This is a genomic window from Streptomyces sp. NPDC002580, from assembly GCF_042889485.1.
In the GTDB taxonomy this organism is placed as follows: Bacteria; Actinomycetota; Actinomycetes; order Streptomycetales; family Streptomycetaceae; genus Streptomyces.
In genome coordinates this window covers 172,286-565,872 of the sequence record NZ_JBIAQZ010000005.1, presented here as the reverse complement: position 1 = coordinate 565,872, position 393,587 = coordinate 172,286, and the positions used below count along the sequence as shown (strand labels likewise).

Here is a 393,587-nt window from a genome sequence, read left to right as displayed (position 1 = left end):
GGGGGACCCTGTGGGAGAGTAGGACGCCGCCGAACAAATTTTGAAGAAAACCCCCGTACCGGGAATCCGGTACGGGGGTTTTCTGCGTTCCAGGGGCAGTTGGCCAGGGTGCCAGCGGAGCTCGTAGAGGAGTAGAGGATCGAGAAGGGAAAAGGGGGCGGTCTCCTCGCGGAGACCGCCCCCTTTCGCGTTCCACCAGCCGGTTCATCGGCTGTTCCAGCTGCTGTTCCAGTGGTTCTGGTTACTTCAGGCGGGACGACGCGACGATCGAGACGATGTGGGCGGGCACGAGCAGCCACACGATCGCCGTCACGGCGACGGTCGCGATCCGGGTGGCCGTCAGGTCGCCGAGGGCCAGGTCGACCACCGCGGTGACGAGCAGCAGGATGGTGCACTCGATGCCGTTGACCAGACGGTGGAGGCCCACGGCCGAGGCGAGCCGGCGGATCCGGGCGAGTCCGGTGGAGCGGGGGACGACGGACGCGTCGGTCGCCTTCTGCATGCCGCTGTCGGAACGGGCCACGTGGACGAGGTCGGAGGACGACTTCAGGAGCAGGACGCCGACGGCCGCGGCCAGACCGGCCACCAGGTAGAGGTCGAGGCCGAGTTGGGCCGCGCGGATGCCCATGCCGACCATGACGGCGGCGTCGGCGAGATAGGCGCCGAGACGGTCCAGATAGACGCCGAGCGGGCTGAACTGGCGGCGCCAGCGGGCCACTTCGCCGTCGACACAGTCGAGCAGCAGGTACAGCTGCATGAAGAGGACGGAGAGCACGGCGCCGCCGAGGCCCGGCAGGATCAGCGCGACTCCGGAGAGCACTCCCGCGAAGACCATGATCACGGTGATCTGGTTCGGCGAGATGCGGGTGTCGACGAGATGGCGGGTCAGCCGGAGGGAGAGGGACCTCATGTAGAGGCGGCCGGCCCAGTGTTCCGCCCTGCTGTCCAGTTTGCCCGTGGGGTGGATGACAGTGCGGAGTTCCTCTAGTTGGACCTTGGGCATGCGGTGTTCTCCCTGACGAGCTGGCACTGGATCGGTCGGCTGACAATGTCGTACAGGGAAGAGCATGACGGGGGCCGGGGCCGCGGTGATCGGCAGGGTGGAAAACGGGTGAGCCCGGTCGTACGCGCGTACTACCGTGACTGCCATGACCTATGTGATCCGATCCGTACGGCCTGACGAGTGGCGTCAGGTGAAAGAGCTCAGGCTCGACGCCCTGCGGGACCCGGTCGCGCATCTCGCGTTCCTGGAGACCTACGAGGAATCGGTCGCCAGGACCGACGAGTTCTGGCAGGACCGGACGGCCGGGGCGGCCGTCGGGGTCACGGAGCGGCAGCAGATCGTGGCCATGACCGAGGACGGGGAATGGGTCGGATCCGTGACCGTCCTGGTCGAACTGGCCGGTGTGCGGAACCCGTTCGGGAAGGTGTCCGAGCGGGACCAGGGGCATCTGGTGGGGGTCTTCGTACGGCCCGAGCACCGGGGGAGCGAGGCCGGGGTGACCCAGGGGCTGTTCGACGCCGCCCTCGCCTGGTCCTGGGGGGTCGGGCTCGACCGGGTTCGGCTCTTCGTGCACGAGAAGAACGGCCGGGCGGAGGCGTTCTACCGGAAGGCGGGGTTCGTGCCCACCGGTGAGACCGAGCCGATGCCGGGCACCACCGGGGAGTCGCAGCTGGAGTTCGTCATCACCCGGGATTAGAGACCCTGTTGGGGACAGGCTTCTGCGGCCGACTCGGCCGGCTCGGCTGCGGGCGGTCGGCGTGGAGGAGGCCGGTGTCGGCCCGGCTGTCGCGCGGTGTCAGAGCGGGAGCTCGAACTGCGGCCAGCGCGCCCGGAGTTGTTCCCGGGAGCGGAGGAGGACCAGGGTCGGCAGGCCGTGGGCCGGTCCCGTGGTCAGGAGGTCCGGGAGCTGGGGGAGCGGGGCCACGGCCGCCACGTCGTCGAGGACGAGCGTGAGTGGTGGGTCGAGCCGACCGGAGGATGACCGTTCGGCCATGCGCCGGCCACGCTCGACCACGCTTGAGGCGAGGGCCGTCAGGAGTGGCATGGCGCCGGGGTTCGCTCTGGGGTCCTCGAGGGGTTCACCGACCACATAGAGGCTGCCCCCTTCGTCGACGAAGGAATCCAAGGCAAGGCTGTCATTTCGGTTCGGTGTGCAGGATTCGCGGATGTTGACCGTGCCGAAGGACAGCAGCGCACGTGCCGTCAGTTCCTGGGCGATGTCACGGCGTTCGGGGTGCGAGACGAGGGCGGCCTCCAGCTCGCCGGCGGCGCCGGACGCGGCCTTGGGATTCGTCCGCAGGGCCCGTACGGCGTCCTGCACCTGTGAGCCCTGGGCCCAGCGGTGGACATGGCGGAAGGCCTTGCCCTCCACTGCGGCGGCGTGCAGATAGCTGCGCATGAGCGTCTCCGCGACATCGGCCATCGCCTGGTCCACCTTCGCGGTGGGGCGTACGGGGGCGAGGAGCGCCGCCGCCCTGGCCGCGGCCGTCTCCTTGTTCTCGCAGCCCGTCGAGGGGGACCAGTGGAGCCGGGCCGGGGTGTCGCAGAGGTGGGCAGGGTCGTAGAGGAGAACGGGCCCCAGTTTCGCGCGGGCGTCCTTGGTCTCGGACCAGGTGCGGGGGTCGGACGTGATGACGAGCACCGGGCCCGCCGCGTCGCGCACGGCCTGCGCCGCGGTGGGGTGGCGGGTCTCGGCGGGGGCGAGGACGACGGAACGGGCGGACGTCCACGCCGGGTTCGGAGAGGGGGAGGGGGAGGAGAAGGCTGTGGCGGGCAGGGGGGCCATGGCCGAAGTCGAAGCCGAAGGTGCAGGCGGGAGTGGAGCCGTGGGTGTGGAGAGGGCGGCTTTCCGGCCGTCCGTGTGGTGGTCGGGCGCTCGCTCGGCCTCGGCCGCCGTGTACGCGGCCTCCAGGGGCTGTGCGGGTGTCGGCTGGGCCGTGGGCGTCGGCCGCGGCTCCGATCTGGCCGGCGGTACCACCAGGCCGGGAGCCTCGGCGGAGGCGGCGGCCTGTGCGCGTCTTCGTGCCCGGCCCGCCCGCCACCGGGCCACCGTCCCCATCACGAACACCGTGAGGACCAGCAGCACCATCAACTGGCCGATGAACAGGCCCCAGAAGAGGCCGTAGCCGGACAGCTGGGCGGCGGGGGTGTCGGGCCAGGCGCCGGGGACGTCGTGCGGCGCGCCGATCAGGTGGCGCATGGCCAGCGGTGTACGGGCGAAGGTGATCGCGTCCGGCCAGGCGCCGCGGGAGAACCAGCCCGCGAGGCCCGTCGCCGTCCACACCATCAGGGTCATGCCGAGGAGGAAGGCCAGCACCCCGATCAGCAGGCCGTCGGGGATGCCGCCCGCCCCCTCGCGCCGGGGGTCGTGCCGGTCGTCCTGTCTCATTCTCACGCCACCGTGGACTCGGAGGAGCCGTCGAGATCGCTGAGGTGCTGCTCCATGAAGGCCGCCGCCCGTTCCTCGGCCTCCAGTTCGGCGGCGCGCATCGCGTCGTCGGAGAGGAGGAGGTCGGCGGACGACTCCGTCATCGCCCGGTCGGTGAAGACCAGCGGGCGTTCGGTCTCGGTGATGAGGTGTTTGACCACCTGGACGTTGCCGTTGACGTCCCAGACCGCGATGCCCGGGGTCAGCGTCGGGATGATCTCGACCGCCCAGCGGGGCAGGCCGAGGACCCGGCCCGTCGCCCGTGCCTCGTCGGCCTTCTGGGCGTAGATCGTCCGGGTCGACGCCATCTTCAGGATCGCGGCCGCCTCCTTGGCCGCCGCTCCGTCGACGACGTCCGACAGGTGGTGCACCACCGCCACGAAGGACAGGCCGAGGCGGCGGCCGAACTTCAGCAGCCGCTGGAACAGCTGGGCCACGAAGGGGCTGTTGATGATGTGCCACGCCTCTTCCACCAGGAAGATGCGCTTCTTGCGGTCGGGCCGGATCCAGGTGTGCTCCAGCCACACCCCGACGATCGCCATCAGGATCGGCATGGCGATGGAGTTCCGGTCGATGTGCGACAGGTCGAAGACGATGAGGGGAGCGTCCAGGTCGATGCCCACGGTCGTCGGGCCGTCGAACATGCCCCTGAGGTCACCGTCGACGAGCCGGTCCAGGACCAGCGCGACGTCCAGGCCCCAGGCCCGCACGTCGTCTATGGCGACGTTCATCGCCTCGGCCGACTCCGGTTCGGGGTGGCGCAGCATCTCCACGATGTCGGTGAGCACCGGCTGGCGGTCGACGATGGTCTCGTTGACGTAGGCGTGCGCGACCTTCAGGGCGAAGCCGGACCGCTCGTCGAGGCCGTGCCCCATCGCGACCTCGATGATGGTGCGCAGCAGGGCCAGCTGGCCCGTCGTCGTGATCGCCGGGTCGAGCGGGTTGAGCCGGATGCCCATGTCCAGGGCGGCGGTCGGGTCGAGCCGGATGGGGGTTATCCCCAGCTCTTCCGCGATGAGGTTCCATTCGCCGACGCCGTCCTCGCCCTGCGCGTCGAGGACGACGACCTGGCGGTCGCGGAAGCGCAGCTGGCGGAGGACGTACGTCTTCTCCAGCGCCGACTTGCCGTTGCCGGACTCGCCGAGGACCAGCCAGTGCGGGGCCGGCAGCTGCTGTCCGTACAGCTGGAAGGGGTCGTAGATGTAGCCCTTGCCGGAGTACACCTCGCGGCCGATGATGACGCCCGAGTCGCCGAGGCCCGGTGCGGCGGTGGGCAGGTAGACCGCCTGGGCCTGGCCCGTGGACGTGCGGACGGGCAGGCGGGTCGTCTCGACCTTGCCGAAGAGGAAGGAGGTGAAGGCGTCCGTCGCGGCGGACAAGGGATCCCGCATCAGTGCATCAGCCCCTACCTGCGGATTCCGGTGGCGAACGGCAGTGTGTTGACGAAGGCCCGGTGGTGCTCGCGGTCGCACCACTCCAGCTTCAGGTACGACTTGCCGGCCGAGGCGCGGATGGTGCGCTTGTCGCGCGCGAGGGCCTCGGGGTTGCGGGAGGAGACGGTGATGTAGCCGACGAGGTTGACGCCCGCGGCGCCGCTCGCGAGGTCCTCGCCGCGCTGGTCGAGGCGGTTGTGCGAGGCGATGTCGCGCGGGTCGACGGTCCGGTTCATCTTGGCGGCGCGGCTGGCCTCGGCGTCGTCGTTCGTCTTCTCGGTCAGCATGCGCTCGATGGCGATCTCGGTGGGTTCGAGGTCCATGGTCACGGCGACCGTGCGGATGACGTCGGGGGTGTGGACGAGGAGCGGGGCGAGGAAGTTCACGCCCACCGGGGTCATCGGCCACTCCTTCACCCAGGCCGTGGCGTGGCACCAGGGCGCGCGGGTGGAGGACTCGCGGGTCTTCGCCTGGAGGTACGTCGGCTCCATGGCGTCCAGCTCGGCAGGCCAGGCGTTGCGCTTGGTCATCGCCTGGATGTGGTCGATCGGGTGGTCGGGGTCGTACATCGAGTGCACGAGGGAGGACAGCCGCCCCTGCCCGAGCGGCTGGCGTACGCGGATGTCCGCTTCCTGGAGCCGGGAGCAGATGTCGGTCAGCTCGCGGGCCATGACGACGGCGAGTCCGGCGTCCCGGTCGATCTTCCGTCCGCCCCGGGGCCGCGCGGCGCGGGCCATGGCCTGGCCCTCGGCGGCCAGTTCGCGTGAGTAGTGCATGCAGGCGACGAGATAGGCCCGGTGCTGCTCACTGCTGGTGGACACCATCGACTGGAGCTGGTCGTAGGACTGCTGGAGCCATCCGGGAGCCCGTTCGTCGCCGCGTACGGAGACGTCCTTGGCGTGGGCGTCCGGGTCGGCGGGGAGGGTGCGGGCGAGCATCTGGAGGCGGGTGACGAAGCCGTCGCCGTTCGCCACGTGCTTGAGCAGCGTGCCGAAGCGGTCGACGAGGGCCTCCTGGTCCTCGCTGTCGCGCAGGCCGACGCCCGGCCCCTCGATCTCGATCGCGGCCGTCACGGTGCGCCGGTCGGCGTGCAGCAGCACGGCGATCTCGTCGGGTCCGAACGGGGCGGCGAGCCAGGAGATCCGCCCGATGCCGGGCGGCGGTCCGATCTCGACCTCCTTCCCGTCGATGCGGGTGCCGGACTCCATCACGTGGCTGCGGTACGTCGTTCCCTTGCGGAGGTTCCGCTTGTAACTGCGGTTGATCTCGAACCACTTGTAGAACGTCCGGCGCTTGTACGGGATGTACACCGCGGCGAGCGCGAGCAGCGGGAAGCCCGTCAGCAGCACGATCCGCAGGGACAGGACCGGGACGAGCAGGCCGCACATCATGCCCAGGAACGCGCCCCCGATGATGAGCGCGATCTCGCCGGACTCACGGTTCCGGCCGACGATCGCGTTCGGCCGGGCGCGGCCGATCAGATATGTACGGCGGGGCGTGACCGGATGGGACAGGTGGGACTCGGTCGTCAACGCCCTTCACCTCCCGTGCGGTTGGAGCTGCTGTTGCGGGTGTTGCTCGCGTGCGGGGTGTTGACCGGGCTGGTACGCGGCGGGGGTGCGGCGGAGGGGACAGATCCGCCGCCTCCGTTCGGCGTACGACTGCTGTGCGCGGCCACACCGCCGGACGCGGGGTTGGCGGGCCGGGGCTGGCTGTTGCCGCCCCCGCCGCCACCGTTGTTGTCGGCGCGCGAGCTGTGCGTCTTGATGCCCTGCGCGACCAGGGTGGCCGGCGAGCTGATCACGGCGGCGGCCTTGCCCTCGGCGCCCTGCATGATGCGGTTGTTGCGGGAGCCGGCGATCTCGTCGCCGAAGCCCGGTACGAAGCGGTAGATCATCGCGCTGGCGAAGATGGCGAGCAGGATGATGGCGAGCCCGGAGACGACGGCGGAGAACGCGTCGGGACCGTCGTCGGTGCTGAGAGCTCCGGCGAGGCCGAGCACTATCACGATGACCGGTTTCACCAGGATCACCGCGATCATGATGCCCGCCCAGCGGCGGACGTGGCCCCACAGGTTCTTGTCGACGAGGCCGGCGTAGACGACGGTGCCCAGCAGGGCGCCGACGTAGAGCAGCGCGGCCCGGATGACCAGCTCCAGCCAGAGGACTCCGGCGGCGAGGATCGAGACCAGCGAGACGACGATCAGCATGATCGGGCCGCCGCCGATGTCGTCGCCCTTGTTCAGCGCGCCGGAGAACGTCCCGAAGAACGCGTCCGTCTGATTGCCGGTGGTCTTGGCCAGCACCTCCGTCACGCCGTCCGTCGCCGAGACGACGGTGTAGAGGATCAGCGGGGTGAACGCCGAGGCCAGCACCGTCAGCCAGAGGAAGCCGATCGCCTCGGAGAGGGCCGTGGCGAGGGGGACACCTCGTACGGCCCGCTTCGTCACGGCCAGCAGCCACAGCACCAGGGTCAGGATCGCGGACGCCGCGAAGACGACGGCGTACTGCTGGAGGAACTTGGGGTTCGTGAAGTCGACGTTGGCGGTGTCGTTCACGGCGGCGGAGAGTTTGTCGACGGTCCAGGAGGCGGCGTCGGCACAGCCCTTGGCCAGGGACGAGAGGGGGTCGAGGGTGGAGCCGAGGGGACTGGGATCCGAGCCGAGGCCTGATCGGCCGGATCCCTTGTTGTCGGACTCGCAGTAGTTCTTGGCAGGGCCGTGGATGAGACCGCAGGGGTCGCTGCTCTTGGAGGGCGATGGCGTGGGCGCGGCGACGGCTCTCGTGGCCAGCAGCACCGCCGTGGCCTGGACCGCCCCCACCACGGCAGCCAGCTTGAGTACACGATGGTTAGCGGGCATACGTGAACCCTCCGTACTCCTCGACAGCCTTCGCGATGTCGTCCGCGCTGGAGGCCCGGTCGTCGCCCGGAACAGGTGCGGGGCCGTCCTTCTGAGAGTGCGTGACGATCTTCCAGTTGTCGCTGATCCACTCCAACTTCATGGTGATGGTGAACCAGCTGCTGGTGACCGGGGTGGTGGAGTTGTTGCCGGCCAGGCCGAGAAGGCCACTGCACCAGACTTCCACGGTCGCCGTGTCGTTCGAGGACTCGGTCGTCTTGGTGCCGATGGGACTGGTACGCGAGACGAATGTGTAGCCCTGCGGAGCCGAGCCGTCCTCGTTCAGGCCTACGTTCTTGTTGAACTGAGGCGTGTACGCCTTGTCCAGCGTCGCCTCGAACCCGCTCACGCGGTTCGGAGTGATCAGGGTCGCCAGGATCCGGTCCCGGTCGGCCTTGTCGAACATGTCGGCGGACCCCAGCGCCACCGCGTAGTTCGCCGCCGCGCTCTGCGCTCCCTCCGCGCTGTGGGGGAAGCCCGTGGGGATGCCCGCGGCCTTCGCATCCACCGGGCGGTCGCCGGAGGCGGCCGTGGGGGAGGTCTTCGCCTTGTCGCCGCTGTCGTCGCCCGCGGAGGGCGAGTCGTCGCCGCGGTTCGCGAAGGCGATCGCGGCGATGAGGAGGACGACCACGCCGACGACCGTGATCAGGCTCCGCGAGGAGGATCCGCGGCCGCGCCGCGCGCCGCCGTAGACGTCGCCCGGGCGGTCGGGGAGGCGGGTGCGGGTCTGGCCGGAGCCCCCGTACCCCCCGTCCTCGCCGCGCGACGCGCCGCCGTACCCGGGTTCGTCACCGAGACTCATGCCGCGTACGCCCCCTCAACCTCTCGCTGAACCAAGTAGTACGACGGTAGCCGTGCTGGTTCCCGCGCGGGCGCGGTGTGGTGACTGGACATCAGGGAAACGCAACCTCAGCCGGTGGGCACGACGGACGGGTGGGTCGGGAAGGAGATTCCGGGCGCGCCCGGCCGGGTACTACGGTGCGCCGGGTGGGCGGCACGGTCCGGCCGGGCTACACGGCCATGCCGTACACGATGGTGAAGAGCGTGCCGAGGGAACCGATGATGAAGACTCCCGTGAGCCCGGCGATGATGAGCCCCTTGCCCTGTTCGGCGCTGAAGGTGTCGCGGAGGGCGGTCGCGCCGATGCGCTGTTTGGCCGCGCCCCAGATCGCGATGCCGAGGCAGAGCAGGATGGCGACCGCCATCACCACCTCGACCATCACCTTCGCTTCGTTGCCCAGGCTGCCGAAGGGGCCCCAGTCCGGGGCGATTCCACCGATGATTGTGTTGATGTCGCCCTTGTCGGCTGCGAAAAGCATGTAAGTCACCGCCCCTAGTGGGTAGTTCTGCACCCCCTGCCACTGCGCAGAGGTCGAGCCCATTCTCGCCGACAATGCCGCCGTCGCATGTCGACTTGGCGTCATTGGTTGGCGGGATTCGTACGAATTCCTTGTCACCGGCGTACGCGGGCCCCTCGAGGGAGGCGTACGGCGGTGTACGAAGAGTCGTATCGTCACTCTGTGTATCACGGCTGGTCACGCCGGGCAATGAAGTGGGGGCGAAACCTCGCACGTGGTTCCGTCGTTGTTCCCCTTTACGGCTCGCGCCCCGAGTGATTCGAACGGATACGGCTCGGCCGCACCGATCCTGACGGCCCGTCGAGCCGGTGTTCCCAGGGTCGCCGGGTCCGCGTGAGGTGGACGCCGGACGGGATGTCGGACCGATCGCCGAGAAGCGCGCTCCAGGCCGGCTCCCTCCGGGGCTCCCGGACTCGCCGTCCGGTCCATCGGTCGGGACCTCCGCGCCGGCGGGACGTACCGACCGGAGGGCGACGCGGGCGGCACGATCGAGCGGTGCGGGCCGCCGGAGAGCTGCGCCGCGACCTGGGAGTACGGCGGGGACGTCGGCCGGATCGAGGTGCGGGTGACCCCGGAGGGCGACCGCACCCGTTTCGAACTCGAACACCTCGCCCGCGCGACGACGAACGCCTGCGACGGCACGGGCCGCGGCGGCGTACGCGGGGGCCGAACAGGGGTGAGGCCGGCCGCCGTCACCTCACGAGCGGCCTTCGGCGGGAGCCGGGGGCCGCTCCTCCTCGAGGTCCGCCACGAAGTGGTCGAACTCGCCCGCCTGGACACCGAGGACGAACGCGTCCCACTTCCTGCGGGTGGTCGTGACGACGTTCTCCGGGGCGCCGGTCTCCCGGAGGTAGACCAAGTCGTCTTCGCCGAAGGCGAGTTCGATCCAGGGGCCGGGGCCGGTGGCGTCCTCGGGCGCGGCCCGGACCCAGTCGAGGTCCGCGGGGGTGTCAGTCACGGTCCTGTTCCTTCTTGTCCTTCTTGAGTACCTGGAGGAGCGAGCGGAAGGCCGCGGGGGCGGCGGTGAGTACCGCTCCGCCGGGGTCGGCGGATTCGGTGAGGTGGATCGCGGGGGTGGTGGCCCCGGCGACGTGCACGCAGGCCTCCCCCTCGCCGCAGTACGAGGACTTCTGCCAGGTGGTGATGGGCATCTCGGGTCCTTTCACAGGTCCTGGGCGACGGCGTGGACGAACTCCCGCGACTCGCCGGGGCCGAGGGCGGTGCCCGTCATGCGCTCCAGGAGTACGCGGTACTTGTCGAGCTGGGCTCCGGCGTCGAGCAGCGCCGAGCCGTGGGACTGGTCGAGGTGCACCGTGTCGAGCTGGGGGACGGTTCCATGGGCGTACAGGATCGACTGCCCGGATCCGGGGTAGGCGCCGGCGGCGAACGGGATGACCCGCACGGCGATGTGCGGGTGCTCGCTCATGTCGAGGATGTGCCGGAGCTGCTTCCTCGCCACGGTGGGGCCGCCGAACTGCATGCGCAGGGCGGCCTCGTGGATGACGGCCCGATACGGGGTGGGGGAGTCCTTGAAGAGGACGGTCTGACGTTTGATCCGGAACGACAGCCGGTGTTCGACATCCGGGGGCGACAGTTCGGGCACGACCTGGCGGAAGACCTCGCGGGCGTGGTCGTGGATCTGGAGCAGGCCGGGGACGTGAGCGGTGGTCCCGGCGGTCAGGCGTGTCGAGTGGTGTTCCATCTCGGCCAGGTCGATCAGGCCGCCCGGCAGGATCTCGCGGTACTCCTCCCGCCAGCCGCGTGCGCGTACGGCCGTCATGGCGCCGAGTGCTTGCACCAGGGCTCTGTCCGAGCAGGCGTAGTGGCACGCGAGCGTGCGGACGCGCTCGGCGCTCACACCGACCCGTCCGGCCTCCATGTTGCTGACCTGGGTCTGCTTGATGCCGAGGAGCTGACCGGCCCCGGTCGAGGTCAGGCCCGCGCGCTCGCGGAGTTTGCGCAGCTCCGTGCCAAGACGGAGCTGGCGACCCGTCGGGTTCGTCCTCACGGGCTCGCTGCCTCCTTGCTGGTGCGGGTCACTCACCCGAGTGGCAGTAAAGCTGATTCCCGCTATCCGGTGAACACCTTTACTCGACGGGGCTGCCTCATCGCTGGGACCCCGCCCAGAAGCACCCCGCTCGACGGAGCGGCCGCGGTCACTGGGCAACGTGGCGACACGGCACCACTCAACTCCGCTCCGTGATCGGAGACTTCCATGGCAACCGTATCCCCGCCCTGGTCCCGCACTCTCCAACTCCCGCACGATCCCCGGGCCCCGGGCATCGCCCGTGTCACCCCCGAGCCGTTCTCGCAGTTCTCGCCGCCCACGGGCTCACCGAACTCAGCCCCACGGCAGAGCTGTCGGCCTCCGAACTCCTCACCGACGCCCACCCGCACACCCCCGGTCCGTACGCCCCGCGCGTCCTCTCGGCGGAACCCGACCGGCCGCGGGTCGCCGTGTGGGACTCGGACCCGACCGTCCCGCCGGGGTTCCGGGACGGCACCCCGGGCGAGCCGGGGGCCTCGCGGGGCGGGAAGCTGCTCTGGGCGGAGTGCCACGGTGCGGGGCGGGCGCCGCGGGGCTGAAAGCGGTGCGGGGCGGCCCGTGCGGGAGTGGCCGGGCGGGGCGGGACTTCACAGGTGATACTCGGACTGGTCCGAGGGTTTTGCTCACCCGCTCGGGGCAAGGTGAGAGGCGATGAAGCGCACCCGCGTCCCCCGTCCCCCCGGCGCCCGGCGGCCCGCGCTGCTCGGCGCGGCGGTCGTGCTGCTGGCCGTGACGTCTTCGTCCGTCGCGGCGGCCGACGACGGCCCGGGACCCTTCGGCGTGACCGTCCAGGCCGCCGCGAACTCCCGGAGCGCCCGCGTGGGCGCCCTGTTCCACGGGAGCGCCGCGAGCGGCGGCAGCGGCGGGCACTTCTGCACCGCCTCCGTCGTGCACAGCGCGGGTCGGGATCTCCTCCTCACCGCCGCCCACTGTCTGGACGGGGACGGAGCCCTCTCGTTCGCGCCCGGCTACCGGGGCGGCAGCGCGCCGTACGGGTTCTGGGACGTCCGGGGCGTCTTCCTCCCCCGGGGATGGACGGCCGGCCGGGACGAGGACAGCGACGTCGCCTTCGCCGTCCTCGGCACCCGTGACGGCAAGGAGGTCGAGGACGCCGTCGGAGGCGGCAACGCCTTCGCCGCGCACCGCGCCACCGGGGCCACCGCCATCACCGTCACCGGGTACCCCAGCCGCCTCGACACCCCGGTCACCTGCACCGACAAGCCCACCGCGCACAGCCGTACGCAGCAGCGCATCGCATGCCCCGCCTTCCCCGGCGGGACCAGCGGCAGCCCCTGGGTGAACGGGGACGGCGCGGTCGTCGGTGTGATCGGCGGCCACGAGCGGGGCGGGGCCACCGACGACATCTCCTACAGCGCCGTGTTCGGGACCGAGGCCGCGACGCTCTACCGCGAGGCCGGCCGGGCCGGTTAGGCCCCGCCGCGGGAACCCTCCGGCGGAACATGCCGCCGGCCCTGTGCACGACACCCCTTTCGCGCGGGAGCCGCCTCTACACTGACGTCGGCGGACTCCTGTGCGGTGAGGGGCGGTTGACGGTGCGTAAGGCATGGATCGCGGTGACCGTTGCCGTCGGGGCGGGGATCAGCTTCGTGATGCTGCTCGTCGTCGGCGTCTACATGGTGGCCGGGAACCTCGCCAACGGGATCGGCGGCGGATCCGTCGGACTCGCCAAGGGCGCCGTACCCGCCGTGTACCAGCCGCTCGTCCAGAAGTGGGGCAATCTCTGCGGCGCGATCAATCCCGCGCTGCTCGCCGCCCAGCTGTATCAGGAGAGCGGATTCAATCCGAGCGCGAGGAGTCCGGCGAAAGCGGAAGGGATAGCGCAATTCATTCCGGGGACCTGGGCCACGCACGGAGTGGACGGCGACGGGGACGGCGACCGCGACGTATGGGACCCGAATGACGCGATTCCGTCGGCCGCGTCGTACGACTGCGAGCTCGCCTCCTACGTGAAGGACGCCCCGGGGAACGTCACCGAGAACATGCTCGCCGCCTACAACGCGGGCGCGTACGCGGTCATCAAGTACGGGGGCGTGCCGCCGTACAAGGAGACCCAGAACTACGTGAAGACGATCACCACGCTCTCGAAGAGCTTCGCCGCGCCGGTGAGCCGTGTGGACCCGTCGCAGCAGGCGGCGGCGGCCATCACGTACGCGCAGAAGAAGCTCGGCACGCCCTACCTCTGGGGTGGCAACGGCACCGCTGACCAGGGTGGACGCTTCGACTGCTCGGGACTCACCAAGGCCGCCTACGAGAGCGTCGGCATCACCCTTCCGCGGGTCGCCAACGACCAGTACAACGCGGGGCCGCACCCCGCCCGGGAGGAACTGCTCCCCGGGGACCTGGTGTTCTTCTCGGACGACCTCACCAACTCCCGGACCATCCGGCACGTGGGTATCTATGTGGGCGGCGGCTACATGATCGACGCTCCTCGGACAGGTGCCGTCATCCGTTTCGATCCCGTCGACACGCCCGACTACTTCGGGGCCACCCGGGTCACCGAAGATGGCGCGAAAGCATTGCCGACGTCGGTCTGAGCATGCCCCTGATCTGCGACGATGCATCTCTCTTCGATAACGTCTACGTGATCGTTTCGTGGAGTGCGGAACGTAGTGGAGGGGACTGTGCGTTCCTCTTGACGTAGAGAACTGATCTACAACCACGGGGGTGGATCGAGCGGCGCGCGAAAGAGCGCGACCGCGGGAAAGCGACGAAGGGGCCGCAGCGCCATGGGTGGACTTGCCGAATCCGGTTCGAACCCCGACGTCGACCTGCTCTACGACATCAATGGCCTGGCCAAGCACGCGCCGCACTGGTTCGACCGGGGCATGGAGTTCGTCGGCGAGTGGGGTCTGCTGCTCGCGATGGTCCTGCTGGTCGTGTGGTGCTGGTGGAGCGTCCGGCGGCGGGGCGACGCCGACGCCGCGTCGTCCGTGGCCGGGCTCGTCTGGGCACCGCTCGCGGCCGGTATCGCCCTGCTCGTGAACGTCCCGATACGGGGCTTCGTGGAACGCCCGCGTCCCTTCGTCGACCACCAGGGTCTCGACGTCCTCGTGAGCGGCAAGACCGACTTCTCCTTCGTCAGCGACCACGCGACGCTCACCATGGCGATGGGTGTCGGACTCTTCGTCGCCAACCGGAAGTTCGGACTCGCGGGGATAGGGCTCGCGCTGTTCGAGGGGTTCTGCCGGGTCTACATGGGCGTGCACTACCCGACGGACGTCATCGGCGGCTTCGCCCTCGGCACGGCTGTCGTCCTGCTGCTGTCGCCGCTCGCCATGGCCCTGCTGGTCCCGGTCATGAAGGCGGTGGAGACGGCGCCCCGCGCGGGGCGGCTCATCCGCGCACGGGCAACCGGGCACGTGGGGCCGGAGGCCCTGATCCCCGGGGCTCGGGCCGAGCAGTCCGACGAACGGGACCTCGCCGCTTAGCGCCCGAGCCGCCCGGCCCCGCTGAATGGCCCGGGTCCGCCGGACGGCCCTGCCGGACGGCCCGAGCCCGCCGGGCCGTCCGACGGCGGCGGGCCGGGCCGGCTCGGCGGTGGAGAGCGGTGGGTGGCTGCCGCTTCGTGGCCACGGCCTCTGCCGCGGCCACGCCGCCTTGCGCGACCGTGGTGCCTTCCGCGGCCGTGGTCTCCGCGGCTACAGCGCCTGCGGGAACGAGAAGAAGCGGTTCGGGTCGTAGCGGCGCTTCAGGGCCGTGAGCCGGGCGGCCGCGTCGCCGTAGTACGCCTTGCGCCAGTCGGTCAGCGTCGCGTCCGTGTAGTTCTGGTAGGCCGCTCCCGAGGCGTGCCGGGCCATCGCGTCGTGGGCGCCGGACAGCCAGGCCTGGGCGGTCGTGCCGGAGGTGCCCGCCCGCCAGGACACGATGTACTGCGCGAGCATGCGCGAGCGGCGGTGCACGAACGCCGTGGACGTCGGCGAGACCCGGTTCACGGCGCCGCCGAGCGCGATGAGGGAGATGCTGCCCGCGCCGCCGCGGACCGCGGAGATCCGGCTCAGGAGCGTCTGGATACCGGCCGCCGATATCGAGCGGTCGAAGAAGTCCGAGCGGGCCGCGTACGTCTCCCGGCCGAGGACACCCTGCGGGCTGCGGCCCGGCGTCGAGCCCGGCAGATGGCACTGGGCGTCGGAGGAGAAGGACGAGCAGCCCGCGTACACCTCCATCGACTCCTCGTACGAGCGCCGCTTGAGGGTGACGCTGCGCGCGGGGGAACCGATCCTGTCGGCCAGCCTGTCCACCGCGTTCTGGAGTTCGCCGTAGGTGCCGAGGGAGAAGGCGGCCACCGAGACGGTGGGCGTGCCGCCTGACGACGAGGCCAGGTGGCAGGACGACCAGATCTCGTCCGGCTGGCTCGGCCCCCACTCCTGCCAGGCCTTCAGCACGGCCGCGGCCTTCGCCCACGGCCAGGTCATGTACGCGGTGACGGCCTGCGGTGCCGGGTGGGTCTTGAAGCGGAGCTCGGTGACGACGCCGAAGTTGCCGTTCCCTGCGCCGCGCAGGGCCCAGAAGAGGTCCTTGTTCTCGGTGGCGTTCGCGACGAGCTGTTTGCCGTCGGCGGTGATCAGCGTCGCCTGGGTGAGGCTGTCGCAGGTCAGTCCGTACGCCCGTGACACGACACCGTGGCCGCCGCCCAGGGTCAGGCCGGAGACGCCCACGGTGGGGCAGGAACCCGCGGGTACGGTGACGCCCTTCGCGGCCAGCGCGCGGTACACGTCGATCAGCTTGGAACCGGCGCCGACGACCGCCTCGCCCGCCGAAGCCCGGATCTTGTTCAGCTTGGAGACGTCGATGACCAGGCGGCCGTCGCCGGAGGACCAGCCGGCGTACGAGTGGCCGCCGTTGCGGATCGACACCTTGACCCCGTGGGCGCGGGCGTAGTCCATGGTGGTGCGGATGTCGTCGGCGTGCGCGACATAGGCGACGGCGGCGGGCTTCAGGTTGTCGAAGCGCGTGTTGTACAGCTGGTGGGCGGTCGGCCAGCCGCGGTCGCCGGGGCGGACCAGGGCGCCGTCCAACTGATGGGACAGCGCGGTCCAGTTGGCGGCCGCCCGGTTGGCGGCGGTCGCCGTGCGGATGTCGGTGCTTCCGGCGGACGGGCTCTCGGCCGGCCCGGAGGCGCCTTTCCCGTTCTTGCTGTCGCCGCTGCCGCTGCCGCCGTCGCACGCGGACGTCGCCGCGGTCGCGAGGACGGCGGTGGCTCCGCCGATGAACGTACGCCGTTGCATGTGCGCCTCCCGTGGGTCCCGTGGAACGAGACGGGCCCCCGGGCCCAGGGGTTCCACGCCCGAACGTCGCAGAACCGCTACAGCATTCACTCCGCGTCCCGGCACGCTCGCCGGGACCGGGCGCGGCGGACCGGGCACGGTGGGTGCGCGTGCGGTTCCGGGTGGGGGAGGCCGGAGGCGACAGGGGGAGGAGGCGACCCGTAGGAAGGAGGAGGGAGAGGGCGGCGAGGCCGTGGGCGGGGTGCGTGGTCCCGTGGGACTACGCGGTCACGGTCGCCGTGTGGGCCGCTCCGTCCGTACGGGCCTGGCTCCTGGCGCGGCGTGCCGGGCCCCGCCAGCCGCAGACGCAGCGTGCCAGGCAGAAGGGACCTTGCTCGATCGTCGTCGTGAGGTGTCCGAGGGAGGCGTCGACGTGCTTCTGCTGCTCCACACCCACAACGTTACCCAAGGCAAGCGAACGGACTCCTGCCGCGTGACGAGCGCTCCCACCGGTCGTTAGGCGGAGGGACAGGAAGGCCCGGGACGGACCGGCTGGGGGTCGGCGGACGATGGTGGCGCAGCAGCATCAGCAGGGGCGGGCGGTCGTGACCGCGCTCGTCGCGGCGGGGCTCGTGGCCTGTGGCGCCGGATGCGCGGGCGGCGGGGCCGCCGCGGACGACGTCCGCACCGGCACCGGCACGGTCGGCCCGGTGCACCGGGCCGCGGCCGCCCTGGAGCGCGCGGGCAGCGCGAAGGCGACCACGTCGATGGAGATGGCCACGGGCGGCACCCGGGTCACCATCCGAGGCCAGGGCGTCTACGACTTCAGGAAGCAGACGGGGCGGCTGAAGGTGCTGCTGCCGCAGGACCCGGCGGGGACCGCCGAGCACCGGCCGATCACCGAACTCCTCGCTCCCGGCGCTCTGTTCATGAAGAACAGGGGCGCCGGTGTGCCCGCCGACAAATGGGTCCGCGTGGCCACGGGCGGGCTCACGGACGGGAACCTGGTCACGGGTGGTGCCACCGACCCGTACGCGGCCGCCGAGCTGCTGCGCGGCGCGCGGACGGTGACCTACGTGGGGAAGACGGAGGTCGCGGGGATCCCGGTGCGGCACTACCGCGGGATCGCCGATCTCGGCATCGCCGCGCGGGGCGCCTCGAAGGAACAGCGGCCGGCGCTGCGGGCGGCGGCGAAAGGGTTCGCCACCACCGAGGTGCCGTTCGACGCCTACCTGGACGACCAGGGGCGGCTGCGCAAGGTCCGCCACCGGTTCAGCTTCGTCAACGGACACCAGAAGGGCACCGTCGCGGTCGCCTCGACGATTCTGCTGTACGACTTCGGGAGCCCCGCCGACGTACGGCTGCCGGAACCCGCGGACATCTTCGCCGGGAAGATCGCGGAGTAGTGGGTTCCGGGGAAATGGGCAAGGGCATCCGGAGCCGTAGCTTCACAGGAGGGCCGGAAATGGCCCTTCCGTGCCATGCGCGGTGCGTAGGCCGCTCCCTACCCTAGGAAGTCGGTGACGGCAGGAAGAGGTGACGCGCGTGGCTCCGGTCGGCGGTACGGCAGTTCAGGACCACGTGGCTCTTGCCGAGATCGAACTGTGCGGCGACCTGATCATCGCGGCCTCGGCCGCCCACGAGGACCGGCTCAGTCTGGAGAGCATCGACGAGGTCCTGAAAGTGGCCGAAGAACGTGCCCCCGGGCGAGGTGCGGAGGACTAGTCCTCCGGGAGGCCTGTCTCACGTACGGAGCAGGCGGCCGATCGCCTTCGTCGCCTCCTCGACCTTCGCGTCGACCTCGTCCCCGCCCTTGAGCGCCGCGTCCGCCACGCAGTGGCGCAGGTGCTCCTCGAGGAGCTGGAGGGCGAAGGACTGGAGGGCCTTCGTGGAGGCGGACACCTGGGTGAGTATGTCGATGCAGTAGACGTCCTCGTCGACCATCCGCTGCAGGCCCCGGATCTGCCCCTCGATACGGCGCAGCCGCTTCAGGTGCTCGTCCTTCTGCTGGTGGTAGCCGTGGATGCCGCGGTCGTGGTCGGTCACGATCTCCCGCGCGTCTCCGGAGGGGGCCGTCGAGCCGGCCTCGGTGGTCGTCATCGCGTTCTCCTGCTGGATCCGATCGGCGATCATGTCTGAAACGCCACATACATATACCCCTAGTGGGTATATCGTACCGAACTTTGCTGGGTATAGGGCCCTTGCCCGACGCCTGTACCGGACCCTGTGCTGATCACTGTGCCCGATGGGCGACACTGGGGGACGGCCCATTAGCCGTGGCCGGATGATGCGCCTAGCATCAGCCTGACCGAACCGAAGCACCCTCGAGGACCCCAACGTGCGCTTTCGTCTGACCCCCAGGGAGACGAGCTTCTACGACATGTTCTCCGCATCCGCGGACAACATCGTCACGGGCTCGAAACTCCTCATGGAACTGCTCGGGGCGGACACCGCCGGCCGGGCCGAGATCGCAGAGCGTATGCGGGCCGCGGAACACGCCGGTGACGACGCGACGCACGCGATCTTCCACCAGCTGAACTCCTCCTTCATCACGCCCTTCGACCGCGAGGACATCTACAACCTCGCCTCCTCCCTCGACGACATCATGGACTTCATGGAGGAGGCCGTCGACCTGGTCGTCCTGTACCAGGTCGAGGAGCTGCCCAAGGGCGTCGAGCAGCAGATCGAGGTGCTGGCGAGGGCCGCGGAGCTCACCGCCGAGGCCATGCCCAACCTGCGGACCATGGACAACCTCACCGAGTACTGGATCGAGGTCAACCGTCTGGAGAACCAGGCCGACCAGATCCACCGCAAGCTGCTGGCCCACCTCTTCAACGGCAAGTACGACGCCATGGAGGTGCTGAAGCTCAAGCAGATCGTGGACGTGCTGGAGGAGGCGGCCGACGCGTTCGAGCACGTGGCGAACACGGTGGAGACCATCGCCGTCAAGGAGTCCTGACCCGTTCATGGACACCTTCGCTTTGATCGTGACCATCGGGGTCGCGCTCGGATTCACGTACACGAACGGCTTCCACGACTCGGCGAACGCCATCGCCACCTCCGTGTCCACGCGTGCCCTGACGCCGCGGGCCGCGCTCGCCATGGCCGCGGTGATGAACCTGGCCGGCGCGTTCCTCGGCAGCGGGGTCGCCAAGACCGTCAGTGAAGGGCTGATCCAGACGCCCGAGGGCTCGAAGGGGATGGGCATCCTCTTCGCGGCGCTCGTCGGCGCGATCACCTGGAACCTGATCACCTGGTACTTCGGTCTGCCGTCCTCGTCCTCGCACGCCCTGTTCGGCGGCATGGTCGGCGCGGCGCTGGCCGGCGGTACGACGGTCTACTGGAGCGGCGTCCTCGACAAGGTCGTCATCCCGATGTTCGTGTCGCCGGTGGTCGGTCTGCTCGTCGGCTATCTCGTGATGACCGCGATCATGTGGATGTTCCGGCGGTCCAACCCGCACAAGACCAAGCGCGGTTTCCGTATCGCGCAGACGGTGTCCGCGGCCGGCATGGCGCTCGGGCACGGTCTCCAGGACGCCCAGAAGACGATGGGCATCGTGGTGATGGCGCTGACCATCGCCGACGTCCAGGGCCCGGGCGACCCGATCCCGGTCTGGGTGAAGATCGCCTGTGCGGCGATGCTGTCGCTGGGTACGTACGCCGGTGGCTGGCGCATCATGCGGACGCTCGGGCGGAAGATCATCGAGCTCGATCCGCCGCAGGGCTTCGCCGCGGAGACGACCGGCGCGTCGATCATGTTCGCGTCGGCCTATCTCTTCAAGGCGCCGATCTCCACGACGCACGTCATCACGTCCGCGATCATGGGTGTGGGTGCGACGAAGCGGGTGAACGCCGTGCGGTGGGGTGTCGCCAAGAACATCGTCCTCGGCTGGTTCATCACCATGCCGGCGGCGGCGCTTGTCGCGGCGGCGAGCTTCTGGGTCGTGAACCTGGCGTTCCTGTAGTCGCGGGGTCGCTCGTGCGGTGCCCGGTACTTCCGGGAGGCCGGTCCTTCGGGGCCGGCCTTTCGCGTTCCCGCGGTTCGGGGCTTGGTGTCGGTTCGGTGCGCTGTGGGTCGGGGCCGTGTCGGTGCATCCGCCCGTCATCGTCGGGTGAGGTGTGGGCGTGGGTGGCGACGGGCTTGCGGTGTACCGGCACGGCCCCTTCCGTGCGGTGCCGGCTGCGGGTGTGATTCGGCTTCTCGGCCTTCGGCCGGGGCGGGGTCCGGCCCCTCCGGCGTTTCAGGAGCGGGGCGAAGGCGGTCGATCGGTGGGCGGGCTGGGCGGGGGAAGACGGACGGGCCCGCCCCCGGGAGCCGGGGGCGGGCCCTTCTCGTCCTCGCGGTGGCACCGCCATGCAGCACCGCGAGGGGTTTTCCGGAGGTGGTCCGGTCAGCCGAAGCGACCGGAGATGTAGTCCTCCGTGGCCTGGACGGACGGGTTGGAGAAGATGCGCTCCGTGTCGTCTATCTCGATGAGGCGGCCGGGCTGGCCGACCGCGGACAGGTTGAAGAACGCGGTGCGGTCGGAGACGCGGGCGGCCTGCTGCATGTTGTGCGTCACGATGACGATCGTGAAGCGCTCCTTCAGCTCACCGATCAGGTCCTCGATGGCGAGGGTGGAGATCGGGTCCAGGGCCGAGCAGGGCTCGTCCATGAGGAGGACCTGCGGCTCCACCGCGATCGCCCGCGCGATGCACAGACGCTGCTGCTGACCACCGGACAGGCCGGACCCGGGCTTGTTCAGCCGGTCCTTGACCTCGTTCCAGAGGTTCGCGCCCTTGAGGGACCTCTCGACGATGTCGCCGAGCTCGGACTTCTTGTAGGAGCCGTTGAGCTTGAGGCCCGCGGCCACGTTGTCGAAGATCGACATGGTGGGGAACGGGTTGGGGCGCTGGAAGACCATGCCGATGGTGCGGCGCACGTTGACGGGGTCGATCCCGCTTCCGTACAGGTCCTCGTCGTCGAGCAGCACCTTGCCCTCGACGCGGCCGCCGGGGGTGACCTCGTGCATCCGGTTCAGGGTGCGCAGGAAGGTCGACTTGCCGCAGCCGGACGGGCCGATGAAGGCCGTCACCGAGCGGGGCTCGACGGTCATGGAGATGTCTTCGATCGCCTTGTGGGCGCTGTAGTAGGCGGTGAGCCCGCTTACGTCGATTCGCTTGGCCATGTCAGTCACTGCTTCTTTCGCAAAGGATCGGGTCGCTGATCGGCCGCGTCAGCGGCCCGTCTTGGGGGCCTTCCAGCGCGCGATGGCACGCGCCCCCATGTTCAGGATCATGACGAAGAGGATGAGCGCCAGTGCCGCCGCCCACGCCCGGTCGGTGGCCACGTCGGTGCCCGCGCTGTACTGCCGGTAGATGTACAGCGGCAGGGAGGCCTGCGGGCCGTCGAACGGGTTGTTGTTGATGAAGTTCGTACCCCACACCAACAGCAGCACGGGAGCGGTCTCACCGGTGATGCGCGCGATGGCGAGCATCACACCCGTGGTGATACCACCGATGGACGTCGGCAGAACCACCTTGAGGATGGTGCGCCACTTCGGGATGCCGAGGGCGAGGGAGGCCTCGCGCAGCTCGTTCGGGACGAGCTTGAGCATCTCCTCGGTGGAGCGGACCACCACGGGCATCATCAGGATCGACAGGGCGAGCGCGCCGGCGAAGCCGGAGTAGCCCATGTCCAGGATCAGGATCCAGAAGCTGAGGACGAACAGGCCGGCGACGATCGACGGGACACCCGTCATGACGTCGACGAAGAACGTGACCGCGCTCGCGAGCTTGCCGCGTCCGTACTCGACGAGGTAGATCGCGGTGAGGACACCGATCGGCACGGCGATCAGGGTCGCGATGCCCACCTGCTCCAGGGTGCCGATGATCGCGTGGTAGATACCGCCGCCGGCCTCGGAGTCGGCGACCACACCCATGGAGTGGCTCAGGAAGTAGACGTCGAAGGCCTCCGCGCCGCGCTTGATGGTCTCCCAGACCAAGGAAGCCAGCGGGATGACGGCGACGACGAAGCAGACCCACACCATGTTGGTGGCGATGCGGTCCTTGGCCTGGCGGCGGCCCTCGACGCGCGTCGCGATGACGTACGTGCCGAGGAGGAAGAGGAGCGCGGCGATCAGGCCCCACTGGATCTTGCTGTCCAGACCGGCGCCCAGACCGATGCCCACGCCCACGGCGACGGCACCGGCGGCGATGGCCCAGGGGGACCACTTGGGGAGGCTGCCGCCGCGCAACGTGCTCGCATGCTTGCGGGTGACGGGTGCGTTGCTCATGCGTTGGCCCCCGAGTACTCCTTGCGGCGGTTGATGATGATGCGTGCCGCGCCGTTGACCAGCAAGGTGATGACGAACAGGACGAGACCGGAGGCGATCAGGGCGTCCTGGCCGAACGTGTTGGCCTCGTTGAACTTGCTCGCGATGTTCTGCGCGAAGGTGCCGCCGCCCGGGTCGAGCAGGCTGGCCTGGATGTCGAAGGTCGGGGAGAGCACGGTGGCGACGGCCATCGTCTCGCCGAGCGCGCGGCCGAGGCCCAGCATCGAGGCGGAGATCACGCCGGAGCGGCCGAAGGGCAGCACCGACATGCGGATGACCTCCCAGCGCGTGGCGCCGAGGGCCAGCGCGGCCTCCTGGTGCATCTGCGGCGCCTGCCGGAAGACCTCACGGCTGACGTTGGTGATGATCGGAAGGATCATGACCGCGAGCAGGATGCCGACGGTGAGCATCGAGCGGGGCGCTCCGCCCTGCCACGTGAAGATGCCGGTCCAGCCGAAGTAGTCGTCCAGCCAGCTGAACAGGCCGGTCATGTGCGGCACGAGGACGATGGCGCCCCAGAGGCCGTACACGATGGACGGGACGGCGGCGAGCAGGTCGATCACGTACGCGATGGGTCCGCCGAGCCTGCGCGGCGCGTAGTGCGTGATGAACAGGGCGATGCCGACGGCGATCGGGACCGCGAGGGCCATGGCGATGATCGCGGAGACCACGGTGCCGAAGGCCAGCACCGCGATGCCGAAGACCGGCGGGATCGTGTTGGTGTTCCACTCGAACGTGGTGAGGAAGTTGCCCTCGTTCTTGCTGATCGCGAGGGTCGCGCGGTAGGTGAGGAAGACCGCGATGGCGGCCATGATCACCAGCAGCAGGATGCCGGAACCCCGCGAGAGCGCGAGGAAGACGCGGTCGCCGGGGCGGGTGGCGCCGCGGGCCGCGCGCTCCTGCGCGCCGTGGGACGTCGGTGGGGTGGGCGGAGGGGCTTCAGTCTGTGTCGATATGTCCATCAGGAGTCTCCGGTCTGCGGAGCCGGATCGAAGGGCGGCTCCAGGCGGCGGTGCACCGGACGGTGCGGCCCGCCTCGGTGAGGCGGGCCGCACACTCGGGTCAGCTCAGGTTCGAGACGGCCGTACGAACCTTGGTGATGATCTCGTCGGGGATCGGCGCGTACTGGGCGGCGGTCAGCTGCTTCTGGCCGTCCTCGCTCGCGATGTAGGTCAGGAAGGACTTGGTGGCGGCCAGGGTGTCCGCCTTGTTGCCCTTCTCGCAGAGGATCTCGTAGGTGACCAGCGTGAGCGGGTAGGCGCCCTCGGCGGTCGGCTTGTAGTTCAGCTCCAGGGCCAGGTCGTTGCCGGTGCCGGCGACCTTGGCGGTGGCGATGGCCTTGGTGGCGTTCTCGACGCTGGCCTTGACCGGGGTGGCGGCGTCCGTCTTCAGGTCGACGGTCTTGATGCCGTCGGCGGCGTAGGAGAGCTCGAAGTACGAGATCGCGCCGGAGGTCTGCTTGACCTGCTGGGCGAGACCGGCGGAGCCCTGGGCGGACTGGCCGCCCTTCGCCTGCCACGCCTTGCCGCCGGAGTAGGTCCAGTCGGACGGGGCGACGGCCTTCAGGTACTTGGTGAAGTTGTCCGTGGTGCCGGACTCGTCCGAGCGGTGGAACGCCTGGATCTTGGTGCTGGGGAGCTTCGCGTCGGGGTTCAGCGCCGCGATCGCCTTGTCGTCCCACGTCTTGATCTTGCCGTCGAAGATCTTGGCGAGGGTGGCGGCGTCCAGGACGAGGTTGTCCACGCCGTCGACGTTGTAGCCGATCGCGATGGGGCCACCGACCATGGGCAGGTCGATCGCGTTGTTGCCGGCGCAGACCTTCTTGGCGGCCGTGGCCTCTTCGGGCTTGAGCGGCGAGTCCGAACCGGCGAACGCGGTCTGGCCCTGGGTGAACGCCGTGACACCGGCGCCCGAGCCCGTCGGGTTGTAGTTGATCTGAACGTCCTTGCAGGCGGCCGTGTAGGCCTTCATCCAGGCGTCGATCGCGTTCTTCTGCGCGGAGGACCCGGAGGCCTGCAGCTGTCCCTTGGCGTCGTCACACTTGATCGCGCTGTTGTTGCCGGCCGGGGCCGAGCTGCCGCCACCGTTGGTGCCGCCGGTGTCGTCAGAGCCGCACGCCGTGAGGGCCAGGGCGCCGGAGACGGCGAGAGCACCGAGGGTGAGGGCACGCCGGTTCATGCGCTGAAGCTTCACTTTCGGGAGTTCCTTCCAGGAGCCGCCGTCTGGTGGCGGCGTGCGAAGTCTGTGTCATGCGGTCCGTGGCGATGCGGTGAGACCGTCCAGGACGTCCCTCGCACCGTGTAAGGCCGAAATTAGGCAGATCAGGTGAAGGCGCCGATGGCCATAAGTGAACGGGGGGTGAACCCCTGACGGCGGTGCGGTGAGGTCACGGAACGCTTACGTCGAGGACACGGCTGTGTCCCGGCTCAGGGGGCCAAGAGGGAAACACCGGGTGACCGAACGGGTGTGACTGTTTTTCTCGTGCCCCGCACTCCGGTCATCCCATATTCGCGTCACCTTTCCCCTGAGCACCGGTGAACACGGGTGCTCACCACGGTGAGTGATCTGGGTGGTGTGTCTCCGGCGACGTACTCCCGGACGTCGCGGCCCCGGCGGGCTGTCCGGCGCGGGTGAGGGGCCCGTACTACGTGAGCTTCCCGTACATGGTGGGGAGCCGCACGCGCTGGCGCTCCGCTCCCGGCGCAGGGAGCGGAGCCTGCTCGCGCGCACGCGGGTCAGGCGTCGGCCGGCCCTGCCCGCGCGCACGCGGGTCATCGAGGGCCGGACGGCAGGCGTGGACGCGGGAGACGGGCGGCACCCGCGGAGAGGACGTCCTGTACGGAGGGGTGCGTCACCCGTGTGGGCAGTCGTCATCAGGGAGCGGTCGGCATCCGGGAGGAGCGCCGTCACGCGTGACGCAGGGCGTTCAGCAGGTCGTCCACGAGGTCGCAGTCGCGGGACTGGGTGAGGCGGTGGCGGGCGGCGGCCGGGGAGAGCCAGAGCACGCGGTCGACCTCGTCGTTCGGGGTGAAGTGCCCGTCGGCCGCCTCGGCCGCCCAGTAGCGGACCTCCTTGGCGCGGCCGTCGACGAGGTAGTGGACGGTGGGCAGGACCGCGCCGGGGTCGGCGCCGTACCCCGTCTCCTCCTCGACCTCGCGGAGCGCGCCGGAGAGGAAGTCCTCCCCGCGTTTCAGCTTGCCCTTCGGATGCGACCAGTCGTCGTACTTGGGCCGGTGGACGAGGCAGATCTCCAGTGCGGAGTCGACCGGGGAGCGGCGCCACAGGACGCAACCGGCGGCTCGGATCGTTTCGTCGGTCATGGTGGGGGCCTCCCTCGAAGGGTTGGCGACTGCTGGTCGTCGGCTGCGGGTGAGGGTGTTCCGGCGACGGGACTCCCCTGCGGTCAGTCTCCGGGACCGCTGCGTACGGCTTCCTTCTGCCACGCCCGCTGGAAGGCGAACCGCGCCGCCTCCACCTCGTGCCGCTGGTCGGCGTGCAGCACGCCGAGCGCGTACGCCGTCGCCGGCGCGATGCGCGGGGTGCGTGCCGCCGTCGCCGCCGCGGACGCCGCCTCCGCCGCGTCCCGGTGCCGGTTGAGGGCCCGGCCCGCGCCGAGCAGGCGGGTGTCGACGGGGCACTCCCCGTCGTGCAGCACCTCGCGGGCGTAGCGGTGCAGCCGCAGCAGCAGCCGGACCTGGTGCCAGGGCGCGTCCTGCGGCTGGGGGGCGGTGTCGGCGGAGAGGCCGTGCACGAGGGCTTCCGCGTTGTAGGGGTGGCCCGCGGTGACCAGCGGCAGTCCGGTGACGGCGTCGGTCAGCCGGTCCCGGGCCGCGGCGGCCAGCGGCCGCAGGTCGGTCCTGGCCGCGGCCGGGGTCAGCGGCACCTCGCTGGCGAGGACGGCGACGCTGTCGGCGACGGCGTGGAAGCGGGAGGACCCGAGCGCCTGGAGGGCCGCCGAGTGGGCGCGGGTCCGGGCCAGCGTCAGCTGGCGGTCGAGGAGCGCGCCCGCCTTCGCCGCGCCGACGGTCAGGTTGCCCTTGGGGGTGATCGGCGCGGCCGCCGCCCGCCCGGTCTGGGCGGGCAGCGCGGTCGGGCCCGAGAGCCGGTTCAGCGCGCCGAGCAGCCGTTCGAGGCGGGCGGCGTAGGCGTGCTCGCGCGCCAGCGTGCCCGACAGCCAGGCCAGTTCGGGGCGCATCCCCTCCGACCAGTCCGCTTCGAGCAGCGGCCGGAAGGTGTGCAGGCTGCCGCTGATCCTGCGGGCGGAGCGGCGCAGGGAACGCGCCGCGTCGCCGGACCCCCCTGTTCCGTTCGCCGCCGCACCGGTCTCCCGGTGCTGGCGCAGCGAACGGAGGAACTCCGTGGCCTGGGCCCGCAGGTAGTCCGCCAGGACGTCACCGACGGGCGCACCCCCCTCGTGGAGGGGGGCCGGTGCCGCCCGGTGGGCGGTCACGGCCGCGGAGCCGGTGGGGGGATCAAGGTGCTGCTGTGCCACGCCGGCGCCTCCGGGCGTCTATGAGCATCTCCTGGACGTTCCGCAGGGGTTGGCCGTCCGCGTCCGTCGCGTGCCGTGTCCACTCGCCGTCGGGGCCGAGGTGCCAGGAGGCCGTGGTGTCGGACATGCCGGTTTCCAGCAACCGGCTGATGGCTGTTCGGTGAGCCGGGTCGGTGACCCTGACCAGGGCCTCGATCCGGCGGTCGAGGTTGCGGTGCATCATGTCGGCGCTGCCGATCCACACCTCGGGTTCGCCGCCGTTGCCGAAGGTGAAGATCCGGGAGTGCTCGAGGAAGCGGCCGAGGACGGAACGGACCCGTATGTTCTCGGACAGGTCCGTGACGCCCGGGCGGACGGCGCAGATGCCGCGCACCCACACGTCGACCGGCACACCGGCCTGGGAGGCGCGGTACAGCGCGTCGATGAGCGCCTCGTCCACCATCGAGTTGACCTTGATGCGGACGAACGCGGGGCGCCCGGCGTTGTGGTGCTGGATCTCCTTGTTGATCCGCGCGATCAGGCCGTCGCGCAGCGACTTGGGCGCGACCAGCAGACGGCGGTAGGTCTCGCGGCGCGAGTAGCCCGAGAGCCGGTTGAAGAGGTCGGAGAGGTCGGCGCCCACCTGCGGGTCGGCGGTGAGCAGTCCGAGGTCCTCGTACAGCCGGGCGGTCTTCGGGTGGTAGTTGCCGGTGCCGACGTGGGAGTAGCGGCGCAGGGTGTCGCCCTCCTGCCGGACCACGAGCGACAGCTTGCAGTGGGTCTTCAGGCCGACGAGGCCGTACACCACGTGGCAGCCGGACTCCTCCAGCTTCCTGGCCCACTTGATGTTGGCCTGCTCGTCGAAGCGGGCCTTGATCTCGACCAGGACGAGGACCTGCTTGCCGGACTCGGCCGCGTCTATCAGCGCGTCCACGATCGGCGAGTCGCCGGAGGTCCGGTAGAGCGTCTGCTTGATGGCGAGCACGTCGGGGTCGGCCGCGGCCTGCTCCAGGAACGCCTGCACGGAGGTGGAGAAGGAGTCGTACGGGTGGTGCAGCAGGACGTCGCGTTCGCGGAGCGCGGCGAAGATGTCCGGCGGGGACGCCGACTCGACCTCCGCGAGATCACGGTGGGTGCCCGCGATGAACTTGGTGTACTTCAGCTCGGGGCGGTCCAGGGAGCCGATGCCGAAGAGGCCGGTGAGGTCCAGGGGCCCCGGCAGCGGGTAGACCTCCGCCTCGGAGATCTTCAGCTCGCGCACGAGGAGATCGAGGACGTACCGGTCGATGGACTCCTCGACCTCCAGGCGCACCGGCGGACCGAAGCGGCGCCGCATGAGCTCCTTCTCCAGGGCCTGGAGCAGGTTCTCGGCGTCGTCCTCCTCGACCTCCAGGTCCTCGTTCCGGGTGAGCCGGAAGGTGTGGTGCTCGAGGACCTCCATGCCCGGGAAGAGTTCCTCCAGGTGGGCCGCGATCACGTCCTCGATGGGGACGTAGCGGTTGGGGGAGGCCTCCAGGAAGCGCGAGAGCAGCGGCGGGACCTTGACGCGCGCGAAGTGGCGGTGGCCGCTGACCGGGTTCCGTACGACCACGGCGAGGTTCAGGGAGAGGCCCGAGATGTACGGGAAGGGGTGCGCGGGGTCGACCGCCAGCGGGGTCAGGACCGGGAAGATCTGGTGCCGGAAGAGCGTGAACAGGCGGGCCTGCTCCTTCTCCGTCAGCTCGCTCCAGCGGACCAGGTGGATGCCCTCCTCCGCGAGCGCGGGGGCGACGTCCTCCTGGTAGCAGGCCGCGTGCCGGGCCATGAGTTCGCGGGAGCGGGCCCAGATCATCTCCAGGACCTCGCGGGGCTGGAGGCCCGACGCGGACTTGGTGGCGACTCCGGTGGCGATGCGGCGCTTCAGCCCCGCCACCCGGACCATGAAGAACTCGTCCAGGTTGCTGGCGAAGATCGCCAGGAAGTTCGCGCGCTCCAGAAGAGGCGTGTTCGGGTCCTCCGCGAGTTCCAGAACGCGCTCGTTGAACGCCAGCCAACTGCGCTCACGGTCCAGGAACCGGCCTTGCGGAAGCATGATCCCGTCCTGCTCCGAGTCCTCGTACGCGTCGAGATCGGCGTCGAGATCGGGCTCCAGGTCGGAGACGTTGGCCGCGACGGTGTGCGGACGATGCGCGGCGATGGAGCCGACGGAAGGCTGCGGGTGCTGCACAGGTGCCTGGGCGCTTGGCTGGTTCATGGACCCATTCTTCCGTGCCGAGGGCGAGACCGGCGCGTCGGAGCGGGCGGGGGCGAGCGCGGCGATGCGGAAACTTCCATTCCGCATGACGGGCGTACGCTCACTCCTCGTCGTCGAGGAGGGCTCGTTCTCCGGCGAGGGAGAAGGCTCGGGCACGGCGGGCTGCATTCCCCGAGCGTCGCAAGGCCACCTGAATCATTGGTTACGGCGACATGACGTGCGGGCTATCGGGGAGCGGCTCCCGGGCGTCCACACCCCGGGAACCGGTTGCGCGGCCACCTCGTGCGGCGCTTTCCCCATCGCTGTCACCGTCGGTTACGGAGTCCGGTGCCGCAGGAGGGCGAAGGCGGCGGCCGTGGCCAGGCCCGCGACGGCCAGCAGGACGCCGCTCTCCACGAGCTGGAGGGGCCAGAAGTGGGACTCGGGGTGGTAGGCGGCCCAGAACTCGGTCACTCCGGTGCTCCTCATGCAGTTCCGGATGCCGGTGGCGGTGTCCTGGCCGACGCAGGCCGTGTTGTTGTCCAAGCGCGTGCCGTCGCCGAGGACGGTGCTGTGCAGGAGGTCCAGCGCGCCGGGCGGGAGGCGCAGGGCCGCGGGGCCGGTCACGGTCGTGGTCGGCCACAGGCTCAGCCGGTACTCGCGCAGGACGAGGAAGAGGGCGGACGCCGCGGCGAGGGCGGCCCCGGCCGCCGGCAGGGCCCTGCGCAGGGCGAGGCCCGCGAGCGCGCCGAGGGCGAGACCGGCGAGGGCGTACGCGACGGCGACCGGGCCGGTGGAGAACCAGACGTCGGTGTCGTACCAGGCTCCGACCAGGGCCGGGTCGCCGTCCCGGCGGGCCCACACGGTGAGCAGGACGGCCGCCGTGGTGCCCGCGGTGAGCAGCCCCGCCGGGACGGCGAGCTTGGCTGCCAGCCAGCGCACGGGGCCGGCGGACCGGGTCCAGGCCAGCCGCGCGGTGCCGGTCTCCAGTTCGCGCCCGATCAGTGCCGCCCCCGCCCAGGCCGCGACCGGGAACATCAGATACGTGAGGCCGGTGGCGACGAGGCCGATGCCCGCGCGGTAGGTCTCGTCCGCGTCGATCGCCCTCAGGTCCGCGCAGGCCGGCAGGCCGGTGCCCCGCGAGCCGCAGGGGCCGAGGGCCGCGCGGGCGTCGGGTCCGATGACGTACATCCAGGTCAGGGTGGCCGCGGCGGCGACCAGAGCGGCTCCCCAGAGGACCAGCGCGGTGCGGTGCAGCCGCAGCACGGCCCAGGTCAGGCCGGACGGGCGGTGTCCGATCGGGGTGCTCAAGAGACGGACCTCCGCCTCAGGACGCCGAAGGCGACGGCGACCAGCAGTGCCGTGGCGGCCAGCAGCACGCCGGTCTCCAGGAGCTGGCGTGGCCAGAAGTCGGGGGAGGGGAGGTACTCGCGGGTGAAGCCTACGACGTCGTGCCGGGCGAGGCAGGCCTTGCTGAGACGGCAGTCGGGGACCGGGATCTCCGCGCCCGTCGAGGTGATCGCCCGGCTCCGGACGGACAGTTCGGGCTGTTGGTAACTGCCTTGGAACGGCCAGGAGTTGGCGCGGAACGCGATGACCGCGCTCTGTGCCAGACCGGCGACCGCGAGGGCGGGCAGGGTGCGGCGCAGCACGAGACCGGCCACGGCGCCGACCGCCAGACCCAGCAGCGGCGCGGCGACGGCGGCCGGACCGATGGAGAAGTACAGGGCGCGCGGTTCGATGCCGGCCCGCAGCAGGTCGCTGTGGGCGGACCACAGCATCCGGTACAGCACGACGAGCAGGCCCGTGCCCACGGTGACGAACAGCGCGGGTACCGCCAGTTTGGCCGCGAGCCAGCGGGCGGGCGTGACGGACTGGGTCCAGGCGAGCCGCGCGGTGCCGGTCTCCAGCTCCCGGGCGACCAGCGAGCCGCCCGCGAAGGCGGCGACGGCGAACGAGGCGATGTTCAGCAGGGAGGCAGGGGCCTGGAGGAGGTAGTTGAAGGGGCCCGAGAGGGGTGAGCCGGTGATGCCGACGGCCGCGGCGTCCCGCTGCACCGCCACGTAGCCGAAGGCGTCGAAGTGCTTCCGGGTCTCCTCGGCGCCGGGTCCGTACAGCCACAGCATCAGGCCGGCGGTGAGCACCACGAAGGCGGTCCAGCTCCACAGCGCGGTGCGGTGCAGCCGCAGCACCGTCCAGACCAGGCCGCGGGGGCGGAGCCGGGCGCTGCGCACGGGGGAGGTCAGGGCGAGGGAGCTCATCGGGTCACCGTCATCGGGGTCGCGGTCGTGCCGGGGGTGAGCAGGGCCGGGGTCGAGGGGGAGCGCAGATGGGCGAGGAGCAGCTCCTCCACGGACGGTGGCGCGGTCTGCCAGCCGTCGGGCACCGGTCCGTCGTGGCGTATCAGCGCGGTGAGGCCGCGGCCGGTGGCGCGGGACTCGACGACGAGGTGCGGGTGGAGGTCGGCGGGGGTGCCGCGGCCGGTCACCACGGTGTGCGCGCCGAGCAGGTCGTCCAGGCCGCCGCCGAGCCGGATCCGCCCGCCGCCCATGAGCAGCAGGTGGTCGCAGGCGTCGGCGAGTTCGGTGACGATGTGCGAGGACATCAGCACCGTGGTGCCGCGCTCGGCGGCGTCCGCCATCAGGGTGCCCAGCAGTTCGTGGCGGGCCAGTGGGTCGAGGTCGGCCATCGGCTCGTCCAGCAGCATCAGTTCGGGCCGTTTGCCCAGCGCGAGGGCGAGCGCCACGCGGGTGCGCTGACCGCCGGACAGCCTCCTGACCCGGGTCCCGGGGTCGAGCGACCCCTGTTCCACGACCGAGGCGGCGTGCGCGGCGTCCCAGCGGGCCGGGTTGAGCTCGGCGCCCAGGCGCAGCGTCTCGGCGATCGTCAACTGGGGGTGCAGGGGCTTGTCCTGGGCGAGGTAGGCGATGTCCTCGCGGGCCCCGGCCGGGGTGGTGCCGAGCACGGTGAGGGTGCCCGAGGCGGGCTTCAGCAGCCCGGCGGCCGCCGCCAGGAGCGTCGACTTGCCCGCGCCGTTGGGGCCGACGAGCGCGCTGACCCGCCCGGCCGGGAGGCGGAAGGAGCAGCCGTCCAGGGCCGCGGGGCGCCGGCCGTAGCGCACGGTGAGTCCGTGCGCCTCGACGGCGACGGCGGATCGGGTGGTGCCGGTGGAGCTCACTGGTCCCCCTCAGGGAAATGTTGGTCCAGTACGGAGCCGAACAACGCGGCCACGTCCTCGCGGTCGAGGCCCGCCGCGCGGGCGCGCAGGGCCCAGGCGTCGAGCTCCGTGGCCGGCGGCGAGTCCGCCGGGGCGGCGCCGAGCGTCCTGCGGACGAAGGTGCCGAGGCCGCGCTTGGCCTCGACCAGCCCTTCGCGCTCCAGTTCGCGGTAGGCCTTGAGGACGGTGTTCGGATTGATCGCGGTGGCTTCCACGACCTCGCGGGCCGTGGGGAGCCGGTCGCCGGGCTCGAGGAGGCCGAGGCGCAGTGCCTGCTTCGTCTGCTGGACGATCTGGACGTAGGTGGCGACGCCGCTCCGCCGGTCGATGCGATACGCGAGCACGTGGACAACCACCCTTTCACTAATTGAGTAGTGAAAGGGTGGTGCAACGGGACGGCCGTCGTCAAGTCCGTGGTGTCCGGATGGAGTTGCCCGAACGCCGGATCCGGCCGCTCACCAGGCACGCGACGAGATTCGGAAAGTTCTCGGCCGCGTGGTGAACCGATCGGCGGGGCTCATCCGATGAGGGGGTGTGAGGGAAACGAGAAGCGACGGAGAGCTGCTGCGGGCCATCGCGGCGGACGGGGAGCGTCGCGCCTTCGAAGAGCTGTACCGGCGGTACGCGCCATGGCTGACCGCGCGGTTGCGCGGCCGGTGCGCCGACGCCGGGATCGTCGACGACGTCGTCCAGGAGACCTTCCTCGCCGTCTGGCGCGGCACCGCCCGCTACCGCGAGGAGGGCGACCCGGCCGGCTGGCTGTGGCGCATCGGCTCACGACGTCTCGTCGACTCGATACGCGGCGACGGAGCGCGCGGCCGGCTCCGGCACGCGCTGGCCCGTCTCCGGCACCGCGACGAGGCCTCGGCCGAGGAGCGCGTGCTGGCCGGTGTCGAGCACGGCGACCTGGCCGGCGCCTTGACCGGACTCTCGCCCGAACTCCGGGCGGTTCTCCAGGCCACGGTGATCGACGGGCTCAGCACCCGGGAAGCGGCGGTCCTGCTCGGCATTCCGCCGGGCACGGTCAAGACGCGGGCACTGCGCGCGCGCAAGCAGTTGCGGGAGGCATTGGCATGAGCGACGACGACCGTCGCGGAGGCGAGGGCAGCGGCACGAGCGGCGACAGCCGTCCGGCCTGGCACGTGCCGGAGGACGACCTCCGGGCTTACGCGCGGGGCGAGTTGGCGCCACCCCGGCTCTGGTCCGCGGACACCCACCTCGCCGCGTGCGCGCGGTGCCGCGAGACGCTGGCCGCGCACAGCGACCCGGTGGCCCTGGACGCGGCCTGGGAACGCCTCGACGCCGAGCTGGACGCCCCGCGGCCCGGCCCGGTCGAGTGGCTGCTCGTCCGGCTCGGGGTCTCCGACCACACGGCACGGCTGCTGGCCGCCACCCCCGTCCTGCGCCGCTCCTGGCTGGGCGCGGTCCTCGCCGTCCTGATCATGACCGTGGCCGCGGCCAACGTGGTGCGCGCCGCGACCGCACCCGACCTCTTCCTGGGGCTCGCCCCGCTGCTCCCGCTCGCCGGGGTCGCGCTGTCCTTCGGCCCGGCGCTCGACCCGACGTACGAGATGGCGGTCGTCTCCCCGCTGCACGGCTTCCGCCTCCTGATGATCCGCACGGTCGCGGTGCTCGTCGTGGGCCTGGGGTTCAACGGCCTCATGACCCTGGCCCTCCCTTCCTACGGCCTGCACGCGCTGGCCTGGCTGCTGCCCGCCCTCGCCCTCACCGCGACCGGTCTCGCGCTCACCTCCCGGCTCGGGCCCGTCCTCGCCCCCTGCCTGGTCGGCGGCGGCTGGATCACCGTGCTGGCCGTGGCCCGGCTGAACACCGAGCCCGACACCACGCTCGCCCCGTTCACCGCGGCCGGACAGGGCGTCGCCGGGGCGGTCGCGGCGGTGGCCGCCGGCCTCCTCTATCTCGCACGGGACAGGTTCGACGCGTCGCGCCTCCCGCTCACCGACTTCACCGACAGGAATGCCGCATGATCCCCACCGTCTCCGCCTCCGGGCTGACCCTCCGCTTCGGCGGGACGCTCGCGCTCGACGACGTCTCCGTCCGCTTCGGAGCGGGAGTCACCGGACTCCTCGGGCCCAACGGCGCGGGGAAGACCACCCTGCTGCGGGTGCTCGCCACCGCCGTGCCCGCCGACCGCGGCGCCTTCACCGTCCTCGGGCACGACCCGGGTACCTCCGCCGGACGCACGGACGTCCGGCGCGCGCTGGGCTACCTGCCGCAGACGCCCGGATTCCACCAGGACTTCTCGGCCTTCGAGTTCGTCGACTACGTGGCGATCCTCAAGGAACTCACGGACCGGACCGCCCGGCACCGCGAGGTGCGCCGGGTGCTGGAGGCCGTCGCCCTGTCCGACGTGCGCGGCAAGCGCATCAAGCGGCTGTCCGGCGGCATGCGCCAGCGGGTCGCGCTGGCCGCCGCGCTCGTCGGCGACCCCGGCTTCCTCGTCCTCGACGAGCCGACCGTCGGCCTCGACCCCGAGCAGCGCATGCGCTTCCGGGAGCTGATCGCCCAAGCGGGAGAAGGACGCACGGTCCTGCTCTCCACCCACCAGACCGAGGACGTGGCGATGCTCTGCCACCGCGTGGTCGTCATGGCCGCCGGCCGTATCCGGTTCGAGGGCACCCCCGCCGAGCTGACCCGACGGGCGTCCGGCCGGGTGTGGAGCAGCGCGGAGCGCGACCCGGCCGCCCGGGCCGGATGGCGCACGGGCACGGGCACCTTCCGCAATGTCGGCGACCCGCCGAAGGGCGCCGAACTCCTCGAACCAACCCTGGAGGACGGCTACTTGCTCACTCTCGACGGCGAGCCCGCGGAGGTGGCGGCATGAGCGCCACCACGGACACCGTCACGCCGACGGCCCCCACGGGGGTGGAGCCGCCCGCACAGGACCGGGAGTGCCGGACGGGCGCGGTCCTCGCCCTCGCCCGCTTCGAAGCGCGCGAACTGCTCCAGCAGATCCCGGTCCTGCTCTTCCTCGCGCTGTACGTCGGCTACACCGGCTGGAAGATGTTCTCCGGCCGCGAGGGCATGGACGAGTTCCCGGTCCTCCAGGACGTCGACCGGTCCACCCAGCAAACCCCCATACTCCTCGGCATCGCCCTGTTCGCCTCCGTCAACCGCGCGGTGCTGCGCTCCCGTCGGCACTCCACCGACCGGCACTTCGACGTCCTGCCCATGGAGCCGTGGCGCCGTACGGTGGCACACGCCCTGTCCGTCGTGCCGTTCGCCGCGATCACCGCACTGGTCGTCGGCCTCCAGTTCACCTGGGCGGCACTGAAGCCGGGCGCGGTCGGCCACGCCTCACCCGCGGAACTGGCGGTGGGTCCGCTGGTGATCCTCCTGTCCGGGGTCCTCGGCGTGCTGCTCGCCCGGCTGATCCCGATCGGGTTCATCGCACCGCCCTTCGTGATCGGCACCTACGCCCTCACGGTCCTGGTCTCCTCGGCCACCCAGGGAGCGCACTGGGTGCGGTGGCTCGGACCGGTCGTCTCCGAAGAGGGAGCCGACCCCTTCCCCTCCGACCTGCTGGGCCGGCCCGCCGCCTGGCACGCGCTCTATCTGACGGGCCTCGCGGTCCTGCTGCTCTGCCTCGCCGTGCTGAAGAGCGGTGGTCGGACCCGCCTGGTCACGGCGGTGACGGCGGTCGCCCTCGTCATGACGGCCGTCGGCGTGGCCGGACAGTCCCCCGGAGAGAGCGCCTCGCTGAGGGCGGCCCGCGCCAAGGCGTCGGTGACCCCGCAGAAGGTGCAGACCTGCGTCCGGCACGGCCGATCCACGTACTGCGCCTTCCCCGAGTGGACCGGCCGCACCGCGGACTGGGCCGCCGCCGTCGACCGTGTCCAGTCCCGCGCGGGCGGTTCGGCCCGGGGCGAGCGGCTGACCGTGCGCCAGCGGATCGACGCCACCTACGGCCTCGAGAGCGACGCCGCGATCTCCGGGTCCACCACGCCGGGCACGGTGACGGTCGGCACGCACTGGGGCGGCAACCGGCTGCCCGAGTTCGCGGTCGGTGTCGCCTCGGTCCTGGTCGCGGGCGACGAGATCCACGCCGCGGAGATGTGCGACGCCCGCGTGGTGACCGTCATGTGGCTCGCGCTCAGCACCCAGCCGGACCCGATGCGGGCCCTTCGTCACGTCCGGCTCGACGACAGCGTCGAGGGCTCCGCCATCGCGCTGACCCCCACGGACGCGGTCTCCATGTCCGCCCAGCAGACCACGGTGGTGCGCGAGTTGCTCCAGAAGCCGCACTACGGCGTCGCCGCCAAGGTCAAGGCCCACTGGACGGAGCTGACGTCCGCGGACACGTCCACGACCCGGGTGGCCGAACTGCTCGGCGTGCCGGCCGGTGACCCGGAGACCAAGGCGGAGTCGGAGGGTCGATCGTGCGATCAGTAGGGGAGGAGGGAGACAACGGCGAGAAGGACGGCCGTGGTGGTGCTTCCGGGGTGACCGCGGTTGTCACGGAGCGCCGGGGGGAGGTGGCCGAGCCGCCGCCGCCTGGGTACGTCGTGGCGCTCCCGCTGCTCCGCCCCGTGTGGCGAAGCCTTCCCCATGCGGCCCTGGCGGCGGGAGCCGGTCTCGGGCTGCTGCTGGCCGGCGTCCCGCGGATGCTCTCCGTGCCCGCCGACCCGTGGCTCTGTCTCAACCTCCTGCGGGCCGCCGCCCTCGCCCTCGCCCTGGGGCTGGCGTTCCTGCTGGACGATCCGGCCCGGCACACCACGGCGCCGGTACCGACCGGGCGGGCGGTGCGGATCGGGTTGCGGGTGGGATGCGTCCTGCCGCTCGCGGCGGTGTGGTGGACCGCCGCGCTGTTCCTCATACCCGAGAAGGTCCGCCCCCCGGTGGGCGCGACCACCCTCGAAGCGGCCGCCTTCGCCGTCCTCGCGCTGGCCGGTGCCGTCGTCGCCGTACGCCACTCGGAAGCCACCGAACCCGGGATCACGGTGTCCGCCGGACTCCTGGGCGCGTCCTTCGCCGCGGCCCTGCTGCTCCCCGGCCGCTGGGCGCTCTGGGTGGCGACGGCCGACCCGCACTGGGACGACGCGCACCGGCGGTGGGCGGGCCTCCTGGTCGTGGCGGCACTGACCGGGGCGTTCTCCCTGACGGAGCCGCTGCGGCGACGCCGGACAATGTCCCTCGCCCACCGCTGACTTCGGCCGCAGGGCCCGGCGGCCGGGCCCCGGGCGCGGTTCGGGACCCCCGGGACCCTGTGCTTCAGGCCCTTGCGGTTCAGGACCCCGCGCTTCAGAACCCCACGATGCGGACCCCGCGTGTCGGAGATCCGGGTGTCAGGCCTGGCGCGGTCAGGGTCGGCGGGGGCAGGGCCGGCGCGGTCATGACCTGACGGGGTCGGGGCTGGGGGCCAGGACTGGCGGGGTCAGGACTCCGTTCGGTACATCAGGTCCGTCTCGTGGGTGACGAAGCCGAGACGCTCGTAGACGGTGACCGCCGCCTTGTTGTCGGCGTCGACGTAGAGCATCGCGGTGGGCAGGCCCTGGGCGGCGAGATGGCGCAGTCCGATCGTGGTCAGGGCCTTGCCGAGGCCGCCGCCCTGGGCACCGGGGCGTACGCCGAGGACGTACACCTCGCCCAGCCCCTCCTCGGCATGGACCTTGGTCCAGTGGAAGCCGACGAGTTCGCCGCCGCGGAAGGCGAGGAAGAAGCCGGCCGGGTCGAACCAGGGCTCGGCCGTGCGGTCGTCCAGGTCGCGCTGGGTGAGGGAGCCCTGCTCGGGATGGTGGGCGAAGGCGGCGGCGTTCACGGTGAGCCAGGCGGCGTCGTCCCGTCCGGGGACGAAGGTCCGGACGGTCACCCCCTCCGGAAGCTTCGGTTCGGGCAGGTCGAGGCTCTCCAACGGGCGGCGCATCTGGCGGAGTTCGCGGAAGAGGGTGAGACCGAGGACCTGCGCGAGATGCCGGGCGGCGGAGTGGCCGCCGTGCGCCCACACCCGGAGCCGTTTGCCGGACTCGTGGAGCATGACCGTGCCGAGCGCCCTTCCGTGCCCGTGGCCGCGGTGCGCCGGGTGGACGACCAGCTCGGCGGCCGGGGCCTCGACCGGGTCGGTGTCCTCCAGCTGCGCGTAGCCGATCAGTTCGTGGTCGAAGGTCAGCAGCAGATGCCGGACTCCGTCACGGGCCCCGCCCCTCAGCTGGAGCCGTCCCTGCTCGGACACCGCCTGCTGTCCGTCGGTCCGGGCGGCCTCGGCCAGCAGCCGGAGCACGTCCTCGGCCTGATCCGGGGTCAGCTCGGAGCAGGTGTCGATGGAGCGGGAGGGGGCGAAGGGTGCCGCGTCGTCGCTGGTCATGGATACGAGGGTACGGCTCGGCGCTGGGCGGACAAGGAGTTGAGGGAGCCGGATGTGACTCGTGGCGGGGAGAGGCCGACGGGGAGGGCGACGACGTGCCCGTCGGCTCCCGGTGCGGCGATGGCAATCACTCCGTAACCCGGAACCCCCTTTTGCGCTACGCGCGTTGATTCTAAAGTGCGTGCGAACGCCACGGCTGTCGCCCGGCCACGCGCGGCGCGCACCACCCGCGCGTCGCGCAGGGACGGGCGTCGCCGACGGCGCCCGTACGGTACGCATCTCGTGCGGGTCCGGCAGTCAGCGCAGTACGCACCACCCGCGAGTTCCGCGCAGCACGCGGCACCCGCGGGGCACGACGGTCCGCACCGCCCGCACCACCTGCTCGGCCCGCGCACGGCACCGTGCTTCTCGTGTCTCACCGTTCTCCAGGGGGAACCATGCCGCCCACCTTCCGGCCCAGACGAACTCATCGGCTCCTCGCGGCCGCCGCCGGTCTCGCCACCGTCGGCGCGCTGGCCGCGGCGATGCCCGCGAGCGCCCACCAGGACGACGCGACCTCGTCGCACCACCACGACAGCGGCCGCTACCAGGACGTCCAGCTGCTCTCCTTCAACGACCTGCACGGCAACCTGGAGCCGCCGACCGGTTCCTCCGGCCGGGTCACGGAGCTGGCGGCGGACGGGACGACGAAGACCGTCGACGCCGGCGGCGTCGAGTACCTGGCCACGCACCTGCGGGACGCCCGCAAGGGCAACAAGTACTCGATCACGGCGGCCGCCGGTGACATGGTCGGCGCCTCCCCGCTGATCTCCGGCCTCTTCCACGACGAGCCCACGATCGACGCGCTCAACGGCCTCGACCTCGACGTCACCTCGGTCGGCAACCACGAGTTCGACGAGGGCGCCAAGGAACTGGCCCGGCTCCAGAAGGGCGGCTGTCACCCGACGGACGGCTGCTACGACAAGACCAAGAAGTTCCAGGGGGCCGACTTCCCCTACCTCGCGGCGAACGTCACCGACGAGAAGACCAAGAAGCCGATCCTCAAGCCCTACTGGGTGTGGAAGAAGAACGGCGTCAAGGTCGGCTTCATCGGCGTCACGCTGGAGGGCACCCCGAACATCGTCTCCGCGGAGGGCGTCAAGGGCCTGAAGTTCGGCGACGAGGTCGAGACGATCAACAAGTACGCCAAGGAGCTCCAGCGCCAGGGCGTGAAGTCGATCGTCGCGCTGATCCACGAGGGCGGGGCGCCCGCGTCGACCGCGTACAACTACGACTGCGACAGCCCCGGCGCCGGTGACGGCATCTCCGGGCCGATCGTCGACATCGCCAAGAACGTCACGCCGGCCGTGGACGCGCTGGTCACCGGCCACACCCACCAGGCGTACGCGTGCACCGTCCCCGACCCGGCGGGCAAGCCCCGCATGGTCACCTCGGCCTCCTCCTTCGGCCGGCTGTACACGGACACGACGCTGACGTACGACCGTCGGACCGGCGACATCGCCCGTACGGCGGTGAAGTCCGCGAACCGCGTCGTCACCCGTGACGTCGCGAAGGCCGCCGACATGACCTCGCTCATCACCCGGTGGAAGGCGCTCGCCGCGCCGATCGCCTCGCGCCCCATCGGTTACATCGCGGGGGACATCGGCAACACCGGCACCGAGTCCCAGGCCGGTGACCTGATCGCCGACGCGCAGCTCGCGTACGCCAAGTCCGTGGACCCCGAGGCCGACCTGGCGCTGATGAACCCGGGCGGCATCCGCGCCGGGCTCACCTACGCGTCGAGCGGCGGCGAGGGCGACGGCGTGGTGACCTTCGGCGAGGCGTACACGGTCCAGCCGTTCGCCAACACCGTCAATCTGGCCGACCTCACCGGCGCCCAGGTGATCACCGCGCTCCAGCAGCAGGTCAGCGGTCTCAACGAGGCCGCCCCGAAGATCCTCCAGGTCTCCAAGGGCCTCACCTACACGCTCGACCTGACCAAGACCGGCGCGGCCCGTGTCGTCGTCGACTCGGTCAAGCTCGACGGCACGGCGATCGACCCGGCCGCCACCTACCGCGTCGCGATGAACTCCTTCCTCGCGGGCGGCGGCGACGGCTTCGCGGAACTGGGCAAGGGCACCGACGTCCGCGTCGGCCAGGACGACCTGGCGGCCCTGGAGACCTACCTGACGGCCAACTCCTCCGCCACGACGCCGTACCCGGTGCCGACGGCGGACCGGATCACGATCGTCAAGTAGCCGGTCCGGCGCCGAAGCGGCCGTTCCTCGCGCCTGGGCCGGACCCCGGACCCCGGACCCCGGACCCCGGATTCCGGATTCCGCGAGGGAGACGAAGGAGCCCCCACCCGAAATCGGGTGGGGGCTCCTTCGTCGAGCGGGTGCTACGGCATCCCGGGAGGGGCCGTCGGGGTGCCCGGCAGGCGTACGGTCGCGATCGTGCCGCCGCCCTCCGCGGGGAGGAGCGACACCTCGCCGCCGGCCTGCTGGACCGTGCGGGCCACGATCGACAGACCGAGGCCCGAGCCGGGGAGGGCCCTGGCGTCGGGGGAGCGCCAGAAACGGTCGAAGACGTGCGGGAGTTCGTCCGTGGGGATGCCGGGGCCATGGTCGCGCACGGTCAGTTCGCCGTCCTTCAGCCGGACGTCGACGGTGCCGCCGCCGGGGCTGAACTTCACCGCGTTGTCGAGGACGTTCACGATCGCCCGTTCCAGCGCCGAGGGCTCCGCCCGGACGAACCAGGGCTCCAGATCGGACGTGATCGTCAGCTCCGGTCCGCGCAGCCGGGCCCTGCGCACGGCGGCCTCCGCGCTGTCCCGGAGGTCCACGACCTCCACGGGGTCGGCCGGATGCTCCGCGTCCGAACGCGACAGCGTCTGCAGGTCGCCGATCAGCGCCGCCAGCTCGGTCATCTGGGCGGTCACCGAGGTGAGCAGCGCCTTGCGGTCCGCCGGGGGGATCGGACGGCCGATCTCCTCGCTGCGGGTGAGGAGTTCGATGTTCGTCCGCAGGGAGGTGAGCGGCGTCCGCAGCTCGTGACCGGCGTCGGCGATCAGCTGCTGCTGGAGCTCGCGGGAGCTCGCGAGGGAGGCGGTCATCGAGTTGAAGGAGCGGGAGAGCCGGGCGATCTCGTCGTCGCTCTCCTCGTTCACGGGGATGCGGATGGTCAGGTCCTCGGTGCGGGCGACGTGCTCGACCGCCTCGGTGAGCTTGTCGACCGGGCGCAGCCCGGCGCGGGCGACCCACAGGCCGGCCGCCCCGGCGCCGATCACTCCGATCCCCCCGACGAGCAGGAGGACCAGGGCCAGTTCGTTGAGAGTGGAGTCCGTTCCCTTGAGGGGGACCGCGTACATGATCGCGGCGTCCGGGGTGATCGTCGTCGTGCCGTCGGGGTGGCCGATCGTCAGCGGGACGGTGAGGACCCGCACGGAATGGCCCTCGGTGTCGGTGCCGTCGCGGAAGACGCCGTGACCCACGACCGGGTTCTTGGCGAAGCCGGTGTCGCTGTCGGTGACCTCGATCTCGCCGGGCGAGACGGAGGCCACGCAGGACTCGCCCTCCGCCGTGACCACCTGGAGGTAGGACTCGAACTGCGCCCGGAACCCTCCGGCGTCGGGCGGGGTCTGACTCGGCGAGTCGTTGTCGGCGTTGTTGCAGGTGTTGATGGTGTTGATGAGCTTCACGCCCTGCGGGCGGCTGGCCGACGACCTCAGTTCCTTGTCCAGCTCGTCGTACAGCTTCCTCTGCACGAGGAACCAGCACGTCACCGAGACCGCCGCCACCGCGAACGCGACCGCCGCCGCCACCAGCAGGGCCAGCCGTGACCGCAGGGGCAGGGATCTGAACCTGCGCATCATTCCGCGCCACCGGACCGCAGTACGTATCCCACACCGCGCACCGTGTGGACCAGGCGCGGTTCGCCGCCCGCCTCCGTCTTGCGGCGCAGGTACATGACGTACACGTCGAGGGAGTTCGACGAGGGCTCGAAGTCGAAGCCCCAGACGGCCTTCAGGATCTGCTCGCGGGTGAGGACCTGCCGCGGGTGGGCCAGGAACATCTCCAGGAGGGTGAACTCGGTGCGGGTGAGCTCCACCGGCCGTCCGGCACGGGTGACCTCGCGCGTCGACAGGTCCATGCGCAGGTCGCCGAAGGTCAGCGCGTCGTCCTCGGTGGCGGCACCGGCCGAGGCCGCGTAGGAGCTGCGTCGCAGCAACGCCCGGATGCGGGCGAAGAGTTCGTCGAGTTCGAAGGGCTTGACGAGGTAGTCGTCGGCTCCGGCGTCCAGCCCCGTGACACGGTCGCCGACCGTGTCACGGGCCGTCAGCATGAGGATGGGCGTGGTCGTGCCCGCGCCGCGCATCCGGCGTGCCGTGGTGAGGCCGTCCATGCGGGGCATCTGGATGTCGAGGACGACGAGGTCGGGCTGGTAGGCCGTCGCCTTCTCCAGGGCGTCCGCGCCGTCGACCGCGATCTCGGTGTCGTACCCCTCGAAGGCGAGGCTGCGCCTGAGCGCGTCGCGTACGGCCGGCTCGTCGTCGACGATCAGAATGCGCTGGGTGTCACGGTCGCCTTCGGCGGAGCTCATGGGCGTGGGTTCCTCGGGTGGGGTGGGTCGTGATCCGGTGTTTTCAGCCTCGCACGTTCCGGGCTGTCCCGGAATGGATCAGCTTCGTACGGTACGGCGGCGGGTGGCGGCCCGGTGGGCCGCGGGCCGGGAGACGGCGGGCGCCAGCTCAGGGGCCCGCCGCACCGGCGCGTGCAGCTCGTGGGTGACCGTCAGGGCCAGACCGAGTTCGGCCGGGCCGTCCCCCGTGACGGGGTGGACGACGCGCTTGATCATCATGGCGACCTCCGGGAGTCAGCTGTCGGAACCGCCGGCCCGCAGCGAGGCGAGGTCGGCCTTGACGGTGTTGACGGGGATGGCGAAGCCGAGGCCGACGCTGCCCGCGCTCGACGAGGACGAGGAGGAGTCCGAAGCGGCCGAGTACATCGCGGAGTTGATGCCGACGATGTTGCCGTTCATGTCGATGAGGGCGCCGCCGGAGTTGCCCGGGTTGAGCGAGGCGTCGGTCTGCAGGGCCTTGTACGTCGTCGTGGAGGAGCCCGTGTCGCCGTTGAACTGCCGTCCGCCGAACTCGAACGGCCACTGGCCGCCGTCGTCGCCCTGTTGCCGCTGTCCCTGGCTCTCGTCGGTGGAGACGGTCACGTCACGGTCCAGGGCGGAGACGATGCCGCTGGTGACGGTGCCGGTCAGGCCCTCGGGGGAGCCGATCGCGACGACCTGGTCGCCGACCTGGACGCCGTCGGAGTCGCCGAGCGTCGCGGGCTTCAGCCCGGACGGCGCGTTCTCCAGCTTGATCAGCGCGAGGTCCTTCTTGCTGTCGGTGCCGACGACCTTGGCGGTGTACGACTTGCCGTCGTTCAGCCGCACCTTGATCGCGGAGGCGCCCGAGACGACGTGGTTGTTGGTGATGATCTCGCCGCCGGTCGTGATGATCACGCCGGAGCCGGTGGACGAGCCCGCGTTCGAGGTCGCGCCGATCTCGACGATGCTCGGGCTGACGGCCTTGGCGACGCCGGAGACCGTGCCCCGCTGGCTGGTCGGCACCACGTTCGTGCTGGTGCTGCTGGAGGCGACGGTGTCGTTGCCGGTCAGCTCCTGGAAGCCGTACGCGGTGCCGCCGCCGACCGCGGCCGCGACGATCGCGACGGCGGCGAGCAGGCCGAAGGGGCCCTTGGCGCGGCGCCTGGCGGTGGGGGCGGAGGCGGGGGCGGGCTCGGGTCCCGCGGGGACCGCGGCGAACGCCGCCGTGGAACCCGCGGCGTCGGGCCCGGGGTGTCCGTAGTACGGGCCGGCGCCGTGACCGCCGTTCCCGCCGTCGCCACCGTGACCGGAGCCCGGCCACACGGTGGTACCCGGCTCGACGTGGACCGGCGCGGCCGGGGCGTACGCCGGCGGGGGAGGCCACTCGGGGTTCACAGGAGAGGAGGGACGCGACTGCTGCCCGGGGTACGCGGACCCGTGGTCGTCGCCCTGGGGGTACTCGCCGCTGCGGCGGAAGCTCTCGGTCATGAAAAAAGACTGTCCCCCGATCATGAGAGCTCCCTGAGTGGTCCCTGAGAAGCCCGACAGAACCTCGTATGCCCGATATAAAGGCGCTTCCCGTGTGTTCCATGAGGGCGCCTCGAGCAGACTCCGCGGGTGTCCCGGCGGCCGCCTTCCCTCGGTTCCGGGTGCGCCGCGGGCCCTTTCCGAGCGCTCGCGGCAGGTACGGCGAACGGCGGGTTGCGCGCGCGTGCGGGCTCGTACGGGCTGGAACCGCACCTCGTACGTGGCCGACGGTGACCTGACCGGCGACGGCATCGCGGACGTCCTCGCCCGTGACTCGGGCGGCACGCTCTGGCTCTACCCCGGCACCGACGAGGCCTCCAGCAGCCTCTTCGGCACCCGCAAGAGCCTCGGTACCGGCTTCAACCGGTACAACCTGCTGTTCTGGTTCCCGTCGTACGGGTCTCGGCACGGGTACGGCGAACGGCCGTACCCATGCCGTACCTGCTGCACCCGCACCTTCTGCACCCGCTGCACCCGTCTGTACCCGGAAAGCGGAGATCCCCGCGTCCCGTCAGGGGCGTGGGGATCTCCGTCGTCCGCGTGCCCCGTCCGTCCGCGCCCGGGCCTCGGGGCCTCGTGGAGCCGTCGTGGGGCGTCGTGGGCCTACGCGCAGCCGCAGGACTGCCGGACCACGAGGCGTGAGGGGAACAGCTTCAGCCGCTCGCGGCGGGACCCGGCCACGCGGAGCCCGTCGTCCAGGACGAGGTCCACGGCCGCGCGGGCCATGGCCGAGCGGTCCGATGCGATCGTTGTCAGAGGAGGGTCGGTCAGGGCCGCTTCCTTGACGTCGTCGAACCCGGCGACCGCCAGTTGCCCCGGCACGTCGATGCGCAGTTCGCGCGCGGCCCGCAGAACGCCGATCGCCTGGTCGTCGGTGGAGCAGAAGATGGCCGGCGGCCGGTGCGGTCCGGCGAGCAGTTCGAGGCCGACCTTGTAGGCGTCGTACCGGTTGTACGGGGCCTCGAAGACGCGGCCCTCGGTCGACTTGCCGGCCTCCTGCATGGCGCGCCGCCAGCCCTCGACGTGGTCGGAGACGGGGTCGCCGACGGCGGGGGTCTCGGCCGTACCGCCGAGACAGGCCACGTACTCGTACCCGTGCTCCAGAAGGTGCCGGGTGGCGAGCTGGGCGCCCCCTATGTCGTCGGTCACGACGGCGACGTCGTCGATCGCCTCGGGGCGCTCGTGGAGCAGCACCACCCGGGCGTCCCACGCGTCGATCTCGGCGGCCGCGTGGTCGTTCAGCGCGTGGCTGACGAGGATCAGTCCGGAGACCCGCATGCCGAGGAAGGCGCGCAGATAGTGCACCTCGCGCTCGGCGATGTAGTCGGAGTTGCCGACCAGCACCATCTTCCCGCGCTCGGCGGCGGCCTGTTCGACCGCGTGCGCCATCTCCCCGAAGAAGGGCTGGCGCGCGTCCGGCACGATCAGGCCTATGAGCTCGGTCTTCCGCGATGCCATGGCCTGGGCGACCCGGTCGGGCCGGTACCCCAGCTCCTTGATCGCGGCGAGAACGCGCTCGCGCGTGGCCGGGGCGACCGGCCTGGGTCCGTTGTTGATGACATAGCTGACAACAGCGGTGGAAGTACCCGCCAGCCGCGCCACATCATCCCTAGTCACCTTGGCCACGCGCGGAGTCTACGCGGATGGACCTACCTCTGGGCAGGGCGTACGGATGCTTCCTGCGGCTCCGCCGCGGCCTCCGCGGGAGCGGCGGCCTCCGGACGGGCCGTCTCGTCCGCATCGTCCGGCTTTGGCTGGGCGGCCTTGGCCTTCGCCCCGTCCGCCGCGCGGTCCACCTTCTCGGGGGTGACGAATCGATAACCGACGTTCCGGACGGTTCCGATCAGCGACTCGTGCTCGGGTCCGAGCTTCGCCCGCAGCCGTCGTACGTGGACGTCGACCGTCCGCGTACCGCCGAAGTAGTCGTAGCCCCAGACCTCCTGGAGCAGCTGGGCGCGGGTGAAGACGCGGCCCGGGTGCTGCGCGAGGTACTTCAGGAGCTCGAACTCCTTGAAGGTGAGATCGAGGACCCGGCCCTTGAGCTTGGCGCTGTACGTCGCCTCGTCCACGGAGAGGTCGCCGTTGCGGATCTCCATCGGGGAGTCGTCGTTGACGATCTGCTGGCGGCCCATCGCGAGCCGCAGGCGGGCCTCCACCTCGGCCGGACCGGCGGTGTCCAGGAGGACGTCGTCGATGCCCCAGTCGGCGGTGACCGCCGCGAGGCCGCCCTCCGTCACGACGAGGATGAGCGGACAGCCGGGGCCCGTGGAGCGCAGCAGCTGACACAGGCTGCGAACCTGGGGAAGATCTCGTCGTCCGTCGATCAGGATGACGTCGGCACCGGGGGTGTCGACGAGAGCCGGCCCTTCCGCCGGAGCCACGCGCACGTTGTGCAGCAGCAGGCCGAGAGCGGGAAGCACCTCCGTCGAAGGCTGAAGGGCATTGGTCAGGAGCAGAAGAGAACTCATCGCGCCTCACCCACCTGGGTCGTCCTGCGTTCGTGCACGGTTCGCTCGCCCATAACGTCTGGTTCCTCCTCGGTCCCTGCGAGGACGTTTGCGGCACTGCTGCTGTACGTGCGGTTCCCACGCCCTGGGATCCGCTGTGCGCCCGAGGCCCCGTACACCTGCGGTTTCCCGCTTCGTATACAACGCTTCCGAAAGCACAAAAGGACTCGGGGGCTGCTCTGCCCGAGTCCTCATGCCCAGCAGAATAGCCCACATGAGCTCAGGTCCGGCAGGTCAAGCGACGCGATCTTTCAAGAGTCCACGCCTTGAGACAGCCTCGCGCGCCCCTTCGCGGAGGTTTCTGCGCACGGTCGACGGGGTGACGATCGAGGCCGCGTACGACCCCGGAACGGGGTCGGCCGGTGACGTGGCGTTCGTCGTCGCGCACGGGTTCACGGGTGATCTCGACCGCCCGCACGTGCGCCGCGCGGCCGGCGTCCTGGGCCGCCGGGCGGCGGTGGTCACCTTCTCCTTCCGTGGTCACGGCGGATCGGGCGGCCGTTCCACGGTCGGTGACCGCGAGGTCCACGATCTGGCGGCCGCGGTCGCCTGGGCACGTGAACTCGGGCACACCCGCGTCGTGACCGTCGGCTTCTCGATGGGCGGCTCGGTGGTGCTGCGGCACGCGGCGCTGTACGGGGAGAAGGGCCCGGGGCGTGAACCGGTGGCCGGGCGGGAGCACGAGGGGCGCACGGAGGCGCGAACGGACGCCGTGGTCTCGGTGAGCGCGCCGGCCCGCTGGTACTACCGGGGGACGGCGCCCATGCGGCGGGTGCACTGGCTGGTGACCCGCCCGGAGGGCCGGGTCGTGGGCCGGCTCGGCCTGCGCACCCGTATCCACCACCGCGGCTGGGACCCGGTCCCCGAGTCCCCGGTCGAGTGCGTCCCGCACATCGCGCCGACTCCGCTCCTCATCGTGCACGGCGACCGGGACGGCTACTTCCCCGTCGATCACCCGCGGATGCTGGCCGAGGCGTCCGAGGGGCACGCCGAGCTGTGGCTGGAACACGGCATGGGGCACGCGGAGAACGCCGCCGCCGACGACCTGCTCGGCCGTATCGGTGACTGGGCCCTCGCACACGCGGGCTAGCCTGACGGGGTTCGCGCGGACATGCGCGCGGACACACAGACAGCCGGACCGCTGATTGAGGAACGAGATGGCAAAGGGCACGGTGCGTTACTGGGCCGCGGCCAAGGCCGCGGCAGGCGTCGCCGAGGAGCCGTACGAGGCGGGCACACTCGCCGAGGCACTCGACGCGGCCCGCGAACGACACCCCGGCGAACTCGTCCGCGTCCTGCGGCGATGCTCGTTCCTCGTCGACGGTGACCCCGTCGGTGCCCGGGGGCATGAGACGGTACGGCTGGCCGAGGGCGGCACGGTCGAGGTGCTCCCGCCGTTCGCAGGAGGGTGAGCGAGACGATGAGCAACCAGCCGTACGAGGGTCACTACGAGGGGTACGACCCCTACCAGCAACCCCAGCAACCGCAGCAGGAGCCCCAGCAGCAGTCCCGACGGCCCCGCCCGCAGTCGCAGGAGCCCCAGCAGCAGCCCGAGTGGCAGCAGCACACTCAGCAGTGGGAGGGGCAGACCTGGGAGACGCGGGCCCAGGCGCCGGTCCCGGCCGCCGACACCGCGTACCTGCCCCCGCAGGGGTACCAGACGTACGGCGAGCCGCAGGGTTACGCCGGTCCGGTGGGCGAGGCACTGCCTCCCGAGGCCCCGGAGCGGGCGTGGACCCCGCCGCGGGAGCCGGCCGCGCACGGGGCACCCGGCTCGGCCGGTCAGGCCGACCCCGACCGCCCCGGCGGGACGCTTCCCGAGACCCCGGGCGGCGCCGAGGCGGGCTACGGGCCCGCGACCGTCACGGGCACGACCCGGGTCACCGACGCCCAGCGCGCCCGTGCCGAGGGCCGGTCGCCGATCATCGAGCCGGGCATGCAGCCGGCCGCGCTGACGGCGGTGCTGGCCCTGCTGCTCTCCGGAACGGCGGCGATCGGGGAGTACGCGCTCGTCGTCCCGCTCGTCCTGCTCCAGGCCGTCACGGCGGCGGGATGGTTCCGGCTGAACGGGATGTGGCCCGCCCGGCAGGGCATCGCGCTGGCCTTCGCCGGTGCGCTGACCGCGGATGTCGCGCTGCTCGTCGCGGGCCGGGAGAACGCGCCCGCCGCGATCCTCGGCACCCTCGGCGTGTGGGTCCTGCTGACCCTCGTGCTGCAACTGCGCAGCCACGCCGATCCGGACACCCGGATGTACGGACTGATGGCGACCGTCGTCTCCGCGGCGCTGTCGATCGTCGCGACCGGGCACCTGGCGGCCGAGCCGGACGCCGTGACGGTGGGCGCCGCCGCGGTGGCCGTGGCGGTCCTGGCCCGCGCGCTGCCGCTGCCCACGGCGGCCTCCGTGGTCGTCGCGCTGCTGGCCGCCGCGGGCGCCGGCATCGCGGTCGGCGGGATGACGGACCTGGGCACGCAGGGCGCTTTCCTGGGCCTCGGCGCGGGTGTGTGCGCGCTGATCGGTCACCGGGCGGCCAGCTACGACTACCCGTCGCGGTTCGTCCATTTCACCGCGGGCGTGGCGCTGCCGCTGGCCGCCGCCGCCCCGGCCGTCTACCTGCTGGGCCGTGCCCTGGGCTGACCGGCCGGTCCGGCGGTCGGACCCGGTCGTCAGGCCTCCCTGAATCGTCACAGGTGATCGACAACTACCTTGAAGGGCCCCCGTGTCGGGGGCCCTTCAAGGTTAGGCTCGCCATCGGCGGTCACTCGGCCGTCCAGACGGGGCCCGTCCAGGTGGGGGAACATCGAGCATGCGCGCACTGCGAATAAGCCTGATTCTGCTGGTCGTTCTCGGCGGTCTGTTCGTCATTGCCGACCGGGTGGCGGTCGGGTTCGCGGAGGACGAGGCGGCCGACCGGATCCGGAGCACCGAGGGCCTCGCGGCCACCCCCGACGTGTCCATCGGGGGCTTCCCGTTCCTCACGCAGGTCGTCGGCGGCGAGCTCGACGACGTGAAGATCGGCATCAAGAACTACGAGGCGTCGACGGGCGGCACGGACTCCGCCGCCGGCAAGATCCGCATCGACGACCTCAACGCCGAGATGCGCGGTGTCGTCTTCGGCAGCGACTACAGCTCCGCCACCGCGAACAGCGCCACCGGCACCGCGTCGATCTCGTACGCGGAGCTGCTCAAGGCCGCCAAGTCCGAGCCCACGGAGGTCGGGTTCGGCATCACAGCCAAGGTCGTCGGCCTCTCTGACGGCGGCGACGGCAAGATCAAGGTCGCGGTCTCGGTGACCGACCCGATCAGCAAGAAGGCCCAGACGCTCTCGGTGCTCAGTTCCGTCGCCGTCTCCGGCGACAAGGTGAAGGTGCACGCCGACTCCCTGCCCAAGCTGGCCGTGCAGCTCGCCGAGGGCCGGATCCGCTCGATCACCGACTTCCAGCAGAAGGTCGATCAACTGCCGGGCGGCATCAAGCTCGACAAGGTCGAGGCGGCCCCGGACGGCGTCGACATCTCGGTGAAGGGGACGGGCGTCCGGCTGGTCGGCTAGGAGAGTCGAAGACGCGACCGGTCCGGTCGCGCGCCGAAGACGCCACCGGACCGGTCGCGTGGCCGTCCACCGGACCGTCGGGCAGCGATCGGCCGCACCCGATGGCCCGCGGACGGCCCAGCCCGACCGGTTCCGCCTCACCTCGCCTCACCCGCCCCGACCTCGCGCGGTCCGCCGGACCGGCTGGTGGAGACCTCGTGGAAGGTCCACCGGAGGGACTGCTGTCCGAAGGGCGAGACGGCCCCGTCCGTACCGCAGATGCGCTGTCGACGCGATGACCGATACGGCCCCCCCGGAACCCGTGCGGACAGAGCCCCGACGGTGTATGCGTCCCGCAATGCGGACGATCGCGTCTCATTATGCGACACGCCGGTGACATGCCCGCCTGTCCGTCCCTACGATCGGACCCATGAAGCGACAGGCGGACCTCACGAAGCGGCGGGCAGTAGACCTGTGCCGCGTCGCCGCCATGCTCTGTCGCCCCTTCTGAGCGGAAGCGTTCCGACTTCCGCGAGCCGGGCCCCTGGACCTCTCTCGTCCGGGCCACGATTGCGCCGCGCGGCCCTCACCGGCCTGCAGCACCGCACCGCGCACCCTCTCCATCGCACCACCCCGCCGCAACTGCCCCGGAGGAGAACGAGCATGAGCCGCAGTGACGTCCTGGTAGACGCCGACTGGGTCCAGGACCACCTGGACGACCCGAACGTGGCCGTCGTCGAGGTCGACGAGGACACGTCGGCGTACGAGAAGAACCACATCAAGAACGCCATCCGGATCGACTGGACCAAGGACCTCCAGGACCCGGTCCGCCGGGACTTCATCGACCAGGAGGGCTTCGAGAAGCTCCTCTCGTCGAAGGGCATCGGCAACGACACGCTGGTCGTGCTCTACGGCGGCAACAACAACTGGTTCGCGTCCTACGCCTACTGGTACTTCAAGCTCTACGGCCACGAGAACGTGAAGCTCCTCGACGGCGGCCGCAAGAAGTGGGAGCTCGACTCCCGCGACCTGGTCGACGGTTCGCAGATCCCCGACCGCAGCGCCACCGCCTACAAGGCCCAGGCCCAGAACACCTCCATCCGCGCCTTCCGTGACGACGTCGTCGCCGCGATCGGTTCGCAGAACCTGGTCGACGTCCGTTCGCCCGACGAGTTCAGCGGCAAGCTGCTCGCCCCGGCGCACCTTCCGCAGGAGCAGTCGCAGCGTCCCGGCCACGTCCCGAGCGCCCGCAACATCCCGTGGTCGAAGAACGCCAACGACGACGGCACCTTCAAGTCGGACGACGAGCTCAAGGAGCTCTACGCCGCCGAGCAGGTCGACCTCGCCAAGGACACGATCGCCTACTGCCGCATCGGTGAGCGTTCCGCGCTCACCTGGTTCGTGCTGCACGAGCTCCTCGGTGTGCAGAACGTCAAGAACTACGACGGCTCCTGGACCGAGTACGGCTCCCTCGTCGGCGTGCCGATCGAGCTCGGCGCCAACAAGTAACCCTCAAGGCCTGAAGGACGGAAGCGAAATATGTGTGGAGCGAAGGCCGGAGGCCCCGACGCCTCGACGATCAAGCCCGGTGAGACCACGATCCAGGGTCAGGTGACCCGCGACGGTGAGCCGGTGACGGGCTACGTCCGTCTGCTGGACTCGACCGGCGAGTTCACGGCGGAGGTCCCCACCTCCGCGACGGGCCAGTTCCGCTTCTACGCGGCCGAGGGCACCTGGACCGTCCGCGCGCTGGTCCCCGGTGGCACCGCCGACCGCACGGTCGTCGCGCAGACCGGCGGCCTCGCCGAGGTCGCGATCGCCGTCTGAGCGATCGACCGCCGTCCGTGACGGCAGTCGACCGAACGGCCGAAGGGCCGCACCCCCGGGGGTTGGACGCTTACCGGATCGGGGTGCGGCCCTTCGGCTTGCCCCCGGTTCGCCCGCTCCCGCCTCCCGGGGCCCGCCGACGCTGCGCCGGACGGGTTGTCCGGGCCTACGCTGGTGGTATGTACGCGCGCAGGCGTCACCTGTACTTCGTCATGATGGGGACGTGCGTCGTGCTGTTCGTCCTCGCCTGGGGAGTCGTACGGCTGTGGTCGGTTCCCGTGGCCGTCGGTATGTGTGTGGTGGCCATGGTGATTCCGCCGGTGGCCGCGATGACCGCCAACCGGCGGGGTCCCGAGGACAGATGGTGGGACGACCCGTCCGGGGACGACCAGTCCGACGAGTGGTGGGACGAGCTGGACGGCAAGAAACGCCGGCAGGAGTGAGCCGGCGTCAGCGGAAGCGCGGCGGCGTCGGACGGCGGCGGTGAAACGCCTGCCGTGGCACGTCGGCGGCGGGAACGGCCGGAGCAGGCAGGAGCGAGAAGGCGCCCATGTCGCGTACGAGGTTGTCCACGGTGGTGCTCGACGCGCCGGACGCCCATGAGCTGGCCGAGTTCTACCAGCGGCTGCTCGGATACACGGTGCGTGCCCAGGAGCCCGACTGGGTGCTCATCGGCCCGCCGTTCGACGGGATCGCGCTCGCCTTCGAGACCGAGCCGCTCTACACCCCGCCGGTGTGGCCCGCGGCCCCCGGTGACCAGCGCATGATGCTCCATCTGGACATCGAGGTCGACGTCCTGGCCGAGGAGACCGACCGCGCCGTCGGACTGGGCGCCCGGCTGGCCGACCACCAGCCCCAGGAGGACGTACGGGTGCTGTTCGACCCGGCGGGCCATCCGTTCTGCCTCTGGGTGGACACGCGCGGGCGGCGCGGACGCGGTCAGTAGACCAGCGCCTGCGTCCCGTCCGCCATCGCCTCCTGCACGAACACCTGCGCACCCGCGATGCGGACGCCCGCCAGGACGTCCTTCTCCGTGATGTCGCGCCGGGCCGCGCACTGGGTGCACAGGGTGACGCGCCCGGCCGCCAGGATCGAGTCGATCAGATCGGGCAGCGGGGCCGCGTGCGGCAGCTCGAACTCCGCCGCACGGCCCGGCAGCGCGAACCACGCGGACTCGCCGGTCAGCCAGAGGGAGACCTCCACGCCACTGGCCACGGCCACCGCCGCGACGGTGAACGCCTGTGAGCAGCGCTCCGGGGCATCGGCCCCCGCCGTCACCTTGATCACGAGCTTGTTCGCCATGACCGTCATGCTATGCCGAATCGTGATCATCGTCCGGACAACCACATGTGTATGCCATGAGTCTCTTGTGCGCCCGGATACGGAATCCGTGCTTCACCTTCTGTGGGGGGACGTCTTGGTAGTACCCGAAGGGTCCGAGACACCGGAAAGACCTGGTGTGCCCGAGGTTGCGCCCGTTGTCGAGTCCGGCACGACACCTTCCGAACCGGTACGGCCGCCGGCCCCGGCCGAGGAGGCGTCGCCCCCGGAGCCGACCCCGCCCGCGGACCCTGCTCCGGCCGAGCACTCTGTTCCGGCCGTGCCGGTCGAGCAGCCCGCGCCGGTGGCGGAGCCGGTGGACCCGGACGGTGTCCCGGCTCCGCGGCGGGCCCGCCGACGTGGTCGTACGACCCTGATCGTCGCCACGGCCGCCGTGCTCGGTCTCGTCGCCGGTACCTGCGCCGGATATCTCGTCCAGGCCGACCGCGATCCCACCAAGCTGCCCTCGCTGTCGCAGCCGACGGTGACCCAGGCGAAGGGAGAAGGCCCCGAGCCGCTGTCGGTCGCCCACGACGCCCGCGTCAAGACCGACGGTGATCTGCGCAAGCTGCTCATCTCCCGGCCCAAGGGCACGACGGAGCCCGACTGGGCGCCGGAGCGCGACGGATGGTTGGACCTGGCCGGTTACGCGCATTCGCTCGCCCACGCGGACCGGGAGTTCGGCGATCTCATCCAGTCCGAGTTCCGCCGGGCCGCCGGAGTGAGCTGGAAGGCGGGCAGCAACGGCAGCACCCAGGTCCGGCTGGTGCAGTACCGCCAGGAGGAGAACCTCAGCGCGGCTGACCAGGCGGGCAACTGGAACGTCACCGGAGCCCGCAGCTGGCCGGTCCCCGGCGCGAGCGACGGCATGGTCTACCTCTTCAAGCCCGAGACGAAGCCCGGCTACCTGCCGCTCTACAAGGCGCAGGCGGCTGCCTCGATCGGGGACATCGCCATGGAGATCTGGATCTTCGACTCCAAGCCGATCCCGAAATCGAAGATCATGGACCTGGCCGAGCGTCAGTTGGAGCGGCTGTGAATGAGCGATCTGTGACCCCGGAGGGCACGGAGACAGTGGAGTCCGGGGAGTCCGTACCGGCGCAGGCTGCGTCCGAGACGGCGCCCCGCGGGCCGGAGTCGGCGGGCCTGCCCGGGGCGGCCGCACCGGAAGAGGCCGTCGCCGGCCCCGTTCCCGGCAGGAAGCCCGTCCGTCGTGGCCGTGTCGCGACCGTCGCCGGTGCCGTGCTGCTCGTCTGTGCCGTCCTCGCGGGCGGCGTCTGCACCGTGGTGACCGTCCAGAACGCGGACCGTGACCCGGACGCGCCCGTCTGGAAGCTCCCCAGGAACGAGAAGCACCAGGCCCCGAAAGTGAAGGACGCCTCGTCGCTGGCCGCCGTGCTCGTGCCGTACGACGACAACTGGAGCAAGGGCCCGGACATCGCCCAGTTCGGTGCCGACGCCGCGCTCAGCGGCGGCGAGGCCACCGCCCTGCGCAAGGAGTCGGTCCGTGACCTGCCCCGTTCCCAGCGGCGGCGGATCGAGCAGGAGATCGACAAGCAGCACACCAAGGGCATCGCGATGCGCAGCTACCTGAGCACGTCGAACGCGGGCGACTCCACGCTGTACGCGGACACCGCCTTCACTGTGCGCGTCCAGCTGGCCCAGATGGAGGACAAGGCGGCGATCCGGAACGCCTCGGAGTTCCAGAACCAGTTCCTCGACGCTCTCAAGATCTTCCGCGCCGGTCCGAAGATCGAGGGTCACAAGAACGCCAAGTGCTTCCTTCCGCCCAAGAGCAAGGCAGAGAAGCTCGACATCATGGTCTGCTCCGCCTACGAGGGCGACGTGCAGGTCAGCGTCACCGCGTACGGCGCCAAGCCGCTGAACACCAAGGGAGTCGCGCTGCTCCTGCGTCAGCAGCTCGACCGTATCCAGGAGCCGGGGGAGGCGGTATGACCGAGCAGACGACACAGGCCGAGCAGACGACACAGGCCGAGCAGACGACACCGGCCGAGCAGACGACACAGGCCGAGCCGCAGGCCGGACAGGAAACCGTGGCACGAAACACCGAGCCCGGTGCCGAGCAGCAGGCCGTGATGGTTCCGCAGCCCGCGGAACCGCCCGCCATCGCGGGGGAGGCAGCGCCCCAGACACCTCAGGCCAAGGTCAGGAAGGACCGCCGGGTCCTGCGCGCGGTGCTGCGCTGGACCGCCGCCACCGTGGTCTTCGCGGCGGCCGGCTCGTCCGTCGCGTACGGCATCACCAGCATGGAGCGGACCGACGTCCCCGGTCTGGAGACGCGGGCCGACGGACGCTGGGACTACCCGACGATCGAGAGGCCGCCGCTGCCGTCCGGCAGCCCGGGCCCGTTCGTCGAGTCGAACAAGGCCGGCGCCCACTACGCCGACCTGCGCGAGCTCCTGCTCCCGGCCCCGAAGGGCGCCGAGCCCGACACCTCACTGCGCGGTGACGACGGCTGGCTGGACCGCAAGACCTTCCTGGCGCAGTTCGCCGAGAAGTCGGACCGGGACTCCGTCGGCCGTCCCCTGACCGCCAACGCCGTGCGGCACATCGCCGCGCGCGGCTGGACCACCGCCGACGGCACGCACACGCGGATCTACCTGCTCCAGTTCAACACCGCCGCCGCCGCGGAGGACGTGCTCTCCGGCAATCTGGTGAGCTACGACTCCGTGCGGTACGCGCTGAGCGGCGCCGCCGTGACCGAACGGGACGAGGAGTTCCCGGAGCGGGCCCAGGTCGACGACATCACCCGGCACGCGTACACGGAGAGCAAGCCGTACGGCGCCGAACAGGTCCGTGAGGCCTACCTGTCGGCCGGCGACACCATCGCGCTGGTCGTGCAGTCCCGCAAGGGTCTCGCGAAGGCGATCCCGTTCCAGCAGACGGTCGTCCTCCAGAGCCAGCTCCTCGGCTGACACCGGCCGCGCCGACAGGGCGTACCTGACAGCAAGTGCCGGGCCCCAGCCGCGTAAGCTGGGGCCCGGCCTTGTGTACCTCCCCCGTCTCGGCTGCGCCCGGCAGGGGACCCCGTTCCGCTCACCGAGGAGCACCCGTGGAGATCTTCTTCGAAACCCTGCTGGCCCTGGTCTGCGTCGGCGTGCTCGCGTTCGCCGCGCTGACCGTGAAGAAGCTGTACCAGGGCCAGCGCTGACCCCCATCAAGGAACTGTTCAGCTCATGATCGAGATCCCGTCGGACCTCCACAAGGACCTGGTCCCCCTTGTCTTCCTGCTCGGCGACTGGGCCGGAGTCGGTGTCCACGACTTCCCCGGCTCCGAGAAGTGCAACTTCGGGCAGGAGGTCAGCTTCACCCATGACGGGCGGGACTTCCTGGAGTACCGCTCGCACAGCTGGGTGCTCGACGCGGACGGCGAGAAGGTCCGGCCGCTGGAGTCGGAGGCCGGTTTCTGGCGCGTCGACTCCGACCGCAAGGTCGAGGTCGTGATGACCCGCGACGACGGCGTCGTCGAGATCTGGTACGGCGAGCTGGCCGACAAGAAGCCGCAGATCGACCTGGTCACCGACGCCGTGGCCCGCACCGCCGCGTCCGGTCCGTACAACGGCGGGAAGCGCCTCTACGGCTATGTGAACAGCGACCTCATGTGGGTGGGCGAGAAGCAGACCCCCGAGGTCGAGCTGCGTCCCTACATGTCCGGTCACCTGAAGAAGGTCGTCACCCCGGAGGACGTCGAGCGCTGGGCCAAGGACCTGCCCGACGACATGCCGGACGACGGGATCGCCTTCTTCAAGTAGGCCCCCGCACCGTTCATCAGGTCGGCATCGACGGGAATGGTTCTAGACTTCCCGGTGTGGTGAGCATCGACTGGAAGAGCGACCTCAGGCAGCGCGGCTACCGACTGACGCCGCAGCGCCAGCTTGTCCTCGAAGCCGTGGACACCCTGGAGCACGCGACCCCCGACGACATCCTCGTGGAAGTGAGGAAGACGGCGTCGGGGGTCAACATTTCCACCGTCTACCGGACCCTGGAGCTCCTGGAGGAGCTCGGGCTGGTCAGCCACGCCCATCTGGGGCACGGCGCGCCGACCTACCACCTGGCCGACCGGCACCACCACATCCACCTCGTCTGCCGTGACTGCACGAACGTCATCGAGGCCGACGTGTCGGTCGCCGCCGAGTTCACGGCGAAGCTCCGGGACACCTTCGGCTTCGAGACGGACATGAAGCACTTCGCCATCTTCGGGCGCTGCGCGGACTGCGCGGCCCGGAAGAAGTGACCGCCGAGGCGATCGGCGGAAAGAGTCCATCGGGGTCGGCCGGAGCGGTGGTCCGGAGCGGTCGTCGGATCAGGTGATCGTCCGGTCGTCCGCGCGGAAATAAAAACGGCGACCCCACGGTCGTAGTGTGTGTGTCCATGAAGAGCTCACTCCTGTCCCTGCCCGGCGCCGTTCCCGCCGAGGGCGTGGACGAAGGCGTCGCCGCCCACTACGGAGACCTGTTCCGTGAGCAGCGCGCCCTTGCCGACGGCATCGGTTTCGTGGACCTCTCGCACCGCGGGGTCGTCACCGTCACCGGCGACGACCGGCTCGCCTGGCTGCACCTGCTGCTCACCCAGCACGTCACCGACCTGCCCGCGGGCCGTGCCACCGAGGCGCTGATCCTCTCCGCGAACGGCCACATCGAGCACGCGCTGTACCTCGTGGACGACGGCACGACGGTGTGGATGCACACGGAACCCGGCACCGAGGAAGCGCTGATCGCCTACCTGGAGTCGATGAAGTTCTTCTACCGCGTCGAAGTCGCCGACCGCACCGCCGACTTCGCGATCGTCCAGCTCCCGGCCGGTTCGATCGCCGAGGTCCCCGCGGGAGTCGTCGTCCGCGAGACGCCGTACGGCCGTGACCTCTTCCTCCCGCGCGCGGACCTGGACGCCTACGCCGCCGAGGCCGGCCCTGTGGCCGGGCTCCTCGCCGGCGAGGCCCTGCGCGTCGAACAGCACCGGCCCCGCCTCGGCTTCGAGACCGACCACCGCACCATCCCGCACGAGCTGGGCTGGATCGGTACCGCGGTGCACCTCCAGAAGGGCTGCTACCGGGGCCAGGAGACCGTCGCCCGGGTCCAGAACCTGGGCAAGCCCCCGCGCCGCCTAGTCTTCCTCCACCTCGACGGCAGCGAGGTCCACCTGCCCCCGCGCGGCACCGAGCTGCGCCGCGCGGACGAGGCCCCCGACGGCCGCACGATCGGTTTCATCACGACGTCCGTACGCCATCACGAACTGGGCCCGATCGCCCTGGCGCTCGTGAAGCGCAACGTGCCGCTCGACGCCCCGCTGATGGCGGACTCGACGGCGGCGGCACAGGAGGTCGTGGTCGAGCCGTAGGACCCGGCCACGCCACCGGGAGCGCGTCCGGCCCGGGCTCACATCTCCAGGAGGACGGTGAACGGGCCGTCGTTCGCCAGGGAGACGCGCATCTTGGCGCCGAAGCGGCCCGTGGCCACCGTGGCGCCCAGAGCGCGGAGCTGGGCGACGACCTCGTCGACGAGGGGCTCGGCCACCTCGCCGGGCGCGGCGGCGTTCCAGGTGGGGCGGCGGCCCTTGCGGGCGTCGCCGTACAGCGTGAACTGGCTGACGACGAGCAGCGGCGCGTCGATGTCGGAACACGACCGTTCGTCGGACAGCATCCGAACGGACCAGAGTTTGCGGGCGAGTTGGGCCGCCTTCTCCTTGGTGTCCTCGTGCGTGACCCCGACCAGGACGCACAGTCCCTCGCCGCTGATCTCGCCGACCGTCTCGCCGCCCACGACGACGCTCGCGCCGTCCACCCTCTGCACCACCGCACGCATGCGGACCATGATGCCGTGTCCCGCGGACGTCACGCGCTGCGGGCCCTTCGCGTGATTTCCGGGGGTAACCAACCCCCCATCTGGGGCCGATCGGGGGCACTCGGTTACATAGCGACCACCGAGAGTGGCACCATGCGGGGTGTTGCGGCGCGCCCGTTGGGTGCGCCGCGCCGGTCGAGGGGACGGTAGAGGCACATGAGCACATCGAGTACCGGGCAGCAGTTCGGGACCGTGTCATTGACCCGCACGAGTGAACGGGCGGGGCGGGTGACGGCCCGGCCGCCGGTGCAGCGCACCGACAGCAGCCCGCTGGCGGCCGTTCCGGCCCGCACCGACATCGCCGTGCTCCGGCTGCCCGAACTGCGGACGCTGCGCCGCGACTCCCAACGGGACGAGGCGGACCTCAGCTACGTCCGGCGGCTGCTCCAGGGACGTATCGACATCCTGCGCGCGGAGCTCTCGCGACGCGGGGACCGGCGGACGCCCGGTCCGGTCACCGGGCACCGGGCGCTCATCGACGGAAGGAAACCGTCCGTCGTCGAGCGGCTCTCGGAGATCCTCACGGACGCCCCGGCCCGGTACCGCTCCTCGGCCCGCCACGTCACGGTGGGCACGCCGCACGGCGAGGAGTACCGGGCGCTGGCCGCCGACATGCTCGCCGAGGTGGAGCTGTCGGACCTGGACGCCCGGACGGACGAAGAGCTGGGCGCGGGACTGGGCCGCCTCGTCCGCTATGAGCAGCAGGTATCCCGGCGGCGCCAGCAGCTTCAGCGCACGGCCGACGACTGCAGCACCGAGATCGCCCGCAGGTACCGTGAAGGTGAAGCACAAGTAGACGACCTGCTCATGTGACGTGGCGGCCCCGGCGATCCCGGGACCGAGGAGTGCGCCGGAACCCAGAGGGCGCGCCTCCGCTCCACGCGGGCGGGGGCGTGGTCCGGGACACCACCCGACGACGCCTTCCGAGCGGGTCCCCGTTCCGGAAGGCCACCGCCGATGTCCGTCGCCCCCAGCACCCCCGAAGCCTCCCCCGCCCCCGACGCCGCCCCCGGCACGCCCGGTGCGGCGGGGATACCCGGTCGGCCCCGTACGACGGGGTCGCCGATCGCGGCCTCCGCCTCCGCTCCCGCCTCCGGCGTCGGCCTGCCCGTGCTCGCGGAGGTCGTTCGTTCCGGCTTCGTCGAGGGGCACCATCGCGGCAGCCTGGTCGTGCTGGCCGCGGACGGGTCCGTGGAACTGGCGCTCGGCGACGTGACGGCCCCCGTCTTCCCGCGCTCGTCGAACAAGCCCATGCAGGCCGCGGGCGTCCTGCGCGCGGGCCTGGACCTGGCCGGTGAGCGCCTCGCCCTGGCCGCCGCGAGCCATTCCGGGGAGATTTTCCACCGGGACCTGGTCCAGAAGATGCTCGTCGAGCACGGACTGACCGCCGAGCAGCTCCAGTGCCCGCCGGACCTGCCGCTGGACCCCGTGGAGGCCGAGACCTTCCTCGCCTCCGGTGCCGTCCGCGACCGGGTCACCATGAACTGCTCCGGCAAGCACACGGCCATGCTCGCGGTGTGCCTGCGGCGCGGCTGGCCCACCGACTCCTACCTCGATCCCGGACACCCCCTCCAGCGGCTGATCCACACCGTGGTCGAGGAGGCCGCCGGGGAGAAGGTCGCCGCGGTCGGCACGGACGGCTGCGGGGCGCCCCTGATGGCGATCACCCTCACGGGTCTCGCCCGTGCCTTCCGCTCCTTCGTCCTCGCGGCCCCCGGCTCCGCCGAGCGCCGCGTCGCCGACGCCATGCGCACCCACCCCGAGTACGTCGCCGGGACCCGGCGCCCCGACACCTGGCTGATGCGCGACGTTCCGGGCGCCCTCTCCAAGATGGGTGCCGAAGCCGTCCAGGCGGTCGCCCTCCCCGACGGCCGCGCCCTCGCCTTCAAGATCGACGACGGTGGGATCCGGGCCCTCGGCCCCGTCCTGGCCCGCGCGCTGGGCCTGCTGGGCGTGGACGCACCCGTGGTGGCGAGGATCGGCAGCGCCCCGCTGATGGGCGGCGGGCGCGAGGTGGGGGAGATCCGGGCGGCGTTCTGAGCCGGAGGGACGGAAGGTCCGGGCGGCGTTCCGAGGCGGCGGGCGGGAAGGTCCGGGTGGCGTTCCGGCGAGGAGCGGCCGGGGTGAAAATCCCGCGACACCGAGCCGTCGTCCACCTAGCGTGGCCCCATGAGTTCGTCCGACGCCGTCGACCCGATCGACGTACGCCCCATCACCACTTCCGAGATCCCCGGCTGGCTGCGTGCGCTGAAGACGGGATTCCTGCGGACCCCGGACGTGTCGGACCGGGAGGCCGAGGCACGGGCGGCGGGGTTCGTCCTGCCGAGAACACTGGGCGCGTTCGACGGCTCCCGCTGCGTCGCGACCTTCAGGTCGTTCCCGCAGGAGCTCACCGTGGTCGGCGGCGCGACCGTCCCGGCGGACGCGATCTCGAACGTCACTGTCTCGCCCACGCACCGCCGCCGGGGCATCCTCACGCGCATGATGGAGGCCGACCTGGCGGCGGCGAAGGAGCGGGGCGACGTCGTCGCGACGCTCATCGCCGCCGAGTACCCGATCTACGGCCGCTACGGCTTCGGTCCCGTCGCCACCAACGCCGAGTGGACCATCGACGTACCGCGCACCGGCCTGGACCCCCGCTGGGCGGGACCGGCCGACGGCGGCCGTATCGACCTCGTCGACGCGGACGACGTCCGCAAGGTGGGCCCCGAACTGCACGAGCGGTTCCGGCGGGCCCGGCCCGGCGCGGTCAGCCGCGACGAGCGCTGGTGGCAGATCAACACCGGCCTGCTGGACCTGAGCGGCGAGCCCTGGAAGGAACCCTTCTACGCCGTCTACCGCTCGGCCTCCGGCGAGGTCGAGGGCCTCGTCTCCTACGAGTCGGACGACAACTGGAACGAGGCCAACCAGCCCGAGAACACGGCGGAGGTGAACTGGCTGCTCGCGGTGACACCGGCGGCCGAGCGCGCCCTCTGGCACTACCTCTGCTCCATCGACTGGATCACCCGGGTCAAGACCGGCCGACGCGCCCCCGACGACCTCCTCCCGCTGTTCCTGCCGGATCCGCGCGCCGCCCGCACGACGACCCGGTCGGACTCGCTCTGGGTGCGGATCCTGGACGTCGTACGGGCTCTGGAGGCGCGGACCTACGAAACGCCGGGGACGCTCGTCCTCGAGGTGACCGACGAGCGCGGGCCGACCGGCGGCCGCTATCGGCTCCAGGCCGCCCCGGACGGTACGGCGACCTGCGCGTTCACCACCGACGATCCTCAACTGACGGTATCCATCGGAGACTTGGCGATGCTGTGGCTCGGTGACGAGTCGGTGGCCCGGCTGGTGGCACTGGGCCGGGTCCAGGAACGGCAGGAGGGCGCCGCATCCGTCGCCGACGCCCTGCTGCGGACGTCCGGGCGCCCGTGGTGCCCGGACATCTTCTGATCTGCTGCTGCCGGTCGGGCCTTCCTCCTTCCGCGCGGGTGCCGATGGCTGATGTCGATCCGTAGCGATTCAGTTGTGGTTGTGGTGGTGCGGTGGTGCGGACCGACCGGGCTCCCGGCTCCCCTCCGGAGGAGAGACCGGTCGGCCGGACTGACGGACGGTGGCGTCCGGTCAGCCGGACTGGGCGAGCAGCATCACGAGGATCACGGCCCCGATGCCGCTGATCATGGTGTTCCTGGCTTTGAGCCCGACGGACAGCGCGACGAACGCGATGATGCCCATGGGCCCGTACTCCCACTGGATGAGTTGCTCGAATCCGATGGCGAGGGCGGCGACGGCGAGGGCGACGAGCGGCATGACAGTCCCTCCTTCGGGACGGGAGGCGGACCCCCGCTGAGGACCGTCCGCCCGGACCACCTGGTGTGCGGGTGGGACTTAGGCGGCCAACCCTCTGGAAGTTTGACCATGTTGTGCAAGTTGGCGACCAACTCTTCCTTAGTTATCTCCGGGTTGGGACGACTCATAACCACCTGTTCGGCAACTGCCCAAAGATGGCGCGAAGTTGTAGGGTTCTGGTTGTGGAGCCGGAGCATGCCGCCGTCAACGGGCGGAACGGGTCACCACGGCCGCCGAGGTCACACCGCGAGGTGGCCGACGAGCTGCGCAGCCGGATCAGGTCCGGTCAGCTGCGGGCCGGCCAGCGCATGCCGACCCAGGCCGAACTGGCCGACGAGTTCGACGTCGAGCGCGGCACGGTCCGCCAGGCGCTGCGCACCCTGCAATCGGAACACCTCCTCGCCAACGTCTCCAAGGGGAGCCCGGCGACGGTCGCCGACCGCCCCGAGAGGGAGCTGACCGGCCCGGAAGCCAGGCCGCGGTCCACCATGGTGGAGCTCGCCCCACGGATCACGGCGGCCTTCGCGGCCCCGCACGTGGAGATCGACGCGCTGTGTCTGACCGCGGTGTCCCTCACCCTCGCCGTCGGCGAGCCGTTGCGCGAGATTCACGCGGGGCGCCGAGAACCGGCCAAGATCGACGTCCGGGTGCTGCTTCCCAGCCGGGACATCGACCTCGCGTTCCCCACTCCGGTCGACGGCACGGGGGGCGGCCGCCTGCGGCGCCGCTGGCTCGCCCAGCGCAACGCCCAGGTGCAGGTCCTGCGGCACAACCTGCTGGCGTTGCGCGCCACGCACGGCATCGACGTGCGGGTCTCCTTCCGCGCGCTGCCCTTCACCCCGCCCGTGAAGCTGTACCTGCTCAACGGCACGGAGGCGCTCTTCGCCTACTACACGCTCGCGCGCCGGGGCGAGGAGATCGACCACGAGTTCCTGGAGATGTACGACGCCGAGGGCACGCAGTCGATGCTGTTCCCCTTCGGTCAGCGGGCGGGGGTGCGGGACACCACGTTCGTGGAACAGTCCCGCCTGTGGTTCGACGCGCTGTGGGAGACCATCAGTTCGGAACTCCTGTTCACGAGCTGACGGCCGGCCCCGTGACCAGCAGGGCCAGGACGACGGCCCCGATGGAGCTGCACGTGGCGTTCCTCGTCTTGATCCCGACGGTGAGCAGCAGCAGCCCGACGACGCCGGTCGGCCCGTACTGCCAGTGGACGAGTTGCTCGAAGCCGACGACGAAGACGGCGGAGAGGAGGGCGATGACGGGCATGGTGGATCCTCCTGCTTCTTCAGTGACCTGTGCGGGTGCTGGTTGCCGCGGATGGGCGAGGGGAGGTAAAGCTTCCGCCATCTTGGCCAAGTTGGTTACCAACTCTGACTATGTTGTCCCCACTTGGTGAGTATCCATAAACAACTTTCAAACAACTCCCCATAGATGGGGGAGAGTTGTACCGTTTGGTCGTGGCTCAGGAGAACGTCGTGGTGAGTGACAACGGCAGCAGGCTTCCGCCCCAGAAGATCGCGGACGCCCTGCGGGAACGCGTCCGCTCCGGTGAGCTGAAGGCGGGTGACCGCCTGCCCACCCAGGCGGACCTGGCGGACGAGTTCGGCGTCGAGCGCGGTGCCGTCCGGACGGCCCTGAAGGCACTCCAGGAGGAAGGCCTCCTCACCAACGTCAGCCGAGGCAGTCCACCCCGGATCGCCGACGCCGCTCCCGCCCAGGACGCACCCCAGCCGGCCATGGTGGGCCTCACGCCCCGTCTCACCGAAGCCTTCTCCGCGCCCCAGGTGCGGATCGACACGGTGTGTCTCACCGCGGAGACTTTGATGCTGGCGCTCGGTGAGCCGGTCCGCCTCATCCACGAGGGAAGGATCCGCCCCGGGCGCATCGACGTCCGGATCCTCCTGCCCAGCCGGAGGATCAACCTCGCGTTCCCGATCTCCGTCGAGGACCACGGCGACGACGACCCGGTCCACGAGCGGTGGCTCAAGCAGCGCAACGCGCAGGGGCACGTCCTGCGCCACAACCTCCAGTCCCTGCGCTCCTCCCACGGCATCGATGTCCGGGTGGCCTTCCGGGCCCTGCCGTTCACACCCCCCGTGAAGCTCTATCTGCTCAACGGGTCGGAGGCGCTGATTGCTTACTACATGATCGCCAAGCGGGAGGAGACCGTGGGCAGCGCGCCGATGGAGATGTACGACACGCTCGGATCCGAGTCCCTGCTCTTCTCCTTCGAGAAGCCGACGGGCGGACGGGACGCCGCGTTCGTCGACGAATCCCAGAAGTGGTTCGACGCTCTGTGGGAAACCATCACTACAGACCTGACCCTCGCCTGACGCGCGTCGCGCAGGGCCTCGGCGGCCACGACGGCGATGGGAGACCGCTGGTGAACCAGGAGAACGCGGCAGTGAACGGCAGCCCCAAGGCCACCCCCCAGGAGATCGCCGACGCCCTCCGGCAGCGCATGCGCGAGGGTGTCCTCAGACCCGGCGACCGGCTCTCGACCCAGGCCGAACTCGCGGACGAGTTCCAGGTGGAGCGCGGCGCGGTGCGGCTCGCCCTGCGGATCCTCAAGGACGCGGGACTGCTCAGCGATGTCTCCAAGGGGAGCCCGCCCCGCGTGGCCGAACGACCGCCGGACGAACCCCGGCGGCCCAGGGCGACCGTCCTGAGCCTGAACAACCACCTGGAACAGGCGTTCTCGTCCCCCCATGTGACGATCGACGCGGTCTGCTTCACGGCCGAGACCCTCATGCTGGGACTGAACCACATGCGGGGCGTCATCGAGCGGGGCACGGTGTGCCCCGAGTCGGTCACCATGCGCTGTCTGCTTCCGGGGCCGCAGGTCGAACTGGCGTTTCCCGTCCCCGTGCCCCGGCCGGAGCGCACGGCCGCCGCCCAGCGGGAACTGACGGCGGCCATCCAGCAGAAGCTGCGGAGCCAGATCGAGTTCCAGAAGACGGTCATGGAGCGGACGTTCTACGCCTGGCGCGAGGTCAGACGCATCCGCGCGTCCGTCTCCTTCGGCTGGCTCCCGACCACGCCCCTGCAGAAGTGGTACGTGCTGAACGGCGAACAGGTCCTGCTCGGCGACTACGTGCCGGGCACGTTCCCGCCCAGCGACGACCCCGGCGGGTACGAGGTCGAGGTCTACGACGTACGCGGGTTCACCACGTCCCTGTTCGCGTTCCGGATCGAGGACGGCCCCCGGGACGCCGCGCTGGTCGAGGAGAAGCGGAAGACCTTCGAAGCCGTCTGGGAAACGTATGCCGACTGGCCGAAGCTGGCTTAGTGACGCCTGAGACGGGACAGACCGATTTGGTGACGAGTGAGATCGAGAATGTCCGGGACCTGGTCGCGGGGACGCGGTATGTCCTCTTCGACTTCGACGGCCCGATCTGTCGGCTGTTCGCCGGCCACTCGGCGGAGGTCATCGCTCAGGACCAGGTGGAGTGGCTGACGGCACGAGGTCTGTACGGCGTGCTCACCGAGGACGAGCGCAGCCGTCCCGACCCGCACGGGGTGCTGACCACGGTGGCCCGACGGCAACCAGGCAGCGATCTGGTGGCGGAGCTCGAAGAGCGCCTCACGCAAGAGGAGCTGAAGGCCGTCCGCAAGGCGATGCCGACGGCTTACGCGGATCCGCTGATCCGCACCTGGGTGGCGGTCGGGGCGAGACTGGCCATCACGACCAACAACTCGGCCCGGACCGTGACGTCGTACCTGAACGGGCGGGGCCTCTTGTCCTGCTTCGCTCCGTACATATACGGCCGCACGCAGGACCTGAGCCTGCTCAAGCCGCATCCGGCCACCCTGAGACGTGCCTTGAGCGCCATGGGGGCGTCGCCCGACGCCTCGCTGATGATCGGTGACACTCCATCGGACCACGTCGCGGCGGCCCGGGCGGGGGTGCGCTTCCTCGGCTACGCCCGCAACCCCGCCAAGGCGAAGTTGCTGCGGGAGGCCGGGGTGCCGCCGCGGAACATCACGGACTCGCTGGAGCCGGTGCTGCGTGCCGTGCGCGGCCGTCCCTGATCCGTCCGCTCCCCGGTCCTCCGCTCCCCGGTCCTCCGCTCCCCTGCCTTCCGCTCCTCCGGCTCCCCGCTCCGCGGCCCTCCGGCGCGACCGGTTCGGCAAGCGGCCGGAGTCTGGCCGAAACGAGGCGGGTGAGAGCGTCGGCCGCCGGGTTTCGGGCAGGAAAGTGTCCAGATAGTGGCACAGTGTGAGGGAGATCACGCCACCGGCTACCCTGAGCGCTCATGGCGCCTCACCTGCCCCCTGGAGCACACCGGACTCTGGTGCGCGCACTCGCGGAGGTGCAGCGACGTCGTCCCGGTGGGGTCACCGTCACCGGTCACCACAACCGCAATCACATCGCACCGCTGGGTCGGCCGCTGGCCTATTTGCTGGGTGCCGGTTCCGGACAGGTGTGGGCCAAGTTCCGTGTGCCGTTGGAGACGGTGGAGGTCGTGCCGCGCCACTGGCGGAGCGAAGCGGACGTGCTGCGGGTGGTGAGCGAACGGTTGAGCGAAGTCCCGCGCTGCCTGGCGGACTTCGGTACCTGGTCCGTGCATCTGTATCTCGCGGGCAGCGCACTGGCCGACACCACTCCGAAGGGGCCGATCGGGAGGCCGCGACTGGAGGCTCTCGCGAACTTCTTCGCCCGGCTGGCCCACGTGCCGGGCCACGCCCTCCCGGCGCCCCCGGACGACTGGCCGTCCGACGGCGACAGCACGGGATTCCTGCGCCGGCTGGCCCGGTTCACCGAGCAGCGGGTGCACCTGCCGAACAGGCCGCGTTTCGGGCGGCTCTTCGACGAGGTCGGATTCCCCCGGGACGCCGTGGACCGGTTCCTGCGGTCGGTGCCGGACCTCACCTCACGCCCCTTCGGCCTCCTCCACACCGACGTCCACCGGGCCAACGTGGTGGTGCTGACACCGACGGAGCGCGGGGAGAGCCTCGCGGTCATCGACTGGGAGCTGGCGCTGTACGGAGACCCGGTGCACGACCTGGCCACCCACCTCGTACGCATGGACTACGACGAGTCCGAGCGGGATCTCATGACCGGTCTGTGGGCCGAGGCGATGCGGCGCGAGGGCCGTCCGGAGATGACCTCCGGACTGGACCGCGACCTGCGCAGCTATCTGGACTTCGAACACGTCCAGTCGGTGTTCCCCGACGTCATGCGCGCGGCCCTCGCCCTGCCGGCCCGGCCGCGGGAGACCGACTTCGACACGGCCGCCGAAGGCGTGTGCCGGGCGCTGCGGCGCGCCTGGCGGCCGCTCGCCCTCGAAGGGGAGCCCGTGGACGAGCCCGCGGCCGTGCGGGCCCTCCGGCGCTGGCACGCCGAGGACCGGAGCGAGGAGGACGTCGCGCGCGACCCGGAGGACGGATCCAAGGACGACGGGCGGCCGCCGGCCGGGGCGGCGGACGCGTCGGACGACGAGACGGCGGACGCGTCGGTGGGCGAGTCGGCGAACCGGCGACGGTTCTCCCGCGGAGGCGGGGCCGCGCGGCTCTCGTTCCGCCGGACGACGGAACGGGAAGCGCCCTCTGCCGCGGGAGGAGCCTCCGAGGACGCCTACGGCGACCGCGGTCAGGGGGCCGTGCCGGCAGGGGCCAGGAGAGGGAGCAACTGCTCTTCCTCGTAGGCGAGATGGGCTTCGAGTTCGTCGGTGAGGCGGTCCACCTCGGTGAGTACGGGGCCGGGGGCGGCACCCGCGTCGGTGACCACGTGGCGCAGTTCTTCCAGGAGCTCGGCGACGTGTTCGTGTTCACGGCGCAGCCGGTCCAGAGCGGGGAGCGCCTCGGGCCGGCTGTCGGCGAGGAGGGCGAAGATGCCGAGTTCCTCGCCGGTGTGGTGGTTGTGCAGGCCCTGGCAGAGCGTGAGGCAGTTGACGCGGAGCTGGGCTCCCAGGGTCGCCGTGCCCCGCTCCGCCACCTCCTTGCGGATCAGGGCGAGTTCGCGCCGGAAGGCGTCGTGGATGACCTTCAGCGCCTCGGCCATGGAGCCGGCGTTGACGTTCGGCGGGCCGTCCTTGGGGAGCGCGCGCAGGGCGACGACGGGGATGGTCCGGTCCGTCCTGGCCTGGTACTCCGCCCACCCCGGGTCGGCCTCCACGGCACGGGCGAAGGCCTGGTCGCGTTCGGCGCGCTCGAGCACGGTGGCCTCCGCCTCGTAGGTGAACGTGCCGTCCTCGACGGTCACCCGCGGGTGCGCGAGGAGATTGCGGAACCAGTCGGGGTGCCGGGGCGCGCCACCGGCCGACGCGATGACGAGCACCTGTTCGCCGCCGTCGGGGTAGTGGCCGACGGGAGTCGTGTGAGGGTTTCCCGTACGGGTCCCGCGCGTCGTCAGCAGAATCAGTCGCGCTCCCTCGAAAGGGCCGCCGACCCGTCCGTGCCGGGCCCGGAATTCCTCGATGATCTTCTGGTTGAAGGGGTTGGGCATTCTTTTCCTTTTCCTTTTCGGGCACGACTTTTCGAGCATGGCGAATTACCGCGGGGTGAATGCGGTCCGCGGTGTGTCGGGTGCTCGGTGGATCACGTGATCGCGTGGCCGGTCCCGGGGCGGGAGAGCCGTACGGGAGGGGGGTGCACGCGGGGGCGCCTCCTGGACGCGCGCACGGCGGGTGTGCGCGGATGCGCATGACGAAGGCGCGTGGAGAGGCGTATCAGGAAGGCGTGCGAGGAGAACTCGCACGAAGGAAGGAAAGGGAGGCGGCGCTCTGGCCCGCCCCGGCCTCACTCGGAGGCCGGGTACCCAATTCGCTCACGGCACGAGGCCGACCCGGCAGTCATGAGCGCAACCGTAATGCCTATCCGTACGCCTGGGCAATACCGAATTCCCGAGAAGGCGGAGGGCGAGGGGGTGCCGGTGGTTCAAAATGGTGTTTTGACGTTTCGAGACGTCGGGAACGGTGACTCGGGCAGAAGCCGGGCCGGGTCGGCCCGGGCCCGACGGCCGTGACGGGCCGGCGTGTGGCCGGCGGCGGTGAAAGGTCGGCGGTGGCGGGGCGGTGGTGTGGCGGTGGCCGTGACGGGTCGGAGGGCGAGGGGGCGCGGAGTGGCCCGGCACACTTTTGCAAGCGGCTGCTTGCAAAAGTTAGCGCGGGTGCGGCAAGGTGGGGGCATGGCATCGCTCAACGTCGGCAACCTTGGTGAGTATCTGCGGGAACAGCGGCGCACCGCGCAACTGTCGCTGCGGCAGCTCGCCGACGCCGCCGGGGTGTCCAATCCGTATCTGAGCCAGATCGAGCGCGGGCTGCGCAAGCCGAGCGCGGAGGTGCTCCAGCAGGTCGCCAAGGCGCTGCGGATCTCCGCCGAGACGCTGTACGTGCGGGCCGGAATTCTCGACGCCGAGCGGGACCGGGACGAGGTGGAGACGCGTGCGGTCATCCTCGCCGATCCCACGCTGAACGAACGGCAGAAGCAGGTGCTGCTCCAGATCTACGAGTCCTTCCGCAAGGAGAACGGATTCGAGGTCGCGACGGCGGACGAGACCGCTCACGGCACGAAGGCGCCGGGGACCGATGCCGGTCAGGGCGCCGACGCACCCGCGGTTCAGGACATACAGGACGCCCAGCCTTCACCGGACACCGCCGTCCGAGGCCCCCGCACGGCCGACGGCAGCGATGCCGGTCCGCAGCAGACCGCGAGTTGACCGCATGCGGATCACCGAAACCCTCAGCTGAAAGCGAATTACGGGAGGACCATCGTCATGGCCATCACCGATGACATCCGCAAGGCCGCCACGGACCCGACGCCGCTCTACTTCCTCGCCGGCACCGCCGACCTGGCCGTGCAGCAGGCGAAGAAGGTCCCCGGCATCGTGGAGCAGATCCGCGCCGAGGCCCCGGCGCGCATCGACACCGTGAAGAACATCGACCCGAACGCCGTCCAGGAGAAGGCCACCGCCCGCGCCAAGGTGGCGCAGGAGAGCCTGCAGACCAAGGTGACGGAGATCCTCAGCACCCTCGACACCGATCTGAAGAAGCTCGGTGAGTCCGCCCAGGACTTCGCCCTGCGGGGTGTCGGAGTCGCCGCCGAGTACGCCGTCAAGGCCCGGGAGACGTACGAGAAGGTCGCCGAGCACGGCGAGCAGACCGTGCGGACCTGGCGCGGCGAGGCCGCCGAGGAGATCGAGGAACTCGCCATCGTCGTCGAGCCGAAGGCCGAGCCGGTCGAGGTCAAGGAAGAGGTGAAGCCGGCGGCCGCCGCCGAGGACACCTCCGCCAAGAAGACCCCGGCGAAGAAGACCCCGATCCGCAAGCCGGTCGCCAAGAAGACCACCCCGCCCGCGAAGTAGGCGAGCGGCGGCAGGACCACTCCGCCTTGCGCGGACGGGCCGGGCACTCTCCGAGTTCCCGGCCCGTTCTCCGGGTACGGTGGCCGTAGAGACGACTCGAACCGGGCGGTGGCATTGTGCTGATGACGGCATTCGGCGGCCTGATGTGGCTGATCTACGCAGCCATGTTCGTGCTTGCCCTGGTGGCGCTGGTCATGGCCGCGGTCGCCCGTGAGGATGCCTACCGAGCCGCCGACAAGCAGAACAAGGTGTTCTGGCTGATCATCCTCGGCATCACGGTGGTGGTGGACCTTTGGCTGCAGATGCTGTTCCTGCAGATCGCGGGCCTGATCGCCACCATCGTCTTCTTCGTCGACGTCCGCCCCGCACTGCGCCAGGTCTCCGGCGGCGGTCGTGGCCGCCGCGGCGGAAGCAGCAGCGACGGTCCGTACGGCCCGTACAACGGCGGCCGATAGGTCCGTCCCCGCGGCGTCTCTTTCGCGCAGGTGCGCGGTGGACGGTCGGGCAGGTCCCGGGAAGGCCCAGGCCGGTCCCGGGAAGCGGCGGATGCCGCTTCCCGCGCGTCCCCCGTGGCCGCCCCCTCAGCTGCCCGTCAAGGCATCCGGTCCAGCAGCAGCACGGCCACGTCGTCCGCCAGTTCCCCGCCGTTGAGCTCGCGCACCTCGTTCACGGCCGCGCGCAGCAACTCCTCGCCCTGCAGACCCTGGGCGAGCTGACGGCGGACCATCTCCACCATGCCGTCCTGGCCCAGGCGTTCCTTGCCCACGCCGGTGTGGCCCTCGATCAGGCCGTCGGTGTAGAGCATCAGGCTCCACGCGGCACCCAGTTCCACCTGCATGCGCGGCCAGCGGGCGTTCGGGAGCAGACCGAGCGCGGGGCCGTTGTTCGCGTACGGCAGCAGTTCGGCGGGCCGGCCCGGGCGGGCGATCAGCGGCGACGGGTGACCGGCCAGGCAGAGCCCGGCGCGGCGGCCGTCCGGCGCGATGTCCACGGTGCACAGCGTCGCGAAGATCTCGTCGCTCTCGCGCTCGTGCTCCAGGACCTGCTGGAGCGTCGACAGGAGTTCGTCGCCGCACAGGCCCGCGAACGTCAGCGCGCGCCAGGCGATGCGCAGTTCCACACCGAGCGCCGCCTCGTCGGGCCCGTGCCCGCAGACGTCGCCGATCATCGCGTGCACCGTGCCGTCGGACGTGCGCACGGTGTCGTAGAAGTCGCCGCCGAGCAGCGCTCGGGAGCGGCCCGGACGGTAGCGCGCGGCGAACCGCAGCGGGGAACCCTCCAGCAGCGGGGTCGGCAGCAGACCGCGCTCCAGACGGGCGTTCTCCTGGGCCCGCAGCTTGGACTCGGTGAGCCGTCGCTCGGCCTTGTCGGAACGCTTCCGCTCCACCGCGTAGCGGATCGCCCGGCTCAGCAGCCGGCTGTCCAGTTCGTCGCGGAAGAGGTAGTCCTGGGCGCCGACGCGCACCGCCTCCGTGCCGCGCTCGGCGTCACCGGACGCGGTGAGCGCGAGGACGGCGTGTCCGGGCGCGAGCCGCAGGACGTGCTTGAGCGTCGCCAGCTCGTCGGCGCTGTCCGCCGACCGGCCCGGCGCGGGCAGCGCGAGGTCCAGCAGGATGCAGTGGACGTCGTCCGTGAGCAGCCGCTCGGCCTCGGTGAGGTTGCGGGCGGTACGGATGCGGATCGGCTTGCCGGCCGCGTCGAGCATCTCGGGCACACCGAGCGAACCCGCCGGGTCGTCCTCGATGACCAGGAGGGTCAGGTTGGTGGTGCTGGGGACCGGGGTCGTGGCGCGAGGCTCCGGTGCTGTCCCGGCGGGGCCGCCGGCGGTTTCTCCGGATGGGCCGCCGGGTGAGAACACGGCTCGAGCCTGACCACTCTCCACGGCCGGGATCGCTCTCTGCCGCGGTACGGGTACGGGCATCGTCTGGGTTCCTTCCCTCCCCCCGAGGGCGTGGTGGGCGAAGGACCTCGACCCACCGACGGGGACCATAGCGTCCGGCGGTGCCGCAACGGAATGGCGTACGGCGCGGCGTCGGGCAAAGGGCCACCGTCATATGCCGCATCCCGTAACGCATTTGGACAGGACACGCCCCTGCCAGGGATGACGAAGGTCACGTCCCCGAGGTTGCGAGCGAGGCACAACCGTGTGGTGAGTCACGTGGGGTGGGTCACGCGGGGTGGGGTGCCGTGGGGCGCGAGCGGTGGACGTGAGTGGTGACGCGCGAGCCGTGAGTCGTGACCCGCGAGCCGTGACGCGTGAGCGTCGTGCGGACCGGCGGATCCTGCCCGGGTGCGGGTGCGGGTGCGGGTGCCGGTACGAACTCGGGCTCGGGCTTGAGCTCGGCTCGGAGGGTTCGCCGCGGGTGCCCCTACGCGTCCGGCCGTACGACCCCGAGGATCTGCATCGAACCGGCTCCCGCGATCGTCACCGTCCGCCCGGGCCGTGGGGCGTGCACGACGGCACCGTCCCCGATGTACATGCCCACGTGGCTGGCGTCGTCGAAGTAGATGACCAGGTCGCCCGGGCGCATGTCCTTCACCGCGACGTGCCCGAGCTGCTTCCACTGCTCCTGCGAGGTGCGGGGGATGGGCCTGCCGGCGGACGCCCAGGCCTGGGAGGTGAGTCCCGAGCAGTCGAACGTCTTCGGGCCCTCGGCGCCCCACTCGTACGGCTTGCCGATCTGGTCGGTCGCGTACTTCACGGCCTGCTTGCCCTGTTCGGACGCCTCGCTCTTGATGTCCGCGAGGACACCGGAGCTCAGCCAGACCGACTGCGCCTGGTGCGCGGCCTCCTCCTCCAGCTTCGCCAGCCGCTCCCGTTCCTCCTTCTCCAGCTGGGACTCCAGCTTCTCGGCGTCGGAGATCCGCTTCTTGATCTTCTTCTTGGCCTCGGCCTTGTCCTCGCGGTTGGCCTCCAGCTTGCGCCACTGCGCGGAGGCGTCCTTCTCGTACTGCTCCAGGTCCTGCTGGGTGCGCGCCAGCTCGCCCAGCAGCCCCTTGGTGGCGTGCTCGCCCTGGCGCACGCTTCCCGCGTCGTCGAGGAACTGCTGCGGGTCGTCGCTCAGCCACAGCCGTGCCGCCGGCGGCAGCCCGCCGCCCCGGTACTGCGCGCGGGCCGCGGCACCCGCGCGGTCCTTCAGGTCGTCCAGCTTCGCCTGGCCCCTGACGATCTCCCGGGCCAGATCGACGATCTCGGCGGACTGCTTCGCGGCCTTCTCCTCGGCGGCGTTGTACGCGTCCGTGGCGACCGCCGCCTCGTGATAGAGCTTCTCCAGCTTCTCGCGGACCGCTTCGAGATCCTTGTTGCTCACCGGCCCGGGGGTCGCCGTCGGTGTTCCGGTCGGGGCCGGTGTCGGTGTGGGGGTCGGGCTCGCATAGGCCGGCCCTGATGTCGCCAGCACCGCGCAGAAGCACACGCAGGTCAGTGCCATGGCCGCCATGGTCAGACTCCGCTTGCCGGATCCCATTACTCCGCCCCCAGCTGATTTACCGTCAGTAACTTATGGCCGCCTCGGGGATCGTGCCATGCCGCCGCGCAATGCGACAGAGCCGGGCAAGAACTCCTTCCCCCGCCCGGGGGGCAGGGCATGAACTCCCTTCCCCCGGGCCCGCTTCGGCAAGACCGTCCCGTCCCTCCGGCTGTGTGACGTGTGACTCATCGAGATCGTTCCCCGTGGTACGCGCCTCGGTCGAGTCCCGGTCGCCCGAGCCCATGATCCCGGGCTTCCCCGTGTCGACGGCTTCGTCCGGCCCGCCTGGCCCGCCTAGACCGTCTGGCCCGTCTGGCCCGCCTAGACCGTCGGGGCCCGAGGGTCCCGGGTGGGCGGGCTCCGGGGCCCGGCGTGGGCAGGCCCGATCCGCGGCGGTGCACAGGTCCGTGCCTCGGGCGCGTCGGGTCCGCGTCCTGGTCGGATCGGGTTCGCCGTCCGGTCCCGTACGGGCCGCCGCCCCGGACCGGGACGTCCGCGGCGCCGGACCACGGCGTCCGCAGCCCCGGACCACGGCGTCCGAGGTCCTGGACCAAGACGTCCGCGTCCGGGTCCGAGACGGCCGTCACCCGGCCGCCGCCGGCCCGTCGTTGCCGGGGCCGGTCAGGTGCGGGGGGCCAACGACTCCCAGCGCACGGTCACTTCGCCCTGGCGCCAGCGGGTGATCCCGTCCGTGACCGGCCAGTCGGCCTTCAGGTCGCGGACCGTGCGTATCCAGCGCTGCCTGGCGCCGTACGCGGCATACGGCGCCGCCGCCGCCCAGGCGTGGTCGAAGTCGCGCAGGAAGGCGTGCACCGGCTCGCCCGGGACGTTGCGGTGGATGAGGGCTTTCGGCAGGCGCTCGGCCAGGTCGGACGGGCGGTCGAGGGAGCCGAGCCGGGTGGCGAAGGTGACCGTGCGCGGGCCCTCCGGGCCGAGCGCGACCCAGACGTGCCGTCGGCCGATCTCGTCGCAGGTGCCCTCGACGAGCAGTCCGCCCCGGGAGCCGTGGCCCGCCGGCGCCAGCCGTGCGCGCAGCCGCTGCCAGACCTCGGCGACCTGCTCCTCGTCGTACTGGCGGAGCACGTTCGCCGCCCGGATCAGGTGCGGCCTGCCCGGCACGGGGACCTCGAAGCCGCCGTGCCGGAAGGCGAGGCCCTCGCGTTCGTACGGTCGGGCGGCGGCGACCCGGGCCGGTTCGATCTCGATGCCGAAGACGCGGGTGCGGGGTGCGGCGGTGCGCAGGCGGGCCAGCAGCTCGACCGCGGTCCACGGCGCGGCGCCGTAGCCGAGATCGATCGCCACCGGTTCCGGCGTCCCGCGGAGCTCGGCGCCGTGGACCGCGGCGATCCAGCGGTCCATGCGGCGCAGGCGGTTGGGGTTCGTCGTCCCGCGTGTCACCGTACCCACGACGGGGGTGCTCCCGCTCGAGCGAAGCCGAGAGTGGGGGAGGGACGCTGCGCGGGTTGCCATGCGTACGAGAGTAGGCGCCGCCGACGAGCGCCGGGTGAGCCTGTGGACAACCTCCGGTCGAGCTTCAGCAGGCTGTGGAAAACCCGAGGGACGGAGAAGTAGACGCCCATCCGAGTCGAACGGTTGAGCGACTACTGGCAATGATTCGGCAAAGAGGAAATGGAGCGAGGGGCTCCGGCGTTCCACCCCCTGGAGGGCGTTACACGTCCTCCGACAGGCATGCCCGCAGCGAGGAGGAACGCCACGTGAGCCAGTACGTCAGCAGGCTCGGGCGCCGTTCCCCGGCGACACCCTCACGGCTCAGGCTGCACCGCAGGCCCCGGCGCGTGGCGATGCTCTCCGTGCACACCTCGCCCCTGCACCAGCCCGGAACGGGCGACGCGGGCGGGATGAACGTCTACATCGTGGAACTCGCCCAGCGGCTCGCCGCGATCAACATCGAGGTCGAGATCTTCACGCGGGCCACCTCCGCGGCACTCCCGCCGACCGTCGAGCTGGCCCCGGGTGTCCTCGTCCGGCACATCGACGCGGGCCCCTACGAAGGCCTCGCCAAGGAGGACCTGCCGGCCCAGCTCTGCGCGTTCACCCACGGAGTCATGCGGGCCTGGGCCGGGCACCGCCCCGGCTACTACGACCTCGTGCACTCGCACTACTGGCTGTCCGGTCACGTCGGCTGGCTGGCCGCCGAGCGCTGGGGCGCGCCCCTGGTGCACGCGATGCACACCATGGCCAAGGTCAAGAACGCGGCGCTCGCCGAGGGCGACACCCCCGAGCCCGCCGCCCGTGTCATCGGTGAGACGCAGATCGTGCGCGCCGCCGACCGCCTGATCGCGAACACCGCGGAGGAGGCGGACGAGCTCGTCCGCCACTACGAGGCCGAGACGGGCAACGTCGCCGTCGTCCACCCGGGCGTCAACCTCGACCGCTTCTGCCCCGCCGACGGCCGTGCCGCCGCCCGCGCCCGGCTGGGCCTGCCGCAGGACGCCCTCATCCCGCTCTTCGCGGGCCGCATACAGCCCCTGAAGGCCCCGGACGTGCTGCTGCGCGCGGTCGCCGTGCTCCTCGACGAGCGGCCGGAGCTGCGCGGCAGGATGGTCGTCCCCGTGGTGGGCGGTCCGAGTGGCAGCGGGCTGGCCAAGCCCGAAGGGCTCCAGAAGCTGGCCGCGCGGCTGGGGATCGCCGATGTCGTACGGTTCCGGCCGCCCGTCGGGCAGGAACAGCTCGCGGACTGGTTCCGGGCCGCGTCGGTCCTGGTGATGCCCTCGTACAGCGAGTCCTTCGGGCTGGTCGCCATCGAGGCGCAGGCGACCGGCACACCCGTGCTCGCGGCCGAGGTCGGCGGCCTGCCGGTGGCCGTCCGGCACCAGGAGACCGGTTTCCTCGTGCCCGGTCACCACCCGGCCGACTACGCGCGCGTGCTGCGCGATTTCGCCGACGACGCGACCCTCGTGTCCCGGATGGGCGCCGCCGCGGCCCGGCACGCGGAGCGCTTCGGCTGGGACACCGCCGCGGCGGCGACGGCGGACGTGTACACCGCGGCGGCGCAGGACCACCGGCGCCGGGTGCGGGCGGGCCACGCCTGACGGTTCCGGGCGCACCGGACCCGGGCCGTGGCGCCCGGGCACGCTTGCCGTCCCGTGCCGTCGGACCCGTCCCGCCGGACCCGTGTGCCGGGCACGCCTGCCATCGAGCGCTCGACCCGCGCGCCGCACGGCCGGACCCGCCTCGCCCGACATCCGCGCCGCTCCTGGCGCGACCGCACCAGGTCCGACCGGCATGTCACCCCCGCCGAGGGTCACGTACGCTCGCCTCATGGCTGACGTGGCGTCGATCATCGAGCAGGTCCTCTCCGAGGCCGAGCTGGAGTGGGAGAGTCCCAAGGCGGGCTCGTACGTGGTGAAACTGCCCGGCACCCGCAAGCTCTCGACGACGGTCTCGCTCATCGTCGGCCGCCACACGCTGTCCCTGAACGCGTTCGTGATCCGTCACCCCGACGAGAACCACGAAGCGGTCCACCGCTGGCTCCTGGAGCGCAACCTCAAGCTCTACGGCGTCGCCTACGCGGTCGACTCCCTGGGAGACGTGTACCTGGTGGGCAAGCTGCCGTTGACGGCCGTCACCCCTCAGGAGGTGGACCGTCTGCTCGGGTCCGTCCTCGAAGCCGCCGACGGCTCGTTCAACACCCTCCTGGAACTCGGTTTCGCCTCCGCGATTCGCAAGGAGTACGCCTGGCGGGTCTCCCGGGGTGAGCCGACGCGCAATCTGGACGCGTTCACGCATCTGACCCAGCGTCCCGCCAACTGACGCTCCTCCCTTACTCGTTCACGCAACGCGCGCCCCCTTCCCTGCCCGGGTTCCTACTGGCATGCTCACCGCCGACGCAGACCTGAACGTCGTTCACATCCATGAAAAGTTGAGAGTCCCATGGAAGGACGGGCGGCATGACCGACGGGCACGGGAACCACAGGCGGCACCACGGGCACCAGGGGATCACCAGACGCGCGTTGCTCGGCAGCGCCACGGCCGTGGCGGCCACCGCCGTGACCGGCGCGGCGACGGCGCCGACCGCCGCGTCGGGAGCAGCGCCCGGCGACCTCACCGCGCCGGGCGACCTTGCTCGGCCGGGTGAAGTCCCGGCGATCTGGCGCGAGTTCGTCAGGTCCCCATTCACCCACCCGCAGATCCCGTACGTCGGGAGGGCCGGCGCGCACGGGGGCGCGGCACGGCTGCCCCGTCGCCCCGTCGTGACCGACATCCGTGACCACGGTGCCGTGGCCGACGACGGCACGACGGACTGCGCCCCCGCGATCAACCGTGCCATCGCCGCCGCCGGAAGGGCCGGCGGTGGCACGGTCACCATCCCGCCCGGGACGTTCCGCATCGACGACGTCATTCGCGTCGGTCACTCGAACGTGGTCCTCCGCGGCGCCGGCAGCGGCCGTACGAAGCTGTTCGCGACCAGGAACCTCACCGAGCTGATCGGTGTCTACGGATCGCGCTACGGCGGCGACAAGTCGTCCTGGTCCTGGGCGGGCGGCCTCGTCTGGCTGGCACCCACGGCCCGTCGGGACTCCCTCGTCGCCGCCATCAGGGCGAGGGCCTGGCCTTTCGAGGGCTGGACCGGCAACGCGCGCGACACCTGGCAGACCCTCACGACGGTCGAACCCGCACGCCAGGGCTCTTGGACCGTGACCGTCGCGGACCCCTCGAAGCTGCGCCCCGGCACGCTCGTCCTGCTCCGCCTCGCCGACGACGCGGACCACACCCTCCTGGAGCACATGTCGGGCGGCGGCCCGGGCCCTCAGGCGTACTCCTGGGACGACAAGACCAAGCTGACCTCGTACCTCCCCTACGAGTGGCCCGTCCGCATCGCGCGCGTACGCGGCCGCAGGGTGACCCTGGAACGCCCCCTCCCGCTCGACGTACGCCCGGAGTGGGACCCGAGACTGACCACCCATGTGGCGGAGCTGACCGGCTCCGGAGTGGAGGGGCTGACCCTGGAGGCGGTGGAGACCCCGCAGTCCCCGCACCTGCTCGACAAGGGCTACAACGGAGTCGTCCTCCAGTGCGCGTACGACTGCTGGGTGGACGACGTCACGGTCCGCCACGTCGACAACGGCTTCGGCCTCGTCGCCGCCTCCGCCTGCACCCTGCGCCGCACCAGGGTCGCCGGACGCGGCTCCCACCACCCGTACTTCTGCCGCGAGGGCTCGCACGACAACCTGATCGAGGACTTCGGCATCGAGGAACGCACCGTCCCCGCGCCCGCCGGGACCCAGTTGCACGGCATCAACGTCGAGGGCCTGTCCTCGTACAACGTCTGGTCGCGCGGCGACATGCGGATGGGCACCTTCGACTCCCACCGGGGCCTGCCCTTCGCGAACGTCCGCACCGACATCACCGTCGACAACGACGGCCGGCACGGCGGCGACGCCTCCGCCGGGCCCCTGTTCGGCGCACGCTTCGCGCACTGGAACATCCGGGTCACCAACGGCCGGGCGGGGCTGATGAAGATCGACGGCCTGGCCCCCTGCAGCGCCACCGTCGGCGTCAACGAGGTCACCGAGTTCGACCAGACCGACGTACCCGACTTCACCGGCGACCTGCACGCCCGCCTGGAGCTGTACGGGACGACGGACGTCGTACGGCCGCGCAATCTGTACGAGGCCCAGCGCGGCCGCTGGACGACGCCTCCGGGGCGGGACGGCGTCTCCGGGCTCACGACCGTGCGTACCGGCCCGGAGTCACCCCCACCAGCCGCCTGAAATGGCGGGTGAGGTGGGACTGGTCGTAGAAGCCGGTCGCGGCGGCCACCTCGACGGGCGGCCGTCCGTCGAGCAGCAGGCGCCGGGCGCGGTCCACCCGGCGCGCCATCAGGTACTGGTGCGGGGCGATGCCGAACGCGCCGCTGAAGGCCCGGACCAGGTGGGCGGGATGGGCGTGCACGAGCCGCGCGGCCTCGTCGAGGGCGATCCCCTCGACGAGCCGTTCGTCGAGGAGCCCGCGCAGCTCGCGGGCGAGCGGCCGGTCGGCGCGCGCGGGCGCGGCGGCGGTCCGGGGACGCAGCCGGCCGCGCAGCCGCTCCGAGACCAGCGTCAGCCTGCTGTCGGCCTCCAGTTCGTCACCGGGGTGCGCGAGCGCCGTGTGCAACTGGCCGACGCGGCGCCGCAGTACGGGATCCACCAGGTCGGGCCCGTCCACGGCCGGCCCGATGAGGTCGTCGCCCAGGCGCGAACCGTCGAGGTAGAGGACCCGCTTGCGGAAACCGTGCTCGGTGGCCGGCGCGCCGTTGTGCGGGATGTGCGGCGGCAGCAGCGACACCGTGTCCCGGGGAGTGCCGTGCTCGTGCCGGTCGAGGTCGTACCGGACGGCCCCGGCGTCGACGATCAGCAGCGTCCAGGCGTCGTGCACGTGCATCGGGTACGCGTACTCCGTGTAGTGCGCGTGGAAGACCTCGACGATGCCCGGGACGCTCGGCCGCCATGCCGAGATCTCGCGCTGGGGGGCCATGCAAAGAACGTACAAGACGGGTGCGTACGCGGGTCGGCAGTCTTCTCGCATGAGCAGCATGAGCAGCGAGAGCAGCGAGAGCAGCGAGAGCAGCGCGAGCAACGGGACCAGCGGGACCAGCGGGAGTAGGGCGTCCGGCGAGAACAGCGCGACCGGCGGGAGCAGGGCGAGCGGGGTGGGTCCCTCGGCCGGTGCGCCCGTCCGGTTCGACACCAAGATCGCCGTCGTCCTGCGCGACGACCTGGAGCCCTGGCAGCGGCTCAACGTGACCGCGTTCCTCGTCAGCGGCCTGGGCACGCAGGTCCCCGAGGTGATCGGGGAACCGTACGAGGACGCCGACGGGGTCTCCTACCTGCCGATGTTCCGCCAGCCCGTGCTGGTCTTCGAGGCGTCGAAGGAGACGCTGACCGCGGCCCACGGGCGCGCTCTCTCCCGGGCGCTGCCGCGGGCGGTCTTCACGTCGGACCTGTTCGCCACGGGCAACGACCGGGACAACCGCGCGGCCGTACGGGCCGTGCCGAGCGGCGGACTGGACCTCGTGGGGATCGCGGTGTACGGACCGCGGAACGCGGTGGACAAGGTGGCGAAGGGCGCGCGGATGCATCCCTGACCTGCGGATCCATCCTCGAATCCATCCATGGCATGCGGATGGATTCCTGAAGTGCGGACGCGCTCCCGAGGTGCGGACGTACGCCTGGAGGCCGACACCGACACCGACGCCGACGCCGACGCCGACGCCGACGCCGACGCCGACGCCGACGCCGACGCCGACGCCGGGGCCGGGGCCGGGCCCAGGGCCGGGGCCGGGATGGCCTCAGGCCCGGGCCGCCTCCGTACGGGGTGCCGTGGCGACGGCCTCCGTCGCGGTGGGGCCGACCTCGGCCCCGGGAGCCCGGGACGACTCCCGTACCGGTTCCTGTACCGACTCCTCCGCAGGGAGCCGTCGCATGAGCAGCCCGTACCCGAGACCGGCGACCGTGCCGACCACCGCGCACAGCGCCCAGAGCCAGGCCGCGCCGAACCGGTCGATGACGACACCGGACATCACCGGGGCGATGAGCGCGGCGAGGGCCCAGGAGAGGGTGTACATGCCCTGGTAGCGGCCTCGGCCGTGGACGGGGGAGAGGCGGACGACGATCCCGGTCTGCGTCGGGGCGTTGACGATCTCGGCGAGGGTCCACACGCAGACGGTGAGCATGAAGACCCCCACCGATCCGGCGAAGGCGGTGAGCCCGAAGCCGTACCCGGCGAGCACGGACGAGATGACCAGGAGCCGCTTGGGATCCCGGTGTTCGATGAAACGGGTGACCGGGATCTGGAGGGCGACGATCAGGATGCCGTTGACGGCGATCGCGGTGCCGTAGTCGGCCGCGGTGAAGCCGGCCCGGCCCATGGCGACGGGCAGTCCGACGGAACCCTGCTGGAACACCAGGGCGACGAGGAACGACAGCCCGACGACGCTCATGAAGCGTCCGTCGCGCAGCACGGTCCCGAGTCCGACCGCGGGTTCCGTCTCCTTGGCGACCCGCACCGGCCTGGACTCGGGGAGCTTGGCGAAGACGACGAGCGCGCAGACGAGGGTCATGCCGGCCTCGATGAGGAAGCCCGCGAGGTAGCTGTACTCGGCGATGAAGCCGGCGCCCATCGAGGAGACGGCGAAGCCGAGGTTGATGGCCCAGTAGTTGAGGGAGAAGGCGCGGACGCGGTCCTCGGGCCGGACGATGTCGGCCATCATCGCCTGCACGGCGGGCCGGGAGGCGTTGCTGGTCATACCGACCAGGAAGGCGACCGCGGCGATGGCCACCGGGTGGTGCATGAAGCCGAGCAGCGCGACCGATGCGGCCGTCGACACCTGCGCGACGAGCAGGGTGGGCCGCCGGCCGAAGCGGTCGGTCATCACTCCGGCGGCCAGCGAGGAGACCACGCCGCCGAGGCCGTGCAGGGACGCGACCAGACCGGCGTACGAGGCGGAGTAGCCGCGGTCGAGGGTCAGGTACAGGGCCATGAAGGTGGCCACGAACGCCCCGAGCCGGTTGACCAGCGTGCTGGTCCACAGCCACCAGTACTCCCGGGGGAGCCCTGAGACGGTCTCACGGACGGCACGTCTCAGGACGGCGGCTGGCATGGATCCCCCACGGATGTAAGCGGCTCGAGCGGTGATCACAACTTACGAGCGGGCTGCCCCGGAGGGCCACTCAATTAGCAGATGCCGTCAACTGAAGGTCGGGGCGGGAGACGGGAGGCGGCGATACGGGGTCCGTGTCCGACTGATGGCCGAATGCGCGAGCGGCCGCGGGGTTCGATTACGCTCGGAGCCATGGCCGACGCACCGTACAAGCTGATCCTCCTCCGCCACGGCGAGAGCGAATGGAACGCGAAGAACCTGTTCACCGGTTGGGTGGACGTCAACCTCAACGAGAAGGGCGAGAAGGAGGCAGTCCGCGGCGGTGAGCTCCTCAAGGACGCCGGCCTGCTGCCCGACGTGGTCCACACCTCGCTCCAGAAGCGCGCGATCCGCACCGCGCAGCTGGCGCTGGAGTCCGCGGACCGCCACTGGATCCCGGTCCACCGGAGCTGGCGCCTGAACGAGCGTCACTACGGCGCCCTCCAGGGCAAGGACAAGGCCCAGACGCTCGCCGAGTTCGGCGAGGAGCAGTTCATGCTGTGGCGCCGCTCGTACGACACCCCGCCGCCGGCGCTGGACCGCGACGCCGAGTACTCCCAGTTCGACGACGCGCGCTACGCGGCGCTGCCGCCGGAGGTCCGCCCGCAGACGGAGTGCCTCAAGGACGTCGTGGTCCGCATGCTCCCGTACTGGTTCGACGGCATCGTCCCGGACCTGCTGACCGGCCGTACGGTCCTGGTCGCGGCCCACGGCAACTCGCTGCGCGCCCTGGTGAAGCACCTCGACGGCATCTCCGACGCCGACATCGCGGGCCTGAACATCCCCACCGGCATCCCCCTCTCCTATGAGCTGGACGCCGACTTCAAGCCCCTCAACCCCGGTGGCACCTACCTCGACCCGGACGCGGCAGCGGCCGCGATCGAGGCGGTCAAGAACCAGGGCAAGAAGAAGTAACGCGACACCGGCGAGCCCCCGTCCCGCGAGTTTCTCGCGGGACGGGGGCTTTTTGGCGGGGCTGGGCCGTCTGTGGGCCGTCAGTTGCTCAGTCGGGCCGTCAGACTGTGCGAGCACGCCGCCACTCGTAGGCGCCGGGTGATGTCTCGACGACCTCGCGGGGGTAGGCCTCGCGGGCCTGGGCGAGCAGGTCGCGCTGCTCGATGACCCACTTCGGTGGTGGCGCGAACAACGGGAGGGTGACAGTGACTCCTGACGACGGCCCGTCGTGCACGGACACCCAGAGCCCGCCGCTCTCGTCAGGCTTGAACTTCATCGAAGGAGTCCGCCCGGATGTGAGCCACATGGCGAACCGCCCGGACTCCAGGGTCGCCAAGGTGTCCTCCCAGTCCTCCAGGTCCTCCGGGAGAAGAGTCACCGAGAAGTTGCCTTTGACGGATTCCGTCGTGACGACGATCTCGCACTCGAGGAAGTCGTGACCGGTCAGAATTCCCGGTTGATAACGGCCCAGGATGCGCACGGAGACACTGTGTCCGCTGGTGTCGGGCCTGTCGGCCAGGTGGATCAGATTGATGACGTCATCCGTCGAGTCCATGGATTCCCTCCCCGAAGTGACCAGGTCCGAGCATCGTGCCGGACCGTCCGCGGATCTCACGGTTCGGGGTGGAGACGCTTCGGATAGACGTCTGACACGGCTCTGCTGGTCCGCTCCCGGCCGGACGGCATCAGGGACGGCCGGTATGACCGCTGCTGACCGATCCGGCTAGAGCTACGGATCAGAAGGTTCTGACATCCGCAGCCGACATCGACGACACCGGCCGGGGCGTACGCCGGCAACCCTGTCCGGCCGTCACTTCAGTCGCCGCCGGCGTCCACAGCGGGTGCGAGTCGAACTCCTGACACGGGTGTCACAGGTTCGGATCCCGCCGGAGGAGCAGACAGAAGGGCCGGTCCGGGAGGCGTTGCCTCCCGGACCGGCCCTTCGCCGTTTCGGCGCCGTGCAACTCGCGCGCCAGTACGTCTTGAGCGGCTGCCGTCAGAGGCCGTCGACGGCTTCCAGGCCAGACATGAAGCGCCTCCACTTCGTGCCGTGCTGACCATGGGAGCCGACTCGCCCGCGAGATGCATCACAAGATCGTCACGAACTGTTCGCCTGATCTTCACTTTTGCTTCACGGGGTGTGCCAATTGGCTGTTGCGGCGTGGTGCGCTGCCTCGGCTGTCAGTTGGCCCCGGAGGAAAGCGCACCGGCCGCCGCGCGAACGCCACTTGTGGCGGAATCAGACATCGGCACGGCGAAAGAACCAGTACATGCGCATACGCGGCATCATCACCACCGGCGTCGCTGCTTCTGCAGCGATCGCTCTGGGCACGACCTCCGCCGTCGCGGCGACGGGCATCGACCTGACCACGGGCAAGGGCTTCCTCGGTAAGGGCGAGGTGCAGACCGCCCTCGGTCTCAACAACGCGGCGCTCCAGAAGGCCGTCGACGCAAAGAGCCTCGTGTTCACCGCCACGCAGGCGACGACGCAGGCGCTGACGCAGTCGGCCACCCAGTCGGCCGCCCAGACGGCTACGCAGTCGGCCGCGCAGTCGGCGACCCAGTCGGCCACGCAGTCGGCCACGCAGAATGTGTCGCAGGTGCTGTCCTGCACGGTCACCACCGGCAGCGTCAAGAACCCGAAGATCTTCACGCGTGACGGCGAGCGTTCCGCCGTGCGCACCGGCACCCGCACCGGGTCGCATGTCGGGACCCACACGGGCAGCCGCGCCTCCACCCGCACCGGCACCCGCTCCGGCAGCCTCTCCGGCGTCAGCACCGGCAGTCTCGGCTACGACATCGATGTCGACGCCCGTAAGAACAGCCAGTACACCGGCTTCATCTTCAACGGCTGGAAGGGGGACCCGACCTACAAGGACGGGGCCACCACCTGGGACTCTGAGGCCAAGTTCGGTGACTGGTCGTTCGGGGACTACAACTTCGGCGACTACACGTTCGACAGCTACACGTTCGCTGCTTACGACTTCGGCGACTACGCGTTCGCGCCTCTGGCCGACGTGCAGTGGGGTGACTGGGTCGCGGCTCCGGGGGAGACCCCGTCCGACTGCGATCGCGATGCCAATGCCGACAAGGTCTCGGACTACAGCAACGTCGTCACGCCCGGCGCCATCACCGATGGCGCCGTCGCGGACGGTCCGATCGTCGAAGGCGAGGTCGTGCCTGGTGACGTCACCGAAGGCGATGTGACGGAAGGTGTCGTTCAGTACGGCGCCGTCCAGTACGGCGTGAGGACCGCCACCGGTCCGAAGGCGCTGTTCGTCAACGGCAAGGCTCTCTGACCGTCTCCGCACCACAACAGCCCCCGTCCACACCCAGTGGCCGGGGGCTGCTGCCGTTGATCGGCTTCAGCTCAGTGACCGGCCGCGTGGGCATCACGACGCCGGCGGCGAACGGCCGCGGTGTAGGTCATCAGGCCGCCCAGGACCAGGGCGAGGCTGGCCGCGATGATCAGGCCGGTCGACGAGGTGCCGGTGGCCGCGAGGGAGGCCGTCCCGGCGACGATTCCGGTGCCGGTGCCGCTGAGGTAGTTCATGTTCTTGTTCCTCTCGGCGACCCGTCGGTCGCCTCTGGTGGATGGATCATGCACATCAGGTAATGGGGTGCGTGCGAGTGCGACCGTCTGTCGGTCACTTCCAGGCGGAGACGCGAGTGGCGTACGACTTGAGCACCGAGGTGACGAACCAGTACGCGCGCACGGTGGCGAAGACCAGCCCCGGCAGCATCAGTACGTCGACCAGGACGCCCTTCCAGCCCAGGTGGCGGGTGCGGAAGGCGGCGTACACGACCCAGAAGGCGACCAGGCACAGCCAGACCGGATCCAGGACGAAGCCGCTGCTCGCGATCACGCCGGTCCAGGTGGCCAGCCAGACCAGGGTGTAGAGGAAGCCGACGAAGCCGAACACCATGCTGGTGATGGAGAACCAGGTGTACTTCGTCCAGCCGCGGCGGCGCAGGGTGTCCACCGTGCCGCGTCCCCAGCGCTCCCGCTGACCGATCAGTTCCCGAAGAGTGGGCATGAGGTCGGTGTAGGCGATGCAGTGCTGATTGGCCGTGACCTTCCAGCCCGCTTCCTTCAGCGCCAGCGTCGTCTCGTAGTCCTCCACGAGATTGGCGTGGTCCTCCCAGAACACCTCGCCGCGCCAGCGCAGGATGCTCAGCAGAGCCTCGGTGCGGTAGAAGGAACCGGCACCCGACATGCTGTGGATGCCGAAGCGGTAGCGGCCTCGCGCGTAGCGGCCGTACTCCATGATCTGCATGCCCAGCAGGTAGCGCTGCCAGAGGTTCTTCCACAGGCCTGTGCGGCCGAGGCAGGTCGCGCTGAGTCCGCCCACGCGCCGGTCGGAGGCCATGACGTTGCGCGCTCGTTCCAGGAACTTCGGATGCAGACTGGTGTCGGCGTCCATGACCAGCAGGTACTTCACGGCGGACGCGAGCCCACCAGGGGTCCGGTTCAGCCAGTCGATGCCGTGGTTGAGGGCGCCGGCCTTCTTGTGCGGGTTGTCCGGCAGGTTGAAGACGACGGTGCGCGGTACACCGGGGCGGTCGGCGAACTCGCGGGCGAACTCCTCGGTCTTGTCGGAGGAGTTGTTGACCACGACCACGATCAAGTCGGGCGGGGTGGTCTGCGCGGCCAGCGATTCCAACGCCAGCAGAACACCGGCCTCCTCGTTGCGGGCGGGGAGGAGCACGGCGGTCTCCAACAGAGAAGCCGCTGCCTGCGTCACCAGCCGACGCCGGTGCGAGCCGTGCCCGCGGCGGCCTCTGTAACCCTGGTCGGACCGGGTGGGATCACGGCTTTCGTCAGCGGATATCGGATCTGACGACACCCGCATCGCTGTGCCCAAATGCCCAGCAGTGGTCATGTGGTCGGTCATGATGTGCTGTTGCCCCCCGGCGGCACGACTGCTGCCGCTGCTTTCCCGGCGACCCGAGAGCCACCCCTTGCCTACTGCTGCCCGTTGCCGCTTCCTTCCGGCGCGCAGGCAGCGATCACGGCTGCGACGGGCGGCGTCACAGAGGGACATTCTCGACGGGCTGGTTACGGTCCCGGAAGAGTGACAGAGGGGCGCGTGGGAGCCCCGGGGCGGGTAGTGGAGCGGCCGAGGGATCGAGTGGCGAAAGCAGGGCGCGCGTCACATACGCGCGCTCCTGCGTACTCAGATACGGACCACTCTGACCTGCCGGCGCATCCAGATAGCCAGCCGCACCGCAAGCGCACCAGATCCAGCGGGAAAACGAGAACCACGGGGCCCGTCTCAGTTTCCGTCTCATTCAGCCACGTTCACGACCGTTCAGAGAGAGCCAAGGGGCCAACCCATCCAAGTGGCCAGCCGCTCTTGAACGCAGGTGAACGCCCCTGCACGAGAGCCATGACCCCACCAACACAGTTGGAAAGCGTGTTGGCCAGGTGATGAGGGGGGTGGGGTCTGCGGCCTGCAACATAGTCCCGAGGTGGCTCCCGGGGACCTTTGTGCCCACCCCCCTTGACCGCGGACCTCGAAGGTTCTCTGACCGGTCTCATCCCGCCAGGCAAGCTAACAGGGGGGACTGACAACGGGGGTGAGAGCCGGGAGTCGCGGTACGGCAGCCAGGTACAGCAACCCGAGGGGCAGGCAGCCCCCGCACTGGCCATCGCGGGGCGCCAAGCAACCTGTCTGACCGTCTCCGCCCCATCGCCCTAGAGCTACGGATCAGAGGGTTCTGACATCCACGGCTGACATCAACGACGCCGGACGGGGATGGAACACCGACAACCCTGTCCGGCCGTCGCGCCAGTCGACTACGGCGTCCGAAGCCGGATTGAACCGAACTTACAAGGCGGTGCTCACCAAGCCTCGGGGGCGATGGGCCAAGTAGGGTCCCCCGGGTGACTGTTTCTCCCGAGCACGTCGACAGCAGAGAGGCCTTGGCCGCCTTCGTTCGCTCGTTGCAGCGCAGCCACGCCGAGGACGGAAGCTCATGGGAGAACGCGGACCTCCCGAGCTTCTTGGAGGCTTTGGCGGCATGGGTCGATGACGCCGATGGCTGGTACGGCAATGCCAGCCGCGAGCTGCCGGTCAGTGGCGACTGGACCTTCTTCGCACGAGCTCTGCAGGCCGCGACCATCTACGAGCAGTCCGCGCTGTGGCGAACGAACCAGGGCGACGGCAAGCTCCCTTGCTAGGCCGGCGGCCCTTCGGCGTCCCTGCGGCTGGACACGACGTGCCGTGCGATCGTGGACAAGGCCAGCTCGCGATCCTCGTCGACCACAAGCCAACCCTTGACCAGGAGCGCTTGCAGCACTGGGCGAACCTCTTCGCCCAGTTCCTTCGCCAAGTCGTCATCCGTGGGGGAGAGGCCATCCTGGACGAGGCTCGCCACGCGGAACACGACGGCTTCCTCCCCCGCGGTGATGTTGAAGTCCATGACGTGAAGGTATGCGAGCCCCTTGGCCGCAACACGTCGAGGACCTGTCGTCACGTCGGCCGTCACGGCTTGCTCTGGTCGACGGCAGCGACAGCGTGGCTGAGGCTCGTGGGGGCGGAGCGAGGCATACGCGCGCGTGGTCGGTCGGCGCACCCGCCGTCGTGGCTGACTGTCTTCGGCTGAGGTTCAGGCGGCGTGCATCGAGGGTGCCGGCCGTCAGTCGAGCGCGCCACCAAGGCTGGGCCGTCTCTGGGCCGTCCAAGGTTGCTCAACAGCGGCCAATGACGACCAACAACGACGACCAGGCGCACGAGCCCACCGGCCCTGACCAGCAAAGACCCAGCTCGCCAAGATCCCCGGCAAGACCCAGGGCAAGAAGAAGTAACCCTCGCGCTCACGCCCCCGACCTGTGCTCATGGCGCAGCTCGGGGGCGTTTTCATGGCCGGGGCCTCCGGAGTGCCTCTGGAAGACCTCGGGGCGGCGGTCGGCGGGGTGGCCGGGACGCACCGTTCGGGGCGTGCGACCGACTCCGGGGCGGAGTGAGCGGGGCGAGGGCCGGGCGGGCTTGGCATGGCGGCGGCGCGGACAATTCGAATGCCGGTTCGGTCGAGGTGGGGCATGCTGTCGCGGTGTACGAGAGCCATATGACGGTGCTGTGCGACGGGGACGAGCTGCGCGGACTGGAGCGATGGGCCGAGCGCCAAGACGGCGTGAAGTTCACCCACATCGAGTTGGCGCGGGGGCGGACCGCCTCGCAGCCGATGCTGACGCTGCGCGGGACGCGGCCGTCCTACCGGGAAGAGATCTCGGCTGTGCGGAAGGTCGCGACGTCGCTCGCCGAAGACGGTTTCGTGGTGGCGCGGGTGAAGGTCGAGTGCGTGCCGTGGGCGGCGGAGGTGCCGAAGGACGACGCCGGAGCACCGGCAGCGGCCGACGGACGTCATTTCGAGCACCATGTGAAGCTGCTCCTCGATCCGGACCACGACCGGGAAGCCCTGGTCGCCGTGGCCGTACGGCACGGCGCCCACGTCTCGTGGAACGCGCGCAGGAGGCGGGCGGACGGCCGGGAGGAACGCTTCGTCACACAGCGGTGCCACGGTGTGGGGGCCGGGCGCGCCGGGGCCGCACTGGACTCGCTGCTCTCGGAACTGCGGATGTACGAGGTGGTCGATGTGGAACGGGAATACGTGCTGCTGGACAGCGGTCCGGGGCTGGACGACGGATGGTTGGGGCCGATATGAGCGCGGAACACGGTGCGCAGGAGAGCGCTGCCGGGTCTCAGGACGGGCAGGCACCCGCGCCGATGCGTAGGGGAATCAGGTATCCCGTGGCCGAGGCGCCCCGGACCCTGCTGCGCGTCGCGGACGCCGAAGCAGTCCAGACCCCGGTCTTCGATCCGGCGCTCAAGCAGTTCCCGAACGCCTTTCGCGCCGCCGATCCGGTCTTCCCCTCCCCCGAAGTGTCGCGGGCTTGGCGGACCGCTCGGTCGCGGGCGCTCTCGGCCGTACGGGACGGCGTGGCCCTCTCTCCGTGGGCGGAGTCTCTGGTGCTGCGCGGCAGTGTGCTGATGGCCCTGTGGTTCGGCGAGCAGGCGAGGGAGCCCGGCGATCTGGACTTCGTGGTCGTTCCGCAGTCGTGGCGGATGGAGGAGGAGCGGACCTCGACACTGCTGGCCGGTGTCGCGGCGGCGGCCGAGGCCGCCGCCGCGGGGCAGGCGGACGGGGTCCGGATCGATGCGTCCGGGGCTGTGTGCGAGGACATCTGGACGTACGAACGGGTGCCGGGGCGCCGCATGATGCTGCCGTGGAGCGCGCCGGGGACACCGGGCGGCTGGGTGCAGTTGGACTTCGTCTTCGGTGAATCGCTGCCCGATCCGCCCGAGCGGATCCTCCTTCCGTCCGGTGGGCTGCTGTACGGGGCGACTCCCGCGCTGTCCCTGGCCTGGAAGGTGATGTGGCTCGTCAACGACGGCTACGCGCAGGGCAAGGACCTCTACGACGCGGCCCTGTTGGCTGAACGGCACGCGCTGCCGAACGCTTTGCTCCAGGAGGTGTTCCGACTGGGCGGGGAGTGGCCGGCGCCCGGCCGGGAGCGTGTGTCGGGCGAGGACGTGACCGAGGCCCTGAGCTACGTCGAGTGGCACCACTTCGCCGACGAGTACCCGCAGTTCGCCGGCCGGGAAAGGGAGTTCGCGGAACGTCTGCGGGTGGCGCTGGCTCCGACGTTCGAGGTTCGCTGACGAGCCGATGCAGACGGCGGTCCGCCCCTTCTGCCGGCCCGGCCAACACTTCGGCGGGCGCCGCCCGTTCACTTTTCCTTCCTGCTCGTACAACCCTTTGGCCACTCCTGAGGTCGTACGACACCGAAGCCCGAACCGGCATTCGGTTCCACGGATTCGGTTCCACGGGCTCTGTTCCGCGGACTCTGTTCCACAAGCAGGGAGCACTACTTTGCGCGCACGCACTCTGGCCGTCGCCACGGCCGCCGCCCTCGCCGTCGTGGGGCTCGGCGCCCCCGCCGCCGTCGCGGCGCCCTCCGGGCTGTCGGACGACTTCAACGGGGACGGCTACCGCGACCTGGCGATCGGCACCCCCAAGGCGAGCGGGGGCACGGTCACCGTGGTCTTCGGATCGGCCTCCGGGGTGAGCCCCGCGCGCTCGGTGAACGTCACACAGAACACGCCGGGTGTGCCGGGAGCCTCGGAGTCCGTGGACCGGTTCGGCGAGAGCATCACCAGCGGCGATGTCGACGGGGACGGCTACGCCGATCTGATCGTCGGCGCGCCCGGTGAGGAGGTCACCGGGAAGCCGCGGGGCTCGGTCACCATCGTGTGGGGCGGGGCGAGGCCGTTCACGTCCGGCGGCATGACGCTCACCGCCCCGACGGCCGAGGACGGGTTCGGCGAGGGCGCCGCCTTCGCGGACCTCGACGGTGACGGCAGCGGCCAACTGGTCGTCGTCGGCAGCCACACCCTCTGGTGGTACGCGGAGGGCAAGCCCTCCCAGGACCACGCGCTGGCGCCGGAGGTCGACTTCCTGCCCGAGGGCGTGGAACTGGACGGGATCGTCGCCGGCCACTTCTCCGGCACCGACGGCAGCGACTACGTGCTGCACGGCAGGAACCCGGCCGGCAACGGCGCCTACCTGGGCCTGCTGCGCGGCGGTCCCGGTGACCTCGGCCACTCCTACTCGGTGCTGGCCGACGGCGGGGCGGCGGGCGGGCCCTCGTGGGCGTCGACCGTGGCGGGCGGAGACATCAACGGCGACGGCTACGACGACCTGGTCACCGGCAACCCGACGGCCGGGAACGGCGGTTCGTTCACCGTGCGGTACGGCAGGGCGGCCGGGCTCCCGGTCACCGGCACCACCTACACCCAGGCCAGCGCGGGCGTCCCGGGCACCGACGAGCCGTACGACGACTTCGGCGCGGCCGTCGCGGTGGGCGACGTGACCGGCGACGGCCGTGCGGACGTGGCCGTCGGCGCCCCGTACGAGGACGTGGACGGCAAGACCAACGTCGGCAACGTCGTCCTCCTGAAGGGCGCTTCGGGCGGTCTGACCACGAGGGGCGCCCAGTCCTTCCACCAGGCCACCCCGGGCGTGCCGGGCGCCGCCGAGGCGGGCGACCACTTCGGCTCCTCGCTGCGGCTGCGTGACATCAACGGCAACGGCAGGGCGGACCTGGCGCTCGGCGCGTTCGGCGAGGACGTCCTGCCCGGCGGATACGACGACGGGGCCGCGTGGGTCCTGCGCGGCGCGACCACCGGTCTGACCGCCACGTACGCCACGGCCTTCACCGCGGAGGACTTCGACTACCCCGAGATCGACGGACGCAGGTTCGCGGACGTCTTCGGCCGCTGACCCGAGTGCCCTGGTGCCCGGGTGTCCGGGCACCAGGGCTCCGTCGACCGCCCGTCGCCACGCGGTCGCCCGGGTCCCGCGCCCGAGATCCGGCACCGATGCACCACCGCTGACAGCCGGCACCGAGAACCGCCGCTGACAGCCATCCCTGAGACGCATCACCGAGATGCACCCGAACCGATCCCCGACAAGGGAGTCCTCACACCTATGCGCAACAAAATCCTCGCCGCGACGGCCGTCTGCGCGATGACCCTTCTGGGCGCGACCCTGCCCGTGGCCTCCGCGGCCGCGGTGCCGGCTCCCGTGACGCAGGACTTCAACGGCGACGGCTACCGGGACCTGGTGGTGGGCGTGCCCTCCGGGAAGGTGGGGACCGCTTCGAAGGCCGGGTACGTGCACGTCCTGTGGGGCGGGTCCCACGGCGTGGGCAAGGCGGGGTCCGTACGGATCAGCCAGGCCACGGCCGGGGTGCCGGGCACCCCGGAGGCCGACGACCTCTTCGGCTCCGCCGTGGTCGCCGCGGACGTCGACGGCGACCGGTTCGCGGACCTCGTCGTGGGTGCCTCCAGCGAGTCCCTCACCTCCGACCGGTACGACGAGCAGGGCACCGTCACCGTCCTGCGGGGTTCCGCCACCGGCTTCACCGGCGGCTACACGGTCGCGCGCGGCGACAACGAGTTCGCCCGGATCGGCTCGGTGATCGCCGCCGGGGACGTGACCGGCGACGGCCGTACGGACCTCGCGCTCAGCAGTCGCGGCGAGGAGGAGGGCAGCGTGGTCCTGCGTCCGGGCCCGCTCACCGCCGCCTCCCCCGACACCCTGACCGCGCCGGTCGACGAGGTGAACCTCGGCCGCGCCACCGCCCTCGCCACCGGGGACTTCGACGGCGACGGCGACGACGACCTGGCCGTATCGGTCTCCGCGACGGAAAGCCGGTACACCCTGATTCTCCGCTGGCAGGAGGGCGCCCCGCAGCGGCTGTGGAGCACCAGCGGCTCCGCCGCCGCCCTCGCCGTCGGCGACTTCGACGCGGACGGGGCCGACGACCTGGCCCTGGGCGCCTGCTTCCCGAACTACGAAGAGGACGAGCCGGTCTGCGCGGACTACTCGACGGGCCGGGCCGAGACGTTCAAGGGCAGCGTCGTGCACATCGCGTACGGATCGAAGTCCGGCGGCTTCGGCGCCCGCACCCAGGAGATCCACCAGGACACCCCGGGCATCGTCGGCGCCGCCGAGACCGAGGACCGGCTGGGCGCCTCGCTCGCCGCCGGCGACGTCGACCACGACGGCTACGCGGACCTCGCCATGGGTGACGCGTACGAGGCGATGGGCACCCGGACGGACGCGGGCTCGGTCCTCGTCGTGCGCGGCGGCGGCAGCGGCCTGCTCTCGTCGGACGGCACGGCGTCGAGCGTCGGCTTCAGCCAGAGCACGGCGGGCGTCCCGGGCAGCGCCGAGAGCGGTGACCACTTCGGTGCCTCGGTCGCGCTCGAGGACTACGACGCCGACGGCCACGCGGATCTCGTGACGGGCGCGCCCGGCGAGAACACGGCCACCGGCGGTGTCTGGTTCCTCCCGGGCACCCCGCAGGGCCCCACGGCGGCGGGCTCCGAGGCGCTGACGCCGAAGAGCCTGGGTCTGACGGCGACGAGCGAGCTGGGCTACGGACTGGTGCTGGGCCGCGACTAGGAAGGTCCCGGGACCTGTCCAGGCGACTCACCGGCGTGCGGCCGGTGGGTCGCCTGTCGCGTCTGAGCCTGCCGATCCGAGCTTGAGTCGAGCCTCAGCCCCTGTCCGTTCGCCGGGCGAGGTCCGGGACGGCGGTACGGAGCCACTCGGTGAGTACGGAGAAGTCGTCCTCGCCGAGACCCACGGCCGGGTCGACGCGGTGCAGCAGCGAGGGACCCTCGTACCGCGCGTCGACCCAGAGCCGGTCCACCGGGCCGATCTCGTCGTCCACCCAGATGAACGGCCGCCCGTCGGCCCACTCCACGAGGGCCGGGGTCTTCCAGTGCAGTCCGCGCGGGACGCGCGCCCCGTGCGCACTCCGCGGCCCCTCGTCGTCGGAGGTCTCGGGCCACTCCACCACGCGCAGCCGGGGCAGCCCGATCCGCGGGCCGACCGACCTGTTCGCCTCGTCCATCCAGGTCGTGGCCCACACCAGCTCGCACCCCAGCCCCGTCAGGCGCAGGCCGACGGACGGGTCGAGCCGCCCGGTCAGCGGGTTCCCGCGATCGGGGTCGGCCTCGGAGGCGGGTGAGGGGAACCGTCCCGGACCGGACGCGGGGCCGGACGCCGGGTTCGACGGCGTACCGAACGGGATGAGGGGGCCGTCCACGTCGAGGAAGAGGACGGGGCGGCGCACCGCCACGTGTTCCCTCACCTCCGCGCGCGCTCCCGCCGAGCGCAGGGCCGCGACCGCCGCCTCGGCGGCCGACCGGTGTACGTCTTCGAGGATCACGACCGGGGCCCGGTCCACCAGGACCTTGCCGTGCCACAGGCCGAGTCCGGTCAGCCGGCGCACCACCTGGACGGTGTCGAGCCGGCGGGTGCCGGGGTCGGTGAGCACGACGTCATGGGGCACGTCGTCGCACACCAGCGAGAAGTACTCGGCCATCGCCTCTCCGCCCTTCCCGGCTTTCCCACGCCTTCCGGCTCTCCTCGTACGTTCCAGGCTCATGCCCGCCTGGAGCGTACGAGCCGACATCCCCGGTGTCGCCCCGATTTCGGCGGCCGGACGTACAGGAGGGCCCCGTCGTCATGACAGGGCCCTCCCGGATGCGCGGAAGCGATCAGCCGCACTGGCAGGGGTTGCCCGACTGACAGCCGCAGCCGCAGCCGGAGCCGCAGCCGCAGGCGCCGAACAAAGGGAGACTTTTGATCTCGGCGGGCTGTTGGGTGTCGCGGTCCTGTGTGGGGTCGGGCGTGCTGGGGGATTCGGCCATGGGTCCCTCCTTCATGCACGGAGGCGTGCGAGGCACACTGCGCCGCACGGTTCCTCTCGCCCATCTCATGCCCAGCGGGGCGGGCGCATCAACGGCGCACTGAGGCGTCCGGTGCGCCGCGGAGGCGGATCCCCGGGCGCCCAGAGCGGAGCGGGCCGACGGAAACCGTCGGCCCGCTCATCGCCCGTCGTGCCGAGGACTAGGCCCCCTCGACTCCCGTGACCGGCTGGATGTCCTGCTGGAGTTCGTCGGCGTGCTCGCCCGTGACCAGGTAGACCACACGCTTGGCGACCGAGACGGCGTGGTCGGCGAAGCGCTCGTAGTAGCGGCCGAGGAGGGTGACGTCGACAGCGGTCTCGATGCCGTGCTGCCACTTGTCGTCCAGCAGGTGCTGGAAGAGCGTGCGGTGCAGCAGGTCCATCTCGTCGTCGTCCTGCTCCAGCTGCATCGCCAGGTCGACGTCCTTGGTGATGATGACCTCGGCCGCCTTGGCCATCAGGCGCTGGGCGAGCTGGCCCATCTCCAGGATCGTGGCGTGCAGGTCGTGCGGGACGGCGCGGTCGGGGAAGCGCAGCCGGGCCTGCTTGGCCACGTGCTGGGCCAGGTCGCCGGAGCGCTCCAGGTCGGCCGACATGCGCAGCGAGGTGACGACGATACGGAGATCCGTGGCCACCGGCTGCTGCCGGGCCAGCAGGGCTATCGCGCGGGCCTCCAGCTCGTGCTGGAGATCGTCGACCCTCTGGTCGGCCGCGATGACGCTCTCGGCGAGCTTCAGGTCGGAATCGAGGATGGCCGTCGTGGCGCGCCCGATCGCCGACCCGACGAGCCTGGCCATCTCGACCAGACCGTCGCCGATCGAGTCGAGTTCCTCGTGGTACGCGTCACGCATGTGGTTGCCTCTCCTACGTCAGCTCTGGGGTCCGGGGTCCGGGACCTGTCGTCGGACCGGCCGCCGTACGACCGCCGGACGGGACCCGTGAACCCCACGCTCCCACGTTCGGGCCCGTACGCGTCCGTTTCCGTCACCTGAAGTGAACCGGTACTGGCTCCTGGGTGAACTCTGGGCGACGAGTGTTCGAGGTCGCACCCCGATGGCTGTGGCCAGGAGTGACGGCATGCCTAACCTGGGTGCATGGACGTGAACGCGGCGGTCGCCGCAGCGGCAGCGATCGCCGGAGTGCTCACCGGTGTCATCGCCATGCTGGCGTTCCGCTGGAGCGAGCGCGACCAGAAACGCCCGACCCGCACTTCGCTGCACACGGACGCGGTGCTTCCACCGGGTGTCGACACCGTGCTGTCCGTGCTCAGGTCCTCGGCGGTCGTACTCGACGAAGCGGACGCCGTGGTCAAGGCGAGTTCGGCGGCGTACGCCCTCGGGCTGGTGCGCGGCGGCAAACTCGCCGTCGAAGCGATGCTCCACATGGCGCGTGACACCCGTCGTGACGGGGAGATACGACAGGTGGAGCTGGATCTGCCGCGAAGAGGGACGGGGAGGGGCGAGGCCCTCGCCGTCTCGGCGCGGGTGGCGCCCCTCGGATCGCGACTCGTCCTGCTTCTCGTGGAGGACCTGACGGAGGCGCGCCGGATCGAAGCCGTACGGCGCGACTTCGTCGCGAACGTGAGCCATGAGCTCAAGACTCCCGTAGGAGCGCTCTCCCTGCTCTCCGAGGCCGTCATGGACGCCTCGGACGACCCGGAGGCCGTCGAGCGCTTCGCCGGACGCATGCAGATAGAGGCCACCCGGCTCACCAACCTCGTCCAGGAGCTCATCGACCTGTCGAGGGTGCAGAACGACGACCCCCTCGAGGACGCCGAGCCCGTCCGGGTCGACGAACTCGTCGCCGAGGCGATCGACCGCTGCCGCCACCAGGCCGGCACGAAGCAGATCACCATGGCCGCCGGCGGTACCGCCGACCTGAGCCTGTGGGGGAACCGGGGTCAGCTCGCCGCCGCCCTCGGCAACCTCGTCGAGAACGCCGTCAACTACTCGCCCGCCCGCACCCGCGTCGGGATAGCCGCCCGCCGGGTGACGGCACCCGGCGGGGAACACATCGAGATCGCCGTGACCGACCAGGGCATCGGCATCTCCGACAAGGACAAGGAGCGCGTCTTCGAGCGCTTCTACCGAGTCGACCCGGCCCGCTCCCGTGCCACCGGCGGTACGGGCCTCGGGCTGGCGATCGTCAAGCACGTGGCCGCCTCGCACGGCGGGGAGGTCACGGTGTGGAGCTCCGAGGGTCAGGGCTCCACGTTCACCCTGCGGCTGCCGGAGGCGAGTGCGGCCCGCGAGCGCGTCACCGATCACCACATGCCCGGACTCGACGAAGAGGACGAGACCGGGCAGCCCGACGGGACGACCACCGTCACATCCCCGTACGAACCGCTCCCTGCCCCGGAGGTCCTTCCGTGACCCGTGTGCTCGTCGTCGAGGACGAGGAGTCCTTCTCCGACGCCCTGTCGTACATGCTCCGCAAGGAGGGCTTCGAGGTCGCCATCGCGACCACCGGGCCCGACGGACTCGACGAGTTCGAGCGCAACGGCGCCGACCTCGTTCTCCTCGACCTGATGCTGCCGGGCCTGCCCGGTACGGAGGTCTGCCGCCAGCTGCGCGGCCGCTCCAACGTCCCGGTGATCATGGTGACCGCCAAGGACAGCGAGATCGACAAGGTCGTGGGCCTCGAAATAGGAGCCGACGACTACGTCACCAAGCCCTTCTCCTCCCGGGAGCTGGTCGCCCGGATCCGGGCCGTCCTGCGCCGCCGGGGGGAGCCGGAGGAGGTCGCCCCGGCCGCGCTGGAAGCCGGTCCCGTCCGCATGGACGTCGACCGCCACGTGGTCACCGTCTCCGGCTCCAAGGTCGACCTCCCGCTGAAGGAGTTCGACCTCCTGGAGATGCTGCTGCGCAACGCGGGCCGCGTGCTGACCCGCATGCAGCTCATCGACCGGGTCTGGGGTGCCGACTACGTCGGTGACACCAAGACCCTCGACGTCCACGTCAAGCGCCTGCGGGCGAAGATCGAGCCGGACCCGGGCGCGCCCCGATACCTGGTGACGGTGCGCGGTCTCGGCTACAAGTTCGAGCCGTAAACCGGCCCCACCTCCGCGCGCGTGCCCGAGGGCGCGCCGCGGAGCACGGTACGGCGGGCGTGGCGGAACACGACGAAGGGCGGGACCCCTTGAGGGGTCCCGCCCTTCGCGCGTACCGCTCCTGCGGTTCCGGCGACCGCGACCGGACGGCGGGCCACAGTTCTACGGGCCCCGTGCGCGTCCGGTGCGTCACGTCACTGCGCGGCGGACTCCGACGCCGACGCGCCCGCCGTGGCGGTGCCCGTCGCGCTCGACGACGCGGAGGTCCCCGGCTCGCCCGACGCGGACTCGGACGGGGAGCCCGACACGGACTCCGACGGCGAAGCGGCGGGGGACTCGGACGGGGCCGCCGGGATCTCGCTCGGGCCCCACTTGCTGAAGTAGCTCTCGGCGGGGACGACGAAGGCGCTCAGGCTCACGCCACCGGTCTTGCTGAAGGCGAAGGTGACCTTCTGGACGCTGCCGTTCAGCAGGGTCTGGGAGGGGCTGGTCAGCGCGGCGGAGGCGTTGCCCTCGCCGCCGATGACGACGGAGCCGCCGGGCGGGACGGTCAGCTTGCCCTTGCCGCCCGCGGGCGTGATCTGGGCCTTGCCCTCGCCCGCGATGTCGATCGAGTCCACGGTCTGCGCGGTGGTGCCGTCGTTGAACAGCGTCGCGGAGATCACCGCGGGACCGGTGGCCTTCACATCGGGCTGGGTGATGACGAGCGCGTTCTGCACCTTGATGGTGCCGACGGAGGTGGCCGCGTTGTCCGGCTTGACCTCCAGCGTCTGGGCGTCGCTGCCGGCACCGCACGCGGCGAGCGAAGCGATCGAGAACGCGATGACGGCGGCGGCGAGAGTGCCGCGTCGAAGGCTGCTGCTCACGGCGGCGGCTACTCCTTGAACGTGGGCGAAGCAGGACGACTTCAGTGGAAGCCGCCCTAAGGGTCTGTCAGCGGCCTCAGGTTACCGATCCGTTGGCGCGGGACCGCACCCGACCCTCCCCAAGACGCCGACTTTGCTCGGGGCGGGGGTGGCCGGGCGGTCTCCGGGTGGAGGGCGGGACCGCTGGGAGCATGCGCCCGCGAGCCCCGCTGCGCCGGGTGTGCGCCCCGGTCCTCGCCTGCCGACCCGGCGGCGCGTCGGCTACTTTGATCGCGCGCTCGTCCGTCATTCACATAAGTTCCGCGGTCTTAGGGTTGCGCATTTCGCGGAATGAATGCCCGGCTCTCCTCGGGAAATGGATCACGAGGTCATCGAGAGCCGGCCGGTACCTGATCATCGAACGTCTTGATCAATTCCGGATTCGACTCGTACTGGGCTCCGCCCATCGAACGGAGTAGCGGAAGTCGCGCTCCCAGGGTTGGACAAAACGGAACATTCGAACCCTGGTCGTGGGCTCCGGGTGTGTGTAACGTGCGCGTTTCTCTCCGCCTGGACAGCCGCTCCGACCTGCGAATACCCTCTTCCGCTCGCCCCTCGCAGCACGTTCCTGTTGTGGTTGTCAAGCCCCGAGATATGCCCTGACCTGCGAAAACGCCATTCAGAAGACGCCGTTTCCGTGTTACTCTGGATAGCCACGGAAGGGGTACCTGTCACATGACGTTCAAGGTTGGCGACACCGTGGTCTATCCCCATCACGGGGCCGCGCTGATCGAGGCCATCGAAACTCGCCAGATCAAAGGCGTGGACAAGACCTACTTGGTGCTGAAGGTCGCCCAGGGTGACCTGACGGTACGTGTGCCAGCGGACAATGCGGAGTTCGTCGGCGTACGTGATGTGGTCGGTCAGGACGGGCTGGACCGGGTCTTCGAGGTGCTGCGTGCGCCGTACGCCGAGGAGCCCACGAACTGGTCGCGTCGCTACAAGGCAAATCTGGAGAAGCTCGCCTCCGGCGATGTCATCAAGGTCGCGGAAGTCGTGCGTGACCTGTGGCGTCGTGAGCGCGAGCGCGGACTCTCCGCAGGTGAGAAGCGCATGCTCGCCAAGGCGCGCCAGATCCTGGTGAGCGAGCTCGCCCTCGCGGAGAACACCAACGAGGACAAGGCCGAGGCCCTGCTCGACGAGGTTCTCGCGTCCTGACGCCGGCTGGGTCGCCGAGACGCCCACCGTCTTGACGTACGCACAGCCCGCGCAGTTGCGCAATGAAAATGCCGCGGTGCCCGATGACGCAATTGCTGTCGCCGGGCGCTGCGGCATGTTCGTACCCGCGCCATTCGGTAAACCGGACGTTTACCCGGCATCGGCTTTCTCGCGGTATACCGGCGTGTCCGATACTTGGCGTGCCGACCCGGGCAGTCGGCTCGACCGGATGTCACGGAAGGGGTCCGGTCAAGGCGTTGCGCCCGGCACTCCCCCAGCTCGCCGAGCAGGGGGTACCCCCAGGCCATACCCACACCGGTCGAGCACACAAACCTGACAGGAACCGATGTCTGACGTTTCGCTGCCTTCGCCGTCGGAGGCCCGCACCGCCGTCGTGATTCCGGCCGCCGGAAGAGGGGTGCGCCTCGGTCCGGGCGCCCCCAAGGCGCTCCGCGCGCTGAACGGCACGCCCATGCTCATCCACGCGGTCCGCGCGATGGCCGCCTCCCGCGCGGTCTCCTTGGTCGTCGTCGTGGCTCCGCCGGACGGCGCGGCCGAGGTGAAGACGCTGCTCGACGCGCACGCGCTGCCCGACCGCACCGACTTCCTGGTCGTCCCCGGCGGTGACAGCCGCCAGGAGTCCGTGAAGTACGGGCTCGACGCGCTGCCGCCCGGCATCGACATCGTCCTCGTGCACGACGCGGCCCGGCCGCTGGTCCCCGTGGACACCGTGGACGCCGTCATCGAGGCCGTACGGGACGGTGCTCCCGCCGTCGTACCGGCGCTGCCGCTCGCCGACACCGTCAAGGAGGTCGAGCCCGCGGCCGTCGCGGGGGAGCCCGAACCGGTCGTGGCCACGCCCCGACGGGCCCGGCTGCGTGCCGTGCAGACACCTCAGGGCTTCGACCGCGAGACGCTGCTGCGGGCCCACGCGACCGTCACCGACAACGTGACCGACGACGCGAGCATGGTCGAGCAGCTGGACGTGCCGGTCGTGGTCGTGCCCGGACACGAGGAAGCGTTCAAGGTGACGAGGCCGCTGGATCTGGTGCTGGCCGAGGCGGTCCTCGCCCGACGGAGGCTCAACGATGGATTCTGAGACGCCCGAGCGGGTCCGCCCCGCGGGTCAGGGACCGGTGCTCCCGCTCGTCGGGATCGGCACCGACATCCACGCCTTCGAGGAGGGCAGGGAACTGTGGTGCGCCGGTCTGCGGTGGGAGGGGGAGGGGCCCGGCCTCGCGGGGCACTCCGACGCGGACGTCGTCGCGCACGCCGCGTGCAACGCGCTGTTCTCGGCGGCGGGCCTCGGTGACCTCGGCGCCCACTTCGGCACCGGGCGCCCGGAGTGGTCCGGGGCGTCGGGGGTCGTCCTCCTGACGGAGGCGGCGCGGATCGTCCGCGAGGCCGGTTTCACCGTCGGCAATGTCGCGGTCCAGGTCGTCGGTCCCCGTCCGAAGATCGGCAAGCGGCGGGACGAGGCGCAGAAGATCCTGTCGGACGCGGTGGGCGCGCCGGTGTCGGTGTCGGGCGCCACGACCGACGGGCTCGGTTTCCCGGGCCGGGACGAGGGGTTGATGGCGGTCGCCACGGCCCTGGTCGTCCGGACGGGCTGAGCGGGGCGACCGACACGGGCGGCCCGAGGACGGCCGGCCGGTCGGACAGTGGGCCGCGGCGGACGCCCCGGAGGCCGGGAGGGGGAATCCGGGGCGGGCCGTCCCCCGTATGTCACGAATCCGTGGCCCTTGCGGGGGAAGGGTCGCGGGGCACTACCCAGGGCCCACTACCCTGGAGGGGTGACCATTCGCCTGTACGACACCAGCGCCCGGCAGATCCGTGACTTCACCCCGCTCGTGCCGGGTTGCGTCTCGATCTACCTCTGTGGCGCGACCGTGCAGGCCGCACCGCACATCGGGCACATCCGGTCGGGCCTCAACTTCGACATCATGCGCCGCTGGTTCGAGTACCGCGGCTATGACGTGACGTTCATCAGGAACGTCACGGACATCGACGACAAGATCATCTCCAAGTCGGCCGAGCAGGGCCGTCCCTGGTGGTCCATCGGCTACGACAACGAGCGCGCCTTCAACGACGGTTACGACGCGCTCGGATGCCTGCCGCCCACGTACGAACCCCGCGCCACCGGGCACATCCCCGAGATGATCGAGATGATGCGCGGGCTCATCGAGCGCGGTCACGCGTACGCGGTCGACGGGAACGTCTACTTCGACGTGCGCTCGTTCGACGGATACCTCCAGCTCTCCAACCAGGAGCTCGACAACCTGCTCCAGCCGTCGGGCGAGGGCGAGACCGGCAAGCGCGACCAGCGCGACTTCGCCATGTGGAAGGCCGTGAAGCCGGGCGAGCCCAGCTGGGAGACGCCGTGGGGGCGGGGCCGTCCGGGCTGGCACCTGGAGTGCTCCGCCATGGCGCACAAGTACCTGGGCAGCGCCTTCGACATCCACGGCGGCGGGCTGGACCTGATCTTCCCGCACCACGAGAACGAGATCGCTCAGGCCCAGGCCTTCGGCGACGAGTTCGCGAAGTACTGGGTGCACAACGCCTGGGTCACCAAAAAGGGCGAGAAGATGTCGAAGTCCCTCGGGAACTCGGTGCTCGTCTCCAAGATGGTCCAGGAGTGGCGCCCCATCGTGCTGCGCTACTACCTCGGCACCCCGCACTACCGCTCGATGATCGAGTACAGCGAAGAGGCCCTGCGCGAAGCCGAGTCGGCGTTCGCGCGCATCGAGGGCTTCGTGCAGCGAGTGGTCGAGAAGGCGGGGGGCGTCGTCGAGCCCTCGGCCGAGGTGCCGCCCGCCTTCGCCGACGCGATGGACGACGACCTGGGCGTCCCGCAGGCGCTCGCCATCGTGCACACGACGGTCCGTCAGGGGAACTCCGCGCTGGCCGCCGACGACAAGGAGGCCGCCGTGGCGCGCCTCGCCGAGGTGCGGGCCATGCTCGGCGTCCTCGGGCTCGACCCGCTCGACCCGCACTGGGCCGGCGAGAGCGACCGCGGTGACGACCTGCACGGAGTCGTCGACACCCTCGTCCGGATGGTCCTCGACCAGCGTGAGGGCGCCCGCGCCCGCAGGGACTGGGCCGCCGCGGACGCCATCCGCGACCAGCTGGGCCAGTCCGGCCTGGTCATCGAGGACGGCCCGCAGGGGCCGCGCTGGACGCTCGGGCCGCGCTGAGCGACCGCTCAGGCAGCCTCGGCCGTCCCCCGGCGGCCTTGATCGATTGTGCCGCCCGGACCTCCGGGCGGCACACTTCATATACGTACGTACTCACGCCTCACACAGACAGGTAGGTCATGGCTGCTAACAACCGCCGCATGTCCGGCAAGAAGGGCGCGCAGGTCGGCAGTGGCGGCCAGCGACGCCGGGGCCTGGAAGGCAAGGGTCCGACCCCGCCCGCCGAAGCGCGCAAGGGCCACAAGAAGAACCGCCTCGCCAACGCCAAGTCGAAGCAGCTCGTCCGCAAGCCCGCTCCCCGGGGCCGCGGCGGCAAGGGCACGTCCGAGATGGTCGTCGGGCGCAACTCCGTCGTCGAGGCGCTGCGCGAGGGCGTGCCCGCGACGATGCTGTACGTGCAGCAGTTCATCGACAACGACGAGCGGGTCCGCGAGGCGCTCCAGCTCGTCGCCGAGCGCGGTGGCATCCACCTGATGGAGGCCCCGCGCCCCGAGCTCGACCGCATGACCAACGGGCTCAACCACCAGGGTCTCGTCCTCCAGGTCCCGCCGTACGAGTACGCGCACCCCGAGGACCTCGCCGCCGCCGCGTACGACCAGGGCCAGGACCCGCTGATCGTCGCCCTCGACGGCGTGACCGACCCCCGCAACCTCGGCGCGGTCGTCCGTTCCGCGTCCGCCTTCGGCGGTCACGGTGTCGTCGTGCCCGAGCGGCGCGCGGCCGGCATGACCGCCGGTGCCTGGAAGACGTCGGCCGGTGCCGCCGCCCGTACCCCCGTCGCGCGCGCCGCCAACCTGACGCGGGCCCTGGAGACGTACAAGAAGGCCGGTCTCGTCGTGGTCGGTCTCGCCGCGGACGGCGAGGTCGAGGTCGGTGACCTGGAGGCCCTCGGCGGTCCCGTCGTCATCGTCGTCGGCAGCGAGGGCAAGGGCCTTTCCCGACTCGTCGGCGAGACCTGCGACTTCCGGGTGCGGATCCCGATGCCCGGTGGCGCGGAGTCGCTGAACGCCGGTGTGGCGGCGGGAGTTGTGCTGTACGAGGCCGCACGCCGACGCGCCTGAACAGACGTTCACCCGGTCACCCCCGAGGGGTGACCGGGTGTTCTTGTTGATCTTGACGCGGTCCGGACAGATCGGCGTCGTCACGGCAGTGTCCTAACCACACGTCACTCGGTTAGATGAGTGTGGACACCAGAACACCCCGCACACCCACGGGGGAACGCTCGTCGGGATTCGACGACGTTCCCGCGCTGAGCATGGTGAAGGTGCCGAGCGATCCGGCGCAGATCATCGTCAATCATGCGAGCTTCCGCGTTCAGCTGGCAGGCGCGTCGCGAGGCCAGTCCCTGCTCGGCGCACGGCACTTGAGCCCTTCCGGCGCCGCCGCGCGGATCCCCGCCGCCGGGGCCCGCCGCCGCGCCCCCGTCGTCTGGAGCGGGAAGTCCGCACCGGACGACACCGGCGCCCACCGGCTGCTCCAGGCCGTACGGAGCGCGGGCGTGGCCCACGGCACCGGCGGGCCGACGGCCGACGGCGGTTCGACCCAGGTCATCCCGCGCATCGGGGAACAGCCCGGCTACGCGGGCGATCTGACCGTTGACACGATCGAGACGCCCCTCGTCGGCAGCCAGCGGGCCCCGCTCGGCGATGAGCAGCGACTGCTGCCGCAGATGCGCGGAGTGGGCAGCGCCTACGACGAACCGGCGTACACCGAGGCCGACTTCGAGGACGCCGACTTCGACGACGACGGTCTCGACGAGAGGCCGGGCGCCGGCCGACGGAGCGGTTCGGACTCGGTCCGGCACGCCTACCACCCGGGCCGCCGGATGAACCTCGGTGTCGTGCTGCTCCCGCTGCGCGTCTTCCTCGGGTTCATCTCGATCTACGCCGGTATGGGCAAGCTCTGCGACCCCGTCTACTTCGACGGCGGCAAGCGCGGCTCCATGGTGAAGTGGCTCAACACGCTCCACCCGTGGGAAGTCGCCGAGCCGCTGCGGCAGTTCGCGCTCCAGCACCCCATCGGCTCCGGGCTCGTCATCGCCTTCTTCCAGGTGATCGTCGGTGTGTTGACGGTGCTCGGGCTCTGGCAGCGGGTGGCCGCCGTCGTCGGCGCGGCGCTGTCGGCGGCGCTCATCGTCACGGTCAGCTGGAAGACGGTGCCCGCGTACGACGCGCCCGACATCATCTACCTCGCCGCCTGGTCCCCGCTGATCATCGCGGGCGCCCCGGTCTACTCGCTCGACGGGCGCCTCGCCGGCGAGGCCTGGCGCAGGCTCGGACCGCGCGCCGACATCTGGGACCTGCGCGCGCGGGTGCTGCGCCGCGGCGCGTTGGCCACGGCCATCGTCGTCGGGTTCACCCTGCTCGTGGGTTCGGTCCTCGGCGGCGCGGTGCGTGACTCCGACCGGGTCGTCGTCCCCGGCCCCGGTGAGGCCCCGCGCAACGAACTGCCCGGCTCCCCGCTCCCCGAGACGCCCGGCAAGCGGCACAAGAAGGCCACCCCCTCGGCCTCCGAGGAGCCCTCCCAGAGCAGTTCCTCGACCCCGTCGCAGGCGGCCACCCCGCCGGGTGCGGCCCAGGAGACCGGTCGCACCGGCGGCGGGCAGCCCAGCCAGACCCAGGGCAGCGGGCAGGCCCCGCCCCAGCAGTCCTCGCCGGTCGACCAGGCGCCGAGCACCAGCGCGGGCCCGACCAGCAGCGGCGGCGCGTCGACCGGCGGCACCGGGAGCGCGGGCGGCACCGGCGGCACCGGGGGCGCCGGTGCCACGGGTGGCAGCTCCACCGGCGGGAGCTCGTCGACGGGCGGCCAGCCGGGTCTCGTGGGCGGCCTGCTGGGCTGACACCGAGGCCCCGCCGAAGGACGACAGGGCCCCCGCACGAAGGCGTGCGGGGGCCCTGTCATGTCGTCCGTCGGGGGGAGAACGGCGATGGGGAACGGCTGGGAAGAACCGGGAAGGAGGCGCGGCACGGCCGCTTCAGCGCCCCTTCAACGCCCCTTCAGCGACTGGGGAGAGCCGGCCCGGAGCCGCGTCGCGGCTGCGGCAGAGCTGCGGCAGGGCTGCGAAGCGCCGCCGTGCGGGTTGGTGCCCAGGAGGCTCCAGCGAGGCCGGTAGGGGGGCCTTTCGCGGCCCTGCTCCGGCGGCTCGTGTCGGGCCCCGGCCGGTGGTTCGGCCGCTCGCGTCCGACGGCTCACGTTCGGCCGCCCGCGTCCCGCAGTTCGCGTCCGGGCTCGCGTCCAGGGTTCTGCCCGGGGCGCCGCCCGCGTCTCCGCTCGCGTCCCTGCCCGGGCCCGGCTCCCGTCGTGGCCCGGTCCCTGGCCGGCGGGCCGCTAGCGGCCCAGGGCGGCGAGCTCCTTGGCCGCCTCCGTGAGGTCCTTGGCGGTGTCGATGGCGCGCCAGTAGGCGCCCTGCGGGATCGGGAAGCCGGCGAGCCGGTTCTCCCGGGCCAGCCGCGGGAACGTGGTGCGCTCGTGGTCGCCCCGCTCGGGGAGCATGCCGGTGAACTCGGGGGAGAAGACGTAGACGCCCGCGTTGATCTCGAACGGGGAGGGCGGGGCCTCTATGAAGTCCGTGATGTGCCCGAAGCCGTCCGTCTGGACGGCGCCCCAGGGGAGGCGGGGACGGGCCAGCGCGAGGGTCGCGACCGCGTCGCGCTCGGCGTGGAAGTCCGCCATGTCCCGCAGCGAGAAACGGGTCCAGATGTCACCGTTCGTCGCGTACCAGGGCCGGTCGGGGTGCGGGAGGTGCGCCGCGGCGTACTTGAGGCCGCCACCGCGGCCGAGGGGCTCCGTCTCGACGACCGTGGTCACGTTGACCGGGAGGTCGGCCGAGTCCAGCCACTTCTGCAGGACGTCGGCGAGGTGCCCGCAGGACACGACGACGTCGGTCACGCCCTCTTCGGCGAGCCAGGTCAGCTGGTGGCCGATGATCGGGGTCCCGGTGCCCGGGATCTCGACCATCGGCTTGGGCCGGTCGTCGGTGTAGGGACGCAGCCGGGAACCTTGGCCGCCGGCCAGGACAACGGCTTGCACGGGGCGCGACGCGGCGTTCGGATCGGTCATGCCCGAACTGTACGTGGCGCCCCGCAGGGGGTTTCCCGCGGCAACCGTTCCGTCATCAACTGTTGCCCGACAGTCCGGAATCGGGTGATTCGTGGAGGTGCCGACGGGTGGCCGCGGACGGTTGTGCCCCTCGGAGGCCGCGAACTCCGAGGAGCGGGAGCGGTGGTCTCCGAGGGGGACAGGCCCGGAAGGGGGCGGTGGCCTCAGAGGTGGCCGGTCGAGACCCCCGAGGCGAACGAGGTGTCGCAGACGGGGCGGGCGAAGGACTGGGCTCGGGTCGGACCGTACGCGCGGACCGCGGCGCGGCCGAGTGCACGGGCGATGGAGACGCAGTGCCTCGCCAGCGACGGACGGCCGTTCACCGCTTGCTGGAGGTGGGTCAGGGCGACGCCCGGGTCCCTGTCCTGGAGTTCCAGGAGCAGTTTGTCGCGCAGGACGTCCTGCGGGGCACGGGAGACGGCTCGGGTCGAGACGTCTTCGGACGACGCGGTGAGCACCGAGCTCGAGGGATTCCCCGACCAGTCGACTCGGGTGACCGCGAGAGTCCCGGAGAGCACCAGGACGACAGGCAGGACGAGGGCGAGGGTGCGGCCGATCCGGCGGGCGGGGCCACGGCCACGCCGGGTCTGTTGGGTAGTGGTGGAGTGCTTCACGCGAGTGAGGGTAGCGCGGGGTGATGATTTGGCGACATTTAGTCACCAGTTCGGGGGACGGGCAAGCGGCTTTTTCTGGGTGGGGAGTTGACGCACAGATATCGAAATGACCGGTCTGCCGGGGTATTTGTCGACAACGAAGAAGGCCCCGCAGCCTGCTGCGGGGCCTTCTTCGTCAACTTGGGTGAATTCCACCCCTACGGGGTGTGTGGTCCGCCCGGATGACGCGGACGTCAGTCGGACAGGCGCTCGCCCGTCGAGGTGGAGAACACGTGGGTCTCGCCCGGGCGCGGCACGACGTGCAGCGTGGCGCCCTTGTCCGGGACCGCGCGGCCGCTGACGCGGACGACGAGGTCCGTGAGCTTGTCGTCGACCTTGGCGGAGCCGTAGACGTAACCGTCGGCGCCGAGCTCCTCGACGACGTTCACCGTGACGGCGAGACCGGCCGGGGCGTCCTCGGTGTCCTTGGAGAGCGCCTTCGCGGCCTCGCCGTTGTGCTCGACGATGTCGAAGTGCTCGGGGCGGACGCCGACGGTGACCGTGCGGTCGCCCTTGTCGGCGGCGGCCTTCAGGGCCTCGCGGTTGACCGGGACGACGCTGTTGCCGAACTTCACGCCGCCGTCGGTGATCGGGACCTCGACCAGGTTCATGGCCGGGGAGCCGATGAAGCCGGCGACGAAGAGGTTGGCCGGGCGGTCGTACATGTTGCGCGGCGAGTCGACCTGCTGGAGCAGGCCGTCCTTGAGCACGGCCACGCGGTCGCCCATGGTCATGGCCTCGACCTGGTCGTGGGTGACGTAGACCGTGGTGATGCCGAGGCGGCGCTGGAGCGAGGCGATCTGCGTACGGGTGGAGACGCGGAGCTTGGCGTCGAGGTTCGACAGCGGCTCGTCCATGAGGAAGACCTGGGGCTCGCGCACGATGGCGCGGCCCATGGCGACACGCTGGCGCTGACCGCCGGAGAGGGCCTTCGGCTTGCGGCCGAGGTACTCGGTGAGGTCGAGGATCTTCGCCGCGTCCTCGACCTTCTGGCGGATCTCCGACTTGTTGACGCCGGCGATCTTGAGCGCGAAGCCCATGTTGTCGGCGACGGTCATGTGCGGGTACAGCGCGTAGTTCTGGAACACCATGGCGATGTCCCGGTCCTTGGGCGGCAGGTGCGTGACGTCGCGGTCGCCGATGCGGATGGCGCCGCCGTTCACGTCCTCGAGCCCCGCGAGCATGCGGAGCGAGGTGGACTTGCCGCAGCCGGAGGGACCGACGAGGACGAGGAACTCGCCGTCCGCGATGTCGATCTCCAGGGCGTCGACGGCGGGCTTCTCGGAACCCGGGTAGATGCGGGTCGCTTTGTCGAACGAGACAGTGGCCATGGTGAGGGGCCCCCTTCACCGGCAGGAACGTGCCGGACGATCCGTTGTAAAGGTGGTGAACCACTACGGAGACGCCCATAGTGGTTTAGTCCATACGAGTGAACTGGGTCAGGACGCTACCTGGCGTTCACGCGTTCTGCCAGTACCCCACCGCCGATGAAGTTCGCGGAAACTCTCGGCGGGCGCCCGCTGTGACGTGGGTACACTGCACGGGCATGCCCGCCGCGCGCGGCACGCCTCCTTAGCTCAGATGGCCAGAGCAACGCACTTGTAATGCGTAGGTCGTCGGTTCGAATCCGACAGGGGGCTCCCTTGCAAGCCCAGTTCAGACGGTGTCTGAGCTGGGCTTCTGCTTTTTCCGGATGACGTGGTGGGCCCTGGTGGCGCGGTCCGGTGGGCCGGGCTCGAAGGGGTGCCGGGTGTCCCCGGCGCTGCCCTCCCGACTTGTATCGAGCGGTTGACACAAGATGCGGGTGAAGGTCATCTTGTACTCCCTGCTTGATACAAGATGATCCGGGGGGATTCCATTGCTCGACACCGTCCCGCTCCAGTCCCGGTTCCTCGGCCACGCCGACCACTACGCCCGCTGGTCCTGCCTGGCCATCGGCATCGTGGCCGCGCAGCACCTGGTCGTGATGGACAGCGGCGACATCACGATGCCGCTCGTGTTCGCCATCACCGCGTTCGGTCTGTGCGCGGTCGGCGGTGTGCTGCTCGGGGACGCCCTGACCCTGCGTCCCCTCGAAGCCGTACGCACCGCGAGTCTGGCCCCGCGCCTGATCCGGGACCAGGTGCCGCCCCGTATGACGCCCCTGCTCCTGTTGCAGGCGGCGTCCCTCGTCACCCTGCTGCTGATCGGCGCGGTCACCGCCTCCTCCGACTTCGACCGGACCGGCACGGCGGGGCGCGTCCTCGTCGTCACCTGCGAGGGGATGCCGGCGTCCCTCGGCCCCTGGCCCGGCCTGTACTACAGCGGCCCGATGTTCGCCGCCCTCACCGTCGGAACCTCCGTCTGCGTCTGGGCCCTGCGCCGCATCGCGCAGAGTCCGGGCGACGACCGGCAACGCCGCGACCGCGCGTGGGCGATCACCGGGGCCTGGGGCCTGCTGGTGTCGAGCCAGGTGCTGCTCGTCGTGCTGATGGTCCTCGTCGCGCTCACGGACAAGACCTGCGCGGGGCCGCTGGGCGCCGCCGCCGTCGCGGCGGTCTGCCCCCTGGGCCTGCTGGGCATGTTCACCTTCGGATGGTCCCTGGCCACCGTGGTGGTGCCCCGGGCCGTCGACGACGAGGTGGCCGACGACGGGATGTTCGACGATGAGTGACTCGGCCGTCCGTGTCGACACCACCAGTCAGGTGCCGCCCTACGAGCAGATCCGCGCCCAGTTGGCCGCGCTGATCCGCACGGGCCGGCTGGCCGAGGGCGGGCGCCTGCCGACCGTGCGTCAACTCGCCGCCGACCTCGGTCTGGCGCCGGGCACGGTGGCCCGTGCCTACCGCGAGCTGGAGGCGGCCGAGCTGATCCGTACCCGTCGTGGCGCGGGCACCCGGGTGGCGGGACTGCCGTCCGGGGCGCGTACGCACGACGCCGATCGACTCACCACGCTGGTAAGGGACTTCACCTCCGCCGCCCGGGCGCTCGGCGCCGACACCGAGGACATCCTGACGGCCGTCCGCAACGCTCTGGAACCCGGTCCGGCCTTCTCCCCGGCGGCCGACAGCACGGCGGACGGCTCCGGGGCGGCGGGCGTCTTCATCATCGAGTGACCCGGGCACGGGACAGCCGCCGAGGCCGGCGACAGGGCCTGGGCGGCGTCGGCGTCGGCGCGTGGACGCCGGACGGCGGGGCTCAGCCCCGCCGTCCCAGGGCCTCCAGCGCGTCGTCCGTCAGTCGGTACACCGTCCACTCGTCCTGCGGACGCGCGCCCAGCGACTCGTAGAAGTCGATCGAGGGGCGGTTCCAGTTCAGGACGGACCATTCCAGACGCTGGTAGCCGCGCTCCCCGCAGATCCGCGCGAGTTCCATGAGCAGCGCCTTGCCGTGGCCGCCGCCGCGTGCCGCGGGGCGTACGTAGAGGTCTTCCAGGTAGACGCCGTGCACGCCGCGCCAGGTCGAGAAGTTCAGGAACCACAAGGAGAAGCCGACGGGCTCGCCGGTGGTGTCGTCCTGCGCGATGTGCGCGTACGCGGCCGGGTTCGCCCCGAACAGTGCCTCGCGCAGCTGTTCCGGCGTCGCCCTCGCCTCCTCCGGGACCTTCTCGTACTCGGCGAGTTCACGGATGAAGGTGTGGATGACGGGGATGTCGTCAGGGGTCGCGGTGCGGATCATGCGGCGAGACTAACTCCGCCGGTCCGGCGGGCGCCGTCGGATTCGGGGCCGGTCCGCAGCCGGTGGGCGCCGGTGGGGCGGCCGTCCGCGGTGTCCGGGCTTCTCCGGCGAAGCGGCCCGGCCGTCCGGAATGTCGGCCGGGCGAGGGGCGGCGCGACATGGGTGAATCGGGGCATGCGTATCGACCGGGGCTTCTTCCACAGGGTGTGGACGTACGTGCGCGGCGCCCCGGGCACGTACGTCTGGCTGACGATCCTCTTCATCACCACGGTGGCCATGCACCACATGTCTCCGGATTTCGAAGAGGACTTCCTGCGGCAGCGCTCGACGAACATCCACGAGCTGTCGAACAACCCGGTGCGGGTGCTGTTCGCCAGCGCGATGTGGATCGACGGCGGCCACTGGCTGCCGTACGCCGTGCTCTACACCGTCTTCCAGGCGCCGGCCGAACGCTGGCTGGGAACGGCCCGCTGGCTCGTGGTGTGCGTGGCCGCGCACGTCCTGTCGACGCTGGTCAGCGAGGGTGCGCTGCTCTGGGCGGTGAGGCACGGGGTCGCCCCGCACTCCGCGGTCGACACCCTCGACATCGGGGTGAGCTACGCCCTGGCCGGGGTGATCGGCGTGCTCACCTACCGGATCGCGACGCCCTGGCGGTACCCGTATCTGGCGATCGTGCTGGCGGTGTACGGAATTCCCTTCCTGACCGCGCGCACCTTCACCGATCTCGGGCATTTCACCTCCGTGCTGATCGGTCTCGCCTGTTTTCCGTTGACCAGAGGGCGCGGAAAAGCATGGAATCCGAAGGAGACAGTGGACGCTTTCCGGGGTTAACGTCCCGCTCATGAGCGGTTCGGCGAGCGAGATCGTGAACGGTGGCATCTCCTTCTGGTACGCGGACGACGGCCTGCCCGCACCCCGGGAGCCGCTGTCCGGCGACGCGACCGCCGACGTCGTGGTGGTCGGCGGCGGATACACGGGACTGTGGACCGCGTACTACCTGAAGAAGGCGGCCCCGTTCCTGCGCGTCACCGTCCTGGAGCGGAAGTTCTGCGGATACGGCGCCTCGGGGCGCAACGGCGGCTGGCTCTACAACGGCATCGCGGGCCGGGACCGGTACGCGCGACTGCACGGCAAGGAGGCGGCCGTACGCCTCCAGCGGGCCATGAACGACACCGTGGACGAGGTCGTCCGGGTGGCCGCCGAGGAGGGCGTCGAGGCCGACATCCATCAGGGCGGTGTCCTCGAAGTGGCCTGCACGCCCGCCCAGCTGGCCCGGCTCAAGGCCTTCCACGCGCACGAGCTGTCGTACGGCGAGAAGGACCGCGAGCTGTACGGCGCGAAGGAGACCGCCGAACGGATCCGGGTCGCCGACGCCGTCGGCTCGACCTGGACCCCGCACGGGGCCCGGCTGCACCCGGTCAAGCTCCTCAAGGGGCTCGCCGCGGCCGTCGAGGCACTCGGCGTCACCATCCACGAGCGGACCCCGGTGACCGAGATCCGCCCGAAGCACGCGGTGACGCCGTACGGCACCGTCCGCGCCCCCTACGTCCTGCGCTGCACCGAGGGCTTCACCTCGGACCTCAAAGGCCAGAAGCGCACCTGGCTGCCCATGAACTCCTCCATGATCGCGACGGAGCCGCTCACCCCGGAGCAGTGGGCGGAGATCGGCTGGGAGGGCCGCGAGGCGCTCGGCGACATGGCGCACGCCTACATGTACGCCCAGCGCACCGCCGACGACCGCATCGCGCTCGGCGGCCGCGGTGTCCCGTACCGCTTCGGCTCGCGCACCGACAACGACGGCCGCACCCAGCGGGCGACCGTCGACGCGCTCCACGAGATCCTCGTCCGCCTCTTCCCGTCGCTGACCGGCGTCGGGGTGTCCCACGCCTGGTCCGGTGTTCTCGGCGTTCCGCGCGACTGGTGCGCCACGGTCACCCTGGACCGCTCGACGGGCCTCGGCTGGGCCGGCGGCTACGTCGGCTCGGGCGTCGCCACCACCAACCTCGCCGCCCGCACCCTGCGCGACCTCGTGCGGTGGGACTCCGGGCAGGCGGGCGCGACCGAACTGACCGACCTGCCGTGGGTCGGCCACAAGGTGCGCAAGTGGGAACCGGAACCCTTCCGGTGGATCGGCGTCCACGGCATGTACGCGACCTATCGCACCGCCGACCGCCGCGAACTGACCACCCGCAGCGCGCGGTCGTCCCGGCTGGCGCGGTTCGCGGACCGGGTGTCGGGCCGGCACTGACCCGGAGCCGGCACCGACCCGGACCGTCCCGGGCGGTCGCCGGGCGTCAGACCACGGACTCCGGGACCGCCGTGCCCGGCGTGACGTGTCTCGGGGCCTTGACCGTGACCATGAGTCCGGCGACCAGACCGGCCAGCAGCATGATCCCGACGGCCCACCAGATGGCCACGGTGTACCCGTGGACGACGCCCTCCTGGACGACGCGCGCCTTCTGGGAGGGATCGCGCAGATGGGCGGTGACGTACGCCGCGCTGCTGGTGGTGGCGATGGTGTTCAGCAGGGCCACACCGATCGAACCGCCCACCTGCTGCGAGGTGTTGACCGTCGCGGACGTCACGCCGGCGTCCTGCGGGGCGACCCCGGCGGTGGCGGTGGCGAAGACCGGCATGAAGGTGAGACCCATGCCGAGACCCATCAGGATCAGGCCGGGCAGCAGCCGGCCGGCGTAGTCCGAGTCGACGGTGAGCTGGGTGAAGATCGCCACGCCGCCGGCGGCGAGGAGCATGCCCGGGACCATCAGCATGCGCGGCGCGACATGGGGCAGCAGCCGCGCCGAGATCTGCGTCGAACCGATGATGATCGCGACGGTCAGCGGCAGGAACGCGAGGCCGGTCTCCACCGGCGAGTATCCGAGGACGACCTGGAGGTAGTAGGTCATGAACAGGAACACGCCGAACATGCCGATGATGGCGAGTCCCATCGTCAGGAAGCAGCCGGCGCGGTTGCGTTCCTTGACGATGTGCAGCGGCAGCAGCGGGCTCGGCGCCCGGTTCTGCCACCACACGAACGCGACCAGCAGCGCGGCTCCGCCCGTGATGAGGCCGAGCACCAGCGCGTCCGACCAGCCGCGCGAGTTCGCCTCGCTGACCCCGTAGACGATCGCCACCAGACCGCCGCAGCCCAGTACCGCGCCGGGCACGTCGAGCCGGACGTTCTTGTGGCCGGGCCGGTCGCGCAGCAGCCCGAACGCGCCGAAGACCGCGATGACGGCGATGGGGATGTTGACGTACAGGCACCAGCGCCAGTTCAGGTACTCCGTCAGCAGGCCGCCCACGATGAAGCCGATCGCCGCGCCCGAGCCCGCCAGCGCCCCGTAGATGCCGAAGGCCTTGCCGCGCTCCTTCGGGTCGGTGAAGGTCGTCGTCAGCAGGGACAGCGCGGACGGCGCGAGCAGGGCGGCGAAGGCACCCTGGAGCGCGCGGGCGCCGAACAGCATCCCGGAGGTGGTGGCCGCGCCGCCGATCCCGGACGCGACGGCGAACCCGATCAGCCCGATGACGAACGTGCGTTTGCGGCCGACGAGGTCGGCGACCCGGCCGCCGAGCAGCAGCAGGCCGCCGAAGGCCAGCGTGTACGCGGTGATGACCCACTGCCGGTTGCCGTCGGACATGCCGAGATCGCTCTGCGCCGACGGGAGCGCGATGTTCACGATGGTCGCGTCCAGCACGACCATCAGCTGGGCGAGCGCGATGATCACCAGCGCCCACCAGCGGTGCGGGTCGGGACCTGCGGAGGCCTCTGGTTCACCTGCCCGGGGGACGCTCACCCGCTCAGAAGACCATGAAACGGGAGGAGTCGCATCTCCGGGCGGGGGCCCCGGCGGGCGCGTTCCTCGGGGCCGGGACGGCGGCCCGAGGGGCGTGTTCGCCGGGTCCGGGACCGCTCCGCGGGTCATGGCTCCAGCACCACCTTTCCGGTCGTCCCCCTGTTCTCCAGGGCTCGGTGCGCGGCCGCGGCCTCGGCGAGCGGGAAGCGCGTGACGGCCGGGGTGAGGCGCCCGGCGGCGGCTTCGGCGAGGGCTCGCAGCTCCAGGGTGCGCACGGGGTCGGGCCCGCCCGCCCTGCGCATCATCACGGGGCCGAGCACCTGCTCGGACACCCCTTCCACGAGGTGGGGGGAGCCGTCGCGGACGCCCGCGCCCGACCAGCCGAAGACGAGGTGCCGCCCGCCGGGCCCGAGCAGGCCGACGGCGGCCCGCGCGACCTCGCCGCCGACACCGTCGAGCACGACGGTCGCCGCCCGGCCCCCGAGGTGCGCGCGGACCTTCTCCGGCCAGCCGGGGTCGGTGTAGTCGACGGCCGGATCGGCGCCGTTCGCGCGGGCCAGGGCCACCTTCTCCGGGCCGCCCGCGAGGCCGACCACGGTCGCGCCCGTGTGGCGCGCGTACTGCACGAGGAGCGTGCCGAGGCCGCCCGCCGCCGCAGGCACGACGACCACGGAAGAAGGGCCGAACTCGGCGAACTGCACGATCCCCATGGCCGTGCGGCCCGTTCCGATCATGGCGACGGCCTGCGCGAAACCGAGGTTCTCGGGGATGTCGTGGAGCCGCTCGACGTCCGTGACGGCCAGTTCGGCGTAGCCGCCCGGGGCGAAGCCGAGGTGGGCGACGACGCGCCTGCCGAGCCAGACCCCGGCGACGCCCTCGCCGAGGGACTCGACGGTGCCGGCGACCTCGCGGCCGGGGATCGTCGGCAGGGTGGGCGCCGGGGCGGGGCCGCCCCGCATGCCCTCGCGCAGGGCCGTGTCCAGGAGGTGCACCCCCGCGGCGGCCACGGCGATCCGGACCTGACCGGGCCCCGGCTCGGGGTCGGCGGTGCGTTCGTGGACGAGGTTCTCGGCGGGACCGAAGGCGTGCAGGCGGATCGCGTACATCGGGGCTCCTCGAAGGCTGCGGGGTCGTGGCGCCGTCCACTCTTCAACCTCAGGCTTGCTTGAGGTCAAGGCGTCCCCGGATGCGCAGGGCCAGGGCCACGCCCTCCATCGCGCTGTTGAAGGACACCTCCGAGAGCACCCCGGGAGCGGCGACCTGGTCGCCCACGAGATAGACGCCGCCGCCCCGGTCGACGCGGGGGCGGTCCCGCCAGCTGGTGCCGGGCGGGTCGACCGCGCCCGTGCGGCCGTTCGCGACGCTCTCGCGCCGCCAGGTGACCCGCTCGCGCCAGCCCTCGAAGGCCAGATCGAGCAGTTGCTCGGCGCGGGCGACACCGTGGGCCCCCGACTCCCCGGGGCCGATCGGGATCTGCCCCTGCAGGAGCTGCTCCCCGGCCGGGGCGAGGGTGCGGTCCCGGGCGGTGAACCGCTCGATCCAGCCCGGCGCGTCGAGGTCGGAGACGGCGAACGCGTCGCCGCGCCGGGTCCGCAGCGCCAGGTCGACGAGGGTGGTGCGGCCGCTCGGCCAGGTCAGGGAGGCGTCCCCGAGGAGGCGGCGGGCGGAGTCCAGCGAGGTGGCGACGACGACCGGGCCCCGGTCCACGGGGAGGGTGTCGACCCGGGCCAGCGTCTCCATCCGAACGCCGAGGTTCCAGGCCCGCGCCGCCATCCTGTCGATGACGTTCGCCCAGCCGCCCCGGGGGCAGTGCGCCTCCGGGGGCAGCCTCATGGCCCGGCGCAGCCGCTCCTGCACGAACGCCGCCGACAGCGAACCGGGATCGTGGTGGAAGAGGGCGACGGCGGAGTAGTGGGCGGCCGCCCGCGCGCCCTCCGCTCCGGCCTGCCGGGTCGCCCAGGTCATGAAGTCGACGTCCACCGGTGCCTGTTGGCAGGAGGGCCGGAGCAGCTTGAGCATCGCGAAGGGCGGGGTGCGGCGCAGGACTCCCTTGTGGCGCAGCCGCAGCCGGGCGGCCTCCAGGGGCGGGATCGGGGCGAGCGCCCCGATCAGGTCCCGCTGCTTGAGCCAGGTCCAGTGCGGGCCCGCGCTGTAGAGGGCGTGGGGTCCCTCGTTGGTCCGGTAGGGGCCTTCGGCGGTCCGGGCCCGCCCGCCGAGGGTGTGGTGGGCTTCGTGGACGGTGACCTTGGCGCCCGCCTCGGCGGCGGTGATCGCGGCGGTGAGTCCGGCGAAGCCGCCGCCGATGACGGTGATGCGGTGCATGGCTGGTGGTCTCCTCTGCTCGGGGTCCGAGAGGGCACTGACGGCGGGCCTTCCTGCGGGGAGGACGGATCGCGGACCCCGGAATGTGACACGCGGAGGGTTTTCGCAGGCCAGGGGCGGTTGTCAGCGGCGGCGGGCAGGATGGGGGGATGGCGAGGAGAGTGGCGGGCGGGCGCGGTGGGACGGGTGCGAAGGCGTCCGGGGCGGGGCCGAAGGCGGCACGGCGGCCGGAGCTGCGGCTGCCGCCGCTGGAGCCGTACGACGGCGCGGAGCTGGAGCCGGACGGCGACTACGACGGGCTGGAGTTCCGGGACGCGGACTTCGCCGGACAGGACGGCGGGGGAGCGCGCTTCATGGACTGCGCGCTGACCGGCTGCGCGCTGGACGAGACGCGACTGCGCCACGCCCGCGTGCTGGACTCGGTCCTGACGGGGATACGGGGCGTGGGCACCGACCTCGCCGAGTCGACCCTGCGCGACGTCGAGGTGATCGACGCCCGCCTCGGCGGGACGCAGTTGTACGGCTCCGTGCTGGAGCGGGTGGTGGTGCGCGGCGGGAAGATCGACTATCTGAATCTGCGCAACGCGCGGCTCAAGGACGTGGTCTTCGAGGGCTGTGTCCTGGTCGAGCCCGACTTCGGGGGCGCCCGCCTGGAGCGGGTGGAGTTCGTGGACTGCGTCCTGAAGGGGGCGGACCTCACCGAGGCCACCTTTGTGGACGTGGACCTGCGTGCCGCGGCTGAGCTGGACATCGCACGGGGCGTGGAGCGCCTCAGGGGCGCGGTCATCAGCACGGCCCAGCTCCTGGACCTGGCTCCGGTGCTGGCGGCGGCGCTGGGGGTCCGCGTGGACGGCGGCCCGGAGACGGACTGAGCGGTTCTGGGCCGGGAGGTCTAGGAGACGCGGGGGAAGCGGGCCTGGAGGGTCCAGATCGCCGGGTTCTCGGCGAGGTCCTCGTGCAGGTCGGTGAGGTCCGCGAGCAGGTCGTGCAGGAAGTCGCGGGCCTCGCGGCGCAACTCGGTGTGGGAGAAGGTCAGCGGTTCCTCGTCGCGATGCATCCAGTCGGCCTCGACGTCCACCCAGCCGAAGCGGCGCTCGAAGAGCATGCGGTCGGTCGACTCGGTGAAGTCGAGCTCCGCCTGCTGGGGGCGGGAGGCACGACTGCCCATCGGGTCCCGGTCGAGCCGCTCCACGATGTCGCACAGGGCCCACGCGAAGTCGAGCACCGGCACCCATCCCCAGCGTGTGGACACCTCCCGGTCCGCCTTGGTGTCGGCGAGGTAGACGTCACCGCAGAACAGGTCGTGCCGCAGCGCGTGGACGTCCGCGCGGCGGTAGTCGGTCTGCGGGGGGTCGGGGAAGCGGTTGGAGAGGGCGTAGCCGATGTCGAGCACGTAGGTGATGGTGTCACGCCGGGGGTGCCGGACACCGCCCGGCGGTTTCCGCCGACGGTCAGAGTCCGCGGGACGGCGTTTCCGTCGGCGGTCGCGGTCCCGGGGCCGCGACCCGGTGTCCGCAACCCCCCTCACGCCGCTCGAAGGAACCGTCCGCCGCGGCCGTCGCGCTCCCTCCGCGGGCGGCGGGCGGCCACCGGTGGGTTCGGTCGCCGCGGTCGGCGCGGACGCCGGACCGGGCGGCGTGAACGCCGGACTTGGGTTGCGGCGGATGCCGGACATGGGTTGCGCGGCCGCCGGCCCGGGTTCGGTGCGGCGGCCGCCGGCGGTTTCCGGCCGGCTCGACGCTGTCCGGCCGGCGGATACCCGCTCACCCCGAGGCCGGGGACGTGACGGCCCTTAGGATCGTGGATGTGCCCCGATCCTCCGTCACCGTCCCCTTTGCGCTGGCCCTCTCCCTCGTCCTCGGCCTCACGGCCTGCGGCGGGGACGGTGTGCACGGCGAGCCCGGCGCGTCCGGTGTCGGCGACCCCTACTTCCCGAAGATGGGCAACGGCGGGTACGACGTCACACACTACGGACTGTCCCTGTCCTACGAGCCGAAGGGCAGGCGGCTGACGGGGACGGCGGTGATCACCGCGCGGGCCCTGCAGGACCTGAGCGCCTTCCGCCTCGACCTGCTGGGGCTGGACGTCTCCGGCGTCACCGTCGAGGGCCACGAAGCCCGCTGGAACCGGGCCGGCCAGGAACTGACCGTGCGTCCGCGCGACGACCTCGACAAGGGGGAGACGTTCCGTGCGACGGTCCGGTACTCCGGGACCCCCGAGACGATCACCGACCCCGACACCTCGGAGGAGGGCTGGCTGCGGACGGCCGACGGCGCCCTCGCCCTCGGGGAGCCCACCGGGTCGATGACCTGGTTCCCGGGCAACCACCATCCCTCGGACAAGGCGGCGTACGACGTGCGGATCACCGTCCCCGCGTCGCTCCAGGCCGTCTCCAACGGCGAGTTGACGCGCGAGACCACCGCGAAGGGCCGTACGACGTACGCGTGGCACACGGCCGAGCCGATGGCCAGCTATGTGGCGACGCTCGCGATCGGCAGGTACGACATCACCCGCTCGACGACGAAGAACGGGCTGCCGGTGTACGTGGCCGTGGACCCGACGCAGGCGAAGGAGAGCAGGAAGGTCCTCGGAGGAATCCCGGGGATCATGGACTGGGCGGAGAACAACTTCGGCCCCTATCCGTTCTCCTCCACCGGGGCGATCGTGGACCGCTCCGAGGACGCGGGCTACGCCCTGGAGACCCAGAACCGGCCCGTCTTCCCCGGCGCCCCCGACACCGCGATCCTCGTCCACGAGCTGGCCCACCAGTGGTTCGGCGACTCGGTCACCCCGCGGACGTGGAAGGACATGTGGCTCAACGAGGGGTTCGCCACCTACGCGGAGTGGCTGTGGCAGGAGGACCACGACGGCGACACGGCCGACGAGATCTTCCACGCCCTCTACGACGGCTCCTACAAGGAGCCGGCCGACAACAGCGAGATCTGGGCCTACCCGCCCGCCGAGCCGTCCTCGGCCGCGCAGATCTCGGATCCGCCCGTCTACTACCGCGGCGCGATGGTCCTGCACAAGATCCGCGAACTGGTCGGCGACGACACCTTCTACGACATCGTCCAGGGCTGGGCCGCCACGCACCGCCACGCGAGCGCGGACACGGCCGAGTTCACCGCGTACGTCGAGAAGGCGGCGCCGGACAAGGACTTCGGCGGGATCTGGAAGGACTGGCTCTACGGGAAGGGCAAGCCGGACCATCCGTGAGCCGCAGACCTCCTCGTCAGGCACAGGCCTTCCTGTCGGGCACAGGCCTTCCCGCCACGTTCTCGGCGCCTCGGCGCCGAACGAGGGGAGCCCCCGGATTCGCCGAACTCCGGGGGCCGCTCTCGTCGTGGCGTGCTCCGACTCAGATGCTGACGCCGAAGTCCTGCGCGATACCCGCCAGGCCCGAGGCGTAGCCCTGGCCGACGGCGCGGAACTTCCACTCCGCGCCGTTGCGGTACAGCTCGCCGAAGACCATCGCGGTCTCGGTGGCCGCGTCCTCGGAGAGGTCGTAGCGGGCGATCTCGGCGCCGCCGGCCTGGTTCACGATGCGGATGTAGGCGTTGCGGACCTGGCCGAAGTTCTGCGTGCGGGTCTCGGCGTCGTAGATGGAGACCGGGAAGACGATCTTCTCCACGTCGGCGGGGAGGGCCGCGAGGTTGACGTTGATCGCCTCGTCGTCGCCGGCGCCCTCGCCCGTCCGGTTGTCACCGGTGTGGACGATGCTCTGGTCCGGGGTCTGCTTGTTGTTGAAGAAGACGAAGTGGGCGTCCGAGTAGACCTTCCCCTGGGGGTTGACCGCGATGGCCGAGGCGTCGAGGTCGAACTCGGTGCCCGTGGTGGTGCGGACGTCCCAGCCGAGGCCCACGGTGACGGCCGTCAGGCCCGGAGCCTCCTTGGTGAGCGAGACGTTGCCACCCTTGGACAGGCTTACAGCCATTGTTGGGAGTCCCTTCCCTCGTGACATACGGGCTTCGTACTGGGGACGAAGCTACCGTCACCCCTATGAACGCCAAGGGGGGTCTCTCAGGTTCCGCCTGTCTTTACTTTCTTTACCTAGGGGGAGCCGCTGTCACCCGGAGGGACGCGAAAAGAGGGTGACGCGGACCCGTTCGGCACGGGACCATGAACACATGTCCGGTCCTTATGTCATCCGTGGCTCCGTCTCCCTGCCCGAGGCCGAGCTCATGTGGCGTTTCTCGCGTTCCGGCGGGCCGGGCGGGCAGCACGTCAACACCAGCGACTCGCAGGTCGAGCTCCGGTTCGACCTCGCGAACACCGAGGCCCTGCCGACCGTGTGGAAGGACCGCGCCCTGGAGAGGCTGGCGGCCCGGCTCGTCGACGGGGTCGTCAGCGTCCGTTCCTCGGAGCACCGCTCCCAGTGGCGCAACCGCGAGACGGCGGCCGTACGCCTGGCCGCCCTGCTCGCCGAGGCCACCGCGCCGCCGCCCAAGCCGCGCCGCGCCACCCGCATCCCCCGCGGCATCAACGAACGTCGCCTGCGCGAGAAGAAGCAGCGCTCCGACACCAAGCGCGGCCGCACGGGACGCGACTGGTAGACGGCGCCCGGCCGGGCTCTCCGGTCCGGTTGTCCCGCCCGGCTCTCCGGACCGGCTCTCCGGACCGGCTCTCCGGCCGGGCGAGGGGGTGTCAGCCCAGTTGCCGGTAGCGGCCCTTGAAGTACGCCAGGGGGCCGCCGTCCGCGCTCGGCACGTGCGCCGTCAGGACGCGGCCGATGACGAGGGTGTGGTCGCCCGCGGGGATCCGCTGCTCGGTGCGGCACTCCAGGGTCGCCAGGGCGCCGCCCATCAGGAGCGATCCGGTCGCCTCGCCGCGGACGTACGGGAGGTCCTCGAACAGGAGCCGGTCGCTGATGCGGCCCTTCATGGAGAAACGGCCCGCGATGTGACGCTGGCTCTCCGAGAGCACCGAGACGCCCCACAGGGGCTGTTCGTCGAGCAGGTCGTCCATGCGGGAGCCCTCGCGGAGGCTGACCAGGACGAGCGGCGGGTCCAGGGAGACGGACATGAAGGCCGTCGCGGTCATCCCGACGTCCTCGCCCACCGGTCCGTCCGGGGCCAGCGCGGGCTCGTGCGCGGTCACCAGGACCACACCCGCCGCCAGCCGGGTCATGGCGGCGCGAAACTCGTCGTTGCTCACCCCCTCAGCATGCACGGAGGGGATGAGCGGAACGGCAGGGGAGGTCGTGAGCACGCTCGAACGCTAGTCTCCGCTCCCGGGGCGACGCATCGGACCTCGGTCCTGACCGGGACCTAGGTCCGGGGGCGGAGGGGAGCCCGGGGCGGGGCGGCGACGGGGACGGCGCAGGGCCGGGGACGGCGGTGGGGCGCGGTGGCGGCGGGGCGGTCGAAAGCGCACGCGGGGGCGGCCGTACTCTCATCCGTACTCATCCGGCGGGCACAAGTACGCACAGGTTCTGCATGGCCGGGCGGTAATACGTCCGGTAAACGCACGGTGAAATACAGAATCGCCACTCAATTGTTCATCTTCTGCTGTGACTTGAGTCACAGGGGCCATATTTTGTTGACCCTGTGTACCGAGTGGGCAGCGCGCTGTGATTCAGTGGCGGGGGCGTTGCACAGGAAGCTACCAAGCAGTACGGCATGAACCGGTCCTTTCGGAGAACGCCGAGAGGTCAGCACGGAACCGAAAAGCACCTAGTACGCCGAGAGAACCCTGGAGTTGCTGCGAGGTCTCGAGGGGAGGGCGAATGGAGACCGAGTCGGAGCCCTACGTCCGTCTTGCGACCCTGAGGCAGCTGCACCAGGTGATGGCGGACATGAACACGGCCCGCAGTCTGGCCGACACGCTGCAGACCGTCGCCGACGGCGTCGTCACCGGCCTCGGTTACGAGCTGGCGTGCGTGAACCTCGTCCGGCCCGACGGCGACCTCGTGGTCGCGGCCTTCGCCGGCAACCCCGCCGCCGAGGCGCTGATCACCGGCCGCGTCGGCTCCCGCGCCTCCTGGGACCGCAGGCTGACCATGGGCGAGGCCTGGGGCGACCTGCGGTTCATACCGCACACCGAGGGCTGGGTCCTCGACGAGGACGACGTACCGCAGTGGTACACCGACGGTCCCGCGCCCCGCTTCGAGGACGAGTGGCACCCCGCCGACCGGCTCTTCGCGCCGATGTACACCCCGAGCGTCTCCGGCGGCGGCAGCGGCCACGGCGAGCTGATCGGCGTGCTGTCCGTGGACCGGCCGCGCAACGGCCGCAAGCCGGGCGCCTGGGGCCGCGAGGCGCTCCAGATGTACGCCTTCCAGGGCGCCATCGCCATCAGCAACGCACGTCTACGCGCGAATATGCAGCGCGCCCTGGTCCGCCTGGAGCGCGAGCAGCAGGCGCTGCGCGCCAGCGAGGAATCCTTCCGGCAGGCCTTCGAGTACGCCCCCTCCGGCATGGCGATAGCCGAGATGGGCGGCGACCAGCACGGACGCATCCTGCGCACCAACGACGCCCTGTGCCGGCTGCTGGGCCGGCCCGCCTCGGCGATGCGCCGCTACTCCTTCTCCGACCTCGTGCACCCCGAGGACATCGGCACCCTGTTGCGGACCTCCGCCGAGGGCGGCAGGGCCGAGCTCAGGCTCGGGCGCCGCGACGGCACCTACGTCTGGGTCCACCTGCGCAACTCCGTCGTCGCGGACGCCGCCGACGGCCCCCGCTTCCTGCTCACCCACGTCGAGGACATCGAGGACCGCAAGCGCCGTGAGCTCCAGCTCGCGCACCGGGCCTCGCACGACGCCCTGACCGGCCTGCCCAACTCCGCCGAGCTGCGCTCCCGGCTCGGCGCCCGCCTCTGCCGGCGTCCGCAGTCGCTGCCGCCCGGCGCGGTCGCCTCGCTGGACGCGGCCTACGGGCACGGCGACTTCACGGAGCCGGGGGCCGAGTTCGACGGCAACGGCCACCCCTCCTACGACGGGAACGGACACGGCTTCGACTTCCGCCCGGGCTCGGAGGCCTTCGAGGCCTTCGACCACCACGTGCACACGGTCGCGCCCGAGGGCGAGACGGACGACGGCACGAAGGGGCTCGCGGTGCTCTTCTGCGACCTCGACGGCTTCAAGTCGATCAACGACCGGTTCGGGCACAACGCGGGTGACGAGGTTCTCATCGAGGTCGCCCGGCGGCTGACCCAGGGAGTCCGGGACGGGGACACGGTGGCCCGGCTCGGCGGGGACGAGTTCGTCGTGCTCGCCGACGGCCTGGGCCGGGCGGACGCCCAGGACCTGGCCGTACGTCTGCGGAACGCGATCATTCCGCCCATCAGGGTCGACGGACGGGCCGTCCGCGTGGGGGCGAGTTTCGGCATCGGATGGGCACATTGCGGCATGACGGCGGACGAGGTGTTGAAATCCGCCGACGAAAGGATGTACGTCGAGAAACGGTCTCGTCCCAAACAGCACAGACGTGCGGGATAAGGCGCAGGTCACGAGGTTGATGCGGTGAAGGCCCCCCGTTCGGCCCAGTGGGACCGGGTAGGCTCGCCTTCCATTCACGTACCGCATCTGTACCGCACCCGCTGAGGAGACCAAGGGATGACGCCCGGCAACAACGGCGCGAGCACGCCCGAGGACGAGGACCCGTTCGGCTATCTCTACGCCGATGGTCAGGCCAACGGAGCCACGCCGCCCTCTGGGGGCGGCGGATACGGCTACCCGGGCTCCGTCAACCGGGTGCGGGCCGTCGGTGAGCGCAAGTACGGTCAGCAGCCCGCCCAGGGCGGCTACGGCCAGCAGGCTCCGACCGCCCCGTACGGCCAGGTGCCGCAGCAGGGCGGCTACGGGAACCCCGAGACCGCTCCCGGCGGCGCGCAGACGACGCGCACGCCGATGCCCGGTCACGGTGACGGCGGCGGGCGCGGCCGCGGCCCCAACACCAAAGGTCTCCTCATCGGCGCGATCGCCGTGGTCGCCGCCGTCGTGATCGGCATCAGCATCGCCATGACGGGCGGCGGGGACGACGACAAGCCCGACGACCAGGCGGACTCGACCCCGACGACCGCGCAGAGCGCCTCCCCGACCGCGAAGGAGACGAAGGGGGCCGACGAGCCCGCTGAGCTCCCCAAGGTCGACGCGAAGGCGCTGAAGCTGGACGGCGGCACCTCGCTGGCCTCGGACGTGAAGGGCGCGAACGCCGCCGGCGGGGTCTACGTGACGGGCTTCAACCACGTCGGTGCCAAGCTGACGTGGACGGTCGACGGAATCAAGAAGGCGGGCGCCTACCGGCTGTACGTGCGGTACAGCATTCCCGGTGTCCCCGCCGACGCGACGCTGTCGGTGACGGGCAAGGCGAACAGCCAGCCGCTCGGTCTGAAGCAGTTCATCGTTTCCCCGAAGGGGGACTACGAGAAGGGCTGGCAGAGCACGTGGGCCCCGGTCACCCTCAGCAAGGGGACCAACGTCATAGAGATCGCCTGCAACGAGGGCAACCAGTGCGACGCGCTCTTCGACCAGCTGTACCTGAAGTAAGGGTCCGACAGCCGAACGGTCCGCCGGCGCACCGGCGGACCGTGACGAGACCGGCGGGGCACTAGCGCCCGTAGACCTCGATCCCCGTGACGGTGGAACCGGGGTTGTCCGAGTAGGTGTGCGGGCCCAGAGTGACCAGCCGGCTGCCGGTGCCGCAGCCCGTCCCGGGCGTGATGTGCCAGAACTCGATGCGGTAGGACGTCTGGTTCGAGACGGACCGCGCGGTGGTGAAGGGGTAGCAGCCGGGCGTCACCGACATGACGGTCCTGGTCCCGGTCCTGTTCTTCCCCGACCATCCGCACACCTTCCCCGACGGGCAGGTGTTGGGATCGACGGCGGCGGCCGGCGTGGCGAGGGCGCCGCCCAGCAGAGCGCCGGTGAGAGCCATCATCGTCAGGCTTTTCTTGAGCATGGTCATATCCGGTTCCCGTTCCCCTGTTTCCTCAGCCACTGGTCAGTGTGGCGATTTCATGATCATTTGATCATCCGGGGCGATACGACGGGAAGCGGGTTCTCGGCCAAACCGCCGGCCGGGGCCGTCCGGCCGGGGCGAGAAGGTCTCAGGCCGCCGTCACCGACACGCTCTTCAGGAGTCTCTCGTAGGCCGCGCGGTCGAAGTCGCCCGCCGCCGGGGACCGTACGGTGGCCGCGGACAGGGCGACCGCGCGGGTGAGGCGGTCCGGCCAGGAGAGCTGTTCCACCAGGCCGGAGAGCAGACCGGCCACCACCGAGTCGCCCGCGCCGGCCGGGTTGCCGTGCTCCCGGGCGGGCGGGACGGCGTGCCAGCGGCCCTCCGGGGCGACCGCCAGCAGGCCGTGCGGGCCCAGCGAGGCGACGACCGCCCGCGCCCCACGCCGCCGGGCGTCCTGGGTGGCGCGCGACGGCTCGTGGGAGCCGGTGAGCTCGGCCAGTTCCTCGGCGTTCGGTTTGACGAGGTCCGGGCGCGCGGCGACCCCGCGCCGCAGCGGCTCCCCGCCGGTGTCCAGCAGGACGGGGACGCCGGCGGTCCGTGCCGTGCGCACCAGCCCCGCGTACGCGCCCACCGGAACCCCCGGGGGCAGGCTGCCGCACAGGGCCACCGCGGAGGCGGAGCGCAGCAGGTCCCCGTACCGCTCCTGGAAGGCCGACCACTCGGCGGCGGTTATCGCCGGGCCGGGTTCGTTGAGCTGAGTCGTGTCACCGGTCGTCGTGTCGACGACGGCTATCGTGCGGCGCGTCGATCCCGTCACCGGGACGAGGGCGTCCACCAGCCCGGCCGTCCCCGTCAGCCGGTCCCGCACCGCGCGGCCCGTATCGCCGCCCGAGAACCCGGTGACCGTCACCTCGTGGCCGAGCGCGGCGAGCACGCGTCCCACGTTCAGGCCCTTGCCGCCCGGACGTTCGACGACGTCGGTCACCCGGTGCGAGTTGTGCGGGCGCAGCGCCCGGACGCGATAGGTGATGTCGAGAGCGGTGTTCAGTGTGACCGTGAGGATCACCTGGGCCCACCTCCCCCGAAGTCGTGTGATGTGGGCGCCGGTCGGGCGCCCGGCGGTACCGGAGGCTCGATCATGCCAAACGCAACGGCGGTCGGCCCAGTCCCCCGGGCCGACCGCCGTACTGAACAAGGGGGTGAATCATCCCAGTCGGGGATCGACCACCCATTCTCCCCCGCGCATGACGCCCTTGAGCGCGAAGTCGGCGTCGAGAACCACGAGGTCCGCGTCCTTGCCCGGCTCCAGGGAGCCCACCCGGTCGTACCTGCCCAGCAGGCGGGCGGGGTTGGCGGAGATGGCCGCGACGACGTCCTCGACCGGCAGCCCGTCGACCTTGACCGCGCGCTGGAAGGCACGGTCGAGGGTGAGCGTGGAGCCGGCGATCGAACCGCCCTCCACCAGGCGGGCGACACCCTCCGCGACCTCGACCTCCAGCGGGCCGAGCATGTAGCGGCCGTCGCCGAAGCCCGCGGCGTCCATCGCGTCGGTGATGAAGGCGACCCGCTGCGGACCCGCGTGACGGAACGCCAGCTCCAGGGAGGCGGGGTGCAGATGCGTACCGTCGTTGATCAGCTCGACGGTGATCCGCTCGTCCTCCAGGAGGGCGGCGATGGGACCCGGTGCGCGGTGGCCGAGCGCGGGCATCGCGTTGAACAGGTGCGTCGCCACCGTCGCGCCCGCGTCGATGGCCTCCCGTGTCTGCTCGTACGTCGCGTCGGTGTGCCCGATCGCGGCGAGCACCCCGTGTTCCGCGAGGAGCCTCACCGAGTCGAGGCCGCCCGGCAGTTCGGGGGCGAGCGTGACCATGCTGGCCCGGCCGCGCGCCGCGTCGATCAGCTTGCGGACCTCCGCCGGGTCCGGGTCGCGCAGGAGTTCCTCGGAGTGCGCGCCCTTGCGGCACGGCGAGATGAAGGGCCCCTCGAAGTGGATGCCCGCGAGGTCGCCCTGCTCGGCCAGCTCGGAGAGCATCCCGGCACGCTCGGCGAGGCCGTGCATGTCGCCGGTGACGGTCGAGGCGACCACGGTCGTCGTGCCGTGCAGCCGGTGGGTGTGGATGCCCCTCAGGACGTCCTCGGTCGTCCCCGAGGTGAAGGAGGCGCCGCCACCGCCGTGGTTGTGGAGGTCGACGAAGCCGGGGACGATCCAGTGACCGGACAGGTCGGTCACGGACGCGCCCGTGGGAACCGCCTCCGGGGCTCCGGCGGGTCGCGTCGCGGGGGCGCCCGCGTCGGCGATCCGCGCACCGTCGACGATCACGCGGCCGTCGTGCACGATCCCGGTGGGCAGGACCACCCGGGCGCCGGCGAGAACCTTGCTAGGGGCCATCGGGTGGTTACCTCCGGGGAGTCGTGGGTGTGGTGTTCAGGAGGTCCCGGGCGAGGAGCCCGGCACCGAGGCATCCGGCGGTGTCCCCGAGAGCCGCGGGGACGATGGACGGCAGTTTCTGGAAGGTGACGCGGCGCTCGACCGCGGCCCGCAGCGGTGTGAACAAGGTTTCCCCCGCCTCGGCGAGCCCGCCACCGATGATCAGGGTGCGCGGGTCCAGGAGGGTGAGCGCGGTGACCAGGCCGTCGGCGAGCGCGTCGACCGCCTCCTGCCAGACGGCACGCGCCTTCGGATCGCCCGACTCGACGGCCTCGGCGCAGTCCGCCGCGTCCGCCCCGGGGTCGCCGGAGGCCTCGGCCCAGGCCTGGCTGACGGCCGCCGCGGAGGCGAACCGTTCCAGACAGCCGCGCTGCCCGCACGGGCACGGGGACCCGCCGGGCCGTACGACGATGTGGCCGATCTCGCCCGCGAAGCCGTGCGCGCCCTCCTCCACGACGCCGTCGATGCCGATGGCGCCCGCTATTCCGGTGCCCAGCGGGACGAAGAGGAAGCGGTCCGCGCCCCGGCCGGCCCCGATGCGGCCCTCGGCGAGCCCGCCGGTGCGCACGTCGTGCCCGAGCGCGACAGGTACCCCGCCGAGCCGCTCGCCGAGCAGCCGGCGCAGCGGGACGTCGTGCCAGCCGAGGTTGGCGGCGTAGACCGCGATGCCGTTGCGGGCGTCGACGATGCCGGGGACGGCCACCCCCGCGGCCAGCGCGCTCTCGCCGAAGCGCTCCTCGCCGTGGGCGCGCAGCTCGGCGGCGAAGTCGAGGATCTCCTCGACGACCGCGTCGGGCCCACGCTCACGGCCGGTCGCCCGGCGTGCCTGGTGCAGCAGTGCGGGGGTTCCGGGGAGCGGGGGCGGCTCGCCGGGGCGGTCCGCGGAGCCCTCGTCGTCCACCCCGACGAGGGCGGCCTTCATCCCGGTGCCGCCCACATCGAGGGCGATGACATGTCTCACGGGGGACAGTGTCGCCCCTCACCCCCGGAAAGGTCTAGTCCACTCGCACGGTGCGGCCCCGGAATCCGCATGCCGAGACGCGTGCCGGGCGCGGGGCGTGGGGGCGGCCTGTCGGCCGACCGTTCCGCGAGGGACCGCACCCGTGGGCGCGCGAGCGCTCCGGCATCGCCCCTGTCGGTGCCGGGTACTACCGTGCTGTCCATGGAAGAGCTGCCCGCGCGCGAACGGAGCATCCTCGCCCTGGAGCGCCGCGGTTTCCCCGGCCCCGGTGCCAAGGAGCGTGCCGTCCGCGAGCAGCTGGGCCTGGCGCCGGTCCGCTACTACCAGTTGCTCAACGCCCTGCTGGACGACCCGAGGGCCCTGGCGCACGACCCGGTGACGGTGAACAGGCTGCGCCGGGTCCGGGAGGCCCGTCGCGCGGAGCGGTGAGGACCCGAGCGCGAGACCGGGGGCCGTCCGGTCGGCCCGGGCCGGCTCCGGCCGGGCCCGGCGGTGGGGCGGGGACGTGCCGCACCTCTTCGGGAGAGCGCGGTATCCGGCCGTACCCGACCGTGGGAGCGGGGTGTTCCGGCCGGGTGCGTCCCCCGCTCGGTCATGGGCCAGGGGTGCGCCGGCCCGCGCCCCGATAGGGTCGCCCCATGGGCAGCCACCTCGATTCCAAGGACCCCTTGCCGGCCCCGGTGACCCCCGCCGGGCGCGACGCTCTGGAAGCGATCCTCACCCACCCCACCCGGACCGTCGTCGCGCTCGACTTCGACGGCACCCTCGCCCCCATCGTCCCCGACCCCGACCGGGCCCGCGCGCACCCCGACGCGGTCCCCGCCCTCGCGGCGCTCGCCCCCCGGGTCGCCTCGATCGCCGTGATCACCGGCCGCCCGGCCGGTGTGGCCGTACGCCACGGCGGCTTCGCGGGCGTTCCCGGACTGGAGCACCTCGTCGTCCTCGGCCACTACGGAGCCGAGCGCTGGGACGCGCCGAGCGGCACGGTCACCGCACCTGCCCCGCACCCCGGTGTGGCCGCCGTCCGGGCCGAGCTGCCGGGGTTCCTCGACCGGATGGGCGCCTGGCGGGGAACCTGGATCGAGGAGAAGGGCCGCGCGGTCGCCGTCCACACGCGCCGGGCCGCCGATCCGCAGGCCGCCTTCGAGGCACTGCGCGAGCCGCTGGCCGGACTGGCCGGCCGGCACGGCCTGATCGTCGAACCGGGCCGCATGGTCCTGGAGCTGCGCCCGCCGGGCATGGACAAGGGCGTCGCCCTCCTGGAGTACGTCCGGGAGACCGGCGCCGAAGCCGTGCTCTACGCGGGTGACGATCTGGGTGACCTGCCCGCGTTCGCCGCCGTCGACAAGCTGCGCTCCGACGGTGTACCCGGGCTGCTCGTGTGCAGTGGCAGCTCGGAGGTCGGTGAACTCGCCGAGCGGGCCGATCTGGTGGTCGACGGGCCGGCCGGTGTCGTGCGGTTGCTCGCCGGGCTCGCGGCCGCACTCGCCTGACCTGGTCGTTCGCCGCCGTACGCCGGGGGCGGCCACGGCCTTCTTCCGCCCCCGCCGCCCCTGCCCTTCCCGTCCCCCGGACTCCGCCCCGGACCCCGCTCCTCGAACGCCGGAGGGGCTGGAGCCTCCCCGCCCGGAGGGGCTGCGACCGTCGTTCAGCGCTCCAGTTCGCGTAGTTGGTCGAGGAACCACTGGGTCGGGGGCAGGGCGGTGGCCGCGGCGGTCAACCGCTTGGTTCGTTCGGCCCGTTCGCCGGGCTGCATGGTCAGCGCCTCGTGCAGCGCGCGGGCCGTACCGATCACGTCGTACGGGTTCACGGAGATCGCGTCCTCGCCCAACTCCTCGTACGCGCCCGCCTCTTTGGAGAGCACCAGCGCACAGCCCTCGTCGGAGACGACCGGGACCTCCTTGGCGACCAGGTTCATGCCGTCCCTGATGGGGTTGACGAGGGCGACGTCGGCCAGTCGGTACGCGGCCAGCGAGCGCGCGAAGTCGTCCTTGACGTGCAGCACCACCGGGGTCCAACCCGGTGTCCCGTAGGCGGAGTTGATCTCGTCGGCCACGCGCTGCACCTCGGCCGTGTAGTCCCGGTACACCGCGAGGTCCTGCCGCGAGGGGTAGGCGAAGGCCACGTGGACCACCCGCTCGCGCCACTCGGGACGCTCGTCGAGCAGCTGCCGGTACGCGAGCAGTCCGCGCACGATGTTCTTGGACAGCTCGGTCCGGTCGACGCGCACGATCGTCCGGCGGCCCTCGCCGATCTCCTCGCGCAGCGCGGCCATCCGTTCTCCGACGTCCGCCCGGTGGGAGCGCTCGCGCAGGAACTCGGCGTCCGCGCCGAGGCCGTGCACCCCGACGCGGGTCTCGCGCACGGGCGGCAGGGTGCCGTCCAGGTGCTCGATCGTCCGGGGAGTGTCCGCGGGCCCGTTCGCGCGGTAGCGCTCGGGGTCGGTCCCTTCGGCGCAGCGCATGAACGCGGTCGCCCACCGCCAGGTCAGGAACGCCACCCGGTCCGCGCCGAGCATGCCCCCGATCAGCTCCGCGCGGATGTCGTCGGGGAGCATCCGGAAGTAGTCCTCGGGCGCCCACGGGGTGTGGGAGAAGTGACCGATGCGCAGGTCGGGGCGCAGTTCGCGGAGCATCCCCGGCACCAGGCACAGGTGGTAGTCCTGGACCAGCACGGAGGCGCCCTCGGCGGCCTCCTCGGCCAGTGCCTCGGCGAAGGCGCGGTTGTAGGCGCGGTACGCGTCCCACTTGCGCCGGAACTCCGCGTCGAAGACCGGCTCCAGCGGGGTCTGGTACAGCAGGTGGTGGACGAACCACAGGACGGAGTTGGCGATGCCGTTGTAGGCGTCGGCGTGCACCTCGGGGTCGATGGCCAGCATGCGTACGCCGTCCTCACCGACTCCGCGGCGCACGGCCTCCCTGTCGCCCTCGCCGAGGGCCGAGCACACCCATAGGGCGCCCGCGTCCGGCCCGATCGCCGAGAGGCCCGAGACGAGGCCGCCGCCGCCGCGCCGGGCGTGCAGCGAGCCGTCCTCCCGTTCCTCGTAGGTGACCGGGCCGCGGTTGGAGGCGACCAGAATCCGGTGGGCACCGTGCGTTGAAGCCATGCCTCGAAACCTAGCCCCGTGTCGAAACGCTCAAACGTTCCCGTCGGCCGTATGCGATCGGAGGTGGTCGCGGGCCGATCGGGCCGGTCTACGCGGCTTTGTGCCGCCGGTACTCGGAGATTTCGGTCATCGGGGGCCTCTCCTCGGTGTCCACCGAGTACGTGCGCGGCCGGAAACCGTCCCGGCCGCGCTCGAACTGGGTGAGGGCGGGGCGGATCAGATGGCCGCGGGCGAGCCGGAGCTGGGCGGTGCGGTAGATCGCGGCGGCCATCCGGCCCAGCGCCTGGCCGTCCTGGTGGCGGTGCTTGCGCACGCCGACGTCGACCTGGGCGAGGGCGTCGAGGCCCACCAGGTGCAGGGCGTCCACGAGCATGCCCAGTTCGACGCCGTAGCCGACGGGGAACGGGAGCCGTTCGAGCAGGGAGCGGCGGGCGGCGTACTCGCCGCCGAGCGGCTGGACGAAGCCCGCGAGCTGCGGCCAGTGCATGTTCAGCAGCGGGCGGGCCATCAGCTCGGTGACCCGGCCGCCCTGTCCCGTGGCGCCGCCCAGCGGGCGGTCGTACATGGCCTTGACCAGGTCGACGCCGGGATCGGTGAGCAGCGGGCCCACGATCCCGGTGACGAAGTCGGACGAGAACTCCCTGAGGTCCGCGTCGACGAAGCACACGATGTCCCCGCTCGTCACGAGCAGCGACCGCCACAGCACCTCGCCCTTGCCGGGCACCGCGGGGATCCGCGGGAGGATGTCGTCGCGGTGCACGACCCGCGCGCCGGCGGCGGCGGCGACCGCGGAGGTGCGGTCGGTCGAGCCCGAGTCGACGACGACGATCTCGTCGACGAGGGGTACCTGCTGCATCAGGTCGTGGCGGATGATCGCGACGATCTCGCCGACCGTCTCCTCCTCGTCGAGCGCGGGCAGCACGACGCTGACCGTCGACCCGCTGACGCGTTTCGCCGCCATGAGCTTGTGGAGCGGGCGGTCGGTCAGGGACCAGGAGCGTGTGCTCAGCCAGTTTTCGACTTCATTCAGCACCGTCTGCGGCTCCTCACTGTCTGATCACACGCTCTCATCGGCGTGCCCGCTGCGGCCAGCGGCGGATCGATGGGCGTCGTCTCGCGGTTCGGACGACTATCTCAACTGTCCTGGCCTTCGGTTACAGTCTTGAACAACGCGGATGACCATCGCATGTCCTGGATCGTCGGTCCGTGCCAGGTTCAACAGTTCAACAATCAAATACCGCTCATCCAGAGGGGCAGAGGGATACGGCCCGATGAAGCCCCGGCAACCCTCCAGCCGGTCTCGTACCGCTCGACGTCGGATCGACGTCGGTCAGGTAGCGAGGCTCCCGGCTCGGGAAGGTGCCAAGTCCGTCTCACGGCGAAGTGCGCCGTGGGGAAGATGAGGAAAGGGCCTCGCCTCCATGGCTGCGCAGACAGTTGCAAGTACCACGAACTCCGCCGACGCGGTGGACCTCGGCCCGGCCGCGGCGCTTTCCTGCCGCGAGTGCGGGCACCGTGTCCCGCTAGGCCCGGTCTTCGCCTGCGAGGAGTGTTTCGGCCCGCTGGAGATCGCCTACGACTTCTCGGCCTACGAGACCGAGGAACTCCGCAAGCGCATCGAAGCGGGACCCACGAACATCTGGCGCTACGCGCCCCTCCTGCCCGTCCCCGCGGACGTGGCCGACAAGCCGAACATCAACCCCGGTTGGACCAAGCTCGTCCAGGCCGACAACCTGGCCCGCGAGCTCGGCGTCGACGCCGGCAGGCTCTTCGTCAAGGACGACTCCGGCAACCCGACGCACTCCTTCAAGGACCGCGTGGTCGCCCAGGCCATCGAAGCGGCCCGCGTCTTCGGCTTCACCACCCTCTCCTGCTCCTCCACCGGCAACCTCGCCGGCGCCGTGGGCGCCGCGGCGGCCCGCGCCGGTTTCCGCTCCTGCGTGTTCATCCCGCACGACCTGGAGCAGGGCAAGGTCGTCATGGCCGCGGTCTACGGCGGCGAGCTCGTCGGCATCGAGGGCAACTACGACGCCGTGAACCGCTTCTGCTCCGAGCTGATCGGCGACCCGGCCGGCGAGGGCTGGGGCTTCGTCAACGTCAACCTGCGGCCGTACTACGCCGAGGGCTCCAAGACGCTGGCGTACGAGATCTGCGAGCAGCTCGGCTGGAAGCTCCCCGACCAGCTCGTCGTGCCGATCGCCTCCGGCTCCCAGCTCACGAAGATCGACAAGGGGCTCCAGGAGCTGATCGAGCTCGGGCTCGTCGAGGACCGGCCGTACAAGATCTTCGGCGCCCAGGCCGAGGGCTGCTCCCCGGTCTCCGTCGCCTACAAGGCCGGTCACGACGTCGTACGGCCGCAGAAGCCGGACACCATCGCCAAGTCGCTCGCCATCGGCAACCCCGCGGACGGGCCGTACGTGCTCGACATCGCGCGGCGCACCGGCGGAGCGGTGGAGGACGTGAACGACGAGCAGATCGTCGACGCGATCAAGCTGCTCGCGCGCACCGAGGGCATCTTCGCGGAGACGGCCGGCGGGGTGACCGTGGGCGTCACCCGCAAGTTGATCGAGAACGGCCTCCTCGACCCGACCCTCACCACGGTCGTGCTGAACACCGGTGACGGCCTCAAGACCCTGGACGCGGTGGCCTCGGACACCGGGCTGACCGCGACCATCCGCCCGAACCTCGACTCCTTCCGAGAGGCTGGCCTCGCATCATGAGCGTCAACGTCCGCATCCCCACCATCCTGCGCACCTACACCGGGGGCGCCGCCGAGGTGAGCGCCGAGGGAACGACCCTCGCCGAGGTCATCGCCGACCTGGAGAGCAACCACACGGGCATCGCCGCGCGCGTCCTGGACGACCAGGGCAAGCTGCGCCGCTTCGTCAACGTGTACGTCAACGACGACGACGTCCGGTTCGAGCAGGGCCTTCAGACGGCGACGCCGGACGGTGTGGGCGTCTCGATCATTCCGGCCGTCGCCGGAGGCTGACCGCTCCGTTCGTTACCCTCGGTAATGCCGAACACGCTGAGTTCATCGAATTGCCCCCTCCGTGAGAGAAACGGAGGGGGCAATTCTGCATGATTGAGCGCGCTACAGTTGGGGAAGCCACTTCGCTTTGGATGTTGGTTTCATGCCGGACGCATATGAGTAGTCGTTCCGCAGCCGACAAGAAGTAGCCAAACTGGCCCGTCTTTTTGGGCAGTTCATGGCATTTGCGGGGCCCGACTTGCCCCGGATCCTTACGTATTCTCCGCATGTCATTGATCGGCCATGCCCAGAATTCTCGTCCGATTGACCTGTTGCAGAGGGCAGTTGGGCAGATACATTCAGCCGCGGTCGACGCGTTCCGGCGCACACCCCCAACCGTTTGGGGGGGTGAGGTCTGACCCGGATCCGCGAAGTGTGGATCTGTGCAAGGGCCAGTAATAGGGGAGTTAGGCATGGCTCAGGGCACCGTCAAGTGGTTCAACGCGGAGAAGGGGTACGGCTTCATCGCGGTCGACGGTGGTGCGGACGTCTTCGTGCACTACAGCGCGATTCAGATGGACGGCTACCGCACCCTTGAAGAGGGTCAGCGAGTGGAGTTCGAAATCTCGCAGGGCCAGAAGGGTCCGCAGGCGGACATGGTCAAACTCGCCGTCTAGATCCGGGCGCGAACGGCCACCGACGCACTCACGCCGAGGGGCCCGCATCCCACCAGGGATGCGGGCCCCTCGTGCGTCCCCGGCCGACTCCGGCGGCCCATCCGGGGGCTCCGCGCCCCTCGGGCCGTCTCCCGACCGCCTCGCGCGCGCCCATCGGTGCGCCCGCGAACACCCGCGAGCGCCCCCGCCCGGCCCCTTGCGAGGCCCGGCCGGAGGCCTGTTTTTGGTGAGAGGCGCTTGCACTCGCAGGGGTCGAGTGCTAATCATTGGCGTTAGCACTCTCCCAGTGAGAGTGACAGAACTTGGATCGGGCCAGTGAGGCCCGCGGGCCTGTGGGGCAAGGAACCACAAGGCTTGCAGGCCGTCCGTCGCGGGCGCGGGCACGATCCGGAGAAATCCACCCCGTCCGGGAGGACCACTTCACATGGCCAAGATCATCGCGTTCGACGAGGAGGCACGGCGCGGTCTCGAGCGCGGGATGAACCAGCTCGCCGACGCCGTCAAGGTCACCCTCGGCCCCAAGGGCCGTAACGTCGTCCTCGAGAAGAAGTGGGGCGCGCCCACGATCACCAACGATGGTGTTTCCATCGCCAAGGAGATCGAGCTCGAGGACCCGTACGAGAAGATCGGCGCCGAGCTGGTCAAGGAAGTCGCCAAGAAGACGGACGACGTCGCCGGTGACGGTACGACCACGGCGACCGTGCTGGCCCAGGCGCTCGTGCGCGAGGGTCTGCGCAACGTCGCCGCCGGCGCCAACCCGATGGCCCTCAAGCGCGGTATCGAGAAGGCCGTCGAGGCCGTCTCCGGTGCCCTGCTCGAGCAGGCGAAGGATGTCGAGACCAAGGAGCAGATCGCTTCCACGGCCTCCATCTCCGCCGCCGACACCCAGATCGGCGAGCTCATCGCCGAGGCGATGGACAAGGTCGGCAAGGAAGGCGTCATCACCGTCGAGGAGTCCCAGACCTTCGGTCTGGAGCTGGAGCTCACCGAGGGTATGCGCTTCGACAAGGGCTACATCTCGGCGTACTTCGCCACCGACATGGAGCGTATGGAGGCCGTCCTCGACGACCCGTACATCCTGATCGCGAACTCCAAGATCGCGAACGTCAAGGACCTGCTCCCGCTCCTCGAGAAGGTCATGCAGGGCGGCAAGCCGCTGCTGATCATCGCCGAGGACGTCGAGGGCGAGGCGCTGTCGACCCTGGTCGTCAACAAGATCCGTGGCACCTTCAAGTCCGTCGCCGTCAAGGCTCCGGGCTTCGGTGACCGCCGCAAGGCCATGCTCGGCGACATCGCCATCCTCACGGGCGGCGAGGTCATCTCCGAGGAGGTCGGCCTCAAGCTGGAGAACGCGGGTCTGGACCTGCTGGGCCGTGCCCGCAAGGTCGTCATCACCAAGGACGAGACCACGATCGTCGACGGCTCCGGCTCCGCCGACCAGGTCGCCGGCCGGGTCAACCAGATCCGTGCCGAGATCGAGAACTCGGACTCGGACTACGACCGCGAGAAGCTCCAGGAGCGCCTGGCGAAGCTGGCCGGCGGCGTGGCCGTCATCAAGGCCGGTGCCGCCACCGAGGTCGAGCTTAAGGAGCGCAAGCACCGCATCGAGGACGCCGTTCGCAACGCGAAGGCGGCCGTCGAGGAGGGCATCGTCGCCGGTGGTGGCGTGGCCCTGCTCCAGGCTTCCTCGGTCTTCGAGAAGCTCGAGCTCACGGGTGACGAGGCGACCGGCGCGAACGCCGTGCGGCTCGCCCTGGAGGCCCCGCTCAAGCAGATCGCCGTCAACGGTGGTCTCGAGGGTGGCGTCATCGTCGAGAAGGTGCGCAACCTGCCCGTCGGCCACGGCCTGAACGCCGCGACCGGTGAGTACGTCGACATGATCGCCGAAGGCATCATCGACCCGGCGAAGGTGACGCGCTCTGCCCTGCAGAACGCCGCCTCCATCGCCGCGCTGTTCCTGACCACCGAGGCCGTCATCGCCGACAAGCCGGAGAAGGCCGCCGCGGGCGGCGCTCCGGGCGGCATGCCGGGCGGTGACATGGACTTCTGATCGACCTCTGGTTGATCAACGTCCTTACCGAGGGCGGCACTTCCTGGCGACAGGGAGTGCCGCCCTCGGGCTTTTCCGGTACAGGGCGCGGAGGGCGGGCCGGTCGCCGGCCGACCCGCGCGGTCCGGTCCGGTGGCGCGCGCCTCGCGTGGCGGGGATCACATGACGTGGTGCCGGACGGGCGGAATGCGCGCGGGCGGCATGGCTGTTGTGCTACTCACATGCATTCCATGCGTGTGCACATACCAGCTGGTCTACCGTTATCGGTGTACCGTCCCCCTCCCGAGGAGCCCCCCACGTGAGTGTCACCGCGTCCGCCGCCTCCCGCGCGGCCGAGATCCTTTCCCGGCCCGTCGCCCTGGGCGGCCTCACCGTCCCGAACCGGATCGTGATGGCTCCGATGACCCGCGAGTTCTCCCCGGGCGGCGTCCCGGGTGAGGACGTGGTCGGGTACTACTCCCGCCGCGCCGCCGCGGGCGTGGGCCTGATCGTCACCGAGGGCACGTACGTCGGTCACGACTCGGCCGGCCAGAGCGACCGCGTTCCGCGCTTCCACGGCGAGGAGCAGCTGGCGGGCTGGGCGAAGGTCGTCGACGGCGTGCACGCGGCCGGCGGGACGATCGTGCCGCAGCTGTGGCATATCGGCATGGTGCGCAGGGCGGGTCAGCCGCCGTTCGCGGACGCCCCGCCGGTCGGTCCGTCCGGCATCTTCAAGGAGGGCGCCGAGGCCACCGGCAAGGCCATGACCCGGCAGGACCTGGACGACGTCCTCGGGGCGTTCGTCCAGGCGGCGGTGGACGCCGAGCGCCTCGGCTTCGACGGAGTCGAACTGCACGGCGCCCACGGCTACCTGCTCGACCAGTTCCTGTGGTCCGGCACCAACCGGCGCGAGGACGCGTACGGCGGCGACCCGGTGGCCCGCGCGAAGTTCGCGGCCGAGATCGTCGCGGCCGTGCGCGCCGCCGTCTCCCCGGAGTTCCCCATCCTCTTCCGCTACTCGCAGTGGAAGCAGCAGGCCTACGAGGCCCGCCTCGCCGAGACCCCGGAGGAGCTGGAGGCCATCCTCGCGCCGCTCGCCGCGGCCGGAGTGGACGCCTTCCACGCCTCCACGCGCCGCTACTGGCTGCCCGAGTTCGACGGCTCCGACCTCAACCTCGCCGGCTGGACGAAGAAGCTGACCGGCAAGCCGACCATCACCGTCGGCTCGGTCGGCCTGAACGGCGACTTCATCAAGGCCTTCCAGGGCGAGGGTTCCACCGTCCGCGGCATCGACGATCTCCTCGACCGCCTGGAGCGCGACGAGTTCGACATGGTCGCCATCGGCCGCGCGCTGCTCCAGGACCCCGAGTGGGCGGCGAAGGTCCTCGCCGGCCGTTTCGACGAACTGGCCCCGTACGACGCGGCGGCGCTCGGCTCGCTCAGCTGACGTCCCCTGGATCGACGCCCTCGGCCGGGACGGCGCAGGACGCCGTCCCGGCCGAGGTGTCGGCACCCGTGCGGGGAGCCGTCACACGGGTGCCCTTTCGCGGCGGTGTGCCATCGCGGCGCGGATCTCGGCCGCGTGGGCGCGGACCGTCGTGGACGTCAGGGGAGCGGTCCCGGAGGGAACGGCCTTCCCGCTGCACCGTCCGCAGAAGCCGCCCGGCAGGGCTTCCGGACTGCCCGGGGCGCGGCATTCCGCGCACTCCAGCATGCGGTCGGGCGGGCTCGGGGCTTCTCCCACGGGCTCGGGCGCGGGCTCGGGTGGGAGTTTGTCCCGCAGGCGGGTGCGTACGAGGGCGGCCGGACTGTGGACGGGAACGGGGAGCCCCGCGGTGAGGGCCCGGACCACCTGTTCGTCGGTGGCGCCCCTCGTGAACCACTCCGCGAGCAGGGGGGCGAGATCCGCGCAGTCCCTGGCCGACAGGGACAGGGCGGGGGTCGTACGGCCCAGCGCCGCCAGCAGGATGTGGGCGCGGGACCGGGTCGGGGCGGACCGCCGGTCCGGGGGCTCTTCCGGGATGCCGCCGCGGCTGAACAGCGCCCACCAGCCGTCGTCGCGCGCCGTTCGGGTGAACCACGATCGGGTGACCCAGCGGGAGCTGCCCGAACCGGCCAGGTGTTCGCGTCCACGGCGCAAGTGACCCGCCCGGGTCAGGTTGTTGAGCGCGGTACGCAACGCGCACTGTCCGTACGGCAGCTCCTTGGCCAGCGTTTTCACGGAGATGTCGGCGCCGTCCGGGAGACGGTCGACGTACGCGGCGATCGCCGCCTCGCGGGGCGGGAGGTGTGCGAAGTCGTCGCTCGCGCGGGGGCGTTGCCCTGGTGCGCTGCGCTTTCCGTAGCCGGGATTGGCCATCGGGTGGGGGAAGGCGTGCGTGGAGCGAGGCACAGCACTAAAGTTGGCGTCAGCCATGGGATCGACCTCATTCGTCGGATCTCGCTGGTCAGACCCCCGCAGGTGTTGGCGCACCTGGCGGGGGTTGTTCGTTCTTTGCGCACGCTAGAGCCTGGTGACTGTGCGTGGCAAGTCGATCGCGGCAAGTCAACTCGCAAGGGTGGGCGGGTGGGTTGGGCCCACCGCCCATTCCTTGCAAAGACCGCTCGGAGTTCGGTACTTGAGCTTCGGACCTGGGGTTACCGGGCCTTGACCCCTTCGAGGAAGGCCGCCCACGCCCGGGCCCGGAACGTGAGTCGGGGCCCTTCGGGGTTCTTGGAGTCCCGGACGGGGACGAGCGTGGGGTGACCTTCGGCGACCTCCAGGCAGTCGCCGCCGCTTGCTCCGCTGTAGGTGGACTTGTGCCAGGTGGCGTGGCTCAGGTCGTATTCACGGCTGTTCCTCATGCGCGTAATCCTCTGCTACCGAGCAGATCAGGGCCAGTGATTCTTGCGGTGAGAGCGCGTTGGCCGCGAGGAGATGGAAGGTCAGGTCGTGGTGGGCGACAGTCGCCGGGTCGTCCTCCAGCCGGCCTGTTCCCAGGCCCTGCAAGTAGGCGAGCGGCGGCGCACTGTCGAAAGCCATCAGCTTGAGGGAACCCTCCATGGCCATGTGTGCTCCCGCCGTGAACGGCAGTACCTGCACGATCACTCGGTGCCTCTCGGCCAGGCCGGTGATGTGGCGCAGGGCCGAGGCCATGACCGGCCCCTCGCCGACCTTCCGGCGTAGTACCGCCTCGTCAAGAATCACCCACAACAACGGCGTTGTTGGATCGTCGAGCAAACGCGCGCGGTCGAGCCGGGCCGCGACCAACTCGTCGATGACCTGCGTCTTTGCCGTTGGACGTCCCCTGCGAAACATCGCCTGCGCGTACTCCTTCGACTGCAACAGCCCGGGGACCAGCGTCGGCGCGAACTCCCTGATCGCCGTGGCAACCGCCTCCGCCTCCGCCGCCTCCACGAAGTGGTCCGGGTACCTGGACCTGGCCAGCGCCCTGCAATTGCGCTCGAAGAACCCGTTCGCCCCCAGGATCTCGTCTATCCGGACGGCGTACTCAAGCTGCAACCGCCGCGTCCCCGACTCCAGTTGGCCGATGAACGAACCGCTGACGAAGAGCGGTTCGCCCAGTTCGGACTGGCTCAGGCCCGCGTTCTCGCGGGCGTGCCGCAGCTCGGCGCCGATCATGGCGCGCGGTGAGGAGGACGGGTCGAGGTCCTTGGATCCGGGCATGGCAACTCCTTGTCCAACAGGAGGGGTTGTTGGACCGCCGTCCCTTCCCAGGCTAGAGGGGTAGTGGTCACGCTGGGTGGTGAAAGCGAACACTCAACGTGGAGGGATCGGTGCGATGGGCATGACGTCGAACAACCGGGTGCGGCCGACGGAGGAGATCGTGGCGGAGCTGCGGGCGGCCCTGACCGGGGTCGGGGTGGTGCTGCCGTCACTGGGGGTCGATCCGGTGACCGGCGCGAGCGGCGAGCCGTTCGCCCTGGTCGCGCTCGGCCGCTGCAACGTGGGCACCGCCCAGAGGCTGACCGCCGTACTGCGCGCGTGCGGCACCGGCGAGGGCGGTGGCGAGGCATGAGCGAGGAGTACGCCGTCGACGTACGGGACGGACGGCTCGGCCAGGTGATGGGCCGCGAGGGAGGCTACGTGCAACTGAGGCCGCCCGGAGGGGGACGCGAGTGGGACTGTCCTCCCGACGCGCTCGGGGAGGCGCCGCCGGGCGAGGTGCTGCGGGCCAGGGTGCGGAGGCTCAACGCGGAGGGACGCCTGCCGTGACCGGGTGACCGGTGAGCGACCCGGGCGGCGCGGGCTCGGCGGCCGACGCCGGTGTCCTCGGGCGGGCGCGCTCCCGTGCGGGCCGGGTCGCCTACAGGTTCCCCATCGGTTCGATGTCGACCTTGACCGGCGTGCCCCAGATGCGGAGCACCTCGTAGTCGGTGAACTCGTGGACCAGGCGGTAGGCCATGCCGGGCCGGGGGGTCCTGCGCTCGGCGGCGAGGTAGCGCTCGGCTTCCTGGCGGTCGCGGCGGGGCGTGCCGCAGAGGTGCCACTCCTGGCCGGTCCAGACTTCCGGGAGCCAGCGCTGCTGGGGCATGGGCCGGTCGCCCCGGACGCCGTACCGCGACATGGCGCGGTCGGGGAGCTCGTCCGGGGAGGGCGTCCGGCCGTGCGCGTACGCGTCGTTGACCTCGGTGCGGCGGGCCGTGCGGCGGCGCGTCTCGCACAGCAGGCAGCGGTCCGGGGCGCTCTCGTCCACCGGGCCGTTCGGGTGCTCGGAGCAGCGGGTGGTCGGCGCCGCCGTCGTCACCGTCTCGTCGAGCAGGTCCAGCGCCCGCTTCAGGTCCGCCTTGACCTCGTGCAGCTTGGCGTCGGGGGTGTCGGCGTTCAGGGATTCGCCGTGCTCCCCGAGCAGCCGCAGGGCGCGGCCGAGGGCGGTCAGCTGTGCGTGGTTCATGACACCAGCCTCGCACGCGCCACCGACAGTCCGGCTACACGGCGGCCGGTTCCGCCGCGCGGACCGGGGAACGGCCGCGGAGGCCGAAGAAGTAGGTGGCCGTGAACCCGACGGCGTACCCCGTGAACAGACCGCCCGCGTAGATCGCCGCGGTGAGGGCGAGGCCCCGGTTGCCGGACAGCAGCGGGAACAGGGCCCAGCCGGAGGGGCCGATGGCCGTCGAGCCGACCTGGTCGCCCAGCATCGAGAAGAAGCCGATGAAGGCGCCGCCCGCCGCGCCGCCCACGCAGGCGGTGAGGAAGGGGCGGCCGAGGGGGAGGGAGACGCCGTAGATCAGGGGTTCGCCGACGCCGAGGAGACCGGCGGGGAGCGCCGATCTGATCGTCGTACGCAGCGAGGTGTCGTGGCGCAGCCGGACGTACACCGCGAGGGCGGCGCCGACCTGCCCCGCGCCCGCCATGGCGAGGACGGGCAGCAGGACGGTGTAGCCCTGCTGCCCGATGAGCGTGGTGTGGATGGGGATGAGGGCCTGGTGCAGCCCCAGCATCACCAGGGGGAGGAACAGGGCGCCGAGGACGAGACCGGCGAAGGCTCCCGTGGTGGAGAGCAGCCAGGCGGCGGCCGCGCCGATGGCGGCGGACAGTTCACCGGCGACGTACATCAGGGCGTACAGGGTGACCAGGCCGGTCACCAGCACGGTGACGGTGGGGGTGACCAGGACGTCCAGGGTCGGCGGGACCCGGCGGCGGCACCACTTCTCCACGTACGTCCCGAGGAGCGCCGCGGCCAGGGCCCCGAGGACACCGCCCTGGCCCGGGGCGAGCGTCATGCCGAGGACCGTCACCCTGGCGACCCCCGCGTACACGACGACCGCGGCCACCGCGCCGCCCAGGATCGGGGTGCCGCCGAACTCCTTGGCCGTGTTGAAGCCGACGAAGACGGCGATCAGCGCCATGAACCCGCTGGAGATCGCGGTCAGGGCCGGGGTGAGGCCGGTCAGCACGCCGAGATTGATCAGCAGGCCGTTCAGGCCCGCGATCACCCCGCAGCCGATCAGCGCGGGGATCAGCGGCACGAAGATGTCGGCGATCCGCCGCAGGAGGAGTTTGAACGGGGTGGCGTTGCGCCGGCTCCGGGCGGCCTTCAGCTCGGCGCCGTGCCGGGCGAGGTCCTCGGCCGTCGTCGCGGGACCGGTGCCCGGCGCGGCGAGGCTCCCGGCCGCGGTCGCCGGGTCGGTGCCGCCCGGCAGGAGGCGGTCGGCCGGGGTCGTCAGGAGCGCCTCGAACTCCGGCGCCACCCGGGCGACCGTGCCCGGGCCCAGCACGATCTGGTACGAGCCGTCGTCGGAGACCAGGCCGAGGACGGCGGGCAGCGCCCGCAGACCGTCCTCGTCGACCAGGCTCCGGTCCCGCAGACCCAGCCGGAGCCGGGTCATGCAGTGGGCGACGGAGCGGACGTTCGGCGGGCCGCCCACGAGGGGGAGGATCGCCGCTGCTGTGGTGGAGTCCGGTGTACGCACTCCCCGAGCGTGCTGGTCAGCGGGCCGCCGCCGCCAGCGCGGCGCGCAGATGGCCCTCGCTCTCCTCCAGAAGGCGGGCGGCCGTCGGGCCGTCCACGTCGCCGAGGATCGTCAGGACGGCGTTCTTCACCTCGCCGTCCGTGGCCGCCAGCGCGTCCTCGATCTCCTTGTCGGAGGCGCCGGTGGCGAGCGCGACGATCCTGCGGGAGCGGGCCCGCAGCTTCTCGTTCGAGGCGCGCACGTCGACCATCAGGTTCCCGTACGTCTTGCCGAGCCGGATCATCGTGATCGTCGACAGCATGTTGAGGACGAGCTTCTGCGCCGTGCCGGACTTCAGGCGGGTGGAGCCGGTGAGCAGTTCGGGGCCGACCACGACCTCGATGCCGTGGTCGGCGGCCGCCGCGAGCGGGCTGTGCGCGTTGCAGGACAGGCCGACCGTCAGCGCGCCGCGCGACCGGGCGTGCTCGACCGCGCCCACGGCGTACGGGGTGCGGCCCGAGGCGGAGACCCCGACCACCGTGTCGTCGGCCGTGAGGGCGAGGGCCTCCAGATCCGCCGCCGCGAGTTCCCGGGAGTCCTCGGCGCCCTCGATCGAGGTGACCATCGCGGTCGGACCGCCCGCGATCACCCCGACGACCCGGGAGGGATCGGTGTTGAAGGTGGGCGGGCACTCGGAGGCGTCCAGGACGCCGAGGCGGCCGGCGGTGCCGGCGCCCGCGTAGACGAGACGCCCGCCGCGGGCCATGCGCTCCGCGATGGCGTCGATCGCGTCGGCGATGAGCGGGAGTCGCTCGGCGACGGCCGTCGGCACCGTCGTGTCCTCCCCGTTCATGAGCTTCGCGATCTCCAGCGTGGGCAGCCGGTCGATCTCGGACAGCTCGGGGCGGAACGCCTCGGTGGTCAGCGTCTCCAACTCTGCTCGAAGATCGCCGTGGTGGGACATGGAGGTCATGACGGGAGCGGCTCTTTCCGGTGAGGTGGCGTACCGCGCCCCGGGACGGGGTGCGGGCGGGAGCGGTGTGCGGCACCGTCGCGCGGGCGCGGCCGGACGCCCACGGGACCGCGGTCTCCCCGCTGGATCGAGTCCCCCGGGTCTGTCGTGCGGTGTGACGGTCGGCCGCCGCGCGCGGTCGGGGCGCGGGGGCGTGGTGTGGGGGCGGTGTCGTGCGGTCGTGTCGTGTGGGTGGTGCCGTGGGGCCGGTGGCGCGGCTATCGGCCGCCGCGCGGGGTGTGGCGGTGGGCCAGGGCCTCGTACGAGGCGGACAGCGCCGGTGCCGCCGTCTCGTAGGTGCGCTGGGCGACCCCCACGAACAGACAGTCCACCACCAGCAGCTGGCTGGTGCGCGACGACATGGCCGCCGGACGCAGCTCGCTCTCGCGGGCGGTCGAGGTGGTGAGGATGTGGTCGGCGTACTGCGCCACCGGTCCGTTCGGGCGGCCGGTGATCGCCACGGTCGTCGCGCCGTGCTCGAAGGCGACCCGCAGCGGTTCGATGACGTCGCCGGTGGAGCCGGAGTGCGTGATGGCTATCGCCACGTCCTTGGCGCGCAACTGCACCGCGTTGGTCACCGCGAGGTGCGGGTCGCTGTGCGCGTGCACGATGAGACCGATCCGCATGAGCTTCTGCAGCAGGTCCTGGGCGACCAGGCCGGACGCGCCGACTCCGTAGATGTCGACGCGGCGGGCGGTGGCTATCGCGGCGACGGCGGCACCGAGCTGGACGGTGTCGAGCGCGGCGGCGGTGTCGGCGAGGGTCTGCTGTTCGTCGTAGGCGAGCTTGGCCACGACGTCGGCGATGGGGTCGTCGACCGCGATGTCGGCGGTGACGGCCGGGGCCCGTCCCGACTGCTGCTGGGCGGCGAGCCCGGCGAGCGCGAGGCGCAGGTCGCGGTAGCCGGGATAGCCGAGGAGCCGGGCGGTCCGCACGACCGTGGCCTCGCTGGTGCCGGTGAGCTCGGCGAGGCCGGTGACCGTGAGGGCCGCGCAGCCGGCCGGGTCGCCGGCGACGGCCTCGGCGACCCGCTGCATGGAGCGGGTCATCGACGGGGCGAGGGTCCGCACCTTGGCCGCGAGGGCGGCGGGGGCGGGCGGCGCCTCACCCGCGAAAATTTCCTTCACGTCATGGGTCACATGATGAAAGATATTTTCCTTTGGGGCATACGGTCAAGGGTGCGCACAATGGGGACATGGACCCCACCGGCAACCCCCTCAGCCCCATGGAGCAGGCGTTGCACGCCGCGCGCGCCCACGTGCTCGCCGACCTGGTCGCGGGCCGGGTCGCCGAGGCGGACGTCGTCTCCCTCGTCGAGGACTCGGTGGCGCAGCGCCGCTGGTGGGTCGAACAGTGGCCGGAGGGTGCCGGATTCGTCGCCGGACTGGTCGCCCAGGACGTCCAGGACGCGCTCCTGGAGCGGTACGGACGGTGGCCGCTCTGCCCGGTCTGCGGCAGCGGCGACCCGCACGCCCTGGAGGTCGAGCCCGAGTTGGGCCCCGATCCGCACTGGGTCTGCCACCAGGCGGGCGTGAAGGTGTCCCCGGTGGGCTCCCTGAGTTCGGCGACCGGCGAAGCCCCGTCCTCGTGACCGTCTACATAGATCCCCCCACCTGGCCGGGGCACGGCCGGGTGTGGTCCCACCTGATCAGCGACGTCTCGTACGACGAACTGCACGTGTTCGCGAGCGAGTTGGGAGCGCCCGCGCGCGCCTTCGAGCGGGACCACTACGACATCCCCTCGCACCGCTACGCGGACGCGGTCGCCGCGGGGGCGGTGGAGGTCAGCAGCCGCGAGGTCGTACGGCTGCTGCACGGGGCGGGACTGCGCCGCCGCAAGCGCGCCGCGTGACTCCGCGTGCCCGCGCTTCGTGACGTGTGCGGTCGCCCCGTCCCGTGTCAGCGCCCGCGGGCGTACAGCCGCAACGACGGCTCCAGGTCGTGGAGTTCGTACGCGATCCGCTCCGCCTCCTCGCTGACGCGGGTGAACCCGGCGCGGGCGACCACGCGTTGGGACGGGGCGTTGTCCCGGTCGATGGCGGCGAACAGGAATTCGACGTCGTCCCGGGCGAGGGCCCACTCGGACAGGGCGCGCAGGGCCTCCGTCGCGTAGCCCTGGCCGCGGGCGTTCTCCGCGAGGTCGTACCCGACCTCGGCGCCGCCCTCCTTGTCCGGTACGCCGTGGAAGCCCATGGCGCCGACAGCCCGCCCGTCCTCCCGCCGTACGAGGACGAACATCCCCCACTCCGGCCGGTGGACCCCCTCCTCGTACGCGCGCACGACCATGGCGGCGGCGTCCGCGGTGCCCTCGAAGGGGCCGCTCTCGATCCAGGCGAACCCGCCCGTGCCGCCCGCGCGCAGGTCGGCGGCGGCCGCCCGGGTGACCTCCTGGAGGGTGAGCCGCTCGGTGCCGATCTCCGGGCCGCCCCTCCGGCGCCGCCCGGTGAACGGCGGGACCGTGCCCCCGTTCCCGGCCCCGTTCCCCTCCAGGAACCACCCCGCCGTCTGCCGGGGCAGCGCCGCCGGACCGGCGCCGGTCTCCGGCACCTGGTCCCCATCCATGTCTGTCATGCGGCCGAGAATAGGACCGATCAAGCTTCGGAACGTACGGGATCGGTCGCGGAGTCCGACCTGCCCACGACCCGCGAGCCCGGCGTACGCCGGTGCAGCCGCAGCGAGACGACGGCCAGGCCGATGGCGCCCGCCGTCATCAGCGCGCCCGCCCACGCGGTGGCCGGGTAGCCGAGCCCCGCGTCGATGACGGCACCGCCGAGCCAGGGCCCGGCGGCGTTGCCCAGGTTGAAGGCGGAGGTGGTGGTGGCCGCGGCCAGCGTGGGAGCGGCCGCGGCGACGTCGAACATCTGGGCGTTCAGGGCGGGGGCGGTGCAGAAGCAGGAGATCCCGAGGAGGAAGGAGAGCAGGACGGCCGCGACGGCGTACCGGCCGAGCAGGGCGAACGCGACGAGGACGACGACGTCCGCCGCCATCCCGCCGATGAGGACGCCGAACAGGTGCGCGTCGGCGAACCGCCCGCCGAGCGCGGTCCCGATCAGCGCGCCCACCCCGAACAGCGCCAGCACGGGCGGGACCCAGCCGACGTCCAGGCGGGCCACATCGGTGAGCAGCGGCGCGAGATAGCTGAACGCGCAGAAGACACCGCCCGCGGTGAGCATGATCGTGCCGATCGACAGCCAGACCCGCCGGTCGCGGAAGACGCGCAGTTCCCCGCTCAGCCGGGGCCGCTCCGCGGGGAGCGGGATGCGGGGGACGAGGGTCACGATGCCGACGAGCGCGACCGCGGACGCCGCCCCGACCGCCCAGAACGCCGACCGCCAGCCGAGGCCCTCACCGAGGAAGGCGCCGGCCGGCACGCCGATCACGTTGGCGATCGACAGTCCGCCGATCATCACGGCCAGCGCCCGGGCCCGCGAGGTCGCCGGCACCATCGCGACGGCCACGGACGCGCCGACCGCCCAGAACCCGGCGCAGGCCAGGGCGCTGACGACACGGGAGACGAACAGCACGGCGTAGCCGGGCGCGAGGGCGCCGGCCACCTGTCCCAGTCCGAAGACCGCGATCAGGGCGACCAGGGTGGTCCGCCTCGGCAGACGGAGCGTCGCCACGGCGAGCAGCGGCGCGCCGACGACCATGCCGATCGCGAACGCCGAGATCAGCAGGCCCGCCCGCGGGATCGACACGTCCATGTCGTCCGCGACGGGCTGCAACAGCCCGGACAGCATGAACTCGCTGGTGCCGAGGGCGAAGACGGAGAGGGCGAGGATGTAGACGGACAGGGGCATGCGGGGACGGTCACCGGCGCGGGCGCCGGCGTTCACGGGTATGACCGGCTTCAGGGGTCCGGGGCTCGGGGGCATGGGTCCTTCGTACGGGCTCCGGTGCCCGGCGTCGAACCCGTTTCCCGTTCGCCGTCCACCGCCGGCCGCCGCGGACCGCCGTCCGTCACGCGTCGGACAGCGCGGCCAGTTCCTCGGCGATGTTCCGGCGCGCGGGTTCCGTCCAGACGCGTTCCCCGTACGACGTCCTGAACAGTCGTGGAAGGTCGAGGAGTTGGCGCAGTACGGCGGTCCGGCCCACGCGGAAGGCGTCGTCGGGGACGAAGGCGTACTCCTCGCGGACGGCGGCGGCGTACGCGGTGTACGCGGCCGGGGGCGAGGCCAGGATCGCCAGGTCGGCGTCGCACAGGACGGCGCCGTTGCTGTCCCCGTCGGCCGGGTCGTGCGAGACGGTGAGCCGGACGAGCCGGGCGACCTCGGCGGTACGGTCCGCGCCGAGGCCCAGCTCGGCCAGGGCGCGTTCGGCGAGCCGGGCGGAGCGCTCCTCGTTCTCCGAGCGGTCCGGGAGGTACACGGCGTCGTGGAACCAGGCCGCCAGGCGTACGGCGGCCGGGTCCGCCGCGTGCTCCCCGTGCGCCTCCAGCGTGTCGACGTGGCCGAGCACCGCGAGCAGGTGGTCCGTGGTGTGGTACCGGCGCCGGGGTTCGGCCCAGCGGTCCAGGAGGTTCGCCGCGTAGGGCTCCGGCGCGGGGCCGGATCCGCCGTCGCCGCCACGGGCGGCCAGCACGGTCCCCGTCCAGCGCTCCACCAGTTCGGCGCGGGCCGGGTGACGGTCGCTCTCTGCTGCCATGGCGCCATTGTCCCGCCGGGGAGCTGACCGGGTGACGGCGGGGGAGGCCGGGGACAGCCGGGAGAGGCCGGGGAAGAGAAGGGCCGCCGGGGGGACCCTCGGCGGGTCCCGCGCCCGCCGTGATCTTCTCGCGCGGTCACCCCCGGCCGCGTATTCTTTGATTGGACTAGACCTATAGCCGCCCGAGGGAAGAGGTCCGATGAGCGAGCGGAAGAGCGCACTCCTGGAGGTGATCGCCCTCGGCGTGGAGGACGCGGTCGCCGCTCAGGCCGGCGGTGCGGACCGGCTGGAACTGGTCACCGACATGGCCGCCGACGGCCTGACCCCGCCGGTGGAGACCTTCACCGGGATCCGTGCCTCCGTCGACATCTCGCTGCGCGTGATGCTGCGGCTGTCGGACGGTTTCGCCGCGGGAGGCGCGAAGGGCGTCGAGGCGCTCGTGCGGGCCGCGGGCGAGATGCGGGCCGCGGGCGCTGACGAGTTCGTGCTGGGCTTCCTCGACGAGCACGGCGGCCCCGACGTGACCGCCGTCGAGCGGATCGTCGCCGAACTGGACGGCTGCCGCTGGACGTTCCACCGGGCGATCGACCACGCCGTCGACCGTGACGCCCTGCGCAAGCAGCTCGCGGACCTGCCGGGGCTCGACGCCTACCTGACCGCCGGGTCCCCGGCGGGCGTCGACGACGGGGTCCCCGCCCTCGTGACCGAGGCCGCCCGTCACGGTGAACCGGGATACGAACCGCGGATCATGGTCGGCGGCGGTCTGCGCCTCGACCACGTGCCACGGCTGCGCGCGGCGGGCCTCGACGCCTTCCACATCGGCGGCGCGGCGCGGCCAAAGGGCTGGACGGGACCGGTCTCGGCGGAGTCCGTACGCGAGTGGCGGACGGCCCTCGACACGTAGGAGTCTCCGACGGCTCCCGGCTCCCGGCACGCGCGCCGGGAGCCGTCGGCGGTCAGGCGGCCAGCTCGGGTGGGAGGGGGGCCGCGTGCGTGACGATCAGTCCCGAGACCGCGCGGGTGAGGGCCACGTACAGGCGGCGCAGACCGGTGCGTTCGTCCGGTTCACCGTCGACGACGGCCCGCGGCTCGTCCAGGACCACGTAGTCGTACTCCAGGCCCTTGGCGAGCGAGGCCGGCACCAGGGTCAGCCGGGTCTCGGCCGTCGTCTCCTCGCCCGGACCGAGATACGTCCGCCCGGCCGCCGTCAGCGCCTCGGCGAGCACCGGGATCCGGGAGTCGGCGGCGATCAGCCCGACCGACCCCTCGTGGTCCAGCAGCTCCTCCACCGCACCCACGACATCGGCGTCCGCCGTGTCCGCCGTGCTCGGGCGCACCGCGAAGAAGCCCGGATTCTCCCGCACCGACGCCACCGGCGCGAGGCCGGGCGCGATGTGCGGCAGCAGCCGGGACGCGTACGTGATGACGTCCGTGGGGACGCGGAACCCCGCCGTCAGCTCCTCCACGACGGCGTCCCCCTTGCCCAGGTGGCCGAGCGCCTCGGCCCAGCTCCGGGTCGCCCAGGGGGTCGTCCCCTGCGCCAGGTCCCCGAGCACGGTCGCCGACCCCGTCGTGCAGCGCCGCCCGACCGCGCGGTACTGCATCGGCGAGAGGTCCTGCGCCTCGTCGAGCACCACGTGCCCCAGCGAGTGCGTGCGCTGCACCAGGTCGGTGGCCTCGTCGATCAGCACGGCGTCGGCGGCCGACCACTTGGCGGACTTCACGCTCCGCACCGGCTTCGCCCAGAGGATCTCCTTCTGCTCGCCCTCGTCGAGCAGCCCCTCCGCCTGCGCGGCGAGGAAGTCCGCGTCGGTCAGCAGTCTGAGCACGAGTTTCGCGGGGTCGACCGGCGGCCAGATCGCCTTGACCGCGGCCTTCACGGCGGCGTTGCGGGCGACGGCGTCCTGCACCCGGTCGTCCGGCGCCTCTCCCGAGCGCTCCATCTGGACCAGCACGGCGTGCGCGATCCGCTGCGGAAGCGCCTGGTGGGCGGCGCCGTACCGGATGTCGCGGTCGAGCAGCTCCCGCACGATCTCCTCCAGTTCGTAGGCGGCGACGCGCCAGCGCCGGGATCCCCGGACCACCACCACCGGCTCGGTCGGCAGGGTCACGTGCGAGCGGACGGCCCGGCGCAGCACCTGGGCCATCCGGGCGTCGCCCTTGATCACGGCCGCGGCCGCCTCGTCGGCGCCGCGCACCTCGACATGGGCGACGAGATCGTCGACGGTCGCCTGCTTGACATCCAACTCGCCCAGCGCGGGCAGGACTTGTTCGATGTAGTGCAGGAAGGAGCTGTTCGGCCCGATGACCAGGGTGCCGGTGCGGGCGAGCCGGTCGCGGTGCGCGTACAGCAGGTACGCGACCCGGTGCAGGCCGACGGCGGTCTTCCCGGTGCCGGGACCCCCCTGCACACAGACCGAACCGGACAGCCCGGACCGGACGATCTCGTCCTGCTCCGGCTGGATGGTCGCCACGATGTCGCGCATCGGACCCACGCGCGGGCGCTCGATCTCCTGCTGGAGCAGCTTGCTGGTGGCCGCGGCCTCGGCCGGATCGGAGAGGTGCTCGTCCTCGTAGGCGGTGAGGTCGCCGCCGGTGTAGCCGAAGCGGCGGCGCAGCGCGACGTCCATCGGGTCCTTCTTCGAGGCCCGGTAGAACGGCTGCGACACCGGCGCGCGCCAGTCGATGACCATCGGGTCGCCGCCGGCGTCGTGCACGTGCCGTCGTCCGATGTAGAACTGCTCGCCCTCCGCGCCCTCGGCCAGGTCGACGCCCGGAGCGTGCAGATAGTCGAGCCGTCCGAAGAACAGCGGGGTGTGGCTGAGGTCGGCGAGGGCCTTGATGCGCTCGTTGATCTGCCGGTGCAGCACCTCGGCGTTCACCCAGTTCGCGGTGACGTCGCGGATGTCGAGGTTCTCGGCGTCCTCGCGCATCGCGCGGAGCGCCGAACGGGACTGGGCGAGGTGGGCGCGCTCGCGGGAGAGCGGATCGGCGGACGCGGCTGCGGACGGTGACGCCGCCGGGGGGCCGGACGGATCGTCGGACAGGGTGGACACGTGGAATTGCCTCCGGGGACCTGCTGCGGGAACGGTGCAGACGGTGCGTCTCTGCGAAATCCGTGCGGGGAATCCGCGCGCGGAGTCCGTAGGGGGATCCGCGCGTGATTCCTGGTGCCGTCCGGTTTCCGGCCGGGCGGCGGCGCTCCATCGAGGGAGGCGGGCAAGACCGAAGATTCTAGGCGAAGGTCCTGGTGCGGGGCGAACGGATTTCCCCGCGCCGGATCACCGTCTCAGGGGCGTGGACCGGAGGCCCTAGGGGGCGGGGTCCGCCGGGAGGCGTAGGGCGGGTGGCCCGCAGGCCTACCCGGGGGGTGGAGAGGTTCGGTCCGTGGACCGACGCCGTTCGAGGGACGTGGACGCACCATGGAGGTATGAGTGCAGCCACTTTCACCCCTGGTCCTGCCCATCACGTCTCCGTCGCGCGTGGCGCGACGGCCGTCACCTCCGTCGACCACCGGCACCGTCTCGGCGACGCCGTGCGGGCCGTCAAGGTCTTCGCCCGCGCGGCGATCGGCGTCGTGCTTCTCGGCGAGTACGGCGAGGAAGCCGGTGTTCGGCGCCGCTAGGCGCCGCCCGCTTTCCTTTCCCGGCCCCCGGACCGGCCGTCCTTCACATGGCTCGGCTCGGTCGGCCCGCCGTACCCGAGGCTCCGCCCCAGCCCCCGCTCCTCAGCGCCGGAGGGGCTGGGGTCCGCCTGGTCACTCGGTGTCGGTCAGGAGTTCGTCCGCGTCCATGATTCGGTAGGCGTAGCCCTGTTCCGCCAGGAAGCGCTGGCGGTGGGCGGCGAAGTCCTGGTCGATGGTGTCGCGGGCGACGACGGAGTAGAAGTGGGCCTGGTGGCCGTCCGCCTTCGGGCGCAGGACGCGGCCCAGGCGCTGGGCCTCCTCCTGGCGGGAGCCGAAGGTGCCCGAGACCTGGATGGCCACCGTGGCCTCCGGCAGGTCGATGGAGAAGTTGGCGACCTTGGACACGACGAGCACGCTGATCTCGCCCTCCCGGAACGCGTCGAACAGCTTCTCCCGCTGGGCGTTGCTGGTCTCGCCCTTGATCACCGGCGCGTTCAGGTGTTCGCCCAGCTCGTCGAGCTGGTCGATGTACTGCCCGATCACGAGGATCTGCTGCCCCGCGAACCTGCGCACCAGTGCTTCGGTCACCTTCCGCTTGGTCGCGGTCGTGGCGCAGAAGCGGTACTTCTCCTCGGCCTCGGCGGTGGCGTACGCGAGCCGCTCGGAGTCCGTGAGGTTCACCCGCACCTCGACGCAGTCGGCGGGCGCGATGTAGCCCTGCGCCTCGATCTCCTTCCACGGCGCGTCGAACCGCTTGGGCCCGATGAGCGAGAAGACGTCCGACTCGCGCCCGTCCTCCCGCACCAGGGTGGCGGTCAGCCCGAGCCGGCGCCGGGCCTGGAGGTCGGCGGTGAACTTGAAGACGGGAGCGGGCAGCAGGTGGACCTCGTCGTAGAGGATCAGGCCCCAGTCGCGGGAGTCGAAGAGCTCCAGGTGGGGGTAGACGCCCTTACGCCGGGTCGTCAGCACCTGGTAGGTGGCGATCGTGACCGGACGGATCTCCTTGCGCGTGCCGCTGTACTCGCCGATCTCCTCCTCGGTCAGCGAGGTCCGCTTCACCAGCTCGTGCTTCCACTGCCGGGCGGAGACGGTGTTGGTGACGAGGATGAGGGTGGTCGCCTTGGCCTGCGCCATGGCACCGGCCCCGACGAGCGTCTTGCCGGCGCCGCAGGGGAGGACGACCACACCGGAACCGCCGTGCCAGAAGTTCTCCACGGCCTGCTTCTGGTACGGCCGCAGTGCCCAGCCGTCCTCCGCCAGCTCGATCGCGTGCGCCTCCCCGTCGACGTATCCGGCGAGGTCCTCGGCCGGCCAGCCGAGCTTCAGCAGGGTCTGCTTGATCTGGCCGCGCTCGGAGGGGTGCACGGCCACGGTGTCGGGGTCGAGCCGGGCGCCGACCAGCGGCGCGATGCGCTTCGAGCGCAGCACCTCTTCGAGGACGGGCCGGTCGGTGGTGGTGAGGACGAGCCCGTGGGCCGGGTGCTTGCTCAGCGTGAGACGTCCGTAGCGGTCCATCGTCTCGGCGATGTCCACGAGCAGCGCGTGCGGGACCGGATAGCGGCTGAACTCCACCAGCGCGTCCACGACCTGCTCGGCGTCGTGCCCGGCGGCCCGCGCGTTCCACAGGCCGAGGGGCGTCACCCGGTAGGTGTGGATGTGCTCGGGGGCCCGCTCCAGCTCGGCGAAGGGGGCGATGACCCGACGGCAGGCGTCGGCCAGCTCGTGATCGACTTCGAGCAGGAGCGTCTTGTCGGACTGGACGATGAGGGGTCCGTTCACACCCGTGCCTTTCTGGGCGGCGGCACCCGGCGCGGGTGCTCGGCCAAACCTCCAGTGTGCCCTACCGGCGGGTGATCACGGCTGGTCGTCCGCCAGCTCCGCCACCCCCGTGACCCGGTGCAGCGGATAGGTGCGGACCTCGTCCGCGGTGTGGTCGTACGCCGTGACGAAGCCGCCCTCGACCCGGATGGGGGCGATGACGCGCTGGCTGGCCGAGCCCTCGGCGTTCACGTACCCGATCCACACGGCCTCGCCGGTCATGACGGCGGCCTGCATGGTGGCGAGGGTCTCGGCGGAGCTGGTGCGTGGCAGCTCCCCGCCGGTGCGGCCGTCGGCCGGGTCCTCCTTGCGCGGGGCGGTGGAGGCGAGGTCGCCGGCCCGGATGGCGCGGACCGCGGCCCCGAGGAGGGTGGCGTCCGGGACCGGCGGGCCGTCCGGGACGGGTGCCGGGGCGGTGCGCGGCGGGGTCCGGTGGGCGTGCGCCCGGGTGATCAGGACGTCCCCCTCCGCGGACTCGGCGGCGGGCGCGAAGCCCATCGACCGCAGGCCCGCGAGCAGGGACGCCGGGTCGGTCTGGGCGGCCAGCACCGTGGGCGCGAGCCGCCGGAGTCCGAACCCCTGCGAGCGCTTGTCGGCGAGGATCTCGCCGAGCACCGCGTCGTCGTCGCAGCGGACGTACGCGGACGCCGCCCCGATCCGCAGATGGCCGTGCCGGCGCGCCACGTCGTCGATCAGGTAGGCGAGCGGCTGCGGGACCGGCGTACGGGAATGGGTGGTGAGGAAGGCCTGCAGGTCGGAGGCCGAACGGCCCGCGTCGAGCGCCCGGCGTACCGAGCCCGGTGTGAAGCGGTAGACCGTCGCCCCGCCCTTGGACTCGACGTCCGCGAGCACCCCGAGGGTGTCGGCCAGGGGGCGCTTGAGGGGGCCGGGCGCGACCGCCGTCAGGTCCGCCTGGAGCAGGACGTGGTCGAGCGGTTCCGGCAGCAGCGGCGCGAGGAGCCGGGCGGCCCGGTCCGCCGCGGCCGCCCGCTCGGCGGGGGAGTGCGGCACGGGGGCGGGGGTGGGCGCGGGGTGGTGGCGCCGGTGGGCGGGGAGCCTGGCGCCGGGACCGGGGGCCTCCGGTGCCGGGGTGTCCGCCGCGGGCAGCCCGAGCAGCGCCCGCCCCTGCGCGGACAGCGCGCCCCGGCCGGTGACCCCGAGCAGCTCCGCCTCGGACAGGGTCCACCCGGCCAGGCGGGCGCGGAGGTCGTCCGGAGCGGGACGCTCGCGCGGGGGGCGCTCCCAGGCGAGCCGGGCGAGGAGCGAGTCCTTGGCGGGCGTCGCGCCCTCGGGGAGCGCGGCGAGCAGGGCCAGCACGCGGTGCCGGACCTCGGGCGCCGCGGAACGGTCGAGACCGGGGCCGAGCGCCGAGAGCGTACGGTCCTTCGCGTCCCGGCCGCCGACCAGCCCCGCCGTGCGGGTCGCCGCGAGCCACGCCGAGGCGAGCCGCGTCCAGCGCTCGGCGGCGGGCCGCTCCAGCCACTCGTCGTAGGCCGGGGTCGCCGCGTACCGCTCCTCCGTCTCGCCGTCCGAGGCCACCAGGCCGGCCGCGTGGGCGAGCTCCACCCAGAACGCGGCGATCGGCTCGGAGACGTCGAGCGCGACCGCCGTCCGCTTCAGGTCGCGCACGCTCAGTCCGCCGGCGCGCAGCACCGCCGGGCCGCCCTCGTGCCAGTCCTTCAGCAGCTCCTCGACCGTCGCCAGCGTCGTGTACGCCTGGCCGGCCGCGGCGGCGTCCACAACCTGTGGACGGTGCGTCGAGGCGGCCTCCACGGCGGGCGCCACCGGCTCCGTCACCCGGTGCGCGCGGCCCGCCCGCAGATGCAGGGCCACCTCCCGGGGCAGCACGACCGTGCCGGGCCCCGTCGGCAGCAGCAGCCCCCGGTCGATCAGCCACCGCAGATGCGCCGCCGGTTCCGCCGTCACCTGACCGTACGGCGGCCCCCACACCAGCCGTGACAGCACCTGGACCGCTTCGGCCGGCGCCTCGTCGAGCAGCGCCGACATCCGGCGCCGGTCGGTGAACAGGGCGCCGAGCGACGCCACCGCGGAGACGGAGTCATGGGTGCTCGCCAGCCCCGCCGCGGCCACGATCTCCTGGATGCGTCCCGGCGACATGCCGGCCGCCGCCTCGGCGACCGTCTGTCCGAGCCCTGTCGGGGACGGGTGCTGCGGCGAGGGCGCGAGCAGCTCGCGGGCCGTCCGCACCAGCCGGAGGCGGTCGTCGCCGCCCCAGACGAGCGCCTGCTCGCGCAGCGTCCCGAGCGCGTGCGGGAAGGCCGCCGTGACCGCGGGGTCACGGTCGTCGCCCGCCAGCAGCCCGAGCAGTTCGTCGTACGTCGCCGGTTCCGAGGCCACCGCGAGCGCCTCCGCCGTCTGGAGCGCGAAACGGTCCAGTCGCTCCAGGGCGCGCACGACCGACGCCCGGGTGCCCGCCCTGGTGGCCAGCTGGGTGAGGTCCGTGGGGACGGGGGTGATCAGGTCCGGACGGGACCGCAGGAGAGTGGACAGGGAGGCGTCGTCCCGCGCGCGGAGGGCTTCCGCCAGGGACCGCGGAGCGGTCGTCTCGGGGCTCATCCTGTCAACGTTAGCGGGTGCCGTGCCCCCGGGGCCCGGCCCCCGTCGCGTGGTCTGATCACCGGTCGCGCCGCGAGGGCAGGGGGGACCACGTCGTACGGCTGCCCGAGCCGGGGGCGGGGAGCTCCCGGGAACGGGAAAACCGGTACCTTCGTCACCACGGGGTATCCAACGCACCTTCCCCGGAGGGGACTTCGTGGGGATCGAGAGCGACCAGCTGGTCTTCGACTATCTGAGCCGGGTCGGCGACCTGGCCCAGCGGCGGCAGTTGCCGTCGGCGACCCGTATGCGCCTGGTCTCGGAACTGCGCGAGGAGATCGACCGCCGCCGGGCGAAGGCGACCGGCGACGGCCCCGCCGCCGTCCGCCGCATCCTCGACCGCCTCGGCACCCCCGACGAGATCGTCTCGGCGGCCGGACAGAGCGCCGGCGGCCCCTCGGCCGGTGGCCCGCCCCGCCCCGCCGTGCCCGCCCAGCGTGCCGCCGCCGAGCCCGAGGGGCGCCCCAAGGGGCTGCGCCGCGTCGTTCCGCGACCGCGCCCCGCGCGGGAGCACCCCGTCGAGAGCGCCGGGGCCGACGTCCCGGCGCCGCCGCATCTGGCGAGCGCGCAGGAACTGGGCGACAGCGCCGTCCAGCCGGACTGGTGGCGGGTGACGAACAGCCCGTTCGGGCTCGGCGACAGCGTGCCGGGGTTCGTGGGCGGCGTGGAGATCCCGGACCTGCTCAAGCCGCCCCCGGGCGAGAAGGAGCGCGCGGCCGAGGACGGGACGAAGGACGCCGAGGCGAAGACCGCGGCGCCGGTCACCGCGGACGAACCGGCGACCGGGACCGCCGCGCGCCGCCGCCTCCCGCGCCTGAGCGGCTACTCCAACCCCCTGCTCCTGCTCGCCGCCGCCCTCCTCGTCGCCGGAGCCGTCCTCGGCAACTGGTTCGCGCTCGGCCTCGGCTGGCTGATCGCCTACGGCTCGCGCCGGCTGACCCCCGCGGAGTCCAAGTGGGCCGTCCTCGTCCTGCCCGGGCTGTCCGCCACCGCCGGCCTCGTCTGGATCTGGGGCCGGACGAACGGCCGCTGGGGCGCGCCCGTCGCCGAGGGCCACCTGAACGACGCGATGACCCAGACCTGGCCCTGGATCGTCCGCGGCGCGGCCGCCGCCTCCGCCCTCTACCTGGTCTGGCGCTCCCAGCGCCGCCGCTGACCCTCCAGCCCGCCGTTCCCCCGGCCGGCCGGTCCGGTGGTCAGGAACGCGCCGGACCGTTCACCGGACGGCCTGGGCACAATTGCTCATATGACTTCTCCCGTGCTGACCGTCGGCTTCGACCTCGACATGACCCTGATCGACTCCCGCCCCGGGATCCACGCCTGCTACGAGGCGATCTCGGCCCGCACCGGGACGTACATCGACGCGGATCTCGTGATCACCCGGCTCGGCCCGCCGCTGGAGGACGAACTCGCCAACTGGTTCCCGCCGGAGGAGACGGCCGCCATGGCCGACCTCTACCGCCGGATGTACCCCGAGCACGCCATCACGGGCTCGCCCGCGATGCCCGGCGCGCGCGAGGCGATGGAGGCGGTGCGCGCGGCGGGCGGGCGCACGGTCGTCGTCACCGCGAAGTGGGAGCCCAACGCCCGGCTGCACCTGGAGCACCTGGGCATCGACGCGGACGGACTCGTCGGCGACCTGTGGGCCGAACAGAAGGCGGTGGCGCTGCGCGAACACGGCGCGAGCGTCTACGTCGGGGACCACACCGGCGACGTACGCGGCGCGCGCACGGCGCGGGCGTACTCGGTGGCCGTGGCGACCGGACCGTGCGACGCCGAGGAACTGCGCGCGGCGGGCGCGGACGTCGTCCTCGGCGATCTCACGGAGTTCCCGGCCTGGCTGGAGCGGTACCGCTGACGGTCCTCAGGGACGGACGGCGCGGGCCCGGCGGCGTCCCGCCGCGGCCGACCGGAGCAGGCCCGCCGCGGCCAGCAGGAATCCGACGCCCATGAGCATGCTCAGCCCGAACATGTAGGTGGGAAAGGGATTCGTACCGAGGAACAGCGGTGCCACGGTGACCAGAGTGGCCAACGCTCCGAGGAAGAAGACGATGGCACCGGCACGGATCAGCCGGTCACCGGCTTCGGGGGAATTCGCTGGGGTTTTGTCGCGCACCGGACCAGGGTAGTTCCCGGGGCGACGGAACAGAATCCAGCGCCCCTCCCGCACCACTTTCGGCCTCTGTCGACACAGGCGGGGGCTCAGTCTCGTTTTAAGCCGTGTTGAGTTGGAGAGACCCCCGGTAGTGTTGCGTGACGGTACTTCAACAGACAGTTCAACCGGCAGTTCAACCGGCGTCCAGGAGCGTCCGGCACCGATCGAGGGAGCGTGTGCTTTGCCGACTGGCAAGGTCAAGTGGTTCAACACGGAGAAAGGCTTCGGCTTTCTCTCCCGTGACGACGGCGGCGATGTCTTCGTCCATTCCTCGGTCCTGCCTGCCGGAGTCGACGCCCTCAAGCCCGGCCAGCGCGTCGAGTTCGGTGTCGTGGCGGGTCAGCGCGGCGATCAGGCACTCTCGGTGATTCTGCTGGACCCGACTCCGTCGGTCGCGGTGGCCCAGCGGCGCAAGCCGGACGAACTGGCCTCGATCGTCCAGGACCTGACGACCCTTCTCGAGAACATCACGCCGACGCTGGAGAAGGGCCGTTACCCCGAGAAGGCGTCCGGCAAGAAGATCGCGGGCCTGCTGCGCGCGGTCGCCGATCAACTCGACGTGTGACCTCCGGCCGCCGGACGGCGGCCGGGTTCCGCGCGGGCTCCGACGAGAGTCCGCGAAGACACGGGGGAAGAACTCAGGGGAAGAGCAGCGCGTCCGGCCCGAGGGGCGGCACCAGGCCCTCGGCCGCCGCGCGGGTGAGCAGTCCGCGGACCGCCGCGTAGCCGTCGTCGCCCAGATCCGCCGTGAACTCGTTGACGTAGAGCCCGATGTGCTGGTCCGCGACCTTCGGGTCCATCTCCTGCGCGTGCTCCAGGACGTACGCGCGGGAGGCCTCGGGATCGTCCCAGGCGGCACGGACCGAGGCACGGGCGGCCTCGGCGAGCGTCCGGAGCCGGTCCGTCCCCAGTGACCGCCGGGCGATGATCGCGCCCAGCGGGATCGGCAGCCCGGTGGTCAGCTCCCAGTGCTCACCCATGTCGGCGAGCTTGCGCAGCCCGTAGTCCTGGTAGGTGAAACGCGCCTCGTGGATGACGAGCCCCGCGTCGACCTTCCCGTCCCGTACGGCCGGCATGATCTCGTGGAAGGGCATGACCACGATCTCGCCGACCCCGCCCGGAACCGTCTCCGCGGCCCACAGCCGGAACAGCAGATAGGCCGTCGACCTCTCGCTCGGCACGGCGACCGTCCGACCGGTCAGGTCGGTCAGGCCGGCGTCCCCGTCGCGGGTCAGCACGAGCGGCCCGCAGCCCCGCCCCAGCGCGCCGCCGCACGGCAGCAGCGCGTAGTCGTCGAGGACGTACGGCAGCACGGCGTACGACACCTTCAGCACGTCGAACTCGCCGCGCTCGGCCATCCCGTTGGTGATGTCGATGTCCGCGAAGGTCACGTCGAGCGCGGGCGCGCCCGGGACACGGCCGTGCGCCCAGGCGTCGAAGACGAAGGTGTCGTTCGGGCAGGGCGAGTAGGCGATCCGCAGGGCTTCGGCGGTTTCAGTCACGTCGGTCATGTGGGTTCCAACTCTCCAGGAGGGGCCCCAGCTTCCCGAAGGCCTCGGTCAGGGCCGCGAGGGCGTCGCCGATGCGCCACGCGGCGCGGTCACGCGGGCCGACGGGATTGGACACGGCGCGGATCTCCAGGACCGGCACCCCGTGCGCCCCGGCCGCCTCGGCGACCCCGAACCCCTCCATGGCCTCGGCCAGGGCCCGGGGATGCCGGGACCGCAGTTCGGCGGCGCGGGCGGCGCTCCCGGTCACGGTCGAGACGGTGAGAACCGTTCCGATCCGTCCACCGGTGACGGCGGCGACCTCTCGTACGAGTGATTCGGGCGGCAGGTGGCTGACGGTCCCGAAGCCGAGCTCGGTGACGGGGAGGAACCCCTCCGGCGCCTCGGCGCCCAGGTCCGCCGCGACGACGGCGTCGGCGATCACGAGTGACCCCACGGGCGCGTCGGGCAGGAATCCGCCGGCGACACCCGCGCAGACGACGAGGCCGTACGGCGTGCCGTCGAGGGCCGCGGCGGTCAGCGCCGCGGAGACGGAGGCGGCGGCGCGGGCGGGCCCGACACCGGCGGCGAGCAGGTCCCGCCCGCCGAACCGGTGGAGCGTCGCCCCCGGGAGCCGTATCTCGCGCCCCGTGCCGGACGACACCCCGGCCACCGCGTCCCGCTCGGCGGGGACGGCGGTGGCCACGAGCACCTTCGGCCCGGCGGCAGCGATCAGACGTCCTTCTTGAACTTGAAGGTCCACAGACCGGTCACGGTCTTGTCGCCCTCCTTGACGGAGACGCGCGTCGAGTTGCCCGTGGCGCCGTACTGCTCGTTGAAGAAGACACTGCCGGGAATGGTCCGGTACGTCTTCGTGCTGGAGTCGGTCAGCGGCTGACCGTTCATCAGGATCGTCCAGCCCTTGTCCGCGATCTCCGGGTCCACACCGAACCGCACGGTCGCGTCGGGGTCGACCTTGATGGACTTGACGTCCTCGGACGTCAGGCACTTCGCCAGTTCCGCGGCCTTCACCACGTCGCCGTCGTTGTAGCAGTCGGTCTCGGAGCTCACCGAGTTGTCGCCGACCGAGATGGTGGCCATCGGCGTCGGCTTGTCACAGGCGGACAGGACGAGGAGTCCGGCGGAAACGGCGCCGACGGTGGCGACGACGCGGCGGCGGCGGGCGGCGCGTTGTCCATTAGCGGCTCTGCCGCGGGGCAGGAAGGTCATGGTCGAAGGCTATCGGGCAGGCCCACCCGTGCCCCCACGTGGGGTGCGGCGTGCCGTGCGTGGCCCCCGCGCGGCTCAGGAGACCCGCGGCCGGGCCGAGCCGCCGCGCCGCGCCACGCTGAGCAGGCCCCGCACGGTCGTCAGCCAGCCCAGCGCGACGATCCCGGCGGCCACGGAGAGGCCGAGCGAGCCGTTGAGCGGCATCGCGATCCCGATGGCTCCGCCGACGACCCAGGCCATCTGGAGCAGTGTCTCGGAGCGGGCGAAGGCCGAGTTCCGGACGAGTTCGGGGACGTCGCGCTGGATCAGCGCGTCCAGGGACAGCTTCGCGAGGGCCTGCCCGAACCCGGCGACCGCGGCCAGGCACGCCACGAACAGGGTGCCGAAGAAGATCGCCGACATGACCGCGGCGGCCAGCACGAAGGCCACCACCGTCACGATGATGATCTCCGGGGCACGCTGTTTCAGCCAGGCTCCGACGGCCGTGCCGATCGCGTTGCCCACTCCCGCCGACACGACCACCAGGCCGAGCGAGACCGCCGCGCTCTTTCCGCTGAGCGGGTGCTCGCGCAGCAGGAACGCCAGGAAGAAGATCAGGAAGCCGGACAGGCAGCGCAGCGAGGCGTTGGCCCCCAGCGCGTGGGTGACGGCCGTGCCCACGGTCCGCAGCCCGGGGCGCGGGGGCGGTTTCAGGTGCGGGCCGTGCAGATGCTCCTCGTCGGCGGCGAGCAGCGCCTTGTCCTCGCCCTTGGCGGAGTCGACCTTGGGCGGCAGGGAGAACGACAGGAACGTGCCCCCGATGAAGATCACGAAGGCGCCGTAGAGCGGATAGCGGGCCCCCAGCGACTGGAGCAGGATGGCGAGGGGTCCGGCCGCACCGGTGGCCAGGAGCCCGCCCAGAGTGACCCGGGAGTTCGCCTTGACCAGGGAGAACGTCGGTGGCAGGAGCCGGGGCACGACCGCGCTGCGCACCACGCCGTACCCCTTCGAGGCGACGAGCACGCCGAGGGCGGCGGGATACAGCTCGAAGGTGCCGGTCACGACCGCGCCCGACAGGATCAGGGCGAGCATGGCCCGGGCCAGCATCGAACCCGCCATCGCGGCCCGCCGTCCGTGCGGCAGGCGGTCGAGCAGCGGGCCGATCACGGGGGCGAGGAGGGCGAAGGGCGCCAGGGTGATGCCCAGGTACAGGGCGACCCGGCCACGGGCCTCGTCCGTCGGCACGGAGAAGAACACGGTGGACGCGAGCGCCACCGTGATCATGACATCGCCCGCGCCGTTCACCGCGTGCAGTTCGATCAGTTTCCCGAGGCCGGACTCGCCCGCCCCGTGCGCGTGCGTCGCCTTGCGGATGCCCCGCGCCGTCCGCGTCACCGGGAAGTGCAGGGCACGCCCGACCGCGCGGACGGACCCGGTCACCCGGCCCGATCCGCCGTTCTGATTGCTCCCCTTGGCGCCACCGATACCGGTTGCTCCCTGGGGCGACCTCGCGGATGCCACCCCGTCATAGTGCCCCGACTTCGGGGTGTGTAGTGCGGTTACCGCGCGGATGAGGGCCGAGTGGGGGGAGATCGGCGACTCCGGAAGGTGATGTTCGGCGGCCGGACGGTTCCGGCTGGATCACGTTTCCACGGGGCGCGAACGGCGCGGGAGGGGTGGTGCGGATGGGAGACTTCGGGCGCGGAGCGCCGGGGGCCGCGTCCCGGAGCGGTCGGCTCCGGGTGCGGCGGAGCGGCAAAGATCCCGGCGCGTGGCGCCGAAGACGCCCACCGGTGTGGGCCCGGCGGCCGAGAGAAGGTAGCGTGCGTAACGCGCCTGCGGCGATTGTTCTCGGCCGCGCGCCTCTCGGCCATCCCGCAGAATGGATGGCGTAGGTGCGCCCGAGTGCGATCGGGCGCGGACGTCGACGCGGCCCACCGGTCCGCTCCGTCCGCACCCCCGCCGGAGGAATGGCGCACCCGTGAGACGGCGTAGGAGAGAAGCGATACCTGTGAGCGCAGCGACAACGCGAAGCCGCACCCCCGACCGCCTGTGCGCCGAGGCGGTCGACCTCGCCCGCACGGCCGCCGAGGAGGCCGCCTATCCCGGCGTCGTCGGCGAGCACCTGGGACTGGTGTCCGAGGGCGACCGCGTTGTCACGCACTACTTCGAGTGCAAGGACCCGGGGTACCGAGGCTGGCGCTGGGCGTCGACCGTGGCCCGCGCCTCCCGGGCGAAGCTCGTCACCCTCGACGAGACGGTGCTGCTGCCCGGCACCGACGCGCTGCTGGCTCCGGAGTGGGTGCCGTGGAGCGAGCGGCTCCGCCCCGGTGACATGGGCCCCGGGGACCTGCTGCCCACGGACGCCGAGGATCTCCGGCTGGAGCCGGGCTACTCGGGCGAGGACGAGCCCGCGCCGAACTCCGCCGTTTCGGAGGACATGGCCGAGCTGGTGGAGTCCGAGGACGCGGAGGTGACCGCGGGGACCCCCGCGAACCTGCCGACGGCTCCCCGCCGGGGCTCGATCGCGGCCGTGGCCGAGGAGCTGGGGCTGCGCCGGGCCCGGGTGCTCTCCCGGTACGGGCTGCACGTCGCCGCAGACCGCTGGGAGGACTCGTACGGGCCCAAGACGGCGATGGCGCAGGCCGCGCCGGCGTCGTGCGTCAGCTGTGGCTTCCTCAACCGGATCGGGGGCTCGCTCGGTCAGGCGTTCGGTGTCTGCGCGAACGAGTTCTCGCCGGCCGACGGACGTGTGGTGTCCCTCGCGTACGGGTGCGGTGGGCACTCCGAGGCCGCCGTCATGCCGACGCCTCCGCGGCCGGCGCCTCCGGTGATCGACGAGACCCAGGTGGATCCGTTCCCGTTGCGTCCGGCGCCCGATTCCGGCTCTGTTCCGGTGACCTCCGACGAGTCCACCGCGGAGCTGGGCCACTCCTAGCGTTTCCTGGCGTCCCGCTTCCGCCGGGAACCGGTGTTCCCTCTCCCCGGCGACGGTGCCTGCCCCTCCCCGGGGTGAGGGCGCCGGGTTCCTGCGGTGCCGTCTCCGATCCGGGTCCCGGGTTTCCGGTGCGGGTGCCTGTCGGCGAGCCGGTGCTCCGGGCCCCGGCGCAGGGCCTCCCACGCGTTTCTCGCCCCCTCCGCCCCTACCCGTCCCGTACCCGGGGCTCCGCCCCGGACCCCGCTCCTCAAACGCCGGAGGGGCTGATTCTTGCTCCGCCCCGTACCCGGGTCCTCAAACGCCGGAGGGGCTGATTCTTGCTCCCGGTCGAAGGCCGAATCGCACCCGCGGTCGGCAGCGCACGGGAGGGGCCGTGCCGGTACATCGCAAGCCCGTCGCCACCGACGGCCACGCCTCGTCCGACGGCGACGGGCGGATGTACCGGCACGGCCCCGCCCCACCCACCGGACCGACACCCACCGGACCCCGCCCCGGCGGGAGCCAGGGAGAACGCGCGGTACCTTCGTGCCGCGACCCGGCGCAGCATTCGCGGTCGCGTCAGGCGAGAGGGAGAGTGAACCCGTGAGTAAGTTCGTGCGGCCGACAGCCGAGGGCGCTGACCCGTTCGGCACGGCACGACTGCGACGCGGCGTGCTGGACGCCTGGGCGGCCAGCCCGGCCCGGTTCCGCGAGGACGCCAACGCCGAGGAGGACCTCGTCCTGGGCGGGTACCGCGACCGGCTGGTCGTGGAGCTCGCGCAGAACGCCGCCGACGCGTCCGCCCGCGCGGGCACCCCCGGCCGTCTGCGGCTCACCCTGCGCGACGGCGTCCTGGTGGCGGCCAACACCGGCGCCCCCCTCGACGCGACCGGAGTCGAGTCGCTCGCCACCCTCCGCGCCTCCGCGAAGCGGGACGCCCGCGACACCGCCGTGGGCCGCTTCGGCGTCGGCTTCGCCGCGGTCCTCGCCGTCACCGACGAGCCCGCCGTCGTCGGCCGGAGCGGCGGCGTGCGCTGGGCGCTCGCCGAGGCCCGCGACCTCGCCGCCGGCACCGCCGCGGACAGCCCCGGCCTCGGCGACGAGATCCGCCGCCGGGACGGTCATGTGCCGCTGCTGAGGCTGCCGTTCGCGGCCGAGGGCACCGCCCCGGACCCGTACGACACCGCCGTGATCATGCCGCTGCGCGACACCGCCGCGGCGGACCTCGCCGAGCGCCTCCTGCGGAACATCGACGACGCCCTCCTGCTGGCCCTGCCCGGCCTGGAGGAAGTAATCGTCGAGATCGGCGACGCGGAGGTCCGCACCCTGCGCCGGGGCGCGGCCGAGCACGGCACCGTCATCGACGACTCCCGCGACGGCACGACCCGCTACCGCACCGTCGCCGCGCACGGCCCCCTCGACCCCGCCCTGCTCGCCGACCGCCCGGTCGAGGAGCGACTGCGCCCCCACTGGTCCGTGACCTGGGCCGTCCCGGTCGACGCCGAGGGAGCCCCGGCCCGCCCCCGGACCAGCCCCGTCGTGCACGCGCCGACGCCGAGCGACGAGGCCCTCGGGGTGCCCGCGCTCCTCATCGCCTCCCTCCCGCTCGACACCACCCGCCGTCACGCCGCCCCCGGCCCGCTGACCGACTTCCTGGTGGAGCGCGCCGCGGACGCCTACGCCGAGCTCCTCGCCGCCTGGCGGCCGGTGGACACCGGGATCATCGACCTGGTGCCCGGCCCGCTCGGCAAGGGCGAACTGGACGGCGCGCTGCGCCAGGCGATCCTGGACCGGCTGCCGCGCACCGCGTTCCTGCCGCCCGCCGCCCCGCCCGACCCGGCCGCGGCCGCCGAAGCCCCCGCCGACTGGCCCGGGAGCAGCCCCGCCGAGAACCCCGTCGCCCTGCGCCCGCGCGACGCCGAGGTGGTGGAGGGCGCGGGAGCCGAGACCGTCCGGGTGCTCGCCGAGGTGCTGCCCAGCCTCCTGCCCGCCGGCCTCGAACGGCGGTCGGAGCTGCGCACGCTGGGCGTGGCCAGGGTCCCGCTCACCGAGGCGGTGGACCGGCTGGCCGGGCTCGAGAAGGAGCCGGACTGGTGGCACCGGCTGTACGACAGCCTCGCCGGAGTCGATCCGGACCGGCTGTCCGGACTGCCGGTGCCGCTGGCGGACGGCCGTACGACGATCGGGCCCCGGCAGGTGCTGCTGCCCACCGCCGACGTCTCACGGGTGGCCCCCGAGACGCTGGCCCGCCTCGGTCTCAAGGTCGCGCACCCGGACGCCGCCCATCCGCTCCTGGAGAAGCTGGGCGCTCTCGCCGCCACGCCCCGCGCGGTGCTCACCACCCCGCAGGTGCGGGCCGCGGTGGCCGCCTCTCTCGACGACGACGGCGGAGCGTGGGACGAGGAGACCGCGGACGCGGAGGAGCTCGCGGACACCGTCCTCGCGCTGGTCCGTGACGCCGCCCTCGAACCCGGTGACGAGCCCTGGCTCGGCGCTCTCGCCCTGCCGGACGAGGAGGGCGAACTCGTGCCCGCAGGTGAACTCGTGCTGCCCGGCAGCCCGTTCGCCCGGATCATGCGCGAGGACGAACTCGCCTTCGTCGACTCCGAGCTGGCCGACCGCTGGGGCGAGCAGCCGCTCGCCGCGTGCGGTGTGCTCGCCGGTTTCGCGCTGGTGCGCGCCACCGACGTCATCCTCGACCCGGACGAACTGGAGCCGCGCGACGCGGACTTCGCGGAACCCGACGACGCGGGCCTGCTGGACGCGGTGGACGTGTGGTGCGAGGACGTGCTGGACCGGCTGCCCGACTCGCCGGTGCCGCCCGTCGCGACCGAGATCGTCGCCGTACGGGATCTGGACATGGTGGACGACGACCGGTGGCCGCAGGCACTCGCCCTGCTCGCGCAGCCGCCGCTGCGGGACGCCATCACCCAGCAGGTGCGCGTCCTGCTGCCGGACGGCACGCACGAGATCGTGCGGCCGTACACGGCCTGGTGGCTGCGCGGGCACCCGGTGCTCGACGGGCGCCGCCCGGCCGGTCTGCGGGCCGCCGGCGGCGATCCGCTGCTGCGCGGACTGTACGACGAGGCCGACGCGACCGGCTTCGACGACGAGCAGGTGCTGCGGGCGCTCGGAGTCCGTACGTCCGTGGCCGCGCTGCTCGACGAACCCGGCGGTGCCGCCGAACTCCTCGACCGGCTCGCCGACCCCGACCGCGAGGTCTCCGGATCCCAACTGCACGCCCTCTACGGCGCGCTGGCGGATCTCGACCCCGAGCGGGTGACGCTGCCGGACGAGCTGCGGGCCGTCGTGGACGGCGAGGTGCGGGTCGTGGACGCCGCCGACGCGGTGGTCGTGGACTCGCCGGACCTGCTGGCCTTCACCGACGGGGTGCCGCTGCTGCCGGTGCGGCCGTCGCGGGCCGCCGAGCTCGCCGAGCTGTTCCAGGTGCGGCGGCTCAGCGAGTCCGTCACCGGCGAGGTGACCTCCGAGGGCACCGAGCACGACGTACCGGAGTCCGTACGGGTCCTGCTGGGCCCCGCGACCCCCGCCTCGTACGTGGAGCACGAGGAGTTGGTGGTCGACGGCACCGAACTCGACTGGCGGCGAAGCCGGGACGGGGTGCTGCACGCCGCCACGCTGGAGGGCGTCGCCGCCGGACTCGCCTGGTCGGCGGGTCAGTGGCCGCGCCGCTTCGAGGTCGCGGCGCTGCTCGAGGACGCGTCCCGCACCGAGGAGCTGGCCCGGGACCGCTGGTTCGACTGATCCGGTCGCGGACGGCGGGGCGGAGTGCCGCCGGGCCGGTCGCCGACGGGGTGGGCGGGGTTCCCGCTCACCCCGCTGAGACCTTGGTCATGGCCGCACAAAATCTTCATCCCCCGTACAACCATTCGTGCGAACTGGTGATCTGATCATCCGAGTCAACAGACTCCCTGATCACCTGGCCCCCGTGAAGACGATCCGTACGGAACGACCACGGCCGGGCCCCTTTCTCCACTTGGGGATCGCATGCGCATTCGAGCCACTGTGGCCGCCGTCTCCGGTGCCCTGGCCCTCGCTGCCTTTGCCATGCCGGCCGCGCACGCCGACGGCTCCGCCTCGTCCTACCGGGCCGAGGCCGCGAAGATGCTCGGCACCTCCGGCAAGACCGCCTACACCGGCTCCGCCCCCGCGGCGGAGCTGGACGTCAGCTTCTCCAACTTCAAGATCGCCAGCGCGATCAAGGTCGGCACGACGAACCACGTCTCCACGACGGTCACCTACACGCTGACCCACGGCGCCGGCGTCGACATCACCTCGGGCGACTTCGCCACCGGCCCCCTCATCTACAAGGGCTCGATCGACAACCCGGACAACATGCTGTTCGGTAACAAGGCGGCCACCTGCACCGCCACCACGTCGACCACCGCCAGCTGCAAGGGCCTCATCGACATCTACCCGGCCGAGAGCCCGTACGAGGACGAGGGGTACGAGCTGCTCAACTCCGACGCCGGCACCTGGTCGGGCGGGGCGCTGGCACTCAAGTACAACAACGAGGACAGCACGCTCCGGGGCGGCCTCGGCACCACCAAGCTGCAGCGCTACTCCAAGCTGACGGTCAACGCGTCGCCGGAGCCGGTCAAGAAGGGCAAGACCGTCACGGTCACCGGCGCGCTGACCCGTGCCAACTGGGAGGACAACAAGTACCACGGCTACACCCTCCAGTCGGTGCAGCTCCAGTTCCGCAAGAAGACCAGCGACACCTACACCACCGTCAAGACCGTCAAGACGGACAGTGCCGGCAACCTGAAGACGACCACGACGGCCACCGTCGACGGTTACTTCCGCTACAACTTCGCGGGCACCTCGACCACTCCGGCCGTCAAGGCCACGGGTGACTACGTCGACGTGCAGTAATCCATGAGGAGCTGACCTCCTCCCCGGCTCAAGGGCCGGGCGGGTCGCGGACGGGGTGAGCGGAGGTTTCCGCTCACCCCGTCGTGCTGTTTGCTGCGGATCCATAAAATCTTCACTTCCCGTACAACCATTCGTACGCGTCGAAGATCTGATCACCCGAGTCAACAGACTCCATGATCACTTGGGCCCCTTGCGAAGACGAGCCGTAAGGAACGACCACCGCCGGGGCCCCTTTCTCCACTTGGGGATCGCATGCGCATACGTGCCACTGTGGCCGCCGTCTCGGGCGCCCTGGCTCTCTCCGCCCTCGCTGTGCCGGGCGCTCACGCCGTCGGCTCTGCCGACTCCGGCGACCGCCGCGCGGACGTCGCCAAGGTGCAGGAGATCGCTCGCGCCGCCTCGGGCAAGACCGCGTACACGGGTTCGACCGGTTCCGAGGGCGAGCCCTACGCGATCGACCTCTCCTTCTCGAACGTGAAGGTCAACAACGGCGCGCCGATCGTCGTCGGCATCGCCAACAAGGTCACCGCTCCGGTCACCTTCACCGTCAAGCACGACGCCTCCGTCGACATCACCGCGGACGACTTCCTCATGGACGTCGAGCTCTACCGCGGCAGCAGCTACGGCAACTGGGACAACCTCCTGGTCGGTGACGACTGGCCGGTCTGCACCGAGACCTCGGCGACGACCGCCAACTGCAAGGCCACGATCGACGTCTACCCGGACTTCGACCTTGTCGGCAACGCCGACGCCACCACCTGGAAGGCCGGCGGCTACGCCATCGCCCTGAACGGTGTGGACCCGGACGACGAGAACGCCGACTGGAGCCAGGTCGGCTACGTCGAGCAGGACGCGCTGACCACGTCCAAGCTGCAGCGCTACTCGAAGCTGACGGTCAACGCCGCGCCGGAGCCGGTCAAGAAGGGCAAGACCGTCACGGTCACCGGCAAGCTGACCCGCGCCAACTGGGACGACCTGGCCTACCACGGCTACACCCTCCAGTCGGTGCAGCTCCAGTTCCGCAAGAAGACCAGCACCACCTACACCACCGTCAAGACCGTCAAGACGGACAGCAGCGGCAACCTGAAGACGACCACGACGGCCACCGTCGACGGTTACTTCCGCTACAACTTCGCGGGCACCTCGACCACCCCGGCCGTCAAGGCCACGGGTGACTACGTCGACGTTCAGTAGTTCTCGGCAGTTCCCGCTCCACCGGATTCCCCGCGTCCCCTCCAGGGCCGCGGGGAATCCGCTTTTCCGGCCGCGCCGGAGCTACGCGGGAACGCGGCGGTCGACCCACCTCCACAGGAACTCCAGGACGGCCGCCGCCACCACCGAGATCAGCACCGCGATCCACGGCATCGTCGCGCCGACCAGCTTCAGCGCGAAGAAGTGCTGGAGCTTCGGCACCACGAGCACCAGCAGGAACGCCCCGCCCATCGAGGCGACGAGGCAGATCCGCCACCAGGTGTACGGCCGGGCGATGATCGCGAGTACCCACATCGAGATCAGGAAGAGCGTCAGCGTCGCGGCGCTCGTCTCCGCCTCCAGCGAGCCCTCCCCCGTGTAGTGGTGGCGCGCGATCAGGTACGTCACGAACGTGGCCACCCCCGCGACCACCCCGCCCGGGATCGAGTACCGCATCACCCGCCGCACGAAGTGGGGCAGGGCGCGCTCCTTGTTGGGCGCGAGGGCGAGGAAGAACGCCGGGATGCCGATCGTCAGGGTGGACAGCAGCGTCAGGTGGCGGGGCAGGAAGGGGTACTCCACCTGCCAGCACACCACCAGGACGGCCAGCAGCACCGAGTAGACCGTCTTCACCAGGAAGAGCGTCGCGACGCGGGTGATGTTCCCGATGACCCGGCGGCCCTCCCCGACCACCGACGGCAGCGTCGAGAAGCTGTTGTTGAGCAGCACGATCTGGGCCACCGCGCGGGTCGCCTCCGACCCCGAGCCCATGCTCACCCCGATGTCGGCGTCCTTCAGGGCCAGGACGTCGTTCACCCCGTCGCCGGTCATCGCCACCGTGTGCCCGCGCGACTGGAGGGCGCCGACCATGTCCCGCTTCTGCTGCGGCGTGACCCGCCCGAAGACCGTGCCCTCCTCCAGGGACCTCGCCAGCTCCGCCGGCTCGTCGGGCAGCCGGCGGGCGTCCACGACCTCGCCGGTGAGCCCGAGCTTCCCGGCGACGGCGCCCACCGACACCGCGTTGTCCCCGGAGATGACCTTCGCCTTGACGTCCTGGTCGGCGAAGTAGCGCAGGGTGTCGGCCGCGTCGGGGCGCAGCCGCTGTTCCAGGACGACCAGGGCCGCGGGCCGCGCGGTCCGGGCGGCGTCGGGGTCGTCGAGGTCCTTGGTGGTCCTCGCGAGCAGCAGCACCCGCAGCCCCGCCTCGTTCAGCAGCTCGGTCTCGGCGAGCGCCGGGTCCCCGTCGGGCAGCAGCACGTCGGGAGCGCCGAGCAGCCAGGTGCTCGACTCGCCGTTGCCCTCGCTGAAACCGGCCCCGCTGTACTTGCGGGCGGAGGAGAAGGGCAGTGACTGCACGCAGCGCCACTCCTCGCTGTCCGGGTAGGCGGCGATGATCGCCTGGAGGGAGGCGTTCGGCCGCGGATCGGAATCGCCGAGCGCGCCGAGGACCTTGCGCAGGTACGACTCGTCGTTGCCCTTCAGCGGCCGCAGCTCGGTGACGTCCATGCCGCCCTCGGTCAGGGTGCCGGTCTTGTCGAGGCAGACCGTGTCGATCCGGGCGAGGCCCTCGATGGCGGGGAGTTCCTGCACGAGGCACTGTTTTCGGCCAAGCCGGATGACGCCGATCGCGAAGGCGACGGAGGTGAGCAGGACCAGCCCTTCGGGGACCATCGGCACGATCCCGCCGACGGTCCGTGCGACGGAGTCCTTGAAGCCGTGCTGCTTGACCACGAGCTGGCTGACGATCAGGCCGAGGGCGGTCGGGATCATCATCCACGTCACGTACTTGAGGATCGTGGAGATGCCGCTGCGCAGCTCGGAGTGGACCAGCGTGAACCGGGAGGCCTCCTCCGCCAGCTGCGCCGCGTACGCCTCCCGGCCCACCTTCGTCGCGGTGAACGCGCCGGTGCCCGCGACCACGAAGCTGCCCGACATCACCGGGTCGCCGGCGTGCTTGACGACGGGGTCGGCCTCGCCGGTGAGCAGCGACTCGTCGATCTCCAGCCCGTCGGCCTCCGCGCAGTCGCCGTCGACGACGACCTTGTCGCCCGGCCCGATCTCGATGAGGTCCCCGAGCACGATCTCGGACGTGCTGACCTCCGCGGCGACACCGTCCCGGCGCACGGTCGGCCGCGCCTCGCCGATCACCGCGAGCGAGTCCAGGGTCTTCTTGGCCCGCCACTCCTGGATGATGCCGATCCCGGTGTTGGCGATGATCACGTAGCCGAACAGGCTGTCCTGGAAAGGCGCCACGACCAGCATGATCAGCCAGAGCACCCCGATGATCGCGTTGAACCGCGTGAAGACGTTCGCCCGGACGATCTCGCCCACGGACCGGCTGCTGCGCACCGGGACGTCGTTCACCTCGCCGCGCGCGACCCGTTCGGCCACCTCGGAGGCGGACAACCCCTCCGTCCGCCGGGCGGCGGGTACGGGCACGGGGTGAACAGGATCGAGTTCGCTGCCCGCGTCGATGTGGGTCATGCAGACGACGGTACGTGCGGATTTGCGGCTTCACCCGCCGAGTGCGCCCAATATCCGACCAGGGGAGGACGGGGGAGGCGGGGAATGCTGCCGCAGGTGTAGGGGAAGCCCCCCGTCGCTCCGTTACTCCGTCGCGCGGTCCGTGCCGACGGAGGCGGCCTCGGCGCGTTTGATCGCCGCGTCGCGCTTGCGGACGTACCAGATACCGATCAGACCGAGGCCCGCGCCGGCCAGGCAGGTGCCCAGCCACCAGAGGTGTCCGTGGTCGTCGAACCAGCCGTAGAACGGCAGCTGCACCAGGAAGAGGACGAACCAGAGGATCGTGCCGCCCGTGATGGTGGCGACGACGGGGCCCTCCAGGGGCTCCGGCGCCTCGTGCTTGGGGGTCCACTTCGCCATGTGCACAGCTTACGAGGGTCGGCGACCGGTATCGCTCGCGCCCTCGTCTCCCTTGCGGCCCAAGGGTCTACGCGCGGAGATAGCGATTTCCGACTCATATGTTCATACTGAAACCGTCCGAGTCTGGCCAGTTGTAGTCGTATGAATCACCAAAAGGGATCTGGGGGAAACCTGCTGGTGATCGACCACTGACCGGACTCGATCACGTTCCCCGTCCCCCTGCACGTTGAGGACCCGCATGTCCACCTCGGCCGCCACCCAGGCCCCCGCCCCGCAAGAGCCGGAGTCCCGGCCCGCGCAGAGCGCCCTCGACCGCTTCTTCAAGATCTCCGAGCGGGGCTCCAGCCTCCCGCGCGAGATCCGCGGCGGCTTCGCCACCTTCTTCGCGATGGCGTACATCATCGTGCTGAACCCGATCATCCTGGGCAGCGCGAAGGACATGTACGGGAACCACCTCGACAACGGGCAGCTGGTCACCGCGACCGCGCTGACCGCGGCCTTCACCACGCTCCTCATGGGCGTCATCGGCAACGTGCCGATCGCGCTGGCGGCGGGCCTCGGCGTGAACACCGTCGTCGCCCTCCAGCTCGCCCCCCGGATGTCCTGGCCGGACGCCATGGGCATGGTGGTCCTCGCGGGCTTCGTCGTGATGATCCTGGTCGCCACCGGTCTGCGCGAGCGCGTCATGAACGCGGTGCCGCTCGGCCTGCGCAAGGGCATCGCCATCGGCATCGGCCTGTTCATCATGCTGATCGGCCTGGTCGACTCCGGCTTCGTCACCCGCATCCCGGACGTCGCCCAGACGACCGTCCCGCTCCAGCTCGGCACGGACGGTCACCTCACCGGCTGGCCCGTCCTCGTCTTCATCCTCGGCACGCTGCTCACCCTCGCGCTGATGGTGCGCAAGGTGCCGGGCGCCATCCTCATCTCGATCGTCACCATGACGGTCGTCGCGATGATCATCGACGCCGTCGCCACCGTGCCCAACTGGGGCCTGACCGTCCCGAAGTGGCCCGGCAACCCGGTCGAGGCCCCTGACTTCGGGCTCGTCGGCCAGGTCAGCCTCTTCGGCGGCTTCGGCAAGGTCGGCGTGCTGACCGGCATCCTCTTCGTCTTCACCGTGCTGCTGTCGTGCTTCTTCGACGCGATGGGCACGATCATGGGCATCAGCGACGAGGCCAAGCTGACGGACGCGCAGGGCAACATGCCCGGCATCAACAAGGTCCTCTTCGTCGACGGCATCGCCGTCGCCGCGGGCGGCGCGTCCTCCTCCTCGGCCACCACCTGCTTCGTGGAGTCCACCGCCGGAGTCGGCGAGGGCGCCCGCACGGGCTTCGCGAACGTGGTCACCGGCGCGCTCTTCGCCGTGGCCCTCTTCCTGGCCCCCGTCGCCACGATGGTCCCGGCCCAGGCCGCCACCCCCGCGCTGATCGCGGTCGGCTTCCTGATCATGTCCCACTCGATCAAGGAGATCGACTGGGCGGACTACACGATCGCCATCCCGGCCTTCGTGACGATGATGTTGATGCCGTTCACCTACTCGATCACGAACGGCATCGGGATGGGCTTCATCACCTTCGTCGTGCTGCGCCTGGCGGCGGGCCGCGGCCGTGACATCCCGGTCGCCATGTACGTGGTGTCGGCGGTGTTCGCCTTCTACTACCTCATGCCGGCCCTCGGCCTGACCTGAGCGGCTACGGCCAGGCCGTAGCCGTACGGGATCTCACGTGACCCCGTAGAACTTCTCCGTCTCCTCGACGGCGGTCTGGAACCGCTCGTCGAAGTCGTCGCGAATGAGCGTCCGGACCACATAGTCCTGGACGCTCATTCCGCGTTTCGCGGCATGTTGTCGGAGCCGGTCGAGCAGCTCCCCGTCCATACGCAGGCTGAGCACGCTGGTCCCCATGGAGTCGAGGGTCGCCGCATCCCGCCCGGATCCGGGTCGCTTTCCGCAGCGATCTCACTCATATGAGTGATCCCAAGGTTGGGCCGCGCGTTTCACGGGCACCCCATTGTTCTTTAGCGAGGGTAATGAGTTACGCTAAGGAACATGCCTGACCTGACCCATGGCGACGACGAGGCCGCCGTGAACGCCTTGCGCTCCGCAGTGATGCGGTTGTCGCGTCGACTCAAGCACCAGCGGGTCGACGAGTCGCTGAGCCCCACCGAGATGTCGGTGCTCGGCACCCTCGCCCGCTGTGGCACCGCCACGCCCGGCGAGCTCGCCCGCAAGGAGCACGTGCAGCCGCCGTCGATGACCCGCATCGTCGCGCTGCTCGAGGCCAAGGAGCTCGTCAGGCTGGAGCCGCACCCCGAGGACCGGCGCCAGAAGGTCGTGACGCAGACCGACAAGGCGGAGGCGATGCTCGAGGAGAGCCGCCGCAGGCGGAACGAGTTCCTGGCCAGACTCGTCGAGGCCCTCGACGAGGACGAATGGGCCAAGCTCCGCGAGGCCGCCCCCGTCCTGGAGAAGCTCGCCCACATCTGACCCGCGTTCCGACCGACTCCGATCCGCAGTTCGACCGACGCCGGCCCTCTTCCGATCACGGATCACCGATCCTCGGTCTCGGATCGTCGAGGGCCGCTTCCCCCCCCCCGAGCGCCGACGCTCCCATGACGCCGACGTCCACCCATGCACTGGAGGCGAGCCCTTTTGAGTACGGGATCCGGAGCACACTCCGCCCCCGCACCAGCCACCCACGACCCCACCGCCACCCGCCGCTCCTCGATGTTCAGCTCGTTGAGGGTCCGCAACTACCGTCTGTTCTTCCTGGGCCAGGTCGTCTCCAACACGGGGACGTGGATGCAACGCATCGCCCAGGACTGGCTGGTGCTGAGCCTGACCGGCTCCTCCGCCGCGGTCGGCATCACCACCGCGCTCCAGTTCCTGCCGATGCTGCTCTTCGGGCTGTACGGCGGCGTCCTGGTCGACCGTCTCCCCAAGCGCCCGACGCTCCTGGTGACCCAGACGGCGATGGCCCTCACCGGCCTCGCGCTCGCCTTCCTCACCCTCTCGGGTCACGTCCAGGTGTGGCACGTCTACGTCGCCGCCTTCGCCGCCGGTATGGCCACCGTCGTCGACAACCCGGCACGCCAGTCCTTCGTGTCCGAGATGGTCGGCCCCGGCCAGCTCCAGAACGCGGTCAGCCTGAACTCCGCCAACTTCCAGTCCGCGCGCCTGGTCGGCCCCGCCGTCGCCGGTCTGCTGATCACCGGCGTCGGCACCGGCTGGGCCTTCCTCCTGAACGGCCTGTCCTTCGTGGCGCCCATCGTCGGCCTGCTGCTGATGCGCGCCCGCGAGCTGCACGTCGTCGAGCGGGCGCCGCGCGCCAAGGGCCAGCTCCGCGAGGGACTGCACTACGTCGCCGGGCGCCCCGAGCTGATCTGGCCGATCGTCCTCGTCGGCTTCATCGGCACCTTCGGCTTCAACTTCCCCGTCTGGCTGTCGGCGTACGCGGACGACGTCTTCCACTCGGGCGCGGGGGCCTACAGCCTCTTCAACACGCTGATGGCGGTCGGCTCGCTGGCCGGTGCGCTGCTCGCCGCCCGGCGCGGCACGGCCCGCCTGCGCGTGCTGATCGCGGCGGCGCTGGGCTTCGGCGCGCTGGAGGTCGCGGCCTCGACGGCTCCCTCGCTCTGGCTGTTCTCGCTGCTGATGATCCCGATCGGCATGTTCGGCCTGACGGTGAACGTCACCGCGAACACCTCGGTCCAGATGGCCACCGACCCGGCCATGCGCGGCCGCGTCATGGCGCTGTTCATGATGGTCTTCATGGGCGGCTCCCCGCTGGGCGCGCCGCTGATCGGCTGGGTCACCGACGCCTACGGCCCCCGGATGGGCTTCGCGCTCGGCGGACTGGTCTCGATGGCCGCGGCGACGACGATCGGCCTGGTCCTGGCCCGCCTCGGCGGCCTGCGGGTGGCCCTCGGCTGGCACCACGGCCACCCCCGGATCCGCTTCGTCCCGCGTGGGCCGAGCGAGGAGAAGCGGCTGGCGACCGCCGTGTGAGAGAGGCTTCGCCGGAGGCGGCCGTCCCGCTCACGCGGGCGGCCGCCTCCGGCGTACCCGGGGCGGGTGCCCGCCACGGCCCGTGACCTCCGCCGCGGCGGAGTTCCCGAGGCACGGCCCGTCCCGCCCGCTCCCGTGTGCTGATCGTCGTTCCCTGGAAGGCTGGCCGCATGAGACTCTTCGCGGCGGTACTGCCGCCGGCCGATGCGGTGCGTGAACTCGCCCCGGAAGTGGACGCGTTGCGTCGGATCCCGGGCGCGGACGCGTTGCGCTGGACAGGCCGCCCCGGCTGGCACTTCACCCTCGCGTTCTACGGGGAGGTGGCCGAGGACCTCGTCCCGGACCTCGCGGAGCGGCTGGCGCGGGCCGCCCGTCGCACCGGCCCGTTCCCGCTGGCCCTGCGCGGCGGCGGGCACTTCGGCGGACGCGCCCTGTGGGTGGGGGCGACGGGGGACCTGGACACCATGCGGCTGCTGGCCGACCGGGCGGAGGCGGCGGGCCGCAAGGCGGGCGTCGAGATGGAGGAGCACCGCCGCTACCGGCCGCACCTGACGGTGGCCCGCAGCCGCGGCTCCGCGGACTTCACGCCGTACGTCGCCGAACTGGACTCCTTCGCAGGGAAGCCCTGGACGGTGGGTGAGTTGTGTCTCGTCCGCAGCAACCTCCCGGTGTCCGGAGTGCCCGGTGAGCAGCCCCGATACGAGACGGTGGTCAGCCGGCCGCTGGGGGCGGGCGACGGGAGCCCCCGTCCGGGCGGCTAACCTCGACGACGTGAACCCGAAGACCCGCAACCGGATCATGGCCGGTGTGCTCGTGCTGATGTTCGTCGTCGTCGCCCTGACGGCGGCGGTCAGGTAGCGACCGCCACCGCCGGGTGCGCGGTCCCGCCTACCAGGCGAACGCCTCGGGGGACGGCCCCGGTCCGGGGAAGATCTCGTCGAGCCCCTCCAGGACCTCCTCCGACAGTTCCAGCTCCAGGGCGCGCAGGGCGGACTCCAGCTGCTCCGCGGTGCGCGGGCCGACGATCGGGCCGGTGACGCCGGGCCGGGTCAGCAGCCAGGCCAGCGCGGCCTCTCCCGGCTCCAGACCGTGCTTCTCCAGCAGATCCTCGTACGCCTGGATCTGGGCGCGTACGGCCGTGTTGGCCAGGGCGTCGGCGGACCGGCCGCTCGCCCGGCGGCCGCCCTCGACCTCCTTCTTGATCACACCGCCCAGCAGTCCGCCGTGCAGCGGCGACCACGGGATGACGCCCAGCCCGTACTCCCGCGCGGCCGGAATGACCTCCATCTCGGCGCGACGCTCGGCGAGGTTGTAGAGGCACTGTTCGCTGACGAGGCCGATGGTGCCGTTGCGGCGGGCCGCGGTCTCGTTGGCCTGGGCGATCTTGTAGCCGGGAAAGTTGCTGGACCCCGCGTAGAGGATCTTTCCCTGCTGGATCAGGACGTCGACCGCCTGCCAGATCTCCTCGAAGGGAGTGGACCGGTCGACGTGGTGGAACTGGTAGATGTCGATGTGGTCGGTCTGGAGTCGCCGGAGACTGGCCTCGACCGCCCGGCGGATGTTCAGGGCGGAGAGCTTGTCCTGGTTGGGCCACGGCTCGCCCTCGACGCCCATGTTCCCGTACACCTTGGTGGCCAGGACCGTCCGCTCACGGCGGTCACCGCCCTGGGCGAACCAGTTCCCGATGATCGATTCGGTACGGCCCTTGTTCTCGCCCCAGCCGTACACGTTCGCCGTATCGAAATAGTTGATCCCCGATTCCAGCGCCGCGTCCATGATCGCGTGGCTGCCGGCCTCGTCGGTCTGCGGTCCGAAGTTCATGGTGCCGAGGACGAGCCGGCTGACCTTGAGCCCTGTGCGTCCGAGCTGTGTGTACTTCATGACTCACCAGCCAACGCGGTCGAGTGCGCTCTAGGCAAGAGCGGGCCGGGTGACGGCAGGGGAAGGCGGACGGCGGGCGGACGAAAACCTGTTGTCCCGCGCGGGCCGATCCGCTTGGCTCGACAGCCGTGACCCGATCCCGCGCGATCGACGCGCTCATCCGCCCGGACCGTTACCCGCGTTCGTCCGCCTACGACCCCGGCTGGCTGCTCGGACTCGACATGGGGCCCAACCCGCTGTGGCTGCTGGAGGATCTGGCGCGCGACCTGGACCTGCGGCCGGGCATGCGCGTGCTCGACCTGGGCTCGGGGAAGGGGGCGACCTCGGTGTTCCTGGCGCGGGAGTACGGGGTGCGCGTCGTCGCGGCCGACTGGTGGATCGCCCCGGAGGCGGCCGAGTCGGTCTTCGCGGCGGCGGGCGTCGCCGGGGAGGTGACGGCCGTTCGGGCCGAGGCCCATCAACTGCCCTTCGAGGAGGGGAGTTTCGACGCGATCGTGAGCATCGACGCGTTCGAGTACTTCGGCACCGCGGACAGCTATCTGCCGTACCTGGTGAAGTTCCTCCGGCCCGGCGGCCAACTGGGCGTGGCCACCCCCGCGTTGACGCGCGAGGTCAGGGAACTCGGCTCCGTCCCGGCCCACATCGAGAAGGTGGTCGGCTGGGAGGCCATGGCCTGGCACACCCCCGACTGGTGGCGGTTCCAGTGGGAGACCACCGGACTCGTGACGGTGACGTCGGCGCGCTTCCAGGAGGACGCCTGGCGTGACTGGCTGCTGTGGACCCGCGCCTGCGCCGAGCACAGCCCGGAGGGCGGCGCGGAACAGCGGCAGGTCATCGACATGCTCACCGCCGACGAGGGCGCCTTCCTGTCCTTCGCCCTGCTCACCGCCCGCACGCCGGGCGGTACCCCGCCGGCGCCCCCGTCGTGACCGGCCTGCCCGGTCAGGGCGGGCGGGGCCACGAGGGGGTGGTGAGGCGCGAGCGCCGGGCGATGAGGGGGAGGACGAGAGGGGCGAGAGCGGGCGAGTGCGGGGAACGCGGAGGACGGGCCGAGAGGATCGGTCAGTCGGACGTGGCCGTGTACGGCCCGCCCAGGCCCCAGGCCTGGTGCATCGCCTCCGCGAAACCCTCCGCGATCTTGTGCTCGCCGCTCGCGTTCGGGTGGGTGCCGTCGTACGTGTCGGAGGCGATGGCGTACGCGGGGGGCGGGGACGCGAGCAGCAGTGGGGAGCGCGGTTCGTCGAGGTCGGCGACGGCCTTGGCGAGCAGCTCGTTGAAGGAGGCGACCTGGCCGGCGAAGGGGGCGTCGGACTCGGCGCGGACGTTCGGTATCACCGGGAGCAGGACCATGCGGACGCGCGGGTTCGCGGCGCGGGCCTCCCCGACGAAGGCGCGGACGTTGTCGGCGGTCTGGACGGCGTTCGTGTAGAAGCCGAGGTCGATGAGGCCGAGCGAGACCAGCAGGACGTCCGCGCGCTGCGTCCGGACCGCCTCGCGGATCAGCGGGGCCATGTGCAGCCAGCCCTCGCCCCAGCCGGCCAGATGGGCGCGGGGGAAGTCCGGGTCCGCGTACTCGTACGAGTCGGGGGACTCCGTCGCCTTGTCGTAGAGCGTCTCGCGCGGACCGACGATCTTGAACGGGCCCCCGTACGTCGCGCGAAGGTGCTGCCACATCCGGTAACGCCATGTGTGTTCGCCCGCGCCACCGATCGTCATGGAGTCGCCGACGGGCATGAACCTGAGCATCCGCTCATCATGGACGATCGGTCCGGGCGCCATGGGCCGTGCGGGTGTGAGGCTGGACACGCCTCGCGGGCCGACGGGTTCACCGGCCTTCACCGGCCTTCACCGGGGTTCGCGCGGTTCCGGGGGGCCGTACGGCGGGACGCGGTACGGCGGGACACGGGGGCGGTACGGGCAGGCGGGCGGACGGGCGAATCGGTGGCGAATCGGGGCCCGGCCCGCGTCCGGGTGGGGGGCGGGCGGAACGGTGTGGCCTTCGGGGGGCGGGCGCCGACGTGAACGCACCGGTGGGATGGCAGGCTTGGGGTCATGCGCCGATCGCCCTCGTTCCTCTCCGGAGCCGCCGCCGGAGCCGTTCTTGTCCTCGCCCTGGCGGCGCCCGCGCTCGCCGACGACGGGGACGGGGGATTCACCATCAAGGACCCGCGGATCACCGAGTCCAGCGGCCTCGCCGCCTCGCGGATCCATCCCGGCGTCTACTGGACCCACAACGACAGCGACGACGGGGCCTATCTCTACGCCGTCGACAGCAGGACCGGCCGGACCGTCGCGACGATCACCATGAGCGGGGTCGGCGCGCCCCGGGACGTCGAGGCCATCTCGCTCGGCCCCGACGGCGACCTCTACGTCGGCGACATCGGCGACAACCTCGGCGGCAAGTGGGACCACGTGTGGATCTACAAGCTCCCCGAGCCCAAGGTGCTCAAGGACCAGACGATCCGCGCCACCCAGTACGTCGTGAAGTACGAGGACGGTCCCCGCAACGCCGAGGCGATGATGGTGCAGCCCAAGACGGGGCGGGTCTACATCATCGACAAGGACGAGGACGGCGGCCACCTGTACGAGGGACCCGCCGAGCTCTCCGCCTCCGCCACCAACGTCTTCCGGCGCGGCGCCGCCGTCGACCTCTGGGTCACCGACGGGGCCTTCTCCCCGAACGGCCGGCAGTTCGCCGTACGCGGCTACTTCGGCGGCATCGCGTACGACTGGAACGGCGGCAGGATCAAGCGCCAGGGCCGCCTGGACGTGCCCCTCCAGGGCCAGGGCGAGTCCGTCACCTACACCACCGACGGATCGAAACTCCTGTACGGCAGCGAGGGCGCGGACAGCGCCGTGCAGGCGGAGGACGCGCCGGGGGGCGCCGGGTCAGACTCCAAGTCGCCTTCGGGCAAAGGTGACTTGGGGGACGACGTGGTGAGCGGCGGCGGGCCGAGCGGGTTCGAGATCGGTGCCGTCGCGGCCGCGGGCCTTCTTGTCGTGCTTCTCCTCAAGAGGCTGTTCCGCCGCCGCTGAGGGAAGGAAGAAGGGGCGCCCGGCACGCGCACGCGCCGGACGCCCCTTCCCGTAGGAACGGTTACAGCTTCTCGATCACGTAGTCGATGCAGCGCGTCAGCGCCTCGACGTCCGCCGGGTCGATCGCCGGGAACATGGCGACGCGCAGCTGGTTGCGGCCGAGCTTGCGGTAGGGCTCGGTGTCGACGATGCCGTTGGCGCGCAGGACCTTGGCGACGGCGGCGGCGTCGATCTCGTCGGCGAAGTCGATCGTGCCGATGACCTGCGAGCGCTTGGCCGCGTCCGTCACGAACGGGGTGGCGTACTTGCTGTCCTCGGCCCAGCGGTACAGGCGGCTGGAGGAGTCCTTCGTGCGGGCCGCGGACCAGGCGAGGCCGCCCTGGCCGTTGATCCACTCCAGCTGCTCGTTGAGCAGGAAGAGGGTGGTGAGGGCCGGGGTGTTGTACGTCTGGTTCTTGCGGGAGTTGTCGATCGCCGTGGGCAGCGAGAAGAACTCCGGGATGTGCCGGCCGGAGGCGTGGATCCGCTCGGCGCGCTCGATCGCGGCCGGGGAGAACACGCCGATCCACAGGCCGCCGTCGGAGGCGAAGGATTTCTGCGGGGCGAAGTAGTAGACGTCGGTCTCGGCGATGTCGACGGGCAGGCCGCCGGCGCCGGAGGTGGCGTCCACCAGGACGAGGGAGCCCGCGTCGGCGCCCGCGACCCGCTTGAGGGGGGCGGCGACACCGGTCGAGGTCTCGTTGTGGGTGAAGGCGTAGGAGTCGACGCCCGCCTCGGCGACCGGCTCGGGGTGGGTGCCCGGGTCGGAGGAGACGACGGTCGGGTCGGCGAGCCACGGGGCGAGCTTGGCGGCCTTCGCGAACTTGGAGGAGAACTCGCCGAACGTGAGGTGCTGCGACTTGTTCTCGATCAGGCCGTGCGTCGCGACGTCCCAGAACGCGGTGGAGCCGCCGTTGCCGAGGACGACCTCGTACCCGTCGGGCAGGGAGAACAGCTCGCGCACGCCCTCGCGGACCTTGCCGACCAGGTTCTTGACCGGGGCCTGGCGGTGGGATGTGCCGAGCAGAGAACTACCGGTCGCGGCCAGCGCGTCCAGCGCCTCCGTCCGTACCTTGGAGGGGCCAGCGCCGAATCGTCCGTCGGCGGGCTTGATGTCAGCGGGGATCTCGATATCAGCCACGACGGGAGCCTAGCCGTTCCGGGAAACCTCGGTGAAACGTCGTCCGTCGGCTGAGACGGGGCGTGTTGACGGCCGCGTGCCGCCGGAGGGTCCCGCGGCGGGTCCGCGGCCGACGCGCCGGCACCGCGAGGCGAAGCGCTGAGGGAGGCGGACGGGGCTGCCGGAGGCGGACGGGGCTGCCGGAGGCGGACGGGGGAAGACGGAGGCGGAGAAGGCGAACTCCCCTCGCCCCCTCCGCCTCTCACCTCACTCGGTGGTCAGCCGCGTTCGCGGCACCACCTCATGCGGTGGTCAGGCGCACCGGCAGCTCGAACAGGTCGTTCTGCGTCACCACCGGCTTGTTGCGCAGCTCCGCGACGGGAACGGCCAGGTCCAGTGCGGGGAAGCGCTCGTACAGGGCGGGCAGCGCGACGCCCGCCTCCAGGCGGGACAGGGCGGCACCGGGGCAGACGTGGGGTCCGTGACCGAAGGAGATGTGCCGGTTCTTGCTCGTGCGGCGGATGTCGAACTCGCCCGCGGTGGGGCCGTGGGCGTTCTCGTCGCGGCCGATCGCGCCGTACGACACGATGAGCGCGTCGCCCGCCGGGATCACCTTGTCGCCGACCGGGACGTCCTCCGTCGCGAAACGGATGAGGACGTGCGAGGTCGGGGTGGCGAAGCGCAGGGTCTCCTCGACGACCGCGGACCAGTCGGCCTCGCCGGACAGGACGAGCGCGCGCTGGTCGGGGTGGGCGGAGAGGTTGACCACCGCGTTGACGATCAGGGAGATCGTCGTCTCGTGGCCCGCCGCGACCATCAGCTGGAGGGTGGAGACGATCTCCGCGTCGGTGAGGTGGTCGCCGTCCTCGGAGGCCAGGATCAGCGCGCTGGTCAGGTCGTCGCCCGGCTCGGCGCGCTTGGCCGCCACCGTCTCGGCCATGATCCCGGCCAGCTCGGTGAGCGTCGCGATGACCTCGGCGGGCGGGGTCTGCGTCGAGAAGAACTTCTCGAAGAGCTCCTTCAGCCGCGGCAGCCGGGACTCCTCGATGCCCATGAGGTCGGCGATGACGTACATGGGCAGCGGGTAGGCGAAGTCGGCCTTCAGGTCGACGACGTCACCGTCGAGGTTGTCGAGCAGGCTCTCGGTCATCTTCGCGATCCGCTCGCGCATCTGCTCCACCCGTCGCGGGGTGAGCGCCTGGGCCACCAGGGTGCGCATGCGCCGGTGATCCGCGCCGTCCACGGTGAGCATGGAGCGGCCGGGGTTCGCGAGGCCGATCAGCGGCCAGTCGGCGGCGATCTCGCCGCGCTGCCAGGCGCCCCAGACGTTGATGTCCTTCACCAGGCGGGGGTCCGTGAGCAGGGCGCGCGCCTCGGCGTGGTGGGTGACCGCCCACATCGGCACGCCGCCGGGCAGTTCGACGGCGGCGAGCGGGCCGGCGGCGCGCAGCGCGGCGCTCTCGCCGTCCAGGTCGGTGACGAAGGGGTCCAGGACTATGCGGGTCTCTTCGGTACCGGTGGTCATGCGGGGGTGCCTCCAAGGTGGGGTGGGAGTACGGCGTTTTCCCGGGGCAGCCCCCGGACCCGGCCGGACAGGGACGTCGGCCGGGGTGCGTGACGGTGCCTCAGAGGACGGGCACGGGGGTGAACCGCACGGGCAGTTCGCCCAGGCCCCGGAGCCAGGGGGAGGGGCGCCGGGACAGCGATTCGGCGGGCACGGCCAGGTCGAGGTCCGGCAGCCGGTCCAGGACGACCTCGATCCCGGTCCGCGCGATGACCTCGGCGACCTCCTGGGCCGGGAACGGGCAGCGGTGCTCCCCGTGGCCGAAGGAGAAGTGGGCGTTGTTGCCCCCGGTGAGCGCGGAACTGTCGGTGCGGACCTGGGGGTCGGCGTTGGCGCCCTGGATGCCGAGCAGCAGCAGGTCGCCGGAGCGGACCAGGCGGCCGCCGAGCCGGGTGTCGCGGGAGGCCCACCGGCCGGCCACGTTCTGGGTGGGGGCGTCCTCCCACAGCACCTCGTTCATGGCCTCGCCGACGCTGTGCCGGCCGCCGAACAGCGAGGCGGCGAAGCGGTCGTCGGTGAGCATCAGGCGCAGCGAGTTGCCGATCCAGTCGGCGGTCGGCTGGTGACCGGCGGCCATCATGACCATCAGGTCCTGGGCGATCTCCTCGTCGCTGAAGCCGGAGGCGTCCGCGAGCATGCGGGAGGTGACGTCGTCGGCCGGGGTCTCCTTGCGGTCGGCGATCAGCCGCGCCATGGAGCCGGCGAGGTGCTGCTGTCCGGCCAGGGCGCCCTCGCGGCCGTTGATCATGTCGTTCAGGGCGGTCACCAGGCCCGGGCCCTGCTCGTCCGTGAAGCCGTAGAGCGTGGCGAGGACGCGTACGGGCAGCAGCGCGGCGTAGTCGCCGATGATGTCCGTCTCGCCCTTGGAGCAGATCGCGTCGATCAGTTCGTCGGCGAACTTCTCCGCCTGGGACCGCAGTTCGGAGGGGTCCACGGCTTCGAGGGCGTTGCTGACCATGGCCGCGCGTTCGCGGTGCCGCTCGCCGACCGTGTACAGGATGGAGGGCTGCTTGCGGCCGATCATCGGCAGCAGCGGCCAGTCGTCGGGGATGCGGTCCCACTGGCTCCACAGGTCCGAGTCCCGGCTGAAGAGCTGGGGGTCGCCGGTGACCTGGTGCAGCTCGCGATAGCCGAGGACCAGCCAGGCGGGGATGTCGCCGTCGAGGACGACCGGTACGACGGAGCCGTGGTCGCGGCGCATCTCCCGGTACAGCTCGGCGGGTTCGGTCTGGAACCGTGGTCCGCCCAGGGGGACGGGCGCGGGTGCGGGTGTGGGGGTCACAGCGCGGGCTCCGGTGATTGAAGGGCGCCCTCCGCGGCCGTGGCGCCGTGACGGGCGTACAGGGACTGGAGGTGCTCCACGAGCGTGATCAGGACCCGCTTGCTGGACTCCCGGGAGCGGGCGTCGCAGTCGATCAGCGGCACGTGCGGGTCGAGGTCGAGGGCCTCGCGGATCTGGGCGGGGGTGTGCGTGGTTCCGCCGAAGTCGTTGCAGGCCACGATGAACGGCGTGCCGTGGTGTTCCAGCCGGTCGATGGCGTACCAGGAGTCGTCGATGCGGCGGGTGTCGACCAGGACGACCGCGCCGAGGGTCCCGGTGAACAGGCGGTCCCACAGGAACCAGAACCGTTCCTGACCGGGCGCGCCGAACAGGTACAGCACGTTGTGGGTGTCCAGGGTGATGCGGCCGAAGTCGAAGGCGACGGTCGTCGCGGACTTGCCGCGGACCTCGCTGATGTCGTCGACGGCCTCGCCGGCCTGCGTCATCGTCTCCTCGGTGTTGAGGGGACGGATCTCGCTGACCGAGCGGACCAGGGTCGTCTTGCCGACGCCGAAGCCGCCCACGATCACGATCTTGAGGCCGTTGTCGGCCGACGCCGACAGGGGCGCACGGGCGTCAGAGGTTACGGAGTCCAACGAGCACCTGCTCCAGGATGTCGGGATCGGGAAGACCGGAAGGAACAGTGGTGTGCGGGTGGCGGGCGCTGACGCGGCCCGTCGCGAGCAGGTCGGAGAGCAGGATGCGGGTGATCGACACCGGCAGGTTCAGTTCCGCCGCGATCTCCACGACCGCCGTCGGCCGCTCGCACATCCGCAGGATCGCGGCGTGCTCGGACTGCATGCCCACCGCCGGATCGCACTCGGCGACCACCAGTGTCACCAGGTCGAAGGGGGTGTCGGGCCCGGAGCGGCTGCGTCCCCCGGTGAGGGTGTACAGCCGGTCGGGCGCGTCGTCCCTGCCAGGACGGCTCATGACGTCCTGGGCGGCGAGGTGAGGTGCTCGCCGAGTTGCTCGACGAGTTCGCTCATGTTGTGCCCGACCAGTCCCGCGTCGGCGTCCTCGGTGGTGACGACGGCGAGATGCGCTCCGTCGCCGGCCTCCACGATGAACAGCACCCCTCCGTAGAACTCGGCCATCGCCGAGCGCACGCCGCCGCTGCCGTCGCCGAACTCCACGGACGCGCCGTGGGACAGCGACTGGATGCCGGCGGCGATCGCCGCGAGCTGGTCGGCCTGGTCGACCGAGAGGTCCGGAGTGCGGCACAGCTTCAGGCCGTCGCGGGAGAGGACGAGCGCGTGCCGTGCGCCCGGGGTGCGCTCAAGGAGGCCCTCGATGAGCCAGGTGAGCTTCTCGTCGGCGGTCATGGTGCCGGTCATGGGGTGGGGTCGCCTTCCGGGTGCGCGTGGGTGGGGGTGGTGGAGGTGGCTGGGGCGACGGCTTCTTCGCGGGGGCCGTCCGTGGTGCCGTCCGCGCTGCCGGCGGGCCGTGTGCCGGGCCCGTCGTCGGTGGCCCGGGCGCGGTCCTCGGTCCGGTCGGGACCGTCGGCCCGTACGGCTTCGGGGGTCCCCGGCGTCGTGCCGCGCACCGCCTGGCGGAAGCTGCCGAAGCGGGTGGCGGCCCGGGTCTTGGGGTCCTCGCCGGTACGGGGTTCCGGGGCGGGCTGGCCGGCGTGCGAGCGGCTGCGCTCCGCGTGGGCGAGGGTGCGCCCGCGACGGCGTTTGGGCAGGCCGCCGGTGGAGGCGGGCCCCTGCTCGTGCCGGGGCGAGTCGTGGGTCGGGACGGGGTCCGGGTCGAGGTCCTCGCCCGCGCGGGCGGCGGCGTACGAGACGGCGGCCCCGGAGGATCCGGTGGATTCCCGGGGCGGCCGGGAGTCCCGCGGGCCCGGCGCGACGTGCGGCTCGGGTGCCGTACCGCCGGCCGGGGGCCGGGGCGCGGAGGTGTGGCCGTCGACGGCCGTCGGGGCGAGCGCGGCCGGTTCGGCCGCCGCCGGGGCCGTGCCGTGCGGGGCGTTCGCCAGGGTGAGGAGGTCCTGCGGGATCAGGACGAGGACGCCGGTGCCGCCGCGCGCGGAGGGCCGGAAGGACACCTTCAGGCCGTACTTGCGGGCCAGTCGGCCGACCACCGAGAGGCCGAGACGGGTGCCGGTGAGGCCGCCGAGCCCGGACCGGGGTCCGACCTCGCCGAGGACGGCGCGTTCGGCGCGCCGCAGCTGGACGTCGCCCATCACCAGGCCGCTGTCCTCGACGGAGACGATGACCCCCGCGGGGACCTCCTCGACGTACACGTGGACCTCGGCGGTGGGCGGCGAGAAGTTGGCGGCGTTGTCGAGGAGTTCGGCGAGCGCGTGCATGACGCCCTCGGCGGCGTGCCCGGCGACGGCGGCCTCGCTGGCGGAGTGGACGCGGACGCGCTGGTAGCCGCCGATGCGGCCCATGGCGCCCCGCAGGATCGACTCCATGGCGATCGGCCGGGCCCAGCGGCGGCCCGAACGGGCGCCGGTCAGGACCGCGACGGAGTCGGCGAGCCGGCCCGCCTGCGCGGTGCGGTGGTCGAGGTGGAGGAGGTCGGCGAGGACGTCCTCGTCGGAGTGCCGTTCCTCCATGGCCCGCAGGTCGGCGAGCATGCCGGTGGACACCGCCTGCATCCGGCCGGCCGCGTTGGCCATGGCCGAGATCGCGGCGGCACGGTCGCCGACGGCCTGCCGGGCGCGCGCGGCGAGTTCGGCGTTGCGCTCCGTGAGCCGGGCGCGGTCGGCGGTGAGCAGTTCCCGTTCCTCGGTGAACTCCTCGGTCAGGCGCGCGTGTTCACGCGCCGCGGTGTCGGTGAGCCGGATCCGCTCCTGGGCGGCGGCCTCGGCGGCGCGGGCGCGCTCGCGGGCGGCGTCGTCGACCAGCCTGGCGCGTTCCCGCTTGAACTCCTCGGCCAGCCGGGCCCGTTCCTGGAGGAGGCGGCCGGCGTCCTGGGACACCGCGTCGAGGCGACTGCGCAGCAGTCGCGTGGTCAGCACGGCACGGGCGGCCACGGTCACGGCCACGCACAGCAGCACCGCGGCGGAGCCCGTTCCCCAGGCGAGGGGGACACGGGCCGATTCGGGTGCCAGCAGGACGGCGGTCACCACCGCGATCGCGGCCGGGACGGCGGCGCTCAGCACGGCGGGGGCCGTGGCGCGCAGGGTGGGTCGTTCGCCGGAGGGCAGGGGCGGGGTCATCAATCGGTCCTCGGTCGTGTTCCTGGGGGGAGAACGTGTCCTCGGTCGTGTTCCTCGGTCGGGCCTGGGCGAGGTGCAACACCTGATGCTCAACTCGCGGTCACTATATGGGAGTTCGTGATCGGATTGGAAAGGTTCGTGAAGCGGTTCCGTGATCGTCCCGGCATAACGGGGCCTTTCGGGTGCGCCGTCGGGCGGCCGGTCCCGCCGCCCGACGGCATCCTGGGGACATGACGGATCTGGGTGGACGGCCGGACGGACTGCCACAGGGACGACCCGACGGGCGGACCCGGGGACGGCCCGCCGGCCCGCCGGACGGACTCCCCGGGAAACTGCGGTCCGAACTGGCGGGAGCCGTGCGCGGCGAGGTCTCCTTCGACGCGACGGCGCGGGCGCTCACCACCATGGACGCCTCCAACTACCGGCGCGTACCGCTCGGCGTGGTGGCCCCGCGCGACGCAGACGACGTGGCGGCGGTCCTCGCCGTGTGCCGCGCCCACGGGGTGCCGGTCGTGGCGCGCGGCGGCGGCACCTCGATCGCCGGGCAGGCCACGGGCACCGGAATCGTCCTGGACCTCACCCGCCACATGAACCGGATCGTCGCGCTCGACCCGGACGCCCGTACGGCCCTCGTCCAGCCCGGCGTGGTCCTCGACCGTCTCCAGGAGGCCGCCGCCCCGCACGGTCTGCGCTTCGGTCCGGACCCCTCCACCCACAGCCGCTGCACCCTCGGCGGCATGATCGGCAACAACTCCTGCGGCTCCCACTCGGTCGCCTGGGGCACCACCGCGGACAACGTGCGCGAGGTGTCGGTCGTCGGCGCGGACGGGGACGCGCGCCGCCTCGGCCGCTCCTGGCAGGGTGCCCCGGACGGCCTGAGGGCCCTGGTGGAGAGCGAGTCGGCGCTGCTGCGGACCGGGTTCCCGGACCTCCCGCGACGGATCTCCGGGTACGCCCTCGACGCGCTCCTGCCCGAGCGGGGCGCGGACGTGGCCCGCGCCTTCTGCGGCTCCGAGGGCACCTGGGCCGTCCTCACCGAGGCGTCCGTCCGCCTGGTCGAGGCCCCCGGCGCGACGGCGCTGGCCGTCCTCGCCTACCCCGACGAGAGCGCCGCGGCGGACGCCGCCGCCGGCCTGCTGCCGCTGGGACCGCTGACCGTGGAGGGGATGGCCGCCGACCTCGTGCGCGCCGAGGCGGGACTGCCGCGCGGCGGGGCCTGGCTGTTCGTCGAGACGGGCGGCGGGACACCCGCGGAGGCACGCGCGCACGCGGACGCGATCGTGCGGGCGGCGGACGTGCGCGACGCCCTGGTCGTCACCGATCCCGCGGGGCAGCGGGCGCTGTGGCGGCTGCGGGAGGAGGCGAGCGGCACGGCGACCCGGATCCAGGACGCCGAGGACGGCTCCGGACCCGGCCGGGCCCCCGGGGCGGGCGCCGAGGCCTGGCCCGGCTGGGAGGACTGCGCGGTGCCGCCCGCCCGGCTGGGCGCCTACCTCCGGGACTTCCGGGGCCTGCTCGCCGCCCACGGGCTGCGCGGCACCCCGTACGGGCACTTCGGCGACGGCTGCGTCCACGTCCGCATCGACTTCGACCTGATCTCCACGACGGGCGTCGCCCGCTTCCGGAGCTTCTCCGAGGAGGTCGCCCGGCTCGTCGTCTCGCACGGGGGCTCCCTGTCCGGCGAGCACGGGGACGGGCAGGCGCGCGCGGAACTCCTGCCGACGATGTACGGCACCGAGCTGGTCCGCCTCTTCGAGCGCGCGAAGGACCTCTGGGACCCGCGGGGCCTGCTCAACCCCGGCATGCTCGTCCGCCCGCACCGGCTCGATCAGAACCTGCGCTTCGCGGTGCTCCCGCACCGCCCGGTGGAGGTCGCGTTCGGCTACCCGGCGGACGGCGGCGACTTCTCGGCGGCCGTGCGCCGCTGCGTGGGCGTCGCCAAGTGCCGTACGGCCTCGGCGCCGGGCGGCACGGAGGTCATGTGCCCGTCCTTCCGCGCGACCGGAGAGGAAGAGCACTCCACGCGGGGGCGGGCCAGGCTGCTGCACGAGATGCTCGCGGGCGAGGTCGTCACCGACGGCTGGCGCTCGACGGAGGTCCGTGACGCGCTGGACCTGTGCCTGTCGTGCAAGGGATGCAGGTCCGACTGCCCGGTCGGCGTCGACATGGCCACCTACAAGGCGGAGTTCCTCCACCACCACTACGCGGGCCGCCGCCGCCCCGCCGCGCACTACGCGCTGGGGCGGCTGCCCCTCTGGCTCACCGCGGTGACCCGGACCCGCTCGGCACGGCTGGTCAACTCCCTCGCGTCCGTACGCCCGCTGGCCGCCCTCGCCAAGCGCCTGGCCGGCATCGCCCCCGGCCGGGAGATCCCGCGACTGGCCACGGAGACGTTCAGCCACTGGTGGTCGAGACGGTTCCGGGACCGGGTGCGGGCGTACGTGCGCGAGCGGCGCCGGGGCGAGGGGACCGGCCGGGGCCGGGGCGAGGAGGGGAACGGGGGCACGCGGACCGCCGACCGGCTGTTCCCGGGGTTCGGCGGGAGGACGGTCCTGCTGTGGCCGGACACCTTCACCGAACACCTGGAACCGTCCGTCGGACGCGCGGCCGTACGGGTCCTGGAGGCCGCCGGACTCGCCGTGCTGCTGCCCCCGAGGACGGTGCTGCGGCACGGACCCGTCGGGGACGGGACCACCGGCGGCCCGCTCCGCCTCGGCACCCTCCTGCCGCGCCGCCGCGCGCGGGTCTGCTGCGGGCTGACGTACATCTCGACCGGCCAGCTCGACCGCGCCCGCACCGTGCTCCGCCGCACCCTCGACCTCATGGAGCCCTACCTCGCCATGGACGGCGTCCCGGTCGTCGTCCTGGAACCCAGCTGCGCCGCCACGCTGCGCACCGACCTCCCCGAACTGCTGCACGACGACCCGCGCGCGGCGCGCCTCGCGGCGGCGGTCATGACCTTCGCGGAGGCACTGGAACGGCACGCGCCGCACTGGACGCCGCCCCGCGTCGACCGCCCGGCCACCGGCCAGACGCACTGCCACCAGCACGCGGTCCTCGGCGACGGGGCCGAACGCCGGCTGCGCGAGGCGGCGGGACTGACCGGCACCCTGGCCGGCGGCTGCTGCGGCCTCGCGGGCAACTTCGGCTTCGAGAAGGGGCACGAGGAGGTGTCGCGGGCCTGCGCCGAGGAGCAGCTGCTCCCGGCGGTCCGGGCGGCCGACGCCGACGCGGTGGTCCTCGCCGACGGCTTCTCCTGCCGCACCCAGCTGGCCCAGCTGTCCGACCGGCGGGGCCGCCATCTGGCGGAGGTGCTGGCACAGGCTCTGGACGACGGTCCGCCCGGCGGCGGGTGAGGCCCGGGGGAGGACGTCATGGGGATGCCGGGCCAGAACTCGCCGTACGCGCCGATCTGGACCGGCATGGCGTCGAACGGGTGGTGGGTGGCGCCGATGTCCATGAAGCCCTGGGGCCGGGACAGGTCCTGACCGTCCGGTCTAGGACAGGTCCCGGCCGTCCGGCCCCGCCGCCAGGCCCTTGGCCTTCCCGCGGCCCACCTGGGTGCGCACGGCGCCCATGCTCGCCGCGATGACCAGGGCGATGGCCAGCGACTCGACGAGGGAGAGGGCCTGGTCCAGGACGAGGAAGCCGGCGATGCCGGCCACGGCCGGCTCCAGGCTCATCAGGATCGCGAAGGTGGCGGCGGGCAGCCGGCGCAGGGCGAGCAGTTCGAGCGTGTACGGGAGGACGGAGGAGAGGACGGCCACCGCGCCGCCCAGCACGACCGTCGTCGGGACGAGCAGCCGGGAGCCCGACTCGGCGATCCCGAGCGGCAGGAACGCCACCGCCGCGACCACCATGGCCAGGGCGAGTCCGTCGGCCTGGGGGAAGCGTCTGCCCGTACGCGCGCTGAAGACGATGTACGCCGCCCACATGGCGCCCGCGCCCAGGGCGAAGGCGACACCGGCGGGGTCGAGGCTGCTGAAGCCCCCGCCGCCGAGCAGGAAGACCCCGCCCAGGGCGAGGCCCGCCCAGAGCAGGTTCACGGCGCGGCGGGAGGTGAGGACGGAGAGGGCGAGCGGGCCGAGCACTTCGAGCGTGACGGCCGGCCCGAGCGGGATGCGGGCGACCGCCTGGTAGAAGAGGCCGTTCATCGCTGCCATGGTGAGGCCGAAGACGACCACCGTGCTCCAGTCGGCGCGCGAGTGCCCGCGCACCTTCGGACGGCACACCAGCAGCAGCACGACCGCGGCCACCAGCAGCCGCAGCGTCACCACGCCGAGGGCGCCGACCCTGGGCATCAGGCTCACCGCGAGGGCTCCGCCGAACTGCACGGAGATTCCTCCGGCGAGCACCAGGCCCACGGGCCCGAGGGCGCCGCGCCGACCGGGACCGCCCGCCGTGGGCGCACCCGCGACGGGCGTACCGGCCGCGGGCGCGGAGGCCAGAGCGGGGGCGGCCGAGGCCGGGGAGGACTGGGCGGCGCTGGGGGTGTTCACGGGGCCTTCCAGGGGATCGTCTCGGTTTCGTTCACGATACTGCACCTGTCGGTCCAGAGTAATGGACTCGGTCAGGCGTGTGAACTCGTTATGCAACTGTCTCAGAACGGCGGGCGCGGTGCCCCCGGGGGAGCGCCGGTGGCCGGGCGTTCCACGGCGGAGACCGGGGCCGTGCCCGCGCGACCCGGCCGGGGGGAGTTCGGAGGTCGGCCGAATTAATGCAAGCACGCTTGCTTGTTTCTCCTGTCGCTGCCATGCTCCGTGCCACACAACGCCGTGTCCGAGGGGAGCGCATCGTGTCCGACGCGTCGTCCGTGGTGTCCGTGATCGACGATCTGCGCCGGGAGGGCGAGGAACTCGACCGGCTGGTGGAGGCGTTGGACGAGGGGCAGTGGGCCCTCGCCACCCCTGCCGAGGGCTGGACCGTCGCCCACCAGATCGCGCACCTCGCCTGGACCGACCGTTCCTCCTTGTTGGCCGTGACCGATCAGGCCGCCTTCGAGCATGAGGTCACGAAGGCGCTGGCCGAACCCGGCGACTTCGTGGACAACGGCGCGCGGGAGGGCGCGCGCAAGCCGCCCGCGGAGCTCCTCGCGGACTGGCGGTCCGGCCGCGCGGCCCTGGACGCCGCCCTGCGGGCCGCCCCGCCCGGTGCCCGCTTCCCCTGGTACGGCCCGCCCATGGCCACCGCCTCCATGGCCACCGCCCGGCTCATGGAGACCTGGGCCCACGGCCTGGACGTCGCCGAGGCGCTGGGGGTGACCCCCGAGCCCACCGACCGCCTGCGGCACATCGCGCGCCTCGGCGTCCGCACCCGCGACTTCGCCTTCGGAGTGCACGGACAACCCGTGCCCTTCGAGGAGTTCCGTGTCGAACTCGTGAGTCCCTCCGGTGAGGTGTGGACGTACGGTCCGGAGGACGCCGACGACCGCGTCACCGGCACCGCCCTCGACTTCTGCCTGCTGGTGACCCAGCGGGCCCACCGCGCCGACCTGGCCCTCCGGGCGGAGGGCCCCGACGCCGACCGCTGGCTGGACATCGCCCAGGCCTTCGCCGGTCCGCCGGGCGCCGGCCGGGAGCCCCGGGAGCACCAGGGGACCAAGGACGCCGACCGGTGACCCCGGGCCCCACGTCCTCCGCACCCACCCCTCCGGGACCGGCGGCCCCCGCCCGTTCCCCCCTGCGCATCGGCAACGCCTCCGGCTTCTACGGCGACCGCTTCGACGCGATGCGCGAGATGCTCACCGGCGGCCCGCTCGACGTCCTCACCGGTGACTACCTCGCCGAGCTGACCATGCTCATCCTCGGCCGGGACCGGCTGAAGGACCCCGGTCGCGGCTACGCCAAGACCTACCCGCGCCAGCTGGAGGAGTGCCTCGGCCTCGCCCACGAGCGCGGCGTCCGGCTCGTCACGAACGCGGGCGGGCTGAACCCGGCCGGACTCGCCGACGCCGTGCGCGAGCTGGCCGGCCGGCTCGGCGTCCCGGTGCGCGTCGCCCACGTCGAGGGCGACGACCTCACCGCGAGGTACCCCGGCAGCCTCGCCGCGCACGCCTACCTCGGCGGTGCCGGTATCGCCGCCTGTCTGCGCGAGGGCGCGGACATCGTCGTGACCGGGCGCGTCACCGACGCCGCGCTGGTCACCGGGCCCGCCATGGCCCACTTCGGCTGGGGTCCCGGCGACCACGACCGGCTCGCCGGAGCCGTCGTCGCCGGGCACGTCCTGGAGTGCGGCACCCAGGCCACCGGCGGCAACTACGCCTTCTTCACCGACCACGACCCGGCCCTGCTGCGCCGGCCCGGCTTCCCGCTCGCCGAACTCCACGAGGACGGCACGAGCGTCATCACCAAGCACGACGGCACCGGCGGCCTCGTCGACGTCGGCACGGTCACCGCGCAGCTGCTGTACGAGACGCAGGGCGCCCGGTACGCGGGGCCCGACGTCACCGCCCGCCTCGACACGGCCCGGCTCACCCAGGAGGGGCCGGACCGGGTGCGGATCACCGGAGTGCGCGGCGAGGCCCCGCCGCCCACCCTCAAGGTGGGCCTCAACCGGTTCGGCGGCTTCCGCAACGAGGTCGCCCTCGTCCTGACCGGGCTCGACATCGAGCGCAAGGCGGAGCTCGTACGGGCCCAGCTGGAGGACGCGTTCGACACCGCCGGGTCCCGTCCGGCGGACGTCCGCTGGGACCTCGCCCGCACCGACCACCCGGACGCGGACACCGAGGAGACGGCGAGCGCCCTGCTCCGTCTCGTCGTGCGCGACCCGGACCAGGCGGCGGTCGGCCGGGCGCTGAGCGGCGCCGCCGTGGAACTGGCGCTGGCGAGCTACCCCGGATTCCACGTCATGGCGCCGCCCGGACCGGGCTCGCCGTACGGCGCCTTCGAGGACGTGTACGTCCCCCAGGACGCCGTGGACCACACCGCGGTCCTGCACGACGGGCGCCGCCTCGCCGTGCCCCCGGCCGAGGACACCCTCGTACTGGAGACCCTCGAAGCTCCGGCCCTGCCCGAGCCGCTGCCCGCGGGGCCGACGCGGCGGGCGCCGATCGGGCGGGTCGCGGGAGCGCGCAGCGGGGACAAGGGCGGGAACGCGAACGTCGGCGTCTGGGCGCGTACGGACGACGCCTGGCGCTGGCTGGCCCACCACCTGACGACCGAGACCTTCCGGAGCCTGCTGCCGGAGTGCCGCGAACTGACCGTCGTCCGGCACGTCCTTCCGAACCTGCGCGCCCTGAACTTCGTCGTCGAGGGAATCCTCGGCGAGGGCGTCGCCTCCCAGGCCCGCTTCGACCCCCAGGCCAAGGCGCTGGGCGAATGGCTCCGCTCCCGACACCTGGACATCCCGGAGGCCCTGTTGTGACCGTGTTCTCCTCCGCGCTCGACACCTCGGGTCCCGAGTACGCGGCCCATCGCGAGAGCATGCTCGGCAAGCTCGCGGACCTGGAGGCCGAGCACGCCAAGGCCCTGGCGGGCGGCGGCGAGAAGTACGTCGCCCGGCACCGCGGGCGCGGCAAGCTCCTGGCCCGCGAGCGGATCGAGCTGCTCCTCGATCCGGACACCCCCTTCCTGGAGCTGTCGCCGCTCGCGGCCTGGGGCAGCGACTACGCGGTCGGCGCCTCGCTCGTCACCGGCATCGGCGTCGTCGAGGGCGTCGAGTGCCTGATCACGGCGAACGACCCGACGGTCCGCGGCGGTGCCAGCAACCCGTGGAGTCTGAAGAAGGCGCTGCGGGCCAACGACATCGCCCTCGCCAACCGGCTGCCCTGCATCAGCCTGGTCGAGTCGGGCGGCGCGGACCTGCCCTCGCAGAAGGAGATCTTCATCCCCGGGGGCGCGATCTTCCGCGACCTCACCCGGCTGTCGGCGGCCGGGATCCCCACGGTGGCCGTGGTCTTCGGGAACTCGACGGCCGGAGGCGCGTACGTCCCCGGGATGTCCGACCACGTGATCATGGTCAAGGAGAAGGCCAAGGTCTTCCTCGGCGGCCCGCCGCTGGTGAAGATGGCCACGGGCGAGGAGAGCGACGACGAGTCCCTGGGCGGCGCCGAGATGCACGCGCGCGTCTCGGGCCTCGCGGACTACTTCGCCGTCGACGAGCGGGACGCGATCCGCCGGGCCCGCCGGGTCGTCGCCCGCCTCAACCACCGCAAGGCGCACGCCGATCCGGCCCCCGCCGAGCCCCCCAAGTACGACGAGGACGAGCTGCTGGGAATCGTCCCGGGAGACCTCAAGCAGCCCTTCGACCCGCGCGAGGTGATCGCCCGGATCGTCGACGGCTCGGACTTCGACGAGTTCAAGCCGCTGTACGGGACGAGCCTGACCACCGGCTGGGCGAGCCTGCACGGCTACCCGGTCGGCATCCTCGCCAACGCCCAGGGCGTGCTGTTCAGCGCCGAGTCTCAGAAGGCCGCCCAGTTCATCCAGCTGGCCAACCAGCGGGACATCCCGCTGGTCTTCCTGCACAACACCACCGGCTACATGGTCGGCAAGGAGTACGAGCAGGGCGGCATCATCAAGCACGGCGCGATGATGATCAACGCGGTGAGCAACTCACGGGTCCCGCACCTGTCGGTCCTGATGGGCGCCTCCTACGGAGCCGGCCACTACGGGATGTGCGGGCGTGCCTACGACCCGCGGTTCCTCTTCGCCTGGCCGAGCGCCAAGTCGGCGGTGATGGGCCCGCAGCAGCTCGCGGGCGTCCTGTCGATCGTCGCCCGGCAGTCGTCTGCCGCCAAGGGGCTGCCGTACGACGACGACGCCGACGCGGCCCTGCGCTCCATGGTCGAGCAGCAGATCGAGTCCGAGTCGCTGCCGATGTTCCTGTCCGGCCGGCTGTACGACGACGGGGTCATCGACCCGCGCGACACCCGGACCGTCCTCGGCCTGTGCCTGTCCGCGATCCACACGGCGCCCTTCGAGGGCGCGCGCGGTGGCTTCGGCGTCTTCCGGATGTGAGGGATCCTGTGATTTCGAGTCTGCTGGTCGCCAACCGGGGCGAGATCGCCTGCCGGGTCTTCCGTACCTGCCGCGAGGCGGGGGTGCGCACCGTCGCCGTGTACTCGGACGCCGACGAGAACGCCCTGCACGCGCGGGAGGCGGACGCGGCGGTGCGGTTGCCGGGCTCGGCACCCGCACAGACGTATCTCCGGGGCGATCTGATCGTGCGCGCCGCGCTGGAGGCGGGCGCGGACGCCGTGCACCCGGGGTACGGATTCCTTTCCGAGAACGCGGACTTCGCGCGGGCGGTGATCGACGCCGGTCTCGTGTGGGTCGGTCCGCCGCCGGAGGCGATCGAGGCGATGGCCTCCAAGACCCGCGCCAAGAAGCTGATGGGACTCGTCCCGCTGGAGCGGGTCACCGAGGCCGACCTGCCGGTGCTGGTCAAGGCGGCGTCGGGCGGCGGCGGACGCGGTATGCGGATCGTCCGTGAACTCGCCGACCTCGAGGCCGAGACGGAGGCCGCCCGCGCCGAGGCGCTGAGCGCCTTCGGGGACGGGGAGGTGTTCGTCGAGCCGTACGTGGAGGGCGGCCGGCACGTCGAGGTGCAGATCCTGGCCGACACGCACGGCACGGTCTGGCCGCTGGGCACGCGCGACTGCTCCCTCCAGCGCCGTCACCAGAAGGTGATCGAGGAGGCGCCCGCTCCCGGACTCGGCGCCGAACTCACGCGAGAACTGCACGAGCTGTCGGTTCGGGCCGCCCGCGCCGTGGACTACGTCGGGGCCGGCACGGTCGAGTTCCTGGTCGCCGACGGCAGGGCGCACTTCCTGGAGATGAACACCCGCCTCCAGGTCGAACACCCCGTGACGGAGGCGGTGTTCGGGGTCGATCTGGTGGCCCTGCAACTCCGGGTCGCGGAGGGGGAGCGGCTGGAGGGCGAGCCGCCGCCCGCGCGCGGCCACGCGGTGGAGGCCCGGCTGTACGCGGAGGACCCGGCCGGCGCGTGGGCGCCGCAGACGGGCACGCTGCACCGGCTCGCCGTCCCGGACGGCGTCCGGCTGGACACCGGCTTCACCGACGGGGACTCCGTCGGCATCCACTACGACCCGATGCTCGCGAAGGTCGTCGCGCACGCCGGGACGCGCGCCGAGGCCCTGCGGAAGCTGGCCGGCGCCCTGGAGCGGGCCACCGTCCACGGCCCGGTCACCAACCGGGACCTGCTCGTACGGTCGCTGCGGCACGAGGAGTTCGCCGGGGCCCGGATGGACACGGGCTTCTACGACCGCCACCTCGCCGCGCTGACCGAGCCCGCCCCGGACCCGTACGCCCCGCTCGCCGCCGCCCTGGCCGACGCGCACGGGCGTTCCCGGTTCGGCGGCTGGCGGAACCTCGCCTCGGGGCCGCAGACCAAGCGCTATCTGATGCACGGCGCCGAGCACGAGGCCGCCTACCGGCACACCCGCGGGGGCCTGGCTGCCGACGGGGTGCGCGTGGTGCGGGCGGGCGCGGACCGGGTCGTCCTCGAAGTGGCGGGTGTGCGGCGGACGTTCGAGGTCGCGCGGTACGCCGACGGCCAGGTCTTCGTGAACGCCACCGCGCTGACCGAACTGCCCCGCTTCCCCGACCCGGAGGCGGACCGCGCCCCGGGCTCGCTGCTCGCCCCGATGCCCGGCACCGTCGTCCGGGTCGCCGAGGGGCTGGCCGAGGGGGCCGCGGTGCGGGCCGGAGAGCCGCTGCTGTGGCTGGAGGCGATGAAGATGGAGCACAGGATCTCCGCACCGACGGCCGGAACGCTCGACGCCCTGCACGTCGTCGTCGGGCAGCAGGTCGAGGTGGGCGCGCTGCTGGCCGTCGTGCGGGAAGCGGCGGCGCCGGAGGGGACCCCGCGGGACGACGCGCGGTGACGACGGGCCCCGGGATGCCGGGACGCCGCGCCGCACTCCCGCGCGAAACGTCGTCGCGCGGGCGCGAAACAGCTACGTACAGGCCGCACTTCCGTACTGAGGAGCCGTCATGAGCCCTGTCACAGAGACCGATGAGCACAAGGCGCTCCGTGCCGCCGTCGCCGCTCTCGGCAAGCGCTACGGCCGCGCGTACATGGCCAAGGTCGTCGCCGAGGGCGGCCATCCCGACGAGCTCTGGTCCGAGGCGGGCAAGCTCGGCTACCTCGGTGTGAACCTCCCCGAGGAGTACGGCGGCGGAGGCAGCGGCATCGCGGAACTGTCCATCGTCCTGGAGGAGTTGGGGGCGGCGGGCTGTCCGCTGCTGATGCTCGTCGTCTCGCCCGCCATCTGCGGCACGGTCATCGCCCGCTTCGGCACCGAGGAGCAGAAGCGGCAGTGGCTGCCGGGTCTGTCGGACGGCACCCGCACCATGGCGTTCGGCATCACCGAGCCCGACGCCGGTTCCAACTCGCACCGGATCACCACCACGGCCCGCCGGGACGGCACCGACTGGGTCCTGAACGGCCGCAAGGTCTTCATCTCCGGCGTCGACATCGCCGACGCCACACTGATCGTGGGGCGCACCGAAGACGCGCGCACGGGCAGCCTCAAGCCCTGCCTGTTCATCGTCCCGCGCGACGCCGAGGGGTTCGGGCGGCGGCAGCTCGACATGGAACTCCACGGCGCCGAGAAGCAGTTCGAGCTCACCCTGGACGAGGTGCGGCTGCCGGCCGACGCGCTCGTCGGCGACGAGGACGCGGGCCTGCTGCAACTGTTCGCGGGGCTCAACCCGGAGCGCGTGATGACGGCCGCGTTCGCGATCGGCATGGGCCGGTTCGCGCTCGCCAAGGCCGTCGAGTACGCCCGCGAACGCACGGTGTGGAAGGCGCCGATCGGCTCCCACCAGGCCATCGCCCACCCGCTGGCGCAGGCCCACATCGAACTGGAGCTGGCCCGCCTGATGATGCAGAAGGCGGCTTTCCTGTACGACTCGGGCGACGACGTCGGGGCCGGAGAGGCCGCCAACATGGCGAAGTACGCGGCCGGGGAGGCCTGCGTGCGGGCCGTCGACCAGGCGGTGCACACCCTCGGCGGCAACGGCCTCACCCGGGAGTTCGGCCTCGCCTCCCTGATCACGGCGGCGCGCGTGTCGCGTATCGCGCCGGTCAGCAGGGAGATGATTCTCAACTACGTCTCCCACCAGACCCTGGGCCTGCCCAAGTCGTACTGACCCCGTCGTACCGGCCCCGTCGTACTGAGCGCTCTAGGAGGAACCGTGTTCCGCAGCGAGTTTGCAGATGTACCGGCAGTAGAGGAACCCATCCACGACGCCGTCCTCGGCGGGGCGGCGGAGCGCGGGGACGCGCCCGCGCTCGTCGACGGAGTCGACGGCACCACGCTCACGTACGCCCAACTCGACCATTTCCACCGGAGGCTGGCCGCCGCGCTCGCCGAGGCGGGGCTGCGCAAGGGCGACGTGCTGGCCCTGCACAGCCCGAACACCATCGCCTTCCCGACGGCCTTCTACGCGGCCACCCGGGCCGGGGCGTCGGTCACGACGGTGCACCCGCTCGCCACGCCGGAGGAGTTCGCGAAACAGCTGCGGGACAGCTCGGCCCGCTGGATCGTGACGGTCTCGCCGCTCCTGGAGGCGGCCCGGCAGGCGGCCGAACTCGCGGGCGGCGTGCGGGAGATCTTCGTCTGCGACCAGGCGCCCGGACACCGCTCCCTGCTCGACCTGCTGGGCAGCACCGCGCCCGAACCGAAGGTCGACATCGACCCCGTAGAGGACGTGGCGGCGCTCCCGTACTCCTCGGGCACCACCGGCGTGCCGAAGGGGGTGATGCTCACCCACCGCTCCATAGCCACCAACCTCGCGCAGCTCTCACCGGCCATGCCGATGGGTCCGGGCGACCGCATCCTCGCCGTGCTGCCGTTCTTCCACATCTACGGGCTGACGGCCCTGATGAACGCGCCCCTGCGGCAGGGCGCCACCGTCGTCGTCCTGCCCCGCTTCGAACTCGACACCTTCCTGGCCGCCATCCAGGAGCACCGCATCACCGGCCTGTACGTGGCGCCGCCGATCGTCCTCGCGCTCGCCAAGCACCCGGCGGTCGCCGAGTACGACCTGTCGTCGCTGAAATACATCATCTGCTCGGCCGCGCCCCTGGACGCGACGCTCGCGGCCGCCTGCTCGGCGCGGCTGGGGCTGCCGCCGGTCGGCCAGGCGTACGGCATGACGGAGCTGTCGCCCGGCACGCACGTCGTCCCGCTGAACGCCGAGAACGTCCCCCCGGGGACGGTCGGCAAGCTCGTCGCGGGCACCGAGATGCGCATCGTCTCCCTCGACGACCCCGACCGGGACCTGGGCGTCGGCGAGCCCGGCGAGATCGTCGTCCGGGGCCCCCAGGTCATGAAGGGCTACCTGGGCCGCCCCGACGCGACCGCCGCGATGATCGACCCGGACGGCTGGCTGCGCACCGGGGACGTCGGCCGCGTGGACGAGGACGGCTGGCTGTTCGTCGTCGACCGGGTCAAGGAACTCATCAAGTACAAGGGCTTCCAGGTCGCCCCCGCCGAACTGGAGGCGCTGCTGCTCACCCACCCGGGCATCGCCGACGCGGCCGTCGTCGGCGCCTACAACGAGGACGGGAACGAGGTCCCGCACGCCTTCGTGGTGCGCCAGCCCGCCGCAACCGGCCTCTCCGAGGGAGAGGTGATGATGTACGTCGCCGAGCGCGTCGCCCCGTACAAGCGGGTCCGTCTCGTCACCTTCATCGACGCGATCCCGCGGGCGGCCTCCGGGAAGATCCTCCGAAGGGAACTGCGAGAGCTGTCATGACCCTCGTCCACTCGGCGCACGAGCGCGCCGTCACCACCCTCACCCTCGACTCCCCGGCCAACCGCAACGCCCTGTCGGCCGCCCTCGTCGGAGAGCTGACCGAGGCACTCACCCGCTGCGGCAAGGACGACGAGACCCGCGCGGTCGTCCTGACCCACACCGGGAACACCTTCTGCGCCGGCGCCGACCTGCGCGAACCCCCGCACCCGGACGCGTTCGTCGGCCTGCTCCGGCAGATCGTCGAGCTGCGCAGACCCGTCGTGGCCCGGGTGAGCGGACACGTCCGGGCGGGCGGCCTCGGCCTGCTCGGGGCCTGTGACCTCGCGATCGCCGGCCCGGCGGCCACCTTCGCCTTCACCGAGGTGCGCATCGGGGTCGCCCCCGCCGTCATCTCGCTCCCGCTGCTGCCGCGCGCCGACCCGCGCGCCCTCGCCCGCTACTACCTCACCGGCGAACGCTTCGACGCCGCCGAGGCCGTCCGCGCCGGGCTCCTGACGGCGTCCGGCGACGACGTGGACGCCGTGCTCGCGCCCGTTCTGGAGGGACTGCGCAAGTCCTCCCCGCAGGGCCTCGCCGAGACGAAGGCGCTGCTCACGGCTAAGGTGCTGGAGACCTTCGACCGGGACGCGGCGGACCTGACCGCGCTCTCGGCCCGGCTGTTCTCCTCCGCCGAGGCCCGCGAGGGGATGACGGCCTTCCTCGAACGACGGGATCCCGCATGGGTGGTGTGAGCGCGACGGAACACACGGCACGTACTCCGCACGTACCCAAACAGGACCGCAGCCGGGCCACCCGGCAGCGGCTCCTGGCGGCCGCCGTGTCCTGCCTGGCCGAACACGGCTGGGCGGGCTCCACGGTCTCCGTGGTCGCCGAGCGCGCCGGGGTGTCCCGGGGCGCCGCCCAGCACCACTTCCCGACCCGTGAGGACCTCTTCACCGCGGCGGTGGAGTACGTCGCCGAGGAGCGCTCCACCGCCCTGCGCGCCCTGTTCCCCGACGGCCCCGCCGACCGGCGTGTCGTCGTCACCGCCCTCGTGGACCTGTTCACCGGGCCGCTGTTCCGCGCGGCCCTGCACCTGTGGGTCGCGGCCTCGAACGAGGACCAGCTCCGCTCGCGGGTCACCGAGCTGGAGGCCCGCGTCGGCCGGGAGAGCCACCGCATCGCGGTGGACCTGCTGGGCGCGGACGAAACCCGCCCCGGGGTGCGGGAGACGGTGCAGGGCCTGCTCGACATGGCGCGCGGCCTCGGCCTCGCGAACCTGCTCACCGACGACGCGGCCCGCCGGGAGCGGGTCGTGGCGCAGTGGGGCGAGATCGTCGAGGAGGCGCTGGGCTGAGCGGTGGCCGGCCGTGGTCCCGCCCGTCCCTGCGGGCCGGCCGGCGGCCGGCCCGCTCCCGCCCGCCGTTCAGGGGCTGAGCCGCTCGATCCGCCAGGTGCCGTCGGCCTCGGCCACGTAGCGGAGCCGGTCGTGGAGGCGGTTCTCGCGGCCCTGCCAGAACTCGACCGTGCGCGGGGCGATCCGGAAACCGCCCCAGTGCGGCGGCACCGGCACCGGCTCGCCCTCCGGGTAGCGGTCGCTCAGTTCCGCGTACGAGGCGTCCAGCTCGGTGCGCGAGGAGATGACCGTGGACTGGGTGCTCGCCCAGGCGCCCAGCCGGGAGCCGTGCGGGCGGGTGCGGAAGTACGCGGCGGTCTCGTCCCGGCCGGTGCGCCGCGCCGTCCCGGTGACGATGACCTGCCGGGCCATCGGGTGCCACGGGAAGAGCAGCGAGACGTGCGGGTTCTGCGCCAGCTCGCGGGCCTTGCGCGAGTCGTAGTTGGTGTAGAAGACGAAGCCCCGCTCGTCGTACTGCTTGAGAAGGACCGTGCGCGAGCTGGGCCGGCCCTCGGCGTCCGCGGTGGAGACCACCATCGCGTTGGGTTCGTGCACGAAGCCGTGCACGGCCGCCTGCGCCGCCTGCTTGAACCAGCGGGAGAACTGCTCCATGGGGTGCGCGGCGAGATCGCCCTCGTCGAGGCCCTCGGCGCGGTAGTGCGCCCGCATGGCGGCGGGATCGGCGGCGATCTCCTCGGCCGCGGCCTCGGCGGCCTCGGCCGCGTGCCGGATGAGGGGCTCGGTCGCGGACTCGTCCGGGAAGCGATCGTTCACGCGGTCATCCTGCCGTATCCGGGCCCGCTTCCGGAGGCGGGTGTCCTTCGTCACGCGGTGGCACTCAGTGCCGCGTACTCTCCCCAAAGGTGGCACTCGGAGATATCGTGCTGCTGCCGTTCCGGTTGGAGGACCAGCCGTACGGGGCATCACCGGGGTGACCGCTTCGGACCGCGAGTCGGCGCAGACTGGTCGAAGAGCATTCGGAAGTCTTCGGGGAACGACCGTGGTACCGGCTGGCGAACTGCACAACGTCGACCGTCACCCCTTGCGAGGGCACAGGGTCACCCACACCCCACACCATCATGTGTCGTACACATCACGAGGAGCCGCCTGATGTCCGACTTCGTACCCGGACTCGAAGGAGTCGTCGCGTTCGAGACGGAGATCGCCGAACCGGATAAGGAGGGCGGCGCTCTCCGTTACCGGGGCGTCGACATCGAGGACCTCGTCGGCCATGTCTCCTTCGGAAACGTCTGGGGACTTCTCGTCGACGGCGCCTTCAACCCCGGTCTGCCGCCCGCCGAGCCGTTCCCGATCCCCGTCCACTCCGGTGACATCCGTGTCGACGTGCAGTCCGCGCTCGCCATGCTCGCCCCCGTCTGGGGCCTCAAACCCCTCCTGGACATCGACGAGCAGCAGGCCCGTGAGGACCTCGCCCGCGCCGCCGTCATGGCCCTGTCGTACGTCGCCCAGTCCGCCCGCGGCCAGGGCCACGCGATGGTCCCGCAGAGCGAGATCGACAAGGCCCACTCCGTCGTCGAACGGTTCATGATCCGCTGGCGGGGCGAGCCCGACCCCAAGCACGTCGCCGCCGTCGACGCCTACTGGACCTCGGCCGCCGAGCACGGCATGAACGCCTCCACCTTCACCGCGCGCGTGATCGCCTCGACGGGCGCGGACGTCGCCGCCGCGCTCTCCGGGGCCGTGGGAGCCATGTCGGGCCCGCTGCACGGCGGCGCCCCCTCCCGCGTCCTCGGCATGATCGAGGAGATCGAGCGCACCGGGGACGCCGATGCCTACGTCCGGCACGCCCTCGACAAGGGCGAACGCCTGATGGGCTTCGGACACCGCGTGTACCGCGCCGAGGACCCCCGGGCGCGGGTGCTGCGCCGCACCGCCCGCGAGCTCGGCGCCCCCCGCTTCGAGATCGCCGAGGCCCTGGAGAAGGCCGCCCTCGCCGAGCTCCACGCCCGCCGCCCGGACCGTGTCCTCGCGACGAACGTCGAGTTCTGGGCGGCCATCGTCCTGGACTTCGCCGAGGTCCCGGCGCACATGTTCACGTCCATGTTCACCTGCGCCCGCACCGCGGGCTGGTCGGCGCACATCCTGGAGCAGAAGCGCACGGGCCGGCTGGTACGCCCTTCGGCGCACTACGTGGGGCCCGGCACACGCGGTCCCCAGGAGATCGAGGGATACGCGGACATCGCGCACTGACCCCGCGCACCCGCCCGGTGCGCCGGCCTCGCGCACCGGGCCCGTGGCCGCCGCCGGTCATCACGCGGGAGCGAGCAGCTCCGCGTGGTGGCGGGCGGCGACGAGCGGGTGCGCCCGCAGCTTGCCCTTCAGCTCGTTGAATCCGTACTCGGCGAAGAGCGGATTCGACGGATCGTCGGTGACGCCGGGCGCGGCGGAGGCGTGCGGGAAGGGCAGCGGCTCGACCCGGGCGTCCAGGCGCGGGTTGTAGAAGAACGGGACCGAGAACCGCTCGGTGGCCCCGGCCGGACTCACCACCCGGTGGTTGGTGGCCACGAGGTACCCGTTCGTCGCCACCTCCAGCAGTTCGCCCAGGTTGACCACGAAGGCGCCCGGCAGCGGCGGCACGTCGTGGAAGCGGCCGTCCTCGCGCTGCACCTGGAGGCCCCCGACGCGGTCCTGGAGCAGCAGCGTCAGGAACCCGTAGTCCTTGTGCGCGCCCACGCCCTGGCCGGCGCCGTCGCCCGCGCTTCCCGGGTAGCGCACCAGCTTCAGGTGCGGATGCGCCCGCTCGCCGAAGATCGGGTCGTAGAAGCCGGCGGGCGCCCCGATCGCGGTCAGCAGCTCGCGCAGCAGCCGATCGGCGACGGCGCTCAGCCGCTCGATCCAGGCCAGCGCGGCCGTCCGCAGTTCCGGCAGCGCGGTCGGCCACTGGTTCGGCCCCTCCAGCCACCAGTAGGCGGGCTCGCCGGGGCCGGGTGTCCGGGCGGCGCGCTCGGCGCCGATGTCGAGCTGGTCCCGCCAGTCCTGGCTGCCGCCGGTCCGCTCGTCGCCCGTCCGCGTGTACCCGCGGAAGTGCGGCGAGCCGATGTTGTCGAGGGCCAGCCGGTCGGCCTCGGGGAGGGCGAAGAACCGGCGCATGGCCCGCAGCAGCGCACCGGTCTCGGCCTCGCTCACGCCGTGCCCGGTGAGCTGGAAGAACCCCACGTCGTGGGCGGCGCTGTGCAACTGGGCGTGCAGCAGCGCACGCGCCTGGGGGCCGCGGTCGGCCGCGGAGAGATCGATGATCGGGAGCTGCTGGTACGAGGGGGCCCGTCGCCCGTTCGGGGCAGGCGGGAAGATCGTGTTCGTCGTCATGATGCGTCCGTCGCGGGGTCTACGGGTGCCCGGGCGGCCGCCAGGGGTGGGGCGGGGGCCACGGGTGCCGGGTGAGAGGGGCGGTGCGAAGGGGGCCGGTCAGGCGGAAGGCCGACAGCCCATGCTCGTGACGCGCACGAAATCCACGTGGCGGCGTCGGACGAGCATCGGAGACATGGCGACAGCGTACTGCGGCCGCCCCGATCCAGATGTGACCCCGGTCACGGTCCCCGGTCGCCGGCCTCGGCGCCGGACTCCCTGAACGCCGACGACCCGCGAGCTCGGGTTCCTCCGCCTGGCGGCGAAGGAGCCGGCCGGACGCACCGGCGAGCTCGCGGGTCGGGTGACTGCGTTGGATTGGGCCGGCTGCATGCACATCGCACATGCTGGTCCGGCGCCGAACCGAGTCCGACAACGGGCCGCTAGCCCGCAGTCACCTCGTATGTCCGGATTTCCGTCATGAGCCGAACCACCTCCTCTCCTACGTGGGATCCACTCTAGGAAGGCGTCCGGCGGGCCTCAAGCGATTTATGGGAAGCGGGGGAACGGGTGCCGCCGGGCACGCGGACCGGACATCCGGCGGACAATGATTTCGACCCATCTTCGGGGAACGAGGTGTGGGCTGAGTCACGTTCGAGTTGAATGATGACCAGTGAGCGAACTGTCGCGCCGTACACACGGACGCAGCCTGCAGGGGGTCCAGGTGAGTGCTTCCCGGCGTAGTGGGACCACCGACGAACTGGGGCCGGACGAGCCCGAGCCGGACGGTTCCGATCTGCTTGCCGCGCTGCTGAACGGCATGGACGCGGCCCTGTGCGCCTTCGACGCCGACGGCATCGTGACGCACTGGAACCGCGAGGCCGAACACATCCTCGGCTGGACGGCGGCCGAGGCCGTGGGACGGCGCGGCTTCGCCGGCTGGGCCGTGCGGACCGCGGACGCCGAGGAGGTCGAGGCCCGGCTGATGTCCGCCATGGAGGCGCCCGGCCGCCAGGTGCACGAGTTCGCGCTGCTCACCAAGGACGGCGGCCGCGTGCTCGTCCGCACCCAGTCCGCCGCCGTCCCCGGCCCGGACGGCAAGCCCGCCGGGCTGTACTGCGCCTTCAGCGAGGTCCACACCCAGATCGACCTCGAACGGTCCATAGCCCTGAGCGAGGCCCTCTGCGAGGACGCCGGCTGGGGCGTGGTGCTCGTCGACGCCGACCTGCGGCCCGCCGTGGTCAACGCGTACGCCGCGCGGGCCCTCGGCACCGGACGGACCTCCGTCCTCGGCCGGCCGCTGGGGGAGCTGCTCTCCCAGGGCGTCGAGGAACTGGAGAGCGCCCTGACCCACGTGCTGGCCGAGGGAGCGCCCCCGGCGCCCGCGGAGCTGTGGGTGAGCGTGCGCACGCCCGAGGGCGAACAGCGCCGCTGCTGGCGCAGCGGCTTCCTGCGCCTCGCCTCGCCGCTCGCGGAGGAACCCGTACCCCTGGGCGTCGGCTGGCTCTTCCAGGACGTGACCGAGGCCAGGCGGACCGAGCAGGAGGCGGCGCAACTGCGCTTCCGCGCCAACCAGCTGCATCGCGCGGGCCGGGTCGCGGCGGACTGCGAGGACCCCGGCGAGGCCGCCATCGTCCACCTGGACTTCGCCCTCGCCGGCTTCGCCGACCACGCCCTGGTCGACCGGGTGGCGGGCGGCCGGCTCGCGGACGGGGAGCGGGCCGTGCGGCTCGTCCGGACCGTGGCCACACCCGCCGGAGCGCCCGGGCCCAGCGTCCTGAGCGGGAAGGCCGGGCTGCCGGTCCGCTACGGGGAGGGCCACCCCGCGCTCCAGTGCGTGGAGCGCGCCGGGTCGGTACGGGCGGACGCGGGTGCCGCCGACCCCGACCAGGCGCGCGAGTGGGCTCTCGCCCGCCAGTGGCCGCGGGACTCCGTGCACGCCCTGTGCGCGGTGCTGCGCAGCCGCGGGCGGACGCTGGGAGTCGTGACGTTCCTGCGCAACGCGGGCCGCAGCCGGTTCGAGCGCGCGGACGCGATGTACGCGGAGGACGTGGCCGTCCGGATCGCGACGGCACTCGACCTGGAGGAACTGACGGGACGGCCCTGAGGGACGCCTCGGAAGGCCCCTCCGGCGGCCTCGCGGGCGACGGTTCCAGCCATGGCTCGAACCGCGTCTCGAACGACGGCTCGCGTCGATGTCTCGAAGGGCCCCTCGGGCGCGGGGCGTCAGTGGCGGTAGAAGATCCGGTCCGCGTACTCCGTCATGACCCGGCCGTTCCACTCGTGGCCGCCGTCGACGTTGCCCGAGCGGAGCAGCGGCGGTTCGATGCCGCGGTCGGCGAGGGTGCCGGCGGCGGTGGCCATGACGGCCTGAAGGAGGGCCGCGGTGACGACCGTCGAGGCGGGGGCGAAGGGCGCCTCGACGGAGTCCACGGTGAGTTCCGCGTCACCGACCGGGATCCTGGAGTCGAGGACGACGTCGCAGTGGTCCTTGAGATAGGTGCCCGACACGTGTCGTGACGTCGTCTCGCCGGCGTAGGCGACGGACGTGACGCCGATGACCTTCACGCCCAGGGCGCGGGCGTTCACGGCCATCTCCACGGGGAGGGCGTTGCGGCCGGAGAGCGAGATGATCACCAGCAGGTCGCCGGCGCGGAGCGGGCTGCAGTCGAGGACCGCGCTCGCGAGGCCGTCGACCCGCTCCAGGGCGGAGCCCAGCGTGGCGGGCATGACGTCCACGCCCACGACGCCCGGCACGGTGAGCAGGTTCATCAGGGCGAGACCGCCCGCGCGGTAGACGATGTCCTGCGCGGCGAGCGAGGAGTGCCCGGCGCCGAAGGCGAAGAGCCGGCCGCCGTCGGCGACGGTGTCCGCGATCAGGCTCCCGGCCGCCTCGATCTCCTCGGCGTCCCCGTCCCGCACCTGCCGCAGCAGGCCGATCGCGGCGTCGAAGAACTGCCCGGCCAGCTTGCTGTCGCTCATCGGCGAAGCCCCTTAGAAGTCTCGTCGGCCTGGACGTCTCGTCGGCGTCGGGTCGGCACGGCGGGGCGCGCGGCTGAACCGGTCTCCCCGGCGCGGCCGTGCTCCCGTCGTGTCGCGGATCACGTTGCGGTCTGGACCACTGCCCTGTCAATACGTCCTCCGGGGTGTCGACGGGCACCCCGGAGGCGGCGCGCGGGCGACGGCCGGGACGGATGCCCGCGGGGATTCCCGGGCACTTCGCACCACGGGGTTCCGACGGCGAGGCACGGTTGTCAGTGCTATGCGTCAGAATTGAGGCCAGGGCCAGCGCACACGCCGGTGGGCCATCGAGTCTCCGGCAGAGCTAATCGAGGGGCACGAATGTCCGGACTGATCGACACCACGGAGATGTATCTCCGCACCATCCTCGAGCTGGAGGAGGAAGGCGTTGTCCCCATGCGCGCCCGGATCGCGGAGCGGCTCGACCAGAGCGGCCCGACGGTGAGCCAGACGGTGGCGCGCATGGAGCGGGACGGCCTGGTGGCGGTCGCCAGTGACCGGCACCTGGAGCTCACCGAGGAGGGCCGCAGGCTGGCCACCCGGGTCATGCGCAAGCACCGGCTCGCCGAGTGCCTCCTCGTCGACGTGATCGGTCTGGAGTGGGAGCAGGTGCACGCGGAGGCGTGCCGCTGGGAGCACGTGATGAGCGAGGCGGTGGAGCGCCGCGTGCTGGAGCTGCTGCGCCACCCGACCGAGTCGCCGTACGGGAACCCGATCCCGGGCCTGGAGGAGCTGGGCGAGAAGGACGGCGCCGACCCGTTCCTGGACGAGGGCATGGTCTCGCTGGCCGAGCTGGACCCGGGTCTGGACGGCAAGACCGTGGTCGTCCGGCGGATCGGCGAGCCGATCCAGACGGACGCCCAGCTGATGTACACACTGCGGCGCGCGGGCGTGCAGCCCGGCTCGGTGGTCAGCGTGACCGCGTCGGCCGGCGGGGTCCTCGTGGGCAGCGGCGGCGAGGCCGCCGAGCTGGAGGCGGACGTCGCCTCCCATGTGTTCGTCGCCAAGCGCTGACGCCGTCGGCGGTCGCGTCGCACCGGTTCCCCGGCACCCGCGCCCTCCGCACCGGCCTTCCGGAACTCGCTGTTCCGGTATTCGCGATTCCGGTACTCACCGTTCCGGATACCGGCCTTTTTTCTCCCCGGGGCTTCCGGTGCCCGCGAGGGGCGGTGCCCGGGTGCCGGTCGAGGGGTCGACGGCCGCTGACCTCCACGTCGGTGCCCGGGCGCCCGCCGGACACCGTGGGGCGCACGTGGTCCGTCGCACCCCGGGTGTGTCAACTGCTGTGACTGTAGGGGGAGTTGTGATGCTTTCGCGACCTGGCCGAAAGCGAGATTCAGTGTGTGGAATCGCAGCGCCGGGACCGTTTGCGTGCAAGGCTGTCGCGTGAGGCATATGACCTGAGGGCTCTTGACCGTGTCCGGGAGCGATGGTGTGCGGTCGAGGAGGGGGCGTAAGGATGTGCCGTAGATGTGGAGAGGGCCCCGGCGCCTTCCGGCGCCGGGGCCTGTCCTCCCCTGTGCTGACCTGGAGCCCCGAGCTCTCAAGGTCATTCCCCTCGGACCGTTTTCCCCGAGCGGTCCGCCTCCCGCTGAAGATCTCCCCGCGGCGACGGCGGTCAATCCTTGCGGATGGTCACTCGAACGAGGGGTGTTGCGGCCAGAAAGCCCATTCTCGAAACCCCATTCGATAACGTGACGGTGTGGCAGGAGTGCACGAACGGACACCGAGCAGCAGGAGCAGCGGCAGGAAGCGGTACGAGTGGACCGGCCGGTCGAGCGGGAGCGAGCCGGCCCGAGCGAGCTAGGGGGGTGCCATTACCGATGGTGCGTCGCATCGACGTGACGGGAGCGGGCGGCGTACGCCTGGCTGCGTGGGAGTTCGCCGATCCTCCCAAAAATGATCAGCCGAGGGCCTCCGAGGCACCCGGCGTGCTGTTACTGCACGGCCTCATGGGCCGTGCCTCGCACTGGGCGTCCACCGCCCGCTGGCTCTCCGAGCGGCACCGTGCCGTAGCCCTCGACCAGCGCGGCCACGGCCAGAGCGCCAAGGCCCCGGAGGCCGAGTACACCCGGGAGGCCTACGTCGAGGACGCCGAGGCCGCCCTCGAACAGCTCGGACTCGGACCGGCCGTCCTCATCGGCCACGCGATGGGCGCCCTGACCGGCTGGCAGCTCGCCGCCAAGCGCCCCGACCTCGTCCGCGCCCTGATCATCTGCGACATGCGGGCCTCGGCACTGGGCGCCGCCTCGCAGCGGGAATGGGAGGACTGGTTCAAGGCCTGGCCCGTCCCCTTCGCCACGCTCGCCGACGTACGGAAGTGGTTCGGCGAGGACGATCCCTGGGTGGAGCGCCGCAACCCCTTCCGCGGCGAGTTCTACGCCGAGGTGATGCACGAGTGCCCCGACGGCTGGCGCCCGGTCTTCGAACCGGAACAGATGCTCAAGTCCCGTCAGACATGGGTGTACGACGCCCACTGGGAGGAGCTCACCCAGGTCCGGTGCCCCGCCCTGGTCGTCCGGGGGCTCGACGGCGAGCTCGGCCGGGCCGAGTCCCAGGAGATGGTCCGCGTCCTGCCGCGCGGCCAGTACGCGGAGGTCGCCGACGCCGGCCATCTCGTCCACTACGACCAGCCGGAAGCGTGGCGGGCCGCGATCGAGCCGTTCCTGGACGGCGTGCTCACCGGCTAGGAACGGAGCGCACGTCCTGCGGGCGGTCCCGTCCCGGTCCCACGGACGGCCGCCGCCCCCGTCCCGGGCGCGGGACCGGGACGGCGCCGCCGGCGCGTGCTCAGCCCTTGCTGACGGCCGCGAGGATCTCCGGCAGGCGCCGGGCGGTGCGGGGCGCCGCGAGGCGGAGCCCGAGCAGCGTGATCAGCGCGCCGTAGCCGGCGCCCACGGGCAGCAGCAGCCAGCTCCACCGCTCCCCGTCCGCGCTCACGTTCAGCCAGATCGTGAGGGCGATGACGGGGGCGGCCAGCAGGGCGGCCGAGACCATGCCGCCGAAGATGGCGATCCAGGCGAGACCGGCCTGACCGGGGGCCACGTTCTTGTAGCCCTCCTGGGGGATGGAGTACGGGAAGCGGGCCGAGGACCAGGCGCCGGTCGCGAGCATCGCGCCGAGCAGCGCGAAGGACAGGCCGAGCACCGCGGGCAACTGCCACCAGCTGTCCAGCAGCGCGGTCGTCAGGACGGTCACGAGCGTCGCGTACGGCAGGGTGATCACCAGCAGCGCCAGCGCACGCCCGCGCAGTTCGACGTACGCGTCCCGGGTCGAGGAGATCGTCATCGCGACCATCCAGAACGCGGACGTGTCCTGGCCGAACTGGTTGTACATCTGGATCCCGAGCATCCCCGCCGCGAAGCACGCGAAGTAGACCGTGCCGGTCCCCTGGAGGGCGTTGAACACCGGCACGATCAGTCCGATGGCCAGCGAGGTCACCCACGCGGCCTTGGTCTTCGGATCGCGCCACACGTACCGCAGGCTGCGTTCCATGACCGTCCCGGTGCGCCCGGCCGGAAGCAGCCGCGCCAGGCCCGACGAGCCCCGCTCCCGCCCGGTGGGCTCCGCCGCCTGGAGCGTGGACCCGTCGGGCGAGGTCATCAGCCGGGTCAGATGGCGGGACCAGAGGGTCAGCAGCCCCACCAGGGCACCCGCGCACAGGGCGAGTTGCGCGATCCCGCTCCCGTACGACCCGTCGCTCACCGAGTCCACGGCACCGATCGCCGACGCGGGCGGAACCCAGCGCAGGACCTCCACCGCCGGGTCCAGCGTGGACAGCCCGCCCGTCGAACCGAGCCGCTGCACACCGAAGTTGACCAGCTGCACCCCGACCGCGACGACGAGTCCGCTGAGCACCGCCAGATCGCGGCCCTTGCGGCTGGACAGCAGCCGGATGTTGGCGGCCGCGACCGCCCGCGCCAGGGCCACACAGACCAGCAGGGCGAGCGCGAGGGCGACGACCGCCGTCACGTACGCCGCGGTCCCGTGCGCGAGGGAGATCACCGAACCGGCCAGCAGACAGAGCGTGAACAGCGGCCCGATGCCGACCAGCGAGGCGGCCAGCAGCGCCCGGACGAGCGGCTGCGGCCGCAGTGGCAGCATCACCAGCCGCGTCGGATCGAGCGTCTCGTCACCGCCGGGGAAGAACAGCGGCATCACGGCCCAGCCGAGCGCCAGCACCGTCACGAGCGGCACGGCGACGGTGGCGGCGTGCTCGTTGCCGCGCAGCGCGATCAGCCCGATCAGCTGGAGCGCGGCGAGGAACAGGACGAGCACCACGGAGAGGACGTAGGCCGCCCGCCGTCCGGCGGACTGCCGCAGCCCGTTGCGCAGCAGCGACAGCTTCAGACGGACCACGACGGGGGTGATCGAGGCGGCGGAGGCGCCCGGGGCGGCGCTCACCGGGGAGCCCCGCCGCCCAGCCAGTCGAGATCCGTCGCGACGCCGCGGCCGTGCGCGCCGACCAGTTCCAGGAAGGCCTGCTGGAGCGAGGGCGCGCCGCCGCGGACCTCCGCGAGCGGGCCGTACGCCCGGATGCGCCCGGCGGCCATGACGGCCACCCAGTCGCACAGCGACTCGACCAGCTCCATCACGTGGGAGGAGAAGACCACGGTGGCGCCGGAGGCGGTGTACCGCTCCAGGACACCGCGGATGGTCTGCGCGGAGACGGGGTCGACGCCCTCGAACGGCTCGTCGAGGAAGAGGACTTCGGGGTTGTGGAGGAGCGCGCAGGCCAGGCCGATCTTCTTGCGCATGCCGGTCGAGTAGTCGACGACGAGTTTGTGCTGCGCGCCCGCGAGGTCGAGGACGTCGAGCAGCTGGGTGGCGCGCTTGTCGACCTCGGCTCCGGGCAGGCCCCTCAACCGGCCGGTGTACGCGAGCAGTTCCCGCCCGGAGAGCCGCTCGAAGAGCCGCAGCCCCTCGGGCAGCACCCCGATCCGCGCCTTCACCTCCACAGGGTCGCGCCACACGTCGTGGCCGACCACCTCGACGGTGCCGTCATCGGGCCTCAGCAGCCCCGTCACCATCGACAGGGTGGTGGTCTTGCCGGCTCCGTTCGGCCCGACGAGCCCGATGAACCGCCCCGCGGGCAGCTCCAGATCGATCCCGGCGACGGCGATCTGTTCCCCGAACCGCTTCCAAAGCCCCCGCACACGCACGGCGGGCACCCCGTCGTCCTTCGCTCCCACGCTCATGAAGGCACCCTAAGGGCCCAGGGCGGCCCGGAGGCGTGGGGGAGCCGTGCGGCCGGCCGTGACGGACCGACGGGCGCCGGCCGCCGCCGGTGCCCCGCTCAGGCGGTGACGGCGGGTCCGTCGCCCGGCCCGCCGCCGGGCGCGGACGTCACCGGTCCCGTCCGCAGGCGTAGGCCAGCGGCGAGATCAGCTCCTCCGCGTCCGGCAGCCACCGGTTCGCGGGCGTCGGCCGGCACGCCCACTGCACGGCACCGCCGGACCCGAACCGGGTCGGCGGCGCGGCCACGTAGGCGCCCTCGCCGAGCGCGACCAGGTCGAGCGAGGCCGGTGGCCAGCCCAGCTTCCGTACGAGATCGGGGACCTTCGCCGCGGCGCCGGGAAGAACGAAGAAGTGCATGCGCCGGTCCGGTGCGCAGGTCACCGGTCCGAGGGTGAGCTCCATCCGCTCCATGCGGGCGAGCGCCAGGAACCCGGCCGTCTCGGGCACCTCGATCGCGTCGAACGTCCGGCCGGTGGGAAGGAGGATCGACGCCGTCGGCTCCTCGGACCAGAGTCGGCGGGCCACGGTCGCGCTGCCCGTCGCCTGGGTCGGCCAGTCCTCGCGCGTCGGATGCGCTCCGGGCAGGACACAGGCCGGCTCGCCGCAGGAACAGCGCTGCACCCCGGCGACCGCTTCCAGCCAGGTGCCGGGGAACACGTCCCAGTGGCGTTCCTCGGCATAGCGCACGGCGGTTTCCTGCAGCGACTCGCCACGCTGCTGGGGGATCTGTGCGGACTCGGTGCCTGCGATGGTCTCTTCCACGTGGGACTCAACTCCCGCGTCCACCCCGGGTTACGGGGGACACGCGCGCGGGGGAGGGGCATCGATTCCCCACCTGGGGCGCATGGATGCACGTGTGGGGGCGCGCGGGGGGAACGGCAGCCGGTACTGGGTAATCAGGGATGGGGTCGGGCAACCGCCCTTACCCCGGCAATCCTCACATGTCTCGCATCTTCGGTATGTCTGCGGGGCATTGATCTTCCTGGCCAGCCTCGTCCGACGGACCGGCCGGTGAGGACACGTCAACTCGGTGCGTGGGCAGGCACCGCAGCCACAGGGGGTACGCCATGGCCGCAAGGCCTCTCATCGCCAGGCAGCCGAACGAACGACTTCAGGCGCTCATCCAGGAGGCGGGCTGTTCGAACGCCGGGCTGGCCCGCCGCGTCAACATGTGCGGCGCGGAGCACGGCCTCGACCTGCGCTACGACAAGACGTCCGTCGCGCGCTGGCTGCGCGGTCAGCAGCCCCGTGGACGGGCTCCGGCGATCATCGCCGAGGCGCTCGGCCGCAAGCTCGGCCGGACGGTCACGATCGACGAGATCGGCATGGCCAACGGCAAGAACCTCGCGTCCGGCGTCGGCCTCCAGTTCTCGCCGACGATACTGGGCGCCATCGAGCAGGTCTGCGAGCTGTGGCGCAGCGACGTGGGGCGACGGGACTTCCTGTCCGGGTCGTCCGTGGCCTCCTCCGCGCTCGTCGAGCCGAGCCGTGACTGGCTGATCTCGTCGCCGGACACGCAGGTCGCGCGCTCGGCGGGCCCGCGCGTCGGGCTCTCGGACGTGGCGGCGGTCCGCGCGATGACCCAGGCCCTCGTCGACCTCGACCACCAGTACGGCAGCGGGCATGTGCGCCCGGTCGTCGTGCACTACCTCAACAGCGTGGTCTCCGGGCTGCTCGCCGGCTCCTACCGGGAGGCCGTCGGACGCGAACTGTTCGCCGCCGTCTCCCGGTTGACGGAACTCGCCGGCTACATGGCCATCGACACCGGTCAGCCCGGGCTCGCCCAGCGCTACTACATCCAGGCGCTGCGGCTCGCCCAGGCGGCCGGCGACCGCGGCTACGGCGGCTACGTCCTGGCCGCGTCCATGAGCCACCTGGCCGCGCAGCTCGGCAACCCGCGCGAGATCGCGCAGTTGGCGCGCGCGGCCCAGGAGGGAGCGCGGGGACGGGTGACCCCGCGCGCGGAGTCGATGTTCCACGCCGCCGAGGCCCGCGGGCACGCGCTGCTCGGCGACGCGCGCGCGGCGCACGTGGCGTCCGGCCGGGCGGTCACCGCGCTGGAGGGCGCCGACGCGGCCTCGGGCGACGACCCGACGTGGATCGCGCACTTCGACGAGGCCTACCTGGCCGACGAGTTGGCCCACTGCCACCGCGACCTCGGCCAGGCGGAGGCCGCCGCGCGCTGCGCCGAGGAGTCCCTGGCCGGGCACCCCGAGTCGCGCGCCCGCCGCCGGGCCATCGGCTATGTCCTGCTGGCCACGGCACAGGTCCAGCAGCGCGAGGTGGAGCAGGCCTGCCACACCGGTCTGCGCGCCGTCGAACTGCTCGGCACACTCCGCTCCAACCGGGGCGCCGAGTACCTGGAGGACCTGCAACTGCGTCTGGAGCCGTTCCGGGACGAGGCGGTGGTGCGGGAGTTCGGGGCGCGCATGGAGTTGCAGGCGGCGGCGTGAACGTCCGCAGGCCGCACGTGGGTTGACGTGCGTGTCCGGTATCGGGGGACCTGGGCGCACGTGGGGGGCGCACGCCGCGTGCGCCCCACGCGAAGCCCGCGGGCGCGGATTGGCGCGGACCGGTGCGGGGCGGCGCGGACCGGCGCGGGGGCGGCCGGGCGCCGAGGAGAGGCGTTGCCCGGGGGGCGGGACGAACGAGAAGGAGGAGAAGGAGGAGAAGGAGGGGCGAGGGAGGAGAGGGGCGGGCGCCGCCTGTACCGGTGTGGGGCCGTACCCGTAGGTGGCCGTACCCGTGCGGGGCGCGCGGGACGAGGCCGCCGTACCCGCGGGGTACGGTCGCGCGAGCGCCGAGTCCCGTGCGGTTGTGATCATTTATCTCACTCCCCGGGCCACCGCTCGCGTGAACATATGGCCTGTACCGGCGTGAACGCCGGGAAAACACGGGCACGGTGAGCGGGGGAAGTGAAATACAGCGCATTCGGGGGTGGTTTCGTTACCCGTGTCACAGGGTGCGGAGGCCAGGCCCCGGGCTGCGTGGCACCGGGTCCCGGGGACCCGGTAGCGTGAGCCGACGATTCCGAAGGTCCCCCATTCGTAGGAGTCCCGGTGACGCAGAGTGGACAGGGCGAGGAGCCCTCGGCGCGGCCCGCGCGCGAAGGCATCGTGCTGCCCTCCGACGGCAGCGAGCCGCTGCTGCCGGGTAACACGGGTGACCGCGCGACGCCGGCGGTCGGTCAGGCCTGGAGCCGGCCGTGGGGTCCCGACCAGTCGGCCGCCCAGGCCCCGCCGTCCGGCGACGGCTGGGGAGCACCGGTGAACGACGCCCCGGGATGGGGCTCCGCCGAGCCGTCCCCGTCGACGCCTCCCGCCCCGGACTGGGGCGCCTCCACGTCCTCCGCGTCCCAGGGCTGGCCGCAGTCGGACCCGCACGGCGCCCACCAGCAGCCGCAGGGATTCGGCGGGCAGCAGGCCCCCGGTGCCGGACCGCTGCCGCCCGAGGCCGCGCAGTCGTCTTCGTACGGCGCCCAGGACGGCTATGCGCCGGGGGCGCACGGCTCGCAGGCGGCCGCCGGGTACGACGCCTACGGCGGCTACGGGGCCCAGGGACAGCAGGCCGGACAGTCCACGCCGCTCCCGCCCGGTGGCGACGACGGCGCCACTCAATACATTCCGTACATACCGGCCGCTCCGGGCGGCGCCGAGGGGGCGACCCAGTTCATACCGCCCGTCCCCGCCGCGCCGGACGAGGGCGCCACCCAGTTGATACCGCCGGTGGGGCCGGGCGCTCTGCCGCCCGAGGTCCGGTCGGACGCGACGCACTTCCTCGGGCGCGCCGCCCAGGGCGGTCCCGGTGGCGGACCGGACGCCGACGCCACGCAGTACATCGCCCCCGTGCCCGCGCAGCCGGCCGGTCCCTACGGGATGCGCTCGGGCGAGCCGGAGGAGCGGCAGCCTCCCGCGGAGTTCGACAGTCTCTTCCGCAGCGAGCCGGAGATGTCCGGGGCGACGACGCAGATGCCGCGCGTCGACGCCTCCGTGGCCCAGGCCCCGCGCGGCGCGCACGACGCGTACGGCGCGCAGTCCGCGCCCGGCGGCCCCGGCGGCAGGGCCGCCGCGCGGCGTGGCGGCCCCTCCGACGGTGACGGCGCGGGCGGCGGCGGTGGCCGCAGCGGCTCACGCCTCCCGCTGATCGCGGCCGTCGGGATCGGCATCGTCGTGCTCGGCGTCGGCGCGGGCGCCCTGCTCAGCGGCGGCGGCGGAGACGACGAGGGCGGCGACGACACCGGCAAGCAGGTGGCCGCGACGGCGCCCGCGACCCAGGGCTCCTCGGCGCCCGCGGCCGATCCGGCGAAGGCGCAGGCCGTCGAGCTGGACAAGCTCCTCGCGGACAGCGGCAACAGCCGTGACTCGGTGATCAGGGCCGTCGAGAACGTGAAGGTGTGCAACAACCTCGACCAGGCGGCCAGCGACCTTCGGGACGCGGCCGAGCAGCGGAGCGAGCTGGTGACCCGGCTCGCCGCGCTGGAGGTCGACAAGCTGCCGAGCCACGACGCGCTGTCCGCCGCTCTCACCGACGGCTGGAAGGCGTCCGCGGCGGCCGACAACCACTACGCGGCCTGGGCCGACCAGGTCAAGGGCAAGAAGGGCTGCCGCAAGGGCCAGGCACGCGCCACCGGGCAGACCCGGGCGGGCGACAACGCCAGCGGCACGGCCTCCGCCCAGAAGGAGAAGGCCGCGGCGCTCTGGAACTCCATCGCGTCCAAGTACAGCCTGACGCAGCGGACCCGCACCCAGCTGTGACCGGGTCGGGAGACCGACGGAGGCCCGGGCTCCACGCCGAACGGCGTGGAGCCCGGGCCTCCGTCGCCGTCGGCCCTAGTCCGCGTTCTCCAGCGTCTTCGACATGTTGACGAACGAGGCCCGGTCCGCCGCGAGTTGGCCGTTGCGTACGACCTGGAAGGTGACGTCGGCGTTGACGAGGCGCGGGAAGTCGACGGCCGCGATCATGTCCTCGAACCGCCAGCTGAGCGTCGGCGTGAGGCCGCCGGTGTTCACCTTGAGGCCGTTGTCGAGCGTGCGCCGGACGGTGAGCGGGGAGATCTCGCCCGCCCCGAGGGACTCGATCACCTTCCGCAGCACGGTGTAGGCGATCCAGGTGGTCTGGACGCCCGCGTCGGTGGGATCGATCCGGTTGTCGCCGAAGGCCTGCTCCTTGATCACCCTGCGCATCTCGTTCCAGCGCGCGTCGTTCGACGTCGGGTACCAGCCGGTGACGTACGAACCCTCGTACGGGCTCGACCTGCCGCCGCTGGCGTCGATCTGCGACTGGTCGATGCTGCCGAGGACGGTTCCGGTGCGCACCTTCGAGTAGTCCGAGCTGTCGCGCCGGAAGGAGTCCATGAACGTTCTCGTGCGGTCTCCGAGGGCCGGGACCACGCAGCCCCGCTCGGCCGGGTCGGAGGTCGCGTGCCGGAGTGCCTGCCGCGTCGTCGCCGAGTACTCGGTGGCGTCCTCGGCCGCCAGCTGGTCGGCCGCCGCCGCGTGGCCCTGCGACTTCAGGCCGGAGTTGATCAGCACCGGGAGTTCGTCACCGGCGATGGTGTCGGGGCGGATGAGCGAGACCGGGCCGCAGCTCTTCCCGAGCTGCTGGCCGAGGCCGGCCAGCAGGGCGGGCTGGCCGCCGTTGACGGGGTACGAGAGCGGGCTCGTGAACTCCTCGTCGGTGAGGCCGAAGCCGCCTATGTAGGGGATGCCGGCGCTCTCCAGCGGGGCGAGGAACGAGCGGCTGTGCTGGCTGTAGGAACCGACGACCGCGACGACCTCCTCGTGGGCCGCCCGCTCGGCGCAGTGCGCGGCGTCGATCGAGTCGTTGTGGTCGTTGCAGGTGAGGACCTCCAGCTCGCGGCCGTTGATGCCGCCGTGGGCGTTGACCCAGCGCGCGTAGGCCTTCGCGAGGGCCGGCATTCCCGGCCTGTTGGTCGCGTCGGTCTTCTCCGGGGCCCAGGTCATCACCTTGACGGGGCCGTCTCCGGCGCCCCCCGCGGTGCCGGGGATGACCCCGCACCCGACGGCGAGCGACGCGCACGCCACTATCGCGCCGGCGTACAGCAGGGTGCCCCTTGAGGGCCGGGGCGGAGTGAGGGGTGAGGTGGTGCGAGTACGTCGCCTACCGGTCATGGACACGCACGATTCCCTCACATCGAGAACCCTCGTGTGACACACGGTCGACGAGGGGTGACGTAGAAGTGAATTGCGGGGGCCGCTGAACTGTTTTTCGCGGGGAACGTACGATCGGTGACCGTGCAAGGTTCGGAGAACTCTTCCCGTCGCGGCAGTCGCTCATCCACCATGGGCGGTATGCCACTGAACGACATGCCATGGTGGCGCTGGCGCAGCAATGTGCGTTCCGCGCTGCACATGCTTTCCGACCCCGCCTTCCAGCGGGACGTCTGGCTCGCCGGTGTCGACGGGTACGGGGACGTCACCGACGCCGTGTACCGACTGGTCGAGGACACGTGGCTGGACAACTGGTCGGCCGAGAAGTACGTCGGCACGATCTTCCGCGACTCCCAGGAGGCGGCCCTCGTGGACGCCGCCGTCCTGCGGGTCCTGCGGATCATGCACCAGGTCGGGCCCGACGCGCCGGTCTCCGCGTATCTCGACCACCCGGCGTGGCCGGAGGCGCTGGCCGCCGCGCGCGCGGCGCACGTACGGATGGCGGGGAGCGACGGCGAGGACCCGGACGCGCCCCCGCGCACCCTGGAGATCCTGCGCATCCTGACGCGGTCGGCCTAGCGGTCGGACCGGTGGTCGGACCGGTGGTCGGTCCAGCGGTAGGACCGCATGCCGGCCGGGCGGGGGCGCGGGCTGGTCCGCGAGGTGCCCGTGCCGGGCTTCGGGGCCGGGAGTGAGGCGCGCGTCCGGTTCCGGCGAGGCGCCCGCGCGGTGTACGCCCCGCGTCCGCGTGGCGGGACGGCCGTCCGTCGCGCGCGGCCGGTATGGGAACCTGTCCCGCATGACTGAGCCGTCCGTCCGCGGGACCGCGCCCGCCTCCGAGCAGTACGTCCTGACCCTCTCCTGCCCCGACAAGCAGGGCATCGTGCACGCCGTGTCGAGCTACCTGTTCATGACCGGCTGCAACATCGAGGACAGTCAGCAGTTCGGCGACCACGACACGGGTCTGTTCTTCATGCGGGTCCACTTCTCGGCCGAGTCGCCGGTGACGGTGGAGAAGCTGCGTGCCAGCTTCACGGCGATCGGCGACGCCTTCCACATGGAATGGCAGATCCACCGGGCCGAGGACCGGATGCGGGTCGTCCTCATGGTCAGCAAGTTCGGTCACTGCCTGAACGACCTGCTCTTCCGCGCGCGGATCGGCGCGCTGCCCGTCGACATCGCCGCCGTGGTCTCCAACCACACGGACTTCGCGGAGCTGGTGGGGTCGTACGACATTCCCTTCCACCACATCGCGGTGACGAGGGACACCAAGGCGGAGGCCGAGGCGCAGCTGCTGGAGCTGGTGCGCGAGAAGGGCGTCGAACTGGTCGTCCTCGCCCGCTACATGCAGGTCCTCTCGGACGACCTCTGCAAGCAGCTCAGCGGCCGGATCATCAACATCCACCACTCCTTCCTGCCGAGCTTCAAGGGTGCGAAGCCGTACCACCAGGCGCACACCCGCGGTGTGAAGCTCATCGGCGCCACCGCGCACTACGTCACCGCCGACCTCGACGAGGGCCCGATCATCGAGCAGGAGGTCGAGCGGGTCGGCCACGACGTCACCCCCGACCAGCTGGTCGCCATCGGCCGTGACGTGGAGTGCCAGGCGCTGGCCCGCGCGGTGAAGTGGCACGCGGAGCGCCGCATCCTGCTCAACGGGCGCCGGACGGTCATCTTCGCCTGACGCCGTGACGCCGTGACGCCGTGACGCCGTGACGCCGTGACGCCGTGACGCCGTGGAGTCGGGGCCCGACGCCGTGACGGGCGTCAGCGGGAGGCGGTGGCCGTCGGGCGGCGTGCTGCGGAGCCGCGTCGCGTCCGGGCCGTTGCCCGTTGCGGCACTAGATCCTGCTCAGCGACGCCGCTGCGAACAGCACGTCCCTGATGGCCTCACGGTCGCCGTCCTGTCCGGCGGCGGCCTCCTCGGGAGAGACGTGGCCCGCGGCCAGACGGCAGAACTCCACGCCGTCCAGGGCGACATGAGCCACCTCGTACTCGGCGGAGCCGACGGCGCCGGGCGAGTCGAGCGGGATGAGCCACTCGCCGCCCCCGGAGCCCTCGATCTCCAGGCGCAGGCTGCGTCCCGGAGCGCCGGCCGCGACGAGGTGCCGGTCCGAGGACGGGGCGGCCAGCCCCGCCCGGCGCCGCTCGGCGAGCGACACGGGCAGCATGCGGGCCCCCAGGTCGATCATCCGGTGGAGATGCCGGGGGGCGGGCGGTCCGTACGGGTAGTCCACCGCGTCGGCGATGTCCCCGGCGTGCACCCAGCACTCGAAGGCCCGGTCCACCAGCGAGTCGCTGAGCGGCAGTTCGAAACCCCCGTACGACACGCCGAGCAGCCCGGACACCTCCCCGCGCTCGACCGCGCGCGCGTGCGCGGCGCCCGACTCCACGAACGACGCGGTCCGGACGATGGTGTGGCTCTGCTCCCGCCAGGGTCCGCGCACGGACCGGGTGGGCGGGACGTTCGAGGCGCGCCAGTACGCCTCGGTGCGCTCCTGCGGTGTCGGCCGCCCGGCGCCGGTCCTGCCGAGCGGGTCGTCCAGGCCCAGGGCCACGGCGACCAGTCCGTCGACGCTCAGCAGGTGGGCGATGACCCCGGCGACCGTCGTGCGGCGGCTCGTGGGCCCCAGGCCGTCGAACCAGCGCAGCCGCACGGGCGCGTGCCACTCGGAGCCGCCGATGTCCTGGAGCAGAGCGTCGAGCCGGGCGGTCTCGGCGTCGTACGGAGCGGCCCACTCGGGCACCGGGATGCGCGGCGGACGCCGGTCGAGGCAGCTCGTCAGGACGCGGGTGCGCAGTGCCGGGTCCAGGTCCAGGCTCTCCGGCGGGTGCAGCAGCCCGACGGCCTCGCGCAGCCGCAGCGCCTCGTCCGCGCAGGGGCCGCAGTGCCCGAGGTGTTCCTCGACGGCCGTCGTCTCGTCCGTCGAGCAGGCGGCCAGCGCCCACGCGCCGAGCAGCGATTTCAGGACGCGGTGTTCGAGGACGAGCGGCGTCGGACCGGGCGGCGCGGCGGGCGCGAGGGCCGGTTCGGGCAGCGGCAGTCCGGTGTCCTCCACGGACGTGCGCGGCGTCGGTATGCGCGGGGGTGCGCCCGGCGGCGGCCCGGCGTCGCCGCCGGTCCCGGGAAGCCCGGGGCCGTGGGCGTCCCGCCGTTCTCCGGAGCCCCGGGAACCCGGCTCCCCGAGCCCGTCCCCGTGTTCGCCTCCGGGTCCGTCCGCGCGCTGGTCCTCGGGCCCGTTCCCTTCGTCGGACGCGCCGGACCGGTCCGTTCCCCCGGTCACCGCGCACCCCCGAATTCCGGCGGTGCGCCGACGGGCCCGGTGTCGTGGGCCGTGGACAGGAGCTGGAGGCCGAGGCGCAGCCGTCGGCGCGCCTCGTCCTCGGTGACGCCGAGGTCGGCGGCGGCCTGGCGGTAGTCACGGCGCTGGAAGTACGCGAGCTCCAGGGCGCTCCGCAGCGGGGTGGGCATGGACGTGACGATGTAGTCCGCGCGGGCGGCGACGGAGGCGCTGCGCACCTTGCTCTCCAGCTCCTCGGTGGTTCCCCGGCCGCCCTGGGCGAGCGCGGCGGTCTCGGTGGCGCGCAGACGCTGCACGGCGAGACGGTGGGTCAGCGCGGCGACCCAGGAGCGCAGGGGTCCCTGCTTGGGGTCGTACGCGTCGGGGTTCTCCCAGACGTGGGCGAAGACCTCGCGGGTGATCCCGTCGGCGGCCCGTTCGTCGCCGAGCACGCGATGGGCGAGGCCGTGCACCAGCGACGCGAACCGGTCGTAGAGCTCGCCGAGGGCGGCCGCCTCCCCGCGCGAGAGCCGCTGCTGCATCTTGCGGTCCCAGCGGGGCGGTGCGTCCTGCTTCGCCATGCGACCCCCTCACCCCTGGTGGTGCCGGTGCTCGTCCGTGTTCCCGCCCGTGCTCCCGGCCGGTGCTCCGACCGTCTCCCCTCTTGCCGTCCGGTCATGCGGTGCGCCTCCAGACTGGGCGCGACCACTGTCCTGAATGTAGTCGGCACGTCCGACAGCGCACGCCCCTTTGCGTCAATGCGCGCCCCGGGACAGGCCGTGGATGGTAAGGAAGCAGCCCTTCCGCCCCCAGGACTGACCGCAAGAGACCGTATGCGGCCGAAAGTGCACCCTCGTCAAGCATTTTCGACCGTAGGCAGACGTTTCTTCCCGGAGGAATCCGTGTTTCATGGGACTACGGCGGGGCAGCCGCGCTGGAAGGAAGCGTACGCATCGCTTCCGTTTCTGCTGGGCGGGCGAGCGAAAGGCGTGGCGGTGACGCTCAAGGTGATCGACGTGACCGACGTGGCCGAGGGCGAGAGCGGCGCGGGCGGCACGAGAGGCGGCGGCCCGGGTGCCGCGAACCGCGGAGCGGGCGAGTGGGCCGTGCTGCGGGTGTCGGGCGAACTCGACCTCGTGACGTCACCCGGACTGCGCCAGTGCGTGCACGACGTGGTGGCCGAAGGCCGGCACAGCGTCGTCCTGGACCTCTCGGCGCTCGTGTTCTGCGACTCCAGCGGGGTCGGTGTCCTGATCGCCGTCCGTCGTCTGATGCGCTCCTGCCACGGCCGCCTGCGGCTGATCCTGCCCGCCCGGGGAGCCGCCGACGGCTCCCACGTGAACCGGGTCCTCGGGGCCCTCGGCGTGCGCCGCCTCTTCGACGTGTACCCCGATGTCGGCTCGGCCGTCGACGAGGAGTCCCGCCCGCTGTCGGCCTGACGCGACCCGTGGGTCACCGGGCCCGCCCGCGTCGCCGCCTCGCCCCCGCCGGGGCGACACCGCCGACGCACCGCGCGGCAGGGTGTCGCGCGGTTGTTCCAGAATTCCCGCGGTCTTGGGACAACCGTCGTTTTCGGCTCCCCCGGCAGCCCGGGCGTCGTACGCTCCGTGCCAGATGAACCGCAGTCCGGCGGAGGCCGGCTGAGTAGTGAGGCGGTCCGAACACACCATGGTCAGTACCGAGTACGAGCGCAGGATTGCCGCCCGGTTCGCCGGCTTCGACCAGGACGGCAACGGCTACATCGACCGGGAGGACTTCAACGCGGCGACCAAGGCGGTGCTCGCCGAGTTCGGCACGACCGCCCGGTCGGACAAGGGACAGGCCCTCTACGTCGGAGCCGAGGCGTTCTGGCAGGGCATGGCCGGGATAGCGGACCGGGACGGAGACCAGCGGATCACCCGCGAGGAGTTCGTGAGCGGCGCCGTGAAGCGGCTGCGCGACAACCCCGACCGGTTCGCCGAGATCGCCCGCCCCTTCCTGCACGCGGCCCTCGCGGTGGCGGACACCGACGGTGACGGCGTGGCCACGGTCGAGGAGGCGGCGCGGGTCCTCAGGGCCCTCGGGGCGGGCGAGGGCGCCGCCGCCGCGGCGGCCGCCCTGGACGCGGACACCGACGGACGGATCGGCGAGACGGAGGTCGTGAGCGCCTTCGCCCGCTACTTCACGGTGCCGGAGTAACGAGCCCGCCCACCGGGCCCACCGCGGACCCGCCACTCGTCGCCCCGCCTCCCGGGCGGCCTCGCGCCCACTCCGGGTCGCCCTTCGGGCCGGCTCGGAGACGAGGCCCGCGTGCGCTCCGGGACGAGCCGGGCACCCCCTCCGGGGGCGGTGGGCGGGCGTTCCCGGACGGGGTCCGGTGCGCTCGCGGGACGGGGCCGAGGTGTTCGGGGCGGGGTACGTCCGCGCAAGTGCCCGGGGCGGGCGGGAGGCCGCCGTTCCCGGCGGGACCGGGGGCCGGTCTCAGCCCGAGAACCGCTCCCTGAGCCGGTACTTGAGGACCTTCCGCAGTGCCTCGTTGCGCGGAAGGGCGTCCACGACCTCCAGCCGCTCCGGCAGCTTGTGCACGGACAGTCCTTCCCCCCGCAGGTACGACGTCACCGCGGCCAGTGTCAGCGCGGCCGCCCCCGGAGGCTGTTCGACCACCGCGCAGACGAGTTCCCCGCGCTCGGCGTCGGGCAGTCCGACCACGGCGACGTCGCCGACCGCCGGGTGCCCGTGCAACAGGTCCTCGATCTCCTTCGCGGAGATGTTCTCGCCCTTGCGGATGATGATGTCCTTCACCCGGCCGGTGAGGACGAGGTGCCCGCTCAGGGTCAGATGCCCCACGTCCCCGGTGATCAGGAACCCGTCCGCGTCGAACGCCGCCGCCGTCTGCGCCGGGTCCAGGTACCCCTGGCACACGGCCTCCCCCCGCAGCCGTACGTCCCCGTCGACGCCCGGCGGCAGGACGGCTCCCGCCGCGTCCACGATCCGTATCTCCATGCCCTTCGGCGGCCGGCCCTCCGTGGTGGCCAGGTTCTCGGCCGTGTCGTCCGGCGCGCCCATCGTGATCATCGGGACCTCGGTCATGCCGTACCCGTGGGTGAGCTGCACGCCCATCTCCCGGACGACGGAGTGGTAGATCTCGGGCGGCTTCGGGGCGCCGCCGCCCGCGAGCAGCCGCAGCGTGGGGATGACCGGCTCCCCGGGTCGCTCGCGCTGTTCGGCGAGGAACATCGCGTAGAACGCGGTCGATCCGCCCGCCACCGTCACGCCGTGCCTGCGGTAGTCCTCCAGGGCGGCGGGCAGCGCGAAGTGCTCGAACAGCGCGGCCGGGAAGCCGTACAGCAGCAGCATCACCGTGTAGTCGGGTCCGGCGATGTGCGCGTAGGGGAAGGCCATCGAGCCCACGTCGTCCGCCGACAGCCGCAGCGCGTGGGCGAGACAGGAGCCGCCGGCGATCAGTGAACGGTCGGTGTGCAGCACGCCCTTGGGGTCGGAGGTGGTGCCCGAGGTCCAGTAGATCCAGCGGACGGTGGTGCCGTCGGCGGGCGGGGCGGGCAGCACGGCGGGATCGCCGTCGGGCAGCGCGTCGTACGCCTCGAAGACGTTCTTCGCGCCGAGCCGGTGCGCCATCGCGGTGTGGTCGAAGCCACGCCACTCGCCGGGCACGGCGAAGTACTCGGCCTTGGACTCCCGCAGCGCGAACCCGACCTCGCGGTCCCGGTAGAAGGGGATGACCGGGGACTGCACGGCGCCGAGACGGGCCAGCGCGAAGGACAGCAGGGCCGTCTCGATCCGGGTGGGCAGCTGCCAGGCGACCACCGTGCCGGGGCGTACGCCCTTGTCGTACAGGCCCGCCGCCACCCGCTCGGCGCGGTCGCGCAGCTCGCCGAAGGTCAGGGAACGGTCGCCCTGGAGCAGGACGGGCCGGTCGGGGGTGAGGTCGGCACGGCGGGCGACCAGTTCCCACAGCGTGCGCGCGGAACTCAGGGCGTGTGCGGTGTCGTTCACTTCGGCCCCCAGGGATCCGGTCACTCCGACGGCCCTACCTGACGGGCAGTCAGATCGTGCGCAGAGCGTAGGGCTCGCCGCCTTGTCGGTCCATAGGCGCGGGGCTAGCCTGCTGGGGAACAAGTATCTGACGGCCCATCAGAAACGTCGTGGGGGAGACCTCAGGGCGGACCCGTACGCCAGGCGGAGGGGACCATGACCGAACTGCCCCGCATCATCAGTGTCGACGACCACGTGATCGAGCCCGCACACCTCTTCGAGACCTGGCTGCCGAGCAAGTACCGCGAGCGCGGACCCCGGCCGCTGACGGCGGGGATCGGCGAGCTGGCCTACATCGCGGGCAAGTACCGGATCACCATGGACCCGGACGGGCCGCCGACAGACTGGTGGATCTACGAGGACCTCAAGTTCCCGTACAAGCGCAACATCGCCGCCGTCGGCTTCGACCGCGACGAGATGACGCTGGAGGGCATCACGCGCGCGGAGATGCGGCCCGGCTGCTGGGACCCCGCCGAACGCCTCAAGGACATGGACCTCAACCACGTCGAGGCCAGCCTCTGCTTCCCCACCTTCCCGCGCTTCTGCGGCCAGACCTTCGCCGAGGCGCACGACAAGGAGGTGGCCCTGGCCTGCGTGCGGGCGTACAACGACTGGATGGTCGAGGAGTGGTGCGGCGACAGCGGCGGCCGGCTGATCCCGCTGTGCCTGATCCCCCTGTGGGACATCGGCCTCGCGGTCGCCGAGATCCGCCGCAACGCCGCCCGGGGCGTGAAGGCCGTGACCTTCTCGGAGATCCCCACCTACCTGGGGCTGCCCTCCATCCACTCCGGCTACTGGGACCCGTTCTTCGCGGTCTGCCAGGAGACCGGGACGGTCGTGAACATGCACATCGGCTCGTCGTCCCAGATGCCCGCCGCCTCCCCCGACGCGCCCCCCGCCGTCCAGGCCTCGCTGTCCTTCAACAACGCGATGGCCTCCATGATGGACTTCCTGTTCAGCGGCGTCCTGGTGAAGTTCCCGCGCCTCAAACTGGCCTACTCCGAAGGCCAGATGGGCTGGATCCCGTACGCCCTGGAGCGCGCCGACGACGTCTGGTCCGAGCACCGCGCCTGGGGCGGGGTCAAGGACCTGATCCCCGAGCCCCCGTCGACGTACTACTACCGGCAGATCTTCTGCTGCTTCTTCCGCGACAAGCACGGCGTGGCGTCCCTGGACGTCGTGGGCCGCGACAACGCCACCTTCGAGACCGACTACCCGCACGTCGACTCGACCTTCCCGCACACCAAGGAGGTCGCCCTCGACCATGTGAAGGGCCTCGACGACGAGACGATCCACAAGCTGATGCGCGGCAACGCCATCCGCATGCTGGACCTGGACCTGTAGTGGATCTCGCGTACACGCCCGAGGAGGAGGAGTTCCGCGCGCGCCTGCGCGGATGGCTCGCCGGGGTCCTGCCGGCCCTGGGGCCGAAACCCTCCCCGGACGACTGGCCCGGGCGGCGGGCGTACGACCTCGGCTGGCAGCGGACGCTGTACGACGCCGGGTACGCGGGCCTGCACTGGCCCGTCGACGCGGGCGGCCGGGGCGCCACACCGACGCAGCACCTCATCTACCTGGAGGAGACGGAGAGGGCGGGCGCGCCCTACGTGGGGGCCAACTTCGTCGGGCTGCTGCACGCCGGACCGACCGTCGCCTCCGAGGGGAACCCGGAGCAGCGGGCCCGCTGGCTGCCGCCCGTGCTGCGCGGCGAGGAGGTCTGGTGCCAGGGCTTCAGCGAACCGGACGCCGGCTCGGACCTCGCGGCCCTGCGCACCCGCGCGCACCGGGACGGCGACGACTACGTGGTCAGCGGTTCCAAGATCTGGACCTCCCACGCCGAGGTCGCCGACTGGTGCGAGCTGCTGGTGCGGACGGACCCCGCCGCCCCCAGGCACCGGGGCATCACCTGGCTCGCGATGCCGATGGACGCGCCCGGGATCACCGTCCGGCCGCTGCGGACCCTCGCGGGCTCCACCGAGTTCGCGGAGGTCTTCCTCGACGAGGTGCGCGTCCCCGTCGCCAACCGGGTCGGCGCCGAGAACGACGGCTGGCGCGTGACCATGGTGACGCTGTCGTACGAGCGCGGCACCGCCTTCGTGGGCGAAGTGGTCGCCTGTCGGCGGGTCCTGGACGACATCGCGCGCGAGGCGCGGAAGAACGGCCGGTGGGACGACGCCGTGCTGCGCCGCCGTCTCGGCCGGCTGAACGCCGAGTTCCGCGCGCTGTGGCGGCTCACCCAGTGGAACGTCAGCGAGGCCCAGGGGACGGGCGGAGTGCCCGGCGTCGGCGGTTCGGTCTTCAAACTGAGCTACTCGCACGCCCGCCAGGAGCTGTTCGACACCGCCGCCGAGGTCCTCGGCCCCGAGGCCCTGGACCTGGACCGGGAGTGGACCCTGGACCGGCTGTCGTCCCTCTCGTACACCATCGCGGCCGGCACCTCGCAGATCCAGCGGAACATCGTGGCCGAGCGGATCCTCGGCCTTCCCAGAGGGAGGTGAATCGGACCATGGACTTCCGGCTCACCGATGACCAACGGGCCCTGCGGCAGGGCGTACGGGAGCTGCTGGAGGGCCGGTTCGGGCCGGACGCGCTGCGCGCGGCCGTGCACCGGGCGGAGCGGGAGGGCGAAGGCGTCCTCGACCGGGAGCTGTGGCGCGAGCTGGGCGCCGCGGGATTCTTCGCGCTGCGGCTGCCCGAGGCCGACGGAGGCGTCGGGCAGGGACTTCCGGAGGCCGTGCTGGCCTTCGAGGAGGCGGGACGCGTCCTGCTGCCGGGCCCGCTGATCGCCACGCACCTCGCCGCGGGCGCCGTGGCCGGGGCGGCCGGCGGAGAGACGGTCGTGACCTCCGTCGACGTCGACGGGGGACTCGTGGAGTGGCTGGACGAGGCCGACGTCGTCCGCGGGGACGCGGCCGGGGCCGAGCCGCTGGCCTCCGTGGACCCGCTGACGCCCCTGCACCGGCTCCCCGCCCCCGCCGCCGGGGGGCCCCGGAGCGGCGCCCCCCGGACCCCGCGGCCGCCCGACGCGCTCCTCGCCTCCCTCCTCACCGCCGCCGAGCAGCTCGGCAGCGCCGCCCGGACCTGTGAGACGGCCGTGCAACACGCCCGGACGCGCCAGCAGTTCGGGCGGCCGATCGGGGCCTTCCAGGCGGTGCAGCACCTGTGCGCGGGCATGTTCGTCCGGGTCGAGGTGGCGCGCGCCGCCGTCTACGCCGCCTCGGTCACCGCCGACCCGGCGGACATCGCGGCGGCCCGGCTGCTCGCCGACGAGGCGGCCGTGCGGGGCGCCCGCGACTGTCTCCAGGTCCACGGGGGCATGGGTTTCACCTGGGAGTCCGATGTCCATCTGCACCTGAAGAGGGCGTGGATACGCACCCACCGTGCCGGAGGGAGCACACGGAGCGAGGAGGAGCTGGCGGAGGAGCTGGCGGCCGGGACGGCGTAGGGGGCTCCCGCAGCGAGGTACCGGGGGAGGAGCCGGCGCGGGTGTCGCGGATCGTGGCGGAGTGGAATCACGGAGCGTCGATACCTGGTTGTGTCCTAGGCGTGACTTGTCACGGCCTGGAGTCGGCGCCGTGCTCCGGTACCTTGTGTGAGATGCGAGTGGTTCTGAGGCTGAGCCATCCCGGTGTTGCCCCCGAGGCCGCGCCGAACCCGGCGATGCGCGCCGCTCGCGAGGCAGTGCGGACCCCCGTACCTGCCTGTTCGACTCCCCTTGGCGAGCGTCGCACAGTATGCCGCACGCGTACTCCTTCGCGCTGGAATATGCCCGAAGCGCTTGTTGGGGTGACTGTACGTCAACCATGCTGTCTCGCAAGGGAATCACGTTCCGTGATCCTTGTTCTGGCCATGCAGAAAATGGCTACGATCGTGGCCCTTGTGAGGCGCGAGGCGATGTGTCCGCCGGTTCGGATGGTGTGAGCGGTGCAGGTGCTTCAAGTGCAGCTGGAGATCCGGCCCGACCCCGCAGAGGTGGGGCGAGCTCGGAGGTGGGCCCGTTCCAGGCTCGCCGGGTCAGGGATAGAAGCCGATGAACCCCTCGCCGAGACGCTGATCCTGCTCGTCTCGGAGCTTGTCACGAACGCCGTGGTGCACACCGGGTGTCCGGCCGTACTGCGCCTCTGTCTGACCGGCGGGGCGGGAGCCGCCACCGTGCGCCTGGAGGTGGCCGACTCCAGCGCCCGCCCACCGGTTCCCCGGCACGCCGACGGCGACGAGACCAACGGCCGCGGCCTGGAGCTGGTCGACGGCCTCGCGGACCGCTGGGGCTGGAATCCCGAAGGGGTCGGCAAGCGCATCTGGTGCGAGCTCGACCGCTGCGGTTCCGGCGCCTCGTCGGGGCCCGTGTATCCGGGCTGCGAGGACTTCGCGTACGAGGCGGTCTGACGCCGTTCCCCTCTTGCCCGCCGGGTGAGGGGGTCGGACTCCGTGCGGGTTCCGCGCTCTCGCGTCCCGGCCGTGCCCTCGTCGGGCCCCGTCCGGCCCGTCCCGCGTCGGGGCGCCGGGCGCGCGGTTTTGTGCATGTATGCACGAAATCGCTGTACACGGCTGCGGTAATGGCCGAATGCGCCGGGTCGTGCTTCCGTGCGCGCCGCCTCGAAAAGGGTGAACCGTCATAAATCCCCGAGCGGGTGTTGACGTGGCGTGTCCGTTTGATCACGCTTGTGTTCAGCGATGCGCCGCGAGGGGACGGCGAGGGTTCCGGTGACGGGGGCTCTCGGCGAGGGCGGGTCGCGATTCGGCGTCGGCTCCTCCAGGGCCAAGGGGGGTGGGGGTGGGCGCGCCGAGACGGATGGCGGCGCGCGGTGCCGTGCCCGGGATGGGTGGGGGACCTCCTGGTCGGGCGCAGTCGGGAGTGGGGGGAAGCGCGCCGCCAGCCGGCCCTCCGTCCGCCGGGCGGAGGCCGGGGGCGTGGGGTCGGAGCCCGAGGCTCGGCCGGAAGCCGGAAGCCGGAAGCCGGAAGCCGGAAGCCGGAAGCCGGGCACCTGGGTCCGGAGTCCGGGTGGAAGTCGGGTGCCGCGGGGCCGGAGGCGGGATGCCCCGCCGGGACGGGTGGGGAGCGCGAACAGGATGCCTCGGCCCGGCTACAGGATCGCCACCGGCGCCACGGGTGTGCCCGTGCCGCCGACGAAGGGCTCCGGCATCGCCGACAGCAGGAAGCTGTAGCGGTTTTCTTGCCCACAGGCTGTGGACAACTCTTCGAGATTCCAGTTCTGCCCCTGCATCATGCCCATTTCGACCAGGTCGAGCGCGTGGACGGGCAGCCACAGGTCCTCGATCTCGGGCGGGAAGATCTCGAAGGTCAGGGTGTCGTTGGCGACCGCCGCGACATCGCGCGCGTGGAACCACTCCGGGGTGCGCACCGACAGCCCCGGTGACGGATATCCGTACGCCTGCTTGTCGCCCGCCAGATACACCTGGACCTGACCCGTCCGTACGAGCACGATGTCGCCCGCCCGTACCCGCGTCCCCGCCAACTCCTCCGCCGCCTCCAGGTCCTCGGGCGTCACCGCGTGCCCGCCGGCCAGCCGGTGCTCGCCGCGGGCCCGCGCCACGTCGAGCAGGACGCCGCGCGAGACGATGTGCCGCGGCTTGTCGATCCCGCCGAACCCGGCGCCGCCGTGCGGGGTGACGCTGTCGGCCGGGCGGCCGTTGTAGAGCTTCCCCGAGTGCGAGACGTGGGTCAGCGCGTCCCAATGGGTGCCCGCCTGAAGGCCCATGGTCACGGCGTCGTCGCTGCACGCCACCGTTCCGGGCCCGAAGATCTCCTGGTTGATCTGCACCATCACGTGCAGCGGATTGACCCGCCCCGGGATCATCCCGGTCTGCACGCCGTCCTGCTGGAGAGGGAGCGCGAGCGGGACCCGGCGCCCGGTCCGTACCGTCGCCGCCGCCTCCCGGACCACCTCGTCGGTGATGAGGTTCAGCGTGCCGATCTCGTCGTCGGCCCCCCAGCGGCCCCAGTTGTTCACGCGCTTCGCGATCTCGTGGAACTCCGGACGGAGCGTCGACGGTGACATGAGTCCTCCCCGGGGGCTTGTCTCCAGGTATCCGACGGGTCGTAGAATCCGAGTTGAATCTAACGGACCGTCAGAAACCGCGGGAAGGGGCCGGGCGTGGGGAACTTCCTGGCAGGCAAGGTCATCGCCGTCACGGGCGCCGGGCGGGGGATAGGCCGGGCGGTCGCCCTCGCCTCGGCGGCCGAGGGCGCGCGCGTCGTCGTCAACGACCACGGCGTCTCCGTCGAGGGCGCCGAACCGACGAGTTCGGTGGCCGACGCCGTCGTCAAGGAGATCGAGGCCGCCGGCGGGGAAGCGGTCGCGGTGGCCGACGACATCTCGACGATGGCGGGCGGGCAGCGGGTCGTCGACACCGCGCTCGCCTCGTACGGACGGATCGACGGTGTGGTGTGCGTGGCCGGCATCCTGCGCGAACGGATGCTCTTCAACATGTCCGAGCAGGAGTGGGACCCGGTGGTCGCCACCCATCTCAAGGGCACGTTCACGCTCTTCCGGGCAGCCTCGGCGGTGATGCGCAAACAGGGCTCGGGCACGCTGATCGGCTTCACCAGCGGCAACCACCAGGGCTCGGTCGCGCAGGCCAACTACAGCGCGGCGAAGGGCGGGATCATCTCGCTGGTGCGCAGCGCCGCCCTCGGGCTCCACAAGTACGGGGTCACCGCGAACGCGGTCGCGCCCGTCGCCCGTACCCGCATGTCGGCGAACGTCCCGATGGAGCTGAAGGAGATCGGCGAACCGGAGGACGTGGCCGCGCTCGTGGTCTACCTGCTGTCCGACCGGGCCCGTGCCGAACGCATCACCGGGCAGGTCTACACGATCGCCGGGCCCAAGATCGCCGTATGGGCCCAGCCGCGCGAACTGCGCGCCGGGTACGCCGAGGGCGCCTGGACCCCGGAGCGGATCGCCGACTTCCTGCCCGGGACGGTCGGCGTGGACCCCATGCCGCTGCTGGAACAACTGGAGGCCATGGCCCGGGCGGCGGCGGAGAAGACGCGCCCCAACGCGTGAGTCCGGCTTCGGATCCGGTGGGAGGAGAACGCGTGGATTTCGCATTCGGTCCCGAGGACGAGGCCTTCCGGCGCGAGGCGCGGACCTGGCTGGAGGAGCACCTGGTGGGTTCGCCCGGGCGCCGCGCGTGGGAGCGGGAACTCGGGCGGGGCGGCTGGATCGGACTCGGCTGGGACGAGGACGGGTACGGGAACCGGCGCGAGGGCCTGACCCGCCAGGTCGTGTGGGCCGAGGAGTACGCCCGCTCGGAGGCGCCGCCGCGGTCCGGGCACATCGGCGAGAACCTGCTGGCGCCGACGCTCGTGGCCCACGGGACGCCGGAGCAGAAGCGGCGCTTCCTGCCGCCGATCGCCCGGGGCCGGGAGCTGTGGTGCCAGGGGTACAGCGAACCGGACGCGGGCTCCGACCTCGCGGGCGTCCGGACGGCCGCCGTACGGGACAAGGAGGCGGCGCCGTCGGGGGCGTACCGCGTCACGGGGCAGAAGATCTGGACCTCGCTCGCCCACGAGGCGGACTGGTGCTTCGTGCTCGCCCGCACGGAGCCGGGGTCCACCCGCCACCACGGACTGTCCTTCCTTCTCGTCCCCATGGACCAGCCGGGCCGTGTCGAGGTCCGTCCGATACGCCAGTTGACCGGCACGAGCGAGTTCAACGAGGTGTTCTTCGACGGGGCGCTCGCGCGGGCCGACCACGTGGTCGGCGGTGCGGGGAACGGCTGGCGGGTCGCCATGAGCCTGCTGGGATTCGAGCGCGGGGTCTCCACGCTCGCCCAGCAGATCGGGTTCGCCCAGGAGTTGGGCTGCGTGCTGCGCACGGCCGTCGCGACGGGCGCGGCCTCGGACCCCGTCGTGCGCGACCGGCTCGTGAGGCTGTGGGCCGAGTTGCGCACCATGCGGTGGAACGCCCTGCGCACGCTGGGGAGTTCGGAGGGTTCCTCGGAGAGTCGCGGGGGTGCGGGGGCGCCGAGCGTGGCGAAGCTGCTGTGGGGCGGCTGGCATCAGCGGCTCGGTGAGCTGGCCGTACAGGTGCGGGGGGCCGGCGCGGCGGTGGGCCCGGTGGACCGGTCGGCGGAGCTGCCGTACGAACTGGACGCCGCTCAGCACCTGTTCCTCTTCAGCCGGGCCGACACGATCTACGGCGGCTCGGACGAGATCCAGCGCACGATCATCGCCGAGCGCGCGCTCGGCCTGCCGAGGGAGCCCCGGGGATAGCCGAAGCCGTCCCCGGCACGACCGACGAACGGCCCGGTACACCAGGTACGCCCAGGTACGGCCCATGAACAGCCCGGGACGGCCCGGGAAGAAGGGGAGTTGGCGCGATGCGAGGTGTGATCTTCGACGGGAAGCGGGCCGAGGTCGTGGATGACCTGGAGGTACGGGACCCGGGACCCGGAGAGGTCCGGGTGGCGATCTCCGCGGCGGGGCTCTGCCACAGCGATCTCTCCGTGGTGGACGGGACCATACCCTTCCCCGTTCCCGTGGTGCTCGGCCATGAGGGCGCGGGGGTGGTGGAGTCCGTCGGCGCCGGCGTCGCCCATGTCGGTCCCGGCGACCACGTGGCGCTGTCCACGCTGGCCAACTGCGGGGCCTGCGCCGAGTGCGACCGGGGGCGGCCCACGATGTGCCGGAAGGCGATCGGCATGCCGCAGCGGCCGTTCTCCCGGGCCGGGCGGCCGCTCTACCAGTTCGCCGCCAACTCGGCCTTCGCGCAGCACACGGTCGTGAAGGCGGTGCAGGCGGTCCGCATCCCGAAGGACATCCCGCTGACGTCCGCCGCGCTCATCGGCTGCGGGGTCCTCACCGGAGTCGGGGCGGTCCTGAACCGGGCCCGGGTGGACCGGGGCGACACGGTGCTCGTCATCGGCACGGGCGGCATCGGCCTCAACGCCATCCAGGGCGCGCGGCTCGCGGGGGCCCTGCGGATCGTCGCGGTCGACTCCAACCCGGCGAAGGAGGCCGTGGCCCGCCGGTTCGGCGCGACGCACTTCCTGACCTCGACGGACGGGGTGAAGGACATCCTCCCCACCGGCGCCCAGCACGCCTTCGAGTGCGTGGGGCGCGTCGAGCTCATCCGCCAGGCCGTCGACCTGCTCGACCGCCACGGTCAGGCGGTCCTCCTCGGCGTCCCCCCGGCGACGGCCGAGGCGTCCTTCCTGGTCTCCTCGATGTACCTCGACAAGTCCATCCTCGGCTGCCGCTACGGCTCGTCCCGCCCCCAGCGGGACATCGCCCTGTACGCCGAGTTGTACCGCGAGGGCCGCCTGCTCCTCGACGAGTTGGTGACGGCGACGTACCCGGTCGAGGACTTCGAGCGGGCGGCCGAGGACGCGCACGCGGGGAAGGTGGCGAGGGCGGTGCTGACGTTCTAGAGGGGGTTACGGACCGTCATGTCCTCGCGGAGACCATGGAGTTCCCGCCGTCGGCTCCCTCGGCTCCGTCGGCTCCGTCGGAAAGCCGGACGAAACGCCAAGCGCCGCTCGACGCTCTCACCGCTCGAGTCCACCCCCGGCGGCGCCGGTCAGCGGGTTGCCTCAGGAAGCCGGAGCGTCCGTGCGAAGTCGTCCAGTGCCTCCATCGCCGCGGCGATCACTTCCGGATCGTCGTGGTGCCCGCGGAGCAGTACGTCGGGGAGGCCGGGCGGGGTGTGCCAGTGGTACGTCACCGAGGTCATCATGACGGTGCTGTCCGCAGGGTAGGAGCGGGTGACCCGGACCCCGTCCGCGCCCAGGTGCGGAGAGGCGAACGGAATGCTGCCGGTTCGCTGCTGCCACTCGGGGATCTCCGGGTGCGGCACCGTGAACGCGGTGACTCCCTCGCAGGACGCCGCGTCACGGGCCTCGCAGTGGAAGCGGGTGGCGTGCATCACCAGAGGCATGCAGGTCAGTGGAACGGGGTGGTAGATGAACGCCTCGTCGGCCTGGAGCTTGTCACGGAGCGTCACCAGCGTCTGCTCGTAGAAATTTTTGTGGAATCGGCGGAGCTTGCGGGTGAGCTCGATGCCGTGGACGGCGGCCAGGCCGGGCAGGTGCTGGTCCAGCCATTCCTTGAAGGTCTTCTTGTCGATCCGGAGGTGGAGATAGCCCCAGAGGCCTGGGTTGGCATCCGTGTCGATGTGCAGTGGTGCACCGAGGTCGGTGCTCCACAGGGTGCCGTCGGACATGAGCGGTCTCTTTCGTCAGGGGCGCGGGCAGGGGGAGCGTTCAGGCGTAGCTCCAGCGGAAGGTGCTCATCACGGCGTCGAACAGCTCCACAAGGATGTCGTAGAAGGCGGGATCAGAGCCGGGCGCGATCAAGGCGCTGAAGGAGAAGGTGAAGTACCGGTCAGGAGCGCTGTCCGGGATCGGTACGAAGTATTCGACCCGGCGGTGGGCGGCGTCGATGCCCTTCGTGGCGTCGGCGGGGACATCTCGTTCCGAGCGCAGGGCTGTCGCGTGGTCGAGTTCCCGCATCTCGGCTCCGGGGGTCTCGGAGGCGAGCGCGAGCAGGACCGCTTCCGGCCCGCTGTCGGGCCTGACCCTCGGAATCTCGATCGGTTCGGAGGCGACGATCGAGACGGGCAGCGCGACGCCGTGGAGACGTTCGGTGGGGAGGTAGAGGGTCATACCCCCCTTGGCGCGGGCCCGGCGGACAACCTTCTTCATCTCTTTGGTGAGCTTCAGCCGGGCCTGCGGGATGTCGTCCTTGGGAAAGCCGACGGGCAGCTGCGCGACGGCCTTGCGGACGATGCGGTCCATCGCTTCCTGGGTACCGGTGCGTAGCGGAATCACGTCCCAGCCGGGCGGTGGCACCAGGTTGAAGCCGGTCGGGGACCGGTGGTGCTCAGCGGTGGCCACGGCGCTCCCGCCTCTCTTCCCTTGCATAAGCGACGCCGACGAAGACTGCCCAAGCCGGGGCGGCGAACATGCCCGGCCAGAAACCCAGGAACATCGAGGGCAGGAAGAAGCCGCCGCCCATGGCGAGATCCCGGGTGAGGTAGGGCGGACGGCCCGCGTGCCGGGGGTACTTCGCGAAGACCCAGACGTAGTGCAGGAGGCAGCCGATGATCCCGGCCTCATAGACGTGAAGGACGTCGTCCATCAGGGACTTCGGTACCAGGATCATGATTCCGAACACCAGGAAGACCAGGGGCATTCCGATGATCAGGGTGAGCCGGAGCCGACGGTTGGGACCGGTGCCGAGTCCGGTGCGGCCCGCTTCCGCCTCGGTGATGCGTCGTGCCGAGTGCAGATCCATGGTCGTTCCTCTCGCTACCAGTGGGTGTCGGGGGCGGGCTTGAGGGTGTTGTCCTTCCAGTCGGAGTACGGCGCGTTGTACGGCTTCTCGCCGGTCCCGAACTTTTCGTGGGTGTAGCTTGTCAGGTCGCTCTTGCCCAGCGACTTGTCCATGACGTCCATCCCCATGCCGGTCCAGGCGACGCCGAGGCCCGCCTGGTAGGACCTGTAGGCCTTGTCCGCGGCGGCTCCCGCGGCCTCCGGGAAGACGGCCTTGTTCGCTTTCAACATCTTCGCCATGCCCGCCATCTCCTTGTCGCCGAGGTGCGCCAACGTCGACAGCGGGCTGACGCTCAGCGGCCCCTTTGCCACCAGGCCGGTGTTCTGGGAGATGGACTTGCGCATGGCGTTGCGGGCTCCGCCGATGGCCTGCCGCCCCTGCCCTTCCGGCAGTTTGGTCATCACCCGGCCCATGTCGTCCATGATGCCCTTGACACCGTTGAGCCCTCTGCTCAGGCCGGCGGTCCGGGCGGCCTGAGCAGCGCCCACGGTGGCCTTGGCGCCGCCGGCAAGCTTCGCGGCGGCCCCGAGGCCACCCACCACGAGCAGCGCACCCACGACGTCGAAGATGACATCCGTCCAGGTGGCATCGCCGGATGCCACCAGAAGGAGCCTGAGCCCGACCGTGAGTATCGCGATGCCCAGAACGAGCAGGTTCAGGCCGGGGATGAGCAGCGCCAGGAAGCCCGCCACCGTCGCGACCCAGCCGAGAACATCGATGAAGGCCTTGATCAGGTCCGCATTGTCATGGGCCCAGCCCTTGACGTCGTCCCACCACGAGTCCTCGATGATGTCATCGATATCGTCCCTGATCTTGCCCGCGTGGTGGTTGGCGCGGGTGTCGCGCTCGCTGGTGACCGTGTTCAGCTGATTCCGGTATTCCTGCAGGGGATCATGGTCTGTTCCGCTGACGGACGGATGCGGAGTGTTCTTGCCGTCGGAGGCGGACTCCTTCGCCTTCTCGGCCTCGATCTCTTCCTGCTTCTCCTTGGCCCGGCGCAGTGCGTTGTCGGCGTCGGACTGGAAGTCCTCCAACTCATTGGCCCAAGTGGTGAGGTGGCCGTGAACGCGCTCGTAACGACTGGCCACCTCCCGCATGTGTTTCTCCAGGGTGGAGGACTCCTCGCGCAGGCTCTTGACGTACTTACCCTTGAGTTTGTCCTCGTTGCTGATGGCTTGGAGGTTCTTGGCCTGGTCCCTGAGCTTCTCGGCAACCGACACCATGTGGCGGACCTCGGCGCGGATCTCTTCCGGGTCACCGGGTACAGGGTCGGAATCGCACAGCGGCTGCCAATCGACCGGGCGGCGTCTGGACGCTGTCACTTCTTCTGCTTCTTTTCGTCGCGCTTGCTGAACTTGTGGTCGAGTTCCTGGAACGCCTTCTTGGTGCCGGCCACTTGCTGGCCGACCGACTCGATTCCCTCGATGAGCTTGGTGCGGTAGTCGTCCCAGTTGTCGACGAAATCGCCCATGGCGTCAGCTACCGCGCCGGAGCCCCAGTGCCGGCGCATGTCGTCGCGCCGGTTCTCGATATCCTTGAAGGTTGTTCTGAGTTGGCCGAGCGTTCGCTCGGAGTCCGCGAGGAAGTCGTAGTCGACCGTCAGGTCCGGGTCTGCCACTGATGGCCCTCCCTGTGCGTGTGGTGCGGCTCTGCGGTCACCGGTCGACTGCCTGGATTTCCTGGACGATCACGTTCTGTTCGGCGCCGAACTCGCCGTCCGGGAGGTCCTGCGCCTCGTAGACGTCCTTCACGTCGGATGGGAGCTCGACCTCGGGCCGGTCCGCTGCCGTCGCAGCAGAGGGGCTCGGTGAAGCGGACTGCGCAGGGTCACCTCGATCGGCACCCGCGACCTTGTCGTTGTCGCTGGACTTGCCGTCTCCGCTGCCGCAGGCCGTCAGTAGCAGGGCTGTTGACGCGGCGAGCGCGGCGGCGGCGGGCGAAAGGCGGCGCTTCACAGTGAGCTCCCCGTGAGACATGAGTTCGGTCAAGAGCGATGACGCTATCGGTGGGTCCTCTGGTTCGCCACAGTGAACTTCCGTCCACGGACGGACGGGTGGCGAGAATCACGGCAATCCGGTCGCGCTTGTGGTTCGACCGTCGTCGGGTATGCCACGGACCCGGACGGCGCGTGTCGCGTGTGTCCGGGGCCGTCTGCTCCTCGACGAGTTGGTGACGGCGACGTACCCGGTCGAGGACTTCGAGCGGGCGGCGGAGGACGCGCACGCGGGGAAGGCGGCGAGGGCGGTGCTGACGTTCCAGGAGAGGGGCCGGGCCGCCCGCCTCACGTCCGCGCGGGGGTGAGGGAGTCGCCGTCCTCGGTCCCGTCGGGTCCGGTGCCCGACCTGAACGTGCGCCGGTAGGTGGTGGGGGTGACGCCGAGGGTCGCCTGGAGGTGCTGGCGCATCGACTGGGCCGTGCCGAAACCGGCGTCGCGGGCGACCTGGTCGATGGACAGGCCGCTGGACTCCAGGAGATGGCGGGCGTGTTCGACGCGCTGCCGGGTCAGCCACTGCCCGGGGCTGACGCCGACCTCCTCGCGGAAGCGGCGGGTGAAGGTGCGCACCGACATGGACTCCTGCTCGGCCATGTCGCGCAGCTGGATCGGCTCGTGGAGGCGGCCGAGGGCCCAGGCGCGGGCGGCGGTCGTGCCGGCCGACTGCGCCTCCGGCACCGGGCGCCGGATGTACTGCGCCTGGCCGCCGTCGCGGTGCGGGGGGACGACGGTGCGGCGGGCCACCTCGTTGGCGACGGCGGCGCCGTGGTCACGGCGGACGAGGTGCAGGCACAGGTCGATCCCGGCCGCGACACCGGCGGAGGTCAGGACGTCGCCGTCGTCGACGAAGAGCACGTCCGCGTCGACCCGGATCCGCGGGAAGAGCCGCTGGAAGTGCTCCGCGTGCATCCAGTGCGTGGTGGCCGGGCGCCCGTCGAGATATCCCGCGGCGGCCAGGACGTAACCGCCGGTGCAGATGGAGACGAGACGGGTGCCCGGGCGGATGTGCGTGAGGGCGGCGGCCAGTTCCGGAGTCAGGATGCCTTCCTGCTCGACGGGCCCGAGTTCGTACGAGGCCGGTACGACGACGGTGTCGGCGCCGGCCAGCGCCTCGGGGCCGTTGGCGACGAGGACGGCGAAGTCGGCGTCCGTCTCCACGGGGCCGGGCGGCCGGACCGAGCAGGTGACGACCTCGTAGAGCGGCTGCCCGCCGGCGTCCCGCGCCTTGCCGAAGATGCGCTGCGGAATACCCAGCTCGAAGGGGATCAGTCCGTCGAGGGCGAGGACGACGACACGGTGGCGGCGGAGCGTACCCGAAGGGTCCATGGCCCGATCCTAGCGAATGCTGTCCTTCAGGCCAGTGGTTCGGGAGGTCGCGCTCCCCGAGGATCTGTGGCGTGACCCAGACAAGCGAAGCCGCCCCGGCCCCGGAGGACTCCCGGCCCACCCGTCCCGCAGCCCGTCGCCGCGTCCACCGCGCCTGGTCCGTCGCCGCCGTCACCTTCGTGACGATCATCGGCGCGGCCGCCTTCCGGTCGCTGCCCAGCCTGCTGATCGACCCGCTGCGCCAGGAGTTCCACTGGTCGCGCGCCACGATCGGCGCGGCGGTCTCGATCAACTTCGCCCTCTACGGACTGACGGCGCCGTTCGCGGCGGCGCTCATGGACCGCTTCGGCATCCGGCGCGTGGTGGCGATCGCCCTGACCGTGATCGCGGTCGGCTCCGGGCTGACCGTGTGGATGACGGCGGCCTGGCAACTGCTGCTCTGCTGGGGCCTGCTGGTGGGCCTGGGGTCCGGCTCGATGGCGCTCGCCTTCGCGGCGACGGTCACCAACCGCTGGTTCACCGAGCGCAGGGGGCTGGTGACGGGCATCCTGACGGCGGCCTCGGCGTCGGGCCAGCTGATCTTCCTGCCGCTGCTGTCCTGGATCGTCGCCGAGCACGACTGGCGGCCGGCCGCGGTCACCGTGTCCCTCGCCGCCCTCGCGGTCGTCCCCTTCGTCTGGCTGCTGCTGCGCGACCACCCGGCCGACGTGGGCCAGAAGCCCTACGGGGCCAAGGAGTTCGTGCCGAAGCCCGAGCCGGTGAAGGGCGCCGCCCGGCGCGCGGTGACCGTGCTGGCCTCCGCCGTCCGCACGGGACCCTTCTGGCTGCTGGCCGGGTCGTTCGCGATCTGCGGCGCCTCGACCAACGGCCTGATCCAGACGCACTTCGTGCCCGCGGCCCACGACCACCACATGCCCGTACAGGCGGCGGCCTCGCTCCTCGCGGTCATCGGTGTCTTCGACGTGGCCGGCACGATCGCCTCCGGCTGGTTCACCGACCGCTTCGAGCCGCGCCGCCTGCTGGCGGTGTACTACGCCCTGCGCGGCATCTCGCTGCTCTTCCTGCCGATGCTCCTGCACCCGTCGGTGCACCCGCCGATGGTCCTCTTCATCGTCTTCTACGGCCTCGACTGGGTCGCCACCGTCCCGCCCACCCTGGCCCTGTGCCGCGAGCGCTACGGCGAGGACAGCGCCATCGTCTTCGGCTGGGTCCTCGCCTCCCACCAGATCGGCGCCGCCCTCGTCGCCTACCTCGGCGGCGTCGCCCGCGACCACCTCGGCTCGTACAACGTCGTCTGGTACGCCTCGGGCGCCCTGTGCGCGGCGGCCACGCTGATGGTGCTGGTGATCCGGCGCCACAGGCCCGCTGTCCCCCTGCCGGCCACGGGCACGGCCACGGCCGCCTGACGGCTGGGGAGGAGGGCGTACGGGGCCGTGTCGCCGGGCGGTATCGATCGGGGACCGGCCGGGAAGACGCCGGGGAGCGGGTGGGACCGGCCGGGGCTGCCTCGCGGGGGCCGGTCCGGGGCGGCCTTCCGGTGCCGGAGGGGCCGGTCGGGCGGCCGGCCCGACGGCTCGGGTCAGATGAGGAAGCGGCCCTTGTGGAAGAGCAGCGGCGGCACGTCCTCGCCGCCGGGGGTGTCACCGCCCGTGCCGAGCGCGTCCACCCGGCCCACCACGATCAGATGGTCCCCGCCCGTGTGCACCGCGTGGATCGTGCAGTCGACCCAGGCCGCCGCGCCCGCGAGGCGGGGGGAGCCGGAGACCGGTGCGGGCTCGTGGACGACCCCGGCGAACTTGTCGGCGCCACTCACCGCGAACCCCCGGCACAGGTCGCCCTGGTGGGCGCCGAGCACGTTGACGCAGAAGGCGCCGGCTCGGGCGATGCGCGGCCAGGTCGTCGACGTACGGCCGACCATGAAGCAGACCAGCGGCGGGTCGAGGGAGAGGGAGGCGAAGGACTGGCAGGCGAAACCGGCCGGGCCCGCGTCCTCCGCGCCGTCCCCGGCCCGAGCCGTCACCACGGTGACGCCCGTCGCGAAGTGGCCGAGCACCCGCCGGAATTCGGCCGGGTCGACCGGCGCCCGTTCGTCGTCGCCGACCGCGCGCAGCTCCGGGCGCGGCAACGCCTCGACGGGCCCCGCGGCGACGGGGGCCCCGGCCGACCTGAGGTAGCGGACGGCGGCGGCGGCCATCCCTGCGTGTCCCATCACATCAGCCATTGAAGCTGACGGTGCGTCAGATGGGAAGGGGTCCGCGGGCGGGAGGGGGCGTGCGGCCGGGGCGGCCGGGCCCCTCGAAGGACTCGTGCTCCACCCACGTATCTTGTGCCCCATGGGGTGGGGAGAATCCGCGGGACCGACGCGTTCCGGGGGGATGTGGGCCGGTGCCGAGGTGAACCTCGCCGCGGCGATCTGCGCGGCGCAGTTCGCGGTCGCCGTCGCCGTGTGGTGGGTCGGGACGTTCGACGACGACGACCACGGCGCGACCCTGGGCGGTGGCCCCGCCGGGGCCGGAATGCTGTGCGTGCTGGTCTTCGGGCCCCTGCTCCTGGCCGTCCTCGGACTGCTGTGCACGGTGGCCTGCACGATGCCGGCGGCCACGCTCGCCCGGCTGGTGACCCGGTGGCTCCCCGGCCCCGAGGGCGTCTGGCACCTGGCGTTCGCGCTGGCCCTCGGCACGCTCTGGGCCGCGCTCGCGGTCGTCGTCGGCCTTTCTCCCACCGGCGTCACGGCTCCGCTGATCGCCGTGTCCGGGGCCCTGCCCGCGCTGGGGGTCGCCCTCCTGCGGCGGCGGGAGCGCGTCACCGGCCGCCCGTCGACCGGCCGCCGCGTCTGGCGTCGCTCGGCGCTCGCGGCCCTCGTGGCGTGCGGACTGGTCGTCGGGGCGGGCACGGTGGCACTGGCCACGGGACTCATCGAGCCCTACGAGCCGCCGAAGCTCGGCGCCGACCGGCTCGCCGGTGTCTGGCGCGGCGACCACGGGGCCGTGCTGCGCCTGCGCGCCGACGGCCGGGCGGAGCTGACGGCGGTGCCCGCCCAGCCCGAGTTCGAGGACGTGGACACCAAGGAGTTCACGCGCTGCGACGGGGCGGGCACGTGGTCCCTCGACACCAGCGGCCGCTACGACCCGTACGCCGACGGGCCCGCCTCCCAGCGGCGCGACGGTGTCGTCGTCCGCCTCGAGAACTGCGGCCACGACACGTACTGGACCATCGGCGGCACCGCGGTCCGTCCGGAACTGTTCGTCCTCTTCGGCGACCTCGACGCGGGCGACCTGCGCGTCCTGAAGCAGGACCGAGCAGGGCGGGGCCGGGGCTGAGCCGAGCAGGGCGGGGCCGGGCCGGGTGTCGCGGTCCTCCGGGTGGGTGTGGCCGAGGGTGAGACCGGTCAGCGGCCCTGGTAGCGGGGGGTGCGCCGTTCCACGAAGCCGGCCACTCCCTCGGCGGCGTCCACCGTCGTCATGTTGATCTCCTGGGCCGCGGCCTCCGCCGCGAACGCGCTGCCGCGGTCGGCGTCCAGGGAGGCGTTGACGAGCTGCTTGGTGAGGGCCAGGGCCCGGGTCGGCCCGGCGGCGAGCCGCTCGGCCCACTCCCGCGCCGTCTTCTCCAGCTCCTGTGGCGGTACGACCCTGTTGACGAGCCCGATCCGCTCCGCGTCCGTGGCGCTCAGCGCGTCGCCGAAGAACATCAGCTCCTTCGCCCGCTGCGGACCGACGAGGCGGGGCAGCAGATAGGCCCCGCCGCCGTCCGGTACCAGGCCCCGCCGCACGAACACCTCGATGAACCTGGCCGGTTCGGCCGCCAGGACGAGATCGCACGCGAAGGCGAGGTGCGCGCCGATCCCGGCCGCCGTGCCGTTGACCGCCGCGATCACCGGCTTCTCGCAGTCGAGGACGGCGGCGATCAGGCGTTGCGCGCCGAGCCGGACGGTGCGGGCGACGTCGCCGGGCACCCGGTCCCCGGCGGGCGGGCCGCCCCGCAGATCCGCGCCCGCGCAGAACCCGCGGCCCGTCGCCGTGATCACGACGGCCCGCACGCCGGGGTCGGCGGACGCCGCCGAGAGCAGGGAGATCACGCGTTCCCGCTGGTCCCGGGTGAGCGCGTTCATCACCTCGGGCCGGTCGAGGGTGATCCACGAGACGGCGTTGTCAGTGGTGTGGCGTATCAATGAGTCGAGGGGCTTTTCGGTTGATCCATGAGGTGTGGTGGTTCTGCGGGACGCACGGGGGGAGTCGGTCATGGGGGTGCTCCGTTTCGTACGGCGGACGGGGGGCTGCCGTCTCAGCGGCACATCACCAGCGCGTCCAGGGCCACCGCGCCCTGACCGCGCGGCAGCACCATCAGCGGGTTGATGTCCAGCTCCGAGATGTCGTCCCCGAGTTCGAGCGCCATGCGCTGCACCCGGATCACGACCTCCACCAGCGCGTCCACGTCCACCGGCGGGCCCCCGCGCACCCCGTCGAGGAGTGCCCGCCCCCGCAGTTCGGCCAGCATGGCCAGCGCCTGGTCCTCGCCGAACGGCGGCACCCGGACGGCCGCGTCGCGCAGCACCTCCACGAGGATCCCGCCGAGCCCGACCGTCACGGTCGGCCCGAAGAGCCGGTCGTGCGTGACGCCGACGACCATCTCGACGCCCCGTTCGACCATCTGGCACACGAGGACCCCGTCCAGGGAGATGCCTTCGTAGCGGGCGATGTCGGTGAGTTCGCGATAGGCGTCGCGGACCTGGCTGGCGGAGGTCAGTCCGATCTTGACCAGGCCGAGTTCGGTCTTGTGGGCGATCTGCGCGCCGGAGGCCTTCATGACCAGCGGGTAGCCGACCTGGCTCGCCGCGCGCACGGCCGCCGCCGCGCTGGTCACCAGCTGCTCGCGCGGTACGCGGATCCCGTACGCGCGCAGCAGTTGCTTCGCGCCGTGTTCGCTCAGCTGCTGGCCCGGGCGCATCAGGGCCTGCGCCTTGCGGAAGGAGGGGGACGGGGTGCGCGGGGCCTCGTCGAAGGGCGAGCGGTAGGCGGCGGTGAACCGCGCGTGGTCGAGGTGGGCACGGACGGCGGTGATGCAGTTGGCGAACGTCCGGAAGGTGGCGACCCGGGACGACCCGAGCAGGGTCTCGCGGTACGCGGCCTCGGTGCCGACCGGCGACCCCCACACCACGCACACCAGCTTGTCCGTCTGTTCCGCCGCGTCCACCAGGTCCTGCGCCAGCTTGTCGCTCATGGGCGGGAAGGGCCCGGTGATCGGACAGATCAGCACGCCGACGGACGGGTCGGCGAGGATCGCGTCGATGATCTTCCGCCCGCGCCAGTCGCCGACCGGGTGGCCGCCGTTGTCGACCGGGTTGGCGACGTTCAGGTAGTCGGGTATCCAGGTGTGCAGTTCGGCCTGTTTGGCGTCGGAGAGGACCGGCAGGTCGAGGCCCGCCGCGCTCGCCAGGTCCGCGAAGTGCGCGCCCGTGCCGCCCGAGATCGAATAGACGACGACCCCGTCCGCTCGGGGCGCCCGGGCCCGCGCCAACAGTGCCGCCGTGTCCTGGAGTTCGTCGAGTCCGTCGACCCGGATCACGCCGTACTGCCGCATCGCCGCGTCCACCACGGCGTCGGCTCCGGTCAGCTTGCCGGTGTGGGAGGCGGCGGTGCGGGCGCCGGTCTCGGTGCGGCCTACCTTGACCGCGACGACGGGGGTTCCGCGCCGGGCGGCGCGGTCCGCGGCGAGGAGGAAGGACCGGCCGTCCTTGAGCCCCTCGACGTAACAGGCGATGGCGCCGACCTCGGGCCGTTCGGAGAAGTAGGAGATGAAGTCGGCGGTCTCCAGGTCGGCCTCGTTGCCGGTGGGGGCCCAGTGGGAGAGGCGGACGCCGAGCTGCTGCATCGCGAACACCGGCCGGCCCTGGTGGCCGGACTGGGTGATGAGGGCGATCGCGGGGCCGTCGAGGTCGTCGCGGAAGTTCTCGAAGGCGTTGAGGTTGGTGTTGGGCCCGAGCAGGCGCAGGCCGGAGCGGCGCACGGCGGCGGCGAGGCGGGCCTGCGCGGCGGCGCCCTCGGCGCCGGTCTCCGCGAATCCGGAGGCGAAGGCGACGGCGAACTTCACCTTGGCCTCGGCCAGTTCCTCGATCACCGGAAGGGGGTCGCCGACGAGGAGCACCGCCAGATCCACCTGTTCCGGCAGGTCCGCGACGGAGGGGAGGCACGGCAGGCCGAAGACGGACCTGCGGGTGGGATGCACCGGGTGCAGCCGGGCGCCGACGCGTTCGGCCCAGGCGATCAGCTGCCGGGTGATCCCGGTGTTGGGCCGCCCCTCGGCGTCCGAGGCGCCGATCACGGCCACGGACTCCGGACGGAAGAAGCGGTCCAGATCGGGGACGGCGGCGTACAGCGGGCGACCGCTGACGTCGAGGTCGTCGACCTCGGCCGGCCGGCCGTGCACGACCGGTGAGGGCTGCTCGCCGCAGGCGATGACCCGGGCCCGGCGGGAGTCGGTGGTGAGGGTGCCGTGGGTTGATCCAAGCATCGGTCCGCCCGCTCCTGTGTGACAGCCAACTTTTGACGGCCGACTTTTAACGGCCAACATTTAACTGACGTAGTGTCAGATTACTTAACTGACGCCGCGTCAGGAACCGTTGTGCAGGGATGGGCTTCTCTTAGGTACCCGGCGGGCGCCGCCGGGGAACCGTCTGTGCCGGAGTTCGGGACCCGGTGTCGGTCCGGAGCGGTCCGGTGCGGTGCGGTGCGGTGCGTTGTGGGTCGGGGCCGTGTCGGTACATCCGCCCGTCGCCGTCGGGTGAGGTGTGGGCGTCGGTGGCGACGGGCTTGCGATGTACCGGCACGGCCCCTTCCGTGCGCTGCCGACTGCGGGTCCCCCTTCCTCGCGGGGCGGGGACTTTCAGCACTCCGGGCGCGTTCCGGGCCGCGGCCGTGAAACTCGGCCCGTCCGAGCCGCTTTTCGGTGTGGGGTGGTCTTCAGCCCGACCGGCCGTGCTCCGGGAGGCCTTCGGCCCCTACCGCGCGTACCCGGCCGCGCTGCGATTTCCAGCCCCTTTGGCGTTTGAGGAGCGGGGTCCGGGGCGGAGCCCCGGGTACGGGTCGGGCAGGGGCGGAGGGGGTGAGAATCCGCCTGGCCGGGGTGCGATCGCCGGTGCCCGGGGCTTGGGGTCTGGGGCTTGGGGCTTGGGGTCTGGTGGTGGTGGGGGGTGCGGGTGTCAGGGGGTGGGTGTCGGCTTGGAGGTGTGGCGGGCGATCGACTTTGCGATTTTCTCGGCGTCGAGGGCGAGTTCGCGGAACATGCCGCTGATGGGGTTGGTGAAGCCGGTGAAGTACAGGCCGGGCGCGTTCTTCGGGGTGCGCCCGCCGTGCACGACCGGGCGTCCGCGGCCGTCGAGCACGGCGAGGTGCCCGACGATGCCCTCCAGGGCCCGGGAGTAGCCGGTCGCGGCGATCACGACGTCCGGGTCGATCCGGCTTCCGTCGGCGAGGACGACCTTGCCGTCCTCGAAGCTCTCGACTGCGGCGACGATCTCGACCTTCCCCTTGCGGACGGCGTCGATGAGACCGACGTCCTGGACGGGGACGGCGCCCTCGTTGACGCGGGAGTAGAGCCCGGTGTCGGGGCGGGGCAGGCCCTGGGCCGCCAGGTCGGGCACGCTCAGCCGCGCCATCGGTCCGGCCAGCGCGTCCACGAGACGCACCGGGAGCCGGCGTACGACGATGCCCGTGAACTGCGCGGCCCAGCCGGCCGTCGAGCGGCGCACGATGTGCGGCGTGGTGCGTACGGACAGCCGTACGCGCGAGGCGCCGCCCTCGACCAGGTCCACGGCGATCTCGGCGCCCGTGTTGCCGGCGCCGACGACGAGCACGTCACGGCCCGTGTAGGGGGCCGGGTTGCGGTACTCCCCGGCGTGCAGCAGTTCGCCGGCGCGGGCGTCGCGGCCCGGCCAGTCCGGGAGGCGCGGGGTGTGGTTGTAACCGGTCGCGACGACCACCGCGCTGCCGGTCAGCTCGCGGCCCCCGGTGGCGTGCAGCAGCCAGCCGTCGCCGTCCGGGGCGGGCTCGATACGGGAGACCTCGACACCCGTGACGATCTCCAGCGCGTGGTGCTCGGCGTACTTCTCCAGGTAGCGCACCACGTTGTCGCGTGCCACCCAGCGCCCGAACGAACGCGGGATCGCCAGTCCGGGCAGCGCGGACAGCCGGCGGGTGGTGTGCAGGTGCAGCCGGTCGTAGTGGCCTCGCCAGGACGCGCCGACCTGGTCCGACTTCTCCAGCACGACAGCCCGTACGCCCCGGGCGCGCAGGGCGTACGCCGCCGCGAGCCCACCGGGGCCGCCTCCGATCACGTACACGGGGCGGTCCTCGTGGGACGGCACCGTGCGGGAGGTCGTGGAAGCAGTCGAGTCGGCCATGAGCGCGAGCGTAATCACGACTTTGCTTGATAGGTCTCGGTCAAGACCGGAATCGGTTGCGAACTGGTCACGACTGTGGGAGGAGTGCGTGCGACTCGTGGCGTAGATCACTTCGACATGGTGGGGGCGTGCGAAAAGCGTGTTGTTGCCGCAGGTGAGCGCCGGGGTGTGCGCTCGTCGGCAGGGCGCGGAATCGGGCCCGCGCGCCCCTCGGGGGAGGTCGAAATGGGCGGGAGCCCGGTATCGGGGTGGCGGGTGCGCAGTCGCGTGGTGCCGCGGGACTGCGCGCGCGTGACGTTCGCACTTCCCGCCCGGTCGTGCCGGGCTCTTGCGCGGGCGTCGCGGTGCGTCGAAACTGACGTTCCGTCAGATCCGGCGCGCTGCGGGAGGTTCGGCCATGGACACGATCTGGCTCGGCGGTGCTGAATGGCTGGCCGTGCTCCGTATCGGGCTCGGGCTGTGGTGGCTGGAGAGCTGGCGGCACAAGGACAAGAAGGGCTGGTTCGAGCGGGGGACCGGGATCGCGTGGGCGGCGGATGTCGCGGCCAAGCACCGGTGGAACGCCGTGCGGTCCGGTTTCGACGCCGTCGTCGCTCCCCGCCCCCGGACGATGGCGTACGTCGTCGTGTACGCGGAACTGGCCCTCGGCCTCGGACTGGTGGCCGGCCTCCTGACACCCGTCGCCCTGATCGGGGGACTGCTCCTCAACGTCCTCTACTTCACGCTCATGATCCACGACTGGGCGGAGCAGGGACAGAACGCGATGATGGCGCTGGTCTCGGCCGTCGCGCTGTTCGGGATGTCCTGGCAGACGTGGTCGCTGGACGACGTGCTGGGACTCTTCGGATGAGCGGGGCCTCGGAGCCCGGGGAGTCCGGGAAGCCCGGGGAGTCCTGGAAGGCCGGGGATGCGGCACGTTCTGTGGGCGTTGCGGGCTCGGGCGCGGCGGGTTCAGGGGGCCGGGCGGGTTCGGAGGGGGGCGCGGGCTCCGTAGGCGCGGCGCGTTCCGTGGTGGCGGCCGGTCCCGGCGGCCGGTTCGACGTGCCGGAGGCGGACGCCTTCACCCGGACGTACTGGGACGCGGCGGCCGAGGGGCGGCTGCTGATCCGGCACTGCGCGGCCTGCGACCACGTCCACCACTACCCCCGGGAGTTCTGCCCGCGCTGCTGGAGCGAGGACGTGGGCTGGCGGACCGCGAGCGGACGCGCCACGCTCTACACCTGGTCCGTCGTGCACCGCAACGACCTGCCGCCGTTCGGCGGGCGCGTGCCGTACGTCGCCGCCGTCGTCGACCTGACGGAGGGCCCCCGCGTGATGACCGAGGTGGTCGGGTGCGAGGAGGCGGCGCTGGCGATCGGCATGGACCTGGAGGTCGCGTTCCGGGCGGGGGTCCCGGTGTTCCGGCCCGCGTCCCGCGCCGGGGGCTGACCGGCCGTGCGCGGAGGGGCCGTTGCCCGGTACCGCTGTCCCGGGGGCCTCCGGCGCCCCGGTCCCGCGCGGGGCGTGACCCGGGGGCCCGGAGGGGTTTGAATGGCCGGATGTCCGACGTACATGAGCAGTTCGCCGTCCGTCCGTACCCCGAGCTGACCGGCCTCGGTCTGCGGCTACGCCCCTGGGACCCGGAGTCCGACGCCGATGTCTCGGCGTATCTGCGCGGGATGTCCGACCCGGAGTTCCTGCGCTGGAACACCCCGCTCAAGTTCGTCCGGGACGTCGACTCCGCCGGGGAGTCGCTCCGTTCGCGCGGCGAGGCCGCGGAGAAGGGCACCGTGGTCTCCTTCTGCGTCACCGACGCGGAGACGGGCGGGACACTGGGCCACATCGGCCTCAACGAGATCGACCACGTCAGAAGCTTCGCCATCGTCGGCTACTGGGTACTCCCGGAGGCCAGGGGCCGCCATGTCGCGACCCGCGCCCTCCTCCTCACGGCCCGCTTCGGCTTCACCGACCTCGCCCTGCACCGCCTCGACCTCGGCCACGCCGTGGGCCACGAGGTGTCCTGCCGGGTGGCCGAACGCTGCGGGTTCCGGTACGAGGGCACGATGCGCGGCGCGATGTTCGAGGAGGGCCGCCACGACGCGTTCCGTGACACCCACCTGCACGGACGGCTGGCGACGGACCCGGAGCCCGCGCCGCCGGTTCGGTGAATCGGTGGGCCCGTGAGTCCGTGGGCCCGTCCGTCGTGATTGCGGTGTGGCGGTGCGTGCTCGCGGGTCCCCGGAGGTGGCCGGGGGCGTCGGTAAATCGGAGGCACGGTCCGGTGGCCGCACGGGACCATCGGACATGACCTCCGTGACGTACGCGTGGCAACTCACCCATGACCTCGACGCGTTCCTCGGCAGGGCCGGGGACTTCCTCCGGTCCCGGCCCGCGGAGCACACCGTCGCGCTGACCGTGACGGACGTGCTGCGAAGACGGGGGCCGGGCCAATTCGGGGAGGGCGCGCCGGTCTTCGGGCACCTGGAGCGGGAGGGGGAGACCACGGCGGCCTTCTTCCGGACGCCGCCGTACCGGCTGTACCTCACGTCGCTCGACCAGCGGGGAGCCGGGACGCTCGCCGCGGTGCTCGCGGACGCCGGGACGGAGGTGCCCGGGGTCTCCGCCGACGCGGACACCGTCGCGGCCTTCGCGGAGGCCTGGCGGGGACGGACGGGAGCGAGGCCCGTGCCGGTGTCGAGCGAGCGGTTGTACCGGCTCGGCTGCCTGACGGTGCCCGAGCCCGCGCCGCCCGGCCGGGCCCGGGTCGCGGGCGGGGACGACCGCGACCTGCTCGCCCGCTGGTACGCGGAGTTCGCCGAGGCGGTCGGTGAAGGCGAACACCGCGACGGCGGGGCCTGGGCCGACGACCGGATCTCCTACGGAGGCGTCTCGCTCTGGGAGACCCCCGACGGCACCCCCGTCGCCATGGCCGGCGCGACGGCCCCGATCGCCGGACAGGTGCGGGTCGGCCCCGTCTACACCCCGGCCCACCTGCGCGGCCGGGGTTACGCCGGTGCCGCCACCGCCGAGGTGAGCCGCGCCGCGGTCGCGGCCGGCGCCCACGAGGTGCTGCTCTTCACCGACCTCGCCAATCCGACCAGCAACGGCCTTTACCTGCGCCTCGGTTACCGCCCCGTCTCGGATTTCGCGACGTACGACTTCACGTACGACGTCACGTAAGACGGCCCGCGCGACTCCACGGACGACAGCGGCTTGGCGGTGAATGGGGTGTGACGTCCGGTCTCCTCCCGGGCTAGGGCCAGAGCAGCTCGGTGGTCCAGCCGGTCTCCGTGCGGCGGTAGACGAGGCGTGCGTGGCGTCGGCGGGCGTCCCCCTGGAAGAACTCGACCTCGTCCGGGCGGAGGCGGTAGAGGGTCCAGGTGGGAACCGGGGAGTGCGGGGCGCTCTCGGCGCGCTCCCAGGCCGCGTCCGACGCCTGGGCCAACTCCGCCAGGGAGGGCAGGACGTCGCTCTGGTGACCCACCAGCGCGGCGGCCAGCGCCCCCGTGGACCGCGCGTGCAGGTCCGCCTGGCTCTCCTCGGGCGGTGCGACGGTGACGGGGCCCCGGAGCCGGATCTGGCGTCCTTGGGCGGGCCAGTAGAAACCGAGTGCCGCGTACGGACGGGCGGCGATCTGTCGTCCCTTGCGGCTGGTGGCGTGGCTGGCGAAGGCCCACCCGTCCTCGTCCGCTCCGTGCAGCATCACGATCCGGACGTCGGGCAGCCCGTCCTCGTCCGCCGTCGCCAGCGACACCGTGTGCGGCTCGGACTGCCCTGCCGCCACGGCCTGCGTGAACCACTCCGTGAACAGCGCCAACGGTTCGGCGGGCGCCGCGGCCGGGTCGAAGGACGGCAGCTCGGTGTCCCACACGCGCAGCGACCTCAGTACCTCGTGCAGATCCGTTCCCATGCCCCGAGTATCACTCGGGGAGCCGGCGGAACCGCGTCGGCAGCACGCCGTGCGGTCCTTCCGCGTCGACTCCGCGAGCGATGCCGACGCGCCGCGACATGGGTGCCTGGCTCGACGGCCCCGTGCGACCGATGAGTTCCGAAGAAGGGTGCGGTCCGGTGCGCTTGGACGTTCAGGGAACCGAGAGGAGACGGGCGACTGTGGACCTGACGGAACGGATTCGGTCGAAGTCCGGCCGCGGCGACGAGCGGGGGTGGCACCCGCCTCGGACACCTCGTTCGACCGGGAGGCCTGGCCGCTGGACTCGGGGCCCGGCCAGGACACCGTCGTGCCGCCGGGCGGTGACCGCGGTGACGGCCCGGCACTGGAGGCCGGGGCCCCAGGCGACACGGGCGACGCCTGCGCCGAGGGCAAGGTCTTCACCGACGTACGTCTGGACACCCACGCCGACTACGAGGTCTTCGGCGTCGAGCTGCACGGCGGCCCCGGTACGGAGCGTTCGCTGCGGCTGAAGGTCCGCAACAACGGGCCCGGCGACCCCGGCCGCGGTACGACACGGGTGTTCGCTCCGCCGCCCGGTGCCGTGCTGAAGGAGCCGATGAGGACGGCTGATGAAGATGAACAGGCACCGGCCTGCGACTCGGCCGACGGGACGTACCGCTGCCCGGTGGACGAGCTCGGACCCGGCGAGAGCCGTGACTTCGAGTTCACCCTGCGCCTCGACGGACCGGGGGAGGGCGGCGTGACCCTCCAGGACGCCGGTCCGTCGCTCGGCCGCCGCGACCCGAACCCCGGCAACGACACGGCCGTCGTCACCGTCCTGCCCTGACCGGTCGGCCGCCGTCCGGGCTCTACCGTCCCAGCACGACCGTTCCCGACGAGCAGAACCAGCCTCCTGTCCCGGAGGCCACCGCCAGCCGCGGGAGGGTGCCGTCGGAGCGGCGCACCTGTCGTGCCTCCGGCAGCTCGCCCCGCAACTGCCGTACGGCCTCCACCAGCAGGAACAGGCCGCGCATGCCGGGGTGCTGGGCCGACAGTCCGCCGCCGTCGGTGTTCACCGGCAGTTCCCCGCCCACCAGCAGCCGCCCCTTCGCGGCGTCCACGAAGGGGCCGCCCTCACCCTTGGCGCAGAAGCCGAGGTCTTCCAGGGTCACCAGGGTCATGTAGGTGAAGGCGTCGTAGATCTCGGCGAAGTCGATCTCGGCCGGGCGGACTCCGGCCCGCTCGAAGGCGAGCCGCCCGCTCACCGCCGCCGGGGAGACGGTGAAGTCCGCCCACTCGGACATGCTGGTGTGGGAGACGTGTTCGCCGGTGCCGAGCACCCACACCGGGGCCGTGCGGCAGTCGCGTACGTACTCCTCGGCCGCCAGCAGCACGGCCGCGCCGCCGTCGGAGCGGATGCAGCAGTGCAGTCTGGTGAAGGGGTCCGCGATCATCGGGCCCGACAGGACGTCGTCGACGGTGACCGGGTCGCGGAACATCGCCTCCGGGTTGCCTGCCGCGTTCGCGCGGGCCTGGACGGCGACCGAGGCGAGCTGTTCGAGCGTGGTGCCGTACGTGTGCATGTGGCGGCGCGCGGCCATCGCGTACTTGGCGATCAGCGTGTGCCCGTACGGGACCTCGAACTGGAGCGGACCCCGGGCGCCGAAGGACAGGTCGCCGGTGCGGCGGCCGGCCTTGATGTCGGCGCGGGCGGTGGAGCCGTAGACGAGCAGGACGGCCTCGGCGTGACCCGCCGCGATCGCGTCGGCCGCGTGACCCGCCATGACCTCCCAGGTGGAGCCGCCGACGGAGGTCGAATCGACCCACGTGGGGCGCAGGCCCAGGTATTCGGCCACCTCGACGGGGGCGAGGGTGCCGAGGCCCGCCGACGCGAAACCGTCGATCACCGAGCGGTCCAGACCCGAGTCGGCCACCGCGCGGCGCGCGGCCTGGGCGTGCAGTGCGTACGGGGTCGCCTCGTCCACGCGGCCGCAGTCGGACAGGGACACGCCGACGACGGCGACCTTTCGGCGGCCGTGCTCCCCGGGGGCAGACGTCATGGATCTGACGGTACATCAGATAACCCTTCCGTCGGGAGGTGCTCGCGCCCGGGTGGTCGAGCCGGACCGTGCGCCGGTCGCGCCTCTGTGCATCTGGGGTCCTCCGCCCTAACATGACGGCCCGTCAGGTCAGGGACTCCGGTTGCCCCGTGGTCCCACGGCCTCGTCACCCCGCGGTTGCCGGTGCCCCGCGGTCCCGGCGCTCCGCAGTGCCGGTCGGCGCCCGCCGGTTCCGCCGCGCCGCCGTTCCGCCGCCCGACGAGGGAGGAGCCCGCCCATGGATGCCCATCTCACCGCGGAGCAGGAGGAGATCCGCCGCACCCTGCGGGAGTTGCTCGTGAAACGGTGCGGCTCGGAGGAGCTGAGGGCGGCCGGACGGACCCCCGACGGCTATGACCACGGGCTCTGGGAAGCCCTCGCGGGCGGGCTCGGACTGCCCGGACTCGCGCTCCCCGAGAGATACGGCGGGGTCGGCTGCTCCATCACCGAACTCGCCCTCGCCTGCGAGGAGTCGGGGCGCGCGCTCGCCCCCTCGCCCCTGCTGGCCACGGCCGTGCTCGTCGCCCCGCTGGTCCTGGCGCTCGGAACCGAGGCCCAGCGCGCGGCCCTGTTGCCGCCGCTGGCCTCCGGCGCGCTGACCGCCGCCCTCGCGGTGCCGGGAACGGGCCTGGCCACCGCCCTCGGACTGGTCGGCGACAACCGCGGGGACTGGGCGGGCGGCGGTCGCGCGGGAGGTGTGCAGGCGCGTCGGGAGGACGGCGCGTGGCGGCTCTACGGCCAGGCGGCGCAGGTGCTCGACGGGCACAGTGCCGGGCTGCTGGTGGTGGCCGCGCACACCGGCGGGTTCGCGCGCTCGCGGACCCTGCTGTTCCTGGTGCGGGCCGGCGCCGCCGGGCTCGTCCGCGCGCGGCAGACGTCACTGGACGGGACCCGGCCGCAAGCGCGCCTCGAACTGCGCGAGGTGGAAGCCGAGTTGCTGGGCGACGAACGGGCCGACGTGCCCGCCGCGCTGGCCGCCGTCGGGGACGCGGCCGCCGCCGTCCTCGCCGTCGAGGCCGTGGGCGCCGCCGACCGGACGCTGGAGAGGACCGTCGAACACGTCCGCCGCCGTGAGCAGTTCGGGCGGGCCATCGGGTCCTTCCAGGCGGTCAAGCACCGGCTCGCCGACGTGTACGTGGGGGTACAGGCGGCGCGCTCGGCCGCGTACTACGCGGCGTGGGCCACCGGGGCGGGCGGCGAGCGGGTGGGCGGTCTCGCGCTCGCCCAGGCGCTGGAGTCGCTGCGCACCGCCGCCTCCGAGGGCATCCAGCTGCACGGCGGCGTCGGCTTCACCTGGGAACACGACGCCCATCTCTACTTCAAGCGCGCGTCCGGCGACGAGCTGCTCTTCGGTCCCGTGCACCGGTTGCGCGCGCACGCCGCCGACGCCGCGCGGCTCTTCGCCGGCGGGGAGGTGGCGGTCTGATGGCGGCGGCCAGGCGTTCGCGTACGGGTGGAGCTGTCGGTACGGGTACGGGTACGGGTACGGGTACGGGTGGGGAGGCTGCCGGAGCGCGGGCGGCGGCTGCCGGAAACGGTGCGGAGGGACGCGTGGGCACGGGGACCGGAGCGCGGCGGATGCCCGGGGTGCGGCTGGTGCAGCGGGTCTCCTCGACGCGGGCCTTCGCCCGGGTGGCACCCCATCTCATCCCGGCCCTCGACCGTGCCGTGCACCGGCTGACGCGCGGCCGGGTGCTGCTCAGTGCCCAGATGCTGCCGGGGGTCGTCCTCACCGCGCGCGGTGCGAGGAGCGGCCTCGAGCGCCGGACCCCGCTGGCGTGCATGCCGGAGGGCGGCGTGCCGGGTTCCGCGGCGGGTTCCGGCTGGATCCTGATCGGCTCCAACTTCGGCCGTACGGACCACCCCGCCTGGACGGCGAACCTCATCGCCCATCCCGAGGCCACCGTCAACTGGAAGGGCGAGGACATCCCCGTGACCGCCCGGCTCCTCGCGGGAGAGGAACGGGCCGAGGTCTGGCGGGCGGCCCTCGCGTTCTGGCCGCCGTACGCCGCCTATCAGGCCCGGGTGGACCGGGAGATACGCCTCTTCAGGATCGTGCGGCGACCGGCGGCCGCGGACCTCCCGGAGGGTGAGGCGAGTCCGTCCGGGCTGTAGACCGGCCGGTTCACGACGGGGTGACTGCCGCCCGGTTCGCGACGGGGCGACGGGTGTCCGGGAGGGGTGGAGTTCGGTGTTTCCCGCGGGGGACGGTCGGGGGCCCGCCCGTACAGCGCAGCGGGCGGCGGCCCGCCCGGAACATTCTCCGGAGTGGACCGCCGCCCGCATGACAGGAACCGGGGCGTGCGTTCAGGATCGGGAAGCTACTTCGTCGGCTTCTTCCCGGTCACGCCCAGATACACCAACAGCGCGAGATTGGGCTTGAGTTCGGCCTGCTTAACGCCCCACGACTGGAAGCCCTTCTGGTGCGAGGCGACCGCGGCGAGCATGGCCACGAGTGAACCGGCCATCGCGGCCGGGTTCACGTCCTTGTCGACCTTGCCCTTGGCCTGGAGGTCGGTGACCGAGTTCGTAAGGGAGTTGTTCACGGAATTCAGGATCTTCATGCGGATCTTGTAGAACCGCTTGTCGCCCTCGGCGGCACCGAGGTCGACGACGCGGAGGATCGCGTCGTTCCTGCGCCAGAACTCCAGGAAACCGTCCACGAGTTCCTGGGCGGTCTGCCAGCCGGCCTTGCCGACCCAGGAGCGCCCTTCGAGCAGCTGGGTCAACCCCGCGCCCTCGGCGGCCATTTGCTCGGCGATCTCCAGGACGGCGCCTTCGACGTCCGGGAAGTACTGGTAGAAGGTCGCCGGCGAAGTGCCTGCCTTCCGGGCGACGTCAATGACTTTGACATCCCGGTAGGGCGAGGAGCTGAGCATCTCGCTGAGGCAGTCGAGCAGCTTCTGCCGGGTCGCCTGCCCACGTCGTCCGGCCACGCGGCCGTCGACGGTACGCACTTGTCCTGTCATGCCGTCAGCTTACCGAGGGGTGATCGGAGCGCGATTCGGCCGACTGCAAATGGGGTGCGGCCGTACATCGCGGGGGTTCGGCGGGGGTTCGGCGGAGAGTTCACCGTGGTCGTCGAGGCGTTCTCCGGCGTTCCTGGACCGTGCTCCCGCGCACCCACGCGGACGCCCTCGGCGGGAGCGGCGCGGGAGCAGTCGCGCGTGGCCCCGGGCGAGGGGGGTGTTGTCGCCCGGCGAGCGCGAAGGGAAGAGGGTGTTGGAGTCGCGCGCCCGCTTCTCGCCGGCCGGTCGCGCGGCGATAGGCGCGCGCCTCCCCGGCCGGCCGCGGGGCGGCGCGCGCCCTTCCGGGCCGGCCGCGGGGCGGCGCACGCGGTCGATCCGGTCGCTCGCGGCGGCGGCGCACGCGTCCTCCCCGGCCCGTCCGGAACCCTCGCCCCGCCCTCCTGCGGGGCCGTGAGCAGGAACGGAGCGTCACCGGAGCGGATGCGTCCGCTCTGCGGGATGCGGAAAGGGCCGTTAGCTTGGCCGCATGGCCGAATCAGCCGTTGTCGCCGCGTTCCCCGAGGGCGTGCCCTGCTGGGTCGACGCGCAGCTCCCCGACGTGGAGGCGGGCAAGCGCTTCTACGGCGAGCTCTTCGGCTGGACGTTCCCCGAGGAGGCCGGGTTCCCGAGCCGGGCGGACCTGGACGGCGAACCCGTCGCCGGGCTCACGCCCAAGAGCGACGGCCGGATGCCCACCGTGTGGACGGTGTACTTCGCGACGCCGGACGCCGTGGCGCTCACCCGGCGGATCACGGAGGCGGGCGGCCGGATCATCACCGCGCCCGTGGGGGCCGGGGCGTCGGGCGAACTGGGCCGGGAGGCCCTGGCCACCGACCCGGAGGGTGCCGTCTTCGGCCTGTGGCAGCCCGGTACCCATCCCGGCTTCGCCCGACGGCACGAGCGGCACGCGTTCTGCTGGGCCGAGTTGTACGCGCGCGACACCGCGACCGTCGACCGCTTCTACGGCACCCTGTTCCACGACGCCCTGTTCGGACCCGACGCGACCCCCGACTTCGGCCGCGTCCCCGTCTCGGGCGTCTTTCCGGCCGAGATGCCCCCCCATTTCCTGGTCCATTTCGGCGTCGAGGACTGCGCGGAGGCACTCGGGACGGTGAACCGGCTCGGCGGTCGCGTCCAGGTGACACCCTTCGACACGTCGTACGGGCGGGTGGCCGTCGTCACGGACAATCAGGGGGCGTCGTTCGCCGTACTGCAACGGTGAACGTCCCTCGACCTGCCGCGACGGCACTTCGGCGGTGACGGTGCCCCGGCGTCGCAGGAGAACCCGCTTGTGAGGCGGAACGCTTCTGCGCCGAGGGGCGCGTTCGTTCGAAGTGAGGGACGGCACTTCCGGGGTCAAGAGTGGGGTACTTCTGGGGTGAGGGGCGCATTTCGGCCTTGAACCGTCGCGCCCCGGCGGCCGTACTTCTGTGGGGGCGGCTGTTTTGTCACAAGACACCCCGATCCGCCCCCGGGTTCGCAACCTGTGGCCGGGCCAGGAAGAATCGGGGTGCGTGCCGCCATGGCGGTGCGGTGGTGAGACGCTGCACTGGGCCGCGTTCATACGTGGATGACGCGACCCGTACGGGGAGGTGGCAGGCAAGTGGTGGATCAGCTGACGCAGCACGATCCGCGGCGGATCGGGCCGTTCGAGGTGCTGGGACGGCTGGGTGCCGGCGGCATGGGGCTGGTCTATCTCGCGCGCTCGGCTTCCGGCCGACGCGTGGCGATCAAGACGGTCAGGACGGAGCTCGCCGAGGACCAGTTGTTCCGGGTCCGCTTCTCGCGCGAGGTCGAGGCGGCCCGCGCGGTGTCGGGCTTCTACACGGCGGCCGTGGTCGACGCCGACGCCCGTGCCGCGGTGCCGTGGCTGGCCACCGCCTACGTGCCCGCGCCCTCGCTCGAAGAGATAGTGAATGAGTGCGGGCCGCTCCCGGCCCAGGCGGTGCGCTGGCTGGCGGCGGGTGTCGCCGAGGCGCTCCAGTCGATCCACGGCGCGGGACTCGTCCACCGCGACCTCAAGCCCTCGAACGTCCTGGTGGTCGAGGACGGGCCGCGCGTGATCGACTTCGGCATCGCGTCCGGCGTCTCGAACACCCGTCTGACCATGACCAATGTCGCCGTCGGCACGCCCGCGTACATGTCGCCCGAGCAGGCGAAGGACTCGCGCAGTGTGACCGGCGCCAGCGACGTGTTCTCGCTCGGCTCGATGCTCGTCTTCGCCGCGACCGGGCACGCCCCCTTCCACGGAGCCAACCCCGTCGAGACGGTCTTCATGCTGCTCCGCGAGGGCCCGGACCTCGAAGGACTCCCCGACGAGCTGCGCCCGCTCATCGAGTCCTGCATGCAGATGGACGCCACGGCCCGCCCCAACCCCGCCGACCTCCAGGCCCAGCTCGCGCCCCACCTCTTCGGCTCCGGCTCCGACGACAGCGGTACGGCGTCGGCCTGGCTGCCCGAACGGGCGGTGGGCCTGATCGAGACCCGCCGCGGGGGCCGCCCGCCGGTCAAGCCGCAGCCCACGGGCGGTGGACGCAGCGGCGGGGGCCGCGCGACGGTACCGCCGCCGCCCGCGCACGCCCCGGTGTCCGTGGGGGCACCCGACCCCGGCCCCGTGCGTCTCGCGGGCGCGCCGGTGCCCATCGGCCCGGGCCCGCGTGTCCTGGACGCCCGTGCCGCCGCCGTGAAGGCGCCGCCTCCGGAAGCCGGGCTCGCGGCGTCCTGGTCCCGGCCGCGCCCCGGAACGAACGGCGCCGACCAGGCGCCCGTGCCCACGGTCGCGCCCCCCGTGCCCGACGTGCCGGCCGGCTGGCGTCCCTGGCGCTTCCGTATGTCGAACGACGTGTGGGGCACTCCCTCGGTCGCCGACGACCTCGTCTACGTCACCTCCTTCGAGGTCCACGCCCTCGACGTCGCGACGGGCCGCCGCCGCTTCAAGACCCGGGACGTGGCCTGGTCCATGGCGGTGGCGGACGGCCGCATCCACGCGTCCGACGGGCCGACGCTGTTCGCGCTGGAGGCCCGGGAGGGCGGGGATCTGTGGCGCCTGTCCACGGACGCCTGGGTCTACTCGCTCCAGGCCGAACGCGGCACGGTCGTCACCGGCACGCGCGGCGGCGGCGTCCAGGCCTGGGAGGCCTCGACCGGCCAGAAGCTCTGGGAGGTCAACGGCGCTCAGACGGACTTCGAGTCGCCCGAGGCGGGCCCGGCGCTGCACGACGGCACGGTGTTCGTCTGGAAGGACGCGCGGCTGCGCGCGCTGGAGGCCCGTACGGGCGAGGAGCGCTGGTCGTACCCGATCGGTGACGCGGCCTCCTGCGGCGGCGTGCCGGTGCGCGTCACCCACGGGCCCGACGGCTACGCCTACGTCTCCGCCGGCACCCGTGTCCTCGCCGTCGACGTGGCGAGCGGTCACGTCCGCTGGCACTTCGAGGCCCCGGCCGTCTTCCTGTGCCCGCCCACCTTCGCCCCGGGCCCGGCGGTGACCGGCGGCGGCGTCTACCTGGCCGACTACCTCGGCACGGTGTACGCCCTGGACGCGGCCGACGGCCGCGACCGCTGGCGCATCGCCACCGAGTCCCGTGCCTCCGCCGAACCGGTCCTGGTCGCCGCCGGCCACGTCCACGTGGGCAGCGGCAAGGGCCTGTACACGCTGGACGCCGTCACCGGGACCCCGAAGTGGCGCTTCCAGGCCGGGGGAGACCTGGTCGGCGCCCCGGCGGTGGCCGACGGCCGCATCCACTTCGGCTCGACGGACCATCTCCTGTACACCCTGAAGGCCGACGACGGGCGCCTGCGCTGGAAGCTGGCCACCGGCGGCGAGATCACCGGGGCACCCGTGGTCAAGGACGGCGTCGTGTACGCGTGCAGCAAGGACCGCTGTGTGTACGCGCTGGACGCGGAGAAGGGGACCGGGACCGCCCGCACGACGTGACGGCCCCGGGCAGTGGAGTGCGGGGCCGCGTACGCCACGCGAGCCCCCGTACGAGGTGAGGGGGCCCGCGGGACGAGGTGAGCGGGCCCGGCCCGCGGCCCGCTCCGGGTGCCGGCACCGACCTCCGTCGTGACCACCCCGGCCGCGCGGAGCGAGCCCGGGGGCCGGGTGACGGAAGCCGCCCGACGGCACCTGGCCCGGGCACACACCCGGCGCAGCCCAGGAAAGCTCCGGCGCCGGCCGGGAGGGCTTCTAGCGCAGCCGGAACCCCGGCCTGCGGGCCGAGAAGAGTCCCGTCTGCCGGTCGCCGGGCAGGTTCCCGAGGGAGACGAGGTGGGGGGCGTGCGCGAGGGCCGCCGTCCGGGTCGCCTCCTGCGCCAGCCACAGGGCCCGTACCGTCCCCTGGACGGCCTCGGCCGGGTAGGACGCGATGACCGCCGCGCAGGCGACGGCCGCCGCCAACGCCCCTCCCGGTGGGGTGAGTTCGGAGACCAGTCCCACCTCGTACGCCCGCCGCGCCGAGATCCGTTCGGCGGTCCCCATCAGCGCCATCCGCGCCACCTCCCCGAACGGCATCCGCTGCGCGAGGTAGACGGACTCGTAGGCGCTGACCATCCCGTACGTCGTGTGCGGGTCGAAGAAGGTCGCCTCCTCGTCGGCCACGACGAACTCCGACTCGCCCAGCAGGTAGAAGGCGCCGCCGCAGGCCATCCCGTTCACGGCGGCGATCACCGGCTTCCACAGGTCGTTGGCCTTCGGCCCGATCGCGGCGAGCGGATCGTCCACCATGTAGGGGGAGCTGGGCTGCGCGACCGTGACGTCCCGGTCGATCCCGGTGCAGAAGGCCCGCTGCCCGGCGCCGGTGACGACGAGCGCCCGTACGGTGTCGTCGAAGCGGAACTCACGCCAGGCGGCGACCAGTTCGGCCGCCATGCCGAGGTCGACGGCGTTGAGCCGGGCGGGCCGGTCGAGGGTGAGGACGGCGACCCCGGTGTCCTTGTCGACGGCCACGGTGAGCCCGCCCCCGGCTCCCGAGCCCGCGCCGCGTCCTCCGCCCGTACCGCGTTCCCCGCCGCCCCCGCTCACGCCCGCTCCAGGACCCAGCGCGGCACGCTCACGCCGTTCACCTCGGTGAACACCGCCTGTACCCGTGCGCCGATCCGGATCCGCGCGGGCGGGACGGAGTCGAGGCGTCCGTCCGGCCCGCTCACCAGGTTCCCGACCAGCCGTATCCGGGGCGCGTCCGCCAGCTCCACCACGATCGCGTTGTACGGGGCCTGCGCCGCGTAGGCGGGAAGGAGCGGCGGATGCGGGACGACGTACGACCAGATCCTGCCCCGCCCGCTCATCCGCCGCCATCCGCTCGCGAAGGACCGGCAGTGCGGGCAGCAGGGCCGGGGCGGGAACCGGAGTTCGCCGCAGTCGGCGCAGGACTGGACGCGGAGTTCACCCCGGGCGGCGTACTGCCAGAAAGGTGCGCCGTCGTCGTCGGGAACCGGTGGCAGAAGGGCGTCGGCCGCTTCGGCCACGTCGGTGATCCCGGTGGTCTCGGTCGTCTCCTCGATGGCGGTCATCCCGGCTCCTCAGTTCCTCAGCAGGAGTGCGGAGGTGGGGACCCCTTCCCCCGCTGTGACCAGGCAGGTCGCCGCTCCCGGCACCTGCGCCGTACTCGTGCCCCGCAACTGCTTCACGCCCTCGTTGATGAGGTTGAAGCCGTGCACGTAGGCCTCGCTGAGCCCGCCGCCCCCGGTGTTGACCGGGAGCCGCCCGCCGGTCTCCAGCGCGCCGCCCTCGGTGAAGGCCGCGCCCTCCCCGCGCCCGCAGAACCCGTACCCCTCCAGCGAGAGCGGTATGAGCGGCGTGAACGCGTCGTAGATCTGCGCCACGTCGACGTCCTCGGGCGTGAAGTCGGCGTGTTTCCACAGGTGCCGGGCGGCGGTCCAGGCGGGTCCGGTGAGCGGGTCGTCGTTCCAGTAGTTGACCATCCCGTGGTGCTGGGCCGGCAGGCCCTGGGCGGCGGAGTGGACGTACACGGGCCGTTGCCGGCAGTCCCGGGCCCGCTCGGCGGACACGATCACGCAGGCCAGCGCCCCGTCCGTCTCCAGACAGTTGTCGAACAGGCAGAGGGGTTCGCTGATCCAGCGGGAGTCCATGTACATCTCGCGGGTCAGCGGCCGCTCGTACATCATCGCGGCCGGGTTCTGGTTGGCGCGGTTGCGGCAGGCCAGCGCCACGTTGAACAGGTGGTCGCGCGTCGCCCCGTACTCGTGCATGTAGCGGCGCGCGAGCATGCCGATCTCGTCGGCGGGCCGCAGCAGTCCGAAGGGCCGGGTCCACTGGGCCGGGGTGGGGAGCTGGACGGCCGTGTTCCGCCACGGCCGGGGCCCGCTGCCCCGCTTGCGCGAGCGCCAGGCCACGCCCACCGTCGCCTGGCCCGTCGCGACGGCGGCGGCGAGATGCGCGACGGTGGCACAGGAACCGCCGCCCCCGTACCCGACCTTGCTGAAGAAGGTGAGGTCGCCGAGCCCGACGGCCTTGGCTACCTCCACCTCGTCGGTCTCCTCCATCGTGTAGGAGGCGAGGGCGTCGACCTCGGCGGGCGCGATGCCCGCGTCGTCGAGGGCGGCGAGGACCGCCCGGCAGGCCAGGGCCTTCTCGGACTCGGGGAGTCGCTTGGCGAAGGGGGTCTGCCCGATCCCGACGACGGCTGTGGCGTCCTTGATCCCCGGCATGGGTGCACCTCCGCGGAAGGTCCCGGCTGCTGACAGGTCGTCAGGCTACAGCTAATCTGACGGTCAGTCAGCTAGTGGTGCTTCAGCGGGAGGTGCGCGATGCGCGGTGACCTGGAGTGGGACGGCGTCCCGGGACTGGTGCGGTCGGCGGCGACCCGTTTCGCGGACTGCGAGGCGGTCGTCGAGGGCCGGACGCGCATCTCCTACGCGGAGTTGGGCGCCCGCGTGGAGCGTGCCGCGGCGGCCTGTGCCGCGTCGGGCGTCCGGCTCGGCGACCGGGTCGCCATCTGGGCCCCGAACACCCTCGACTGGATCGTCTCCGCCCTCGGCGCGGTGTCCGCGGGAGCGGTCCTCGTCCCCCTCAACACCCGCTTCAAGGGTGCCGAGGCGGCGTACGTACTGGCCCGGAGCCGGGCGAAGCTGCTGTTCGTGACGGGAACGTTCCTCGGCACCTCGTACGTCGCGTCCCTGCGCCGCGCCGCGGGGGAGCCCTCCGGCCCCGACGGGGGCGCGGGCGGAGGCGGGGGCCGGGCGCTCGGCCCGCTCCCCGGCCTGCCGCACCTGGAACAGGTGGTCGTCCTCGCCGACGACGCCCCCGCCGACTTCCGCACCTGGAAGGACTTCCTCGCGGACGGGGAGGGCGTGGGGGGCGACGAGGTGCGCCGGCGGGGCGCGGCCGTGTCCGGGGCCTCCCCCTCGGACATCATCTTCACCTCGGGCACCACGGGCCGCCCGAAGGGCGCCCTGATCACCCACGCGCAGACCCTGCGCGGCTACGAGATCTGGAGCGACCTCGCCGGCCTGCGCGAGGGCGACCGCTACCTGATCGTGAACCCCTTCTTCCACACCTTCGGCTACAAGGCGGGGATCATCGCCTGCCTGATGCGCGGGGCGACGATGATCCCGCAGCCGGTGTTCGACGTGGACACGGTGCTCGCCAACATCGCCGCGGAACGCGTCTCCGTCCTGCCCGGCCCGCCCACCCTCCACCAGTCCCTCCTCGACCACCCCGCCCGCGACACCTACGACCTCTCCGCGCTGCGGCTGGTGGTGACCGGGGCGGCCGTGGTGCCGCTGAGGCTGGTGGAGCGACTGAGGTCGGAGCTGGGGATCGAGACCGTGCTCACCGCGTACGGCCTCTCCGAGGCGAGCGGAATCGTCACGATGTGCCGCGAGGGGGACGCCCCGGAGGTGATCGCCTCGACCTCGGGCCGGGCGATCCCGGACACCGAGGTGCGGGTGGTGGACTCCTCCGGGGCCCCGGTGCCCGCCGGATCCCCCGGCGAGGTCCTGGTCCGCGGCTTCAACGTCATGCGCGGCTACTTCGAGGACCCCGGGGCCACGGCGGCGGTCCTGTCCCCGGACGGCTGGCTGCGCACCGGCGACGTGGGCGTCCTCGACCCCGAGGGCAACCTCCGCATCACCGACCGCATCAAGGACATGTTCGTCGTCGGCGGCTTCAACGCCTACCCGGCGGAGATCGAGCAGGTGCTCGGCCTGCACCCGGAGGTCGCCGACGTGGCGGTCGTGGGCGTCCCGGACACCCGGCTGGGCGAGGTCGGCAAGGCCTACGTGGTCCGCCGCCCGCACTCCGTCCTCACCGCCGACGACCTCATCGCCTGGTCCCGCCGCGAGATGGCCAACTACAAGGTGCCCCGCACGGTCGCGTTCGTGAGCGGACTCCCGCGGAACGCGAGCGGGAAGGTGGTGAAGGGGGAGCTGCGGGGGCGGTGAGGCGACGATCCGCCTCGAACGGGCTTTGGCCGGACCGAACTTCGGCCCGGCCCGACGGTCCGGACACGCGGCGGCCGCGGCGGCTCCCCCTCCGCGCCGCCGCGGCCGATCCCCGTGTGGTGCGGCTCGGGTCAGGCGGGCTCGCCCGTGGCGTGCACGTTGTCCGTGGAGGCGTCGCCGGTGTCCTCACCGGGCGCGATCGGGTTCTTGCCCGTGAGGGGCTCGTCCGTGGCGTGGACGTTGTCCGTGTGGGCCGTCGGCTCGTCGGTGGCGTGGACGTTGTCGGTGCTGAGGTCGTCGCTCATGACTGGCTCCCCTGGCAGTTCTGTTCGTTGCGATGGAGTGGTGGGGGAAGGGCCCGCCCGGCAACTCCCCCGAGGGTCGCCGGACGGGCACTTCCGGGCCGGTTCACCTTAAAAGGTGTGACCGTGTGTCGTCCCGCCTGCCCCCCGACGCGCCGGATCGACAGGTCGAGACTGCCGGACGGCGATAAACGAACGATGAACGCGCAGGCGCACGGACTCAGGCGACGGCGAGCGGCTTCAGGAGCGCGCGCACCTCGGCGGCCTCCGGTGCCCCCAACTCCTCGAAGATGTCGAGGGCTTCGCGCCAGCAGACCTGCGCGCGGCCGAGCTGGCCGATGCCGCTCAGGGCCCGGCCGAGGACGGTGAGCACGTTGCCGCGCCGCCAGTCCCCGCCGATGCCCCGCAGCACGGTCAGCGCCAGCTCCGCGTTCGCGGCGGCCTGTGCGGGCCGGCGCGCGGTGAAGTCGGCCTCGGCGAGACGGAACAGCGTCATGCCCTCCCAGAGCCGTTGACGGCTGTCCTGGAAGACCTCGAGGGCCTCCTGGAGGCGGTCGACGGCTTCGGAGAGCCGGCCGCTCTGCGTGAGGGCCAGGCCCAGCGCGTACCGGCCGTTGGCGCCCTTGAGCGCGTGGCCCATGTCGTCGTACATGTCCGTGCCCTGCTGGGCGAGGGCCACCGCGCCGGCTGTCCGTCCCGTGGCGAGGTGGATGCGGGAGAGGTTGCACAGCGCGCTCGCCTCGCCCGGACGGTCCTCGCAGGTGCGGAAGTTCTCTATGGCGCGGTTCAGATGCGCCTCGCCGTCCTGGTGCCGGTTCTGGTAGAGCGCGATCACGCCGAGGATGTTGGACGACCAGCAGCTGGTCAGCGGATCGCCCGTGGCGAGGGCCAGTTCGAGGGCGCGCGTCGCCGCCGCGTCGGCCGAGTCGAACCGGCCGGTGATGTGGTGCACGAAGGAGAGGGTGGTGAGCGCGCGGGCCTCGGCCTGCGGGGACCCGGACTTCTGCGCCGCGCTGCGCGCGGCCGCCGCGATGGTCTCGTACTCCTTGGAGTTGGCCCCCGACTCGGCCAGATCACAGGCGGCCCAGAGCAGGTCGACGGCCCGCGCCAACGTCTCGGGCCCCATCGACTGCCGCACGCAGGCGAGCGTGCAGACCGCCTCCGCGTACAGCCAGTCCTGGGCCTGGTGCCGGTCCTCGAACACCAGCCCCGGATGGGCCGTGCTCTCCAGATGGTCAACCAGCCGGTCCCCGGGCCGTTCGAGCGCGTACACGCCCGCCGCCGTGGCCAGGTAGAAGTCCAGCAGCCGCGACATCGCCGCGGCCCGCTCGCCCGGCGGCTGTTCGTCCCGTTCCGCGCAGGCGCGTGCGTAGAGGCGGACGAGGTCGTGGTACCGGTAGCGGCCGGGGGCCGCGGACTCCAGGAGGGAGGTGTCGACCAGGGACTCCAGGAGGTCCTCGGTCGCCTCGGCCGGGAGGCCGAGCACCGCCGCGGCGGCCGCCAGGGAGATGTCCGGGCCGTCGGCGAGGCCCAGCAGGCGGAAGGCGCGGGCCTGGGCCGGTTCCAGCTGGCCGTAGCCGAGTTCGAAGGTGGCCTTGACGGCCAGGTCGCCCGCCTGGAGCTCGTCGAGCCGGCGGCGCTCGTCGCCGAGCTTGGCGGCGAGCACCGACACCGTCCAGGTGCGGCGGGCGGCGAGCCGTGACGCCGCGATGCGGATGGCCAGCGGCAGGAAGCCGCAGGCCGCGACCACGTCCAGGGCGGCCTCCCGCTCGGCGGCGACCCGCTCCCGGCCCACGATCTTCGTGAAGAGCTGGAGCGCCTCCTCGGGGGACATCACGTCGAGGTCCACGAGATGGGCGCCGGCCAGGTCCACCATCCGCGTCCGCGAGGTCACCAGGGCGGCGCAGCCCTCGGTGCCGGGCAGCAGCGGGCGCACCTGGGCGGCGTCCCGGGCGTTGTCCAGCAGCACCAGGACCCGGCGGCCGTCGAGGGCGGAGCGGTAGAGGGCCGAGCGTTCCTCCAGGGAGTCGGGGATCGCCGAGTCGGCGGTCCCGAGCGCCCGCAGGAACGCGCCGAGGACGGTCTCCGGTTCGGCCGCCTGCGATCCGGCGCCCTGGAGGTCGACGTACAGCTGCCCGTCGGGGAAGGCTCCCCGGGACCGGTGGGCCACGTGCACCGCGAGCGTCGTCTTGCCGACGCCCCCGATGCCCGCCAGCGCGGAGACGGCCATGACGCGGCCCTCCTCGGAGGAAGCCGAGGCGAGGACGTCGCTCAGTTCCTGCACGAAGGAGACTCGGCCGGTGAAGTCGGTGACGGTCGCGGGCAGTTGGGCGGGGCGGACGGGGGCGGTGGCGGGCTCCGGCGCGGGGGCGGAGGGTTCCGCGAGGCCCGGGTCCGCCTGGAGTATGCGCTGCTGGAGTTCCTTCAGGCCCTGCCGGGGGTCCACCCCCAGCTCGTCGGCGAGCAGCCGCCGGGTGTCCGCGTAGACCGCGAGGGCCTCCGCCTGCCGGCCGGAGCGGTACAGCGCCAGCATCAGGAGTTCCCGCAGGCGTTCGCGCAGCGGGTGCGCCGCGGTGAGCGCCGTGAGTTCGGAGACGGCCTCCGCGTGGCAGCCCTGTTCCAGGTCCATGTCGAGCCGGGATTCGAGGAGTTGCAGGCGCCACTCCTCCAGGCGGGTCCGCTGGGTCTCCGCGTAGGGCCCGGGGACGCTCGCGAGCGGTTCGCCGTCCCACTGGGCGAGCGCCTCCCGGAGCAGGTCACGGGCCCGGGCCAGGTCGCCTCCGCCGCGTGCCTTCTCGGCCTCGGCGGCCAGCTCCTGGGCGCGGGCGTGGTCGAGCGCGCCCTCGGGGAGGGAGCGGATCGCGTAGCCGCCGGACTCGCTGACCAGGACCTCGGCGCCGAGCACCTTGCGCAGCCGTGAGGCGTACGTCCGCAGGGCCGCCAGCGCCTGCGACGGCGGCTCGTCGCCCCACAGGGCGTCGATCAGTTCGGAAGCCGTGGCCGTGCGTCCGTCGCGCAGCAACAGTGCCGCGAGCAGGGCTCGTTGCTGCGGGGACCCGGCCGGCAACGGGTCGTCGCCGTGCCAGGCGCGTACCGGGCCGAGCACGCTGAAGCGCAGCACCGCGGGCTCCTCGGAGCCAGGGTGTCGCTGCTTCGGTACCCGCGGCACACCGTCCATAGCTTTCCCCCAAGCCGAACCATCAGTACAACGAGGCCAGTTTGCCTTGTTCATGGCGGATGCGTCAGCCGTGCGAGGGAGCGATCACCGGGTGCCGCACGACGCGTCACACGGTCCTCACACAGCCTCCTCACACGTTCGCCGGAATTCACCCTTCCCGCGGTGGCGCCCGGATGCGCGGCCGGGCGGCCCGCCACTTACTGACGGACCGTCAGATCAGCGCTACCGTGGCCGGTATGGAGACCACGGAAAGTCAGCAGAGCCCCTCGGCGAGCGCCCGGGCCGCCTTCCCGAGGATCATCTCGGTGGACGACCACACCGTCGAACCCCCCGACGTCTGGCGGGACCGACTGCCCGCGAAGTACCAGGACACCGGGCCCCGCATCGTCCGCGCGCCCCTGAAGGAGATGACCTTCCTGGGCGGGAAGTTCGCCCCCGTCATGGGCGCCCCGGGCGACGACGGCCCCATCGGCGACTGGTGGGTCTACGAGGACCTGCACCGGCCGCTCACCCGCCTCGACACGGCGGTCGGTTACGACCGCGACGAGATCAAGCTGGAGATCATCACGTACGGGCAGATGCGACCCGGCTCGTACGACGTGCCGTCGCGGCTGGCCGACATGGACGTCAACCACGTCCAGTCCGCCCTCTGTTTCCCCACCTTCCCCCGTTTCTGCGGGCAGACGTTCACCGAGGCGAGCGACCGTGAGCTGGGCCTGCTCTCGGTGAGGGCCTACAACGACTGGATGGTGGAGGAGTGGTGCGGGCCGAAGGCTCGGGGGCGGCTGATACCGCTGACCCTCGTCCCGCTCTGGGACGCCCGGCTCGCGGCGGACGAGGTGCGGCGCAACGCCGCCCGCGGTGTGCGCGCGGTGGCCTTCTCCGAGATCCCGCCCCATCTGGGGCTCCCGTCCGTGCACACCGACGACTGGGACCCCTTCCTCGCCGCGTGCGACGAGACCGGCACCGTCATCGCGATGCACATCGGCTCCAGCAGCAGGATGCCCTCGACCTCGGCGGACGCGCCGCCCGCGGTCGGCTCCACGATCACCTTCGCCAACTGCTGCTTCTCGATGGTCGACTGGCTGATGAGCGGCAAGTTCGAGCGCTTCCCGAACCTGAAGGTGATGTACGCCGAGGGGCAGATCGGCTGGATCCCCTACATCCTGGAGCGCGCCGACGTGGTCTGGGAGGAGAACCGCGCCTGGGGAGGCGTCGCCGACAAGGTCCACCGGCCGCCGTCGGAACTCTTCGCCGAGCACGTGTACGGCTGCTTCTTCGACGACGCGTTCGGGCTGAGGAACCTCGACGCGATCGGCGTCGGCAACGTCCTCTACGAGACCGACTACCCCCACTCCGACTCGACCTGGCCGAAGTCCCGGGAGGTCGGCGAGTCCCAGATGGGTCACCTGGACGCCGACGTCGTCGACCGGATCGTCCGGCGCAACGCGATCGAGCTGCTGGGCCTGACGCCGGACGGGCTCTGGGCGGGCTGAACCTCCCGGGCCCGGCGGTCCGGCCGGGCGCCACTCCCCCCGCCTCGGTCCCGATGGCGCCGGACCCCTTGTCTGACGGTGCGTCAGCTACGACGATGACAGCCGTAGTGAAATGACGGACCGTCAGATGAGTGTCGTCGGACGAGAGGTGCGTGCGGCTCATGCAGGTACTGCCCGAAGGGCGACTGGCGTACGGGATGCAGCTCCCGGTCCAGTCGCAGAGCACCATCTACGCGGAACCCTGGGAGGCTGACGCGGGCGCCGCCGACCTCGTGGAGATCGCCCGCGCCGCCGACCGCGCCGGCTTCGCCTATGTCGCGAGCTGCGACCACGTGGCCATCCCGCGCCGGCTCGCGGGTGCGATGAGCACCGTCTGGTACGACCCGGTCGCCACCCTCGCCCATCTCGCGGCGGTGACCGAGCGCGTACGGCTGCTCAGCCATGTCGCGATCGTCGGTCTGCGGCATCCGCTCGTCACGGCCAAGCAGTACGCGACCCTCGACCACCTGTCCGGCGGCCGGCTGATCCTCGGGGTCGGCGCCGGGCACGTGGAGGAGGAGTTCGCCGCGGTCGGGGCCGACTTCGAGCGCCGGGGAGCGGTCCTCGACGAGACGATCGACGCGCTGCGCGCCGCGCTCGGACCGGACGAGTTCCCCGTGCATCACGGCAAGACGTACGACTTCGAAGGGCTCGGGCAGCGGCCGAGGCCCGCGCAGGACCGGGTGCCGGTATGGGTGGGCGGCTCCTCGCCCGCCGCGGTGCGCCGGGCGGCCCTGCGCGGCGACGGCTGGCTGCCGCAGGGCGACCCGCGCGACCGGCTGCCGGGGCAGATCGCCCGGATCGAGGGCCTGCGTGCCGAGGCCGGCATCGAGGAACCCCTGACGATCGGCGCCATCACCGAGCCGCTGTACGTCGGTGACCCCGTCTGGGAGGTCGGGCGCCGGACGCTGAGCGGGCCGCCCGAGGCGCTGGCCGAGTCGCTGCGGGCGTACGGGGCGATGGGCGTGCACCAGATCCAGGTGCGGTTCCGCAGCCGGGACCGCGCCGAACTCCTCGACCAGATGGCAGCGTTCGGCGCGGACGTCGCGCCCCACCTCGCTTAAGGAGCCAGGGCATGGGAAAGCTGGACGGGCGGGTCGTCCTCATCACCGGCGCGGCGCGCGGGCAGGGCGAACAGGAGGCGCGGCTCTTCGCGGCGGAGGGCGCGCGGGTGGTCGTGGCGGACGTGCTCGACGATCAGGGGCAGGCGCTCGCCGAGGAGATCGGCGCGCACTACGTCCATCTGGACGTGGGGCGGGAGGCCGACTGGGCGGCGGCGGTCGCGTCGGCGAAGGCCGCGTACGGCCGGATCGACGGGCTGGTCAACAACGCCGGCATCCTGCGCTTCAACGCGCTCGTCGACACCCCGCTGGCCGAGTTCATGCAGATCGTGCAGGTCAACCAGGTCGGGGTGTTCCTCGGGATCAAGGCCCTGGCGCCCGAGATCGCCGAGGCCGGCGGCGGCACGATCGTGAACACCTCGTCCTTCACCGGGCTCACGGGGATGGCGTACGTGGGCGCGTACGCGGCGACCAAGCACGCCATCGTCGGTCTCACCCGGGTGGCGGCGCTGGAGCTCGCGGACAAGGGGATCCGGGTGAACGCGGTCTGCCCGGGCGCCGTCGACACGGCCATGAGCAACCCGGCGCAGCTCTCCTCCGGCACGGACGGCGAGGAGGCCTCGCAGGCGCTCGACGCGTTCTACGGGAAGCTCGTGCCGCTCGGCCGCATCGGCCGCCCCGAGGACGTGGCCCGGCTGGCGCTGTTCCTGACCGGTGAGGACTCCTCGTACATCACCGGGCAGCCGTTCGTCATCGACGGCGGCTGGCTCGCCGGAGTGAGCGTTCTCTGACGGTGCGTCAGCTATTGACGGTGCCTGCGCGCGGTGGAACAGTCGGCTCAATCAACTGATCTGACGGTACGTCAGATAACTGGCTGGGGACGGTGAACCTCCTTGGAATTCGGGCTCTTTGTACAGGGATACGTGGGCAAGCGTGCCTTGACCGATCCGCTCGCGGAGCACAAGGCGCTGATGGAGGAGACCGAGTACGTCATCCAGGCGGACAAGTCCGGCTTCAAGTACGCCTGGGCGTCCGAGCACCACTTCCTGGAGGAGTACTCGCACCTCTCGGCCAACGACGTCTACCTCGGCTATCTGGCGCACGCCACGGACCGCATCCACCTCGGCTCGGGCATCTTCAACCCGCTCGCCCAGGTCAACCACCCGGTGAAGGTGGCCGAGAAGGTCGCCATGCTCGACCACCTCACCGAGAACCGCTTCGAGTTCGGGTCCGGTCGCGGAGCCGGGTCGCACGAGATCCTCGGCTTCCTCCCCGGCATCACCGACATGAACTTCACGAAGGAGATCTGGGAGGAGACCATCGCGGAGTTCCCGAAGATGTGGCTCCAGGACGAGTACGTCGGGTTCCAGGGCAAGCACTGGCAGCTCCCGCCGCGCAAGATCCTGCCCAAGCCGCACGGGAAGTCGCACCCCGCGATGTGGTACGCCGCCGGGTCGCCGCCCTCGTACTCCATGGCCGCCCGCAAGGGGCTCGGGGTGCTCGGCTTCAGCGTCCAGAAGGTCTCCGACATGGAGTGGGTCCTGGAGCAGTACAAGACCGCGATCGTGGACGCCGAACCCATCGGGGACTTCGTCAACGACAACGTCATGGTGACCACCACCGCGATCTGCGCGCCCACCCACGACGAGGCGATCCGCATCGCCGTCGACGGCGGACTGCACTACCTGCCCTCGCTCGTCTTCCGCTACCACGACACCTTCCCGCGCCCCGAGGGCTTTCCCGTGTGGCCCGAGACGCTCCCCGAGTACAACGCCGAGTTCGTCGAACTCCTCATCGAGGAGGAGCTGCTGATCTGCGGCGACCCGGGCGAGGTGCTCACCCAGTGCAAGCGCTGGGAACAGGCCGGCGCGGACCAGCTGAGCTTCGGACTGCCCGTCGGCGTCCCCAAGGAGGAGACGCTCCAGACGATCCGGCTCATCGGCGAACACGTCATTCCGAAGATCGACACGGATCCGGTGCACCGCACGACCCGGTTCCGCCAAGCCGTCTAGGGGGTACTTCCGCGATGCTCGACCACCTGATCAAGGGCGCGACCGTCGTGGACGGGACGGGCGCGCCCGCGTACACCGCGGACGTGGGGATACGGGACGGCCGCGTCGCCGTGATCGGCACGGTCACCGAACCGTCCCGGACGAGCGAGAAGGCGCACGGACTCGTCCTCGCCCCCGGCTTCGTGGACCCGCACACGCACTACGACGCCCAGCTCTTCTGGGACCCGTACGCGACCCCCTCCCTCAACCACGGGGTCACCACGGTCGCGGGCGGCAACTGCGGGTTCACGCTGGCCCCGCTGAATCCCGACCGCCCCGAGGACGCCGACTACACCCGCCGCATGATGTCCAAGGTCGAGGGCATGTCCCTGGTCGCCCTGGAGGAGGGCGCGCCCTGGACCTGGCACGGCTTCGGGGAGTACCTCGACGCCCTGGAGGGGCGGATCGCCGTCAACGCGGGCTTCATGGTGGGCCATTGCGCGCTGCGGCGGTACGTGATGGGCCCCGACGCGGTGGGCGGGCAGCCCACGGCGGACCAACTCGCGGCCATGCTGCGGCTCTTCCACGAGGCGATGGACGCCGGCGCCTGGGGCCTGTCCACCACCCAGTCCTCCACGCACTCCGACGGCGACGGGAAACCGGTCGCCTCCCGGCACGCGGAGCCCGCCGAACTGCTGGCTCTGGCCCAGGCCGTGGGGGAGCACGAGGGCACCCAGATCGAGGCGATCGTGGCCGGCTGCCTGGACCAGTTCAGCGACGCCGAGATCGATCTCTTCGTGGAGATGAGCGCGGCGGCGGGCCGCCCCCTCAACTGGAACGTCCTGACGATCGACGCCGCCGTCCCCGAACGCGTCCCGCGCCAGCTGGAGGCGAGCGAGAAGGCCCGCAAGTCCGGCGGCCGGGTCGTCGCGCTCACCATGCCGATCCTCACCCCGATGAACATGTCGCTCGGCACCTTCTGCGCCCTGAACCTGATCCCCGGCTGGGGCCCGGTCCTCGCGCTGCCCGTCCCCGAGCGCGTCGCGAAGCTGCGCGACCCCGAGGTCCGCGCCGAACTGCTGCGCCGCGCGGAGAGCAAGGAGGCGGGCGTCTTCCGGCGGCTCGCGGACTTCGGCCGGTACGTCATCGGCGACACCTACAGCGCGGCGAACGAGGGCCTGACCGGGCGCGTGGTGCGGGACATCGCCGCCGAGCGCGGCCAGGAGCCCTTCGCGTGCCTGGTGGAGATCTGCGCGGCCGACGACCTGCGGACGGTCCTGTGGCCGATGCCCACCGACAACGACCCGGACTCCTGGGCGCTGCGCGCCGAGACCTGGCGGCACCCGGACGTGATGCTCGGCGGCTCCGACGCCGGCGCCCATCTGGACCGCATGTGCGGGGCCCCGTACACCACCCGGTTCCTCGGCGACTGTCTGCGCGGCCGTCGGCTCGCCTCCCTCGAGCAGGCGGTGAGGATGCTGACGGACGACCCCGCGCGGCTCTTCGGGCTGCGCGACCGAGGCCGCGTCGAGGTGGGATTCCACGCCGACCTGGTGCTCTTCGACCCGGAACGGATCGACGCCGGCAAGGCCACCCTGGTGCACGACCTGCCGGGCGACAGCCCGCGGCTCGACTCCCGGGCGATCGGGGTCAAGGCCGTGTGGGTCAACGGGGTCGAGTCGATCCGGGAGGACGTCGTGACGGGCGCCGTGCCGGGGAAGGTGCTGCGCTCGGGCCGCGACACCCGGACGGTGAGCACCCGGTGACGGGCGACGACGGGACGGCACGCGAGTCGGCCAGACAGCGGCTGTTCATCGGCGGCGCGTGGGTGGCGCCCGACAACGGGTTCTACGAGGTGATCGACCCGGCGACCGAGGAAGTCGTCGGGCTGGCCCCCGAGGCGTCCCGGGCCCAGGTGCACGCGGCGGCCGCGGCGGCCCGCGAGGCCTTCGGGCCCTGGTCGCGGACCCCCGCCGAGGAGCGGGCCGCCGTCCTCGCCCGCGCCGCGGACGTCATCCAGCGCAACTTCGTGCCGTACGCCGCCCTCGCCCAGGCCGAGAGCGGCGCCACCACCGGGACGGCCCGCGGCATGCAGGTCGGGGTCGGCATCGCCCGCTTCCGGCGCTACGCGCGGCCCGAACCGGTCGAGAGGGCGCTGCCGCCGCAGATCAACGAGGCGGGGCCCTTCGGCCCGGCGGCCGTGATGGGCGCGCTCGCCGTCCGCCGACCCGTCGGCGTGGTCACCTGCATCACCTCGTACAACAATCCCTGGGCCAACCCGGCCGGCAAGATCGCTCCCGCCCTCGCGATGGGCAACACCGTGCTGGTGAAGCCGGCCCCGCAGGACCCGCTCTCCGTCTACCGGATGGCCGAGGCACTCCAGGAGGCGGGCGTGCCGCCGGGCGTGGTCAACGTGGTCAGCGGCTCGACGGCGGAGTCCGGCGAGGCCGCGGTCGACTCCGGGGACGTCGACATGGTCAGCTTCACCGGCTCGACGGCGGTCGGGCAGCGCATCGCCGAGGTGTGCGGGCGCGGCATGAAACGCCAGCTGATGGAACTGGGCGGCAAGGGCGCGGCGATCGTCTTCGACGACGCGGATCTGGCGTCGGCGGTGGCGGGCATCGGCACGACCTTCTCCTTCTACAGCGGGCAGATCTGCACGGCGCCGACCCGGGTGCTGGTCCAGCGCGGTGTGTACGACGCCCTCGTACGACAACTGGCCGCCTACGCGAACCACTTGAAGGTGGGTGATCCACGGGAGCAGGGGACGGTGGTCGGCCCGGTCATCTCGGCGGCCCATCGCGACCGCGTGGAGTCCTACGTCGAACTGGGCCGCAAGGAAGGCGCACGGGTGGTGACCGGCGGCGAACGGCCTGACCTGCCCCGGGGGTTCTATGTCGCCCCCACCCTTCTCGCCGACTGCACGCCGGACATGAGGGTCGTCCGGGAGGAGATCTTCGGCCCGGTCGTCGTCGTCCTGCCCTTCGATGACGAGGAGGAGGCGATCGCGCTGGCCGACGACTCCGACTACGGGCTGATCGACTACGTCTGGTCCGGCGACGTGGCCCGCGCCTTCCGCGTCGCCGGCCGGCTGCGCACGGGCGGCGTCGGCGTGAACACCGTCGGCCGCAACATGGAGGCCCCCTTCGGCGGCTTCAAGAAGAGCGGTGTCGGCCGTGACGTGGGCTCGTACGCCCTGCACGCGTACAGCGAGACGCAGGCGATCGTGTGGCCGGGGTGAGGCCGGGGCCGGGGCCGGGGCCGGGGCGCGGTCGGGGTGAGGTGATCCGGCGGCGGCAGGGGCGGCGGGTGCCGGCTGCTCCGCGGAAGGCCGTGGAGAGGTGCCCCCGGCGGGAGCCGCCGCGGTCCGGCCGGTCGGTGGATTCCGGAGTCGGGACGCGGCGCCCGCCCCTTCCAGGCGTGCCCGCGCGACGGCGACGGGATCGCGGTGCGGGTCCGACCGGTCCGCGAGGTCATTGACCGGGTGCGTCAGGCGGAGACCCGTCGCCGTGAGCTCGTGGTCGACCCGCCGGGGCCCCGTGGGGTGCCCCGGCGACTTGGCCCTGTCGGGTCTCCCGGGGTGACCGGGCGAGCCCCTTTTCCTCTCGGGCGAACTCTCGCTTGATGCCCTGCAGGGTGACCGCCTACCACCATTACGCGCCGTCGCACACCCGACGCGCTCCGCCGAACGGTTGATATCGTGTCAATTCTCTTGCTGAGTGGATCACCCTGATGGGTTACTTCAGGTGTCTGCATCAATGGGCGACGATCCATCGGGTCCCCGTGGACGAGCCTCCCTCCCGGGACTGAGCTCCCCCGTTCGGACGGGCCTTCCCACATCCTCATCCGTCGGCGGCCGGACGTGTCGGCCCGGTGCCGGTTCGGGACGTCCGTGGATCGGAACACCCACTCGCTGCTCGGAGAAGGCTTCCGAGTGAGGAGGTACCCCGCATGCCCATCAGCCCCAACCAAGGCTCCACCAGCGGCGGAACGACCATCACCATCACGGGCGTGAACCTGGCCAATGCCACCGCCGTCCACTTCGGGTCCCGGACCGCCACGATCACCGCGAACACCCCGACCGCGATCACCGTCATCGCCCCCGCGGGGTGTGGCGTCGTCGACGTCAGCGTGACGACCGCGGGAGGGACGAGCAACTCGCTCTCCTTCTTCTACATCGGCCCGCCGATCGCGGTGTCCCTCGCCCCCGACTCCGGTCCCACCGCGGGCGGCAACACGGTCACCGTCAACGGCTACGGCCTCTCCACGGCCAACACCGTGTCCTTCGGCTCCGGCAGCGCGACCCCGACGGTCGTCTCGGACAGCCAACTGTCCGTGGTCGTTCCGGCCGGCAGCTCCAGCGGCTCCGTCGCCGTCACCGTCACCACCACCGGAGGCACCACCGCACCCCTCGCCTACGCCTACGTCGACGCGCCGACGCTGGTCTCGCTCACACCCACCTCGGGTTCGGCGGCCGGCGGCACCTCGGTGACCGTCAACGGCACCAACCTGGCGTCCACCACGGCCGTCACCTTCGGCGGCACCACGGCCTCCTTCGCCGTGCTGAACAGCACCACGCTGGTGGCCCTCACGCCGTCCGGCACCGTCGGTTCCGTCGATGTCGTCGTGACCACCGAAGGAGGCAGCGCCACCTCCGTCGACGGCTTCACCTACGTTTCCGGTCCCGGCATCTGACGGCGTTCCGGACACACGACCCCGCACGACCCCGCGCGGCTGCGGTCCGACCCGACCCGACCCGACCTGGACCAGTCCGGTCCGGTCCGGTCGGCCCCGGTTCTCCGTCCCCATCCCCGACCCCGTGCCCAGCGGAAGCGGTGCGGGCTCGCGTACGTACGCCAGCCCGCACCGCTCCCGTGCCCCCGGCCCGCGGCTCAGCCAGGCCGAACACACCCCCTTGGAGTCACCGTGGCCCCTCCCGTCCTCACCTCGGTCGCACCCAACACAGGCCCGGCGGCGGGCACCAATTCCGTGACTCTGAACGGAAGCCAGTTCACCGGCGCCATCGCCGTCACGTTCGGTTCCGCGGCCGCCCTGTCCTACACGGTCAACACACCGTCGACGATCACGGCGACCGTCCCGCCCGGAACCGGCACGGTCAACGTCACCGTGCGCACCCCCGGCGGGCTCAGCAACGCGGTCACCTACACCTACGCGCCCACGCCGACCCTGAGCACGATCGTGCCGAACCAGGGCCCGAACTCCGGCGGGATCAGCGTGGTCCTGACCGGTACCGGCCTCACCGGAACGACCGCCGTCACCTTCGGCGGCACTCCCGCGACCTCCTACACCGTCAACTCCGCCACCCAGATCACCGCCGTCACCCCGGCCGGCACCGGCGCGGTGGCGGTCACCGCGACCACGGTCGGCGGCACCTCGGGGCCGGTGTTCTTCTACTACCTCAACGCGCCCTCCCTGTTGTCCGCCTCGCCGGCGGCGGGACCGGCGTCCGGCGGGACCAGCGTGGTCCTGACCGGTACCGGCCTCACCGGAACGACCGCCGTCACCTTCGGCGGCACCCCCGCGACCTCCTACACCGTCAACTCCGCCACCCAGATCACCGCCGTAGCACCGCCCGGTACGGGCTCCGTCGCCTGCACCGTCACCGGTCCCGGCGGCACCAGCAACTCCGTCGTCTACACCTACGTGGCGGCGCCGACGCTCACCGCGCTCTCTCCCGCGCAGGGGCCGACGGACGCGGGCGCCGCGGTCACCCTCACAGGCACCGGGCTGACCACGACGTTCGCGGTCCACTTCGGCACCGCGCCGGCGGCCTTCACCGTGGTGTCGGACACGACCGCGATCGCGGTCGCCCCGGCGGGTCCGGCGGGTTCGGTGCCGGTGAGCGTCACGACGTCGGGCGGCACCAGCAACTCGCTCACCTACCAGCGCGTCGCACCTCCTGCGATCTAGCCGGCACCGCGGCATCGGCGCCACCGGCCCGCGCCTGCCCGTTCGAGAGAGCCGATGACTCCGGTGGGCCCGCGGGGATCCGCGCCTCCCGCACATACGGTCAAAAGCCGTTTAAGGTCATGATCCGAACAGTGAAGGCGAACCCCCCACACTGACGATCAGACCGAGGAGACTCTCAGTGAAAGCGTGTCGTGCGCGCAAAGCCGGGCTCATGGTCGCCGCAGCGGCGGCGGCCACAGTGCTGTCCCTCGCTCCGTCGGCTGCCGCCGCCGATCAGTCGTCGACCACGGTCCAGGCCACGCCCTCCTCGGCGACGACCGGGCAACTGGTGACCCTCGACGCGACGGTGACGTGCAGTTCGGACCCGAGCGGTGGCCTAGGTGTGTCGTTCTTCGACGGCTCGGAACTCCTCGCGACCGCACCCGTGTCCCCCGCCGGACACTCCTCGCTGACCACCGGTTTCACGACCACCGGAACACACACCATCACCGCCACCTACAACGGCGACGACACTTGTGGCGCTTCGTACAGCACCACCACCGTCACCGTGTCCCAAGCCCCCGCTCCTCCGGCCGACAGGCCCGGCTGCCTGCTGTGCGGGCTGATCGACTTCCATGTCGGGGACATCCGCAACGAGGTCAACGTCAACAGCCACAACGTCACACGCATCCCCGGATGAGCCCGGCCGCTGAACACTGAACGCGCGCGAGGGGGGCACCACGGACCGTGGTGCCCCCCTCGCAGGCGATGCGAACCCCGCCGACCCCGGGGCGCGGACGTCCCCCTCCGAGGCCTCCACGCTCCCGGCCACCGCGACCCGCCTCGGCGCGCTGCTCCGCCGGAACCCGACCCCCGCGTTCAGCCTCGCCGAGACAGGCATGCTGACCGAGTGGCTGGAACGCCTCTCCCACACGCCCGACCAGGACCTCTGGGGCCGTCACTTCGACATGATGAAGTCCAGGGCGTAACCGGAGGCGGTCGTCCAGTAGGTGACGAGCTGACCGTCGTCCGCGTAGAGCGAGGCGGCGGGCATGGGCACGTCGATCGTGCTGCCGGCGCCGCTGCCGGGCTTGCCGTTCTGGAGGCGGATGGTGAGCCGCTTGACCTCGTACTCGTCCATGCCGCCACGGCTGACGAGCAGGGCGGCGTAGGCCTCCCGGCCCGGTTCGAGGGTGACGGGCTTGCCCGGGTCAGGGTCGCTGTCCTTGATCACGGGAGTGTCCCGGGTACCGGCACCGAGCCGTACGAGGGGGAAGCGGTAGAGGTTGCACTTCCTGTCGCCGGCGTTCTGCACGGTGAGGACCAGGTGCCTGTTGTCCCTCTCCTTCACGGAGGACACCCCGAGGTCCTTCTGGGAACAGGTGGCGATGGCCTCCTTGCCGCCCGTGGTGCCACCGGCCCGGTCGGCGCTTCCGCTGTCGGCGGTGCCACCGCTGCCCTTGCTGCCACCGGTGACGCCGGTGCTGCCGCCGTCCGTGCTGCCCGCCCTGCCACCGCTCGCGCTGCTCTTGCCGCCCCCGCCGGTGCCGGTGCCGGTGCTGCCGCTGCTCGCGGTGCCGCCACCGGCCCCGGCGTCACCACTCGCGTCACCCGAAGCACCGCCCGGCTTCGCCGAGGCCGTCTCGCTCGGCCGGTCCGAGGGCTTCGAACCGCCCGAGGCGCCGGCCGCGCCCGGCTGGCACGCCGTGGCCGCGAGCAGCACCGCGGCAGCCGCGGCTCCGAAGGCGTAGGGCTTCCATCCCCTGAGGTTCTTGTGGTTCCTGCGGGCAGGCGTATTCATGGTGTCCCGTTTCCTTTGCGATCCGTATGAGGTCGCACGCGCCGGTGGTCAGCCACCCACGTCGGGTGTCCGCCCGTCCCGAAGCCTCGGGACACGGGTGTCCCCTGGGGACGGACATGCCGGGGTGTCACGGCGCTGCCGAGCGGACGGCTTGTTCAGCCCTCGGCCGGTGCGACAGCCACAGCATCGGATTCCTCACGGGCCTGGGACAACAGCCACCGGCCGACGTGGGACGGTGGAACCATCCCACCCCTCATGACCTGCTGAAACAAAGAAGTCTGGGATGCCCGCACGGGACGCGGGGACCCCAGGACAGGCGTTTTCGGGTGAGGTCGTCGCGGTCGTCGCCGTTGTACCCAGCCGTACGCGGTCAGCCGCGACCACCGCTCCTGAGCGCCCGGAGAAGGGCGTCGAAGGCGGCGGAGGCAGCCTCGGGCCCGTACCTCCGGCGGAAGCCGAGCACGGCGGCCTGCGCGGGATGCTCAGGCCCTGCCGGGTCACGCCCCCAGGAAGATCGGATTGGTGAACGCCGCCAGTGCCCCCGGTACCGGTCCCGCCGCTGTCTCGTGGCGCAACTCCGCCCGTACGTAGGCCGCGTACTGCGCCGTCGTGGTCCACTCCACCGTGCCGGAGCCCGCGACCGGCAGCGGGGCGCCGGTGAACAGGACGCCCTGGTCCGTGACGAAGCGGACGACGCAGCGCGGGGCGCCGGAGGCTTCCAGGCGGACGGTCGCCGGGGTGTCCGGAGCGACTCTCAACCGGCCCCCGATACCGGCGTGTTCGCCCTTGGCGCCGGACGCGGTGAAGGAGAGGGAGACCAGCTTCGACTCGGCGACGTACGAGCGGCCCGCGCGGATGCCCTCCTGGATCGCCTCGCGGGTCAGGTCGTCGGCCAGGACGACCGTCTGCGGGGAGCCGACCCGGTCGGGGTCCCGGTGCGCGTCGCTGTTGCCCATCGCCGGGAGCCAGTCGCGGCCGCCGCGCACGGAGGCGACCAGCATGTTGTCCCAGTCGGCGAGGGCGACCTCGTCGTCGGGGGTGTACGGGCCGTTCCACACCTCGACCGCGTCCGCCTCCCCGAAGCCGAACTTCCAGCCGCAGCCGACGCAGGTGGCGTGCGGATGCGCGGGCACCACGAGCCCGCCGGCATCGCGGATGCGGCGCGCGAACCGGCCGAAGCGGTTGTCCCGGGCCCGGTAGCGCCAGTCGACGAAGGTCCCGGGATCCGTGCCGAGCGCCAGCACGTGCCCGTTGCGGGTGGTGACCTCCTCGCCGAGCATGATCAGCAGATCGTCGCCCGCCTGGTCCGCCCAGTACGGGTGCGAGGCGTGCGTGTTGTGGTCCGAGGAGTTGATGAAGTCCAGACCCGCCGCCCGCGCCAGCGCCACGATCTCGGCGGGGGTGCGGCGGCCGTCCGAGTACCACGAGTGCAGATGGCAGTCCCCGCGGTACCAGGCGCGCCCGCGGCCCTCGGCACGCGCGGGCGGGTACACCGGCTCCGGGGTCGCCGCGCGCTTCCCGTAGGTGAGGGTCACGGTGATCTCGTACGGCAGTCCCTGCGGCGCCACGGTGTACGGGCCGAGCGCGATGTGCCACGTGCCGCGGCGGACGGGGCCGCGGACGTAGCCGGGGGTCGCGTCGTCGGAGCGGATGAAGAACTCCGTGCGCGCACCGCCCGACCAGCCCCGGAAGCCCCGGCCGCCCAGCTCGGTGCCGCGCTCGTCGAAGACGCCGATGTCCAGGGCGTTGCCCGCGGTACCGGCCGGGACGGACGGCTTCTCGTAGCGGTAGGAGACCTTGATCTCCGCGACCCCGGCCGGTACCTCGACCGGGAGGTACACGAAGTCGGGGGAGCCGGTGGGGAGGGTGCCGCGCACCGTCCTCGTCTCCTGGTTGTCCGCCGCTTCCGCGTCCGCGCCGCTGGGGAAGGTCACGCCTCCCAACGTAAGCGCGGCCGCCGCTCCCGTCACGAACAGCGCGCGTCCGGCGATGCCGTGGCCGTCCTCGCACATGCTGCGGCTCCCGGGGTGTCGAGCGTGACGGTGACATGAGTGACGCGAAGTGCCGCGGACCACTGGGGGAGTACGCCGTGGACAGGGGGTCACGGCGGGGGAATCGGCGGCTTTCGAGGAGACCGACGGCTGCCGCGCGGCCCGAAAGGGGTCAGGCCCGGCGATACCTGATCACCTCGACCGTATGCTCGAAGGATGACGACCTCCGCGACGGGCGCGACTCCCGGATCCGGGCCCACGGCGAACTCCATGCGGCGTGCGCTGAAGCGCGCAAGGGACGGTGTCGCGCTCGACGTGACCGAGGCGGCTGTGCTGCTCCGGGCCCGGGGCGCGGACCTCGACGACCTGACCGCCTCTGCCGCGCGGGTGCGGGACGCCGGCCTGGCGGCCGCCGGGCGCGCCGGTGTCATCACGTACTCCAAGAGCGTGTTCATCCCGCTGACCCGGCTGTGCCGGGACAAGTGCCACTACTGCACCTTCGTCACCGTCCCCGGCAAACTGCGCCGGGCAGGACACGGGATGTTCATGTCCCCGGACGAGGTCCTCGACGTCGCCCGCCGGGGCGCCGAACTCGGCTGCAAGGAAGCCCTGATCACCCTCGGCGACAAGCCGGAGGACCGCTGGCCCGAGGCCCGCGAGTGGCTGGACGCGCACGGCTACGACGACACCGTCGCGTACGTACGGGCCATCTCGATCCGCATCCTGGAGGAGACGGGCCTGCTGCCGCACCTCAACCCGGGTGTCATGTCGTGGACCGACTTCCAGCGGCTGAAGCCGGTCGCCCCGTCGATGGGCATGATGCTGGAGACGACCGCTACCCGGCTGTGGTCCGAGCCCGGCGGCCCGCACCACGGCTCCCCGGACAAGGAACCAGCCGTCCGGCTGCGGGTGTTGGAGGACGCGGGCCGTTCCTCCGTCCCCTTCACCAGCGGGCTGCTGATCGGCATCGGCGAGACGTACGAGGAGCGCGCCGACTCCCTGTTCGCGCTGCGCCGCGTCTCCCGGGCCTACCACGGCATCCAGGAGCTGATCATCCAGAACTTCCGCGCCAAGCCGGACACCGCGATGCGCGGCATGCCGGACGCGGAGCTGGACGAGCTGATCGCCACCGTCGCCGTGGCCCGGCACATCATGGGCCCGGCCGCCTGCCTCCAGGCGCCGCCCAACCTCGTCGACAGCGAGTACGGGCGCCTGATCGGCGCCGGGATCGACGACTGGGGCGGGGTCTCGCCGCTCACCATCGACCACGTCAACCCGGAACGCCCCTGGCCGCAGATCGAGCTGCTGCGCGAACAGTCCGCCGAGGCGGGCTTCGAGCTGCGCGAACGCCTCTGTGTCTACCCGGAGTTCGTCCAGCGGGGCGAACCCTGGCTGGACCCGCGGCTGCTGCCGCACGTACGGGCCCTGGCGGACCCGGAGACGGGCCTCGCCCTCCCGGACGCGGTGGTCGAGGGCCACCCCTGGCAGGAGCCCGAGGAGGCGTTCACCTCCTCCGGCCGCACCGACCTGCACCGCACCATCGACACCGAGGGCCGCACCGGTGACCGCCGCGACGACTTCGACGCGGTGTACGGCGACTGGGAGGCCCTGCGCGAGGCGGCGGCCCCCGGCATGGTGCCGCAGCGCATCGACACGGACGTCCGCGCGGCGCTGGCGACGGCGGCCGACGACCCGACGAAGCTGACCGACGACGAGGCCCTCGCCCTGCTGCACGCCGACGGCCCGGCGCTGGACGCCCTGTGCCGGATCGCCGACGACGTCCGCAGGGCCGCGGTCGGCGACGACGTCACGTACATCGTCACCCGCAACATCAACTTCACCAACGTCTGTTACACCGGCTGCCGTTTCTGCGCGTTCGCCCAGCGCCGTACGGACGCCGACGCGTACACGCTCTCCCTGGACCAGGTCGCGGACCGCGCCGCCCAGGCCTGGGACCTCGGTGCGGTCGAGGTCTGCATGCAGGGCGGCATCCACCCGGACCTGCCCGGCACCGCCTACTTCGACATCGCCAAGGCGGTCAAGGAACGCGTCCCGGGCATGCACGTCCACGCCTTCTCCCCGATGGAGGTGGTCAACGGCGCGACCCGCACCGGCCTGTCCATCCGCGAGTGGCTGACCGCCGCCAAGGAGGCGGGCCTCGACACCATCCCCGGCACCGCAGCCGAGATCCTCGACGACGAGGTCCGCTGGGTCCTGACCAAGGGCAAACTGCCCGCGGCCACCTGGATCGAGGTCGTCACCACGGCCCACGAACTCGGCATCCGCTCGTCCTCCACGATGATGTACGGCCATGTCGACCAGCCCCGCCACTGGCTCGGCCACTTCCGCACGCTCTCCCGCATCCAGCAGCAGACCGGAGGATTCACGGAGTTCGTGACCCTCCCCTTCATCCACACCAACGCCCCCGTCTACCTGGCCGGCATCGCCCGCCCCGGCCCGACCACCCGCGACAACCGCGCGGTCATGGCGATGGCCCGCCTCCTGCTGCACCCGCACATCCCCAACATCCAGACCAGCTGGGTGAAACTGGGCACCGAGGGCGCCGCCGAGATGCTCCGCTCCGGCGCCAACGACCTGGGCGGCACCCTGATGGAGGAGACCATCTCCCGCATGGCGGGCTCCAGTTACGGCTCCTACAAGTCGGTCAAGGACCTGATCGCGGTGGCCGAGGCGGCGGGCCGCCCGGCCAGACCCCGCACGACGGTCTACGGCGAGGTCCCCCTGGAGCGGCAGCGCGCGGCGGCGGCCTCGGACGGGCATCTGCCGGAGCTGCTGCCGGTGCTGGACTGAGGGAAGAAGAAGGACCGGGATCCGACCGTCCGCAAGGGCCCCGTCGGGTGCTCGGTCTGCCGTCGAGTGGGCGACGTGCCGGTACCGCGACTGGGCCGGCACCGTCACTGACGGAATGTCATGTCTGCGTGCACACTGCTGTCTTGTGTGTCCCGACTGACAACTCCCCATAACTGAAAGGCTTTTGGGCAAGGAGAGGCGACCCCCGGTCGAGTGATGCGTGCCGCTGCCTCGTATGAAGAGTCGGTAAAGAGTCAGTGCTGAGGGAGACCGCCTCCTGCCTGCCCCCTGTCCGCCTCCTGTGATCCGCACGGCATGCGGTCCGTGGGCGGAGGGGGGCGGCAAGTTTCCTTTGCTCTGCGTCACTTGAAGGGATCCTTGTGCGCAAGAAGCTTCTTTTGAACCGTCGTGCCGTCCTCATGGCGGCCGGTGCCGCGGCCGGTGTCGCGACCGGTCTGGTGGCCGTGCCGGCGATCGGTGCGACAATCCCCGCCGCGACCGCTTCGGGCGCGCGTGCGGTCCGTGTGCCGCGTACGCGTGCGAAGTCCTTCACCGGTGCCGCCGCGCGGACCGTGCAGGCCGAATTCCCCGTGGAGCACGTCGGTGTCAGCTGGACCGGGCCCAAGCGGGGCGCGAGCATCCGGCTGATGGGCCAGGACGGCAGCCGTGGCGCGTGGACGGCGCTGCGGCCGGTCTGCGGGGCCGGTGCCGACGGGGACGCCGGGGACCCGGCGAAGAGCGCGAGCGCGCTGGTGCACGCCGGCGGGGCCGCCGGGTACGAGCTGCGGCTGCCGGACGGCGCGACCGACGTGCGTTCCACCGCCATCGACACGGTCAACGGGCCGTCCGTGAAGGTCGCCACGGCCACGGCCGCGACGGTGGGGCGGATCGAGGACATCGAGTACGTCACCCGGGCCGGGTGGGGCGCCGACGAATCCCTCCGCTTCAAGCCGGACGGCACCGAGAACTCACCGCAGGCCTACTACCCGGCCCAGACGATGACCGTGCACCACACGGCGGACGCCAACGGCGCCCCCGACCCGGCGGCCACCATCCGGTCGTACTACTACCTCCACGCGGTCACCAACGACTGGGGCGACATCGGCTACCACTACCTGATCGACGCGGCCGGCCTCATCTACGAGGGCCGCTACTCGGGCACGGACGGCATCCCCGCCCATGACGCGAGCGGCAAGATGGTGACCGCCTTCCACACCTCCGGCAACAACTCGGGCAACCTCGGCATCGCCCTGCTCGGCAACTCGAACGAACAGCCCCCGACGGCCGCGGCCCGCCGGTCGCTCGTCCGGCTGCTGGGCACGCTGTCCGCGTACCACGGCTTCGACCCCGAGGCCGCCATCACCTTCGTCAACCCGGTCAACGGCGCCAGCAGGAACGTCCAGATGATCAACGGCCACCGCGACTGGCTCGCCACCGAGTGCCCTGGCACCACGCTGTACGAGGACCTTCCCGCCCTGCGCAAGGACGCCGCTGCGGAGCTGTCGCAGCCCCAGGCCTGACAGCGGAACCGGACTGCCGGGCGCCCCGCCGGAACCCTGGGTTCCGGCGGGGCGCCCGTGTATCGGACGCCCTCACCACCGGTCGCCGGAAGGCGGGTTGGGCCAGACTGGGGATACCGGTCCGGACGGGCCGGTGGTGTGGTGGGGGAGGGAAGGGGTGCGTGGTGCGGGGGCAGCCGTCGATGCAGCAGCTGATCGAGGAACGCAGACGGCTCGCGTTCGTCGGCCGGAGCGCCGAACGCGCCGCGTTCCTGGCCAACTTCGAGCTGCCGCCCCGGGACCCGGGGCGCCGGTTCCTGTTCCACGTCCACGGCAACGCCGGCGTCGGGAAGACCTTCCTCGTGAGGGAGCTGGAGCAACTCGCCCGGGAGAGTGGGGCGCTGACCGCGTACGTCGAGGAGAGCACCGGCAGCGTGCCCGAGGCGATGGAGGCGATCTGCGCCCAGTTCGCCCGCCAGGGACGCCGGTTCAAGGACCTGGAGCGGCTGCTGGACCGGCACCGCGAGCGGCGGCACGAGGCCGACTCGGTGATGCCGGAGCCGGCGGCGGATGAGCCGACGCCCGCCGGGACGACGCTGGCGCGGGCCGGTCTCGTGGGGCTCGGCATGGTGCCCGGTGTCGGACCGTTCGCCGGAGCCGTCGACCCGGCGCAGCTCGCGGGCGCGGCCGACCGGGTGCGGGCCGGTCTCAGCGCGCACTTCCGCAGCCGGGACGACGTACGGCTCGTCCTGTCGCCCGAGGACGTGCTCACCCCCGTGCTGCTGGAGGAACTGACCCGGGCCGCGGGCCGGTTCCCGCGCCAGGTCCTGTTCTTCGACACCTACGAGCGGACCGCCGGTTTCCTCGACGTCTGGCTGCACGCGACGATGGCCCGGGAACGCCACGGTGCCATGCCCGCGAACGTCGTCGTCGTGACGGCCGGCCGGAACCCCCTGGACCTCGACCGCTGGGGCGGCTGCTCGGAGTCGGTGGCCGAGATGCCGCTGGCGCCGTTCACGGAGGACGAGGCGCGCGAGGTGCTCGCGGGCCGGGGCGTGGTGGCCGAGCCGGTCGTCGAGGAGATCCTGCGCCTCACCGGCTGCCTCCCGGTCCTCGTCTCGACCCTCGCCGAGACCCGCCCGGCCGACCCGGACGACGTGGGCGACCCCAGCGCCACCGCCGTCGACCGCTTCCTGAAGTGGGAACACGACCCGGTGCACCGGGCCGTCGCCCTGAACTGCGCGTTCCCCCGGCGCCTGGACGCCGATGTCTTCCGCGCGGCGGCGGACCGCCCCGAAGCGGAGGCCGACGCCCTGTACGACTGGCTCCGCGGGCTGCCCTTCGTCACCGAACGCGGCGGCGGGATCCAGTACCACGATGTCGTCCGCGCGCCGATGCTGCGCTCGCAGCGGCTCCGTTCGCCGCGCGGCTGGACCGAACGGCACCACCGGCTCGCCGAGACCTTCGGACGGTGGCGGCGGGAGGCGGAGGCCGCCGAGGGCGCTCACGAGCCGTGGGCCGACGCCGGATGGCGGGAACTGCGCCTCACCGAGTCGTACCACCTGCTGTGCGCGGCGCCGCGGACCGCGCTTCCCGTCCTGCTCCGCGATCTCGTGAACGCCTGCGACGAAGGCGAGGTCCCCGCTCAGCGATGGGTGGGGACACTGGTGGACGCGGGACGGGACACCGAAGCGGAGGCGCTGACCCGGTGGGCGAGCGACCTGGTGCGGGCGCTGGAAGCGGGAGGGCCGGCCGGGACCCTCGAACTGCTCCTGAACCGCGCCGGGTTCGACGCCCCCACCGAGGCGTTCGCCCGCTCCGTGCGCGGCAGCGCGCTGCGGCACGGCGGAGCGTACGAGGAGGCGATGACGGAGTTCGACCGGGCGCTCGCGCTCGACCCGGCGCTGGCGCGTGCCTACCGCAGCCGCGCCATGACCCGCGCCGAGGCGGGCGACTGCGCGGCCGGGATCGCCGACCTGGACCGCGCGCTGGCCCTGGCCCCCGACGACGGACGGTCGTACGCCGTCCGCGGCGAGTACCACCGGGTCCTCGGCGACTACGACGCGGCGCTCGCCGACCTCGACCGGGGGATCGCGCTCGATCCCGCGCGGGACTTCGCCTGGGCCTCCCGGGGCGCCACCCGGCTGAGCCGGGGCGAACTCGACGAGGCACTCGCCGACCTGGGCCGGGCCCTGGAACTCAAACCGGACTACGGGTGGGCGCTGGCCCGTCGTGCCCGGGTGTGGCGCGCCCTGGGGAGGGAGTCCCGGCAGCTGGCGGACCTCGACCGGGCCGTCGCCCTCCAGCCCGACTGGGCGTGGGGTGCCTGCGAGCGCGGAGACGCCCTGCGCGCCGCGGGCCGGCACGCCCAGGCGCTGGCCGACTACGACCGCGCCGTGGGCCTCGACCCGGGGTACGCGTCGGCGTACGCGAGCCGCGCCGTCTCCCGCAGCGAACTGGGCCGCCACACGGAGGCCCTCGCGGACCTGGACCGGGCGCTGGAGCTCCGGCCCGACTACGCGTGGGCGCGGAACCGGCGGGCGGAGATTTTGGCGCGCGCAGAGGACACCCGCGGCCGGGCCGGCACCGTGATCACCCCCAGGAGTGAACCTCCCGGACGGGGCGAGGCCTGACCGCCGTCGTCCCGTGCGAGCGGCACCGGACGCGCGGCCCCCGGACGGGTGAAGGCCCCGACCCGGTGGTCCGGGCCCCGGGGATGGAACGGGCGTTGTCCGGACCCGTCCGGGATGTTCCCCGCGGGCCGTCCGAACCTGACCGCTCGGGACCGCCGGTGCCCCGTCCCCTTTATCGATCCGCGGCCTCAACCGACCGTTGGTGTTCGATTACAGTGCCTAGCTGTCGGGCGTAGGGACGGTGCCTCAGGAGGTCTCGGTGGGTGCGACAGCCGGTGCCGTATGGGGCCGTGGGGAACAACAGGACTTCCGCAGCCGGGTCCGCGGCACGCTGCTGGGGGCCGCCGTCGGCGATGCCCTGGGCGCGCCGCTCGACGGGCTCTCGCAGGCGGAGATCCGGGAGGCGTACGGCGCGGAGGGCTTCCTCGACATGGTGGCCGCGTACGGCCGTCGCGGCGCCGTCACCCATCTCACCCAGCTCGCGCTCTTCAGCGTCGACGGGCTCATCCGGGCCCAGGTGCGCAGGGACACCGGCGTCTGGCACCCGCCGTCCGACGTGCACCGCGCCTACCTCCGCTGGGCGGCCACCCAGCGGGACTGGGGCCCCGACGAGCGCCGCAAGGACGACGGCTGGCTGGCCCGCGAGGAGTGGCTGTACGCCCGCCGCGACCCGGCCGAGGCCTGTCTGCTCGGCCTCGCCGACGAGATCATGGGCACGCTGGACACCCCCAAGAACCCCGGCGAGCCGGGTCCCGAGGCGGTCGCCCGTTCGGCACCCTTCGGGCTGCTCGTCGGCTGGGAGCCCCAGCTCGTGATGCAGCTCGCCGTCGAGTGCGCCGCGCAGACCCACGGTCACCCCACGGCCTACCTGGCGGCGGGCGCGTACGCCGTGATCGTGCACGGGCTCGCCCGCGGCGAGGACCTCGGCGGGGCCGTGCAGCAGGCCCTCACACTGCTGGAGACCCGTCCCGGGCACCAGCCGGTCGTCGAGGCGCTCCAGTACGCGCTGGGCGCCGTACGGCTGGGGGCGCCCTCACCGGCACGGGTCGAGGAGCTCGCCGCCGGCGGCACCTCCCTGGGGCCGCTCGCCGTCGCCGTGTACTGCGTGCTCGTCGGCGAGGACGTCCGGCACGGCCTGTGCCTCGCGGTGAACCACGGCGGGCCCTCGGCGGTGACCGGTGCCCTCACCGGCGGTCTGCTGGGCGCCCTGCACGGCGAGACCGCCCTCCCGCCGGCCTGGCTGGCCGAACTGGAGGGCCGTCCCACGATGCTGGTGCTGGCGGACGACTTCGCGATGGAGATGACCCAGGGGCCCGCGCTGCACGGGCCCACCGGATCGTCCTCGGGCTGGCTCGCCCGCTACCCGCGGGGCTGACCGCGTCCGCTCCCGCCCTCGCGCGCCCCTCTCGTCACGCCGTCGTCCTCACTCCTTGGCAGGGGCCACCACCACGTCGTCGGCCGCTCCCGCCGGGGCCGGGACCGCCGCGGCGGCCGATCCGTCGTCGTCCGTGTTGATCATCTCGATGATCGCGTCCCGCTCCGGGGTGTCCTCGGGCTTCAGGAAGCCGATGAGGATGTACAGGACGAGGGAGATCGCCATCGGGAGGGAGACCTGGTACTCCAGCTTCACGTCCGTGCGCTGGGAGAAGTCCAGGTGGTAGTTGACGAGGAAGAAGGCGAGCAGGCCGCACGCCCAGCTGGTCAGCGCCGCCGTCGGGCCGGACTTCCGGAACGGCCGCAGCAGACCCAGGATGAACGGGATCGCGATCGGTCCCATGAGCCCCGCCACCCATTTGATGACGACGGTGATGATGTCCTTGAACGTGGGGGAGTTGACCTGGGTCGCCACGGCCATGGAGAAGCCGAGGAAGGCGACGGTGGTGACCCGGCCGGCGATGAGCCCCGCCCGGGTGTCCCAGGCGCGCGCCGCCCGGGAGAACACCGGCATCACGTCACGCGTGAACACGGCCGCGATGGCGTTCGCGTCCGAGGAGCACATGGCCATCGTGTGGGAGAAGAACCCGACGACGACCAGGCCCAACAGCCCGTGCGGCAGCAGCTGTTCGGTCATCAGGCCGTACGCGTCCGACCCGTCCGGCTTCTGCGCCGTGACGAGCAGCGGCGAGAGCCACATCGGGATGAACAGGATGACCGGCCACACGAACCAGAGCCCGGCGGACAGGAAGGCGGAGCGCGTGGCCTGCTTGGCGTCGCTGGTGGCCATGTAGCGCTGGGCCTGGTTCCACATGCCGCCGTTGTACTCGAACAGCTTGATGAACAGGTACGCGATGAAGAACACCGTCAGGTAGGGGCCCGCGAACCCGTCCCCGTGGCCGTGCAGCTTCGGCGAGTCCAGCGCCTTGGACAGCCCGCCCTGGTCGGAGATCTTGTTCAGCACGATGATCAGCATCGACAGCCCGGCCAGCAACTGGATGACGAACTGGCCGAGTTCGGTCAGCGCGTCCGCCCACAGCCCGCCGATCGTGCAGTACACCGCGGTGATGCTGCCGGTGATGATGATGCCCTGGGTGAGCGAGACGCCGGTGAAGACGCTGAGCAGGGTGGCGATGGCCGCCCACTTCGCGCCGACGTCCACGATCTTGAGCAGGATGCCGGACCACGCCAGCGCCTGCTGCGTCTGCACGTTGTAGCGGTCCTTGAGGTATTCCAGGGGCGAGGCGACGTGCAGGCGTGAGCGCAGCCGGTTGAGCCGGGGCGCGAAGGCCTTGGCGCCGATGGCGACGCCGATGGCGATGGGCAGGGCCCAGGTGACGTACGAGGTGATGCCGTAGGTGTACGCGATGCCGGCGTAGCCGGTGAACATCACCGCGCTGTAGCCCGACATGTGGTGCGAGATGCCGGACAGCCACCACGGCATCTTGCCGCCCGCGGTGAAGAAGTCGCTGACATCGTCGACACGCTTGTGGGACCAGATGCCGATCGCGGTCATGACACCGAAATACGCGACCAGGACGGCCCAGTCGAGACCGTTCATGTGCCCCCTCCAGGGGTCCGCCTTGTGAACTTGCATATACCGGACGGCACTTCGCCAGTAAGTGCAGGGGCGGGCCCCGTGCGGGAGCGGGGACTTGGGGGATTGAACCGCTGGTCGGACCGTCCGGTCAAGACCTCTCGCGGTCACAGATATGAACGCAGATCATAAAGCAGAACGATTTTGCTTCTCCTTTACCTGTCGGGCTGTTGTCGCACTCGTGACGTGGAACACACGATGAGCGGGCACTTCGCCAGAACCGCAGCAGCACCGCAGCACCCAGAACAGCATCGACAGCAACACCGACAGGAGCACCGACGAACCGACAGCCGTACGGGATGCGGGTCCCGTGCGTCTGGGAGAGGAGCCGTCCCGGCCGCACCGGCTACCGCATGAGCTCGCCCGCGTTCACGAGCAGCGACTGCCCCGTGATCGACCGGGCCCGGTCGGACGCCAGGAACACCGCGGCGTCCGCCACGTCCCCGTCCGTGGCCAGCTCGGGCAGGGCCATCCGCTCGGTGAGCCGCTTCAGCACGTCCGCCTCGGGCACCTTCTCGGTGTACGCCGTGAACTGCACGTACGCCTCGACGGGAGGGCCCCACATCCAGCCGGGCAGCACGGTGTTGACCCGTATCCGGTGCGGGCCGAGCTCCCAGGCCAGGGAGTACATCGCACTCGTCAGCGCGCCCTTCGAGGCCGCGTACGCCGCCTGCCGCACCTGACTCGGCGCGGCGACCGACGACTGCGTGCCGATGACGACGACCGAGCCCCCGCGCTCCTTCAGCGCGGGCAGGCAGGCGCGGGTCATCCGCAGTGTGCCGAGCAGGTTCACGTCGATGACCGACTGCCAGGTCGCGAAGTCGGCGTCCTCCAGGCCGCCGAAATAGCTGTCCCAGGCGGCCACGTGGACCACGGCGTCGATCCGCCCGAAGCGCTCGACCGCGAGCGCCGCCAGCGCCTCGCACTGCCCCTCGTCGGTGATGTCCGTCGCGCGGAACGCCGTGCGGGTCCCGTCCGGGTCGAGTTCGGCCGCGGCCTTGGCCAGATTCGCCTCCGTGCGCGCCCCGAGCACCGCGTTGCCCCCGTCGCGCACCACGGCCGCCGCGACCTGATGGCCGAGTCCGGCTCCGACGCCCGACACCACGACGGTCCTGCCGGCGAGAAGTGACATCCGGGCCTCCCTCTGTCTCGCGGCCCGGTCCGCCTCCGCGCGGCACAAGCCGGTTCCCCCGGCCCGCCCGCCGTGACGCGACTCTGGCGCATTGTCTGACGGGGCGTCAGAGTATGGGCGTCCGGCGGAGGAAGGAAGTCCCGCGCACGTTCCACCGAGGAAGGGGATCGTCAGTGTCGGAGGAGACCCGCAGCCAGACATACGCCGAGCTGGCCGCCGTCGGCCCGTACGGCGTCCACCCGGGCCACGCCCTGATCACCATGGTCGAACCGCACCCGGGCCACGAGTACGCCTACAACCGCTGGTACGAGGACGACCACTACTACGCCGGCGCGATGGCCATGCCCTGGATGTACGCCGGACGCCGCTGGGTGGCCACCCGTGACCTCCAACTGCTGCGCTACCCCGAGAAGTCGGCGGTCGCCCAGCCGGTCACCGCGGGCTGCTACATCTCGACCTACTGGGTCACCGACGGCCGCTACGACGACCACATGAAGTGGACCGTCGGCATCAACAGGCGGCTGAACCGCGACGGCCGGGTCCACCAGGCCCGTACGCACGTCTTCACGGCCTTCCAGGACCACGAGGCCACCGTCTACCGCGACGGCGCGGCGGGGCCCCGGGACTTCCACGCCCTCGACCACCCCTACAAGGGTCTCGTGGTCGAGGTCGTCGACGCCGAATCCGCCGACCGGCGGGCCGAGTTGCTGGAGTGGCTGCGCTCCCGGCACCTCCCCGGCCGGCTGGCCGGATCGCCCGCCGCCCTGGTCACCGTCTTCCGGCCGACCCCCCTGCCCGGCGACCGGATGACGTACGTGAAGCAGGTCGAGGGCGTGGACACCCGGCTGACCCTGCTGTGGTTCCTGGAGCAGGACCCGCGGGAGTGCTGGGAGACCTGCTTCACGGACCTGGACGAGGCGGTGGCCGAATCGGGCCTCGGGCGGGTGGAGTTGGTGGCCCCGTTCATTCCCACGGTGCCGGGGACGGACACCTACGTGGACCGGCTTCGGCGGGCGCCGGGCGAAGCGGCCGGGGGGTAGGCCGAGCCCCCTCGGCCAGGACGGCGGGCCGGTCGAGAGGGCTCTGTCGATGGAACGTATGAAGGTGTCCAGGGTCATACGACGTCAGACGAGGTCGGAAGACCCTCGGCTCACCTCGGCCACGAACGTGTTCCACGCGTCCGCGGGGAAGGCCAGCGTGGGCCCGGCGGGAACCTTGGAGTCCCGAACGGCCATCGCCGAGTGAACGGGGGACTTGACCTCGACGCAGGCGCCGTTGCCGGTGGAGTAGGAGGACTTGGTCCACATGTCGGTGGCACCCTGCTGAATTGCCATGATCGCTCCAGAAAGCAGTCGTACTTCGATGAGTTGCCGCCATCGACGCCATCGCGCGCTGTCACCGGGCTGCGGATTCGTCAGGTGCTCCGCAGTCCGGATCGCGCCAACGTTGTTGTTTGGTGGCGTGATCGACGCTACTCGCCAACATCGGCTGACGAAGCGACTATTCACTCGACTGGATGGCATATTCCATTGGGGTCTTCCATGCTGAGGCGATGAAGGTGTATGGTCCGGCACTTCATCGGCGGGGGCGCCCTCAGGAGGCCGCCCCCGGACCGCTCAGCGCGCGTATTCCTTCGCGAGGTCCGCGATGAACTGACGCGACTGCTCCACGTTCAGGGCCTGCGCCCGCAGGTGTTCGTACATCACGCTGTACTTCTGGACGTCGTTCGCCTTCTCCAGGTACAGGTCGCTGGTCACGCCCTCGATGTAGACGACGCTGGAGTCGGCCGCGTCGGGGAACTCCAGGATCGCGTACTGACCGTTCAGGCCCGGGTGCGCGCCCATCTCGAAGGGGATCACCTGCACGGTGACGTGCGGGAGTTGGGACTGCTCGACGAGGTGCTCCAGCTGCTCGCGCATCAGCGAGCGGTTTCCGACGGTGCGGCGCAGGGCGGCCTCGTCGAGGACGGTCCACAGGCGCAGCGGGTTGTCCGGGGCGGAGATTCGTTCCTGCCGCTTGAGCCGGACCTGGACGCGCTTGTCGATGTCGACGGCCGCGGTCTCCGGCAGCGCCCCCGCGATCAGTGCCTCGGCGTACGGCCGGGTCTGGAGCAGTCCGGGGACGACCTGGGGGTCGTACACGCGCAGGCTCGCGGCGTCGGTCTCCAGGCCGATGTAGACGCTGTACGGGATGTCGCCGAAGGAGTGCCACCAGCCCTGCTGGCGCGAGTCCTTGGCCATCTGCATCAGCGAGTCGACGATCCGGTGGTCGTCCACCTCGTAGACGCCGCACAGGTCGCGGACGTCGCGCTGGCTGATGCTGCGCCTGCCGTTCTCCAGGCGGCTGATCTTCGACTGCGAGACCAGCAGGCGCTCGGCGACCTCTTCGGCCGTCATGCCCTTGAGTTCGCGGAGCCGGCGCAGCTCCTGGCCCAGCCGGCGCCGCCGGACGGTGGGATTGACACTTGACGCCACGGGACGTGCACCTCCGGCTACGGACCTGACTTTGCGTATCTGCTGTTGAGCAGATTGCCACCAAGGTGCTTTCTACCGCTGAGAAACGGCGTATATGCGCTGGGTGGGCGCGAGTTCGAGGATTCTGCGGGTATCCACGGCCGCGCGCCGACTGTGCGCTTCTGTCGCGAAGTTCCGCGAACTCCCTTGCGGAGAACGTCGATGGGATCCCGTGGAAGCGGACGCCGTCCCCGCGGGGCGCGGTCGCCGAGGATGCGGCCGCGCGGGGCGGTCGGGCCCGTGTCGTCGTCCGGACGTACGGTCTCGACCCACCCCGCGCGAGCCGGCGGCTCCCGAACCGGATCATGGGGACTGCGGTGCGGCGGTGCTGGCGGTGCGGTTACTGCGGAGGTGCGGTGGTGCGGCTGCCGTGGGACCGCGACTCAGTGGGCCACGGCGCGCGCCATCGAACCGTGACGCGGTTGCATCGGAACACCGCGGGCGGTCTCCGGTGCCGACCTGACTCCGGCGGTGGCCGGACGGCCTGCCGGTGCCGGGCCGCGGCGCGGCTGTACGGCCACACCGTTCTGAACGTCCATCACGGCGTGCGCCACGAGGCCGCCCATCGGGTCGTGCCTGATCAGGTCCCGCAGCCGGGAGCGGGACGAGCGTCCCTCGTTCCCCGGATACAGGTGCTTGCCGAGACCGACCGCATGGGCCAGCGCGGCGAGCGCCGCGGTCCGCGGGTCCGGCGGGACGCCGGTGCGGATCGCGTTGTCCAGCCGGGTTCGTATCTCCCGGCTGATATCCGTGTCCGTCGCTTGGTAGCGAGTCGTCGGAAGCACCCCGCACATCTGGCCGGCCACGGCATGGACCATGCCGCACCTCTCCAGATGCGAGAGATAGGTCTGGCGCAGCCCCAGCCGGGGTCCGCCAATCCAGTTGACCGCGCGTACGGGTGCTCCGCGTCGGCGAAGCAGTTCCAACGCACAGTCCAGTGTCGGATCTCCGGTCGGCCGTGGCACCACCACGGCGATACGATCCCCGTCAGGGGCTATACGTCCGGCCAGCGCCAGCTCCACTAGCTGTGCTCCGGCCAGACCGAGGTCGAGCGACTGCGGCTGTGCGGTGGTACCCGTGGCCGGGTCCAACGCCAGCAGAAGAAGCTCCTCCGGAATTGTTCTGCGGCTCTTGCCCATCCATGCCTCCCCGCGTGGATGAATGACAGGGTGACCCCTCTCACATTGGTCTGTCGAGAGCGCGTGACCGGAATATATGGGAACCGGCAGGTATGTCGTTCTCGTCTACCGCAGGGGTCAAGCCCTCACACAGGACACTGGTACATGGTTCGGACAGCGGTGTCCGGGCGGCGGTTCAAGGGTTTGACGGTTCGTTTTCGGCGCGCGGTGGGCGTGCGCCGTATGGAGGAGGCATCGGTGGCGGGCGAGTCCCCCGACAGGTCGAAGCAGCACGAGTCGTCGGCGTCGTCGGCAGAGGCGACGCCGGTGACCCCGGCGTCGGTTCCGAGTCCGGCGCGCTCGGGCGCACCGGCGTCGACGCCGACACCGGGCTCGGCTTCGGCCGACCCCCGGATGGCGATGGCCCGTGAACGGGCCGCCACGGTCCGGGTGGATCAGGCGACGGCGGTGTTCTCCACGAAGGCGTTGTCGGCGGACGCCTCGCGCACCGCGGACGCCTCGCGCACGGCGGAGTCCGAGGCGGCCCCGGAGTCCGAGGCGGCTCCGGAGTCGGCCGACCCGGCCGGGGGCAAGAGCGCGGAGGGCGACAGCCGACTGCGCGCGGCGGTCGCCGCGTGGGTCTCCGTCGCGGACGAGCCCGCTTCGGCGGACAAGGCCGGGTCCGGGTCCGAAGCAGGGTCCGGTGACGGTGACGGCGCGACCGACGCGGACGGGGCTGCCCCCGACGCGGACGAGGTGACCGGCGAGGACGGCGCCGAGTCGGCGGCAGGCGACGCCGAGACCGACGCCGAGCCCGAGGTGGCCGCGGACGCGTCCGACGTGTCGAAGCGGGACGCCGACGGCGAGCCCCTCGCCGACGGCGGCATCGACGATGACATCGATGGCGAGGCCGAAGCGGGGCGCCCCGCCGACCAGGAGCAGGAAGCCTCCTCCGGCGAGACCTCCACGGAGGACGAGCCCGAGGACGCGCCGGCCGGCGAGCCCGAGGACGGGCCCGCTGACGCCTCCGTGCGGGCAGCCGCGCCCCAGCCCGTCGACGAGCCCGTGGACGCGCCCGAGGACGCTCCTGAGGGTGCGCTCGACTCTTTGCTCAAGGGCCGGGGCTACAGTGCCTCCGACGCCCGGGACGACTCCTCGGACAGCGCGTCGGGCGAGACGCCGGACCGGTCGGCCGACGAGACCTCGGACACACGGACCGGCGGGACTCCTGACGCGGAGGCCGACGAGACCTCGGTCACGGACGCGGCCCCGGACCCGGAAACGGACGCGGCCCCGGACGCGGATGCCGGTTCCGCCCCCGAGCCCCCGGTCGACCAGCCGACCGCCATCTTCAAGGCCCCGCGGCCTCCGGCCGTGGACCAGCCCACCACCATGCTCAAGCTGGGCGGTGCCGCCACCCGGCGGCCCGCCACCGGGAAGCCCGCCGCCGGACCGTCCGGACCGACGGACGCCCCCACCGGGAAGCCCGCCGACAGAACCGCCGGCGAGCCCGCCGAGCGTCCCACCCCCAAGCCCGCCGACAAGCCCGCCGACAAGGCCGCGGAGCGCCCCACCGGCAAGCCCGCCCAGCGGGAGGCCGATCGCGATGCCGGGCGGCCCGCGGACGAGCGGGGTGCCCAGCCCGCCGGCGGTCCCGGGCGCGACAGCAGGTTCGTCGCCCTCAAGCGGGACGAGAGCGTCGCCCCGGCCCGGCCGAAGCCCGCTCCGCCCGCCGCGGACAGCCCGGCGGCGGCCACCAGGGCCTTCCCGCAGGTCGGTCCCGAGCGGACCACCCAGCAGCCGCTTCCGCCGAAGCCCCCGCTGGACCTGCTGGCGGAGCTGACGAACACCCCGCCGCCGCCGCAGACCCCGGTCCGCACCTTCGTGCGACGGGTCAAGATCTGGACGCCGCTGCTCCTGCTGCTCGTGGTGATCTTTGCAGTCGCGCAGACGTTCCGTCCGCTGCCGGCGCCGACGCTCGTGCTCTCCGCCGACTCGACGTACACCTTCGAGGGCGGCCCCCTCGACCTGCCCTGGCCCGGTCAGGGGCAGTCCGCGATCGAGGTCGAGGGCGTGGGCAGCCTCGGTACCGACGGCAAGCAGACCCCCGCCCCCGTCGCGAGCGTCGCCAAGATCATGACGGCGTACGTGATCCTCCAGGAGCACCCGCTGAAGGGGAACGAGGACGGCGAGAAGATCACCGTCGACCAGCAGGCCGAGGACGAGTCGAAGCTGCCGGACGAGTCGAAGGCGGCGATGTCGAAGGGCCAGCAGTTCACCGAGCGCCAGATGCTCCAGATGCTGATGATTCCCTCCAGCAACAACGTCGCCCGGCTGCTGGCCCGCTGGGACTCCGACAACAAGAGCTTCGTCGCCAAGATGAACGCCGCCGCCGAGGACCTCGGCATGACGAACTCGACGTACACGGACCCGAGCGGCCTGCAGAAGACGACGGTCAGCACCGCTTCCGACCAGATCAAGCTGGCCAAGAAGGTCATGCAGGACGAGGTGTTCCGCAGCGTCGTCGGGATGGCCAAGGCGGACATCCCGGGGCTGGACGGCACGATCTATAACAACAACGGCCTGCTGGTGAGGCAGGTCGGCGTGATCGGCCTGAAGACCGGTTCGTCGACGCCCGCGGGCGGCAACCTGGTGTGGGCCGCGACCAAGGTCGTGGACGGCGAGACGCGGATGATCTACGGCGCGGTGCTGAACCAGAACGCCGGCCCCGGTCACACGGTCTGGGACAGCCTCGAACTGGCCCTCGACAACAGCCAGAAGCTGATCGACAAGGCCCAGAAGAGCCTGACCACCGCCAAGGTGGTGAAGAAGGGCCAGGTCGTCGGGTACGTCGACGACCAGCTCGGCGGCCGCACCCCGGTCGTGGCCACCAAGGACATGACGGCGGTCGGCTGGCCCGGTCTGAAGACCGAGCTGTCGATCCGCGAGGGCGAGTCGGCGGTTCCGCACACCGGCAGGGCGGGCGACGTCGTCGGCGAGCTGAGGGTCGGCGACGGCTCCAGCCAGGCGGTGACGATCCCCGTCGCGCTCCAGTCGGAGCTCGCCGAGCCCGGCTTCGGCGCGAAGCTGACCCGCGTCGGCTGAGCGGAGCGCGCACCGGTGCGTACACGCGCACGCATCGGTGACGTACACCGGGAAGCGGCACCCGCACCGCACTCCGCCGCACAGCGCCCCACTCGGGCGCTGGGCGGCGGAGTGCGTGCTAGCGTCGCGACAATCGGGGCTGCTCGCGAGCCGCGGGTCCCGGCCCAGAACGGACCAACGGGACACGGGGAGAACCTTGCAGTGGCGACAGTGGAGACGACACACGCCGATGACGCCGATCGGGGCCACGGAGCCGGTCCGCGAATACCGCTGAACGACCGCACCCGCGAGGCGGTCCGTGACGCGGGAGACGAAGGCGCCGGCGGATCCGGCGCGGACGCCGAAGGCTCACGGGACTCCCAGGTTTCCGAGGACCCCCGAGGCTCCACCGGGGCCGCTGGAGCCGAGCCGGCGTCGGACGGTACCGCGCGGCCGAACATCTTCCGCAGGCACCCCGTCCTCGCCTCCACCGTCCTCGCCGGCGTGCTCCACGTGGTGTGGTTCTTCACGTTCGCGAACAGTGGCGGCGACCTGGCGGCGCAGGACGCCTGGGCGGAGTTCGTCGGCCGGCACCCGGACTCGGCGTACAACCTCGCCTGGTACGGCGGAATGCACCCGGTCTCGTACAGCGTGGTCTCGCCGTACCTGATGTCGGTGCTCGGCGTCCGTACGACGATGATGATCGCCGGGACCGTCTCGGCCGGTCTGCTGACGATGATCCTGGTCCGCAGCCGGGTGATCGGCGATCCGACGGCCCCCGCGGTCGCGGGCGTCTTCGCCCTGCTCTGCAACGCCATCTCGGGCCGGGTGACGTACGGCCTCGGCACGATGTTCGCGCTCGCCGCGGTCGCCGCCGTCTTCTGCTGGCCGCACCGCTGGCGCTACAAACGCTGGGCGAAGGCCCTGTGCGCGGCGCCGCTCGCCGCGCTCGCCACGGCCGGATCACCGGTGGCCGGACTCTTCGTGGGCCTGGTCGCGGTGGCCCTGTTCCTCCAGAAGCGCCGCCCCGGCGCCTACGCCCTCGGTATCGCTCCGGCGCTCGTCGTCGCCGTCTCGTCGCTGCTGTTCCCCTTCTCCGGGACCCAGCCGATGGGCTGGTACTCGGTCATCCTTCCGCTCGCGTTCGCGCTCCTGGTCTGCTTCCTGGTCCCCAAGGAGTGGAGGACGGTACGGATCACGGCCGGGGTGTCGGGTCTCTCGGTGGTCCTCGTCTGGCTGGTCAGCTCGCAGATCGGCTCGAACATCACCCGGCTGTCGATGCTCTTCGCGGGGGTCGCGCTGATCGCCGCGCTGCCGTTCGCCGTGCCGAAGTCGCGCAAGTGGTACGTCATCGTCGTCGCGTTCGTCGGACTGAACACGTGGATCGGCTTCAAGGCGGTCGACGACATCGTGCACACGACCCCGGCTGCGTCCTGGGCGCGTGAGCTGGCCCCGCTCGTCAACCAGCTCCAGGTGGTGAACGCCGAGAAGGGCCGCGTCGAGGTGGTCCCGGCCCGCTCGCACCGCGAGGCGTCCGCCCTCGCCCCCTACGTGAACCTCGCCCGCGGCTGGAACCGCCAGGCCGACATGGAGCGCAACCCGCTCTTCTACAACGACACGCTGAACTCCGCGAACTACCACGAGTGGCTCCAGCGCTGGGCCATCCACTACGTCGTGCTGCCCAAGGGGGAACCGGACGGCGACGGCGGCCAGCGCGAGCGCGAACTCGTCCAGCGGGGCATGCCGTACCTCCGGCAGGTCTGGGGCGACGCCAACTGGCAGCTCTTCGCCGTCACGGACCCCACTCCGCTCGCCGAGCCGAACGCGGTCGTCGACCGCGCCGAGCAGGGGGAGCTGACCATCGAGGTGAAGAAGGCGGGCCGCGTCCTCATCCGCATCCCGTACTCGCCGTGGCTGAGCATCGTCGACGCGGACGGCAAGAGCGTGAAGCCGCCGCAGGAGACACGGGCCTCGAAGGACGGCGCGGACGGCACCCCGAAGTCGTACGACAACCTCAACGGCTGTCTGACACAGACGGAGGAGACCGCGGCGGGCGACACGTGGACGGAACTGCTGGCGCCGAAGCCGGGCACCTACCGTCTCGCGGCGCCGTACCAGCTCCCCCGGGGGACACCGTGCCCGGAGGAGCTGCACTGAGCCCGGTGACCGGACCCCGGCCGTCCTGACCTCGGGCGGCCGGACCCCGGCGACCAGGTCCGGCGAAGGGACCCGGAACCCGGGACCGTACGGCGTGACGGGAGCTAGAACCGTTCGAACGGTCCGCAGTACGCCAGGCCGGCGTCCTCGGGGCGCTGGTCGCGGAAGAACCGGACGAGCAGGTCGCAGAAGTCCTCGGGCCGCTGAAGGTGGGCCAGATGGCCGCACTCCGCGATCGTGGTGAAGCGCGCGCCCGGCAGGTCCGCCGCGACCGAGCGGCCCAGCTCGGGGGTGGTCAGCGTGTCGTGCTCGCCGGTGAAGACGAGGTAGGGGACGGCGGGAACCGGCGCCCGCCGGTACCACTCGTGGGCCAGCAGCCGCCGGTTCCGCTCGACCGTGACGGCGACGTCGCGCGGGGTCTGCGCCGCGAACTGCCGGTACATCAGCCGGGTCAGGGCCGAGTGCTTGCGTACGGTGCGGTCGCCGGGCGGCGGCACGAAGCACCGTACGAACTCCTCGGCGGTCTCCTCGACGCGCCCCTGCTCCAGCAGCCGCACCCATCCCACGAGCGCCTTGGCGAACCAGCTCGGAATGTGGTCCGACATCCCCTGCACGGCCATCCGGCGCAGGTGCTCCGGATGGCGCTGGGCGAGGCGGAGCCCGACCGCCCCGCCGTAACACCCCGCGTACAGGTTCACCGGGCCGAGGCCGAGTTCGCGCAGCATGTGTCCCGCGCACTCGGCGAGGAAGTCGATCCCGTGCTCGGCGGGAAGGAAGTCCGCGTCCCCGAACCCGGGCAGGTCCACCGTGACGACGGTCCCGAGCCCGCCGAGCCACCGTTCGTGCCGTACCCACGAGTACCGCGTCTGGTCCGACCCGCCGAGCACGAGCAGCGGCTCGGTGACGGGGGTGCCGTGCCGTGCGATCCGTGCGGTGTACGCGTACCCCTCCCACGAGAGCGGGTACTCCTCGACCGTGGACGCCCGCCCTCCCGGTGCCGGGAGGGAAACGTTGACCGAGGAAACGACAGAAGGCACAGCGAACTCCCGAGAGGGACGAGACCACCGAAAATCCCACTCGTACACCGCTGCCGGGTGCGGCGCCCGCAATGTCACACGAAGGTGGGCGCTCCATCACACGAAGGTGGGCGCGGCGCGGCCGCCGCGCCCATCTTCGACGTCCCCCTCACGGGGGAGGCGACCGCCGTCCTGTCGCAGGGAGCGGCCGCCGTCGGCGCCCTACTTCACGGGGAACGCCACGTCGCACACGGCGTCCTCGGGTCCCGCCGCGTCCCAGTCGGCGAAGTAGATCTCCCGGCACGGGCCGTCGACGGACAGTCCCCGCTCCCCGATCCAGTTCTCGACGGCCTCGAAGGCGGTGAGGATCCGCGGGTGCGTGACCTGTGCCTTGGTGATGCGGACGTAGGCGACGGTCCGGGCCGGTTCGACCCGGACCGTCGCCCCGGCGGCCCTTCCCCGCGCCTGCGCCCAGGCCCGCGCCGCGGTCTCGTCGGTGACCGGCACGCACGCCTCGGCCGGCCCGTCGCTCTCCATGCTCACCTCGGAGTGGTACACGACGAAGGGCGGCCCCGTGACACCGCCGGCCTCCCGGGCCCCCTCCTCCAGCCGCCCCAGCGAGCCGGGGATCCACACCGGCAGCTCGGGGGCCAGAAGGTGCCGCCGCTCGGTCAGCACCACCCGCTCGGGCACCTCTGCGGTCTCGACGACGAACTTCTCGTACATTGCGGAACTCCTCCCGGAGAGACGTCCACGGAGGTGCTCGGCGAGCGCCCGCTGCGAGGCGAACCGTGCCTCGGCGTCGGCCCAGTACGCGGCGAGCAGCGCCGCCGCGTCCGGACCCGGCGCCTCCACCACGTCCGCGATCCGCGCCAGCGGCATGTCCAGCCGGCGCAGCAGCGCGACGAGCCGGGCCCGTTCGATCTGCTCGGCGCGGTAGTAGCGGTAGCCGCTGACCTCGTCGACATGGGCCGGGGGCAGCAGCCCCAGCCGGTCGTACAGGCGCAGCGCCTTCGCCGAGAGCCGCGCCCGCGAGGCGAACGCGCCGATGGTGAGCAGGTCCTCGTCCACCCTGGCATCCTCCGTCACCGGACGCCTTCCGCCCGGTGACAGGGATGTTCCGCCCTGCCCCAGGGGCAAGGTCAACGACCAGGGGTCAGCCGATCGCCTTCTCGACGGCGGAGACGAGCTCCGCCGACTCCGGCTCGGTCTGCGGGGAGAAGCGGCCGACGACCGTGCCGTCGCGCCCGATCAGGAACTTCTCGAAGTTCCAGCGGATGTCTCCGGTGTGTCCCTCGCCGTCGGCGGTCTCCACCAGACGCTCGTACAGACCGTGCCGCGCGTCGCCGTTCACCTCGACCTTCTCGGTCATCGGGAACGTCACGCCGTACGTGGCGGAGCAGAACTCGGCGATCTCCTCGGAGCTGCCGGGCTCCTGCCCGAGGAACTGGTTGCAGGGCACCCCGAGGACGGTGAAGCCCCGGTCGGCGTAGCGCGCGTGCAGCTGCTCGAGACCGGCGTACTGCGGGGTCAGACCGCACTTGGAGGCCACGTTCACGATGAGGACGGCCTTGCCCTCGTACTGGGACAGATCGGCGGAGCCCCCCTGGAGGGACCCGATCTCCACGGCGAGCACAGAGTTGTCAGTAGTCATGAACGGATGCTAACTCCGGTGGCAGACAGCCCCGCCGGTCCCGCCCGTCGGACCGTCCCCCTGCGCTGTGACAAGCACCTCACCGGCGGCCGTCCGCGAGTACAGCACCGACCGCCCCGCCCGCCGCCGCTCCACCAGCCGCGCGTCCAGCAGCACCCGCAGGTGCCGCCCGACCGACCCGAGCCCCTGTCCGGTCACCGCGACGAGCTGGCTGGTGGACATGGGGGCGTCGAGGAGGACGAGCACCCCGGCGCGGGCGGGCCCGAGAAGAGTCCCGAGGCTCTCCGGCACCGCCTCGGTCCGCACGTCGGTCAGGGCGCCCGCGCACGGGTAGACCACGGCGTAGCGCCGGGAGCCCTCCCAGGACACCCAGCCGGCCCTCGGGGTGACGGGCACGAAGAGCAGCTGGGCGCCCGAGATCTCGCGCGGCGGGTACTCGTGCCGATTGACCTGGAGCCGGTTGTCGCCGAGCCAGCGGGTGCCCTGCCGCAGTCCGTCCAGCGCCGCCGCCCAGCCGCCCCGGCCCAGCTGCGCGGTCCGTGCCACCACATCCGCCTCCAGGACCCGTCGGCGCCGTTCCCAGTCGGGACGTACGGACTCCTCCCAGAGGGTGGTGAGCAGGGCGGCGGCCCGCTCGGGCAGATCGTCGCGGTCCGCGAGCGGGGCGGGCAGCGGACCGCCCGCCGAGCGGGTCAGGTGGGCGCGGGCGTCCCGGGGCGAGGTCTCCCGCACCCGGGCGACCTCGGCCTCGAACGGTTCGTCGCCGTACGGGGTCGGGGTCAGGAAGTCGGCGATCCACGCGTGCCCGATCCCGCGGCGGACGAGGAGCGCGGTGACGGGGTCGGCGGCCAGCCGCCTTCGGTACGCGGGCAGTTGGGCGTCCAGCCAGGCACGCTCACCGGGGTGCGCGGCGGCCCCCGTGTGCAGCAGCTTGAGGCAGGCGAACGTCTCGGCGAGCGGCGACAGGACGAACCGGCTCCCCGCGAGGGTGTCGGCGTTCACCTGCCACCAGCCCACCCCCGCACCCACCTCTCCGACCTCGACCGGACGCCGCCCCGCGGCGGACGCCGCCATGACCGGACGCCGCCCTGTGGCCGGACGCCGCGCCGTGGTCGGGCGGGCGCCGTTCCCTGCCTGGTCCGGACGGGGTTCCGGCGCCGCCGCCTCACCGGCCCGGCGCCCCGCCCCTCCCGGGCGCCTCGCCCCAGCCCCTCCAGGACCCGACGTTTCGCCACCGCGCGAAAGAATATCGGCCGTCCGCCCGGCACCCCAGACTCCGCCCATGCGCAGCTACTCGGAGCTCTTCCGCACGCGGGAGTTCACCCCGCTCTTCCTGTCCTCCTGTCTCGGTGCCGCCGCCTCGACGGTGAGCGGTCTGGCCCTCGCCACCCTCGTCCACCGGGCGACACAGTCACCGCTGCTCACCGCGCTCAGCATGTTCGGGCCGTCGCTCGCCCAGATGATCGGCGCGACCACCCTGCTCTCGGCCGCCGACCGGATGCCGCCGCGGGCGACGGTGGCGGGCATCGCGTTCCTCTTCGGGCTCGGCACGGCGGTCATGGCGATCCCCGGCCTTCCGGTGTGGGCGGTCTTCGTCCTCCTCCTGCTCCTCGGCCTGGCCCGGTCCTGCGGCGGCGGGGTCCAGTGGGGCCTGCTCAACGAGATCCTCGCCAAGGAGGGCTATCTGCTGGGACGTTCGGTGTTCAACATGATGGGCGGAGGCGCCCAGGTCGTCGGGTTCGCGACGGGTGGTGTCCTGGTGGCCCTGCTGTCCCCGGGCGTCACCCTCCTCCTGGCCGCCGGCCTGTACCTGGCGGCGGCCCTGACCGCCCGGCTCGGCCTGACCCCGCGCGCGCCCCGGGCCACCGGCCGCCCGTCCGTCGCCCGGACCTGGCGCACGAACGCCCACCTCCTCTCCGTACCGGAACGCCGCACCCTGTATCTCCTGCTCTGGGTGCCCAACGGCCTGGTCGTCGGCTGCGAATCCCTGTACGTGTCGTACGCGCCGAGCAGGGCCGGCGCGCTCTTCGCCTTCGCCGCGCTCGGCATGCTCGTCGGGGACGTGACGGTCGGCCGCCTGCTGCCGCCCCGGGTGCGCGCCCGGCTGGGCATCCCGTTCCTGCTGCTCCTCGCGACGCCGTACCTGGCCTTCGCCTGGCGTCCGGGCATCGGCGTGGCGGCCGCCTGCGCGGCCCTCGCCTCGATCGGCTTCGGGGCGAGCCTGATCCAGCAGGAACGCCTGGTGGCCCTGATCCCCGACGAGCTCAGCGGCCACGCCCTCGGACTCCACACGGCGGGCATGCTCACGATGCAGGGCGTGAGCGCGGTGCTGGCGGGCGTGATCGCCCAACTCACCTCGCCCGCGACCGCGATGACGGTGATGGCCGCCGCCTCGATCGCCGTGACGCTGAGCCTGGCCCCCGCGCTGCTCCGTCGCCGCGCCGCGCCCCCGGAGAGCCGACGCCCGGAGCCGTCCGCACCAAGGGGACGGCAATCAGAGGTGAACTACCCCTGAATCGGCGGAAGTTGTATGACAGGGGGGTCGCAGCCGCCCATCTCCCACCGGTGTCGGACCGGATGCCCGGGCACGCCCGCCCGAGCGCCCACGGCCCGGCCCGGCAGATCCGCCGATCCGCCGGGCCGCCGGGCCGCACGAACCCGCCGAGGGGGAACCATGTTCCGCACCGGTCGGCGTGCAGAGGCCGAGCGAGCCGAAGTCGTCGACCGGTACGGCCGTACCGGAGCCGGAATCGAAGAAGAGGGTCGTCGCGCGGGACGTTCCGCGGGCCGGGCGGCCGCCGCCGCCCGGCCCGCGGAAAGAGGTCCTGACGTGCCCTACTTCTTCACGGGGTCCAGGCAGAGGACGAACTTGTCGGCGTCCCACTCCTGCGCGAGCGCGGCCTCGCCGACCGTGCAGGCGTTGGTGTCGAAGGTGTCGTCGACGACCTTGACGACCTTGTAGTTGGCGTCCTTGTCGTCGCAGCCCTTGGTCTCGACGTCGGGGTTGTTCTCGGAGCCGGTGACCTTGACGCAGTCTCCGACACCGGCGTGCACGGGGGAGTCGAAGACGTAACCGATACCGAGCTTCACCGCCACCGCGACGATGATCATGACGACGATGCTGAGGAACTTCTTCAGCTTGTTCTTCTTGGGGGGCTGGGCGGCCGGCACGGGCGCGGCCCCGGGTATGGGCTCCCCCTGCGGGAACGGCGGAGTGGCGGAGGGGGGCGTCGGAGCGCTCATCGGAGGTCTTTCTGAAGGTTGCATGGAGATCGAACGCGCGCACGCTACACGACGCATAAGAACCAGGTAAACGCCAGGTGAGAGGGAGTTCTCGACGTCCTCGGACTCGTCGGGCCGCCCCGCGCACCCGCGGGGAGCCGAAGTCCCGTACGGCGAAAGGGACATCCGGCAGCCGGTCACGATGGATGGACGCGTGGTGGACGCCGTTCGGGGCGCCGCGCTTTTCGGCCTGCCGCCCCGTCACTCGTCGGCGTCCGCCTCGGCGGGCGGGACCGGGACCCAGCGACCGGGGTCGTACGAGTAGTCGTTGTACCGGTAGTGGGGCAGCCCTCCGGTGCTGGTGATGCGGAACGGGCTGCCGTGGTCGTCGATGCGGACGGTGCCGGTACGGCCTTGCGAGGACCAGTCGAGTTCGAGGTACCAGTCGCAGGTGCAGGTCTCGGTGAGCGCGGAGACCACCAGGACCTCCGGCTCCTGCAGGGACACCCGGTAGGGGAAGTTGATCGCCGGGACCGGTGTTCCCGCGTTGTCGCCGGGCATCGAACGGGCCACGGGGCGGCCGGAGTCGAGGTTCACCGAGAAGTAGCGGGGGGTGATGCCCGCGCCGCAGCCGGTCCCCGTGGAGTAGACGTTGCCGCGGACGGAGGCGGGGGTGGCGCGGTTGACCACGCGTACGTGCAGGGCTTCCAGGACGACGGCGGCCGAGCCGCGTCCCTGTACCGAGATCCGCACATCGGTGCTGCGTCCGTGCACCGCCCGCTGGGACGTGGCCCAGGTCGCGGCGTCCTGCGGGTACGGGGGCGGGGGGATCTGCCGCGGCGGCCTGGCGATGACGTACTCGAGGCCGCACTCGGCCGCGTGGGAGTCGGCGGTCCAGGTGACGGGGGCCACCGGAGCGGCATCGCCGCCGCTTGCCGGGTTCCGCTCGGGTCCGCCGCTCCGCCGGGCCGGTCCCGGGGGTTTCGTCGTGGTGTCGGCGGAGGCCGAAGGCTCGGCGGAGGCGGAGACGGAGGGTGACGGATCGTGGGGGCCGGAGGCCGAGGGCCCGCGGTCCACGGAGGCCGACGGTCCGCGGTCGGCGGAGGCCGACGGGTCACCGGGGGTGGCGGGGAGGTCGGCGGCGGATGTGGTGAGGCAGGCGAGCGCGACGACGACCGAGGCGGCCATCGCCATCGACCGCACGTGCCGCCGTCGGCCGAGCCCGGCAGGGGACCGACGGTCCGCCGCCGGGGCCGGCTTCACCGCTTCCCCCGCCGGGCCGCCGTCCCGCGCGGGGACGACCGTCGTCGTGGCGCTCTCTCGGACATCCGGTGCCGCGGCGCTCGCGGGCGCCACCGATGCCGCGGTGCTCTCGCCGTCCTGCGGCGCGGGTGCCTGCCGGGCGTCGGCCGGGCGGCCTCGTTGCCGCGCCGCCACCGCCAGGATCCACCTGTGGTGCAACTCCATGCGTTCCTCGGGGGAGGCGCCGCAGAGCGCGGCGAACCGCTCGACCCCGGCGAAGTCCAGGGGGACCGCCTCCCCGGCGCAGTAGCGGTGCAGCGTGGAGGCGTTCATGCCCAGCCGTCGCGCCAGCGCCGCGTAGCTGCGGTCCGTGCGCTCCTTCATGACCGTCAGGAGTGACGCGAACTCCGTGACATCGTCGTGGATCGAATCCATGTGGTCCGTACTCGCATCCATGTCGTCGGCCCGTGCAGGCGTGCCCTGATGAGGGCGGGATCCCAGGCATTCCCCCTGCCTGCACGTCAATACGGCTGGGATGGTTCCAGCGTTGAGAGGCGACCGCGCGTACGCGATCGGTCCGCGGCGCGGGCTGTGGGCCGGCCCGTACATCCCCCTCCGGCCCATCCCCGTCCACGGTCCGAGTCCGCACCGGCCCCGCCATGTCCGAGCCTGCCCCGCCCCCGCCCCCGCCCCCGCCCTCCCCGCCCGGTCCCGCCCGACGCGCTCAGCGCGTGAAGTCGGTTCCGAACCGGGAACCCTGTTCCGGCACGTGCAGGGTGCTGGGGCCGAACGAGGCGATGCTGGTGGTCGTCAGGCCGGTCTTCGAGCCGCGCAGGAGCCAGACAGCGCCCGAGTCCTCGTAGGTGCCGTCCTCCGCGGGCGTGCCCACGGCGAGGTCCGCGCGATGGTTGGCGTTGACGTCCGCGAGCAGTACCGAGGTGCCGAAGTGGTCGCCCTCCTCGGAAGCGCCCGGCACGCCGGACGTGGACTGGTTGAAGGCCTGCGCCCCGGTACCGGTGAGACCGGACGGGCCGCCCTTGAGCAGGACCACCGCGCCCGCCTCGCGGTGCGAGCCGATGCCCTCGCCGGGCACGCCCACCGCGACGTCCGGGTAGCCGTCACCGGTCACGTCGCCGGCGGCGAGCGAGTAGCCGAACTGGTCCCCGTACACCGTGTCGCCGTTGCCCGACTCGCCGACGCCCGGGACGCCCGCCGTCTCCTGGTTGATCTTCTTGGTACGGGTGGAGAAGCCGGATGCCGAACCGTAGACGACGCGGATGTCGCCGGGTTCGTACGCCATCGTCTCGGAGACATTGCTGACGTCACGGGCGATGAAGTCGCCGTGGCCGTCCTTGTCCACGTCGGCGATGATCCCGCCGACCGTGTAGTAGCCGGAGGACTTGAAGGTTCTGCTCAGCCCGGTGGAGGTGCCCTTCCACAGGCGGGACTTGTACTGCATCTCCTCGAAGCCGTGCTGGGTGACGACGTCGTCCTTGCCGTCGCCCGTGACGTCGCCGACGGCGAAGTCCTGCGGGCCGTCGTCCTCGTCGAAGGCCAGCCTGTCGGTCGAGACGGGCACCCCGGCGCGGGTGAAGGGACCGAAGCGGACCTCCAGGGCGCCACCGACGGCGGCGACGAGGTCGGCATGACCGTCGCCGTTGATGTCACCGGCGGCCGCCTGGTACGTCGTACTGGGGAGTGCGGTGCCGCCGCTGAGTCCCTGTGCGGAGCCCCACAACACCACGGGCGTCTCGTAGCCGCTGGCCACGAGGTCGGTGTAGCCGTCTCCGTCGAGGTCGCGGGCCGCCGTCCATCTGCCGAAGTCGTCGTACTGCGTGACGTCCCCGGGCACGCCCGGGGTGGCGCGGGTGATCAGCTCGGGGTGCGCGGTGTCGGCGCCGGCGGAGGACCCGTACACGACCGACAGGTAGCCCGCGTAATCGACGCCCGACACCGTGGCGTAGGGCGCGCTGATCCCCAGGTCGGCGAACCCGTCGCCGTTGAAGTCGACCACCGGCGCCGTCGTAGTGGCGGAGGCCGGTGCGGCCAGAGCGACGGGGGCGCTCAGCAGTGCGACGAGCGCGGCACAGCCCATGGCGGCGCGACGGCGGTTGCGGTTGGGCACGAAGACTCCCGGTGAACGGTCCCTGGTACATCGGTCGTTCATGTTGACCACCGTCGGCACGCAATGGTTGTGGGGCGGGTGACGCCGGTCGGAACGGCCCTCCGGCCGGAACGCCCCTCTGGCCGGAACGCCCCTCCGGGCCGGTCGATGAGACCGGCCCCTGGCTGAGACACACCGCCGCCGGTCGTCCCCGCATCCCAGTACGGCATCTCAGGCAGTGCTCGTCCGCGCAGGTCAGGGTGGGTGGGACGGTCCCGTCGTTGCGGGTCGGGCGGTGGTGCTTGCGGTGGGTCCCCGGTGTCTTCGAAGCTGTGGGTGTCGCACCGGCCGGGGTCGATCGAGGGTCCCGGCGACAGCCTGGTGACGACTCCCACCGTGTGCCTGTGTACCGGGCATCTGTGTGCCCGAGTGCCCGGGTGCCCGACATACGTCGTACGACGTATCACGTACGACGTCGGGTGTTCGGCGTCCCGCGGTGAGACGTCGGCGGGCGCGTCCGGTGGGAGAGCCGGCGCGGTCCGGGAGCGATCCCCTACGAATCTCTGACTACGAAGAAGGAAGACACGACATGATGAGGAACACCTCCGCACGCCGTCGTCCGGGCCGTCGTGCGGCCTTCGCCGCCGGTCTCGTCCTGGCCGTCGGGCTCGGTGTGTCGACGCAGGCGGTGGCACAGGCCGCCGTCCCCGCCCCCGTCAAGGCGTCCGCGAAGACGTCCGCCGCGCTGCGGTCGGTCGACGGGTCCAACGGTGACATGGTGACCCAGGTCGCCGACTTCTACGGCGCCTACATCGACGCGACGGTCGATGCCGCGGGTCCGGACACCGCGTTGGCCAGGACACTGCGCGCGCACTACCTGTCGCCCGCCTTCGCCAAGCAGTTGGCGGCATGGGAGAAGGCGAACAAGGCGGACGGCGTCCTGCGTGCCCAGAACGTCCCGGCGCAGTGGACGGTGAGCGAGGGCGGCAACGCCCTCGAGGTCGTCGTCACCCTGACCTACGGTGGCGGGGAGTCGCCCACGACGACGACCCGGCTCGTCGTGAAGCAGGAGGTGACCGGCCACATCACCGGCATCCGCACCACGAGCCCCACCTCCGTGAAGGCGTTCGCGAAAGCCGCGGTGAAGGCCTCCGCGAAGACCTCCGCCGCGGTGCGGTCGGTCAGTGGCAGGACGGGGGACTCGGTGACCCAGGTCGCCGACTTCTTCGGCGCGTACGTCGACGCGAAGGACGCTCCCGCGGGCCCGGACGCCGCGTTGGCCAAGGCGCTGCGCGCGCACTACCTGACGCCGGCCTTCGCCAAGCGGCTGGCCGCATGGGAGAAGGCGAACAAGGCGGACGGTGTCCTGCGTGCCCAGAACGTTCCGGTGCAGTGGACGGTGAGCGAGGGCGCCGACAGCCGTGAGGTCGTCGTCACCCACGACTTCGGCGGCGGGGAGGCGCCGACCGTGACGACCGACCTCGTCATGAAGCTGGAGCCGGTGTTCGGCGACGTCACCGACATCCGCACCACGAACACCCGCTGACGATGCGTCCGCTCGGTCTGTCCCGCTCCCGGCTCCGACCGGGAGCGGGCAGCAAGCGCCGACGGCCCCCATCGGGCGGCTCACACCGGCGTGCCACACCAGGCGGTCCGTCGAGAAGCGGGGGATGATGCCGGCGCCGCAGCCGTCGCTCAAGGAGTAGACGCTGCCGCGACCGGAGGCGGGGGCGCGAAGCGTGATCGCGCTCACGCCCGGCCCGCAGGAGCAGGGCGGTTCCTCCAGGGAAGGTGACAACCGCCTTCCGCACGCGCGCTGTTCCGCGAACCGGCGGTCGTCTTCCCCCGCCGAACGCTCCTCGCGCACAACGAGGGCCGGCCCCACCCCTGGTACCGCAGCCCCGCCGGCCGGGTTCCCCGTGACCACCGCCGAAGACGACGTGGAAACCGGCGACCGGCGGACGTGGAAACCGGCGACCGACGACCGACGCGCAACCACCCCGAGGCCGACCGCGTCCGATGGCCGACCGCGTCCGATGGCCGACCGGCACGGCACGAGTCGTCACGTCACCACGTCCCAGGAGAGCATCCCAAGTTTTCCTGTTTCCGCAGGTCGACAGGGGTGGGATGGTCCCACCGTCCCAAGTGCGGCGGAGGCTGTTGCCGTGGGTCCGGGGCGTCCTGGAAGCTGCGGATGTCGCACCGGCCGAGGCGGCACGACCGCCCCGCCGGCAGCACGACGACAACCGACTTCCGCCTGCCCACCGGGACATCTCCGTGCCCGTGCGGCAGTCGGCACCCCACACCACCCGCCGTCTCGCGACGCGGAGAACATCCGCCTTCGGAGCAGAGAAGGAAGCCACACCATGAACACGAACACTTCCGCACGCCGTCGTCCGGGCCGCGGCGCGGCCGTCGCCGTCGGCCTCGTCCTGGCCCTCGGGCTCGGTGCGGCGGCGCAGGCGTCCGCCGCCGAACCGCGGACCGCCGGCGACAAGGCCAGTGTCTCGGCCCCGTCCACGGCGCTCGCCGGCTCAGGAGAGTCGCTGTCCGGCCCGCGAATGATCAGGGTGCTGAAGTCCTTGCTGCCCAAGGGCGGGAAGATCTCCGACGAGCAGAGCCAGGACGGCTTCGCCGCGGTGGTCTGGGACGACGGCCGCGGCAAGAGCATGATCGAGGTGAACGCCCAGGACGACATGGGCGACGTCCTCGCCGGGCGCATGGGCTGCGAGGGCGAGTACATCGAGTGCCAGGCGCTGACCCTGGCCGACGGCACCCTGGTGAAGCGGGCCAAGCGCGCGTCCGAGAAGGGCGGCTCCACCGTGGTGTGGCTGGTCGACACCCTCCACCCCGACGGCCGCCGGGTCATCGTCCAGGAAGTGAACTCCTCCATCGAGGGCGGACCGGTGACGCGGCCGCGGCCCCCGTTCTCCCTCGACCGGCTCCAGAACATGGCGCTCGACTCCCGCTGGGCGGGCTGAACCGGGCGCGGTGAATCCAGGGGGAGGACCAGGGAAGCACCCCGCGCCTCGTGCGGAGCGCTCAAAACCCCTGACCCCCGAACGACAGCCCCAAACAGTCCGGTTCCCCAACCACGACTCCAGCCCCAGGCCCAACCCCAACACCCCCTCTCCATCTATGAGTTCCTGCTCAGTCACCTAGGAGTGAAATGCGAAAGACTCTTGCCGCCGCGGCGGTCCTCGCCGCGTCCGCGCTGAACCTGGCGCTCCTGTCCGCGCCCGCTTCGGCCGGCACCTGCGACACTTCGGGATGCGGCGGCGAGGTGAGCAACAACACCGACTACTCCATCTCGATCTCGAACTGTTGGGCCGACAGCTACGGCACGTACGAGAACGGGGACAACCTCCCCTGCCACGGCAACCCGGTCCGGGTGGCCAACGTGGCCAACGCCCGGATCTGGCTGGATCCGCACGGATGGTCGGGCACGAGCAAGTACTCGAAGTTCTACGACACCGACGCTGTGAAGTTCCCCGCGAACTGTGTCACCAAGTGGCACTGGTTCGCCGGCGACACCCAGACGACGGACCGCAACGGCAAGGCCAGCATGTGGATGAAGATCAACAGCATTCAGCACATCTACATCACCTCCCTCTCCTGCTGACGGTCCACCACATCCCGAACCACCGCACCGGCCAAAGGCGTTGACGGGCGGCGAGCCGGACGGCGCCTGAACCGCGCCTTGCTCACTCCGGCCGAAGCGGGCGAGCATGCGGGGATGAGACCCGAAGTCCAGCGTTTCGTCGCAGAGGGACCCCTTCCTGGCTGGGACGGCAGCGAAGCGGAGATCGACAGGCGGTACAGGCAACTGAAGGAGATCGCCCGGCCCGTCACGGCCGAGGAGGCGGCGGCGTTGACAGCCTGCTTCGGACCGGACGACTGCTACGGCGTCGCCTGGACCCTTGTCCACCTCGTCGAGACGGGCCCCGGACCCGCACCAGCGGTGTCCGGACCCGGTCCGGACACCGCGGACAACGACTGGCGGCACACCCTCTGGGCACGGTGGGGCAAGGGCGACCAGCCGACCTGACGCCTCGAGCCACCGAGCCCGCGGCAGGCGTGCGGCACCACCGTGATCGAACGAAGGGCCGGCTCAGAGGCTCAAGCCGCTGAGCCGGCCCTTGGCCGTGCGGTCATGGCGGGATGCGAACGGGAGCGGCGGGTGGCCGGAGCGGTCCTGCCGGTCGGATCGCCACTCCGCTGAGGTTCGGCGCCGACGGTTGTCGGACGGGTCCAGCGGAGGTCCTGGCGCTTTCCCCGAGGTTCCCTGCTCCATCTGGCGCGCGGGTTGCGGCGGAGCCCAGTTCTGGGGGTCCGCCTTCGACTCGACACGTGGTGAGTGGTCGCGACCATGAGATCGCGGATCGGCTCGGAGTGATGATCCGCAAGACCGACGGAGGGGCGGGCACCTGGGACGGCTCGACGCGACTGCAGATCCGTGCGGGTGCCACCGGTCAGGCATGATGCGGTGTGACCTGTGATGTCTGCGACCGTGAGATGCGAGAAATCCCGGTGCGTGAGCCGCGGATGCGATGGGACAAGGCGGTGAAGGAACGCTGGTTCTGTCCCTGGTGCTACGCCTGGACCGAATTCGGATTCGACCCGCGCGAGGTCTCGCGGCCGCAGTACGGATACATACCGTGGGAGTCGGCTGAATCCCACGGGCTCCCATAGGACGGAGCCACCCACGCGTTCGACGTGGCGTACGCGTACTCCGTAGACGGCACCGGTGCGACGCTGTGCGGCCTGACCCGTCAGGGGCTCACCGCGTCACCGTACTCGTGGGTATCCGAAGGGGCGCGCGCCTGCGCCGCGTGCAGGGAGGCCGCCGCGGTCATCGACGCGCGCTGGCCCCTGGAAATGAGGAACGGCAACCGAGACTCGCCTGCCCCACCTCCGGGTTCCGACTGGCCGCCCTTCTAGGAGCGGTGCATCCGGCAACGTGTGGCTTTGACCGTGAAAACCATTGGTGCCCGGCTTGCTCCGCTGATGGACTGACGTCCTGCCGTGAGTCTGCCGCGTGACGGAGGTAGAGGTTGTGACAGGCTATGACGTGCTTGCCGAGGTGTACGAATGGCTCATCTCGGATGCGAAGTTGCCTCCAGCCGAGTTCGCTGCGTCGTTCGACGACGTCCTCAATCTCCTGCCGTCGAACGCTCACGTCCTCGACTGTTCGTGCGGAACCGGACAGTTGGCGGTTGGCCTCGCCGGTCGTGGCATGCAGGTTGTCGCAACTGACGCCAGCGAGGCGATGGTTCGTCGGACTGCAGAGTTGTCTGAGGAGTTCGGGGCATCCGTCCGGGCCGTACGGGCGAACTGGGAAGAGCTGCCCGACCATTTCCAGGACAACACGTTCGACATGGTGTTCTGCGTTGGCAACTCGCTTCACCATGCCGCGGGCGCGACAGGCAGGGGTGCTGCTCTGGAGTCGATGTCACGGCTTCTGCGCCCCGGCGGGCGCTTGGTACTCACATCCCGCACTTGGGAACTCGTGAGGGCGAGAGGTTCCCGGCTGGAGATCAGTGACCGACTCGTCCGCCGGAACGGTCGCGATGCCGTCGTGGTCTACCGCTGGGAGATCGCGCCGCATTGGGAGGAGGAGCACCACATCGAGATTGCGATCGCGCAAGTTGATGCGACCGGGTTGGTTCTTGTCCGCTCGGAACTGCTGTCCTGCTGGCCCTACCGGTACGAGGAACTCGAAGTCGAGCTGCACCGGGTCGGACTCCAGACGGAACTGAGCACGTTCGATCTTGAGGCCGAGAACTACATGGTGGTCGCGAGCAAGGTGTAAACACCGGACTCTCAGTCCCTGGCCGGACCACGCGGTTGCTCGCAGGACGCTTGCGCCCTCTCATCGGTGCGGGTTCACGTGGTCAACGCGACGCCTCGGACGAGGAGTGCTCGTCGATCAGACGGCGGTGGATCCGGGGTGCCGGTGTGACGCTGTTTCCTGGTCGCGTCCAGACCAAGGCAGGCGCCGCCGTTTCGGGTCCGTCCGTCAGCTCGAGTCGGGTCGTTGGCAGGCGCGTTTCCGTGATCCCGTCACGGGGCAGCTCCGCACGGCGAAGGAGACGTACCCCACCAAGACCGACGCGGAAGCCGCGCTGACTCACATGGAGGCGGACATCACCCGTGGTCAGTGGTCCGATCCCGACGCGGGCAAGGTCCAGTTCGGCGAGTACGCCACGGGGTGGCTCAATGATCGGAAGCTCGCCGCACGTTCGCGGGAGCGGCACGAGTCGGTGATCCGGCTGCACCTGCTGCCCACCTTCGGTGAGCGTCCGCTGGCCTCGATCACCACGGCGCAGGTGCGGGCCTGGCGTACGGCGTGCCTCGCGCGGACCGGTGAGCCGACCGTGGTCAAGGCGTACCAGATCATGCGGGCGATCCTGAACACGGCCGTCGATGACGAACTGATCCGCCGCAACCCGTGCCGGATCAAGGGCGCCGACCGCTACGACGTACCCGAGCGTCCCGTCCTCACCGTGGCGGAGGTGTACGCCGTGGCCGACTCGATAGCCCCGCGGTATCGGCTGCTCGTCCTCCTGGCCGCGTCCACCGGACTGCGCTTCGGGGAGCTGGCCTCGCTCCGCCGGCGCGACGTCGACACCGAGAACGCCGCGCTCATGGTCCGCCGCTCGCAAGCAGAGGTGCAGACCGGAGCTCTCTTCGACAAGGCGCCGAAGTCCGACGTCGGGGTCCGACCCGTGGCCCTCCCGACCGAGCTTCTGCCCGATGTGGAAGCGCACCTCGACGGCTTCGCGGGGGCGGGGCGTGACGGTCACGCCTTTCTCGGTCCCCAGGGCGGTCAGCTCCGCCGGAGCAACTTCCGGGACGACTGGATCACGGCGCGGACGAAGGCAGGCGTCACGGCAGACGTGCACTTCCACGATCTCCGGCACACCGGCAACACGCTCGCCGCGTCCGGCGCGAGCCTGCGGGAGCTGATGACCAGGATGGGCCACAGCACCCCGCGCGCGGCACTGATCTATCAACACGTGGTGAGCGGTCGCGACCGCACGATCGCGGATCGGCTCGGCTCGATGATCCACAAGACTCGTGGAGAGACGGAAGCCTAGGGCGTCTCTTTCGGATCATGCCTAGACAGCGTCGTCCTCTGCCCGCACCCAGGCCAGTTGCGCGTCGCTCAGAGGGGGGTCGAATCCTTCTGGGAACATCAGCATGAGTGGTTGCGGCCACACGCTCTCGGGCCCGTGCTCTTGGCAGTCCAGGGCGATGAGATGCGGCCCTTCCCCACAGGACTCGTGCGAGTAGGGGCGGTCATGGGCCTGGCAGAAGTACCCGACCCTTGAGCAGCCGTCCTCATCGCTCGGCTCGTAGAAGCCGGGATCACGCACAATCTTGGTCACCGGCTCTTGCCGATTGAACCGGGGGATGGGCCGGGGGTCACACCACAGCAGTCGGGGAGGGAGCATGCGCTCATCCTGTACCGAGGTTGTCCCCTTCGGATCACCAGGTGGTTGGTCTGGTCATGGCGCTGACCGATGTGCAGTGATCTCGGATTGAGCCGCTGCTTCCAGACCGGACTCCGCGACCCGGTGATCCGGAAGAGACGGCCTAGTCGACCTTGTGGCACGGGTGTGGCGCGGCCGTGATCACAGCAAAGGGCCAGTTGCAGAGGATCAAGCCTCTGAACTGGCCCTTCATCATGTGCCCCCGGCAGGATTCGAACCTGCGACACCCGCTTTAGGAGAGCGGTGCTCTATCCCCTGAGCTACGAAGGCGTGCGGATCGTGTGTGATCCGGTAGCTAGCCTAGCGGATGTGAGGTGGAGGCTGGGAGGGTTCCCCTTTGCGCAGGTGGGGCGGGGCGGCCGAGGGCTGCGGGCCGACGTCCCGAGGGCGAGGGCGAGGGCGAGGGTGATGGCCGGGGCGGGCGCGAGGTAGGGCGTTTGCCGGCATGGGGTGGGGCGGGATGGTGATGAGGGGGCCGGTTCCGGGCTCGGGGCTTGCGGCCGGGGGCTCAGCTCGGTGGGACGCGGCGGAAGCGGCTCGCGACGTGCAGGTCGGCCTCGATGCGGGTCGCCGTCGCGTGGAGTTCGGGGAGTACGTCGCGGACGCACGCCTCGGCCGTGCGGCGACTGCTGTGCGTGGCGACGTTCAACGCCGCCACCACCCGTCCGTCGCGGTCGCGGACCGGCACGGCGATGGACCGCAACCCCTGTTCCAACTCCTCCTCGACCATGGAGTATCCGGACTTCCGCACCCGGTCCAGTTCGGCCCTGAACCGCTCCGGATCCGTGACGGTCAGCGGAGTCAGCGGGCTCAGCCGCTCGGGCAGTGCGGCGGAAAGATCTCCGCGCGGCCCACTGGAGAGGTCCCCGGGAGGACCGCTGGGGAGATTCCCGCGCGGCCCGCCGGAAGGGTTCCCCGGCGGTTCGGGGGCGAGGCCCTCCGTGGCGCGGCTCTCCGGCAGGTCGGCCAGTAGGACGCGGCCCAGTGAGGTGGCGTACGCGGGCAGTCGGGTGCCGACGGTGACGTTCACGCTCATGACACGGCGGATCGAGACCCGACCGGTGTACTGGATCTCGTCGCCGGTCAGTACCGCGAGCGATACCGAGTCGTGCAGCCGCTGGGAGAGTTCGGCCATGTACGGGGCCGCGATCTCGGGGAGCGAGGTCCGCGCGAGCGGTGGGAAGCCGAGGCCTAGGACACGCGGGGTGAGCCGGAAGGCGCCGTCGTGCGTGGTGACGTATCCGAGGTGGTCCAGTGTGATCAAGGCGCTATGAGCGGCCGCGCGGGCGAGTCCGGCCGCCCGGGCGGCCGCGGTGGGGGTCAGTTCGGAGCGGCCCTCGCCGAAAGCGGTGATCACGGTCAGTCCGCGGGCCAGCGACTCGATGAACTCCCGTCCCGGTGCCTGCTCGGAGGCGCCGGTCCGGCCGGCGAGCCCGAGGCCGTCCTGCGCGGCCCGGCCGGTGTCGACCCGTTCGGACGCCTCCTGCTCCGGTGCCTCCTGTTCGGGCGCCGTCCGCTCCGGTGCCCGCCTCTCCTCCAGGGACAGCACCCGTTCCATCTCGGCCACAGCCGTCCGTAGCCGTGGCAGCAGGGTGTCCCGCAGGTCGGTGGCGCTGTGCCGGCTCGTGTGGCTCACCACGCTCACCACGCAGGTGATCCGGCCGGCCTCCCGTACGGGCATCGACACGGCGACCAGTCCCGGCTCGATCAGCTGGTCGTCCAACGCCCAGCCCGCCTCGCCCGCTTCGGCCGCTCGTTGCTCGAAGTCGTCTCCGACGGTGGGGAGTTGTCCGGCCGGGAGGGTGGCGTCCGCCGTTCCTCCCTCGTACGGCCTGCTCCTGGCCGGTACGGGAAAGCCGCGGTCCTCCGGGTCGGCGGCGCGGCGCTCCCGCCAGTGCGCCCACTCCTCTTCGCTCCAGTCCGAGGCGAACAACGGGCCGGGCGCCGTGCGTTCGGCGGGGAGGAGGTCGCCGATGCGGAAGCTCAGGGACATCGCGCGGCGCCGGGTCGCCTGATGGATGAAGCGGATGCCGTCCCGGTCGCCGACGGCGAGGGACACCGACTCGTCGAGTTCGTCGGCGAGGGCGTCGGCGTACGCGTCCAGGAGGCGGGGGATCCGGAGGGCGGCGAGATAGGCGTTGCCGAGTTCCATCAGGCGCGGGGCGAGCAGGGCGTCGCTGCCGTCGAGGCGTACGTATCCCAGGCGCGCGAGGGTCGCGGTGATCCGGTCCAGGGTGGACCTCGTGAGCCCGGTGGCCCGTTCCAGCCCGCTCAGACTGGACACCCCGTCCGCCTCGGTCAGCCGCCGCAGGACGGCGATCCCGCGGATGAGCGGCTCGGCGTCCGATGGCGTGACGTGCGATGCCGTGATGTCCGATGGCGTGATGTCCGGTGCCATGGGCCCTCCGTCGATTGTCCGCCGGGTCGTCCCGTGTCCTGTCGAGTCGTCCCAAGTCCGCCGGAGCGTCCTATGTCCGCAGGGGCGTCCCATCGGTTCGCCCGGGCGGTCAGCGGCGCGTCACGTAGACCCGGTACTTCCCCGCGGCAGCCGCCGCGACATGGACGGTGAGCCTCGCCTTCGAGTCCTTGAAGGTCTCGCCGGGGGCGAAGGGCGCGTCGGAGAGCTCGGCGTGGACGTTGGGGGAACGGGTGCAGCCGCCGCTGTCGCGGTGGGAGTCGGACACCGTGACGGGCCCGTTCCCGGTGTCCACGTCCGCGTCGACCTTGTAGACGAGGATGCCCGGGTGACAGACCGCGGAGTCGTTGCCCCCCTGGGTGCGCAGTTCGAGGACGTATCCGCTCTCGGCGCTGGTGGGTACGACGACGAGCTTGGGTCCGCCGGGCAGGGCCATCGGGGTCAGCGTGTACTCGGTGGTGCCGGACGCCGCCGCGCAGCTGACCTGGGAGGAGTCGAGCCAGCCGAGCTTCCACTTGTGCCAGCCCAGGAGGTCGTTGTCGACCCCCCAGTCCTCGCTCATGATGTCCCAGTGCCCGACCGCGCCGCCGCCCTCCTGGGTGTAGAGGTCGGGGAGTCCGAAGGTGTGGCCGTTCTCGTGCGGCAGGACGCGGTAGCCGGTGTCGGAGTACGAGCCCGAGCCGTCGTCCTGGCGGCTGTAGACGAAGGACGCGTTGGCGACCGGAACGCCGTCGGCGACCGGTGCCTCGGTGTTGCCCGCGAAGGTCACCGACAGCACGGTGTCCAGAGCGGAGGGCCCCGCGTTGGGTGTGACCAGCACGTTCAGGATGTCGTAGGAGCGGAAGTCGACCTCGGGATCGGCGGCGGCCACGATGTCCTGGACCAGTTCGCGGTACCCGGGATCGAAGGGCGCGCCGCGTTCTATGCCGTACTCCTTGAAGGGTTTGGGCATGCGCAGCCAGTGCCGGACGGGGGCGTCGGGGCGGTAGTCGAGGCGACCGTACGAAGCGGTGCGGAACCATTCCTGCGTCTTCGGGAAGAACTCGTCGTACCGGTCGCGGGCGCTGCCCTTGCCGGGCGCGTCGGGGAAGTCGATCATCAGGGTCAGGGCGCGGACGGTACCGGTGGAGCGAGCGTAACCGGGCGTCGTGGGGATGCCTTCCCCCATCTGGATGTCCGACGGACCGTTGATCATGCAAGGTCCGAGCGCGGTGGAACGGGCCAGTGCGGTGGAGCCGGCCGTGCTGGAGCCCGCCGTCAGGTGTCCGGTGCCGGCGGAGGTGCTGACCGCCAGGGTCAGCACGGTCACCGTGGCGAGCGCGGCCAGACGGCGCGGGCGTATCCGGCGGCTGGACGGCTGCATGCGGGGGCCCTTCGCTCCACGGCAGCCGCCGGTCTCCGACTGCACCTTCTCGATCACCCTCAGTCGCCGAGGTGCCGGGCGCGCGCTGGATGGGACCGATCGGGTTCATCTCCGGCGCGACCCGGGACGGCTTCCGTCCGGGAGGGCACAGCGGGGTTCCGGGGTGCCGAAAGACAAGAAGGGAGGCCGCCGGAGGACCGGGTGGAAGACCAGGTGGAAGACCAGGTGGGCGGACCGAGGGGCGGACCGAGGGGCGGGTCGATCGGGAGGTCGTGCGGAGGGCTGCGGACCGGACCGCCGCCGGGGGCCCTGAGGGCAGTGACGCAGGTCACATATTTCTCTGCCCGGACGGGAATTACCGGGGATCGTTTCCCCGTTTAGTCATACGTCCGAGCGAAACGGGGAGGGAATCCCCGGATCGCACACAAGTTCCAAGACGCTTCGAGGAGTACGCCGTGGAGACCGCAGCCCCCGTGCAGCGCCGAGTGGCCAGGCCGCGCGCCGATGCCCTGCGCAACCGGGAGCGGATCGTCGCCGCCGCCCGCGAGATGTTCGTCGAGTTCGGCGCCGAGGTGCCGTTCGACGAGATCGCCCGCCGGGCAGGCGTCGGCAACGCCACGCTGTACCGCAACTTCCCCGACCGCGACGCCCTCGCCCGTGAGGTCGTCTGCTCGGTCATGGACCGCACCTCGGAGTGGGTCGAGGGGGCGCTCGTCGAGGACGGCGACGCCTTCGAGGCGCTGAGCGGTTTCGTGCACTTCGCCGCCGACGAGCGGATCGGCGCCCTGTGCCCGATGCTCTCCGAGAACTTCGACCAGAGCCATCCCGACCTGGTCGCCGCACGCGACCGGATCACCGATCTGATCCTGCGGCTGATGGCCCGCGCCCGCGAGGCCGGACAGCTGCGCCCCGACATCGAGCTGGGCGACCTGATGATCGCCGTCAGCCAGCTCACCAGGCCGTTGCCGGGCACCGCGTGCCAGGGCATCGACCGCTTCGTGCACCGTCATCTGCAGCTGCTCCTGGACGGCATGCGGGCTCCGGCCCGCTCCGTGCTGCCCGGGGCGGCCGCCACCATGGAGGAACTGCGACGAGCGTGACCGATGCCCTCGGCGTCGTGGCCGCACAGCCCGACCCTTGGCCCGAACCCGTGGCTCGAACTCGTAACCCATCACCTAGCGCCTCGAACTCGTAACCCAGCCCAACAGCGCGCTGGACGCACTCGCCACCGGGCGGGTCGTACCGAGCCGCGTCCCGGCCGTCACCGTCGACGAGCCGTGCCTTTTCACTGATTTTTTCGCTACGAAGTCCCGGAGTGGGTACCCCCATGTCTGAAACAGCAACGTCCAAAGCGGTTCCGGCCGTTCCGGATCCAGCGTCCGACGCGCACAGCAACCGCTGGAAAGCCCTCGTCTTCATCGCGCTCGCCCAGCTCATGGTGGTCCTCGACGCCACGATCGTGAACATCGCGCTGCCCTCCGCCCAGCAGGACCTGGGCATCTCCGACGGCAACCGGCAGTGGGTCGTCACGGCCTACGCCCTCGCCTTCGGCGGTCTGCTCCTCTTCGGCGGCCGGATCGCCGACCTGTGGGGCCGCAAGCGCGCCTTCGTCGTGGGTCTCGTCGGCTTCGCGCTGGCCTCCGCGCTCGGTGGCGCGGCGCAGAGCGGCGCGATGATGTTCGGTGCCCGCGCGCTTCAGGGCGTGTTCGGCGCGCTGCTGGCGCCCGCCGCGCTCTCGCTGCTCGCGGTGATGTTCACCGATGCCAAGGAGCGTGCGAAGGCCTTCGGCATCTACGGTGCGATCGCCGGTGGCGGTGGCGCCGTCGGCTTCATCCTCGGCGGCGTCCTCACCGAGTACCTGAACTGGCGCTGGACCTTCTTCGTCAACATCCCGTTCGCGATCGTCGCGGCCGCGGGCGCGTACTTCGTCATCCGTGAGCCGAAGGGCGGCCGCAACCGTTCGCCGCTCGACATCCCGGGCGTCGTCCTGTCCACCCTGGGTCTGGTCTCCCTCGTCTACGGCTTCACCCGCGCCGAGTCCGACGGCTGGAGCGACTCCACGACCATCGGCCTGTTCGTGGCCTCCGCGCTGCTGCTGGCCGCGTTCGTCCTCACCGAGTCCAAGGTCAAGGCCCCGCTGCTGCCGCTGCGTGTCATCACCGAGCGCAACCGCGGTGGCGTCTACCTCTCCCTCGGTCTCGCGATCATCGCGATGTTCGGCACCTTCCTCTTCCTGACCTACTACCTCCAGATCGTGAAGGGCTACTCGCCCATCTCGACCGGCTTCGCGTTCCTGCCGATGGTCGTGGGCATGATCACGGGCTCCACGCAGATCGGGGCCCGGCTGATGACCAGGGTCGCGCCGCGGCTGCTGATGGGCCCCGGCTTCCTGGTCGCCGCGCTCGGCATGCTGCTCCTGGCGCAGCTGGAGATCGGCTCGTCGTACGTCACGCTGGTGCTGCCGGCGATGGTGCTGCTCGGTCTCGGCATGGGTACGGCCTTCATGCCGGCCATGTCCCTGGCCACGTACGGCATCGAGCCGCGTGACGCCGGTGTCGCCTCCGCGATGGTCAACACCTCGCAGCAGGTCGGCGGCGCGATCGGCACGGCCCTGCTGAACACGATCGCCGCCTCCGCGACGACCGCGTACATCAAGGACCACATGGCGGGCGCCGGTACCAAGGCGCAGCAGCAGCTCGTGCAGGCGGAGGGCATGGTGCACGGCTACAGCAACGCGATCTGGTTCGCCGTCGGCATGCTCGTGGTCGCCGCCGGCATCGCCTTCGTCCTCATCAACGCCGGCCGTCCGGACGTGAACGTGGTCTCCGGTTCCGGTGCGGGCGAGGGTGCGGAGGACGAGCTGAAGGTGCCCGTCGTCGCGCACTGACGGCCCCGCTCGCTTCGGGTGCTTCGCGTACGGACACGGGGTGGGCGGTGGGCCCGCCCGCCCGGTCCGTGCGACTCCGGGAACCGCCCCGGCTTCCACCACAGGGAGCCGGGGCGGTCCCATGCCCGACTCCGCCCCGCCGACGATGAACGCCCGGCTCCCCCTCCCGCACACAGACACCCGGTCCCCGCGGCGGGCGAACGCCCGGCCACCGAGCCCTCGGTTACCGCAGCCAGGGCAGGTCCGCGCCCGCGTCCTTCGGCTGGAGCCCCTCGGCGATGATCCGCATGGCCTCGCCGAGAGCCTTCTGCTGGTCCGGCCCCAGGCGGTCGAACAGGGCCTGGCGTACGGCGGCCACATGGCCCGGAGCGGTGCGCCGCAGGACTTCGTAGCCGTCGTCCGTCAGTACCGCGAACTGCCCGCGCTTGTCGGAGGGGCAGTTCTCGCGGCGGACCCAGCCGCTCTTCTCCAGACGCGCGATCGCGTGCGAGAGCCGGGACCGGGTGATCTTCGCGTTCATGGCCAGTTCCGTCATCCGGAGCCTGCGCCGCGGAGCCTCGGCCAGTTGCACGAGCAGGCTGTAGTAGACGTGCGGCATGCCCGCGTCGCGCTGGAGCTGGCGGTCCAGGTGGTCGTCCAGAAGGGTGGTGGCGTGCATGTACGCGCGCCAGGTGCGCTGTTCCTCTTCGGTGAGCCAGCGCGGCTCTTCAGCGGGAGCGGGTGCCGTGTTCATGTACTCCACTGTACGAGCCTCTTCTTGAAACTTAAACAAACACGGCGTAGTCTCTGAAATGAGCTTGAGACTTAAAGCAACTGAGGGACCGCTTCGAGGATCGGGCGCCGCGCCGTAGGTTCGAACCTGATGGAGGGAGCAGCCATGACAGCCGCCACCGAGGAGCGCTCGGCTCCGGAGCGCATGCCCGCCCTCTATCTCAGCCACGGTGCCCCGCCGCTCGCCGACGACCCGGTCTGGCCCGGCCAGCTCGCCGCCTGGTCCGCCGGCCTGCCCCGCCCCAAGGCGATCCTCATGATCTCCGCCCACTGGGAGGAGGCCCCACTGGCGCTCGGCGCGACCGAGACGGTTCCGCTCGTGTACGACTTCTGGGGCTTCCCCGAGCGCTACTACCAGGTGACGTACGCGGCGCCCGGCGCCCCGCGACTCGCCGAGTCCGTACGGAAGCTGCTGCGGGCGCCCGGTGCGCCGGTCCAGGACATCCCGGACCGCGGACTCGACCACGGCGGGTACGTCCCGCTGGTGGAGATGTTCCCCGAGGCCGACATCCCCGTGCTGCAGATCTCCATGCCGACGCTGGACCCGGTCCGGCTGTTCGAGATCGGCCGGAAGCTGGCGCCCCTGCGCGACGAGGGTGTGCTGATCGTCGGCTCCGGCTTCTTCACCCACAATCTCGCGGCCCTGCGGCACACGGAAGGTGGAGTCCCCACCTGGTCGAGCGAGTTCGACGACTGGGGGCACCGGGCTCTGGAGGCCGGCGACGTGGACGCGCTGCTCGACTTCGAGCGCAAGTCGCCTGCGGGCCGTCTCGCCCACCCGCGGACCGAGCACTTCGCCCCGCTCTTCGTGACCATGGGCGCGGCCGACGCCGTCGGAGAACTGGACGGGCAGCGGTCCGTGATCGACGGATTCTGGCTGGGGATGGCGAAGCGGTCGGTCCAGTTCGGCTGAACGGCCCGCGCTCCGGGCCGAGGTGTTCCCGCCCCGGTGCTGCCGGCGTCCCCGGTGCCGGTGCTCCCGGCGTTCCCGTTCCCGGTGTTCTCGGTTCCGGCGCTCCCGGTCCGGGAGAGCGGGACCCGGGCACGGGACCCGGCCGGTGCCCGCGACCAGGCAGGCCCGCAGACCCGCACACTTGCAGGTCGACCAGGTCCGGAACGCGCCTGGTCGATCCGGCCGCCTCGCCTCAGCGGGTGAGTTCCTTCTCGTACCAGGCGACGTCCCAATAGCGGCCGAACTTGCGGCCGACCTCCCGGTAGGTGCCGACGTGGTGGAACCCGAAGCGTTCGTGCAGCCGCACGGACGCTTCGTTGGGCGGCACGATGCCCGCGTAGGCCCGGTGCAGGTCCTCCGTGGCGAGCGCCGCGAAGAGGGCCTCGTAGAGACGGGTGCCGACCCCGCGGCGCGCCGCGTCCGGAGCGACGTAGACGGTGACCTCGACGGAGGTCGCGTAGGCGGGCTTCACACGAAAGGCGCTGGAGGTGGCGTACCCGAGAATCGCCTGTGAGTCCGCGTCCGTGGCAACCATCAGGCGGTGCTGTCCGTCTTCAGGGTGGGAGAGCAGCCACGAGTGACGCTCCTCAGGTGTGAAGACAGCGACGTCGAACGTGACGGGCGTCTCTCGGACGTAGTGGTTGTAGATGTCCGTGAGGGCGTCGAGGTCGGCCGGAACCCCGGGCCTGACCTGCACATCTGTATGTTCTGACGGCATCTGCCCTCCCTTGTGGCCCGACAGGGTACTGCATGATCAGGAAAATCAAGGTGCGGGTTGGGAATTCTGTCCTGATTCCAGTCGTTGTTTCCATCAGATGCCGGGCACCCGGGAGGGTGAACCCGATATCAGGATCACCCGCAGGCCCACCATCGCAAGGAGCACGCATGGCAACCCGTGCCGTCGCCCGTCGTAAGTCCGCCACCGGCGAGACCGCCGACGCGGCACGCAGTGTTCGCGTCGTAGGCGGCGAGATCGCCGACCGCGACCTGGTCGGCATGTACCTCGACGAGATCGCGCGTACACCGCTGCTCGACGCCGCCAAGGAGGTCGAGCTGTCCCAGGTCATCGAGGCCGGTGTGTTCGCGAGGCAGATCCTCGACGGCGAGGCGCAGGCCGAGGCGGAAGCGTCCCGTGAGGAGTTGGAGGCGCTGGTCGCCGACAGCGAGCGCGCGAAGGACATATTCATCCGCTCGAACCTCCGTCTGGTCGTGGCCGTGGCGCGCCGTTACCCGCGCAGCGGCCTCCCCCTGCTCGACCTGATCCAGGAGGGGAACGCCGGTCTGGTCCGCGCGGTCGAGAAGTTCGACTACCGCAAGGGCTTCAAGTTCTCGACGTACGCCACCTGGTGGATCCGACAGGCCATCACCCGTTCCATCGCCGACCAGTCACGCACGATCCGCCTCCCCGTCCACCTGGTCGAGGAACTGGGCAGGATCCGCCGCGTGCAGCGCGAGTTCAACCGCGAGAAGGGCCGCGAGCCCGAGCACGCGGAGATCGCCGCCGAGCTCGGTTCGACGCCGGAGCGTGTGGGTGACGTCCTGGACTGGGCCCGCGACCCGGTCTCGCTGAACATGCCGGTCGACGACGAGGGCGAGACCCAGTTCGGTGACCTGCTGGAGGACACCTCGGCCGTGTCGCCCGAGCAGTCCGTCCTCACGCTGCTGCGCAGCGAGGAGCTGGACGGCCTGATCGGCCACCTCGACCAGCGCACCGCCTCCATCATCAAGATGCGGTACGGCATCGACGACGGCCGGGAGCGGACGCTCACCGAGGTCGGCAAGGAGCACGGGCTCACGCGCGAGCGCATCCGTCAGATCGAGAAGCACGCCCTGCTCGAGCTGAAGAAGCTGGCACGCGACACCGGATTCGACGCGGCGGCGTAGCGGGAGGAGCGCGCCGGGCAGGGCCGGTCAGGCCGGAGGGGCCGCGTCGCGGAGGTCGCGTACGGGGGCGGGCGAGCGACCCGGGTGGGCCGTTCGGGTTCGCTCGCGACGGGGCGTCAGGCCCGGCTTGCCCGGTTCGCACACGGGCACGCCCGCCACGTTGGCCACAAGTCGACCAGACATGGCCATCTCTGGCCGCTTCAACAGGGTGGGCTCCGGGAACAAGACTTCCGGGCCCCCGCTCAAGGGTCCGAACAGGCGGATGTACGGCCGCCCCACGAACCGAGTCCCGACGCACACCCCCCCGCGCCGGGACTCTCCCAGAGCCGAGCTTCGGCGCCTCCCCCCCCTGGCGCCGAAGCTCGGCTCCACTTATGTGCCGGGGGCGGGTCCCGGGTTCGACCGGGCGTCGGGGCCACGGGCTCGGCCGGAGGCCGGGCCGCGGGTTCGCGTCTGCGACGCCGTGCGGGGTTTCCGGGCAGGACGACGGGCCACCCCGAACCTGAACCCCGGGGTGACCCGGACGGCAGATTCTGCCACAGCGACATCACCTGCCGTACGCGACCGCTCCCGGGGCGTCACCGACCTGCGGTGTTCTGCCGACCGGTCCGTGTCATCGGTCGGCCGGGCCACCTCCGGCCCGGGTCAGCCGGGCACCCAGGGCCCGCATGTACTCGACCAGTTCCGCCGGCTTCTGCACGGTGAACTCGCAGTCGACCATCGCTATCCGCACCGCCAGCCATTCCACCGAGTCACTGGCGGAGGCACGCAGGCGGCAACGGTGTTCGTCGATCGGCTCGGGCACGCCGATCCAGACGGGCACGCGCGCCGCGACGAACTCGGCGGGTGCGGCGAAGGTGACCTCGAACGCGTACGTCTCCTGACGGCGGTACATCGACTGCCGGAGGAATTCGGCGGCGTTCCCGGTCGGCAGTTCGCGGGCGGTGAACCGGGCCCCGGTCGCGACGGGCTCGGTCACCCGGTCGACGCGGAACGTCCGCCAGTCCTCGCGGTCGAGGTCGTAGGCCACGAGGTACCAGCGGCGGCCCGTGGAGACGAGCCGGTACGGCTCGGTCAGCCGCCGCGACGGCGTACCGTCCCCCGAGAGGTACGCGAACCGCAGCCGTTCCCGCCCCGCGATGCTCGAGGCCATGACGGTCAGCGTCTCGGGTGCGATGCTCGCCCCGTCGCCGCTGGTCAGGGGAGTGGTCGCGGCCTGGAGCGTGGACACGCGGTGCCGCAGCCGGGACGGCAGCACCTGCTCCAGTTTGGCGAGGGCCCGTACGGAGGCCTCGTCCACGCCCGCGACCGCGTGCCCGGCGCCGGCCCGCAGGCCGACCGCGATCGCCACGGCCTCCTCGTCGTCGAGCACGAGCGGCGGCATGGCCTTGCCCGCGACGAGTCGGTAGCCGCCGTCCGCCCCCTTGGTCGCCTGCACCGGATAGCCCAGCTCGCGGAGCCGGTCGATGTCGCGGCGAACCGTCCGGCGGGACACTCCCAGGCGCTCGGAGAGCTCGCCGCCGGGCCATTCGCGTGGCGTCTGGAGGAGGGAGAGGAGCTGCAGGAGCCTCGCCGGTGTGTCGGTCGTCATGTTCTCCAGCCTGCCGCAGAACTAGGACACGATCTGACCTAATCAGGCCGTAGCTTTGCTGCATGACCTCCCCCGAGACCCCTGAGACAGCTCTCAGCAGCCCGGCACCCGCTGCCGCGGCAGACCGACGGCGCTGGTTCGCCCTCGCCATCGTGATGACCGCCGCCTTCATGGACCTGGTCGACGTCACGATCGTCAACATCGCGATCCCGTCGATCCGTGAGGACACGGGCGCCTCGTTCGGCCAGATCCAGTGGATCACCGCGGGCTACGCGCTGGCCTTCGCCGCGGGACTCATCACCGGTGGACGGCTCGGCGACATCTACGGCCGCAAGCGCCTCTTCCTCCTCGGCATAACCGGATTCACGATCGCGTCCGCCCTGTGCGGCTTCGCGGCGAACCCGGAGATGCTCGTCGCCTCACGCATTCTGCAGGGCGCGATGGCCGCGATGATGGTGCCGCAGGTGCTCTCGATCGTGCACGCCACCTTCCCGGCGCACGAGCGGGGCAAGGTCTTCGGTCTCTTCGGCGCGATCGTCGGTCTGGGCGCGGTCTCGGGTCCGCTCCTCGGTTCGCTGCTCATCGAGTGGGACATCTTCGGTCTGGAATGGCGGCCGATCTTCCTCATCAACCTGCCGGTCGGTGTCCTGGCGCTGATCCTCGGCCGCCGTTTCATCAGCGAGTCCAAGGCCCCGCGCGCCCTCAAGCTCGACCTGGTCGGCGTCGCCCTCGTCACCCTCGGCCTGCTGATGCTGCTCTACCCGCTGATCCGCGGCCGCGAACTGGACTGGCCGCTGTGGGGGTACGCGTCGATGGCCGGCTCCCTGGTCGTCTTCGCGGTGCTCGTGGCGTACGAGAAGCGGAAGACGGCCCGGGACGGGTCTCCGCTGATCGAGCTGTCGCTGTTCAAGGTCAAGAGCTTCGCGGCGGGCATCGCCGTGCAGACCGTCTTCGGTATCGCGCTCGGCATCTTCTTCCTGGTCTGGACGCTCTACATGCAGATCGGACTGGGCTGGACCGCTCTCCATGCGGGACTGACCGGGGTGCCCTTCTCCATCGCGGTCTCGGCCGCGGCCGGGATGTCCGTGCAGCTGCTGGTCCCGCGCTTCGGGCGCAAGGTGCTCCAGGCGGGCGCCCTGATCATGGGACTCGGCGTCCTGCTCTACATCTGGGAGTCCGACCGGTACGGCATGGACATCGCCTCCTGGCAGATGGCCCTCCCGCTGGTGGTCATGGGCGCGGGCATGGGCTTCATCGTCGCCCCGCTGACGGACGCGGTCCTCTCGGAGGTACCGCGCGAGCACTCGGGCTCGGCCTCGGGCCTGATCAACACCGTTCAGCAGATGGGCAACGCGCTCGGCCTCGGTCTGGTCTCGGTCGTCTTCTTCGGTGAGATCGACGACCACCTGACCCGCTTCCAGGTCGGCCCGGCCTTCGCGAACGCCTTCCAGCACGCGCTGGGCTGGGTCGCCGCGGTGCTGTTCGTCATCTTCCTGCTGATGTTCGCGCTGCCGAAGCGGCCGGCCCAGCACGTGGAGGGGGCGGAGGACGAGACGGCGCCCCAGGACCTGAAGCCGGAACTCGTCGGCTGAGTCCGTTCCGGACCCGCGACCGCCCGCGCGGCGCGGAAGCACGAGCCCGAAGGGCCCGGCACCTCAGGTGCCGGGCCCTTCGGGCTCGGCGGGGGCTGCGGACGGGGACCGGGGAGAGGGAGCCGCGCGGGGCCACGGGCGAGGCGGGCCACGGCCTGGAGCGCTACGGACCCGGGTGTCACGGCTCGGCGCGGACGTCACCCGGCCGGGCGACGTCCCACGGACGCGTCGCACGCCCCTGCCGAGGCCGGTCGGCCGCGTCGCCCAGGGAACGGGGCAGCGAGCCGGGGCCGGGAGCCGGGGCAGGGGCCGGTGTCAGCCCAGTCGTGCCGCGCGGCGTTCCATCGCGTCCCGCGCCGCGTCCTCCGTCGCGTACACCTCGCACATGTGCCGCCGGTCGGGCGTCGCCGTGTGCTCGACCTCCCACAGGGAGATCTCCTGCCCGTCGCGCAACAGGAACGCGTGCTCGTAGAGCGAGAAGCACAGCCCCACCTGACCGGCCCGGCACGGGCGGCCGAAGGCCTGGGTGATCTGGTGCGCGAACGCCTCCCGGAGCAGGAGCGTCGTGAGGTCGGCGCCCGGCCTGTCCGGGTTCTCCGCGCGCCGCAGAAGCCGGCGGGCGTGATCGGCGGAGCCGTCGGGCACATACGTGTGACGGGGCTCGGGGATCGACGACAACTGCACGAACACGGGCAGTTCGAAGTCCGGCGCGTCCGGCGGGAGCGGGAGCCGGGCCGTGGCGGCGCGCAACTCCTCCTCGTCCACGTAGACCTCGTGCTGGGCCTCGTGGCCGGTCGCCGTGTTGTGCACGAGCTCCCACAGCGTGACGGCGGACCCGTCGGCGAGCAGCCACGTGTGCCTGTACGTCTCGCGGTGCAGCCCCGCGCTGTGGTGCGCGGAGTGCAGTGAACTGTCGTGCGCCAGCGCGCAGTCGAGTCGCCGTATCGTCTCGTCGGGCAGCTCGAACGAGTTCAGGGCGCGGCCCAGGAGTCGCGCGAGGTGCTCCTCCGGAGACTCGGGCGACTCGGGTGGTTCGTACGCTGCTGTCTCGTACGGAACGCTCAAGGTTTCTCCCGGCGTTGCTGCATGTCACCTTGTGGGTGCATACCGTAGCCCCTCGGTCGGACATCATGTCCTCGAACCGAGAAAACGTACGGACGGAAAACGGGCGGCCCGCGCGGCAAGTTCCCACACGGTCGGACAGGCCGTCAAAAGGTCCTCGTCAGACGGCACTTAACGTGATCGACGCGGCCCCAGGACAGGTTCCGGCCGACCGGGCCGCAGTCCGCCACGAGGGTCCGGACACCGTCCGAGCCGATCTTCGGCGGCGCCTCGGAACCGGCCTCCCGTCCGCTCCACGGACCAGGAACCGGAGCGCCCGCCGACCGAACCCGTGCCCCCGCCGCCCTCCGCCCCCCGACGGTCCGGTCAACTCCCTCCGTACAGCTCCTCGTACGACGGCCACGCCCCGCCCGGTCCGTCCACCGACTCCGCGGCGCGCACGGCCCGCACGATCGCGCGCGTCACCAGATCCGCGCCCGCCGCGAGGATCTCGTTGAGCGCGAGAGGGTTCTCGGCGAGCTGCCGGGCGCCCGTGGCCAGCGCGAACACCGTGTCCCCGTCGTTCAGCAGGTGCACCGGCCGCACGGCGCGCGCGATCCCGTCGTGCGCGGTACCCGCGAGCTTCTGCGCCTGTGCCCGCGTCAGATCGGCGTCGGTGGCGACCACGGCGAGCGTCGTGTTCAACGGGGGCGGCGCGTTCCTCTCCGCGGCCTCCGCGAGCCGTCGCCGGGCGGCCGCGCACACCGACGCGGACGGACGCGCCGTACGTCCGTGCGCCAACTCCCCGTACAACGCGCCCGTCTCCGGTTCCACCACCGAGCCCGCCGCGTTGGCCACCACCAGCGCGGCCACCGTGATGCCCGACTCCAGCACGGCGCTCGCCGTCCCGACCCCGCCCTTGAGCTGCCCGACCACCGCTCCCGTGCCGGCGCCCACGGACCCCTCGGACACCGGCGCGCGCAGCGCACTCGCGGCGGCAGCCTCGACCGCGGCGCGTCCGGTTGCGGCGTCCGGCCGGGACCGGAAGCCGCCACCCCGCCCGAGATCGAAGACACAGGCGGCGGGAACCACGGGGACGACGTGCGTGGGGTCGGGCCCCACGCGCACTCCGCGCCCCCGTTCCTCCAGCCACGCCATCACGCCCGACGCCGAGTCCAGCCCGTACGCGCTGCCGCCGGTCAGTACGACCGCCTCGACCCGCTGCACGAGGTTGCGCGGATCGAGGGCGTCCGTCTCCTTGGTGCCGGGTCCGCCTCCGCGCACGTCCACGGCGGCGACGGCACCTCCCTCGGGGGCGAGCACCACCGTCGTGCCCGTGAGCCAACCGTCGTCGGTCCGCGTCGCGTGCCCCACCCGCAGACCGGCGACATCCGTCAGAGCGTCAACTGTCATGGCCCCAGTCTTCCCCGGCCGCGGCCGCTGCGGCCGTACGCGGTCATGCCGGGCGTACGCATCCGTGGCGGCGGTACGCAGCCACGTCGGCCACGTACCGGTCAGGGCCACGCTCCGACTCCGGGCAGCTCCCTTCTCACGCGCTTCGGGCCGCCTCCGGCGTCGCCGTCCGCGTCGTCATCACCACCCCGGCCGCCACGGCCAGTGCCGACACGACTCCCGAGGCGAGTACCGCCCACTCGTCCAGGAAGGTGCACAGAATGACGAGCAGCGCGGTGCTCGGCAGCACGAGCTGCTGGGCGATACCGATCTTGAAGTGGCGGGAGTGCAACGCCCAGACCGCGAGGAAGTACAGCGCGGTCGGCAGCGTCACCGCGGCGGACGCCGAGAGTTCCGAGATGTGCGCCGTGCCGACGGCCTGCTCCACCGCGACCTCCAGACCCGCGCCGATCGCGGCCGCCGACGAGAAGATCAGGTAGTGGCCGTATCCCCACAGGAACGCCTGCCCGCTGGACCGCAGATGCCCGTGGATCGGCACCACGAAGTAGACCCACCAGGCAGAGAACACGATCAGCAGCCCACCCGCCGCGATGGGCAACAGCTCGCCCAGCGCGTCGTGCTCGTCCATGGCCGACTTCACCGCGACCGTGGCTGCGGCGATGGTCTCGCCCAGCACGATGATCGTGAACAGTCCGTACCGCTCGGAGATGTGGTGCGGGTGCCAGGACGTGGTGAAGGACTTCTCCGCGAACACCGGAACGCACAGCTCGGCGACCGCCACGACCAGGAACACCCAGGGAAGGCCCGGCTCGGGAGCGAACAGCAGGCCGAGCCAGCCGACCTGGCACAGCAGCACGCCGCCCGCGTACCGCAGGGCCGTGGTCCGCTCGGCTCCCTCGGTGGAACGCGCCACCCGCAGCCACTGGGCGATCATCGCGAACCGCATGATCGCGTAGCCGAGCCAGACGACCAGGAAATTGTGGTCCCGGAAGGCTTGCGACACCCCGGCCGCGAGCACCAGGACGCCGGCGACCTGTACCAGGGTGACGGCCCGGTACAGCACGTCGTCGTTGTCGTAGGCCGAGGCGAACCAACTGAAGTTCATCCAGGCCCACCAGATCGCGAAGAAGATCATCGCGTAGTCGAGGATGCCCTGGCCCGCGTGTCCCTCCGCCACGGCGTGCACCAGTTGGGCACCCGCCTGGGCGATGGCCACCACGAAACAGAGGTCGAAGAAGAGCTCCAGCGGCGAGGCGACCCGGTGCGCCTCGTCGCGGCCGCGTGCGGTCATTCTGCGGAGCGGGCGACGGCCCCCGGGCCGTGGCGTCGCGGTGGGCTCCGGGGCGGAACTGGACGTCATACGGCCAAGCACAGCAGAAATGTCCGGGGAATGCTTGTGGCCGTCGTTCGCATCCGGCCGCGAGGCCGGGGCCTCGACGGGATGCCGGGTCGGGCGCGTCACCGGGACGCGGGTCCGCAAGACCGCAGGCGCCCTCGCCCTCGATCGGAGGTCCGTGCCGACCAGCGTCTCCGGAGGGTGCCGGGACCGTTCCGGCACCGAGGCGCAGGGTCGGGCCGGGGGGGTCCGGAAACCCTGCGGCGTACCCTTGGGGCATGAGTACCGCCCCCGCCCCCGAACCGCGCGATCCGAAGCAGGCCCTGGTCTTCGACGATCCGCTGAGCCAGCAGTCCTCGGACGATACGGACCGTGGCTGGGGCGAGCGGGCCGACAGCACGGGTGACAGCGCCGCCGACCTGAAGCGCTTCCTCGACGAGAAGCCGCCCCACCACATCTGAGGCCTTCGCCTCCGAGCCTGAACCCACCGCTTCCGAGCCGCTGCCCACCACCCCTGGGCCTGGGACCGGAGGCCCCGAGCCCGGTGCGTCTGCGTGCGTCGCCTCTGAGCGCGGCGTCGCCCCATCCACGGCCCCCGGGCGAACCGCCTCCCCGAATCCGAGTGCTCCGAGCGTCCGTGTCCCGAGCACCCGTGTTTCGAGTGGTCGCGCTTGAAGCGGCCGTGCTCCGGACCCCCGTGCCCTTCGAGTGTCGGGGCCGGGGGCCCGCAGCTCTGGGGTCAGCGCTCGCGGTATCCCTGACCGCGCTGCGCGACCAGTGCGTCGCGGATCTCCTTCAGCACCTCCAGCTCCGACACCTCGATGACTTCCTTCGTGCCTTCCTTCGCCTTCTGCCGGGCCGCCTGCCGGGCCAGGAACTTGGCCATCGGAAGAACCATCAGGAAGTAGACGACCGCCGCGGTGATCACGAAGCTGAGCGTGGCGCCCAGCACCGAGCCCCACATGAGCCGGATGCCCGTGGCCGTGTCGCCGGTGCCCGCGCACGGGTCCTTCAGGCAGGAGCTGTAGTTGTCGAGGTTCTTCGTGCCGATCGCACCGACCAGCGGGTTGATGATCCCCTTCACCACCGAGTTGACGATGTTGGTGAAGGCGGCGCCGATGACCACGGCGACGGCCAGGTCGATGACGTTGCCACGCATCAGGAAGGCCTTGAAGCCCTCCCAGATGCCGGGCTGCTGCTTGTCGCTCACCAGGAGGCCCCTCTGCGCAAGTTGTGGAACAAACAGCTCCGCAACCTACGGCAGCGCGTTCCGAGCGCGTCCCATGGGGTAGCTCGAACGAGGGACTTGACAGGATTTCGCCACTCATCGCAGCGTCACCGCCAGCCGGGAGGTGGTGCCTGCGCCGGCCAGGCGCGCGGCTGTGGCGCGCGGGACGGAGAGCACGACCAGCGCGCCGGTGTCGGCTGCGCCGCCGTCCGGGATCTCGGTGACCCGCGCGGCGGTCGCGACCACGCGCACCTCGCCGCCGTTGTCCGCGGCGATCACGTCGACCCGGTCGCCGGGTCGCAGCAGGCTCACCGTGGCGCCGTCGGCGATCCGGACCGGGGCGGTCACCGTCTCGACCGCCCGCGGTCCGCGCACGGGGACGGACGTGCGGGTGGAGGCGGACGCGGCGGAGGGGGCGGACGCCGGATGTCCTCGTGCCGGTCCGGCGCCGTCCGGGCCGGCCGCCACGAGGGCGGCCGCCGTCATGGCCAGACCGGCCGCGACCGCCCGCCTCCGGTGCCGGGCGAGGCCCCGAAGCCGGCACCGCCCGCCCCGCACGTGGACGGGGGCGAAGTGGGGCACCTCGCAGGTCGGAGGGGCGTCCGCGCCGGGCGGGCGGACGAGAGGGGAGAGCTGTGCCACGGGGACCACCACCTGCGACGAGGGATCTGCTTGCGATCCCACGATGAGCCGTCGCAGCGAAGTCCGCCGGAACCCGTGGACCACCTACCGATTGTGGACAACTCCCTCACCCGAACGGGAGGTTCCCCGTGATGCCCGCGCCGGTGACGCCCCTCGCCGAGGTGCCCGTCGGTGTCGCGGTGACGGGCACCGGGACAGGGGCGGACCGGGCTCGGGTTCGTGGCGGTCGCCGTCAGGGGAGGGGGAACCCCGGGTCCATCCCGCCGAGCGCCGTCGTGCACAGGCAGTCCCGTGTCCCGTTCGCCGGCAGACCCGCGACCGCGTCGAAGAGCACGCCCCGCAAACGGTCCACGTTGGCCGCGAAGACCTTCAGCACGTCGTCGTGCGAGACGCCCTCACCGGTCCCGGCGCCCGCGTCGAGGTCGGTGACCAGTGTCAACGACGTGTAGCAGAGCTCCAGTTCGCGGGCGAGCGCGGCCTCGGGATGTCCCGTCATGCCGACCACCGACCAGCCCTGCGCCTGATGCCAGAGCGATTCCGCCCGCGTGGAGAACCGCGGACCCTCTATGACGACGAGCGTGCCGCCGTCCACGGGCTCCCAGTCCCGTCCGCGTGCCGCGCGCAGGGCGACCTCCCGCCCGACGGGGCAGTACGGGTCGGCCAGCGACACGTGCACCACGTTGGGCACGGAGCCGCCGGGCAGCGGCAGCCCGTCGAAGTAGGACTGCGCCCGCGACTTCGTACGGTCCACGAACTGGTCCGGCACGAGCAGCGTCCCGGGCCCGTACTCCGGCCGCAGACCACCGACGGCACAGGGGCCGAGGATCTGGCGGGCGCCGACCGAGCGCAGCGCCCACAGGTTGGCGCGGTAGTTGATGCGGTGCGGCGGCAGGTGGTGGCCGCGGCCGTGGCGGGGGAGGAAGGCGACCCGCCGGCCGGCGATCTCACCGAGGAACAGGGAGTCGCTGGGCGGCCCGTACGGGGTGTCCACCTGGAGCTCGGTCACGTCCTCCAGGAAGGAGTAGAAGCCCGAACCGCCGATGACGCCGATCTCGGCCTGGGCCGCGGACTGCTCCCCGGCCGGGGACTGTGGGTTCTCCGTGTTCGCCATGGACGGCACCCTAGCCGGGACGGGGAAACGCCGAGGACCCCGTCGTCGTACGACGACGGGGTCCCGTGAGAACGAGCCTCATGGTCCTCGTGGTGCCGGGGCGGGTGCCTCGGCGGACCGGGCGGACCCTATGCGGCGGAGCTGCCGGCCGAGCCGGTGCTGGACGACTTCGGCTTGGAGTCCGAGGACGACGACGCGGAGGCCGACGACGAGGACTTCGCGTCCGACGAGGACGTGGTGGTCGACGGCTTCGACGCCGGCGAACTGCTCGACGAGGAGCCGCGGCTGTCGTTGCGGTAGAAGCCGGAGCCCTTGAAGACAATTCCGACGGCCGAGAACACCTTCTTCAGGCGGCCACGGCATTCGGGGCACTCGGTCAGGGCGTCATCGGTGAACTTCTGCACCGCCTCGAGGCCTTCGCCGCACTCGGTGCACTGGTACTGGTAGGTCGGCACTTGTCTTCCTCCTGGCACTCTCACTCAGTGAGTGCTAACGACGGTCCATACTGACGTATTCCGCGAGATCAGTCCACTGTCACCGGCACTCGGTGACCGACGCCACGCGCGACGGTCCTGCTCGGGGCCTGTGCGGCGAGGCGTGAACGCAGTGCCACCAGGGTCACCAGGGCCAGTGCCGTACCGGCGGTCGGCACCAGGAAACCCGCGCCGTCCCAGAGCCGGTCCTCCAACTGTCCGGCGACCGTGACGGCCGCCGCCTGGCCGAGCGCGACCGCGCCGGTGAGCCAGGTGAAGGCCTCGGTGCGGGCGCCCTGCGGAACCAGGCTCTCGACCAGGGTGTAGCCGGTGATCAGGGCCGGAGCGATGCACATGCCGACCACCAGGCCGAGGCCGGCGAGCACGATCACGGAGTCCGCGGCCCAGAGCCCGGAGGCCGCCACCGCGAGGGCCGCGTACCCGAGGACGAGCCGTCGCCGGGGAGCCACCTTCCAGGCGATGGCGCCGCAGACGATGCCGGAGAGCATGTTGCCGGCCGCGAAGGTGCCGTACAGGACTCCGTTCAGGCCGGGCTCGCCGATCGACTCGCTGTAGGCGGCCAGGGAGACCTGCATGCCGCCGAAGACGGAGCCGATGCCCAGGAACGTCACGATCAGAACGCGCACTCCGGGGTTCCGCAGAGCGGAAGCGTGCTTCACGCGCGCGTGTCCGTCGGCGGCGACCGAGGGCTGCGTGCTCTTCTGGGCGGCGAACAGGAGACCGCCGACCAGGGTGAGCGAGGCCTCGGTCAGCAGGCCCGCGGCGGGGTCCACGGCCGTGCACAGCGCGGTGGCGAGCAGCGGTCCGAACACGAAGGTCAGCTCGTCCGTGACGGACTCGAAGGCCGCCGCGGTGGGCATCAGGGGCGAGCCCTGGAGCTTCACGCCCCAGCGGGCGCGCACCATGGGGCCGACCTGGGGCACCGAGGCGCCGGTCGGCACGGCGGCGGCGAAGAGCACCCACAGGGGGGCGCCCGCCAGCGCGAGAGCGGTCAGCGAGAAGGCGGCCACGGCGTGCACGAGAACGCCGGGCAGCAGGACGGCCCGCTGTCCGTGCCGGTCGGCCAGCCGCCCGGTGAAGGGCGCGAACAGGGCCATGGAGACACCGGTGACGGCGGCGACCGCGCCGGCGGTCCCGTAGGAGCCGGTGGTGTGCTGCACGAGCAGCACGATGGAGATCGTCAGCATGGCGAACGGCTGGCGAGCGGCGAAGCCCGGGAGCAGGAACGTCCACGCGCCGCGGGTGCGCAGCAACTGTCCGTATCCAGGACGGGAGGTGACCGTGGATGCCACGGCCCGTGCCTTTCTGCCGCCTGGTAGCGCGCCCGTGCGGGGGGCGCCGAGAGCTGTCCTCTTGCGCGGATCTGCGGTAGATACCGGCGCCTCTGCGGGAGGACGTCACGGCCGCCATACGGTCGCGCCAGCTCTGCGTCAGGCAGAGTTGGTTCGATCAAGGTGTGCCTTCATCGTACAGGGGTGGTTGGTTCCACGCCTGTGAAAACGAGCACCATGGCATCGCCCGCCTGTGAAACGCCCTCGTACCTAGAGTCCGGTCCGGTGCCGCGTCCGATGGTGTTCCGTCCCGTCCTCACCGGTTCCCAGCCAGCCGGCGAGCTTGCCGCCCTGGCCCACCGCGCGCAGCCGTCGCTCGGCCGCGTCCCGGACCGGGTCGGTGGCCACCACCAGTAGTTCGTCGCCGAGCCGAAGGACCGTCGTGGGCGCCGGCACGAAGGAGTTCGCGTCCCGGACGACGAGGGTGACCGCCGAGCCCGCGGGCAGCCGCAGCTCGCCCACCTCGACGCCGTGCATCCGTGACCCCTCGGGGATCGCGACGGACAGCAGGTGCCCGCGCAGTCGTTCCAGGGGCGCCGATTCGATGCCCAGGTCGGCGGCTCCCGGTGGTCCCCCGAGACGGAGCTTGCGGGCCAGCCACGGCAGGGTGGGGCCCTGGACGAGCGTGTAGACGACGACCAGGACGAACACGATGTTGAAGATCCGCTTGCTCTCGGCGATGCCGCTCACCATCGGGATCGTCGCCAGGATGATGGGAACGGCGCCGCGCAGCCCCGCCCAGGACAGCAGCACCTGCTCCTGCCACGGGATGCGGAACGGCAGCAGGCTGACCACGACGCTCAGCGGCCGCGCCACCATGGTCAGCACCAGGCCTATGACGAGCGCGGGCACGATGTCGTCGCCCATCTCGTGCGGGGTGACCAGCAGGCCGAGCAGCACGAACATGCCGATCTGGGCGATCCAGCCGAGCCCCTCGGCGAAGCCGCGCGTGGCGGGCCAGTGCGGCAGTTTCGCGTTGCCGAGCAGCATGGCGGCCAGGTAGACGGCGAGGAAGCCGCTGCCGTGGGCCAGGGCGCCGGCCGCGTACGCGACGACCGCGATCGCCATCACGGCGATCGGGTAGAGGCCGGAGGCGGGCAGTGCCACGTGCCGCAGTCCGTACGAGCCCAGCAGCCCGACCGCGAGGCCGATGGCGGCGCCGATGGCCAGCTCCAGCGCTATCTCGCCGAGCAGGGCGTACCAGTGCTCCACCGGTCCCGCGGTGGAGAACGCGACGACGAGGATGACCACCGGGGCGTCGTTGAAGCCCGACTCGGCCTCCAGGATGCCCGTCACGCGCGCGGGCAGCGGGATCTTCCGCAGGACGGAGAAGACGGCCGCGGCGTCCGTGGACGAGACGACGGCTCCGATGATGAGGGCCTGGCGCCACTCGAGGTCGATCAGGTAGTGCGCAGCCGAGGCCGTGACACCGACGCTCACCGCGATGCCCACCAACGCCAGCGAGGAGGCCGCCGGCAGGGCCGGTCTGATCTCCTTCCACTTCGTACCGAGACCGCCCTCGGCCAGGATCACGACGAGGGCCGCGTATCCGATGACCTGGGTCAGCTCGGCGTTGTTGAAGTGCACGTCGCCGACTCCGTCCTGGCCCATGGCGACGCCGATCCCCAGGTAGACGAGCAGCGTGGGGAGCCCGCTGCGTGAGGAGATCCGGACCGCCGCCACCGCGATGAGCAGGACGAGCGAGCACACGAGCAGGAGCTGGTTGAGGTGGTGGACAGTCAGGGGCTGTTCCTTTCTCGCCGATCCGGATCCGCCCGGGGCGGCTTCCGGATCTGAGCACCGGAAGCCGGGCACTTCAGTGCAAGTACTTCGTTACCTTACCTAACTCTTGACGCTTTCTTGACGTTCCCGGAGGCAAGATCGAACGGTCGTGCTTCCGGTTTCCTACTCCGCGTCAAGGCGTGGTTGGCCCTGCGCCTATGGTTGCCCCAGCACTCCAGGACCGCCTGCCGCTCGCGTTAGGACAGCAAGGACAGCGATGCCCCCCAACACCACCGCCTCTTCCGGCCAGCAGCCCGGCAAGTCCGGCAGGAAGAAGGGGCGCAAAGCCCGACTGTTCTTGATTGTCCTGGTTCTCGCCATCATCGGAGGCATCGCCTTCGGCGCGTACTGGAGCATCAGCACGGTCCGCGCCTCCTTCCCGCAGACCAAGGGCTCCATCCGGCTCGACGGGCTGTCAGGCCCCGTGGACGTGAAACGCGACGGCAACGGGATCCCGCAGATCTACGCCTCGTCCGACGAGGACCTGTTCATGGCCCAGGGCTTCGTCCAGGCGCAGGACCGGTTCTACGAGATGGACGTGCGCCGTCACATGACCTCGGGCCGGCTGTCCGAGATGTTCGGCAAGGGCCAGGTCGAGAACGACGAGTTCCTGCGCACGCTGGACTGGGACGGGATCGCGAAGAAGGAGTACGACACCAAGCTGTCGGCCTCCACGAAGAAGTACCTCCAGGCGTACGCCGGCGGAGTCAACGCCTACCTGAAGGGCAAGGACGGCGCGGACATCTCCCTGGAGTACGCGGCCCTGGGGTTCACCAACGACTACAGGCCGACCGAGTGGACCCCGGTCGACTCGGTGGCCTGGCTCAAGGCGATGGCCTGGGACCTGCGCGGCAACATGCAGGACGAGATCGACCGCTCGCTGATGACGAGCAGGCTCGGCCCGAAGCAGATCGCCGACCTGTACCCGGAGTACCCGTACAGCCGGAACAAGACGATCGTCCAGACCGGCTCGTACGACACCGTCACGGGGGCGTACACCTCGGCGGCCGCCACCACCGCGGGCACGACCGGCACGGCCGGCACCGGGCTCGCGGGCGGCACCGAGGCGCCCGCCGGGTTCCAGAGCCAGCTCTCGGGGCTCTACGACGTCCTGGACGACCTGCCCACCGCCGTCGGCGTGAACGGCAACGGCATCGGCTCCAACTCCTGGGTCGTCGCGGGCGGCCACACCATCACCGGCAAGCCGCTGCTGGCCAACGACCCGCACCTGTCGGCGTCGCTGCCCTCGGTCTGGTACCAGATGGGCCTGCACTGCACCAGCGTCTCCGCCAAGTGCCAGTACGACGTCTCGGGCTACACCTTCGCGGGCATGCCGGGCGTGGTCATCGGCCACAACGGGGACATCGCCTGGGGCATGACCAACTCCGGGGTCGACGTCACCGACCTCTACCTGGAGAAGATCACCGGCAAGGGCTACGAGTACGACGGCAAGGTGCTGCCCTTCACGACCCGCAGGGAGACGATCAAGGTCGCCGGCGGCGCGTCCAAGACCATCGTCGTCCGGTCGACCGAGGACGGGATGCCGCTCCTCTCCGACCGCGACGACGAACTGGTCAACGTCGGCAAGAAGGCCACCGTCGACTCCGAGGCCCCCGACCGCGGGGACGGCTACGCGATAGCGCTGCGCTGGACCGCGCTCGACCCGGGCAACACCATGGACGCCGTGTTCGCGATGGACAAGGCGTCGGACTGGACCGAGTTCCGCAAGGCGGCCACGCTGTTCGAGGTGCCGTCCCAGAACCTGGTCTACGCCGACGGCGCCGGCGCCGAGGGCAACATCGGCTACCAGCTGCCGGGCAGGATCCCCACGCGCGCCAAGGGCGTCGACGGCTCGCTCCCCTCGCCGGGCTGGGACTCCAAGTACCGCTGGACCGGCTACATCAAGCCGTCCGCCCTGCCGTACGAGTACAACCCGAAGCGCGGCTACATCGTGACCGCCAACCAGGCGGTCGTCGACCCGGACAAGTACCCGTACACGCTCACCAAGGACTGGGGCTACGGCACCCGCAGCCAGCGCATCGCCGACCTGATCGAGCCGAAGATCAACGGCGTCGGCAAGATCTCGACCGACGACATGCGCCAGATGCAGCTCGACAACAGCAGCGAGATCGCCAAGCTGCTCGTGCCCAAGCTGCTCAAGATCGACGTGCCCGACAAGGACGTCCGGAACGCGCAGAAGCTCCTGGAGGGCTGGGACTACACCCAGGACGCCGACTCCGCCGCCGCGGCCTACTTCAACGCCACCTGGCGCAACATCCTGAAGCTCGCCTTCGGCAACAAGCTGCCCAAGGAGCTGCGGGTCAAGGGTCAGTGCCTGTGGGTCGACCGGATCGACGCCACCGGTCCCGCGGACGAGGACCAGTCGGTGCGCGAGTGCGGTCAGCGCGACGCGGACCAGGCCCAGCCGGACGGCGGGGACCGCTGGTTCGAGGTCGTCCGCAAGATCATCGATGATGAGAAGAACGACTGGTGGAAGTCGCCCGGGACGCGTACGGACAAGGCGACCGACACCCGGGACGAGCTGTTCGGCCGGGCCATGAACGACGCCCGCTGGGAGCTGACCGCCAAGCTGGGCAAGGACCTCGACACCTGGAGCTGGGGCCGGCTGCACCGCCTGTTCCTCAAGAACCAGACCCTCGGTACCGAAGGCCCCCGCTTCCTGCAGTACATGCTCAACCGCGGCCCCTGGAAGCTCAGCGGCGGGGAGGCGACGGTCAACGCGACCGGCTGGAACGCGGCGGGCGGCTACGGCGTGGTCTGGGTGCCGTCGATGCGGATGATCGTCAACCTCGGGGACCTCGACAAGTCCAAGTGGATCAACCTCTCCGGTGCCTCCGGGCACGCCTACAGCGCCCACTACACGGACCAGACGGAGAAGTGGGCCAAGGGCGAACTCCTGCCCTGGGCCTTCTCGAAGAAGGCCGTCACCGGGGCGACGAGCGACACGCTGGTCCTGAAGCCGTGAGGCTCCGGCGGACGCCGGGACCGTGACGTCCTGAGACGTGTCCGACGACAGCGGCCCTCCACGCACGCGTGGAGGGCCGCTTCGCGTCCGCGGCCCGTCGGGTCAGCGGAAGCGGCGCACGCCGGAGGGCGTCACCACCGCGTGGACGGGCCGGTCGTGCTCCTCCCCGGGGACCCGCTCGACGACCTCCGAGTCGTACAGGAGCACCACCAGCGCGGGATCGGCGCCCGAACGCTCCAGACGGGCCAGGACGCGGTCGTACGAGCCTCCGCCGCGCCCCAGCCGCATGCCGCGCGCGTCGACGGCGAGACCGGGCAGCAGGACGGCGTCCGCGTCCCCCACGGCCTCCGGCCCCAGCCGCTCGCCCGTGGGCTCCAAGAGGGCCATTCTCCGGCCGTGTTGGACGCGCGCGAGGGAGTCCGCCCCGGTGTACGCCCCCCAGTCCAGATCGTTGTCCGCCAGCAGGACCGGCAGGAGCACACGCACGCCGCGCGCGAGGAGCGCGTCGAGGAGCGCGAGGGTGCCCGGCTCGCTCCCCACGGAGACGTACGCCGCCACCGTGCCCGCGTGCGCCAGTTCGGGCAGTTCCAGGGCGCGGGCGGCAAGGGCCGCGGCGGTTTCCCGCACGTCATCGGGCGTCAACCCGCTTCTCACCGAAAGGAACCCGCGCCGCAACATTCGCTTGTCAGGCTCCGGTTGACGTCCGACGTGGCTCACAGGTGGCTCCATGGTTGTCCTAATCAGCTCATATGAGAGCGAATTAACCGGAGCCACAGATTCAGAACATAGCCACCGGTTATGGTTGCGGGCATGACTGAGTCACACCCCAGGATCAGTAAGGCTGTCATCCCCGCGGCAGGCCTCGGCACCCGGTTCCTGCCGGCCACCAAGGCCACTCCCAAGGAGATGCTGCCGGTCGTCGACAAGCCGGCGATCCAGTACGTGGTCGAAGAGGCCGCGTCGGCGGGTCTCGACGACGTCCTGATGATCACCGGGCGCAACAAGCGCCCCCTCGAGGACCACTTCGACCGCAACCACGAGCTCGAATCGGCGCTCCAGAAGAAGGGCGACGCGAGCAGGCTCGCCAAGGTCCAGGAGTCCAGCGACCTCGCGACCATGCACTACGTACGCCAGGGCGACCCCAAGGGTCTGGGTCATGCCGTCCTGTGCGCGGCCCCGCACGTCGGCCGTGAACCCTTCGCCGTGCTCCTCGGCGACGACCTGATCGACCCCCGCGATCCCCTGCTGGCCCGCATGGTCGACATCCACGAGCGGCACGGCGGCAGCGTCATCGCGCTCATGGAGGTCGCGCCCGAGCAGATCCACCTCTACGGATGCGCCGCCGTCGAGGCCACCGACGAGGGCGACCTGGTCAAGGTGACCGGCCTGGTGGAGAAGCCGGACGCGGCGGACGCTCCCAGCAACTACGCCATCATCGGCCGGTACGTCCTCGACCCGCACATCTTCGACATACTGCGCAAGACCGAGCCGGGCCGCGGCGGCGAGATCCAGCTCACCGACGCCCTCCAGCAGCTCGCCGCGGACGAGAAGGTCGGCGGCCCGGTGCACGGTGTCGTCTTCAAGGGCCGGCGCTATGACACCGGGGACCGCGGCGACTACCTGCGTGCCATTGTCCGACTCGCGTGCGAACGTGAAGACCTGGGCCCGGATTTCCGTGCCTGGCTTCGCAGTTACGTAGCCGAGGAGATGCAGGGACTTTGAGCAGCGCCGCGACCCGCACCACCGACGAGGACCACCTCTGGTCGGTGGCCGACCACCTGGAGGACATCCTCACGACCGTCCGCCCCCTCGAACCCATCGAGCTGCAGCTCCTCGACGCCCAGGGCTGCGTCCTGGTCGAGGACGTCACGGTGCCGGTCTCGCTGCCGCCGTTCGACAACAGCTCGATGGACGGGTACGCGGTCCGGGTCGCGGATGTGGCGGGCGCGAGCGAGGAGTACCCGGCGGTGCTCACGGTCGTCGGCGATGTCGCGGCCGGTCAGGCCGAGCAGCCCCACGTGGGCCCCGGCCAGGCCGCCCGCATCATGACCGGCGCCCCGCTGCCGCCCGGCGCCGAAGCCGTCGTCCCCGTCGAGTGGACCGACGGAGGACTCGGCGAGGGCCCGGTCTCCGGGATGCGCGCGCACAGCGCGTCCCCCGAGGGCTCGCACGGACAGGTGCACGTGCACCGCCCCGCCGAGGCGCGCGCGCACGTCCGCGCGACCGGCAGCGACGTACGGGCCGGGGACCGCGCCCTCGAAGCGGGCACCGTCCTCGGCCCGCCGCAGATCGGCCTGCTGGCCGCGATCGGCCGCGGCACCGTGCGGGTGCGCCCTCGCCCGCGCGTGGTCGTGCTCTCCACCGGCAGTGAACTCGTCCAGCCCGACGAGCAGTTGGGCGCCGGCCAGATCTACGACTCCAACAGCTTCGCGCTGTGCGCGGCCGCCCGCGACGCGGGAGCCATCGCCTACCGGGTGGGCGCGGTCGCGGACGACGCCGAGACGCTGCGCTCGACCATCGAGGACCAACTCGTGCGCGCGGACCTGCTGGTCACGACCGGCGGGGTCAGCGTCGGCGCCTACGACGTCGTCAAGGAAGCCCTGTCGTCGGTCGCCGACGAGGACGAGGCGGGCGGCGGCATCGACTTCCGCAAGCTCGCCATGCAGCCCGGCAAGCCCCAGGGCTTCGGCTCCATCGGCCCCGACCACACCCCGCTGCTCGCGCTCCCCGGCAACCCCGTGTCCTCGTACGTCTCCTTCGAACTCTTCGTGCGCCCCGCGATCCGCACCCTGATGGGGCTGAAGGACGTCCACCGGACCACCACCAGGGCGACGCTCTCCACGGGCAAGGCGCTGACCTCGCCGAAGGGACGTCGGCAGTTCCTGCGCGGGACGTACGCGGACGGTGTCGTGACGCCCGTCGGCGGCGCCGGATCCCACCTGGTCGCGGCTCTCGCGCACGCCGACGCGCTGATCGTCGTCCCCGAGGACGACACCACCGTCGAGCCCGGCGCCGACGTCGAGGTGGTGCTGCTCGGCTGAGCGGCCGGGAGGGGAGGAAGCCCGCCGCCGCGGGCCCGGGGCGCGAGCGGGGCGCACGGCTCCTCGCCGGGGCGTAGCGGTGGACGGGTGGGCGGTAACGTGTCGCGCACACCAGGCCCACGCGCCGCACCGCGAGGGGCCCTGACCGGGAGCGCCCACGCACATGACTGTTCCGTCCCGGGGGGAGACCTCCGGACCCTCTGTGCAGGACCGACTGACGCACATCGACGAGGTGGGCGCCGCTCGCATGGTCGACGTGTCCGGGAAGGACGTGACCGCCCGCACCGCGCGCGCGAGCGGCCGTGTCCTCGTCTCGCCGCGCGTCGTCGAGCTGCTCCGCGGCGAGGGGGTCCCCAAGGGTGACGCCCTCGCCACCGCGCGCATCGCGGGGATCATGGGAGCCAAGCGCACGCCGGACCTGATCCCGCTGTGCCACCCGTTGTCCGTGTCCGGTGTCAAGATTGACCTGTCGGTCACGGACGAGGCCGTCGAGATCCTCGCCACCGTGAGGACGACGGACCGCACGGGCGTCGAGATGGAAGCCCTCACCGCGGTCAGCGTGGCGGCCCTCACCGTGATCGACATGGTCAAGGCCGTCGACAAGGGAGCGGTCATCACGGACGTACGGGTGGAAGAGAAGACGGGCGGAAAGTCGGGCGACTGGAGCCGGGCATGAGCGGCGACATCGGAGGTGCCCTGGGGGCGCCCTACAGCGCCCTCGTGGTCACGGCCTCCAACCGCGCCGCCGCGGGCGTCTACGAGGACAAGGGCGGCCCCCTGATCGCCGAGGGGCTCACGGAGCTCGGCTTCGCGGTCGACGGGCCGCGGGTCGTCCCCGACGGCGACCCCGTGGAGGCGGAGCTGCGCGCCGGTGCCGAAGCCGGCTACGACGTCATCGTGACCACCGGCGGCACCGGGCTCTCGCCCACCGACCGCACCCCGGAAGCGACCCGGCGGGTCCTCGACCACGAGGTGCCGGGCATCGCGGAGGCCATCAGGGCGTTCGGCAGGGACAAGGTGCCGACGGCCGCGCTCTCCCGCGGGCTCGCCGGGGTCGCCGGAAGGACCCTGATCGTCAACCTGCCGGGCTCCACCGGCGGGGTGAAGGACGGCCTGACCGTACTGCGCCCCCTCCTGATCCACGCCGTCGACCAGATGCGCGGCGGCGACCACCCCAGACCCGTCGGCCGTGGAGGTGCGAGCTGAACAGCCCCTCGTGGCCGGTCGAGCTGGTGGACGGCGATGTCGTCCTCCGGCCGATAAGGCTGCGCGACCAGCGGACCTGGCGTGAGGTGAACCGGCGCAACCGTGACTGGCTGCGTCCCTGGGAGGCGACCATCCCGCCCCCCACGCCGAGCGGTCCGATAGCGCACCGGCCGACGTACCGGCAGATGGTCCGGCACCTGCGCGCCGAGGCCAACGCGGGCCGGATGCTGCCCTTCGTGATCGAGTACCAGGGGCGGCTGGTCGGTCAGTTGACCGTCGCCGGGATCACCTGGGGCTCGATGTGCTCCGGACACGTCGGCTACTGGGTGGACCAGTCGGTGGCGGGCCGGGGAGTGATGCCGACGGCCGTGGCGCTGGTGAGCGACCACTGCTTCCGTACCGTCGGGCTGCACCGCGTCGAGGTCTGCATTCGCCCCGAGAACGGGCCCAGCCGCAGGGTCGTGGAGAAACTCGGATTCCGCGAGGAAGGGCTTCGCCCGCGCTATCTCCACATCGACGGTGCCTGGCGGGACCATCTCGTCTTCGCGCTCACCGCGGAGGAAGTGCCCGAGGGGCTGCTCGCGCGCTGGCGCCGGTCGCGTTCGGCCAAGTCCCGGTCGGAGCAGGTGGGATCGGACCAGCCCGGCTCGCAGAACCCGAGCAAGCCGGGCAACGTCGGGAAATGAAATAAGTGTTCGAAATGATCGGTGAGTGATCACCTCGGGGCATTAAATTCGCGCTCCCGGCGGCCTGCTGATCGCATCGGTCACAAAAAAAGCTCGAAATATCAGCCGGATCGTGCGACACACCGGCTCAATTGGCAGATGGCCTCACACAAACCCCTCTACCGTGTGAGGCGTGAGCAGCAGCGGCCTCATCTACGCAGTCATCGTCGGGGCCTGGGCCGCCTACTTGGTGCCGATGTGGCTCCGTAGGCAGGACGAGCTGAACGAAGCCCGTCCGACGGAACGCTTCAGCACCGCCATCCGGCTGCTGTCCGGACGGGCGGGCATGGAGCGTCGATACGCCAAGGACCTGCGCGCGCGCTCCGCCGAGGAGGAGGAGTTCAGCGCCGACCCGGACGACGTCACCGATTCGGTGGACGTCCGGGCCTTCGCCGTACCGCCGACCCGGCCCCAGGCGACGGCCCAGCACCGTCCGCACGTCCAGGAGCGGGTACAGGTGCCGGAGCCGGTCCAGGCGGAGCGGAAACAGGGCGCCCGGTCGCCCGTCAGGGAGAGCGGCGCGTACGACACCTCGGGCGGCGCCCGGTCCGTACCGCAGCAGCCGGGTCCGTCCTCGCCGAGACCCTCGGCCAAGTCCGCGCCCCAGCGGCCGGCACCGTCCACGGCGGGCCGCGCACCGGGCGCACGCCGGGCACCCTCGGCGGAAGCCGCAGCGCGCGCCCAGCGTACGAAGGTCCTCGCGCGCCGTCGGCGTACGACGGTCCTGATCTTCCTCGCCTTCACGTCGGGCGCGATCGTGGCGGCCGTCGGCGGACTCGCGTTCCTCTGGGCGCCCGCCGTACCGGCCTTGATGCTGAGCGCGTACATCGTGTACCTGCGGGCCCAGGAGAAGCGTCGTTTCACCTACACCATGGACCGGCGCCGGGCCGAGGCGGCGGCGCAGCGGCTCCGGGAGCGCCAGCCCCGCCGACGGGCCGCCGCCGACCCCGGAGCGGACGAATCGGAGGAGGGCCCCGCGCCCGACACCGATTCCGGTCTCTCGGCACTCGCGGCCGACCGCCGGGCGCTCGTCGAGCAGACCGACCACGCCGAGTGGGTCGACCAGCAGCGCGAGCGGCAGCGCGGCCCCGGCCAGGGGGACAGCTGGGACCCGGTACCGGTTCCCCTGCCGACCTACGTGACCGCTCCGGTCGCGCCCCGGGCGACGTCCAGCGTCGACCTGGGGGCGCCGGACGCCTGGAGCTCCGCGCGGTCCAGCGCGGTCGAGCCGAGCGCGCCCGGATCGGAGCCGGCCGCCGAGGACGCCCTCGACGCCGCCGACGACGCGGGCGACCCGGACGACACGGAGGACGGCCGCAGCGACGCACGGCGCGCCGCCGCAGCGCGGCGGGCCCGTGAACGCGGCCGGACGCCGCTGTTCGACCAGTACGAGGACGGTGCACGGCCGCGCGCGGCCAACGAGTGACGGGCGCGGCCACGCGCGCTCGCGAGGACCTGGCTGACCTGCCGGGAACGGATTTCCAAGCACCTCGATCGGGATGCTAGAGTTTCACTCGTTGCAAGGGCCTGTGGCGCAGTCTGGTAGCGCACCTCGTTCGCATCGAGGGGGTCTGGGGTTCAAATCCCCACAGGTCCACCGCAGCTCAGAGCCCCAGCCGGAGAGATCCGGCTGGGGCTCTTTGGTGTTGTGCCGCAGGGCGGCGCGGCAACTGCTTCCGGTCCTTTTCCGCCGATCCTGTTCGGCGGTCAGGGTCGGCGGTTCCGCGAGGGCTTGTCCGGCCGCGGGGTGCCCGGCGGGGTGGCTGCGAGGGCGCGGCGGTCTGGGGGCGCCGCTCGTCCGCGCCCCCGTTCGTGCGGGCGCCCCCCGGGACCGGTCGGCCGGCGGAAGAAGCGGATGCCGCCGCTCGTGCCCGGGGTGCCGAGTTCCAACGCCCCGCCGTCGGGCGTCAGGTACACCGTGCCCGTGGTGAAGTGCCGCCGGCCGGCGGCCGGTCCGGCGAGGGCGCAGACCTTGTCGTCCCCGGCACCCCCCGGCACCCCCCGGCACCGTCCTCGGCGGCGTCCGAGGGCCGGGTTCGCGGTGGGCTCAGAGGGCCTTGGCGTAGCAGAGGCTCAGTTCGTGGAACCGGTAGTAGCCGAACTTGGCGCACGGCTCGTAGCCGCTCGACGCGTAGAGCGCGACCGCCTCGGGCTGCTTGCTGCCGGTCTCCAGGACCATGCGGACGCGGCCGGCCGCGCGGGCGTCGTCCTCCAGGGCCGCCAGGACACGCCGGGCGAGGCCGAGGCCGCGGACCTCGGGAACCACGTACATGCGCTTCAGCTCCGCGTCCCCGTCCGCGTAGCCCTCGTCGTTCTCGTCCTGGGTGCGCCAGCCGCCCGTGGCCACCGGGCGGTCCCGCTCGTCGTACGCGATCAGGTAGAGGCCGAGCGGCGGCGTGAACATCCGCGCGTCCAGGTGTGTGGCGTCGCCGCCGTCGCCGTAGCGCACGGCGTATTCGGCCTGGACCTGGTCGTCGAGCTTCACGGCGTCGGGGTGGTCGTAGGGGACCGGACGGATATGCATGCGAAGTACCGTACATCTATGCGGGATGGTGGGTGGAGTCGATATCCATGGTGCGGTACCGCGGCGGTTCCGCCGCGCGCCGGCCCCGCCGTCCCGCGGTCGTGGTCCCGCCGGCCGTCGGGTCCGGCTGATCGGCTTCGGTCGGGCGCCGCCGATTGAGTATCGTGCCCGGGTGCTGACTGTGACCTCTGTGAATGTGAACGGACTCCGGGCCGCCGCGAAGAAGGGCTTCGTGGAGTGGCTCGCGGAGACCTCCGCGGACGTGCTGTGCCTCCAGGAGGTGCGGGCCGAGCCGGGGCAGCTTCCCGAGGGCGTGCGCGCGCCCGAGGGGTGGCACGTCGTGCACGCCCCCGCCGCCGCCAAGGGACGCGCGGGTGTGTCCCTCTACACACGCCGCGAGCCCGAACGCGTCCGGATCGGCTTCGGGTCCGAGGAGTTCGACTCCACCGGGCGGTACGTCGAGGCGGACCTGCCCGGTGTCACCGTCGCGAGCCTCTACCTGCCCTCGGGCGAGGTCGGGACCGAGCGGCAGGACGAGAAGATCCGGTTCATGGGGGAGTTCCTCGTGTACCTGAAGGGGCTCAGGGAGCGGGCCGCCGCCGACGGGCGCGAGGTCGTCGTCTGCGGCGACTGGAACATCGCCCACCAGGAGGCCGACCTCAAGAACTGGCGTGCCAACCGGAAGAACTCCGGCTTCCTGCCCGAGGAGCGGGAGTGGCTGGGCCGGGTCCTCGACGCGGCCGACGGCGGTTACGTGGACGTCGTACGAGCCCTGCACCCGGACGCCGAGGGGCCGTACTCGTGGTGGTCGTACCGGGGGCGGGCCTTCGAGAACGATTCAGGGTGGAGGATCGATCTCGCGGTCGCCACTCCTGGGCTGGCTCGGCGCGCGGTCAAGGGATATGTGGAGCGGGCCGCCTCGCACGAGGAGCGCTGGTCCGACCATGCTCCAGTGACGGTTGTCTTCGAGGTCTGAAAAGAACAGGGTGGGGGCGAAGGATCACTGCACCCCACCCTGTTCTCAGGGCTCCGGCCGATCCGGCGGGAGCCCGTGACGGTGAACGTCAGCCGCGAGGTGTCCGGTCCGGCCAGGCGGTCCGGTCCACCACCTGACCGTCCTTCGGCGACCATGACGCGAACTCCGTCTTTGAGGAGCTGCTCTCGGGTCACCCCGCCGTCCGTGGCGAATGTCTCTCGATAGCGGCTGACGGTGCAGTCGTCCAGCCGACCGGCGCGGATGCCGGCGGGAGCAGGTCAGGTTGTGCCGCGGGCGGAAGCGCGGCGGACGTAGTCGCCGTACGTGTGAGCCTTCCGCGGGGCGAAGTACAGGCGGCCGCTGCACCTCGTACGGTGCGCGACCCAGGTCAAGAGGGATGTCTCCCGGTGCCTGGGACGAGTCCCGTTCGAGCGGGCGCCGAGGGCGTCCCGCAGAGCTTGGAACCCCTCCTCGGTGAGCAGCGCCGGGCCGATGTCAGGGATGACCTCGCTGGTCGGCTGTGCGGCTGTCCCGCAGCGGGCCTTCAGGGACGGGGGCGTCGGCTGATCTGTCGGTCCATCGCCATCGACAGCTCCGCCTCCACCACGCTCTTCGCCAGGGGGCGCAGGCGCTGGAGGTCTTCGGGGGTGCGGTCCGCGGTGAGGACCAGGGTGGTGAAGAGTTCGGCCAGCGCCTCGGTGTGTTCGCGTACGCGGCGGGCGGCCGTCAGGACGTCCGCGAGCGGTATGCCCTCGCGGACCAGGGCGGCCGAGACGTCGAGCAGGCGGCGGCTGATGTGCACGATCTCGCCGCCGTCCGTGCCCAGGTAGCCGAGGTCGAGCGCCGCGGCGAGGTTCTCCGGGGTCGCCTGGCCCGCGAAGACGTCGGCCAGTTCCTCGGGGGAGAGACGGACCGGGGTCTCCTCGGTGGGCTCGCCGAGACCGAGCAGTTCGCCGACGTCGCGGCCGTGGTCGAAGGCCTCGGCCAGTTCGGCGATGCCGTTGAGGGTGTGGCCGCGTTCCAGCAGCGCCGAGATGGTGCGCAGGCGGGCCAGGTGGGTGTCGTCGTACCAGGCGATGCGACCCTCGCGCCGGGGCGGGGGTATGAGTTTGCGCTCCCGGTAGAAGCGCAGGGTGCGCACGGTGATGCCGGCCTCCTCGGCCAGCTCCTCCATGCGGTACTCGCGTCTGCGGGCCTCCGGGGCGGACCGGTCGGCGTCCGCGAGCGGGCCGGGGCCGGGCTCCCGGGCCGGGCGGCCCCCGGTGTCCGGCCGGCGCGTGCCGGACCTCCGTGTCTGGGCGCCCCCCGCTCGCGCCTCCGCGCCCCGCTTTCCTGATCCCTCGGCCACGTGCGCACCCTACGTCGTACCCCCGGTAACTTTCCCGGTCGCGACCCCTACCCATCAGTACGCGGCTGCTCTACCCTCCCGATTGTGCCAGTGTTCACTGGCAGGGTCGTGCGGGCTAGGGAGGCGTCGGGATGACCGAGCACGAGCATGTACGGGTGGCGGTGATCGGGTCCGGGTTCGGCGGGCTGGGGGCGGCCGTCCGGCTGCGCCGCGAAGGGATCACCGACTTCGTCGTCCTGGAGCGGGCCGACAGCGTGGGCGGCACCTGGCGCGACAACAGCTATCCCGGGTGCGCCTGCGACGTCCCGTCGCACCTGTACTCGTTCTCGTTCGCGCCCAACCCCGAATGGCCGCGCACCTTCTCCGGGCAGGAGCACATCCGCGCCTACCTGGAGCGCGTGACGGACGTCTTCGGGCTCCGGCCGCATCTGCGGTTCGGCCGCGAGGTCGAGCGGATGACCTGGGACGCCGAGAAGCTGCGCTGGGAGATCGAGACGAGCGGCGGGTCCCTGACCGCGGACGTCGTGGTGTCCGCGACCGGGCCGCTCTCCGACCCCAAGATCCCCTCGATCCCGGGCATCGACACCTTCACCGGGAAGGTGTTCCACTCGGCCCGCTGGGACCACGACTACGACCTGCGCGGCAAGCGGGTCGCCATGGTCGGCACCGGCGCCTCGGCCATCCAGATCGTGCCGGCGATCCAGCCCGACGTCGCCGCCCTGACCGTCTTCCAGCGCACCGCGCCGTGGGTGATGCCGCGGGTCGACCGGGCCGTCAGCGGCGCCGAGCGGTGGCTGCACCGGCGGCTGCCGTTCACGGCACAGGCCAGGCGCGGGCTGCTCTGGGGCATCCGGGAACTCCAGGTACAGGCGTTCACCAAGCGGCCCGACGAACTCGGCCTGGTCGAGCGTCTCGCCAAGCGGAACATCTTCCGCGCCGTCAAGGACCCGGCGCTGCGCGCGAAGCTGACCCCCGACTACCGGATCGGCTGCAAGCGCATCCTGCTCTCGAACGCCTACTATCCGGCGCTCACCCGGCCGAACGTGGACGTCGTGGCCTCCGGACTCGCCGAGATCGACGGCTCCACGGTGGTCGCCGCCGACGGCACCAGGGCCGAGGTCGACGCGATCGTCTTCGGGACCGGCTTCCACGTCACCGACATGCCGATCGCCGACCGGGTCGTCGGGGCGGACGGCAGGACGCTCGCGCAGGCCTGGGAGACCGGCATGAAGTCGCTGCGCGGCGCCACCGCGGCGGGCTTCCCCAACTGGATGACGATCATCGGCCCCAACACCGGGCTGGGTAACTCGTCGATGATCCTCATGATCGAGTCCCAGCTGAACTACATGGCGGACTTCGTACGGCAGTTGGACGTCCTCGGCGGACGCGCCGCGCTCGACGCGCGCCCCGGCGCCGTGGACGACTGGAACCACCGGGTCCAGGAGCGGATGAAGCGCACGGTGTGGAACACCGGCGGCTGCACCAGCTGGTACCTCGATGCCAACGGGGTCAACACGACCGTGTGGCCCGGTACGACGACCGAGTTCCGCAGGGCCACGCGCCGCGTCGACCTGGCGGAGTACGACGTGCTGCGGGCGCCGAAGCCCGAAGCCGGAGCCGCGCCGGAGCCGGGCACGCGGGGCGCCGGCACGCAGAGCACCCGCACGACGAAGGTGGAGGCAGGAGCATGAGCCGACCTACGAACGAGGCGCACGGCGCGTACGCGCCGCCCACACCCGCCCGGGAACTGGTCGCGCACTCCGCGGACGGCGCCCGGCTGCACGTGGAGGTGCACGGCCCCGAGGACGCGCCGGCCGTCGTCCTCGCGCACGGCTGGACCTGCTCGACCGCCTTCTGGGCGGCGCAGATCCGGGACCTCGCGGTCGACCACCGGGTCATCGCGTACGACCAGCGCGGACACGGGCGCAGCCCCGTCGGCGCCACGTGCAGCACGGAGGCGCTCGCCGACGACCTCGAGGCGGTGCTCGCGGCGACGCTGGCGCCGGGTGAGCAGGCCGTGCTCGCGGGGCACTCCATGGGCGGGATGACCATCATGGCCGCCTCGGCGCGGCCGCGGTTCAGGGAGCACGCGGCGGCGGCGCTGCTGTGCAGCACGGGGAGCACGCGGCTCGTCGCGGAGGCGCGCGTGCTGCCGATGCGCGCCGGCCCGCTCCGGACGCGGATCACCCAGGCCGTGCTCGGTTCGCGCGCGCCGCTCGGGCCGGTCACGCCGATCGCCAAGAGGATCCTCAAGTACGCGACCATGGGCCCGGGTTCGTCCCCGGCGATGGTGGAGGCGTGCGCGCGGATCGTGCACGCCTGTCCGCGCGGGGTGCGGCACGCCTGGTCGGCCGTGCTCTCCTCGCTCGATCTCGACTCCGGGGTACGGGAGTTGAGGGTGCCGACGGCGGTGATCGCGGGCACGGTGGACCGGTTGACGCCGGTGGTGCACGCGCGTGCTCTGGTGGCGGTGCTGCCGAACTGCGTCGGCAGCACCGAGTTGCCGGGGCTCGGGCACATGACGCCGGTGGAGGCGCCGGAGCTGGTGACCGCCCGGATCCGGGAACTCGTCACGACGTACGCGCGGAACGCCGGAACGCCGGTGGCCGCGGAGGGTGTGGCAGGCACGGCAGGCACGGCGGGCGTGGCAATCGCGGAGGTCGCCGAGATGAAGGAGGGCGCATGAGCAGGGTGAGTCTGGAAGGACAGGTCGCGGTCGTCACGGGCGCGGCGCGCGGTGTCGGCGAGCTCCTGGCGCGCAAGCTCTCCGCGCGCGGGGCGAAGGTCGCGCTGGTCGGTCTGGAGGCGGACGCGCTGAAGAGCGTCGCGGAGCGCCTGCACGGCGAGAGCGGCCACTGGTACGCCGACGTCACCGACCACGAGGCGATGGCGCGGGTCGCCCAGGAGGTCAAGGAGCGGTTCGGCAAGGTGGACATCGTGGTCGCGAACGCCGGTGTCGCGAGCGGGGGCCCCTTCATGGACTCCGACCCCGCGGCCTGGCGGCGGGTGATCGAGGTGAACCTGATCGGATCGGCGGTGACCGCTCGGGCGTTCCTGCCGCTGCTGACCGAGAGCCGGGGGTACCTGCTGCAGATCGCGTCGCTGGCCGCGATCACGCCCGCTCCCATGATGACGGCCTACTGCGCCTCCAAGTCCGGTGTGGAGGCGTACGCGCACAGCCTGCGCGCGGAGGTCGGCTTCAAGGGCGTACGCGTGGGCGTGGGGTATCTGTCGTGGACGGACACCGACATGGTGCGGGGCGCCGACCAGGACGAGGTGATGCGGGAGTTGCGGCAACGGCTGCCGTGGCCGTCCAACAAGACGTACCCGCTGGGTCCCGCCGTCGACCGGATCGTGGCCGGGATCGAGCGCCGGTCCAGCCATGTGTACGCGCAGTGGTGGCTGCGCGGGATGCAGGGGGTCCGCGGGTACCTGCCCGGGCTCATCGGGGCGGTCGGGCAGCGTGAGATGCGGCGGTTCGGGCCGCGCCTCGGCGGTGTGCGGACCGGGCTGGTCGGAGCGGGCGGGGCCGCCGACGAACAGGAACGGACGTCGACGACCCCCTGAGCCGCGGGGGGTGGGTGGCAGCGGGGCCGGCCGTGGGGGCGGGTGCCAGGGGCGAACCCCGTCCCACGGGTCGCGCCGGGGTCGGTCTCGCCCGGGGCCGCTGGGGTCACTGGGGGGCCGCCGGGTCTGCCGGGTGGCTCGGGGCCACCCGGACCTCGCGGGGGCGCCGCTGAGGTCTCCCCGGCGTCGCCCCGGGGGGTCTCACAAGGGATTCTCACGGTGAGTGACTGATCGAAATGCGTGCTCCGTCCCTGCGTGTCAGTCTGGTCGAGGCCCGAACACCCGCCCCCCACAACGGGATCGGGCCGACCCCCCTCACCCACTACCCCCTACGGGAGTGAACTTTCATGGGCAGCATGCAGGAGCAGTTCAAGAACAAGGCCGAGCAGCTGAAGCAGGCCAAGAAGAAGTCGGGCCAGCCGCGCGAAGAGGCGAGCCAGCGTCCGCCCGCCGGGCGTGACCGTGCGATGCAGGGCCCGGAGCGCACCCAGCGTGAAGCCCAGGACCGCTTCGACCAGGACTACGACGCCTGATCGACCGGCCCGCTCGGCCTGAATGGGGTGCCCCCTTCCGAGGGGGCACCCCATTCGCCGTCAGCCCGATCGCGGCGGGAGTTTCGGCCGTGTCCTGTCCGGCACGTCGGAGTGGTCCGGCGGGGACGCCGCGGGATGGGTGCGGAGCAGGTCCAGGGACAGCTGGACGGCGTCGTCCAGCTGGGCGTGCCGGCCCTCCGCCCAGTCGAGCGGGGTGCGCAGGATCTCCAGGTCGGGGGTGACGCCGTGGTTCTCGACGGACCAGCCGTACTCGTCGAACCAGGCGGCGTTCATGGGCACCGTGATGACCGTTCCGTCGCCGAGACGGTGGCGGCCGGTCATGCCGACCACGCCGCCCCAGGTGCGCTGCCCCACCACCGGCCCCAGCTTCAGCAGTTTGAACGCGGCGGTGATCATGTCGCCGTCCGAGGAGGTGGCCTCGTCGGCCAGGGCCACCACCGGGCCGCGCGGGGCGTTGGAGGCGTACGACACCGGCTGGGCGTCGCGGGTGAGGTCCCAGCCGAGGATCGTGCGGGTCAGTTTCTCGACGACCAGTTCGCTGATGTGGCCGCCCGCGTTGCCCCGCACGTCGACGATGAGGGCCGGGCGCGAGACCTCCATCCGCAGGTCGCGGTTGAACTGGGCCCAGCCCGAGCCGCCCATGTCGGGGATGTGCAGGTAGCCGCAGTGGCCGCCGCTCAACTCCCGGACCACCTGGCGGCGTTTGGCCACCCAGTCCTGGTAGCGCAGGGGGCGTTCGTCGATCAGCGGGACCACCGCCACCCGCCGGGAGCGGCCCCGGCCCTCCGCCGGTCTGAACGTCAGCTCCACCGTCGTGCCGCCCGCGCCGGCGAGCAGCGGGTACGGGCCGGTGACGGGGTTCACCGGGCGCCCGTCGACATGGGTCAGCGCGGCACCCTCGCGGATGCCGGTGCCCGCCAGCGGTGAACGCGCCTTGGAGTCGGACGAGTCGCCGGGCAGGATCCGCTTGATCATCCAACTGTCGTCGCGGCACACGAAGTTGGCTCCCAGCAGGCCCTGCCAGCGCTGGTAGTGGGGCGGGCCCTCGTTGCGGCGCGCGGCCGAGACGTACGCGTGCGAGGTGCCCAGTTCGCCGAGGACCTCGCGCAGCAGGTCCGCGAACTCGTCGGGGGAGGCCACCCGTTCGACCAGCGGGCGGTACTGCGCGAGGACCGCGTCCCAGTCGATGCCGCACATGTTCGGGTCCCAGTAGTAGGCGCGGATGATGCGGCCGGCCTCCGCGTACGCCTGGCGCCACTCGGCGCACGGGTCCACCTCGTGCAGGATGCGGCGCAGGTCGATCCACACGGTCGAGTCGCTGTCGCCGGACTCGGTGGAGGGGACCGCCCGCAGGTCCCCCTCGTCGACGACGACCAGCCGCGAACCGTCGCCGCTCACCGCGAACCAGTCCAGGTGGTCGACGAGTTCGGACTTCTTCGCCTTGGTGATGTTGAAGAACTCCAGGGTCGGACGGCCCGTCGTGTCGTCCGGGTTGGCGAAGGTCTCGCCCAGCGCGCCGGAGATCGGCCAGCGCAGCCAGACCAGGCCGCCGCCCGAGACCGGATGCAGCGCCGAGTACTTGGAGGCGGTGACCGGGAAGGGTGTCACCCGGCTCTCCAGGCCTTCGAGTTCGACGGTCGTGGTGCTGCCGTCGCCGGATTCCTCCTCGACGGGGTCGAGGCCCCCGGCGGCCGGCCGCCCGTCGGGGTTCAGCGCGAAGGGGGACGGGGTGGCGGAGGACAACGGGACGAGGTACGGGCGGCAGCCGAGGGGGAAGGACAGGTCCCCGGTGTGCACGTCGTACACCGGGTCGAAGCCGCGCCAGGAGAGGAAGGCCAGGTAGCGGCCGTCCCGTGTGAACACCGGATTCTCGTCCTCGAAGCGGCCGTTGGTGACGTCGACGACCAGCCGGTCCTTTATGCGGGCCATCTTGATCTGCCGCAGGGACCGGCCGATGCCGGGGTGCGACCACGTCAACCAGGCGCCGTCCGGCGAGAAGGCGAGGTCCGTCACCGGGCCGTTGATGGAACGGATGAGCTCGACGACCTCACCCGCTCCGGCCCCGGACCCGGTGCCGCCGGTATCCGCGTCCAGAGTGCCACCGGCCTCCGTACTGCCGGAAGCGTCACCGGTCCCACGGCCAGGGGTGTCACCGGCCTCCGTGCCGGGAGCGGCGCCGCTCCCGGTGCCGGGCCCCCCGCCGGGCGTCGCGCCCGGAGCGTCACCGGTCCCTGTGCCCGAGGTGCCACCGGCCCCCGCTGGTGAGACGTCACCCGTCCCGGCTCCGGAGACGTCCCCCGGCTCGGCACCGGTCGGGTCCGGCCCAGCCCTCGTGCCGTCGCCCGACCCGGCTCCGGAGCTGTCACCCGCCTCGGCACCGGAGGTGTCGTGGGCCTCCGCTTCGGAGGTGCCACCCGACCCGGCGCCGGAGGCGTCGCCGGGCTCACCGTCGTCGGAGAGGTCGCCCGCCTCCGCCCCGGAGGCGTCCCCCGGTTCCTCCGTCGCGTCGAGGAGGAGCAGGCGTCCGTCGTTCGAGGCGATGGCGAGGCGCTCGCCCCGTGGGTCCGACACCAGTTCCTGGACGCGGCCCAGCATCCCGGAGGCGAGGCGGCGCGGCGGGCGGTCGCCGGTCGCGCGCGGCAGATAGGCGATCTCGACGGCGTCCTCGCCCTCCGCGTCGGTGACGTACGCGACCTGGCCGCCCGAACCGAGCATCTCCGGGAGCCGGACCCGTACGCCCGGGGTGTCAGCGAGGGTGCGCGCGGGACCGTCGCGGTGGGTGAGCCAGTACAGGCTGCCGCGTACGACCACGGCGCTCGCCCGGCCCGTCTCGTCCACGGAGATGCTGTTCACGTGCTGGGTGGCGGGCACCTGGTACGACCGCCGCCCGGCGCGCGGACCGCCCAGGACGACGTCGAGCCGGCGGGGGACCGACTCGGGGGACAGGCTGTCGACGATCCACAGGTCGCCCGCGCACTGGTAGACGACCCGGGTGCCGTCCGAGGAGGCGTGCCGGGCGTAGAAGGCGTCGTGGTCGGTGTGACGGCGCAGGTCGGAGCCGTCGTACGCGCACGAGTAGAGGTTCCCGACGCCTTCGTGGTCGGAGAGGAACGCGATCCGGCCCCGCACGAACATCGGGCAGGCGAGGTGGCCTTCGAGGTCGGGGACCAACTGCCTGCCGTGCAGCCAGATGCGGCCCATGGCCCCGCCCCGGTACCGCTTCCAGGCGGCCGGTTCGTGCGGTGGGGTGCCGGTGAGCAGCAGGGTCTTCCGCTCGCCCTCGATGTCGGCGACGCCGATGTCCGAGACCGGGCCCCAGGGCTGTTTGCGGCCGGGGTCGCCGTCGGTGGGGACGGAGTAGGCCCAGGTGAAGTACGAGAAGGGCTGGCCGTGCGAGGCGACGGCGAGGATGTCCCCGTCGGGGGACCAGCCGCACACCTGGGTGTCCGCGCTGCCCCAGTAGGTGAGCCGTCTGCCGGGTCCGCCGTCCACCGGCGCCAGATGGATCTCCGGGACGAAACTGCGCCAGCTCGTGTAAGCGATGTGGCGGCCGTCGGGGGAGAAGCGGGGGTGGCCGACCTTGGTGCGGTCGACGGTGAGCCGCCAGGCGCGCCCCCGGCCGTCCAGCGGGGCCAGCCACAGGTCGTCCTCGGTGACGAAGCACAACCGGTCGCCGCTCAGGTGCGGGAAGCGCAGATAGCCGGGGGAGCTCTCGTCCGTCGTCGCGTTCTCGTACTCGTCGCTCACCTCACCATGCTTTTCCGCCGGACGGGCCCCGGCAACTTGTGGCCCGGGAAAATCCCGTATTCACTCCCGCGCCGCCGGAGTGACCCAGCACACGTACGAAACGGTTTCGTTTCGTTGGCGTCGGGGGTATCTTCAAGGACATACGAATCCGTGTCGTCGAAGCGGGAAAGGTGAGTGGGATGGCTGAAGCCGCGACGGTGCGTCGCAGTCGGATCACGCCCGAGCGCGAGGCCGAGCTGTACGCGGCCGTGCTCGACCTGCTTCGCGAAGTCGGCTACGACGCCCTCACGATGGACGCCGTCGCCGCCCGTACCCGTTCCAGCAAGGCCACGCTCTACCGCCAGTGGGGCGGCAAGGCCGAGCTCGTCGTGAAAGCGCTGCGGCACCAGAAGCCGCTGAAGTTCTCCGACGTGGACACCGGGACCCTGCGGGGCGACTTCCTGGCGCTCGCCCTCCGGCAGGACGACTGCGAGATGGAACAGGACTCCGCGCTGATGCGGGGCCTGGCCATGGCGGCACACGGGAACCCGGATCTGCTCAAGGCGTTCCGGGAATGGTTGATCGAGCCGGAGATGGAAGAGCTGCGCGGCGTCCTCCGGCGCGCTGTCGACCGCGGTGAGATCCGCGAGGACAACCCGGCGACGGAGTATGTGATGCACATGCTCATCGGCGCCTTCGCTGCTCGCACCATGATCGACGAACTCCCGCCGACGCGGGCCTTCCTGAGTTCGTACATCGACGCCGTGGTCCTCCCCGCTCTCGGCGCCTGAATCCCCACCCCACCCTTCACGCCTCGTCTTTCCTTCCCCGCATCCTCATGTAGCCCCAGTCGCACCTGACGCGCGCCGCTCACGTCGTCGGGCTGATCCCCCTTGCCCCCACTCGGGTGATCACACAAGCCCCTGCCCTCCCACGACCTGACCGGGAGTACGCCCTCGTGGCCACTTTTCTGTACAAAATAGGCCGACTCGCCTTCCGGCGACGGCACTTCGCCGCCCTGATCTGGGTGGCCCTGCTGACGCTCGCGGGTGTCGGCGCCGCCTCCGCGCCCGTCGCGGGATCGTCCTCCTTCTCGATACCCGGCACCGAGGCGCAGAAGGCCTTCGACCTGCTGGAGAGCCGCTTCCAGGGCATGAGCGCCGACGGAGCGACCGCACGGGTCGTCTTCAAGGCGCCCGCCGGCGAGAAGATGGCGGACAAGAACAACAAGGCGACGGTCCAGAAGGCCGTCAAGGTCCTCGGCACCGGCTCCGAAGTCACCTCCGTCGCCGATCCGTTCAAGGCCCACGCCGTGAGCAAGGACGGGTCCGTCGCGTACGCCTCGGTGCGGTACGAGGTCTCCGGCATGGAGCTGAAGGACGCCTCGAAGGACGCCCTGAACGCGGCCGCGCAGGACGCGCGGGACGCCGGACTGACCGTCGAGGTCGGAGGTGACGCGCTCCAGGCGACACCCGAGACCGGGTCCAGCGAGATCATCGGCATCGCGATCGCCGCGGTCGTCCTCGTCATCACCTTCGGTTCCCTGCTCTCGGCCGGGCTGCCGCTGCTCACCGCGCTGATCGGCGTCGGCATCGGCGTCTCGACGATCACCGCGCTCGCCAGCGTGCTCGACCTCGGCTCCACCACCTCCACGCTCGCGATGATGATCGGCCTCGCGGTCGGCATCGACTACGCCCTGTTCATCGTCTCCCGCTACCGCGCCGAACTGGCCGAGGGCCGGGAACGAGAGGAGGCGGCCGGACGGGCCGTCGGTACGGCGGGCTCGGCGGTGGTCTTCGCGGGCCTGACCGTCGTGATCGCGCTGGTCGGCCTCTCGGTCGTCAACATCCCGATGCTCACGAAGATGGGCGTCGCGGCGGCGGGCACGGTCGCGATCGCCGTACTCATCGCGCTGACCCTCATTCCCGCGCTGCTCGGATACGCGGGCCGCAGGGTCCAGCCGGCCGGCAAGAAGAGCAGGCTCTTCGGCGGCGGCCGCGCCGCGAAGAAGGAGGGCAGGCCCAACATGGGTGCCCGTTGGGCGAGCTTCGTCGTCCGGCGCCCGCTCGCCGTGCTGCTGCTCGGCGTGATCGGCCTCGGCGCGGCGGCCGTCCCGGCGGCCTCGCTCGAACTGGGCCTGCCCGACGACGGCTCGCAGCCGGTGTCCACCACCCAGCGGCGCGCCTACGACCTGCTCTCCGACGGCTTCGGGCCCGGCTTCAACGGTCCGCTGATGGTCGTCGTCGACGCGAAGGCGAGCGACGACCCGAAGGGCGCGGTCACCCGGGTCGCCGACGAGGTGAAGGACCTCAAGAACGTCGTCTCGGTGAGCCCGGCGACGTACAACAAGGCCGGCGACACCGCGATGATCACGGTGATCCCCGACGCGAAGCCGTCCTCCGTCAAGACCGAGGACCTGGTCCACTCCATCCGCGACGCGGGCGGCGAGATCAGGACCGACACGGACTCGACGGTGCTGGTCACCGGTTCCACCGCGATGAACATCGACTTCTCGCAGAAGCTCAACGACGCGCTGATCCCGTATCTCGCGCTCGTGGTCGGTCTCGCCTTCCTGCTGCTGATCGTGGTGTTCCGCTCGATCCTCGTCCCGCTGAAGGCGGCCCTCGGCTTCCTGCTCAGCGTGATGGCGGCCCTCGGCGCGGTCGTCGCGGTCTTCCAGTGGGGCTGGCTGTCCGGCCTGATGGGCGTCGAGGAGACCGGCCCGATCATGTCGATGATGCCGATCTTCATGGTGGGCGTCGTCTTCGGGCTGGCCATGGACTACGAGGTGTTCCTCGTGACCCGCATGCGGGAGGCCTACGTCCACGGAGAGAAGCCCGGCCAGGCGATCGTGACCGGGTTCAAGCACGGAGCGCGGGTCGTCACGGCGGCCGCCGTCATCATGATGGCCGTCTTCGCCGGGTTCATCGGATCCAGCGAGTCGATGATCAAGATGATCGGCTTCGGCCTCGCGATCGCCGTCTTCTTCGACGCGTTCGTCGTGCGGATGGCGCTGGTCCCGGCGGTGCTCGCGCTGCTGGGCAAGAAGGCCTGGTGGCTGCCGAGGTGGCTGGACCGCGCGCTGCCGAACGTGGACGTCGAGGGCGAGGGCCTGCGCGCGCTCGACGGGGGCGCGCAGGACGGGGACGACGTCAAGAAGCTGGTCGGCGTCTGAGCGGCCGGCGGAACCGGTGGTCGGCCGAAGGGTCGGCCACCGGGAGTCGGTGACCGGCAGTCAGTGAGCCACCGGGGTGGCGGCCGTGTACGTACGACGGAGGAAGCGCACCAGTGCTTTCGTGTCGAGCTGCACGACCGCCACCCCTCCTTGCGCGGAGTGGAACTCCAGGACGGCCTGGACGCGGCCGCACGGCCAGATGCGGATGTCGCCGCTGCTGACGGGGACGCGCAGGCCCTGTTCGAGGAGTTCGCGGTCGAAGGTCCACTCATGGGGGCCGGGCAGGGTGATGCGCACCCGTCGGGGGTCGGTCTCGGGGTCGTAGCGGAGGGCCACCGGAACAGCACGGTGTTCGTCGTCGGCGGAGTCGGCGGAGTCGGTGACGATGTGGGCGCGTGCGTACTGTTCGACGGCGTGCATGAACCGACTCCTTACGCTGCGTTACCTATGCGGATGCTGTGAATCCGTCACTCTTCCAATGTCGCACATCTCACGGAAACCGCTCTCCGGCCGTCCGTGACGCTTCCTCCCGGGACGCCTGCCCCGTCAGGGCGGGCCCATGTGTGCGCCGGCGGTCACATCCGCCCGTGGTGCCCCCGAGCGGGTGCCCCGCTCCCCTTTTCCTCGTGGGCCGTTCCCGCGGTCACTTCCGTGACGGGTTGTTCGTGGGTGAATCGCTCTTGCAAGTCGTTCGCAACAAGGCATTATCATCGGACGGTGCATGTACCTGACGGATTCATCAACGCCCCGGTGTCCGCTGTCACGGGAGTGATCGCGGCCGGCGCCATCGCCGTGAGCCTGCGTGGTGCCCGCCGTGAACTCGACGAACGGACCGCGCCGCTCGCCGGCCTGGTCGCCGCCTTCATCTTCGCCGTGCAGATGCTGAACTTCCCGGTCGCGGCCGGGACCAGCGGACATCTGCTCGGCGGCGCCCTGGCCGCGATCCTCGTCGGCCCCTGCACAGGTGTCCTCTGCGTCTCGGTCGTCCTCCTCATGCAGGGCATCCTCTTCGCCGATGGCGGACTCACCGCGCTCGGCGTGAACATCACCGACATGGCGATCGTCACCACGGTCGTCTCGTACGCCGTCTTCCGCGGCCTGGTGAAGGTGCTGCCCCGCAAGCGCCGTTCGGTCACCGTCGCGTCCTTCGTCGCCGCGCTGCTGTCCGTCCCGGCCGCCGCCGTCGCCTTCACGTTCCTCTACTCCATCGGCGGAACGACCGACGTCGCGGTCTCCAAGGTCGCCACCGCGATGATCGGGGTCCACCTCCTCATCGGCCTCGGCGAGGCCGCCATCACCGCGCTCACCGTCGGTGCCGTCATCGCCGTACGGCCCGATCTCGTGCACGGCGCCCGTGGTCTGCGGCAGCGGCTCAAGCTGCGGGTGAACGGGGAACTCGTCGACACCCCCGCCCCCGAGGCCACCGCGCCCGTCGCCGCCCGCTCCTCGCACCGCACGGTGTGGATCACCGGTCTCGTGGCCTCCCTCGTCCTCGCCGGATTCGTCAGCTTCTACGCCTCGGCGAGCCCCGACGGCCTGGAGAAGGTCGCCAAGGACAAGGGCATCGACACCAAGGTCGAGAAGCACGCGACGGAGGACTCGCCGCTCGCCGGCTACGGAGTCAAGGACATCTCCGACGCCCGTGTCTCCGGCGGCCTCGCGGGAGTGATCGGCGTCGGGGCCACCGTCGTCGCGGGCACCGGCGTCTTCTGGGCGGTCCGCAGGCGCCGGACGTCCGACACCTCGCCGGCGTCCGTGCCGGAAGGCGTCTGACGTGGGGGCGGGCCACACGCACAAGCTCTACCGGCACGGGCACTCGCCCGTGCACGCCCTCCCTCCGCACACCAAGCTCGCCGCGGCCTTCACCTTCGTGGTCGTGGTCGTGTCCACCCCGCGCGAGGCGATGTGGGCGTTCGCGCTGTACGCCGTGCTGCTCGCGGTGGTCGCCCGCCAGGCCCGCGTACCGGCGGGCTTCCTGCTGAAGCGGCTGCTGATCGAGATCCCGTTCGTCGCGTTCGCGGTGCTGATGCCGTTCGTGGCGGAGGGCGAGCGGGTGGACGTGCTGGGGCTCTCCCTGAGCGTCAACGGTCTGTGGGGCGCCTGGAACGTCCTCGCCAAGGGCACCCTCGGCGTCGCCACCTCTGTCCTCCTCGCCTCCACCACCGAACTGCGTGAACTGCTCCTCGGTCTGCAACGGCTGAAGCTCCCGCCGCTCCTCGTGCAGATCGCCTCCTTCATGATCCGCTACGGCGATGTCATCAGCGGCGAGATGCGGCGCATGCGCATCGCGCGGGAGTCGCGCGGTTTCGAGGCGAGCGGGGTGCGGCACTGGGGAGTACTCGCGAAGACGGCGGGCGCGTTGTTCATCCGCTCCTACGAGCGCGGGGAGCGCGTGCATCTCGCCATGGTGAGCCGGGGGTACGCCGGTTCCATGCCGGTCATCGACGAGGTGACCGCCTCCCGGGCGCAGTGGTCGTACGCCCTCGCCCTTCCGTTCGCCGCCCTCGCCGTATGTCTGTTGGGATGGACGCTGTGAAGTCTGCTGGTACGCCTGGGGAGACGAAGACGATGGTGCGGAGGACCGCGGGGACGTCCGGGGCGAGGCCCGAGGGGGCCCGTGACGGGTCGGTTGACGGGTCGCCCGCGGGGACGACGTCCGGGGAGGTTTCCGGGGGGAGCCGTGAGGGGGCGGCCGCGGCGGCGCCCGTGGGGGACGCGGAGCGGGGGAACGCCGTGCCGGCCTCGCTGGAGGTCTCCGGGCTCGCCTTCGCCTATCCCGACGGCCACCAGGCCCTGTTCGGCGTCGACTTCACCATCGGACGCGGCGAGCGCGTCGCGCTGCTCGGCCCGAACGGCGCCGGCAAGACCACCCTCGTCCTGCACCTCAACGGCATCCTGACCGGCGGCGCCGGAACGGTGACGGTCGCCGGACTCCCGGTCGGCAAGCGGCACATGGCCGAGATCCGGCGCAAGGTCGGCATCGTCTTCCAGGACCCGGACGACCAGTTGTTCATGCCGACCGTGCGGGAGGACGTCGCCTTCGGGCCCGCCGCCGCCGGGATGCGCGGCGCCGAACTGGAGGAACGCGTCCGTACCGCCCTGGAGCGGGTCGGCATGGCGGCCTTCGCCGACCGCCCGCCGCACCACCTGTCCTTCGGACAGCGGCGCCGGGTGGCCGTCGCGACCGTGCTGGCGATGGAGCCGGAGATCCTCGTCCTCGACGAGCCCTCCTCCAACCTCGACCCCGCCTCCCGGCGCGAACTCGCCGACATCCTGCGCTCGTTGGACGTCACCGTCCTGATGGTCACCCACGACCTGCCGTACGCCCTCGAACTGTGCCCGCGCGCCCTCGTCCTCAGCGACGGCGTGATCGTCGCCGACGGCGGAACCGGTGACCTCCTCTCCGACGGCGACCTCATGCGCACCCACCGTCTGGAGCTTCCCTTCGGGTTCGACCCGCGCTCCGTGACAATGGGGGCGTGACGAAACAAGGCGGGACGAGGCAAGGCGTGGCGAAGCAGGAGGACGGCGGGCCGGCCGGGTCGCTGCTCCTCGACGACCAGTTGTGCTTCGCGCTGTACGCCGCCCAGCGGGCGGTGACCGCCGCGTACCGCCCGCTGCTGGAGGAACTCGGCCTCACCTACCCGCAGTACCTGGTCCTGCTGGTCCTGTGGGAACGCGGCGAGACCACCGTCAAGGAACTGGCCGGGGCCCTGCACCTCGACTACGGCACGATGTCGCCGCTGCTCAAGCGGCTGGAGTCGGCCGGGCTGGTGCGCCGTGAGCGCTCGGCGCACGACGAACGCTCGGTGCGCGTCGCCCTGACCGGGCGCGGCGAGGTGCTGAGGGAGCGCGCGGAGGAGGTGCCGCAGGCGCTCCTGACGGCGACCGGCCTGAGCGGCACCGACGTCACGCGCCTGCGTGAGGAACTGCGACTGCTGACGGAGCGGGCGGAGAACGCGGCGGCACGCGGACGCTGAGGGCCGGGCTCGCGCGGCGGGCGGACGCCGACGGTCGGGCCCGTTCGGCGGACGCATGCGGTGGTGGGTGGGCGTTGACGGGCGGGCTCACGCGGCGGGGAGGGCGTTGACGGTCACGCTTGCCGTGCGCGGCGGGCGGACGCGGTGGCGTGCGGGTGCCGGCCCGCCTGGCTCGCGTGGTGGCGGGCCGAGGCTGATGTGCCGGGCCCGTGCGGCTGGGTGCGCGCGGGGGCGGGCGGGGCTGGGATGCCGGGGGCCGGCCGTGTGGCTGGCGGGCGCTGACGGCCTGTCCGGGCGGGGGCCCGGACCCTGCCGGGGCCGTGGCTTGGGCCTGGGCCGGAGGCGGGGCAGGAGGCGGGGCAGGATCGCATGATCGACCAGGGGTACCCCGAGGCTTTCCGCGCGTCATACCGGCCAGTACCTTGTGCACCATGTACTTGCGCACGATGCATGGGTGCGCCACCTACTGTTGCCCGCCCCGGGGGAGGCCTGCCGTGACCGACGGAGCCGTTGTCGACAGCCGTCCGACGAAGATCATGTATGTCGCCGAGGCCACCGCCCACGGTGGCCGGAACGGCTTCGTGACCAGTCAGGACGGGCAGCTCGAACTGAAGGTCGCGATGCCGCCCGCCCTCGGCGGCGACGGGAACGGCACCAACCCGGAGCAGCTGTTCGCGGCCGGGTACAGCGCCTGTTTCCACAACGCGCTGGTGATGGTCGGCCGCCGCGCCGGACTCGACCTCTCCGGCTCCACGGTCGCCGCGAAGGTCGGGATCGGCCCCAACAAGCAGCGCGGCTACGGACTGGCCGTCGCCCTGAGCGTCTCGCTCCCCGTCGTCGACGAGGACGTGGCGAAGAAGCTGGTCGACGCGGCGCACGAGGTCTGCCCCTACTCCAACGCCACCCGCGGCAACATCGAGGTCACGATCCTGCTCGGCTAGCGCCCCCAGGTCCTGTCGTCACCTTCCCGCCCGCCCCGCGGGCGGGAAGGTGACGACAGGACCTAGGAATCCGAGGCCGCGGGCGCGTGTTGCACCCGGTGTCGGCAGTGGCCGGCGCTGGTGAGGCGACAGGGAGCGCGGGCGTGGACGTGAACGGCACAGTGGCCGAGGGCTTCGAGCCGGTCAGGGAGGCGTTCGCGGGCAACTTCGCGGCGCTGGGGGACCGGGGCGCCGCCGTCACCGTGTACCGCGAGGGGCGCAAGGTCGTCGACCTGTGGGCCGGTACCCGCGACGTCGACGGCACCGAGCCCTGGCGGCAGGGCACCGCGCAGATCGTGCGCTCCGCGACGAAGGGCGTGGCCGCCGCCGTACTCCTGCTCCTCGCCCAGCGCGGCCGGCTCGACCTGGACGCGCCGGTCGGCGCCTACTGGCCCGAGTACAAGGCGCACGGCAAGGAACACACGCGCGTGCGGGACCTGCTCGCGCACCGGGCCGGCGTGCCCGTCCTCGACCGTTCGCTCACCCCCGCCGAGGCCGCCGACCCCGACCTCACCGCCGCCGCGGTGGCCGCGCAGACGCCGGCCTGGCGGCCCGGGACCGAGCACGGGTACCACGCGCAGACGTACGGCTGGCTGACGGGCGAGCTGGTCCGGCGCGTCACCGGGCACACGATCGGCCGGTGGATCGCGGACGAGATCGCCGGGCCGCTGGGCCTGGACCTGTGGGTCGGACTCCCGGCGGCGGAGGCCGGCCGGGTGGGGAGGGTCGCGCAGGTCCAGGCGCCGTCGACGCCCGGCGGCCTGAAGACGCGGCCCAAGCGGGCGGTCTCCGAGGCGTACGCCGACCCGGACAGCCTCACCCGCCGCGCCTTCGCCGCGATCACCCCGACGCCCGACGAGAACGATCCCGCCTACCGCGCGGCCGTCCTGCCCGCCTCGAACGGCATCGCCACGGCCGACGGCCTCGCCCGCTTCTACGCCGCGCTGATCGGGGAGGTGGACGGCGTCCGGCTGTTCACGCCGCGGACGCTGTCGGCCGCGCGGGCGCAGGAGTCCGCGGGACCCGACCGGATCCTGGTCGTCAACACCCGTTTCGGGCTCGGCTACATGCTCCACGGCGGAGCGTCGCCGCTGCTCTCCCCGGGGTCCTTCGGCCACCCCGGCCGCGGCGGCGCCCTCGGCTTCGCCGACCCCGAGTCGGGCATCGCCTTCGGGTACGTCACCAACGGCTTCCGTACGAGCGTGACGGCGGACGCGCGGGCGCAGGCGCTGGTACGGGCGGTGCGCACGGCCGTCGACGCGTAGCCGGGGGAGCCGGGACCCCGCGCGGGCGCATTTCCGTCCGGCCCGGTTCCGAGGGGGAGCGGGGAGCCACGGGCCCGGAACGGCGGGGCGGACCGATGCGGACCAGGCGGCCCTGATCCCGCGCCCCTCCCCTGGTCCCGGGCCCCTCGGCAGCCCTTGGGCAGTCCCTCTTCGGACCCTCCGCAGCCCCTCTGCGGTCCCTCGTGAGAGGCCCGGTGCGCCCCGCGCGACCGCACCGGATGGCCGCGCCTACCCGGCGTGCATCATCAACCCGATCCCGACGACCAGGAGTCCCGCCGCCGCGATCCGGGGCGCCCCGAACCGTTCCTTGAAGAACACCGCCCCGATGGCGGCTCCGACGATGATCGAGGATTCCCGCAGGGCCGCTATCGGCGCCAGTTCCGCCCGGGTCTGGGCCCACAGCACCAGCCCGTAGGCCGCGACGGAGAGGGCCGCCCCGAGGAGGCCGACGGCGGCGAACGGCCTGAGCGTCGAGAGGGTCGCACCGCGCCAGCGGTGGAACGCGTACGCCGGGATCACCAGGCCCTCGATCACCATCAGCCAGGCGATGTACCCGAGGGAGGTGCCGGACGCGCGGACGCCGAGACCGTCGACGACGGTGTACGCGGCGATCGAGACGCCGGTCGCGAGGGCCGCGCCGATCGCCGCCCGGTTCGCGCGACGGCCGCGCAGCCCCCACAGCGCGACACCGGTCAGCCCCGCGCAGGACAGCGCGACGCCCGAGGCCGCCCATCCGTCGGGCACCTCGTGGGCGAAGACCGCCGCCAGCAGCGTGACGATCAGCGGGGCCGTGCCCCGCGCGATCGGATACGCCTGCCCGAAGTCGCCGAGCCGGAAGGAGCGCATCAGCAGCAGGTAGTAGGCGATGTGGATGAGGGCCGAGGCGATGAGGTACGGCCACGCCCCGGACGCCGGGAACCCCACGAACGGCACCATGACCAGGCCGATCAGCATGCCGCCGCCGGCGATCAGGGTGAAGCCGACGAGCTTGTCCTCGATGCGGTGCGCGAGCGCGTTCCAGCCGGCGTGGGTGACCGCGGCGAGCAGCACGGCGGCGGTGACCAGCGGAGTCACCCGGTGCGCTCCCGCACGTCCACCAGGGTGCCGTCCGCGTGGGCGACGAGGCTGTCCGGGTCCATCGGGAAGACGCTGAACGCGGTGCCCGCCGAGGCCCACACCGTGTCGTGGCCGAGCAGCGAACGGTCCACCAGGACACGGGTCTTCGTCAGGTGCCCGAAGGGCGGTACGGCGCCGGTCGAGTACCCCGTCGACTCCCGCACCAGCCGCGCCCCGGCCCGGGTGAGCTTCTCGGCGCCCAGCTCCCGCCGGACGAGCTCCATGTCGACGTGCGCCGAGCCGTCCAGCAGCACCAGGACCGGAACCCCGTCCGCCGCGAAGAACAGCGACTTGCAGATCTGGCTCAGTTCGGCGCCGATCGCGGCGGCGGCCTCGGCGGCGTTGCGGTTCGGGTCGGGGAAGCGACGGACGCGCCCGATCACCTCGTCGAGCCCCAACTCCCTCAGGGCATCGGCGAAACGGGGATCGGCGGCTTCCACGGCGGGGTCCTGCTCTTCCCCGGCGTTCTCATCGGTGGCGGTCATGAGGGCACGCTAGCGGTCGGTGTACGCGCCATGCGACCTGGGCTCCGCCCGGGGTGTCCGGGGTCCGCTCGGTCCTACCGGAATCACCGTGCCGGGGCGGCGGCGAGCGGCGCCGCGCACACCGGCGGGCCGCCCCGCCAGCGCGGAGCTAGCTGCCGGCCTTCAGCAGGGCCGCGACGATCGGGCCCGCCGTGCTGCCGCCGTGGCCGCCCTGCTGGACGACGCCCGCACCGGCCAGGTCGCCCTTCCACGCCGTGAACCAGCCGTTCGGCTGCTTCTGGTTGTCGACCTCGGCGGAGCCGGTCTTGGCTCCGTAGTCGGGGCCGAGGCCGGACATGGCCTCGGCGGCGGTGCCTGCGGCGGCCGTGTACTGCATGACCTCGCGCAGCTGGGCGAGCGTGGACGCGGACAGGGTGCGGGGCGCCGTGGCCAGCGTGCGGTGGTCGACCGACGGGGCGACCAGGTACGGCTGGTGGAAGGTGCCGGACTTCACGGTGGAGGCGACGGACGCCATGTTCAGCGGGTTCATGCGGACCCCGCCCTGGCCCATCAGCGACGCGGCCATCTGCGCGGCGCTCTGCACCGGCACCGCGCCGTCGAACGACGGGACGCCGACGGCCCAGTTGTTCATGCTCAGGCCGAAGACCTGCTGGGCCTGCTTGGTCAGGTCGTCGTTCTCCAGCTTCTTCGCCTGCGAGATGAAGGCCGTGTTGCAGGACCGCGCGAAGCTCGCCTTGAACGTGCCCTTCTTGATCTCGAAGTCGTCGTCGTTGTGGAACTTCCACCCGCCGTAGGTCACCGTCTTGGGGCAGGGGTGTTCCTTGTCCGCCGAGGCCAGGCCCTTGTCGAAGAGCAGCGACGCGGTGATGACCTTCATCGTGGAGCCGGGCGCGAGGGAGCCCTGGAACGCGGTGTTGAAGCCGTGACCGCTGTTCGCGACGGCGAGGATCTCGCCCGTCGAGGGGCGCATCAGGACCACCGACGCCTTCGGCTTGGCGGCCACCCGGCGCTCGGCCTCCGCCTGGAGGCTCGCGTCGAGCGTCGTCCTCACGGTGCCCGGGGTGCCCTCGGTGAGCGTCACCAGGGTCTTGTCGGGAGTCTTCTGGGCGCCTTTCTTCGCGGTCTTGCGCAGGACGCGCAGCTCGATGCCCGCCTTGCCGCCGGCCGTCTTGCCGTACTTCTCGCGCAGTCCGTCGAGGACCGTGCCCAGGGAGGGGTACTTCGCCTCGGTCAGCTCCCCGCCGTCGCTGTCGAGGGCGGTGACCGGCGGGGTCCCCGACGCCCCGGTGACCAGCCGGTCGCCGTCCTGAAGGTCCGGGTGGACGACGGACGGCTTCCAGCCGACCAGCGCCGTGCCGTCCTTCGCCCGGCGTACGACGGTCAGTTTCGACGCGTACGTCAGCGGCTTGCTCGTGCCCTTGTAGGTGACGGTCGCCTTGACGGTGAACGGCATCTCGGCGCCGGAGCGCTTGCCGCGCGTCACCTTCACGCCGGTGATGTGGGCGTCCTTGCCGTAGCCGGTCAGCGTGGTCCTGGCGGCGGCCGAGTCGTCGGTGGCGGCGGCGGCCGCCGTGACGTCGCCGCTCTGCCAGGCGGTGAGGAAGGCGGAGGACGCGAGGCCGACCTCGGACGCGGACAGCGGGCCGGTCTTGACAGCCTTGCGCGTGGTGGCGGTGGTCCCCTCGTCGGCGGCGGCGCCGCTGCCGTACAGGCCGTAGACGCCGAACGCCCCGCCGACCACGGCGGCGGCGATCACCCCGCCGAGCACGGCGGGCTGCTTCGTCTTCCGCCGCTCGGTGACGCGTCTTCTCTTGCCCACAGCCTTCAGCCCTCCGCCGTCACCCGATGCCCGCGACACACCCCCGTGCCTCTCGTTCCTCAACGAGCAGCACCACCCTAGGGGCCCCTCCTGTGCCCAGCGACCTCAGCCGCCCGTTCGTAGCACAGCTGCGACGATCGGACCGGCGGCCTCCCCGCCGTGACCGCCCTCCTGGGTCATGGCGGCGGCCGCGATGTCGTTCCGGTATCCGGTGAACCAGCTGTTGGACTTGGCCTGGCCGTCGACCTCGGCGGAGCCGGTCTTGGCTCCGATGCTGCCGCCGAGCCGGGACATCACCCCGGCCGCGGTCCCGCTGACGGCCGTGCGGTTCATCATGGAGCGCAACTGCGCGACCGTACCGCTGGACAGGCCCTTCGCGGTGGCCAGTCGGCGGTCGTCGAGGGCGCGCGGCACGATGACCGGCTGCCGGAAGGTGCCCGTCATCGCGGTGGCCGTCACCGACGCCATGTTCAGCGGGCTCATCTGGACCTGGCCCTGGCCGATCATGTTGGCCGCGGTGTCCGGGCCGCCGGAGGCGGGCACCGAGCCGTCGAAGGACTCGATGCCGGTCTTCCAGTTGTTCTGCCCGAGTCCGAAGCGCTGCTGGGCCTCGGCGGTCAGCGAGTCGACCTTCACCTCGTCCGCGAACTTCACGAACGCGGTGTTGCACGATCTGGCGAAGCTGTCGGAGAGCGTGGCGTTCTCCTGCGGCTGCATGCCCGTGAGGTTGTGGAAGGTCTGGCTCTGCCAGGTCGCGGTGGGAGGACAGGGCGCGGGGCCGGTCGCCGTCGTGATGCCGTTGTCGATGAGCGTCGCCGCGCTGAGGATCTTCATCGTGGAGCCGGGCGCGAGCTTGCCGAGGAAGGCCGCGTTGAAGCCGTCCTGGCGGTGGTTGGCGACGGCCAGCACCTCGCCGGTGCTCGGCTTCACCGCCACCACCGACGACTCGGAGAACTGCTGCACCGCCTTCTCGGCGGCGGCCTGGGCGCTCGCGCTGAGTGTGGTGCGGACCTTGCCGGCCCGCCCCTCGGCGAGGGTGAGCAGGGTCGTGTCGCCGGTGTCCGCGTTCCCGTGCCGGATCGCCAGCTCGATGCCGGGGGTGCCGCCCGCCGTGTCGCCGTACTTCTCGCGGAGCGCGTCCAGGATGGGCCCCAGAGAGGGGTACTTCTCCTTCGTCAGGACGACGTTGTCGCGGTCCACGGCCTCGATCGCCGGGCTCGCCGACTCGCCCGTGACCAGGGTGTCCCCGTCCTTCAGCTCCGGGTGGAGCACGGACGGCTTCCAGGCGACCAGCGCCTTCCCGGTGGTCTCGCCCCGCACGACGGTCAGTTCGGAGTCGTACGAGAGGGACTTGCGCTTCCCTTCGTAGGACACCGTCGCCTTGACGGAGAACGGCACCTTCGTCCCGGACGCCGGGCCCGGCGTGATCTTCACGTCGGTGAGGTGCGCGTCGTCGTGGTAGCCGGCGAGCAGCCCCTCGGCGTTCGTCGCGTAGTTCGTGTACGTCGCGGCCTCGGCGGCGTCGCCCTTCTCCCAGGCGGCGAAGAACGCCCGGCTCGTCTCCTTGACCTCGTCGCCGCCGGGCGGCCCGGTCCTCACCGGTGCGGGCCCGTCGCCGCCGCCCCCGCTGATCGAGGTCACCACGTTGTAGGCGCCGTAGCCGGCGCCGCCCACGAACACCGCGAAAACACTGCCGATGACGGCAGCCCTTGCCCCCTTGCGCATCGCACGAACCCCTCCCCGTGCCCCTTCCCGAACTTCTGAACGCGTTCAGAAAAGTCGGCCACCCCAGCACTGTAGGTGCGGCTGGGGCTCCTGGTGCAGACCTTCGCCGAATCGTTAGACCTATACACCGATTCATGTACATGAGCGATGTTCGGCTGTCGGGACACCGGGCGTACGCGCAGGTGGCGCCGTTCGCGGACGCCCGCCCAGGTGGCCGACGCACCCCGGCCGACAACGGCCGGGAGGGCACGGCGTCCGCCGTGCCCTCCCGGTGTGTCCGTCCGGCTAGACCCAGGTGTCCAGCCACATCCGCGATCTCCACTGGTCGATCGGGATCGCCTGGCCCGTGTACAGGGGCCAGAAGTAGATGAAGTTCCAGGCGATCAGCAGGACCAGGACTCCCGCTCCCGCGGCGCCGACGACCCGGCGGCGTTCGGAGGAGCCCGGTGGGCCGAGGATCGCGCCGATCATCATCGTGAGGGCGAGACAGAGGAACGGCACGAAGACGACGGCGTAGAAGATGAAGATCGTGCGTTCCTGGTAGAGGAACCACGGCAGGTAGCCCGCCACGACACCGCAGGCGACAGCGCCCGCCCGCCAGTCGCGGCGGAAGGCCCAGCGCCACAGCACGTAGAGGATCGCGAAGCAGGCGGCCCACCACAGCAGGGGCGTGCCGAGGGCCAGCACCTCGCGGGCGCACTTGTCGCCGGCGTCGGCGGGGCAGCCGTCCTTGCCGGGCAGCGGGGACTCGTAGAAGTACGAGACCGGGCGGCCCTGGACGAGCCAGCTCCACGGGTTGGACTGGTAGGTGTGCGGCGAGGACAGCCCGACGTGGAACTTGTAGACCTCGTGCTCGTAGTGCCACAGGCTGCGCCACCAGTCGGGGAACAGCCAGGTCCAGTTGCCGCCCTTGCCGTCGGTCGCGGCCCAGTTGCGGAAGTAGCCGCCCTTGCCGTTGTCGGGCGAGAGGATCCAGCCGGTCCAGGAGACCAGGTACACGTACACGGCCACCGGGACCGTCGACAGGAACGCCCAGCCGACGTCGTGCTTCAGCACCGCCAGGTACGGCCGCCGCGCGCCCGCCACCCGGCGCGACGCCACGTCCCACAGGACCGTCATCACACAGAACGCGGCGAGGAAGTACAGACCGTTCCACTTGGTGCCGAGGGCCAGGCCCAGCATCAGGCCCGCCGTCCAGCGCCACGGCCGCCGGCCCAGGCGGGTGGTCTCGGCGACGTGCGCGTCGGGGCGTACGGCACCGTCCGCCCCGACGGGCAGCGCGGCCGCCAGTCTGGCCCGGGCCCTGTCACGGTCGACGACCAGCGCCCCGAAGGCCGCCAGCACGAAGAACATCAGCACACCGTCGAGCAGCGACGTGCGGCTCATCACGAAGTGCAGGCCGTCCACCGCCATCAGCAGGCCCGCGAGACAGCCGAGGAACGTCGAGCGGAACAGCCGCCGTCCGATCCGGCACAGCAGCAGCACCGACAGCGTGCCGAGCACCGCCGTCATGAACCGCCAGCCGAAGGGGTTGAACCCGAACATCCATTCGCCGAGCCCGATGACGTACTTGCCGACCGGCGGGTGCACGACATAGGCGGCGTCGGTCGGGACCCGTACGTTCCCGCCGCCCTGGAGGATCAGGTCGTTGGCGTCCTTCGACCAGTTGACCTCGTACCCGCGGTGGATCAGTGCCCAGGCGTCCTTCGCGTAGTACGTCTCGTCGAATATCACCGCCTTCGGGCTGCCCAGGTTCCAGAAGCGCAGCAGCCCGGCGAACAGGGTGACCAGGAGCGGTCCTCCCCAGCCCGACCAGCGGTTGAACCGGTCGGCGACCTCCCGGCCCAGCCCGAGAGAGGCCCAGATCCGTGGGCCTGGCTCGGCGTACGGCGGTACGAGCCGGTCGCGCACATCACTTCTGGGCGGCGCCGTGTAGCCGAATCGGCGCAGCCGCTGCTGCCACGACGGCCGCTGCTCGGCGGCCTGGCCCTGCCGGGTGTCCGTGGAGGACGCGGTACTGGTCACCGCGCCATCGTAGGGAACAGGTCTGTGGGAGTCCCGTGCATGGGTCCTTCCAGCCGGATGAGCTTGTCGGGCCGCACCCCTGCGAGGATGGAGCCGTGACAGGAATCCTTGTGTTGGCAGGCACCCCCATCGGCGACATCTCCGACGCCCCGCCACGGCTCGCCGCGGAACTGACCAGGGCCGATGTCATCGCCGCCGAGGACACCCGCAGGCTCCGGCGGCTCACCCAGGCCCTCGGCGTCCAGCCCACGGGGCGCGTCGTGTCGTACTTCGAGGGGAACGAGGCCTCCCGGACCCCGGAGCTCGTCGAGGCGCTGGCCGGCGGCTCCAGGGTGCTGCTGGTCACCGACGCGGGGATGCCGTCCGTGTCGGACCCCGGCTACCGGCTCGTCGCGGCCGCGGTCGAGAAGGACATCAAGGTCACCGCCGTACCGGGCCCGTCCGCCGTGCTCACCGCGCTCGCGCTGTCCGGCCTGCCCGTCGACCGCTTCTGCTTCGAGGGCTTCCTGCCGCGCAAGGCGGGCGAGCGGCTGTCCCGGCTGCGGGAGGTCGCCGAGGAGCGCCGGACGCTCGTGTATTTCGAGGCGCCCCACCGGCTCGACGACACCCTCGCCGCCATGGCGGAGGTGCTCGGCGCGCAGCGCCGCGCCGCCGTCTGCCGTGAGCTGACCAAGACGTACGAGGAGGTCAAGCGCGGCCCGCTGGGCGAGCTCGCCGCCTGGGCGGCCGAAGGGGTCCGCGGCGAGATCACCGTCGTCGTCGAGGGCGCCCCCGACAAGGGCGCCGAGGAACTCGACGCCGGTGAGCTGGTGCGCAGGGTGCAGGTGCGCGAGGAGGCGGGGGAGCGGCGCAAGGAGGCCATCGCCGCCGTCGCCGCGGACGCGGGGATTCCCAAACGGGACGTCTTCGATGCCGTCGTCGCGGCAAAGAACGCCGCACGAAGCACCCCATAGAAGGGCAAAGGACTATCGTGAAAGGCAAAGCTCAGGCCGGGTGACCGACCCCTTCCGGCAAGGAAGGGCCAAAACGACTCCAACACTCGACAGGCCTGATGCGTTCGCGCCGGGAGAAGCGTCCACTGGATGAAGGGACGCACCCGTCCCTCGCCTTCGACGAGTCGGTGGGATCCAGGGGGAATCCCGTCGACGGAGGTGCTTGTCCAGCGGACAAGAGGAGCTGGCATGAGTGAGACCACAGGACGGACCGGCGGTGCCGCCGCGGGTCAGGTCACCGAACGGACCGAGCGGCGCGGCACGGCGACGGCCGTCGTCCACGAGTCGTATTCCTTCGCCTGCATGCGCTGCGGGCACGGCTGGGAACAGTCGTACGAGATCGAGCACCACCGTGACGCGGAGGGTGCCGAGTTCGTGGTGTACGTGGCGAACGGAGAGGTGGTTCCCTCGCCGCTCAGCCGGCCCACCTGCCTGAACTGCGACAGTCACGTGGTGCGCATCATGCGCGCCGGTCAGGTGTCCTCCGTCCTCGACTCCATGCACTCCGTGACGCACCGGCAGCCGCGTCCCGTACCGCCCCGGCAGCCCGCGGCGGCCGTGCCGGCCGAATCCGCCGACGCCCCCCAGGAGCCGCGCCACTGGCACCTGTCGGACCTGCTGCACCCGTTCCAGCACCGCCGGGCGAGCTGATCCACGAGACGGGCCGGTCCCCGCCGGGCGAGCCCCGGGGCCGGTCCCGTCCCCGTGAGATGAGGACGGTCCTCGCGAGACGAGGCCGGGCATGCCGCCTTCGTAGGATCGGGGCATGCCTTCCTCCGCCTCCGGCGCCTCCGACAAGAACGCCGCGCCCCCGCTTCCCGAGCCCCTGCGCGTTCCCGTGGCCGACTCGCACACCCACCTCGACATGCAGTCCTCCACCGTCGCCGAGGGTCTCGCCAAGGCCGCGGCGGTCGGGGTGACGACGGTCGTCCAGGTCGGCTGCGACGTGAACGGCTCCCGCTGGGCGGCCGAGACGGCGGCCACGTACGACGCCGTCCACGCCACCGTCGCCCTGCACCCCAACGAGGCGCCCCGTATCGTGCACGGCGATCCCGACGGCTGGTCCCGGCAAGGGGCCCGGCGGCCCGGTGGTGAGGCCGCGCTGGACGAGGCGCTCGCGGAGATCGACCGGCTCGCCGCCCTTCCCCAGGTCAAGGGCGTCGGCGAGACCGGCCTGGACTTCTTCCGCACCGGTCCCGAGGGGATGGCGGCCCAGGAACGCTCCTTCCGCGCCCACATCGAGATCGCCAAGCGGCACGGGAAGGCCCTGGTCATCCACGACCGCGACGCCCACGCCGACGTCCTGCGCGTCCTGAAGGAGGAGGGCGCCCCGGAGCGGACCGTCTTCCACTGCTACTCCGGCGACGCGGAGATGGCCGGGATCTGCGCCCGCGCCGGCTACTTCATGTCCTTCGCCGGGAACATGACCTTCAAGAACGCCCAGCCGCTGCGCGACGCGCTGGCCGTGGCCCCGCTGGAGCTCGTCCTCGTCGAGACGGACGCGCCCTTCCTGACCCCCGCGCCGTACCGCGGACGGCCCAACGCGCCGTATCTCATTCCGGTCACGGTGCGCGCCATGGCCGCGGTGCGCGGGATCGACGAGGACACGCTGGCGACCTCGATCTCCGCCAACACCGCGCGGGCGTTCGATTACTGACCTGTAACGGCCGCCGGGGGTTCACCTGCTGGAACGCCGGTCTTCCGCGAGGGAGTGTCGCGACACAGCGTAGCCGCGTTGCTTGGGAGAGTGACGACCGCTCCGCTAGGTTCTGGTCGCCCCGATCCGGACCCCTGGAGCGTGTCGTCGTGAGCAGCTCGCGGTACGAGCAGTACGAGGCGTATGGACCGACCGGTGACCCCGAGGCCACCACGGTCGTCGTCGGAGTCGCCGGTGTCACCGTCGCCGTGGCCGGCGCCCCCGCGGCGGAGGCGCTCGCCGAGGCGGGCGGGTCCGGCGGCCCCGACGGGTACGGCGGCGCGGCTCGCGAGGCCGGTGCGTTCAGTCCGTCCGGTGCGACGGCGGCGTACGAGGAGTCCCCCGGTCACGCGGGT

The 393,587-nt window shown here is 71.8% G+C and carries 350 protein-coding genes, 3 tRNA genes, 1 pseudogene and 1 riboswitch; of the genes and pseudogenes, 188 read left to right on the top strand and 166 right to left on the bottom strand.

The window, feature by feature from the left end; genetic code table 11:
* Window positions 1-241: 241 nt before the first annotated feature.
* On the bottom strand, window positions 242-1,003 hold the full coding sequence (locus tag ACFYW7_RS19275) for a CDP-alcohol phosphatidyltransferase family protein (RefSeq protein WP_389503693.1): 762 nt from the start codon (window positions 1,001-1,003) through the stop codon (window positions 242-244).
* 145 nt (window positions 1,004-1,148) lie between these two features.
* Between ACFYW7_RS19275 and ACFYW7_RS19270 the strand changes: the two genes are divergently transcribed.
* Complete coding sequence (locus ACFYW7_RS19270; protein WP_389503690.1) at window positions 1,149-1,700, top strand: GNAT family N-acetyltransferase; 552 nt, start codon at window positions 1,149-1,151, stop codon at window positions 1,698-1,700.
* Between the two features lie 99 nt (window positions 1,701-1,799).
* Here the strand turns inward: ACFYW7_RS19270 and ACFYW7_RS19265 are convergent, their stop codons facing one another.
* The 9 genes from ACFYW7_RS19265 to ACFYW7_RS19225 form a co-directional block, all read right to left on the bottom strand.
* Window positions 1,800-3,392 (bottom strand): type VI secretion protein, encoded by a 1,593-nt coding sequence (locus ACFYW7_RS19265; RefSeq protein ID WP_389503688.1) that lies wholly within the window; start codon window positions 3,390-3,392, stop codon window positions 1,800-1,802.
* Between the two features lie 2 nt (window positions 3,393-3,394).
* Window positions 3,395-4,822 carry an ATP-binding protein gene (locus tag ACFYW7_RS19260; protein WP_389503686.1) on the bottom strand — a complete coding sequence of 476 codons (1,428 nt, stop codon included), beginning with the start codon at window positions 4,820-4,822 and terminating at the stop codon, window positions 3,395-3,397.
* Window positions 4,823-4,836: 14 nt separating this feature from the next.
* Window positions 4,837-6,396, bottom strand: coding sequence for an SCO6880 family protein (locus ACFYW7_RS19255; RefSeq protein ID WP_389503684.1), 1,560 nt, complete (start codon window positions 6,394-6,396; stop codon window positions 4,837-4,839).
* Window positions 6,393-7,724 (bottom strand): hypothetical protein, encoded by a 1,332-nt coding sequence (locus ACFYW7_RS19250; RefSeq protein WP_389503682.1) that lies wholly within the window; start codon window positions 7,722-7,724, stop codon window positions 6,393-6,395. The genes ACFYW7_RS19255 and ACFYW7_RS19250 overlap by 4 nt, the downstream gene beginning before the upstream one ends.
* Entirely contained in the window at window positions 7,714-8,565 is an 852-nt protein-coding gene (locus ACFYW7_RS19245; RefSeq protein WP_389503680.1) for a hypothetical protein, read from the bottom strand. The genes ACFYW7_RS19250 and ACFYW7_RS19245 overlap by 11 nt, the downstream gene beginning before the upstream one ends.
* A 208-nt stretch (window positions 8,566-8,773) precedes the next feature.
* A complete protein-coding gene (locus ACFYW7_RS19240) occupies window positions 8,774-9,082 on the bottom strand; it encodes a hypothetical protein (RefSeq protein WP_037622434.1) in 309 nt (102 codons plus the stop codon).
* Window positions 9,083-9,818: 736 nt separating this feature from the next.
* Entirely contained in the window at window positions 9,819-10,079 is a 261-nt protein-coding gene (locus tag ACFYW7_RS19235) for a DUF397 domain-containing protein (RefSeq protein WP_389503678.1), read from the bottom strand.
* Window positions 10,072-10,272 carry a DUF397 domain-containing protein gene (locus ACFYW7_RS19230; protein ID WP_389503676.1) on the bottom strand — a complete coding sequence of 67 codons (201 nt, stop codon included), beginning with the start codon at window positions 10,270-10,272 and terminating at the stop codon, window positions 10,072-10,074. The genes ACFYW7_RS19235 and ACFYW7_RS19230 overlap by 8 nt, the downstream gene beginning before the upstream one ends.
* Window positions 10,273-10,283: 11 nt before the next feature.
* Window positions 10,284-11,129 (bottom strand): helix-turn-helix domain-containing protein, encoded by an 846-nt coding sequence (locus ACFYW7_RS19225; RefSeq protein ID WP_389503674.1) that lies wholly within the window; start codon window positions 11,127-11,129, stop codon window positions 10,284-10,286.
* 690 nt (window positions 11,130-11,819) lie between these two features.
* Between ACFYW7_RS19225 and ACFYW7_RS19220 the strand changes: the two genes are divergently transcribed.
* The 3 genes from ACFYW7_RS19220 to ACFYW7_RS19210 all read left to right on the top strand — a co-directional run bounded on the left by ACFYW7_RS19220 (window position 11,820) and on the right by ACFYW7_RS19210 (window position 14,617).
* Window positions 11,820-12,599 (top strand): trypsin-like peptidase domain-containing protein, encoded by a 780-nt coding sequence (locus ACFYW7_RS19220; RefSeq protein ID WP_389503672.1) that lies wholly within the window; start codon window positions 11,820-11,822, stop codon window positions 12,597-12,599.
* Between the two features lie 116 nt (window positions 12,600-12,715).
* Complete coding sequence (locus ACFYW7_RS19215; RefSeq protein ID WP_389503670.1) at window positions 12,716-13,723, top strand: NlpC/P60 family protein; 1,008 nt, start codon at window positions 12,716-12,718, stop codon at window positions 13,721-13,723.
* Window positions 13,724-13,915: 192 nt separating this feature from the next.
* Window positions 13,916-14,617, top strand: a complete 702-nt coding sequence (locus ACFYW7_RS19210) for a phosphatase PAP2 family protein (RefSeq protein WP_389503668.1) — start codon at window positions 13,916-13,918, stop codon at window positions 14,615-14,617.
* A 210-nt stretch (window positions 14,618-14,827) separates the two neighbouring features.
* Here ACFYW7_RS19210 and ACFYW7_RS19205 read toward each other — a convergent pair whose 3' ends face one another.
* On the bottom strand, window positions 14,828-16,414 hold the full coding sequence (locus ACFYW7_RS19205) for an FAD-binding oxidoreductase (protein ID WP_389503666.1): 1,587 nt from the start codon (window positions 16,412-16,414) through the stop codon (window positions 14,828-14,830).
* Window positions 16,415-16,673: 259 nt separating this feature from the next.
* Complete coding sequence (locus tag ACFYW7_RS19200) at window positions 16,674-16,844, bottom strand: hypothetical protein (RefSeq protein WP_389503664.1); 171 nt, start codon at window positions 16,842-16,844, stop codon at window positions 16,674-16,676.
* A 118-nt stretch (window positions 16,845-16,962) separates the two neighbouring features.
* On the opposite strand from ACFYW7_RS19200, the gene ACFYW7_RS19195 reads away from it, so the two are divergent.
* A complete protein-coding gene (locus ACFYW7_RS19195) occupies window positions 16,963-17,799 on the top strand; it encodes a hypothetical protein (protein WP_389503662.1) in 837 nt (278 codons plus the stop codon).
* Window positions 17,800-17,929: 130 nt separating this feature from the next.
* Window positions 17,930-18,118 (top strand): hypothetical protein, encoded by a 189-nt coding sequence (locus ACFYW7_RS19190; protein ID WP_389503660.1) that lies wholly within the window; start codon window positions 17,930-17,932, stop codon window positions 18,116-18,118.
* An 18-nt stretch (window positions 18,119-18,136) separates the two neighbouring features.
* Here ACFYW7_RS19190 and ACFYW7_RS19185 read toward each other — a convergent pair whose 3' ends face one another.
* Window positions 18,137-18,493: a metal-sensitive transcriptional regulator gene (locus tag ACFYW7_RS19185; protein WP_389503749.1), complete on the bottom strand. Its 357-nt coding sequence runs from the start codon at window positions 18,491-18,493 to the stop codon at window positions 18,137-18,139.
* 238 nt (window positions 18,494-18,731) lie between these two features.
* Here ACFYW7_RS19185 and ACFYW7_RS19180 point away from each other — a divergent pair, with 238 nt between their 5' ends.
* Window positions 18,732-19,352 (top strand): DUF47 domain-containing protein, encoded by a 621-nt coding sequence (locus ACFYW7_RS19180; RefSeq protein ID WP_389503658.1) that lies wholly within the window; start codon window positions 18,732-18,734, stop codon window positions 19,350-19,352.
* Window positions 19,353-19,359: 7 nt separating this feature from the next.
* Window positions 19,360-20,358 carry an anion permease gene (locus ACFYW7_RS19175; RefSeq protein WP_389503656.1) on the top strand — a complete coding sequence of 333 codons (999 nt, stop codon included), beginning with the start codon at window positions 19,360-19,362 and terminating at the stop codon, window positions 20,356-20,358.
* Window positions 20,359-20,784: 426 nt separating this feature from the next.
* Here the strand turns inward: ACFYW7_RS19175 and pstB are convergent, their stop codons facing one another.
* From pstB to ACFYW7_RS19120, 11 genes are all read right to left on the bottom strand, one after another.
* A complete protein-coding gene (gene pstB / locus ACFYW7_RS19170) occupies window positions 20,785-21,561 on the bottom strand; it encodes a phosphate ABC transporter ATP-binding protein PstB (RefSeq protein WP_389503654.1) in 777 nt (258 codons plus the stop codon).
* A gap of 48 nt (window positions 21,562-21,609) precedes the next feature.
* Entirely contained in the window at window positions 21,610-22,668 is a 1,059-nt protein-coding gene (gene pstA / locus ACFYW7_RS19165) for a phosphate ABC transporter permease PstA (RefSeq protein WP_389503652.1), read from the bottom strand.
* The gene (gene pstC, locus ACFYW7_RS19160; protein WP_389503650.1) at window positions 22,665-23,669 is read right to left on the bottom strand and encodes a phosphate ABC transporter permease subunit PstC; all 1,005 of its coding nucleotides are present in this window, start codon (window positions 23,667-23,669) and stop codon (window positions 22,665-22,667) included. The genes pstA and pstC overlap by 4 nt, the downstream gene beginning before the upstream one ends.
* A gap of 100 nt (window positions 23,670-23,769) precedes the next feature.
* On the bottom strand, window positions 23,770-24,900 hold the full coding sequence (gene pstS, locus ACFYW7_RS19155) for a phosphate ABC transporter substrate-binding protein PstS (protein WP_389503648.1): 1,131 nt from the start codon (window positions 24,898-24,900) through the stop codon (window positions 23,770-23,772).
* 713 nt (window positions 24,901-25,613) lie between these two features.
* On the bottom strand, window positions 25,614-26,027 hold the full coding sequence (locus ACFYW7_RS19150) for an NUDIX hydrolase (RefSeq protein WP_389503646.1): 414 nt from the start codon (window positions 26,025-26,027) through the stop codon (window positions 25,614-25,616).
* Between the two features lie 83 nt (window positions 26,028-26,110).
* Complete coding sequence (locus ACFYW7_RS19145) at window positions 26,111-27,199, bottom strand: CHAD domain-containing protein (protein ID WP_389503644.1); 1,089 nt, start codon at window positions 27,197-27,199, stop codon at window positions 26,111-26,113.
* Window positions 27,180-29,411, bottom strand: a complete 2,232-nt coding sequence (locus tag ACFYW7_RS19140) for an RNA degradosome polyphosphate kinase (RefSeq protein ID WP_389503642.1) — start codon at window positions 29,409-29,411, stop codon at window positions 27,180-27,182. The genes ACFYW7_RS19145 and ACFYW7_RS19140 overlap by 20 nt, the downstream gene beginning before the upstream one ends.
* 315 nt (window positions 29,412-29,726) lie before the next feature.
* Complete coding sequence (locus tag ACFYW7_RS19135; protein WP_389503640.1) at window positions 29,727-30,701, bottom strand: hypothetical protein; 975 nt, start codon at window positions 30,699-30,701, stop codon at window positions 29,727-29,729.
* Entirely contained in the window at window positions 30,698-31,651 is a 954-nt protein-coding gene (locus ACFYW7_RS19130) for a hypothetical protein (RefSeq protein ID WP_389503638.1), read from the bottom strand. The genes ACFYW7_RS19135 and ACFYW7_RS19130 overlap by 4 nt, the downstream gene beginning before the upstream one ends.
* Window positions 31,648-32,568 (bottom strand): ABC transporter ATP-binding protein, encoded by a 921-nt coding sequence (locus tag ACFYW7_RS19125; RefSeq protein WP_389503636.1) that lies wholly within the window; start codon window positions 32,566-32,568, stop codon window positions 31,648-31,650. The genes ACFYW7_RS19130 and ACFYW7_RS19125 overlap by 4 nt, the downstream gene beginning before the upstream one ends.
* A complete protein-coding gene (locus ACFYW7_RS19120) occupies window positions 32,565-32,951 on the bottom strand; it encodes a GntR family transcriptional regulator (protein ID WP_389503633.1) in 387 nt (128 codons plus the stop codon). Before ACFYW7_RS19120 ends, ACFYW7_RS19125 begins: the two co-directional genes overlap by 4 nt.
* A gap of 190 nt (window positions 32,952-33,141) precedes the next feature.
* Between ACFYW7_RS19120 and ACFYW7_RS19115 the strand changes: the two genes are divergently transcribed.
* The 5 genes from ACFYW7_RS19115 to ACFYW7_RS19095 are packed head-to-tail and all read left to right on the top strand — an operon-like array spanning window position 33,142 to window position 37,775.
* Window positions 33,142-33,684 (top strand): RNA polymerase sigma factor, encoded by a 543-nt coding sequence (locus tag ACFYW7_RS19115; protein ID WP_389503631.1) that lies wholly within the window; start codon window positions 33,142-33,144, stop codon window positions 33,682-33,684.
* Entirely contained in the window at window positions 33,681-34,595 is a 915-nt protein-coding gene (locus ACFYW7_RS19110) for a zf-HC2 domain-containing protein (protein ID WP_389503629.1), read from the top strand. The genes ACFYW7_RS19115 and ACFYW7_RS19110 overlap by 4 nt, the downstream gene beginning before the upstream one ends.
* Window positions 34,592-35,452, top strand: a complete 861-nt coding sequence (locus ACFYW7_RS19105) for an ABC transporter ATP-binding protein (protein WP_389503627.1) — start codon at window positions 34,592-34,594, stop codon at window positions 35,450-35,452. The genes ACFYW7_RS19110 and ACFYW7_RS19105 overlap by 4 nt, the downstream gene beginning before the upstream one ends.
* Window positions 35,449-37,020 carry an ABC transporter permease gene (locus tag ACFYW7_RS19100; protein ID WP_389503625.1) on the top strand — a complete coding sequence of 524 codons (1,572 nt, stop codon included), beginning with the start codon at window positions 35,449-35,451 and terminating at the stop codon, window positions 37,018-37,020. The genes ACFYW7_RS19105 and ACFYW7_RS19100 overlap by 4 nt, the downstream gene beginning before the upstream one ends.
* Window positions 37,008-37,775 (top strand): ABC transporter, encoded by a 768-nt coding sequence (locus ACFYW7_RS19095; RefSeq protein WP_389503623.1) that lies wholly within the window; start codon window positions 37,008-37,010, stop codon window positions 37,773-37,775. The genes ACFYW7_RS19100 and ACFYW7_RS19095 overlap by 13 nt, the downstream gene beginning before the upstream one ends.
* Window positions 37,776-38,002: 227 nt before the next feature.
* On the opposite strand, the gene mshD is transcribed toward ACFYW7_RS19095, so the two are convergent.
* Entirely contained in the window at window positions 38,003-38,929 is a 927-nt protein-coding gene (gene mshD, locus ACFYW7_RS19090; RefSeq protein ID WP_389503621.1) for a mycothiol synthase, read from the bottom strand.
* Between the two features lie 437 nt (window positions 38,930-39,366).
* Here mshD and ACFYW7_RS19085 point away from each other — a divergent pair, with 437 nt between their 5' ends.
* Entirely contained in the window at window positions 39,367-41,166 is a 1,800-nt protein-coding gene (locus tag ACFYW7_RS19085; protein WP_389503619.1) for a bifunctional metallophosphatase/5'-nucleotidase, read from the top strand.
* 143 nt (window positions 41,167-41,309) lie between these two features.
* Here the strand turns inward: ACFYW7_RS19085 and ACFYW7_RS19080 are convergent, their stop codons facing one another.
* The 6 genes from ACFYW7_RS19080 to ACFYW7_RS19055 all read right to left on the bottom strand — a co-directional run bounded on the left by ACFYW7_RS19080 (window position 41,310) and on the right by ACFYW7_RS19055 (window position 47,505).
* On the bottom strand, window positions 41,310-42,782 hold the full coding sequence (locus tag ACFYW7_RS19080) for an ATP-binding protein (protein ID WP_389503617.1): 1,473 nt from the start codon (window positions 42,780-42,782) through the stop codon (window positions 41,310-41,312).
* Window positions 42,779-43,510, bottom strand: a complete 732-nt coding sequence (locus ACFYW7_RS19075) for a response regulator transcription factor (RefSeq protein WP_389503614.1) — start codon at window positions 43,508-43,510, stop codon at window positions 42,779-42,781. Before ACFYW7_RS19075 ends, ACFYW7_RS19080 begins: the two co-directional genes overlap by 4 nt.
* Before the next feature lie 78 nt (window positions 43,511-43,588).
* Entirely contained in the window at window positions 43,589-43,768 is a 180-nt protein-coding gene (locus tag ACFYW7_RS19070; protein ID WP_389503611.1) for a hypothetical protein, read from the bottom strand.
* A gap of 15 nt (window positions 43,769-43,783) precedes the next feature.
* Window positions 43,784-44,998 (bottom strand): S1C family serine protease, encoded by a 1,215-nt coding sequence (locus ACFYW7_RS19065; protein ID WP_389503609.1) that lies wholly within the window; start codon window positions 44,996-44,998, stop codon window positions 43,784-43,786.
* Between the two features lie 642 nt (window positions 44,999-45,640).
* Entirely contained in the window at window positions 45,641-46,663 is a 1,023-nt protein-coding gene (locus ACFYW7_RS19060; RefSeq protein WP_389503607.1) for a LacI family DNA-binding transcriptional regulator, read from the bottom strand.
* Window positions 46,664-46,686: 23 nt separating this feature from the next.
* Entirely contained in the window at window positions 46,687-47,505 is an 819-nt protein-coding gene (locus ACFYW7_RS19055; RefSeq protein WP_389503605.1) for a response regulator transcription factor, read from the bottom strand.
* 253 nt (window positions 47,506-47,758) lie between these two features.
* Between ACFYW7_RS19055 and ACFYW7_RS19050 the strand changes: the two genes are divergently transcribed.
* From ACFYW7_RS19050 to ACFYW7_RS19010, 9 genes are all read left to right on the top strand, one after another.
* The gene (locus ACFYW7_RS19050; protein WP_389503603.1) at window positions 47,759-48,634 is read left to right on the top strand and encodes an alpha/beta hydrolase family protein; all 876 of its coding nucleotides are present in this window, start codon (window positions 47,759-47,761) and stop codon (window positions 48,632-48,634) included.
* A gap of 67 nt (window positions 48,635-48,701) precedes the next feature.
* Entirely contained in the window at window positions 48,702-48,956 is a 255-nt protein-coding gene (locus ACFYW7_RS19045; protein ID WP_389503601.1) for a MoaD/ThiS family protein, read from the top strand.
* An 8-nt stretch (window positions 48,957-48,964) separates the two neighbouring features.
* On the top strand, window positions 48,965-50,179 hold the full coding sequence (locus ACFYW7_RS19040; protein WP_389503747.1) for a hypothetical protein: 1,215 nt from the start codon (window positions 48,965-48,967) through the stop codon (window positions 50,177-50,179).
* A gap of 169 nt (window positions 50,180-50,348) precedes the next feature.
* Window positions 50,349-51,092 (top strand): DUF2993 domain-containing protein, encoded by a 744-nt coding sequence (locus tag ACFYW7_RS19035; protein ID WP_389503599.1) that lies wholly within the window; start codon window positions 50,349-50,351, stop codon window positions 51,090-51,092.
* A 409-nt stretch (window positions 51,093-51,501) separates the two neighbouring features.
* On the top strand, window positions 51,502-51,582 hold the full coding sequence (locus tag ACFYW7_RS19030) for an Ms5788A family Cys-rich leader peptide (protein WP_350751515.1): 81 nt from the start codon (window positions 51,502-51,504) through the stop codon (window positions 51,580-51,582).
* A 152-nt stretch (window positions 51,583-51,734) separates the two neighbouring features.
* The gene (locus tag ACFYW7_RS19025; protein WP_389503597.1) at window positions 51,735-52,580 is read left to right on the top strand and encodes a sulfurtransferase; all 846 of its coding nucleotides are present in this window, start codon (window positions 51,735-51,737) and stop codon (window positions 52,578-52,580) included.
* Between the two features lie 30 nt (window positions 52,581-52,610).
* On the top strand, window positions 52,611-52,898 hold the full coding sequence (locus ACFYW7_RS19020; RefSeq protein ID WP_054232391.1) for a DUF1416 domain-containing protein: 288 nt from the start codon (window positions 52,611-52,613) through the stop codon (window positions 52,896-52,898).
* Between the two features lie 179 nt (window positions 52,899-53,077).
* The gene (locus tag ACFYW7_RS19015; RefSeq protein WP_389503595.1) at window positions 53,078-53,341 is read left to right on the top strand and encodes a DUF3099 domain-containing protein; all 264 of its coding nucleotides are present in this window, start codon (window positions 53,078-53,080) and stop codon (window positions 53,339-53,341) included.
* Between the two features lie 107 nt (window positions 53,342-53,448).
* Complete coding sequence (locus ACFYW7_RS19010) at window positions 53,449-53,844, top strand: VOC family protein (RefSeq protein WP_389503593.1); 396 nt, start codon at window positions 53,449-53,451, stop codon at window positions 53,842-53,844.
* Here ACFYW7_RS19010 and ACFYW7_RS19005 read toward each other — a convergent pair.
* On the bottom strand, window positions 53,838-54,200 hold the full coding sequence (locus ACFYW7_RS19005) for a DsrE family protein (protein WP_389503591.1): 363 nt from the start codon (window positions 54,198-54,200) through the stop codon (window positions 53,838-53,840). The two genes, ACFYW7_RS19010 and ACFYW7_RS19005, sit on opposite strands and share 7 nt — an antisense overlap.
* A gap of 298 nt (window positions 54,201-54,498) precedes the next feature.
* Between ACFYW7_RS19005 and ACFYW7_RS19000 the strand changes: the two genes are divergently transcribed.
* The 6 genes from ACFYW7_RS19000 (at window position 54,499) to ACFYW7_RS18975 (ending at window position 59,576) form a co-directional block, all read left to right on the top strand.
* Entirely contained in the window at window positions 54,499-55,257 is a 759-nt protein-coding gene (locus tag ACFYW7_RS19000) for a hypothetical protein (protein WP_389503589.1), read from the top strand.
* On the top strand, window positions 55,254-56,174 hold the full coding sequence (locus tag ACFYW7_RS18995) for a hypothetical protein (RefSeq protein WP_389503587.1): 921 nt from the start codon (window positions 55,254-55,256) through the stop codon (window positions 56,172-56,174). The genes ACFYW7_RS19000 and ACFYW7_RS18995 overlap by 4 nt, the downstream gene beginning before the upstream one ends.
* Window positions 56,171-57,154 (top strand): hypothetical protein, encoded by a 984-nt coding sequence (locus ACFYW7_RS18990; RefSeq protein ID WP_389503585.1) that lies wholly within the window; start codon window positions 56,171-56,173, stop codon window positions 57,152-57,154. The genes ACFYW7_RS18995 and ACFYW7_RS18990 overlap by 4 nt, the downstream gene beginning before the upstream one ends.
* Before the next feature lie 261 nt (window positions 57,155-57,415).
* On the top strand, window positions 57,416-57,991 hold the full coding sequence (locus ACFYW7_RS18985) for an FABP family protein (protein ID WP_389503583.1): 576 nt from the start codon (window positions 57,416-57,418) through the stop codon (window positions 57,989-57,991).
* A 56-nt stretch (window positions 57,992-58,047) separates the two neighbouring features.
* Window positions 58,048-58,473, top strand: a complete 426-nt coding sequence (locus tag ACFYW7_RS18980; protein ID WP_389503581.1) for a Fur family transcriptional regulator — start codon at window positions 58,048-58,050, stop codon at window positions 58,471-58,473.
* Between the two features lie 137 nt (window positions 58,474-58,610).
* The gene (locus tag ACFYW7_RS18975) at window positions 58,611-59,576 is read left to right on the top strand and encodes a YgfZ/GcvT domain-containing protein (protein ID WP_389503579.1); all 966 of its coding nucleotides are present in this window, start codon (window positions 58,611-58,613) and stop codon (window positions 59,574-59,576) included.
* 38 nt (window positions 59,577-59,614) lie between these two features.
* Here the strand turns inward: ACFYW7_RS18975 and dtd are convergent, their stop codons facing one another.
* On the bottom strand, window positions 59,615-60,040 hold the full coding sequence (gene dtd, locus ACFYW7_RS18970; protein ID WP_389503577.1) for a D-aminoacyl-tRNA deacylase: 426 nt from the start codon (window positions 60,038-60,040) through the stop codon (window positions 59,615-59,617).
* 195 nt (window positions 60,041-60,235) lie between these two features.
* Between dtd and ACFYW7_RS18965 the strand changes: the two genes are divergently transcribed.
* From ACFYW7_RS18965 to ACFYW7_RS18955, 3 genes are all read left to right on the top strand, one after another.
* Window positions 60,236-60,892, top strand: a complete 657-nt coding sequence (locus tag ACFYW7_RS18965; RefSeq protein WP_389503576.1) for an AmfC protein — start codon at window positions 60,236-60,238, stop codon at window positions 60,890-60,892.
* A 144-nt stretch (window positions 60,893-61,036) separates the two neighbouring features.
* A complete protein-coding gene (locus ACFYW7_RS18960) occupies window positions 61,037-62,119 on the top strand; it encodes an asparaginase (protein WP_389503574.1) in 1,083 nt (360 codons plus the stop codon).
* 129 nt (window positions 62,120-62,248) lie between these two features.
* Window positions 62,249-63,517 carry a GNAT family N-acetyltransferase gene (locus ACFYW7_RS18955; protein WP_389503572.1) on the top strand — a complete coding sequence of 423 codons (1,269 nt, stop codon included), beginning with the start codon at window positions 62,249-62,251 and terminating at the stop codon, window positions 63,515-63,517.
* A gap of 171 nt (window positions 63,518-63,688) precedes the next feature.
* On the opposite strand, the gene ACFYW7_RS18950 is transcribed toward ACFYW7_RS18955, so the two are convergent.
* Window positions 63,689-63,874 carry a hypothetical protein gene (locus ACFYW7_RS18950; protein WP_266760158.1) on the bottom strand — a complete coding sequence of 62 codons (186 nt, stop codon included), beginning with the start codon at window positions 63,872-63,874 and terminating at the stop codon, window positions 63,689-63,691.
* A 215-nt stretch (window positions 63,875-64,089) separates the two neighbouring features.
* Here ACFYW7_RS18950 and ACFYW7_RS18945 point away from each other — a divergent pair, with 215 nt between their 5' ends.
* A complete protein-coding gene (locus ACFYW7_RS18945) occupies window positions 64,090-64,998 on the top strand; it encodes a winged helix-turn-helix domain-containing protein (RefSeq protein ID WP_389503745.1) in 909 nt (302 codons plus the stop codon).
* On the opposite strand, the gene ACFYW7_RS18940 is transcribed toward ACFYW7_RS18945, so the two are convergent.
* Entirely contained in the window at window positions 64,988-65,182 is a 195-nt protein-coding gene (locus ACFYW7_RS18940) for a hypothetical protein (protein ID WP_389503570.1), read from the bottom strand. The two genes, ACFYW7_RS18945 and ACFYW7_RS18940, sit on opposite strands and share 11 nt — an antisense overlap.
* 185 nt (window positions 65,183-65,367) lie before the next feature.
* Here ACFYW7_RS18940 and ACFYW7_RS18935 point away from each other — a divergent pair, with 185 nt between their 5' ends.
* The 4 genes from ACFYW7_RS18935 (at window position 65,368) to ACFYW7_RS18920 (ending at window position 69,564) form a co-directional block, all read left to right on the top strand.
* A complete protein-coding gene (locus ACFYW7_RS18935) occupies window positions 65,368-66,249 on the top strand; it encodes a GntR family transcriptional regulator (protein ID WP_389503568.1) in 882 nt (293 codons plus the stop codon).
* A gap of 50 nt (window positions 66,250-66,299) precedes the next feature.
* Window positions 66,300-67,205 carry a winged helix-turn-helix domain-containing protein gene (locus tag ACFYW7_RS18930; RefSeq protein ID WP_389503566.1) on the top strand — a complete coding sequence of 302 codons (906 nt, stop codon included), beginning with the start codon at window positions 66,300-66,302 and terminating at the stop codon, window positions 67,203-67,205.
* Between the two features lie 29 nt (window positions 67,206-67,234).
* Complete coding sequence (locus tag ACFYW7_RS18925; RefSeq protein WP_389503564.1) at window positions 67,235-67,948, top strand: HAD family hydrolase; 714 nt, start codon at window positions 67,235-67,237, stop codon at window positions 67,946-67,948.
* Between the two features lie 224 nt (window positions 67,949-68,172).
* Window positions 68,173-69,564, top strand: a complete 1,392-nt coding sequence (locus tag ACFYW7_RS18920; RefSeq protein ID WP_389503562.1) for a phosphotransferase family protein — start codon at window positions 68,173-68,175, stop codon at window positions 69,562-69,564.
* Here ACFYW7_RS18920 and ACFYW7_RS18915 read toward each other — a convergent pair.
* On the bottom strand, window positions 69,510-70,364 hold the full coding sequence (locus tag ACFYW7_RS18915; protein WP_389503558.1) for a nitroreductase/quinone reductase family protein: 855 nt from the start codon (window positions 70,362-70,364) through the stop codon (window positions 69,510-69,512). The genes ACFYW7_RS18920 and ACFYW7_RS18915 overlap by 55 nt on opposite strands.
* A gap of 681 nt (window positions 70,365-71,045) precedes the next feature.
* Between ACFYW7_RS18915 and ACFYW7_RS18910 the strand changes: the two genes are divergently transcribed.
* The 3 genes from ACFYW7_RS18910 (at window position 71,046) to ACFYW7_RS18900 (ending at window position 72,676) form a co-directional block, all read left to right on the top strand.
* Window positions 71,046-71,576 (top strand): helix-turn-helix domain-containing protein, encoded by a 531-nt coding sequence (locus ACFYW7_RS18910; protein WP_389503556.1) that lies wholly within the window; start codon window positions 71,046-71,048, stop codon window positions 71,574-71,576.
* Between the two features lie 57 nt (window positions 71,577-71,633).
* Complete coding sequence (locus tag ACFYW7_RS18905; RefSeq protein ID WP_389503554.1) at window positions 71,634-72,221, top strand: hypothetical protein; 588 nt, start codon at window positions 71,634-71,636, stop codon at window positions 72,219-72,221.
* Between the two features lie 116 nt (window positions 72,222-72,337).
* Window positions 72,338-72,676 carry a DUF2516 family protein gene (locus tag ACFYW7_RS18900; protein WP_389503552.1) on the top strand — a complete coding sequence of 113 codons (339 nt, stop codon included), beginning with the start codon at window positions 72,338-72,340 and terminating at the stop codon, window positions 72,674-72,676.
* A 137-nt stretch (window positions 72,677-72,813) separates the two neighbouring features.
* Here the strand turns inward: ACFYW7_RS18900 and ACFYW7_RS18895 are convergent, their stop codons facing one another.
* The 3 genes from ACFYW7_RS18895 to ACFYW7_RS18885 all read right to left on the bottom strand — a co-directional run bounded on the left by ACFYW7_RS18895 (window position 72,814) and on the right by ACFYW7_RS18885 (window position 77,098).
* A complete protein-coding gene (locus tag ACFYW7_RS18895; RefSeq protein ID WP_389503550.1) occupies window positions 72,814-74,142 on the bottom strand; it encodes a PP2C family protein-serine/threonine phosphatase in 1,329 nt (442 codons plus the stop codon).
* Window positions 74,143-74,590: 448 nt separating this feature from the next.
* A complete protein-coding gene (locus tag ACFYW7_RS18890; protein WP_389503548.1) occupies window positions 74,591-75,688 on the bottom strand; it encodes an NlpC/P60 family protein in 1,098 nt (365 codons plus the stop codon).
* Window positions 75,689-76,312: 624 nt separating this feature from the next.
* Window positions 76,313-77,098 carry a class I SAM-dependent methyltransferase gene (locus tag ACFYW7_RS18885; protein ID WP_389503546.1) on the bottom strand — a complete coding sequence of 262 codons (786 nt, stop codon included), beginning with the start codon at window positions 77,096-77,098 and terminating at the stop codon, window positions 76,313-76,315.
* Between the two features lie 308 nt (window positions 77,099-77,406).
* Between ACFYW7_RS18885 and mshA the strand changes: the two genes are divergently transcribed.
* The 3 genes from mshA to ACFYW7_RS18870 all read left to right on the top strand — a co-directional run bounded on the left by mshA (window position 77,407) and on the right by ACFYW7_RS18870 (window position 81,426).
* Window positions 77,407-78,744: a D-inositol-3-phosphate glycosyltransferase gene (gene mshA, locus ACFYW7_RS18880; RefSeq protein ID WP_389503544.1), complete on the top strand. Its 1,338-nt coding sequence runs from the start codon at window positions 77,407-77,409 to the stop codon at window positions 78,742-78,744.
* 229 nt (window positions 78,745-78,973) lie between these two features.
* A complete protein-coding gene (locus tag ACFYW7_RS18875; RefSeq protein WP_389503542.1) occupies window positions 78,974-79,465 on the top strand; it encodes a YbjN domain-containing protein in 492 nt (163 codons plus the stop codon).
* Between the two features lie 137 nt (window positions 79,466-79,602).
* On the top strand, window positions 79,603-81,426 hold the full coding sequence (locus ACFYW7_RS18870; RefSeq protein ID WP_389503540.1) for a glycosyl hydrolase family 28-related protein: 1,824 nt from the start codon (window positions 79,603-79,605) through the stop codon (window positions 81,424-81,426).
* On the opposite strand, the gene ACFYW7_RS18865 is transcribed toward ACFYW7_RS18870, so the two are convergent.
* Window positions 81,380-82,171: an AraC family transcriptional regulator gene (locus ACFYW7_RS18865; protein ID WP_389503538.1), complete on the bottom strand. Its 792-nt coding sequence runs from the start codon at window positions 82,169-82,171 to the stop codon at window positions 81,380-81,382. The two genes, ACFYW7_RS18870 and ACFYW7_RS18865, sit on opposite strands and share 47 nt — an antisense overlap.
* 175 nt (window positions 82,172-82,346) lie before the next feature.
* Here ACFYW7_RS18865 and ACFYW7_RS18860 point away from each other — a divergent pair, with 175 nt between their 5' ends.
* Complete coding sequence (locus ACFYW7_RS18860) at window positions 82,347-82,781, top strand: DUF2000 family protein (RefSeq protein ID WP_389503743.1); 435 nt, start codon at window positions 82,347-82,349, stop codon at window positions 82,779-82,781.
* Window positions 82,782-82,985: 204 nt separating this feature from the next.
* Here ACFYW7_RS18860 and ACFYW7_RS18855 read toward each other — a convergent pair whose 3' ends face one another.
* Window positions 82,986-84,296, bottom strand: a complete 1,311-nt coding sequence (locus ACFYW7_RS18855; RefSeq protein WP_389503536.1) for an MDR family MFS transporter — start codon at window positions 84,294-84,296, stop codon at window positions 82,986-82,988.
* Window positions 84,297-84,488: 192 nt separating this feature from the next.
* Here ACFYW7_RS18855 and ACFYW7_RS18850 point away from each other — a divergent pair, with 192 nt between their 5' ends.
* A complete protein-coding gene (locus ACFYW7_RS18850) occupies window positions 84,489-85,250 on the top strand; it encodes a phosphoglyceromutase (RefSeq protein WP_389503534.1) in 762 nt (253 codons plus the stop codon).
* A 100-nt stretch (window positions 85,251-85,350) separates the two neighbouring features.
* Here the strand turns inward: ACFYW7_RS18850 and ACFYW7_RS18845 are convergent, their stop codons facing one another.
* Window positions 85,351-85,845 carry a DUF5959 family protein gene (locus ACFYW7_RS18845; RefSeq protein ID WP_389503532.1) on the bottom strand — a complete coding sequence of 165 codons (495 nt, stop codon included), beginning with the start codon at window positions 85,843-85,845 and terminating at the stop codon, window positions 85,351-85,353.
* Window positions 85,846-86,560: 715 nt separating this feature from the next.
* Here ACFYW7_RS18845 and ACFYW7_RS18840 point away from each other — a divergent pair.
* Entirely contained in the window at window positions 86,561-87,589 is a 1,029-nt protein-coding gene (locus ACFYW7_RS18840; RefSeq protein WP_389503529.1) for a hypothetical protein, read from the top strand.
* 71 nt (window positions 87,590-87,660) lie between these two features.
* Here ACFYW7_RS18840 and ACFYW7_RS18835 read toward each other — a convergent pair whose 3' ends face one another.
* Entirely contained in the window at window positions 87,661-87,843 is a 183-nt protein-coding gene (locus ACFYW7_RS18835; protein WP_389503525.1) for a hypothetical protein, read from the bottom strand.
* A gap of 94 nt (window positions 87,844-87,937) precedes the next feature.
* Window positions 87,938-89,035: a glycosyltransferase gene (locus tag ACFYW7_RS18830; RefSeq protein WP_389503523.1), complete on the bottom strand. Its 1,098-nt coding sequence runs from the start codon at window positions 89,033-89,035 to the stop codon at window positions 87,938-87,940.
* Between the two features lie 1,142 nt (window positions 89,036-90,177).
* On the opposite strand from ACFYW7_RS18830, the gene ACFYW7_RS18825 reads away from it, so the two are divergent.
* The gene (locus ACFYW7_RS18825; RefSeq protein ID WP_389503521.1) at window positions 90,178-90,474 is read left to right on the top strand and encodes a hypothetical protein; all 297 of its coding nucleotides are present in this window, start codon (window positions 90,178-90,180) and stop codon (window positions 90,472-90,474) included.
* Here ACFYW7_RS18825 and ACFYW7_RS18820 read toward each other — a convergent pair.
* Complete coding sequence (locus ACFYW7_RS18820; RefSeq protein ID WP_389503519.1) at window positions 90,471-90,716, bottom strand: hypothetical protein; 246 nt, start codon at window positions 90,714-90,716, stop codon at window positions 90,471-90,473. The two genes, ACFYW7_RS18825 and ACFYW7_RS18820, sit on opposite strands and share 4 nt — an antisense overlap.
* A gap of 645 nt (window positions 90,717-91,361) precedes the next feature.
* On the opposite strand from ACFYW7_RS18820, the gene ACFYW7_RS18815 reads away from it, so the two are divergent.
* The 4 genes from ACFYW7_RS18815 (at window position 91,362) to ACFYW7_RS18800 (ending at window position 96,266) form a co-directional block, all read left to right on the top strand.
* On the top strand, window positions 91,362-91,958 hold the full coding sequence (locus ACFYW7_RS18815) for a hypothetical protein (RefSeq protein ID WP_389503740.1): 597 nt from the start codon (window positions 91,362-91,364) through the stop codon (window positions 91,956-91,958).
* Window positions 91,959-92,020: 62 nt separating this feature from the next.
* Entirely contained in the window at window positions 92,021-92,956 is a 936-nt protein-coding gene (locus ACFYW7_RS18810; protein WP_389503517.1) for a nucleotidyl transferase AbiEii/AbiGii toxin family protein, read from the top strand.
* A gap of 211 nt (window positions 92,957-93,167) precedes the next feature.
* Window positions 93,168-94,577 carry an FG-GAP repeat protein gene (locus tag ACFYW7_RS18805; RefSeq protein ID WP_389503515.1) on the top strand — a complete coding sequence of 470 codons (1,410 nt, stop codon included), beginning with the start codon at window positions 93,168-93,170 and terminating at the stop codon, window positions 94,575-94,577.
* 207 nt (window positions 94,578-94,784) lie between these two features.
* On the top strand, window positions 94,785-96,266 hold the full coding sequence (locus ACFYW7_RS18800; RefSeq protein ID WP_389503513.1) for an FG-GAP and VCBS repeat-containing protein: 1,482 nt from the start codon (window positions 94,785-94,787) through the stop codon (window positions 96,264-96,266).
* 94 nt (window positions 96,267-96,360) lie between these two features.
* On the opposite strand, the gene ACFYW7_RS18795 is transcribed toward ACFYW7_RS18800, so the two are convergent.
* The 4 genes and pseudogenes from ACFYW7_RS18795 to phoU all read right to left on the bottom strand — a co-directional run bounded on the left by ACFYW7_RS18795 (window position 96,361) and on the right by phoU (window position 98,411).
* Window positions 96,361-96,948: a hypothetical protein gene (locus ACFYW7_RS18795; RefSeq protein WP_389503738.1), complete on the bottom strand. Its 588-nt coding sequence runs from the start codon at window positions 96,946-96,948 to the stop codon at window positions 96,361-96,363.
* Between the two features lie 21 nt (window positions 96,949-96,969).
* Window positions 96,970-97,194: pseudogene (locus ACFYW7_RS18790) on the bottom strand (ribosomal protein L7/L12); the annotation flags it as partial.
* A gap of 175 nt (window positions 97,195-97,369) precedes the next feature.
* A complete protein-coding gene (locus ACFYW7_RS18785) occupies window positions 97,370-97,522 on the bottom strand; it encodes a hypothetical protein (RefSeq protein ID WP_167455652.1) in 153 nt (50 codons plus the stop codon).
* Window positions 97,523-97,721: 199 nt separating this feature from the next.
* Window positions 97,722-98,411, bottom strand: coding sequence for a phosphate signaling complex protein PhoU (gene phoU / locus ACFYW7_RS18780; RefSeq protein ID WP_389503511.1), 690 nt, complete (start codon window positions 98,409-98,411; stop codon window positions 97,722-97,724).
* A gap of 243 nt (window positions 98,412-98,654) precedes the next feature.
* Between phoU and ACFYW7_RS18775 the strand changes: the two genes are divergently transcribed.
* Both ACFYW7_RS18775 and ACFYW7_RS18770 read left to right on the top strand, forming a co-directional pair.
* Window positions 98,655-99,932, top strand: a complete 1,278-nt coding sequence (locus ACFYW7_RS18775) for a sensor histidine kinase (protein WP_389503509.1) — start codon at window positions 98,655-98,657, stop codon at window positions 99,930-99,932.
* Window positions 99,929-100,609, top strand: coding sequence for a response regulator transcription factor (locus ACFYW7_RS18770; protein WP_043441515.1), 681 nt, complete (start codon window positions 99,929-99,931; stop codon window positions 100,607-100,609). The genes ACFYW7_RS18775 and ACFYW7_RS18770 overlap by 4 nt, the downstream gene beginning before the upstream one ends.
* A gap of 194 nt (window positions 100,610-100,803) precedes the next feature.
* Here the strand turns inward: ACFYW7_RS18770 and ACFYW7_RS18765 are convergent, their stop codons facing one another.
* Window positions 100,804-101,475, bottom strand: coding sequence for a DUF461 domain-containing protein (locus ACFYW7_RS18765; RefSeq protein WP_389503507.1), 672 nt, complete (start codon window positions 101,473-101,475; stop codon window positions 100,804-100,806).
* A gap of 714 nt (window positions 101,476-102,189) precedes the next feature.
* Between ACFYW7_RS18765 and ACFYW7_RS18760 the strand changes: the two genes are divergently transcribed.
* From ACFYW7_RS18760 to ACFYW7_RS18735, 6 genes are all read left to right on the top strand, one after another.
* On the top strand, window positions 102,190-102,672 hold the full coding sequence (locus tag ACFYW7_RS18760; RefSeq protein WP_003953493.1) for a CarD family transcriptional regulator: 483 nt from the start codon (window positions 102,190-102,192) through the stop codon (window positions 102,670-102,672).
* A gap of 346 nt (window positions 102,673-103,018) precedes the next feature.
* The gene (ispD, locus tag ACFYW7_RS18755) at window positions 103,019-103,771 is read left to right on the top strand and encodes a 2-C-methyl-D-erythritol 4-phosphate cytidylyltransferase (RefSeq protein ID WP_389503505.1); all 753 of its coding nucleotides are present in this window, start codon (window positions 103,019-103,021) and stop codon (window positions 103,769-103,771) included.
* The gene (gene ispF / locus ACFYW7_RS18750) at window positions 103,761-104,285 is read left to right on the top strand and encodes a 2-C-methyl-D-erythritol 2,4-cyclodiphosphate synthase (RefSeq protein ID WP_389503503.1); all 525 of its coding nucleotides are present in this window, start codon (window positions 103,761-103,763) and stop codon (window positions 104,283-104,285) included. The genes ispD and ispF overlap by 11 nt, the downstream gene beginning before the upstream one ends.
* 180 nt (window positions 104,286-104,465) lie before the next feature.
* Window positions 104,466-105,866 (top strand): cysteine--tRNA ligase, encoded by a 1,401-nt coding sequence (gene cysS / locus ACFYW7_RS18745; protein WP_389503501.1) that lies wholly within the window; start codon window positions 104,466-104,468, stop codon window positions 105,864-105,866.
* A gap of 119 nt (window positions 105,867-105,985) precedes the next feature.
* Complete coding sequence (gene rlmB, locus ACFYW7_RS18740) at window positions 105,986-106,927, top strand: 23S rRNA (guanosine(2251)-2'-O)-methyltransferase RlmB (RefSeq protein ID WP_389503499.1); 942 nt, start codon at window positions 105,986-105,988, stop codon at window positions 106,925-106,927.
* 116 nt (window positions 106,928-107,043) lie between these two features.
* Window positions 107,044-108,705, top strand: coding sequence for a DoxX family protein (locus tag ACFYW7_RS18735; protein ID WP_389503497.1), 1,662 nt, complete (start codon window positions 107,044-107,046; stop codon window positions 108,703-108,705).
* A 488-nt stretch (window positions 108,706-109,193) separates the two neighbouring features.
* Here ACFYW7_RS18735 and ACFYW7_RS18730 read toward each other — a convergent pair whose 3' ends face one another.
* The 3 genes from ACFYW7_RS18730 to ACFYW7_RS18720 form a co-directional block, all read right to left on the bottom strand.
* Window positions 109,194-109,925: an NDP-sugar synthase gene (locus tag ACFYW7_RS18730; protein ID WP_389503495.1), complete on the bottom strand. Its 732-nt coding sequence runs from the start codon at window positions 109,923-109,925 to the stop codon at window positions 109,194-109,196.
* Window positions 109,926-110,128: 203 nt separating this feature from the next.
* A complete protein-coding gene (locus tag ACFYW7_RS18725) occupies window positions 110,129-110,578 on the bottom strand; it encodes a hypothetical protein (protein WP_389503493.1) in 450 nt (149 codons plus the stop codon).
* A gap of 233 nt (window positions 110,579-110,811) precedes the next feature.
* A complete protein-coding gene (locus tag ACFYW7_RS18720) occupies window positions 110,812-111,948 on the bottom strand; it encodes an ABC transporter ATP-binding protein (RefSeq protein ID WP_389503491.1) in 1,137 nt (378 codons plus the stop codon).
* 235 nt (window positions 111,949-112,183) lie between these two features.
* Here ACFYW7_RS18720 and ACFYW7_RS18715 point away from each other — a divergent pair.
* The 3 genes from ACFYW7_RS18715 to ACFYW7_RS18705 all read left to right on the top strand — a co-directional run bounded on the left by ACFYW7_RS18715 (window position 112,184) and on the right by ACFYW7_RS18705 (window position 113,712).
* Window positions 112,184-112,257, top strand: a tRNA-Thr gene (locus ACFYW7_RS18715).
* A gap of 218 nt (window positions 112,258-112,475) precedes the next feature.
* Window positions 112,476-113,270 (top strand): hypothetical protein, encoded by a 795-nt coding sequence (locus tag ACFYW7_RS18710; RefSeq protein WP_389503489.1) that lies wholly within the window; start codon window positions 112,476-112,478, stop codon window positions 113,268-113,270.
* A complete protein-coding gene (locus ACFYW7_RS18705) occupies window positions 113,263-113,712 on the top strand; it encodes a GntR family transcriptional regulator (RefSeq protein WP_389503487.1) in 450 nt (149 codons plus the stop codon). Before ACFYW7_RS18710 ends, ACFYW7_RS18705 begins: the two co-directional genes overlap by 8 nt.
* A gap of 82 nt (window positions 113,713-113,794) precedes the next feature.
* On the opposite strand, the gene ACFYW7_RS18700 is transcribed toward ACFYW7_RS18705, so the two are convergent.
* Window positions 113,795-114,274: a GNAT family N-acetyltransferase gene (locus tag ACFYW7_RS18700; RefSeq protein WP_389503485.1), complete on the bottom strand. Its 480-nt coding sequence runs from the start codon at window positions 114,272-114,274 to the stop codon at window positions 113,795-113,797.
* Window positions 114,275-114,448: 174 nt separating this feature from the next.
* Here ACFYW7_RS18700 and ACFYW7_RS18695 point away from each other — a divergent pair, with 174 nt between their 5' ends.
* Both ACFYW7_RS18695 and ACFYW7_RS18690 read left to right on the top strand, forming a co-directional pair.
* Entirely contained in the window at window positions 114,449-115,105 is a 657-nt protein-coding gene (locus ACFYW7_RS18695) for a rhomboid-like protein (RefSeq protein WP_389503483.1), read from the top strand.
* Window positions 115,106-115,115: 10 nt separating this feature from the next.
* On the top strand, window positions 115,116-116,522 hold the full coding sequence (locus ACFYW7_RS18690; RefSeq protein ID WP_389503481.1) for an NAD(P)/FAD-dependent oxidoreductase: 1,407 nt from the start codon (window positions 115,116-115,118) through the stop codon (window positions 116,520-116,522).
* 46 nt (window positions 116,523-116,568) lie between these two features.
* Here ACFYW7_RS18690 and ACFYW7_RS18685 read toward each other — a convergent pair whose 3' ends face one another.
* The 3 genes from ACFYW7_RS18685 to ACFYW7_RS18675 form a co-directional block, all read right to left on the bottom strand.
* Window positions 116,569-118,068, bottom strand: coding sequence for an MFS transporter (locus ACFYW7_RS18685; protein WP_389503479.1), 1,500 nt, complete (start codon window positions 118,066-118,068; stop codon window positions 116,569-116,571).
* 125 nt (window positions 118,069-118,193) lie between these two features.
* Window positions 118,194-119,174 carry a zinc-binding dehydrogenase gene (locus ACFYW7_RS18680; protein ID WP_389503477.1) on the bottom strand — a complete coding sequence of 327 codons (981 nt, stop codon included), beginning with the start codon at window positions 119,172-119,174 and terminating at the stop codon, window positions 118,194-118,196.
* Window positions 119,175-119,223: 49 nt separating this feature from the next.
* The gene (locus ACFYW7_RS18675; RefSeq protein ID WP_389503475.1) at window positions 119,224-120,390 is read right to left on the bottom strand and encodes an NAD(P)-binding protein; all 1,167 of its coding nucleotides are present in this window, start codon (window positions 120,388-120,390) and stop codon (window positions 119,224-119,226) included.
* Window positions 120,391-120,539: 149 nt separating this feature from the next.
* Here ACFYW7_RS18675 and ACFYW7_RS18670 point away from each other — a divergent pair, with 149 nt between their 5' ends.
* On the top strand, window positions 120,540-121,262 hold the full coding sequence (locus ACFYW7_RS18670; RefSeq protein WP_389503473.1) for a pentapeptide repeat-containing protein: 723 nt from the start codon (window positions 120,540-120,542) through the stop codon (window positions 121,260-121,262).
* Window positions 121,263-121,282: 20 nt separating this feature from the next.
* Here ACFYW7_RS18670 and ACFYW7_RS18665 read toward each other — a convergent pair whose 3' ends face one another.
* Window positions 121,283-121,783: a hypothetical protein gene (locus tag ACFYW7_RS18665; protein WP_389503471.1), complete on the bottom strand. Its 501-nt coding sequence runs from the start codon at window positions 121,781-121,783 to the stop codon at window positions 121,283-121,285.
* Window positions 121,784-122,196: 413 nt separating this feature from the next.
* On the opposite strand from ACFYW7_RS18665, the gene ACFYW7_RS18660 reads away from it, so the two are divergent.
* Window positions 122,197-123,606: a M1 family metallopeptidase gene (locus ACFYW7_RS18660; protein WP_389503469.1), complete on the top strand. Its 1,410-nt coding sequence runs from the start codon at window positions 122,197-122,199 to the stop codon at window positions 123,604-123,606.
* A 142-nt stretch (window positions 123,607-123,748) separates the two neighbouring features.
* Here the strand turns inward: ACFYW7_RS18660 and ACFYW7_RS18655 are convergent, their stop codons facing one another.
* Window positions 123,749-124,324: a TerD family protein gene (locus ACFYW7_RS18655; RefSeq protein WP_389503466.1), complete on the bottom strand. Its 576-nt coding sequence runs from the start codon at window positions 124,322-124,324 to the stop codon at window positions 123,749-123,751.
* Window positions 124,325-124,517: 193 nt separating this feature from the next.
* On the opposite strand from ACFYW7_RS18655, the gene arfB reads away from it, so the two are divergent.
* Complete coding sequence (gene arfB, locus ACFYW7_RS18650) at window positions 124,518-124,943, top strand: alternative ribosome rescue aminoacyl-tRNA hydrolase ArfB (protein WP_389503463.1); 426 nt, start codon at window positions 124,518-124,520, stop codon at window positions 124,941-124,943.
* A gap of 91 nt (window positions 124,944-125,034) precedes the next feature.
* Here the strand turns inward: arfB and ACFYW7_RS18645 are convergent, their stop codons facing one another.
* A complete protein-coding gene (locus tag ACFYW7_RS18645) occupies window positions 125,035-125,544 on the bottom strand; it encodes a flavin reductase family protein (protein WP_389503461.1) in 510 nt (169 codons plus the stop codon).
* Between the two features lie 571 nt (window positions 125,545-126,115).
* Between ACFYW7_RS18645 and cdgB the strand changes: the two genes are divergently transcribed.
* Window positions 126,116-127,825, top strand: a complete 1,710-nt coding sequence (gene cdgB / locus ACFYW7_RS18640; protein ID WP_389503459.1) for a diguanylate cyclase CdgB — start codon at window positions 126,116-126,118, stop codon at window positions 127,823-127,825.
* A 117-nt stretch (window positions 127,826-127,942) separates the two neighbouring features.
* A complete protein-coding gene (locus ACFYW7_RS18635) occupies window positions 127,943-128,875 on the top strand; it encodes a carbohydrate-binding protein (RefSeq protein WP_389503457.1) in 933 nt (310 codons plus the stop codon).
* Window positions 128,876-128,936: 61 nt separating this feature from the next.
* Here ACFYW7_RS18635 and ACFYW7_RS18630 read toward each other — a convergent pair whose 3' ends face one another.
* The 4 genes from ACFYW7_RS18630 to ACFYW7_RS18615 form a co-directional block, all read right to left on the bottom strand.
* Complete coding sequence (locus ACFYW7_RS18630; RefSeq protein ID WP_389503453.1) at window positions 128,937-129,293, bottom strand: peptidase inhibitor family I36 protein; 357 nt, start codon at window positions 129,291-129,293, stop codon at window positions 128,937-128,939.
* Between the two features lie 142 nt (window positions 129,294-129,435).
* Window positions 129,436-130,353, bottom strand: a complete 918-nt coding sequence (locus ACFYW7_RS18625) for a 1-phosphofructokinase family hexose kinase (RefSeq protein WP_389503451.1) — start codon at window positions 130,351-130,353, stop codon at window positions 129,436-129,438.
* A 138-nt stretch (window positions 130,354-130,491) separates the two neighbouring features.
* The gene (nagA, locus tag ACFYW7_RS18620; protein WP_389503449.1) at window positions 130,492-131,676 is read right to left on the bottom strand and encodes an N-acetylglucosamine-6-phosphate deacetylase; all 1,185 of its coding nucleotides are present in this window, start codon (window positions 131,674-131,676) and stop codon (window positions 130,492-130,494) included.
* 7 nt (window positions 131,677-131,683) lie between these two features.
* The gene (locus ACFYW7_RS18615; RefSeq protein WP_389503447.1) at window positions 131,684-132,676 is read right to left on the bottom strand and encodes an ROK family protein; all 993 of its coding nucleotides are present in this window, start codon (window positions 132,674-132,676) and stop codon (window positions 131,684-131,686) included.
* 201 nt (window positions 132,677-132,877) lie between these two features.
* On the opposite strand from ACFYW7_RS18615, the gene ACFYW7_RS18610 reads away from it, so the two are divergent.
* Window positions 132,878-133,105: a DUF3263 domain-containing protein gene (locus ACFYW7_RS18610; RefSeq protein ID WP_389503445.1), complete on the top strand. Its 228-nt coding sequence runs from the start codon at window positions 132,878-132,880 to the stop codon at window positions 133,103-133,105.
* A gap of 209 nt (window positions 133,106-133,314) precedes the next feature.
* The gene (gene otsB, locus ACFYW7_RS18605) at window positions 133,315-134,169 is read left to right on the top strand and encodes a trehalose-phosphatase (protein ID WP_389503443.1); all 855 of its coding nucleotides are present in this window, start codon (window positions 133,315-133,317) and stop codon (window positions 134,167-134,169) included.
* 155 nt (window positions 134,170-134,324) lie between these two features.
* Here otsB and ACFYW7_RS18600 read toward each other — a convergent pair whose 3' ends face one another.
* Window positions 134,325-135,782 (bottom strand): trehalose-6-phosphate synthase, encoded by a 1,458-nt coding sequence (locus ACFYW7_RS18600; RefSeq protein WP_389503441.1) that lies wholly within the window; start codon window positions 135,780-135,782, stop codon window positions 134,325-134,327.
* Window positions 135,783-135,870: 88 nt separating this feature from the next.
* Window positions 135,871-136,815 carry a glucosyl-3-phosphoglycerate synthase gene (locus ACFYW7_RS18595; protein WP_389503439.1) on the bottom strand — a complete coding sequence of 315 codons (945 nt, stop codon included), beginning with the start codon at window positions 136,813-136,815 and terminating at the stop codon, window positions 135,871-135,873.
* 205 nt (window positions 136,816-137,020) lie between these two features.
* Window positions 137,021-137,188, top strand: a riboswitch (SAM riboswitch).
* A 15-nt stretch (window positions 137,189-137,203) separates the two neighbouring features.
* Here ACFYW7_RS18595 and thrC point away from each other — a divergent pair.
* The 5 genes from thrC to ACFYW7_RS18570 all read left to right on the top strand — a co-directional run bounded on the left by thrC (window position 137,204) and on the right by ACFYW7_RS18570 (window position 142,906).
* Entirely contained in the window at window positions 137,204-138,502 is a 1,299-nt protein-coding gene (gene thrC / locus ACFYW7_RS18590) for a threonine synthase (RefSeq protein WP_389503437.1), read from the top strand.
* Window positions 138,499-138,774 carry a MoaD/ThiS family protein gene (locus ACFYW7_RS18585; RefSeq protein WP_351120667.1) on the top strand — a complete coding sequence of 92 codons (276 nt, stop codon included), beginning with the start codon at window positions 138,499-138,501 and terminating at the stop codon, window positions 138,772-138,774. Before thrC ends, ACFYW7_RS18585 begins: the two co-directional genes overlap by 4 nt.
* A gap of 452 nt (window positions 138,775-139,226) precedes the next feature.
* Window positions 139,227-139,430 carry a cold-shock protein gene (locus tag ACFYW7_RS18580; protein WP_005315736.1) on the top strand — a complete coding sequence of 68 codons (204 nt, stop codon included), beginning with the start codon at window positions 139,227-139,229 and terminating at the stop codon, window positions 139,428-139,430.
* 424 nt (window positions 139,431-139,854) lie between these two features.
* Window positions 139,855-141,480, top strand: coding sequence for a chaperonin GroEL (gene groL, locus ACFYW7_RS18575; protein WP_365871436.1), 1,626 nt, complete (start codon window positions 139,855-139,857; stop codon window positions 141,478-141,480).
* A gap of 298 nt (window positions 141,481-141,778) precedes the next feature.
* Complete coding sequence (locus ACFYW7_RS18570; protein ID WP_389503433.1) at window positions 141,779-142,906, top strand: NADH:flavin oxidoreductase; 1,128 nt, start codon at window positions 141,779-141,781, stop codon at window positions 142,904-142,906.
* Window positions 142,907-142,987: 81 nt separating this feature from the next.
* Here ACFYW7_RS18570 and ACFYW7_RS18565 read toward each other — a convergent pair whose 3' ends face one another.
* From ACFYW7_RS18565 to ACFYW7_RS18555, 3 genes are all read right to left on the bottom strand, one after another.
* Entirely contained in the window at window positions 142,988-143,875 is an 888-nt protein-coding gene (locus tag ACFYW7_RS18565) for a hypothetical protein (RefSeq protein ID WP_389503430.1), read from the bottom strand.
* 221 nt (window positions 143,876-144,096) lie between these two features.
* The gene (locus ACFYW7_RS18560; RefSeq protein ID WP_389503428.1) at window positions 144,097-144,303 is read right to left on the bottom strand and encodes a DUF397 domain-containing protein; all 207 of its coding nucleotides are present in this window, start codon (window positions 144,301-144,303) and stop codon (window positions 144,097-144,099) included.
* Entirely contained in the window at window positions 144,287-145,126 is an 840-nt protein-coding gene (locus ACFYW7_RS18555; protein ID WP_389503426.1) for a helix-turn-helix domain-containing protein, read from the bottom strand. Before ACFYW7_RS18555 ends, ACFYW7_RS18560 begins: the two co-directional genes overlap by 17 nt.
* Before the next feature lie 115 nt (window positions 145,127-145,241).
* Here ACFYW7_RS18555 and ACFYW7_RS18550 point away from each other — a divergent pair, with 115 nt between their 5' ends.
* Both ACFYW7_RS18550 and ACFYW7_RS18545 read left to right on the top strand, forming a co-directional pair.
* A complete protein-coding gene (locus ACFYW7_RS18550; RefSeq protein WP_389503424.1) occupies window positions 145,242-145,478 on the top strand; it encodes a hypothetical protein in 237 nt (78 codons plus the stop codon).
* Entirely contained in the window at window positions 145,475-145,675 is a 201-nt protein-coding gene (locus tag ACFYW7_RS18545) for a hypothetical protein (protein WP_389503422.1), read from the top strand. Before ACFYW7_RS18550 ends, ACFYW7_RS18545 begins: the two co-directional genes overlap by 4 nt.
* 91 nt (window positions 145,676-145,766) lie before the next feature.
* On the opposite strand, the gene ACFYW7_RS18540 is transcribed toward ACFYW7_RS18545, so the two are convergent.
* The 4 genes from ACFYW7_RS18540 to ACFYW7_RS18525 all read right to left on the bottom strand — a co-directional run bounded on the left by ACFYW7_RS18540 (window position 145,767) and on the right by ACFYW7_RS18525 (window position 150,003).
* A complete protein-coding gene (locus ACFYW7_RS18540; RefSeq protein WP_389503420.1) occupies window positions 145,767-146,354 on the bottom strand; it encodes a hypothetical protein in 588 nt (195 codons plus the stop codon).
* A 34-nt stretch (window positions 146,355-146,388) separates the two neighbouring features.
* Window positions 146,389-147,873, bottom strand: a complete 1,485-nt coding sequence (locus ACFYW7_RS18535; protein ID WP_389503418.1) for a PTS transporter subunit EIIC — start codon at window positions 147,871-147,873, stop codon at window positions 146,389-146,391.
* A 16-nt stretch (window positions 147,874-147,889) separates the two neighbouring features.
* The gene (gene murQ, locus ACFYW7_RS18530) at window positions 147,890-148,825 is read right to left on the bottom strand and encodes an N-acetylmuramic acid 6-phosphate etherase (protein WP_389503416.1); all 936 of its coding nucleotides are present in this window, start codon (window positions 148,823-148,825) and stop codon (window positions 147,890-147,892) included.
* Between the two features lie 257 nt (window positions 148,826-149,082).
* Window positions 149,083-150,003 (bottom strand): MurR/RpiR family transcriptional regulator, encoded by a 921-nt coding sequence (locus tag ACFYW7_RS18525; protein WP_389503414.1) that lies wholly within the window; start codon window positions 150,001-150,003, stop codon window positions 149,083-149,085.
* A gap of 56 nt (window positions 150,004-150,059) precedes the next feature.
* Between ACFYW7_RS18525 and ACFYW7_RS18520 the strand changes: the two genes are divergently transcribed.
* Together ACFYW7_RS18520 and ACFYW7_RS18515 are read left to right on the top strand one after the other, a co-directional pair.
* Window positions 150,060-150,455: a hypothetical protein gene (locus tag ACFYW7_RS18520; protein WP_389503412.1), complete on the top strand. Its 396-nt coding sequence runs from the start codon at window positions 150,060-150,062 to the stop codon at window positions 150,453-150,455.
* Window positions 150,452-150,715, top strand: coding sequence for a DUF4031 domain-containing protein (locus tag ACFYW7_RS18515; RefSeq protein ID WP_389503410.1), 264 nt, complete (start codon window positions 150,452-150,454; stop codon window positions 150,713-150,715). The genes ACFYW7_RS18520 and ACFYW7_RS18515 overlap by 4 nt, the downstream gene beginning before the upstream one ends.
* 47 nt (window positions 150,716-150,762) lie before the next feature.
* Here ACFYW7_RS18515 and ACFYW7_RS18510 read toward each other — a convergent pair whose 3' ends face one another.
* The 3 genes from ACFYW7_RS18510 to ACFYW7_RS18500 all read right to left on the bottom strand — a co-directional run bounded on the left by ACFYW7_RS18510 (window position 150,763) and on the right by ACFYW7_RS18500 (window position 153,507).
* A complete protein-coding gene (locus ACFYW7_RS18510; protein WP_389503408.1) occupies window positions 150,763-151,434 on the bottom strand; it encodes a GNAT family N-acetyltransferase in 672 nt (223 codons plus the stop codon).
* Window positions 151,435-151,454: 20 nt separating this feature from the next.
* The gene (locus ACFYW7_RS18505; RefSeq protein WP_389503406.1) at window positions 151,455-152,663 is read right to left on the bottom strand and encodes a Cmx/CmrA family chloramphenicol efflux MFS transporter; all 1,209 of its coding nucleotides are present in this window, start codon (window positions 152,661-152,663) and stop codon (window positions 151,455-151,457) included.
* Between the two features lie 160 nt (window positions 152,664-152,823).
* Window positions 152,824-153,507 (bottom strand): hypothetical protein, encoded by a 684-nt coding sequence (locus tag ACFYW7_RS18500; RefSeq protein WP_389503404.1) that lies wholly within the window; start codon window positions 153,505-153,507, stop codon window positions 152,824-152,826.
* A gap of 199 nt (window positions 153,508-153,706) precedes the next feature.
* Between ACFYW7_RS18500 and ACFYW7_RS18495 the strand changes: the two genes are divergently transcribed.
* A complete protein-coding gene (locus tag ACFYW7_RS18495; protein ID WP_389503402.1) occupies window positions 153,707-154,411 on the top strand; it encodes a copper homeostasis protein CutC in 705 nt (234 codons plus the stop codon).
* A gap of 52 nt (window positions 154,412-154,463) precedes the next feature.
* Here the strand turns inward: ACFYW7_RS18495 and ACFYW7_RS18490 are convergent, their stop codons facing one another.
* Complete coding sequence (locus tag ACFYW7_RS18490; protein ID WP_389503736.1) at window positions 154,464-156,554, bottom strand: HelD family protein; 2,091 nt, start codon at window positions 156,552-156,554, stop codon at window positions 154,464-154,466.
* Window positions 156,555-156,937: 383 nt separating this feature from the next.
* On the opposite strand from ACFYW7_RS18490, the gene ACFYW7_RS18485 reads away from it, so the two are divergent.
* A complete protein-coding gene (locus tag ACFYW7_RS18485) occupies window positions 156,938-157,132 on the top strand; it encodes a hypothetical protein (RefSeq protein ID WP_389503400.1) in 195 nt (64 codons plus the stop codon).
* Between the two features lie 132 nt (window positions 157,133-157,264).
* On the opposite strand, the gene ACFYW7_RS18480 is transcribed toward ACFYW7_RS18485, so the two are convergent.
* Window positions 157,265-158,911 carry a DNA repair helicase XPB gene (locus ACFYW7_RS18480; RefSeq protein ID WP_389503398.1) on the bottom strand — a complete coding sequence of 549 codons (1,647 nt, stop codon included), beginning with the start codon at window positions 158,909-158,911 and terminating at the stop codon, window positions 157,265-157,267.
* A gap of 75 nt (window positions 158,912-158,986) precedes the next feature.
* Entirely contained in the window at window positions 158,987-161,527 is a 2,541-nt protein-coding gene (locus tag ACFYW7_RS18475; RefSeq protein ID WP_389503396.1) for a helicase-associated domain-containing protein, read from the bottom strand.
* Window positions 161,528-161,723: 196 nt separating this feature from the next.
* Here ACFYW7_RS18475 and ACFYW7_RS18470 point away from each other — a divergent pair, with 196 nt between their 5' ends.
* Both ACFYW7_RS18470 and ACFYW7_RS18465 read left to right on the top strand, forming a co-directional pair.
* On the top strand, window positions 161,724-162,722 hold the full coding sequence (locus tag ACFYW7_RS18470) for an HAAS signaling domain-containing protein (RefSeq protein ID WP_389503394.1): 999 nt from the start codon (window positions 161,724-161,726) through the stop codon (window positions 162,720-162,722).
* 90 nt (window positions 162,723-162,812) lie between these two features.
* Window positions 162,813-163,424 carry an HAD family hydrolase gene (locus ACFYW7_RS18465; RefSeq protein ID WP_389503392.1) on the top strand — a complete coding sequence of 204 codons (612 nt, stop codon included), beginning with the start codon at window positions 162,813-162,815 and terminating at the stop codon, window positions 163,422-163,424.
* A 6-nt stretch (window positions 163,425-163,430) separates the two neighbouring features.
* Here ACFYW7_RS18465 and ACFYW7_RS18460 read toward each other — a convergent pair whose 3' ends face one another.
* Complete coding sequence (locus ACFYW7_RS18460) at window positions 163,431-163,682, bottom strand: hypothetical protein (RefSeq protein ID WP_389503390.1); 252 nt, start codon at window positions 163,680-163,682, stop codon at window positions 163,431-163,433.
* A 220-nt stretch (window positions 163,683-163,902) separates the two neighbouring features.
* On the opposite strand from ACFYW7_RS18460, the gene ACFYW7_RS18455 reads away from it, so the two are divergent.
* Window positions 163,903-164,286 carry a cold-shock protein gene (locus tag ACFYW7_RS18455; protein ID WP_389503388.1) on the top strand — a complete coding sequence of 128 codons (384 nt, stop codon included), beginning with the start codon at window positions 163,903-163,905 and terminating at the stop codon, window positions 164,284-164,286.
* Between the two features lie 73 nt (window positions 164,287-164,359).
* Here the strand turns inward: ACFYW7_RS18455 and ACFYW7_RS18450 are convergent, their stop codons facing one another.
* From ACFYW7_RS18450 to ACFYW7_RS18435, 4 genes are all read right to left on the bottom strand, one after another.
* A complete protein-coding gene (locus tag ACFYW7_RS18450; RefSeq protein WP_389503386.1) occupies window positions 164,360-165,232 on the bottom strand; it encodes a 1,4-dihydroxy-6-naphthoate synthase in 873 nt (290 codons plus the stop codon).
* Window positions 165,216-165,914: a futalosine hydrolase gene (locus ACFYW7_RS18445; protein ID WP_389503384.1), complete on the bottom strand. Its 699-nt coding sequence runs from the start codon at window positions 165,912-165,914 to the stop codon at window positions 165,216-165,218. The genes ACFYW7_RS18450 and ACFYW7_RS18445 overlap by 17 nt, the downstream gene beginning before the upstream one ends.
* A 26-nt stretch (window positions 165,915-165,940) precedes the next feature.
* Complete coding sequence (locus ACFYW7_RS18440) at window positions 165,941-166,438, bottom strand: DUF2771 domain-containing protein (protein WP_389503382.1); 498 nt, start codon at window positions 166,436-166,438, stop codon at window positions 165,941-165,943.
* A gap of 75 nt (window positions 166,439-166,513) precedes the next feature.
* Entirely contained in the window at window positions 166,514-167,938 is a 1,425-nt protein-coding gene (locus tag ACFYW7_RS18435) for an MFS transporter (RefSeq protein ID WP_389503380.1), read from the bottom strand.
* Window positions 167,939-168,428: 490 nt separating this feature from the next.
* On the opposite strand from ACFYW7_RS18435, the gene ACFYW7_RS18430 reads away from it, so the two are divergent.
* The 4 genes from ACFYW7_RS18430 to ACFYW7_RS18415 all read left to right on the top strand — a co-directional run bounded on the left by ACFYW7_RS18430 (window position 168,429) and on the right by ACFYW7_RS18415 (window position 175,424).
* Window positions 168,429-169,355: a DUF3027 domain-containing protein gene (locus tag ACFYW7_RS18430; protein ID WP_389503378.1), complete on the top strand. Its 927-nt coding sequence runs from the start codon at window positions 168,429-168,431 to the stop codon at window positions 169,353-169,355.
* Window positions 169,356-169,937: 582 nt separating this feature from the next.
* Window positions 169,938-173,099, top strand: coding sequence for a sacsin N-terminal ATP-binding-like domain-containing protein (locus ACFYW7_RS18425; protein ID WP_389503376.1), 3,162 nt, complete (start codon window positions 169,938-169,940; stop codon window positions 173,097-173,099).
* A gap of 243 nt (window positions 173,100-173,342) precedes the next feature.
* On the top strand, window positions 173,343-174,230 hold the full coding sequence (locus ACFYW7_RS18420; RefSeq protein ID WP_389503374.1) for a hypothetical protein: 888 nt from the start codon (window positions 173,343-173,345) through the stop codon (window positions 174,228-174,230).
* Window positions 174,231-174,482: 252 nt separating this feature from the next.
* A complete protein-coding gene (locus ACFYW7_RS18415) occupies window positions 174,483-175,424 on the top strand; it encodes a hypothetical protein (protein WP_389503372.1) in 942 nt (313 codons plus the stop codon).
* A gap of 81 nt (window positions 175,425-175,505) precedes the next feature.
* Here ACFYW7_RS18415 and ACFYW7_RS18410 read toward each other — a convergent pair whose 3' ends face one another.
* On the bottom strand, window positions 175,506-177,905 hold the full coding sequence (locus tag ACFYW7_RS18410) for a cation-translocating P-type ATPase (protein WP_389503370.1): 2,400 nt from the start codon (window positions 177,903-177,905) through the stop codon (window positions 175,506-175,508).
* A gap of 123 nt (window positions 177,906-178,028) precedes the next feature.
* Entirely contained in the window at window positions 178,029-178,304 is a 276-nt protein-coding gene (locus ACFYW7_RS18405) for a DUF2530 domain-containing protein (protein ID WP_389503368.1), read from the bottom strand.
* Window positions 178,305-178,542: 238 nt separating this feature from the next.
* On the opposite strand from ACFYW7_RS18405, the gene ACFYW7_RS18400 reads away from it, so the two are divergent.
* The gene (locus ACFYW7_RS18400) at window positions 178,543-179,994 is read left to right on the top strand and encodes an NCS2 family permease (protein ID WP_389503366.1); all 1,452 of its coding nucleotides are present in this window, start codon (window positions 178,543-178,545) and stop codon (window positions 179,992-179,994) included.
* 33 nt (window positions 179,995-180,027) lie between these two features.
* Here the strand turns inward: ACFYW7_RS18400 and ACFYW7_RS18395 are convergent, their stop codons facing one another.
* Window positions 180,028-180,210 (bottom strand): BrnA antitoxin family protein, encoded by a 183-nt coding sequence (locus ACFYW7_RS18395; RefSeq protein ID WP_261701844.1) that lies wholly within the window; start codon window positions 180,208-180,210, stop codon window positions 180,028-180,030.
* A gap of 144 nt (window positions 180,211-180,354) precedes the next feature.
* Here ACFYW7_RS18395 and ACFYW7_RS18390 point away from each other — a divergent pair, with 144 nt between their 5' ends.
* The 3 genes from ACFYW7_RS18390 (at window position 180,355) to thpR (ending at window position 183,074) form a co-directional block, all read left to right on the top strand.
* A complete protein-coding gene (locus tag ACFYW7_RS18390) occupies window positions 180,355-180,792 on the top strand; it encodes a MarR family winged helix-turn-helix transcriptional regulator (RefSeq protein WP_389503364.1) in 438 nt (145 codons plus the stop codon).
* Between the two features lie 165 nt (window positions 180,793-180,957).
* Window positions 180,958-182,313, top strand: coding sequence for an MFS transporter (locus tag ACFYW7_RS18385; RefSeq protein WP_389503361.1), 1,356 nt, complete (start codon window positions 180,958-180,960; stop codon window positions 182,311-182,313).
* Between the two features lie 170 nt (window positions 182,314-182,483).
* A complete protein-coding gene (thpR, locus tag ACFYW7_RS18380) occupies window positions 182,484-183,074 on the top strand; it encodes an RNA 2',3'-cyclic phosphodiesterase (protein ID WP_389503358.1) in 591 nt (196 codons plus the stop codon).
* A gap of 127 nt (window positions 183,075-183,201) precedes the next feature.
* Here thpR and ACFYW7_RS18375 read toward each other — a convergent pair whose 3' ends face one another.
* Window positions 183,202-184,194, bottom strand: a complete 993-nt coding sequence (locus ACFYW7_RS18375; protein ID WP_389503356.1) for an aldo/keto reductase — start codon at window positions 184,192-184,194, stop codon at window positions 183,202-183,204.
* Window positions 184,195-184,322: 128 nt separating this feature from the next.
* Here ACFYW7_RS18375 and ACFYW7_RS18370 point away from each other — a divergent pair, with 128 nt between their 5' ends.
* Window positions 184,323-185,123: an SAM-dependent methyltransferase gene (locus tag ACFYW7_RS18370; protein WP_389503354.1), complete on the top strand. Its 801-nt coding sequence runs from the start codon at window positions 184,323-184,325 to the stop codon at window positions 185,121-185,123.
* A 133-nt stretch (window positions 185,124-185,256) separates the two neighbouring features.
* On the opposite strand, the gene ACFYW7_RS18365 is transcribed toward ACFYW7_RS18370, so the two are convergent.
* Complete coding sequence (locus tag ACFYW7_RS18365; RefSeq protein ID WP_389503352.1) at window positions 185,257-185,940, bottom strand: SGNH/GDSL hydrolase family protein; 684 nt, start codon at window positions 185,938-185,940, stop codon at window positions 185,257-185,259.
* A gap of 306 nt (window positions 185,941-186,246) precedes the next feature.
* Between ACFYW7_RS18365 and ACFYW7_RS18360 the strand changes: the two genes are divergently transcribed.
* Entirely contained in the window at window positions 186,247-187,230 is a 984-nt protein-coding gene (locus ACFYW7_RS18360) for a WD40 repeat domain-containing protein (protein WP_389503350.1), read from the top strand.
* 61 nt (window positions 187,231-187,291) lie between these two features.
* Here the strand turns inward: ACFYW7_RS18360 and serC are convergent, their stop codons facing one another.
* From serC to ACFYW7_RS18325, 7 genes are all read right to left on the bottom strand, one after another.
* Window positions 187,292-188,410 (bottom strand): phosphoserine transaminase, encoded by a 1,119-nt coding sequence (gene serC / locus ACFYW7_RS18355; protein WP_389503348.1) that lies wholly within the window; start codon window positions 188,408-188,410, stop codon window positions 187,292-187,294.
* A gap of 280 nt (window positions 188,411-188,690) precedes the next feature.
* Window positions 188,691-189,914 (bottom strand): cytochrome P450, encoded by a 1,224-nt coding sequence (locus ACFYW7_RS18350; protein WP_389503346.1) that lies wholly within the window; start codon window positions 189,912-189,914, stop codon window positions 188,691-188,693.
* 100 nt (window positions 189,915-190,014) lie between these two features.
* The gene (locus tag ACFYW7_RS18345) at window positions 190,015-191,235 is read right to left on the bottom strand and encodes a cytochrome P450 (RefSeq protein WP_389503344.1); all 1,221 of its coding nucleotides are present in this window, start codon (window positions 191,233-191,235) and stop codon (window positions 190,015-190,017) included.
* Complete coding sequence (locus ACFYW7_RS18340) at window positions 191,232-191,870, bottom strand: ATP/GTP-binding protein (protein ID WP_389503342.1); 639 nt, start codon at window positions 191,868-191,870, stop codon at window positions 191,232-191,234. The genes ACFYW7_RS18345 and ACFYW7_RS18340 overlap by 4 nt, the downstream gene beginning before the upstream one ends.
* On the bottom strand, window positions 191,851-192,207 hold the full coding sequence (locus ACFYW7_RS18335; RefSeq protein ID WP_389503340.1) for a DUF742 domain-containing protein: 357 nt from the start codon (window positions 192,205-192,207) through the stop codon (window positions 191,851-191,853). The genes ACFYW7_RS18340 and ACFYW7_RS18335 overlap by 20 nt, the downstream gene beginning before the upstream one ends.
* Window positions 192,204-192,611, bottom strand: a complete 408-nt coding sequence (locus tag ACFYW7_RS18330) for a roadblock/LC7 domain-containing protein (RefSeq protein WP_389503338.1) — start codon at window positions 192,609-192,611, stop codon at window positions 192,204-192,206. The genes ACFYW7_RS18335 and ACFYW7_RS18330 overlap by 4 nt, the downstream gene beginning before the upstream one ends.
* Window positions 192,608-194,443: an ATP-binding protein gene (locus ACFYW7_RS18325; protein WP_389503336.1), complete on the bottom strand. Its 1,836-nt coding sequence runs from the start codon at window positions 194,441-194,443 to the stop codon at window positions 192,608-192,610. Before ACFYW7_RS18325 ends, ACFYW7_RS18330 begins: the two co-directional genes overlap by 4 nt.
* Before the next feature lie 230 nt (window positions 194,444-194,673).
* Here ACFYW7_RS18325 and ACFYW7_RS18320 point away from each other — a divergent pair, with 230 nt between their 5' ends.
* Window positions 194,674-197,799 carry an FAD-linked oxidase C-terminal domain-containing protein gene (locus tag ACFYW7_RS18320; RefSeq protein ID WP_389503334.1) on the top strand — a complete coding sequence of 1,042 codons (3,126 nt, stop codon included), beginning with the start codon at window positions 194,674-194,676 and terminating at the stop codon, window positions 197,797-197,799.
* Window positions 197,800-197,940: 141 nt separating this feature from the next.
* On the opposite strand, the gene ACFYW7_RS18315 is transcribed toward ACFYW7_RS18320, so the two are convergent.
* Window positions 197,941-198,942: a DMT family transporter gene (locus tag ACFYW7_RS18315; RefSeq protein ID WP_389503332.1), complete on the bottom strand. Its 1,002-nt coding sequence runs from the start codon at window positions 198,940-198,942 to the stop codon at window positions 197,941-197,943.
* A 296-nt stretch (window positions 198,943-199,238) separates the two neighbouring features.
* Between ACFYW7_RS18315 and ACFYW7_RS18310 the strand changes: the two genes are divergently transcribed.
* The 8 genes from ACFYW7_RS18310 (at window position 199,239) to ACFYW7_RS18275 (ending at window position 209,506) form a co-directional block, all read left to right on the top strand.
* A complete protein-coding gene (locus tag ACFYW7_RS18310) occupies window positions 199,239-200,060 on the top strand; it encodes a TIGR03084 family metal-binding protein (protein WP_389503329.1) in 822 nt (273 codons plus the stop codon).
* A 62-nt stretch (window positions 200,061-200,122) separates the two neighbouring features.
* Window positions 200,123-201,805 (top strand): acyclic terpene utilization AtuA family protein, encoded by a 1,683-nt coding sequence (locus ACFYW7_RS18305; RefSeq protein ID WP_389503734.1) that lies wholly within the window; start codon window positions 200,123-200,125, stop codon window positions 201,803-201,805.
* A complete protein-coding gene (locus ACFYW7_RS18300) occupies window positions 201,802-203,400 on the top strand; it encodes an acyl-CoA carboxylase subunit beta (protein WP_389503326.1) in 1,599 nt (532 codons plus the stop codon). Before ACFYW7_RS18305 ends, ACFYW7_RS18300 begins: the two co-directional genes overlap by 4 nt.
* 8 nt (window positions 203,401-203,408) lie before the next feature.
* A complete protein-coding gene (locus ACFYW7_RS18295) occupies window positions 203,409-205,289 on the top strand; it encodes a biotin carboxylase N-terminal domain-containing protein (protein ID WP_389503324.1) in 1,881 nt (626 codons plus the stop codon).
* Between the two features lie 109 nt (window positions 205,290-205,398).
* On the top strand, window positions 205,399-206,559 hold the full coding sequence (locus ACFYW7_RS18290; protein WP_389503322.1) for an acyl-CoA dehydrogenase family protein: 1,161 nt from the start codon (window positions 205,399-205,401) through the stop codon (window positions 206,557-206,559).
* 45 nt (window positions 206,560-206,604) lie between these two features.
* Entirely contained in the window at window positions 206,605-208,170 is a 1,566-nt protein-coding gene (locus ACFYW7_RS18285; RefSeq protein WP_389503320.1) for a 4-coumarate--CoA ligase family protein, read from the top strand.
* Window positions 208,167-208,901, top strand: coding sequence for an enoyl-CoA hydratase family protein (locus ACFYW7_RS18280; protein WP_389503318.1), 735 nt, complete (start codon window positions 208,167-208,169; stop codon window positions 208,899-208,901). The genes ACFYW7_RS18285 and ACFYW7_RS18280 overlap by 4 nt, the downstream gene beginning before the upstream one ends.
* Window positions 208,889-209,506 (top strand): TetR/AcrR family transcriptional regulator, encoded by a 618-nt coding sequence (locus ACFYW7_RS18275; protein WP_389503316.1) that lies wholly within the window; start codon window positions 208,889-208,891, stop codon window positions 209,504-209,506. Before ACFYW7_RS18280 ends, ACFYW7_RS18275 begins: the two co-directional genes overlap by 13 nt.
* Before the next feature lie 69 nt (window positions 209,507-209,575).
* Here the strand turns inward: ACFYW7_RS18275 and pdxH are convergent, their stop codons facing one another.
* The gene (gene pdxH, locus ACFYW7_RS18270; RefSeq protein ID WP_389503732.1) at window positions 209,576-210,214 is read right to left on the bottom strand and encodes a pyridoxamine 5'-phosphate oxidase; all 639 of its coding nucleotides are present in this window, start codon (window positions 210,212-210,214) and stop codon (window positions 209,576-209,578) included.
* Between the two features lie 441 nt (window positions 210,215-210,655).
* Between pdxH and ACFYW7_RS18265 the strand changes: the two genes are divergently transcribed.
* Window positions 210,656-211,756 (top strand): citrate synthase 2, encoded by a 1,101-nt coding sequence (locus ACFYW7_RS18265; protein WP_389503314.1) that lies wholly within the window; start codon window positions 210,656-210,658, stop codon window positions 211,754-211,756.
* 60 nt (window positions 211,757-211,816) lie between these two features.
* On the opposite strand, the gene ACFYW7_RS18260 is transcribed toward ACFYW7_RS18265, so the two are convergent.
* Window positions 211,817-212,872 carry an isopenicillin N synthase family dioxygenase gene (locus tag ACFYW7_RS18260; RefSeq protein ID WP_389503312.1) on the bottom strand — a complete coding sequence of 352 codons (1,056 nt, stop codon included), beginning with the start codon at window positions 212,870-212,872 and terminating at the stop codon, window positions 211,817-211,819.
* Between the two features lie 703 nt (window positions 212,873-213,575).
* On the opposite strand from ACFYW7_RS18260, the gene ACFYW7_RS18255 reads away from it, so the two are divergent.
* Entirely contained in the window at window positions 213,576-214,958 is a 1,383-nt protein-coding gene (locus tag ACFYW7_RS18255) for a PAS domain-containing protein (RefSeq protein ID WP_389503310.1), read from the top strand.
* A 119-nt stretch (window positions 214,959-215,077) separates the two neighbouring features.
* Here ACFYW7_RS18255 and ACFYW7_RS18250 read toward each other — a convergent pair whose 3' ends face one another.
* A complete protein-coding gene (locus ACFYW7_RS18250) occupies window positions 215,078-215,833 on the bottom strand; it encodes an SIS domain-containing protein (protein ID WP_389503308.1) in 756 nt (251 codons plus the stop codon).
* 360 nt (window positions 215,834-216,193) lie between these two features.
* On the opposite strand from ACFYW7_RS18250, the gene ACFYW7_RS18245 reads away from it, so the two are divergent.
* Together ACFYW7_RS18245 and ACFYW7_RS18240 are read left to right on the top strand one after the other, a co-directional pair.
* Window positions 216,194-216,886, top strand: a complete 693-nt coding sequence (locus ACFYW7_RS18245) for a metal-dependent transcriptional regulator (protein ID WP_389503306.1) — start codon at window positions 216,194-216,196, stop codon at window positions 216,884-216,886.
* 809 nt (window positions 216,887-217,695) lie between these two features.
* A complete protein-coding gene (locus ACFYW7_RS18240) occupies window positions 217,696-218,562 on the top strand; it encodes an alpha/beta fold hydrolase (RefSeq protein WP_389503304.1) in 867 nt (288 codons plus the stop codon).
* A 100-nt stretch (window positions 218,563-218,662) separates the two neighbouring features.
* Here ACFYW7_RS18240 and ACFYW7_RS18235 read toward each other — a convergent pair whose 3' ends face one another.
* The 3 genes from ACFYW7_RS18235 to ACFYW7_RS18225 form a co-directional block, all read right to left on the bottom strand.
* Window positions 218,663-220,276, bottom strand: a complete 1,614-nt coding sequence (locus tag ACFYW7_RS18235; protein WP_389503302.1) for a transporter — start codon at window positions 220,274-220,276, stop codon at window positions 218,663-218,665.
* Window positions 220,273-221,070 carry an ABC transporter ATP-binding protein gene (locus ACFYW7_RS18230; RefSeq protein WP_389503300.1) on the bottom strand — a complete coding sequence of 266 codons (798 nt, stop codon included), beginning with the start codon at window positions 221,068-221,070 and terminating at the stop codon, window positions 220,273-220,275. The genes ACFYW7_RS18235 and ACFYW7_RS18230 overlap by 4 nt, the downstream gene beginning before the upstream one ends.
* Window positions 221,071-221,218: 148 nt before the next feature.
* On the bottom strand, window positions 221,219-221,872 hold the full coding sequence (locus ACFYW7_RS18225; RefSeq protein ID WP_389503298.1) for a bifunctional DNA primase/polymerase: 654 nt from the start codon (window positions 221,870-221,872) through the stop codon (window positions 221,219-221,221).
* A gap of 305 nt (window positions 221,873-222,177) precedes the next feature.
* On the opposite strand from ACFYW7_RS18225, the gene ACFYW7_RS18220 reads away from it, so the two are divergent.
* Both ACFYW7_RS18220 and ACFYW7_RS18215 read left to right on the top strand, forming a co-directional pair.
* Window positions 222,178-223,563, top strand: coding sequence for a transcriptional regulator (locus tag ACFYW7_RS18220; protein WP_389503296.1), 1,386 nt, complete (start codon window positions 222,178-222,180; stop codon window positions 223,561-223,563).
* A gap of 606 nt (window positions 223,564-224,169) precedes the next feature.
* Window positions 224,170-225,864 (top strand): hypothetical protein, encoded by a 1,695-nt coding sequence (locus ACFYW7_RS18215; protein ID WP_389503294.1) that lies wholly within the window; start codon window positions 224,170-224,172, stop codon window positions 225,862-225,864.
* 75 nt (window positions 225,865-225,939) lie between these two features.
* On the opposite strand, the gene ACFYW7_RS18210 is transcribed toward ACFYW7_RS18215, so the two are convergent.
* The gene (locus tag ACFYW7_RS18210; RefSeq protein WP_389503292.1) at window positions 225,940-227,241 is read right to left on the bottom strand and encodes an ABC transporter substrate-binding protein; all 1,302 of its coding nucleotides are present in this window, start codon (window positions 227,239-227,241) and stop codon (window positions 225,940-225,942) included.
* Between the two features lie 117 nt (window positions 227,242-227,358).
* On the opposite strand from ACFYW7_RS18210, the gene ACFYW7_RS18205 reads away from it, so the two are divergent.
* Together ACFYW7_RS18205 and purU are read left to right on the top strand one after the other, a co-directional pair.
* Complete coding sequence (locus tag ACFYW7_RS18205) at window positions 227,359-227,859, top strand: hypothetical protein (RefSeq protein WP_389503290.1); 501 nt, start codon at window positions 227,359-227,361, stop codon at window positions 227,857-227,859.
* 220 nt (window positions 227,860-228,079) lie between these two features.
* On the top strand, window positions 228,080-228,964 hold the full coding sequence (gene purU / locus ACFYW7_RS18200; RefSeq protein ID WP_389503288.1) for a formyltetrahydrofolate deformylase: 885 nt from the start codon (window positions 228,080-228,082) through the stop codon (window positions 228,962-228,964).
* 157 nt (window positions 228,965-229,121) lie between these two features.
* Here the strand turns inward: purU and ACFYW7_RS18195 are convergent, their stop codons facing one another.
* Window positions 229,122-230,564, bottom strand: coding sequence for a zf-HC2 domain-containing protein (locus ACFYW7_RS18195; protein WP_389503286.1), 1,443 nt, complete (start codon window positions 230,562-230,564; stop codon window positions 229,122-229,124).
* Window positions 230,561-231,142, bottom strand: a complete 582-nt coding sequence (locus tag ACFYW7_RS18190) for a sigma-70 family RNA polymerase sigma factor (RefSeq protein ID WP_389503284.1) — start codon at window positions 231,140-231,142, stop codon at window positions 230,561-230,563. The genes ACFYW7_RS18195 and ACFYW7_RS18190 overlap by 4 nt, the downstream gene beginning before the upstream one ends.
* A 525-nt stretch (window positions 231,143-231,667) precedes the next feature.
* Between ACFYW7_RS18190 and ACFYW7_RS18185 the strand changes: the two genes are divergently transcribed.
* Both ACFYW7_RS18185 and ACFYW7_RS18180 read left to right on the top strand, forming a co-directional pair.
* Window positions 231,668-232,000, top strand: coding sequence for an STAS domain-containing protein (locus ACFYW7_RS18185; RefSeq protein WP_389503730.1), 333 nt, complete (start codon window positions 231,668-231,670; stop codon window positions 231,998-232,000).
* Window positions 232,001-232,229: 229 nt separating this feature from the next.
* Window positions 232,230-232,739, top strand: a complete 510-nt coding sequence (locus tag ACFYW7_RS18180) for an EF-hand domain-containing protein (RefSeq protein WP_389503282.1) — start codon at window positions 232,230-232,232, stop codon at window positions 232,737-232,739.
* A 282-nt stretch (window positions 232,740-233,021) separates the two neighbouring features.
* On the opposite strand, the gene ACFYW7_RS18175 is transcribed toward ACFYW7_RS18180, so the two are convergent.
* Window positions 233,022-234,554, bottom strand: coding sequence for a class I adenylate-forming enzyme family protein (locus ACFYW7_RS18175; protein ID WP_389503280.1), 1,533 nt, complete (start codon window positions 234,552-234,554; stop codon window positions 233,022-233,024).
* Window positions 234,555-234,749: 195 nt separating this feature from the next.
* Between ACFYW7_RS18175 and ACFYW7_RS18170 the strand changes: the two genes are divergently transcribed.
* The 4 genes from ACFYW7_RS18170 (at window position 234,750) to ACFYW7_RS18155 (ending at window position 238,979) form a co-directional block, all read left to right on the top strand.
* Window positions 234,750-235,937 carry an amidohydrolase family protein gene (locus ACFYW7_RS18170; RefSeq protein WP_389503278.1) on the top strand — a complete coding sequence of 396 codons (1,188 nt, stop codon included), beginning with the start codon at window positions 234,750-234,752 and terminating at the stop codon, window positions 235,935-235,937.
* On the top strand, window positions 235,937-237,091 hold the full coding sequence (locus ACFYW7_RS18165) for an acyl-CoA dehydrogenase (RefSeq protein WP_389503276.1): 1,155 nt from the start codon (window positions 235,937-235,939) through the stop codon (window positions 237,089-237,091). Before ACFYW7_RS18170 ends, ACFYW7_RS18165 begins: the two co-directional genes overlap by 1 nt.
* Window positions 237,092-237,099: 8 nt before the next feature.
* Window positions 237,100-238,038, top strand: a complete 939-nt coding sequence (locus ACFYW7_RS18160; protein ID WP_389503274.1) for an acyl-CoA dehydrogenase family protein — start codon at window positions 237,100-237,102, stop codon at window positions 238,036-238,038.
* A 479-nt stretch (window positions 238,039-238,517) separates the two neighbouring features.
* Window positions 238,518-238,979, top strand: a complete 462-nt coding sequence (locus ACFYW7_RS18155) for an ATP-binding protein (protein ID WP_389503272.1) — start codon at window positions 238,518-238,520, stop codon at window positions 238,977-238,979.
* Between the two features lie 698 nt (window positions 238,980-239,677).
* On the opposite strand, the gene ACFYW7_RS18150 is transcribed toward ACFYW7_RS18155, so the two are convergent.
* On the bottom strand, window positions 239,678-240,613 hold the full coding sequence (locus ACFYW7_RS18150; protein WP_389503271.1) for a cyclase family protein: 936 nt from the start codon (window positions 240,611-240,613) through the stop codon (window positions 239,678-239,680).
* Between the two features lie 96 nt (window positions 240,614-240,709).
* Between ACFYW7_RS18150 and ACFYW7_RS18145 the strand changes: the two genes are divergently transcribed.
* The 3 genes from ACFYW7_RS18145 (at window position 240,710) to ACFYW7_RS18135 (ending at window position 243,989) form a co-directional block, all read left to right on the top strand.
* Window positions 240,710-241,621: an SDR family oxidoreductase gene (locus ACFYW7_RS18145; RefSeq protein WP_389503269.1), complete on the top strand. Its 912-nt coding sequence runs from the start codon at window positions 240,710-240,712 to the stop codon at window positions 241,619-241,621.
* Between the two features lie 32 nt (window positions 241,622-241,653).
* On the top strand, window positions 241,654-242,832 hold the full coding sequence (locus ACFYW7_RS18140; protein WP_389503266.1) for an acyl-CoA dehydrogenase family protein: 1,179 nt from the start codon (window positions 241,654-241,656) through the stop codon (window positions 242,830-242,832).
* A 107-nt stretch (window positions 242,833-242,939) separates the two neighbouring features.
* Window positions 242,940-243,989, top strand: a complete 1,050-nt coding sequence (locus ACFYW7_RS18135; RefSeq protein ID WP_389503263.1) for a Zn-dependent alcohol dehydrogenase — start codon at window positions 242,940-242,942, stop codon at window positions 243,987-243,989.
* Window positions 243,990-244,138: 149 nt separating this feature from the next.
* Here the strand turns inward: ACFYW7_RS18135 and ACFYW7_RS18130 are convergent, their stop codons facing one another.
* Genes ACFYW7_RS18130 through ACFYW7_RS18105 form a run of 6 tightly spaced genes read right to left on the bottom strand, consistent with a single transcriptional unit; the run spans window position 244,139 to window position 247,880 of the window.
* Window positions 244,139-244,780 (bottom strand): hypothetical protein, encoded by a 642-nt coding sequence (locus tag ACFYW7_RS18130; RefSeq protein ID WP_389503261.1) that lies wholly within the window; start codon window positions 244,778-244,780, stop codon window positions 244,139-244,141.
* A 40-nt stretch (window positions 244,781-244,820) separates the two neighbouring features.
* The gene (locus tag ACFYW7_RS18125) at window positions 244,821-245,453 is read right to left on the bottom strand and encodes a hypothetical protein (RefSeq protein ID WP_389503259.1); all 633 of its coding nucleotides are present in this window, start codon (window positions 245,451-245,453) and stop codon (window positions 244,821-244,823) included.
* The gene (locus tag ACFYW7_RS18120) at window positions 245,440-245,853 is read right to left on the bottom strand and encodes a hypothetical protein (protein ID WP_389503257.1); all 414 of its coding nucleotides are present in this window, start codon (window positions 245,851-245,853) and stop codon (window positions 245,440-245,442) included. The genes ACFYW7_RS18125 and ACFYW7_RS18120 overlap by 14 nt, the downstream gene beginning before the upstream one ends.
* A gap of 14 nt (window positions 245,854-245,867) precedes the next feature.
* The gene (locus tag ACFYW7_RS18115) at window positions 245,868-247,214 is read right to left on the bottom strand and encodes a hypothetical protein (protein WP_389503255.1); all 1,347 of its coding nucleotides are present in this window, start codon (window positions 247,212-247,214) and stop codon (window positions 245,868-245,870) included.
* The gene (locus ACFYW7_RS18110) at window positions 247,211-247,510 is read right to left on the bottom strand and encodes a WXG100 family type VII secretion target (RefSeq protein WP_389503253.1); all 300 of its coding nucleotides are present in this window, start codon (window positions 247,508-247,510) and stop codon (window positions 247,211-247,213) included. The genes ACFYW7_RS18115 and ACFYW7_RS18110 overlap by 4 nt, the downstream gene beginning before the upstream one ends.
* 37 nt (window positions 247,511-247,547) lie before the next feature.
* Window positions 247,548-247,880: a hypothetical protein gene (locus ACFYW7_RS18105; protein ID WP_389503251.1), complete on the bottom strand. Its 333-nt coding sequence runs from the start codon at window positions 247,878-247,880 to the stop codon at window positions 247,548-247,550.
* A 118-nt stretch (window positions 247,881-247,998) separates the two neighbouring features.
* On the opposite strand from ACFYW7_RS18105, the gene ACFYW7_RS18100 reads away from it, so the two are divergent.
* A complete protein-coding gene (locus ACFYW7_RS18100) occupies window positions 247,999-248,193 on the top strand; it encodes a hypothetical protein (protein ID WP_389503751.1) in 195 nt (64 codons plus the stop codon).
* On the opposite strand, the gene ACFYW7_RS18095 is transcribed toward ACFYW7_RS18100, so the two are convergent.
* On the bottom strand, window positions 248,174-249,211 hold the full coding sequence (locus ACFYW7_RS18095; RefSeq protein ID WP_389503249.1) for a GlxA family transcriptional regulator: 1,038 nt from the start codon (window positions 249,209-249,211) through the stop codon (window positions 248,174-248,176). The genes ACFYW7_RS18100 and ACFYW7_RS18095 overlap by 20 nt on opposite strands.
* 71 nt (window positions 249,212-249,282) lie before the next feature.
* Here ACFYW7_RS18095 and ACFYW7_RS18090 point away from each other — a divergent pair, with 71 nt between their 5' ends.
* Window positions 249,283-250,617 (top strand): MFS transporter, encoded by a 1,335-nt coding sequence (locus ACFYW7_RS18090; RefSeq protein ID WP_389503247.1) that lies wholly within the window; start codon window positions 249,283-249,285, stop codon window positions 250,615-250,617.
* A gap of 173 nt (window positions 250,618-250,790) precedes the next feature.
* Here ACFYW7_RS18090 and ACFYW7_RS18085 read toward each other — a convergent pair whose 3' ends face one another.
* Entirely contained in the window at window positions 250,791-251,432 is a 642-nt protein-coding gene (locus tag ACFYW7_RS18085; RefSeq protein WP_389503245.1) for a flavin reductase family protein, read from the bottom strand.
* Window positions 251,433-251,544: 112 nt separating this feature from the next.
* Between ACFYW7_RS18085 and ACFYW7_RS18080 the strand changes: the two genes are divergently transcribed.
* Window positions 251,545-252,531, top strand: coding sequence for a hypothetical protein (locus ACFYW7_RS18080; protein WP_389503243.1), 987 nt, complete (start codon window positions 251,545-251,547; stop codon window positions 252,529-252,531).
* Window positions 252,532-252,599: 68 nt separating this feature from the next.
* Here the strand turns inward: ACFYW7_RS18080 and ACFYW7_RS18075 are convergent, their stop codons facing one another.
* From ACFYW7_RS18075 to ACFYW7_RS18065, 3 genes are all read right to left on the bottom strand, one after another.
* Window positions 252,600-253,451, bottom strand: coding sequence for an enoyl-CoA hydratase/isomerase family protein (locus tag ACFYW7_RS18075; protein ID WP_389503241.1), 852 nt, complete (start codon window positions 253,449-253,451; stop codon window positions 252,600-252,602).
* A gap of 41 nt (window positions 253,452-253,492) precedes the next feature.
* Entirely contained in the window at window positions 253,493-255,718 is a 2,226-nt protein-coding gene (locus tag ACFYW7_RS18070) for an acetate--CoA ligase family protein (protein WP_389503239.1), read from the bottom strand.
* 688 nt (window positions 255,719-256,406) lie between these two features.
* A complete protein-coding gene (locus tag ACFYW7_RS18065; protein ID WP_389503237.1) occupies window positions 256,407-257,606 on the bottom strand; it encodes a flavin-containing monooxygenase in 1,200 nt (399 codons plus the stop codon).
* 397 nt (window positions 257,607-258,003) lie between these two features.
* Here ACFYW7_RS18065 and ACFYW7_RS18060 point away from each other — a divergent pair, with 397 nt between their 5' ends.
* From ACFYW7_RS18060 to ACFYW7_RS18045, 4 genes are all read left to right on the top strand, one after another.
* On the top strand, window positions 258,004-258,456 hold the full coding sequence (locus ACFYW7_RS18060; RefSeq protein ID WP_389503235.1) for a DoxX family protein: 453 nt from the start codon (window positions 258,004-258,006) through the stop codon (window positions 258,454-258,456).
* A gap of 158 nt (window positions 258,457-258,614) precedes the next feature.
* On the top strand, window positions 258,615-259,034 hold the full coding sequence (locus tag ACFYW7_RS18055) for a Zn-ribbon domain-containing OB-fold protein (protein ID WP_389503233.1): 420 nt from the start codon (window positions 258,615-258,617) through the stop codon (window positions 259,032-259,034).
* Between the two features lie 110 nt (window positions 259,035-259,144).
* Entirely contained in the window at window positions 259,145-259,753 is a 609-nt protein-coding gene (locus tag ACFYW7_RS18050) for a GNAT family N-acetyltransferase (RefSeq protein ID WP_389503229.1), read from the top strand.
* Window positions 259,754-259,889: 136 nt separating this feature from the next.
* Window positions 259,890-260,765 (top strand): GNAT family N-acetyltransferase, encoded by an 876-nt coding sequence (locus ACFYW7_RS18045; RefSeq protein WP_389503226.1) that lies wholly within the window; start codon window positions 259,890-259,892, stop codon window positions 260,763-260,765.
* 73 nt (window positions 260,766-260,838) lie between these two features.
* On the opposite strand, the gene ACFYW7_RS18040 is transcribed toward ACFYW7_RS18045, so the two are convergent.
* Window positions 260,839-261,495: a pyridoxal 5'-phosphate synthase gene (locus ACFYW7_RS18040; protein WP_389503224.1), complete on the bottom strand. Its 657-nt coding sequence runs from the start codon at window positions 261,493-261,495 to the stop codon at window positions 260,839-260,841.
* A 253-nt stretch (window positions 261,496-261,748) separates the two neighbouring features.
* On the opposite strand from ACFYW7_RS18040, the gene ACFYW7_RS18035 reads away from it, so the two are divergent.
* The gene (locus ACFYW7_RS18035; protein WP_389503222.1) at window positions 261,749-262,324 is read left to right on the top strand and encodes a hypothetical protein; all 576 of its coding nucleotides are present in this window, start codon (window positions 261,749-261,751) and stop codon (window positions 262,322-262,324) included.
* 22 nt (window positions 262,325-262,346) lie between these two features.
* On the opposite strand, the gene ACFYW7_RS18030 is transcribed toward ACFYW7_RS18035, so the two are convergent.
* On the bottom strand, window positions 262,347-263,537 hold the full coding sequence (locus ACFYW7_RS18030; protein WP_389503220.1) for an acetyl-CoA acetyltransferase: 1,191 nt from the start codon (window positions 263,535-263,537) through the stop codon (window positions 262,347-262,349).
* Window positions 263,538-263,814: 277 nt separating this feature from the next.
* Between ACFYW7_RS18030 and ACFYW7_RS18025 the strand changes: the two genes are divergently transcribed.
* Together ACFYW7_RS18025 and ACFYW7_RS18020 are read left to right on the top strand one after the other, a co-directional pair.
* Complete coding sequence (locus ACFYW7_RS18025; protein WP_389503218.1) at window positions 263,815-265,002, top strand: acyl-CoA dehydrogenase family protein; 1,188 nt, start codon at window positions 263,815-263,817, stop codon at window positions 265,000-265,002.
* Window positions 265,003-265,154: 152 nt separating this feature from the next.
* A complete protein-coding gene (locus ACFYW7_RS18020; RefSeq protein ID WP_389503729.1) occupies window positions 265,155-265,691 on the top strand; it encodes a nitroreductase family deazaflavin-dependent oxidoreductase in 537 nt (178 codons plus the stop codon).
* Between the two features lie 206 nt (window positions 265,692-265,897).
* On the opposite strand, the gene ACFYW7_RS18015 is transcribed toward ACFYW7_RS18020, so the two are convergent.
* Entirely contained in the window at window positions 265,898-266,545 is a 648-nt protein-coding gene (locus ACFYW7_RS18015) for a TetR family transcriptional regulator (protein WP_389503216.1), read from the bottom strand.
* A gap of 526 nt (window positions 266,546-267,071) precedes the next feature.
* Here ACFYW7_RS18015 and ACFYW7_RS18010 point away from each other — a divergent pair.
* A complete protein-coding gene (locus ACFYW7_RS18010) occupies window positions 267,072-267,806 on the top strand; it encodes a VOC family protein (RefSeq protein WP_389503214.1) in 735 nt (244 codons plus the stop codon).
* Between the two features lie 381 nt (window positions 267,807-268,187).
* On the top strand, window positions 268,188-270,518 hold the full coding sequence (locus ACFYW7_RS18005) for a PQQ-binding-like beta-propeller repeat protein (RefSeq protein ID WP_389503212.1): 2,331 nt from the start codon (window positions 268,188-268,190) through the stop codon (window positions 270,516-270,518).
* A 252-nt stretch (window positions 270,519-270,770) separates the two neighbouring features.
* On the opposite strand, the gene ACFYW7_RS18000 is transcribed toward ACFYW7_RS18005, so the two are convergent.
* The 3 genes from ACFYW7_RS18000 to ACFYW7_RS17990 form a co-directional block, all read right to left on the bottom strand.
* Window positions 270,771-271,529 (bottom strand): enoyl-CoA hydratase/isomerase family protein, encoded by a 759-nt coding sequence (locus ACFYW7_RS18000; protein WP_389503728.1) that lies wholly within the window; start codon window positions 271,527-271,529, stop codon window positions 270,771-270,773.
* A gap of 71 nt (window positions 271,530-271,600) precedes the next feature.
* Window positions 271,601-272,092 carry a Zn-ribbon domain-containing OB-fold protein gene (locus ACFYW7_RS17995; protein ID WP_389503210.1) on the bottom strand — a complete coding sequence of 164 codons (492 nt, stop codon included), beginning with the start codon at window positions 272,090-272,092 and terminating at the stop codon, window positions 271,601-271,603.
* Between the two features lie 9 nt (window positions 272,093-272,101).
* Window positions 272,102-273,250: a lipid-transfer protein gene (locus ACFYW7_RS17990; protein WP_389503208.1), complete on the bottom strand. Its 1,149-nt coding sequence runs from the start codon at window positions 273,248-273,250 to the stop codon at window positions 272,102-272,104.
* Window positions 273,251-273,349: 99 nt separating this feature from the next.
* Between ACFYW7_RS17990 and ACFYW7_RS17985 the strand changes: the two genes are divergently transcribed.
* Window positions 273,350-274,984 carry a fatty acid--CoA ligase family protein gene (locus ACFYW7_RS17985; RefSeq protein ID WP_389503206.1) on the top strand — a complete coding sequence of 545 codons (1,635 nt, stop codon included), beginning with the start codon at window positions 273,350-273,352 and terminating at the stop codon, window positions 274,982-274,984.
* Window positions 274,985-275,115: 131 nt separating this feature from the next.
* Here ACFYW7_RS17985 and ACFYW7_RS17980 read toward each other — a convergent pair whose 3' ends face one another.
* Both ACFYW7_RS17980 and ACFYW7_RS17975 read right to left on the bottom strand, forming a co-directional pair.
* A complete protein-coding gene (locus ACFYW7_RS17980) occupies window positions 275,116-275,289 on the bottom strand; it encodes a hypothetical protein (RefSeq protein WP_389503204.1) in 174 nt (57 codons plus the stop codon).
* A 217-nt stretch (window positions 275,290-275,506) separates the two neighbouring features.
* Complete coding sequence (locus ACFYW7_RS17975; RefSeq protein WP_389503202.1) at window positions 275,507-278,464, bottom strand: BTAD domain-containing putative transcriptional regulator; 2,958 nt, start codon at window positions 278,462-278,464, stop codon at window positions 275,507-275,509.
* A 236-nt stretch (window positions 278,465-278,700) separates the two neighbouring features.
* Here ACFYW7_RS17975 and ACFYW7_RS17970 point away from each other — a divergent pair, with 236 nt between their 5' ends.
* From ACFYW7_RS17970 to ACFYW7_RS17930, 9 genes are all read left to right on the top strand, one after another.
* Entirely contained in the window at window positions 278,701-279,960 is a 1,260-nt protein-coding gene (locus ACFYW7_RS17970) for an amidohydrolase family protein (protein ID WP_389503200.1), read from the top strand.
* A 161-nt stretch (window positions 279,961-280,121) separates the two neighbouring features.
* Window positions 280,122-281,063 carry a TIGR03619 family F420-dependent LLM class oxidoreductase gene (locus ACFYW7_RS17965; RefSeq protein ID WP_389503199.1) on the top strand — a complete coding sequence of 314 codons (942 nt, stop codon included), beginning with the start codon at window positions 280,122-280,124 and terminating at the stop codon, window positions 281,061-281,063.
* Window positions 281,064-281,074: 11 nt separating this feature from the next.
* Window positions 281,075-281,851 (top strand): SDR family NAD(P)-dependent oxidoreductase, encoded by a 777-nt coding sequence (locus tag ACFYW7_RS17960; protein WP_389503197.1) that lies wholly within the window; start codon window positions 281,075-281,077, stop codon window positions 281,849-281,851.
* 102 nt (window positions 281,852-281,953) lie between these two features.
* Window positions 281,954-283,072 carry an LLM class flavin-dependent oxidoreductase gene (locus ACFYW7_RS17955; protein WP_389503195.1) on the top strand — a complete coding sequence of 373 codons (1,119 nt, stop codon included), beginning with the start codon at window positions 281,954-281,956 and terminating at the stop codon, window positions 283,070-283,072.
* 14 nt (window positions 283,073-283,086) lie between these two features.
* Window positions 283,087-284,817 carry an amidohydrolase family protein gene (locus tag ACFYW7_RS17950; protein WP_389503193.1) on the top strand — a complete coding sequence of 577 codons (1,731 nt, stop codon included), beginning with the start codon at window positions 283,087-283,089 and terminating at the stop codon, window positions 284,815-284,817.
* Window positions 284,814-286,292: an aldehyde dehydrogenase family protein gene (locus tag ACFYW7_RS17945; RefSeq protein ID WP_389503191.1), complete on the top strand. Its 1,479-nt coding sequence runs from the start codon at window positions 284,814-284,816 to the stop codon at window positions 286,290-286,292. Before ACFYW7_RS17950 ends, ACFYW7_RS17945 begins: the two co-directional genes overlap by 4 nt.
* 710 nt (window positions 286,293-287,002) lie before the next feature.
* Entirely contained in the window at window positions 287,003-287,746 is a 744-nt protein-coding gene (locus ACFYW7_RS17940; protein WP_389503189.1) for an IPT/TIG domain-containing protein, read from the top strand.
* A gap of 231 nt (window positions 287,747-287,977) precedes the next feature.
* On the top strand, window positions 287,978-288,982 hold the full coding sequence (locus ACFYW7_RS17935) for an IPT/TIG domain-containing protein (RefSeq protein ID WP_389503187.1): 1,005 nt from the start codon (window positions 287,978-287,980) through the stop codon (window positions 288,980-288,982).
* A 178-nt stretch (window positions 288,983-289,160) separates the two neighbouring features.
* Window positions 289,161-289,661, top strand: a complete 501-nt coding sequence (locus ACFYW7_RS17930; protein ID WP_389503185.1) for an Ig-like domain-containing protein — start codon at window positions 289,161-289,163, stop codon at window positions 289,659-289,661.
* A 258-nt stretch (window positions 289,662-289,919) separates the two neighbouring features.
* Here ACFYW7_RS17930 and ACFYW7_RS17925 read toward each other — a convergent pair whose 3' ends face one another.
* The gene (locus tag ACFYW7_RS17925) at window positions 289,920-290,762 is read right to left on the bottom strand and encodes a DUF4232 domain-containing protein (protein WP_389503183.1); all 843 of its coding nucleotides are present in this window, start codon (window positions 290,760-290,762) and stop codon (window positions 289,920-289,922) included.
* A 497-nt stretch (window positions 290,763-291,259) separates the two neighbouring features.
* Window positions 291,260-292,774 carry a CehA/McbA family metallohydrolase gene (locus ACFYW7_RS17920; RefSeq protein ID WP_389503181.1) on the bottom strand — a complete coding sequence of 505 codons (1,515 nt, stop codon included), beginning with the start codon at window positions 292,772-292,774 and terminating at the stop codon, window positions 291,260-291,262.
* 195 nt (window positions 292,775-292,969) lie between these two features.
* Here ACFYW7_RS17920 and ACFYW7_RS17915 point away from each other — a divergent pair, with 195 nt between their 5' ends.
* The 4 genes from ACFYW7_RS17915 to ACFYW7_RS17900 all read left to right on the top strand — a co-directional run bounded on the left by ACFYW7_RS17915 (window position 292,970) and on the right by ACFYW7_RS17900 (window position 301,071).
* Window positions 292,970-295,564, top strand: coding sequence for a bifunctional FO biosynthesis protein CofGH (locus tag ACFYW7_RS17915; protein ID WP_389503179.1), 2,595 nt, complete (start codon window positions 292,970-292,972; stop codon window positions 295,562-295,564).
* A 380-nt stretch (window positions 295,565-295,944) separates the two neighbouring features.
* Window positions 295,945-297,084, top strand: a complete 1,140-nt coding sequence (locus ACFYW7_RS17910; RefSeq protein WP_389503177.1) for a peptidoglycan recognition family protein — start codon at window positions 295,945-295,947, stop codon at window positions 297,082-297,084.
* A gap of 161 nt (window positions 297,085-297,245) precedes the next feature.
* Window positions 297,246-299,696, top strand: a complete 2,451-nt coding sequence (locus tag ACFYW7_RS17905) for a tetratricopeptide repeat protein (RefSeq protein WP_389503175.1) — start codon at window positions 297,246-297,248, stop codon at window positions 299,694-299,696.
* A gap of 259 nt (window positions 299,697-299,955) precedes the next feature.
* Entirely contained in the window at window positions 299,956-301,071 is a 1,116-nt protein-coding gene (locus tag ACFYW7_RS17900; protein WP_389503173.1) for an ADP-ribosylglycohydrolase family protein, read from the top strand.
* Window positions 301,072-301,119: 48 nt separating this feature from the next.
* On the opposite strand, the gene ACFYW7_RS17895 is transcribed toward ACFYW7_RS17900, so the two are convergent.
* Both ACFYW7_RS17895 and ACFYW7_RS17890 read right to left on the bottom strand, forming a co-directional pair.
* Window positions 301,120-302,691 (bottom strand): sodium:solute symporter family protein, encoded by a 1,572-nt coding sequence (locus ACFYW7_RS17895; protein WP_389503170.1) that lies wholly within the window; start codon window positions 302,689-302,691, stop codon window positions 301,120-301,122.
* Window positions 302,692-303,073: 382 nt separating this feature from the next.
* Entirely contained in the window at window positions 303,074-303,859 is a 786-nt protein-coding gene (locus ACFYW7_RS17890) for an SDR family oxidoreductase (protein WP_389503167.1), read from the bottom strand.
* Window positions 303,860-304,032: 173 nt separating this feature from the next.
* Between ACFYW7_RS17890 and ACFYW7_RS17885 the strand changes: the two genes are divergently transcribed.
* Window positions 304,033-304,899: a hypothetical protein gene (locus ACFYW7_RS17885; protein WP_389503165.1), complete on the top strand. Its 867-nt coding sequence runs from the start codon at window positions 304,033-304,035 to the stop codon at window positions 304,897-304,899.
* Between the two features lie 84 nt (window positions 304,900-304,983).
* Here the strand turns inward: ACFYW7_RS17885 and ACFYW7_RS17880 are convergent, their stop codons facing one another.
* From ACFYW7_RS17880 to ACFYW7_RS17870, 3 genes are all read right to left on the bottom strand, one after another.
* Window positions 304,984-305,193 (bottom strand): DUF397 domain-containing protein, encoded by a 210-nt coding sequence (locus ACFYW7_RS17880; protein ID WP_389503163.1) that lies wholly within the window; start codon window positions 305,191-305,193, stop codon window positions 304,984-304,986.
* A 282-nt stretch (window positions 305,194-305,475) separates the two neighbouring features.
* Entirely contained in the window at window positions 305,476-306,333 is an 858-nt protein-coding gene (locus tag ACFYW7_RS17875) for a helix-turn-helix domain-containing protein (protein ID WP_389503161.1), read from the bottom strand.
* 422 nt (window positions 306,334-306,755) lie between these two features.
* Complete coding sequence (locus ACFYW7_RS17870) at window positions 306,756-307,511, bottom strand: GPP34 family phosphoprotein (protein ID WP_389503159.1); 756 nt, start codon at window positions 307,509-307,511, stop codon at window positions 306,756-306,758.
* 237 nt (window positions 307,512-307,748) lie between these two features.
* On the opposite strand from ACFYW7_RS17870, the gene ACFYW7_RS17865 reads away from it, so the two are divergent.
* The gene (locus ACFYW7_RS17865; protein ID WP_389503157.1) at window positions 307,749-310,595 is read left to right on the top strand and encodes a D-alanyl-D-alanine carboxypeptidase; all 2,847 of its coding nucleotides are present in this window, start codon (window positions 307,749-307,751) and stop codon (window positions 310,593-310,595) included.
* A gap of 201 nt (window positions 310,596-310,796) precedes the next feature.
* Window positions 310,797-312,731: an MFS transporter gene (locus ACFYW7_RS17860; RefSeq protein WP_389503155.1), complete on the top strand. Its 1,935-nt coding sequence runs from the start codon at window positions 310,797-310,799 to the stop codon at window positions 312,729-312,731.
* A 104-nt stretch (window positions 312,732-312,835) separates the two neighbouring features.
* Here the strand turns inward: ACFYW7_RS17860 and ACFYW7_RS17855 are convergent, their stop codons facing one another.
* The 4 genes from ACFYW7_RS17855 to ACFYW7_RS17840 form a co-directional block, all read right to left on the bottom strand.
* Window positions 312,836-313,768: an alpha/beta fold hydrolase gene (locus ACFYW7_RS17855; protein ID WP_389503153.1), complete on the bottom strand. Its 933-nt coding sequence runs from the start codon at window positions 313,766-313,768 to the stop codon at window positions 312,836-312,838.
* 201 nt (window positions 313,769-313,969) lie between these two features.
* Window positions 313,970-314,836, bottom strand: coding sequence for a MerR family transcriptional regulator (locus ACFYW7_RS17850; protein WP_389503151.1), 867 nt, complete (start codon window positions 314,834-314,836; stop codon window positions 313,970-313,972).
* A gap of 67 nt (window positions 314,837-314,903) precedes the next feature.
* Window positions 314,904-315,401, bottom strand: coding sequence for a glutathione peroxidase (locus ACFYW7_RS17845; RefSeq protein ID WP_389503149.1), 498 nt, complete (start codon window positions 315,399-315,401; stop codon window positions 314,904-314,906).
* Between the two features lie 9 nt (window positions 315,402-315,410).
* The gene (locus ACFYW7_RS17840; RefSeq protein ID WP_389503726.1) at window positions 315,411-316,418 is read right to left on the bottom strand and encodes an ArsR/SmtB family transcription factor; all 1,008 of its coding nucleotides are present in this window, start codon (window positions 316,416-316,418) and stop codon (window positions 315,411-315,413) included.
* Between the two features lie 265 nt (window positions 316,419-316,683).
* On the opposite strand from ACFYW7_RS17840, the gene ACFYW7_RS17835 reads away from it, so the two are divergent.
* Window positions 316,684-317,916, top strand: a complete 1,233-nt coding sequence (locus ACFYW7_RS17835) for an MFS transporter (protein WP_389503147.1) — start codon at window positions 316,684-316,686, stop codon at window positions 317,914-317,916.
* Window positions 317,917-318,236: 320 nt separating this feature from the next.
* Here the strand turns inward: ACFYW7_RS17835 and ACFYW7_RS17830 are convergent, their stop codons facing one another.
* From ACFYW7_RS17830 to ACFYW7_RS17820, 3 genes are all read right to left on the bottom strand, one after another.
* Window positions 318,237-318,644, bottom strand: coding sequence for a hypothetical protein (locus ACFYW7_RS17830; RefSeq protein WP_389503145.1), 408 nt, complete (start codon window positions 318,642-318,644; stop codon window positions 318,237-318,239).
* 240 nt (window positions 318,645-318,884) lie between these two features.
* A complete protein-coding gene (locus ACFYW7_RS17825; RefSeq protein WP_389503143.1) occupies window positions 318,885-320,300 on the bottom strand; it encodes a helix-turn-helix domain-containing protein in 1,416 nt (471 codons plus the stop codon).
* Window positions 320,301-320,589: 289 nt separating this feature from the next.
* Window positions 320,590-322,032, bottom strand: a complete 1,443-nt coding sequence (locus ACFYW7_RS17820) for an FG-GAP-like repeat-containing protein (protein WP_389503141.1) — start codon at window positions 322,030-322,032, stop codon at window positions 320,590-320,592.
* A gap of 526 nt (window positions 322,033-322,558) precedes the next feature.
* Here ACFYW7_RS17820 and ACFYW7_RS17815 point away from each other — a divergent pair.
* The 7 genes from ACFYW7_RS17815 to ACFYW7_RS17785 all read left to right on the top strand — a co-directional run bounded on the left by ACFYW7_RS17815 (window position 322,559) and on the right by ACFYW7_RS17785 (window position 329,069).
* The gene (locus ACFYW7_RS17815; protein ID WP_389503139.1) at window positions 322,559-323,515 is read left to right on the top strand and encodes a hypothetical protein; all 957 of its coding nucleotides are present in this window, start codon (window positions 322,559-322,561) and stop codon (window positions 323,513-323,515) included.
* Window positions 323,516-324,335: 820 nt separating this feature from the next.
* On the top strand, window positions 324,336-324,950 hold the full coding sequence (locus tag ACFYW7_RS17810; RefSeq protein ID WP_389503137.1) for a hypothetical protein: 615 nt from the start codon (window positions 324,336-324,338) through the stop codon (window positions 324,948-324,950).
* A gap of 188 nt (window positions 324,951-325,138) precedes the next feature.
* Complete coding sequence (locus tag ACFYW7_RS17805; RefSeq protein WP_389503135.1) at window positions 325,139-325,591, top strand: hypothetical protein; 453 nt, start codon at window positions 325,139-325,141, stop codon at window positions 325,589-325,591.
* Between the two features lie 114 nt (window positions 325,592-325,705).
* The gene (locus tag ACFYW7_RS17800; RefSeq protein WP_389503133.1) at window positions 325,706-326,017 is read left to right on the top strand and encodes a hypothetical protein; all 312 of its coding nucleotides are present in this window, start codon (window positions 325,706-325,708) and stop codon (window positions 326,015-326,017) included.
* 302 nt (window positions 326,018-326,319) lie between these two features.
* Window positions 326,320-326,451: a hypothetical protein gene (locus ACFYW7_RS17795; RefSeq protein WP_389503131.1), complete on the top strand. Its 132-nt coding sequence runs from the start codon at window positions 326,320-326,322 to the stop codon at window positions 326,449-326,451.
* 574 nt (window positions 326,452-327,025) lie between these two features.
* A complete protein-coding gene (locus ACFYW7_RS17790) occupies window positions 327,026-327,781 on the top strand; it encodes a class I SAM-dependent methyltransferase (RefSeq protein WP_067023809.1) in 756 nt (251 codons plus the stop codon).
* A gap of 322 nt (window positions 327,782-328,103) precedes the next feature.
* Window positions 328,104-329,069 (top strand): tyrosine-type recombinase/integrase, encoded by a 966-nt coding sequence (locus ACFYW7_RS17785; protein WP_389503129.1) that lies wholly within the window; start codon window positions 328,104-328,106, stop codon window positions 329,067-329,069.
* A 593-nt stretch (window positions 329,070-329,662) separates the two neighbouring features.
* On the opposite strand, the gene ACFYW7_RS17780 is transcribed toward ACFYW7_RS17785, so the two are convergent.
* From ACFYW7_RS17780 to ACFYW7_RS17770, 3 genes are all read right to left on the bottom strand, one after another.
* A tRNA-Arg gene (locus tag ACFYW7_RS17780) sits at window positions 329,663-329,735 on the bottom strand.
* A gap of 238 nt (window positions 329,736-329,973) precedes the next feature.
* Complete coding sequence (locus ACFYW7_RS17775) at window positions 329,974-331,863, bottom strand: IclR family transcriptional regulator C-terminal domain-containing protein (protein ID WP_389503126.1); 1,890 nt, start codon at window positions 331,861-331,863, stop codon at window positions 329,974-329,976.
* Window positions 331,864-331,972: 109 nt separating this feature from the next.
* Window positions 331,973-333,244: a M6 family metalloprotease domain-containing protein gene (locus tag ACFYW7_RS17770; protein WP_389503123.1), complete on the bottom strand. Its 1,272-nt coding sequence runs from the start codon at window positions 333,242-333,244 to the stop codon at window positions 331,973-331,975.
* Between the two features lie 455 nt (window positions 333,245-333,699).
* Here ACFYW7_RS17770 and ACFYW7_RS17765 point away from each other — a divergent pair, with 455 nt between their 5' ends.
* Both ACFYW7_RS17765 and ACFYW7_RS17760 read left to right on the top strand, forming a co-directional pair.
* Complete coding sequence (locus tag ACFYW7_RS17765; protein WP_389503121.1) at window positions 333,700-334,344, top strand: TetR/AcrR family transcriptional regulator; 645 nt, start codon at window positions 333,700-333,702, stop codon at window positions 334,342-334,344.
* 227 nt (window positions 334,345-334,571) lie between these two features.
* Window positions 334,572-336,131 carry an MFS transporter gene (locus ACFYW7_RS17760; protein ID WP_389503119.1) on the top strand — a complete coding sequence of 520 codons (1,560 nt, stop codon included), beginning with the start codon at window positions 334,572-334,574 and terminating at the stop codon, window positions 336,129-336,131.
* A gap of 223 nt (window positions 336,132-336,354) precedes the next feature.
* Here ACFYW7_RS17760 and ACFYW7_RS17755 read toward each other — a convergent pair whose 3' ends face one another.
* Window positions 336,355-336,864 carry a MarR family winged helix-turn-helix transcriptional regulator gene (locus ACFYW7_RS17755; protein ID WP_389503117.1) on the bottom strand — a complete coding sequence of 170 codons (510 nt, stop codon included), beginning with the start codon at window positions 336,862-336,864 and terminating at the stop codon, window positions 336,355-336,357.
* A 183-nt stretch (window positions 336,865-337,047) separates the two neighbouring features.
* On the opposite strand from ACFYW7_RS17755, the gene ACFYW7_RS17750 reads away from it, so the two are divergent.
* Window positions 337,048-337,815 carry a dioxygenase gene (locus ACFYW7_RS17750; protein WP_389503723.1) on the top strand — a complete coding sequence of 256 codons (768 nt, stop codon included), beginning with the start codon at window positions 337,048-337,050 and terminating at the stop codon, window positions 337,813-337,815.
* A gap of 232 nt (window positions 337,816-338,047) precedes the next feature.
* Here ACFYW7_RS17750 and ACFYW7_RS17745 read toward each other — a convergent pair whose 3' ends face one another.
* A complete protein-coding gene (locus ACFYW7_RS17745) occupies window positions 338,048-338,572 on the bottom strand; it encodes a GNAT family N-acetyltransferase (protein ID WP_389503115.1) in 525 nt (174 codons plus the stop codon).
* Window positions 338,573-338,739: 167 nt separating this feature from the next.
* On the opposite strand from ACFYW7_RS17745, the gene ACFYW7_RS17740 reads away from it, so the two are divergent.
* A complete protein-coding gene (locus ACFYW7_RS17740) occupies window positions 338,740-339,738 on the top strand; it encodes an RNA polymerase sigma factor RpoD/SigA (RefSeq protein ID WP_389503113.1) in 999 nt (332 codons plus the stop codon).
* Window positions 339,739-340,351: 613 nt separating this feature from the next.
* Here the strand turns inward: ACFYW7_RS17740 and ACFYW7_RS17735 are convergent.
* Window positions 340,352-341,329 carry a helix-turn-helix transcriptional regulator gene (locus ACFYW7_RS17735; RefSeq protein ID WP_389503111.1) on the bottom strand — a complete coding sequence of 326 codons (978 nt, stop codon included), beginning with the start codon at window positions 341,327-341,329 and terminating at the stop codon, window positions 340,352-340,354.
* Window positions 341,330-341,391: 62 nt separating this feature from the next.
* Here ACFYW7_RS17735 and ACFYW7_RS17730 point away from each other — a divergent pair, with 62 nt between their 5' ends.
* Window positions 341,392-342,921, top strand: a complete 1,530-nt coding sequence (locus ACFYW7_RS17730; protein ID WP_389503109.1) for an MFS transporter — start codon at window positions 341,392-341,394, stop codon at window positions 342,919-342,921.
* A gap of 315 nt (window positions 342,922-343,236) precedes the next feature.
* Here the strand turns inward: ACFYW7_RS17730 and ACFYW7_RS17725 are convergent, their stop codons facing one another.
* The 3 genes from ACFYW7_RS17725 to ACFYW7_RS17715 all read right to left on the bottom strand — a co-directional run bounded on the left by ACFYW7_RS17725 (window position 343,237) and on the right by ACFYW7_RS17715 (window position 346,735).
* The gene (locus ACFYW7_RS17725; protein WP_389503107.1) at window positions 343,237-343,986 is read right to left on the bottom strand and encodes a DUF6227 family protein; all 750 of its coding nucleotides are present in this window, start codon (window positions 343,984-343,986) and stop codon (window positions 343,237-343,239) included.
* Between the two features lie 363 nt (window positions 343,987-344,349).
* The gene (locus tag ACFYW7_RS17720; protein ID WP_389503105.1) at window positions 344,350-345,375 is read right to left on the bottom strand and encodes a P1 family peptidase; all 1,026 of its coding nucleotides are present in this window, start codon (window positions 345,373-345,375) and stop codon (window positions 344,350-344,352) included.
* Window positions 345,376-345,511: 136 nt separating this feature from the next.
* Window positions 345,512-346,735 carry a low temperature requirement protein A gene (locus ACFYW7_RS17715; protein ID WP_389503103.1) on the bottom strand — a complete coding sequence of 408 codons (1,224 nt, stop codon included), beginning with the start codon at window positions 346,733-346,735 and terminating at the stop codon, window positions 345,512-345,514.
* 254 nt (window positions 346,736-346,989) lie between these two features.
* Between ACFYW7_RS17715 and ACFYW7_RS17710 the strand changes: the two genes are divergently transcribed.
* The gene (locus tag ACFYW7_RS17710; protein WP_389503101.1) at window positions 346,990-347,172 is read left to right on the top strand and encodes a hypothetical protein; all 183 of its coding nucleotides are present in this window, start codon (window positions 346,990-346,992) and stop codon (window positions 347,170-347,172) included.
* Between the two features lie 278 nt (window positions 347,173-347,450).
* Here the strand turns inward: ACFYW7_RS17710 and mscL are convergent, their stop codons facing one another.
* The 6 genes from mscL to ACFYW7_RS17680 all read right to left on the bottom strand — a co-directional run bounded on the left by mscL (window position 347,451) and on the right by ACFYW7_RS17680 (window position 353,227).
* On the bottom strand, window positions 347,451-347,921 hold the full coding sequence (gene mscL / locus ACFYW7_RS17705) for a large conductance mechanosensitive channel protein MscL (RefSeq protein WP_389503099.1): 471 nt from the start codon (window positions 347,919-347,921) through the stop codon (window positions 347,451-347,453).
* A 114-nt stretch (window positions 347,922-348,035) separates the two neighbouring features.
* Window positions 348,036-348,581, bottom strand: coding sequence for a hypothetical protein (locus tag ACFYW7_RS17700; RefSeq protein ID WP_389503097.1), 546 nt, complete (start codon window positions 348,579-348,581; stop codon window positions 348,036-348,038).
* 232 nt (window positions 348,582-348,813) lie between these two features.
* Complete coding sequence (locus tag ACFYW7_RS17695) at window positions 348,814-349,692, bottom strand: S-methyl-5'-thioadenosine phosphorylase (protein WP_389503093.1); 879 nt, start codon at window positions 349,690-349,692, stop codon at window positions 348,814-348,816.
* Window positions 349,693-349,820: 128 nt separating this feature from the next.
* Window positions 349,821-350,147: an FmdB family zinc ribbon protein gene (locus ACFYW7_RS17690; RefSeq protein ID WP_389503092.1), complete on the bottom strand. Its 327-nt coding sequence runs from the start codon at window positions 350,145-350,147 to the stop codon at window positions 349,821-349,823.
* Window positions 350,148-350,215: 68 nt separating this feature from the next.
* Window positions 350,216-351,478 carry an MFS transporter gene (locus tag ACFYW7_RS17685; RefSeq protein ID WP_389503090.1) on the bottom strand — a complete coding sequence of 421 codons (1,263 nt, stop codon included), beginning with the start codon at window positions 351,476-351,478 and terminating at the stop codon, window positions 350,216-350,218.
* A gap of 249 nt (window positions 351,479-351,727) precedes the next feature.
* Entirely contained in the window at window positions 351,728-353,227 is a 1,500-nt protein-coding gene (locus ACFYW7_RS17680) for a potassium/proton antiporter (protein WP_389503088.1), read from the bottom strand.
* A 289-nt stretch (window positions 353,228-353,516) separates the two neighbouring features.
* On the opposite strand from ACFYW7_RS17680, the gene ACFYW7_RS17675 reads away from it, so the two are divergent.
* Window positions 353,517-356,285: a penicillin acylase family protein gene (locus ACFYW7_RS17675; protein ID WP_389503086.1), complete on the top strand. Its 2,769-nt coding sequence runs from the start codon at window positions 353,517-353,519 to the stop codon at window positions 356,283-356,285.
* Window positions 356,286-356,387: 102 nt separating this feature from the next.
* Here the strand turns inward: ACFYW7_RS17675 and ACFYW7_RS17670 are convergent, their stop codons facing one another.
* Window positions 356,388-356,963 (bottom strand): 5-formyltetrahydrofolate cyclo-ligase, encoded by a 576-nt coding sequence (locus tag ACFYW7_RS17670; protein WP_389503084.1) that lies wholly within the window; start codon window positions 356,961-356,963, stop codon window positions 356,388-356,390.
* 132 nt (window positions 356,964-357,095) lie between these two features.
* Between ACFYW7_RS17670 and galU the strand changes: the two genes are divergently transcribed.
* The 7 genes from galU to ACFYW7_RS17635 all read left to right on the top strand — a co-directional run bounded on the left by galU (window position 357,096) and on the right by ACFYW7_RS17635 (window position 362,854).
* Window positions 357,096-358,007, top strand: coding sequence for a UTP--glucose-1-phosphate uridylyltransferase GalU (galU, locus tag ACFYW7_RS17665; protein WP_389503082.1), 912 nt, complete (start codon window positions 357,096-357,098; stop codon window positions 358,005-358,007).
* The gene (gene glp, locus ACFYW7_RS17660; protein WP_389503080.1) at window positions 358,004-359,326 is read left to right on the top strand and encodes a gephyrin-like molybdotransferase Glp; all 1,323 of its coding nucleotides are present in this window, start codon (window positions 358,004-358,006) and stop codon (window positions 359,324-359,326) included. The genes galU and glp overlap by 4 nt, the downstream gene beginning before the upstream one ends.
* Window positions 359,327-359,489: 163 nt before the next feature.
* Complete coding sequence (gene moaC, locus ACFYW7_RS17655) at window positions 359,490-360,002, top strand: cyclic pyranopterin monophosphate synthase MoaC (protein WP_389503078.1); 513 nt, start codon at window positions 359,490-359,492, stop codon at window positions 360,000-360,002.
* Window positions 359,999-360,532: a molybdenum cofactor biosynthesis protein B gene (locus ACFYW7_RS17650; protein ID WP_389503076.1), complete on the top strand. Its 534-nt coding sequence runs from the start codon at window positions 359,999-360,001 to the stop codon at window positions 360,530-360,532. Before moaC ends, ACFYW7_RS17650 begins: the two co-directional genes overlap by 4 nt.
* Window positions 360,533-360,555: 23 nt before the next feature.
* Window positions 360,556-361,218, top strand: coding sequence for a GNAT family N-acetyltransferase (locus ACFYW7_RS17645; protein ID WP_389503721.1), 663 nt, complete (start codon window positions 360,556-360,558; stop codon window positions 361,216-361,218).
* A gap of 172 nt (window positions 361,219-361,390) precedes the next feature.
* Window positions 361,391-362,683, top strand: coding sequence for a gephyrin-like molybdotransferase receptor GlpR (gene glpR / locus ACFYW7_RS17640; protein WP_389503074.1), 1,293 nt, complete (start codon window positions 361,391-361,393; stop codon window positions 362,681-362,683).
* Window positions 362,684-362,780: 97 nt separating this feature from the next.
* Window positions 362,781-362,854, top strand: a tRNA-Ala gene (locus ACFYW7_RS17635).
* Window positions 362,855-363,304: 450 nt separating this feature from the next.
* On the opposite strand, the gene ACFYW7_RS17630 is transcribed toward ACFYW7_RS17635, so the two are convergent.
* Entirely contained in the window at window positions 363,305-363,781 is a 477-nt protein-coding gene (locus ACFYW7_RS17630) for a GNAT family N-acetyltransferase (protein ID WP_389503072.1), read from the bottom strand.
* A 172-nt stretch (window positions 363,782-363,953) separates the two neighbouring features.
* Here ACFYW7_RS17630 and xth point away from each other — a divergent pair, with 172 nt between their 5' ends.
* Complete coding sequence (xth, locus tag ACFYW7_RS17625; RefSeq protein ID WP_389503070.1) at window positions 363,954-364,757, top strand: exodeoxyribonuclease III; 804 nt, start codon at window positions 363,954-363,956, stop codon at window positions 364,755-364,757.
* 544 nt (window positions 364,758-365,301) lie between these two features.
* Here the strand turns inward: xth and ACFYW7_RS17620 are convergent.
* Window positions 365,302-365,931, bottom strand: a complete 630-nt coding sequence (locus ACFYW7_RS17620; RefSeq protein WP_389503719.1) for a MerR family transcriptional regulator — start codon at window positions 365,929-365,931, stop codon at window positions 365,302-365,304.
* A 305-nt stretch (window positions 365,932-366,236) separates the two neighbouring features.
* Here ACFYW7_RS17620 and ACFYW7_RS17615 point away from each other — a divergent pair, with 305 nt between their 5' ends.
* From ACFYW7_RS17615 to ACFYW7_RS17600, 4 genes are all read left to right on the top strand, one after another.
* Window positions 366,237-367,796: a flavin-containing monooxygenase gene (locus tag ACFYW7_RS17615; protein ID WP_389503068.1), complete on the top strand. Its 1,560-nt coding sequence runs from the start codon at window positions 366,237-366,239 to the stop codon at window positions 367,794-367,796.
* On the top strand, window positions 367,793-368,791 hold the full coding sequence (locus ACFYW7_RS17610) for an alpha/beta fold hydrolase (RefSeq protein ID WP_389503066.1): 999 nt from the start codon (window positions 367,793-367,795) through the stop codon (window positions 368,789-368,791). The genes ACFYW7_RS17615 and ACFYW7_RS17610 overlap by 4 nt, the downstream gene beginning before the upstream one ends.
* Complete coding sequence (locus ACFYW7_RS17605; protein WP_389503064.1) at window positions 368,788-369,672, top strand: SDR family oxidoreductase; 885 nt, start codon at window positions 368,788-368,790, stop codon at window positions 369,670-369,672. Before ACFYW7_RS17610 ends, ACFYW7_RS17605 begins: the two co-directional genes overlap by 4 nt.
* A gap of 347 nt (window positions 369,673-370,019) precedes the next feature.
* Complete coding sequence (locus ACFYW7_RS17600) at window positions 370,020-370,205, top strand: hypothetical protein (protein WP_389503062.1); 186 nt, start codon at window positions 370,020-370,022, stop codon at window positions 370,203-370,205.
* Window positions 370,206-370,265: 60 nt separating this feature from the next.
* Here the strand turns inward: ACFYW7_RS17600 and ACFYW7_RS17595 are convergent, their stop codons facing one another.
* Complete coding sequence (locus ACFYW7_RS17595) at window positions 370,266-373,973, bottom strand: S41 family peptidase (RefSeq protein ID WP_389503059.1); 3,708 nt, start codon at window positions 373,971-373,973, stop codon at window positions 370,266-370,268.
* 179 nt (window positions 373,974-374,152) lie between these two features.
* On the opposite strand from ACFYW7_RS17595, the gene ACFYW7_RS17590 reads away from it, so the two are divergent.
* Window positions 374,153-374,743, top strand: a complete 591-nt coding sequence (locus ACFYW7_RS17590) for a TetR/AcrR family transcriptional regulator (protein ID WP_389503056.1) — start codon at window positions 374,153-374,155, stop codon at window positions 374,741-374,743.
* Between the two features lie 167 nt (window positions 374,744-374,910).
* Window positions 374,911-377,127, top strand: coding sequence for an MMPL family transporter (locus tag ACFYW7_RS17585; RefSeq protein WP_389503054.1), 2,217 nt, complete (start codon window positions 374,911-374,913; stop codon window positions 377,125-377,127).
* Between the two features lie 60 nt (window positions 377,128-377,187).
* Here ACFYW7_RS17585 and ACFYW7_RS17580 read toward each other — a convergent pair whose 3' ends face one another.
* Entirely contained in the window at window positions 377,188-377,547 is a 360-nt protein-coding gene (locus ACFYW7_RS17580; protein ID WP_389503052.1) for an SsgA family sporulation/cell division regulator, read from the bottom strand.
* A 297-nt stretch (window positions 377,548-377,844) separates the two neighbouring features.
* On the opposite strand from ACFYW7_RS17580, the gene ACFYW7_RS17575 reads away from it, so the two are divergent.
* The 6 genes from ACFYW7_RS17575 to ACFYW7_RS17550 all read left to right on the top strand — a co-directional run bounded on the left by ACFYW7_RS17575 (window position 377,845) and on the right by ACFYW7_RS17550 (window position 383,352).
* Window positions 377,845-378,900: an energy-coupling factor ABC transporter permease gene (locus ACFYW7_RS17575; protein WP_389503050.1), complete on the top strand. Its 1,056-nt coding sequence runs from the start codon at window positions 377,845-377,847 to the stop codon at window positions 378,898-378,900.
* A gap of 1 nt (window position 378,901) precedes the next feature.
* The gene (gene cbiQ / locus ACFYW7_RS17570; protein WP_389503048.1) at window positions 378,902-379,663 is read left to right on the top strand and encodes a cobalt ECF transporter T component CbiQ; all 762 of its coding nucleotides are present in this window, start codon (window positions 378,902-378,904) and stop codon (window positions 379,661-379,663) included.
* Window positions 379,664-379,860: 197 nt separating this feature from the next.
* Window positions 379,861-380,610, top strand: coding sequence for an energy-coupling factor ABC transporter ATP-binding protein (locus tag ACFYW7_RS17565; RefSeq protein ID WP_389503046.1), 750 nt, complete (start codon window positions 379,861-379,863; stop codon window positions 380,608-380,610).
* 26 nt (window positions 380,611-380,636) lie between these two features.
* Complete coding sequence (locus ACFYW7_RS17560) at window positions 380,637-381,107, top strand: MarR family winged helix-turn-helix transcriptional regulator (protein ID WP_389503044.1); 471 nt, start codon at window positions 380,637-380,639, stop codon at window positions 381,105-381,107.
* A 536-nt stretch (window positions 381,108-381,643) separates the two neighbouring features.
* Entirely contained in the window at window positions 381,644-382,048 is a 405-nt protein-coding gene (locus tag ACFYW7_RS17555) for an organic hydroperoxide resistance protein (protein WP_389503717.1), read from the top strand.
* Between the two features lie 143 nt (window positions 382,049-382,191).
* Window positions 382,192-383,352, top strand: a complete 1,161-nt coding sequence (locus ACFYW7_RS17550) for a serine hydrolase domain-containing protein (protein ID WP_389503042.1) — start codon at window positions 382,192-382,194, stop codon at window positions 383,350-383,352.
* 249 nt (window positions 383,353-383,601) lie between these two features.
* Here ACFYW7_RS17550 and ACFYW7_RS17545 read toward each other — a convergent pair whose 3' ends face one another.
* From ACFYW7_RS17545 to ACFYW7_RS17525, 5 genes are all read right to left on the bottom strand, one after another.
* Complete coding sequence (locus ACFYW7_RS17545; protein ID WP_389503040.1) at window positions 383,602-384,447, bottom strand: EamA family transporter; 846 nt, start codon at window positions 384,445-384,447, stop codon at window positions 383,602-383,604.
* The gene (locus ACFYW7_RS17540; protein ID WP_389503038.1) at window positions 384,444-384,974 is read right to left on the bottom strand and encodes a YbaK/EbsC family protein; all 531 of its coding nucleotides are present in this window, start codon (window positions 384,972-384,974) and stop codon (window positions 384,444-384,446) included. Before ACFYW7_RS17540 ends, ACFYW7_RS17545 begins: the two co-directional genes overlap by 4 nt.
* 148 nt (window positions 384,975-385,122) lie before the next feature.
* Window positions 385,123-386,793 carry a penicillin-binding transpeptidase domain-containing protein gene (locus ACFYW7_RS17535; RefSeq protein WP_389503036.1) on the bottom strand — a complete coding sequence of 557 codons (1,671 nt, stop codon included), beginning with the start codon at window positions 386,791-386,793 and terminating at the stop codon, window positions 385,123-385,125.
* A 105-nt stretch (window positions 386,794-386,898) separates the two neighbouring features.
* Window positions 386,899-388,518: a penicillin-binding transpeptidase domain-containing protein gene (locus tag ACFYW7_RS17530; protein ID WP_389503033.1), complete on the bottom strand. Its 1,620-nt coding sequence runs from the start codon at window positions 388,516-388,518 to the stop codon at window positions 386,899-386,901.
* 285 nt (window positions 388,519-388,803) lie between these two features.
* A complete protein-coding gene (locus ACFYW7_RS17525) occupies window positions 388,804-390,543 on the bottom strand; it encodes a dolichyl-phosphate-mannose--protein mannosyltransferase (RefSeq protein ID WP_389503031.1) in 1,740 nt (579 codons plus the stop codon).
* Between the two features lie 95 nt (window positions 390,544-390,638).
* Here ACFYW7_RS17525 and rsmI point away from each other — a divergent pair, with 95 nt between their 5' ends.
* The 3 genes from rsmI (at window position 390,639) to ACFYW7_RS17510 (ending at window position 393,192) form a co-directional block, all read left to right on the top strand.
* Complete coding sequence (gene rsmI, locus ACFYW7_RS17520) at window positions 390,639-391,496, top strand: 16S rRNA (cytidine(1402)-2'-O)-methyltransferase (RefSeq protein WP_389503029.1); 858 nt, start codon at window positions 390,639-390,641, stop codon at window positions 391,494-391,496.
* Window positions 391,497-391,724: 228 nt separating this feature from the next.
* Window positions 391,725-392,186, top strand: coding sequence for a hypothetical protein (locus tag ACFYW7_RS17515; protein WP_389503027.1), 462 nt, complete (start codon window positions 391,725-391,727; stop codon window positions 392,184-392,186).
* Between the two features lie 115 nt (window positions 392,187-392,301).
* Window positions 392,302-393,192 carry a TatD family hydrolase gene (locus ACFYW7_RS17510; RefSeq protein ID WP_389503025.1) on the top strand — a complete coding sequence of 297 codons (891 nt, stop codon included), beginning with the start codon at window positions 392,302-392,304 and terminating at the stop codon, window positions 393,190-393,192.
* The last annotated feature ends 395 nt before the right edge of the window (window positions 393,193-393,587 follow it).

Coding starts and splice junctions, on each gene's coding strand:
- ACFYW7_RS18700 (WP_389503485.1), bottom strand. CDS start 114,274: ATGATCCGCACCGCGACCCCTGACGACATCCCCGTCATCCACACCTTC.
- ACFYW7_RS18560 (WP_389503428.1), bottom strand. CDS start 144,303: ATGAGGAACAGCCGTGAATACGACCTGAGCCACGCCACCTGGCACAAG.
- ACFYW7_RS18675 (WP_389503475.1), bottom strand. CDS start 120,390: ATGCACCGCATCACCGTCATCGGCGGCGGCTTCGCCGGACTCACCGCC.
- ACFYW7_RS17960 (WP_389503197.1), top strand. CDS start 281,075: ATGGGAAAGCTGGACGGGCGGGTCGTCCTCATCACCGGCGCGGCGCGC.
- ACFYW7_RS17830 (WP_389503145.1), bottom strand. CDS start 318,644: ATGAGCGCTCCGACGCCCCCCTCCGCCACTCCGCCGTTCCCGCAGGGG.
- ACFYW7_RS18510 (WP_389503408.1), bottom strand. CDS start 151,434: ATGACAGACATGGATGGGGACCAGGTGCCGGAGACCGGCGCCGGTCCG.
- ACFYW7_RS18465 (WP_389503392.1), top strand. CDS start 162,813: ATGACTTCTCCCGTGCTGACCGTCGGCTTCGACCTCGACATGACCCTG.
- ACFYW7_RS19025 (WP_389503597.1), top strand. CDS start 51,735: ATGAGCCGCAGTGACGTCCTGGTAGACGCCGACTGGGTCCAGGACCAC.
- ACFYW7_RS18160 (WP_389503274.1), top strand. CDS start 237,100: ATGGACTTCCGGCTCACCGATGACCAACGGGCCCTGCGGCAGGGCGTA.
- ACFYW7_RS19070 (WP_389503611.1), bottom strand. CDS start 43,768: ATGATGATCAAGCGCGTCGTCCACCCCGTCACGGGGGACGGCCCGGCC.
- ACFYW7_RS18080 (WP_389503243.1), top strand. CDS start 251,545: ATGGGGTGGGGAGAATCCGCGGGACCGACGCGTTCCGGGGGGATGTGG.
- ACFYW7_RS17980 (WP_389503204.1), bottom strand. CDS start 275,289: ATGAGCGACGACCTCAGCACCGACAACGTCCACGCCACCGACGAGCCG.
- ACFYW7_RS18135 (WP_389503263.1), top strand. CDS start 242,940: ATGCGAGGTGTGATCTTCGACGGGAAGCGGGCCGAGGTCGTGGATGAC.
- ACFYW7_RS18760 (WP_003953493.1), top strand. CDS start 102,190: ATGACGTTCAAGGTTGGCGACACCGTGGTCTATCCCCATCACGGGGCC.
- ACFYW7_RS18020 (WP_389503729.1), top strand. CDS start 265,155: ATGCCCGGGGTGCGGCTGGTGCAGCGGGTCTCCTCGACGCGGGCCTTC.
- ACFYW7_RS19085 (WP_389503619.1), top strand. CDS start 39,367: ATGCCGCCCACCTTCCGGCCCAGACGAACTCATCGGCTCCTCGCGGCC.
- ACFYW7_RS18500 (WP_389503404.1), bottom strand. CDS start 153,507: ATGGCAGCAGAGAGCGACCGTCACCCGGCCCGCGCCGAACTGGTGGAG.
- ACFYW7_RS18260 (WP_389503312.1), bottom strand. CDS start 212,872: ATGACGACGAACACGATCTTCCCGCCTGCCCCGAACGGGCGACGGGCC.
- ACFYW7_RS18095 (WP_389503249.1), bottom strand. CDS start 249,211: ATGGACCCTTCGGGTACGCTCCGCCGCCACCGTGTCGTCGTCCTCGCC.
- ACFYW7_RS17620 (WP_389503719.1), bottom strand. CDS start 365,931: ATGGAGGAGCTGGCCGAGGAGGCCGGCATCACCGTGCGCACCCTGCGC.
- ACFYW7_RS19035 (WP_389503599.1), top strand. CDS start 50,349: ATGCGCGCACTGCGAATAAGCCTGATTCTGCTGGTCGTTCTCGGCGGT.
- ACFYW7_RS19240 (WP_037622434.1), bottom strand. CDS start 9,082: ATGCTTTTCGCAGCCGACAAGGGCGACATCAACACAATCATCGGTGGA.
- ACFYW7_RS18265 (WP_389503314.1), top strand. CDS start 210,656: ATGTCCGACTTCGTACCCGGACTCGAAGGAGTCGTCGCGTTCGAGACG.
- ACFYW7_RS17915 (WP_389503179.1), top strand. CDS start 292,970: ATGACGACCTCCGCGACGGGCGCGACTCCCGGATCCGGGCCCACGGCG.
- ACFYW7_RS19250 (WP_389503682.1), bottom strand. CDS start 7,724: ATGCCCGCTAACCATCGTGTACTCAAGCTGGCTGCCGTGGTGGGGGCG.
- ACFYW7_RS18870 (WP_389503540.1), top strand. CDS start 79,603: ATGACCGACGGGCACGGGAACCACAGGCGGCACCACGGGCACCAGGGG.
- ACFYW7_RS17835 (WP_389503147.1), top strand. CDS start 316,684: ATGCGCAGCTACTCGGAGCTCTTCCGCACGCGGGAGTTCACCCCGCTC.
- ACFYW7_RS17740 (WP_389503113.1), top strand. CDS start 338,740: ATGGCAACCCGTGCCGTCGCCCGTCGTAAGTCCGCCACCGGCGAGACC.
- ACFYW7_RS18070 (WP_389503239.1), bottom strand. CDS start 255,718: ATGCTTGGATCAACCCACGGCACCCTCACCACCGACTCCCGCCGGGCC.
- ACFYW7_RS19210 (WP_389503668.1), top strand. CDS start 13,916: ATGGGTGGACTTGCCGAATCCGGTTCGAACCCCGACGTCGACCTGCTC.
- ACFYW7_RS18635 (WP_389503457.1), top strand. CDS start 127,943: ATGACGCCCGGCAACAACGGCGCGAGCACGCCCGAGGACGAGGACCCG.
- ACFYW7_RS19275 (WP_389503693.1), bottom strand. CDS start 1,003: ATGCCCAAGGTCCAACTAGAGGAACTCCGCACTGTCATCCACCCCACG.
- ACFYW7_RS18120 (WP_389503257.1), bottom strand. CDS start 245,853: ATGGATCTGCACTCGGCACGACGCATCACCGAGGCGGAAGCGGGCCGC.
- ACFYW7_RS17515 (WP_389503027.1), top strand. CDS start 391,725: ATGAGTGAGACCACAGGACGGACCGGCGGTGCCGCCGCGGGTCAGGTC.
- ACFYW7_RS18680 (WP_389503477.1), bottom strand. CDS start 119,174: ATGTACGCGATCCGCCTGCACGCCTTCGGTCCCGCCGAGAACCTCGTC.
- dtd (WP_389503577.1), bottom strand. CDS start 60,040: ATGCGTGCGGTGGTGCAGAGGGTGGACGGCGCGAGCGTCGTCGTGGGC.
- ACFYW7_RS18440 (WP_389503382.1), bottom strand. CDS start 166,438: ATGACCTTCCTGCCCCGCGGCAGAGCCGCTAATGGACAACGCGCCGCC.
- ACFYW7_RS18950 (WP_266760158.1), bottom strand. CDS start 63,874: ATGCCGCTCGTCGCCCTCGCCGTCGCCGCCCTCGCCATCGGATTCGAG.
- ACFYW7_RS18390 (WP_389503364.1), top strand. CDS start 180,355: ATGCCTGACCTGACCCATGGCGACGACGAGGCCGCCGTGAACGCCTTG.
- ACFYW7_RS19205 (WP_389503666.1), bottom strand. CDS start 16,414: ATGCAACGGCGTACGTTCATCGGCGGAGCCACCGCCGTCCTCGCGACC.
- ACFYW7_RS17920 (WP_389503181.1), bottom strand. CDS start 292,774: ATGTGCGAGGACGGCCACGGCATCGCCGGACGCGCGCTGTTCGTGACG.
- ACFYW7_RS17650 (WP_389503076.1), top strand. CDS start 359,999: ATGAGCGGCGACATCGGAGGTGCCCTGGGGGCGCCCTACAGCGCCCTC.
- ACFYW7_RS17730 (WP_389503109.1), top strand. CDS start 341,392: ATGACCTCCCCCGAGACCCCTGAGACAGCTCTCAGCAGCCCGGCACCC.
- ACFYW7_RS18580 (WP_005315736.1), top strand. CDS start 139,227: ATGGCTCAGGGCACCGTCAAGTGGTTCAACGCGGAGAAGGGGTACGGC.
- ACFYW7_RS18835 (WP_389503525.1), bottom strand. CDS start 87,843: ATGAACTACCTCAGCGGCACCGGCACCGGAATCGTCGCCGGGACGGCC.
- ACFYW7_RS18720 (WP_389503491.1), bottom strand. CDS start 111,948: ATGGCCACTGTCTCGTTCGACAAAGCGACCCGCATCTACCCGGGTTCC.
- ACFYW7_RS18350 (WP_389503346.1), bottom strand. CDS start 189,914: ATGACCACCGGTACCGAAGAGACCCGCATAGTCCTGGACCCCTTCGTC.
- ACFYW7_RS18585 (WP_351120667.1), top strand. CDS start 138,499: ATGAGCGTCAACGTCCGCATCCCCACCATCCTGCGCACCTACACCGGG.
- moaC (WP_389503078.1), top strand. CDS start 359,490: ATGACTGTTCCGTCCCGGGGGGAGACCTCCGGACCCTCTGTGCAGGAC.
- ACFYW7_RS17630 (WP_389503072.1), bottom strand. CDS start 363,781: ATGCATATCCGTCCGGTCCCCTACGACCACCCCGACGCCGTGAAGCTC.
- ACFYW7_RS18705 (WP_389503487.1), top strand. CDS start 113,263: ATGAGTGACTCGGCCGTCCGTGTCGACACCACCAGTCAGGTGCCGCCC.
- ACFYW7_RS18240 (WP_389503304.1), top strand. CDS start 217,696: ATGGTGCGTCGCATCGACGTGACGGGAGCGGGCGGCGTACGCCTGGCT.
- ACFYW7_RS18730 (WP_389503495.1), bottom strand. CDS start 109,925: ATGACCGATCCGAACGCCGCGTCGCGCCCCGTGCAAGCCGTTGTCCTG.
- ACFYW7_RS17540 (WP_389503038.1), bottom strand. CDS start 384,974: ATGACCGCCACCGATGAGAACGCCGGGGAAGAGCAGGACCCCGCCGTG.
- ACFYW7_RS18985 (WP_389503583.1), top strand. CDS start 57,416: ATGATCGAGATCCCGTCGGACCTCCACAAGGACCTGGTCCCCCTTGTC.
- ACFYW7_RS17750 (WP_389503723.1), top strand. CDS start 337,048: ATGCCCGCCCTCTATCTCAGCCACGGTGCCCCGCCGCTCGCCGACGAC.
- pdxH (WP_389503732.1), bottom strand. CDS start 210,214: ATGCGGGCGCACTACCGCGCCGAGGGCCTCGACGAGGGCGATCTCGCC.
- ACFYW7_RS18540 (WP_389503420.1), bottom strand. CDS start 146,354: ATGAACCACGCACAGCTGACCGCCCTCGGCCGCGCCCTGCGGCTGCTC.
- ACFYW7_RS18290 (WP_389503322.1), top strand. CDS start 205,399: ATGAGCCCTGTCACAGAGACCGATGAGCACAAGGCGCTCCGTGCCGCC.
- ACFYW7_RS18320 (WP_389503334.1), top strand. CDS start 194,674: ATGACGGATCTGGGTGGACGGCCGGACGGACTGCCACAGGGACGACCC.
- ACFYW7_RS18915 (WP_389503558.1), bottom strand. CDS start 70,364: ATGCCCAACCCCTTCAACCAGAAGATCATCGAGGAATTCCGGGCCCGG.
- ACFYW7_RS18610 (WP_389503445.1), top strand. CDS start 132,878: ATGGAAGAGCTGCCCGCGCGCGAACGGAGCATCCTCGCCCTGGAGCGC.
- ACFYW7_RS18450 (WP_389503386.1), bottom strand. CDS start 165,232: ATGACCGACGTGACTGAAACCGCCGAAGCCCTGCGGATCGCCTACTCG.
- cdgB (WP_389503459.1), top strand. CDS start 126,116: ATGGAGACCGAGTCGGAGCCCTACGTCCGTCTTGCGACCCTGAGGCAG.
- ACFYW7_RS18475 (WP_389503396.1), bottom strand. CDS start 161,527: ATGAGCCCCGAGACGACCGCTCCGCGGTCCCTGGCGGAAGCCCTCCGC.
- ACFYW7_RS17785 (WP_389503129.1), top strand. CDS start 328,104: ATGGAGGCGGACATCACCCGTGGTCAGTGGTCCGATCCCGACGCGGGC.
- ACFYW7_RS18400 (WP_389503366.1), top strand. CDS start 178,543: ATGTCCACCTCGGCCGCCACCCAGGCCCCCGCCCCGCAAGAGCCGGAG.
- ACFYW7_RS18550 (WP_389503424.1), top strand. CDS start 145,242: ATGGGCATGACGTCGAACAACCGGGTGCGGCCGACGGAGGAGATCGTG.
- ACFYW7_RS17745 (WP_389503115.1), bottom strand. CDS start 338,572: ATGCCGTCAGAACATACAGATGTGCAGGTCAGGCCCGGGGTTCCGGCC.
- ACFYW7_RS17555 (WP_389503717.1), top strand. CDS start 381,644: ATGTATGTCGCCGAGGCCACCGCCCACGGTGGCCGGAACGGCTTCGTG.
- ACFYW7_RS18330 (WP_389503338.1), bottom strand. CDS start 192,611: ATGACCGGCACCATGACCGCCGACGAGAAGCTCACCTGGCTCATCGAG.
- ACFYW7_RS17580 (WP_389503052.1), bottom strand. CDS start 377,547: ATGCACGCCGTCGAACAGTACGCACGCGCCCACATCGTCACCGACTCC.
- ACFYW7_RS17605 (WP_389503064.1), top strand. CDS start 368,788: ATGAGCAGGGTGAGTCTGGAAGGACAGGTCGCGGTCGTCACGGGCGCG.
- ACFYW7_RS18085 (WP_389503245.1), bottom strand. CDS start 251,432: ATGGCTGATGTGATGGGACACGCAGGGATGGCCGCCGCCGCCGTCCGC.
- ispF (WP_389503503.1), top strand. CDS start 103,761: ATGGATTCTGAGACGCCCGAGCGGGTCCGCCCCGCGGGTCAGGGACCG.
- ACFYW7_RS18555 (WP_389503426.1), bottom strand. CDS start 145,126: ATGCCCGGATCCAAGGACCTCGACCCGTCCTCCTCACCGCGCGCCATG.
- ACFYW7_RS18850 (WP_389503534.1), top strand. CDS start 84,489: ATGGCCGACGCACCGTACAAGCTGATCCTCCTCCGCCACGGCGAGAGC.
- ACFYW7_RS17950 (WP_389503193.1), top strand. CDS start 283,087: ATGCTCGACCACCTGATCAAGGGCGCGACCGTCGTGGACGGGACGGGC.
- ACFYW7_RS18810 (WP_389503517.1), top strand. CDS start 92,021: ATGCGTAGGGGAATCAGGTATCCCGTGGCCGAGGCGCCCCGGACCCTG.
- ACFYW7_RS19270 (WP_389503690.1), top strand. CDS start 1,149: ATGACCTATGTGATCCGATCCGTACGGCCTGACGAGTGGCGTCAGGTG.
- ACFYW7_RS19010 (WP_389503593.1), top strand. CDS start 53,449: ATGTCGCGTACGAGGTTGTCCACGGTGGTGCTCGACGCGCCGGACGCC.
- ACFYW7_RS19245 (WP_389503680.1), bottom strand. CDS start 8,565: ATGAGTCTCGGTGACGAACCCGGGTACGGCGGCGCGTCGCGCGGCGAG.
- ACFYW7_RS18785 (WP_167455652.1), bottom strand. CDS start 97,522: ATGGCCGAATCCCCCAGCACGCCCGACCCCACACAGGACCGCGACACC.
- ACFYW7_RS17825 (WP_389503143.1), bottom strand. CDS start 320,300: ATGGATTCGATCCACGACGATGTCACGGAGTTCGCGTCACTCCTGACG.
- thrC (WP_389503437.1), top strand. CDS start 137,204: ATGGCTGCGCAGACAGTTGCAAGTACCACGAACTCCGCCGACGCGGTG.
- ACFYW7_RS19195 (WP_389503662.1), top strand. CDS start 16,963: ATGGTGGCGCAGCAGCATCAGCAGGGGCGGGCGGTCGTGACCGCGCTC.
- otsB (WP_389503443.1), top strand. CDS start 133,315: ATGGGCAGCCACCTCGATTCCAAGGACCCCTTGCCGGCCCCGGTGACC.
- ACFYW7_RS18505 (WP_389503406.1), bottom strand. CDS start 152,663: ATGCCCCTGTCCGTCTACATCCTCGCCCTCTCCGTCTTCGCCCTCGGC.
- ACFYW7_RS19140 (WP_389503642.1), bottom strand. CDS start 29,411: ATGAACCAGCCAAGCGCCCAGGCACCTGTGCAGCACCCGCAGCCTTCC.
- ACFYW7_RS18890 (WP_389503548.1), bottom strand. CDS start 75,688: ATGGGATCCGGCAAGCGGAGTCTGACCATGGCGGCCATGGCACTGACC.
- galU (WP_389503082.1), top strand. CDS start 357,096: ATGACTGAGTCACACCCCAGGATCAGTAAGGCTGTCATCCCCGCGGCA.
- arfB (WP_389503463.1), top strand. CDS start 124,518: ATGTCCGGTCCTTATGTCATCCGTGGCTCCGTCTCCCTGCCCGAGGCC.
- ACFYW7_RS18335 (WP_389503340.1), bottom strand. CDS start 192,207: ATGAGCCGTCCTGGCAGGGACGACGCGCCCGACCGGCTGTACACCCTC.
- ACFYW7_RS17805 (WP_389503135.1), top strand. CDS start 325,139: ATGCGAAAGACTCTTGCCGCCGCGGCGGTCCTCGCCGCGTCCGCGCTG.
- ACFYW7_RS18695 (WP_389503483.1), top strand. CDS start 114,449: ATGCGTATCGACCGGGGCTTCTTCCACAGGGTGTGGACGTACGTGCGC.
- groL (WP_365871436.1), top strand. CDS start 139,855: ATGGCCAAGATCATCGCGTTCGACGAGGAGGCACGGCGCGGTCTCGAG.
- ACFYW7_RS18815 (WP_389503740.1), top strand. CDS start 91,362: ATGACGGTGCTGTGCGACGGGGACGAGCTGCGCGGACTGGAGCGATGG.
- ACFYW7_RS18415 (WP_389503372.1), top strand. CDS start 174,483: ATGCGCATACGTGCCACTGTGGCCGCCGTCTCGGGCGCCCTGGCTCTC.
- ACFYW7_RS18375 (WP_389503356.1), bottom strand. CDS start 184,194: ATGAAGTACACACAGCTCGGACGCACAGGGCTCAAGGTCAGCCGGCTC.
- ACFYW7_RS17820 (WP_389503141.1), bottom strand. CDS start 322,032: ATGAACGACCGATGTACCAGGGACCGTTCACCGGGAGTCTTCGTGCCC.
- ACFYW7_RS18775 (WP_389503509.1), top strand. CDS start 98,655: ATGGACGTGAACGCGGCGGTCGCCGCAGCGGCAGCGATCGCCGGAGTG.
- ACFYW7_RS18030 (WP_389503220.1), bottom strand. CDS start 263,537: ATGACGTCTGCCCCCGGGGAGCACGGCCGCCGAAAGGTCGCCGTCGTC.
- ACFYW7_RS18395 (WP_261701844.1), bottom strand. CDS start 180,210: ATGGGGACCAGCGTGCTCAGCCTGCGTATGGACGGGGAGCTGCTCGAC.
- ACFYW7_RS18040 (WP_389503224.1), bottom strand. CDS start 261,495: ATGGGAACGGATCTGCACGAGGTACTGAGGTCGCTGCGCGTGTGGGAC.
- ACFYW7_RS18065 (WP_389503237.1), bottom strand. CDS start 257,606: ATGGCCGACTCGACTGCTTCCACGACCTCCCGCACGGTGCCGTCCCAC.
- ACFYW7_RS18210 (WP_389503292.1), bottom strand. CDS start 227,241: ATGACCGGTAGGCGACGTACTCGCACCACCTCACCCCTCACTCCGCCC.
- ACFYW7_RS17895 (WP_389503170.1), bottom strand. CDS start 302,691: ATGAACGGTCTCGACTGGGCCGTCCTGGTCGCGTATTTCGGTGTCATG.
- ACFYW7_RS18940 (WP_389503570.1), bottom strand. CDS start 65,182: ATGCCCGTCATCGCCCTCCTCTCCGCCGTCTTCGTCGTCGGCTTCGAG.
- ACFYW7_RS17695 (WP_389503093.1), bottom strand. CDS start 349,692: ATGGCGAACACGGAGAACCCACAGTCCCCGGCCGGGGAGCAGTCCGCG.
- ACFYW7_RS18420 (WP_389503374.1), top strand. CDS start 173,343: ATGCGCATTCGAGCCACTGTGGCCGCCGTCTCCGGTGCCCTGGCCCTC.
- ACFYW7_RS17675 (WP_389503086.1), top strand. CDS start 353,517: ATGCCCCCCAACACCACCGCCTCTTCCGGCCAGCAGCCCGGCAAGTCC.
- murQ (WP_389503416.1), bottom strand. CDS start 148,825: ATGACCTCCATGTCCCACCACGGCGATCTTCGAGCAGAGTTGGAGACG.
- ACFYW7_RS17975 (WP_389503202.1), bottom strand. CDS start 278,464: ATGGACGGTGTGCCGCGGGTACCGAAGCAGCGACACCCTGGCTCCGAG.
- ACFYW7_RS18520 (WP_389503412.1), top strand. CDS start 150,060: ATGGACCCCACCGGCAACCCCCTCAGCCCCATGGAGCAGGCGTTGCAC.
- ACFYW7_RS17970 (WP_389503200.1), top strand. CDS start 278,701: ATGGAGACCACGGAAAGTCAGCAGAGCCCCTCGGCGAGCGCCCGGGCC.
- ACFYW7_RS17990 (WP_389503208.1), bottom strand. CDS start 273,250: ATGCCGGGGATCAAGGACGCCACAGCCGTCGTCGGGATCGGGCAGACC.
- ACFYW7_RS18960 (WP_389503574.1), top strand. CDS start 61,037: ATGTCCGTCGCCCCCAGCACCCCCGAAGCCTCCCCCGCCCCCGACGCC.
- ACFYW7_RS18220 (WP_389503296.1), top strand. CDS start 222,178: ATGGCCGCAAGGCCTCTCATCGCCAGGCAGCCGAACGAACGACTTCAG.
- ACFYW7_RS17755 (WP_389503117.1), bottom strand. CDS start 336,864: ATGAACACGGCACCCGCTCCCGCTGAAGAGCCGCGCTGGCTCACCGAA.
- ACFYW7_RS19220 (WP_389503672.1), top strand. CDS start 11,820: ATGAAGCGCACCCGCGTCCCCCGTCCCCCCGGCGCCCGGCGGCCCGCG.
- ACFYW7_RS18955 (WP_389503572.1), top strand. CDS start 62,249: ATGAGTTCGTCCGACGCCGTCGACCCGATCGACGTACGCCCCATCACC.
- ACFYW7_RS19055 (WP_389503605.1), bottom strand. CDS start 47,505: ATGAGTTCTCTTCTGCTCCTGACCAATGCCCTTCAGCCTTCGACGGAG.
- ACFYW7_RS18230 (WP_389503300.1), bottom strand. CDS start 221,070: ATGAGCGTGGGAGCGAAGGACGACGGGGTGCCCGCCGTGCGTGTGCGG.
- ACFYW7_RS18965 (WP_389503576.1), top strand. CDS start 60,236: ATGAGCACATCGAGTACCGGGCAGCAGTTCGGGACCGTGTCATTGACC.
- ACFYW7_RS17995 (WP_389503210.1), bottom strand. CDS start 272,092: ATGACCGCCATCGAGGAGACGACCGAGACCACCGGGATCACCGACGTG.
- ACFYW7_RS18975 (WP_389503579.1), top strand. CDS start 58,611: ATGAAGAGCTCACTCCTGTCCCTGCCCGGCGCCGTTCCCGCCGAGGGC.
- ACFYW7_RS17815 (WP_389503139.1), top strand. CDS start 322,559: ATGATGAGGAACACCTCCGCACGCCGTCGTCCGGGCCGTCGTGCGGCC.
- ACFYW7_RS18190 (WP_389503284.1), bottom strand. CDS start 231,142: ATGGCGAAGCAGGACGCACCGCCCCGCTGGGACCGCAAGATGCAGCAG.
- ACFYW7_RS18050 (WP_389503229.1), top strand. CDS start 259,145: ATGTCCGACGTACATGAGCAGTTCGCCGTCCGTCCGTACCCCGAGCTG.
- ACFYW7_RS19065 (WP_389503609.1), bottom strand. CDS start 44,998: ATGACCGAGAGCTTCCGCCGCAGCGGCGAGTACCCCCAGGGCGACGAC.
- pstC (WP_389503650.1), bottom strand. CDS start 23,669: ATGGACATATCGACACAGACTGAAGCCCCTCCGCCCACCCCACCGACG.
- ACFYW7_RS18010 (WP_389503214.1), top strand. CDS start 267,072: ATGGCCGAATCAGCCGTTGTCGCCGCGTTCCCCGAGGGCGTGCCCTGC.
- ACFYW7_RS18600 (WP_389503441.1), bottom strand. CDS start 135,782: ATGGCTTCAACGCACGGTGCCCACCGGATTCTGGTCGCCTCCAACCGC.
- ACFYW7_RS18495 (WP_389503402.1), top strand. CDS start 153,707: ATGAGCGAGCGGAAGAGCGCACTCCTGGAGGTGATCGCCCTCGGCGTG.
- ACFYW7_RS19110 (WP_389503629.1), top strand. CDS start 33,681: ATGAGCGACGACGACCGTCGCGGAGGCGAGGGCAGCGGCACGAGCGGC.
- ACFYW7_RS17615 (WP_389503068.1), top strand. CDS start 366,237: ATGACCGAGCACGAGCATGTACGGGTGGCGGTGATCGGGTCCGGGTTC.
- ACFYW7_RS18895 (WP_389503550.1), bottom strand. CDS start 74,142: ATGCCCGTACCCGTACCGCGGCAGAGAGCGATCCCGGCCGTGGAGAGT.
- ACFYW7_RS18075 (WP_389503241.1), bottom strand. CDS start 253,451: ATGACCGACTCCCCCCGTGCGTCCCGCAGAACCACCACACCTCATGGA.
- ACFYW7_RS18865 (WP_389503538.1), bottom strand. CDS start 82,171: ATGGCCCCCCAGCGCGAGATCTCGGCATGGCGGCCGAGCGTCCCGGGC.
- ACFYW7_RS18015 (WP_389503216.1), bottom strand. CDS start 266,545: ATGACAGGACAAGTGCGTACCGTCGACGGCCGCGTGGCCGGACGACGT.
- ACFYW7_RS17965 (WP_389503199.1), top strand. CDS start 280,122: ATGCAGGTACTGCCCGAAGGGCGACTGGCGTACGGGATGCAGCTCCCG.
- ACFYW7_RS19020 (WP_054232391.1), top strand. CDS start 52,611: ATGTGTGGAGCGAAGGCCGGAGGCCCCGACGCCTCGACGATCAAGCCC.
- ACFYW7_RS18690 (WP_389503481.1), top strand. CDS start 115,116: ATGAGCGGTTCGGCGAGCGAGATCGTGAACGGTGGCATCTCCTTCTGG.
- ACFYW7_RS18180 (WP_389503282.1), top strand. CDS start 232,230: ATGGTCAGTACCGAGTACGAGCGCAGGATTGCCGCCCGGTTCGCCGGC.
- ACFYW7_RS18150 (WP_389503271.1), bottom strand. CDS start 240,613: ATGTCACCGTCGACGCTCCGTCCGGAGTTCCACGAGATCGCGAAGCGC.
- nagA (WP_389503449.1), bottom strand. CDS start 131,676: ATGGCCCCTAGCAAGGTTCTCGCCGGCGCCCGGGTGGTCCTGCCCACC.
- ACFYW7_RS18920 (WP_389503562.1), top strand. CDS start 68,173: ATGGCGCCTCACCTGCCCCCTGGAGCACACCGGACTCTGGTGCGCGCA.
- ACFYW7_RS17770 (WP_389503123.1), bottom strand. CDS start 333,244: ATGCAGCCGTCCAGCCGCCGGATACGCCCGCGCCGTCTGGCCGCGCTC.
- ACFYW7_RS17610 (WP_389503066.1), top strand. CDS start 367,793: ATGAGCCGACCTACGAACGAGGCGCACGGCGCGTACGCGCCGCCCACA.
- ispD (WP_389503505.1), top strand. CDS start 103,019: ATGTCTGACGTTTCGCTGCCTTCGCCGTCGGAGGCCCGCACCGCCGTC.
- ACFYW7_RS19130 (WP_389503638.1), bottom strand. CDS start 31,651: ATGAGCTCCCTCGCCCTGACCTCCCCCGTGCGCAGCGCCCGGCTCCGC.
- ACFYW7_RS19005 (WP_389503591.1), bottom strand. CDS start 54,200: ATGGCGAACAAGCTCGTGATCAAGGTGACGGCGGGGGCCGATGCCCCG.
- purU (WP_389503288.1), top strand. CDS start 228,080: ATGACTGAGCCGTCCGTCCGCGGGACCGCGCCCGCCTCCGAGCAGTAC.
- ACFYW7_RS17670 (WP_389503084.1), bottom strand. CDS start 356,963: ATGTTGCGGCGCGGGTTCCTTTCGGTGAGAAGCGGGTTGACGCCCGAT.
- mshD (WP_389503621.1), bottom strand. CDS start 38,929: ATGACCAGCGACGACGCGGCACCCTTCGCCCCCTCCCGCTCCATCGAC.
- ACFYW7_RS18670 (WP_389503473.1), top strand. CDS start 120,540: ATGGCGAGGAGAGTGGCGGGCGGGCGCGGTGGGACGGGTGCGAAGGCG.
- ACFYW7_RS18170 (WP_389503278.1), top strand. CDS start 234,750: ATGACCGAACTGCCCCGCATCATCAGTGTCGACGACCACGTGATCGAG.
- ACFYW7_RS17600 (WP_389503062.1), top strand. CDS start 370,020: ATGGGCAGCATGCAGGAGCAGTTCAAGAACAAGGCCGAGCAGCTGAAG.
- ACFYW7_RS19150 (WP_389503646.1), bottom strand. CDS start 26,027: ATGACCGACGAAACGATCCGAGCCGCCGGTTGCGTCCTGTGGCGCCGC.
- ACFYW7_RS17985 (WP_389503206.1), top strand. CDS start 273,350: ATGCGCGGTGACCTGGAGTGGGACGGCGTCCCGGGACTGGTGCGGTCG.
- ACFYW7_RS18845 (WP_389503532.1), bottom strand. CDS start 85,845: ATGGACTCGACGGATGACGTCATCAATCTGATCCACCTGGCCGACAGG.
- ACFYW7_RS18275 (WP_389503316.1), top strand. CDS start 208,889: ATGGGTGGTGTGAGCGCGACGGAACACACGGCACGTACTCCGCACGTA.
- ACFYW7_RS18360 (WP_389503350.1), top strand. CDS start 186,247: ATGCGCCGATCGCCCTCGTTCCTCTCCGGAGCCGCCGCCGGAGCCGTT.
- ACFYW7_RS17510 (WP_389503025.1), top strand. CDS start 392,302: ATGCCTTCCTCCGCCTCCGGCGCCTCCGACAAGAACGCCGCGCCCCCG.
- ACFYW7_RS17810 (WP_389503137.1), top strand. CDS start 324,336: ATGAACACGAACACTTCCGCACGCCGTCGTCCGGGCCGCGGCGCGGCC.
- ACFYW7_RS19105 (WP_389503627.1), top strand. CDS start 34,592: ATGATCCCCACCGTCTCCGCCTCCGGGCTGACCCTCCGCTTCGGCGGG.
- ACFYW7_RS17710 (WP_389503101.1), top strand. CDS start 346,990: ATGAGTACCGCCCCCGCCCCCGAACCGCGCGATCCGAAGCAGGCCCTG.
- ACFYW7_RS18735 (WP_389503497.1), top strand. CDS start 107,044: ATGAGTGTGGACACCAGAACACCCCGCACACCCACGGGGGAACGCTCG.
- ACFYW7_RS17925 (WP_389503183.1), bottom strand. CDS start 290,762: ATGAATACGCCTGCCCGCAGGAACCACAAGAACCTCAGGGGATGGAAG.
- ACFYW7_RS18060 (WP_389503235.1), top strand. CDS start 258,004: ATGGACACGATCTGGCTCGGCGGTGCTGAATGGCTGGCCGTGCTCCGT.
- ACFYW7_RS18025 (WP_389503218.1), top strand. CDS start 263,815: ATGGATGCCCATCTCACCGCGGAGCAGGAGGAGATCCGCCGCACCCTG.
- ACFYW7_RS18100 (WP_389503751.1), top strand. CDS start 247,999: ATGCCACGGACCCGGACGGCGCGTGTCGCGTGTGTCCGGGGCCGTCTG.
- thpR (WP_389503358.1), top strand. CDS start 182,484: ATGAGACTCTTCGCGGCGGTACTGCCGCCGGCCGATGCGGTGCGTGAA.
- ACFYW7_RS17530 (WP_389503033.1), bottom strand. CDS start 388,518: ATGCGCAAGGGGGCAAGGGCTGCCGTCATCGGCAGTGTTTTCGCGGTG.
- ACFYW7_RS19015 (WP_389503595.1), top strand. CDS start 53,078: ATGTACGCGCGCAGGCGTCACCTGTACTTCGTCATGATGGGGACGTGC.
- ACFYW7_RS18875 (WP_389503542.1), top strand. CDS start 78,974: ATGGCTGACGTGGCGTCGATCATCGAGCAGGTCCTCTCCGAGGCCGAG.
- ACFYW7_RS18855 (WP_389503536.1), bottom strand. CDS start 84,296: ATGCCAGCCGCCGTCCTGAGACGTGCCGTCCGTGAGACCGTCTCAGGG.
- ACFYW7_RS18250 (WP_389503308.1), bottom strand. CDS start 215,833: ATGAGCGACAGCAAGCTGGCCGGGCAGTTCTTCGACGCCGCGATCGGC.
- ACFYW7_RS18280 (WP_389503318.1), top strand. CDS start 208,167: ATGACCCTCGTCCACTCGGCGCACGAGCGCGCCGTCACCACCCTCACC.
- ACFYW7_RS19050 (WP_389503603.1), top strand. CDS start 47,759: ATGAGCTCAGGTCCGGCAGGTCAAGCGACGCGATCTTTCAAGAGTCCA.
- ACFYW7_RS19175 (WP_389503656.1), top strand. CDS start 19,360: ATGGACACCTTCGCTTTGATCGTGACCATCGGGGTCGCGCTCGGATTC.
- ACFYW7_RS17800 (WP_389503133.1), top strand. CDS start 325,706: ATGAGACCCGAAGTCCAGCGTTTCGTCGCAGAGGGACCCCTTCCTGGC.
- ACFYW7_RS19230 (WP_389503676.1), bottom strand. CDS start 10,272: ATGCCCATCACCACCTGGCAGAAGTCCTCGTACTGCGGCGAGGGGGAG.
- pstB (WP_389503654.1), bottom strand. CDS start 21,561: ATGGCCAAGCGAATCGACGTAAGCGGGCTCACCGCCTACTACAGCGCC.
- ACFYW7_RS17715 (WP_389503103.1), bottom strand. CDS start 346,735: ATGACGTCCAGTTCCGCCCCGGAGCCCACCGCGACGCCACGGCCCGGG.
- ACFYW7_RS18800 (WP_389503513.1), top strand. CDS start 94,785: ATGCGCAACAAAATCCTCGCCGCGACGGCCGTCTGCGCGATGACCCTT.
- ACFYW7_RS19040 (WP_389503747.1), top strand. CDS start 48,965: ATGAGCAACCAGCCGTACGAGGGTCACTACGAGGGGTACGACCCCTAC.
- ACFYW7_RS17890 (WP_389503167.1), bottom strand. CDS start 303,859: ATGTCACTTCTCGCCGGCAGGACCGTCGTGGTGTCGGGCGTCGGAGCC.
- ACFYW7_RS18405 (WP_389503368.1), bottom strand. CDS start 178,304: ATGGCGAAGTGGACCCCCAAGCACGAGGCGCCGGAGCCCCTGGAGGGC.
- ACFYW7_RS18990 (WP_389503585.1), top strand. CDS start 56,171: ATGACCGAGCAGACGACACAGGCCGAGCAGACGACACAGGCCGAGCAG.
- ACFYW7_RS19185 (WP_389503749.1), bottom strand. CDS start 18,493: ATGACGACCACCGAGGCCGGCTCGACGGCCCCCTCCGGAGACGCGCGG.
- ACFYW7_RS19265 (WP_389503688.1), bottom strand. CDS start 3,392: ATGAGACAGGACGACCGGCACGACCCCCGGCGCGAGGGGGCGGGCGGC.
- ACFYW7_RS18840 (WP_389503529.1), top strand. CDS start 86,561: ATGCGCATACGCGGCATCATCACCACCGGCGTCGCTGCTTCTGCAGCG.
- ACFYW7_RS18045 (WP_389503226.1), top strand. CDS start 259,890: ATGACCTCCGTGACGTACGCGTGGCAACTCACCCATGACCTCGACGCG.
- ACFYW7_RS19030 (WP_350751515.1), top strand. CDS start 51,502: ATGAAGCGACAGGCGGACCTCACGAAGCGGCGGGCAGTAGACCTGTGC.
- ACFYW7_RS17880 (WP_389503163.1), bottom strand. CDS start 305,193: ATGGCAATTCAGCAGGGTGCCACCGACATGTGGACCAAGTCCTCCTAC.
- ACFYW7_RS18655 (WP_389503466.1), bottom strand. CDS start 124,324: ATGGCTGTAAGCCTGTCCAAGGGTGGCAACGTCTCGCTCACCAAGGAG.
- ACFYW7_RS18630 (WP_389503453.1), bottom strand. CDS start 129,293: ATGACCATGCTCAAGAAAAGCCTGACGATGATGGCTCTCACCGGCGCT.
- ACFYW7_RS19075 (WP_389503614.1), bottom strand. CDS start 43,510: ATGAGCTCCGCCGAAGGCGACCGTGACACCCAGCGCATTCTGATCGTC.
- ACFYW7_RS18820 (WP_389503519.1), bottom strand. CDS start 90,716: ATGGACTTCAACATCACCGCGGGGGAGGAAGCCGTCGTGTTCCGCGTG.
- ACFYW7_RS17845 (WP_389503149.1), bottom strand. CDS start 315,401: ATGACTACTGACAACTCTGTGCTCGCCGTGGAGATCGGGTCCCTCCAG.
- ACFYW7_RS18485 (WP_389503400.1), top strand. CDS start 156,938: ATGAGTGCAGCCACTTTCACCCCTGGTCCTGCCCATCACGTCTCCGTC.
- ACFYW7_RS17775 (WP_389503126.1), bottom strand. CDS start 331,863: ATGGCACCGGACATCACGCCATCGGACATCACGGCATCGCACGTCACG.
- ACFYW7_RS18365 (WP_389503352.1), bottom strand. CDS start 185,940: ATGCTCAGGTTCATGCCCGTCGGCGACTCCATGACGATCGGTGGCGCG.
- ACFYW7_RS17720 (WP_389503105.1), bottom strand. CDS start 345,375: ATGACAGTTGACGCTCTGACGGATGTCGCCGGTCTGCGGGTGGGGCAC.
- ACFYW7_RS18545 (WP_389503422.1), top strand. CDS start 145,475: ATGAGCGAGGAGTACGCCGTCGACGTACGGGACGGACGGCTCGGCCAG.
- ACFYW7_RS17760 (WP_389503119.1), top strand. CDS start 334,572: ATGTCTGAAACAGCAACGTCCAAAGCGGTTCCGGCCGTTCCGGATCCA.
- rlmB (WP_389503499.1), top strand. CDS start 105,986: ATGGCTGCTAACAACCGCCGCATGTCCGGCAAGAAGGGCGCGCAGGTC.
- ACFYW7_RS18565 (WP_389503430.1), bottom strand. CDS start 143,875: ATGGCTGACGCCAACTTTAGTGCTGTGCCTCGCTCCACGCACGCCTTC.
- ACFYW7_RS17940 (WP_389503189.1), top strand. CDS start 287,003: ATGCCCATCAGCCCCAACCAAGGCTCCACCAGCGGCGGAACGACCATC.
- ACFYW7_RS18905 (WP_389503554.1), top strand. CDS start 71,634: ATGGCCATCACCGATGACATCCGCAAGGCCGCCACGGACCCGACGCCG.
- ACFYW7_RS19100 (WP_389503625.1), top strand. CDS start 35,449: ATGAGCGCCACCACGGACACCGTCACGCCGACGGCCCCCACGGGGGTG.
- ACFYW7_RS18325 (WP_389503336.1), bottom strand. CDS start 194,443: ATGACCCCGCCCCTGCCCTCCGGCGAACGACCCACCCTGCGCGCCACG.
- ACFYW7_RS18410 (WP_389503370.1), bottom strand. CDS start 177,905: ATGACCCACATCGACGCGGGCAGCGAACTCGATCCTGTTCACCCCGTG.
- phoU (WP_389503511.1), bottom strand. CDS start 98,411: ATGCGTGACGCGTACCACGAGGAACTCGACTCGATCGGCGACGGTCTG.
- ACFYW7_RS17590 (WP_389503056.1), top strand. CDS start 374,153: ATGGCTGAAGCCGCGACGGTGCGTCGCAGTCGGATCACGCCCGAGCGC.
- ACFYW7_RS19080 (WP_389503617.1), bottom strand. CDS start 42,782: ATGATGCGCAGGTTCAGATCCCTGCCCCTGCGGTCACGGCTGGCCCTG.
- ACFYW7_RS18245 (WP_389503306.1), top strand. CDS start 216,194: ATGTCCGGACTGATCGACACCACGGAGATGTATCTCCGCACCATCCTC.
- ACFYW7_RS17870 (WP_389503159.1), bottom strand. CDS start 307,511: ATGGGCAAGAGCCGCAGAACAATTCCGGAGGAGCTTCTTCTGCTGGCG.
- ACFYW7_RS18910 (WP_389503556.1), top strand. CDS start 71,046: ATGGCATCGCTCAACGTCGGCAACCTTGGTGAGTATCTGCGGGAACAG.
- ACFYW7_RS19260 (WP_389503686.1), bottom strand. CDS start 4,822: ATGCGGGATCCCTTGTCCGCCGCGACGGACGCCTTCACCTCCTTCCTC.
- pstA (WP_389503652.1), bottom strand. CDS start 22,668: ATGAGCAACGCACCCGTCACCCGCAAGCATGCGAGCACGTTGCGCGGC.
- ACFYW7_RS19045 (WP_389503601.1), top strand. CDS start 48,702: ATGGCAAAGGGCACGGTGCGTTACTGGGCCGCGGCCAAGGCCGCGGCA.
- ACFYW7_RS18130 (WP_389503261.1), bottom strand. CDS start 244,780: ATGTCCGACGGCACCCTGTGGAGCACCGACCTCGGTGCACCACTGCAC.
- ACFYW7_RS17735 (WP_389503111.1), bottom strand. CDS start 341,329: ATGACGACCGACACACCGGCGAGGCTCCTGCAGCTCCTCTCCCTCCTC.